Consider the following 461,373-nt stretch of genomic DNA (forward strand, 5'->3'; position numbering starts at 1 on the left):
GGGCATCGGCGGCATGGGCCTCGGTCCGCTCGCCATCTACCTCGCCCGCCTCGGCTACACCGTCACCGGCGAGGACGACGCCATGACCGCCCCCATGCGCGCCCAACTTGAGCGCGCCGGAGTCGGAGTGAATGCGGTTTCGAGCGAAGCGACAGGCCTGACATGCGGATTTCGGAATGCGGAATTTCAAACCACGCAAATTGACCAAGCTTCGCTTGCGTCCGACATTCCGCATTCCGAAATCCGCACTCCGCATTTCCCCGATCTTCTCGTCGTCTCCACCGCCATCTCGCCGGAGCATCCCGCCGCTGTTGCCGCAAAAACGCACAACATCCCCATCGTCCGCCGGGGCGAGCTTCTGGCCGAGGTTGTTCGCGGGAAAAAACTCGCCGCCATCTGCGGCTCGCACGGCAAAACGACAACGACCGCAATGCTCGTCACCGCCCTGCACCGCGCCGGATTTTCCGCCGGCTACATTCTTGGCGGGCTCTTCAACGACACCTCGCTCCCGCCCGCCGACACCGGCGACACCGGCTGGGTCGTTGCCGAAATCGACGAAAGCGACGGCACCATCGAAAACTTTTCCCCCGAAATCACCATCGTCACCAACCTCGACTGGGATCACCCCGACCACTACCGCACTCCCGCAGACATCGAGGCCGCCTTCCACGCCCTCTTTGCCCGCACCAAACGGGCGGTCATTGGCTCCATTCCGAATTCCGATCTCCGCACTTCGCATTTCCATCACACATTCGGCTCCGCGGCCGACGCGGGCTTCCGCTACCAAATCACACGCGCCGCCAACGACGGCCAGACGCTCGCGCTCGCGGGCAAGTTCCCCATCTCCAGCGCCACCGTGCGCGCGCTCGGCGATTTCAACGCCGCCAACGCCGCAGCAGCTCTCGCTGCCGCGCACCTCATGGGCGCGACACTCGCGCCCGATCTCCTCGCCGCCTACCCCGGCGTCCGCCGCCGCCAGTCAATTCTTCGCGCCACCGACAGCCTGACCGTCGTCGAGGACTACGCCCACCACCCCGCCGAAATCCGCGCCCTGCTCACCAGCCTCCGCTCGCGCATCCCCGACGTCGGACGCCTGCTCGTCGCATTTCAGCCGCACCGCTACTCCCGCACAGCGCAATTCAAGACCGACTTCGCCGCCGCGCTCGCCATCGCGGATCGTTCCTACCTGATTGATGTCTATCCCGCCGGCGAAGCCCCCGTCGCAGGCGGCTCCACCGCCGACCTCTACGCCGGGCTCCGTGCCACCGCGCCCGTGCAACCCGTCATTTATCGCAACGGAAAAACAGACGCCACACTTGCCACGCTCGCCCGCGACGTCCGCCCCGGCGACTGGGTCGTCTTTGTCGGCGCGGGCGACATCGACCACTCCGCCCGCGCCTGGCTCACGCTCGCCACCGAATACGAAAAAGCCGCCAACCACTGGGGCACGCTCGGCGTCGCCCTGCGCGGCACGCTCTCACCCGCGTCCAAAGTCCGCATTGAGGAACCGCTCGCGCAAAAAACCACCATGCGCGCAGGCGGCGCCGCCCGCCTCTACGCCGAGCCCGCCGACGAACGCGATCTCGCCCTCCTCATCGATTTTGCGCGCGCCCGCGCCATCCGCACGCTCATGCTTGGACGCGGCTCCAACCTCATCATCCCCGACGAAGGTGTTGACGCCCTCGTCATCTCACTCGCCGCCCCGCACTGGCAGCATTTTGAAATTTTGCCCGGCAACCTTGTCTCCTGCGGCGCAGGTCTCCGTCTCAAAAATCTCTGCGGCCTCGCCGCCGCCGCCGGCCTTTCCGGTTTTGAATTTCTCGAAGGCATCCCCGGCAACCTCGGCGGCGCGCTCCGCATGAACGCCGGCGCGATGGGAGGCGAAATTTTCAACCGTGTCGAAACCGTCCGCGTCATGACGCACACCGGCGAAATCAAAAGCCTTAGCCCCGCCGAGATGGAAGTCTCCTACCGCCGCTGCGGCGCGCTCGCCGAAAACAACCTCGTCGCCCTCTCCGCCACACTTCGTCCCGCCGGGGAAAAATCCCCCGCCGAAATCACAACCCTCATCGAAAACCATCGCGCCAAACGCCAGGCCGCGCAGCCCCGCGATCCCAGCTCCGGCTCCGTTTTTAAGAACCCGCCAAACGACTCCGCCGGGCGCCTCATCGACACCGCCGGCCTGAAAGGCGAGCGCATCGGCGGCGCGGAAGTTTCCCCGCAGCACGCCAATTTCATCATCAACCGCGACAACGCGACCGCGACCGACATCATCCAGCTCATACGCCGCATCCGATCCGCCGTCCTGAAAACCCACGGCATCACCCTCGACCCCGAAGTCCTGCTCTTCGGCGCAAACTGGGAGGACTACCTGTGAAAAATTTCAATTTTCAAAATCCAAATTCCAATAAAATTCCAAAATCCAAATTCCAAATTCCAGTGGGGATGCGAAAGGTCTGTTTGAAATTTGAAATTTCATTGGAATTTGATCACTGGAATTTGGAATTTCCCGCGAGGAGCACGCCATGAACACATCCGCCCTCCAACCCACTCCCCCCGCCTCCGCGCGCCCCCCCATCATCGCCATCCTCGCGGGCGGCACCTCCTCCGAGCGCGAAGTCTCCCTGAACTCCGGCGAAGCCTGCGCCGCCGCGCTCGCGAAACATTTTCCCGTCGAGCACATCATCATCGACCGCAACGCCCTTCCCGCCGCGATCTCCCCCGCGCGCCACGTTGTCTTTTCAACCCTCCACGGCACCTTCGGCGAGGACGGCGGCATGCAACGCCTCCTTGAGGAGGCCGGCATCCACTACGCCGGCTGCGACGCCGCGTCGAGCGCGTTCACGATGGACAAAACCCGCACCAAGCGCGCCGCCGCCGCGCGCGGCGTCCGCACCATCGCCGGACTCACCTTCAGCGCCCGCCATAACAAACCCAGCGCCACGCAAATCATCGCTCAACTCGGCCCCGACCTCGTCCTCAAGCCCAACGACGAGGGCAGCTCCGTCGGCCTCCACATCATCGAAAACCGCGCGCAACTCGACACCGCCCTCGACACCGCGCGCGACGGCGACTGGCTCGTCGAACGCCGCATCCACGGACGCGAACTCGCCGTCGGCGTCCTCAACGGACGCGCCATGGGCATTGTCGAAATCCGCCCCAAGTCCGGCATCTACGATTACGAAAGCAAATACACCGCCGGCAAAACCGACTACCTCGCGCCCGCGCCCTTCGACGACGCCACCGCCGCCGTCATCCGCCGCAACGCCGAGGTCGCCTTCGAGGCCTGCGGATGCCGCGACTTCGCCCGCATCGATTTTTTCTTCACACCTGAAAACGAAATCCTCCTCATCGAAATCAACACCCTCCCGGGCATGACCGCCACCAGCCTCCTGCCAAAAAGCGCCGCGTGCGCCGGACTCGATTTCGAAAACCTCCTCCGCGAAATGGTCGCGCCGGCCATCGCCCGCCACAACGCCGCCCCCTGAGATTTGAAACCCGTGAAGCACTCGCCCAACCCATCCTCACGCTCACCCAACAACTGGAGGAACCTCACCCGCCAGGTCACCCCCGGCGTCCACACACCCATCAGCCAGAAACGTCAGAAACGAGACATGATCAAGAAAATCGCCCTCTGCCTGCTGCTCTGCGTCATGGCAATCATCGCATTCGAAGTTTACACTGTCTGGAAAAACAACCCCTCCGACATCAAGGCGCCCGTCAAGGACACCCCGCTCAAAACCATCACCGTCCGCTCCAACGGCGTTCTCGATTACAACTGGACCGTCCGCACACTCGCGCTCCCCGAGGGCATCGACATAATGGAGCTCGACATCACCGCCCTGCGCAAACGCATCCTCGATCACGCCCAAGTCCACACCGCCGTTCTCACCCGCCAGTTTCCCGACACGCTCACCGTCACGCTCGAGGAACGCTCCCCCGTCGCCCGCATTCTCATCCAGCAGCCCGGCGGCGAGCGCGAGGAACTCCTCGTCGCCACCGACGGCATCGTGTATTCGGGCGCCAACTACGCGCCCGGCACCCTCGCCGCCCTCCCCTATCTCGCCGACGTCAACCTCCTGCGCACCGCGCCCGGCGCCCACCAATACCTGCCCCTCGCCGGCATCGACTTCGTCGCCAAACTTGTCGCCGAGGCCCAAATCAACATTCCCGATCACTACGCCACCTGGCGCTCCATCTCCATGAAACGCTACGACGAGGACCGCCTCCTCGTTGTCAACACCAGCAACGCCGCCCGCATCACCTTCGGCATCCGCGAGGAATTCATAAACCAAATTGCGCGCCTCGACTACATCCTCAACGATATCGCCCGCACCGCGAATCCCAACCGGGGTCCCGTTCACACCATCGACCTCTCCGTCGGCCAGACGGCCAGCGGCATCCAGGCTCCCGTCACCTTTCACCCGGTCGCCACCGCCAGCCACCGCCGGCGCTGACCCCTTTCACCCCTCACTGATTTATATCGACTGCAGCATCCTCGAATAATGGCCAAAAACTTCAAAATCATCGCCGGCGTCGAAATCGGCACCTCCAAGATCACCGTCCTCGTCGGCGAGCTCACCTCGCGCAATCTCACCATCATCGGCAAATCCGAATGCCAGTCCGCCGGCGTGATGAAAGGCGTGATCATCGACGCCAAGGCCGCCAGCAACGCCGTCCACACCGCTCTCGAGGGCGCGGAAAAAAGCGCCCACATTCCCATCGACGAAGTCATCCTCGCCCAAACCGGCATGCACCTCCAGGGCTTCAAAACCGACGCCATCGTCAACGTCTCCTCCGCCAGCAACACCGTCAGCTCCACCGACATTCAGACCGCCTGCCAGATCGCCCTTTCCAAACAACTCCCCGAAAACCGCACAATCGTTCACGAGATTCGCCGCCCCTTCCGCCTCGACGGCCAAATCATCGCCAACCCCCTCAACATCCGTGGCAACCGCCTCGAGGCCAACTACTGGATTGTCCACGGCGACACCAACACCGTCACCAACTCCATCTACATCATCCAGGGTTACAACCTGCCCATCCTCGACCTCGGCCTCGCCAGCCTCGCCTCCGGCAGCATGATCACCACCCCCGAGGATCGCCATCACGGCGTCCTTGCAATCGACATCGGCGCCGGCACCACCGACTACGTCCTCTATCGCAACGGCGCCCCGCACGTCACCGGCGTCGTCCCCGTCGGCGGCAACCACGTCACCAACGACCTCATGCTCGGCCTGCGCACCACTCCCGGTCAGGCCGAAACCATAAAAATCCGCCACGGTCGCGCCACCCTTCACTGTCGCGACAAAACAACCAAGGTCTGGCTCAACGGCGACCACGGCATCGGCGACCGCCCCATCCCCCTCCAAAGCATCGAGCAAATCATCGCCGCGCGCATCTCCGAAATATTCGAAATCGTCCGCAAGAAACTCGACATCGATTACACTCCCGAAAACACACCCGCCGGAATCGTCCTCACCGGCGGCACCTCCAAGCTCGAGGGCATCGTTGACGCCGCGTCGAAAGCCTTCGAATCCACCGCCCGCCTGGGTGAGTTTCCCCCGCACATCCTCGAGCAACTCCGCGCCCCCGGCTACGCCACCGCCCTCGGCCTCCTCTTCACCGGAGCCTCCGCCGCCCGCGGACAACTGCCGCCCAAAAAGGGAGGCATATGGGGGATCTTTAACCGTTGACCGGAAACCCAAGGGCCGGAGCGCCAGAATCCAGACAACTAAAACTGAACTCGCGCAGCCGGTGCCACCGCCAAACACCAAGCTCTAAACACTAAACTTTCAGCCTCCGTCGCATGGACCTTCACGAACTCCCCCTCACACCAACCGCCTCCCCCGACGCGCCGCCCGTCACCTTCAAACTCATCGGCATCGGCGGCGGCGGAGCCAACGCCCTCGCGCGCCTTCCCCTGCCCGCCCTCGACGGCCTCGCCACCGCCATCATCGACACTGATCGCAAGGCAATCGCCCAGCACACCTCGCCCGCGGAAAAACACCTCATCGCGCCCGACCTCCGCGGCGGCCTCAGCACCGGAGGCGATCCCGAGCTCGGCCGAGAAACCGCCGAGGCCTCCCGGGAGCAACTCGTCCCCCTCGCCACCGGCGCCGACATCATTTTTCTCTCCGTCGCCCTCGGCGGCGGCACCGGCGGGGGCGTCGCCCCCCTCGTTGCCGAGCTCGCCACGGAAAACAACGCCCTCGTCATCGCCTTCGCCACGCTCCCATTCAGTTTCGAGGGCTCGCGCCGCATGCGCCAGGCAGAGGAAAGCCTCGTCGAACTGCGCCGCGCCTGCGACGCCGTCATCACCCTCCCCAACGACCTGCTCCTGCAACAAACCACCGACACCGAATCCGTCACCGACGCACTTCGCCGCGCCGACGAGTGGATGCTCCGCGGCGTTCATTCCATTTACTCGATCCTCCGCCGCCCCAGCCTCATCAACCTCGACCTCGCCTCGCTCCGCCGCGCCTTTGTTTCCCGCGGGGGCAAAACCCTCTACGCACTCGGCCACGGCTCCGGCGAAAACATCATCACCCAGACCCTCGAAAGCCTCAAGATGTGCCCCCTCCTGCACATCGCCGAAACCGCGCGCAAGGTTGACCACCTCATCGTCAACATCATCGCCGGCTCCGCCATCACGCTCCCCCAAATCAACGACTTGATGAGCGTGATCAGCGCGCAATACGGCCGCGACGCCCACGTGCTCATGGGCACATCCATTTCCGACGACCAGCCGGACGCCATCCAAGTCTGCGTTATAGGCACCACCGATGTCGGCACCCGCAACCGCCCCGTGCGCGCGGCACCGCCCCCCGCCGACAACGCCAACGCCGAAACCAACATTCAACACCCCGCTCCCAAGGGGAAAAAACCTGTCGTCAAAACAAAAGGCGCCGCAAATCAAGACCAGGAAGAGTTCACCTTCGCCGGAGCCGATCAGCAACGCGGCACCTTCGAAAACTCCGACCTGAACCTCTTCGAGGACCAGGATCTCGATCGCCCCACCTACCTCCGCAAAGGTATCAAAATCCAGTTATAGTCGCAAAGCCCGGGATGGGGCATTTAACCCCATCCACAAAAGGACTCATGCTTCAGGCGTAACCAAACGCCATTGCTCGAAACGCCGAAACCGCCGCGTTTGATGTTCAACAAAACCCGGCGGGCACGCCCCGCCGAGCGGGGCATCGTGCATGAAACTTGTTTCGGGTTCCGCCTTAATTTTTCACAATCAGGGTGGATTTGAATTCGCGCACATCCTCGCTGCTCGGGGTTTGATACACGGACAGGCCGAATTCACCGATAATCGACAGCAGATGGTCAAAAATATCCGCTTGAATACCCTCGTATTGAACCCAGCGGACATCGCTTGTGAATGTATACAATTCCAGCGGTATGCCTTTCTCCGTCGGGTCAAGCTGTCGCACCATGAGCGTCATTTTCTTGTGGATGTTCGCGTGCGCGCGCAGGTAGGCCTCGCAGTAGGCGCGGAATGTGCCGAGGTTCGTCAGGCAGCGGCCGTTGCCGAGTATCGAGAGATCACATCCCTTCTTTTTATTGTCCTCGCTGATTTCCGCCAGCTTCGCGTCGAGGTAAGGTTTCAACAGGTCGATGCGGTGCCAGTGCTCCAGCATTTTCTCGTCGGCAAAACGGATTGTTTTCATGTCAACCTTGATCGAGCGCTTGATGCGGCGTCCGCCCGATTCCGACATGCCGCGCCAGTTCTTGAACGAACCCGACGCCAGCGAATAGGCGGGAATCGTGACGATCGTGTTGTCAAAATTGCGCACTTTCACGGTCGTGAGCGACACGTCGATCACATCGCCGTCCGCGCCCGCCGAGGGCATTTCGATCCAGTCGCCCACGCTGACCATTTTGTTTGCCGCAAGCATGATGCCGCCCGTGAAACCAAGGATCGCGTCCTTGAAAATCATCATCAGCACGGCGGCGAGGGCGCCGATTCCGGAGAGGAAATAGACGGGCGATTTGCCGAGCAAAATCGAGAGCACGAGAATCGCCGCAATGAGCGCGATGACAAGTTTTCCGGCCTGGATCACGCCCTTCAACGGCATCCCGCTGAGGAGGCTCGTGCGCTGTGAAATGAGATAGACCGTGTCGAACGCCGAAAAGATGACACCCACCGCGATCGCGATGATGTAGAGGTTCACAAAGCTGTCCGCAAACGCGGCGACCGCGGGCGCGTCGGCGAACACGCGGGCGTTAAACGTGCTAATGATGATCGCCGGCACGAGGTGCATGAAGCGCTGGATCAACTTTGATTCGATCAACGCGTCGTCCCACTTGGCCTCGGTCTTGGCGATGAGCCGGTGCACGGTTCGCACCACGATAAAATTGACCATCTTGTAGGCGAGAAACGCGACCAGCACCAGGCACACGCCGGCGATGATCGTGCCGGTGAGCACCGCGGTTTCTTGCGAGATGCCGTGATTGATCAGGGTTTCCTTGAACAAGGTGCTCAAGCCTTCGATACTGTCGGTGGAAGCAGTTGCGGGGACGGTGTTGGTATCAGCCATAGTGCGATCAACACTGGGGGGCCTCCGCGGCGTTGTCTATGCACGATTGAAAAAAATTCAGGGTGCACAATCCGCGAGTGCAACGGACGGGGCTGTCTCCATGCCGCACGTTGGCGCGCAAAAAAAAGCGAATCCAAATCGGATTCGCCTCTCGCTGAAATTAAGAATGTGTCGCTCAGGCTTTTTCGTAGCGCCTCACGCGAACGGCCATGGCGGCCTTGCCCTCGCGACCGCGCAAATAATAAAGGCGCGCGCGCATCGGCACGGAGTGCTTCTCAACCTCGATCTTCTCGATGTTGGGCGAGTTCACGGGGAACACACGCTCGACGCCCTCGCCGTAGCTGATGCGGCGGACGGCAAACGTCTCCTGGATGCCGCCACCCTTGCGGGCAATCACGACACCAGAGAAAATCTGGATGCGCTCTTTTTCGCCTTCGCGAACCTTGGTGTGCACGCGCACGCCATCGCCAACCCGGAATTGCGGGATGTTGGTCTTGAGCTGGTCTGCGGTGATTTCTTTGATGATCGGATTCATGTCTGGTGTTGTTTGAGTAAATCTGGTCTGACTTTGCGAGTTTTCTCAACACGTTGCGCGTGCCGCCAGTCTTCGATTTTGCGGTGGTCGCCCGAAAGGAGGACTTCCGGAACGGACATGCCGCGAAATTCGGCGGGACGCGTGTATTGAGGAAAGTCGAGCAACTTGCCTGTGAAGGATTCATGCGTCAATGACTTTTCTTCACCAAGCACGCCGGGGATAAAACGGCTCAGCGCGTCGATCACCACCGCCGCCGCCAGCGTGCCGTTGGTGAGCACGTAGTCGCCGATGCTGATTTCCCGGTCGATCACACAATCGCGAATGCGCTGGTCGATTCCCTCGTAGTGGCCGCTCAAAAAGATAACGTGCTCCTCGCGCGAAAGCTCCTCCGCGATTGCCGGCGAAAGCGGCTCGCCGTCCGGCGTCAGGTAAACGCGCCTGCACCCGGGTGTTTGCAACTGCTCCATCGCCGCGAAAACCGGCTCCGGCTTGAGCACCATGCCCGCGCCGCCGCCGAAGGGCCGGTCGTCCGCCGTGCGGTGCTTGTCGGTCGTCCATTCGCGCAGGTCATGCACCCGCACATCAAGCCGCTTCGCGCCGATGCCCCTGCCCAGGATGCTCTCGGCAAGAAACCCGTCGAGCATTCGGGGGAAAAGTGTGATGACGTCGATTGTGAGCGGCATGGATGAACGGCGCGGAATTCTCGAAACTCAAGCAACCGGCGGCGGTTGGTTGACGACGGGGGGCGCGGGCGGCCGGGAACGGGAAACGGGCTGCGCATTGTCGTTGCGACCGACAAACACCGCCGCAAACACCCCCGCAAACCCGATAACGTATCCCAGTGCCCTTACAATCCCAAGCCCATTGAAAATAAGATTCATCTTTTCAACGGGTATGCTTCCCCCGATTTGCATGTTGATGAAATACACTGTGATCAAAGTGCCAAAAAACGATACCACGAACAGGATGGCGGTTCCAATCAAGGCCAGGGTCGCCGCCTTCGGGGCGCGCGAGCGCAAGGCAAGGGAGCAAAAGAAGCAGACGGTATAAAGCAGCAAGTAAGGCGCCGCGGTGGTTAGTTGCGAAATAAGGATTTGGGGAAATGCGGAGTTCATGGGTTGATTTAGCTGAGGGTTGCGGAGGCCGGCGCGGCGGTTCGGGCTTGATTAACAAAACAAAAGCCCCGGCTTGTCAAAAGCCGAGGCATGGTGGAGAAAAATTGGCGATGTGAAGCGAAGTGCCGCGCGCTTATCAAGCGGCGGGCGCTTCCTCTACGGCCGGAGCTTCGATCGTGGCCGACTTGCGAACCTTCTTGATGAGGCCCTTGGCGGTGTCGGTCGGAAGCGCGCCCTTGGACAGCCAGTATTCGGCGCGGGCGAGATCGAGTGTGAGAGCGTCCTTCTTGGAACGGGGCGAGTAGGTGCCGAGGATTTCGACCGCGGCGCCATCGCGACGGGAACGGGCCTCTGCCACGACCACGTGGTAGATGGGTTGGTGCGTCGCACCTATGCGGGAAAGACGGATTTTAAGAGCCATGTTGATTGCTGATTTCTGAAAAGATTCTGATGAAAAGTCGGTAAATGCACCGTTCCGGCGGCAACTTGTCAAGCGCACTCTCCATTTCCCGCAAATAAGTGCGCATTTCTACGTTTCGCGCCTCCGCGTGTCCGGCAGAAGCACCGTCACCAGGCCGAGCAATGGCAAAAAGCTGCACAAGAAATAGACCTGTTCGATGCCAACCGAATCCGCCAGCCTGCCGAGCAGCGCGGAGCCGATCCCGCCAAGCCCGAAGGCAAACCCGAAAAACAAGCCCGCCACAAGCCCCACCTTGCCGGGAATCAATTCCTGCGCGTAAACCAGAATCGCCGAAAATGCCGACGCCAGCACAAGACCGATCACCACGGTCAGCGCAATCGTCGCGGCAAACCCGGCGTGCGGCAGCAACAGCGTGAACGGCGCCGCGCCGAGAATCGACACCCATATCACGATCTTGCGCCCCACACGATCCCCCACCGGCCCGCCGATAAACGTGCCCGCGGCCACCGACGCCAAAAACACAAACAACAGCATTTGCGCCATGCCCTCGCTCACGCCGAATTTCCGGATCATGTAAAATGTGTAGTAGCTCGTCATGCTCGCGAGGTAGATTTGTTTCGAGAAAATCAACACCACCAGCACGGTGATCGCCCGCACCACCCGGCGCATCGGCAGGCGAAACACCGGCGCCGCCGGTCCGGGCGCGGCAGGGGCGTCAACATTGCCGGATGCGGCGCTCTCGGCGCGCACCGCCGCAAGTTTTTGCTTATACCAAGCGCCCGCGCGCATCAGCACCACAAACCCGATCAGCGCCACAATCGTGAACCACAGGATATGTTTTTCACCGCGCGGCGTGATGATCGCGCGCGCCAGCACGGGACCGAGCGCCGTGCCAAAATTGCCGCCCACTTGGAACAGTGACTGCGCAAGCCCAAACTTCCCGCCCGACGCAAGACGCGCCAGCCGCGACGCCTCCGGGTGGAAAATCGCCGAGCCCGCGCCCGAAAGCGCCACACCGCACAAAATCATCGCATAGCTGTGCGCAAACCCGAGCGTCAATATGCCCGAAAGCGTGATGAGCATGCCGGCCGCAAGCGACCACGGCATCGGCCTGCGATCCGCGGCGAGCCCCACGATTGGCTGAAAAATCGAGCCGGCCAGTTGCGCAACCATGGTGATCACGCCGATTTCCCAATACGAAAGGTCGTAGGTTCGCTGGAGCAGCGGATAGATCGAGGGGATCAACGACTGGATGATGTCGTTGAGCATGTGCGAGCAGCTCATCGCAACAAGAACCGCCATCACCGTGCCCTCGGCTTGGTATGAACGCGCGAATGCGGGTTTGGCGGTGACGGTTTCTGCGGACTGCTTGCTCATGATGAAAAAGGCGCCCACCACACACCGGACAAACGGAAACATCAAGACGGATTGCGACTGGCGAAAAATTCCCGAGGGACACTTTTCTTTTTGAAAAAAGTTGAGGTGCGCGGCCCATCCATCACATAGGGGATGTGATGATAGATGTAACACCATGGATGAACGAGGCTGTTATCCGCCTCCAAAAACACTTCGGCCCGCGATTGCTCTTCGTCGGCCTTCAAGGCAGTCATCGCCGCGGGGAGGCGCGGGAGGATAGTGACATCGATATCCTGACGATTCTCGACACCCTGGACATGGAGGATCTCGCCGCCTACCGGCAAATATTGCGCGCGCTCCCGGAAGGGGAAAAAGCCTGCGGTTTCACCTGCGGGCGGGACGAACTGCTCGCATGGCCGCCAACTGAGCTTTTTCAATTCGCGCAAGACACGGACGCTTGGCATGGCGATCTCGCCTCGCTGCTGCCGCCCGTCACCCGGGAGGATACCATCATGGGAGCAAGGGCGGCAGTGTCCGGCCTGCATCATTATGCCGCCTACCTGTATGTTTCCGGCAATGAGGCAACCCGCGCGGACGACCTGAAGGGAGTATACAAGGGGTTCTTTTTCGCCATGCAGATTGTGCAATATCTGCGAAGCGGCACATACTCGAAAACAAAGAAGGATTTGCTCGCCCTGCTTTCCGGAGATGAAGCGGAGCTGCTGCGCTGCGGCATGGATCCGGTTTATTACGATGAACAAAAGGCCCTGAATCCCGATCTGCTCTTCCAGCGCATGCTCTCCTGGACAGGCGGCACCATGCGCGAACTTGCGCAAAAAATCGGAACGCGGGAAAAGTAACAGCCCGGTGCCGGCAATACCCGCGGGCAAATCCGCGCCCCGGCGCCAATAGCAAAAGAAATCACGGCACTTTTGTAATTCCCTCAAACTTGACCGACCAGGAACCGTCCTTCGGAAATCCGGGGGTGGTTCCATCGGAGCCGTCCCATCCGGCGCACATAAGCGCCACCGCCCAGAGCAGGCCTCCGTTGCCGGGAAGATACCATCCGGCGTTGTAGCCCGCGGGAGTGTAGGCGTTCAAGGGGGCGTCGAAGAGCAGCCAGTCCACCGCCTCCTTGTCGCGGCCCAGGCGCGCGGCGGTCATCGCAAGCATGGGGTAATCGCAGCCCCAAAGGTTGCCCTTCCAGTCGCCGCTTCGCAGGCCCCAAGAGATTTTGTCATAGGTGCGCTCCATGATTTTCGGGTCTATCAACGACCCTCTCACGCAACCGTAAACCTCCAGCCATGCGGGGCGCAAAAAGCGTCGGCCGTCCGGCATTCTGTCCCAAGTCTCCGGATGCGATTCCGCGTCGATATAAACGCCGTCAACGACGGGCGGCTTGGAAATGTGTTTCAAAACATGGGCGATTTTTTCGTCCCCGGGCATGCCCAGTCGCGCGCGCCATTTTTGAGCGATCTGCAGGGCGATCGCCCAGTAGTTCAACTCGCTCGTCGAGTTCCAACAATCAAAGCCGCGCGTGCCCTCCGCCCCGCTCATCAAGGGCGGCCCCAGCACGTATCTTTTTGATGCTTCGTCCCAATAAAGAAAATCGAGCATCATTTCCGTGGTTTCAAAAATGATGTCCTTCCACTCGCGCAACGTTTTCGCCGACGGATCGGCCTTGTAGGAAAGTTCCGCCAAGTAAAACGGATGCACGTTTTGGGTGATTCGGTTCGGCCCGTGATCCCAGCTTTCCCAACGCCCGAAAGGATCCGGCGTCTTCAACCACTTCGCGCCCTTGAGCCCCTCGGCCGCGGCCTCCGCCCGGGCGGATTTCAGGCCGATTTTGTTATACCATTCCACCCAGCCCTTCAAAAGCGCTCCCCTGCCCCAGAAGAAATACGGCGCGCCGTGCCAGGCGGTCATTTCAAGATGGAATTTGCCGCACCAGTGATCCGTCGCGAGCAAGCCCGCCTCGGAAGGCGGCATTGAGCCCGCCGAATTGGCCGCCATCAGGAATTGTGACAATACCACCCTGCGCTCAAGTTCCTTCCAACGCGGGTCGGCGCTTGCCGAAAAATCCGCGATCCCGCCGTTGTTCCAAAAGGCGTTCCAGTGTTTTTGGGCGGCGGCCTTCATCCTGCCAAACTCCGCCCCGGCCTTCGTCAGGCGAATTTTTTTCACCCTGTCCAAGCCGTAGTCCGAGGCGTTTTCGGTGTTTTGCAAATTTTCAAATATCGCGGTGAACTCCGCGGATTCCGAATTTCCGGAACGGAGAAACACCGTGTGCTCCCCCGTTATGTCCCCGAAACTTCCCCCGCCCTTGGAAACGGAAAAGCCCTTTGGCCCGCAAAGGCGAACCATGTATTTTCCGCCGTCGTCCATCTCCCTGATTACGCGGAACTCGCCCCGCCCATAATTTTCCAAAACCGTTTTGTGGCCCTCGACGCGGTCGAAGACGCTGGAGAAATTCGGATCGGGCTGTGTCTTGCGCCGCAGCGACAATTGCGTGCGCAGCGGGTAACCAAACGTCAAAACCATGCCGAGCCTGCCGTCCCTCAACAGCGCGGAATCGACACGCACGCCCACCGCATCGGCGTCCGGATGCACGGTGCTGACCACACTCACGCGCTCCCCGAGATATTCAAAGACACTCTCCACCCTCCCGTTCCAAAGATCGAGTCTCCGTGAGATTATTTTAACGTCCCCGGGCTTGATTTGCGCGCCGTCCATTCCCCTGAAGGCGATGCGGCAAAGGTTCATCATGTGCGGGTTGTCATAATACCACCTGATAGCCGCGGTCTCCTGTTTTGTGCGGGCAACCCTCGCGCCGGAACCCCGCGCAAGATAGTTAAACACGCGCCCGTGGGAATCCACAGGATACCGTGTTTGATTGCCCGCCTCAAAACCCTCGGGCTGCGGAAAACTGTGCCAGGCCCAGTGCGCCATCGTGTTTCCCGCGAAAGTCTGCAATCCCGTGGCGTCGCAGTTAAACGCAAACTCTCCGTTGCCGAGTGTCGTGACACCCAATAGCTCGTTCCAAACCGGCGAGTTCCTTTCGACAACCGCTTTCCTGTCTATCTTTCCACTCCCCGCCTCCAAATTTCCCAAAAAGAAAATCGGCGCGACCAGCAGCGCGCAAATAAAGTTTCTCATGACCGACTTTTTTAGTGAATGGGTGGGATGGAAAACGCGAGTGAGTCCAAGCCGTGCTTTGTCATTTTTAAGCAGTATATTTTTATCCGGATCGTTCATATTTTTCAATTTTGAATTCATAGTAGAGATTTTTATGAAATTATAATGATAAACTCAAACTGAGCCCTTTAGCTTCTCTATCGATTATTATGATTCTTCGATTGCACCTCAACTATCCCAGATTGAGATGTTTGTCGCACCCCATTTCCCGTCCTTGCAGATAAGAGTCACCACCCGCCCGTGTCCCCCAAGGAACTTCACCCTCCCAGGACCGGTCGTCACGACCTTCAGTGTGAAGCAATTCAATAAAGAAATTTCAACAATACGCTTATGCGATATGCCGGTCTTGTCGATTGCACTTTTCAAATCATTAATATACCAGTTAGCATTTTCAGAATTTTGAAGTGCAATATCGGATTTTTCATCTGAAACAATGTTGTCATATTGATTATTATTATAATTTCTCACGTCATTTATTGCCCATTCATTATTTTTATAGACAAGAGTAATGTTCTGACCCTCTGCCGTCCTAATGTCATATTTTTTAATATGTGATGTGCCAACCATAAGACCGCCATCATCCGAAAGGTATATCGCCAGGATATGCTTATCGGGAACTTGCGCAGACTTGTTGATAACATCCTGCAAGTCATTAATGCTCCAATTGACTTCAATTTGCTTCGGGGGAAACTCATCGTGTTCCCCATGAATGCTTTTATGCAAACGATTGTTGTCTATTGTGATATTCTTAAAGCTCAGAATATCGTGATAGTTATTTTCATCCGGCACGCTGCCGACACCTCGTGCTTCAGGCTCTTTTGACTTATCATGAACACAACCTATGGGCAGCATCAGCAAGAAACTGAAGCTAACTACTATCAAACATCGCCTCGACTTTATCTCAATGGTGGACGGTAAAGGGGGCATTTTGGGCATGTGTCATTGGGTCTGATTGGGGGTGGCGAATTAGTGGCGGTATTCTGTGAGTATTTTTCTTTTGCGCCCGCGGTCAAACACGCAATCCGGCTTTGAAATGCCCGTTAAGGTTGTCACCCGTCACTTTGCATTGGTTTTTCCCCGCATTTTCCGCATCATCAACACAGCACACCGTGCACGCATCGCCACTCACAGCCCTCAGCACGCGCATCCGCAAACACGCGCTCGGGCGCCTCAACTTCGCCGACTCCGGCGCCGACGTCCCCGCGCCGGAGGTCGCCCTCGTCGCGCTCGGCGGTTACGGCCGCGACCAGCAGCGCGCAAATCAAGTTTCTCATACGCAGTTTCTTTAATATTAATTGAAAATTATTATACATTATAAAACAGCGACATTCAGTCGGTTTTCAAAGTAATCACGTATTTCTTATCGGCTCCTTTTGTTATAACATACCACGGCGTATGTGAGATATATTCTGTTTTAGTTGCGTCTTCGGCGCCATCACCAATGCTGACATGCACACTAAAACGCACTCTTTCAATATCCTCCATTTTCCCAACCACAGTTCGAAGAAACCCTCCCATCGTATTAACATCACCGATAAACACAACGCTGGCTTGTGGCTGCAACGCCGAAAATCTATTGAACCTGTGTTTGTCATTAAAGATATCTGAATCCATTGTTGCATGCGATAAGATCGGACTTATTTCAGACGATTTTTTTAGTTTATATTGAACCTTAATGGCTCGTGATGAACCTAGTGACTTATCGCCAGCGCGAGGAGAGTGCCATATAAGGGTATCGGTGGAAATATTTCTCAATACACCTTTTATTTTTCCCTCATCAACACTCACAGAAAGCTCGGCATGAGCCCCGGCAGTGTCAGCCCTTATCGCCAGAGGCATAAAGGCAGCAATGGCGATGATCGTGGTTGTTATGTATTTGTTCATTTATTCCTCCAAAATTGGGCGTGCGCAGCATAAGGCATTTCGAAAACTCGGCGGCCATAAGAATGTGTCATTGGTCTGATTGGGGTTGGCGGATTAGTGGCGGTATTCTGTGAGTATTTTTCTTTTGCGCCCGCGGTCAAACACCCAATCCGGCTTTGAAATGCCCGTTAAGGCGGCCACCCGTCACTTTGCATTGGTTTTTCCCCGCATTTTCCGCAAGCTGCCCTCTCATCAACACAGCACACCGTGCACGCATCGCCACTCACAGCCCTCAGCACGCGCATCCGCAAACACGCGCTCGGACGCCTCAACTTCGCCGACTCCGGCGCCGACGTCCCCGCGGCGCAACGCCTCACCGCGTGCAAAACATTCCTGCGCCTCGAAAACGCCATGATGCGCATGCGCCACGAGGCCGGCGAATCCGGCGTCGCCGTCGCCCACGCGCGCGCCGCCACGATCGACGTCATGCTCGCGCACCTTTTTGATTACGCCATCGCGGCATGGAAACGCAGCCGCCCCGGCGTCCCCGCGCCGGAGGTCGCCCTCGTCGCGCTCGGCGGTTACGGCCGCGCCCAGCTCAGCCCGCTGAGCGACATCGACATCATGTTCCTTTACCCCTCGAACGTCCGCCTCGACGACCTCAAGGACTTCCAGCAGCACCTCGTCGATGAAATCCTCTACACCCTTTGGGATTGCGGCCTGAAAGTCGGCCACTCGTCGCGCACCACCGACGACGCCTTTGCCGAGGCCCGCGCAGACATCCAGACAAAAACCGCCCTGCTTGAGGCCCGCTTCATCGCCGGCTCCGACATTCTTTTCGAAAACTTCTTCACCGCCTACGAGAATTTCTACCGCAACGAGGGCACGCTCTCCTACATCGCTTCCCGTCTCAAAAATCAGACCATCCGGCGCGCCAAATACGGCGACACCGTTTTCCTTCAGGAACCCGACATCAAGAACGGCGTCGGCGGACTCCGCGACTACCACTCGGTTCTCTGGCTCGCCCACGTCAAACTCGGCCTGCGCAACGTCAACGACCTCGTCGAGGAAGGTTACCTGCAGCGCAACCAGCTCCGCGACTTCAAGCGCGCCTACGATTTTCTCATGCGCGTGCGCAACGAGCTCCACTTCAACTCCCGGCATCCCACCGACCTCCTCGACCTCGAACAACAACCCCGCATCGCCCTCGGCCTCGGTTACGCCAACCACGACGAGCTCGCCCGCGTCGAGCAGTTCATGCACGATTATTACCGCGCCGCGCAAACCATCTACCGCGTCGCCAAATACATTGAGCACCGCCTCTCGCTCACCGCCGACCCCATCAAAACCGGCGCGACCGCCGGCCCCTCCCCCGCCCTTTCGCTCCGCGATTCGCTCCGCCTCACCCGTCACCAAAAAACGCAGCATGTCGACGGCTTCATCCAGCGCGGCAACGAGCTCACCGCCGAGCACCCCGGCGTCTTTCGCGAGAGCCCCGAGCGCCTCATCCGCGTCTTTCGTTACGCCCAGCAACTCGGCATCCAACCCGACTTCACCCTCCAAACCCTCATTCGCGACAACCTGCCCCTGATCAACCGCCGCGTCATCAACTCGCCCGACTGCGCCGCCAGCTTCCGCGCCATCATGCACACCGTCGGCAACGTCCACCCCACCCTCTCCCTCATGCACGAGCTCGGAGTCCTCGGACGCTACCTCCCCGAATTCGACACCCTCACCTGCCTCGTCCAGCACGAATACTACCACCGCTACACCGCCGACATCCACACCCTCAACGCCATCCGCGAACTCGACCGCATTTTCCTGCGCGAGGAGGATTTCACCGGCAAATACCTCACCGCCCTCCACGAAACCCCCGCCCCCTCGCTCCTCTACCTCATCCTCCTGCTGCACGACATCGGCAAGGCCGACGGCGTCAAGGGCCACGCCGAAAACGGCGCGCTCATGGCCGGCCCCGTTCTCGAGCGATTGCAAGTGGACGCCTCGCTCCGCCCGACAATTATATTCATCATTAAAAACCACCTCGCCATGGCGCGCTTCTGGCAGAAACGCGATGTTGACGACCCGCAAACCGCAGCCGCCTTTGCCGGGGCCGTCCAGACTGCCGACAACCTCCGCTATCTCTACGTCCACACCTTCTGCGACTCGCGCAGCACCAGCGCCGAACTCTGGAACGGCTACAAGGACGCGCTCCACACCACGCTCTACCGGGCCACGAGCGAACGCCTGATGCACGACACCGCCGCCATCGCCGCCCGCAACTCGGAACGCAAGCAATTGAAGCTCAAGCAGCTCCTCTCCGAAAAAATCCCGGGCATCCCCGACGACGAAATCACCGCGCACTTCAACCGCCTCCCCGAGCGCTATTTCATCCAGGCCGACACCGCCGAAATCGCGCTCCACGTGCGCATGGTCAACCAGCTCCTCAAGTCGATCAGCGCCGCCGAATCCCTCGACACCCTCCGCCCCGTCATCGAATGGCGCAACGACCTCAACCGCGCCTTCACCATCGTCAACGTCGTCACATGGGATCGCGCCGGACTCTTCTACAAACTTGCCGGCGCCCTCAGCGTCGCCGGCGTCAACATCCTCGGCGCCAAGGTCATCTCCCGCACCGACCACATCGCCATCGACACCTTCTACATCACCGAGCCCGGCGGCGGAGTCGTGCAAAACCAGGCCGCGCAGGACACCTTTGCCAAAAACGTCGAGCAAACCCTCGTCGCCAACCGCGACCTCTACCCCGACATCCTCGCGCAAGCCAAGCGCATCGCCCCGCACGCCGCCCTCGTGGGCAGCCTCCAAAACACCTTCCCGCCTCTCATCGACGTTTACAATGAACGCTCGATGCAACGCACCATCGTGGAAATCCAAGCCCGCGACCAAATCGGCCTGCTCTACCGTCTCGCCAAGGCAATTTCCGATCACGGCTTCGGCATCACCTTCGCGCGCATCGGCACCGAGCGAGGCATCGCCATCGACACCTTCTACATTGAAAACACCAGTCGCGAAACCGCCATCGAAGCCCCCCGCCTCCGCGCCCTCCGCGACGAACTGGAAAAAGTGGTTATTCCACCGGAAACGCCGGCCCCCGGCCCGGCGTGACGGCGCATGGCGCAGCACACTTTTCTACTCGCCACTCGCTACTTTTTCCCACCGCCCCATCGCCACGTCCAAAAATGCCGCGAGCGCGGGATCGGGCGCGGGTGGTTGCTTCCAGCCGAGGACAAGCCGGCTCTCGGGCGCGTGGCCGATGAGCGCGTGAAACACCACGTCCTTCTGCAACGGCCCCGCCTCGGAGGGCGTGATGAAGGTCACGCCAATGCCGGCGCGCACCAGGCCGATTCCGTTGGCTCGGGGCCAGACTTCCTCGACGATTTTCGGCGTCACGCCAGCCTGAGAACACGCCGCGATGATGCGGTCGTAAAACCCGGGGTTGTTCGCCCTCGGAAACAACACAAACGGCACCGCCGCGAGATCGCGCAGCCGAAGCAGTTTCTTTTTTCCGAGCGCGTGCCCCGCGGGAAGCAGGATGCCGTTGCGCTCGCGCAAAAGCATGTGCGTGCGAATGCCCGGCGCGGGCGCACCCGCCCCGTTTGTGTTCGGATGAAAAAAGCCGCACCCCAGCTCTCCCACCTGCAACGCGGCAAGCTGGGCGCTCGTGGGCATTTCGTTCAGTTCAAGCCGGATGCCGGGATAACGCCGGTTGAACTCGCGCAAAATATCCGGCAGCACCGTCGCCATCGCCAGCCCCGTGAACGCCACGCGCACATGCCCAGTCTCGCCCGCCGCCAGCGAGCGCAGCTCCCGGCCCGCCGCGTTAAGCGAGCGCAGCACCGGCTCGATGCGCGCAGCAAAGGCGCGCCCCGCGGGTGTCAGCTCGACGCGACGGCGGGTGCGCGCGAAGAGTTTCGCGCCCAGCGCCTCCTCGAGGTGCGCGATCTGGCGGCTGAGCGCGGGCTGCGCGACATTAAGCGACTCGGCGGCCTTGCGGAAATGAAGATGGCGCGCGACTTCGAGGAAATAGACGAGGTGGCGCAGATCGTAGGGAAATTGATACTCGGCAGGCATCAATCACAACAAAATGAGTATTTTTTGATATTGCAAGAATCTGCTATCCTGCGTCCCGATTTATTCGCTTTATCCGCGTATTTTTAACACAAATCCGATCCTAAACATCATGCCAAAAACACTGTTCCAAAAAGTCTGGGAAGCGCACGCCGTGCGCAAACTCTCGAGCGGGCACACCCAGCTCCTCGTCGACACGCACCTGCTGCACGAAGTCACCAGCCCGCAGGCGTTCGGCATGCTGCGCGACCTCAACCTGAAGGTCGCCATGCCCCACCGCACTTTCGCGACGGTCGACCACATCATCCCGACCAACCCCGGCGCGTGCGAGCCTTTCGCCGACCCGCTCGCGCAGGCCATGATGGACGCCATCCGCAAAAACTGCCAGGATAACGGCATCGTGTTTTTTGACCGCGCCACGGGCAAGCAGGGCGTCATCCACATCATCGCGCCCGAGCAGGGAATCACGCAGCCCGGCATGACCATCGCCTGCGGCGACTCGCACACCTCCACGCACGGCGCGTTCGGCGCGATCTCGTTTGGCATCGGCACCACGCAAATCCGCGACATCCTCGCCACGCAAACCATGGCCATCTCGCCGCTCAAGGTGCGCCGTGTCGAGGTCAACGGAAAGCTCGGACGGGGCGTTTACGCGAAGGACGTGATCCTGCACATCATCCGCACGCTCGGCGTCAACGGCGGCACCGGTTACGCCTACGAATTCGCGGGCGAGGTGCTCGACAACATGTCGATGGAGGAGCGCATGACCGTGTGCAACATGTCCATCGAGGGCGGCGCGCGCGTCGGCTACGTCAATCCCGACGAAACCACGTTCGCCTATCTCAAGGACCGTCCCTACGCCCCCAAGGGCGCGGCGTGGGACGAGGCCGTCGCCCGTTGGAAAGCCTGCGCGTCCGATCCCGGTTGCGCCTACGACGATGTTGTCAAAATCGACGCCGCCGACATCGCGCCCACCGTCACCTGGGGCATCAATCCCGCCGAGGGCATCTCGATCAACGAAAACATTCCCGATCCCGCGACCGCGGCCACCGCCGAGGAAAAGGCGGAAATCGAGGAGGCGCTCGCCTACATGAAATTCACGCCCGGCGCGCCCATCAAGGGCACCAAGATCGACGTCGCGTTTCTCGGCTCCTGCACCAACGGACGCCTCACCGATTTCCAGGAAGTCGCCAAGCACATCAAAGGCAAAAAAGTCGCGCCCGGCATCCGTGCGCTCGCCGTCCCCGGCTCGCAAGGCGTCGCGGTGCTCTGCCGCGAGCTCGGCATCGACCAAGTCTTCAAGGACGCCGGCTTTGAATGGCGCGACGCCGGGTGCTCGATGTGCCTGGCGATGAATCCCGACAAGCTCGTCGGCGATCAAGTCAGCGCCAGCTCCTCGAACCGCAACTTCAAGGGTCGCCAGGGCAGCCCGACGGGACGCACCATCCTGATGAGCCCGTTGATGGTCGCCGCCGCCGCCATCGCCGGCCACGTCGCCGACGCGCGGGAAGTTTTCCCCGCCGCAAACAACTAAACGATTTGACGAACAACCAATCCACTTAACCACGGAAAACACGGAGACCAAACCGGGAACGCAGTTTCGACTGCGAAGCGACAGCCAGCCAAAACGATTCTTCACTCCGTGCCTCTCCGAGTCCTCCGTGGTTAAAAAATAAAAACTTTAAACTTAAATAAAATGAGCCTTGCAAAAATCACCCAAGTCACCGGCCGCGCCGTTTACGTGCCCGGCAATGACATCGACACCGACCGCATCATTCCCGCGCGTTTCATGAAATGCGTCAGCTTCGACGGCCTGGGCCAGTATCTGTTTTACGACGTGCGCCACACGCCCGACGACAAACCCACCGGCCACCCGATCGACAAGCCCGAGCACAAGGGCGCGACGGTCATGCTCTCCGGCGCCAATTTCGGCTGCGGCAGCTCGCGCGAGCACGCGCCGCAAGCCATCCACAAGGCCGGATTCCGGGCAATCATCGCGGAGAACTTCGCCGAGATCTTTTTTGGCAACAGCACCACGCTCGGCATTCCTTGTGTGAACGCAAAACATGAGGACATCGCCAAGGTCGCCGCCGCAATCGAGGCAAATCCCCAACTCGAGGTGACGGTTGATGTCGAGCATCTCGAAGTGCGTTTCGGCGATCAAAAAATCCCAATCACGATGCGCGAAAGCGCGCGCGAGGGCCTGGTCGCGGGACGCTGGGATGCGATCGGCGAACTCCTTGAAGCCAAGGACGCAACCGCCGCGCTGGCCGCGAAGTTTCCCTACATGACCGCTTCGTAAGCGCCGCTCCGGCTGCGCCGAGCCCCGGCACCGCGTGAAGGCACGCGGTGCCGCTCCATTTTTATCCGCACAGGGATGCCGAGTCAGGGTCCGAAACTCCCGCGCGCATTAAATTTCTGGAACACTACCCCGCTTTGGGAAGTCATCAACGCACTTCCGAAACACGCCCGCATGCACCGGCCTGCGCCAAAACCGCCGTGCGGACATGTTTTCGCCCGTCGCGCCCTGCGCCGCACGCCTCAAACAAAGAAATTACAACTCAATTAGAAAGTTTGCTCGCAACTTTTCAATAAGCCGACAGTTCTAGGCAATTCGTCTACATGAAATCGACTCTCCCGCGCACACTTGTTTTCGCTCTATTTGTTGGCACCGGACTCTTGGTGCACGCCCAGGACAAAACGCCTGTCACGCCCGTTGAATACCTGCGGCCGATGAAAAACAGCTTCTCCATCGGCGTGCGAATGATCGGCGGCGCCAAGGTCACCTTCGGCGGAAATCTCGGCGCAACCCCGTTCACCGTGTCCCGCGACAGAATCAACTCCGGCGGATACGACAACGGCACAATAACCGCCGACGACAAGGATTCCGCCTCCGGTGATCGTCCGGCCTATTCGGACAGCACATGCGTCACATGGAAAAGCATGCCTGGCGGCGTCGAGGGTCGTTATTACACCATTAAACTGGATAGCGACGGGAAGGCCATTCGCGACAAGGATGGCAATGTGGTCATCACAGGCAATTATGTGTATTACAACAAAGACGACTCCAATTGGAGGCACTACACAAGAAACTGGTCCTACTCGGGCGACAGCGGCCAGTTAAGGGACAACCCCGACAATTCGGACTACCAGCAAGTCGGCATGAGCGCCTTCTCATCGAGAGGCTCCACGGACACGGTCACTGCTGAGGACAGCAGAAACCCCGGCGTCGAACTCACGATGGGGCGCGTCATCCAGCGCTTCAAGTATTTCGAATGGGGCATCGGTGTCAGCTTCGGCGTCTCCGAGTTCAATGCCAAAACCCGCCAGTCTGTGAATGTAAAACTCGATTACATAACAGATTGGTATGATATTTACACCACCGGCGACAAATTCGGCGGCACGCCAACAAAAGGCAAACTCAAGACACATGGCGAAGCCTCCAGTTTCCCCAATATTTTTGTCCCCACGGAGAATGACGACGAATACCAAGACTTGAAATACACCTATGTGGACAGCAACGGAACTGAAGTTTCAGGTTACACCGCCCTGGAGACAACCAATCCCATCGGCAACACCAGTGCGGCCACCGAGGAATCCAATTTGAATGATCCCGACAGGGATAAATTGCTGGACGGCACCGCCGACGGCTACTGGCAGGTCAAGGGTGTCTATTACATGTTGCGCCTCGGCCCGATGGTGCGCATTCCGATCGGCAAACGCTTCTCGGCCTATCTCAGTGGCGGATACATGGCCGCCTACGTGGGCTCCAAATTCCGCTACGCGGAAAATGTGAACGTCCCCCATGGGACCAGCACCATAAGCACAGCCTACAAGGAAACTTACGCAAATGGATATTCGGTCACCACAGACACCAAGAACAACCAGAAATACATTGGGGGCTTTTATTTCGACGCGAATCTTGAATGGTGGACGAGCACACGCACCGGTTTTTATGCCGGTGTGGCATACGAGCGCCTGAATTCATACAAACAGGATCTGCACGGGCGCAACGCCAACATTAAAATGGACAACGGTCTCGGCATCCGCTTCGGCATCATCACGCGATTCTAATATTTGACTGGCATTTTTGGTAGGGCGAAGCCTCAGGCTGAGCCGAAGTTTTTCGTGCCCCGTGGCACTCCGAATTTCATGCCGTTTTTTTCGGCTCACCCGGACGGTTTGCCCTACCTGTAAATCAAAAACTTTTCGCGACGCTTCATAAACTCGTCCTGCTCGCTCTTCCAAAGCGCGTGGATTTCCGCGAGTGTTTTGCCCGACTTGATCGCCTCGAGCGTCGGTTTGTGAAGAAGCAGGCGGCTGACTTTATCGACGGGAAATTGGTCCGGATACATTTGATACAGCGTCCGCGCCAAGATGATTCCGATATCGACCGAATTGTAAGCCTGTAAATCGGTGAGCATGATGTAAACGCCGCCGCATTCCGCGCCCTTGTGGATGCTGGCGGTCGGCGTGAAACGGATGGGCGCGAAACGCACACCGGGCAATCCCTCGGCGTTGAGTTTTTCCGCGAACGCAAGCTCGTCGATGTAGGGCGCGCCGACTTGCTCGAAGGGCGTGTCGGTGCCGCGCCCCACGGACAGCGAAAATTCCACCAAGCCGACACCCGGGTAAAGCGCGGCTTGTTTCAGGTTGCGCATGTTGGGCGAGGGATTTGTCCAAGGCTGCCCCGTTTGGTCAAACCACAGGGCGCGCGTCCAATTTTCCACTTGGATGACGGTCAGTTTCGCGCCGAGTTTTTTTTCGGCGTTATACATTTTTGCCAGTTCGCCCACGGTCATTCCGTGCCGCAACGGCACGCGGAAGAAACCCACAAATGTCGGCGGCTCGGCCAGCACCGGACCTTCGACGGCGGCGGCGTTGATCGGGTTCAGTCGGTCGAGGATAAAAATTTCCTTTCCGTTTTCCGCCGCCGCCTCGATGGCCAGTCCCATCGTGGACGCGTAGGTGTAGAACCGGCAGCCGATGTCCTGAATGTCGAACACCAGCGCGTCGATGCCTTCGAGTTGTTTGGGCAGGGGCTTGCGCCGTTTGCCAAGGTAGAGGCTGTAAACGGGCAAGCCGGTTTTGGTGTCGCGACCGTCTTCTATTTTGCTCACATCGTGCTCGCCGCGAATTCCGTGCTCGGGACCAAAGAGCGCCACGAGGTTCACGCCGGGCGCATTCTTGAGAAGATCAATGGTCGGGTTGCGCTCGCGGTCGTGCCCTGTGTGATTGGTTATCAGGCCGAGGCGTTTACCCTTGATCGGCGCGAAGTTGTTTTTCACCAGCACGTCGATGCCGTTCAAAACCTTCGCGCGGGAAGCGGCGCGTTTGGTCGCGGGAATCGGGGATTCGATTCGCGCCGTCAAATCCTTGTCCGCGGGCACGCCCGGGACGCCGGCGAAATTAAAATCGCCCACGATTTCCGCCGTCAGCGTGCCGAGCTTGGAATAGAGCGGCACGATGCTCGACTCGCGGGTGGGATGGTTGCGATTGGAAAGGAATATATAAAATGTGCGCGAGTGGGGATCGATCCACAAAATCGTGCCCGTGAAACCGGTGTGCCCGTAGGAGCCGAATGGAAAAATCTTTCCGCGCGGGCGGCTGTAACCGCTGGCAATGTCCCAGCCCAGCGCGCGCGGCGGAAGGTCGCCTGACGTCTGCAAGCTGGTCATCAACCTGACCGTCTCGGGCTTGAAAATGCGCGCGCCGTCAAGCTCGCCCTCGTTGAGCAGCATCCGCGCGTAACGCGCCAAGTCCGCTGCTGTGGAGAACAGCCCCGCGTGCCCGGCGACGCCGCCCATCTTTCGCGCTGTCGGATCGTGAACGACGCCGCGCCACGGCTTTTTGTCTTGGACGACTTCCGTCGGCGCGATGCGCGGCAGTTTTTCCGGCGCGGGAAGGTAGCCGGTGTCGGCCATTTTTAGCGGTGCGAAAATTTCGCGCGCGGCAAACTCGGACAGCGGCACTCCGCTGACGCGGCGGACAATTTCGCCGAGCATAAAAAAGTTGATGTCGCTGTAACGAAACGCCGTGCCCGGCGGCGTGCGCGGAATTTCTGCGCAGGCCTTTTCGATCGCGGCCGCCGCGCCACTCCAACCCGATTTTGTTTCGATGCCGGGACGCAGGCCGGAGGTGTGCGTCATCAATTGCCGGACGGTTATCCGCTCCTTGCCGTCTCCCGCGAACTCGGGGATGTAGGTGCGCACCGGCTCGTCCAGTTTGATTTGTCCGCGCTCCACGAGCAGCATCACGGACGGCGTGCACGCCACGACTTTCGTGAGCGAGGCGAGGTCGAAAATCGTGTCCTCGGTCATCGTTTCCACCGCCGGAACGAGCGCGCGTTTTCCGAACGCCGAATGAAAACGCTCGCCGTTGTGCTCGACCCACAACACCGCGCCCGGACAATGCCCCTCCGCGATGGCGTCGTTGATGAAGGCCTGCATCTCGGCGAGTTTCTCCGGTCGCAACGCCGGTGTTCGAGCCGCTGCTTGCGACGATGCGCACAAGCAAAGGCAGAGGGAACAGAAGAATAAAACAAGGGTGCATTTGAGGTTCATGAGATTCATGGGTGCTTGTGTAGGGGCGCACCTTGCGTGCGCCCTGATGTGCGAAAAACTGTAGCGTTCGTATTCAAAAAGCGGGCGGGCGTTAGGGCGCACGCAAGGTGCGCCCCACGGGTTGTCATTGTGCGTTTTTCTCCCGAAGCCGTTTGACCGTGTGGGCCGAGGGGGAGACGGTTTTGCGGCGGGATTCGGGCCAGGCGCTCATTTCTTCGAGCGACTCGAACAGCGCGTGGCACGCGGTTTCGTAATCGACGCCGGCCAGTTCGCTGACCAGGCGGATGCTCCGGTCGATCAGCTTCTTGTTCGATGCGTCAACGTGCGCCATCCAATTTCCGCTGAGGCGTCCGAGTTTGCCCATCGTCGCCGTGGAGACGTTGTTCAACGCCAGCTTGACGGCGAGGTGCGCGAAAATTTCCAAGGGCGATTCGGGCATGTCCGCCTCGATGAAACAGATTTCGTCCAACGGATTCGAGGCGGGGCGGCGCGTGCCGATCAGGATGGCGGCGCGGCGTTCGAAACCGGCGGCGGCGCGCTCGAACGCCTGATACCACTCGTCGCGGTTTTCGAGATGCGCCATTTCCGCGCCCGCCAGAAATGCGATGGCGGCGTTCGGACGGACGGCGGTTCGCGATGTGTCCGGCTCGCAACCGATGCGGTAGGTTGCCAGGCGCGCGCGGTCGATTTTTGGCGGATTCTCGATGATGCGCTCGGCGGCGCCCATCGCGCGATAGTCGTCGGGCGTCCACGTGATGCAGTTTGGCTCGTGGCCGAGGAGCCGTCGCCATGCCGAGTCCGCATCGCGAAGCGGCTCTTTCACGTAGGCCCATGAAACGGGGTCGTCCGGCTCGAGCGTCGAGCGAAACGGCGGCACCTTAAATGTCGGCGAGCGCTCCGTCGTGTCGGTGAAAATGTCGAGCATGTATTCGTCGGGAAAATAAGTGATGAGTCCCGACTTGGCGTAAATATCCCGCTCGAAATCGACCCAGGCGGCCATGGCGCGAATGTTTTCCGGCGTGCGTATTTGCCGGAGAAGTTGACGGAAGCGCGCGGCTCCTTGCTCGGGCGCGGCACCCGACGGGAAAATCGCCTGCGTGACAGGCGCGGGCAATCGCCCGGGGAGAAAGTCGGCGAGCGCGGCCTCAAATGCCAGCCCGGCGATGAGCAGCTCGATGGTCGTCGCCTGCATTCGTGTCGAGCCGGCGACCGCCATCGGCCCTGTCGCCAAGTCGATGATGTTGACGCGCGCATCGGTGATCACGGCCCGCGAACGCTCGACTTTTCGGACGAGCAATTCGGCGGGATTGTTGAACATAAAATGCGCGCGCGATCCGGCGGCCAGCGCGCCGTGAATCGTGCCGATGACCGACGAGGTTTCGCCGCCTTCGCTGATGGCCACCAAGCAGTCGTTCGGCCCCATGCCGGCGTCTTGCGCCTGTCGTTGTCCGAAGGAAATGTAGTCCTCGAAGGATTCGACGGAGCGGATTAACGCGTAGTCGCCGCCGGTCATGATGGCCTGCGTTTGCTCGAGGAGAGTCGTGAAAAAATCGCACTGCTCCGGGAAACGGACCGCCGCGTTCGCGCAAAACTTTCGGTGCGCCGCGTCCAGCAGGATTGCGAGCCGGCCGGTGGCGCCGCAGCCGCTGAAAACAATCCGTCCGCCGAGTCGGAGTGTTTCGAGGATGTCGGCGCGCAACTTTCCGAATTCCTTCGAGGCGAGAACACGATCGACGACGGGCGGGATGTCGTCGTCAACGCGCAGCAGCATTTCGATTCCCTCCGCCGTGTTTTTTTCGAGCGTTTGAGAAAGTGTTCGCGTGACCGGATGCGATTGCTCCGTGAGCATTTCGCCGAGGTGAAACGCGGTTTCGTTTTTCAAGAAATGTTCCGCGGCGAGGCGGGTGGATTCGGTGGGCATGTTTTTTGGGAGTTGGTGGTTGTTGCTAATTCAAACTGGTTTGTTTTTTGACCACGGATTTCTCCGCGCGCTCCGTGGTTGGTTGCTTGTTTTTTCAGTCTTTCAGCCGGTCTTTTTTAAACGTGAACAACAGGGCGCAGAGCACGCAGATGCCGCCGATAATCCAGGCGACCGAGACGATCCGAAACGCCAGGGCGATGCCGTCGCCGGTTCCGTAAAGCCGCCCGAAATAGCCGAACAGCGTCGGCGCAAACGAGCCGATGCTCATCGCCGCCAGAAGCATCAACGCGACAACCATCGCGCGGAGTTTCGGCGGCACGACATCGAAAATCGCGGCGTGGGTGTTCGTTTCATAAAGGCCGCGGAAAAGGCCGAAGAGAAACAAAATCACCCAAAGCGTTTGCGGCGACCCGACGCTTCCGATGAGAAAAATCATCGGCACGCCGAGAAACATGACCGTGGTTTGCAGAACGAGGCGAAACGATTTCCAACGACGCACCAAGGTGTCGGTCAGGAAACCGCCGACGATCACGCCGATCCACGCCGCCGCGAAGTGCATGAACATGCCGTAGCCCCGCGCCTCCATTTCCGAAACGCCGAAGCGCTCCTCAATGAAAATCGGCGCGAACGCAAGATAGGCGTTGTTCACGAACACCACCGCGATGAACCCGGCCGTCAGCAGAAGCACCGTCGGGATGCGAACGATCTGCCGCACCGCGCTCCAAAACGGAATCTTTTCGGCAGTCGGCGAGTTGTCCGGGGCGTCCGATCGTGCGTCGGAGTCCGCGGGTTTGTCGCGCAAACGGAATATCAGAATCGCGCCCATGACGATGCCGAGCCCGCCAAAAATATAGAAGACCGAGCGCCAGCCAAAGGCGGCCGCGATGGCCGTGCCGAGAAACCCGCTGATCATCGGCGCGATGTAAACGGCGCTTTGGTGAATGGACAGCGCGCGCGCCCGCGTCTCCTTGTGAAAGCTCGCGATCATGGCGGTCGATGACGGCCCGTAAAACGCCTCGCCGCCCGCGGTGGCGATGCTTCGGAAAATGAGAATGCCCACGAGCCCGGTCACCGTTCCCGTGATCATCGTCGCCGCGCTCCAAAAAATCAGGCTTATGGTGATGATCCATTTTTTGCTGCACCGGTCGCCGACGTAACCCGCGACTGGAACCATCGCCGCCATCACAAAAAACAAAAGCTGGTGACTCAGCCCGATCTGGAGGTCGTCCAAGCCGAGGTCGATTTTTATATTTTTTGTAAGGACGCCAAAAATCGCCCTGTCAATCTGGTGGAGAAAATACGTGCAAAACAGCAGGAGCATCAACTCCCACCGGTAATTCTTGGAAAGCGGCCGCGACGCGCGGGGCGAAGGCGAAACAGAAGACGGGGCGGGGCTTGGTTGGTTGTGTTGCATGAAAAGTATTTTTTAGAAAACACGACGCGGGCGTTTCCGCCTGTGTCGATGTTCGAGGGCATTCATTCGTCCGGGAACTCCGAAAGGGTTTAGCATTAAAAAATATCGATTGCGGAATTGTGGAAGAACAAAAACGCAAAATGCGATTAAACCGAATTTTTGCCGGCGCATGCCGTGAAGCGTTGTTACGCGGCGCGTTTGTTTTTGCGAACGATGATAATCATCACGGAAAGGATTATGATCGCGGCGGCGGCCAAAGTGCGAAGCGTCACAGGCTCGTCAAGAATCAGCCATCCGAGAAACACAGCGACGATCGGATTCACATACGCGTAAGTGGACACGCGCGCGGGCGTGCTGTGCGTGATGAGCCACGTGTAGGTGGAAAACGCGACAAGCGAACCGATGACGATCAAATAAAAAAGCGCTATCCATGAGCGCGTGCTGAACGAGCCGATATCAATCGAGGCCGGCTCGCCGCGAACGAAAGCGGCGACCGCGAGCATGGCGCCGCCGCAGAGCATCTGCATGGCCGACGCGCTGAACGCCGGGGCGGGATTGCGGACATGCCGCGAAAGAATCGAGCCTGTTGCCCAGAAGACCGTCGAACCAATGATGGCGACGACGCCTTTCAACGGAAGCGCACCGTCATCGTTGAAGTGTTCCCATGGCGCGACCAGCACGATGATGCCGGCAAAGCCGATGACGAGCCCGGCAATCGTGTAAGGCCCCGGACGGCGTCCGCCGGGAAACGCCCATTCGATAAGCACCATGCACATGGGGGAAAAACCGATGAGAAGCGCGGTGATTCCCGAGGGGATGTATTGCTCGGCCCAGATGACAAGGCCGTTGCCGCCGAGCAGCAGGAACGCGGCGATAAGCGCGTTGTCACGCCATTGTCGCGCGGTGGCGCGGGGCGAGCCGCGCAGTTTCACAAACGCAAACATGATGACGCCCGCGACAAGAAAACGCACGGCGGCCATTGAAAGCGGCGGCATGGTTTCGACTCCGACACGCATGGCGAGATACGTGCTGCCCCAGACGATATAAATCGTCAGAAACGCGGCGACGAGCGCGACAGTGCTTGCGGATTTGGCGGATGATACGGACATGGATATGCTACAAATTAAAAAATACGGAATGCGCGCGGCGCAAACCGCCAAGTTTATCCCTGATGAGAGACAAACAGGTAAACTCGACAGCCGCACAGGACACTGATCAAGCCTCCTAAAGTCCACAAAACAAACGGAGAAAGACCGACCGGCAGACATGCGTGCCGCCGCACCTGAACGGGACGAAATCCTCATTGCCGCCCACGTTTGGCGAAGCGGGCAAACACGCGCGGGTGACGGTTACGGGATATCCGCGCGATGTCATTGTGGAGATTCAAGTGATTATTGAAGTCAAAGGTTGAAAAAACGGAAAAATGCCTTGCGCTTCGCCCGCGCTAAGTTTTCGTAGCGCAACACCATTCTAAAGGAGAGATGGCTGAGTGGTCGAAAGCGGCGCTTTGCTAAAGCGTTGAAGGTGTAACAGCCTTCCGGGGGTTCGAATCCCCCTCTCTCCGCCATTTAACACGCTTAATAAGAATGAGTTAAACTTTAACCCCACTAGATTTGCCAGTTGATGCGGCAAATCCTGTGTGAAACAAATAAAGTTCAATCTCAAAGAATTCAAAAAATCAAGCGGTGCCACATCCATTCAGTCCCATTGTGGAATTGTGGAAGGTTAGCATGATGTTTGCCGCAAGATTCCCGGAGAGGGTGCCCTGTCGAAATGTTTTTTCTGTGCGCTCATTTATGCCGAAAACGCGCATGTCGACTGGTTTCGGCGCATCAAACTTGATGCCTGACGCATACGGCACGAAAAAAAGCCGGACCTGAATCAGGTCCGGCTTTTCGCGGATGAGTGATTGAACAGCCAGTTTACTTTATTTCGCCGGCTGTTCCTATTGTTGTCGGTTCGCCTTACAGCGTGCCGGCGTAGATCGCCTTGGAACCGAGCTCCTGCTCAATGCGGAGGAGCTGGTTGTATTTGGCGATGCGGTCCGTGCGGCTCGCGCTGCCGGTCTTGATCTGGCCGGCGTTGGTCGCGACGGCGATGTCGGCGATTGTCGCGTCCTCGGTTTCGCCGGAGCGGTGCGAGATGACGGCGGTGTAGGCGGCCTTGTGCGCCATTTCAACGGCGTCGAAGGTTTCGGTGAGCGAACCGATTTGGTTGACCTTGACGAGGATCGAGTTGGCAACGCCCTGCTCGATGCCCTTGCGAAGGAAGTCCACGTTGGTGACGAAGAGGTCGTCGCCGACGAGCTGCACCTTGTCGCCGATGGCGTCGGTGAGTTTTTTCCAGGTCTTCCAGTCGTTCTCGGCGCAGCCGTCCTCGATGGAGTCGATCGGATACTTGGCGGTGAGCTCCTTGTAGTATTGCACGAACTCGTCGCCGGTGAACTGCTGGCCGGTGCTCTTCTTGAAGACGTATTTGCCGGTCTTCTTGTCGATGAACTCGGAGGAGGCGACGTCGAGCGCGAGCATGATGTCCTTGCCGAGCTTGTAGCCGGCGGCCTTGACGGCGGCGGCGATGGCGTCGAGCGCGTCGGTCGTGGAGGCGAGGTTCGGGGCGAAGCCGCCCTCGTCGCCGACGGCGGTGGAGAGGCCCTTGCTCTTGAGAACTTTCTTGAGCGCGTGGAAAATTTCGCAACCGGCGCGGAGCGCCTCGGAGAAGGTCGGGAAATTGACCGGGCGGATCATGAATTCCTGGAAGTCGATCGGGGCGTCGGAGTGCGCGCCGCCGTTCATGATGTTCATCATCGGAACGGGAAGAACTTTTGCGTTCACGCCGCCGAGGTAGCGGTAGAGGGGAAGGCCGACGGCGGCGGCGCCCGCGTGGGCGGCTGCCATCGAGACGCCGAGGATGGCGTTGGCGCCGAGCTTCGACTTGGTCTTGGTGCCGTCGAGCTTGAGCATGGCGCGGTCGAGGCCGACCTGGTCGGTCACGTCGTAGCCGACGAGCGCGGGGGCGATGATGCCCTTGACGTTGCCGACGGCGGCGAGCACGCCCTTGCCGCCGAAGCGGGTCTTGCCATTGACGCCCTTGGGGAGCGACTTGGCGGGCGCGGAAGCGTCGCGCAGTTCGAGCGCCTCGTGTTCGCCTGTGGAGGCGCCGGAGGGAACGGCGGCGCGTCCGACGATGCCGGAGGCGAGTTGGACATCGACTTCGACCGTGGGGTTGCCACGGGAGTCGATAATTTCACGAGCATTGATAGCGGTGATGGTTGTGTTCATATGGTGGAAAAAATTCGGAACGGACACTGTATGAGTGAAAAGTGCGCGAGGTAAAATGTTTTTCTTGCGGTCAATTTTCCAAGCCCCGGCGCGCTTTCGTTTATTTTGCGATCGCGCCCGCCCGCCCCGAGCCCGCTTGCAATTGCCGCACCAGCTCCGGCATGCTTGCCCCGATGGGTGAACCGGCGAGGAATTGCCCGGCCCGGGTTTTGTGCCCGCGCGCGAGCAGCATCGCGTAAACGTGCATTTCAAATTGCCCTCGAATCGTGTCGCTCTCGCTTGCGAAACCAAGCGCGTTGAGCAAGGCGATCAGCGCCTCGATGGTCGAAAAATGCCCCGCGCTGTGCTGCGCGCGCAGCCAGTAACGGCTTTCGCCGCGCAACGCCGACACCGGCAGGCGCACCTTCCGCCCCCATCCATCGACATGGCGGAGCATGTCGTTTGCCTGCGCCCATGTGCCGTCGATCAAAAGCACCCGCAGGTTTTCCAGCGCGCCCGCGCCGGGCGGCGGTTGTTCGCGTTGATCGCGCAACACATCCTCCAGCGCCTCGCCGCGCGGGTGCAAAATCCACAGCGCATCCGCCCCACCGTCCCGAACGACGTCCTCGCGGCGCGGCAGGCACTGGTTGTGCCAAACGATCCGACGCGACGCCGGCACGACGCGTCGAATGAGGTTTCCCGTGCTCGTCGGTTTCCACACCTCGCTGTTGTGCATCAGCACATCGAGCGCGAACGGCAGCGCGACCGCGCGCGACTCCGCGCAGACGCACCAACGCGGCGCAATCTGGCAATGCGGACAGCGGGGCACCCCGCGCAACACGACACTTCTAGCCATAAATTAAAAAGTTAAAAAAATCCAAATGACCCAATTTCAGGAAATATCCAAATCCCAATATTCGCCCGCATGTGAATCCTTGCCGCGCCGGGTGCATTTTGCAATTTTCACGCGCAATGAGCCGCCCGACCGACATACTCTGGATCGTAACCACGCAATGGCGCGCGCAGGCATTTGGTTTCGTGGGCGACCCGAATCTCCGCGCCCCCTCGCGCACGCCCCGCCTCGACGCCCTCGCGCGCGAACCGGGCACAATCAACTTCGCGCAAGCCGTGACGCCCCACCCTTTCGGCCCCTTCGCGCGCGCCGCGCTGCTCACCGGCGTTCCCTCGCCCGAAAACGGCGTTAACGATTATTACGATCCGCTGCCCGCAAGCAGCCGCACCATTGCGCACATGCTGCGCGAACACGGTTACTCCACGGCGTTTTTCGGAAAATGGCACTTGTCGAAACGCGACCCGCGCGCGCCGCTCGTCGGCGAAACACACGCGCGCGCCATCGTGCCGCCCGGGGCGCGCGGAGGCTTCGATTTTTGGGAGGGATTTGAAAGCGGTTTTTTGTTGAACGACCCGTGGCTGCACAGCACGCGCCTGCCGGAGCCGCGACAATTTCGCGGTTACCAAGGCGACGTGCTTTGCGAACGCGCGCTGGAATATTTTTGCGGGCAAGAACCCGCATGCGAAAACTCGGCGCGCGCGCCGCGGTTTTGCATCGTGAGCCTCGAGGCGCCCCACCCGCCTTACGACGCGCCGGCGGCAAACGCCGTTGCTCCGAATCCAGAACAACTCGTCCTGCCCGCAAACGTGCCGGCCGGGGGCGAAGTCGAATCAAAAGCGCGTCGCGAACTCGCCGGTTATTACGCGCACATCGGGGCAACCGACGCGGCGGTCGGACGCCTCATCGCCGGCGCGCGCGCGAAAAATCCCGACACCCTGGTCGTGTTCACCTCGGTGCATGGCGATATGCACGGCGCGCACGGCCTGTTCCGCAAAGGTTGGCCGCACGAGGAAAGCGTGCGCGTGCCGCTGCTGGTGAATCATCCGGCCCTCGCGCCGGAATCGATTTCGAGCAACGCCGCAGTCTCGCTCATCGACTTGCCGGCGATGACACTTTCCTTCGTGGCGCAGGCTGCCAGGTCTGATTCCGAAAAAAAACGTTCTGGCTGTCCGCGCATCGATTCCACGCACGCGCGCATCTCGATGCCAAGCGTGGTGCGCCTGCCGCATCAATGCGACCGCGCGTGGCGCGGCGTGCGCACGCCGGCGCGCAAACTCATTCTCAACGAGGACGGCTCGCCGTGGCTGTTTTTCGATTTGGAAGCCGATCCGCTCGAAGTGCGCAACCTCGTTGGCGAGCCGTCCCGCATCAATGAAATCGCCGCGCTCAAATCCCTGATATCAGGATAGCGCAATCACGCCGCGAAGTCACAGCACCGTGCGCGCCCTCATTGATGCTGCGTCCCCGCCGCTCCCTGCGCGGCGACGGCGGCCTGGGCGGCGGCGATTTCGGCGGGATCACCAAGGTAGCGATGTCCGAGCGGGTGCAGGTCCGCGTCCAGTTCATACACCAACGGCACTCCGGTGGGGATGTTCAACTCGACGATTTCTTTTTCACCCACCCGGTCCAAATATTTCACGAGCGCGCGCAGACTGTTTCCGTGGGCGGCGATGAGAAGCGTTTTCCCGGAGCGGATTTGCGGCGCGATTTCACCGTGCCACAACGGCATGAAACGCGCCACGGTGTCCCGCAGGCATTCGGCGCGGGGCAGTTGCGCGCGCGGCACGGATGCGTAAAGCGGATCATTGCCCGGGAAGCGCGGATCGCCCTCATCAAGCGCGGGCGGCGGAGTGTCGTAACTGCGGCGCCAGATTTTCACCTGTTCGTCGCCGAGTTTTTTCGCGGTCCCGGCCTTGTTGAGGCCCTGCAGCGCGCCGTAATGGCGCTCGTTGAGACGCCAGTCTTTTATGAACGGAATCGAGAGCTGGTTCATTTCGTCGAGCGCGAGCCACATCGTCCAAAGCGCGCGGCGAAGCACCGACACGTAGGCGGCGTCGAATTTCAAGGCGGCGTCCCGCATGAGCCGCCCGGCCTTGCGCGCCTCGTCGCGCCCCTTGTCGGTAAGATCGACATCGGTCCAGCCCGTGAACCGGTTTTCCTTATTCCAAGTGCTTTCGCCGTGCCGCAGCAAGACGAGCGTGTGGGTGCTTTTGATGCCGTCCATGATGCCAAAGGATACGCGTCTTGCCGGAAAAAGAAAATCATGCGCGCGTAAAACGATTACGAAATTGCGAAACACTTTTTTGCGAAACGCAAACGGACGCGAACCAATCCGGCCAGCGCCCGAAACTTGTTGCACAAAACAATCCGTTTCCCGCATTTTAAAAACCTTTCCCATGAAAAAGCACCCGTTTCCAATCCTGCTCCTTTTAATCGCACTCACGCCCTGGCTTTCGGGCCAGTCCGGCGAAACCGGCAAAAAGAATTATTACACCGGCACCGCCGAGGACCTGCTTTCCCTGGTTCCGCCGCCGCCCGCCGACGACTCGCCCGCGGGCATGGCCGACCTTGAAACAATCCTCCAATTGCAGCGCGACCGCACCCCCGAGCAAATCGCCCGAGCAAAACGCATCGACAGCCACTCCTCCACGCAAATGGGCGCGGTGGCCTTCGGCCCGAGCTTCACCAAGGAAAATTTCCCGCGCACCACGGCGCTCATGCAGGAACTGCGCGCCACCCGCAGCAAGATGATCGGCAACGGCAAGGAAATCTGGAAACGCCCGCGCCCCTACCAGCGCAGCAAGGAAGTTGTCATCTGTGTGAAAAAACCGAAAGACCTCTCCTATCCCAGCGGACACTCCGCGACCGGCGCGTTCAGGGGCGCGCTCTATTCCGCCGCATTTCCCGAATACAAACCGATTTTTGACGCCCAAGTCCGCGAAACCATGTGGTGCCGCGTGCTCGGCGGCGTGCATTATCCGACCGATGTCATGGCGGGCCGCGACCTCGGCATACGCACAGCCGAGGCCATGCTCAAGAACCCCGACACACAGGCGGCGATCAAGGAAATCCGCGACGAAATCACCGCCTACATGAAAAAGCACCCCGAGGTCGAGGCCCACGCCAAACAGCGCCTCGCCGAGGTCACGGCGAAGCCGGTTTCCCGCCGCGGCAAAACGTCGAAAGACCAGCTCAAGATCATTGCAACCCTCGTCGCCAAGGAATCGCACAAGAGCGCGGTCCGCAACGCCCTCACCGCCGTGGTTGACGGCACCCGAAAGGAGCCCGGCAACATCTCCTACGCCCTCCATCAGGACACCGTCAACCCGCTCAAATACACCATCATTGAAGTCTGGAAAAACCAGGAGGCCATCGATCTTCACAACAAATCCGCGCACTTCCTCGCCTTCGCCGAGACAATCAAGGACAAGGTCGACTCCCTCTCTATAGATATCATTCGCGAGATCTACTAGGAAACCGCCCGCTGGCGTTGCGCCACTTCCATAACGCCGTCACGATTTCTCCGAATCCGCCTCGTCATTCGACTCCAGCGAGGCGGTTCGTTTGCGCTTCCTCACGGCCTCGCGCAGCACGAACTCGATTTGTCCGTTGACGCTGCGCAACTCCTGCCCGGCCCACGCCTCCAGCTCGACCCAGAGTTTTGGGTCCACGCGCAGTAAAAAAGTTTTTCGTTCGGGAGCAGCCATCGCGCTAATTCTGTCGCCGCACACCCGTGCGTTTGCAAACCTCCTCTATAAAATAATCCGTGTCTCTTGGCGAAACGACCACGCAGCGCGTCCCCCAGCGCAGCACGACGGAGCGGTCCGTGTCCGTCACGTAGGCGCGAAACTTCCCCGCGCGCTTGCCGCGAAACCAACCGTGAAACGCGCCCCATCCGCCGTTGCCGAACGAGCGCATGACGCCCTTGAACACATCGGCGTCCGGTTCAATCGAGCGCAACCCCGCCAAGTCGTAACGCGCGCTCCAAAATGTCATCTTAATCGAAAGCTGTTGCCCGGAAATTTCCAGGCTGGTGATTCGCGAGCAAAACCACGCCACAATCATGATGCCGGCAACGGCCGCCAACATTGCCAATGCAAGCGCCCCCCCGCCGTCCGGCGTTTTCGGGACAAACAAAACGACATCCAAAATCGTCACGCACAGAATAATCGCCAGCACGACCCACGTTATCAGCATTATCCTGCCCGCGCGCGGCGCCGGCAAGAACTCCGCGTCCTCGTATTTTTCCGCCGCGCCCAATGCCGGGTCGTTCGCATTCATGGTGCCGTCCCTTGTATTCGATTTATGAATACAGTGTTCCCGTGTTCACCACCGGGTGCACCTCGCTCTCGCCGCAGAGCACGACGAGCAGGTTGCTCACCATGGCGGCCTTGCGCTCGTCGTCGAGCGCCACGACGTTTTTCTCAGACAAATCCTTGAGCGCCATCTCGACCATGCTCACCGCGCCATGCACGATCTTCTGCCGCGCCGCGATCACCGCCTCCGCCTGCTGGCGGCGCAGCATCGCCTGCGCGATCTCCGGCGCGTAAGCCAGGTGCGTGAGCCGCGCCTCCTCGACAACCACGCCCGCACGCGCAAGCCGCTCCTGCAATTCGCGCTGCAACTCCGCCGCGATCTCGTCCGCCGACGTGCGCAATGTCGGCTCGCCCTCGCCGCCGTCGTCATACGCATACGCGCTCGCCAGGTGCCGCACCGACGATTCGCTCTGCACCGTCACATAACGCGCAAAATTATCCACGTCGAACAACGCCTGCGCCGTGTCCTCCACGCGCCACACCACCACGGCCGCGATCTCGATGGGATTGCCGCGCTTGTCGTTCACCTTGAGCCGCTCGCCGTTGAGATTTCGCGCGCGCAACGACACGCGCAGCTTCTTCAGCAGCGGATTCGCCCAGTGAAAACCGCTCGTGCGCACCGTCCCTCGATACGAGCCGAACAGCACCAGCGCCGCGGCCTCGTTCGGCTGCAATGTGAAAAAACCCGAGCTCACAAACACCGCCAGAGCGATGCACACGACACCCGCCAGCAAAAACACCGGTGCACGGCCAAAACACAGCGCGACACCAAGCCCGAACATCACGATGGCCACCGCCACCATCAGCCAGCCCGATTGCGCTGAAACACGTTTTTCGCGATTAACAGAAACCACCTTTTCCAAGTTTTTAGATGTGCTCATGGGATACTTTTTTCGAAATCGAAGTGATATCATATAGATTTCAGAAAAACTTCAATCATATTTTCCCCAAAAACATCTGTTCGCACCCTCATTCTGCGCCAAATCGTCCCCGCCGCGCGCACTTCTGACGCACGGCGGCACACACCAAATCAACGCCCCCCTCGAAGCCCCGCCCATTTGCATTGGCACGCATTATGCGTTAACATCCGCATTATGGATTTTCAAAAACTCACCGCAATGTCGCGCCAGGCGGTCACTGACGCGCAAAACGAAGCCCGCAACCGCAGCCACAACGAAGTCGACGCGTGGCACCTCCTTTACGCCCTGCTCCGGCAGGAAAACGGCCTTGTGCCCGCCCTCGTCGAAAAACTCGGCCTCACCACCAGCGCCCTCACGCTCGCCGCCGAGCGCGAGCTCGACCGCCTCCCGCGCGTCACCGGCAACATCGACGTCTCCAAAATCTACATCACCCAGGCCGTCAACGAAGTCTTCATCGCCGCCGAAAAGGAGGCGAAAAAACTCAAGGACGAATACATCAGCGTCGAACACCTCTTCCTCGGCCTCATCGAAGTCGGCAAGCCGCCCGCGCTCGCGAAATATTTCAAGTCCTTCGGACTCGACCGCGACACCGTCCTGAAAACACTCCGCGACATTCGCGGCAACCAGCGCGTCACCACCGACAACCCCGAGTCCACCTACCAGGCGCTCGAAAAATACGGCGTCGACCTCGTCGCACAGGCCCGCAAGGGAAAAATGGATCCCGTCATCGGTCGCGACGACGAAATCCGCCGCACCATCCGCATCCTCTCGCGCAAAACCAAAAACAACCCCGTGCTTATCGGCGAACCCGGCGTCGGCAAAACCGCCATCGTCGAAGGCCTCGCGCAACGCATCGTGCGAGGCGACGTCCCCGAGGGACTCAAGGACAAAACTCTTTTCGCGCTCGACATGGGCGCGCTCATCGCCGGCGCGAAATACCGCGGCGAATTCGAGGAGCGCCTCAAAGCCGTCCTCAACGAAATCAAAAAGTCCGAGGGCCGCACGCTCCTCTTCATCGACGAACTCCACACCATCGTCGGCGCCGGAAAAACCGAGGGCGCCATGGACGCCGGCAACCTCCTCAAGCCCATGCTCGCGCGCGGCGAGTTGCACTGCATCGGCGCCACCACGCTCGACGAATACCGCAAGCACATCGAAAAAGACGCCGCCCTCGAGCGCCGCTTCCAGCCCGTGCTCGTCGAGCCGCCCTCCGTCGAGGACGCCATCTCCATTCTTCGCGGCCTCAAGGAACGCTTCGAACTCCACCACGGCGTCCGCATCCAGGACAACGCCCTCGTTTCCGCCGTCACTCTTTCCAACCGCTACATCTCCGACCGCTTCCTCCCCGACAAGGCAATCGACCTCATTGACGAGGCCTGCGCCATGATCCGCACCGAAATGGACAGCGCACCGCAGGAACTCGACGCCCTCCAGCGCCGCGTCCTCCAGCTCGAAATCGAGGAGGCCGCCCTCAAGCTCGAAAAAGACGAGGCCAGCAAACGCCGCCTCGAAACGTTGCGCAAGGAACTCGCCGACACGCGCACCGAAACCGCCGCGCTGAAAGCGAAATGGGACAAGGAAAAAGCCGCCGTCGCCCGCGTGAGCAAAGTCCGCGAGGAACTCGACGCCGCGCGCGTGGCCATGGAAAAAGCCGAGCGCACCTACGACCTCAACAAACTCGCCGAACTCCAGCACGGCAAAATTCCGCAACTCGAAAACGAACTCAAGAAACTCGAAAAAGCCGAGGCCAGGACCGAGCTCTTCAAGCAGGAAGTCTCCGCCGAGGAAGTCGCCGAAATCGTCGCCAAGTGGAGCGGCATCCCCGTAACGCGCCTCGTTGAAAGCGAGCGCGAAAAACTCCTCCGCCTCGCCGACACGCTCCACCAACGCGTCATCGGCCAGAACGAGGCCGTTGACCTTGTCAGCGACGCCATCCTCCGCGCCCGCGCCGGCATCAAGGACCCGCGCCGCCCCGTCGGCAGCTTCCTCTTCCTCGGCCCCACCGGCGTCGGCAAAACCGAACTCGCAAAAACACTCGCCGCCACCCTCTTCGACACCGAGGACGCCGTCATCCGCATCGACATGTCCGAATACATGGAGAAGCACAGCGTCTCGCGCCTCATCGGCGCGCCCCCGGGCTACGTCGGTTACGACGAAGGCGGCCAGCTCACCGAGGCCGTGCGCCGCAAGCCCTACGCCGTCGTGCTCTTTGACGAAATCGAAAAAGCGCACCCCGATGTCTTCAACGTCCTCCTGCAAGTCCTCGACGACGGCCGCGTGACCGACAGCCAGGGCCGCACCGTGGATTTCAAGAACACGATCATCATCATGACCTCGAACCTCGGCAGCCGCCACCTGCTCGAAGGCGTCACGGGCGACACCATCCCGGAATCAGTCCGCGAAAGCGTGATGGCCGAGCTGCGCAAAAGTTTCCGTCCCGAGTTCCTGAACCGCATCGACGAAACCATCCTCTTCAAGCCGCTCACGCTCGACGAAATCACGGCCATCGTTGACCTCCTCCTGGCCGACCTGAACAAGCGACTCACCGATCGTCGCGTCACCGTGACGATGGACAAGAAGACAAAAGAATGGATCGGCGAACGCGGTTACGACCCGGTCTTCGGCGCGCGCCCGCTCAAGCGTTATCTGCAACGCGAAATCGAAACCAAACTCGCGCGCGCCCTGGTCGCCGGCGAAATCACCGAAGGCGCCGAAGTGAAGTTCAGCGTGAAAGACGACAAGCTGGTGATGAAAACGTAACAGCGCGCGAGAGTGTTTTAGGTAGGGCGGTTTCGCCGAAACCGCCGTCTGCATCCAATGGCCGCCCAATAATCTTTGCAATCAGCCACAAGGCCACATGCTTTGGCGGCTGGCAAAGACCGGCGCATCATGCACACGCCAAACCCCACTCCTCCCGACGGCGCTTTCAGCACCCCGGCATCAAGCGACAATCCGTCAAGTGTCCCGCCAAATATTTCACTCCCAAAACGCAAAAAACTCCCGCACGACATCCCCTCATGGGTCAAGGACGGGGAAACTTATTTCATCACAATCAACTGCACCCCGCGCGGACTGAACCAGCTTGCCACCCCGGACATCGCGCAAACCGTGGAAGATAGTTTCATTCATCGCCAGCGCATCTGCCAATGGTGGATACAACTTCTCGTGCTCATGCCGGATCACTTGCACGGACTGGTTTCATTCAGCAGGACAGTCTCCATGCGTCGCACGGTTTTCGACTGGAAACGCTATCTTGCCCGGCACAAAAACATCCAGTGGCAGCGGGATTTTTTCGACCACCGCATACGCGATCATGCATCACTGGCTGAAAAATGGCACTACATCCAAAACAATCCCTTGCGCAAAAACCTCTGCGCGACACCCGGCGAGTGGCCGTATCAATGGCACAATGGACAGCCTCGCGCGGCGGTTTCGGAAGCGGCGGTTTCGGCGAAACCGCCCTACCCTCGTTAACCAACACGGCAGAAGCATGCCCGCGCGCCGGATGCCGGCTCAGTCTTGCGCGAAGCGCGGGGCGAGCGCGGCGTGAAGTTCGCGCACTAGCGACTCGGTCGTTTCCCAATCGATGCAACCGTCGGTGATCGAAACGCCGTATTTCAGCTTTTCACGCGGCTGGGGAAAGGGCTGGTTGCCGGCGAGCAAATTGCTTTCGAGCATCGCGCCAATGATCGAGGTGTTGCCTTCGTTGATCTGGCGCACCACCTCGCGCAACACCTCGGGCTGCCGCCCGGGTTGCTTGGCGGAGTTGTCGTGGCTGCAATCGATAAGGATGGAACGCGGGAGGTTTGCCTTCGCCAGCACGCGCTCGGCCTCGGCGATGTGCTCGGGCGAATAGTTCGGGCCGTGCGAACCGCCGCGCAGCACAATGTGGCACCACGGATTGCCGCGGGTGACAACCGCGGAAGCATGGCCGTCGAAATTGACGCCGAGGAAAGTCTGGGGCTGCGAACCGGCCTTGATCGCGTTGATGGCGGCGGAAAGCGAACCGTCGGTGCCGTTTTTGAACCCGAGCGGCATGGAAAGACCGGAGGCCATTTGGCGGTGCGTTTGCGATTCGGTCGTGCGCGCGCCGATGGCCGACCAGCAGATGAGGTCGGCGATGTATTGCGGCGTCACCGGGTCGAGCAACTCGGTGGCGGTGGGCAGGCCGAGGTCGAGTATTTCGCGCAGAAACGCGCGCGCCATGCGGAGTCCGGCGGCGATGTCGTGCGAGCCGTCGAGCCGCGGATCCATGATGAGGCCCTTCCAGCCAATCGTGGTGCGCGGCTTCTCGAAATAAACACGCATGACAATGAGCACGCGGCCGGAAACCTCGCGGGCGAGCGCGGCAAGCCGGCGGGCGTAATCGGCGCTGGCCGCGGTGTCATGAATCGAGCACGGGCCGACGACGAGGAGGAATCGTTTGTCGTCGGCGAAAATGATTTTCTGGATTTGCTCGCGGGCGCTGGCGATGAAGGCGGACTGCGTATCGGTGCGCGGCTCGGCCGCCATAAGCTGGGCGGGCGACGGAAGCGCTCTTATTTCGATGATATTGATGTCGGACGTTTTATGCATGGACAAGGTCGCAACCTGAAACGCCGGGCGTTTGCCAGCAAGTTAAACCTTTCAAATGCGGCGAACAGGCCCTCGGCATGGCAATGCGTGACACGCGGGCGAATGCCCGAAAATCCACTCCTCGCATTTTTTCCTTTGCTCCTTTTGCGCCTCTTTGCGGCTATAGCGTTTGTGCAGCCCGACGAACTCCAGATCACGCTCCAGACGACTTTCGGTTATCCTGATTTTCGTCCGCTCCAGCGCGAAATCATCGAGGCGTCGCTCGCGGGTCGCGACGTGTTTGCGCTGCTCCCCACCGGCGGCGGCAAATCCATGTGCTACCAGTTGCCCGCGCTGCACCGCACCGGCCTGACGGTCGTCGTTTCGCCGCTCATCGCGTTGATGAAGGACCAGGTTGACCAGCTCCAGTCGGCGGGCGTGGCGGCCACGTTCTTGAATTCCTCGCTCGGCGAACGCGAATCGCGCGCACGCCTCGCCGGCCTGCACCGCGGCGAATGGCGGCTGCTCTACGTCGCGCCCGAGCGCCTCATGCTCGACAGTTGGGCGGAAAACCTCCGTGCGTGGAACGTCGCCGCGCTCGCCATCGACGAGGCGCATTGCATCTCCGAATGGGGGCACGACTTCCGCCCCGAATACCGCCAGCTCGCGCAACTCCGCGAGCTGCTGCCCGACATCCCCGTGATGGCCCTCACCGCCACCGCCACCGAGCGCGTGCGCGCCGACATCGTCAAGCACCTCAAGCTCCGCGACCCGCAAATCCACGTCGCCAGTTTCAACCGCCCCAATCTCACCTACCGCGTCCTGCCCAAGGACGGCCCGCTCGCGCAAATCATCGCCTTCGTGAAAAAGCGCGAGGACGAAAGCGGCATCGTTTACTGCGCCACGCGCGCCACCGCCGAGCGCGTCGCCGAGTCGCTCTCCTCGCGCGGCTACTCCGCCCGTCCCTACCACGCCGGGCTCACCAACAAGGAGCGCGCCGAAAACCAGGAGCTTTTCCTCCGCGACGAAACCAAGATCATTTGCGCCACCATCGCCTTCGGCATGGGCATCAACAAACCCAACGTCCGCTGGGTCATCCACTACGACCTGCCGAAAAACATCGAGGGGTATTATCAGGAAACGGGCCGCGCCGGGCGCGACGGACTCCCCGGTGACTGCCTCCTGCTCTTCAGCGGGGGCGACGCCGCGAAGCAAACGCACTTCATCGACGAGATGACCGACGAGCACGAGCGCAACGTCGCGCGCACGCAACTGCGCCTCATGCTCCACTACGCGGAAAACGCCTCGTGCCGCCGCCGCGAACTCCTCGGCTATTTCGGCGAAACCTTCCCGATCGATAATTGCGGCGCGTGCGACAACTGCCTTGAGCCGCGCGAAACATTCGACGGCACCATCGCCGCGCAAAAATTCCTCTCCTGCGTCTATCGCGTGCGCCAGGCCAGCCGCTTCGGCGTCGGCCTCAACCACATCGTCGAGGTGCTCACCGGAGCCGACACCGACAAAATCCGCCGCTGGGGCCACGACAAGGTTAGCACCTACGGCATCGGCTCCGAAATGACGCGTCCGCAGTGGGCCGCCGTCGGACGCGAACTCATGCGCATGGGCTGCCTCGCGCAAGCCGAGGGCGAATTCCCCACGCTCGAACTCACCGCCGAGGGTGTTGACCTGCTCCGCTCGCGCCGCCCCGTGATGCTCACCAAGCCGATCGCGCTCCCGAAGGTGAAAAAAATCATCCCGCGCCAGGGCAGCATCGAGTGCGACGAAATCCTCTTCGCGCGCCTGCGCGATCTGCGCAAAAAACTCGCCGACGAACGCCGCGTGCCCGCCTACGTCATCTTCGGCGACGCCACGCTCCGCCAGCTCGCCCGCGAATATCCGACGCGCCCCGCCGACATGCACGACATCTTCGGCATGGGCGAAAAAAAGCGCGCCGAATTCGGCGAAACCTTCGCCGCCACCATCGCGGAATTTCTGGAAAACAACCCGCGAATGAGGTTCGATAATAACTCGTAGGGGCGCACCTTGCGTGCGCCCTCGTGCTCGAGGACTTTGTGGATGCGCTCGCAAACAGTTCTACGAACACCAGGGCGCACGCAAGGTGCGCCCCTACGAATCGCGGTCGGCGACCTTTTCCAAATCACCGAGCCACTCAACGGGCGGTGAACCGGACGGGCCGAGGTGCTCCACAAAATCGAAACACCTCGGCTCTGGCATCCATGTGCCATCCCATCCGCCATCGCCGCATTCAATCAAGCCCGCACGATATGGATTCATATAAATGTATCGGGCATAGTCCTCGTTCATCTCATCCGGGCGCAAACGATGTTCCCAAAAATCGCGCTGCCAGCCATCACCACGCGTCGCTTTGGCTCGCGACAGGTTTTTCCATCGCGCCACACAACGCCCGACATTCGCATACACGCCGACATCCACTCCAAGCTCGAACAGCACATGCACATGATCAGGCATGCAAGTGACCGCCAGCAGCATCCACCTGCGCGCATTATGTCCGCTTTTCAAAACCTCGATCATGTGTGCACGGCACAAAGCATCATTGAGCCATGGCCGGCGACCTTCGGTCGCAAATGTCACAAAATAGCGCGCGCCGGAAATTGATATTCGCCCGACATGCAGTTGCGAGGTTCGACGCGAGTAGAACGGCATGACGCCACATAATCACTGTCGAAGTTTGCAATCAAGCCCGTAGGGGCGCACCTCGCGTGCGCCCTAGTGCTCGAGGACTTTGTGGATACGCTCGCAAACAGTTCTACGAACACCAGGGCGCACGCAAGGTGCGCCCCTACACATCACAGGCCGCAAGCCTCGCGCGCTTTTTTCAAGATGGGTGCCGCGACCTCCCTCGCCCGCGCGGCGCCGTCGGCCAGAACCTTGTTCACGTAGTCCATGTTCGCTGCAAGCTCGGCGCGCTTGGCGCGGGCCTCAGCGAAATAGTTCCAGTAGTGCTCGAACAGGCTTTTTTTCAGGTCGCCGTAGCCGAGCCCGCCCACGCGCAGGCGCTCCTCGGTTTCCTTCGCGATATCGGCGGGCGCAACGAGTTTGAGTAGCTGAATTGCGAGGTTTTTGTCCGCGTCGGGTTTCGGCTCCGCGGGCGTGCGACTGTCCATCACGATACCCATGATTTTTTTGCGCACGGCCTTTTCATCGCCAAAAATGTCGATCGTGTTGTTGTAGCTCTTGCTCATTTTTTGGCCGTCGAGGCCGGGAACGGTGGCGACTTCCTCGCGGATTTCCGGCTCGGGAACCGTGAACACCTCGCCATAGGCCAGGTTGAATTTGATCGCGATGTCGCGGGTGATCTCCAGATGCTGCTTCTGGTCCTTGCCCACGGGCACGAGGTCGGAGTTGAACAGCAAAATATCCGCGGCCATGAGCACGGGATAGGAGAACAGTCCGAAGCTCGGCGAGAAGCCGTGCGCGAGCTTGTCCTTGTAGCTGTGCGCGCGCTCGATGAGCCCCATCGGGGCGACGGTGCCGAGAATCCACGTCAATTCGCACACCTCGGACACGTCGCTTTGCCTCCAGAAAACACTGCGCGATGGATCGAGTCCGCACGCGAGAAAATCGAGCGCCACATTGAGCACGTTTTTGCGCCGCTGCTCCGGGTCGGTGAGCGTGGTCATCGAGTGGTAGTCGGCGATGAAATAAAACGCGTCACCGCGCGCCTGCAATTCGACGGCGGGTTTGATGGCGCCAAAATAGTTGCCGATGTGGAGCGTGCCCGAGGGCTGGATGCCTGTGAGAATGCGCATGGGAAGAATAAAAAGGGAGCAGGATGAAAGGAGTCTGGAGTCAGGAGAAGAAGAAAAACGCGCCCCGCGCAACTCAATCGCAAAACATCCGCGTGCAGCCCGAGCTAATTTCTTGCTAGATGCCGCCCGCGTGGCGACAAATGCGGGCGTGTCGAGGAACCTCAAAAACATAGGCTTGGTGTCGGGCGCGACGATGGTGTCGCGCGTGCTGGGCCTTGTGCGCGACATGCAGACCGCGGCGGTCTTCGGTTTGAGCGGGATTTCGTCGGCTTTTTTCACCGCCTACCAGCTGCCCAATTTGTTCCGGCGACTGCTCGGCGAGGGTTCGCTCACGGCGGCGTTTGTGCCGACGCTCAACATCGAGCTCGAACAACGCCGGCGCGAGGGCGCGTTCGCGCTGGTCAACCAAGTCGCGAGCTGGCTCACGGTCGTGGCGGGCGTGGTCGTGGTGGCGGCGATGATTTTTTTCAGCCAGCCGCCGTGGATCGAGGCGGCCGCGCGCGTGTTCACCGGCGACAACGCCACCGTGCAACGCTGGCTGTTGAGCGGCAACATGACCGTGGTGCTGTTTCCCTACCTGCTCTTTGTCTGCCTGGCGTCCGTGTTCAGCTCGGCGCTGCAATCGCTCGGACGCTTTCTCGAGCCGGCCCTGTCGCCAATCTGGCTCAACCTCGCCATGATCGGAATGCTCTGGCTCGGCGTGCGGCTCTGGCCGGACGCAAAAATGACGCAGGTTTACATGCTGTGCGCCGGCGTGCTCGTCGGCGGACTCGGGCAAATGTGCGTGCCCGGATGGGCGTTGTTGCGCGAGGGCTGGCGTCCGCGCTTCACGCTTGAGCTCAGCGAGCGGGTGCGCGCGATCTTCCGGCTCATGGCGCCGACGGTGCTCGGCTCGGCGGTTTACCTGATCAACATGACCGTGTCGCGCTACATCGCCCTGTCGCTCAACGACGGCGCGGTCGCGCTTCTCAATTTTGCCCAGCGCCTGATGGAGCTGCCCATCGGCGTGTTCGCCGTGGCGGTCTCGACGGTGGTGTTTCCGCTCATCTCGCGCTTCGCCGCGCAAAACGACACCGCCGGCATGGCAAACGCCTACCGCAAGGGAATGCGCCTGATTCTGCTCATCAACATCCCCGCCGCCGCCGGGCTTGGCGTGCTCGCGCTGCCGCTAATCCGGCTGCTGTTCCAACGCGGCGAGTTTGTCGCAAGCGACACCTTCGCGATGGCCCCCGTGCTCGCGATCTACGCGGTCGGGCTTCCGTTTTTCTCGTTTGTAAACTTGGTGCTGCGCGCCTTCTACGCGCGCCGCGACACCAAGACTCCCGTGGTGGCCGCGCTGCTGAGTTTCGTGGTGAACATCGTCCTGAGTCTCGCGCTGATGGGGCCGCTCTCGACCGCGGGCCTCGCCATCGCGGGCAACGCAGCCATCATCGTGCAAGCGGTGTTTTTGCAGGTGATGCTCACGCGCAAAGCGCCCGAGATGGCGTTCATTCACATCGGCCGCGACCTCGGAAAAATAATCATCGCGAGCGCGTCGATGGGCACGGCGGTCTGGGGAGGCTGGCACGCGTGGACGCACCTCGCGACGGCGACGACATTCAACACCGCCTGCGGCCTCGCCATAATGATCGCCGCCGGGGTCGCGCTCTACGCGGCCCTCGCCTGGGTGCTGCGCATCGAGGGCCGCGACGAAGCGCGCGCCATGATATTGAAACGGATTCGCCCCCGATCAAGGTAACACGGACATTCCTGTCCGTGCCGTGAACCAATACCGCGGAACACAGACAGGAATGCCTGTGCCACCTTGCAAAAACCCACGCAACGAGCGGAAGGCCAAGCTGGCAGTCTGCGCGCCCCGCACCTACTCCACGTAGCGCTCCAGCACGGTCGTCAGCTCGCGGATGCGGCGCTTGGCGTCGTTGCCGTTCGTCGCGCCCTCGATGCAATCGCGTATGTGCGCGTGCAGGATTTTTTCCGAAAGCGACTTGATCGCCTTTCGTATGGAAAGCAGTTGCAGCAGGATTTCCGCGCAGTCGCGGTCGGCCAGCAGCATGCGCTCCACTCCGTTGATCTGCCCGGCGATCTTGCGAACGCGAACCTGCAACGCCTTTGTCTCGCCCTCGGGATGATGATGTATGTCGCTCATAAAAATGTCGGGGCCTTCCCCTTTTTTGAAAATTAGATCGTGTGTCTGGCACGGACATTTTCACGTTTCTTTCGTCTTGTCAATATGGGTATAGGGGGTATAGCCCTTACCCATGACGACATCCCGCGAACAGGATCACCACGATGAAAACCATCACCATGATGACGATGATCACGAACACGGCCACGACCATGGTCATGGCCACCAATCCGGCCACGGACATCACCACCACGGCGGCGAATGGAAGAATCTCGCCCTGCTCGCGGGGCTCTGCGGCGTCCTCGGCGTCGCGGGATTCGTGATTGAGCGCGCGGAAGTCGGGCCCGCGTGGCTGGCCGGTGCATTCTACATCGCCGCCCTGGTCGCCGGCGCGTGGGACGCGGCGAAGGACTCCTGGGAAAACATAAAGGCGCGCACGCTCGACATCCATTTTCTAATGCTTGCGGTCGCCGTCGGCGCGGCATGCATAGGCGCGTGGCACGAGGCGGTCGTGCTGTTGTTTCTTTTTTCGGGGGCGGAGGCGATGGAAGCCTATGCGATGGACCGCACACAGCGCGAAGTCAGCTCGCTGCTCAAGAGCGCGCCAAAAACCGCCACGCTGCTCGACGCAGCCGGCATGGAAACAACGGTTGAAGTCGCCGCGCTCGCCGTGGGCAACCACGTGCGCGTAAAGCCCGGCGAGGCGTTTCCAACCGACGGCACGGTGATCAAGGGCGAGAGCGCCTGCGACGAATCGACCATCACCGGCGAGGCGACCCCGGTCGAAAAGGAAGCCGGCGCCGCGGTTTACAGCGGCACGATCAACCTGTGGGGCGTGCTCGATTTCGAGGTCAACCGGCTGCCCTCCGAAAGCACGCTGCAAAAAATCATCCGCATGATTCAGACGGCGCAAAAACTCCGGGCCCCCAGCGAGCGATTCACGGATAAATTTGGCGGCCATTATACGCTCCTCGCGCTCGGCGCCTGCGCGGTCATGTTTTTTGTGTGGTGGCTCGGCTTCGGCGCGCCGCCGTTTATCAGCGGTGAAACGACATCGGCGTTTTATCGCGCCATGACGCTCCTCGTCGTCATGAGCCCCTGCGCGCTCGTGCTCTCGATTCCCTCTGCAATTCTCGCCGCCATCGCGTGGGGCGCAAGGCACGGCGTGCTGTTTCGCGGCGGGGCGGCCATCGAAAAACTCGCCGACGTGGATGTCATCGCGCTCGACAAGACCGGCACGCTCACGACGGGAAAACTAAGCGTCGCCACCGTGGAAAGTTTTCCGCCGGGCCGCGAATCCGACGTGCTGCGCCTGGCATGCGCGCTTGAAAACAATTCGCAGCATCCGCTCGCGCGCGCCATCGTCAAACACGCGCAAAACACGGGCGTGCAAACCGCCGCGGTGGAGGCGTTCGAGTCGCTCACCGGCATGGGGCTTCGCGGACGCGTGGACGGCGTGCCCGTGCTGCTTGGACGGCGCGAATTGATCATCGAAAACCACACCGGCCCGCTGGTCGAAACGATTAAAAGTTTTCCGCTCTCGTCGCCGGACCTGAGCGAAGTATGGGTAACCGGCGGGGATGTGACGGGACGCATTTTGCTACGCGACGAAATACGCACGACCTCCCGCGACACGCTCGCCAAGTTGCGCGCGAACGGAGTGCGCACGGTGATGCTCACGGGCGACCGGCGCCATGCCGCGGAAAACATCGCCCGCGAACTCGGCCTCGACGAAGTGCGCTCCGGCCTGAAGCCGGAGGACAAGGTTGAGGCGATCCAAAGTTTCCGCGAGCAAGGCAAGCGCATCGCGATGGTGGGCGACGGCGTGAACGACGCGCCGAGCCTCGCGGCGGCCGACGTGTCCATTGCGATGGGCGCGCGCGGCAGCGACGCGGCGCTGGAGCAAGCCGAGGTCATCCTGATGCACGACCGCATTGAAAACGTGCTCGCCGCGTTTCGCCTGAGCCGCCGCGCAAAAAGAATCATCAGGCAAAACCTCGCGGTGTCGCTCGGCGTGGTTGTTATCATGGCAACCGGTTCGATCATTGGACTCGTGCCGCTCTGGCTCGGCGTGATCGCGCACGAAGGCAGCTCAGTCGTCGTGTGCCTGAACGCGCTGCGATTGCTGCTGGGAAAAAACAAGTAGCGGCGCAAAAAATCGCCTTCCAAAAAATACGCGCGCAAAAACACAAACGTGTGCGCGCAACTTATGTCATGCGGTCGCGTCATGCCTGCCAGCATGAAAGCCCATTACTCAACTCGACATGCAATCCGGAGTGAGACAGTGGAAAGATTAGTGCCCCGGAGGACAAACACCAGGCGCCAGCATGCAACCCCGACCCGTGCCGGCATCCACCTGAGGAACACGTTTGGGATCGGCGCGAAAGCAATAATGGCGTTGTTGCCCGGCCTGTTGCTGCTCACGGGATCCCTCATCGCGGACCCGTATTTTTCCAGGCATCCGAACGACCAGACCATTCTCGCCGGCAAGGGCGCCACCTTTACCGTCGATCTCGGCGGCGTCGGTTATTGGGACACGGTATTCTATCAATGGGAATACTCCAACAACGGCGGTTATTCATGGGACGAGGTGCCCGAATACGGCTCTTACTACGTGAGCAGAAGCTCGACCACGGACACGCTCGAGACAACCTCAACACCACCCGGATTCGACGGCACACTTTACAGATGCCGCGTCAGCTATCCAATCGATAACATATACAGCGACACCGCCTTCATATTCAGCGACGAGGCGCTGCTCACGGTGAACGCCGAGCCTTACAACATTGGAAGGCTGCCCGCCTCGCAAACTGCCTTTGAAAAGGAACCCGTCACCCTTGTCGCCCGGGCCGGGGGCCAGCCCGCCCCCGTTTATCAATGGCAAGTCTCCGGCGACGGCGGCACCTCGTGGCACAATATCCAGGGCGCCACGAGACACTCACTCACATTCACGGCCGGCGCCGGATTTCATAACGGCGACATGATCCGGCGCATCGCCAGCAACGGCATCGGCTCGCCGGCTTACAGCAACACGTTCACGCTCAATGTAATCCCGGCATTCTTCCACACACCCGCCGCCCTCGCGCTCGATGATGACGGAAACCTCTACGTCGCCGATTCATTCAGGCACGTCATCTACAAAGTCGCGCCCGATCTCACCGCCACGCTCTTCGCGGGGGCCGTGCGGAAGGCGGCGCTGACCGACAGCTCCGGCACGGACGCGCGGTTCAACGCACCCGTCGCGCTCGCATTCGACACAACAGGCGACCTTCTGGTGGCCGACAGCGGCAACGGAGCCGTCCGCAAAATTACACCCGAAGGCGAGGTCAACACAGTCGCCACCGGACTCGCGTCACCGGGCGGCATCGCCACAACCGCCGGTGGAAATGTGCTCATCGCCGACACCGACGCCCATGTCATTTACGAAATCGATTCGCACGGCGAACTGAGCACCCACGCCGGACTCGCCGGGGCGCCGGGATTTGCGGACGCCACCGGAGACAGCGCGCGTTTTCGAAACCCAACCCAATTACATGTCGATGACAACGACGACATTTTTATCGCCGACACCGGCAATCACATCATCCGCACCGCCGCCGAGGATGGCTCCATTATCACGTGGGCGGGATATCCCGGCGCCTCCGGCACGGCCAACGGAAACCCGGCCACCAGCGCCCGTTTTGACCAGCCGCGCGGCATGGCATCCGACACCCTTGGCAGCCTTTATGTGGCTGATACCGGCAACTCCACCATACGAAGAATCACCGACCTCGGCTATGTCCTGACCATCGCGGGCAGAGCACGGAGCGCCGGTTTCGCCGATGGCACCGGAAACACAGCCCGGTTCAACCGCCCCTCCGACATCGTCTTTGACGGCAACAAAAGTCTTTATGTGGCCGACACGGGCAATTCCGTCATCCGCAAAGTCGATCTTCCAACCGGCAAAGTGGTAACCCTCGCAATCTTCAAGGCGGGCACAACGCCACCACCGCCAAACACCCATGTGCTGACGGTCATCAAGGGCAAAGGCTCCGGTAATTACGCGGAAGGTGAAAGAATCTCGCTCGTCGCAAACGACCCGCCCTCGGGCACCGTCTTCGACGGCTGGATGAGCATCAACGGAGGCAGTTTCTCCAATGCAAAAAACACCTCGACCACTTTCACCATGCCCGCAAACGCAACCAGCGTTTACGCGCTCTACGAACCCGTTAACTCCGGAAACTCGGGGGTCGTGACAAAAAAAGATGCTTATGGCGGCGGAGCCCCGTCGCTCTGGTTTTTCGCCGCGCTCACCGCGCTGATCGCGCTGCGCCGGCGCGAGTGATTATGAAATCCCCATGAAGGAAATCACTGGTGCCCCAAACGCACTGCGATGGTTGCCGGGGAAACAAATGTTGCTTACACGCCGCGCTCACTCGCCGGGTTTTGCCGGGACGGACATTTTCTTCGCGGATTTCTTTCGAACACGGCCTTCGCATTCATCGAGCATGGCGGACGCAAAGCGCGAGGCGCGCCTGTCGACACTGGGAGCGTCCTTGAAGCGGCGGAGAATCTCGGCGCATTGCTCCTTCTCGTCAAAACGCCAGCACATGGCGGCTAAGCCAATCCAACCGCGACCCAGCGGACGGCGCGCCTTGACGGCTTCGATTATCGACGGCCACTTGTCCTCGCGAAATTCCTCGCTGAAGGCCTCCACTAACGCGAGCGTGTTGTAAGCGTCGAGGTAATCAGGATCAAGGGCGATGGCATGGTCGAGCCACCCGCGGAGACGCTCGCTGACGTCGGGTTTGATAAACTTGCCAAGGTGAAAATCTATGCGATTGAACTCCTCGTCCGCGAGCACGGCATATACGGCGGCGTTATCGCTTTTGCACTCGACGGCGCGAAGAAGGCTTTGACGGGCCAGCTTGCGTTTCTCTTGCATCCGCCGCCTTTCATCAGGGGTGGGCCGCGCGGGTGCCTGGCCGTCGGCGGAGCGGCGGGGCATGCTGGAGGCCAGCAGCACTTCATAAAGAAAGGCGTGCGCCCGCGCATTGTCCGGCTGTGTCCGCAAGATTTCACGCAAGCGTTGTTCAGCCATGCCGTTGTCTCGATGCCTTCTGAATTTCAGGTAGAGCGTCGTGAGCTCGGCGTCAATTGGGTCGGCCGGCGTGATTTCGATTTTCTTCAAGATCGGGGCATAAGGGATTTTCGCCCGGCGCACGCTGTGCTTGCCCGCGCGGAGGTATTTTTTCAGGGCTCGCTCCATCGTTTTGTAATCCATGCCGAAGGATTCCTCGAACGCACGCGCCATGGGAATATCGGGGTCGAGCGAGGCGTTGATGAAGCGGCCGAGCGCGCCCTTGTCCGCGAATTCGCCGCAAATCAGGTAATGTGTGAACAGCCACGACTGCGCGTAGAAAACACTAATTTTGTCGCTCTCGTTGTAATGCGGGCTGCCGTGAGTGACCTTGAGAAATTCTTCCATCGGCAGCCATTTCGACTCACTGAGCGTCCTGAGGTGCCCCTTGTGGGCGCGACCGACCTCAACATCGTCGCCTTCGCTGGAAAATGTCTCGTAAAGCTCGGCAAGTCCCTCATTGAGCCATACGGGAATGCCGGGCGCATAAGCCCCGACGAGGGAGTGCAAGTATTCGTGGATGATGGTGCGAGCGGCATGTTCGTAGTGCTCATTGCTCATCGCCATGTGCGACCCGAATCTTCCCGGCATGAAAAAGCCGCCCACCGGTTTTACTTTGCCTTTGTAGAGCGGCATGTAGGGCTCAAACTGCGAACGCGTGTCGAACATGACAATCGTGCACGGCATCTCGCGGGCGCGTCGTTTTAAAAGGGCGTTGAGAAACATGGTTCGAAGCTGTTCGAGTCGCATGAGCAGTTCGCGCGAATCGGTTTTATTCGTCGCGCTGAGCATGGTGAAATGCTCGCTCCTCACAAACTGCCACTTCAATTCCTTTTCTGCACCGACAGCAACATTGGCCTGCAGAAGCAGCAGCACGACAAGAAACATGCGGCTGATGTGTGACGAGGGGGCGCTCATGATGGGTAATATGCGTGGTTGGTGGGTGGGTGTGATGGAAACCATGCATCATAAAAATATGTAATGTAAACCACGCAAAAAAACGAAACCCCGCATTCTAATTTTCAGGCAATCCGCTGTCTTGCGCTTGCCGGAAGATTTCGCATCTAATCGGCCGCGAATGATCGAGACTTTCCTCACAGACCGCGCCTGGCTCTGGCTGGCGGCCGCTCTTTACCTGGGCGGCTTTTTGTTCGGTGTGGTCCCGCTCGTCCGGCGCGGGCGTCATTCGAACCGCCTCGCGTTTTTTATCATGCTCGCGGGGTTCGTCGCGCAAACCCTCGGACTGTATCTGCGCGGAAAAGCAATCGGCGGCTGTCCCATCGGCAACACGTTTGAGATTTTGCAATTCACCACATGGTCGGCGGTCGCCCTGTATTTTATCGTCGGCGCGGTTTTCCGGTTGAGTCTGCTCGGGTTTTTCACGTCCGCGTTTGCCGCCGCGCTCAGCCTCGTTTCGCTCGCGGTTCCGGCGTGGGACGCGGTTTGCCGCGCGTCTGCGTCCGGCGGCAACGCGTGGATCGAGTTTCACGCCGCGCTCGCGCTTTTTAGCTACGGCGTTTTCGGGCTGCTCGCGCTCACATCCGGCATGTATCTGCTTCAGTGGTTCAGCATCAAGCGCCGGCGGATGGACGGCATTTTTTCGTTTCTGCCGTCGATGCGCGCGCTCGACCAGATCAACCTGCGCCTGCACGCGACCGGCGCGATCCTGCTCGGCGCGTCGCTCGCCGTCGCGCTCATCCACTGGCAGCGCGGCGCGGGGCACACCGTCGGGTTCGCCATGCTTTTTTTCGGCGCGATCTGGTTTCTCTACGCGGTGTTCCTCGCGCTCCGGCTCGCAAATATCGTGCCCGCCCGCCGTCTCGCGTGGGCGTGCATCGTGTTGTTTGTCGTGGCAATTTTCTCCATCGGCTTGGTCAACAATCACCGCGCTTCTCGCGCAACCGGCACGGACGCGCACCAGAAACCATGAGCCGCGATAACACAGCCGTCCCTGAAGCCGCCGCCAAATCCGCGCGCGCCCCGAACGCACCGTCGGGTTTCTTTTTTGTCGGGGCAAATCACCACGCCACGCCGATCGAACTCCGCGAAAAACTCGCGCTCACCGAAAACAAGCTGCCCGGCCTCCAATGCCGCCTCGCCGCAATCGACGGCTTGCGCGAGGTCGTCGTGCTGAACACCTGCAACCGCGTCGAAATCTACGGCATCGCCGAAACGCCCGCGGTGATTGCGCGCATTGAGGAAAATTTCTGCGCGCTGCAGGAATTCCCCGAGAAAACATTTCGCGAGATCCGCCAGCATGCGACGGGACGCGACGCCATCCAGCATCTCCTCGAAGTGGCGGCGGGGATCGACTCGCAGATGCTCGGCGAAACCGAAATTCTCGGCCAGGTGAAGGACGCCTACGCCGACGCGCTGACGCGCCGCGCGACCGGCCCCGCGCTCAACCGCATTTTCCAAAAAACATTCCAATACGCAAAACACGTCCGCACCAGCACCGCGATCACCGCCGGCCAGGTAAGCATCGCCAATGTCGCTGTCGATCTTGCGCAAAAGATTTTCGGAGAGCTTGGGCGCACGCGCATCCTCCTGCTCGGCGCGGGCGATATCAGCGAAAAAACCGCGCGCGCGTTTCAGAGTCGCGGCGCGAGCGCCCTCACCGTGGCCAGCCGGACGTTTGAGCGCACGATGGCGCTTGCAAGCGGTCTCGGCGCCACCGCCCTGCCCTTCGAGCACATCCCCGCGCACCTCGCCGATTATGACGTTGTCGTCTGCTCGACCGCCGCGCCTGAGGCCGTGATCCGCCGCGACGCCGCCGAGTCCGCCATGCGCCGTCGCCGCGCGCAGCCGCTTTTTTTCATCGACCTGGCCATGCCGCGCGATGTCGAGCCATCCGTCGCCGACATCGAAAATGTTTTTGTTTACAACCTCGACGACCTCGCGCGCATCGCCGAAAAAAACCGCGCCGCCCGTGAAAACGAGGTCGTTCGCGCGCGCGAGATTTTGCGCGAAAAATCCGCCATGCTTTGGAGTCAGATCGCCCCGGAAGCGCCAAGCCCCGGCCCGTCTCGTTCCGGCGACGCATCCTGAAGGATTGACAGCGCCCCGCCGCGGGCAAAACTCCGCCGCGTCTAGTGACACGGGGTGCTTCCGCCCGAGGGAAGCTGAGAACAAACCCGTCGAACCTGATCCGGTTAATACCGGCGAAGGGAATCGTCACAGCCGCGCCGGGCGCGCCAGCACCGGGACGGCGGGCCGGTTCAGTCGCCGCGAAAAAACCGCGTTGAACCAAATCTCGCAAACATGGCCCAAAACAAACCAGCAGTCATCGTCGACGACATCGTCCGCGTGCTCGAAACGCTCCGCGAGCGACGCCCGCTCGTGCATTGCATGACCAACGAGGTCGTCAAGGACATCACCGCAAACATACTCCTCGCCATCGGCGCGTCGCCCGCGATGGTCGAGCACGCGGAGGAGGCCGCCGAATTTGCCGCGATCGCCGACGCGCTTCTCATCAATGTCGGCACGCTCGACACCACGCAAATGGAGGCGATGCGCGCCGCGATCGCCTCTGCCACGCTTGCCGAAAAACCGTGGGTGCTCGACCCCGTCGCGATCGGCGCGATCAGCCTGCGCACGCGTTTCTCGCGCGAGATTCTTGCGCAACGCCCCGCGCTCATTCGCGGCAACGCCTCCGAAATCATCGCGCTCGCGGGCCGCGCCGGAAAAGGTCGCGGCGCGGACAGCGGCGACAGCGCCGAGCACGCGCTTGATGCCGCCGCGCAACTCGTCGCGCAGACTGGAAACGCCGTTCTTGTCACCGGTCCCGTTGATTACGCGCTTGATGCCGCGCGCACGCTCGCCTGCGCCAACGGCCATCCGCTTCTCACGCGCGTGACCGGCGTCGGGTGCGCGCAAGGCGCGCTTGCCGCGGCGTGCGTCGCCGTCGCGCCGGACAAGATTCATGGCGCCGCCGCCGCCGCCGTGTTCATGGCGATCGCGGGCGAACTCGCCGCCGCGCGCGCGCCGCGCCCCGGAAGTTTTCGCACCGCGCTCATCGACGAACTCGACCGGCTCGACGCCGACACCATTCGCAAATTCGCAAAACTTGAGACCGTAAAACAGAATGCCTGAACCCGGGCGACCCATCACACACATTCTCCCGACTCCGACATTCTGGCTCCTCTACTTTGACTCCCGACTCCTTTCCCATGAAACAACCCGATTACACACTCTACATGGTCACCGACATGCCGTCGGTTTATAAAAAGGGATTCCTCGAATCCATCGAAGCCGCCGTCGCGGGCGGCGTCTCCATCGTGCAATACCGCACCGATGGCGGCACGAAACGCGAGCTTTACGAAAACGGCATGGCCGTGCGCGACCTGCTCAAGCGCCTCGGCGTGCCGCTCATCATCAACGACCATGTCGATCTCGCGCTCGCGCTCGATGCCGACGGCGTGCACATCGGCCAGGGCGATTTGCCCGCGCCCGTTGTCCGCCGTCTCATCGGCAAAGACAAGCTGCTCGGCCTCTCCACATCCAATCGCGAGCAGGTCCTCGCGGTTGACAAGACCGTCGTCGACTACATCGGCATCGGCCCCGTTTTCCCGACGCAATCCAAGCGCAACGCCCCGCCCGCAATCGGTGCCGCCGACCTCGCCGCGCTCGTCGCGCTCGCCCCCGTGCCCAATGTCGCCATCGGCGGCATCACCGTGGAAACCGCGCCCGCCATTTATGCGACCGGCGTGACCGGCATCGCCATCGTCTCGGCGCTCTCCTACGCAAACGACATCCAGGCCGCCGCCAAGGCGCTCCGCGAAGGCGGGATCAAAAAATAAAAACTCCTCCCGGCACATCCCATGATTCCAAACGTTCTCACGATCGCAACCACCGACCCGTCGGGCGGCGCCGGCGTGCTCGCCGACCTAAAGGCATTTTCCGCAAACGGCGCCTACGGCATGGGCGTGCTCGCCGCGCTCACGGCGCAAAACACGCAAACCGTCACCGGCATTTATCCAATTCCCCTCGATTTTATCACGAGGCAAATCGACACGCTGTATGCCGACGTGCGCGTTGACTCGGTGAAAATCGGCATGCTCGGCACCGCCGAGATCACGCGTCGCGTCGCCGCCGACCTCCGCCGCCACAACGCGAAACGCATCGTCATCGATCCCGTCATGGTGTCCAAAAGCAAACACCAGCTGCTCGCCCATGACGCCATCGAATCGCTCCGCGGCGAACTCTTTCCCCTCGCCGAAATCATCACGCCCAACATCCCCGAAACCGAGGTGCTCCTCGGCTGCGCGCCGATAAAAAATCTCGACGACATGCGCAAAGCCGCGCGCGCCCTGCGCGAGCTCGGCCCGCGCATTGTCATGGTAAAAGGCGGCCATCTCGACGGCGCCGAAAGCATCGACATCGTTGATGACGGCGTCACGCAAACCGAGCTCCGCGCCCCGCGCATCGCCACAAAAAACACGCACGGCACCGGCTGCACGCTCTCCGCCGCGATCGCCGCCCAGCTCCCGCAGTGCGCCACGCCGCTCGACGCAATCCGCGCCGCCAAAGCCTACCTCACACGCGCCATCGAAGCCTCCGGCGCGCTCGACGTCGGCTCCGGCCACGGCCCGACGCACCATTTTTGGAATCTGTGGAAGTAGGGGCGCGGCATCTCTTGCGACGCCCGGCTTAATGCGCGCGATTTAACGCGGGGCGCTTATTGCGCCTTGCCCGCGCGCGGTCTTCGCATTTTCCTCGGATGCAAAGATGAAGCCGTCGAAAAAGAATCCCAAATCATCCAAAAAGAAAACGTGCATTGGAGTTCTCACCGCCGGGGGCGACAGTCCTGGCCTCAACGCGGCCATCCGCGCCATCGGCAAAACCGCCATCGGCAAAGGCTGGAACGTCATCGGGTTTCGCGACGGATTCCTCGGCATGCTTGAGGATCGCTGGGTCGAGTTGAAAAAGGAGGACCTTGCAAACATCCTCACAGTCGGCGGCACTGTGCTCGGCACGAGCCGGCTCAAGCCCCACCGCATGGAAACGCCGAAAGGCCCCGTCGATGTGCGCGACAAACTCGTGGCCACCTACAAGCGCCACAAGCTCACCGCGCTCGTTTGCATCGGCGGCGGAGGCACGCACAAAAACGCGCTCAAGCTCGCCGAAAAGGGCCTCAACATTGTCACGCTGCCAAAGACAATCGACAACGACGTCGCGCACACCGACTCCACCATCGGCTTCGCCACCGCGCTCGAAATCGCAACCGACGCCATCGACCGCCTGCACAGCACCGCGCACAGCCACCACCGCATCATCCTCGCCGAAATCATGGGGCACCGCGCCGGCTGGCTCGCCATGGGCGCCGGCCTCGCGGGCGGCGCGGACGTGATCCTCGTCCCTGAAATCCCCTACGATGTGAACAAAATCGCCGCGGCCATCAAACGCCGCGTCGCGCGGGGCACGAAGTTTAGCATCGTGGCCGTCGCCGAGGGCGCGCGCTCCATCGAGGACACGCGGGCCTACGAGGCCGCGCGCCAGGCCGGCAAAAGCGCGACCAACGCCGCGCAAAAACGCATCGCCAAAACCGTGATCGCCAAGCTCGACGCCGATCACGAGGACAACATCTTTCGCCTCGCCCGCCAGCTCAACACGCTCACCGGTCTCGACTCGCGTGTATCCATTCTTGGTTACATCCAGCGCGGGGGCACGCCCTCCCACCGCGACCGGCTCCTCGGCACCCGCCTCGGCGCGACCTGCGTGGAAATGATCGCCGACGGCAAGTTTGGCATCATGGTCGGGGTCGACGGCGACCGCATCACGACAACCCCGATTTCAAAAGTCGCCGGAAACCTGAAAACACTCCCGCCCGACCATCCCCTGATCCGCTCCGCGCGACACCTTGGGACAAACCTGGGCGATTGAGTTTTTGCCGCGCAATCATCCCCCAATCCACAACCTTGCGGAACGCCGTTCGATTAACCATGTCAGCAATGCGCATGAAAAACGCAGTTTCCGTTCTCACCATTCTCGTTGCCGCGCTCGTGATGGCGGGATGCAGCACCGTGGACAGCCGCATCAAGGAAAAGCAATCCGTCTTCGATTCGCTGACGCCAACCGAGCAGGCGAACGTCAGGCAGGGCATCATCGGGGTCGGCTACACGCCCGACATGGTTTACATGGCGATGGGCAAGGCCGACAAAGTAAAAAGCCGCGTCACGCCCAAAGGCACAGTGACCACCTGGATATACAACCAATATTACCAGGAATACATGGGGCGCCGTTTTGTCGGCTATCGCCGCGACATGTATTATGATTCGCGGGCAAAAGTCTGGCGCGTGTATTACACGCCGGTGTCCGAGGCGGTTTATCGCGACCGCGTGGAGGAAATCGGTCGCGTTGTCTTCCGCGACGACAAGGTCGAGTCAATCGAGCAAGTGCAATAAACGGGCGCAGCCCTGCGCCATGCCGCCGGACGAACACCAAGTCGGGCGCCTCAAATTCGTGATTGCCCTCCCCATCCGCCGCCCTTGAATGCGAGGCCGTTCCCCTTTGGTTTTCGCGGGCATAGTATATCGGCTATTATGCGTGCTTCCCAAGCATGAGAGGAGGGTTCGATTCCCTCTGCCCGCACCAATGGCCCTGATTGCCGGCCGGCTCCGGCGCGGCCCCTTGCAGTCTGAATCATGAAAAATATTTTTTGGCGCCTTTTCCTCATACAACAACTTTTTGCATGGTTCGGCGCCGTGCTGGCGCTTGGAGCCGCGCAGGAGCGGGACAAGAGGCCCAACATCTTTTTCTTTTTTGCCGACGACTGGGGACGCTACGCGGGCGTATACAAGGAAAACCCCGTCAACCAGCTCGTGAACACGCCCGCAATCGACCGGGTGGGACGCGAAGGCGTGAGATTCACCAACACGCATGTCAACGCGCCCAGTTGCACGCCGAGCCGCAGTGCGTTGTTCTCAGGGCAATACTTTTACCGCACCGGACGCGGCGCGATCCTGCGCCCCGCGATCTGGGATGAATCGATTCCGACCTTCCCGTTGCTGCTCGAAAAGTCCGGCTATTTTATCGGCCACACTTACAAGGCGTGGGGACCGGGAGTGCCGGCAAACGCTCCATTCGGCGCCAAGCGCACGCAATTCACCGGCGCGGGCAATCGCTTCAACAGATTTTCCCAGAACGTCACCAAGCTCGTAGCAAAAGGCGGGAACCTCGATGCCGCCAAGGAGCAGATTTACAAGGAGTGCATTGACAACTTCGAGGCGTTTCTCGCCAAGCGGCGCGCCACGCCGGAGGACGCGACAAAACCGTTTTGTTATTATTTCGGCCCCACAAACACGCACCGCGCATGGGAAAAAGGCTCGGGCAAGGCGCTCTGGAATCTCGACCCCGAAAAATTGAAGGGACGCATGCCCAAATTCCTGCCCGACGTGCCCGAGGTGAGGCAGGATTTTTGCGATTATCTCGGCGAAGTGCTCGCGCTCGATGCCGTGCTCGAACGGTTCATCGCCAAGCTCGAGGCCATGGGCGAGCTCGACAACACGGTCATCGTTCTGAGCGGCGATCATGGCATCCCCGGTTTTCCGCGGGCGAAGTGCAACCTCTACAACATCGGCACTGAAGTCGCGCTGCTCGTGCGCTGGGGAGACAAGGTCAAGGGCGGTCGCACGGTGGACGACTTCATCAACCTGATGGACCTCGCGCCCACGTTTCTGGAAATCGGCGGGGAAAAACCGCCCGCCTGCATGACGGGCCGCAGCATCCTGCCGCTGCTGCTCTCCGACAAAAACGGGCAGATTGATCCGGCACGCGATTACGTTGTCACCGGACGCGAAAGGCATGTCGAACGCGCGCGCGCCGACCTCACGCCGTATCCGCAACGCGCCATCCGCACGAAGGACTTTTTGTATATTCGCAACTTCAAGCCCGAACGCTGGCCCGTCGGCGATCCTTACGCTTGGAACGCCAAAAAACTGCCCGCGGATTTTGCCGAAAAAAGCAACTCCACGCATTTCGCGTTTGCGGACATGGACGCGAGCCCGACAAAAACCTGGCTCATGCTGCACGGCTCCAAACCGGAGTGGATTGTGCACTGGAAATACGCCTTTGGAAAACGTCCCGCGGAAGAGTTGTATGATTTGCGCACCGACCCCGACTGCCTCGTCAACGTCGCGACCGATGCGGATTACAACAAGCAGCGCCAAACGCTTGCCGCCCGCATGATGGAGGTGCTTGCGCAGACCAACGACCCGCGCGTGACAAACGGCGGAGACATGTTCGAAAACCCGCCCTTTGCCGGACCGGGAACGGAAGAAATCAGAAAGCCCCGGTGACAAAAATCGAAAAGGCCGGCGCGTAAAAAATGCGGCGTGCGGGACTCTCGCGGGACAAAACGCAGCGTGTGAATAACAATGGCTTTCCTCATGCCGCGACTTGCGCACGTTTGATGGCGCAATGACTTTCCTGTTCTGGCTCAAAAAAATCATCGGACTCTTTTTCATGCCGCTGCAGTTCGCGCTTATTATCGGCGTGATCGGCGTGGTGTTCATCTGGCTTCGCAAACGCGAGAAGCTCGCGCGCATCGGCCGCGTCATGATCACGCTCGCCGTGCTCGTGCTCCTGCTTGCTTCAAACCGCGGCGTTGCCATCCGGCTTGCGCGCCCGCTTGAGTCCGCCTACGCGCCGATACCGGAGTTAAAATCGGCGTTTGATCCGGCGAATCCCGCCGTGCCCGCCCAGCTCGCCGCGTGCAAATACGTGCTCGTGCTCGGCAGCGGCCATGCCGACGCCCCCGCGCGCTCCCGCATCAACCAGCTCAGCAATTCCGGGCGCGCGCGGCTTGCCGAGGCGTTGCGAATCCTCCGCGTGCTGCCACCCGACACGAAGTTGATCGTCTCCGGTTATCATCTGCGCGGCCCTTCGCACGCGCAAGTCAGCGCCGAGGCCGCCGAATCGCTCGGCATCGATCCCGGGCGCATCATTCGCATGGACGAAGCCCGCGACACCGATGATGAAATCCGCACAGCCGTTGAAATCGCAAACGGCGCGCCGGTCGCGCTGGTCACGTCCGCGTGGCACATGCCTCGCGCGATGCACATGTGCGGACATCACAAACTCGACGCCCTCGCCTGCCCCGCCGACTACCTGCTTCCCTCAAGCGACAACGAAGGCGCGCTGGCATGGTTTCGCTTTGAGCTCGGCGCGTTCGAATGCAGCAGCAAGGCGATCCGCGAACGCATCGGGCGTCTGTTTTTATTGAAAAACTCGATTCTCTAAAAAACGCGCCGCGCTACTTTTTCTTCCGTCCCGCGAAAAACGACAGGTAGATGCCGACCACGGCGATGAGGATCAGCCACCAGAAATAACGCAGCTCGCGCGCGGCCAGACTGGCGAAGGCGAGCACGCGCGGGAAAATGAGGCACAGGGCGATCGCAACGAGGATCGTAACTGCGATGAGAATTCTTTTGCGCGTTTCGGGTGTCATTGTCCGGCGGATGTGATGGAAACCAAACTTGTGCGTCAGTCGCGAGAAAGCTCCTCCGAGCGCGCGGTGGCGGCGAGGACCGTCTCCTTGATGATGCCGCGGAAATCGCGCGCTGCCATGCGCTGCAACCCGGCATAAGTAGTGCCGTTGGGCGAGGTGACTTGGTCACGCAGCGTCTCGGCTTCCTCGCTGCCCTGCGCGAGAAGTTTCGCGGAGCCGAGAAGCGTTTCGATGGCGAGCTGTTTGGCGGAGTCGCGGTCGAGTCCCGCGGCAACCCCCGCATCGCGAAGCGCGGCGGCAAATTCAAAGACATACGCCGGACCGCTTCCGCTCAGACCGGTGACCGCGTCGAGTTGCGTCTCCTCAACCGCGACGACGCGTCCAAGCGAGCCAAGCACCTGGTCGATGTTCGCGCGGTCGGTTTCGGCAAGCGACGAGAGCGACGCCCACGCGGTGACTCCGGCGCCGATTTGGCCGGGCGTGTTGGGCATGGCGCGGACAATGTTGCGCGCGTTGGGAAATGTTTGCGCGAGGCGCGCGAGACGCTTGCCCGCGAGGATCGAGATGATAAGCTTGCCGCGGGTGAGTTCGGCGAGGCTGGCGTCGAGCTGGGCGAGCTGCTGCGGTTTGCAGGCAAGAACAACAGTGCCGGCTCCGGCGAGCAGTGTTTCGAGATTGTTGGTCGCGGCGATTCCGGTGCGCGCGGCGAGATCGGCCGCGGTCGTGTCGGTCGCGCTGCCGAGGCACGCGATCTGCGCGGGAGTGCGCGCCCCTTTGTTGATGAGCCCGGTGACAATCGCCGAAGCCATGCGACCCGCGCCGAGAAATGAAATGTGGTTCATGAGCGTTGTGTTATTCTGGCAGCAGAAAGGCGGAGGCAATTTTTCGATTCTCGATTTTCGATTTTGAATTGGGAACTACCGCTCCATTTTTGCATTCGTTTTCGCGCGGCAACGCTCAATCCAAAATTTCATCATCGTCTCAGTTCCGCGCCCTGGAAGTGAACGTGTATGTGGTGCACTTTTTTCACGCGGTTTTTAATGATGCCGGTGGCAAGGTCCACGCTCTCGGGAACTTCGATGCGGCGAAGATCCACGACGGCGTGGTAGCCGCGTTCCGAAAAAGTGTCGATGAGCATCGCAAGGGCGAGGGGATCATCGAACAGCGGGTCTTCGCTGTTGATGTCGGCGCGCCCGGAAATGGCGTGGCGAATGACGATGGGCATCAGTTTCTTTTCGATAAAACTGACGACGCGCTCGAAAAGCCCGGCGTGCTCGGTTTCGTAGGAATCGAGGCGTTTGACGAGATCCTGGCGCGCGTGGACAATGATGTCGCTGGCGAGCGGCAGGGTGCGCACGCGGTCGTAGGTGCGCGGGTCGAGCTCGAGCGAGCTTTGGTAGCGGAGCTCGGCGAGGATTTTTTCATCAACCTCGGCAATGCTGCCCTCGGAGATAACGAAGTGGTAGTTGAAGTTTTCCTTGAGCGACTGGAGCGCCGCCCAGGTTTGCTCCTTGAACACACGGTAGCGATGTCGCGCGAGGGGCACGTCGAAATCGGTCGAGCGTTCCTCGAGCAACTCGCCGATACCTGTGCGGCGAACCTCCTCGTTGTGCTGGAGAATTTCGCGCCCGCGCTGAAGCTGGCGCTCGACGCTGGTTTTCTCGTCAACGAAAAGCACCATGATGTGGATGGTGGGCTTGCGAAAATGCGCATGGAGCGGGGTGTCGAAAAATTCCGCGCGGAGCTGGTCCATTTTGGCGACAAGCATTTTCATGCACTCGACCTGGACCTGCGTGCGCGGGAATCCGTCGAGGATGACGCCGTCGGCGTATTCGGGCTTGAGGAGTTCGCGCATGAGCAAGCCGACAACCTCGCGGTCGCCGACCATGTTGCCGGATTCCTTGATGCGCCTGGCCTCGGGAGAGGCGAGGAGCGAACTCATGACGATGGGCTCGCAGGTGAAGCCGCGTGTTTTTTGGATGAAGTTGGCGTGAGTGCCCTTGCCGGAGCCGGGCGCGCCGCCGAGCAGGAGCAGTTCCTTGGGGAATCGGAGATTTTCGCGCCCGCGCTCATGCTCGAGATCGTTCCACACGGCGTCGAAGATGATTTGAGCGTCCTTGATTTCGAGATCGTTTGTGGTGTTGGCGCGCGGAGCGGTCGCGGCGGCGTTTTTTTTGCCGCCGGCGTCCGTGTTATTTTGATCGGGAACGGGTTTCATGGGAAGAAAACGAGCGGGGTTGGATCAATACACCTTCTCTTCGAGAAGCGCGAAGAGCTCGGCCTCGGTGATACGGGTTTGCTGCATCGTGTCGCGGTCGCGGAGGGTGAAGGTGCCGTCCTTTTCAATTGTGTCGAAGTCGATCGTCACGCACCAGGGCGTGCCGATTTCGTCCTGGCGGCGGTAGCGGCGGCCGATGGCGCCGGACTCGTCGTAGAAGGCGGTGTATTTGCGTTTAATTTTTTTGTAGAGTTCCTGGGCGCGGCCGACGAGCGCCTCCTTGTTTTTGAGGAGCGGGAGCACCGCCACCTTCACCGGCGCGATGCGCGGCGAAAGGCGGAGCACGGTGCGAGTCTCGGTGTTACCCTTCTCATCGGTGACCTGCTCCTCGGCGTAGGCGGCGCAGAGCACGGCGAGGAAAATGCGGTCGGTGCCCACGGCGGGCTCGATCACATGCGGGACGAATTTCTTCTTCGTGGCCTCGTCGAAAATTTCCTGCGGCTTGCCGCTGGCCTCGGCGTGTTGCGTGAGGTCGTAGTTGCCGCGCGCGGCGATGCCCCAGAGTTCCTGCACGCCGAAGGGATACTTGAACATGATGTCCGTCGTGCCCTTCGAGTAAAACGAGAGCTTGGCCTTCGGGTGGTCGTAGAGCGAGAGGTGCGAATCGGGCAGGCCGATGGAAATGAGCCACTGGCGGCACCATTCGATCCAGTCCTTGTGGCACTGCGCCCAGTCGGCGTCCTCGTGGATGAAGTATTCCATTTCCATCTGCTCGAACTCGCGCGAGCGGAAGATGAAGTTGCGCGGCGTGATTTCGTTGCGGAACGACTTGCCGACTTGCGCGATGCCGAAGGGCAGTTTCACGCGGCCGGTGTCCACGACGTTCTTAAAATCGACGAACATGCCCTGCGCGGTTTCGGGGCGCAGGTAGGCGACGGCGGACGCGTCGCGGAGCGCGCCGACGTAGGTTTCGAACATCATGTTGAACGCGCGCGGCGGCGTGAGGCTGCCGGGCTCGCCGGTGGCGGGCGACGGGATGAGTGGAATCTCGTCGGGCTGCGCCTCGGTGAGGTCCTTGGGTTGCACGGACGCGAGCTCGCCCTGGATCGCCTTCTTGCGCTTGAGCGTTTCAGCGGCGGCCTGAAGCTCGGCGGCGGTGTTTTCGCTTTCGAGCGCGGAAACGTAGCCGACCGTTTTGCCATCGACGACGACGGGCGAGAAGAAGAGCTGGTCGGCGCGGTAGCGTTGTTTACTGACCTTGCAATCGACGAGCGGGTCGGTGAAGCCTGCGATATGGCCAGAGGCCGCCCAAACTTTCGGGTGCATGATGATCGACGACTCGATGCCGACGATGTCGTCGCGGCGGCGCACCATGTCGTTCCACCAGCAGTCGCGGATGTTTTTCTTCATCTCGGAGCCGAGCGGGCCGTAGTCAAAAAAGCCGTTGAGGCCGCCGTAGATTTCGGAGGATTGGAAAATGAAACCGCGGCGCTTGCAAAGCGCGACGATGGTTTCCATGGAGACTTCGGCGGGTGTGGACTGCGTTGACATAAGTGTGTTGTGAGTGGCGTTGGATGAAAAATAAAAACAAGAAACAAAACGCACGCGGGGCGCGCGGTCAATGACGGGTTGCCGCGATTGCGCCGGCATCGCATCCGCCATTTCGCGCGATTGGCCCCCTTGCGCGAGCGCCAACGCCTCTCATTTGCAATGCGAGATAAAGTTCTTGCTGCCGCGGCGGGGCGCACGTTGTCTTTCGTGACGCCCAAAAACAATGGCTTACTCAGATCCAGTCAAGGAGAGTGCACCGCTGCCCGCGTTTCTGCAAACGCTCAACCTGCGCAAGGCTCTCATACTCCTCATCCTCGCACTCGTCGTCATCACGACCATCGCGGTCACGGCATTCCTGCCCAAATGGTATCGCTCCAAGGCGTCCATTCGCGTGCTCAAGATCGGCACGACCAGCGCCGTATTCCAGGCGCAAAGCAACGACTACTACGATCCCTACTTCGTGCAGGACCAGCTGCGCACGATCAAGTCACCCAAAATCATCAACCCCGTCATCGAGCGCCTAAAGCTCAACGAAAAACTCGCCGCCGTGCTCGAAATCCCCGGGCCGCTCCCCGTTGATTTCACCTACGATTACCTCATCAAAAAACGCATCGTCTCCGTCGAGTCGCCAAAAACATCCTCCATTGTTGAAATCACAATCGACACCCGCGACCCGGCGCTCTCCGCCGCCATCGCCAATGAGATAGTCGGCGTTTATACCGAAGATCGGATCAACCTCGCCACCGCCGCGCAAAAAGCCGACCTCGCCGAACTCAACAACCAGCTCGCCGCGCAGGAAAAAATCGTCATCGCCCAGCGCGACACCGTCGAACGCCTCCGCGCGGAACTCAGCATCTCCGGCATCGACCTCACGAATCCGCGCAACAACAGCATGGAAATCGAACGCCTCCGCCAAATGCAAAGCACGCTCGTCGCGCTCACCGTGGACGCCAACAGTCTCAAAACCCGCTACGAAAGCTTCCGCGACATTCCGCCCGACAAACGCCTCTCGCTCGTCAACGCGCAACTCATCGAGGACCCCGGCACCCAGCGCCTCCAGCAAATCTACCTCGAGGCCGAGCAAAACGTCACCAAGCTTTCCGCCCGCCTCGGCGAGGCGCACCCCGAGATGATCGTCGCCCGCGAAAATCTTTCGAAAATCAAAACCCAGCTCGAGGCGCAACTCACCGGCTACGAGTTCACGCTCAAAAGCAAGGCCGAGGAAGCCGAGGCGCGCGTCACCGAGCTCAAGAAACAGCTCGAGGAAGCCAAGGCGTCCCAAATTGAAAACGCCTCCAAGCGCATGCGCCCGTTCGAGGAAGCCATGCAAAAACTCGACGAGGCCACGCGCCTCTACACCACCTTCAAGCTCACCCTGCGCCAGCGCGAAATCGACTACAACCAGCCCAAGCGCCCCGTCGAAATCCTCAGCAAGGCCGAACCCAAGCTCGAGCCTGAGCGCCCCAGCTGGCCGATCAACATCACCTTCGCGATCCTTTTCGGCGTCGTGCTCGGCATCGGCACCGCGCTGCTGATCGACATGTTCGACGCCAGCTTCCGCAGCGTGGCCGACGTGGAACGCCGCCTCCAGCGCCCCGTGCTCGGCGTCATTCCCTCGTCACTCACCGCGCGCAAGCCCGCCGAGGAGCCGCTCGACCCCGCGGAGGACGAACCCTTCCGCGTCCTGCAAACAAACATCACCCTCGCCCTGCGCAACAAACCCTCGCACGGCGCGCAAACGCTCGTGATGCTCTCCGCCGGCCCCGGCGAAGGCAAGTCGACCACGCTCCTCCGCCTCGCCCGCGCAATGGGCGCCGCCGGCGAGCGCGTTCTCCTCATCGACGCCGACCTGCGCCGTCCCACGCAGCACCGCCTTTTCAACGTCGCCAAGACCCCCGGCCTCGCCGACCTGCTGCAAAGCAAGGTCACGCTCGACCAATGCCGCAGCCGCAACATCGCGCCCGGACTCGACTTCATCCCCAGCGGCACGATCAGCGGTTTCACGCTCAGCCTTTTCTACGCCGACCGCCTCAAGGAAATCCTGGCCGACCTGCGCACGCAATACGACCGCATCGTGTTCGACGCGCCGCCCATAATCGGCGTGAGCGATTCCGCCGTGATCACGAGCCTGATCGACCACGTGCTCCTGCTCATCCAGTATCGCCGCAATCCGCTCAGCATGGTGCTCCGCGCGCAGCAAACCATCCTCGGACTCGACAAGGAAATCCTCGGCGTGGTGCTCAACCGCGTCCCGAAAAACGCCGGCGCGGACTATGCCTATTACAGCAAAAACTACGCGTATTACGGCTCAAAAAGCGCCCGCACCCGCGACAAGACAGCGGGCGATACAATCAATTTTTCGGAAAAGAAATAAACAGGAGTTTCTGCTGTGAGATATTGGCAGGGTGAGCCGTTCACTATCCCGGCTCACCGGGACGGTTCGCCCTACCTTCAAATAACACCGCGTTTTTATGACTGGGTGTTTTTTTCTTTTAACAACTCCCGACGCAGCCAGTCGAGCGCGGCGGTAAGGGCGCGCTGGCGGAGGGCGAGCGGCGGACCGGGATAGGTCACGGTTTTGGCCCATGCGCCATGCGGTGAATACATGCCGATGTGAACCGGGCCGCCGTGTTCGTTGCCGGCGCGCGAATTGTATTCAAATCCTGTTATCGCGAGCGCGTAGTCGGCGCCCATGCGCTCGGCGGCGCCGGTCGCCATCGCGATGGCCCCCTCGTCGCTCGCGCCGTCGTGCTGGAGCAGCACTTCCTCCGGCACGTCGATGAGCTGCATTTTCGATTCGTGCGTATGGCAGACGGCGGCGCCCGCAAAAAAATGATTCAACTCGGGAATGTCGTTGAAGCAGTTTGCGAGCATTCCGCCGGTGGCGTCCTCGGCGATGGCCAGCAGTCTCTTGTTGGCGACGAGCAGGCGCGCCACGACCCGGGGCAGTTCATCGTGGCCGACGCACAACAGATTCTCGCCGAGCTGCGCCGTGCATTCGCATGCGATGTTTTCAAGCTGCGTGCGCGAAAGCAAACCGCCGGGCGAGCTGATGCGGCAATCCACCGCGCCGGGATGCGCGCAATACGCCACGCTCAGCCTCGCGGGATCGGATGCGCCATGACTGTCAAAGACGGGCTGCAATTTTGTTTCGAGAAGCGATTCGCCGACGCCGATTGTGCGCATTTGCACATACGCCTCCTCGCCCGCGATGAAACCGAGGCGCGCGAGGCGCGGCATCACCTGCTCGGTGAACATGGGGCGCAGCTCGTTTGGAGGGCCGGGCAGCATGCAAAGCACCTTGCCATCCTGTTCGACCCAGAGGCCGGGCGCGGTGCCGTTCGGATTGTGCAAAATCTCGGCGCGCTCGGGACGCTGGGCCTGCTTGAGATTGTTCGCCGTCATGCACATCCCGAAACGTTCGAATCGCTCGCGAAGGGCGCGCTCCACATTTTCGTCGTGCACGAGTTTTTGGCCGAGTTCCCGCGCGACGGCCTCGCGCGTGCGGTCGTCGCAAGTGGGTCCGAGCCCGCCGGTCGTGATGACCACGTCGGCGGCGCGCCAGCTTTCGGCAAACTGCCGCGCGATCGCGCCGGCGTCGTCGCCCAAGGTGATGTTGCGTTGCAGCATCACACCGCGCCGGGCGAGTTGCGAACCGATGAATGTGACGTGGCTGTTGCCAACCAAGCCGAGCAGCAATTCGTCGCCAAGGGTAAGAAGTTCAAAATGTCGCATGGGAAAGACTCAAACGAACATGCTAATCGCAAACGTGGAAATCTCAAATTGCAAAAGACGATTTTGATTGGCCCCGCCAATCTCACAATTGGTCCCTGGCGAAAATACTAGCAACGCCCCATCCACGCCAACCTGCAGGCCGTCATTGCCTGATTCAACTGCGTTGCTCGGACGACAGTCATGATTAAACTAACAATCTTTCGATTGCTCCAGCTGGCTGCGCATTGCAAATAAGCGAAAAAGATTCCAGCCGGCGACAATGCACGGGCCGGAAAAAACAACAGTCGCGGCAAAACGAAAATTTTTGAGGTGCGGGCTATTAATGAGATAAAGAGGAATAATGCCAATGACCACGGCCACCATCCCAAAAAGCAAACCCGCAGCCACTATCCAAGTCAGCAAAAGCCTTCGGGCAATTCTCTGCGTAGAAACGTAAATACTGACGACGAGAGCCACAATACCATATACGGATAGAAGATAGGAAATATGCATCAACATATCAGCCTTTTGAAAAATACCCGCCCAGTAACCCGGGGAAGCATTAGCGGGACCCAAAGCGATAGCAGCAGGCACGTATAAAAACGCCCCCAAGCAGAGTATAGTCTGCAAAATAATGCGCGTTCTGCGGCACATGCATGGAGCCGGTGTAGTCATGTTTGTTTTTGGCAACCAGAATCAAAGATTACACATCCATATAAGGATGGTGAAACGGTTGGCTATCTTGATTTTTTCGGGCTTGTATTCGTTTGCGAGACATTATCTCCAATTACGAGCGCTTGGTTTGGGATTTGAATATTTGCCGGTTGAGATTTCTTTGGAATTTGGGATTTTGAGATTCGAAATTTCCCAAACAGATGCCATCAAACGCCACAGATAGCAACGAGCCCTTGGGCTTGAAGGGGAAGGTGCGCCGCCTTCCCAACAAGCCGGGCGTGTATCTGATGAAGGACCGGCTCGGGCGAATCCTTTACGTTGGCAAGGCAAAGAACCTGAAAAAGCGCGTCTCGTCGTATTTCACGCCCTCGCGCGCCGCGATGATCACACAGCCGAAAATCCGCGCGCTCATCGGCCTGATCGCCGACTTCGACACAATCGAGGTGAAATCCGAGCCCGAGGCGCTTCTGCTCGAGGGGCGCCTCATTAAACAGTGGAAGCCAAAATACAACACGGACTTCATTGACGACAAACGCTTCCTGCTCGTGCGCGTCGACCCTCGCGAGGAGCTGCCGCGCATCCGCCTCACGCGCATCCGCAAGGACTCCGTTTCGCGCTACTTCGGCCCGTTCGCGCACTCAGGCCCGCTGCGAAAAACACTCGCGCAAATGCGCCGCCAGTTCGGCGTGCTGCTCGCCGACTCGTCACCGCAAAAACTTCCCGACGGGCGCTGGCAGCTCTACGACGACATCCGCCAGGAAATCTACGGCGAGCACGCCAACATCGTCACCGCCGATGAATACCGCGCCCGTGTTGACGCCGCGTGCACGTTTCTCGAGGGCAAGTCGCGCGAATGGCTTGAAATCCTGCGCGGCGAAATGCTCGCCGCCGCCGGCAAACACAATTTCGAAAAGGCCGCCGAGTTGCGCGACATTGTTTTTGCGCTCGAAAAAACGCTCCAGCCCGCGCGCCGTTTCGAGCGCGAGCAAAGCGTGATCCACACCGACGCCGCCGCGCTCGCCTCGCTGCAAAGCGCGCTCGACCTGCCCGCGCCGCCCGCGCACATGGAGTGTTTCGACATCTCGCACATTTCGGGCACGTTTGTCGTCGCCTCGTGCGTGCACTTCACCGACGGACGGCCCGACAAAAACAACTACCGCCGTTTCCGCATAAAGAGTTTCATGGGCAACGACGACTTTCGCGCGATGGAGGAAGTCGTGGGGCGGCGTTACTCGCGCCTGCACGGCGAGGACAGGGCGTTCCCGAATCTCATCGTGATCGACGGCGGTCGCGGCCAGGTTGCCGCCGCGCTGAAGGCGTTTGTCGCGATCGACATTGAGCCGCCCGCAATCATCGGCCTCGCCAAAAAACACGAGACGATCATTTTCCCCGACACGCGGCCGCCGCTGAACCTGCCGCTCACGCACCCGGGGTTGCAGTTGCTGCAGCGCATGCGCGACGAGGCGCACCGCTTCGCCAACACCTACAACGCCGACCTGCGCTCAAAAAAAATCCGCGAAAGCGTGCTCGACGATTTTCCCGGCATGGGCGAGGTGCGCCGCGCCGCGCTCATGTCGCATTTCGGTGACATCGACAAACTGCGCGCCGCAAGCGTGGAGCGCATCACGGAGGTCGATGGATTCGGCGAAAAGATGGCGACGGATTTGTGGGCGTTTTTGCATCCGGAGGGATGACCGGAGCAGCGGGCAAAAAGCGCGACGCCTTATTTCCTGATCGCGGAACGGGGCGGAGTTTGCGCGCGGCGCGCGGCGCGCCAGCCTTCGCGGTGCTTGCGAATCCAGTCGAGCAATGCGCGCTCAAACCCAATGTCATAGCCGAGGCGCTCGGATTCGAGCCATTTGTGGCGCAGTATCTCCTCACGCTCCGCCAGAAATTCCTGATACAAAGAGGATCGCTTCACAAAATCTTGTGATCGCTCTGACCTGTTTGACTGGAGAGTTGTCATGACGAACCGGACTGAAAATTAAAAATTGGACGAACGTGCCGCCGGCATCCCCGATCGGTTTTGCCGAGCGTTTGGTTAATTTTTAATGAATAATGCGCCGGGTGATTCCACTTGCCAGAAAAATCGCGGCGCGCCGGCTTTTTTTACGCGACAGGCTCCGTGTGCGCTCGAATGTTTCCACCCGCTGTTTCGCGTCTCGCACGCCTCACAAATTGGACGGGGCCAAAAAGTATTTTGTCGGCAGTGGAGATGGCAGAAAGCATTTTCACAAATAGGATGCGCCCGAAGTCGGGCACTCCGAAAACTCGCGAAAAAAAACGCAGGGCGGCTTCGGTGAAACCGCCCTGCCCTATCAACTTCTTTTTGGAATTATTCCAGTCCGGTCACTTGCACATCGCTTGGATATTCGACGCTGAACTTGAGCGGAACCTCGCGTTTTTCGCCAGGCTGAAGGTCGAGGCGCCACACGAGTTTGCTGTCCTCCTCGCGCGTCACTTCCTTGCCGGGCTTTTCGAGCGTGCCCACGTCCTTCTCGGCGGGCGTGATGAGTTTCACGACGATCTTTTCGTTGCGCGAAAGCGGAAGCGCCTCCTTGAACACGACGCGCTCGGCGGTCTTTTTGTTGTTTGTGATCGTGACCATGAACTCGTAGGTCACGCGGCGGCCCTTGCCGGTCAGCCCGGTGTTTTCGGAAAAACGGTTCACAACGCGGCGCTTGATTGCCACGCCCTCGTCGGCGCCGAGCGAGACCTCGAACTTTTCAGTGGGCATCACCGACTTGAGCGACGAGGTGGAGACAAACGCGTTGTCGAGGAAGATATTCGTCGGCCCTGCGAGGAACGGATACTCGGTTGTGTTTGTGACGTAGGCGCTGAGGAACGCCGTCTCCTGCATCGCGGGTGTGGCCTGATACTGGAGTTTGGCGTCGAGTTTGTTGACCGTAATGCTGACTTTCTGCGGCGTGTTGTCGCTCGGGATGCTCGTGGCAGCGAGGATTTTGAATGTCGCGCTGGTGGTGGACGCGTCCACGCTCGCGGTGGCGATGGCGATGTCCTTGTCGGCCTTTTCCTCGACGACCATTTCATCGGCGACAACTGCATTAAAGACTTGGGACTCGGCCATTTTCCTTCTGCTCTTCTGCACTTCCATCATGTCGGCCCTCGCGCGCGGCAGGACAATAGGCTGCGGCACGAACACGTCGAGTATCCACGGGTTGAGGACGGGCGCGGCGCTGCCGAGCGAGGGGCGCGCGGTCGAAAGCGTGAGCGCGATGTCGTCCCAATCCTCGCCGGTCGCCTGGCGCACGATGCCGAAGTAAGTGAGTTCGACCGCGCGTTCGTCGGAGCGCATGCGCACATCGTAGGACGGTGACCAGCTGGCATTAGGCACGGTGTAGGCAACGCTGAGATCGAGCGAGCCGGCTTTCGCGGCGGCAACGCGCACCGTGACGGTCTTGTAGCTTTTATTGTCGGGGCGCGCGCCGCGCATGATCATGTTTAATTGCGAGCGGAGCGTGCCGAGCTTCTTGTTTGTCTCGGCGATTTCGAGGTCGAGCGCCTGCGTGTCGGCTGCGAGTTTTTCGCGTTTCTCGCCGGAAAACTCCATGAGCTTTTGCAGGTTTTCCAACGACGGAGGCGGCGCGTCGGAACCGCTCGGCGGCGAGGCGACGATCACGCCCTCAATGCGGTCGAGCAGCTTGGCCTGCTGCTTGAGGACGGCGCCGCGGTCGTTGAGCTTGCGCATGGCCTGCTCGATGCCGGCGATTTCCTCCTGAAGGGCGGTGACTCGCGGCAGGTCAACCTCGGCGGCGTTGCTCGTGTAGGTGACGCGCGAGGAAACGTCGAGGATGGTGGCGTCGGCCGTGCCGCGTCCGTTGACTTGCACGGAGGCGTCGACAAGCGACGCGGGCAGTTTTTCGAGGATGACGTGCGATTCGCCCGCCGGCAGCTCGATGCGCGCGGCGCGCGTGACGATGGCGCGGTCGGTGTAAACGGTGGCGGCGGTGATTTTTGATTGGGTGGGTGTTGGATTTGTCATGGGTTTTGAAAAGGCGCTTGTGACGGCGAGCGTCAGGCCGAGCGCGAGTGTGATTGCGCCGGCGGAAACACGATTGCGGGATGGTGGTGTGGTGCGGGTTGTTTTCATGTTGGTGATGTTGATAAGCGGTTCGGGTTTTGCCTAAAAGTGTGCGCGCAGAATATCGGAAACCGGCGGAGGGATTGTCAGCGGGGCGTCAGCCATTTGTAAGGAAAATGTCATGCGATTGGAAAAAATCCCCGCGGTTCCAAAATGTATTTATGAACACGGATGAGCCCTTGAGGTCTCACGCTGCAATCTTCACACTTATTGTTTTACATGAAAACCCGCCCACTCGCACCGCTTGCAGCGTTTCTTATCGCCGTGTTCGCGTCACTTCACGCGCACGCCCAAACCACCTCGGCCACATTTCATCCTTCACTGCTTGAAAGTCTTTCCGCGTCCTACTCGTATTCGGGGAAATCCGGCTACAAGCACAACGAGACTTCCGGCGAGACGTCGGTCAATAATTTCAGCCTGAGCGCGTCGGGACGCCTGGCGCTCGGCAAGGCGACATTCCTCGGGTTCGGCGCCGCGTTCTCGATAAACGAAATCGACTCCGACGACTCCGTGCCGACGCCGGAGCGCCTTGGCGAAATCACCGCGAACATCGGCATCACGCAGGTGTTTTCGGAGAAATGGCGCGGGGCAATTTTTGCGCGTCCCGGGTATTACGGCGATTTTGAGCACTACACATGGCGCACAATCAATGTGCCCGTGATGGCAATCGCCAACTACACACAGTCCAACGGCACAATGTGGGCTTTCGGCGTGAGCGTGAATCCGTTCGGCGAATATCCAGTGCTGCCGGTGGTGAGCATGCGGTGCGCGCTTGCAGAGAACTGGTCGCTCAATCTCGGATTTCCGCGCATCGGCGTGATGTGGCAGGCAACGAAGGCGCTCGAACTCGGTCTCGGCGCCACCGCGCAAGGCGGCGGTTATCGCACCACAAAAGCCCCGGGGAAAACCAACCGCGCCGACCTGGCCAACACTTACGTGAACTATCGCGAAATACGCGTCGGCATGAACGCCTCGTATAAAGTCGCCCGCCGAGTGAGCCTGTCACTCGAAGCCGGCTGGATGGTCGACCGGCGTTTTGATTATCACGACATTGATTACGAGCTAAAGGGAAAATCGTCCGCCTACATAACCGCCGGCGTGAATATAAGGATGTGATGGCCAGAGCGCATGCATGGACTTTTGTTCATCCAGCGCACACTTGGTTACCATGTGTAAAAATTGGTATTATTCATGGAGCTATAGAAGGCTGAAAGGCTTCAATTTTTGAAATATGTCAAAAATGTTATATATTAAATTTGACATTAGAGAGCCAGCAATCACAGTCTCTCAACCATGACATCGTCGCTTACTCCAATCACACCAAACCCAGGTGGACAACTCACGATTCAAGAAATTATTGGTAGAGATAAACTTATTGATGAAGTATGGGGCGTGTTGCGAGGCCAAAGTGTTTACATGAACGACCATCGCAGGATCGGGAAAACACAGATTATGGTCAAAATGCACGCTGAACCGCAGGCTGGTTGGCATACAATAAAGCGCGATCTGGAATCCTGTCACACAGCTGTTGATTTTGCAGCCTGCGTTTTTCAGGACGCCTCTCAGGTTCTAAGCCGTAAAAAACGAATGCTTCGTTCAACCAAAGCGCTTCTATCTCAGCTTGGAGGCACGGAAGTCGGCGGTATTTTGACTTTTCCATCAGGCACACCACTTCCGTGGAAAAACATGCTGGAGCAAACTTTCGCCGATATTGAGCAAGAGATGATTTCGCTGGAAGAAGAAGCTAAATTTCCCCAACGCATGGTATTTCTTTGGGATGAAATACCTTTTTTACTTGATAACATCTCTCGCCGTGAATCCCCGGACGTCGCAATGGAGGTTCTTGATGCACTTCGCGCCTTCAGTCAGGATCACGACCACATACGCTTGGTGCTGACTGGGTCCATTGGCATCCACCACGTTCTTTCTGCGTTACGAAAGAGTGGATATGGCAATGATCCCCTCAATCGCATGCATCACATCCAGCCAGGGCCGTTGGCCGCTGACGATGCGCGCATGTTGGCCTCACGGCTTCTTATCGGGGCGGGGTTTGACTCCGAAAAAATCAATATTATCGAATGCAGCACAGTCATCGCCGCGCTTGTTGGCAATGTCGCGTTTTATATTCACAAACTCATATCGCGACTTCCGAAAAAACAACCGCTTACCTCCGAAATCATCGAGCAGCAACTGAAAGCCGAGATTTCTTCACTTGAACGCAATGACTGGAACCTATCCCACTACGCTGATCGCCTCGTCAAATATTACGGTGACGATGTTTCTATCGTTCGTTTGATACTGGATCATGTCGCCATCAAAAACGCCGATGCCAACTTCGACTCCATGCGCCGTGCCGTCACGGGAAGCATGAATTTTCATGACGACGAAAAGCTGCGCTCACTGATCCGCCTGCTTTGTCAGGATTTTTACCTAAAGCGCGAACAAGATGGCTCCTATCGCTTCCACCTCGAACTTATCCGTCGCTGGTGGTGTGTCTATCGGGAACTTTCCAACTAATCTCCATCATGACAGAAATAATACACCATTTCTCACCTCAGCGCTCAAATCCCGAGATTCTGGAAAAAATCCTTGTCCAACGTCAAACCCTGCTGTCCGACAGCGTGGCCAAAGTGCGCGAAAGCGTGCTTACAACCAATAAACACCACTTGCTTTTTGTCGGCCCTCGCGGATCTGGCAAGACGACCATGATTGCCCTGATCCATCATCGCCTCAACACACAGATCGAACTTGCCGACCGCCTTCGATTTGCCTGGCTTAATGAGGACGAAACCAGTTCGAGCTTCCTGAAACTGCTCATTCGCATCTACCGGACTCTCTCCGCTCGTTATCCCGATGAATTCCCGTCCGCCATTCTTGATGAGATCAAAAAACACAAGCCGGATGATGCGCTGGCCATCCTGCAAAAAAAAATCACCAAATATTTAGGCGCGCACACTTGCGTGCTGCTCATTGAGAACCTCGGCGACTTGCTGAATGCCATGCCCGAGGCCGAACGCCGCAACTGGCGTGGATTTATGCAGAACAATCCGGCCATTGCCACCGTTGCCACATCCCAGCATCTGGTTGCCAGCCTGTCACAACACGATGAGGTTTTCTTTGGCTTTTTCGACACACACCACCTTTCCCCGCTCACGTCGGAAGACGCCCGCCAGCTTCTTAAAAATCTTGCCCTACATGGCTCGCCCTCCGCGATACGCAGCGATAAAGACGGAAAGCAACTGGCCGATTATCTCGACACGCCCCAAGGCGCGGCCCGCCTTCAAGCCATTCATCATCTCACCGGAGGCAGCCCGCGCCTTTACTTGATTCTCGCCGATTTTCTTACCCGCGAATCGCTCGACCAACTCGTGCCCGCGTTTGAAAAAATGGTGGATCAACAACTCACTCCATATTATCAGGAACGTCTTCGCTGGTTGTCTCCCCAGCAACGTGAAATTGTGGAATACCTCTGCCAGGAACAGCATGCCATTGTCCCGGTTAAAACCATTGCCGAGGCATTATTTGCCGAGCACGCGAGTATTTCCGGGCAACTCAAAAAACTTCTCGAGCTCGGCTACGTAAAAAGAACACCCGATGGCCGCGAATCTTACTACGAGCTTGCCGAGCCGCTCATGCGCCTTTCCTTCCAAGTCAAGGACGTGTCACATCACGATTCCAGCGGCATGAATCCACTGCGCCTTATTGTGGACATGCTTCGCCTCTGGTATGGGCAGCAGCAACTGGAGACGCGCCTGCAACAGGCGCCGATTGGCTCCGTCGAACGGGCATATCTAAATGCGGCTTTAAACACATGCCGCCACTCGCCGGAAGGAGCGATAGAAAACACAGCTCCGCGTGTTCTCCCATCAGAGCAAAAGCAACCGGAATCAAAAAATGAAAATGTTCCGCGTGAAGATACTTGGGTATATCGGGGAGATGCTCTCGATAAAGATGCAGAGATTGAGAAACTGACCAAAATCATCAGTTCGCCTGCCACATCACAAAAAAAATTAGTTGTGGCATTATCTAGACGAGGTGCGTGTTATTATTTCATTGGCGCTTATGCTAAAGCTCTCGCTGATTATGATCAGGTTATAGACTTGGATTCCTTGGCACAACCGCAAATACTGATGGATGTATTTTTCTATCGCAGCCTCATTTTATCGAATGCACCTGATAAACATCTTCAGGATTTTTATCGATTTATTGGATTAAAAAATGCCAATACCATCTTCATCTCAGATGAATCCACAGGGCTTTTATGGAGTAAAAGGCTACTGGATACACTACTTTCTTTCAAAAAACTACAGATTGGCGTGAGCAGATTGCTCGTTTTGTCACCTCATGGGGAAATTTGAATTTGTGTGCCCAGCTTGGAACAGCACTCGTAAATCATTTGGAAGATCTTCAACAGATCAGACATCAAGCTCTTGATGATTGGTTGGATGCGTTGGTAGCAGCTTCCAGAGATTACCCTATACTGAACACGCCACTTCACATTTTAAAGGTTGGTATCGATTACATCAAAACCAAAGACCAAGGAGTGTTACTTCAACTGCCACAAGAACAACGCAAGCTCATCCGGAACATATTGAAAATTCGAAACAAAGAGTAAGTTTTTTTTAATATACTCTTTTGCAGATTCATATTGCCTCAGGCATTCTTGAATTGCATTACTGTTTTGCGTGACGCACGTTTGTTTATATAATCATAACATCGCGTCCGGCGCGGCGTTTTTTTTCGCTCCTGGTCTTGAACACGCGCAGCAGGAAAAACAGGCTTGGGAATATAATGCAGCTGCCGACCAGCAGGGCGAGCATGAGCTGTAGCTGCGTGGCGCGCGGCGCGGCGACCTCGTAGAAACTCACCGGCCCCTCGGTCGTGATTATTGCGTTGGGCGCGTAGAGCAGCCACCAGCCAAGAAGGATCATTGTGACCTGCCCGGCGGCGACCACGCGGGCGAAAACAACATTGTGCAATTTTATAAATTTCCAAAGCGCCACGAACAAAAGCACGGCAATCACGATCGCCGCAATCGCGGCGGGGCGCTCAAGAAACAGGGCGAAGAGACTTTTTGCCTCCAGCAGCGACGCGAGAAACACCACGCCGCCGGCGATAAACACACACACATTGGAAATCGCCGCCCTCCGAATGAATAGCCTCTCGAGTTCGGGTTCATTGGTCTCGCCCACCATATACACACTCGCCAAAAACGCGAAGATGCACGTCACGAACAGCCCCACGCAAAACGGATACAAGTCGAGCCAAGGAAGAATGTAGGCGTCCACCGCGCCGACCTCGCCGGCCGCGCGCGCAAGGGGGATTGTGCCGCGGTTCAGCGTTCCCGCAATAATGCCGAGCCACATCGCGGTCCACAGGCTCGAGCCGCCAAAAAGTATCGTGTAAACGCGCTGCGTTTTTTCATCCTGCACGGGATCGTAATGGCGAAAACTGAATGTCGCCCCGCGCACGACAATGCCGACGAGCAACGCAAGCAACGGCACGTGCAGCGCGGTCATGAGCGTGGTGAACGCGAGGGGAAATCCCATGAACAAAATCACCACGATCAGGATGAGCCACACGTGGTTCGCCTCCCACACAGGCCCCATCGCATGATTGATTGCGCGCGTTTGCTCACGGCGCAGTTTTTTGGAGCGCATGGACAACAACTCAAGAATGCCCGCGCCATAATCCGAGCCGCCGAGCAGCACGTAAAGCAGGAGCGAAGCGCCGATGAAAAAGATAAGGATGTGTGTCATGGCTCAGGCTTTCGTTGAGGGTTCCGTGTCATCGAGCCGCTTGTGCATGCCGCGCACCTGCCGCTTGAAAAGCCAGACCACCGCGACGGTGATGATCGCGTAGAGCACAAACAACAAATACAAATGATACTGCATTCCGGGCACCGGCGTGACGGCGTCCTTGGTCCTCATGACGCCTTGAATAATCCAGGGCTGCCGTCCCACCTCGGTCACGACCCACCCGGCCTCGATGGCGATAAACCCGAGTGGCGCGCAAATGATGAGCGCCTTCATAAACCAGCCCGGCCATCGTTTCTTTTTCAGGAAAACGAAATAGAGCACGGCCATCAACGCGAGGATGCCGCCGATGCCAACCATCACCTGAAACGCGAAGTGCGTGACAACCACGGGCGGCCAGTCCTCGCGCGGAATTTGGTCGAGCCCGGTGACCGCGGTGTTGAAATCGTTGTGCGCAAGAAAACTCAACGCGCCGGGGATCTCGATGGCGTAGCGCACGGTTTGCGTTTCCACGTCAGGAATGCCGCCGATGATGAGCGGGGCGTTTGTCGTGGTGACAAACAGCCCTTCCGCCGCGGCGAGTTTGGCGGGCTGGTATTCCGCGACGCGCTGCCCGGCGAAGTGTCCCGAGAAAGGCATGAGCAACGACGCCACCGCGCCAAAGGTGAGCGCAATTTTGAGCGCGCCCAAATGCATCGGCCTCGCCTTGCCGCGCAAATAAAACGCGGCGTGAATGCCCGCCACCCCGAATCCCACGGCCTGAAGCGCGGCGAGCTGCATGTGAATTGTCTGGTGAAGCCACGCCTTGTTGAACATCGCGGCGACGGGGTCGATGTTGATTGCCGCGCCCTCCACCCAGTCAAATCCGGCGGGCGTGTTCATCCAGCCATTGGCCGCGACGACAAAAATCCCCGAGGTAAAACCAGCGATGCCGACGACGAGCCCCGTGGCCCAGTGCAGCCACGGCTTCATGCGCCCCCAGCCGTAAAGGAACAACCCGATGGCAACCGCCTCGACAAAAAACGCCGAGCCCTCCCACGAAAACGGCATGCCGAAAATCGGTCCCGCGTGTTTCATGAAGCCGGGCCAGAGCAGCCCGAGCTGAAACGCGACCACGGTGCCCGAAACCGCGCCCACGGCAAAAAGAATGGCGACACCGCGCATCCACATTTTCGTGAGCTCGAGATGTGCGGGGTCCTTGGTTTTGAGCCATCGCCAGTGGGCCGCCGACATGAAGAACGGCATGGTCATGCCAATCGACGCAAAAATGATGTGAAATCCCAGTGAGAAAGCAATCGTGGCGCGTGCAGCAAGTAGGTCGTCCATGATGCGCCGGATATTGCCGCCCAAACAGCCTCAGGTAAACCCCTTTTGCATGCACACGGCCGGTCAAAACGTTTTTTACAAAGGTTTTTTAAAAATTGGGATGGATAGCGGGTGAAAAAACACACAAAGCGATGCCTGCACCTTTGACCGCGACAACAAATTCCTAACAGGCATACACTAAAGGAACATTCGAAAAATCGCCCATATTGTAAGGAGAGTATCTTGCGCTCCACGAAAAAAGCAGAATGGTCCCGTTGTTTTTCAATTTTCAAGCTGCCCTAATCTTGGAGTATGAATGTAATAAAATGCCCAATTGGCATGAGGCAGCATATCAATAGAAAATATCCAAGCATCCGTATGCGTGAAAACAGCATTTTGTTTCCCAAAAACTTATCCTCATTAATTTGCCGGATCAAAAGCATAAAAGCGATAAGCCCGGGAATCGGGCTCGTTGCCATACTGACAACATAAAAGCTGATGATTATTGAGGTCAATGCGTGCCTATGCTCCAAAAAACCAATTGGCCCCAAAATCAACATGGGAATCCAGAATCCAAGTATTGGAATCGCAGCCGCAATCGAAAGCCTGGTGAGCCAACTGCCTTGTTTATTCTTAACGAGGACGATCTCTTGATCTTGGTTTGTTTGATATGGCGGCATTTTTTAACGTCTTTGGGCGCCTACCAGAAACGAACCATGCTTATTAGAATTCCTGCGCTGCACGTGAGAATTGGCGAAATTGAAATTATCAATAAACTAAATCCCAAAGCGCCAATACCGGAAAAACGAACACTCCCGTCTATTTTGAAACGCCGCCTCAACGCAAACCATGCCATGGGCGCAACGACTGCGGAAAAGATATACATTGGAAACGCAAAAAGGAATACAATGCCACCACGTCCGTCTTCTGGATCGTCATACAGTCTAAGAAAAACCAGAGGAGCCCAAAACCCGGCCAATGAAATAATCGATGCATATGCCAGCCTCATTACGCACGCGATCTGCTTGTTCTTTATAAGAAGCCACGGAAGCCGCCCTTCCCTTTCAGGGGCCATGTCCCGTTGGACGTATTTTGGTAAAGCAGGGGCGGCATCGTCAATACGTCTAGACTTTGACCGTATCATCCGGCCAGTCGATCAGCATGCCGGCGTCGCTGGTGGCGAGTTTGCAACCTTCCTGTTTCGCGATTTGCACCTGCCAAATATCCATAAAGGCATGTCGAACATCGTCCCGCAAAGTAGACGATCAGCCGAACAATTCGCTGTGGGTGTTGATGCGCGTGAAGACAATCGTGTCGCCTTCGATTTTGTAGACGAGCACCATGTCGCTGCGCAGGTGGCAATCCCGGTGGCCTTTCCAATTTCCAACAAGCGCGTGGTCGCGGTAAACGGGCGGCAACGGCTGCCCGGTCACAAGAAGGTCAAACAGTTTCTCGAAGTCGGATTCCAAGCGCGTGCCCTCGATGCGTCTGGCGTAATCCTTTCGGAACTGCTTGGTGAAATTGTAATTCATTTCGACTTAAGCGCGGCAAAAAAGTCTTTCTTGCTGGCGTAGGCGGGGCGTTTCGCAAGTTCATCCGCCTCGCGCATGGCGGCGCGGGTGGTGGCGTTGGGCATTTCGCGCGCGACAACATCAAAGGGCAGGCGGCCATTGCGCTCAACCTGCGCGAGAAACATGTTGATGGCTCCGGTGGCATCGGTGCCCATTTCATCGAACAGTTTTTGCACTTTTCTCATGCGCTTGGCGGGCACGCGAATGCGAATCTGGGTTGTCTGTGTTGCGGTTACCATGATGGCTCAAAATGTCTCAATTTGACTCAGTGTGTCAAGCTGAGGTATTGCGCTTGGAAACGCGTGCATTGCGTTGTGTTTTCTAAAAATCACACTCCCAGCATCAGCAGCGCGGGGTCTTCTATGGCTTGTTTTACTTTGACGAGGAAGGTGACGGCTTCCTTGCCGTCCACGAGGCGGTGGTCGTAGCTCAAGGCGAGATACATCATCGGGCGGATAACCACCTGGCCGTTCATGGCGACGGGGCGGTCGTTGATGGCGTGGAGGCCGAGGATGGCGCTTTGCGGGGTGTTGATGATCGGCGTCGAGAGCATCGATCCGAAGATGCCTCCGTTGGTAATCGTGAACACGCCGCCTTCGAGTTCGGGGAGCGTGATTTTGGCGTCGCGGGCTTTCCTGGCGAGCGCGGCGAGTTGTTTTTCGATATCGGCCAGGCCGGCTTTGTCGCAGTCGCGGAGGACGGGGACCATCAGGCCTTTTTCAGAGGATACGGCGACGCCGATGTCGTAGTAGTTGTTTTGGATAATCGTGTCGCCGTCGATCTGCGCGTTGATTGCCGGGACGGTTTGCAGGGCGTGGACAACCGCCTTTGTGAAAAATGACATGAAGCCGAGTTTGATGCCGTGGCGTTTCACAAAGTCGTCCTGATATTTGGAGCGCAGGGAGATGACGGCGGACATGTCGCATTCGTTGAATGTGGTGAGCATCGCGGCTTGGTGCTGCGCCTGCACGAGGCGTTCGGCGATGCGTTTGCGCAAGGGCGACATTTTCTTCCGAGTCTGCCGCTCGGAGGGAAGAACTGAAGAACTGAAGGTTGAAGGCTGAGGTGGCGCGGGCGGCGTCGATTGGGATTTCAGGCTTTCAGCCTTCAGCGCTTCAGCCTTTCCCAACATGTCGGCTTTTGTCACGCGGCCGTCCTTGCCGGTGCCTTGGATGGTTGCGGGGTCGATGCCGGTTTCGGCGGCAAGGCGCTGGACCGCGGGGGATGCGGGCGGGGTGCCCGTGTTACTCGACTTCACGGGCGAGTCGCCCGCGCCACTCGATCCGGGCGTCGATTGTGACGCTTCCACGGAGGTGTCGATTGTGGCGACAACCTGGCCGATTTTTACCTCGGCACCGTCGGCAACCTTGAGCGCGATTTTGCCGGCGGCTTCGGCGGTCGCCTCGCTTGTTATTTTGTCGGTTTCGAGTTCGAAGATCGGCTGGTCTTGTTTGACGATCTCGCCGTCGGCCACATGCCACTTGGCAAGGATGCCGCTGGTTATCGATTCGCCCACGGGCGGGATTTTGACTTCGATGAGACTCATAGGGTGATTGGGTGAAAATTGGTTAACCACGGAGGACACGGAGAGGCACGGAGGTGGAATTGGTTTTGGTTGGGCATTCTTTGCATTCGCTGTGTTTCCCCGTATTCTTCGTGGTTGATTAAGGTTTCTGTTTTATAAATTAAACGCGTCGCGCAGCAGCATGGTGAGTTCGCGTTTGTGCAGGGCGAGGGCTCCGACGGCGGGGCTGGCTCCGGGTTTGCGGCCGGCGTAGGTGGCTTTGCGTCCGAAGATTTCCTCGAGTTGCGGCGCGATCCATGTCCACGCGCCCATGTTTTGCGGTTCCTCCTGGCACCAGACGAGGTGGCCGCCGTGGCCGTAGGTGTCGGCGAGTTCGGCGATGCGGTTGCGGTGGAGCGGGTAGAGTTGCTCGATGCGCAGGATGACGGTGTCGGTGATTTTGTTGCGCGAGCGGTAGTCGCAAAGGTCGTAATAAACTTTGCCGGAGCAGAGGATGATGCGGCCCGGCGGGCGGTGCGACGTGGCTTCAATTTTTTCCCCGGGAGACGCGCCGGGGAGCGGGCAGGATTGCCAGTCGGCCCACGCGGGGTCGTCGAGGATTTCCTGAAAACCGCCTGTATTGAAATCTTGGATACGCGAGACGGCGGCGGGATGGCGCAGGAGGGATTTGGGCGACATCACGATGAGCGGTTTGCGAAAGTCGCGTTTCATCTGGCGGCGCAGGAGGTGGAAGATTTGCGCGGGCGTGGTGGGATTGGCGACTTGGATGTTGTTTTCGGCGCAGGCTTGGAGGAAGCGTTCGAGGCGGGCGCTGGAGTGCTCGGGGCCCTGGCCCTCGTAGCCGTGGGGGAGCAGGAGCACGAGGCCGGTGCTGCGCTGCCATTTTGACTCGGAGCTGACGATGAACTGGTCGATGGCGACTTGCGCGCCGTTGGCGAAGTCGCCGAATTGCGCCTCCCAGATGCAGAGCATTTGGGGGTAGTCCATCGAGTAGCCGTATTCGAACATGAGCACGGCGGCCTCGGAGAGGAGCGAGTTGTAAACGCAGAAGCGCTCCTGGTCGGGCGAGAGGTTTTGCAGCGGGATGTGGCGCGCGCGCGTTTCCTGGTCGTAGAGGACGGCGTGGCGGTGCGAAAATGTGCCGCGTTCGCAATCCTGTCCGCTCAGGCGCACGGGCGTGCCTTCCACGAGCAGCGTGCCGAGCGCGAGCGCCTCGCCGTAGCCCCAATCGACGGGGCCGTCGGCGGCGAGCGCTTTCGCGCGGTTGTCGAGCAGGCGCTTGATTTTTGAGTTGATGCTGAAACCGTCGGGAATGGTTGTGAGGGCGCGCGTGACTTTTTCGATGAGTTCGCGCGGGACGCCGGTGGCGACGGGCGTGTGTTTGTAGGGTGGCTGGAAAACGGCGTTGGAGCCGCGGAAGCGCCGGGTGGCCGGATCGTATTCCTCGGGCGGGCGCGCGGCGGCGGCGGCCTCGGCGGCTTTTGCTTTTGCGAAGGCGGCGTCCATCGCGGCGGTGTATTCGGCTTGGATGGCGGCGCTGTCGGCGGCGGTGAGCGTGCCCTCGGCTATGAGTTGTTTCGTGTAGATTTCGGAGACGTGCGGGTGCGAGGCGATGCGCCGGTAGAGCGTGGGTTGCGTGAACGCAGGCTCGTCGGACTCGTTGTGCCCGTGGCGGCGGTAGCAATACATGTCAACAAACACGTCGCGATGAAACGTCTGGCGGAATTCGAGCGCGAGGAGCGCGGCGAGGCAGACGGCCTCGGGGTCGTCGCCGTTGACGTGGAAGACCGGCGCGTCGACCATTTTTGCGAGGTCGGTGCAGTAGCGCGTGGAGCGCGCGTCGTCGGGCATCGTGGTGAAACCGATCTGGTTGTTGATCACGATGTGAACGGTGCCGCCCGTGCGGTAGCCGGGGAGTTGGGAGAACTGGAGCGTCTCGGCGCCGATGCCCTGGCCCGCGAGCGCGGCGTCGCCGTGGACGAGAAGCGGGATGACTTTGCCGCGCGCCTCGGTGTCGCCGCGGATGCGCTGGCGCGCGCGCGTCTTGCCCTCGACGCCGGGGTTCACGATTTCGAGGTGCGAGGGATTTGCCGCGAGGCGCACCTCGACTTGCGCGCCGGAGGATGTTTTTAAAATCGCCCCAAACCCGAGGTGGTATTTCACGTCGCCATCGCCCGCGACGGTGTTGGGCAGATAGTTTTCCGAGAACTGCTCGAACAAAACGTCGAAGGGTTTTCGCAGGATGTTCGCGAGCACGGAGAGGCGTCCGCGATGCGCCATGCCCATCACGATTTCCTCGACGCCGAGCGAGGGGCAGCGCTCTATTATCGCGTCGAGCGCGGCGATGAACGTCTCGCCTCCCTCGAGCGAGAAACGTTTTTGGCCGACGTATTTTGTGTGGAGGAATTTTTCGAAAAGCTCGGCCTTGTGGAGCCGCCGGAGAATGCGCGTTTTCTCGGCCTTGTTGAACGCGGGCTGGAAATGATTCGGCTCGATCGCCGACTGAATCCAGCGGCGCACCTCCGTGTCCTGAATGTGGATATACTCGACGCCGATCGTGCCGCAGTAGGTTTTTTGCAGCGCGGCGATCAGGTCGCGCAAACGCATCCGCCCGCCGTCGAGATAGTGGCCGACGTCAAACGACTCGTCGAGGTCCGCCCCGGCCAGCCCGAACTCGGCGGGCGAAAGGCGCGACGCCGGCCCGGGCGGCGGCGAGAGCGGGTCGAGATGCGCCTGCAAATGCCCGATGCTGCGGTAGTGGTAAATGAGCGAGTGGACTTGCGATTGCTTGAGCGAGTCGATGGCCGGCTCGCCCGCGAGCGCGGCGCCGATTGACGCGGGCGTGGCCGCCGCGCCGTTGCCGAGCATGAAGCCTTGGAAAAACGCGCGCCATGTGGGATCGACCGAATCGGGATCGTCGAGCCAGCCACGGTATGCGGCCTCGATCAAATCGGCATTCGCGCGCGTCGGAAATGAAAGCGGGTTCATTGCTGAATTGTTTTGAGCGAACGATACACGCGCGAGTTCCGCGGCTCAAGATGAAAGGGGCGCCGCAACATCGCCGCGCCCCGCACCGTGTTTGACCGTTAGTAATGGATTGCGCGCAGCTCCATTAAGCAGCGTAATCCAACGCAAAATATCGCCATCCGCTTCATACAAAACATACGAGACCACCGCATCATGAGCGCCGACAAACACACGCGAAAAATTCCGACCGACGGCGGACGGGACCTCACGCAAAACGTCTTCGCATCGCTTTCGGGTTTGGAAAATCTGAAACCCACCCCCGCATCCACGCCAGCGCCACAAGCATCTCCGTCCGCAACCCCGGCCAAGGCCACCGCGCCCGCAAAAAACCGCGGCCGCGTTGACGTGATTCGCGAAAAAGCCGGGCGCGGCGGCAAGACCGTCACGGTCGCGCGCGGCTTCACCGGCATCGGCCTCCCCGAAAAAGAGGCGCTCGCCAAAAAAATGCGCGCCGCCTGCGGCACCGGCGGCACGGTCAAGGACGGCTGCATCGAAATCCAGGGCGACAAGCGCGACGAAGTTGCGCGCATACTCGCCAAGGCCGGCTTCCGTCCGGTATTCGCCGGCGGCTGAAAATCGAAGGCCACATTTTCTTTCAACAACGGTCCTATCCATCCCGGCAGTCTTATCCGAAAAACATTTTCCCATGTCACAACGCCATCTCCCCGCGCTCGCGCTCTCTCTGCTGTTCGTCCTCTCAGCCCTTCAGCCTTTCAGCCCTTCAGCTTTTTCCTCACCCCTTCCCCCGCTCGACACCGTCACCACCGAACGCTACCCCGACGCCGATTCCGTTCTTGTGGACGAAATCATCCGCACCCGTTACGCCGCCGACGGCTCGGCTTTCACACGCGCCGAAACGTTCGTGAAAATCCTCACCGAAAAAGGCCTCCGCGAAAACCGCACCCACAGCATGGCCTATAATATTTTTTACGAAAACACCGTCGTCACACTCGCCCGCATCATTCACCCCGACGGCACGGCCACGCCCATCGACATCGCCGCCAACACAAAGGAAATGACCAACCGCCGGTCGATGGCCGCAAACATCTACGACCCGAACAACAAAATCCTCACCCTCGCCCTCCCCGGCCTCAAGGTCGGCGACACCCTGCACATCGTCAAGGAAACCACCACCAAGCGTCCGCGCATGAAAGACACCTTCTGCGACTGGCAATCCTTCGAGAGCACCAGCCCGATCATCCGCAGCACCTATGAAGTTCGCGGCCCAAAGGACAAACCCCTCGCAGCCACCGCCATCCTCGACAAAAACGACGACACGCTCACCGCCGCCACCCGCATCGAGGGAGATGAAATCATCCACACATGGACCGCTCGCAACGTCCCCCAGGCGTTTCCCGAACCCTCGATGCCCGCCTTCTACATTTGCACGCAACGCCTCCTCGTCAGCACCGTCGCCACTTGGGAGGAAGTTTCCAAATGGTATTCCTCCATCTGCGAACCTCACCTCGCCAGCACGCCCGAAATCGACGCCAAGGTCGCCGAGCTCATCGCGCCGCCCGCCGGCTCCACAGCGCCGCTCACCGACGACGAAAAAATCCGCCGCGTCTTCCGCTTCGTCTCGCAGGAAATCCGCTACATGGGCATCACCCTCGAAAAAGATTCGCCCGGCTTCGAGCCCCACGACGTCAGCCTCACATTCAACAACCGCTATGGCGTTTGCCGCGACAAGGCCGCGCTCCTCGTCACCATGCTCCGCGCCGCCGGCTTCGACGCCGCGCCCGTCCTCATCAACGCCGGCCCGCTCGTTGATCCCGAGGTCCCGAAAATTTATTTCAACCACGCCGTCACCGCCGTCCGCCTCGCCGACGGCACCGACATCCTCATGGATTCGACCGACGAAAACACCGCCGACCTCTTCCCCAGTTACCTCGCCAACAAAAGCTACCTCGTAGCCCGCGCCGAAGGCGACACACTCCGCGTCTCGCCCGTCGCCCCGGCAGAGGAAAACATGCTCCGCGCCGCCACGCGCATCACCATTGCCGACGACGGCTCGGCCACCGGCGACATCACGCTCGACTTCAGCGGCATCAACGACAACGCCTACCGCGGCTCATTCGCCCGCGCCAAGCCCGAGGACATCCGCCGCTGGCTCGAAACCCTCCTCAAAAATCAAATCCCCGGCGCCACCCTCACCGCGCACGAAATCACCCCGCGCAACGCGATGGACACCACCCGGCCCCTCCACGCCGCGATCTCCTTCTCGGCGCCCGACTACTTCACTGTTGCCCGGGAAAAAACCATTCTCAACACACCCTGGTTCGGCGCCGACTTCTCCATCGCCTCGCGCTTTCTCGGCAACGGCACCGCGCTCGCCAAACGCCGCTTCCCCCTCGAAATCCCCTACACCTGCGGCCTCGACGAAACGCTCACGCTCAACCTCCCGCCGCGCATCGGGGATACCCTCGCCCTTCCCGACGAAACCCGCGTCGAACTCCCCGCCGTCACCTACGAAAAAACTTTCACGCGAAACAAAAACGTCATCACCGGCAAACTCGCCATGCGCCTCCGCGCCCCCGCGTGGCCGCGGGCGAACCCTACGCGCAACTCAAGGACGCCCTCAAGGACATCGAGTATTCCGACCGCCAGTCCCCCGTGCTCGCCGCCAAATCCAAAACGCAACTCACCCCCGACATCCGCACCCTCAACAACGAACTCACCATCACGCTCGACGACGCGCACAACTGGACGCGCCGCCGCGCCGTCCGCAAGCAAGTGCTCACCTACGCGGGCAAAAAAAATCACTCCGAAATCAAGCTCAACTACAACCCCGTCTGGGAAACCGTCACGCTCGACCACGCCACCGTCACGCTCAAGGACGGCGGCACGCGCACCGTCTCCCCCGAGGAAATCAACATCATGGACGCCCCCTGGGTTGCCCGCGCCCCGCGCTACCCCGCCGCAAAAACCATGGTCATCTCGCTCCCCGGCGTCGAGGAAGGCGCGACAATCGACACCCAAATCACCACCACCCACAAAAACAAACCCTGGTTCGCCCTCTCGCAGTCCTATTTTGGTTTCGATCCCATCGACGCCTACACATTCACCCTCAACACCGCCGCCGGCGTAAACCTCTCCACCAACCCCGCGCTCGCCGCGCTCGCCGATTCCCCAGCCGAAAACCAAAATCCGAAAACAGGAACCCGCTTCCGCGTCAGCGGCTCCCGCACCGCCTCGCCCCGCGAGGGAGCGCTCCCGCCCCGCTCCTATCTCGGCCCCGTTTATCAAGCCACCACGCTTAACAACCCCGCCGATTATGCCCGCCTCATCAACGACGCCGTCGCGCCCCTCGCCGAACCCACCGGCGCCGTTCGAGCCAAGGCCGCCGAACTCACCGCCGCCGCCAAAACCGAAACCGACCGCGTCGTCGCCATCCGCGATTACATTGCCCGCCACGTCCGCAACGCCGGCCCCAATTTTACCGATCTGCCTCTCTCCTGCCTCACGCCCGCCGAAAAAACCCTGGCCGACGCCTACGGCAACACCGCCGACCGCGCCATCCTCCTCGCCGCGCTCCTACGCGCCGCCGGCCTCGAACCCGAATTCCTCCTCGCCGCCTCGCGTGTCACAAAATTCTATTGGCAGGAAGACGACCTCTTCCCCGCCGATTCCTTCAGCCACCTCGCAGTTCGCGTCCAGGCGGACGGCGAAACCTGCTACCTCGACCATCTCAGCCTTTACGCCGACCCGCACGCCACCTCGCTCGAGGATTGCATGGTCATTGCACTCGCCACCGGAAAAATCGAAACAATCACCCCCGCGCCCAAATACCAAACCACCAGCCGCACAGACTGGCAAATAATCCTCTCCCCCGAAGGCGACGCCGCGGTCACATTCACCGCGCCCCACTACGGCGCCAACCACGAAAGCCTCAAGCGCCGCTTCACCGAAATGACACCCGAGGACCGCGACCGTTATCACCAGTCGTGCATGACATGGATTTCGCAAGCCGCCCAACCACGCGGCGGCTTCGAGACCAACCTCGACTATCCCGCCACCTATTCGTTCTCCGCCGACGTCGCCCGCTACGCGGTCCGCAGCGGCGACTACCTCTACTTTCAACTCCCCGCCGCCTCAACCTCGCCCACGCCCGCCGGCCCCGACACTCGCATCCACCCCCTCTTCGCCACCGCGCACCGCGACTCCACAATCCAGTGGACAATCACGCTCCCCGAAGGTCTCGAAGTCGAAGCCGCCCCCGAAAACCTCTCATGGACCGGGCCCGGCGACTACGGCCATGTCGCAGTCACCACGGCAACCAAACCCGAAAACGCCCGCACCACACTCACGATCACGCAAACCATCAACCTAAACCCCGCAGTGATCCCCGCCGCAAGCTACTCAACCCTCCTCGAACTCAACCGCCGCCTCAGCCAACCCAGCCAATGGCGCGTGCTACTGAAGAAAATTAAGAAGTAAGGGTTAAGTTTCGAGCGGGAAGACATTCCGTCGTTAATAGGCAAGAACCAAGGCCTCAAAAAAGCCTCCCCTTCCCCGCATCACTGCGATAGCTTTTTCGCGCACCCACATAATCCACCCGCCACTCCCCCATTCACATCCGCTACTCACCACTCGCTGCACTTCCTCCCCGCCATGCACCTCCGCCGCCTCGCACTCGCACTCCTGTTTTCACTCTTCACCCTTCCCCCTTCACTCTTCGCGGCAAACCGCGCCGCGGACTGGCGCGCTGTCGCCGACGCACAAAAAGCAGGCCAGCCCAAAACCGCCTCCGCCGCGCTCGACAGTATTATCACCAGCGCAATCGGCGATAAGGCCTACCCAGAAGCCCTTCGCGCAATCCTCATCAAGGCACAAGCCGACGCATCCGTTGAAAACCGCCTTAACCAAGCCGCCGCCCAAATCCGCACTCTCACCACATGGCTGGCCGACGACCACGCACCCGCGCTCCCCGCGTCAATGCGTCCGCTTCTCGAAGCCGCGCTCGCGAAACAATGGTGGTCGTATTATCAGGCCAACCGTTGGCAGCTTCTTCAACGCACTCAAACCTCCGAGCAACCCTCCGACGATTTCCTCACATGGGACGCCCGCCGCGTTCTCGCCGAAACCGCATCACACTTCGAGGCCGCCCTCTCCGATCCTGTCACGCTCCAAAAGACACCCATTGCCAAACTCGAACCTCTCCTCGCCAAAGGCGAACTACCCGACACTTACCGCCCCACCCTCTACGATTTCCTCGTCCACGAAGCCATCGCCTTCTACAGCGCCGGCGAACAGGGCGTTTCCAAATCTGAGGATGCTTTCGAACCCGCTCCCGATTCGCCCATCCTCGGCACACTCGAAGAATTTCTGGCATGGAATCCCGGGAGCGCCGAGCCCAAGCCCGGCTCAATTGTAAGCCAAAATCAACAACCTGAAAATACCACGGACGTCTCACCCGTGCCACGCAATCCCACCATTCGCGCCATCCAGCTCTACCAGCAACTCCTCCGATTCCACCTCGACGACCCGCTCCCCCAACTCGCCCTCGCCGACGCCGAGCGGCACCGCATCACTTGGGCCATCAATCTGCTTGGCAACCAAGCGACCCCGTATGTGGAGTCAACGTTTCGGGCATTTATAAAACGCTGGGAAAAGAATCCCGTAGCTGTGGCCGCGTGTCTTGGCCTTGCTGGGCATTTTCAAGAAAAAGACAACCTCGTCGCGGCTCGAGCCGTTGCGCTCGAAGGCGTCAAACTTGATTCCAAAGCTCCAGCTGCAAACCATTGCCTGAATCTTGTTGCTGAAATCGAGTCACCTGAACTCGAACATATCGCAACTGAATACACATGGGCCGAGCCATGGCATGGCATCAGAGTTCGCTATCGCAACCAGGACAAAATCCATTTTCGGGCAATAGCATTGGATTGGAAAGACATGATCACAGGCAAAATTCCCGAACCTGACGAACCTGAGTTCAAGCTCAGCAGCCGCAAGCCGGCACTGGCATGGACTGCCTCGCTCCCCAAAACCACCGACTATCGTTTTCGCAATGAAAACATTCCAGCTCCTCGAAAATTGAAGCCCGGCCTTTATCTCATTGCTGCCAGCTTAAAAAAGAATTTCTCCGATAAGAATAACCGCATCGACGCCGCTGTTGTTTGGGTAAGTGATCTTGCCATCGTCATTAATTCATCGAACAACGGAGCCGTTTCAGGATTTGTTGTAAATGCGACATCAGGGGAGCCGGTTTCGAAAACAACGGTTTCCGTCTGGCGCGACGACGATACCACGCCGGTTTGTAGCACGACAACGTCGTCTGACGGCTCGTTCATATTTAACCCGCCATTGGCAACCCGTATTCATCTCGTGGCGCAGGCAAAAAACGGTCACGCCATTGCCACATTTCAAGATGGCATTTATGTTAGTCCCCCGGCTAATAATCCGCCCAAGGCATCATCCACGGATTACGTGTATTTTTTTACCGACCGCTCCATTTACCGTCCCGGCCAATCCATCCAGTTTAAGGTAATCGCCCTGCGTCTCACGAATGATGGTGAAACCAAAACCCTCCTGAAAAATCGCGAGTTATCAATCCTGCTGGTTGATCCAAACGGCAAGACCGCCGGTCATATGAAACCTCACACGAACGGTTTTGGCTCAGCCAATGGCAGCTTCACATTGCCTGCCGGACTCCTCCCCGGTGCATACACCATCAGGTCCATCGGCACGGAGATGGGAAACACTTCGATCAGCGTCGAGGAATATAAACGTCCAAAATTCGAGGCATCCATTGAGGCACCTGAAATCGCCGCCAAACTTGAAGACACCGTCACTCTTGCCGGTGCCGCCACATCCTACACGAGCGCCCCCATCGACGGTGCCAAAGTTTCCTGGCGAGTCCGGCGGATTGTGCGCTGGCCGCGCTGGTGCTGGTGGTTTGTTCCTCCCTCGACAAACAACCAGGAAATTGCCCACGGCGTCGCCACCACCGACCATTTCGGCAAGTTCACAATCCAATTCACCGCCCTCGCGGACAAATCCGTCGATCCCAAGAACGAACCTATTTTTGATTATGCTATCTCCGCGGAAATAACCGATGGCACTGGCGAAACGCGCGATGCCAGCCGCATCATCTCGGTAGGTTATACCGCGCTTGCAGCGGACATCACGACAGACACTTGGCTGACCACCGAAAAGGCCATTCCCTTCGCAATAAAAACAACTTCGCTTGATGGCATCGCACAATCTTCAAAAGGAAGAATATCAATTCATCCATTAGAACAGCCGGAAAATATCACTCAACCGGAAATCCCCGGCTACCATTATTCCTGGTTCGCTAGAATATCGACATCCATCGAAAAAACAGCCCTGCCCGCTTCCGACATCCGCGGCTGGCCCGAAAAACCGGCCATCGAAAAGAAGTCTTTTGTCACGGACGCCAAAACAGGATTGGCGGAAATAAAAGTCAACCTCCCTGCAGGCATCTATCGTGCGATTCTTACCACACACGACCGCTTTGGAAAAACAATCACCGCCCGCACTGAGTTCCGCGTCATCGACCCCGAGGCAACCCAACACAATATAAAGGAGGCGTTCTTTTTGGCCGCACCCAAATGGGAGGCCAATCTTGGCGATACCTTTACCGCATTGTGGGCATCCGGCTACGAAACTGCCCGAGCCTACATCAGCATCGAACAAAAAGACACCGTAATTAAGGCCTTCTGGACTGACGAGGGTGCGACCAGTCAAAAAATCACGCTCCCCATCACCAAAGCCATGCAAGGAGGTGCAACTCTTCGCATTTTTCAGTATCGTGACAATCGTCTCATCACGCGAAATCAAAACATAGCTGTTCCTCTTGACAGCACATCCCTGAAAATCTCATGGGAGCATTTTAACTCAAAACTCATTTCTGGCGGACGCGAAACATGGACTGCGAAAATCACAGCCCCCAATAACATGCAAACAGCCGCTGAAATGGCTGCGACACTCTATGACGTTTCCCTCGACCAATTTCGCCCGCACAACTGGCCTGAAACACTCACAGCCCAAGGATCATATAAATACACCCGCAATCGCTTCACCTCACGAACCAACACCATCGCAAATTTTGAAGAAATAGATGATACTCTTGATGGGCCTGAAACTCTGTCAGCCACACCGCTAACTTACTGGCGGTGGCGTCACGAAATGCGATTTCATAGTGACATTGTCGTGCTGGATAAATTTGCAGTGACGGAAGATCGCTCGGGAAGTGCAAGAGCGAATACCTTCATGCAGCAAAGTGCAGATGACGGTTTCGTAAGAGTCGGCGGACTGGATCCAAAGTATGCAGGCTTTAGCATGGACGGTTTTACTTTGGCCAGTGCAGGTAATTTTCAAAAGGCAGTCAGATCCACCGATCAATTCGGCAGCGCCACTGATGAACGCCAGTCCGTGCGGCCAACCCCCGATCAAACTGCATTGACTAAGGAATCCCAACCCGACCTGACCGCCGTGACCGCGCGCAAGAACCTTAACGAAACGGCTTTCTTCTTCCCGCAACTCCTCACCGATTCGGACGGCTCCGTGCGCATGGAGTTCACCGTGCCCGAGGCGCTCACGCGCTGGAAGTTCCTCGGCTTCGCGCACGACAAACAACTGCGCTCCGCAATCCTCACCGACACCGCCGTCACCGCGAAAGACCTCATGGTGCAACCCAACCCGCCGCGCTTCCTGCGCGAGGGCGACACCGTCGAGTTCACCGTCAAAATCACCAACATGACGGACAAGCCGCAAACCGGCTCCGCCCAACTCAGCTTCGCCGACGCCAGCTCTCTCGAAGCCGTAAATCTCTTCACCGGCTCAACTATAAACAGTGAACAGAAACCCGTAAACTTCAGTTTGGGCGCAAACAGCTCCCAAACGCTCTCCTGGCGCATCACCATTCCCGACGGCCAGGGTTTCCTCACCTACAAAGCCGTCGCCTCCACCGGCGCGGTCAGCGACGGCGAGGAGGGTTTCCTGCCCGTCCTCAGCCGCCGCCAGCTCGTCACCGAATCCATCACGCTGCCCGTCCGCGACAAAGGCACTTACACCTTCCGATTCCCCAAGCTGGCCGAGTCCGAAACTTCAGCCCTTCAGTCCTTCAGCCCTTCGCCACGAATCCCTAACCGTGCAAATGACCAGCAACCCCGCTTGGTATGCCGTGCTCGCGCTGCCCAACCTCATGGAATACCCGCACGAATGCACCGAGCAACTCTTCAACCGCTACTACGCCAACGCCCTCGCCGCGCACATTGCCAACTCCGACCCGAAAATCGCGCGCGTCTTCGAGCAATGGCGCAACACCCCCGCGCTCGAATCGCCCCTCCTCAAAAACGAGGACCTCAAATCCGTGCTCATCGAGGAAACCCCGTGGCTGCGCGACGCCACGCGCGAAAGTGAAAACCGCCGCGCCATCGGAAATCTCTTCGATGCAAACCGCACCGCCGCGCAAACCCAGGCCATCATCGCGCAACTCGCCGAGCGCCAGATGAACGACGGCCTCTGGGCATGGTTCCCCGGCGGACGCGGCAGCGACTACATCACCCGCTACCTCGTCGCCGGATTCGCGCGCCTGCGCCACTTCGGCATCCCGCTCGACAACCGCGCCGACACCATGCTCAAGCGCGCCGTCACCGCGCTCGACGCCGCCCTCGCCAAACACCACGCCGAGCTCATCGCCACGGAAAACTTCAACCCCGACGACAACCACATCCGCAGCGCCGACGCATTCCAACTCTACACACGCAGCTTCTACCTGAAGCAAATCCCCATCCCCGACACCGCCCGCGCCGCCTACGACTTCTACACCGCGCAAGCCCGCAAACACTGGCTCTCGCTTCCGCGCCAATCCCAAGGTCACGCCGCCCTCGCGCTCGCCCGCATGGGCGACACCGCCACACCCGCCGCCATCGTCACCTCGCTCAAACAACACGCCAAAAACCACGACGAACTCGGCATGTATTGGGCCGACACCAACCGCGGCTGGTTCTGGTGGCAGGCCCCAATCGAAACCCAGGCGCTCATGATCGAAGTCTTCGACGAAGTCGCGCGCGACACCCAAGCCGTCTCCGACCTCCAACTCTGGCTGCTCAAGCAAAAACAAACCCAAGCCTGGCCCAGCACCAAGGCGACCGCCGACGCCGTCTACGCGCTGCTCCTGCGCGGCGCCGACAAACTCGCCTCCGACGCCCTTGTCACCGTTTCACTTGGCGGCAAGAAAATCGCCCCTGCCCAATCCGAAGCCGGCACCGGCTATTATCGCGAACGCATCCCCGGCCCCTCGATCACACCGTCAATGGGAGAAAAAATCACCGTCACCAAAACCGACGCCGGCCCGGCGTGGGGCGGCGTCACCTGGCAGTATCTTCAAACCATCGACAAAATCACCCCGCACGAAGGCACGCCGCTCACGCTCAAGAAAACCCTCTGGAAACAAATCAACACATCGAGCGGCCCAACCCTCGTCGCGCTCGACAAAACCAAGCTCGAACCCGGCGACACCCTCATCGCGCGCATCGAACTGCGCACCGACCGCGACATGGAGTTCGTGCACTTGAAAGACCAGCGAGGCAGCGGCACCGAGCCGGTCAACGTCCTGAGCGGCTACCGCTGGAAAAACGGCCTCGGCTATTACGAGAGCACGCGCGACACCGCCACGCACTTCTTCATGGACTGGCTGCCCGCCGGCACGCACGTGTTCGAGTATCCGGTGCGCGTGCAACTGCGCGGCGTCTACGAAAGCGGCATCGCCGAAATCCAGTGCATGTATGCGCCCGAATACAACTCCCACTCCGCCAGCACCACCCTCGTCGTCGAATAGGAAAACTCCATCGCGGAAACGCGGAAGAGCGGAAGCACGGAATCAAACTCCCTTCTGATTTTCCGCGCTTTCGCCCTTCCGCGATTAAAACCGGTTTCAGCCGTGCCATTAAGAAGTGAAGGAGGTCAGGTTTTCTGACTTCTTAAATCTTAAATCTTAATTCTTAATTCCCACGTGCTAGCCCACCTCGCAATCCTCGCTCCCGGACTCCTCGGCGCATCAGTCGCCAAGGCCGCCCGCGCGCGCAACGCCGCGCGGAGCATCACCATCTGGGCGCGCCGCCCCGAAACGCGCGACGCGCTTCGCGCCCAACCCTTCGCCGACACCATCGCCGATACGCCCGCCGACGCCGTTCGCGACGCCGACCTCGTAGTGCTCGCCGCGCCCGTTGAAAAAATCATCGAACTCGCAGTGCAAATCGCCCCCGCGCTCAAACCCGGCGCCATCGTCACCGATGTTGGCAGCGTCAAGGCCCGCATCTGCCGCGAATGCGCCGCCGCCATGCCGCCGCACGCGCTCTTCATCGGCTCGCATCCCATGGCCGGCAGCGCAAAAAGCGGCTGGGAAAACGCAGATGCCAGCCTCTTCGAAAACTGCACCACCTTCGTCATGCAGCCCGAAAACGAGCTGCAAGTCAGCGCATTCGCCTTCGCACTCAAAGTCGCCTCAGTGTGCGATTTTTGGGACAGCCTCGGCGCCACCCCTGTCATCGTCACGCCCTCGCAGCACGACGAAATTGTCGCGCACATAAGTCACCTCCCGCAAGCGCTCGCCACCACGCTCGCCGCGCTCCTCGCGAAAAAAAATCCCGAGTGGCGCGACTACGCCGGCAACGGCCTGCGCGACACCACGCGCATCGCCGCGAGCGACGCCACCATGTGGGTTGATATCTTTCAACAAAACCGCGACGACATCCTCCGCGCCCTCGACGCCTGCCAGGCCGAGCTCGCAGCCTTCCGCGACGCCCTCGAAAAAAACGACTTGCCGCAACTCCGCGCTCGCCTCGAAACCGGCAAACAATTCCGCGACGCGTTATGAACCCGCTTCCCGCGCAACTTCCCGTCATTCCGATCACGCGCCCCGTCTCCGGCGAAATCACGCTGCCCGGCTCGAAAAGCATCACCAACCGTGCGCTCATCCTCTCCGCGCTTTGCGACGCCCCCGTCACGCTCACCGGCGCGCTTTTCAGCGAGGACACCGCGCTCATGATCGCCGCCCTGCGCCAGCTCGGCCTCGAAATTGAAACCGACGAACTCGCCCGCACAATTCGCGTCTCCGGCCAATCCGCGATTCGCAATCCGCAATCCACATCCATCGATATTCATGTTGGTCTCGCCGGCACCGCCGCCCGCTTTCTCACCGCGCTCTGCGCCGCCGCGCCGCGCGGCGTGTATCGCATCGACGGCGTTCCGCAAATGCGCAAGCGCCCCATGCGCGGCCTGCTCGACGCGCTCACCTCGCTCGGCGCCGACATCCGTTTCCTGGGCGAACCGCATCACTTTCCCGTTGAAATCCACGCGCGCGGCCTGCGCGGAGGCCCGGTCGAAATCGACGCCACGGAAAGCAGCCAGATGCTCTCCGCGCTCCTCATGATTTCGCCGCTCTGCGAAACCCCGCTCGACATCCGCCTCTCCGCCCCGTGCGCCAGCCCTTCGTTGAAATGACGAAAAAAATGATGGCGCAATTCGGGTTAAAAAACGCCGCGCAAACCCACGGGCTGGAAGCCCGTGCCACCGCCTACGCCATCGAGCCCGACGCCACCGCCGCCAGCTATTTTCTCACGCTTCCCCTCGTCACCGGCGGCGCGCTCGCGCTCAACGCCCTTCGCGGTCCCGGCTCCGACAGCCTGCAAGGCGACACCCGATTCGCCACCGTCCTCGCCGGCCTCGGCCTCGGTATCCAAGAAACGGATACATGCCTGATCGCCAGCGCCGCGCGGCTGTCCGCCATTCCGCATTCCGCAATGTCGTCCCGCCCGCCCGCTATGCGGGCACCCAGTCGGAACGAGCCTTCTGCTTCGCATCAGACCATCGCCTCTGGCGATGCCATCTCCGCGCTGTCACGCTCCGTCCGCACTCCACATTCTTACAATTTCAACGAATTCTCCGACACCTTCCTTACCCTCGCCGCCATCGCGCCGCTCCTTCCTCATCCCGTGCGCATCACCGGCATCGCGCACACGCGCAAACAGGAAACCGACCGCGTCGCCGGCATGGCGCGCGAACTCGCGCGCCTCGGCCAGCGCGTCATCGAAACCGAGGACTCGCTCGAAATCCACCCGCGCCCGCTCCTCGCCGGACAAACCATCGACACGTATCACGACCACCGCTTCGCCATGAGCTTCGGCATTCTCGGCTGCCACGACCTTCACGGCGACGGACGCCCCTGGCTCACCATCGACAACCCCGCTTGCTGCGCGAAAACCTTCCCTGATTTTTTCGAGCAACTCGAAAAAATCAGGGAAAAACTGAAAGGCTGAAAGACTGAAGGGCTGAAAGAAAAACAACGCATCAGCAAAAAATCTCAAATCGCGCACACATATCCACATTTTCACACTTCACCTTTCACGCACAAATCCTACAGCCTTGGCAGATTCTCACTTCGTTCGGAACAGCCCTTCAGTCTTTCAGCCTTTCAGTCCTTCACATGTCTCCTTTCATCATTGCCATCGATGGCGGCGCCGCCTCCGGCAAATCGTCCACCGCCCGCGCGCTCAGCGAGCGTTTCAACCTTCTGCATGTTGACACCGGCTCGTTCTACCGCGCCATCGCGGCCGAGCTCCTCCGCCGAAAACTCACCCCCGACGATCTTCCCGCCATCCGCGCCGCGCTTCCGGAAATCAGCCTCGGCACCCAGGTCAACGGACGCACCGCGCACATGAAAATCGGCGGGCGCCCCATCGACACCGCCGAAATCCGCACGCCCGAGGTCAACGCCACCGTCGCCCGGTTCGCCGCCATCCCCGAAGTCCGCGCCGCGCTTCTCACCTACCAGCGCGGGCAGGCCGATGTCGCCCGCGCGCACGACCTTCGCGGCCTCGTGATGGAAGGCCGCGACATCGGCTCGGTTATTTTCCCCGACGCGGACCTCCGCTTTTTCCTCGACGCCGACCCCGTCAAGCGCGCCGAGCGCCGCCGGAAGGAAGGCCTGATGGACAAAGTCGCCGAGCGCGATGTCCTGGACAACATTCGCCTCCGTGAAAGCGCCAAGGGCGCGATCATGATCGACAGCACAAACCTCGACCTGCCCCAAGTCGTCGAAAAAATCTCCGGCATCGTCGCTGAAAAACTCACATGAACCGCATCAGCCAGCAAGGTAGGGCGAAGCCTCCGGCTGAGCCGCAATCATCCGCAAATCCAAGTCGCTTACGGCTCAGCCGGAGGCTTCGCCCTACCCGCGCAAACGCACGCGCATGAGCTACGCATTTCACCAACTCGAAATGGATCGCTGGTATGGGTTTTTCCTCTACCTCGATGCCGTGCTGATGGACATCGCGTTTCGCGGCGATGTTTACGGCCAGGACAACCTGCCCAAGCGCGGGCCGTATATGATCGCGTGCAACCACGCCAGTTTTCTCGACCCGCCGATCGTCGGCGCGTTTCTGCCGCACCAAGTGCGCTTCTTCGCGCGCAAGACACTTTGGAAACCCGGTTTCGCGAGCTGGTGGCTCGACGCCGTCGGCACGATCCCCGTTGACCGCGACGGCGGCTCCGACGTGAAGGCGATCAAGGCCGTGCTGCAAACGATGAAGGACAAGAAGGTCGTGATCATGTTTCCCGAGGGCACTCGCTCGCCCGACGGCAGCCTGCAAACCGCCAAGCCCGGCGTCGGCATGTTTGCCTGCCGCACGGGTGTGCCGATCGTGCCCGCGCGCGTTTTCGACTCGAACAAGGCCTTCGGCACCGATGGGAAACTCCACCCCTGCACGCCAGTGCCGGTCGTCTATGGCAAACCGCTCGGCCCCACCGACTACGACGATCCCTCAAAAGGCAAGGAACGCTACCAGCACGCCAGCGACATCATCATGTCGCGCATCGCCGAGCTCCAGCGCCCCAACCCGCCGGTGATTTAATCCAGGCGAAGCCATCCGCTTGCCCAACGCAGCGGGTTGCGCCACAAAAACGGATGTCCCAACGCCCCTTCCCTGATTAAAAAAATCACCGAATATGAAAACCGTGAGACAGTTCATGATAATAATGCTGGCGACTGTGCTCTCGGTTGGCGCGCTCAACGCGCGGGACATTTCGGATTACATCAAGGAACTCGACGAGAGCCCGTATCCGGAAATGGATAAGGAATATTATTTGAGGCACTGCATTTGGTTTGAGCGGGGAAAGCACAAGACGACCAATTACGCGCGCGGTGAAATGCTGCCCGTGAACACGAAGGTGACGCTCCTCTATTTGTCCGGCAGCGACATGTCCATTCGGGTGAACGAAACGGGCAAGGTTGTGAAGATAAACAACGTGATCAATTTTTCGAGGAAACACATGTCGACGATTGCCCGTCTCATGCTGTCACCGAAAGAGGTTTCCGTCAGCGGGGAATTTGCGGAAAGCATCCGCAACGGCGAGCCGCGCCTTGGCATGTCAAAGGAGGAAGTCGTCATGACGCGCGGCTGGCCCCCGGCGCACAAGACCGATTCGCTCGTCCGGGACAAATGGATGTATTGGAGCAGCAAGCTCGTCGTGCACACACTGGAGTTTGAAGGCGACAAGCTCGTCAAGGGTCGAGGGATACACTGAACAGGAAAAAACAGCTTGCGGCTTGGCAGCGGGAACCGCGCATCGCGCGCAAACCGGTGCAACGCGGGCTTGATCGCGTTTCCGTTTTCACTTTTTCTGATTTTAGAACAAAAAACTTTTCCGTTCAAAAAACCTCAAAATCCAAAACACATGAAAACGTTAAAATGGTTCGCGACATTAATGATGGCGGCCGTGCTCTCGGCGGGCGCGCTCAATGCGAGGGATGTTTCCGATTACCTCAAGGAACTCGAAAAGGCCCCCGAGCCCGAGGCGGGCAAGGAGTATTACCTGCGCTATTGCATTTGGTATGAAAATGACGCGCACAACACCACCAATTACACGCGCGGCGACATGGCGCCAGCAAACACCAAGGTGACGCTTCTCGAATTGTCCGGCAAGAGAATGACCATTCGGATAAGCACGACCGGAGCCACCGTGAAAATCGACAACGCGGAAAAGTTCACCCGGAAAAACATGAAAATGATCGCCCGCAACATGCTCTCGCCGACCGAGGTTTCGATCGGCAAGAAATTCGCCGACAGCATTCGCAACGGGGAATTGCGCCTCGGCATGACCAAGGAGGAGGCGATCATGGCGCGCGGCTGGCCCCCGGCGCACAAAACCAGCTCGCTTACGCGCGACACATGGACCTATTGGAGCAGCCGGTTTGTCACGCAGGCGGTCGTGTTCAAGGACGGCAAACTGGACGCGGGACGCGGCATCAATTAACCAACGGGCTCGCGCCCAAACACCGGAATAAGGAGCCCCGCGACAAGCCGCGGGGTTCTTTGTTTTCACAAGAAAAAGCTCCCGCCCCTGAAACCAAAAGGCATTTTTCCCGCGCGTCTTTTTTGTAAAAAAACTGAAAATCCCAAAACTTTCGGACTGGAATGAAAACTTTTTAGGCAATTTGAGTCTAATACCTATGTATGAAAACTATAACCCGTTTTGCAGCCGCCGCCCCCTTTGCACTTTTGCTCGCGTTTTGCGGAACGCTTCGCGCCGGAGACATCGCCGATTACGTCAAGGAAATCGAGAAGGCGCCGATTCCCGAGGAGGGAAAGGAATACTATCTGCGCCACGGCATCTGGTGCGAAATGTGGAAATATGACGCGACGAATTATGCCCGTGGCACATTGCTGCCGATCAACACAAAGGTGCGCGTCGAAAAGATGCTCGGCGAAACAATGTCGATTCGCGTGATCTCAAGCTCGCAACTCGTCTGGATTCGCAACCGAACCAAATACACCGACAAGAGCATGTATGAGGTCGCGCGGCGGATGCTTTCGGAAAAAGAAATTTCACTGAAGGGCCACGAGAAGGAAACGGCGGCGGCCATACAAAGCGGGCGAATGATTTTGGGGATGACCAAGGAGGAAGTCATCATGGCCCGCGGCTGGCCGCCCGCGCATCGCACGCCATCGCTCGACCTGAACACATGGGTTTACTGGCCGAGCCGGTTTGTCACGCAGACAATCATCTTCAAGGACGGCAAACTCGCCGAAGGGCGGGATATCGGCAACTGACGCGCCGGGAGCGCAAAAAAAGCACAGACAGAAATGTCTGTGCTTTTTTTAACGCGTTTTTGCGACGATTCGAGTGCTCAGCACTTCGCCGGCTTGCCGGTTTTGGCGCTGGTGTAGAGGGCGTCGATGATGCGCATGAGCGTCACGGCCTCGGCGGCGGTGTTGAGCGGTTTTTCGCGGCCTTCAATCGCGGCGACAAAATTCGCGGCGGCGCTAACACGCCCCATCGTCTCATCGGGAGGAACGATAATGTCGCGGTTCACGGAATGGCCGTTTTCCTGCGAGTAGAGTTCGCAGGTGTCGGTCGCGGTGGAATCGATGCCATCCTGGCCGAAGAGACGGCGGACGAGGCCGCCGGCCTTGGTGCCCTGAAAGGCGACGGAAACCTCCTCGCGTTTGACGAGCTCGGCCCAGGATGACTGCATGGTGAGCACCTGGCCGGTCTTGAAACGGATGAAGCCATGGCAGGCGTTTTCAACGTCGGTGACGCCATTTTTCGCGTCGGGAATGCCCCACGGCCCCTTGAACTGTTTGTCGGTGATGAAGTCGGTGAAGGTTTGCCCGAGCGCCCATTCGGGTTCGGGGTAGCCCATGAAGTGGAGCGCGAGGTCGAGCATGTGGAGGAGGTCGATCACGGGCCCGCCGCCGGAGAGCGCCTTGCTGGTGAACCAGCCGCCGAAGCCGGGAATGCCGGTGCGGCGAATCCATTTGGCCTGCGCGGAGTTGATGCGCCCCGCCACGCCTTGGTCGATGTAGGCTTTCATGGCGCGCGATTCGGGACGGGCGCGGTTGTTAAAATCAAACATGAGCGTGCGCCTGGCCTTTGCGGCGGCGGCGGCCATGGCGCGGGCTTCGCGGGCGTTGAGCGCGGGCGGCTTTTCGCAGAAAACGTGCTTGCCGGCCTTGAGCGCCTGAAGCGCGAGCGGCGCGTGGAATTTGTTGGGAACGATGATTGAGACCGCGTTGATTTCGGGGCAGTCGCGGAGCATTTCCTCAACACTGCCGAAAGAACGGGCTACGTTCTCGCGCGCGGCGGTTTTTGCGGCGGCGGCGGGATTGGTGTCGGCGATGGCGGCGATTTCAGCGCCCGCGGAGCGGAAGCCTTCCGCGTGGTAGCGGGACATGCCGCCCGCGCCAATGATGCCGATGGTGGTTTTCTTCGAGGATTTTTTCATGGGTTCGGTAAAACGTGCGAAACAATGCGGAGGATGCAAGCCAACTCAATCCGGACGCTCAATGCCGTGATGCGTCGGGGCACTCCCATCCTCCAACGCGCGGGCAAAAACCGTTTTTGCGGTTGATTTGACGGGAGCAAAAACGGCATGGTGTTTTCCGGAAACCCGAAAACCCCGTGAGCTTCATAAAACCCAGAACGCCCCGCTTTTATTTCCGCGCATTGCTTCTGGCCGCTGCGTGTCTGTTCGGCGCGGCACGAGCGGACGCGGCGGAACAGTGGCTGCGGCTTTCAAGCAAGCATTTCGACATGCTCAGCTGCACTGGCGAGAGTGACTCGCGCCGCGTGCTCGCCGAAATGGAGCGGTTTCGCATGGCGTTTTTCACATGGTTCGACGAGCGCAAGATGTATTACCCGCGCCCGCTGATTTTTGTTTTCAACTCCGACGCGCAATTCAAGCCATACAACAAGATGGCCGACGGCACGACCGCGCACCGGGGCGGCGTTTTTATGAGGAGCCAGCTCGGGCCGCGCATCGCGCTGCCGCGAGGATCGTCGGGCCGGGGCATGGCGACGGTTTTCCACGAGTGCGCGCACTCGCTGGTCGCGGCCTCGGGGTTGCGGCTTCCGCTCTGGCTCAACGAGGGTGTCGCGGAGGTGTTCGAAACGTTCAGCACGCGCGGCGGCGAGCCGGTGCTCGGCATGCGCAGCAACAAGCACATGCGGCTGCTGCTCGGAAAAAAACTCATCCCGATGGACGAGTTTTTTAACGCCACCATGCAGTCGCCCTATTATACCGAACCCGAGCGGATGCGGCTGTTTTACGCGCAAGCGTGGCTGGTCACGCACTACATAATGCTCGGGCCGCGGGGCCGGTCGCAGCCGGCCGAAAACCTCCGGAAATACATTGAGCTGTATAAAAAGAAACGGAAACCGTCCGAGGCGGATTTTCGCGAGGCGTTCGGGCTCGGTTACGCGGAGCTGGAGCGCGTGCTGCGCGCTTATGTGATAAGCGATCACAACAGGCATTATTCGCTGAGGCTGCCCGCGGCGTCCACGCGCGACGGCGTCACCTGCCGCAAGGCGGAAATGCGCGAGGTCGAGTGCGAACTAGCCGCCTTGAAAATCCGGATGACTCACGACCACAGCGAGCGAACCATAAAACGTTTTGAGCGGCTGGTGAAAAAATACGAGGGCGACCCGCGCGTGTGGGAACTGTATGCGGGGATTGCACCGCGCGCCAAAAGAAACGGCCATGTCGAAAAAGCCGTGGATCTCGGCTCGCGCAATCCGCTGGCGCGCCTGTGGCTTTTGCGCGAGAGGGTAAACGGCATTCGCTGGTCGCTCGTCAACCGCCTGCCGGATGAGGATGCGGCAAAGCTGCGGCAGAACGCGGCGGCGGTGCTCGAGCTGGAGCCGGATTGCATGGAGGCGCACGCATTGCTCGCGACGGTCGAGTCGCAGTGCGAAACGATGAACGATTCCGCTCTGGAGCGCGCGAAAGCGGCGCTGGCCGACATGAACGAAGCCGAGTATCACCAAACACAGCTCGCGATCGCGGTGGCGTGCTGGCGGGGTGGCGACAACGAACAGGCGCGCGAGATCGCCGGGCAACTGCTCGAAGAACCCGGCTTAAGCGCGACAATAAAGCTCCGCGCGACGACGCTGCGCAATCGCATCGCGCGCTCTGCGCGGAAGAACTGAGCTAACGCGGTGCCGCCAATTCCGCGAGTTCGGAAGCTTGGTGTTGCCGAGGGCGGGGAGTTTGTGTTCCATTAACGCCATTTCCCAAATGGCACCCGTCAATCTTCCAGCTCAGGACACACCACAGGCAAGGCATCCATTGCTCACGAAATTGAGAAACGGTTTTGTCGCGGGATTGGTGCTGCTGGCGCCAATCGGAATCACGGCATTTGTGTTCTCGTGGGTTTTCAAAAAATCGGGCGGCATTTTGCGTCCGCTGTTCCAGGGATACCTGCCGGAATGGATCAAGCCGGACAGCATCATCTGGGATATTTTTTCCACGCTTGTGCTGATTGCGTTGATCACAGTGCTGGGGCTTGTGTCGCGGTATGTCATGAGCCGGTGGTTCTTGAAATTCGTTGACCGGCTGATCCGGAGCATTCCCGGAGTGAGCGCGGTCTATGGCGCGGTGAAGCAGATCATCGACACGTTCAGCACCAAAAACAAAAACGTGTTCAGCAAGGTGGTGCTGGTGCAGTTTCCGAGAAAGGGCATGTATTCGGTTGGTTTCCTCACAAACGAGATGGTCGGCGAGGTGCAGGAAAAAACGGCCGAGAAGGTCTCGGCGGTATTTGTGCCAACGACGCCAAATCCGACGACGGGCTTTCTAATCATGCTGCCGAAGGAGGACATCATCGAACTGGACATGACTGTGGGCGAGGGAATGAAGATGATCGTGTCGGTGGGCGCCGTTGCCCCGCCGTGGCCCCCGCCGCTCCGAAGCCGGAGGCTTCAGAACTAATGAAGAATGAATAATGTAGAATGGGCGGCATGTTACATCACCAATGGCACGCATGCGTAGGACGGGACCGCCGGGACCGCCGCGTTTATTTCTTGCCGCACACGGCGCGCGAGCCCGGCCCGGGCCGAAAATGAAGGGCGGTTCGCCATGGCGAGGCTTACTCTTTCGACTGATGCGTTCGTGCTGTTGAGGCGTCCCTCGACATCGGACGCGTTTCAGGTGCTCTCGGTGTTTTCCGAGACGCAGGGATTGCTGCTGGTGTTGCAGCGTGTTTCGAAAGCAAAGCGAAAGGGCGAGGTGGCGATGGCGCTGGATCTTTTCAACGAGGTGTCGCTGATGCTCGAAAGCTCGAACCAAGGGCAAACATGGTTTGTGCGCGAGGCCCGCGTGCTGCGAAGCGCGGAGGGGATCGGGCGCAATTACGAGGCGTTGCAGTGCGCGTCGGCGTTTGCGTGGCTCGTGGCGCAAAACACAATTCCCGAGGAAACACGGGCGCGGGTGTATGCACTATTGGGACAGGCGTTTGGCGCGTTCGCGGAATCGCCGCGTCCGGATGTGGCGTATGTGAAGGCGCTGTATTGCCTGGCGCGCGACGAGGGATATCCGGTGAAACAGGAGTGGGTGCGCTCGCTCGCGGCCGCGGATCGCGCACAGGTGGCGGAACTGCTCAACAAACCGCTCGCTGAGCAATCGGCAAACGCGGAAGCCGTGGCAAGATTGCGCGAACGCCTGGAGGCATGGGTGCGCACGCAGACGGACATTATTGTTGGCTAAACCACAAATCACGTCCCCTAAAAAAGCGTTTTTTCGGCGATCCGAATTCGTATCAAAAAAACGAATACAAATTATTTCATCCCGGCAACGGCCTTGCGCCGGCTGCGGACGGCCCCGGCGAGTTGCTCCAGGATCGGCTCGGTTTGCTCGAACGAAATGCAGGCGTCGGTGATGCTCACGCCGTATTTGTCCGGCTTGTCCTGCCTGCCTTCGCGCAGGTGGCTTTCGAGCATCACGCCGGCAATCGCCCGCGTGCCGGCGGCGACTTGCCGCGCCAAATCCGCGGCGACCGCAGGCTGCCGGCGATGGTCTTTCTCGCTGTTCCCATGCGAGCAATCCACGACAACAACGCCGGGGTGCCCCGCCTTCGCGAGCAGCGCGGTCGCGTCGGCGATGTGCCCGGCCTTGTAATTGGCACCAGTGCGCGCGCCGCCGCGCAGAATGAGGTGCGCGTCGGGGTTGCCGGTCGTGTTGAAAATCGCCGCCGCGCCGTCGTCCGCCACGGAGGGGAACCAGTGCGGCCGCTTGGCCGCGCCGAGCGCGTCGACGGCTATTTGCACGCTGCCGGTGGTGTCGTTTTTGAAGCCGACCGGCATCGGCAGGCCCGACGCCAGCTCGCGGTGAACCTGGCTTTGCGATGTGCGCGCGCCAATGGCGCCGTAGCAAACCATGTCCGCGATGTATTTCATGATGATTGTGTCGAGAAATTCGGTCGCCGCCGGCACGCCTGTTTTAATCATGTCGCGAAGCAGTTGCCGCGCGATGCGCAGGCCGTCGTTAATCCTGAAACTATTGTCGATATACGGGTCGTTGATCAGGCCCTTCCATCCGGCGACGGTGCGAGGCTTTTCGAAATAAGCGCGCATGACGACAAACAAATCCTTTTCGTGTTTTTTCCCGAGCGCCGCCAGCCGCCGGGCGTAGTCGAGCGCGGCCTCCGTGTCGTGAATCGAGCAGGGGCCGGCAATGACAATCAGGCGGTCGTCGCGCTGTTTCAAAATGTCGCCTATCTGCGCGCGCGCCCCGGCGACGAATTCGGCCTCCGCCGGCGACAGGGCCAATTCCTCGATTAAAACCGCGGGCGGGAGCAGCGCGCGTGAATACGATATGCACGGCGCGGGGACGCGTTTTTCGACATGTGTGACGCTTATCGCCGGGTCTGCGCCGGGCTGCGGGATGCATGTGAGTGATGAAATCATTTGTCCGAAATACGCGGTCTGTGTCGGGGGCTGTTACCGTGCATGAGACGCTTCCTGCGCGCAAAGGTAACACCGTCCCGAAATCACAGGGATTTCCCCAATATGCGCACCCCGGCGGACTGTCTTCCGGGGCGCGGCGGTTGCCGGGGTTAACGGACGGCCACAGTTACGTTGGGTTCATTTTTGAAAAGCAGCGGCGCAAAGTGGTAGAGGTCGTTCATCCAAACCCATGGCTCGTGCCCCCCGGCATTGATGTGGAAGACGTGGGGGATTTTCCTTTCCGTCAGAAACGAGTCCGCGGTCGCCATGCGGTCCGACATCAACTTGTCCTTGTTGCCAACCGAGAGCCACAGCAAGCGCGGCACGCGCTCCGGCGAGGTCACGTCGAGTTGCGGATTGTTCGCAAGCCGCCGTGTGCCTCCGCCGGAAAACGCGCCGATCCAGGCAAACTTGTCCGGGTTCGTCAGGCCGGTGTTGAACGCCAGCCCAGCGCCCATCGAGAGCCCCGCCAGTGCGCGATGCTCGCGGTCGGCGATCACGGGGGCCTCGATGAACGGTATCAGGTCGTTCAACAACACGCCGCCAAACGCCATGCCCGCCTTCTGTTTCGCGTCGCGGCTTTCGTCAGCCTGTTTGCGCGCCGACTTCGGGAGGCTCGACGGCATGACGGCAATCATCGGCTCGAGCTTCTTGTCGGCGAAAAGATTGTCGAGGATCGCGTAGGCCTGAATCTCGTGCGTCCAGGTGTTCTCGTCGCCGCTCGCCCCGTGAAGCAGGTAGAGCGCGGAGTATTTCTTCGCGGGGGAATAGCCCGGCGGCATGTAAACGGTCGCGCGGAATTTCTCCCCGGTGGATTTCGACTTGAACTCAACGGTCGCGATTTTTCCGCGCGCGACGCCGGCGCGGGGAGCGTTGAAGCCGGCGGGCGGCTCGGGCTGGCTTGGTGCGAGCGCAAAACCCGGGGTGATCGTTCCGCACATGGCGGCGAGAAAAATGGCGAGTGTCGCGCGGTGTGTTTTGTGGTGATGTTTCATGGCGTGTGATTGGATTTCGCCCGCATCCTACTCCCGCCAACCTTTTCGGAGGATGAGCGCGCGGGAGTTTTTTTCGGACGTTTTTCGGGAGGGTTAACGGCATGGCTATTTTTCGCGGAGGGTTTCGCACCGGCCGAATCTTCCGTGAGGAAAAACTCTTTCAGCGGGCGATAGCCGCGCGCCTCCATCAGCGCGTCCCAGTTGGACGGAAGCTCGATCAGGATCGTGGCGTATGCGCCGCCGGGCATGACTTGCACCTTGTTTCTGTCGCGGTCGCCCGTCACGAGAATCGGCGTCATTCCGGGCTCCATGGTGGCGACCGTGTGTATTTTTTTGCCGCCGGCGACCTGCGGCGGAAACCAGGGCGGCGGCTCCGTCAGCTCGGCGTTTTCACGCCGGATGATCCGTTGCTTGTATTGCTCAAAGGTGAACCGCTCGGATTGCTGGCTGCCGGGATTGGCCCAGTAGTTTGCGTAGGCCCGCATGTGCGCGGGGCGGCGGGCCGTCTTGACCAGGGCGGTTTCCAGCGAGGTTTTTGTTTCGTATTTTTTGGCGAGGTCGCGGGCCACAAACTCGGTCACAAAAATAGTCCGGTAAACGGTGGGATTCGTGGCGCCGAGGGCGTTTTGCGATTTTCCCTCCACGATGTCCCACGCGATGAGCTCCATGATTTTTTCGGCGTCGGGCGTCGCGGGTGTGAGGTTGTTGCCCCACATCAGCGCGGAGCCGGCGGTCAGCGCGTTCTGGTTGAGGTCGTAGCCCTTCTGCACATGGTAGGGCTCCCATCCGATCCGCAGGCAGGCCTCCTCGTCCTCGGTGAACGACCATGGGGTGAGGTAGCCGAAGGTGCCCATCCTGTTTTCTTTCACGTAATATCCACCGAGGTTCAGCATCGCCAGATTGATGAAGCGCCCAAGGAGCATGTTCCGCGGCTCGCTGATCATGCCCTGTCCGCAATCAATTCCCAGCTGCCGCGAAACCGGTCCGTTGATCCATCCATACGGAGTCCACGCGTGGGTGCTCGCCAGGGGCCGCCGAAAATTTCCGACACCAAGCGCCTTCGTGTAGGCGATGAGCAGGGGCATGTATTCCGGCGGACAGCCGGCCATCACACCGTTCACCGCGACGTGCCACACCAGAGCTTTTCGGTTCGCCGGCGGGATGGTGCCGATGACGCTGTCCCACGCATGGTCGGTGAATTTTAGAAACTCCTCAACGCGCTCGATGGTCGGCGGAATTATCGGCAGCCCGTCGCTCCAGCGATTGTCCGCGAAAAACGCGCTCACCTCGTCTTGCGTGCCCGTGAACACGATTTCCCTCGGCTCGCCCATCCTGGCGTGGGCGCGCTCCGCAATCTCCCCGTCGGAGATGGGCTCGGTCAAGGCGCTGACAATTTGCGGCCAGACAATCTCCCGCGTATTTTTCACAAGCTCCTCGTTGGTGTGGGCCGAAAACGCGCCGGGATAAGTCGCCGCGCGCGGGGCGGGCACGCCGCGGTTGATGCCCGTGGAATAAATCTGCCTGACAAAAGTCGGCGCGCCAACCGTCACGGCGGGAATGCCAATGTGCTCGGCGGCGATGCAGTTGCCGGTCTCCTTGAGGGTGCAAATCCCGCAGCCGGCGTTTCCGGATATGACGGCGTCCACATTCAATTCCTTGAGCCGGCTTTGAAACTCCTTCACCTGCCGGCTCCGCTCGTAATACTGCCCCGCCGCACCGACCTCCTGAAACATGAGCACCTTCGCCTTGGGATAATTTTTCAAAATCAACCGCTTGATTTCCTGGTGCGTCACGGAGGCGTTGAAGCTGCCGCCCACAAGGGCGATCGTCTTTCCGTCCAACGTGTCCAGGCGCGGCGCCTGCTGTATCATCTTCACGTCATGGTTTCCGATTGGCGCCACCACGCCATAGGCCTGCTCGCCGGTTATGCTGACCGGCGGCACCGCACAAGCGTCGTCAACGCATTCGGCGACGTTCGCCGGCTTCAGCCAGGAGCCGCCCGCCAAACCCGGCGTGGCGGGCGTCTGCGCGAAGGCAATCGCCGCCATTCCGAAAATGGCAGCGAGGAAAATAACGAATAACGGGCGGCGTGTTTTGTGATGGTGTTTCATGGCGTGCGTTGGATTTCGCCCGCATCCTACTCCCGCCAACCTTTGCGGAAGATGAGCGCTCGGAAAAATTGCCGTCGCTCCGATTTTCGGCGGCCTTTTCTTGATCGGATGCGAAAAATCAAGCAGCGTGCGTCTGCCCTTTAACCGTTTTCCGACATGCGACTCCTCATCATCGAAGACGAAGCCGACATGCTGCGCAGGCTCGCAAAAATCATGCGCGTCGAGGGCTACGCCGTGGACACGGCGGCGGACGGCCGGGAGGGATTATACAAGGCGCAAGAAAACGACTACGACCTGATCCTGCTCGACGCGATGCTGCCCGTGTTCGACGGATGGGAATTGCTGGCGCGATTGCGAAAAACAAAAAAGACACCCGTGCTCATGCTCACCGCGCGCGACGCCAGCGCGGACCGCGTGCGCGGCCTGGACAACGGCGCGGACGATTACGTGGCCAAACCCTTCGACCTGCCGGAACTGCTCGCGCGCGTGCGCGCGCTCATCCGCCGCGGAGCCGAGACCGCGAGCAGCCGGCTCGACTTTGGCGAAATCGTCATCGACACCGCGCAGCGCTGCGCGTGGCGGCGCGGCGAGGCCGTGACGCTGCAACCAAACGAATACGCGCTGCTGGAATACCTCGCGCTGCACCGCGGCAAACTCGTAACGCGCACCACGCTCTACGAGCACCTTTTCGACGAAAACGAGGAGACACTCTCCAACCTGCTCGACGTGCGTGTGTCCAACCTGCGCCGAAAACTCGGGCAGGATTTCATCGTCACAAAACGCGGGCACGGCTACGGCATCGGCATCGAACCATGAAACGCCGCCATTCCATCCGAGTGCGTTTGCTGGGCTACATCGGCCTGCTGCTCCTCCTCGTGCTCGCCGGCTTTGGCTACGTGGCATGGCAGCGCGACGGCGCGGCGCGAATCGCCGCCGTTGACCGCGAGCTTGAGCAAAGGCTGAACCTGCTGATCGTCGGCTACCGGCCCGACGCCGGACAACGCCCGCGCGAAACCAGCGAACCGCGCCTGTCGCCCCGCGCGCTCGAGCTCCTCGCCAACGAAGGCGGCGAGCCGTTCTACTATCGCGTGTGGCACGGCAATGGACGCATGCAAGGGCGTTCCGGCGACGCGCATGAAATATCGCGCCCCGCGCAAACGGCGCATGGAAAACTGCTGCGGATGAGGAGCGAGTTTAGGGAACTCGTTCACTTCACGCCCACGGGCCGCTGCTTTTTGGTCGGGCGCGGCACTCGGGACGAACGCGCCGCGATGCGCGCCGACGCCCTCTCGCTCGCCGCCATCGGCGCGGGTGTGCTGTTGCTCGGACTCGCGCTCGCCTGGTGGATTGCCTCGCGCGTGACGCGCCCGCTCGCGCAAGTCAGCCGCACCGCAAAACAAATCGCCACCGGCGACCTCTCGCGCCGCATCCCCGTCCCCAAACCCGAGGACGAACTCAGCGAAGTCGCCAGCGTGCTCAACGAAACCTTCGCCCGTCTTGAGGACGCGTTTGCGCGACAAAAGCAATTCACCGCCGACGCCTCGCACGAACTTCGCACGCCCGTCTCGCTCATCCTCACGCACGCGCAAGGCGCGCTCCTGCGCGAGCAAACCCCGGCCGAATATCGCGAGGCGCTCGCCGACTGCGTGAGCGCGGCGCGGCGGATGAAAACGCTCATCGACGCACTGCTCGACTTCACGCGCTTCGACGCCGGGGCTGAGACACTTGCGCGCGAACCTTGCGACCTCGCGGAGCTCGCCGGTGATTGCGCAAAACAACTCCGCCCGCTCGCCGATGCGAAAAACCAGCGCCTCGAAATGCAACTAGCGCCCGCGCCCTGCCTCGGCGATTCCACACGCCTCGCGCAAGTGATCACCAACCTGCTCACCAACGCCATCCAGCACACGCCCGCCGGCGGAATCATCACCCTGCGGACACATCGCGACGACAGCGCGCGCGTCTCCATTTCCGACACCGGCGAAGGAATCGCCTCCGAACAACTCCCCCGGCTCTTTGAACGCTTTCATCGCACCGACGCCTCGCGCGCCCGCGCCACCGGAGGCTTGGGCCTGGGCCTCGCCATCTGCAAAGCCATCATGAAAGCCCACGGCGGCGACATCACAGTCGAAAGCGAAATCGGAAAAGGAACAACATTCACGGCAACCCTCCCGGCAATTACGGTGACGAAGTGATGCTGAATATCTTCAGCCTATCTCAATCGTCGGGCAGCACGACTACGAGGTCGTCGGCGTGGAGACCGCACCAGACTCGGTCGCCTTGGTGGAAGGCTTCTTGGAGCGCGCTTTCGTTTGCCACAAGCGCGGTGAGTTGCGTGGTGCCGTTCACACACTGGATGCCGAGGCGGTCGATCGCGCCTTGGAACACCTCCTCGGTGATGTGCGCCTCGAAGACGTTTTCAGCGTCGATGGGGTGTTTCGAAATAAAGACTTTTTCGGGGCGCACGGTGACGATGGCGCACGTCATTTCGGCGGGCCATTGCGAGAGGCTGATGGTGAGCTCGAGACCGCCCTCGACGCGGACGCGTCCGTTGACGCCGTTGCGCGAGATCATCTCGGCCTCAAGGAGGTTGGCCTCGCCGATGAAGTCGGCGACAAAGGCGGTTTTCGGATGGTGATAGATTTCGTCGGCGGTGCCGAGTTGCTCGAGTTTGCCCTTGTTGAAGACCGCGATGCGGTCGCTCATCGTAAGCGCCTCCTCCTGGTCGTGCGTGACAAAAACGAAAGTGATGCCGAGGTGCTTTTGGAGGCGTTTGAGCTCGAACTGCATTTGCACGCGCAGCTTGGCGTCGAGCGCGGAGAGGGGTTCGTCGAGGAGAAGCACCGTCGGACGGGGAACGATGGCGCGGGCGAGCGCGACGCGCTGGCGCTGGCCGCCGGAGAGTTGGTGCGGGTAGCGGTCCTCGAAACCTTCGAGCGCGACGAGTTTGACAACGTCGGCGATGCGTTGGCGGGCCTCGGCCTCGGCGACTTTTTTCATGCGCAGCCCGAAGCCGATGTTGTCGCGCACGGTCATGTGCGGGAAGAGCGCGTAGGATTGGAAGACTTGGTTGACGTTGCGGCGGTAGGGCGCGAGGTCGGTGACGTCTTCGCCGTCGATAAAGATTGTGCCTTCAGTGGGGTGCTCAAAACCGGAGAGCATTCGGAGGAGTGTCGTTTTCCCGCAGCCGGAGGGTCCAAGGAGTGTGAGGAATTCTCCCGTCTGCACCTCAAGGGTCACGTCGTTGACCGCAGTGAAGTTTCCGAACCGTTTGGTGACTCCGTTTATCTGGATCATTATACGGCGCTGGATTCAGGCGCGCGCAGCGTTCCGGGGTCGTAGGGCGGCTGTGCGTGGTTTTCGTGCTGAGGATTTGCCTGCATTTCAATGCGTGGGTTGCGATAATGAAAATCTATGGAGGAACGAAAAAGGATATCGTGCGAAAAAATGCGATGAAAATTACGCGTGTTCGGAAAGTTTTTTGCCGTCGGCGCGCGCGCGCGAACAACCGGGCCGCTACTGGTGCTGGTTTCGTTTCGACGCGCGGTATTGAACAAAGGCGTAGGCGGCGACGAACAGGACGGTGAAGATCACGCCGAGCGCGGCGCCGAAGGGCCAGTTGCGCGCCTTGCCAAATTGATTTTGAATGACGTTGCCGATGAGCATGTCGCGCCCGCCGCCCATGAGGTCGGTGACTGCAAACATGCCGATGGCGGGCACGAACACGAGCAGGATGCCGGCGGAGATGCCGGGCCAGGTGAGCGGGATGATAACGTCGGAAAACGCGCGCATGGGGCCGGCGCCGAGGTCGTGCGCGGCGTCGACGAGCGATTCGTCCACTTTTTCCGCGCTGCCATAGATCGGCAAAATCATGAAGGGCAGGTAGGCGTAAACGAGGCCGAGAATGACGGCGGAGGGCGTGTAGAGGATTTCGAGGGGCTGCGGAATTATTCTGGCGGACTCGAGCAGTCCGTTCAGGAGACCGTTTTGGTTAAGGATGGTAATCCAGGCGTAGGTGCGGATGAGAAAGCTGGTCCAAAAGGGAATCATCACGAGCATGATGAGGCGGTTGCGGATCGTTTCGCTTTGCCGTGCGATGAACCACGCGACGGGATAACCGATGGCGATGCAGAGCACGGTGGTGATCGCCGCGTAGAGCACCGAGCGCCAGAGGATGCGCAGGTAGATGGGGTCGAACGCGCGCTGGTAATTGTCGAGCGTGAAAGTGTAAACGATGCGCCCCATGTCGTCGCGCTGGCAGAAGCTGTAAACGAGCAGGATGAGCAGGGGCGCGACGACAAAGAGAACAAGCCACAACACCATCGGCGTAATGAGCAGCCAGCCAAAGAGCCGGGGGCGCTTGGCGTGGCCGGCGTTGTTGTCGGGGAGTGTTACGGCTTGCATGGGTTGGTGGCGAATGGTGGGTGGCGGGCAGCGGGTTAATGGTGGAAGCGAGAGAGTTTTTCTACTCGCTGGCCACCGCCCGCCACTCGCCACTTTCAATTATCTTCCGGCGGAGTTTTTCAGATCGGTGTAGAGCTGGTCGGTGAGTTCACCGCTGCCGGGGATGTCGCGGAAGAGTTGGATGTTGGACAGGTTCGGATAGCTGGCGGCATTGTCGAGCTCCTCCTGCGTGAGGAGTTTGCGCGCGGCGCCGTTCGGATTGGTGTAGGGGAAGACCTTCGAGATTTCGCGGCTGACTTCGGGGCGCATGATGTAGTCGATGAATTTGTGCGCGGCCTCGGTGTTGCGCGAGTTGTGCGGGATGGCGAACACGTCCACGAAGAAATGCGCGCCCTCCGCGGGACGGACGTATTGGAATTTTTTGTTTTCAAACCAGAGGCGCGCGGCCTCGCCGTTCCAGACAACGCCGATGTCAACGTCGCCGTTGCTGAGGGAATTTTTCGGGCTGTCGGAGTCGTAGATTTTGATGTATTTCATCCACTCGGCGATCACGGGGCGGGCGCGCTCGAGGTTTTCCTTGGTGATGTTGTTGATGGGAATGCCGAGCGACTCGAAGGCGCAGGTGACCAGTTCGCGCCCGTCGTCAAGGACGACGATGCGGCCGGCGTATTTCGGCTGGAAGATGTCCTTGTAGCCGCGGATCGGCTCCTTGACCTTCTCGGTGTTCACGACGATGCCGACGCCGCCGACCATGAAGGGCACGGTGAATTTTTGCTCGGGATCATAGACGAGTTTTTTGAACTCGGGCATGATGTTTTCGAAATTGGGGAGCTTTGTGTAATCGAGCGGAAGGAGCAGGTTGTTTCTTATCATGCCCTCGGCGATGTAGTCGCAGGGCTGGATGATGTCGTATTTGGTGCCGCCGGCCAAAACCTTGTTGAGCATTTCCTCGCCGGTGGCGAAGGTCTCGTAATTGACCTTGATGCCGGTTTCCTTGGTGAAGTCGTCGATCACCGACTGGGGTATGTATTCGGACCAGGCAAACAGGTTGACCTGCTTGTTTGGCTCGACGGTGCGCGAACAGGACGCGAGCCCGGCGGCAAGGGCCACCAAGGCGGAGAGCATGGCGATGAGGATTGGTTTTTTCATGGTTTTGGTTGGATCAAGGAATGAACGATTTGCGGAACGGGTGTTGTTGCTGGCGAGGGGTTACTTGCGCGTGCTGATCTTGCGCAGGTATTCCGAGAAGAAAACGAAAACAACGGTCGTGATCACGAACACCGTGGAGAGGGCGTTGAGGGTGAGGTCCAGGCCGACGCGCGCCTTGCCGTAAACGACAATCGGCAGCGTTTGCGAACCGGGGCCGCGTGTGAAGAAGGTGACAATCAGCTCGTCGAGCGAAAGCGTGAACGCCATGAGCGCGCCGGAAAGAATCGCGGGCTTCAGACACGGCACGATGACGAGCCAGAACGCCTGGAGCGGTTTCGCGCCTAGATCGAGCGCGGCTTCCTCAAGCGCCGGGTCGAGCCCGTGAAGTCGCGCTTGCACGGCCACGAGCACAAAGGGAAAACAAAACGTGATGTGCGCGATGGTCACCGTCGCGAAACCAAGCTCCATGCGCACAACCGTGAAAAGGATGAGCAGGCTGATGCCCATGACGATCTCGGGCATGATCATCGGCACGCAGATCAGCGTCTGGAGGGTTTTGGAAAATTTATACTTGTAGCGATGCAGCAGCCACGCGCCGGTCGTCCCGACGATGACGGATGCGATGGTCGTGGCGAAGGCGATGATGAGGGAATTTTTCAACGACTCCATGATGGGCGTGTTGTTGAACAACTCGCCATACCACTTCAGCGAAAGCCCGTCCCACGCCTTGCTGTTTTTCCCTCCGTTGAACGAAAAGACGACAAGGATGAGAATCGGGAGGTAAAGAAAGATGAACACGATCACCGTCCATGCGGCGAGGCCTCGATTTAGAATCTTGAGGCCCGACGCCGGAAGCAGGCGCATCAGGAAGGACGGTTTGCTCATCGAACGGGAAACGGAAAAATCGGTGTGAAGAAACGTGAGAAAAGAAGCGCACGTTTCAAAGGCAATCGACCCGTAATGCAAGGCGGGTTTGCGATTTGGGGCAAAAAAGTTGCGGAGCGGTTTGCCGGGCCGGCGCGCGCATCCGCCCCGATTAATTGCCCGCGGCCCTGCGCTTTTCGCGTCCGGCGGCGGCCTTCAGGTCGGTGTAGAGTTTGTCAATGACTCCAACGCTGCCGGGCACGTCGCGAAACATCGTCATGCCGATCAGGTTGGGATAGCTGGCAGCGTTATCGAGTTGTTTTTGAGTGAGGAGCTTGCGCGCGGCGCCGTTCGGATTGGTGTAGGGATACGCCTTCGAAATATCGCGACTGACGTCGGGGCGCATCACGTAATCAATAAACATGTGGGCGGCCTCGATGTTGCGCGATTTGAGCGGAACCGCGAGCGTGTCCACAAACAGGTGCGCGCCTTCCGAGGGGCGGAAGTATTGGAATTTTTTATCCTGAAGCCATAGGAGCGCGGCTTCCCCGCTCCAGACGATTCCGATGTCGGCCTCGCCGTTCAGGAGCGCGTCCTTCGGGCTGTCGGAGTCGTAAACCTTGATGTATTTCATCCACTCGGCGATGACTGGCCGCGTCTTTTCGAGATTCGCCTCATTAATGTCGTTGATGGGAATCCTGAGTGACTCCATTGCCCATGAAACCATTTCGCGCGCGTCATCAACCACGACAATGCGGTCGCGGTATTTCGGCTGGAACACATTTCTATAACCCCGCGGGGGATGCTTGATTTTTTCCGTGTTCACCACGATGCCCACGCTGCCAATCATGAAGGGCACCGTGTATTTCTGGTCGGAGTCGAAAGGCAGGTGCTTAAAATCGGGCAGTATGAAGGTGAAGTTGGGCAGCTTCGTGTAATCGAGCGGAAAGAGCATGTTGTTCTTCACCATGATCTCGGCGATGTAGTCGGTGGGCTGGGCGATGTCGTATTTGGTGTCGTCGGCCCACATTTTGATGAGCATTTCCTCGCCGCTGGCACAGGTCTCGCAATTCACCCTGATGCCGGTTTCCTTGTAAAAATTATCGAGCACCTTTTGCGGGATATATTCCGACCAGACAATCAAGTTGAGTTGCGTGTCCGGCTCGGGGGAAGTGCGCGAGCAAGACGCAAGTCCGACGGCAATGGCTATCAGCGCGCCGAATATGGCTATGCAACTAATTCTTTTCATGATTTTGGCCGAGTGTGGTTATTGTGAGTGAAAATTATGGAAAATTTTCGGTGCTAAAAAAATATGGAACAAAAGGAAATTATTGATGCGTTGTTTCAAACGCAACTGCAAAAACTCCGTAACGCAAGCGGGTTTCGATGTTTATGGTAAAATAATTGCCAAATGAGGCGAAGGCCTCAACGCGCTTCGCCCGGCATGGCGGGCGGTTTTGCCCGCGCCAAATCCCGCTGGCGGTAGTGCACAATGTATTTTTCGTGAAAATAGTCCCCGGTGTCGGAAAGCGTCTCGGCGAGCGAAAGCACACGCGCCGGAGCGATTCCGAGCGCCGTCTCCTCGCTGGCAAGATCTCCGCCCTTCCAATAAATCACGCCGTTGCCGGGCGAACTCTTTTCACCGGGGCGCACATGCGCGCGAATGAGCTGGATGAACGCGGGCAGCGACGTGACCGCGCGTCCCGTGACAAAATCGTATTCGCGCCGGAGCGTTTCGACGCGGATGTTCTTCGCCTCGACGTTGCGCAGGTTGAGTCGCTGCGCGATGTCGGCGACGACGGTGATTTTTTTGCCGACCGAGTCGGCCAGAGTGAACCGCGCCTGCGGATAAAGCGCCGCGAGGATCAATCCGGGAAAGCCGCCGCCGGTGCCGACATCAAGCACGGTCGCGCCATTCATGAGCCGCAGAAATTTCACCGCGGCGACGCACGGCGCGTAATGGTGCCACTCGAGGTTGTCGATGTCCTTGCGCGAAACGAGATTGATCTTTGCGTTCCACTCGCGATGCAGGGCCGCCATGCGCTCAAGGAGCGTCCATTGCGCGGGGGTGATTTCGGGAAAAAGCGGCTTGAGTCGTTGCATGATTTTTTGTGACAGGGAACACACGGCCAGCGCGAAAAATGAGGCAAGTCCGGATTTTTTCGCCCCGAAATTTTCAACACCCCGCCAATGCGAAAAAATCGCCCCAAATAATGTCATCCATTGGATGACACTCCCCGAGAAAAGCAGCGCGTGTTTCAAGCGTTTTGGGGCGATTACTCGCCCAGCACGGTCAGCAAAATTTCACGCGTGTGAGGCGCGCGTCGATGCTCCCACAAATACACGCCCTGCCATGTGCCGAGCTGCAACCGGCCATTCTTGAGCGGCACGGTTTCGCTCGTGCGGGTGAGCGCCGTTTTTATGTGACTCGGCATGTCGTCGGGGCCCTCGAGCGTGTGCGTGAAATGCGGGTCGCGCTCCGGCACGAGGCGGTTCAACCACGCCTCCAAATCCGCGCGGGCCGACGGATCCGCGTTTTCCATGATCACCAAACTCGCGCTCGTGTGACGGCAAAACACCGTCGCGACGCCGCTCGTGACCCCCGAGCGCGCAACCTCGCGCTCAAGTTGGTCGGTGATTTCGTGAAGCCCCTGCGAGCGAGTGTGAATCGTAAACGTGGCGTGATGGACCGGCATAAAAATATTCGGCGAAACTATTCGCTTCCGGTGAAAGGGCGCAACCCAAAGCAATGCCGCAATCAAACATTGACCGCGCGCGCGCGCATCATCACCGTGTCCGGTTTCAAAATTTCAAACACTCCGGCAAACACGCTTCCAACACCTCCCATTTTCTCAACGTGAATATCGATATCAAAGACGTCTCCACCACACGCAAAAGCATGGCTGTTTCGCTCACAAAGGACGAAGTCGCCGCAGAGCACAAGGCCGTGCTTGCCGAATACATGAAGCACGCCCGCCTCCCCGGCTTCCGTCCCGGCAAGGCGCCCGCCGCCATGGTCCAGCGCCAGTTTGGCAAACAAATCGACGAGGAGTTCAAGAACCGCGTCGCCTCCAAGGCCTACCGCGACGGACTCAAGGAATCCAAGCTCGACGTCCTCACCATCACCGACATCCAGACCGGCGACATCAAGCCCGACGCCGACGCCACCATCACCGTCACCGTCGATGTGCGCCCCGAGTTCGAGCTGCCCGAATACAACGAGCTGCCCACCGCCATCGCCCCCACCGACCCAACCGACGAGGAGATTGACGCCGCCATCAACGCCCTTCGCTCCGAAAGCGCCAAGTTCGAGGTCAGCCAGGGTCCCGCCAAAAAAGGCGACTACATCAAGCTCTCCTACGAAGGCACGCTCGATGACAAACCGCTCACTGAAATTGTCGGCGACAAACAAATCTACGCCAAGGCGCCCACCACGTGGGAGGAAGTCGAAGGCGAGCACGAGGGAGTGATCCCCGGCCTCGGCAAACACCTCGCCGACGTGAAACCCGGCGACAAGAAAACCGTGTCAGCCACCTACCCGGAACAATTCGAAGGCGTCCCCGCCCTCGCCGGCAAGACCGTCAGCTACGCCATCGAAGTGCAGGAAATCCGCACCCGCGAGCTTCCCGCCCTCGACGAGGAGTTTTTCAAGGCCCAAAACGTCGAAAATCTCGACGCACTCAAAACCCGCGTCCGCGAAGGGCTCAAAAGCCGCAAGGAATACGAAAACCGCCAGTCCCAGCGCCGCCAGATCACCGACACGCTGATCGGCAAAACCGAGTTTGAAGTCCCCGCCTCGCTCCTTGAGGACGAAACGCAAGGCGTTCTCCGCAACATCGTCGAGGACAACATGCGCCGCGGCGTCCCCGAGGAGGAACTCGAGAAAAACAAAAAAGAGCTCTACGAAAGCGCCCAGAAATCCGCGCTCATCCGCGCCAAGACCCGCCTCATCCTCGCCAAGATCGCCGAGAAGGAGGACGTCAAGGTCGATGAAAAAGACATCGACGCCTTCATCTACCGCGAAGCCATGATGACCCGCCAGAGCCCTGACAAACTCGTCAAGGAACTCACCAAGGATCAGAGCCGCCTCCGCGCGGTCCAGCAGGCAATCATCATCGACAAGGCGCTTGATCTGGTCGTCTCCAAGGCCAAAATCTCCCTCGTCACGCCCAAGGCTTGACGCCTCTGGCACAATCTTAATCCAGAACAAAAACCGGCAGGGCGAAGCCTCCGGGTGAGCCGAAAAATCGAACGGCCCGCCCGGAGGCTTCGCCTTGCTCTCCAAACCTAAAAAATTTAATGAGCTACTATCTTCCCTACGTCGTTGAAAACACAGGCCGCGAAGTCCGCCAGTGGGATATTTACAGCCGCCTCCTCAAGGACCGCATCGTTTTTATCGGTTCGCCCATCGACGATGTCGTTTCAAACAACGTCATCGCCCAGCTGCTCTTCCTTCAAATGGAAGACCCCAAGAAAGACATCCACCTCTACATCAACTCCCCCGGCGGCGTTGTCACGGGCGGCATGGCAATCTACGACACGATCAACTTTCTCCAGTGCGACGTCGTCACCTACTGCATCGGCATGGCCGCGAGCATGGCCACCGTGCTGCTCGCCGCCGGCACCAAGGGCAAGCGATTCGCGCTCCCCAACAGCCGCGTCATGATTCACCAGCCCTCCGGAGGCGCGGGCGGCCAGGCGGCCGACATCGCCATCGCCGCGCGTGAAATCATCCGCTGGCGCGCCACACTCAACGAGGTCATCGCCCGCCACACGGGAAAAACCGCCGCCCAAGTCGAAAAAGACTCCGACCGCGATTATTACATGACCGCCCACGAGGCCAAGGCCTACGGCCTCGTCGACCAAGTCGTAGAATCCACCCGCCAGGTGCAAACCATCGCCACGGCTTAAACCGCCGCGTGGTTTCAAGGCGCGTGTGTTCAGGGTTCACGGTTTAGGCTGGCCTCACTGGTCAGGGATCAGTTTTCCATCCCGAAACTGACCTAAACATTTTCTTGCCACACGCACCGCGGCCCTATGTTTTTATCAGCTTTCCTCCGCACAACGCGGTTTGGAAAAACCAACAACACAACAATAACCAAAACATCCAAAACGATCGCAAGGCGGCCCGTCGGCCGGCCTGTGTAGTCGCCAAAGATACATAGATCACATGAACGTCACACCAAAAGACCTCCTCGATGCAGGCGTCCACTTCGGACACCAAACCAAGCGCTGGAACCCGCGCTCCAAGCCCTACGTCTACGACCACCGCCAGGGCATCACCATCATCGACCTCGGCAAAACGCACGAACTGCTTCAAAAAGCCTACACCACCGTCGAGGACACCATCGCCAACGGAGGCACCATCCTCTTCGTCGGCACCAAGCGCCAGGCGCAGGAAATTATCAAGGAAGCCGCGGCCTCCACCAACATGCCCTACTGCGTTGATCGCTGGCTCGGCGGCACCCTCACCAATTTCGCCACCGTCAAGAAATCCATCGCCAAATACAAAAAATTCCAGCAGATGGAAACCAGCGGCGAGCTCGCCAAGCTCGGCGGCAAGGAAAGCGCCTCCATCAAGCGCGAAATGGCGCGCATGCAGCGCAACTTCTCCGGCATCGTCGACATGCTCGACCTCCCCTCGATCATGTTCGTCGTCGACGGCAACCACGAGAAAATCGCCGTCGCCGAGGCCGCCCGCTGCAACATCCCCTGCGTCGGACTCGTTGACACCAACTCCGACCCCACCACCCTTCCCCTCCCCGTCCCGGGTAATGACGACGCGGTGAAATCCATCCGCATCATCGTCGACACCATCGTCGAGGCGGTCCAAAGCGGACTCGCCCAGCGCGAAAGCCGCCGCACCGCGCGCGGCCAGGCCGATCTCCGCGCCGCCACCGCGGCTGTTGCCGAGGCCTCCGGCGCCACCGCCGAGACCACCGAGGCCGAAGCCCCCGCTGCCGACGCCCCCGAAAGCACCGAAGCCGGGGAAACCGCAGAGGCGCCCGCCGCCAAAAAGAAACCCGCCGCCCGCAAGAAAATCGCCGCTCCCAAGACCGACGAATAATTCGCGCGCGCGCAACCAAACACAAAAACTCAAAATAAAAACTTACACATAAAAATGAGCACACCCGTTTCCGCACAAACCGTTAAGGAACTCCGCGAAAAGACCGGCGCCGGTCTCCTCGACTGCCAGAAAGCGCTCGCCGAAACCGGCGGCAACATTGAGGAAGCCATCACCCTCCTCCGTAAAAAGGGAGCCGCCACCGCCGACAAAAAAGCCGGCCGCGCCACCAAGGAAGGCCTCATCTGGAGCTACATTCACAGCAACAACAAAGTCGGCGTTCTCATCGAAGTGAACTGCGAGACCGATTTCGTTGCCCGCAACGAAGACTTCAAGGCCTTCTGCAACGACCTCTGCCTCCAAGTCGCCGCGTCCAGCCCGCTCTACGTCACCCGTGACGAAGTGCCCGAGGCCGCCATCGCCGCCGAGCGCGAAATCGCCGTCGCCCAAGTGCAAGGCAAGCCCCCCGCGGCAATCCAGAAGATCGTCGAGGGCAAGCTCGAGAAATACTACTCGACCATCTGCCTTCTCGACCAGCCCTTCGTGAAGAACCCGGACAAGACCATCAAGGAAATCCTCACCGAGAAAATCGCGACCATCGGCGAGAACATGAGCATCCGCCGCTTCACCCGCTACCAGCTCGGCGCCTAATCCGGCCAACGCGAAAAATCCTTCAAACACCACAAACGCTCCGCCCAAAACGCGGGGCGTTTTTTTAAGTCAAAACTGTTTCGCCACTGATGCGAAGCGGCGCGCGGCCTCCTCCAAATCCGCGAGGCCAAGCACGCCAAAGCTCAAGCGGATGAAATTCTTTTCCGGCGAATCACCGAAGCACAAATCACCCGGCACATAAAGCACGCCCGCCTCGATGCACGCGTGGCAAAACGCCGAGTCCATGCCCGTGTCGAGTCCGTGCGGCGCCTCCAGCCAGATGTATAGCCCGCCGGTCGGCTCGACCCATTTCCAGCCGCATTCGCGCAAACCGGCCGCGATAAGCGCGCCGTGCAACGCGAGCATTTTCGCCTGGTATGCCGGCCTCAGGCGCGCGAGCTGGCGTTCGTAATTCTTGCCCGCCAGGGCATGCTCCATGATCGCCTGTCCGAAATTCGCGGAGCCGAAATCGTGATGGCCTTTCACATGGAGCATCCTGCCGCGCCACGCCTCGTCGGTGCATGCGCCGTAACCGACCTTCAAACCCGTCGCGAAGGGTTTTGTGAGCGTGGCGGTGTAAAGTTTCGGGAACGGCTTCCAGGCCGGAAGGGCGAGCACGCTGCGCGCGCTGTATTCATTTTCAAAATACAATTCGCGATACGCGGCGTCCTCGATCACCGGGATGAACATGCCTCGCGCCGCGAGAGTTTCGGCGATGCCGTTCTTTTCCGCCTCGTCGAGACAGCGCGCCGACGGGTTGCAGAAATAACTCACAAAATAAACCGCGCGCACACGGCGCCCCTCCTCGCGCAAATCATCGAGCAGCTTGCCAAGCGCAACGGTGTCGATGCGGTTTCCCGCGTCGATGGGCAGCGAGCGAGCCTCAATGCCCAGGCCGCGCAGCATTTCCAAAAAAACAAAATAGCTCGGACGATCCACCAGCACGACATCGCCCGGATCACACAGCACCTGCATCGCCAGATACAACGCCTGCTGTGAGCCGTTTGTAATGAACACATCCCGCTCGGACAGGCTCCCGTCGCTCCCAAGACGGTCCGCGCGCGAAATCCGTTCCGCAATCAACCGGCGCAAGGTTACGCGCCCCTGGTTTGTGCCGTATTGGAGAAACTCATTGTTGCTCGCCACCGCGTCCGCGCACAACGCCCTCCATGCCTCGCCGACAAAATCCACCGGCAGCGTGGCATTGTCCGTGAACCCCGCCGCAAGCGACAACAGCCCCGGCGTTTCCAGCGCCATCGCCATGAGGCGGGCGATTGTCGGCGGAGCGGCGCGCTCGCCGAGCCGGGAAAACATAGTGGTGTGGTTGTGCGTGTTGTGTGATGCGGACATGAAAGAAAACGTCATCAAAGAAAAATACCCCGCGCCCGCTTTGGCGACGCTTGTTTTTTAAAACACGAGTGCCGTGCCAAGGTTTGTTTTTTTAACAGCCGGGGCGTGCTCGCCGGGCTCGACAAGAATTACGAGGAGGAAACGCGCCGGGTTCGACGTTTCAAGCGGTGGCAACAATCCACCAACCACCCCACCCCATTAACGCCGCGCCTGAAAAATGGTCTTATTCGGATAATGGTGTCACGGAATGGCGCAAACAGCGCTTGCAAGCCGCGCCGGACATTCGTCTTAATTTGCACTTCTTGCTGGCAGCAAACCGCTCATGCCCGGGTGGTGGAATGGCAGACACGAGGGTCTTAGAAGCCCTTGCCGAATGGCGTGCAGGTTCAAGTCCTGTCCCGGGCACCATTTTTCTCGCGCGTCGCAATGACCGGGAAAGCGATCAGGCGGTCGCATCACCGCCGTTTGATTTGAATTATTTCGCCAGCAATTTTTCGAGTTGCTGTTCGAGGTCGTTACCGCGCAGGTCGGTGGCGACGATCTTGCCCTCCGCGTCCAGCAGGTATGTGGTGGGAATCGTTTCGACCCCGTATTTTTCGGAAAGCGTGTTTTGAGGATTGTCGCCTTCAAAGTATTGCGGCCACGGCATTTTTTGCTGCTCAATGTATTTCAGGAGCGCGTCCTTGTCGCGGTCGAGGCTGATGCCAATTATCTCAAATCCCTTGTCGTGATATTTTTGATACGCGGCGAGGACGTTCGGAATTTCCGCGACACACGGCGGGCACCATGTCGCCCAAAAATCGATGAGCACCACCTTGCCCTTGAATTGCGAAACAGTGAGCGGTTTTCCAGCGATGTCGGTCACGGAAAAATCGGGAAACACCTTGCCGGGTTGCAGCGCGGCCCTTGTCGCCTGTATCTCGCGAAGCTGCTTGAGTTGCTTGAGCATGTCGTCGACATGCGCGGCGGCCTGAGAGGTTGGATAATCCGTCTTGATGCGTTTCACGAGCGCCTCGGCCTTGTCGAAATCGGTGAGCACCTCGGCGTAAAAACCGGACTTCATGACGAGCACTTCGGCGAGCTCATCCGCGGGCGCCTTCGGGTTGGCGGCGATGATTTTATCGAACTCGGCGAGTTCGCCCGCAAACGCGGCCTCCGTTGGCTGTCCGGAAAAGTTTTGCAGCTTTTGGCGAAGCGAGGTCACCACCTTGCCCACTGCCGTCCGCACGTCGCCCGTTCCAGTCTGGGCGTTAATGGCCGGCGCGCACACGCCCGCCGCAATTGTCGCTGCAATCAAAATCATCCAGTGCTTCGTTTTCATGAATTGTATAAGTTGTGTTAGAGTCATTGGCGGCGGGTTTGTTCAACCGGCCTTCCGTAAAACGCATGCGAAATTCCAGCGGCGCGCGCGTTGCGCATACCGGCGGGATCGCTCACTTGCTGAGCGCCTTGCGAACTTGTTTGTCGAGTTCGTCGCCGTGAAGATTTTTCGCGATGATGCGGCCTTCGCGATCAAGCAAAAATGTAGAGGGAATCGAAAGCACGCCGTATTTCTCGACCATCCCGCCGTCCCACGATTTCCCATCGCAGGCCTGCCTCCAGGGCATGTTGTTTTTCGCGATGAAGGCGCGCAATGTCGCGATGTCCTTGTCGAGACTGATGCCGATCACCTCGAAGCCGTCGGCGCGGTATTTTTGATGCGCGGCAATCACGCCGGGCATTTCTTCGCGGCACGGCGGGCACCATGTGGCCCAAAAGTCCACGAGCACGATCTTGCCGCGATACTGCTCCAGTGAAAGCGGTTTGCCGTCGATGTCCGTCAACGCAAACGCGGGGAACTGCACGCCGGGCTTGAGGGAGTCGCGGATCGCCATGCGCACTTTGCGCGCCTCGGCCTTGGCAATGTATTCCCCGACCCTGCCCGCCTGCGTGGTAGAGGGAAACTCGGTTTTTATCCGGCGGTAAATTTCAATCGCCTTGTCGGGATTGTCGAGGAAGCGCTGGTAAAGCGATCCTTTCGTGACAAGCACCCGCGCCACGTCGTCGCTCTGCTCGGCCTTGTGGGTGGCGACGATTTCGTCGAGCGCGGCGATCTCCTCCTTGAGCAATTTTTCCGTGGCCTCATCGACCGCGGCCAGTTTCGCGCTGATGCGTTTTTCAACCGCCTCCAATTTTGCCGCGACGCCGGTTTTCCCGGATGCGGTTTGCACGGCCGCGAGCCATGCCGCCTGATCCGCCGCGCAGCTGCCGCAGAGCTCGCGCCCGGCAAATATGACCGCAAGCGGCGCGATGATGGCGAAAAGGAGATATGCGTATGGCAGATTTTGTTTCATGGGTGATTTTGATGGTTGGTCTTCGCGAATTGTGTGGCAGAAATCAGCGCCCGTGTCAGCCACGCATGAGCGCCTCGATTTTGTTTTTCGAGTTAATCACGTTTTCCACGGACACGCGCGGGCTGAGCTCAAGCACCAGCATGTGATGCGGTTTCCAAAAACGGCTGACCATTTCAAAATCGATTTCCCCCGCGCCGATGGGCTGGTGATCGCGGCCGTCGGCGGTCGTGTCGTGCAAATGGAATCCGGCAAGCCGCCCGGCGTTTTTCTCCAAGTGCTCGCGGTGCGAAAGGATGCCCAGTTGCTCCTTCAGTCGCGCATGCCCCGTGTCGTGCCAGTAGGCGGCGGTATTGGGCCGCGCAAGGCCGTCGAGCAATTCCCCGAACTGATCGTCGAGCGGCAGCTCGTCGGGACGCTCGCGGTTTTCAAACCCAAGCGTCACGCCGCGCTCGACCGCGTATTCGCGGATTTCCCCGATGCTCGCGCGCACCTGATTCCAGTAGGGGGGCATGCGCTCGCGAACTTTTCGGAGAACTTTTTCGCACAACGCCGCAAAGTCCGCCTCGCCCGCAAAACGCGCCGGCGCGTCATTTGCGCTGTAATATTCATCGGCGCGGGCGAGCAGTTTTTTCACGGGATTCCTCCACCAAAAACGCACGCTGCCCAAATGTGTCACCAGCACCCGCGCGCCAACCTGCGCCGCGAAATCCAGCGAGCGCCGTGTCTGCCGCACCCATTGATCGTGATGCGTCGGATCGCCGACCGACGGCTCGTAGGCGTTAGGCGCGGGGCGGCTGAACCCCGTCGGAAGCGGACAAAAATTGTGCGTCGAGCCGACCTTGATCACGCCCTCCTCAAGCGCGCGCAAAATCCCCGGCACCAGCGTGACCTGAACCCCGTGGCTCAACTCCGCATGGGAAAACCCCATATCCGCAATCTCGCGCAACATCGCGTAACCATCCGTGTGCCGGTGCGAACACCAGCACGTGGAAAGCGCGAGCGTCGGAAAACTGGATTCGGCGGGGCTCATTTGAGGTCAATGTGACAGCGTCATTTGTTTGAAATTCTCAGGATAACGGTAGGGCGAAGCCTCCGGCTGAGCCGTTCATCTTTCAGGCGATTTGGCGCTTTCGGCTCAGCCGGAGGCTTTGCCCTACCCATGGAAATGCAAAAAAACACGGCCATGGGCATAACAAGCCTGCCCCTCCCCTTCCCCGCAAACACAAAAACCGCCTGCGACATCGAAGTCATCAGGCGGTTCGAAAGTGAAAACAGCGTGTCTACGCTCAGTCCGCGTAACGGCGGCGGAGCATGGCGGTGAAGGCCATGACCTTCTCCTTGCGGCGGCGCTTGTCACAAGGTTTTTCGTAGTAACGCTTTGCGCGAACACCACGGATGATGTTTTCGCGCTCGAGCTTCTTCTTCATGCGGCGGAGCGCACGATCAACGGGCTCGTTTTTGCGGATTTTGATTTCGATGGACATGTGTGTTTCTTAACGGATTGGTCGGAAAAAGATGTGAACTACGCAGGATATCCGCCCCCGCGTCAAACGAAATTTCCTAACATTCTCATCATCCCATAAGCGCCATGCGGTGGTGTTTGAAAATGCGAGCATGTGAGGAAAGGAACCCCTCGTCAAACGTGTCGTAATACACCGCAAAACATCTCGCCGGGAAACCACGGTCGGCATTACGGCCACCGCGCATCCCAAGGTGGGTCAATTCCTCGTGTCTGCTACCGGGTCAGTTCTCAGTGCCTGTTTGCAGAGCGTTTGCTCCACCGTGCTTAGCACCACCTTGTCCAGGTGGCCTTTGATCATGCTTTCGTCCACGCGGATCACTCCGCCAGACAGCGCTTTGCCGACGGCCTCGTTGCCGCCTTCATCTGGGTTTTCAGTTTTTTGGTTCATCGGGAGTAGTCCCCCGCTGCTATAGCTTTAAAAAATGTGCGCAAGTTTCCGGACGTTATCGAAAGGCCCCCTCGTCAAACGTGTCGTAACACACCGTAAAACATCTCGCTGGGAAACCACGGTCGGCCTTGCGGTCACCGCGCATCCCAAGGTGGGTCAATTCCTCGTGCCTGCTACCGGGTCAGTTCTCAGTGCCTGTTTGCAGCATAATAACGGCGCCCTGATTCCCAACTCGGCCGCAACCGTGGCCGCGCCGCGACCACTGCTTTTCCAATGCTCCAGCGCCTCCTGTTTGTATTCCTTGGTAAACTTGCGTTTTTCGCTCACGGGTTTGCTTGACTGCGTTTTCATCGGGCTCTTTGGCTTTTGGTCCCTTCACCCCTGTCCGTCAATTCGGGGCATCCGCAACCTGACCCTTTCAGTTGCTTCCGAAGCGATTAAATCCGTAACACTTAATCCTTATTTTTCGAAAAGGGATCAACAAAACTATCAACAATTTCAATAACACCTCCAAGTAAAAAGACAACAGCAACAAATTTTGAATATAAATTGTTAAAAAAATAAAAAATAGAACAAGATGCTAAAAGAGATAAAAAACCAAGAACTAAATGAATCATTCTAGCGGCACGACGGCGTTGTTGACGCCGCACCGCTTTAGCATCGGAGCACTTCTTCATTTTCATGGATACATGTTAAATGGGCCAGGCACGACTGAAATTATATCTCCTTCTTCCAGGCCTAAATACTTCAGTTCTTCGAAGCCCTGATCATTACTCCAATCTTCTGGTGTAAGGTCAATATCTTCGACTTCGATATAGTCATTGCCAATTTGATAACCTACATAGGCTCCTGTGCCCACAGCTGTTCCCATTGATAATGGCAATAATATTTTGATCCCAGTTTCAATAGTGTAGGCTACAACCATCCGATAGCCACCCCATTTAACCGCAAACCCCATCCATTGATTTAGTCCTAAAGATCCAGAGAGTAGTTTTGGCAGCTCAAGAAGATTAAATCCTGCATTCCTTAACCCTTGCGGGACGAAAGTCCACCGTTGGGGTATTAGCCAATGGTGTAAACTTTTCCCCATCGCTGGCCCATTTGTCTTCCAATAAGCTTTACTGATAGCTTGAAATGTTCGCGTGTCCCAGAAAAAGCGCTTCACTTGCGTAACAACACGTCCGACATTTATAGAATTTTGCGCATTATTTCTAAACCATTGTGTGATATTTCCTAAAACATCAAAAATGAAAAAATTACCACTTGGATCAATCCCGCTAGTTGGACATCCATGAGCATATAGATATTTGTGTAATGAGCGTGGCTCTGTGCAGGCTCCTTCAAAGTTGTCCTTCGTCCAGAAGCGGCCTGCGTCCGTATTTAGATACCGTGCACGATTATAGTATAACCCAAGATCAGAATCATACTGTTCGCCAGCGTAGAGGTAAACATTGTCTGCCGCTGTGCCGGAGCTCCATTTGTTAATCAGCGTGCCGTAACCGTCGTAGGTGTAGCGGTCGGTGATACTGCCCGCGTCGTCTGTCAGGTAACGGACGGAGCCGAGGCCGTCGTAGCCATAATAGCGAGTTTGGTAGGTGCCATCGCCTTGGCGGTGTTGCTGGCTGATGCGGTCGAGGCCGTAGGTGTAGCGTTTTTGGACAATGCCGCCCCGCACCTCTTCTATAACTTGGGCGTAGCCGGTGAGGCTTTGGGTGTCGACGAGGTAATAGGTGGTCGTGCCGTTGACCGTCTTGCCGACACGGTTGCCATCGGCGTCGTAGATGATCGTGATGGTGTTTCCGCCGCCAACTCGCTTGATGAGGCGGTTGTTGTGGTCGTAGATGTCGGTGACGGTTTGCGCCGCCAATGGCAGGCCCGTGAGGTGGTTGATGCCGGCGGTGTTGGCATGGCCGGTCAGGGTGTTGCCGTTGTTGTCGTAGGTGTAATTGTGGGCGTCAGCGCTGAGCAGGCGGTCGTTGAGATCGTATGAATAAAGCCCGACCGAGGGGAGGTTGGCGATGCCGCTGGTGGCGCGGTTTTGGCGGTTGCCGACTTTGTCGTAGGTGTAGTTGACCGTGTCGGTGCCGTTGACCGTTTCCGCAGTGAGGCGGTTGAGGTTGTCGTATGCCCAATCGGTGGTGCGGGTGACGCCGCCGATGGTTTCAATCAACTGGCTGCGGTGCCCGCTGGGGCGCAGGGTGTAGTCAAATGCCGCCACCGCGCCGCCGGAGCCGGTTGTTGTGATGTTGGCGAGGCGGTTGAGCGCATTGTAGGTATAGCTGGTGGTGACGCCATTGGGCAGCGTGACGGTGGCGAGGCTGCCGACGGCGTTGTAACCGTAGATTGTTGTGCTGCCGTCCTGATCATCGGCGGCGGCGAGGCGGTTGTCGGTGTCGTAATAATAATCCGTGCCGGTGCCGTGGTTCGTGGACACTCGCTCAATGTTGCCGCGAGAGTCGCGGGTATATTCGATGATGCCGGCGGTGGTTTCCTTTTTGCGGAGCCGGCCACGGTCGTCGTAGAGATGGTTTTCGGCCCAGACCACCGTGTCGGAGGCGTCGCGCTGCTCAACTCGGGTGAGGCGTCCGGCGGCGTCGTAGGTTTTGTGCGTGCTGAGCGCGCCGCGAGCGCGCGCGGCGGCGGAGGGCATGACGGTGATCGGATTTCCGTGGCCGTCGTAGGTGTGGGTGGTGGTTTCGCCGTTAAAATCGGTGCGGGAGGCAAGCGAGCCATCGGGATTGTAGGCGAGCGTTTCGGTTTGCCCGAGCGGGAGGCGGCGGGTTTCGCGCTGCCCGGCGGCGTTGTAGGTGTAGGTGGTGGTGCGGTTTTCGGCGTCGGTCTGGCCGGTTTGGCGGCCAAGGGCGTCGTAGGTGTAGGTGGTGATGTTGCCGTCGTGATCGGTGACGGTGGCAAGCTGGCCTCCGAGGGTGTAGGCATAGGATGTGGTCTTGCCCTCGGCGTCGGTCACTTTTTTGCGGCGGCCAAGCTCGTCGTATTCGGTTTCGGTGAACGTGCCGTCGTGATGGGTGGTGCGGGTGCGGCGGTTGTTTTTGTCGTAGGTGTGGGTCGTGGCGTGGCCGTTGGCGTCGGTGAAGACGAGGAGGTTGCCGTTGGCGTCGTAGGTGTTGGTGGAGACGCGGGCGGTGTCGAGCGCGCCGTCGGTGGTGATGTCGAGGGCATCGCCCTTGGCGTTGAGCGCGATGACCGCGGGCGTGAGGCCCGGAGGCGTGACGGTCTCGCGGCGTCCGGCGCCGTCGTAGGTGTAATGGGTGCGGTTGCCGAGCGCGTCGTAGGTGTCGGTGACCTGGCCCGCGGCGTCGTAGCGGGTGAAACTGACCGGTTCGCCGTGGCCGACGGCGGTGGCGGCGGCTTGGGCGCGTGTGAGGCCGGTGCCGAGGTGATAGGTGGCGATGGCGCGTCCCATCGGGTCGTAGTAGGTGCGCGTCCAGATGCCGGCGGCGTCTTTTTGGTGGGTGGCACGGCTTTCGGCGTCGTGGATGGTTTCGGTGACAACGGGTTGCTCGCCGTTGGCCGTGGTCGCGGGCGTGGTGGTGACTTTATGACATTTCCCGCGGCGTCGTATTCGGTGGCGGTGGCGCGACCGGCGGCGTCGGTGACGAGGACGGGCTTGCCGTTGGGATTGTATTGGGTGGTCGTGATCGTGCCGTCAGGATGCGTGGTTTGGAGGACGCGGCCCTCGGGGTCGTTGATATACCCGGTGATTTCGGTGAGGCCGTTTTTGACGCGGGTTTGCTTGGAAACGTGGCCGTGGGCGTCGTATTCAAAGGTGGTGAGGATGCCGTCGGGACTGGTTTGCGTGAGGATTTTGTCGGCGGCGGTGTAGGTAACCTGCGTGGCGCGTCCCGCGGCATCAGTGAACTGCGTGAGGTTGCCGCGCGCGTCGTAGCTGTTGAAGGTGGTGGCGTTGCCTTCGGCGTCGGTGAGCTTGGACGGGAGGCCGTTGCCAAGGTAATCGGTTTTGGTGATGTTGCCGCGGGCGTCTTTTGACTGCGTGGGATTGCCCTGGGCGTTGTAAACGGTCTCGGTGAATTCGCCGAGGTCGTTGATTTCCTTTTTCACGCGTCCAGCGGAGTCATATTCGTAGGTGGTGACGCGGCCGAGCGCGTCGGTTTTTTGGGTGACGGCGTTCGGGTTGAAGGGGTCGCCAAAGGCGTAATTGATTTCAGAGCCGTCGGCCTGCACGGTTCGGGTGATGTTGCCCTCGTCGTCGTAGGCGTGGGCGGTGGTGTAGCCGAGGCGGTCGGTGACGATTTCGGTGGCGGCCTCGGTGTTGTGGGTGTATTCGACGGGATTGCCTAGGGCGTCGGTCTGCCTGATGAGGCGGCCTTGCTCGTCGTATTCGTTGCGGATGGCGGGGGTGTTGTTGGGGTCGATGATTTCCTTGAGGAAGTGGGCGAGGTGCGCGTCGCGGGGGTCGGGCGAATCGGTGTAGTAGGTGAAGCTCGTTGTGGCCCCGGCGCGGTCGGTATGGCCGGCGAGGTCGCCGTTCGCATCGCAGGTGTAGGCGATGGTGTCGCCCTCGGGCGTGGTGATGCCGGTGATGCGGTGAGTGACCGGGTCGCGGTGGATGGTCAGCGAAGTGCCGTTGCTGTGCGTGTAGCCGGTGACGCGGCCCTGCGCATCGCGATTGAATGTGATTTTCTGGCCTTGCGGCGTGGTCTGGTCGATGAGGCCGAGCTTTTCGTCGATGGTGTATTTGTTTCCGGCGACATCGGTGTAGGTGAAGCGGGTCGGGTTGAACTGATAGGCGTTGTAATACGCGTAGCTCTGCGTGGAAAGGGTGACGGGGCCGTTGTCCTCCTGGTCGGGGGTTGCCGAGACGTAAAAGCTCGTCGGGGCCGCGGCAATGGCGAGTGTGCCCTTGGAGCGGTTTCCGGCGGGCTGAAACACCGGCGTCGTCCTCGAGGGGTTGTTGTAGAGCGGGTAGTTGTAGCTGCACGCGGCGTTCACCTCAAAGGTCGAGGTGCTTCCGTCGGGGAACTGGAGCGCGATGAGGTGGCGCGCGCCGGGTTGTTTTTGCAGCGAGTAGGTCGGGACATAAAGCCCGGCCCTGACCTGCTCCCAGCCCGTGGCGATGCTCCGGTTTTTGCGAAGCGTGATGGTATTGACCGCGAGATTCCAGCCGTGGCCGAAATCGCCGTCGATGTCGCGATCGCGACTGTCGTAGGTGCGGACGACCTCGATCGGCACGCCGGACGCGCTGCCGCTGTAATCCTTGAAGCTGATTGTGAAGGGGCCGATTTTGCGCTGGCCCTCAATGACGATTTTCACACTGGCGCTTTCGCGAGTGGCCGGCGAACCGCTGGCGGTGTGCAGGAGGATGCGCAATTCATAGACGCCGTTGCGCATCATGCCGGGTTCAAGGTGGCCGAGCGTGCCGGGAGTGCCGCCGACACCGACACGACGAATATCCCTGGCAAAGGTTGTCCACGACGCGGGGGCGGAGCCCGCGGCGGCCACGGGACGGTATTGCAGTTCGTAGCGGTCGAAATCGGGATCGAGCGCGCTGCCCTTGATTTCGGTGCGTGTGAGCAAGGTGGCGTTGTCCGCCGGCGACGTGATGACGAGGCGGCGGGTGGTGCTGTCGGCATCGGGCGGATAGATGTCGAGGCTCACGGTGGCGGGCGCGCTGTCCATGCCGCCGTCGTTGATCTTGAAGGTGAAGCTGTCCCCGCCCGTGTAGTTTGCGTCCGGCGTGTAGGTGAGCGAGGGAGGCGTGCCCGAGAGCGTGCCGTTGGCGGGATTTGCGACAATGGCATAGGTCAGCAAATTGCCTTCGGGGGAATACCCTTGGAGCGTAATTGTCTGCGGAGTGTCTTGGAAGAGCGCAATGGTTTGGGAAATTGCAACGGGCGGCTCGCCGTCGTCCGGCGGTTCGCCGGTGGTGGTGTGGGTGTAGTGGGAGTAATCAGAGCTTCCGCCGCTGTTGTGGGTTCGCAGGCGGTAGTTGTAGGCGGTGCCGGGGAGAAGCCCGGTGTCGGTGTGGTAGATCACGCCGTTGCCGTTGATGTCGGCGGGATCGACCACTGTGTAAATGGTTTCCCATGCGCCGTCCCCGGCGCTGGCGGGCTTGCGTTGCAGCTCGAAGGTGTTGCCGGCCCAGCCGGTGTCGAACCACATGAGGCGGATGGAAGTGTCGCTGAGATTGTTTGCAACGGGGCCGGATGGTTTTTGCGGCTTGATGACAATCATGGCCTGATCGCTGAACTCGCTCTCCAGCGGGTGCCTGAGCGATGTCAGCTTGTAGTAGTTGGGCGCGCCCCAAAACGCGCGGGTGGTGACATGGAATGTGTCTCTCCCTGAAATATACTGCGCCCCAAAGAACTGGTTGTTGTCGCCGTTCTTCACGTAAAGGAGATAGTTGTCCGGCGTTGGATTCGGGGGCGTCCACTCCAAGCGAACGAGCGGGCTGCCGGTTTCCGGATCGGCGCCGACATAAGTGACCGTGAGGTTTGCCGGCGGAGCCGGTGGCGTGCCCGCGGGCGTCGTAACGGTGAGCGTGCTGCCGTAATCCGAGCGAATGCCGTTTTTGACGGCACGAATGCGATACTGGTAGGTGGTGCTCGGGCTGAGGTTGTAGTTGGTGTGAGAGGTCTGCCCAGTGGAGGTTGAACAGATGAGCGTCCACGCCCCCGATGTTCCCGTGCGACGCTCAATTTCATACCACACGCCGGGCGTTGCTGACGCGGACCATTGCAGGGTCGCGTAATTATAATCAATGGCCGAGGTCGAAAGGGACGACGGGGGCGTAACCGCCCCGATCGAGCCACCCCGACGTGCGCGCAAATAATCAGTGGTTTGCTGACGCTCGCCTTCCGTGAGTGTGCGACTGTAAACGATAATCTCGGCAATTTCACCGGACCATCCGTGATAAATGCCTATGCCGCCATTCCATGGATACACTTGAAATGGCATCGCCGGGGTTTGGACGAGCGTATTGCCATCAAGGCGGGCAAACCACTCGCTTGCAGTCGCCGCCGCGTGATAGATTCGCCAGTCATCGAGCGGAAGCCCGATGGACATGCTGTCCATATCCACCGAATCGTAGCCGCGGCCAAAGGAATCACGGATGAAACTTTGCCCGCTGTATTCCAGCCCCCATGAATGGCCAAGGCTTAGAGGAACGCCGAATGCCCAGGGGTCGGATTTTAGGAGGACAAAATACTCGGCTGAAGATGCTCCCGAATCGATGCAATTGGAAAAGATTTTCAGCCCCGGGTCGTTGCTCCACATCGGCTCATAACGCAGGGACGGACTGCCGTTCAGCCCGTTGTGAATCACTGTGAACCCGCTGTCCTCGCCCATTTTCCAATAACCGGTGGCCTCGGCTCCGCGCCAAGGGGAGAGGTAGTCGTTCCAGAAAACGACCGTGTCCATGCCGGTCTGCATGGAAGGCATGATTTGCACACCCTCGTCAGAGCGCAGCCACAGGGTGGGATTCGACGCGGGGGTTGACGCGTGAGTTGACAGGATACCTGCAAACACAAAAAAGATGCAGGTCAATATGGCGGGGACGTTATGCTTGGGCTTCATATTAAATATGTAAAGATTTGACTATTAACTGATTATCATTATAAATCAGCCTCGGGGCTATTATTGCAAATGATTATAAGCACGACGCATACCCAACTGGTCAACCAAAATTTTTGTTATGAAAATAAAATAGCAGTAAAAACACACATGAACTTTTGACAAGGCCGGCGTGAATCTTCGCAGCTCGCCACGCATATTGGATATCTCACTTTCCGCGATATCACAGCGGCATCTCGCAAGGCCGGATAACGATTGCCGCAGTCCGTCCATCTTTGTTCATTTTGCCCGTTGATAATTCCCGCCGCAGGCGTTGCCATTTGTTTTTTCCATCTTCGATTTCAACTCTCGGTTTTTCCATTTTTCCCGTGTCCGCTCCCATCGTCACCAACGTCACGCCCTCCGCGCCCGCGAAGGATTTTATCCACCTCCACGTCCACTCCGACCGCTCGCTGCTCGACGGGTGCTGCCAGGTTGACAAACTTTGCAAACACGCCGCGTCGCTCGGCATGACCGCGCTCGCCCTCACCGACCACGGAAATCTCTTCGGCGCGATCGACTTTTACAACGCCGCAAAAAAGGAAAACCTCAAGCCCATCATCGGTTGCGAAATCTACCTCGTCGAGGGCTCGCGACTCGAAAAACAGGGCCGGGCCGAGGACGGCAAATCCTACTACCACCTCGGGCTTCTCGCCAAAAATCTCACCGGCTACCAAAACCTCCTCAAGCTCGTCTCCGATGCGCACCTGCACGGCTTTTATTACAAACCGCGCGCCGACTGGGAAACGCTCGCGAAATATTCAGAGGGCCTCATCGCGTTCTCCGGCTGCCTCGCCGCGATCATCCCGCAACACCTCATGCACGATCGCGAGCAGGAGGCCCGCGCCGCATGCGCCCGTTTTGTCGATATTTTTGGCAAGGAAAACTTCGTCATCGAAATCCAGGACCACGGCATCCCCGAGCAAATCAAAATTATCCCCGGACTGCTCAAGCTCGGCGAGGAATTCGGCCTGCGCGTCATCGCCTCCAACGACGTCCACTACATCCGCGACACCGACGCCGACCCGCACGACGCCATGCTCTGCATCCAGACCGGCGCCAAGCTCGAGGACCGCGACCGCATGCGTTTCGACACGAAGGAGTTTTACCTCAAATCGCACGACGAAATGGCGCGCCTCTTCGCCGAGGTCCCCGAGTCGATCACCAACACCCGCGCCATCGCCGAGATGTGCGACCTCAAGATCCCGTTTCCGAAAGGCTCCGAGCGTTACCCGAAATATCCCCTGCCCGTCGAAATCAAAAGCGTGTATTCACCTTCTGAATACCTCCACAAACTCTGCGTCGACGGCCTCAAGCAACGCTACGGCATCGACCACGACGAGGTCGCCGCGCGCCCCGCCGTCGCCGAACGGCTCGAAAAACTCGCCACCGCCCTCGTCGCCGGGCAAAAGGCAGTCGAGGAGCGCGGAATCACAATCGACAAACTCGCCCCCGGGGAAAAACCCCAGCCGCCCGACAACAACGGCCTCGCGCCCGAGGAGATCCTCGTCGTGCGCACCGCCTACGAACTCGCCATCATCAACCTCACCACCTACGTCGATTATTTTCTCGTCGTCTGGGACTTCATCCGCTGGGCCAAGGAGCACGACATCCCCGTCGGCCCGGGGCGCGGCTCCGGCGCGGGCAGCCTCGTCGCCTACCTGCTCGCAATCACCAACATCGACCCCATCCGCTTCGGCCTCCTCTTCGAGCGCTTCCTCAATCCCGAGCGCGTTTCCGCGCCCGACTTCGACATCGATTTTTGCATGCGCCGCCGCGGCGAAGTCATCGACTACGTCCGCGAAAAATACGGCCGCGATTGCGTCGCCAACATCATCACCTACGGCACCATGGGCGCGAAAATGGCCATCCGCGACATCGCCCGCGTCAACAGCCTCTCCTTCGCCGACTCCGATCGCATCGCGAAGATGATCCCCGACGAGCTCAACATCTCGCTCACGGACTCGATCAAAAAATCCGCCGAGCTCCGCCTCGAAATCGACCGCAACCCCGGCACCAAGCGCATCATCGACACCGCCCTCGTCGTCGAGGGCATGGTGCGCAACACCGGCAAGCACGCCGCCGGCATCATCATCACCGACAAGCCGCTCGACGAATTCGTGCCGCTCACGCTCCAGGAAGGCGACGTCACCGTGCAATACGACATGAGCGCCGTGGGCAAACTCGGCCTCCTGAAAATGGATTTTCTCGGCCTCAAAACGCTCACCATTATTTCCGACGCCGTTGAAAACATCCGCCGCACCGCCGATCCCGATTTCGACATCGAAAAAATCCCGCTCGACGATCCCGTCACCTACAAACTCCTCAACGCGGGCAAAACCGTCGGCGTCTTCCAGCTCGAATCCGAGGGCATGCAAAACGCCGCGCGCCAGGTCGGCATCTCGTCGATCGACGACATCAACGCCATCTCCGCGCTCTACCGCCCCGGCCCGATGCAGTTCATCCCCAACTACGCCGCCGGCAAAAAAGACCCCGCCTCAATCACCTACCCCCACAAACTCCTCGAACCCGTCCTCAAGGAAACCTTCGGCGTCATCGTCTACCAGGAACAAGTCATGGAGTGCGCCCGCGTCATCGCAGGCTACACCCTCGGCGGCGCCGACATGCTCCGCCGCGCCATGGGCAAAAAAGACCAGGCCGAGATGGACCGCCAGCGCGGCATCTTCGTCGAGGGGGCGAAAAAGACGAACAACATCGACTCCAAAAAAGCCAACGAGATCTTCGATTTGCTGAACAAGTTCGCGCAATACGGCTTCAACAAATCGCACTCCGCCGCCTACGCCATGATCGCGTATCAAACCGCGTATATGAAGGCCAACTACCCCGTGCAATTCATGGCCGCCGTGCTCACCGCCGAACTCGGCAACGCCGAAAAAGTCTCGCACTTCATCGCCGAGGCCGAGGCGATGGGCATCACCGTCCTCGGTCCCGACATCAACGAATCCGGCCCCAACTTCACACCCGTTGTCGCGCGCGCCGCCGAATCAGGCGGCACCACGGGCGACTCGCCCGCGCCATCCGGCAAAATCCGTTTCGGCCTCGCCGGCATCAAGGGCGTCGGCGAGCAGGCCGCCGTCAAATCGCGCGACGAACGCGATGCCAACGGCCCCTACACCGGATTCGAAAACTACATCCTCCGATCCGACCCGCGCGCCATCAACAAACGCGTGCTCGAAAACCTCGTCGCCACCGGCGCGTTCGATTTCAGCGGCGAGGAACGCGAAACCCTCTTCCCCCGCATCGACCTCGCCCTCGGCGCGCTCAGCGAGCTGCAACGCAAATACCCCGCGCTCAAAAAGGACGCCGGCAAACCCAAGGAGGAAGCCCCCGCCGGCACGATGCTCTTCGACCTCGGCACGCTCGACAGCGCCCCCCCCATCCCGCCCATGGGCGAACTCGAAAAAGAATTCGCCCAAATCCTGAAACACTCGCGCAAAGTCACCCCCGCCGCATCCACCGTGTCAATCGATGACGACCACGACACGCTCGCCCTCGGCGCGGTCGCCAAAGGCAAAAAGAAAACCGCGTCCACCGGCGCCGCCGAACGCATCCTCACCAAGGAAAACCGCCTCCAGTTTGAAAAGGAACTGCTCGGCTTCTACGTCAGCGGACACCCGCTCAACGAATTCACCGGCCTTGTCGAGGCGCTCGACACCCACGCCATCGGCAACCTCATCATGCTGCCCGACCGCACCGAGTTTCGCCTCTGTGGCATTTGCAGCAACATCGCCAAGCGCCTCTCGAAAAAAGACAACCGCCCCTGGGCCTCATTTGTCCTCTCCAACAAAAACGGCGCCATCACGCTCAACATGTTTGCGAGCACCTACGAGGAATACGGCGCGGTGCTCGCGGAAAACGCCCTCGTCGCCGTGCAAGGCATGGTGCAGGTAAACAAGGAAGGAGAAAAGCGCATCCAGCTCAACGAGTGTTATTCGCTGGCGCCGTTCATCGCGCAAAATATCCGCCGCATCACCTGGCTGCTAAAACCGGATCATCCCGAATTGCCCGAATTCCTAAAAGCGTTGCGCAAAACCCTCGACCAAACCCCCGGAAAAACCGAAACCTCCTTCGCGTTTCTTTTCGAGGACCGCGTCGCGCCCATCGCCGAGGCCGTCGATTCACTGGCATGGACTTTCACGACCGAGTGCTTCAACCAAATCCGCAACCACCCCGCAGTCCTTGGCGCGCAAATCCACGTCAGGCCGCTCATCCTCAAGCGCCAGGAACGCCGATGGGCGCCGAAACGGGATTAGGAATTTTTTGGTTCATCCTGTCGCATTTGAGGCAGGGCGAACCGTCCCGGTGAGCAGTAACATTCCAAGCGCACCGGGACGGTTCACCCTGCCAAAAGACATTTCCTCACGACAGTTTAAGCCGAAACAGCTCCAGATCAAACGACGCCCTTGCGGCGAGTCGCATGGTTCGTTCCTCAAGCACACCTGCTATTTTTTCAATTTTCCCCAAGCTCTTTTCAGAAATCCTCACTTGAGCACGAACGTCAATGAGGACAGCCTACCAGTGCTGCGAAACAGGCGCGAATGGTTCGCGCGCGTTTCTTCTTTCCCATCATGAAACCCAAAACACTTCTGCTCGCCACCCTCCTTTTCGCCATTTTTGCGGGCGCGGCAAACGCCGGCACCATCACCATCAAGTCGCTGCTCGATGAAATGACCGACCGCGACGAACGCGCGCGCTTCCCCGATCCCGCCTTCACCTGCGCGCAATTCAGCAGCTACGATCGCGCCTCAGTCGCGCCGGACAAACCCGGCTGGTTCGCCAACTCCGACCGTTCCATGTTTCTCCGCGTCGAGCGCAACAACGGCCGGCGCGAGTTCGTCATGCTCGACGCCAAGGGGCCCGGCGCCATCGTCCGTTTTTGGATGACGTTTGCGGGCAAGGATTGCGGACGCGGCACCATGCGCATCTATATCGACGGCGCCGGCACGCCCGCCGTCGAGGGCACGGCGTTCGACATCCTCAGCGGCAGCATCATCGCCGGCCCGCCGCTCGCCGCGTCCGTCTCCGAGGAGACGCCCTACGAGCGGCGCGGGCACAATCTCTACTTCCCCATTCCCTACGCGAAGCATTGCAAAATCACCTACGAAAGCGGGAACCTGCGCGAGGACGACCCCGGCGCGAAAAAAGGCGACACCGAGCGCGTTTATTACAACATAAACTATCGCTCGTATCCCGCCGGCACGCCCGTCGAATCCTTCTCAAAATCCGTCGCGCAACGCCACGCCGCCGCCATCTCCAGCGCGCAGGAGAAACTCGCCTCCGGAGCCGCCGGGCTCGCCCCCGCCGGCAATTTCACCGGCCTCGTCGCCGATCTCGCGCCCGGCGCGAGCCACGCCGTCACCCTGCGCGGCCCCGCCGCCGTCGCCAGCATCGCGTTGCGGCTGCGCGCGCAAAACCAGGAGCAGGCGCTCCGCTCCACCATGCTCGAAATCACGTTCGACGGCGAACAAACCGTCCGCGTGCCCGTCGGCGACTTCTTCGGCATCGGTTACAAGCAGCTTCGAACAAACACGTATAACACCACGACTGACGAATCCGGCCTCATGCGCGCCGCGTGGGTCATGCCGTTTGAGAAAAACTGCGTCGTCACGCTGCGCAATCTCGGCGCGCAGACCGTCCGTGTAACCGACGCCGCCGTCGCCACCAAGCCGTGGAAATGGGATGCGCGCTCCATGCACTTCGGCGCGGGCTGGCGCCAATACACCAAGGTCCTCGCCGGCCCCCATGACAAAGCCGTCGACCTCAACTACGCCGAACTTCGCGGCAAGGGCGTTTATGTCGGCGACAATCTCGCCATCTTCAACACCACCTACCGTTGGTGGGGCGAGGGCGACGAAAAGGTCTATGTTGACGGCGAAAAGTTCCCCTCGCACATCGGCACCGGCACCGAGGATTATTACGGCTACGCATGGTGCCGCCCCGAGGTTTTCACCGGGCATCCGTTCATCGCGCAGCCCTTGGGCGAAGGCAGTTTCGCCCCAAAACTTTCCGTCAACACCCGGTATCGCGGCCTAGACGCCATCCCCTTCGGCAAATCGCTCCGCTTCGACATGGAACTGTGGCACTGGTCGCCCACGCGGGTGAACTACGCGCCCGCCGCCTTCTGGTATATGCTCCCCGGCGGACGCAGCCTCGCGCCCGACAACACCGCCGACGCCCGCGAACCCGTCGCGCTCGACCGCGGCGATATCATTCCAACCGATCTCCGGCAGGACAAGGACGGCGCGCTCTTCATCGAGGGCGAGGATTTGCTCGTTGAAAAAACCACCTCCGGAAAAGCCGCCGCGCAATCAATCAAGCGCCCCATGCCGTGGAGCGGCGGCGCGCAACTCTGGTGGCGTGACCTCAAGCCCGAAGCCCGCGCCACCTTTGCCTTTTATTCCGACGTCTCCGGCCGCTTCGACATGACCGCATTCCTGACCACCGCGAACGACTACGGCACATTTGTTGTCCGGTTGAACGGAAAAATCGTTTTCAAAAATCTCAACCTCAACACGCCCGAGCTCTACACCACCACCGCGCAAGCCGGCGTCGAACTCGTCAAGGGCAAGAACACCCTCGACGTCGAACTCGTCGCGCCGTCCAAGCATCCCGGCGGCAAAACTCACTTCGGCCTCGACAGGCTGCGGTTCAAGTGAACGGGGCTGCGGTTTCGGCGGTTCGCGCGATCGAAACAATCCGACAACCGCCCCGCCCAAAACGATCCTGCGATTTCCAAAACCGCACCCGGCCCGGTCAATCAAGCCGGCCTATCGCATCGGCCCTAGCATCCAGAGTTGATACTGGATTTTTTCTATTTCGTCGAAGAGGCCGAGTTCGGCGGCGGCGCGCATGCGCAGGCGCAGCACGAGTTCCGACTCGGCCCAGTCGGCCGGCAGGCGCGATAACGCGAGCCAGCCGTCGCCCATGCGCGCCGGTTTGCTCCAAAGCGCGTCAATCGCCTCCATGACAAGATCGGCGGGCGCGAGCGGAAGCGAGGCGTCGGTCGCACCGGGCGAGACGAGGAAACGCATCGCGCCGACCTGTGTCTCGCTGCCGGCTTCCCTGACGATGACGTTGTAGATGCGATCCGCGCGCAGCACGCGATCCTGCGTGGTTTCGAGCTGGTCGATGCGCAAGGGCGGGAGCACATTGATCGCGACACGGGGTGGAGCGACGGGATCGGCGGGATCAACAACCGCCACGTCATAACGCACGCCGGGGCGCGGCTCCCACGTGATGGTCGGGTTGGTAAAACGCGTCACACCGAAAGGCGAGGTCACCAGCACGCGCCCCGTGCTTTCGCGCGGACCGCCGTAACGCGCCGTGATGAGGATTTCCTTTGGCGAAACCAGAAAATCGACCGCGTCCTTCTTGGGCTCCCGCGCGGGTTCGGGGCGGAGGGTTTCGGGACCCTTGATTTTTTTTGAGGAGGCGTCCTCGGGGTGCACGACGATGATGTTTGCACGCGCGGGCACATCGATGGCCGAGCCGGAGGGAACGGCGAGGGTGGTTTCAAACGGAATATTTTTTCCATCAACGCGAACCGTGGTCGCGCCGCCGGTGGAAACGAGATAGGCGGCGGGCATCACGAGCTCGGGCTCCTTGTTCCATGCGCGCATGAAAAACGAAACCGCCACGCCGGCAAAAACGACGGCGACCACAAAACCCGCCGCCGCAAGCCGTATGATCCGTCGCCTGCGCCGTTCCTCGGGGGTAAGTCGGAAAAGTTCGTCCATGATGCGCGCAACATGAAGGGGAAATAAGGCGGAAAGGGAAAGCAAAACACGCCTCGCTTTTTTCCGAACGTTTTTCAATCCTTCGCGGATATTATGAGCACGGAACAAACCGAATCACTTGTGGACATCGTGGCCAATGCCGCCGCGACGGCGGCGGAACGCCCCTCGTGGGACGAATATTTCATGGCAACGGCGTTGTTGATCTCGACGCGCTCGCCGTGCGAGCGCCTGCATGTCGGCTGCGTGATCGTGAGTGGCGGCGCGCGCAAAAATCGCATCGTGGCAGCCGGCTACAACGGCTACCTGCCCGGCGTGCCGCACATCTCCCGGGTGCGCGACGGGCACGAGCAGTCAACCGTGCACGCAGAGCAAAACGCGGTGGCCGACGCCGCGCGCCGCGGCAGCTCGGTGGAAGGCTGCATCGCCTACGTCACACATTATCCGTGCATCAACTGCGCAAAAATCCTGTCCGCCGCCGGCATCGCCGAAGTGCGCTACCGCGACGATTACAACAACGACCCGATTGTCGCCCCCATGCTCGGCGACGCCGGCGTGCGCATCGTAAAGTTGGGTTAAGCCCTGGCGGACAATGCCAACTCCATCGCAAAATAGCGCGCCAGTCGGGCAAATGACAGCCGGCAGCGCGGCGCGCAAAGGGCAAATACGACGGGTTTCGCAGCCGTCGCGCCCGTCGAAAATTTCGCGATTTGAATTTTTCCCAACTTCCGTGGTTGACAGTCACCCGCCGTGCGCTACCAATCAACCCCTTTTCCTTTCATGAAAACGTTCCTCGCCAAGAAAGAGACAGTGCAGCCCAAGTGGTATCTCATCGATGCCGACGGGCTCGTGCTCGGCCGTCTCGCAGTTAAAGTCGCCAATATTATTCGCGGCCGTCACAAGGCCACCTACACTCCGCATGTTGATACCGGCGATTACGTTGTGGTTATCAATGCCGAGAAAGTTGCGCTCACCGGCAAAAAGGACGAGCAAAACGAATACATGTTCTTCTCCGGCTACGTCGGCGGCGAAAGCTACCGCTCCCTCGCCCAGATGCGCGAGCAGAAGCCCGAGTTCATCATCACACACGCCGTCAAGGGCATGCTCCCGAAAAACCGCCTCGCGGCCCAGATGCTCAAGAAACTGCGCGTCTTCAAAGGTCCGAAGCACACGCACGAGGCGCAAAACCCCGTCACGATCACTCTCAAATAATTAGCCCATGAGCGAAAAAGTCATTCACCTCGGCACTGGCCGTCGCAAAACCTCGGTCGCCCGCGTCCGCCTCTCCGAAGGCACGGGCAAGTTCGTCGTCAACGAACTCGAATACGACAAGTATTTCCCGCACGAAACCTTCTCCAAGGCCGCCTGCGCCCCCTTGCTCGTCGCCGAGATGCGCGACAAGGTTGACGTGACCGTCCTCGTTGACGGCGGCGGTGTTTCCGGCCAGGCCGGAGCCGTTGCGCACGGCATCGCCCGCGCCCTCCAGAAGCTCAATCCCGAGCTTCGTCCCGCGCTCAAGAAGGCCGGCCACATCCGCCGCGACCCGCGCGAGAAAGAGCGTAAGAAAGCCGGCCAGCCCGGCGCCCGCAAGCGCTACCAGTTCTCGAAGCGCTAAAGACCGCGCCAGTTTCTCTTCCAATTTGGAAACCGAAACGCCCTCGAAGCCGAGGGCGTTTTTTTGTGCATTTAAATGTCACTCATGTCGCAAAGCAAAAATCTGTTAATCAAGTTTAAATCCGTTAATTTCTGCCGCCAAAATAATTAATGCTATGGCAAGCGGAAACGGCGTGGCCGTGCATATAAGTGCAAAGCTACAAAGAGCACGAGGACGTTCTGCAGTAATTGCATATAAACCGGACATCCCACCAATCAAAAAGGCTGATAGCGACCAGATTAAAACAAAAGCAAACCATCCCATCGGGCGGATTACCGCACCTGTCGCTATGGAAAAAAATGGGAATGCTGTCACTAGAACCACTGCGTTCGCCAAAAGCCCAACAGCCATCGTGGAAGCCATGAACGGTCGTGTTGAAATCACAGGAAACCGGACCGAACTTCGTGCGTATATAACCACCAATCTGGCAATTCCCATAAATAACAAGAATGGGCCGACAAGCCATCCCATCATCATTAAATTCTCTATTTGGCGTAACATAGGTGTAACCACGGCAAAAATCCCGTCAGTTCTATATTCACCCTGCGAGTCATAGAGCCAAACATCCAGCATTGTCGGCCAAATCATATGAGTCAGCCATAAGCACCCGATAAATGCTACGCTCCACGCGAATACTTTGCCGGCAAGTAGTTTGCTCATATTGCCCCAAACCGTTGATTGGATTTCACATTTATAAAAGAAGTTTTTCACAAGATACGATTTTGCAACCTCGCATCATCTGGAGTATTACTTCGAATGACACGATTCACCTGCCCGTGAGACGAGGCAACGCCTCGCCATTTGGGATTTCGGGATTTTGTCGGTTGGTTTTTTTGAAATTGTCAGGCTTCTCGCTTCGCGCGGAAGGGATTTTGAGATTTGAAATTTAACCACGCCGCCGCCCTCAAAATCACGCCGCGTTCCGTCACGAAAAATAATCCCATTTTCCCCTAAAAACCCATTGCGTCCGACCCTGAATTTCGATGCAATTTCCCTTTTATTTTTAACGCAATTACGCACCCGATTTTCCACGCAAATATGTCCGACCAAAACGACCCGCAAAACGCCGACCAGAACCCCGCCGCAGGCGCCGACGCATCCGGCTACAACGCCTCCCAAATCGAAAAACTCGAGGGCCTCGAGGGCGTCCGCAAACGCCCCGACATGTATATCGGCGACACCAACGAGCGCGGCCTCCACCACTGCGTCTTCGAGGTCGTTGACAACTCCATCGACGAGTGCCTCGCCGGCTTCGCCACCTCCGTCAAGGTCACCATCCACCTCGACGGCTCCTGCTCAGTCGAGGACGACGGCCGCGGCATCCCCGTGGACCTCCATCCCAAATACGGCATCCCCGCCCTCGAGCTCGTGCTCACCAACCTCCACGCCGGCGGCAAGTTCGGCAAGGGCGCCTACCAGGTCTCCGGCGGCCTCCACGGCGTCGGCGCCAAGTGCGTCAACGCCGTCTCCGAATGGTTCGAGGCCGAGGTGCGCCGCAACGGCAAGGTTTACCAAATGCGTTTCGCCCAGGGCCTCACCACGCAAAAGATGACCGTCGTCGGCGACACCAAGAAAACCGGCACAAAAATCACCTTCAAGCCCGACGCGGAAATCTTCCTCACCACGCGCGAATTCCAATACGAAATCCTCGCGCGCCGCCTCCGCGAACTCGCATTCCTCAACCCCGGCGTCCGCATCGAGCTCACCGACGAGCGCTCGCAAAAATCCGACGTCTTCTACTTCAAGGACGGCATCGTCGAATTCGTCCAGTATCTCAACACCAACAAAAACCTCGTCCACCCGAACCCCGTCTCGTTCTCCGACTCCGTCGCCGACGAAAACGACCCGAGCCGGCCGCCCATCGCCGTCGACGTCGCGATGCAATACAACGACTCCTACAACGAGCAAATCTTCGCCTACGCCAACTCCATCCACAACATCGAGGGCGGCACGCACCTCTCCGGCTTCCGCTCCGCGCTCACCCGCGTCCTCAACAATTTCGCCAAGGCCAACAACCTCCTTAAGGAAAAGGACCCCCGATCAACGGCGACGACTGCCGCGAAGGCCTCACCGCCGTCATCTCGGTGAAAGTCCCCGAACCCCGCTTCGAAGGCCAGACCAAGACCAAGCTCTCCAACGGCGAGGTCGACGGCATCGTGCAAAAAATCGTCGGCGAAAAACTCAAGTTTTTCCTCGAGGCCAACATCCCCACAGCCAAGCGCATCATCGACAAAATCGTCAACGCCGCACGCGCACGCGAGGCCGCACGCAAGGCCCGCGAAACAGTCCGCAAAGGCGCCCTCTCCGGCGGCGGCCTCCCCGGCAAACTCGCCGACTGCTCCTCGCGCGACCCCGCCGAATGCGAAATCTACATCGTCGAGGGTAACTCCGCCGGCGGCTCCGCCAAGCAGGGCCGCGACCGCCGCTACCAAGCCATCCTCCCCCTCCGCGGCAAAGTCCTCAACGTCGAAAAAGCCCGCCTCGACAAGGTGCTCTCCAACGCCGAAATCCGCACCATGATCACCGCCTTCGGCACCGGTATCGGACAAAACTTCGACGTTGACGGCACGCCCACCGAAGGCGGCTTCAACGGCGACAAGGCCCGCTACCACAAAATCATCATCATGACCGACGCGGACGTCGACGGCGCGCACATCCGCACCCTCCTCCTCACCTTCTTCTACCGCCAAATGCGCGGCCTCTTTGACAAAGGCTACATCTACATCGCCCAGCCGCCGCTCTACAAAATCAAACGCAAAAAACGCGAGCAATACATCGAGAACGACGAGCAGATGAACCGCATCCTCCTCGAACTCGGCTCCGAGGACGTCACCCTCACCCGCCTCCGCGACAACAAAGTCCTCGCCCCCGCCGAAATCGACAAACTCGTCGAGCACTTCTCGGCGCTCGAAAAACTCGGCGGCGGCGTCACCCGATACGGCGCCTCGCTCGCCGAATACCTCGACTGCCACGACAAGGAAACGCACGCCCTCCCCCGCTACATCGCGCGCATCCGCGAAGGCAACAAGGAAAGCCACCAGTTCCTCATGGACGAGCACGCACGCGCCAAATTCGTGCAGGATCACGGCCTCGACGCCGACCTCTTCGAGCAACCCGCCGGCACCGTGGGCGCGCCCCTCGCGACACCCGCCACCACCACCGACGACAACGCCGCCCCCGCCGCCAAAAAAGCAGCCCCCACAGGCCCGCTCAAACGCATCACCGTCCACGAAATCTTCGAGTCGACGGAAATGTCGAAAATCCTCCGCGCCATCACCGCCTCCTCCGGACTCGACATCAACCGCTATGGCCCCACCGAGGAACCGCGCTACATCATCACCGAAAACGCCGGCCAGAAATCGGAAAACAAAATCGAAATCCACAGCCCGCTCGAAATCGTTTCGCACATCCGCGCCCTCGGCCGCAAAGGCCTCACCATCCAGCGCTACAAAGGCCTCGGCGAAATGAACCCCGAGCAACTCTACGAGACAACGATGGACCCGGAACGCCGCCGACTCCTCCGCGTGAGCGTGGCCGACGCCGCCAAGGCCGACGCCCTCTTCACGCTCCTCATGGGCGACGAAGTCCCGCCCCGCCGCCAATTCATCGAAGACAACGCCCTCAACGTCCAATACCTCGACGTGTAATAAAAAAAAGGAGTCAGAATACGGAAGTCAGGAGACAGGAGAAAACCTCCGGCAACCCTCAAGCCTTCCGTATTCCGACTCCTGACTCCCGTATTCCGACTCCCGACTCCTTTTCATAAATGCAAACACCGCCCGACAAACTCTCCACGGCCAACATCACCGACATCATGCAGACGGCATACATCGATTATTCGATGTCGGTCATCATCTCCCGCGCGCTGCCCGACGCCCGCGACGGCCTCAAACCCGTGCAACGCCGCATCCTCTACGCGATGTATCGCCTCGGCCTCCTGCGCAACCGCCCCTTCACCAAATGCGCCAAAGTCGTCGGCGAAGTCCTCGGCAACTACCACCCCCACGGCGACTCCTCCGTCTACGACGCCCTCGTGCGCCTCGCCCAAACCTGGGTCATGCGCTACCCGCTCATCAACCCGCAAGGCAACTTCGGCTCGGTCGATGGCGACGAAGCCGCCGCCTACCGCTACACCGAGTCCCGCCTCGAGCACACCGCCGAAACCCTCCTCGCCGACCTCGACGAGGACACCGTCGACTTCAACCCCAACTTCGACGAAAAAACCACCGAGCCCTCCGTCCTCCCCGCCGGCCTCCCCACCCTCCTCCTGAACGGCTCCACCGGCATCGCCGTGGGCATGACCACCAACATCCCCCGCACAACCTCCACGAAGTCGCCGCCGCCGCCGCGCTCCTCCTCGACAACCCCTCCACCACCGTTGACGAACTCTGCGACATCATCCAAGGCCCCGACTTCCCCACCGGCGGCGTCATCGCCGGCCGCGAAGGCATCCTCTCCTACCTCAAAACCGGCCGCGGCATCATCCGCGTCCGCGGCAAGGCCCACACCGAGGACAACAAAACCGGCGAGCAAATCGTCATCACCGAAATCCCCTACAACGTAAACCGCGCCAGCCTCGTCACCCGCATCGCCGAACTCGTCACCGAAAAGGAAATCGAAGGCATCCGCGACGTTCGCGACGAATCCGACGCCAACACCCGCATCGTCATCGAACTCAAGCGCGGCGAACAAGCCTCGCCCATCATCAACCAACTCTTCAAGAAAACCGCCCTCGAGTCCTCCTTCGGCGCCATCCTCCTCGCCCTCGACAAAAAGCGCCCCAAGCAAATGAACATCAAGGAACTCCTTGAATGCTTCATCGACCACCGCCGCGAAGTCGTCACCCGCCGCACCCAGTTCCGCCTCAACCAAGCCGAGGCCCGCGCCCACATCCTCGAAGGCTACAAAATCGCCCTCGACAACCTCGACGACTTTGTCCGCATCATCCGCGCCTCCGCCTCGCGCGCCGAGGCCAAGGAAAAACTGATGGCCAAATACCCGCTCACCGAGCGCCAGACCGACGCCATCCTCGAACTGCGCCTCTACCAGCTCACCGGCCTCGAACGCGACAAAATCGAAGCCGAATACCTCGAACTCCTCAAACTCATCGAGGAACTCCGCTCCATCCTCGAAAACGACTACAAGCTCCGCGAAGTCATCAAAACCGAGCTCCTCGCCCTCAAGGAAAAGTTTGGCGACGAACGCAAAACCGAAATCACCGGCGCGCTCGGCGAGTTCCGCATGGAGGACGTCATCCCCAACGAAGGCTGCGTCATCACCGTCTCGCACCTCGGCTTCATCAAGCGCACCCCCGTCGTCGAATACCGCTCGCAAAAACGCGGCGGCAAAGGCGTCATCGGCACCGAGACCTACGCGGACGACTTTGTCGAACGCCTCTTCACCGCCGAGACGCACGACTACATCCTCTTCATCACGACCACCGGCCAGTGCTACGCGAAGAAAGTTTACGAAATCCCCGAGGCCGCCCGCGCCGCGAAAGGCAAGTCCGTGCACTCGTTCCTCATGCTCAAGGAAGGCGAGAAAATCGCCGCCATGCTCTGCACGCCCGACTTCGCCAACGAAAACGCCGCCAGCCGCTACCTCGTCATGGCGACCAAGCGCGGCACCATCAAGAAAACGACCCTCAGCGACTACGCCAACGCCACCCGTGAAAACGGCCTCATCGGCATCAACCTCGCCGAAGGCGACACCGTGATCGGCTGCGTGCTCACGACCGGCAAGGACGAGCTCATCCTCGTCTCGCACCAAGGCCTCGCCGTGCGCTTCCGCGAAAGCGACGCCGAGACCGGCGAAGTCCTCTTCCGCGCCACCGGCCGCGCCACCGCGGGCGTCACCGGCATGCGCTTCAAGCTCAAGAGCGACTACCTCGAAGTCATCGAAGTGGTTGACCACACCGCGAAGTTCCTTGTCGCGAGCGAAGCCGGCCTCGGCGTGCGCACCCGCTTTGAGGACTACCGCCTCATCAACCGCGGCGGCACGGGCGTGTGGGCGATCGACCTCCCTGAAAAGGTCAACCTCGCCGGCGCGTTAAGCGTCCACGACACCGACGAAGTCATGCTCCTGACGGCGAAAGGCCAAAGCATCCGCTGCCCGGTGGACACGATCCGCGAAACCAATCGCGGAGCGAAAGGAGTGAAACTCCTCACCCTCGCCGAAGGCGACACCCTCCTAAGCATCGCCAAGGTCGTCGAGTCCGAGGAAGAGCAGGAAGCCGCCAACGCGGGCGAAGCCGCCGAATAAAAGGCGAGGCGATTTCGCCGTTCCAAGCGTCAGCGACATTCCGCCAACAGCCGCATCAACCATTCGCAGTTCATCATGACGCGCTCGTCGAGCACGTCATGGATGAATCAAGCGCCGTTGGCGGGGCGAACCATCTACCACTATGGTGTGTTCGCGCCATCATTGTTCAATGCGCTTGCGTTCCCTTCGACGGGCGCAAATATGCGTGCATGCGCCACCCCATAAAAATCGGTTTAGAATTAACCATTTTTTCGCTCGCGCTCTTTGTATCTGGATGCGCATCAACGGCCATTAAACGCATATCTGCCGATCAATTTGTCCATGCGTATAAATCGATAGACTCCCCAGCTTCAATGTTCAGCTATGCATACATAGGACAAAGCAACACCAATGCATACATAGAGTATTCGCGCGTAGCATTATTTAGCAACAAATGGAAAGTTCAAATCCTCTGCACTCCTGTTTCAGAACTCCCCCAAGATTTTCTACGTCAACTTGCAAATCACAAATCTCGGGCAGTAACGACTCTGACACGTCCTCAAATGATTACTGCCAGCGATCGAAATGGACATCCTTCCGAAATGAAAATCCCCGGGGTCTTCAATCCTCAAAACACAACTTCGGATCAACCGTTGTCCGACTCCCAGTTGAAATAGATATAAAACACACTTTCATTTTATTGCTCGATTCTTGGATTTATTGCTCTTGCAAACCCTACAACTTCCCCAGCGCCAGTAGCGCGCGATGCGTTTGCACAGCGGCCTGCAGCAATGAATCCGTTGGAGGTGGTTGTGATTCTGGCGACGACGATTCGCCTTCGGTTTCTTTTTCACCCGGCTTCGCCTGCGAATCAGAGTCCGCCGCATCCGGGGCTTTTTTATCCGCGACCGTTTTTGCCTCCACCTCCGGCTCCGGCAATCCCTGATAGTCGCGCATGAGCGCCGCCTCGTCATAGCGCTTCTTGTCCGGCTGGTGATTGATCAGAGTCGAAACCGCCGCGCCTTTCGAGATCGCCTCGCATGCGCGGCGGTCGTCCTCAACGGAACCCCGCACCTTCACGTCGGCGGGCACGTTGTCGACGGCCAATGCCATGACCAGCACGCCCTGCGTGTTGTCCGGCAATCCGGCGTTGAGCGTGAACGGAACCGCTGACGACGTGTCGCGATTGATCAACACAAAACGCGCGGCCCGAGTCTCCGGGGACACCGGCGGAACAAGCGCGATTCGCAGCGCGCGCACATCGGCCACGCGCGCATCCACTCCGCGCAAATCGACAACCGCCGCCTTGTTTTCCGCGAGCACGGATTTCAGCGCGGGCAAGTCGGCGGCAGGGTTTGTCATGCGAAAATACACAAGCCCCTCGCCAAGATCCTGCGCGCCCGCCTTGTCAGCCGCACCCGACGCCGCGCAAAATCCGGCCAGCAACAGTGACAGCGCGCCGAGAAAACATTTGCACAAACGATAAAAACTCATGCGGCACAGTGTTTGCGGTTCCTTGAAATTATTCAAGGAACCAGCGTGTGGAGCGAGTAGTTCGCGCGCGATTACGCCTGGCGCATCGCGCGCTCGATTTCAGCCATTCTTTCAACCTTGGGCAGCGAGCGGGCGCCCTCGAATTCGGATTCCAGAAAAGCGCGCACAATCATCTTGGCCAGCTCGGGGCCTATCACGCGCGCGCCGAGAGTGACGATTTGCGCGTTGTTGCTCTTGCGCGCGCGCTCCGCGGAAAATGTGTCGTGCGCCTGCGCGGCGCGGATGCCCGGAACCTTGTTCGCTGTCATGGCCATGCCGATGCCCGTGCCGCACAGCAGCACGCCGCGCTCATGGCGCCCGCTTCGAATCGCCTCGGCCACGGCCAGCGCGATGTCGGGATAAAGCACGGACACGCCCTCCTCGGAGCCGACGTCCTCGACCTCGTAGCCCAGGCTTTTGATGTAGGCCTTGAGCGTGTTTTTGAGTTCCCAGGCCGCTTCGTCACAGCCGATTACCACGGATTTTTTTTCAGTCATTGTTGTTTGTTTTGGGTTTAAGGAAGTCGTTTCGTCGGTTTCGCGCTTGGGCAAGCCGTCTTTCGCCCAAGCGGGGCGCACGCGAGGCGCGCCCTACTTCATGATCATTTCCTTCACCGATTTTCCGGCGGGAATCATGGGCAGAACGTGCTCGCTGTGCGGCACGACCACGTCGAGCAAATACGGACCGTCGTGGTCGAGCATTTCCCGGATCGCATCACGCAGCTCGCTTTTCTTGATCACGCGTCGCGCCTTCACGCCGAAACCTTCCGCGATCTGCTTGAAGTTCGGATACAGGCCGCCGGTGTTTGTCGGGCTGCCGATATTGTTCACGTCGCCGAGAATCGTCTGCCCGCGGACGCTTTGATAGAAGCGGTCCTCCCACTGCGTCACCATGCCAAGGTGCTGGTTGTTCAGAATCATCACCTTGATGTTGATTTTTTCGATGGTCGCGGTGGCGAGTTCCTGAATGTTCATCGTGGTCGAGCCGTCGCCGTCGATGTCGATGACCTGCTTGTCTGGACACGCAACTTTTGCGCCGATCGCCGCGGGCAGGCCGTAACCCATCGCGCCGAGGCCGAGCGAGCTGATGTAGCGGCGCGGTTTTTCGAACGAGTAAAATTGCGCGGCCCACATCTGGTGCTGTCCGACGCCGGTCGCGATGATCGCGTCGCCCTTGCTCAGTTCGTAGAGCGCGGCCACCGCCTCCTGCGGCAAAATGTGCGGGCTGTCCGGATAACTGAACGGATGCTCCTTGCGCCATTCGCGGATTTGCGCAATCCACGCCGCCGTGTCGGGCGCGGCAAACGAGCGCGCGGACATAAGCTTGTTCAGGCGCGTGAGCGCATCCTTGACGTCGGCGCAAACCGGGTAGTCAACGCGCTTGTTTTTATTGTGCTCGGAGGCGTCGATGTCGATGTGGATGATCTTGGCGCGCGGAGCAAATCTGTCCGTGTCGCCCGTGATGCGGTCGTCGAAACGCGCGCCGAGGCTGATGAGCAGGTCGCACTGGTCGACGGCCCAGTTGCCATACGCCGAGCCGTGCATGCCGAACCAGCGCGCCGAGAGCGGATGCGTCTCGGGAAACGCGCCGAGGCCCATGAGCGTGGTCGCGACCGGGATTTGCGCGCGCTCGGCAAACGCGAGCAGCTCCTTGTGCGCGCCGGACGAGATGACGCCGCCGCCGACATAGAGCACCGGTTTTTTCGAGGCCGAAACGAGTCCGGCGATTTGTTTCAACTGCGCGTCGCTCGCGGTGTGCTTCAACCCGACAAACGGATTGCGGAACGAAACTGTTTCCGGGAAACGCGGCACGAAGCGCGCCTGTTGCACGTCCTTCGGAATGTCGATGACCACGGGGCCGGGCCGGCCGCTGCGCGCGAGCTCGAACGCCTCCTTGAAGATGCGCGGCAGGTCGGCGACATCGAGCACGAGGTAGGAGTGTTTCACGATCGGCAGTGTCATGCCGAAAAAGTCGGTTTCCTGAAACGCGCTCTTGCCGATGTATTTTGAAAAAACCTGACCGGTGATGGCGACGAGCGGGATCGAGTCCATGAACGCGTCGGCGATGCCGGAGACGAGGTTGGTGGCGCCGGGGCCGCTGGTGGCCATGCACACGCCGACCTTGCCGGACGCGCGCGCGTAGCCGCCCGCCGCAAACGCGCCGCCCTGCTCGTGGCGGGGCAGGATGACACGCAGCTTTTTGTTGCGCGCGAACGCCTGGTGCAACTCGAGCGCCGCGCCGCCGGGATACGCGAAGACGACACCGACCTTTTCGCGCAGAAGGCATTCGACGACGCAATCGGCGCCGTTCATTTCACGCGGGGCGGTTTTTGTCGCGGTGGCGGATGAGCGTTTGGCTGTCTTTTTCATAAATAAAAGTGGTCCGGAAAAACGTAAAATAAAGTCCGTCGTCCGCGGAGGATGCAAGAATGGAAAGCGACCGGGGAGTTGCGCGTGCCGCGGTGCGGCGGCACGTCCGCGTCAATGGAGATTCACGCGCGACGCTTTTCCCTCGCGCCCGGCGCGCATCATTTCGTCGTAAATCCAGCGGTAAGTTTGTTCCATGCCGTCGCGCAGGCGCGTCGACGGCTCCCAGCCGAACAGCGACTTGATGCGCGTGTTGTCGCTGTTGCGCCCGTTCACGCCCTTGGGCGCGTCGGGGTTGTATTTTCGCGCGAGCTTCACGCCCGCGATTTCCTCAACGATGCCGACAAGGCCGTTTATCGACACGAGTTCCGAGCTTCCGATGTTGAGCGGCTCGGCGCAGTCGCCACCCATGAGCAACAGCGTGCCTTTTATGCAATCGTCGATGTATGTGAAACTGCGCGTCTGGCTGCCGTCGCCCCAGATTTCGATTTCATGCCTGCCGGTGCGCACCGCCTCGATCACCTTGCGGCAAATCGCGGCGGGAGCCTTCTCGCGGCCGCCGTCATAGGTGCCGTGCGGCCCGTAAACATTGTGATAACGCGCCACGCGGGCGACCACGCCGAAATCCTCGTCGAAGTGGCGGCACATGCGCTCGCTGAAAAGTTTTTCCCATCCATAGCCATCCTCCGGCATCGCCGGATATGCGTCGGCCTCCGTCAGCGGCGTCACGTCCGCGCTCTTTTGTTTGTCGGCATTGTAAACACAGGCTGACGACGAGAAGAAAAAACGTCCCGCGCCGCAATCGCGCGCGGCCACGAGCAGGTGTGTGTTGATCAAGACGCTCAACATGCACAGCGCCTTGTTGTTTTCGATGAACCCCATGCCGCCCATGTCCGCGGCCAGATTATACACCTCGTCGTATCCGCGCACCGCCTCGGCGCAGGCGTCACGCAACTGCAAGTCCAGGGTCCGCGACTCCGCGGCGTCATGAATCTGGCACCACGCCTCGACGGGCTTTTTATCCACGGCCCCAACCTTGTGCCCCAAGTCGAGCAAGGCCTTTACCAAATGCCCGCCGATGAATCCCCCGGCGCCGCAGACCAGTATCTTTTTCATATGCGAAATTGCTTACCCTTTGCGCGGCGTTTCCTCAAGCGGATATCTTTTCAGCCCGAGCAACTGGAGCGTCACCCTGAGCACGAACAGCGGATTATTTATCAAGTAGCGACGCCAAAGCCGGCGCGGCTCCATGCACAGCCGGAAAAACCATTCCAGCCCGCAACGCCGCATCCAGCGCGGAGCCTGCCGCGCGCGGCCCGACAAAAAGTCAAACGCCGCGCCCACGCCAAGCAACACCGTGCCCGACCCGGCGATGCGCGGGGCGAATTGCGCCATGAATTTTTCCTGCTTCGGCGCGCCCAGCCCGACCCAAAAAAAGCGCGGTTTGAGCATGTTCACGCGCGCGGCCAGCACGGCGAGTTCCGCCGGGTCGAGCTCGCGAAACGGCGGCGTCTTGACGCCCGCGACTTTCAATCCCGGAAAACGCGCGCCAAGTTTTTCCGCCAGCAACCCGGCCGTGCCCTCGCCGCCTCCGTAGAAAAAATGCGTGAGCCCCTCCTCCACGCCCGCCTCGCAGAGCGCAAGCATCAGGTCGGGCCCGTAGACGCGACCGATATCCCCGCCCGCGCGCCATTTTGCCAGCCAGACCAGCGGCATGCCGTCGGTCGTGTTCAAGAATGCGTCGTTGAGGATGCGTTTAAATCCGGCGTCCCGTTGCGCCTCCGAAACCCCATGCACTCCCGTCACACACACATACCCGCCCCTCCCCGCGCGCGCGGCATCAAGCAGCAGCGTGGTGGCGACGCGCAGGTTCATGGCGCTGACGCCCACGCCGAGCACATTGACTTTTGGAGGCATTTCCACGGCCAATTGAAAAAACGCAAACAACAGCGCCGTGCAATTGGATTTCACCCCGTGCGCATGCGCGGATTTTCCGCCCTATGCAAGTAAGCGGTCGCGCGCTTACTCCTCGTTCGAAAACACACTCTGCACGTCGTCGATTTCGTCGAGGGCGTCGTGGAGCTTTTGGAGCGACTCGGCGACCCCCGCGTCGATCGCCACCGTGTTGTTCGGTATGTAGGCGATTTCGGCGGAGTCGGGCTTGATTCCCGCCTGCTCCAGCGCTTGCGAAACTTTGTCGAACGCGGGGATCGGACAGCGCACTTCGTGGCCTTCCTCGGTCGTGATGATGTCGTCCGCGCCGGCGTCAAGCGCCACTTCCATGAGCTGGTCCTCGGTTGTCTTGTCCTTCGCGATCAGGAACTGGCCGGCGTGGGTGAAATTGAACGCCACCGCGCCCGCCCCGGCGAGGTTGCCGCCGTATCGGGAAAACACGCTGCGCACATCGGCCGCGGCGCGGTTCTTGTTGTCCGTGGTGACCTTGACGATCATCGCCACGCCGCCGGGGCCGTAGCCTTCGTAGGTGGCGTCCTCGTAGGAAACGCCGGGAAGCTCGCCCGTGCCTTTCTTGATGGCGCGGTCGATGTTGTCATTGGGCATGTTGGCGTCGCGCGCCTTCAGGAGGATGGTGCGCAGGCGGGGGTTTGCGTCGGGGTCGCCGCCGCCGGCTTTGGCGGCAAGCGTCAAATCGCGCGAGATGCGGGAAAAGATTTTGCCTCGTTTGGCGTCAATCGCGCCCTTGAAGTGCTTGAGTTTGGCCCATTTACTGTGTCCTGCCATGGCGGGGGAATATTGGATTAGGGTGAGTGGTGATTCTCGAATGATGAAATGTTATCGGGTGAATGTGAAGCCCGTGTTTATTTTTTCTTCGGGGGCGTCACGTTTTTCATCGGGCGCTTGCCCTTCGCCGCGGGCGCGGGGGCGGGGGCGGGTTCCTTGTCCTTCATGCGGTTGACGATGAGTTGCTGGCAGATTGTGAACAGGCCGTTGACCGTCGAGTAGAGCGCGAGCGCGCAGGAGAAGTTGTAGAAGAAGACAATGAACATGAGCGGCATGAACTTCATTATCTTTACCTGCATGTTGTCCACGCTGGGCGACGGCGTGAGGCGCATCTGGATCATCATCGTGGCACCCATGAGAATCGGCATGATGTTGATCGGAAAATTAAGCCAGGGAAGGCGCGCGATGGTGTCGGGCGCGGAAAGATCACTCGCCCACAGGAAGCTCTGAAAACGGAGCTCGGCGGTGCTTTGAAGCATGAAGAAGAACGCGACAAAGAGCGGCATCGTGATGAAGATCGGCAGGCAGCCGCCGAGTGGATTCACCCGGTGCTTCTTGAAGAGCTCCATCGTGGCCTGGTTGAGCTTTTGCGGGTTGTCCTTGAATTTCTCGCGGATGGCCTGCATCTCGGGCTGCACTTTTTGCATGCGCTTGGCGGAGCGCGACGCGGAGAGCGTGAAGGGCAGCGTCACGAACTTGAGCATCAGCGTCATCATGATGATGGCGATGCCCCACTGGCCGACAAAGCTGTGCATGAAAACCATGAGCCGGTTCATGATCGGCGAGAAAAACCCGCTGAGCATGATCGTCCGGTAAAAGCCGCTGCTGAATTGCAGCACCTCGTCCTCGTTTTTCTTGGAGACTTTGGAGAACGAGCGGATGCGGGTGTATTCCTTCGGGCCGCCGTAATAGTTGAAGCCGAGCGTGGTCTCGGCGTTGGGCGCGAGCGCGGGCACGTCGAACGCCGCGCTCACGGTGAGGCCGACGGCGGGCGTGGTCATGCCGCGGAGCGGCGGCAGCTCAATGCGGCGCGTGATCATGCCGCGTCCGGGCTGGTCGGGCGTGAGCAGGCCGGTGAAGAACTGGTTGCTCACGGAGGCCCATACGATCTGCTCCGGCGAGCTGACGTAGGGGACGGGGGCGCTGGCCCCGAAGCCGAGGAAGCCGCTGCCGCCGGCGAGCTTGGAGCGCTCGATGAACTTCGATTTCTCGCCGTTGTTGTATCCACTGGTCAAATACATGCCGTTGTCGCGCTCGTTGACGGGCGACGCCGTGCCGATGTTGAAGGAAAACGCCGGCATGGGCACGGCCTCCCCGGTGAGATTGCGGAGCGTGAGCTCGTGGCGGATGATGTAGGGATCGCCCGCGGCCTCGGGCGCGCCGGAGGGCACGATTGTGTAGCGGCGCAGCACCTCGATGCGGTTTTCAAAAACCGTGCGGTAAACAACCTCGGTGGCCGATTGCGAAACGAGTTCGTAGGACACATGACGGTCGAGTTTTTTCGACGTGAACGCGTCGGTCGTGAACGCGAAGATCGGGTCGGCGTGGCTGCCGTTGAAAACGAAGGGTTCGTCGCTGCTTTTTTCGGCGGCGTATTTTTTGAAGGCAATGTCCTCAAGCGCGCCGCCGAAATTGGTGAAGCGCGCCTGGATGTAGTCGTTCGAAAGCGTCACGTAGCGCGCGTCTTCGTAGGCGGAGGCAACCGGGGCGAAGGTCGCGTTGCTCTGCATGCCGGGCGCGGGGGCGGCACGGCGGAACCGGGCGCGCCGGTGGTCGCGGGTTGCTGCGCGGGCGGCGGCGGTTGCTGGCTCGGCGTGTTGCGCGAGCCCGTGTATTGCATGAGCCCGAATGCGGCGACCAGCAGCACTATGCCGATGAAGAGGTTTTTTTTATCCATTATACGAACGTTTTTTGGGAGAGAGTGTTTGGTTTTGTGAGAAAGATTCAGGCGACGCGCTCGCAGCGGGGCCGGCGGCGCGGCGCGGGTGGAGGCACCGGGTCAAGACCGCCCGCGCTCAACGGCGAGCAACGCAACAGACGCCACGCCGCCAGCGCGAGTCCGCGCAACAAACCGTGCGCGCGGAGCGCCTCGGCGGCATAACACGAGCAAGTGGGATGAAACCGGCACCCAAACGCGGGACCCGCGACCACGTGCAGCGCGGGCGAAATGACGCGCTGGTAAACGGCGATCAAAAACAGGAAGGGCGCGGTGAGCGCCTTGCGCAGCCTGGTTGGTTTCACGGTTTGGTTTCGGTTGGTTGTTTCTGAAAAGCCCTGCGGCAGGCGTCGGCAAATTTTTGCCCGATCACGGGAAAATCCGTTTTGTTGATCGAGCGGCGGGCGACGAGCAGGATGTCGTGGCCGGGCGGAACGAGTTGCTGGTGTTGGCGAAAAATTTCGCGCAGCCGGCGCTTGGCGCGCGCGCGGGCAACGGCGTTTCCGACCGCCGCGTAAGAGGCGACCACTCCGACGCGAACGACGGGCGCCGGGATTTCGGAGGAGTCGTCGTCCGGGCGTTTGTAATACCAAAACGCAAAGCCGCCGCATTCGAAGCGGCGGCCCTTTTCCCGCAGGTTGCGGAAGTCGCGTTGCCGCCGCACATGTTGTTCGGGGCGGAAACGCATGATGCCGGCAAGTTAAGTCGCGTTGGATATCGAGATGCGGAACGCGACGGAATCAAACCACGGTCAGGCGTTTGCGGCCGACGCGACGGCGGTTTGCGAGGACTTTGCGGCCACCCTTGGTGGACTTGCGCGCGCGGAAACCGATCTGGCGGGCGCGCTTCTTGCGATGTGGACGGAATGTAGGTTGCATGATTAGTCGAAAAGGGAGAAATGTGACCGGACAATGTGACGGGTGTAAAGCGGAAATATGTTTTTTTGTTGCGTGCCCCCCAACGCGTCCCGTGCATTACCCCTCCACGCAAAATGAGCAACCAGTCCATCGCCGTCGTGGGCGGAGGCATCACGGGACTCGCCGCCGCCTACCATCTCGCCAGTGAAACCCGCCGCGTCCGCCTTTTCGAGGCGTCGGGCCAGCTCGGCGGCTCCATCCGCAGCGAACGCACGCCGGAGGGCTGGCTCATCGAAACCGGCCCCAACACCGTGCTGGACAAGACAAACGAATTCAAGCGCTACCTCGACCTCCCCGGGCTCGCCCAAAGCCGCCTGCGCCCCGACCCGCTCTCCAAAAAACGATTCATCGTGCGCAACGGAAAACTCATGGCGCTGCCCACATCGGCGTTCGGCGCGGCCACCACGAGTATTGTTTCGTTCAACTTAAAATGGCGCATCGCGCGCGACTTTTTCTTTTCGCGCCCGCGCAACCGAACGGAGGATCTCCCGCTCGCCGAACTCGCGCGCGCGCACTACGGAAACGAATTTATCGATTACGCGCTCAACCCCATGGTCGCGGGCATCTACGCGGGCGATCCGGAAAAACTCTCCGCGCGCCACGCCATGCCCTTCATTTGGGAAGCGGAGCGCTCGCATGGCTCGATCGTCCGCGGACAAATCGCCCAGATGCGCGCCCGCCGCAAGGCCGGCATTCCGAAGGCCGAAATGCTTTCGTTCCAAAACGGCCTGCAGGAATTGCCCGACGCGCTCGCCGCGCAACTGCCAAACTCGGCCCTCGAAACCGGCGCGCGCATCAAATCAATCTCGCGCTGTGAAAGCAGTGGCGCGTCCGAACCGCGCTGGCTCGTCCGCTGGATGCGCGACGGCGCCGCGCAAACGGAAACATTCACCAAGGTGCTGCTCGCCATCCCGCCCCACGCGCTCGCCGCGCTGCAAATCGCGCCCGATGCCGCGCGTCCCGACGAATTTTTCGCACCGCTCTCCGAGCTCGGCGAAATCGCCTCGCCGCCGCTCGCCTCGCTTTTCCTTGGCTACAAGCGCGAGCAAATCGCGCATCCGCTCGACGGGTTCGGCGCGCTCGTGCCGGAAGTCGAGAAGCTGCCGTTCCTCGGCGTGCTGTTCAGCAGCAGCCTCTTCGCCGGACGCACCCCGCCGGGTCACGCGGCGCTCACCGTGATGATCGGCGGCACGCGCCAGCCGGGACTCGCAAGCCTGGGCGAGCAACAGCTTGTTGATCTTGTGAGTCCGCCTCTTGGAAAACTGCTCGGCATTCAGGGCGCACCCGTCTTCCAGAAACTCACCACGCACCAGCGCGCGATTCCGCAATACAACGTCGGTCACGAAAAATACCTGTCGTTGATCGACGAATTTGAGCAAGCGCACCCCGGCCTGGTCATCGCTGGCAATGTTCGCGACGGCATCGCCGTCCCCGCATGCGTCGCCTCCGGCGTAAAACGCGCCGAATCGACCATGTGACACAGACCGCCTAGCCGCGCCGCGCTACGGTTTTAGTCCGTATTCGTCGAGCCGTTTGCGCAAGGTGGCGCGCGTGATGCCAAGTTTTTCGGACGTGCGCACAGTGTTTCCGTTTTCGGCCTTGAGCACGCGAATGATCATTTCGCGTTCCAACCGTGCGAGAATGGGTTCGTCGGATTCGGAAAGGGTTTCGCACAGGAAATCCAGCGCGCGTTCGGTTGTGAACGACGGTCCGGATTTGTTTGCCGCGGACGCCGCCGGCATCACGGATTCGGACGCCGGAGCGCCGGAGTGTGTTTCATTCCGCGCTTCGAGATCCGCGTTTCGCATTTTTTCCACGGCGTCTCGCACTTCCTGCGGCAGGTCTTTCAGGAGGATTGTGTCGCCCTGGGCGATGACGGCGCTGCGATAGATTGTGTTTTCGAGTTCGCGCACGTTGCCCGGCCAGCGATGGCGGGTGAGCACGGACATCGCCTCGGGGGAAACCTTGCGCGCGCGGGTCTTTTTTTGGCGGGCGAGGTTTTGCACGCAAAAATCGACGAGTTGCGGAATGTCGTCCGGCCGGTCGCGAAGCGCGGGAATGCGAATGCGCACGACGTTGAGGCGGTAGTAGAGATCCTCGCGAAATGTTTTTTCGCGAATCATGGCCTCGAGGTCCTTGTTCGTGGCGGCGAGGATGCGAACGTCGACCTTGATGGTTTCGCCGCCGCCGACGCGCTGGATTTCACCCTGCTGGAGCACGCGCAGGATCTTTGTCTGCGTGGCCGGGGCCATGTCGCCGATTTCATCGAGAAAGATCGTGCCGCCGTCGCAAAGTTCAAACTTGCCGATGCGCTGGTTGGTCGCGCCGGTGAAGGAGCCTTTTTCATGGCCGAAGAGTTCGCTCTCAATGAGGTTGTCAGGAATAGCGGCGCAGTTGACGGCGATGAAAGGCTTTTTGGCGCGGTGACTGTGCTTCCAAATGGAGCGCGCGACGAGCTCCTTGCCGGTGCCGCTTTCGCCAGTGATCATCACGGTGACATCGCTGGCGGTGACTTGCCCGATGATCTTGAACACGTCCTGCATGGGTTGCGAACTGCCGACAATGCCCTCCTTAAAATCGTCGCTGGTGATAGTGGGTTTGTAATCGCTCGCAGCGCGGATGTCGGCGCGAGCCTTGAGCGCGTTTTCGGCAAGCGTGATCACCTTCTGCGGATCGAAGGGTTTCATGATGTAATCAAACGCGCCGTATTTCATGGCCTCGATGGCGGTTTGCGCGGTGCCGAAGGCGGTCATGAGAATGACCATTTGCTGCGGGTTTACGGAGCGGATGTGCTGGAGCGCCTCGATGCCGCTCATGCCACCCATGCGCACATCAAGAAAGACAAGGGCGGGCGGAGATTTTTTGACAATGTCGATGCCCTGCTCGCCGCTGGCGGCCTCGACGATGTTGTAGTTGCGCGAGGAAAGCACGCGGGAGAGGGAATAGCGCACCTCGGCATCATCGTCGATGAGAAGGATGACGGGGGGCGCGGATGGGCTGGCGGCGGTGGCGGAGTTTTCAGGCATGACGGTTTCGGACGCTTGCAAATGACACCGGCCCGCGCGGTTAGTCAAATTATCGAACGCCGTTTGGCGTAATAATAAGCGCAATTGCTGCAAGTTCAGATCAGTTTTACGATTTTTTGGGAGTGGAAAATGCCGCGTATTTTTCATCCGCGCATTTTTTTCTTTCTCGGCAAAGCTGAAGCGGGCAAAGAACACGCCATGAAAAAACCATTGCTCAATAAGTGTTTTGCAGCCCTGACCGCGGGATTTGCGATACTGGCGCTGACCGGTTGTCCGAGCGGGAACACGACCAAGAAGGCCGTCGGCTCGGTGACAAAAAAAACTGTCGAAACAGCCAAGGGTGTTTTCTCCGGCATCTCCGAGGGCATTGACGAGGGACGCAAACAAACCACGGGCGTGGACGGTGCGAGCGTGGCAACGACTTTTGCCGAAATGCAAGGCAAGGTGAGTTTTGAAATTCTGGGAGTGGAGGACGACGAGGCGCAGGGCACGGTGATCGTAACACTCGGCCTGGCAAACGAAACGGACGCGCCAATCCGTGTGAGCGGACTCGCGGCATCCGACCAAGTCATGCTTCTCGACAAGTCCGGTTATGTCGCCCGTGTGCAACGCGCGCCGATGAACGTCACGGTTCCCGCGATGGCGAAGGAAAAGGCCCGGCTTGAGTTCAACGGCAAGGCGGCGGATTTTGTGACCCTGCGCCTGCTCGGCGGTGAAGTGCCGCTAAACGCGCGGGAATAAGCGGAGCGCAATCCAGCCGCAGCCGGAACACAATCGCGCGCCGTTTTTCATCGTCACGCGGGCTTGCAGCCGTCGGGACAATACGCTCTCAATCTCCGCAACAACCCACATGAACACGTTCCCTTCCTTGGTTCGGCAGCGTTGCGGAGTTTTCCCAAAAATCGCAATCGGGCTGGCGGCAATTGCGACCCTGCTTTTGCCGGAGGGAACATTGCGCGCGGCAAAAGGCGACATCGATGTGCTCGTGGCGCCGGACCGCACCGCCGAGGGGAAAAACTTTGTGCCGCCGACCGCGGAGAAACCTTACTATTGCATAATATACACGGCGGGGCCGATGGAACTGGGCGCGGTTTACGCGGGCGAAACAATTCCGAAGAAGGAGGAGGTCGCGCCGCACGTGAAGAAGGCGCTCGCATCGCAGCACTACCTCGAAATCGACAAGGACCATCCGGAGCCGTCGCTGCTCATTGTTTACAGCTGGGGCAGCATCAACGCCGACGAAATGGAAATGGAGTTGGGCGAAGAGGGGGGAACCGCCACGACGCAACGCAACACGGCGGAAATGCTGGGCATCGTCAGCACGAACAAAATGGACCTGAGCCCGCACAGCTTTGACCGCAAATACAACCTGCCGGATTTGAGCGACGGACGTTACTTTATTCTTTTCGGCGCATACGACTATGCGGCGCTGAAAGCAGGCAAACCCCGCCGTCAGACAATGCTGTGGCGCACGCGCCTGAGCATTTACAACACGGGCCGCGGCTCGGCGCCGCTCACCGAGGCGATACCGCGAATGCTGGAAGTCGGCGCAAGCTCGTTTGGCGCGGACGGCTATCCGGTCGAGCTGCGCAACAAGCTCAAGAAGGGCAAGGTCACGCTTGGCGAGGCCGAGGTCGTGGAATACGTCATCTCCGGCACCGACGTGAAACCCGCGCCAAGGAAAAAACCGAATCCAAAGACCCCGAAGAAATCGAAAAACGCCAAGTAGGGAAAATCCCGGCGGGTTGGGTTTGGGGATTTTATTACCATGGGGATTTCCGCGAATTTTTCTAGTTGCCGCCCCGCCCTTCCTGCCCGTCTTTTAAACGGATGCACGTTTCGTTCAATATTGCGGCGGATATCGACGCCGCCATGAAAACCGCCGTCGCCGCCGCAGGCATCGACGCGGCAAGTTTCGCGCCCGAAGTGCGCACCGCCGATCCGCGCAACGGAGACTTTCAGGCCAACGGCGTCCTCGCCTTCGCAAAACGCAACAAACAAAACCCGCGCGCGCTCGCCGAACAAATCATCGCCGCGCTCCCCGACGAAATCAAAGCCCGCTTCGACACCGCCATTGCCGGCCCCGGGTTCATCAACTTCACGCTCAAGCCCGCAGCGCTTTTCGACTGGCTCAACACTTACGACTCCATCGAAAAACTTTCGTCCGGCGCCTCGTCCGCCTACGCGGGGCAGACATGGGTCGTCGATTATTCCTCGCCCAACACCGCCAAGCAAATGCACGTCGGCCATCTGCGCTCGGCCGTGATCGGCGAGGCGATTTGCCGGCTGCTTGAGTTCAGCGGCGCAAAAGTAATCCGCGACAACCACCTCGGCGACTGGGGCACGCAGTTCGGAAAACTCATCTACGGTTACAAGCGCTGGCTCGACAAGGACGCCCTCGCGCGCGATCCGATCTCCGAGCTCGAGCGCCTCTACAAACTCGGCAACGAAGCCACGCCCGACGGCTCGCCCGAACTCGAGGAGGCGCGCCAGGAACTCGTGAAACTCCAGCGCGGCGACTACGACAGCCTCGAACTCTGGAAACTGTTTTCCGAGGTCAGCAAAAAAGCCTTCGACGAAATCTACAAGCAGCTCGCCATCAAGTTCGACCACTACCTCGGCGAAAGTTTCTACAACGACAAACTCCAACCCGTGCTCGACGAGCTCCAAAAACTCGGACTCGCCGAGGAGAGCCAGGGTGCGCTCGTCGTTTTCCATCCCGAGCATCCGCGCTTCGCGAAACAACCCTTCATCGTGCGCAAGAGCGACGGCGCGTCGAACTACGCCACCACCGACCTCGCCACCATGCTCTACCGCGTCGAGCATTTCCACGCCGACGGCATCGTGATCCTCACCGACTTCCGCCAGTCCGACCACTTCGAGCAACTCGCGCTCACCGCTGAAAAATGGTTCGCCAAAACCGGACGCCGCATGCCCCGGTTCGCCCACGTCACTTTCGGCGCCGTGCTCGGCGAAAACAACAAGCCGCTCAAAACCCGCGACGGCGACACGATCAAGTTGAAGGAACTCCTTGGCGAGGCCGAGGAACGCGCCTATACTATCGTGAGCGAAAAAAACGCGGGCCGCCCCAAGGCCGAGCAATTCACCGACGAGGAATGCCGCGCCATTGCGCACTACGTCGGCATCGGCGCCGTGCAATACGCCGACCTCTCGCAAAACCGCTCCAGCGACTACCTCTTTTCGTGGGACAAAATGCTCTCCCTCGACGGCAACACCGCGCCGTATCTTCTCTACGCGATCGCGCGCATCCACAGCATTTTCCGCAAGGCCGGCATCGAGCCGGAAGCCCTGGCCGCAATCGAAAAGGAGGCCTCGCCGCTTGAGACCCCCACCGAGCTCGCCCTTGCGCGCAAACTCGTGAAGTTTCCCGACGCGCTTCGCCTCGCCACCGACACACTCCGCCCGCATTTCCTCGCGCTCTATCTCTACGAGCTCGCGGGCGATTACAGCGCGTTCAACAACGCGGACAAAGTGCTCGTTGACGACACGCCGGTTCGCGCCCGCCGCCTGCTTCTTTGCGCGCGCACCCAGCTCACGCTCAACACCGGCCTGAACCTCCTCGGCGTGCGCACGCTCAAGCGCATGTAGCACAAACTGCCAAGCCTGCATTTTTGCCGATTTCCCTTCCTTTCCGAACCACGAGCAGACTTGGCGGTCTGCGCCACAAAGAATGCCTCCTTCCCAGCACGAGTATTACATCCGCCAGCCATCCGACACCGACGCGCGCGGACCGTTCACGATTGAACAACTTTCCCGGCTCGCCGAATCGGGCGGGCTTAATTCGAGCACGCTCCACTTCGACGCCAACACCGATCAGTGGATATCGCTGTTCGAGGTGCCCGAACTGGCCGCGTTGCTGCCCAAAAACACCGCGAAAAATTCGGCACTTCCCGCGGCTTCGTCTCCGCTCGCGGCGAAACTCACTGTCGTTCTCCTCGCGGGCAGCGCGCTCGCGCTGTTGCTCCCCATGTTCAAAAGTGTGGACGCGCTCAATGCGAACGCCCTCCTGCAATACCCATGCTTCTGGCTCGGCGCGCTCGACCTTTTGATGGCGTTGTGCTGCGGCGTGTTTGGCGCGCGATTCTTCCGTTTCGTCCGCGTTCGCACGGGACTCGGGCTCGGTTTTCTGGGCGCGCTTTTTTGGCTGCAAGCGAACACCGGCGCGCTTGTTGCCGCGTTGATCGCGTCGGTCTGTCTCTGGCTGGCAACAACATGCGCCGCTCCGCGCGCGCTCATCGCAAACACAATCGCAGGCTTGGCAGCGCTCGCAGCGCTCGCATATTGTCTGCTCACGTAAATGCGGCCCCGGGCCGCGCCCACCAATATGATGCGCTCACTCATACTCCTCAAAAACCGCGCCGTCTCCCTCTACACAAAGGAAATCTGGCAGTCCACGCACATGGGGGAAAAATCCCTGCGCGGCTGGGCTTACGCGCTCCTGCGCGTCATCTCGATCACGATCACCGGCACGCTGGCCACGCGCTCGTTTGCGCGCGCCGCCGCCCTGAGCTTCACCACGCTGCTCAGCCTCGGGCCGCTCATCGCGCTTGCGGTAATGGTCGCCGGCTTTGTGCTCAAGGACCAGGATCCCGACATGATCGCGAACAAACTCAACGACGCGATCAAGTTCGTCGCGCCGCAGGTCGATCACTACGAGGAAATCCGCCAGCAAAACCGCCGCAATGGGCGCACCAGAAACTCCGCCGAGCGCCCCGGCACCCAAACACAATCCACCGCCGCATCACCCGCCCCGGCGCCTTCGGAGCCCGCTCCATCCTCCGCCGTCACAGTTGCTGAAAAAACATCCACAGCACCATCCACCCCCGCGCAACCCGACACGGCGCAGCGCAAGGTTCGCCCCGAAATCGTCCGCCTCATCAACAACTTTATCACCAACGCCCGCTCCGGCACCATCGGCGGCATCAGCGCGATCACTCTGATCACGATTGTGATTTTTCTCTTCGGCGCGATCGAGGATGTGTTCAACGACATTTGGGGCGTGCGACGAACGCGCTCGTGGCTCACGCGCGTCGTGTTCTATTGGACGATTCTCACGCTTGGCACGATCATCTTTTCGGTCGCCATCACCACGCTCTCGGCGGCGACTTTCGAGAACTTCTTCCGCGAAAAAATCCCCTTTGGTGCGCAGATGATCGCCGCCGCAAATTTTGTCATGCCCGCGGTCATCGCCGTGCTCGCGCTTGGGGCGCTCACTCTTTTTTACCGCTTCATTCCCAACACGCGCGTGTATTGGCGCGCGGCGCTCGCCGGCTCCATCACCATGTCGGTGCTGCTCGTCGGCAACAACCTGATCGCATTCGCGTATTTTCGCCGCATCGAAATCACGCAAAGCCTCTACGGCTCGCTCGGCGTGCTGCCCGTGCTCATGCTCGGCCTGTATGTGTTTTGGATGATCGTGCTCATCGGCGGGCAGGTGAGCTATGCCGTGCAAAACGTGCATTTCCGCAACAGCCAGATCGCCTGGGGCACGCTGTCGTTCACCCGGCGCGAACGCCTCACGCTCATCGTGCTGCTCACCATCGCGCGGCGTTTCCAGGCGTGCATGCCACCGTGCACCGTTTCGCAACTCGGCGACACGATCAAGGCGCCCGCGCAAATCCTGAACGAATGCCTCAACCGCTTGAAGGATCTCGGGCTGATCTCGGCCGTGCCGCCGCCGGCCAAACGCGAGGCGGCGTCGGATTACCTGTATCAACCGGCGCGGCCGCTCAACCGCATCACGCTCGGCGAGTTCAAGGAGCTCTTTGAGAACATCGGCGAGGATCCCTCGGGCATGCTGCTCGACAGCATTGATCCCGTGAGCGCGCAGTATCACGCCGCGATCAAGGCGATAAATCGCGAACCGGTTTTCACCAAAACGCTCGAACAGCTCTTCGCCGATAATCCGATCGACGGCACGCACCCGCCCTTTGCACTCGGAGAAAAACTCAAGCCGGCCCAAGGCTGAGCAACTTGAGCCGGAATAAATCGACTTGAGTCGATTCAAGTCGATTTACGCAGAAACGGGACGCGCCGGGACAATCCACCCGCAAAAAAAGCGCCGCGTTTAGCGGCGCTTTGAGAGAGGATTAAGCATGCGTAGTGTTTACCGCCGACTCAGATTTCGTATGCGGGAAGCGCTTTGTCCACGCGCACTTTTTCGAGTTTCACGAAGGCGGGCAGGCCGTTTTCGTAGGGAACGACGGTTTCGCCCTGAATGAGCGGTTGCGCGTAGCGGATGAACTGGTTGCTCATGCTCACGCCGTCCTCGTTGATCCACTCGCGGGGGAGTTTCTTCACGCCGTTGGCAATGTCGCTGAGCGGGGCGAGTCCGGTTTCGCAGCTGTAGTGGTCGGTGTCGCCGCGCAGGAGCGTGACCATTTTGTCGGTCTCGCCTTCGACGACGGCGGCCTTGACCGCGGCTTGTCCCGCGAGATAGGCCTCGTCGGCATCGGCTTTCGAACCGCCAATGACCGCGGCGCGCTGCGCCATGCCGAGCTTGACGGTGCGGCATTTCACGGTCGGGAAGTTTTGTTCGACAAGACCCTTCAGGTAGTCGGCCGCGCCACCGAGCTGGGCATGGCCGAAGGCGTCGGTTTTGTCATCGGCGGAAACATAGTTGCCGTCCGCGTCGATGAGGCCCTCGCCGACGACGATCATGCAGTATTTTTCACGCTGGAGAACGCGTTGCACATCGCCGACGAACTTCTCGGTCGAGAAGGCGACCTCGGGCAAATAGATGAGGTGAGGGGGATCGTTGGGCTGGTCGCGGCGCTTGGCGAGCGCGGCACCGGCGGCAATCCAGCCCGCGTTGCGGCCCATGACTTCGATGATTTGCACGAGGTCGTGCTGGCCCATGGCCTCGTTGTCGCACGCGACTTGGCGAACGGTGGAGCAGATGTGCTTGATGACGGAACCGTAGCCGGGGCAGTGGTCGGTGACGGGCAGGTCATTGTCGATGGTCTTGGGAATACCGATCACGCGCAGGTCGTAGTTTTGCTCCTGGGCGAGTTTGGAGATCTTGTCGGCGGTGTCCTGCGAGTCGTTGCCGCCCGCGTAGAAGAAGTAGCGGATGTTGTGCGCCTTGAACACTTCGAGCACGCGCTCGAAGTCCTGTTGTTTCTTGAGCTTGTAACGGCAGGTGCCGAGCGCGGCGCCGGGCGTGTAACGGAGGCCGCGGATGGCCTGCTGCGATTCAGAGGCGAGATCGATGAAATCCTCATTAAGGATGCCGAGCACGCCGTTGAGCGTGCCATAGATTTCCTCGACGCACTCATGATTGAGCGCTTCGGAGACGACTCCGGCTACGCTGGCGTTGATAACGGCGGTGGGGCCTCCTGACTGGCCCACCAAGACATTTCCTACGAGTTCGGCCATGGTATTATGCGATGTGATTTGATTGTTTTGAGTTCTGGTAAAATTGTGTGAGGGATAAAAGAAGCGACTGCGGTCACTGGCTGGCAAATCAATTCTATGGGGCTCGCAAAAGAACCTGCCGTTTCGGGATGGGCGGGTATGCCGGCTGAGTGGAAACAAAAAAAGAACGGTTGCGGCGAAACTGCCCCGCTAAAAATTTGAAACACGGTCATCAATGATGCGAATGGCGCACGCTCAAAAGCCAGACATCCGCCGAATTGAAAGATGCATTCGCCTTCCACGAGGCGTTCATGCAATCAGACGACATGCGCGGCACGGCATGGCGAGACACGTAGCCTTTGCGCCGACTGGTGTAAACGGGTCCCCCTGTTTTCCGCTCACTTGTCCACATTGATCACGCGATCGGGCGTGATGCGTGTGGAGCCGACGCCAAGTGTTTCGGCGAAACCTAGCGTGTGGATGTCCTCGGATATCGCGCGGAAGCCGTTGCGTTCGCGCCAGCGGTTGATGCGCTCCAAAACCATCGAGTCGAGCGCCACCGGGTCGCTGCTCAACCAAAGCACCGGCTCCGACACCGTGTAGAGCGAGTTGAAATACGGCCCGCCAATGTATTGGTAGTGCTCCAGGCTCGCAATCGTGAGCGCCCACGTCTGGCGGAGCTCGGGGATCGCGCTCATCTCAGCAACCGCAGCGGGCGCGTTGGCCGGACTGCGGAAAAAGCGCGCCGTGTTGCTCGCGTTCCAAAGCGTCGCGTTTACCAGCGAGCCGTTGATGCCGAGAATCTGATGGTCGGTGAACACCGGCAGGTTTATCCAAAAATCCGCGTCGAGAAACAGCGGCGTGGCAAGGAAGCTCTTGCGGTCCTGCTCCCTGGTCGTGTTCGGATTTTGGTCCTCCACGCTTTTCTCCGCAAAAATCGAATCGAAACGCGATGGCAGCGGGCTGTCGTAAAACCAAACCGGATCGTAATACCGGCCGGACTCCAGCACGTAAACCGGGTGCCCCTTGAACGGATAATCACCCTGCGCGTATGCCGGCAGGTATCCGGTCATGCGCAGGCGCAACTGGTTCAACCCGACGATGAAAATATTTTCCGTTTCAAATCCGCGCCTTTCCATTGCGGCAATAACCGCCTTCACCAGCGCGATGGGCGTCGCCATGCCCGGGCCCGAATCCGTGTAAATTTTGAGGCCCACTTTTTTCTTCGGCCCCGGCGCGAGTTTGCGTCCGGTGCTTTCCTCATACTTCGAGAGCATGAGCTCGACCTTGGCGTCGTAGGCGCCCGCGTCGAACTTGGGCAGCGTCGCCTCCCACACGGGAGTCAACCCGGACGGCGCCGGCGCGTCAGCCGCGCGCGCAAACGCCGCCGCGGCCAGTGTCATTGTGGAAAACAGGATCGCTCTTAAAAATCGCATGAGAAAAGATAAGTCGCCTACCGGGAGGAAAAGTTTCGTGAATCAATGCTTAATGCCAGAATGCATTTTGGGTTAAAAGGGAAATCGTATGCGCCGGCGCGCACGGTTTTGCGGAGGCGCGCGGACGCAGTTTTTCGCATGCGTGGGCGCGCGCTGGACGCCCCCCCTACCCTACTTCACGGCATCCGCAAGCTGCCTCAAAAGCGCGCTCGCATCGATGTCGGCGCCGCTGTCGTTGGTGATGCCGAAGAGGTATTGACCGCGCCAGAGCATCGGGATGTCGCCGTTGAAACGGTCTGGCGTCACAAACGCGCCTTCTTGGGGCGTGGATTTTTGCCTGTTAAATTTTGCGTAGTCGCCGAGCAGTTTTTCAATCCCCGCCTTCGTTTTTCCGTCGATGACAAACATGTTATATTCTTTTCCGCCCTTGTCATAGGTGGCGCGCCATGCGGGAAGCATGAATTTGTGGCCGAGAAAACTGTCAACGATGTAGGTCTCGGAAAGCGCCCGTTTGTTCTCCCGCGGAAACGCCTTCAATATTGCGGGAAGCGCGGCGGCGGGGTCGATTTTTGGGGCAAGCGTGCGCGCGATTTTTTCCATCATGGCCGCGGTCTCCGGGTTGTCGTCGGAGGTCGTCACTTTCACATACATGCTGCCGGATAAAAAATAGACCAGGCCGGCGGCACGATATCCCTCGGCGCCGATTTGGAGAAATGTTGGCCCCGGCGAGCGCTCGGCGGAATAAATGGCAAAGGCGTCGAACGGCGTGGCGTGGCGATACATTTGCAGCGTCACGTATTTTTCAGTGCCGTTTTTTGTGTAATCGACGGAGGTCATCTCGGCAAAATTGCACTTTAGATATCCCTCGGCCGCGCCGTTGATGCGGTCGAAAAGATTGTCGCCGGTGAAAACCTCAACTTCCTGGGAAAGCGTCCAGCCGTCGATTTTCGGCAGCATGGCGACGAGCTCTTTCGGGGTTTGGGCGAATGCGAGCGTTGCGAAAACGACAGGGAAAACAAATGATGCGAGGATGTTTTTTTTCATGGCGTGAGGATGTCCCATGCGACCGATGAACCCGATGGGACTGGCAGGACGGGTGGACTCAGTGTTCTCCGCGATTTGATTATACCAAAAACTCGTCGGGCACGTTGCGAATGCGGGAGATGTCGCGGATTTTGTCGGCAACGAGGAACCCGGAGCGGCAGTTCACGGTGCAGGTTTCACAATCGCCGCAGGGATTGTCGGGCAGGCTGAGCTCGGTGATGGTTTCCTTGGCGAGGCCGGGCTGGCGATAACCGTGCGCATACATGTAGGCGCGCATGAGGTCGGGGATCGGCAGATTTTGAGGGCACTGGCCGTCGCATCCGTGGCATTGCGTGCAGTAGAGCGAGGCGACTTTTTTGCCGCCGTCGATGAACGCTTTTTCCTCGGGCGTGTAGGCGAGGCTGGCGGCGGACTCGAGGCACACGTCGAGCTCGTCGAAGTTTGTGTAGCCGGGAATCGCCGTGGTCACGTTTTTGTCCTGCAACGCCCACTTGAGCGCGGCGGACACGTTTATGTCTTTTGCGCCGGCCATTGTTTTCATCGCGACGACGCCGATGCCGGCGGCGGCGGCGCGGGCGATGGCGGATTTTATATCGAGGCTTTGCTGTTTCTTAAAATTATACGCCGTGAGCACGACCTCGTAAAATTTGCTTTTGATAACGGCGTCGATGACCTCGGGCTCCTTGTCGTGCGTGGAGACGCCGCAGTGCTTGATGCGCCCCTGTTTTTTCAGGGCTTGCATGACTTTGTGGATCGGTTCGTGAAGCACGGCCTTCTCGGAGTTGACACCGTGGAGATACAGGATGTCCACGTATTCAAGCCCGAGGCGCTCCATGCTCGTGTTGAACTTTTCCATGAAAATCTCCGGGGCGTTGTCGTTGAAGATTTCCCGGCGGACATTGATTTTCGTGGCAACGACAAACCGGTCGCGCGGCACGTCCTTGAGCACCTTGCCAAGCATGGTTTCGTTGTTGCCCCGCTGGTAACCGTGCGCCGTGTCGAAATGCACAACACCGTTGCGCAGGGCCGCCCTGACGAGGTTGGGATTGTCGGCTCTCATCACGCCCATGCTGAGGATGGGGAGCTTGATGCCGGTTTTGCCGAGGGGGCGAACCTCGAATTTCGGCGACTGCGGCGCGGCGGGTTTTTCACCGGTGGAAGATTGCGCGCGCAGTGCGGATGACAGAATCAGGCCCGCGCCTCCGGTTGCGGCATGACTGAGAAAACGACGGCGGTTTATGTTTTTTTTCATAATACTTATGAACGAGGGGGATTTTGTTGGAGTTGTTTTTTACCCGGCGACGGATTTGGGCCCGTGCCCGCGGAACCGCTGGTCAAATTTTCGCCTATGGTGAAAAGAATATTTGCACAAAAAACGCAACTTTTCTTTGCATGCCGCGCAATCCAGCCTGCATTATCCAACACCATGTCCTCCGACGCCCTCCTCAAATTCAATAACAAGGAACTCACACTGCCGGTCATCACGGGAACCGAAGGCGAAATCGCCATCGATATGAGCCGCTTGCGAGCGGACACCGGCGCGATCACTTTCGACGAAGGCTACGCCAACACCGGCTCGTGCAAAAGCGAGGTCACTTTTATCGACGGCGAAAAGGGCATCCTGCGCTACCGCGGCTACCCGATCGAGCAGCTCGCCGAAAAATCCAACTTCGTGGAAACCGCCTATCTCATAATGAACGGCGAGCTGCCCAAGCCCCACCAGCGCGCCAGGTTCGGGCGACTCCTCTCGGACAACGCCGCGCTGCGCGAGGGCATGGTGCGCTTCATCCAGAATTTCCCGCGCGACGCGCATCCGATGGCCGTGCTCTCCGCAAGCCTCAACGCCCTCGGCGCCTACTACCCGCACCTCGCCAGCAACAACCACCAGCAGGACCTCGAGCACTTCGACGAGGCCGCCGCCGTCGCCATCTCCAAGGTGCGCACCATCGCCGCGCACACCTACCGTGTGAACATGGGCAAGCCCTTCAATTATCCGCGCCCGAACTTCGGCTACTGCGAAAACTTCCTCCACATGTTGTTCACCGACCCCTACAACGAATACATCGCGAAGGAGGAAGTCGCGCGCGCCCTCAACCTCTTCCTGCTCCTGCACGCTGACCACGAGCAAAACTGCTCCACCTCGACCGTGAAGATGGTCGCCTCCGCCGGCGCGAACCTCTTCGCCTCCATCGCCTCCGGCGTGTGCGCCCTCTGGGGTCCGCTCCACGGCGGCGCCAACGCGGCCGTGATCGAAATGCTCCAGCACATCCACGACGCCGGCGACGACGGCACAAAATTCATCGCCGCGGCAAAGGCGGGCAAGGGACAGCGGCTGATGGGCTTCGGCCACCGCGTGTATCGCAACTACGACCCGCGCGCAAAAATCATCAAGCAGAGCTTCCACGACGCGCTCGCGAGTCTCGGCATCAAGAACGACCCGCTGCTCAACATCGCCATGAAGCTCGAGGAGGCCGCGCTCAACGACGAGTATTTCATATCGCGCAAGCTCTACCCGAACGTCGATTTTTACTCGGGCCTGATCATGCGCGCCATCGGCCTCCCGACCGACATGTTCACCGTGATGTTCGCCATCGGGCGCATGCCGGGCTGGATCGCGCAATGGCGCGAAATCGCGGCGAATCCGAAAGGCAGAATCTACCGCCCGCGTCAAATCTACACCGGCCACACGCTCCGCAACTACGTGCCCATGCGCGAACGCATCGAAGCCGCGAAGCGCGCGTAACGCGGACGCGGCCGGTTCGTTTTCGGCTACTTCACCAGCTTCACCTTCGCCTGGGTTTTCACCCGCTCAAACTCCAGAAAGAAGCTGCCCAGCACGCCCGGCTTCACGCGCACCTTTTTCACGCGCGGATCGGGGCCGCACGAATACGAGCCGGAAACCACCTTCCAGCGCTGTCCGTTTGAAAGCGTGAAAACCGTGCCCTTCTCGAACCCCGCAAACGTGCCCGCCAGCTCAAGCTCCATCGTGTTGTATTCGATCTCGGTGCCGGGATCGACCTTCACCTTTTGTCGGTTCGGTTTGGGCGGGGATTTTGGTTTTGCAGTTGCCGCGTCCGTCGCGGCCACCGCCACTGGTTCATCCCCGATGGGTTTGGCCGCCGCTTGCGTTTCAGCGTTCGCAACACACGCCCCCGCGGCATGCGCCTTCACAAGCGCGTCGAGATGCGCCCGCTCGGCGGCGGACAATTTCGCCAAACCCGCCGCGTCGTAGTCGGCCTTTTTGAGCCCGTCCGAGAATCCCGCGCCCGCGCAAACTACAGGGGCGAAAAAGAACCCCGACGCGCAAGCGGCCAGCGCCACCGTCAACCGAAAAGACCAAATGGAAGTCATGCCCCGAGTCATGCGCGGCCTTTGCGCCGGCTGCAATTTTATTTGCTTCCTCAAAAAATCGTTTTGCGGCGATTCCTCCCTTGCAAACTCGCGCGCGCGGGCTCTCTCTGTTTCTTTGCTTAACCATCAACCGACATCAGCAATGATTGGCCGTCTATCACAACTCCTGGACCCTTCCCGCATCACGCTCTCCATCAAGAGCGCGCGGAGAACCGCCGCGATCAACGAAGTTGCGCGGCTCCTCGACGGCCACCCAAATGTCACTAATTTTCAAGGTTTCTACAACGAACTGCTCGCGCGCGAACGCCTCGACACCACCTGCCTCGGCAACGAAATCGCGATCCCGCACGCCCGCACCGAGCATGTGCAAAAAATCGTGCTCGCCGTCGGCCGCAGCGACAAGGGTGTCGTGTTCGAAAACTGCAACCAGATCGTGAAACTCATGTTCGTGCTCGGCACCCCGAAGACAAACCCCGGCACCTATCTCGCCATCGTCAGCGCGCTCTGCCGCTTGCTCAAGGAACCCGAAAACCGCGAGGTCTTCATGAGCGCGTCAACCCCCCAGGAGTTCATTCAGGCCGTTGTCGCCGCAGAGGAAAAACTCTTCGGCGTTGATGCCAAATAACCGTTTTCCCTTCGCGCCGTGTCAGAAAAGCCCGAAACAAATCCGCACGATTCCACGCACAAGCAACCCGCGACGGGCGGGCGCCCCGACTGGGTTCCGGAAAACGCCGGCGCCGCCTTCGCCACCTGGGTGATCGAGGGCGTGAAACAAACCGGCGATTTCGCGCCGCCCTCCACCACCCCGCCGCGCCGCCGCAAGCTCTCGATCGACGACTACGTCGAGGGTATCCAAAAACAGGATACAACCATCCTCGCGCGCGCGATCACGCTCGTCGAAAGCAGCGCCGCCGCGCACCAGGAGCAGGCGCAGCAGCTTCTCGCGCGCATTTTGCCCGACACCGGCAAGTCCATGCGCGTCGGCATCACCGGAATCCCCGGCGCGGGCAAGAGCACCACAATCGAAAGCCTCGGCACGCATCTTTGCGAAAAAGGCCACCGCGTCGCCGTCCTCGCCGTCGACCCGTCGAGCAGCGTTCACGGCGGCAGCATCCTCGGCGACAAGGTGCGCATGGAAAAACTCGGCCGCCAGCCCGGCGCGTTCATCCGTCCCTCGCCCTCGGGAGGTTCGCTCGGCGGCGTCGCGCGCAAAAGCCGCGAGACCATTCTCCTGTGCGAGGCCGCCGGCTACGATGTGATCATTGTCGAAACCGTCGGCGTCGGCCAAAGCGAGGTCACCGTGCGCTCCATGGTCGACTGTTTCCTGCTCCTCTCCATCGCCGGCGCGGGCGACGAAGTGCAGGGCATCAAAAAAGGCATCATGGAACTTGCCGACATCATGGTCGTGAACAAGGCCGACGGTGATAACAAAATCCGCGCCATGGCCGCGCGCGCCGAGCTCGAACGCGTGCTCCACTACCTGCGCCCCGCCACCGAAGGCTGGACCACGCCCGCGCTCACCGCGTCCGCAATCACCGGCGAGGGCATCGACAGGGTTTGGGAAACCGTGCTCGATTTCTTCAAGGCCTGCCGCGAAAGCGGAATCCTCGATGAACGCCGTCGCGACCAGTCCATCGCATGGATGCACTCGCTCATCCGCGAATCCCTTCTCAACGATTTTTACCAGGCCCCCACCGTGCAGGCGTTGCTGCCGCAAATCGAGCACGCCGTCGCCAACGGCCAAAAACCCTCCCTCGCCGCCGCCAAGGAACTGCTCGCGCTCTGGAAACGGTGACGCTCACCCAAGCCGCCGCTTCCAATAATCCGGCTCGCGATGCAGGTGCATGATCGCGACCACCCACACGCAGTCCGGCTCGTCGAGATAAACAACGGCAAATGGAAATGAACGCCCCAAGTTTCTCCTTGCGGGCGGCTCGTATTGTCGGAACTGCGCCGGGGATTTTCTGATTTCCAAAATCAACCTTTCGATCTCGTCATAAAAACGCCCGCCCAATTGCCGGCTTATGTTCGCGTAATGTTTGGCTGCAACGGCATATTCCTCATCGGCCTCGGGGTGAAGAACGACGGGCTTCATCGGGCATCACCTTCCGACGATTTGCCTGATTTTTTTCGATGACTGCTCCGCCGGAATGCCCTTGATTTTTCCGCTCCGAATATCGCCGATGCGCGAATGAACGACCGCCGACCACGCGGCGGAATGTTCCGCATTCTGGCCGCCGTGAGACTCCATCAAAATACGATCGACCAGTTCCGCCACCACATCACGCGGCAGCGAACGTGTTTCATTCACGATCTGGTCAATGGTCATCGGCATCTTGCTAGAATGGGACAACATCCGGTGTTTGCAACCCCGCAAACGCCTCGGCGTCAAAACGCCGCGCCATTTTTCCCTTTTCACGCATCTCCCTTGTCTCTTCACTTTAAACCTTTGTCTTTTTCACCAAACGCATAACGCGCCTTTTTACAGCACCAAAAAACAACCATCATGGCACTCGAAACAAACCTCCTTGCAAAAGCAGCCAACCAAGCCCGCGGCCTCGCCATCGACGCCGTCCATAAATGCAGCTCCGGCCACCTCGGCCTCCCGCTCGGCTGCGCCGAAATCGGCGCCGTCCTCTACGGCAGCGCCCTCCAGCACAATCCCGCCGATCCCAAATGGCTCAACCGCGACCGCTTCGTGCTCTCCGGCGGCCACGGCTCCATGTTCCTCTACGCATGGCTCCACATGAGCGGCTACGACCTCCCGCTCGACGAGGTCAAAAACTTCCGCCAGCTCCACAGCAAGACCCCCGGCCATCCCGAGTTCGACGAAACCCCGGGCGTCGAGGCCACCACCGGCCCGCTCGGCCAGGGCATCGCCAACGCCGTCGGTTACGCCGTCTCCGGCAAAATGGCCGAGGCGCGCTTCAACACCCCCGAGCACACCATCTTCGACAACCACATCATCACGCTCGCCGGCGACGGCTGCATGCAGGAAGGCGTCGCCATGGAAGCCGCCGCCTTCGCCGGATTCCAAGGCCTCGACAACCTCATCCTCATCTACGACTCAAACGACGTCACCCTCGACGCCATGGCCGACAAGTCGCAAAACGAAAACACCGCCGCCCGCTTCAAGGCCATCGGCTGGGACGTGATCACGCTCGCCGAGGGCCACGACATCGCCGCCATCAACAAGGCCGTCAACAAGGCCAAGAAAGCCAAGACCGGCAAACCGCAGCTCATCATTGCAAAAACAATCATCGGCAAGGGCATCCCCGAAGTTGAGGGCACCTCGAAAGGCCACGGCGAGGGCGGCGCGAAATTCGCCGACGCCGCGCGCGCCGGACTCGGCCTCCCCGCCGACCAGCTCTTCCACGTGAGCGACGATGTCAAAGCCTACTTCGCCAACCACAAAAAGCGCCTCGTCCGCGCCTACAACAAATGGGGCAAAACCTACAAGGCCTGGCGCGAGGCCAACCCCGACAAGGCCGCGATCCTCGACTCGCGCAACACGCCAGTCAGCGCCGCGCATCTCGCCGAGAATGTGATCCCGATGTTCGCCGCCGACGCCAAGCTCGCCACGCGCGCCGCGGGCAAGGAGATACTCCAGCCCCTCGCCGCCGAGCTCCCGCTCCTCGTCTCCGGCAGCGCCGACCTCTACGGCTCCACGCTCAACTACATCGCCGCCTCGACCGACTTCGACAAAACCAACCGCGCCGGGCGCAACATCCGCTACGGCATCCGCGAGCACGCCATGGCCGCCATCAACAACGGCATCGCCTACGACGGCATCTTCCGCACCTCGTGCGCCACGTTCCTCGTGTTCGCCGACTACTCGCGCCCCTCGATGCGCATCGCCGCGCTCGCCAAGCTCCCCGTCACCTACATCTACACGCACGACTCGGTCGGCGTCGGCGAGGACGGCCCCACGCACCAACCCGTTGAAACCGTCAGCGGCCTCCGCGTCATTCCGAACATGGACGTCATCCGCCCCGCCGATCCCGAGGAAACCGCGGGCGCCTTTGCCGCCGCGCTCGAGCGCACCGACGGCCCCACGCTCCTCGCGCTCACGCGCCAGGCGCTGCCGATGCTCAACGACATCCCGCCGCACATCCGCCGCGCCGGCGTGTTGAAAGGCGGCTACGTCGCCATCCAGGAAACCGCTCCGCTCACGCACATCCTGCTCGCCGCCGGCAGCGAAGTGCAGCACGCCGTCGCTGCCGCGAAAATCCTCGGCCCCGGGGCGCGCGTCGTTTCGATGCCCAGCTTCAAGCGCTTCAACGAGCAACCGAAGGAATACCGCGACTCGATCCTCCCGCCCGACTGCCGCAAGCGCGTCTCGATTGAGGCGGGCGTGACGGCGCTCTGGCGCGAATACGTCGGGCTCGACGGCATCTGCATCGGCATCGACCGCTTCGGCATCAGCGCCCCCGGCGGCACCGTGATGAAGGAGCTCGGAATCACCCCCGAAGCCGTCGTCACCGCCGCACAATCGCTGTAAGAAAAAACGAAACAACCTTCTGCAAAAGCGGCGGACTTAAAAAAGTTCGCCGCTTTTTTGTGGCAGCACGGGCGTCTAGCTCATGCGACCGAGTTTTTCGAAATTTCATCCACTGTTACCAAGATTAATTCATTGAGCGGACCGGCAAACACATACAAAGGATACCGACGCAGCAAGCGAGAGCCCATCCTCCGTCGGCCCTGTGCATGCCATCCCAAATGAAACTATATATTCTCCAATTCATCCCGCTCGGGCAATGGGGGGAACTTTTTATGCGGCTCGGTTTGATACCAGAAGGCTACGGAGGCGATGTCCGAGTGCTGGGCCAGATAGCGGCCCTCGCTGCGCCATCCCAAATCCTGTATTGTGACGCGAAGCTTTTTTGTGAAACGAATCGGGTCAACAATATGCCAGCGATAGAGGCCGAAGCGCTGTTGCGTCTTATATAAACCATCCGGTTTCACCACCTGCACCAGACCGGCATAAGGCGTCGTGAAGGGTTGATAGCGTTTCTCCTCCTTATTTTCGAAATTATATGAACCGCAAAAGTAATCCTCAACACCCGTGCCGCATATCGTCGGGTAATCAGTGTCGTCATCAATGAAGAACTTGATTTCGCCCTCGCCCCACCAACCGTTGTTGCGCACTCCCCAAACCATGCAAACGCCGACATAGTGACCGCGGCCCTCCACGCCGTCGATTATTGTATAATCAGATGTCGGATTGCAAGGGGTGCGGCGGAATTGCGCGTGAAAGTATGCGACGTCATCCGGCACTCGAGTGAGCGTGTAATCAATTTGATAATACAATCGCATCGGTTCCGCATTGAGACTTTGCATCGTGACACGGCAGCGTTTGCGAAACGGCATTGTCCAATAACAATTAAAAGCGCTGCCGGGATTCACGCATACGGCCAGCGATGACAGCGGGGCAAACTCACCGCAGCCCATGCCAAAAAAGTCCCCGACGGGACATTCGACGGAGGGTTCGGTTTCGTCGTCCCAATAAATGCGCAAAATTGTATAACGCCAGTTGCCGGTAGGCGTCATCCAGATGTGCTGGATTGCCCCGGGGCCGGCAATGTCCGCGAGCGTGAACGTCTCCCCGGGATTGATAAGCACAAAGGGATTTACCTTCCACCCCTTGCCAAGTTCGCGCGCGGAACCCGCCGCATTGGCGGCATTGGGAGTATCCTTGTCCTTCGGGTCCGCGCGTCCGCCTCCGCCGGGTTCACCGGTGAAATTCTCAGGACTAATGGAACGCGTCCGCGCGTCAGAGAGACGGCAAAGATTGCCGAGGTTGAGATCGAGACCGTTGAATGGCGTAGTGCTCATGATTTATCCTGAACGGGTGAAGCAGTGTTTTTGTGGAAGGTGAAGCTGCGCTCCCATTCGGCGGTTTCGCCGGGCGCGAGCCTGATGAGAACAAATTGCTCGGGGCAAAGGTATCGGCTGGCGGCGTGCACGGCGATGCGCGAAACTGGAAACGTATTCGAAACATGAATACTTTGTTTCGTGACAGTGCAAACAACCGTGAGCGAACGCCAGGCATCCCCCTGCCCTTCCCGGAAAACCGGCACGACAAGGTTGACGGCTTTCGGAAGCACTTGATCAAAATGAAGCGTCTTCCCCTCGCGCCGTGCGCCGTCATAAACACCATCGTCGGGCAGCGGTGTTTCGAAATGCAGCGCATAACCCGGCCCCACGGGCTGCCCGGCGAACAAGAAATAGTTGTGCGTATAGTGCTCTGTCGAGAAAGCGCGTCTGCCGGTGTTTTTTAACGTATAACGAATGCGAAGCGTGTTCCCTGAGAGCGTGATCTTTGCGCCCAAATCATACGCGAAGTCATTGGCACCGGGACAGGTCTGCGCGAAGATGGCGCCCGTGGATGTCCATTCGGCATGTGTCACCGCGCGCTCCACAATAGGGTATTGTGTATAAAACTCATATTTGGCTGTCGTTTTTTTGAGCACACCAACACCGATTTTGACAAAAGACTCCCCCACGTCGGCAGCGACAAAGCTGACCGGCTGAGGCCCGTCCTTTCCACCGAGATCAAACTCCATTGCGAGACCGCCGTTTTCTGTAACAGGGTCGTGCGCCTCGGGTGAAAACAAATAATCGCGTCCATCGACGGCTACTTGAAGCACGTTGGCGACCGGCGAAAAACGAACGCCGGTATTGTAACGATCGGGAGCATTCGGATCCATCACCTTGACCGTGAGGCATCCGTTTGTGAGAGTGTGCATGGCGGGTTGGGATTGGAGTGTCAAAGCGAACAGACACGCGCACGCCATCATGGACAAAGTGAAATATATGCGGAGCGTTGCTTTCATTTAGACCAAGGAGTTTTTACTGTTTTATAATTTCAAGTCCGTCCGATTGATTTATATAAAAAGTGAACCAGTTTCCCGCGCGCCCCTGGTGGCATTTGACGAGCAGTTCATTATTGTCGGCTCGAAGAGTCGCGCGCGCGCACAAAGGTTTCCATCCGCTGAACCACGAGCCATCGCGATCATGCGATGAGTGCGCGCGTTCGCTGGTGACAGGCGTTCCGTTGACGTAGAGGTTGGCCCACCAGTCGCAGCCGAGCAAAAACTCGCACGCGCGCGCATCCGGCGAACGAACCACCGCGCGCGCAAAATAAACGCCGTTGGCGTCGGCGGAACCGTATTTGGTGAAATCAATCGTGTTTCCGTCGGGCGGCAGCGGCTTCCACGCGACACTTTCCGGATCCGTTTCCGGTGCGTAAACCGTCCCCATGGCCTCGCGCACCTCGGATTCTTTTCCGGGAATGCGATAGGGCGAGGGAAAGGGCCCGCAAATGCTCCAGCAGGCGGCGTCCATGTTTTTCCACAATGGTTGCAAACGCCACGAGAGCAGCTCAAACAGCGCGCCATCAGTGGCTGTGATCGTGCACGTGGTTGTCGAGGATGTGAGCGCGAGATTTTTTGCAGTCAGCGTGTGCGGATAGTTTCCGCATGTGGTTTGAAGCGTCCGCACGCCAGGCACGCCATCAATGCGCAGCGTGAACTGCCCGGGATTTTTGCCGACAACACAAACATCGAGATCGTGGCAGCCCGGCACCGTGATCGGCAATTGCCACGAATGGACGGCGGCGCGCCCGGACGGCCCCTCGCAAACATGAGCCTCGGCGGGCGCGTAGAGGCCGGTGTCTTTCTCGACAAGTTTTTGAGGGGGCGGCGCAGCAGGCGCGATCCGCTCAAACTCGAGCGCAATGACTGTCGCCAGCGGACTTTTTTGTGGCGCGAGATCAAGCGTGACGAGCCCGCCGTCCTGCGCGAAGTTCACCGTTTCTCCCGTGGCCAACACGACGGCCGCGCGCATCTTTTCCGAAACGCCCGCGATGGTTATTTTACGAATTTCAGAGTTTTTGGAAAAAATCTCGTTGTGAAAATAGAGGCATTTTTCCGTTGCTGTGCAAAGACCCGCCTCATGTTCCGCCTCGGTGAATGACGTGCGTTGCGTGCCGCGGACCGCGCGCCCGTTCAGCGCCATCCAGCGACCGACATCGGCAAGCACGGCAGCCTGCGCGTCCGGGATTTTCCCCGAGGGTTCGGGGCTGATGTTGACGAGCAGATTGCCATCATAACGCGCGCAGAAAACGAGTTGGTCTATGAGCGATTGCGGCGATTTCAGTTTGTTGTCGCCGGGGCGCCACGACCAGCTTTCACCGAGCGTCATGCACATTTCCCAACGGCGACCGGCGGGCGGAATCGTGAGATGCTGCTCGGGAGTCGAGTAATCCTCGGGCAAGCACGAGCGATCGTTTATGATGATGCCGGGCTGCAATTCGCGCGCCATTGCGTTGAGTTCGGTGGCGCGCCAGTGACGCGCCACCGTCGCCGGATATGAGATGCCCGGAACCGTGCACCCGTCATACCAGAGCAAATCGATTTGCCCGTAATGCGTGAGAAGCTCGCGAAGCTGCGCGTGCGTTTCATCCACCATGCCGCGCCAGCCTTCGGGATCGCGCGCGGGACCGTTGATGATCGCGGGCCATTGCCAGCTCATGATCGAGAGATACAATCCCACGCGCAGACCGGCGCGACGGCAGGCATCGGTGTATTCGCGCACAAGATCGCGACGAGCCGCGGAGCGCGTGCTGTTGAATTGCGTGCATTGCGAATCCCAAAGGCAAAACCCGTCGTGATGCTTTGCAACAAACACGACATATCCCGCGCCAGCCTGTTTCGCGGTCCGCACAAGCGCGTCGGCGTCGAAATCCACGGCCGTGAAACGCTGCGCAAGCGGATTGTAGTCCCCGGCGGAAATGCCCTCGTTGAACATGACCCATTCGCCGCGGCCAAGCAGCGAATAGAGCCCGTAGTGCGCAAACATGCCCAGTCGCGCCTCGGAAAACCAGGCATGCGCGGGATTGTCCGCGCGCGAGACTGGCGGGAGATTGTCGCCGCGTTGAGTGAGATTTGGTGTGGCCGCTTCCATGGTCTAATTGTATATGTGCGCTCGATAATATTATATTATCCCGCAATCCAAAACGAGGTTTGCGGACTCAGTGTTTCGGGAACGCCCTCGACATCAATGACAATGATGAACGGCATCGCGCCCGCGCCCGTGACAGGCGGAATCCCTTTTAGAAACAAACGATTGCCTTGCTGCACGAATGACAGGGAACGACCGTCCGCAAGAAGCCGCGCGGCAAGCACGCGATTCTTGATGTCGGCAAAGCACAGCTCCCCGCCGGTTGATTTGAACACATGCAAATAAATGCGGTTCTCCTTCACCGTCGTCACGCCCCAATTATTCCAAGTGTAGGGACTGCGCCCCGAGTGCGGCAGAAACTCGCCGTTCACACGAAGCCACGCGCCGACATCCTTGAGGATGCGCACGGACTCGGCGGGAATCGTGCCATCCGCCATCGGTCCGACATTGAGAAGCAGGTTGCCGGATTGCGCGGCGGTTTCCGTCAGCAAGCGAATAACGTGCCACGCGGACTTCCAATTGTCGTCGCCCGCGTGGTAGCCCCAATTGTCGTTGAGCGTCATGCACGCCTCCCACAAGACGCCGGGCTCGGCGGCCTTGATTGCCTGCTCGCAACACTGCACATCCCACGGGCGGCCGTTGCGATTTGCAATGAGGATTTCGGGCTGGAGTTGCTTGATGCGCGTGTTGATCGCCTCGCCCCCGGTCGGCGACGGAATGCATCCGTCATACCAAAGCAGGTCGATGGCACCGTAGCGCGTCATCAACTCCTCAAGCTGACGGTAATAATAATCGACAAAACGCAGACGCGCCGCCTCGTCGGGCCACGCCTGCGGCCAGTCGCGGCAAAACGCGCCCGGATAATCCGGATGATACCAGTCCGCCATCGAAAAATAAAATCCCACGCGCAAGCCGGCCTCGCGCATCGCCCTTGCATAATCGGCGACAAGATCGCGGCGCGCGCCGAGTTTCACCGAGTTGAAATCCGTCGTCCTCGTATCCCAAAGGCAAAACCCGTCGTGATGCCTCACAGTCAGCACGGCGTATTTCATACCGGCATCGCGGGCGAGGCGCGCCCACCCGGCGGGATCGTAGTTTTCCGCGCGAAAATTGGCCGCGTATTTTTCCGCATACTCCGCCTTCGGAATACACTCGCGATTTGCCACCCACTCGCCTCGCCCGGCGACCGAATACGGCCCCCAATGAATGAACATTCCGAAGCGCGCCTCGTTGAACCAAGAGTTTTGATTGTTTGTCATTTGTTATGCGGGGTTTCGGGATTTGATATTTTCAAAACGCGGTCCAGCCAGCGCCATGCACGCCGGTCAAACTCAGCCGACCAGTCGTGCGCGATCCCGGGCAGCGCCACAATCCGCTTCTCGCTCGCAGCAAGCCGCGCATAAATAGCGTAAACACCCGTCGCCGGCGAAACAGCGTCGATAAGCCCGGCGTTCATCATGACCGGACAACGCACATCGGGCGCGAAGTTCATCGTGTCATAATACGCGAGGCAGCGCGCGGCGGGTGTGCCCGCCAGCGGTGGGTTGATCATGCCCGACATGCCATCCAGCCGCGGCGCGGCTGCGTTGCAGTCGCGCGCCCAATCGAGATAAGGCAGGTTGGCGAAATGCGCGATGGCAGGCACGGCCGCCGCGACTTCGCCATCCAGCGCCGCCGCGACAATCGAAAGCCGCCCGCCCTGACTGCCGCCGACAACAACAATGCGCGATTTGTCCACATCGGACCGCGAACGCAGATAGCGCAGCGCCTGCACCACGTTCAGATAAATATTGCGGTAATAAAACGCTTCGGCGGGCTCGTATTTTTTATCGCGACTGTAACCGGGGAGCTCGGAATATTTTTCAGCATCCACAGGCTGGCCGTGCACTTGAATATCGAGCGCGAGAAATCCGTGGCGAGCGTGCTCGAGCGGCATCGGACGCGCGGCAAATCCCGCGCCCGGCAAGACAAGCATCGCGGGAAACGGCCCCGCCCCACCCTTCGGCTTGGCAAGCCAGCCGTGAATGCGCACGCCATCGACACTCGCAAAACTCACCTTCCCCGCCTCAACCGCCTCGAAACGATGCCCCTCGGGATCGTAATCCGGCGGAAGCGATGCGTGCGCCGCATTGTATGCGTTTATCTCAGCGGATGAAAATGTCCTCACCGATTCCGCCTTTGCGTCCAGTGACACATTATCGAGCGCACGGATTTGTCTTTTCCAAAATTCAGAAAAATCAGCCGGACGAGAATCGGTGATGTGCATTTTGTCCACATCGAAACCAAATGTGCAAATCCCCACAACCGGCTTCTCCGCCCCGCAATCGACCGCGACTCGCAAGTCATAAAGACCGGGCATCAACCGTGCCGTGGGAATCGTGATGACAAAACCATTCTCAGGCCGCGCAACGCCCGGGCCACTGGAAAAAGGCTGCTCAAACAGATTGCGCGCCAGCGTCCATTTCAACGAAACCGCGCGCACGCCCGCGCGGCAACGCAGCGTTATGGCATCGCCGCTTTTGGCCTTGGTGAAAATGAGGTCGTCATTTCCCTCCGACCAAAATTGCAGCAGCGCCTCATGAGGCGGCGACGGCTTGGGATCAAATTTCCCGGCAAGATTCATCTCCATGGCATTGAGAACAGTGGTTATAAAACACAGGCAGCAGAACAGGGTGATTGTGGAACGGAGTTTCATTACAAGGTTACATTCTAATTTTTGTCAGAGCATAAAATGACATACTATATATAATTTACATTGAATAATTACTCAAACCCATGCAGTCGCATTTATCAGCTCATCAATATATTCACGATAACAATCATAAGATATGTCCGCAGGGATGGAGTGATCTATGCCGGGGATATAGCCGCCCTCCTCGATCACGGGGCGCAGGCGCGCAAACTCCGCCGCCATCGCGCGCCGCCCTTGCGGGATGATGCGCTTGTCGAAACCGCCACCGATGCGCAAATCGCGCCCGAATTGCCGGCGCAGATCGACAGGATCCATGCCCGAGGCAACCTCGCAGGGGCATGTGCTGTTCACCCCAACGGAAAGCATGTCGGGAAGGAGGAGCCGGCAATCACCGTCACTGTCATGCCACGTCAGATGAATATTATGGGAATGCGCAAAATCCATCGCCTTCTTATAGTGCGGCAATATCATTTGGCGAAACATGGCGGGGGAAATCAGCGGGCCGTTTTTAAATGCGAAATCCTCGCCGAAACCGATTATATCAATTTGAGTCACTTGCACCGCGCGGCGCAATCCCTCCATGACCACGGTATTGTAACGCTCGAACAGCTCGCCCACCAACTCCGGCTCGTCGTAAAGCAAATAGGCGGCCCCGTCTATTCCGGCGATTGAGCGCAGTGTCCAATAATAACAACCGCCGTCGATCATGATGATGTCACCCCGCTCCCCGGCGGCGCGGATTTGTCCGAGCCAGTCGGAGGGAAAACGCGCGTCCAGATTTTCCACGTCGAAATGCTCGTCCATCAGGCGGCGCAAGTCCGCGCCTGTTTTCACGGGAAACTCCAGCCATTCCGGAAATGAAGAGTGATCCTTGAATTCCTTCACGGTGCGCCCGTAGCGGTCGGTGCGATAGACAAACTGCTCGTCCTCGCGCAGGGTTTGCACCGGATAATCGGGAAAAACGCCCGCCGCCGGTGTGATGTTGCACATCTTGTAGCCATATTCGCTGACGCCGAGATGTTCGTGAACATCCGTCACGTCCGCGGGCAATCCCTCGCGCCGCCAGCGGGCGAGTGTGTCAAACCACGCCCATGCAAGATAGCAGGGCCGCCGGTCAACGCATTGATAGTTGAGCGTATTAAGAAATCGTTCCCTGGCATTCATACCCATGAATTTGCCGGCTTAATTTACTGCTGAAACACCACCATTTGATGACACTCCAACCGGGGGACGGTCACCCGAATCCGTTCCCCGTCCTCAGTATCGAACGGCAATGCTTCGCCCTGGGGCTCAAGCGTCACCTTGGCGGGCTTTTCTTTCATACGGAGCGAGAGCTCCACATTATACAACGGAACGATATCCTCAATTATTTCTATGTTTCCGCCCGCTATGTTGGCATTGCCGCCGTCCAGCTTGAGCGCACCGCCACGACCGACAGTGTTCGCATACAGAAGATGAACAACATTTCTGTTTTGCGCCTCTTGACGCGTAACGGTCACCCGTCCGGTTGAGGGCAGGTTTGTTTTGACCAAGTCCGCCCCATTCAAAAGCAAGCGCAAACAAGCGCCAATAAACTGTCTGTATACAACCTGCCCGTGGGCGCGATAGCCGGTGAAGGCCGCGTGCGCAAGATAGAGGATGTTTCCCTTGTGCGAGCCGGCCGCGAAACCCGACGGTTCGCGACGCCCGGGCGCGTGCTGGTGACTGCAAAAATGCTCAAAAGTGCGGTTGAAATAAGGTTCGTATATATCACCGAGACCGCTCCCCGAAGCCGGTTTGATTCGCTGTGAGCGGGCATATACAACAAAAGGTGTTTTGACATAATCGGGCCTCAAATCCGAACGCGGCAAAATATACTCCGGACTATATTCACTTGCGCCCATCCACTCCGCGCCGATGTCGAGGGCAAACCCGCCGCCATCCGCGCGCAAACCGCTCTCGCCCGTGAGGAAAAGTTTTCCACCCGCCCCAAGATACGCCCGCGTCTTTTTCTCCAGCTGCTCATCGAGCCGAATATCATCGGGGAAAATCACAATATCATAGGACGACCAGTCGCTTTCGCGGTCAACCATGACAAACGCATGATGCTCCTCCAGCAATACGCGCGTCGCTCCCGTATCGGGCGCGTTGTGCCGCGTGGTGCCGGGATGCTCGGATTCACTTGATAAAATCGCGATTTGCGCAACGGGCGCCGCATCCGCGCACCAAGCCTCCTTGGCACGCACATCGCGGTAGGCGTTGCCAATGATCTCATAGGTGCTGGCATCGAGATCGCCATCCGGATGAAGCTGATCGCCGACACTGCACCGCGCGCCAAAAGCCAGCATCGCGGCGCATTCGTATTTGAGCGCGTTGGGATGCTTGAGCCCGCCGAACTCACCCCATGTCGTGTGAAACTTTCCCGTCATTCCGAGATACGGCAGGCCGAGCTGCGCCACGTAGGAGGCGCTTTCGGGAAAGTGATCATATCCCCAGCCCCCGGTTGGCAGGGACTCAAGCTCCAGATGACTCTGATAACGTATCACATCGCGACGCCCGCGGGGAATGTGTCCGGAATTATGAAACACCGGCATGCCCGCCCGAAGAATGCGTGCGGCGGCATTGGTCTTCTCACAATAAATGCGCCCCGCCGCCTCCGCGCACAGTTTGCGATCCTCCTCATTGCGTGGATCAAGGCCGGCCGCCTTCATATAATCAAGCGCCCAGCGCGAACATCCCGGAAACGGGGAAACGATATCGAGAAATATTCCGTCGCAATCAGGAAACAACCGCACGGCCTCCTCAATTTGCGCGCACAGGTAGTCGAGGTATGGAGAAAGAAAATCCATCTTATGGAATCCGGCCTTCAGCGGCGGCGCGCCAATCACGCGCCCGTCGGCGTCCAGCTCCCTCCACTCGGGATGCTCGTGCGACATTACATTGTCCAGGCCCGCGGACAGATAGACGGGGACGTTGATGCCGATTTCCTTGCACGCGTCGTATTGGGCGCGAAGCAGATCGAACGACAGGCCGGGATGCATGCGCCCCACTTTTGTCGGATGATAACTCCAGCCATGATGGCATTTTGAAAACAGCGTGATCGAGTCCACCGCGGCCTCCCGCAGGCAATCCTGCCAGCGCTTCTTGTCGAAACGCGAGCCTATGCCCGGAATCGCCGGGGATGTGTGGAAATCCAAATGCACTTGTCTGAAACGCAATGAGTGTGGCTTCATATTAAAAATTCTCCCCCGCCGCGGCGGTCTCGGCGGCGACTATGTTTCTTATATATTTTACCTCCCGTTTAAGAACCCGCGCCTGCAACACAATATCATGCTCATGATAAAACGGCATGAATACAAACGTCCCCGACCAGCGGCGGCGCGCCAGCGGCCTTGTCACCTCGTGCCAGTTCACGACCCCCTCCTCGGCAGAGCACCAATCGCGCGCCCAGCCCTTGTCCGGCTCGTTGAAACGCGAGGCGTCTCGCGCGAGCTTCGTGTCCTTTATGCCATACGCCTTTAGGTAATCGCCGAGCAGTGACACGGATTTTTGCCACTCCTCAAATCCCTCGAACGACTGATTGCCCGGATCAAGCTCCACGCCGACCGCCGACGGGGGCAAACCCCGCACAAGATCCCACGCCGCCGATGCCGTGGATATCAACTTGGTGTGATGAACCTGATAGATGACGCGAATATTGTTTTTTATACAAAGCTCCGTCATTCGCTCCATCACGCGGCGCGCCTCATCAAGGGCGGGAAGCGTCTCGCCCGGCGCCGGCTCAAAGTAGGCCATCCGAAACTCAGCGATCCCGTTTTCACTCAGAATGCGCAACCAGTCCGGATTTTTTTCGACCTCCTCCAATGTCCAGCCAACGGTTGCGAATCGCACGTCGATCCCCTCACCGCGCATGAAGCGGGTGAAGGCGCGCACATCGCGCTCCATTGTCGCGGGCTCGCACCAATAGCCTTCGCGTATGACGAGGTTCACCGCGTCCAGTCCGCAATCGTGTATGAGCCCGGCAAGCTCCATCCTGTCGAGCGGGCGAAAAAATTTCGGATAAATCGAGAATGTGATTTTCATGCAATGCGCTCCAGCATGTCCCGGGTCACCACGCACTGTGGCGGTTTTCCGGAAAGAAAAGCCTCTATGTCCGCCACCGCCCGCCTTCCCATATTATACGTGGCGGGGCCGGCCAGGTGCGAAGTATAATATACATTTGGCAAGGCGCGCAACGGGCTGTCCGCCGCCGCGGGCTCCGGATTGGAAACATCCAGGAACGCCCAAAGGCGCTCTTTTTCAAGCTCCCGTATAAGCGCATTTTCATCGATGCACTCCCCGCGCGACGTGTTGATAAAAACAGTGTCATCGCGCATGGCCTTGAAATGCTTTTCGCCAAGCAATCCGTGCGTCGAGGGAAGCACCGGAGTGTGCAGCGTCACGGCATCGGCGTTTTGGCAAAGCTCCATGAGATCACGAACAAGCCGCGCGCCGCGTTCCTCGGCCTCGTCCGGCTTTATATACGGATCATACAAATCAATCGCGCAGCCAAACGGGCGCAAGTATTCCATGACCAGTTTGCCGACTTCCGAAGCCCCGATTACGCCGACCCGGCAGGCTGACAAAACCTTCATGCCCGCCGGTCTTTCCGCGGGCCCCCGCCGGTTCGCCCGGGCATTGGGAATGATGCGGCGCAGGCCGACAATCAACTCGCCCACGACCATCTCCGCCACGCATTCGGCGATCGCGCCCTTGCATGACGCGACTGTCAATTCATGCCCGCCCCAGTCCTCGGCGAAAAAGTGTTTCACGCTGCCGCCGACATGCTCCCAAAACCGGAGATTGGGCGCGGCCGAAAATAACGCGGCAGAAGGCGCGGGGGCCCACCACGAGCCAACTGCGATATCACAGCCGCGCAACACATCCGCCGCCTCGGCCACGGATACTGGCTCCATCGCCCCGGTGGCCGTGACATCGCCAATCTCATGCAGACGCCGCCACGAGGCTTCATCAAATAAGTCCTCGCGCAAGGGCTTGTGAATTATCACTCCGATTTTTGGTTTCATTTGGCAGAAAAAATTGCGTCTTATTTGTCAGCATCATCCTTCATCACGGTGCCGTCGTCGGTATCCACGCGCTTCGCCAGCTTCAACTGGCGGAAGAGACTCCGCAGGTCCTTCCACACGCCGACGGTAAACCACAGTGTCGTGAATATCGCCAAAACAAAACTGATCCACACGGACGTGATCATGGCGTAGTTGAACCACCAGTCCTCGGACAGGCGCCCGACGAACAATGTCCACAGCAAAATGCCCACGGCGAGCAGGTTCAGGCCGAGCGTCCAGCCCACCACGCCGATCGTGATCGCCTTGTCGCCGCGCGTGAAGTTCTCATCTATATTAAGAAGTTTGGTAAGCCAGTTTTTGCGCACCGGTTTCTCGACCACATTGGGTTCCTCCAGCTTGTATTTTCCGCGGTGCAGCATCTTTTCCAGATTAAAAGGATGCCGGCAGGTGATGAGTGACACGATTATATAACTCGAGCCCGCGACAGCCGCCGTGATTGCCGAGAGGTGGATTCCATTCAACGGACAGTGCTCCGGATTTGCCGCGAAAAACTCCGCGATGGTTCCTCCCGGCTGGGCCATGCCCGCCGCCCACTTGGCCAGCGGTTTCCAGAACTGCTGCATGATATTGAAGAATACACCGAGGCCCGCGCCGATGCTCATCGCCGTCCACGCGCCCGCATTGGTGCCGCGTTTCCAATACAAGCCTCCCCACACCACAAATCCGATGCCGCCCAGGTAGATCGCCCCGATCAGGGCGACAATCATGACAAGATAATCAACCGGCTTGAACAAAATGCTGAACGTGCACGCAAACGCGGCCACGCAAAACACGGTTATCCTGAGCCAGCGCACATGCTCCTTCGGCGCAAACGGTTTTTTGCGCATGGGCATGATGACATCCTGGAGAATGGTCGAGCCGTGCCCGTGCAATTGCACGCCCTGCGCGGCCAGCAAACCAAACAGCAAGATCGCCAAAAGGCAGCCCTTCACGCCCGGTGCGAGAAACGCTCCCAGCGCCATCGGCATGCTCATCTGCGTGCGCAATTGCGGATAGTCGATTGTATCAAGCCCCGCCTGCACCATTGCCTGCTCTTTCGAAAAGTCCGCATGATGCAGCACCGTGAACGCCGCTATGGAAATGAGCACGCTCATGGCGATGTAACAATAACCGCGCCAGTTTCCGAGTATCTGGGCCATGCGCCCCTCGTGCGCGGTTTTCGCCGCCGCGGCAAAACCCTGCTGCCACGCCGTGCCACGGTAATAGTATAAACTCATGCCAATGCTAAGCAGAATATAAATACCGTTAAAATCCGACCGCCCGCTAATCTCGAACGGATCGACAAACGACGCTCCCGGCGCGCCCGATGTAAGCGCTTCGCGCATCTGCGTGACCGAAATGGTGCCTATAATAAAAATGGCCACCACGATATAAAAGAATCCCGATATCACGCCCTCGATACAATCCGTGATCATCACGCTGATCTGTCCCCCGCTGAGCGCGAAATAGAGCGATATCGCCATCAGAACCAACATGATGATGACGAATGTCGGCATGCTAAACGAGCCTATCGTCACAGTGTTTGGCAAATTGCAAAAATAGACAAAAAAGCGAGCCCCAACGGCGGGCTGCACGCCGAAGTTTAATATTCCGGAAAATACGGCGAGAAAGCTGGCAAAGACCCGGAGCCCCCTGCTGTAGCGCATCTCGAAGAATTGATGAAAGGTAAGCGCGCGCGTTTCGCGAAACCGGTAAACCACCAGCCCGAATATCGCGATAAAGAAGAATATGATGTCGCGCGACGTGTTCCAGAAATTCAGGGAGAACCCCGTTCTGGAAAAGACTTCCAGCGCCGTGATCAGCAACATCACGCTGGAGCCCGTCTCGGCAAGCGCGGTGCAAATCAAATAACGCCCGGCGCAACGATTGGCGGCAAGAAAATCCGCCACGCTGTGCATGTATCGTTTAAGATAAACGGAAATGCCCAGGACAAACGCCAGCGGCACAAAAATGATCAGTATGTCGTATATGCTTAGATTCATGAAAATATTCCCCTGTATGTTTATTAATCAAATTTGAAACCGTCACAGCCGGCGCCCGCCAGATTGACGCGATGCCCCGAGCGATAGCTTTCCCGAATCGCGCATGTGTAATCGTAGGCGCGAATGCCATCCTCGATGCCGACCGGCATCGGCCCGCCCGCGAGCCATGCGTCAATGAAATCCTTCATTTGCGCGGAATTGCGATCAATCTCGCCGCCGTCGCCCAATTCAGGGCCGAGCGACCACTCATAGGTTTCCTCGGCGGCGCGCGCGCGATCCTTATACACACGCACAAAGGTGTCCTTGCCCCATTGATACTGGATGCCAAGCCCCTCGGCATGCACGGTTCCGCGCTGCACGTATTGATGACTGTTTTGCGACAATGCGAAAACAGCCATGCCGCCTTTTTTATACAAAAAGGCGGCGTTCAGCTCGCGCTCCTCGTGAGGCAGCGGCACGCCGGGCGGCGTGTAAGCCGTGGCGGTCACCGAATCCATCGCGCCGCCCAGCCACCAGAGCCAGTCAAACACATGGCAGCAATGTTGCAAAAGTTCGCCGCCGGATTGTTCGAGTCGCTGGCGCCAGCCGTATTGCGAGGGATCAATCGGCGTCTTGCGCTCGGGCGTGAGCCAGTGGTGATGCACGCCAAGAATGCGCCCCGCCTCGGGGCGGCGGAGGATTTCCGCCACCTTGCGATAGGGCGTGACATAGCGATACGAAAGCCCGACGTAACAACGCACGGGGTGCTTTTTATGGGCAGCGAGTATTTTCGCCCTGCCCTCCTGGCTCACGCAGACCGGCTTTTCCAAATACACATCCTTCCCGGCCTGCGCGGCCTTTGCAAAGGCATCGGCATGCAAAAACGGGGGCAGACTTATCAAGACGACATCCACATCGGGGCATGCCAGAAACTCGGCCTCGGACTCAAATGCGCGGCCGCCATATTTTTCAGCGGCAAAACGCGCCTTGGACTGGTCGATGTCATAACACGCGGCAATCCGCACGACATCACCCGCCGCCACGGCGGCGGCCTCCATGAGATCGCGCGTGCGATACATGTTGCAGCCGTAAAGTCCGAATCGGATTTTGTTTTTCATAAATATTAAAGTGTCAACGGGCCAAGGGCGAAATATTCAATTCGCCCGCGTCGGTAATATAACAAGTGAACCAGCTATACATGGAGCCGCCCTGGTTTTTCACCACCAGACGGTTCACGCCCTTCCTCAGTTTTACGGAAACCGGACACGGTTTCCATGCGTTGAAATACGCGCCGGTGTTTTGCTGTGTTTTTAAGTTTCCAGCAGGCTTCAACAGCTCGCCGTTCAGCCAGGCGTTGGCCCACCAGTCGGAGCCTATGTAGATCAACACATCCCGATCGCCGGGGCTTTCGATAAATGTCTGCGCATAACCGATGCCAAATCCCGTCAGGCCCGCGCGCGTGGCAAAGTTCACCCCGGCATCCTCGTGCGTGCCCACAATTTCGGTTGTGCGCCTCCAGCGGATTTCCTGATTTTTCTCATTCCGAAACACCATGCGCTCCCCTCCCGCATTTTCAGCCTCGGGACCATAAGCGGTTTCCATGCCTCGTTTCACGTTGGCATCGGTCATGGCATTATTTTTCCAAAATCCGTCAAAAGGCGCGGCGACGGCCCAGCTTGCGGTATTGAGCGGGCGCAAACGCGGAACGAGCTTCGCGGCATAAATGCCAAAGGCACCGCTCATTTCCCCGTTAGTGGAAGCGCGCTCGATCCGCAGGCGCGTTTTGCCCGACGGGAGAAGCACAGCGGGGAAAATGGTTTTCTCCGGGCTGCCGGCGACGTTTGTCCTCGCGCAAACGGAAAGACGCGTCCCCCCAAGCGAGACAATGAGTTCGCCGGGAACCATGGACACATGCCCCAGCGACAACTGGTAATAACTCGCGGCGGGTGCCTCCAAATCGAACTCGATCACGCCCGCATCACCGGCGCGCACGACTTTTCCGAAACGCCACTCCGGATTGAATGTCTCGGTGTCGGCAAATTGCGCGTCAATGCCCGCCGAAACCACACGCAAATTAAATAGTGCCTCCGCGTCCAAAAATGGATCGTCGGGATCGAAACGTTCCGCGCGTAAATTCTCCAACAAGTCCGGAAAACGCGTCTCGACCTGGCGCTCCGGATAGCGTCCCGTCTTTTCATAAACGGACATCATGCGCGCGGACGAAAGCAGCGTGCGCGCGCGCCAATAGGATTTCGATCCCAGCGCCGCGGCGGCGGCATCCACGCCGAGTCGGAACTGCGCTTTTTCATCACCGGAAAACGAGGTCGCGAACACGCCCGACTCGATTTCCGCGAGCAGTTTTTTCGCAAACGTCAAACGCCGTTTGACAAAGTCGATTTCACCGTCCGGCACGCTGGTGGTCGCGCCTGTGATTGAAGCCCCCGCCGGCGCCTCAAAGGCGCGCAGCTCAAACGGAGCCAGCGCGAGCGGGAGCCGCCCGTTTTCGATTGTTATTTTTTCATCGCGCCCCAAGCCGCAGACCTCCCGCGCGCCGCTTATATCAAGAGCCATTTCCACCGCGTAACGCTCGCGGTTGACGACGTAGAACAGCGTCTTGTCCGGCTCCACGCGCTGCCACGCGGCGGCGGGATCGCGCGCGAAGGGCAGCGGCTCAAAGGGCTTGCGCGGCAGGCTGGCAAACGCGCGCATCCAGTTTATATAAAAATCGCGCTGGCCGAAAAGCAGCGGATAACCGCCGTCGCGCATCATCATCGTGTCCTGCCCGGCAAGTATGACCGCAAGCGGCTCGAGCGCGTTGATTCCCGCCGGGGCAGACGACGAGCAATAATGCCAGCGCGGCAGCGGCGCACCCAATTTGGCGAGGGGAAATTGCGGCCCCCATTCCTGATACGCGCCGCCCATGGCCGCGGCCCGCGTCATGTTGTATCCGATTTTTAGATTCTCCGGAGTTTGAAAACGATCATACGCTTTTTGATCGGCAAGATATGTGAATGTTTTTCCGCGCCCGTATGATGTAGCCGGAACAATCGCGATGCCCGGCATGCGCGCGAGCATTTCGAGATCGAAACCCATTTCGGAAAAACGCTCGCGCACATCCGCTGGAATGCTGGGCGCGTGGTTTTCGTCCTGCCGGCCGTCACCGCAAAGAAAAAGTGTGAGGTCGGGACTTCTGGCGCGAATGCGGGCGACGAGACGTTGCAAATAATCGGTCAGGCGCGCCGAGCGCCACGCGATCCACCCCGCCTTGTTTTCCGGATTCGTGAGAAAACGATATCGAGCCTCAAAACGTTTTTCGGGATCATCGCCCGCGGGAACCTTGATGCCGGTGTCCTTCTCAAACTCGCGCACGGTCCAATCCTCGTATCCCCAGTTCAGGCTGGAAATGGCGTAGAGTCCGTCCCACTGCCACGGATCGAGACGCCCCGACATGCCCGCAAACGAGCGCGTGTCGGCAAGCGCATCGGCCAGCTCGCCGTAGATGGAAATCATCATGTTTTGCACATGCGGATGCAGGATGTTCCAGTTCGGCCAGGTGCCCTCGGACGCGCCGCCGGATGTCGCGGCGGTGCTCGTGCTGAATCCCCACCAAGTGCGCGTGTAGAGATCATCGGGATTTTCCACGCCGGCGCGCATCACCGTTTCGTTGAAGTAGCGCAGGCGCGCCAGAAATATTTCCGCCACATAACTGAGTCCGTATTTTTCGCAAAGCAGCGCGCTAATGCGCGGGAGGTTGTAGTGCTTGAGCAAATATCCGTCGAGAACCGGTGAGTCGTAGGTGGCTTGCTGGTAGGCGACGACGGTGGGCCAGAAGGCGTTCGTGCCCGTGTGCGCGAGCCACTGCATGGTGCGCTTGAGTCCGATAAAATCGCGCGCATGCGCGGGCAGATTCGGGGGCGTGTTGAAGTGTGTGTGCCAGCGCTCGTGCTCCTCCATCCACATGCCGACGAATCGTCCCCGGCCGTTGATTCCGAGCGCGGGCAAGTCGCCATCGACACGATACACGCGGATTCGCGCGGCGGCGGCCCGCTTGCCGATGCGACTGCTCACAATCCCGAGGTTCACATCGCCGCCGTTCGGCCAGAACATGACTTTCTCTGTGAGCATTTTGTTTGAAAGCGGCAGATAACCGCCGGTCTCGTAACCAAAAGTCGGCGGCAGGTAGCCGCGCATTTTTTTCCCCGCCCCGCCCTTTTCATAAATATCAACAATCGACACGCACACGGAGCGCCAGTCGTCGTCGGGATGCTCGATCTCGATCACGAAGGGCTTTCCCGGCTCGATGTTTTCGAGCAAATACGAAAACCCGGAAAAGTTTTCAGCAAGCGCAGCGGGGTGCGCCGCCACCGCGGGACCAAGGCCGTTGTTGCTTTCGCGATAACGCCCCGCGGGAATCGTTACCACGCGCGTCTCGCCGTTGGCCTCCCAATAATTTTCACCGGGCCGGACAGGCGCTCCGTTGACGGTGTTTGCCACGCAGTCGATATCATAAACAAGCGTGCGCGCCGTCTCCGAAACAACAGCGGACGCGGGCTGCGCGACAGGCTCCGTATCAATGACAAAATACGCACTCTCGACAAATTCCTGCTGCGAGAGCACGCGCCCGCCGGTTTTTGCCACAAGGCAAAACACACCCTCCTTGTCGCACGGAATCTCAATATCCCTGACCGAATAATCCTCCGCGGCGGGAAACTCGAGCGTGGCGATCTTTGTTTCCGCGCGCGTAAGCTCGTTGACACGATGGATGTCGTAGCTGGCGGCGACATTGTCACCGCCGCCGGTGACGCGCAGCCAAAGCGACTCGCCCTTTCGCAGTTCGCGCCTGCTCATGATCCGCGCCTCAACGCGATCCTGCGCGGCGGTCCCCGCCTCCTCGACACGCCACGAGCGCGCAAACCCCGCCGGAAACGCCATGCGCCCGACGCGCTTGAAACTTACCGTGTGCCTGCCCGCGCCGAGTCGGAGATTCGCGACCTTTGTCCATTCCGGGTCGGGCTCCCCGCGCTGTTTCGACGCATCGGCCCATTCGGCAACCGACTTGATGCTGCCGCCGAAAAAAAGCGAAACCCGCCGCCCGTCGACAAACACCTCGCGCGCGAGCGACGGCAAATGCTGAAGTGAAAGCACATACCAGCCATCACGCGGCACGGTAAAATCGTAACTCGCCTCGACGCGATTCGCCTGTGTCGGCCCGGCGCCGGGATCGCTCCAATTCGTGGGAAACGACACCCTGCCATGATCGGGATCACTCACGCTGCGCTCGATGCGGAACGACGCTTCCCCAGTTTGCGCGATGGCGCACACGCCAAAAAAGGCAAGAGGCACCATCCACAAAAGCAGATAACGAACGGGGCGAAAGGGATTCATCGTTGAAACAAATGCAATAGGCCGGGAAATCACCCGCAAGGGGGGCTTCGGTTTATCGTTAAGTCCGCAGGGTCATTCAACAGCATATTCGCCACTTTCGCCCGCCATCGCCCCGTAACGCAAATCGCCAGGATTGTTCACGGAAAACCAGAATCCGTTTCCCATAGAACCGGCGGCGACCTTGAGCATGATTTCGTTCGCGCCCGGACGCAACCGGACGATGCGGGTCTTCTGACGCTTCAGCGGCAATCCCGCCGGATGATAATAATCCTCCACGATTTCGCCGTTGATCCAAAGTCGCGCGAAATAATCCACCGAGTAGGCAATCCGCACCTCGCACGCCGCGGGCGCAATAACATGGGTGACCGCGTAACTGATGCTGCTCGCGGGCTCGCCGCCCAGCACCTGCAAATCGACAAAATCGCGCGCACCTTGGCCCCGGCGCCATTTGAGCTGCGCGCCCGCGCCGTCATCAAGCACCGCGCTAAAATCACGCTCGACCTCAGGTGCGAAAGCGCGACTCCTCATCGCCCGCGCCATCGCGGCGGACGCTTCGGCGCCCGTCACATTTTTTTGCACCGCGGGAAAAGGCCCGGCAAGCATCCACTGATTCGCGACGATGTCTTCATAAACGGGCGTTGCCTGGAGAAAAAGCACGCCTTGTTTTTCCCCGTCATCAGGCGCCAGCGAAACACGATGCGCACCCTTTGACAATCGAACCGGGTGCTCCGTCACTGCCAGCCGCCCTCGTGGCGCCCCGCTCTCCGTTTCCAAAAAACCACACGGCGCGCCATCCACCAACAGCCGGGAACTTGAAAACCCGCCACCGGCAACATAACCCATTTGCAAACGATAGCGCCCGTCGGCGGGCACGGTTAGTTCAAATTCCGCAACACCGCTCCGTGAAACAACAACCCGCTGCCCCGCCCAATCCGGCTCCAGTGATTCGGATTCGACCAGCGAAATCACAGACCCGCTCGCGCGCTCAAGCAACGCCGGGCCGGACACCGCATCATGCGGAATGCTCAAAACACCATTGTCATCGAGCAGCGGCGGAACGTGCCCGCACTCCGCGTAAATCTCCCGCAACTCCTGGGCTTCCTGCAAAGTTCGCGCGCGCCACAGTCGCCCCTGTTCGAGCGCCACCCGGGCTTCTTCATCGGCCTCGCGCAAGCGTGCCCTTTGGGCGTCGGTCAATCCATTCCCCGCCCGGCCTTGCCCGACATCCCGCGCCAGTCGCGAAAGCCACGCCGTCATCTCGCGCGCATGCGCAAGCGCGGTCTCCGGAACAGTTGTGATTATTTTCTGAATGCACGCGGTGCCCTCCGCCGCGAAAGTGCGCAGCTCATATGGAGCGAGTTGCACGGTAAACTCGTCCGCATTTCGAAATACGGGTTCACCCGTTGCAAGGCGTGTGAGTGTCACCGGCGCGGCAAAACGAACAGTGATTGCGACCGGAAAACGCTCGCGGTTGACGGCATAAAAGAGAAAGCGCCCGCCATCGCGACGCTCCCAAACCGCAACCGGATCGCACGCATCCGGGCGAGGCGTGAAGGGCATCGCCGGAAGCGAGCGGTATTCCCGAAGAAACGTCCTCAACGCAGGCTGTCCGAGCGAGTAACCGTTGCCGCCATCGCCGAGCGCAAGCGCGTCGCATTCGGCAACCCGAAGCGCAAAACGCTCCAGATAATGCGCCCCCGCCGGATTCACCGCGCCCGAAATCCACCCGTGCCGTGTGTTCGCGGGATAGCCCAAATCCGCGGGCGGCGCGACCTTGTTGCTGGCCTCGAAATAGGACATCGTCGTCAGCATCCGCGCCGGTGCGCCCGCCGGCGCCACCATGCGCAGCGAAGCCGGACTCAGCGAGGCGTCCCGGGCCCGCTGGTCAACCGCCTCGGTCTTGCGACGCCCGTAGCCCGCCAGATGGACAAAATCGACGCCGTCGAGCCGCGCGATTTCGCCCGGGTCGATGCCGTGCTCCGCCATTTCATGAATCGGCAGGGAGCATGCGAGCATGAGCCTGGCGCCCGGCGCGTGATGACGAAGCGCATCGCGCACCTTTGCAAAAAAATCCGACGCCTTCCGGCAGCGCCACGCCATCCACGCGTCCCTGTGCCCGCCCGTGAGCCAGGCAAAACGCCGCTCATGGCGGTCGGGATCGTCGTTGTTTACGGGCACCTTGATTCCAGTCTCCCGCTCGAAACAGGCAATCGTGTCGTCGCCATACCCCCAGTCGATATTGCCAAAATTTCCGAAGCCCGTATTTTGCCACGACATGACGCGAAGCGACGCGCCCGCAAAGGCGAGGGAATCCGAGTAGCGCTCCGCATACTCGCCGAGCATGCCGAGCACAAAACGCTCGACCTCCGGATTCAGAAAATCGAAAAGCGGATCGCTCCGCCCCTGCCTGGTTTTGCCGTGGCGGTTGATCTGATAAATCGTCCGCGAGTCCCCCGCCGCGCCGAAGCCCACCTGAGCTGTCGCGCATCGGGATGAAATTCGCCGGCGAATTTGAGTCCGTATTTTTCGCACATCAGTTCCAGAACGCGCACGGCGTCGTCCGTGCCGGAATCCGCGTAAGTCAGGTTGTAACGGCCCGGATACATCGTCATCTGGTAGATGGCGATCGTGGGCAAAAGCATGCTCGCACCCATGTGAGACATCGTGCGCGCCCAGTTTTCCGACGACACATACGTCGCCGACGCCTTTGCGCTGTCGCCGCCAAAAAATCCCGCGTAACTCAATCCCTCCTCATACCAATGGATAAAATCGCGCCCGTGTTTTTCCGCAACGGGGAGGGGCGCGGGATTTTCGTCGAGCTTGTATATCCGAATTTTGGATACGGCGGCGCGCATTCCGTCCTGCGGTTGCATGACCATCGCCCGCAGATCCGTGTGCAGCGGCCAGAAATACAGCCCCATTGTCCGCATGCGATTGCCCAGTGAAAACTCCCTTCCGCAATCCGGCCCCGTCGCCGGTCCCGCGTAGCGTTGCGGATTGCCGCTGCGGGGCACCACGACAAACGTCCGCCTGGCATCGTCCGGATAATCAAACTCCATCCAGTAGGTCGCGTCCGGATCGTCCACGCGAAATGCGTAGGCAAACCAGCTCGGCTCCGTCGCGTTCATGTGTTGCAGGTAACCGACATCGCCCGACTCGCGATAGGCGCCCCAGCTTTTTTGCACCACGCGCGTGTCGCCTCCGCGAAAAAAATCCGGCTCGCGCGTCACGCAATCAATCTCGGCAACCAGTGTTTTGGCCGGCTCACGCGCGGTCTTGTCCGCCTCCACTCGCGTCGTGTTCACCACGATAAAACTTGAGGGAATAACGCCGCGAAGGGGAATCTCACCGCCGGCCATCAAGCACACCAGCCGGAAAACGCCCTCGCGTTCGCACCGCACTTCGACACGCGCCGGCCCCTTCGAAGAAAGCGCCAGCCTTGCCGAGCCGCCCTCAATTCCCGTGTCAATTTCGACAAGCCTGAATTCCAACTCCTCCGCATTCCAAAAAGGCGCGTGCGCCACATCAAGCAGCACCGCCTCGCCCAAACGAAGCGCGTTGTGCCGATTGGCAACACTGACCTGAAAACGCTCCCGCGCCGGAGCTTCGTCGGGAGTGCGCGTCATTGTCCATTCCGTGATTGGCGCGAACCCTTTCCAATGAAACCGCTCCAAGCGCAACGTGTGCGTCCCGGCATCAAGCCACAAGCCGCCGATTGCCGGGCCGCGCCCGTAAAAACGTGTTTTTCCGTCCACAAGAAACTCGTGACCGGTCCCGTCGTGAGACACTTTCAGGCAATGCCAGCCGGAGCGCGCGATCTCGAAATCGTATTCGACCCAACCGGACACATTGCGTCCTTGATTTTCGCCCGTGCGACCCGACAGATTTCCCGCCTCGCGAATCCATTCGCGCTTGTTGTCATCATCCAGTTGGCAACGGTCAAACGACACCGCGGCCCTCCGGATGCCGTCCGCCGCCTGCGCCGCGGGTTGTAAATCACGGCCCCATTTCGGCATCGCCGGGAGCTCAACCGTGTCGCTGCTTTCACGCACCCCATCCGCCGTCTCAAACATGCAATACGCGAGCACCTGCTCGTCCGGCGCAGGAGGCGCGATTGTGGCCGTCCACGCGCCGTCGCGTTCCCGCCGCGCGGCGATCTCACTCCACGGCACGGTTTCATCGGGCTTTCGCGCACGTCCGTATTTGAACGCAGCCCGCGGCATGCGTTTGCACCAAAAAACCGCCCGCTCAATTTCACCATCACAACGGGCCGACAACACAAGCGCCCCGTCCCTGTTTTCCGCGGACATTTTTTGCGCGCGCGGCCATGCAGGCTTGCCGCGCATCACGGATTCAAACCACTGCCGGGGAATTGTCTCGTTGCTCACTTTCGAGTGATTGTCGTTTGGCAGCATCAACAGCGCCTTGGGCGCGGTCATCGCGCGCCAAGTGGCGAGCACCGCGGGCATGAAGAAAAAAATATCATCCGTGCCCGACAGCAACAGAGTCGGCGTCTTGATGTCCGCGAGTCCGTGCTTCGGATCCAGCACCGAAAGCCATCGCGCCGCCGCGTCGCGCTCGCCGAGTCCGAGCCGGCCAAAATAACCGCCCCAGTTCAATTCGCGCACAAATCCGCTGCCGTATTTGAGCGCGGCCGCTTTCACGTCGGGCTCCACCGCCAGTGTGAGCAGCGAAAGGTGCGCCCCCGCCGACATCGCCGAGAGGCATAACTTCGTCGAATCAACGTCCGGCCGCGCGCGCAAAAACTGCAATGACCTCCGGACAAAACGCACGCCGTTGGTAATTGTGTCAGCCGCCGGGTCAGCCAGATTGAAACGGCCCGCAACCGGCTTGCCGTCCTTGCCGAGCGTCGGCTGCGCGATGCGGCCAAACGCATTAAAATCGGAGCGCGGGTCGGGCCGCTTCACCCCACCCTCCTCCCGTCCGGCCCAGTCGATGCAAAGGCAAACATAACCCGCCTGCGCATACTCCACCGCCGCCTCGGAGGTAAGCGCCTGCTTGAGCCCCGCGCCGTGCAAACGCACGACGCCCGGATATTTTCCCTCGCGCTTTGGATAGGCAAGCCACGCGTAAATGCGCGTGGGCGCGCCATTGAAAGGGGGCCCGTTGAACATGATTTCCTCCAGGATGGCATCGCCTTTGTCCGCGCGGGATAGAACCGTAATTTCAAACGGATTGTCCTTCGCGTCGGGAATCGAAAACAACTCCGTGCGGGAAAACGCGGACGGCGCGAAGGCGAGCGCCAGCATTATGATGAACGGGGAAAGGAAGCGTGTGTGTTTCATAAAAATGATATCCGTGGGAGCGCGCGCCAAAGGAGGGGCGCGCCGTCCCGCCGCCCTTTTGGTGTGTTATAATTCAGGTGCGAGGCCTGTCGGCCTCGATCGGCGACAGGAATGCCGCCGCTCCATTTTATCGCGCCGCGCCGCCTGCCTCATTCCACAGGGTGGCGAGATACTCCCGCGGGTGATCTTTTTCTTTCCGGGCGAGGACGCTTTTAAGCCGAGTGTTTTGCGCCACGACGCGGCCGTTTTTGCGTCGATCAACTCGCCGGGATTCACATTCCACCCGGAGATCGCACCGCGAAGGCCGAGAAGCTGCGCCGCCTCGTAGCCGGCATTTCCGGGCGCGAAGTCGCGGTAGTAAATCAAAACGACACCGCGCCGCAAAAGCTCGTGCTGCAATTTTAGCGTGTCGATCTTTCGCAGCGGTTTGCCACCGGCGATGGATTGCGCCGCCGCCGCGCCCGCCGCCTCGCCGAGCGCCATCCAGCAGGGCTCCATGCGAAGCGTGCTCAGGCCGATGTGCGTCGCGGACGCGGCCACGGGCACGAGCAAACCGTCCACGTTTTTCGGAACGATGATGCGATAGGGAACGGTGTAGGGCGCGGATTCCTCGGAGAAAAATCCGTCGAGATGCGGACGGCCCGGCTCGCGCTTGCGCACGGCGTGCGAGTCGAGCCAGTAGTGGCTGGCCGTGACGCTGTCGAGGTGCAGAGGCGGACGCGCGCCGGGAGCAACGGGCGTGGCGTCATGCGATGTGAAGAGATACTCGCCCATGACGCGACGGCCCTCGCGCACATAAACCTGACGGGGAAAATTGCCGTTGTCCGTAAACTCGTCGCGAGCGAGGCCCCAGGCGGAACACTCGGCGCGAAAATCGGCGGGCAGCTCGGCGTCGTTTTGGCAGAACCAAAGGAAGCCGAGCGTGTAGTCGCGCAAACGCTTCGCGAACGTGTCGCGCCACGCCCAGTCGGATGTCGGCCACGGCCAGTTTTCCTCGGGCAGGTCGGTGGAAATAAATGAGCAATGGTGATTGTTGCCGTCGATTTTGCCGTTGGGCATCATGGTGACATTAACGACACGCACGAGCGTGCGCGCGCGGTCGGGATGCGGCGGCGTGACAGCCGCCTCGCGGTTGAGACGGAAATCCTCGATCAGGGAAACGTATTCGTCGCGATTGTAATTTGAAGGTTTCTCGATGGGCACGCGATTTTCGGCAACACGCGTGAGCGGCAGGCGGTAGTTGTAGGCTTGCACGGCATTGTCGCCGAGTCCGCTCGATCCGGGCGCGAGTTTCTCCGCGCGCCATGCGCGATAAATGCGCCCGGCCATGGGCTCGTTGTATTCGGAGCGGCCTTCGCGCCCGACACGATAGGGCGCGCCCGCGGCGGCGGCGAGATCGCCCTCGTAAGTCGCGTCAATGAAGACCTTGCCGCGTATTTGCTCGGTCGCGCCTGTCTCGCGGTTGAGAATGCGAATGGCGGTGACCCGTCCGTTTTCCAGCGTTACATTTTCGGGGAGCGCGTCGAACTGCCGCATCACGCGCACTGTGATCGTGGGATGCTCGGCAAGCATTTCCGCCAGTATCTTGGCGGCGATGGACGGCTCAAAATGATAACCGTCGCTGCAATCCTCCACCTGCGGCGCCCCGGGGCCGTAGGTTGTTTTATAATATTCGCGAACCCGTTTTATATAATCGCCGAAAATGCCGAGCGTGGCGCCGCGCGTGCCGATATCCGTGGCGCCCAAACCGTTCGCCATGAGTCCGCCGATGTGCGTGGTGCGCTCAAGAAGAATCGCGCTGTGCCCGTTGCGGGCGGCGGCGATGGACGCGGCGATGCCGCTGGGAGTTCCACCAACGATGACAACATCGTAGTCATCAACCGCCGCGAAACATCCCAGTGGCGCGATCATGAGCGCGAAAAACAGTGTTATATATAATTTTATGCCGGAAGGCCGTGCGTCATTCTGTGATTTCATATTTATATAAATATTATTTATAGCTGTCCACCAGGGAGTAAAAACCAAGGGCCTTTGTGATTTCCGCCACCGTCGCCTGCGCGGGTTTGTTGAGCGTGATCTCGACCGTCCTGGATTGTTTTGCGTATAAATCGAAACAGTTGTCCGACGCGGAATAATCCATCCCCGCGAGGTCAAACTGGAAGCAATGCTGAAACACATCCGAGGCAAAGGTGAGGGCGAACCGGTTGTCCGCGCCGCCGCGCTTGACCTGCACGCGAGTGTTTGCCTTTTGGAGCGGAATGAAACGCGGCGGGGCCAGGAACACCGTGTTTTCGCTCACACTCACACCATCGATAACCAGTGAGAGCCGGATGAGGAGGTTGTCGCGTCCGTAAGTTTGCATGGGCTTGCGCATGTCCAGCGTGTGCTGACGTTTTGATTCGCCGTAACGAAGCACCGCGTTTTTGTGTCCGCTGTCGAGCACGCGCCCGTCGATGTGATGCAACTCCCAGACGATGGTTGCGCCTTGTTTTTCGACGGCATCGCAAACCGTGTGGATATGCACCTTGTCAACCGTGGTGCGGCGGTAGTTCCCGTTGACCGTGTATTCATCGCCGGGCACATGCGCGGTCACGAGCGCGGGCGCGAAAAAGCGGCGGGCGTAATAGTGCAGCGTTTTCCAGTTTCCGGTGTATTCGATGGAACTCCACGACGCGACAGGCCAGCAGTCGTTGAGCTGCCAGTAAATCGTGCCCATGCAACGCGGTGTCAGCCGGCGATGATGCTCGACGGCGACCTGCATGCTGTATGCCTGGTTCAACTGCGAGAGATAGATGAGCGCATCCTGGTTTTTTGGGAAACGGTAGCGGCGCGAAACATAGTCGAGAATGATCTGGTTTCCCGCGCGGTTCTTCTGGTGGTTTTCGACGACGGGCCCGAAAACATTATTGTCGTCGGGCGTGCAATACGTCGCCTGCACTTTTGGCGAGCTGAAGCTTTGCATCCCGTATTCGGCCACAAAGCGGAATTTCCATTTCTCGTAATCCTTGACCGGATTGCGGCCGTGCCACACCGCCCAGTAGTGCGTGTCGCCGCGCTGCTCGCCGGCCTCGTCGCTGTTTCCATATTTCCAATCGCCGCGCCACTGCGAGGTCGGCCAGTAGTCGAACCCGCTTTCCTCGCGCACGACTTTCGGCAGCAGCTTGTGGAAAAGTTTTTCATACGGACGGCGGTATTTTGGCTTTTGAAGCGCGCCGTTAATTTGCGCCATTTCATTGTTGCCGCAAAAAAGCGCCACGCACGCGCGATGGTGCAGGCGGCGCACTTGATGGCGGGCCTCGGCCTCGACGTTTTTGAGAAACGGCGCGTCGCCGGGCGGCAGTGTGCAGGCGAACATAAAATCCTGCCAGACCATCAGGCCGAGCTCATCGCAAAGATCATAAAAATCCTCGCTCTCATAAATGCCGCCACCCCAGACACGAAGACAGTTGAAGTTTGCCGCAGCGGCCGCGCGCACATCACGCGCATAACGCTCGCGGTCAAGGCCGCCCACAAAACTGTCCGCCGGAATCCAGTTTGCGCCCTTCATGAAAACCGGCCTGCCATTGACGACAAAGCGGAACGACTCGCCCCACTGGTCGGGCTTGCGCTCAAGCGCGAGCGTGCGCAGCCCGATGCGCCGTTTCCATTCGCCGCGCGGCTCGCCGGTCGAGGAATGCGCGGTCACCGTCACATCGTATAGCGGCTGCGCGCCGAGGCCGGCGGGCCACCAAAGTTGCGGATCGGAAATGGGAACCTCGAAAGTGCCGCTCCCGGACATGGTTTCAGCCATCGTGATTTCGCGCCCATCAAGGCCGACCGACACCTTAAAGACGAGCCCTCGCTCGGCGCGCCGCATTTGCGGTTTAAAAACGAGCGAAACATCGCGCTTGGAATAGTGGGTTTGCGAAACACGCACATGCTCGATGCGGTTGCCCGACCACGCCTCGATGTAAATCGGCAGCCACACCCCGCACGTGACAAGGCGCGGACCCCAATCCCAGCCAAACTGGCACGGCTGCTTGCGCAGCAATGTGTGGCCGCCCACCGGATCGCTGAATTCCACCGGCGCCTTGAACCGCGACTGGTTTGCGCGAATGTATTTTAATGCGCTCGTGAAAACGACGCGCAGCTCATTGCGTCCCTTGCGCAAGAGCGGGGTGATGTCCCAGCGATAGCCGGTGAACATGTTGTCCGTGCGCCCCACCTCGCATCCGTTCAAAAACACGCGCGCCACGGTGTCCACGCCTTCCGCAACCAGCTCCCGCACCTCCTCGCGCAGGAGCGCATCGGTGGCGGTGAATTGCAGGCGATACTCCCAATCGCGCTCCTCGATCCACTGCAACTGCAATTCGTTCGTCCCCCAAAACGGGTCGGGAATGCGCTTTTGATTGAGCAAATCCTTGTGAACGCAACCCGGCACTGTTGCGGGAAGCCATTTCGGGGACTGACCGCATTCGCGGAACTGCCAAGAGGAACCGGTGAGTGATTGTTTTATCATAAGAAAGAAAAAGTTTTGCCAAGGGATCGCGAAAAACAGGGGGCTGCCTTCAGAAACATGAGGGCTTGGAGTGCAAGGGCAAGGCGAAGGGGATTGAGGTAGCCATGGGCACAAAAAATCCGCATGCAAGTCGCCCCGGCAACATGCCAGTGACTTGATCGTTAACCAAATCCCGCCCGATGCCGCCCGATGAAAGCCCGGGCTTTCAGGGCATGCGCGGGGAGGGAGCGCGCCGAAAAAACATTTAACGATCAAGTGAGCCTCCTGTTGCGGAAAGGCGGTTGCCGGGGAAACTTTCCCGCCGTAACTTTACCCGCTTGCACCCGAAACCCTGAAAATCACATCTGATCATGTCATTTGTCCATTCGCTCCGCTCCTGCCTGCCCGCTGTCGCACTCGCGCTAATCTGTTCCACGGCGCACGCGTTCACATTCGACTCGGAAAATGTTTTCTCCGCCAACTTCCGCGAAATGAAAAAAAGCGGAAACACCGCTTGGAAATGGGATTCATCCTCCAAGAGCATGAGGATATCGCCGGTTGCCTCCGGCGCGTATGCGCACGCCAAGTCCGCGGCGGATGCGTCGAAACCCGCCCAAACAACCTTCACTGTGTCGGAAGGCGAAACGCTGAGCGTGGAAATTGGCTTCTCGGCGGGCACGCCCCGCTCGTCACTTGGCATATATATAATCGATCCGAAAAATGAAAACAAAGGTTACCTCGCTCTCTATAATATAGACAACACCGGGAATGACGACCTGCTCCGTTTCGTAACAAACGCCGCGCCACTGACCAGCGGCGCGGGCGGCATTTCAAAGGCGAAAGGCTTCTCCGCCCCCGGCCTTGAGCTTGGGGAAAAAGCGACGCTTCGCTTCACTTACGGAATCAAGGACAAAAAAGGCGTCATGACGCTGGCCGTTTCAAACGGCGCCGGCGTGCAGGTGCATTCGGCGAGTTACAGAATGACCGAGGTCGGAAAACCGCTGACCACATTTGAAATCGGATTCCGATACGCGGCCCAAAACGGAAAAGGCGATTTTGTTATAAACAATTTCGACGCCTCCGTCGCCCGCTCCAAATAATATCATGACAACGCGTTTCAATTATATGAGAGCACATTCGGAAAATGCCGGCTTTGTTTTTGCGTTGATTGTCATCATTGCCGCCTTCATGTCACCCGTCCACGCGCGCGCGTCCAAGCTGGTGGACAATCTCAAGGCGGGAAAAGACCAAACCGTCGTTTGTTTCGGGACGAGCCTCACGGCCACGGGCCAGTGGGTTGCCGACTTGGGAAAATGGCTGAACACGCTCGATCCCGCGGGCAAGGCGCGCGCCACCGTCCACAAAAGCGGCCTTTCCGGGCAGGCCTCCCAGACGGGGCTCAACAACCTTCAAAGCAAGGTCATCAAATTCAATCCGAACACCGTCATCATAGAATTTGCGATAAACGACGCCTACGAAGGCCCGAACTATTCCCCCAAGCATCCCGACTACGGAATCACTGTGGAGAAGAGCAAGGCAAACCTCGCCGCCATGATTGAGCGGATTCAAAATGCCCTGCCCGGCGCTGAAATTATCATTCAAACCATGAACCCGGTTTGGAATTCGCCAAACGGCAGCGGCGTCTCGGCCACCTCGCGCCCCGGGCTCGCCGCCTATTACGAGGGATATGTGCAAGTGGCGAAAAAATATAATCTGCTCCTGGTCGATCATTATAAAAATTGGATAAAACTGCGCGAGGCCGATCCGGAATTATATAAAAAATATCTGCGCGACGGCACGCATCCCACACCCGAAGGCTCGTCGGCAATCACATTTCCGGAAATTAAAAAAGCGCTGACTGGATGCGCTTCTTTTGGTTGCCCGAACGATGAACCCTAAACACGAATCCATGAAGCTCCCCCTAAAAAAACCCGCCCTGCCCCGCGCCATCCTCGCGGCCCTTGCCGCATTCACGACAGCATCACTGCTTCACGCCGCCGGGCCGGCGAACCTTCTGCGCCCCGGCGATCATGTCGCCGTATGCGGTGATTCCATAACGGAGCAGAAACGTTATAGCATATACATGGAATTGTATTTGATGGCGTGCCAGCCAGCCGCGAACCTGGAGATGGTGCAGTTTGGCTGGAATGGCGACACCACGTGGGGATTCCTGGAGCGCATTCCGCAAAATGTCGGCCCGTTCGCCCCGCAGGTGGCGACCACGCTCTACGGCATGAACGACGGCGGGTATCTCGCGGCGGACAAGGCCGCGGACCGAATCCAGCGTTTTCGCACATCGCTCGAGGACATGGTCAAAAGTTTCAGGGAAATCGGCGTGCGCGAAATCATCATAGCCTCGCCGCCACCGGTCGATCCGGTCACCTTCAAGCGCAACACCCCCGAGGCTTACAACCCGACGCTTTCCATGCTTGGCGACATTGCCCGGGACGTCGCGGAGAAAAACAAAGTCCGGTTCGCCGACGTGAACGGCATCATGACCGACGCCATGAAACGAGCCAAGGCGGCAAAGGGATGGGATTATCAAGTCGCGGGAGACGACGGCGTGCACCCGGGATCGAACGGCCATCTCATCATCGCCTACACGCTGCTCAAGGCGCTCGGTTGCGATGGCACCATCGGCACGCTCACATGGGATTGCGCCACCGGGCGCGCGCAGACGACGGACGGCCATCGCATCCTTTCGAACACCCGCGCGGCTATCGAAATCGAATCGACGCGTTATCCGTATTGTTTCCCCGAGGATCCGCAAGAGCGCGCCCCGACCGCCCGCTCGATTCTCGACATCATCCCCTTCAACGAAGAACTCAACCGCCTCATGCTTGTCGTGAAAAACGCCCCCGCGCAAAAAATGCGCGTCACGTGGGGCGGGCATTCGCGCGTCTATTCCGCCGCGGAGTTGGAAAAGGGCATCAATCTCGCCGCTGATTTTTTGGACAATCCTTTTTGCGAAAACTTCGCCCGGGTAATCGCCGCCGCGCGCATTCAGCAAGATTACGAAACCGACGGCGTGCGCATCCTGCTCCATTCGCTCAACGCCTGGGCCAAACATTTCCCCGAAGAGGCAAGGCTGGACGCCCCCCGCCGCCGGATGGTTGTGCAAAAAGCCGCGGACTATTATGCCGCGACCAAATCGCTGCTCGCGCCGGTTAAACACACGTTGCGGATCTCACCCGTAAAATGATCACCGTATATTAATATGCCCGGAACTCTGCGTAACCACAATCGCGCGAGCCTGCTTGCGACTTTTTTCGCCTTGCTCGTTTGCATCGCCGGCATTGCGCGCGCGGAGATTGCGCTCGCGCCACTTTTTGCCGATCACGCCGTGCTCCAGCGCGACAAACCCGTGCCGGTATGGGGACGCGCGGATCCGGACGCGCAAGTCACCGTTTCGTTTCAAAAACAAACAGCCACCGCAATCGCGGAAGCCGACGGACGCTGGACCGCGTGGCTCAAACCGCTTTCCGCGTCAAGCGAACCGGAAGATATGATTGTCTCCGTATCGGACGGCGGCGGACGGCAAACCATCCGCGTGCGCGACATTCTCGTCGGCGAAGTCTGGCTCTGTTCGGGACAATCCAACATGGAATGGCCGGTAAAGCAGGCGCAAAACGCCGAGCGGGAAATCGCTTCCGCCAACAACCCGCTCATCCGCCACATCTCCATCAAACAGCGCGTCGCCAAAACGCCGATGGACACCGTCCCGACCGGCGGATGGAAATCCGCCTCGCCGGAAACCGCGGGCGATTTCACTGCCGCGGGTTATTTTTTTGCCCGCGAAATGCAACCGCGCCTCGGCGTGCCCGTCGGCCTCGTCAACAGCTCAATGGGCGGCGGCATCATCGAGGGCTGGATGCCCGACAAAACGCTTACGGACAATCCCGCCTTCGCCGTCATCACGCAACGCTGGCAACAAATACTCGACGAATATCCCGCAAAAAAAGCCGAATACGACGCGGAAATGCAACGACGCGCCAAGGCTGGGGCGCAACAAGAAGACAAATCCAAGCCCGTGTTCCCGCGCATCAATCCACCCATTGGACCCGGCCACAAATACACGCCGTCAGGACTTCACAACGGCTCCATCCATCCGCTCATCCCCTATGCCCTGCGCGGCGTGCTGTGGTATCAGGGCGAAATGAACGCCGGCCGGCCGGAGGAATATAATCCTTTGTTTTCGGCAATGATAAAACAATGGCGCGAGGATTTCGGACAGGGAAACATCCCGTTCCTATGGGTGCAGCTTCCCAATTTTAAATCCGGTGATCCGGCGGAAACCGACTGGGCGCGACTGCGCGAAGCGCAAACACAAACGCTTTCACTGCCGGCGACGGGACAGGCCGTGACAATCGACATCGGCGACGTCGAGGACATCCATCCCAAGAATAAACAGGACGTCGGACTCCGGCTCGCACTGCTCGCGCGCGCCCTGGTTTACGGCGAACCAGTCGAATGCACGGGACCGGTTTTCGATCGCGCGTCCCGCGAGGGCGCGGCAATGCGCGTGCATTTTTCCACGGGCGCGAAGGGACTTGTTTTGCGCAAACACTCCGCGACGGCCTTTCAACTCGCCGGGGCGGACAAGGAATTTCACCCCGCCGAGGCCCGCGTGGAAAACGATACCGTGATCGTGACATCAACCAAGGTCCCCGCGCCCGTCGCCGTGCGCTACGCCTGGTTCAACGCGCCGGAAGCCAGTCTCTACAACGCGGCCGCGCTTCCCGCCGGCCCATTCCGGAGCGACAACTGGTAGGCATCGCACAATATAACCGCATCCCGGATCTTGCGATTACAAGGCGTTCGGCAAAACAATCCCGCTGCTTTTTATGACACATCAAAAATCCGACGGCATGAATTACGCCCCGCAAGGCAAACCCGCGCCCGTGGTCAAGCCCGGCGAGTTCGCCTTCGCCGCCGCGCACCTCGACCACGGACACATTTACGGCCAGTGCAACGGTCTCATCGAGGCCGGCGCGGAACTGAAATGGGTTTACGATCCCGATCCGAAAAAAGTTGAGGCGTTTCAGCAAAAATACCCCGGCACGCACGTCGCCCGCTCGATCGACGAGATTCTGGATCAACCCGACATCAAGCTCGTCGCCGCCGCAGCGATCCCCAATCAACGCGGCCCCATCGGCATACGTGTCATGGACGCCGGCAAGGATTACTTCACGGACAAAACGCCCTTCACCACCCTGCCCCAACTCGACGACGCCAAGGTCGCCGTCGCGCGCACCGCCCGCAAATACATGGTGTATTTTAGCGAACGCCTGCATGTCGAATCCGCCACCTACGCAAGCGACCTCGTCCAATCAGGCGCCATTGGCCGCGTCATCCAAGTCATCGGGCTCGGGCCGCACCGCCTTAACAAACCGACGCGCCCCGCGTGGTTTTTCAAAAAAGAGCAATACGGCGGAATCCTTTGCGACATCGGCAGCCATCAATACGAGCAATTTCTCCATTACACCGGGGCGACCGATGCCAGCGTTGTCCAAGCCAGCGTCGCCAACTATAACAATCCAGACACTCCCGAGCTTGAGGACTTCGGCCAGTCAACACTCATCGGAAACAACGGCGCGACAAACTACATTCGCGTCGACTGGTTCACCCCCGACGGCCTCGGCACCTGGGGCGACGGGCGCACGATCATCCTCGGCACAAAAGGTTACATTGAATTGCGCAAATACATAGACGTCGCCCGCGACAAGACCGGCGACCATGTATATTTGGTGGACGACAAGGGAGAGCACCACATCAACGTCGCCGGCAAGGCAGGCTATCGTTTCTTCGGCCAGCTCATACTCGACTGCCTAAACCGCACCGAAAACGCTATGACCCAAGCCCACGCATTCAAGGCCGCCGAGCTTTGCCTGAAGGCGCAGGCGGTCGCCGAAAAAATCGAGTGATTATTTATAATCTGCAATTTGATGTATATTATAAAAATAATATTATATCCAAGCTGTTCAAGGTAGGGCGAACCCTCCGGGTGAGCCGAGTCCATGAACGGCTCACCCGGAGGGTTCGCCCTACCAAAATCCAAATGCCGAAGGGCATGGGATGCTATTTTTTATTCACTGGAAACCGCAGCAGCCGGCGCGTTCCGATGTCGGCGATGTAGAGCCATTCGATGCCGCCGGCATCCTTGAATGTGGCAACGCCAGCGGGTTGGTTGAGGGCAAAATGAGTGTCCGTCCCCGTGAATGGACGGTCGGCAAAACTGCCGTATGCCTGTTTCAGCTTTCCTGTCGCGGCATCGAAGCGCAGCAACTGGTGGCGGGTGGGATCACTCACCCAAAGGTTGCCGGAACCGTCGGCAGTGACACCAAGCGGGCAGCGCAAGTCGGTGTAGCCGGGAGGCGCGGCGCGCTGGCGGCGCGTTTCCCACAGGATTTCGCCCGCGGGTGAAATTCGCCAAAGCGCGCGCGCATGGCCGCCGGCAACGATAATATCGCCGTTCGCCAGCACATGCAGGCCAAGCTCGCCGGAGCCGGTGTCGAGTTTGCCGAAATCGACGAGCACTTGCGGTGCGGCGTCCGATGCGGGATTCCAACGGCAAAGGGCGTGCGTATCCGGCTTCTTGGGATCGCCGCTTGGATTGGCGCCGAGAACGAGAATGTTGCCGGCGTCATCAAATGCGAGATCGGCGGCAACATAGCCCGCGCCGGCGGCGAGCGGCTTGCCGTTGTTCAGGTATTCCGGCGAAGCCCATCCGGCGCCACCGGGGTTTTTAGCGCAGCGATACACATTCACACCGCACGCCGAGCCGTTCCAATGCGAGGCGAGGTAGAGGTCGCCGTTTTTGGCAAATGCGAACGCCTCGAATGCCTGCCGAGATTTTTTGAAGGATGCCGGCGGATCAAAAACAACCTCGGGCACCCCACCGGGCGGCGTCATGCGCATGAGTTTGTTGTGCGCGATGTAATAAAGCGCGCCATCGCGGGACTTGAGCTGCGTGAATCCTCCAAGGCTGCGGCCCCCGTCGGTCGCGGTGATTTTTTTCGCAAGCTCTGCGACATTTTTCGGCAGCGGTTTGGCGGCGGGCATGGTGAGCGGCTCGCCATAGGCGGTCTTTCTTGCGCGCCCGCTCACGGGATCGAGAAGCGAGATCTGCGCCCCTTGTTTTATGAGAAGAAGCGGGGCCGCATTTGTATCCGTTGTATAAATACGGACCGCCTCGACGGGATCGGCATTCGGTCGCGGAAGCGCGGGATGCTGCACGAGGCCGGCCTCGAAAGCATGGGGGGCGAACACCGTCAGGTCGCGTTTCCATTTGCCTGTCGATCCGTCATAAGCGGAAAGCCCTTCGGGCACGGCCACCCAGAGCGTGCCGGTTGCCTCGTCAAACGCCATGTCGCGCGCATCGCGAACCGCGCCCGGATGACCGTCGAGCACGGTTTGCAATGAACGCGGCGGAGCATCGGTAAAGTTTGGAACACCCGGCTGTTCGCTGCGATTGAGAACACCGGGAATGTAACGCCCGCTGGTGTATTCGAATCGAGTGGCGGCGAGGCGGGTAAGCTGGCCTCGCGCGGTCCAATAACGTCCTTCCTCGAATGCGGCGACCGCGGTGTCGAGTTGTGCGATTGCCTCCCGCGCATCAACGGACGACGCTTCGGGGACGATGCGCCTCGCGGCGATATCCTCGCGCATGCGACGCGCGCCCTCAATTTGCGGACGCAGTTTTTCAACGTAGTCCGCCGGTGTCTCGAAGCGGCAACCCACAAGCGCCGCGCCAGTCATGCGATAGGCGCGCAACATAAACGGCTCAAGCACGACCCGGAGCGCGGAGTTTGCTGTTTGCAGTTTGTGATCATCGGCGGCCGTGCGAACATCGGGGGCCTTGCCATCAAGCGCGAAGGTCGCGGTCACGGGAACCGGGAGGCGGTTGACCGCGTAGAACCAAACGGTGCCGTCGTTCGCGCGATGGTGCCACACGGCCACGGGATCGACCGCGCCGGGAAGTCGCTCGAAGCGCGCATTGGGAATCGCGCGATACTCGCGAAGGAAGGGCCGCACAATTTCAGGCGTGCCGAACATGCAGCCGTTGCCCCCGGTCATGATCAGCGACGGATCCTGATCGGCGAGCATCAGTGAATACAGTTCAAGTTCGTTGGCCGTGGTCGGAAGGCAGGCGTCGAAAGCGGCGACTCCCTTGCGCGCGCCGAACGGCTCCCATCCGAAGTGTCTGTTCACCTCGAAATAGCGCCCGGTGAACGCGGCGGTGCGCGAGTCTAAATTGATTTTTTTGATGTCCGCCGCCCAAAGCGGATCGGAAGCGTCGGCATCGGCAAGGGGCGTGGAATAACGGCGCCCGTAAGGAATGCTCGCGATGAAGCGGATGCCGGGTTCGTCCGAGTAGCGCGGTTCGTCGATTCCCTGCTCGCGCATCTGGCCTATGAGATCGCGCGAATAAACCGCGCCGGGATCCTGACGGTAATACGTGATGACGAGATCGGCGTCGGCGCGAGCCTGGCGTATGCGGTCGCGAAGTTTTTGGTGAAATGCAAACAGGCGGTCGCAGCGCCACGAGAGCCAGCGCTCGCGAGCCTCCGCGTCCCCGCGCACGAGAAACGTGTAACGCTTCCGAAAACGATCCGGCGATTGCGTGTCGGCGGCGGTCGGAACGGCAACGCCAGTTTCCCTCGCAAACTCGCCGATGGTCCAGTCGTCGTAACCCCAGTCGAGCCCGGGCAGCGCACCCCAGGCTTGAAACTGCCATGTGAACATGAGGCGGGTTGCTATGCCGGCAAAGGCGGGGCTGTCGCCAAGCATGTCGGCAACTTCACCGACTATGTCGGCATACATTTGCTGCACGCGGGGATGAAGCGGGTTGTAAACAAAATCCTCCCACGCGCACTTGAGCTGACCGTCGCGATTGCGAAGCACGATGTCGCGCGCCTCTGGTGTCATGAACTCGACGCCGCCGGGCGCGGTTTTGTCGAGCTTCAAGCCCATGACGCGACGGTCGAACCAAGTCTGCCCGGTCGGGAAAAGCTCGGGAATGATGCGGCAGCCATGCCGCTCGGCCACGAGGGCCGCGAGCCGGGTTTCATTGAGCTGCACGGACGCATATCCGTCCATGATGCGCGTCGGATAATGGATGCCCTGATAAATGTTGACGGTCGGAAACATGAGGTTCGCGCCAAGGTGATTGAGCGTCTGCGCGTAGCGCTCGAGCGTCTTGAGATGCTCGGAAGGGCTCTGCTTTTCACCGCCGAAGAAACGAAGCCAGCGGCCGTTTTCCTCGAACCAGTATCCGAATTCCCGTCCGCGATTCGACCCGGGGGGCGCGGGAGGAAGCGGTGTATCCACAATGTCAATACGTATGCGGGATGCGGCGGCCTTGAGCCCGGGCACAAGGTTGACGACGGCGATGACGAGATCCTTTGTCCGGAGCGGATAGAAGAACGCCTCGTGCGTAAGCATGCGCCCGGTGACCGGATAACGGTCCCCCGTTTCTATGCCGCCCGTGTTGATGACACCGGTGGCGTTGGCGGCGGACATGGTGTTGTCGGTGACCCAAAAGCCCATGGTGCGGCGGTCATTGTCGGGATAATCGACGCGGAGCCGGTAGAGGCGCCCCGCCTCGGGAATATCGAACTTGTAGGAAAAGCCGTCGGTGCCCCACGCAGGCACGGCGCCGTGTCCGGTGCTTTCGCGATAACGCCCGGCCGGCGAATCAACCAAGATCGCCGGGCCCGCCTTTTCAAAATACTGACCGGGCTCGGGCGCGCTCGCGCAGTCGATGTCGATGATCGTGCGATAGGACGTGTCACCCGAAGCCCCCGTGGCATACGCGGGGCGGTTCGCCGTGTCGATTGCGATGAAAAGCCCCGCCTTCAGATCGGCGGGCCGCAGGAGTTTTTTTGTCTTGGGATCGCGGGCAACGACACGAAAGACACCTTGGCGGGGAAACGAAATGGCGACGGTTTTGACAACCGGTTCATCCGTGGCTGGAAATTGGATGCGTCCGAGAAAAACGGGCTTCGCCTTGGCCGCGGGCGCGGGAACACCCGATGCATCGGCCGCGGCGTCGCTGGTTTCATCAATGGCGACGATCTCGTATGCGAGCGGAACCAAGGGCGCCCCGCCCTCGATCCTCAACGTGACAGGCTCATTGGCACGAACGACGTTTTGCTCCGACGGACGCGAGGCCTCGGCAACAGTCACGGGAATGACAACACGCGCATTGCCCGCGAGCGAGCGAGGATCGGACGGGCGCAATTCCCAGGAGTCCGGAAGCTCGTGATACCAGATGGTGCGCCGAAGACGGAGCGTGTGTTTGCCCGGCGCAAGATGGAGATTCTTTTCCTTAAACCACGACGTGCGACGATCGTATTTTTTTCCGGCCTCGACATCGGCTGCGACAGACGAGGAAAGCCAGCTCACGGGCCGGCCGTCGAGCCAGACTTCGCGGGTCCATTCGAGCGGCATTCCCCGCAACCAGAGCTCGTGCCACCCGCCCGGCGCGGCCACTTCGAAATCGTATTCAAGCCAGCCGGCGATGCCCGTCATAGTGCCCGCGGCGCGCTGCGCGTCGGCATCCACACCGGTGGCCCATCCGAGGTCGGAGCGGTCCGCGCTCCAACCCGCGCGACGGATAACATCGCCGCCAAACGCGGCGGACGACGCCGAAACACAGAGGAGAAACAGGGGAAGTGCAAGGTGCGTGAGTCTTGTCATTGGTTAAAAATAAATGAGGAGGTTTTAGCGAAGTTCGAAACCGAATTTTCCCGCGGTGAGCATGGGCCAGTCGTCGGTGCGAAAAGTCGGCAAGGGAAGGTCGTCACCGTTGATGACATTGGTGCCGCAAGGATACGCGGACCAGCCATGACGAACGGCAACAGGCTTTGAAATTTTCTGACTACTTACGACAATGCAGTCGCCCTCAATGCGCGCGTCGGCCCACGCCCATTTTTTATCCGCACCCGCAATCGCAAAGCCGCCGGGCGCGCCGCCGTTGTTCGTTTTCAAACCGGCGGCATGGTCAAACAACAAGCGGATCGCGCCGTTTTCGACGGTCATGCTTTTGTAGCACGGACCGCTCGCCGCGATGTTTTTGAAACCGTAAACGCTGGACAGCGCGGCGCGCGCAAAACGATGCCCGACCGGCAGTTTGTTTTTATAATGCACATCATCGGACGGAGTCATCAGGTCGATCGTCGCGATCATCGCCGTGCGCGGCACGGAAAGCGCGAGTGTTTGCGCCTCGCGGACTTCGCCCTGGCCAGTGTCGCCGGGAGCGATGTTCGCGGGTTTGCCCCCGCTGTATGAAATCTGCGCAAAGATAAAAGGAAGCGCCGCATCCGACCAGAGCGCGCGCCAGTCGCGAATCATCGCGGGAAAGCGCGAGCGATACGCGGCGGCCGCGTTGCCGTCAGCCTCGCCCTGATACCAAAGCACACCGCGAATCGCGAAGGGCGCGAGCGGCTCTATGAGCTCGCGATAACAAAATGCCGGGGCGTTGTTGTTAAAACGCGGCGCGGCAAGTTTGGGACCCGGATCGGGGCGTCCTTTCTTTTTCCAGGCATTGAGGTAACTAGCGATATTTTCGAGATGAAGAATCTCGGGAAGATTTTCCGCAATGCCCTCCTCATAATTTGCAAGCAAGGGGGCAAAGGCGGGCTCCGCGCGGTGCGTGTCGAGTCCCGTCCATGTGGAAATGCACGTGCCGCCGCGATTGGCGGAAACGAGGCCGATGGGAACGCCCAGTTTCTCGCGCAAGTCAGCGCCAAACGCATAGTGAATGGCCACCCACCGCTCCATGTTTTTGGGGTCGCCGTGAGAGACGGCGGATATCCACGAGGCTCCGGCAAGCTGGCGCTCCGTTTTGGATCCGTGAATCATTGCCATGCGGACATCGGGGTAATCGGCCGCGCGCGCGCGTTCGAGCCCGCCCGTGCTGGTGTTGAGCGAGCCCCCCATGTTCGACTGGCCGGAAAGCAGCCACACCTCGCCAATCAACACATCGGTGATTTTTTGCCTTTGGGTTTCCGCCCCCGTTTTCGATGAAACCGCGATCACCTCCAATTCCCCCGGCGCGGAACTGGCCTCCATCGGCGCAAGAGTGGCGCGCCACAATCCGTCGGCGCCGGCAATCGCGGCGGCAGTTTGGCCGGCAAAAGTCACGGTGATTTTGTCACCGGGCGCGGCCCATCCCCAAACAGGGAGAGGCTTGTCGCGCTGAAGCACGGCGCCGTTGCAAAAAGGCGCGGCGAGCAGCGGGGATTTCCCGGAAACCGGGGGAGCAAAATTTATCGGACGCGCGCTGCCGGCGCCCTTGGTGGCAAGCAGGCGACCGACTTTGAATTCCGACGGACGCAACTCGTGATCGCCGCTGCGGGCGATGATTGTATAGAGTCCGTGTCCGGCAAGCGTGACCGGGACGTCGCGTGTTTCTGGTTTCACAGACGCGGAAAACGCAACCGTGGCGCAAGGCGTGGCGGAAACAACATCGGCAACCTCATCGCGCAAAAACAGCGTGTAGGTGGAAGCGCGCCCCGTGCCGCCACCGGTGACACGAAGCATGACCGGCTCGCCCGGATCAACAATGCGGGGCCCCGCGACCTCAACACGAATCGCCGCGGCGTCATCGCCGGATGCCGACGGACGGAGTTCCCAAACACCGGGCTGCGCGCCCGGCTCTCGCTGGCGGCGAAAACGCAATGTGTGACTTCCGGCGGACAAATACAGGTCAGTGTCCTTGAACTGAACACCATGCGCCGCGGCGTTTGGAAGCGCATCGGCGGCTGTCGCCCGTCCAAGCCGATAGATGAGCGCGCCATCGACATAAAGATCGCGCGGCCACTCGGGCGTGATCCCGCCAATGAGAAGCTCATACCAGCCGGATTTCGCAACATTGACATCAAACTCAACCCAGCCGGCAAGGCGGACGCCACCGCGCGCTGATTTCGCCGCTGCAATTTTTTCCGCCGACGCGAGAAAATCCGCGCGATCATAAGACCAGCCGTCACGACGAATCACATCGGGCGCGGCTAGAAGAACCGCGCGCGCGGCAAGAATCAAAGCGAACGTGACAACAAGACGGGGGCGAAAAATCCGGTGCATCATGCGGCGAATAGTTTAATTGATATAAGGACAACAAAGCGCGCCCGCTGCAAACGAGCACGCCTTGATTACAATTTTTCATATTTGCGAGACGGTATCCAAACCGCCCCGCCCAAACAATCGAACGCTTACCAAAGCGTGCGCCAGCCGAGGTTGACGCTCCAGGGCCGCTCGTATGCGCTGGCGGTTGCGTATTCATAATCCAAATACACAGAGGCCTTTTCGGTAAGTCTCACGCTCATGCCAAAGCCGCACTCGAATCGCCATTCATTAAGTGACGCATTAAAATCGCGTGTGTATGCATGGACTGTGCCGCCACCGGTGTCGCTCTTCGCCCAAAAGATTTTGGCGTAGGGATTCCACCGTCCGAATGAGCGCCCCACCCGCAAACCGCCGCGGTATTGGGTTGAACGGGAGCCGTCCACTTTCACGGGAAGGGAGGACTCAAATGTTTTCGCGTCATAGTTCGCCCCGTTGAGCCAAACCATGGCCATTTGAATCGAGGGTTCAAACCACCATTCGCTTATCAAGTGGCTGCGCCGCCCGAACTCGATGGAAAACCCTTCCGCGTTGCTGTTGTAGCTGGCATGGGTCATCCTGTTATCAACCGTGCGCGTATCGAAACTGTTCTTCGTGCGATCGGCCTTCAGCGCAAGGTCGCCATACCAACCGCTTTTGTGAAGCATTGTGGCATAAAGGCCGATGCCATACGAGTTGCTGTCGCCCGAACCAAAATTATAGAAATCGCGGTCAACCCAGCCGAAATCGACAAACGCACCCGCAAACAAAACCATGCTGTCCTTGATGGCAAAGGCGCGGTCCGCGCCCGCGGTTATGCCGTCGTTGGTCTGCTCAAAGGACCTGCCCAGCAATTTGTGATTCACCTTGAGCAGGGAGCTGCGCCCGCGCGCCCAAATCGTGCCCTTGGATTCACCCGGCTTAAACTCATCCAAATCGGCGCGAATCTCGCCCATGCGCAAATACAGTGCATCGAGCGAATAATGCCAGTCTTTGCCGGCCATTGCCGCCGAACCAATAACCGCATCCGCGGTGGCGCCCAAGCCGCTGTCTGCAAGATACCACCGGTTAAAATTATCCGTGTAGGTGGACTCATCCTCGCCGCCCTTGACCAACTGCAACGCGACAAGACCAGATTCATAGTGGGAAATCGGTGATCCATTGACATCGACCAAGTGGTAACGCGTCGCGTCCCCCTCGGCGGTGTCGATCAATGGCGTGTATGAACCGTCCATCGGCGCGAAATACTCGGGATTGGCGCTATTGATATACACACCGTGCGTGCCGCTTCCGGCGGTCAATACCGTGACGTGATTGGCGGCGCGGCCAACGGGCATCACGGGCGAAAGCGATGCGATGGCGTGATCGCGCACGGCCTTGAAGTCGACATTGAACTCAAGGATACCATCGGAGCCCAAAAGTTTTTCAATGGTCGCCCTGCGGAAAGTAGTGCCGGCAGAAGTGAAGCGGAGGCGTCCACGATCAGTAAGGGTGATTTCACCAAGCGCGAAAGTGCGCGTGGCATTGTCATACGTATTGATAATGAGCGCGCCATTGCTGGTGACGTGAATCTTGCTGTTGGTGCCGCCCAAGGCGGAAGTGTGGCTGGCAATCAGCTTGGCTCCGCTGCTGATTTCAATTTGCGGCAGATTATATGCGCGGTTGATCGTCACCTCAGCATTGTTGGAAAACGCGAGCATGCCATCGCCGGTAATTTCATTGGAAAGCGTGCCCGTGCCGCTGAATTCGATGATGCCGCCAGCCTCTGCCTTGATCTTGCTGGAACCGAGTGCATCGAGTTCGTCCGCAATGAGGCGCCCTTCGGCAATGTTCACCTGAACGTTCAGCCCCGGGTTGGATTGGGCGACCGTCATCGCCCCCGTGCCGGTTTTCATTATCGTTCCGCTGCCCGCGAGCCGGTTGTTGAAATAGGTATTCGCACCGTCGGCGGCGAGTTCGAGCGTGCCGCCAAACGCGATGGTTCCTGTGCCAAGCGCGCCGCCATCGGTGAGGCGAAGCGTGGCGTCCGCGGCAACGGTCGTGTTTATGTTCAAGTCCGTGTTTGCAGAACTGATGGTGAGCGTGTTGCTGCGCAGGGTGAGTTGACTGGTATTGTCAGCCGAGGCGGTCAGCGCGCCCGAAATCGTGCCACCGTCAAGGACAAGCGACGAGGCGGAGCCAAAATCGGTCGTCGCGCCGTTATCAACAAACAACCCCGTGCCCTTGGCATCGGTCACGGTGAGCGTGCCGCTGCCGAGGCTGAGCTTTGCGCCGGCCGCGCCGGTGTAGGCGCCAATGGTCTGGGCGTTGCCAAACAGTGAATCGCCCGCAAGTTCGGCAACGGTGTTTTGCGAAAGGATGAGATCGGATGTGTCACCAAGGGCATCGGCGGCGGCAAGCCGCAAGGTTCCATTGACGACGCGCGTGACGCCGGAGTGCGTGTTGACCCCGCCCAAGGTAACGGCGCCGACCGAGGCATCGATGGCGAGTTCGCCATCCCCGGAAATGATGGCGTTGAGCGTATTGTCCGACGTGCTGTCGGCGGTGAGCGTCAATGTGCGCCCGCTCTGAATGTCCACTTTCGTCAGCACTGAATCCATATAAAGCCCCGCGCCCGCGCTGCCTGTGTGGGCAAGGGCCATATTTTCAAAAGTGGCGATCGCATAATCGCCCCAAGTCTGTTGAAACGCGGTATCGATCCGGGTAACGCCATTGCTAGCATATAAACCGATCGCCTTGTCGGTGTGCCCCGCAATCGAGTCGGCGGCCATGAGTAATATTGCATCGGAACCGGCATCATCCATTGAAAACACGCTGCCGGAGCGCGCGCCTAAACTGGCCAGGGAGCCTCCCGGTGCGATGTTGTCCACAATGATCTTGCTGGCCTGCGGATCGGTGAAACCAAGCACGCCGTTGATTTTTAATGTGCCCGTAAAAGCAAGTCCGCTCATCTCCGTGCGCAAGGCGCCACCGGCAAAATCGAGACCGCCTATTCCATAGGAGCCGCTGCCAATCGACAAGGTGCCGTTGGTGCCCAATTGAAGATGTGAATTTGCCAGAATCGAGCGTGTGGAGGCGGCAACCGTATCCATATCGTAGCTGGCACCGGCGCCATCGCCTTGCAGGCGCAAGGTTCCGTGGAAATCGCCCGAGGAAAAATCCAAGTTATGGCCGGTGTTGTTGAATACCAGCGTGCCGCTGCCATTGACCGCGCCGCCGAAAAGAGCGCTCGCATTATTGAACTGCACCACGCCGGCATTGTGGTTGAACGTGCCCGTGTAATGCGTGTTGTCAGCATTGAGGACAATCGTGCCCTCGCCGGTTTTTGTGATCACAGAATTGGCATCGCTGCTGGCAATGGAATCGGCGCCGGTAACAGCGGCATCGTCCCCACCGATTGTTACATGTCCGGCGACATCGAGAGTCGTGATTCCGCCACTTGCCTTCACATATAGGAAACCGCCCGCGGCGGCGTCAGCAACCGCGCCGCCGTTCATGGCTTCATTGCCAGCGTAGGTGACTGTGGATGTCGCGGCGACGCCGACGGTCAGATTGCCGCCGCCAATATTAATAATAGCACCACCAAAAGAACCCGAAGTATTTGCGGTGAAAACCGCGTCATCGATTGTGAGCACGCCTGCAATCCCATTATTTATAGCCCCTCCTTGCTCGTCGGCATGGTTGTTAGCAAAAACAACCTGTCCACCTGCAATGGAAAACTGGCCATAATTTGCGATGCCCGCGCCTGTTCCACCACTGCCGGAAGTGATGACGACAGTTTTCCCGGGTGCGATCTGGATTTCACCTGTGCTGTCAGGTGCGATCCTGAGATGGGAAACCATATTTGCCGCGTTGAATGTCATATCCTCGGTGAGGAGAAGGGTCGGCGTATTTGCGCCTGAGCCCATAAATGAAACTCCATTTAAACTAGGAGCGCGCAAGAGGCTCTCGACTCTGGCAATACTGAGCGTGCCCGAGTGAAGCTCTGTGCCCCTGGCAAAACTATTGTTGCCTGTGAGCGTAAGCGTGCCGTTAAACGCGGTGCCGCTTGCGCCGAGCAGCAACTTGCCGGAGGTGCCTGTTGTCAGGCCGATCGCCGACGCGCCATTGATGGTATAATTGCCCTCGAGCGTATAGCTGGTGTTGCCAATGAATGCGAGTTGCGAAACAGTCTGCCCGACATCCTGCCCAATCGTCACATTGTCAATACCGTCGAGCGTGCCAAATGTGACAGAGTCGCCAATAAGGAACGCCATCTCCGCGCCTCCCGCTTCACGCCAATTGGTCTCGCTGAGATTCCAAGTGTTGTTCGTCGCGCCTGTCCAGACGAGGTGTTTGTTGGTTGCCGTGGAATTCACTGACATGAGAATTTCCGAACCGGTAACGGTCAGCGAGGTCACAGGGAGATTGTCTGCCAAGCGGGCATATTCGGAGAAATCCAAGCCATTCATGGTGAATTTTGTAGATGACCCCGGTGCGGATATGATCGTGCCGTCACTGCCCGTGAAGAGAATGGCCTTATTGGTGATGTTGGCCAGGGAGCTGAGGTCGATGTTCAAACTCTCGCCAATAAATACCGTATTGGACACATAAATTGAATCCGCCGTGGTGCTATTATGATCAACGCGAATAGTTGCGGCACCCGCCACTGATTGGCCCCAGCCAGAGTCATCATTATAAGCAAGATTGAGATTGCCTTGAATATTTAGCTGACCGATCGCGCCCGCACCGTCACCGGCGGAAATCGTGCCGTTATGCGATACTTTCACACTGCCACCCTCACCGGCAACCATCACTCCGCTACCCGCCAGCAAGGCGGAGCGCGACTTCACAAGTCCCATGCCGGCGGCATTTCCGCCCACATATAAGACCTTGTTGGTGCCGCTAATTGTAAACATGGAACCTTGGCCGATGTGAAGCTCACCCCGGCCCGAGGCACCGTTTCCAATGTAAACATTCGAGCTGAACCGGGCGCGCCCGCCATCCTCAAGCGTCATAATACCCACGCCCCTGAATCCGATGTGCCCCTCGTTGTTACCTTCCAACAATGAATTCGAACCGTTGATCGTGACATAACCGGCGGGATTCGCACCAGACGGGATATTGTTTCCTCCACTCGGGTCATAGCCCATGGAAAAGTTGCCAACCGTGGTGACGTGCCCGCCATCAAGGATGTTCAAGACACCGGTGCCAATGCGGCCAACATACATGAGGTTGCCGCCAGCCAGCGTTGAGCCGGCTCCCTTGACGGTAACGATTCCAAGACTGTTGGCCGCCGCGCCAGACATTACGTGTCCGCTTACGTTCAATGTGCCGCCATTGAGTATCTCAAGCCCGCCTTTGCGCCCGGCCGTGGGGCCACCGACTTCTATGCGTCCGATGGTTGCCGCCGTCACTCCATCTATGACAGCGGTTCCGGTGTTCTGAATATAGGCATTATCCGATGCGCCGGGCATGGCGGCCCCGGCCCAATTGCCCATATCCGTCCAGTCGCCGGTCCCCGTGCCGGCCCAATCACGATTTGCTCCATTGAGGAGCGGGGATAGGCAAAGCACGAGTGCGCCAAAGTGGAAAACAGAAAGCCTCGGACAAGCGCGGAACATGGTGAGGGACTTGAATTTCATAGTAGGTGAGTGTTGCGAGTTAAACGTGAGGTAAGAAGGCAATATAATTTATACTATTTAATGAAATATAGGGGCCTTGATATTAATATAAGCAAGGGCACCCTATCATATTGTGTTTATTTCATATAGATTCATAAGGGCTCCTAGAATGTTGCCCTGATAGTGAAAGTAACTTTGCGAGGTGTGGTATAGCGGAAGCCTTGGGGTACTTGCTTGCCTCCCTCCATCTGGGGGCTGCCATTCTCGGCGAAGACGGGATTGCCGTTTTCGTCGCGTTTTTGCCAAGTGTAATTATTGCTAGCCGTGCTGTTGCCGATTCCACTGGAATATATATATTTGTCGGAATTGAAGAGATTGCTGACGTTCACTTGGAACAGGAAGTTGCGCCGCCACAGCTTGAAGTTATAGGAAAGCATGGCGGAAGAAATCATGGAACGGTCAGATTTGTATCCCCATCCGGGAGTTTCTTTCCAATCGCCTGTGGGCTTTTTCTTACCGGAAGTATCCACGCCATTATCCACGGATGCATCCCAATACTTATGAATACCAAGAATGCGAGGTCCGACAAATTGAGCGCCACCGCCAATTTTTAGACCTTTTAATGGACCGCGGAGAAATGTGTATGAAGTGAAGACATTGGCCGTGTAATCAGGCGTGCCGACCAACGGACGCCCGTCCACGCGATTGCGCATAACCATGTCGACATAAGCCAAATCGTTTTTCATATCCTGTCTCTGCTGATCGCTTGCATATTCAAATTCGGTGAGAGCATACCACTCGGGAGAATGCTCGGCAATATAGGCCTTGGTTGCCGGAGAAGAATTGTTCTGCGCATTATCAGTTATAGCACCATTAATAACAATGGACCACGCTCTGGTGGGGTTTATCATGATGTCCATCTCCCAACCATCGACATCCAGATCAACGGTGTCTCCATAGGTTTGCATGGCTTTATCATAGTCGTCAGCACGCTTGGCTTTTTGATCCCACTGCGGGTCAGACGTGGTTCTGTAAGCCTCTTCATACATAGTTCTGGCCATATCCCACAGGCCTCCTCTCGCGCCGGTGCTGGTTGCAAAATTAAAGGCAAGTCCGCTTGCCATGTCACTAGGGCCGCTGGATTGGGATTTATAGTAACCGATACGACCGGAAAAAACAATCCGATCATTTGACTTGAACTCCAACTTCAACCCCAGATCAATGCCCTTGTTGTCAGGTTGTTTGTGTGGATTATTATAGATATCCAACGATCGATTAACCGTGGTGAAACCCTCGGAGTAATTGCCAAAAACACCGAGCCATTTAATCGGCCAAACAACCACACCCGCCATTTTGGAGGTTATGCCAAATTTGTTGGGGAAACGAGCGGTGGGATCACTGGAATTGATACGGACAGGATCCTTCGAGCGCCAAATGATGCGAAGCTCGGGATCATTCGTATCATCATCGGGGAGATTCGGATTGATGCTAATATTCGAACCTCCCCGGATGCCTGTGCGTCCATTGAGGTGATCGGTCATGTCCTCCTTATATTCATCATGACGTATTCCGATGGTAGTGTTAAGAATGCCATCCCAATAACGGCCGGCAAGGGCCGCCTGATAATAGTTCATGCGGCTCTTTCGTAACTGGCGCTCATAAGTGAGGTAATCGATTTCATACGAGCCAAAACTTTGGGGTTCATCGTAAATGGGCGCATCGCCATCATCAAGATAACGACGGAGCCAGACTCGGTTTTCATTTTTATCAATGCTTCCGTTGTTGGTGCGCACGTAGCCCTTCACGGTGCGATCCGTGTAATCCTCGCGGCGCCCCACGATGCCGACAAGGCGCTGATCCATAATCCCCCATTGAAATAGATAGGCAGCCATGAATCTGTAATCACGAGCCCATTTGCGATTATACTCGCGGGCGTATTGAGTGTCGGTAAACGCGCGCCCGGCATTGGGATTGATATTATCATCAACATCCACACCCTCTCCCGGCATGGCGTCCCTGCGCTCCGGCAGATATTTCTGCAGATCATAATAAACGAGTTCGTTGACGCCCCGGACAAAATTTTTGGATCCACGATACTGAAGGTTCATGGCGGCTTCAAGCGCGAGATTGCCAATCGCGTAGTTGGCATGCCCCCCCACAGATACCAATCCGCCTCTCCCCACGGGGTCTTTTTCGGAATATGGCTGTATTCTTTGCTCGGAAGCGACATGGGGTAATCCTCCCGGTTTGTATAGACACTCATGTTTTCGGCAACCGTCGGATAGATTGGATAGTTCTGTCCAAGGCCGAGGGAACGAACGGCTGGCTGCCAATCCATGAGGGGGATATAATTGGAGGGATCATAAGAAGAGTTATTGCTCATGAACACGAGGTGACTGGAGTCGGTGCCAACACCCCGTCCCAACCCGAGCTCAGCCGGGGTGACAAACCCCGCATTGTTTCCACCTGTTGTATCAAGATATCTGTAATCTGAAGCCCATTTTATGGTCCCACTGGCAATGGCATCATAGTCAGCTTTGGTGTAGTATGGGCCGTTTTTAACGATACCAGTGTAATCTTTATCAAGTTTCGATGTATCACTCCAGTCCCAGTTCCTATGGGCATACCATGTCGAATACCCGTCGTGATAATTCTCGCGCGGGGCGCCGCTTTCCCCGTGTCCGCCGGAATACTCGACGGAAATCATGGTGTTTTTGAACGGTTGGATCGTAAGGGAAATCTGTGTGGCCCGACGTTCGGAAAACTGGGCGTCGCGCCATCCCTTCGAGTCATCGTAGAGAAAATTAGTGCGAATGGCCGCATAACGGCCGATGGAGGCGTTGGCGTCCATGCTTGTGCGCATTCCTCCCCAGGTGTCGGGGCGCACCTCGACCTCGGCGCTATTGCGATCCAGGCGCGCGCGCTTGCTGCCCACACTCACCAAGCCGCCAAGCGAACCCTCGCCAAAAAGCGCGGCATTGGGTCCGTATGCAAGGTCGATAGAGGACGTCTCAAACGAGTCACTGGGAACGATGCTAATAAAATAATTGCGCGCCATGCTTTGTTTGCCAACAAAACCGCGCGTGACGACCGGCCTTGAAAAACTCACAAGACTTTCCGTAAAATTGGATTCCGTATGGCTTTCGTCCACATAGGTGTTGGGGCCCCATGAGGCGAGCTCGGCAATGTCCGTGATGCCGACATCATTCATGAAATCCTTCGTGATCACACTGATGGCGGCTGATGTCTCCTTCAGCAATGTCGCCATGCGCGTGCCGGCGAGCGTGCTTGTCGCCTGATAACCATGCTCCCTTTCCCGATCCACGATGAAGGTTTCCATGACGACAATATCGTCATTCTTGCCTTCGGCGGCGGCGCTTGTTCCTTCCGTTTCATTGCTCTGCTCGGGCTTTACCTGCTGGGCAAAACCAAGCGGATAAGCGATGACAGCGACTAGCAGGCCTACGGCCAGTTTTGCGGCTATTGGTGATTTCACGTTCATTTTACGGGGATTTATAGGTTGATGGGTCGTCAGAAATAGGGTGCTGGCAGGGGGCGAGGTAATCTTTAGGTATGCATCATTTAGATGAAGAAAGATCACATCGTCGCAACGCCTCATCCTCTTGATCGTTAAGTGGGATCAAAGAAAGATGATCTTCTTTCAAATATATAATTATTTTTAATGAAATCCGGTGCTATATAAAAACTCTTTTGCGCGGCGCCGGCACGCCCGCGAACATCACATTTTGAAAGCGGACATTTATATACCCCCAAAAAACAAGGCTTGATAAAACGGGGTGCCTCCACACGTTGCCCCCCATTGTGAGCAACACGCCCCGTCCTCCCACTCTCAAGCAAATCGGCCAGAAGGTCGGACTCACCTCGGCGGCGGTTTCGCTCGCCATGCGCGGCGACCCGAGCATTCCCGCCGACACGCGTGAACGCGTGTTGAAAGCGGCGACGGATCTCGGCTACACGCCCGACCCCGAACTGGGGCGGCTCATGTCATACCTGCGCAAGCACCGCGAGGCGCGCGTCTCAACCGGGCTCGGGTTGATCAGCCTGTATAAGGAACCGTCCAAATGGACGGAAAACAGTTTTCTTCGCCGCCTCCACGAAAGCCTGACCAATCGCGCCCGCGAGCTTGGTTTCCAAACGGAGGATTTTTTCTTTCGCGACAACCGGATCACACCGGGGCGCATGCGCGACATTCTCGTCGCACGCGGCATCAAGGGCATCGTCGTCGTGGACGGTCCCACGCGTGTCGATTCGATCGAACTGGATCTCGCGCCCTTCGCCACGGTGACCATTGGCTATGGCATCGGTCTTCCGTTGCATCGAGTCTGCCAGCATCAATATCAGGAGATTTTCCGGTTGCTGCGCCGCTTGCGCGAGCTCGGCTACAAACGCCCCGGTCTTGTGATGGATGCGGAAACCGACCGTCGCACACAATACCACTACTCGGCGGCATTCGAAGTGGCCCGGGGCAAGGAGCACAATTCAAACATCCCCCAGTTGCTGGATGAGGAAATCACGCGACAGGCTTTCCAGCGATGGGTGAAAAAATACAAACCCGACATCGTGATCATCCAGGGCAGCCCGTCGGCCCCGGACTACATGGCATGGCTTGCGCAACTCGGCTTGAATGTGCCCGAGGACATGGGCATCGCCGCGCTCGACATCGACACGTATGCCGCGACGGGGTGCTCGGGAATCGTCCAGGATTACGAGCACGTGGCGTCCGCGGCGGTGGAATTGGTGGCGTCCGAAATTCGCATCGGCGAGAAAGGCGTCCCTAAAATCCCCAAGGTGCTCCTTATCGAAGGGCAATGGCGCGATGGCGGGACCACGCGCATGCAGGCGCAACCCGCCACAGTCAAGGGTTCGCGGAAGCAATCCTGACATTTGCCATCCACGCATCGGCGATTAGCGCATGCCCCGCCGCGCTCGGATGCACGCCATCCGGCAGCCAATATGCAGCCGGAGCGCGTGTTGCGGCCGCGGCAAACAATCCGTCCAGAGGAATCAAATCCGCCCCAAATTCAACCGCCAGTTCGCGCACGGCATGAATGCGCGGGTCCAGGTCGGCGCGCCATTGGCGGCGATCCTCGGGCACGGGCAGGACAAAAGGCTCCATCAGCACAATGCGCGGCGCGGGCATTGTGCGACCGTTGGTGATTGCCCGCAGAATGCGTTTGTATGCCGCCTGGAAATCCCCGGCTGGCGAAACGATATTGCTGTCAAACCGCCGCCACGTGTCGTTGATGCCGATAAGAAAAGTGACGATGCTCGGCGCGTGGGCGACCAAGTCCGCCTCCATGCGCTTTTCCAAATCATAAATGCGATCACCCGAAACGCCCGTGTTTATAAAGCGCAGTCCTTGCGACGGCATCTTGCAGGCAAGCGCGACCCCGATGAGGCCCGGATAACCGGAGCCGAGCGACTCGACATTGCCGCGATCCCGGCCGCAGTCGGTGATGCTGTCGCCGTAAAACAAAATCGTTTCCTTGGGGCCGATGGTTGTCATGCGGGCGAAATGCTGATGCGCAAAGCGGCAATAAGTCAAAAGCTCCCGCGCGCATAAAAAGCTTAACGGTTAAGCCTTCCGCCCGTTGCCAGCATTATCCGAGTTGGGAGCGTCAACCGCATGTCCATCCCCGCCGGCTCAACACATCTTCCCCGCATCCTCGACATGGTGCATCACAATCCGGGCGAACCGTTATACCGGACGAAATATGAATCGCCGGATGTGCTTCGCGGCATGGGCATCGAGGGAAAAGTGTATCATCTTTTCGACTCGCCCACGCTTGCCGTGGATTGGGAATCAGTGGACGCCGATATTTTTCCGCGGGGCTCAGCGGCCCGCGCATGGGTCGACGCCAAGGCCGCGCGAATCGACGCGCAGCACGCCGCATGCGCCGCCGACGGCATTAAAATCTATGCGATGGGCGACCTCATGTTGCTGCCCAAAAAACTGGTCGAGAAACATCAACTCGAAACGTGCATGGGAAATCCGACTGATCCGCGCACCGGGAGATTCCTGCGGCTTCTGATGGCGCAAGTGTTTGAGCGCTTCCCCCGGCTGGATGGATTGGTGGTGCGCATTGGCGAAACCTATCTGCACGACGCGCCCTGGCACGTGGGACGAATCGAAGGAAAAAGCGACGCGCGCGCAACCATCATTCCGCTCATGCGCATATTGCGCGACGAACTGTGCGTGAAGCGCGGCAGGCATTTGATTTTTCGCACATGGCTGAGTTTCGACATTGATTTGGAAACGTATCTCTCGGTCAGCGACGCCGTCGAACCGCATCCGCTCCTCACGATTGCGGTGAAGCATTGCGAGGGCGATTTTCATCGGGGCAACCCCTTCAGCAAGGTGCTCGGCGCGGGGCGGCATCCGCAACTCGTCGAGGTGCAATGCGCCCGTGAATACGAGGGCAAGGGCGCGTTCCCCAACTACATCGCGCGCGGAGTCATCGAAGGTTTTGAGGAACACCTGTCGGCTCAACCGGAACGCGCATTGCGGAGCATAGGCGAACTGGCCCGGGCGCGCCCGGATTTGTTTGCCGGAATCTGGACGTGGTCGCGCGGAGGCGGCTGGAACGGACCTTACATCAAAAACGAATTCTGGTGTGATCTTAACGTCGCCATAATGACGCAATGGGCAAGGGACCCACGGCAATACGAAGAGTCAATTTTCGCACGTCACGCAACCGAAACGCTCGGACTGGACGCTGACGACGCCGCGCGTTTTCGCCGTCTGTGCCTGCTCTCCGCCGACGCGGTTGTGCGCGGGCGCATTTCTCCGCGCGGCGACGTGGACCCGTGGTGGAGCCGCGACGAGTATTTCGGCAAGCCCGGCCTTGGCACGTTCGACGAGGCGGCTGTCGCGCGCACCCTCGCGGAAAAAGATGAGTCCGTCGCGATGTGGCAGGAGATCGCCGCGCTTGCCCGCCAAATCAAACTGCCGGGCGAGGATGACCGGCGGCATCTCGTGGCATCGTCCGAATACGGACTGCGCCTTCACCGGATTATTCGCGCGCTGTTTCAACTCTCCGCCGCGGACACGCGCAATGCGCCCCCGGGCGAACTCCGGCGGTTTTTATCCGATTACGACCGCGCTTGGGATTCTTACAAAGCGCTCCCGCGCGAGCACCCGTCCTGCGCCACGTTGTATCAGAAGCGCGGATCGCCTTGGGGACCGCCGCCCGGCATCGAAACATGGATTCCGGAACTGCGTTGCAAAGCCTCGTAGCCCAAACGCATCCAAACTTGCCTTGCGCCCATGCGCGGGCACCCTTGTTCGCACATTGTGAGCAACACCGCCAAACATCCGCCCACGCTAAAACAGATCGCCGAAAAAGTCGGCCTCACGGCGGCGGCGGTGTCGCTGGCATTGAGGGGCGACCCGAGCATTCCGCGCGCGACATGCGCGCGCGTCACCAAGGCGGCCAAGGAACTCGGCTACACGCCCGACCCCGAGCTGGGCCGGTTGATGTCCTATCTGCGCAAACACCGCGAAGTGCGCACCGTGTCGGCGCTGGGTTTGTTGAGCCTGCACAAGGAGCCCTCAAAATGGCATGAGAACAATTTCCTTCGCCGCTTGCATGAAAGCATGGTCGCGCGCGCCGGCGAACTCGGCTTCATGACCGAGGATTTCTTTTTCAACGACCCGCGAATCACCGCCGCGCGCATGCGCGACATCCTGCTGGCGCGGGGCATCAAGGGGCTTGTCATTGTTTGCGGACCGTCGCCGGTCGATTCCGTCAATGTCGATCTTTCGCCGTTCGCATCGGTCACGATCGGCTACGGCGTGGGCCTGCCGCTGCATCGCGTCTGCCAGCATCAATACGAGGAAATGTTTCTGCTGCTGGAGCACCTGCGCGCGCTCGGCTACAAACGCCCGGGGCTTGTCCTGGAAACGGAAATCGACCGCCGCACACGCCATCATTATTCGTCCGCGTTCACGATCTCGGCCGGCGGCGGACGCCGCAAAGCAGTCCCGGGTTTGCTCAGGCCCGCCATCGGCAAAACCGATTTCAAAAAATGGGCGCGCGCCCACTCGCCGGATGTGGTGATAGCCCAGGGCAGCCTCGCCGCGCTGGGTTATGCGGACTGGCTCGCCGAGCTCGGCAAAAACACTCCGCGCGACATCGGGGTCGCCGCGCTCGATGTGGACACATTTTCCAGGCACGATTGCTCGGGCATTGTGCAGGATTACGAAGCCGTGGCCGCGGCGGCGATCGAACTCGCGGCCTCGCAAGTGCGCTGCGGCGAAAAAGGCATTCCGGAAACGCCCAAGGTTCTCATGATAAAAGGCCGCTGGCGCGACGGAGGCACGACACGCGCGCAAAAAACAAACGCCTGATTGACGGGCGTCCGGTGCTTAACGGCAAAGTATATCGCGGATTGCGGGGTGCGCGCGCGACGCGTTTCCATTCGGAGAACCCCGTGGGATTCCATTATTCCAACCGGACAGCATTTCAAAAACTCCCTGCAATCAATTTATACAATAACCATGAAATCCAATATTCGGATGGGCTTGTTTGGGTGCAATATGTATCGCACCCGCGATCTGCTTGAGGCAGCCAAGGCCGCCGCGCCGGGTGTTGTTGAAGTGACGGCCTGCTTTGATATCGATCCCGCGCGCGCAGAGCACGCCGCCAAAACCTACGGCGGCCGGGTTTTTAAGGATGAGGAAAGTTTTCTCGCGTGCGCCGATGTCGATGTCGTCCTCATCAGCCTGCCCGCGTATCTGCACGCCGGGGCCTTTGCCCGCACAGCGCGGGCCGGAAAGGATATTTATCTCGAAAAACCGCTTTGCGTAAACGCCGACGGACGCTCGGTGATTTTCGATGCGATGAAGAACTACACCGGGCGCTGTTATGTCGGCCTCTCATACCGTCATGTCGCGCCGTTTAAAAAAGTCGCGGAAATCCTGCGCCGCCCCGAGGCGGGCCGCATTATCGGGGCGCATCACCACTGGCTCGCGCCCGCAAGCAAGACTCCCGTCAAGCCCGAGCATATCGGATGGCGGCAGCGTTTCGACCAATCCGGCGGGCAGCTTATCCACCACTGCTGCCACTTGCTCGATTGGTTCTGGTGGATCGGCGGCCCGATGTCATCGGTGACCGCCGCGTCATACACGCCCCCCAACGTCCAGTTCCCGCACGAGGAGCGCGAGCTGACGGCGTCGTTTTTATATAAAAACGGAGGCATGGCCGTCTTTAATCTCTCGCAGGACAGCCACCAATACGTCCAATACGGCACCGTGCACGCCGAGAATCTCGGCATCCAGTATCAATGGGGAAAAGACACCTTTGTGCGTGTGTATAAAACCCGCGCGCGCGCCGCCGACGAGACGTATGAATGGTCGCTCAGCAACGAACCCGGCGACGGTGGCGAGCTGGATCGCAACAGCTCGCAAATGAAGGATTTTATCGACGCCTATCTCGCCGGAAAACCCATGCCCATCAACATCGAGGACGGCATCCGTGTCTATGATTACGGCTGCGCCGCGCGGGAAAGCCACGAATCCGGATGCCGCATGAACATCGAGGCCGCGGGCTCGAAAGATTACACCCCAAAACGTTCCATCCAACCATGAGCAAGCGCACCATGCGCATCATCGGCGCATCCTTATATTTTATCCCGGTCAAGACACGCGTGCCGTTCCAGTTCGGTGTTGAAACGCTCACCGAAGTGATTTGCGCCCGCGCAATGCTGCGCGTTCGCGCCGACGACGGACGTGAAATCTGCGGATGGGGCGAAACACCGCTCAATGTGCAATGGGTCTGGCCGGGCAAAATCTCCTACCAGGAACGCTGCGATGCGCTGCAGGCGTTCTGCATGCAACTCGCAAGGCGTTATGCCATTTTCGAGCACGCCGGCCACCCGCTCGAAATCGGCCATGCGTTCACGGAAAACGTGCTGCCTGAAATGCTGCGCGCGTTCAACGCCCCGAGAAAAACCGAGCTGCACATGCCCTGGCTCGCCGCGCTCGTTTGCAGTTCGCCCTTCGACATCGCGCTCTACGACGCGTATGGGAAACTCGTGGACCGGCCCGTGTTTGAAACATTGGGCGCGGAATTCCTGGGCGCCGATTTGTCGGCATTCCTTGAACCGGCGGACGATTGCAAAAACACCATTTCCTTCACCGGCAAATTCCCGTCCGACTACCTCGCCCCGTTGCCGCGTCCCGACAAGCTCCCCGTCTGGCATGTGCTCGGCGAGAGCGACGCAATTGACGATTCCGAACTCACGGGACGCGAACCGAAGGACGAGTATCCGGTAACCCTGCGCGACTGGATTGTGCGCGACGGCCTGCGCTGCGTAAAAATCAAACTTCGCGGCAACAACGCAGCGTGGGATTATCAACGCCTTGTCAGCGTCGGGAGCCTCTGCCGCTCGCTCGGCGTGCGGTGGCTTTGCTTTGACTTCAACTGCACCGCGGAATCCGTCGCCTACGTCACCGGCATGCTCGACCGCCTCCTGCGCGACGAGCCGGAAATCTACGGGATGTTGCTCTATGTCGAGCAACCCTTCCCCTACGAACTCGAGCAACACCCGCTGGACGTCCATGCCGTTTCCGCGCGCAAACCGCTTTTCATGGATGAAAGCGCGCACGACTGGCACGTCATCCGCCGCGGCCGCGAGCTCGGCTGGAGCTGCGTCGCGCTCAAGACCTGCAAGACGCTCACCGGCGCGCTGCTCTCGCTCTGCTGGGCCAGGGCGCACGGCATGATGCTGATGGTGCAGGATCTCACCAATCCCATGCTCGCCATCATCCCGCATGTCGCGCTCGCCGCTCACGCCGGCACGCTCATGGGCGTCGAATGCAACTCCATGCAATTTTATCCGGACGCCTCGCGCCCCGAGGCCGCGGTGCATCCGGGGCTCCACCGCCGCCGCGACGGCTGCGTCGATCTCTCGTCACTCACCGAGGCGGGCTTTTCCTATAAACTTGAAAAAATCGCGCGCCAGCTTCCCGCGCCCGCCGTCGAGGCGCCTTGATCTATTTATTATATAATTTCACATGCAAACCCACACACACCCGCAGCCATCTTGGCTAAAGGATGCCGTCTTTTACCAAATATTCCCCCGAGCTTCAACGATTCCAACGGCGACGGAATCGGGGACATTCCCGGAATCACGCAAAAACTTGATTATATAAAAAGCATCGGATGCAACGCCATCTGGCTCAGTCCGGTTTTTGACTCCCCGTTCAACGACGGCGGCTACGACGTGGCGGATTATAAAAAAGTGGCCCCGCGCTACGGCACAAACGAGGACCTCGTAAACCTTTTCGCCGAGGCTCACAAACGGGGCATGCGGGTCATCCTCGATTTGGTCGCGGGGCACACATCGGTCGAGCACGCATGGTTCAAGGATTCATCCAAACCCAGCCCCAACGGTTATGCCGACCGCTATATCTGGCTGGAACCGATCTGGCGCGAACGCCCCGCCGAGCTCACCACCGTGACCGGCTACGCCGAGCGCAACGGCGCCTATGTGGCCAACTTCTTCTGGTGCCAGCCCGCGCTCAATTACGGCTATGCCGATCCCGATCCTAAAAACCCTTGGGAAAAACCGCTGGATCATCCGGAGTGTGTCGCCACGCGCGAGGCGCTTCGCGACACCATGCGCTTCTGGCTGGACAAGGGCGCCGACGGATTTCGCGTGGACATGGCCCAGTCGCTCATCCGCGGCCACGACGAGAAAAAACGCATCGCCGCGCTGCAAACGTTTTGGCAGGGCATAAGGCAATGGATCGACCTTGAATACCCCGAGGCCATCCTCGTGTCGGAATGGTCGTTTCCAACCTACGCCATCGACGCGGGATTCCATGTCGATTTCATGCTCCATTTCGAAACGATCGCGTATAACTCGCTTTTTCGAAACCACCGCAAGGAACTGATTTCAAGCCTGCCCCGCGGAAACACTTATTTCGAGCGAAGCGCCAGCGGCGACATCCGCCAGTTTGCCGACATATACATAGAGCACTACAAGGCGACCCGCAACCGCGGCTATATAAGCGTCCCGACTGGCAATCACGATTCGCCGCCCCGCCTAGGGGAGGACCGCACTCCGGAGGAACTAAAATGCGCGCTGCTCTTCCTGATGATGCTGCCCGGCATTCCGTTTATATACTACGGAGACGAAATAGGCATGCGTTACATGGCCGGCCTGCCCTCGAAGGAAGGCGGCTACGAGCGCACGGGGGCGCGCACGCCCATGCAATGGGATGACAAACAAAACGCCGGTTTCTCCACCGCGCCCGAAACCGCGCTATATCTTCCGGTCGAGGCGAGCCCCGGTAAGCGCACCGTGACGGCGGCGGAAAACGATCCCGGTTCCATCCTCAATTTTGTGCGCGCGCTTCTCAAATTGAGAAAGGACAACCCCGCGCTCGGTTCGAAAGGCGACATCGATTTTATATATACAAAAACCGCCGGCTACCCGCTTGTGTTTGAACGCAAACTTGGCGACCAGCGCTTCTGGGTGGCGGTCAATCCATCCGCCACGGAACGCAAGGCGGACTGGACTTGCGATATCTCGACACCGACGCCGCTTGTCCCAACGCAAGGCGCGCTGGATGTCCAAAACGGCCGCGCCCAAATCACGCTCCCCGCCGGAGGTTATGGTTTGTGGCGCGTAAGGTAGGGCGAAGCCTCCGGCTGAGCCGCGAACAGCGCACGATATTCACACGGTTTCGGCTAACCCGGAGGGTTCGCCCTCCCCTGTGGTCACCGGGCGTTCATCTGCGCATACAAGCCGTCCGCATCCAGCAATTCGGAATGCGTGCCGATCTCCGCGATGCGGCCTCCGCGCATCACCACGATCTTGTCGGCGTTGCGAATAGTCGACAACCGGTGCGCGACCACAAACGTCGTTCGCCCCGCCATCAGGCGCTGGAGCGCCTCCTGCACGAGCGCCTCGGATTCGGTGTCGAGCGCCGATGTCGCCTCGTCGAGAATCAGCACGCGGGGATTGCGAATCAACGCGCGCGCGATTGCGAGGCGTTGCTTTTGGCCGCCCGAGAGACGCGCGCCGCGTTCACCGCAACGCGTTTCGATGCCATCGGGCAAGCGGGAGACAAACTCCCAGGCGTTGGCGTCGCGCAACGCCTTTTCCACAATGTCGTCGGTTGCCGAGACAAGCCCGTAGGTAATGTTTTCGCGAATCGTGCCCTCGAACAAAATCGACTCCTGTGGCACGACCGAGAGGAAGTGGCGGTAGACGCGTAGGTCGAGCCCAACCATGTCCGCGCCGTCCAGTAAAATGCGCCCCTCGGTCGGTCGTATAAAACCGATCACCAAATTGAGCAGTGTCGATTTTCCGGAACCGGACGCGCCGACAAGCGCAATGGTCTGGCCGGGTTGCACATCGAGCGTGAAATCATGCACGGCGGGCGCCCCGGCGCCCTCGTAAGTGTAACCGGTTTTCTCAAAACGAAACGCGCCATCCACATTGGTGACAACCGCCTTGTTTTCGTTGTGCTCAAGGTCGGGCGATTGCAAAACCTCGCCGATGGAGTGCACGGCCTCGAAGGCTTGCAGCACCTGCGGCATGAACGCCGTGAGTCCAAGCACGGAGTTGGTGATGAGGGTGAAATAACCGGTGAGCATGACCACATCGCCCGCCGTGATGGGCAGGAATCCCGTGTAGCACGCCCACGCGGCAAAAATGAGGCAGCCCATGTTGAGGCAGTTGAAAATCACCCACGAGCTCGCGCCAAAAACAGAGGTCAGCTGGTCAACGCGAAGCCCGGCCGCGCGCACGCGCTCAAGCGCGCTTTCGACGCGCTCGATCGCGTTCCCCTCGAGCCCGTGGGCGCGCGTGATCGAGATGAGGCTCGCCATTTCATTCACACGACTCGACATCAGCTCCACCTCCATGCGCAGCGCGCGATTACGCTCCGCGGTGCGCTTGCGAAGCAGGCGGATGAGCAAAATGGCAACGGGCACGGCAATCACAAACACGAGCAAAAACGAAGGCGCGCGCAACGCGGTCACGCCAAACGCAAATATGATGTTAATCACCGTCGCGATCCCCGTGTCGTATAAATTGCGGGTGAACTGCTCGATGCCGTCGACATCGCGCAACACCTTGCTCTGAAAAACCCCCGTGCTGTGTTTCGAAAAATAACCGATGGAAAGCTGTTGCAGGCGGCGGCAAATCGACGAGCGCAACCGCACCGCGATCGAGCGCACGGCGCGGCTCACCACCTGGACGTAAAGGTAGTGAAAGGGGATGTTTTGCAACAGCACGACGAGCAGGATCGCCGAGTTCACCCAGAGCTCGTTGAGCGGATGCAGTTCCCGGTTGGTGACGACATCGATGATGCGCGCCGTCATGAGCGGCATGATCCAAATGGGGCTGTGCTTGATGAGCATGAACAGCAGCCCGAGGAGCAGGCGGAAACGCTCGTTGCGATAAAGATAGAGGAGCGTGCGCACGGGATGCTCGCCCTCAAAACGGTGTTCCAGCGGATTGTTGTTCGGATCGCTCATGCGGAAATAACCGGCATCCAATATGCGTCGCCCAAAAGAATACAATACCGCGAATTAATCAGGCGGGCTGTTGAACGTGCCGGGCGCGCCACGCTTTCATTACTTTGTCGAAAACGACTTCGACATGTCGACGCCGGCATCGCGGATGACACGGGCTCGCGGCACACTCGCGGCAATCGCCTGGTCGAGCGCGGCCTGATATTTCGCCGAATCGAGCGGCAGCGCCACCGCTTCGTTTTTCCAGCCCGAATACACCATCGCGTTTGCCAGCTCGACCGACTTGATGCCCTCGCCCGCGTCGGCGAGCAACGGCGCGCCGTCAAGGATGGCATCGACAAAATTGGCCAGCACTCCCGCGTGGGCGGTGTAAACGCCGGGGCACGGCACCTCCGTTGTTTTCGATTCCGGCGCGCCAAAGGCATTGTCCGTGTTTGCGGAAAACTCGTCCGCGTCGCGCGCATTTTCCGTGAAAAGCAGCTTGTCATTTTCCAGCACAACAAGGCCGCGCGTGCCGGCGATTTCCAGCCGGTTGACGCCCGGCGCCTCGCCGGTGCTCGTCGCGAAAACACCGGTCGCCCCGTCGGCAAACTCCATATACGCGGTCACCACATCCTCCACCTCGATATTGTGGTCGCGCCCGAATTTGCAGAATGCCCGCAGCGACACCGGCATGCCGCAAAGCCATTGGAGCATGTCGAGATTGTGCAGCGCCTGGTTGATAAGCACGCCTCCGCCCTCCCCTTTCCACGTGGCGCGCCAGTCGGACAAACCGTAATACGCCTCGGGCCGAAACCAGTTCGTAATCGTCCACTGCGCGCGCTGAAGCTTCCCCACGCGACCATCCGCGAGCAGCCTGCGAATGGCGTTGTAGTGCGGATGCGTGCGCAGGTTCATCATGAGCCCGAATACCTGCCCCGGTTTTCGCGGATGCGAGAGGAGTTTTTCGGCGTCGAGTTTTGTCGCGGTGAGCGGCTTCTCCATCATCAGGTGCAATCCCGCACCGAGAACTTTTTCGCCCAGCGCGCGGTGCCGCGGATGCGGCGTGGACACAATGACCGCGTCAACCAAACCCGACGCCAGCATCGCGTCCGCGTCCGGAAAATACGCCACGCCCGCGGGCAGCTCAAATTTTGGCGGCGCGATGTCACTGACCGCCGAGAGCACGCCGCGCGCAACCTTGCCCGACGTAATATTGTCGCCATGGATTTTTCCAATATTGCCAAGGCCGATAATGCCGAAACGAACTGTTTTATTCATAATATTATCAAAGTTTGATGCCGCAAATTATTCAACCGCCTCCGCAACCCACAACGCATGGAGCGCGGCGACAAAGCCCTTTTCCCTCCACCAATATAGAATCTGTTTTTGATCCGTCTGCAGCTTGATCGTGAGCCGGCCTCTCGCGTCCAGATCCGCCGGAGTCGTCTGGATCGCAAAAAACGCCCCGCCCGCGTCGTAAGACGGCACAATCCACTGTCCGCACGAGCGACGTTCCGTTTCGATTGAAACTTGATAGCGCATTTCATCCCCGAGCGGCGAAAATGAATGAAGCAAGATTGTCCATTTGCGGGATGGATTCGCCTTCGCGAGTGCATCCAAACCGTAAATACGAAAAGTCAGCCCGCGCGGGTGATACCACACCGCGCGACCGGGCGCGAAAGCCATGACGCCATCCGCAAATTCTTTCGCGGAGACGCCGTCGCCGCCGGGATGAATCACGGGCATGTCGTGCGCCTCGGCGCGGCTGCGCGTGCCATGCGGAAGCGCGGCCCCGCAATACATTTCGTAAAGCAGCTTGCGGCCCGCAAGCGCCGGATGCGCGCGCGCCCGCCCGCCAAGCGCGGCATTGGCGGCGGCGATTTGTTTTTCGCACTCGCCCTGCGGTGGCAGAACGGCGGGGGCGATCATCCGCGCTGTTTCCTCGTCCGCTGGCGGAATAATATCCGCCGGCTCGCAATCCATGAAACGATACCACGGTTTGAGCGGACCGAAATCGAGAGTGACGGGACCGGCGGGCACATCCCTTGGAAACGAATCGGAGGCCGCGCCCGCGCCTTCGACACGGGCGTTTTTTTTCAGCGTCACTGTCACCGGCGTGTCGCTCATAAGCGCGGCGTCAAGATGCAAGTAAACATGGCGAGGGAAGCCATTGCCCCCTTGCGAACCAAACGCCTGCAAGTGCCAGCGGCCCTCGTCACGTCGCGCGGAGCGTGCAGCCTGCGGACGCAACGCAATCGACGCCCTGCCCTGCCAGCCGGCGGGAATCTCGATCACGGCGACTTCGCGGCCATCGTCGAGCGGAGCGAGTGAAAGTTTCGCGAAAAGATTTTCGTTGTCCGCGAGTTTGGCATCCCAAAACGCCACGGGAATCGCGCGCGTCAAAGGCCGTGCCGCGGAAATCTCAACCGCATCGCCCGAGGGCGAAAACCGCGCGTCCAACTCCGCGGCGCAATCAACTGCGCGGTCATTGGGCGCATGAATGTCGTTTGTCGCAAAACGCCACGTCTCGCGATAATCGTAATACATCCACGGCAGCGCGGCGTTTTCGCGCATGGCTGCCTTGTAACCGGCGCGCTCGATGATGACGGCATCACCGCACTGGCCGGGCTTGCCGTTCACGGTGACGCCCATCCACGAATCGCGCTGGCGAAACACGCGCTCGGCCAAGGCGGGCACATGCCGCCGGTGGTAGGCGTAAACATCGCGGCTGGTCGCGAAGACGAGTTTTTCCGTGCGCGCCAGCTCAAAGAGCCGCCGCAAACCGGCGCGATTCCATCCGGTCATGTCGGCGGTGCCGAAGGTCCGGCCAAACTCGAATCCCGCGACAAAGAAAAACGGCGCGTCGCCAAGCGCGGTTCCACCGCGCACTGTGTCCGTGAGAAATTGCCTGAAGCGAAGCGATTCATCGCCCGCGTCCGCCGCGCGAATCCATCGGGTGAAATGCGACGGTGACAAAACAAAATCCCCCCAATGCGTGAGGTGCGGCGAGAGCACGTGATAATGGTTCATCGTGAAGCCGAGCACGGGCGCGCCTCCCGTCGCGGCGCGATCATCGCGCGCGCCGCATTTGCGATAATCGTCGGTCGCAATCCAGAACGGCGCGGTCGGCATGCCCCAGTGGTTGATCGACCAGTCGCCGTCCGACCAGTTTTGCTCCGGCACAAGAGAATGGAGCACGCCGATTCCCATGCGGCCGCACGCCTCGACAAACGGATTGGACGGCGTGTAGCTGGCGATGCGGTCCAGCGGCGCAAACCCGGCACGGAGCCACCACGACTGAAGCCCGCGCAAACGCGCGTCGATTTCCCCGGGCGAAAGCGAATCCCAGTTGGGATCATCGCAATCAAGCGCGGCGTCGATATCGCCAAAGGCATCAGCCATCACGTGCGGGTGAATCGCGTCGCCGTGCAGCCGCTCATAAGCGGGCCAGCGCGGATCGGAACAACTGAAATCAGCGGCGCGCCGGGCGGGAAATCCCGTTATATAATAATCAGCCGCGACTCCGGCGCCGTGTATTGTGTCCGCAAAATCCTCGCTCGTGAAACTGCCCACGGTAATCTGGCAGACGGCCCACTCGCGCGTGACCACGGCGAGCGGACGGCGCAGTGTTTCGCCCGCGCCATCGGGGGCAAACTCAACAAGAAACATGCCGCAGTCCGGCGGCGTCCAGCGCCAGTCACCGGCGGCGGCGAGTCTTGTTCGGACGACCTCGGCAAACGCGCCCGCCTCGCCGCGCCGAACCACAAGTTCGCCCCCGGTGCCGGCGGAGATATGAACGGATTCCCCAAGATTAATCAGCCCGCCCGGAGTCAGTTCAACGCGGGCGGGGTTGGATGAGTGTGTTGTCATGATATCAGCAAATTGCCTGTTCGGTTTCGGCATCGAAAAAGTGCGCCGCGCCCATGTCGAAATGTAGCGCGCATGTCTCGTTTGCGGCGTATTTCACCGTCGGCGGCATGCGCGCGATGATGGGCGTGTCGCCATTGTGAAGATACACATACGTCTCCGAGCCCATCGGCTCGCAAATATCGACATTGGCGCGCGCATGCGCGGGCAAACCATCCGTGGCGATGCTTATGTTTTCAGGCCGCACGCCGAAGATAACCTCCCCGCCCTGCCGCGCGCTCATCGTGTTTTTTTGCGAGTCGGTCAGCTCGAAAGAAACCGAGGCGGGCGCGCCGCCGTTTTCAACAAAGCGCAGCCCGCTGTTTTGAGGAACGATTTTTCCCCGGAAAAAATTCATCTGCGGCGAACCGATAAAGCCGGCGACAAAAACATTCGCGGGGCGGTTGTAGAGTTCGAGCGGTTCGGCGACCTGCATGATATGACCGTCCTTCATCACGCAAATGCGGTCGCCCATCGTCATGGCCTCGACTTGGTCATGCGTCACGTAGATCATCGTCGCGCCGAGGCGCTCGTGAAGGCGCGAGATTTCCGTGCGGGTGGAAACGCGCATCTTCGCATCGAGGTTGGAGAGCGGTTCGTCGAAAAGAAAAACCTTGGGCCTGCGCACGATCGCACGGCCGACGGCGACGCGCTGGCGCTGCCCGCCCGAAAGCGCCTTGGGCAGGCGCTCCAGATACGGATCAAGGCCGAGCATGGCTGAGGCTTCGCGCACGCGAGCGTCGATCTCGGCGCGGGAGAATTTGCGCAGCTTCAGGCCGAACGCCATGTTGTCATACACGGTCATGTGCGGATAGAGCGCGTAGTTTTGAAAAACCATCGCGATGTCGCGATCCTTCGGCAGCACGTCGTTGATGACCCGCCCGTCGATGCTGATCTCGCCCCCGGAAATATCCTCGAGCCCCGCGATCATGCGCAGCGTGGTAGACTTGCCGCAACCCGACGGGCCGACAAGGACCATGAATTCGCGGTCGCGGATTTCGAGATCGATGCCGTGCACAACCTTGTTCCCCCTGCCGCCTTTTTCGGGGTAGATTTTCACGAGTTTCTTGATGCTTACTTGGGCCATGTTTTGGAGAGTTTTGTGTGTATTGAGATATTGGATACGGGCTCAGCCCTTCACGGCGCCGGCGGTGAGGCCGCGGACGAAGAGCCTCATGGTGAAAAGAAAAAGCACGATCAACGGCAGGCTCGCGATGGCGTAGGCCGCCATGAGCTGGCCGTATTCCTTCACGTAGAGGCTTTCGAGCTGCATGAGACCGACGCTGAGCATTTGTTTCCACGGATCGGTGATGATGATGAGCGGCAGCATGAATTCATTCCACGCGCCGATGAACCCCGTCACCGCAAGCGTGCCGAGAATGGGCCGGCACAGGGGAAGCACGATGCGCGTCATCTGGTAAAAATGCGACGCGCCGTCCATCTCCGCCGCCTCAAACAGATCCTTCGGGATATCCTCCACAAATCCCCGCAACCAGAAAACAACGCCGACCTGCGCCCCGGCCGTGATGACGACCGACACCGTCCAGATGGAGTTCAGCATGTGCAGATCGCGCAGCAGCATGTAGAGCGGCAGCAGGTTTGCCACGGTCGGCATCATCATCAGCGCCATGAACACGAACCACAGCAGATCCCTGCCGGGCAGCTTTGTCTTGGCGAAAAAATACGAGGCGGGCACCGCGAACGCGAGACGCAGCAACACGGAAAATGTCGCCACGACGAGCGTGGTCGCGAGCAAGTCCTTCACGGTCGCCCAGCCGACGCTCCAGTTGTGCATCACCAGCTCGTGGGGCAGTCCGAAGGGATTCTGGAAAAACTCGCGGTTGCTCTTGAACGCAGTGGAGAACATCACGTAGAGCGGCAGCAGCGCCGACGCCAGCACGAGGAGAATCAGCGCGTGTTTTATGTATTCGGAAAGGCGCGATGTTTTCATGGTGTCATGGATTAGTGGCGCGCCTTGAGCATGCGGTTGTTGGCGAGCGTGAGCAGGTAAATAATCATGAACAGCACCACGCCGGCGGCGCACGCGAGCCCCGCCTTTTGCTCGGCAAACGCCACGCGATACATGTAGAGGCCGGGCACGCTCACCACGCCGCCGGGCCCGCCATTTTCCCCGAAAAGAATCAGGATCGTGCTGAAATCCTGAAGCGTGCCGATGCACACGACGATAAGGTTCATGCGCACTTGCGTAAGAATCAGCGGAAGCTCGATCGACCAGAATTTTCTGAACCAGCCCGCGCCATCGAGATCCGCCGCCTCGTAAACCTCGGTTCCGATGTTTTGAAGTCCGGCAAGATAGACGAGCACGCCAAACGCGCCCACCCACGGAAAACCCCAAAACAAAAGCGCGGGAATCGCGAGATGCGGGTCGCCGAGCCACGCGGGATTCCCCCCTCGGTGAAGCTGTTCCAGTGAAGCATGTTCGTATCCAGCCACACGAGCGCGCTCATCAGCCCGGTCTTGTTCAGCAGGATGTTAAGGGGGCCGATGGTGGGATCATAAAACAGTTTCCAGATGAGAATAAACACCATGCTCGGCACGATCATCGGGATGACGAAGGCCACGCGATACCAGTATTGCGCGCGCTCGCTCTTGACGCGATGAATGCACACCGCCGTGAAAATGCTCGGAAACATTTTTAATATATTCGCCACGACCAGAATCGCCACGAGCTTGAAGCCCTGCCGGAACGCCGGGTCGATCCAGAGCGTCTTGTAGTTTTCGAGCCCCGTAAAATAGCTAATGTCCTGCCCGTTCCAAAAAAAGAAACTGTGAAACACGCCGCTCGCCGCCGGATAATATGCGAACACCAAAATGAGCAGCAGCGCGGGCAGCACGGCGAAGTAAAGTTTCCAGTGATTGCGGAGGTGCTTTTTCATTTCGTCTTTTTGGCGAGCGGCGAGCGGGCGCGCGCCTCCTCGTAGCGTTTGGTGAACTCGGTCGTCTCAAAATCACGGGACAGGATGCCTTGCAACATGACGCTCGTGCGATCCGCCCCCGGCATCGGCACAAAACGCTCGGCGGTGAGGGCAAACTCATCCTGCTGCGCGGCGAGTTGCGCGGTGCGCGTGCGATCAAGGAGCATCCACTCGTCGGCGTTCAGCAAAAATGTCGGCGTGTATTGATCGACAAATCCGTCGAAATCCAGCCGCCCGGCGGCAACCAAATTAATGAGCTCCTCGTAGCGCTGAAGATTCCGCCCGCCCACCTCGATGCGAAGCCCCTCCTTCACCCCTCGGGATGCGGCAGGAACGACGCGATGAATTCCCCGGGATAATTGCCCCGCACCATGGGAATCCAGTTCGCGCGCTTGTTAAGCGCGGCGTTCATTTTCTGGCTCGATAGAAAGCGCAAAAAATCCAATGCCTCGGCGCGATGGGGCGTGGTCGCGTTGACGCTGAAGGAAAACTCCCCCTGCAATTCCTCCGCCGCCGGGCCCTCCACAAATTCGCCAAACTCCGGGTCGTCGGCCGACGGCAGCGGAAAGTCGCACACGCCGATTTCAAAATCAGCCTGCTGCACATAGCTGCCCGCATCCCACGAGCCGCTGGCGATCATGAGCGCTTTTTGCTGCAAAAACAAAAACGCGGCGTCCATCCGGTCGGCGGCAAAAAACGCCGGCTGAAACTGCGCCCTGTAGTATTCGCGCCCGCGCATCATCGCGCGAATGCGCGGATCGCGAAAATCAACGGCGCCGCCGGCCAGCGCGATCACGGACTCCTCGGGCGAAAGGTCGCTGTCGCGGTTCACATCGGTCACGTTTATGAGCGTGCTGCCAACCGCCTGGTCAAAGCGCCCCCATAAAATCTTCGTGTTGTATTTGCTCGCCGTGCCCGCGATTGGATAAAGCCAGACGCCCTTCGACTTGCCGTATTCCTTTATTTTTTCGCACGCGGCGAGGAACCCGCGAAAATCGGACGGCGGCGCATCGAGCCCCGTGGCCTCGCGCAGCAGGTTTTTATTATAAAACAAACGGAGCGTGAATGCCGACGAGGGTATGCGGTAATAATCCATCAACTCGGGAATGTAACAGCCGCCGGAGCTCGCGCCGCTCGCGGCGCCGCCCTCCATGTTGTCATAAAAAGTCAGCTTCCACGGCACTCCCTCCAGCGGCGTGCCACGATTGTAAGGATTCGGCTTCGTTATCTCCTCGGAAAGCGGAATGAAGTAACGCTGCAACAACGGAATCATCATGCGCCGGTCCATCGATCCCATCGCGACCAAGTCCGGAGCCGTGCCGCCAATCAGCCGCGTGGTAATCCACGAACCGTAACCACGCTCGCCAATGACGATTTGCTGAATCCGCACATCGGGATGGATTTTTTCATATTCCCGCGCGACAAGATCGAGCGCGTCGCGCACACCCGCCTCCATCTGCCAGTGCGCGATGCGAATGGTTTTCACGCCGCTGATTTCGCTGACCCGCGACTGCAACACCAGCACGCGCGCCAACGCGAGCGCGCACACAATAACCAGCACCACGAGCCCCGTCTTGCCCTTGAGTTTGCCCAATATTTTCACGGCGTTGAGTTTTCCGGCACTCCCCCTGCCGTTAGCCCCGAAGCAGGCGGCTGCGCATCGATGGTTCTGTTGAGCAGCCCGCCATCATTTGTCTCCGGCACCGGCGCGCCCAGCCTGGCCAGCCCTTGCTTGACCATGAACGTGGTGCGGTGATTCGGAAACTCGCGGATGAACCGCGTGTAGTATTCAATCGCGATTTCGCGGTCCTTGAGATCGTGCTCGGCAAGCGACGCAATCGTCCAGCACGTTTGCGCGCGCTGCGCAAACGAGGAACCCTTTTGTGTGTCGAGCGCCGCGCGCAAATGCGTCACGGCACGGCCGCATTCCCCGAGCGGATAACGATAAAGTTTTCCCAGCACCAACGCCGCGTGAAGCGCATAATCCGGATTCGGATGCGCCGCGCGCCAGCGTTCCAATTCGGCGACACCCTCGCGCGCGCCGTCAACACCGCCGGCTTTCCAAAGCGCCAGCGTCAAATGCAACATCGCCTCCTGGGCGGCGTCGGAATCGGGGTATTCGGCGGCCACGCGCCGGTATAGGGGAATCGATTCGTCCGGCTTGGGTGAGAGCACATCGAGACCGGGCAGGCGCGCAAGCGCCAGCAACGCCCACGGCGCGTGCTTGTTGTCCGGGTGATTTTTCAAAACCCACTCGTAACTGGCAGCCGCCCTGGCCATGTCCGCGCTCGGCCGCCGAAACTGCCACAAGTTCCCCTCGGCCAAATGCGCCTGGCTCAGCAAATCGGCATCACCGGTTGCCAGCTTGATCGCGGCGAGCATTTCCCCGGCATCAACCCAGCGCCCCATTTGCATGCTCCGCCACGCCGCGTCCACCTCCGCCTGCAAATTTTCACCGCGCGCAACCGCGTCCTGCCCCTGCGCAAAACCAAGCCCCGTCGCAAACATCAAAAACGCGACAAACCGCCCGGTCAGCGTGCCTGCGAGGGATGTGTGGGAAAAGCGCATGTTTTGAGGGAGGGGAAAAGGGAAACCACACTCGGATTCGACCGGGGGAGTTTACAGCAAAAAAATCGCCCCGAGGCCGCGCCCACGGCAAACGCCCCACTTCTTGATCGTTAAGTGTCGTTAAGTGAAATGCGCGCATGGCAAAGCGCCGTTTGCGCGCGCCGCAAACAAACGCGCCGCTGCGCGTCAAATATTCGCGCCATTGGAGCGAATCGCATCGCGATACCAGGCGAAGGAATCCTTCGGCGTGCGCCGTTGCGTGTTATAGTCAACATGCACGAGGCCGAATCGCTCGCGATAACCCGCGGCCCATTCAAAATTGTCCAAAAGCGACCAATAGAAGTATCCATTAACCGGATACCCCTCCTCGCACGCGCGGCGAATCTCGCGGAGATAACGCGTCATGAAATCAATGCGCTGCGGATCGCGCACGCCGCCGTCGAGGTGCACGAAGTCGGTGTTGCAGTAGCCGTTTTCCGTGAAGGCAATCGGCAGCTTGTAGCGCCCGGTCTGAAACCTCGCCGCCCAATACGGAGCCTGCGGCACAACACTGAGCCACGAGATTGTTCCCCGCGGATTGCCCGCGCCCCATTCGCCGGGGATTTTTTCAGCCTTGCCGTTCGCACCGGCGCGAACCGGCCAGCCGGAATAACAATTATAGGCAAGAAAATCGATTTTTTGCGAAATGAGCTTCATGTCGCCCGTCTTGATCCGGGGAAGCGCATCGGCAAACGTCGCCAGCCCGTCCTCGGGATATTTTCCAAGCACAACCGGATCGGCCCACCACCCCAAATTCCAAAGCGCGCGCTCGTTGCACGCAAAATAATCGGCGCGCGCCGCCTCGATATCCCGCGCCCCCTCGGTGACGGGAATGCGCTCGCGTCCCGTTTGCGCGATGGAGACCTTGATCTTCCCCTGACAGCCGGCGCGCAAAGCCTGCACGCCGCGCCCGTGTGCGAGAAGCAGATTGTGCGCGGCATGAAGACATTCAGCAAACGGCAGCTTCAACCCAGGCGCAAAAGTGCCGTCCTTGTAACCGGTGTTGATGATGCACGGAGGCTCGTTTATGGTCATCCAGTGCTTGACGCGATCGCCGTAACGCGAAGCCGCAAGCGCCGCGTATTCGCCAAACCACTCCACGATATCGCGGTTAAGCCAACCGCCCCGGCGCTGGAGCGCGCTGGGCAAATCCCAATGATAGAGCGTCACCCACGGTGTGATGCCGGCGGCAAGCAGCGCATTGATGAGCCGGTCATAAAACGCGAGCCCCTTCGGGTTCGGCTTGCCCGTGCCCTCGGGAATGAGACGCGACCATGAAAGCGAAAAGCGATAACCATTGACGCCGAGCTTCCGCATGAGCGCCACATCCTCGCGATATCGATGATAATGGTCGCACGCCACATCGCCGGTGTGCCCCTCGAACGTTTTCTTGGGCTGGTGGGAAAAGTCATCCCATATTGACGCCCCGCGCCCGTCGACGGACGCAGCGCCTTCGATCTGATAAGCGGCGGTGGCAACACCCCATGTGAAATTCTTAGGGAAAAGCATGGATGATGAACATTGGCCAAACCCACCACACTTTCAAAACCTTAGTTACTCTGCCGTTGAGTAGAGTGAAACAATCATGCCTGAGGCAAATATTGGAAAAATCGCTCCTCAACGGCAAACCCACCTTTTTACCGGAACCATCTGTAGATAAGAGGAGTGCCTGATTTCATCCTAACTACCATACATAATGCCATCGTGAGTTTGTCTGCAACTGCTCAGGCAACCGCGCCTCTTCCTTGCTTATATCCCTCATCCTATGGCTAATGAGTCGTCGGCCCGCAAAGTCATCATGGATGCGGCCACGCTTTGGAAGAATGGAACGGACGGGAAGGCGGCAAAGCCGCCTTTGCGTTTATCGGCGCATTACCACGTGACACCAAGGAGCGCGCCGAAGAAATTACCGGTGCGAGAGGAGCCGGTTTGGTGCTCGTAATCGAATGCGGCGTGAATGTTGCGGGGGAAGGAAACACGGAAGTTCACACCGATGACGGCGGCGTCGCGATAGTAATCGCCCCGTTCGAGTTGCGCGGGAAGCTCGGGCGCGCTGGCGTAGGCGGCCATGATGGTTTCGCGGGGTTCGCGCATGGCGTGCTTCCATGCAAGGTTGAGCCCGAGGGAAGCGGGGAGCTTCACAAGCGGGATCGTGAATCGCTGGGCGGCTTGCAGTCCAATGTCGGCCCGGGTGAGCGAGTCGGTGAAATCGTCAACCCGCATCGGGCTGACGCCGTTTTCCTTGAAGTCGGAAACTTTGATGTCCGTGTAGTGAAGACCGATGCGAGGCTTGAGAAGACCGTTTTTCCATGGGGTGAAAATGGCGCCGACTTCAAGGCCCGCGGTGACGAAGTCGTTCGTCCACTCGCCGCGGGTTTGTCCGGCGGGTTCACGGCGCCAGGAATCGGCGTCGGTGTCGCCAACCGCGAGGTGAACGGAGGCGTAGGCGTATTTGAAGCGGACCGCGGTGTAGAGGCCGAAGGTGTGCTGTTTGGAGCGGAGGGTGGTGTCGTTGGTGGTGTCGAGGTTGTTCTCGCCGAGGGCGGCGTAGAGTCCGATGAGGAAGCGCTGGCGGAACGCGGCGTCGATGCCGGCGAGCATGCCGTTGACGTCCGCCGTGTGACCGGGGAACTCGGGGGAGACTGTGTCGTAGTCGATCTGGCTGGTGTAATAACGCGCCCATAGGGAATTGGTCCACTGGCGTCCGCGCCCGGGTTCGGGAGCAGCGGCGGGCATGAGGAAATAGTTGTCGAGACGGGAGGAGATGGAACTGATGCCGGCGTCAATCGCGTCGATCATCATGGCGATGTCCTTGAGCGGATTGGCGCCTTGGTTGACGACGAGGTAATCGAATTGCCTTCCGGTGGCCCCGACGGGCGTGGCGTTGCTGGTGAGGCTCATTCCGGCGGGAACATACACGTCGGGGTCGGCGGGGCCGGCGGCGTATTCGAGGCGGGCGACGCCGCCGCCGGTGAGGGCGATTTGCGAGCCGGCGTCGATGTTGAGCGTGCCGGAGAGCTTGAGGTTGGTGTTGGGCAGGAGGACGAGCGTGCTGTTGCCGGAGAGGTCGAGATTGCCCGCGACAGTGGCGATGTTGACAGGATGCGGCGTGCCGACGGGGCTGTTCACGGCAATGCCTTCGCGCCCGAGGATGAGCGTGGAGTTGTCGCTGACAAAAACGCTTGTCGCATCGGTGCCGAGCGCGCCGCGATTGGTGCCGGTGGCGTAGGCCGTGAGGCGCGAGGTGGCGGTGACGACAAGCGTGCCGATTGTGTTGCCGCCGGAGTCGCCGACAAGGGTGCCGGCGCGCCAGCTAAAGGCGACGTTGCTATCGACGACTTCCAAGCGTCCGTCGGGACCGAGAAAGCGCATGGGAAAAGAGGATCCGTCGCGGATGCCCTGGATGGTGAGCGTGCCGGAAGCGCCGATGGTGATGTCGCCCGAGCCGATGGCGCCGACGTTGGTGATGATGAGGCGGCCCTCGGAAACGGTGTTGGGGCCGCGAAGCCAGTTGAGGCTGCCGGTGAGGGTGAGCGTGCCGGCGCCGGTTTTATTGAAGGAGCCGGCGGTGGAATTCCATAGGTTGGTGCCGGCATAAAAGCGTCCGGAGATCGTGGTGTCGCCTTCGATGTCGAGGGTGATGAGGGCGTTGGTGGCCGCGAGCGAGCCGGTGTTGAAAAAGATGTCCCCGGTGATTTCGAGACCGGCGGCGGCTGCCGCAACGGCGAGGCGCAAGTCGGGGGCAAACACGAGCGTGCCGCTGGTGAGACGGGGCGTGTCGAACAAGGAGCCCGCGGCATCGGTGACGATGGCGGGCGTCAAATGGGAGCCGCCGCCAGTGGCGGTGATGACAATGCTGTTGTTGCCGAAGGCCCGGGCGTCGGCGATGGCGATACAACCGCCCGCGAGAATGACGCCGCCCTCGAACGTGTTGGCGGCGGTGTTTGAAAAGGTGAGCGTGCCCGCGCCGACCTTGAGGAGTCGCCCGCCGGGGACGACGCCGGTCTGGGTGAGTTGGTAGGTGTTTGGCGTGAGGGAGGAACTGCTGGCGGTGATTGCGCCGCCGGAGAACGTGTAGTCGCCCGCGCCGGACACAACCATGTCGGAAACAACCACGCCCTCGTCGGCGATGGTGATGTCGCGGGTCGAGGAATCGCCGGTGTCGTCAAAAATAACAGAGTCGCCCCCGAGGAATGGCATCGAGGAAACCGCCAGGTCGGGGACGGGCGACCAGGTGGCGGTGGCGGAGTTCGCGTAACTGAGGAACGAGCCGGTCGTTTTCCAAGAGGAGCCGCTCCACTCGGCGCCGGCGGAGCCCGTCCAGATGAGGCGGCGGTTGTCGTCGCGCGTTTGCGCCGCGCAGAGCGCGGCTAATGCAAAATGAAGAATGAAGAATGTATAATGCCGGAAGCGGCGGGAGGTGGAATCGGCAACGGGATGGGTGTTCATGATAAAAAAGAATCGGCGAGAGGTGTGAACCGGGAGTGTGACGGATTAATTATCTGGCCGGCGGCGCGAGGGGAATTATTCCGGCGAGGTCGCCTTCGTGAGTGGAGAGCATGTGGAAAAGGGCGTGCTTTGGGAGCGCGCTTTCGCGGATCAGGCCGCGGTTGGAAATCTGGCGCATTTCCCATTCGACGCGGTCGGCATAGACGCGGAAAACACGGTAGGCGTTGGGCCACTCGACAAAGGCGGGGGTTTGGATGCAGACAATGCCGTTGCGCACGGCGACCTCGTTGTTGTGAAAATGCCCGTTGAAGGTGGCGATGACGTTGGGCGTCGCCTCGAGGATATCCATCACGTCCTTGTTCAGCAGCGGGTCACCGAGGTCGCAGCCGCTCGACGAGACGCCCCGCGCGAGATAAAATTCATAATGAGAAACGACGATGGTGGGTGTCTTGGTGTCGGCGGCGAGCGTGGCGCGGAGCCAGTCGAGCGCGCCGTCGCGGAGGGATGTGCCGCGCCCGCCCGTCCGGTGGTCCGTGACCGAGCCGTCCTTGCCGCGCCACCACGAGCCGTCGAGAACGATGAAGCGCAGGGGCGCGCGCGTGAAGGCGTAGTCGGTTTTTTCGGGACCGTCGGGAAAGAGTTTTGGAATGAAGTCGGCGATGTGCTCGCGGGACTTTTGGGAAAAGGTGTCGTGGTTGCCGACACAGGCGTATACGGGCAGGCCGCCGCGTTTGACAGCGCGGGCGAAGTCCTTGTATTGGCGGGAGTGGCCGTAGTCGGTCATGTCGCCGGCAACGATGGCGTATTCGACGCCCTGGCGCTTGAGCTGCCGGAAAGTGGTTTCGAGTTCGCCGGCGCTGGCGCCCATGATTTTGGTGTTGGCCCATTCGAAGCGACCGGTGCCGAGATGCGGGTCGGTGAGGAGGGCGAAAGTGTGCAACGGTTTTTGGGCGGGAGCAGCGTCGGCGCGCAGTTCGAGTTTCTTGAAAAGACCGGCGGGGCGGAAATGCGGACCGGCAACGGCGATGTAGTGGCGCCCCTTGGAGAGGCGAAACTTGTTGAGCTGGATTTCGGCGGGCGGACGTTCGCCGCGCACTTCGGGCGCCGCCGCGGGGCGTCCGTGAGTGTAGGTCGCGCGCCACGGAGTGGCGGTGGCGATGTTGGGGGCGGCGACGATGGTGTCGTCCGCGAGCACATAGGCGCGGAGTCCGGGGCGCAGATCGGCGTCGGGCTCAAGTTGGACGGAACCGGTGACGTTGATATCCTCCCTGGCGTCGACCGCAAAAACCAGCATGCCCTCGGCGGGGATGATCGTTCCGGGCGAGGAGGGCGCGGCGATGTCCGTGGAGACGGTGTCGGAAAGGAAAGCGGCGTTGCGGGCGTCGAGCGTGACGGCGGCGCCGGGTGCGAGCGCGGTGACGCGGCGCGCGGCGGCTTTGTTGACGGCGGTTTCGACCTTGGGCCAAACATCGCCGGGGAGTCCCGACAAATCGCCGATATTGACCGAGAGGTCGTCGAACCACGCGACGCCCTTGACCTTGAAGTTGAGGGAGACATCCCTGTCCGCCGGATGCCAGTCGGAGGCGCGCAGGACGCCGCGCACGAGATTCCACTCGCCCGGCTTGATGTGGCTGCCGACGTTGAGAATGCTTTGGCGCCCCACACCCTCGCCGACATCGGCCGAGACATAGATGTCAACCATCGCGTCTTTTTCCACGAAGACCCACACGGAAAACTCCAGGTCTGTGGTGAAGTCCATCATGTTGCTGAGGGAGAAAAAGGCGCTGCCGCCCCAGTCCGCGGTGGACTCGATGCGCAGGGAGGATTTGCCGGTGTGCGCGCGGGTGGTGTCGATCGAGTGCTTGGGATTGAAGGCGAAGGCGATTCTGGGCGGCAGGCGACCTTCGAAGTTGGCGTCAACCAGCGGTGTCGCCAGCGCGGGCGCGGCGGTTGCGAGCGCGAGGATGAGCGGGAGGATAATTGATGGTTTGGTTTTCATGCTTTTATTTTTCAAGCAGGGCGTCGATGACGGCGCGGTTGGCTGCGCGGACAGCGGCGGCGTCCATTTTCAGGATTTTGCGGTCGTAGGTGTAGAATCCGTTGGCCTCGATTTCGACGTCGGTCGTCTGTGTGTAAACGGCGGCGGAATAACCTTCGGCAACCATGGCCTTCAGCATTTTTGTGTATTCAACATACTTCGCCGTGAGGTCGTCCTTGCCGGCGAACTTAACCTTTCCGTAGCCCCAGTTCTTGTCGTCCTGCTGCCAGAGGTGGCCGGGCAGCGGAAGGGCGAGGCCGCCGTATTCGCCGAGCACGAGCGCGAGGTTTGTGTAGCCGGGAAACATCCGCGGCTCCGGGTAATGGTGGAAGTCAACAATGTCGCCGCACGCGCGCATGTTGCCGCCGCTGGCCGCGTTGACGAGGCGCGAGGGATCGCGCTCTTTCGTCCACTTGGCGATTCTTTCCGTGTCGAACTGGCCCCACGCCTCGTTGAACGGCACCCATACGACGACCGAGGGATGGCCCTTGCAGAAGTCCATGATTTCGCCCCATTCCTTTTGGAAATTATCCTTCGAGAGCGGCGTGCGCAGCGTGTCGATTCCGCCGCCGAGCGTGTTGCGGCCCCACTTCGCGCCGAGGCCGTAGCTGTGCGTGCTGGGCATGTCCTGCCACACGAGAATGCCTTCGCGGTCACAGTGGTAATACCAGCGCTGCGGCTCCACTTTCACGTGCTTGCGAATCATGTTAAAGCCGAGCTCCTTGGTCTTGATAATGTCAAACAACAGCGCCTCGTCGGTCGGCGCGGTGTAGAGGCCGTCGGGCCACCAGCCTTGGTCGAGCGGGCCGAAGTGAAAATAGTTTTTCCCGTTCAATTGCATGCGCACCATGCCGGAGGCGTCGCGCTTCATGGAGATTTTGCGGAAGGCGGCGTAGGAGCGTATTTCGTCGGCGGTTTTGCCGCCGGAGAGAAGGCGCGCGCGCAGGTCGTAGAGTTTCGGGTTTTCCGGCGACCAGAGCGTCGGGTTTTTCAACGTGAGCGTCAGGGCTTCGCCGGCGTTGCCGCGCGCGGTGGCGACGATCTTGTTGTTGTCAACCAGCTCCACTTCGACGGTGGCGGACGCGGCGGTGTCGACGGTCACGGCGAGTGTGCCGGCGTCGATGTCGGAGACGGCTTGAATGTCCTTGATATGATTGGGTGCGACGGGTTCGAGCCAGACGGTTTGCCAGATGCCGGTGACGGCGGTATACCAAATTTTGTAAGGGTTGCGCGATTGCTTGCCGACGGGATTGTCGGAGGCGTCGGTCGGGTCCCAAACGCGGACGACGAGTGTGTTCGGACCGGAGGCATTGAGGCTGCGGGTGATGTCGAAGGTGAACGGCGCAAAGCCGCCGGTGTGCGAGCCGACGGGGTCGCCGTTGACATACACATCGGCGCGCCAGTCAACCGCGCCAAAATGCAGGAGCACGTTTTTCCCTTTCCACGCGGCGGCGGAGGGAACGGTGAACTCCAGCTTATACCAAAGCTCGTTGTCCGGGCCGACCTCGCGCTGGACGCCGGAGAGCGAGGATTCGACGGGAAATGGAACGAGTATCCTGCCGTCGAAAGTCGCGGGACGGGCGGCTCCCTTCGGCTTGATGGCATAATCCCACAAGCCGTTAAGGTTCTGCCAGTCCGTGCGAACCATGCGGGGTCGCGGATACTCGGGAAGTGGATTCGCGGACGAGACTTGTCCGGCCCAGGGCGTCTTGATGCGGTTTCCGGCGGGCGCCCACGGGTCGGGCGCGGCGGCGGAAACGGCGCATGAAAGCGCGAGCGAGATGACGAAAATCGGGAAGGCGGTGTGTTTCATTGCAATGGTGTGAAGCGGTTGGGAAGCGACTGGGCGGCGCGGCTCATCTGACCACGGGGAATTGCGAAATTCTAAGCGTGGTGCAGCCGTAGGGAATCAACGTGACCTCCCCGCCCTCCGGGCCGCGCGCGGGACGCGGGTTGCGGTGCGAGTGCGGGATCGGGCCGGCGCTTTCGTTATACAAGCCCCATTGGGGAATCTCGCGCACGCGCGCCTTGATTTGGACGGGGGCGTTTTCGGGATTCCAAAAATAATCCGCCTTTTGTTTCTCAGGGTCGATCTCGACCTTGAAGGCCGTCGCCGGTTTTTTCCGGTCAAAGCTGACGAGCGCGTAGTTCCATTTGTCGGGTGTGGTGACTTCGTAATATTCCTCGCCGAACTCGGCCGTGTCGCGCTCGGGGAAACTCTTGCGCGTCCATTGCTCGGTCAACCGCAGCGCATATACGAGCGGGCCGCGCTCGACCGCGACGGAGTTTTCATACCAGGCGGAGACGCGCACCTCCATGGGCAGGCGCAGTTCCACGCAATCGCCGTCCGACCATGCGCGCGAAACCACGGCGATGCCGCCGGCGGGCGCGGCAAACACGGGCGCGCCGTTAACCGTGATGGACGCGTTTTCACACCAGCCGGGAATGCGCAGGTGCAGGGGAAACGCGACGGCGCCGGTCGCGTCGTCGGCGAAGCGCACGGTGAAGCGAATCGTGTCGTCCATGGGATAACGGGTGTCCTCGGTTATTTTCACGCGGCGTCCGTCGGCAACGGCGGCGGTGATTTCGGAGGGCGCGTAAACGAGCGCGGCCAAGCCGCGGTCGGGCGTGGCGTGCCAGAGGTGCTGGGTGAACTTGGGCCAGCCTTGGTGCATGTTCGAGGCGCAGCAGGGATAGCCGGTGATCAGGCCGAAGACGAGGTTGGTGCCGCCGTTCTCGACGTTGAAGTTTCGCGCATGGCGCGTGCACATGACCTGGTTGGCCTGCTGGAAATACTGTTTGGTCATGAAGTCGTCGGCGATTTGCGCGGGCAGCGCGTTGAAGGCGACGCGTTCCAGGCGATCGGCGAATTCCGTGTCGCCGGTTATGCCGAGCATGACTTCGAGCGAATACATGAACTCGACCGCCGAGCAGAGCTCCGAGCCGTGCGTGGGATCGCCGCCGCGAAGCGCCTCGTCGCCGCCATACATGCCCTGCGCCTGCCCGCTGAAACGGCGAATGTCGGCGAGGGCTTTTTTCACCGCGTCGAGGTGCTTTTTTTCGGGCTGCTGCTGGTAATACACAATCGGCGTCTTGATACCCTGGGCGAGGTTGACGCAGTGGATGGTGTCCACCTGCGAGAGCATGTCGCCCTTGAGAAACGCGCTTGTGTAATCAACGCCCTGCCGGTGCAGGAGCCTGGCGAGGTCGAGGAGGAACGCGTCGCCGGTGATGTTATACAGCCAATACACGGCCTGGAGATTGTCGCACACGCGGTATTCGGCCCAGAAAGTCCAGCGGCCAAGCGGGTAATTGGGCAGGGTTTTCAGTTGATACTGGAAATACTTTGTCATGAACGGGGGCACCCGCTCGTCGCCCGTGGCGGAGTAATGCTGTTGCAGGATTTTGAGGACGACCATGCGCGGCCACCAGTCGGCGGAGTTGTTGCGCTGCAAACCGAACTCCGCGGCGTAGTCCGTGGCCGGGCCGAAATAGCCGTCCTCGCGCTGGCTGGCGAGCGCCCACTCGATCCACGGGCGAACCTTGTCCTTCAGCGCCTGGTCGTCCAGCAGGTAAGCGAGCGGCAGGAGGCCGTCGATCCAGTAGGGACCGCGCTCCCACTGGTCGCCGTCGCCGCCGAGCCAGCCGTTGCGCGGGCCCATGACTTGCGGGTAAAGCGTGTCCATTTGCCCCGTGGCGCCGGACTTCTGGCGGAGCAGCATTTCCTGCAACCAGCCTTTCGCCTTGATGCTGCCCAGCGGCATTTCAACGTAGGGTTTTTGCACCAACGGCGCGCGGTTGTTGAGCGGCGCGGGCGAGGCGGCCAGCGCGGACGAAAAAAGGCACGCGGCCAGAATAGAAGACACAAGCGGGCGAGGCATGTTTGCGCGAAAGAGAGTTAGGAAGCGGTGCATGATTAGAATTGATGCGAGTAGCCGAGGCTGAAGGCCCAGGGCTGTTTGTAGTCGGAACCATAGGCGGCGTCGTAATCGAGATAGAGGCGGTTGCCGGGAGCGGGCTCCCAGATGACACCGACTCCGGCCTCGGCACGAACACCGTCGAGATTGGGACGGCGGCTGAAGCGGTAGCCGAAATTATCAACAACAGAGACCTTCCCGCCGCTGCTGCTTTCGTTGACGGCGCCGAGGCGGCCGTGAACTTGGAGGCGCGAGCCGCCGGCGAGATCGAACGCGCGTCCGGTGAGAACGCGGGCGCGGGCGATGACGATATCGGTGGCGTCGGGGTCGATGTTGATCGAGGTGCCGGCGGCGGCATTGGAGGCGGTGTCGCCGGAGGGATTGATGCGCGAGATGCCCGCGTGGACGGAGGGCTCGACGAACCAGCCTTTGTCGAGTTGGAAGCGGCGGCCCGCCTCGAGCGCGAATCCAAACGCGCTGGAGGAGCGCTCCGCCGTGGTGACGCGGTCGCTTTGGTCGGCGGAATCGAGGTCGGTTTTCAGGCTCGCCCCGGTCAGGCTGGCGCTGACAAACCAGCCTTCGGAATGCTGCCAGAGGGCGTAAAACCCGCCGCCGAGAAAATCGCTGTCGCTGTCGGCCGACCCGGCAAAGGGCATGGCGCGGAAGTCCTGCGAGGCATGGGCGTAGGCGAGATAGGCGCCGGTGTGAAGGACCGAGTTGTCGAGCCGCCATGCGTAATCGCCGCCGATGGCGACGCCCAGGTTGTCGAGGGTGAAGTTGCGCTCGGCATCAATGGAAACATGGCCGGCGTGCGCGCGAGTCCAGAGCGAGACACCCATGTCATCGGAAACGGGTTGGGAACGGAGGTCGTCAAGGCGGCGGGCGGCATTGTCGCGCGCGGCGTGCCAGAGGATGTTTTGCGCGGCGGGAACACCGAAGACCGTCTCAGCGGCCGCGCTCGGATCGGGCGCGTCAAAGCCGACCGAGCCGTCAGGGCGCGTCTGGACGGGGAAGAACGCCGCGCCCCGGTCATAACCGCCGACAAAGGTGGCGTCGTTCAGGCCGGCGTTGGCGAAATCGACGAGCGTGAGGTAATCGAGTTCTTTTTCGAGAAATCCGCCGGCATCGGCGCGGAGGTCGGTGATGATGAGGCGGTGCGTGCCGGTTGCGTCGCCGGAGACGAGCAGGAGACTGCTGGTGTGGTCGTCCGAGTTGATTGTCATCAGGAACGTGCCGGAGCCCGCGAGGGACGGGACGTTGAGCGTGCGTTGCGATCCGTCGGCTAGCGGAACGGAAAGGTCGACAATGCTGTTGTTGATGAGTTGTCCGTTCAGGCTGGCGAGGGCGTTTTCACCGATGTAGCGGAGCACGCCGCCGTTGACGAGGGTGAAGCCCGTGTAGCTGTTGCTGGAGCTGATGAGGAGTGTGCCGTCGCCGGTCTTGACGAGCGAGGAACCGTCCCAGTTGCCCGCGGCAAGTTTGTCGACGAGGGGAATGTCCACCTCGAAAGTCTCACCGCCTGCGAGGTCAAAGACACCGGAGAGCGCGTAGCCGACGCGGTAATCGGTGCCGTCGATGACCTGGCGCTCGACGGTGATGTAGCTGGGCAGACCGCTGACGCCGGTGATGGCGGCGTCGGCAAACTCGCCCGTGATGCCGCCCGTGGCGCGGAGGAGGAGATAGGTGTCGGTGGGTATTTCGCTGGCCTTCGTGATGCCGGTGACGGCGCCCGAGAGGCCCGAGACATTGAGCTGGCCGTTGAGCGAGGCGGTGCTGGCGATCACGAACGGAGTCTCCGCGTCATGTCCGGAAAAATCGACGGCCAAGGTCGATGCCGCGTTTTGCGAATACGCGCCGGCCGACGAGACGAGGCCCTGGCCGGTGATGACGAGCGTGCCGACGCCGTTGTTGCCGACGGTCAGGTTGCCCGTGTTTTGCCAGAGACCGGCGACGGTGGCGGTGCCGCTGCCCGTGGCGTTTTTTCCGATGAAGCTGTTGTTGCCGGAGAGCGTGCCGCCGGTCTTGATTTCGAGCACGCCGACGCCGTTGTTGCCGACATTGAGATCACCGGTGTTTCGCCAGAGGCCGCCATCGTTGATGATGACCGTGCCGCTCGCATTGGCGGCGTTGGCGATCCATGTGCCGATACTTTCAACGACGCCACCGTCATTGATGGTGAGCAGCGCGTTGGCGCCGGCTCCGCCCGCGACCACAAAATCGCCCGTGCTCCGCCAAAGGCCATCGACGGAAACGGTGCCGCGGGAGTCGGCGTAGAGACCGATGTAGGCGTAATTATTTGTGACGGTGCCGCCGGCGAGGATGTTGAGCGCGCCCGTGCCATAGCTGCCGATGTTGAGGTTGGCGCTGTTTTGCCAGAGGCCGTCAACCGTGACCGAGCCATTCGCGGCCGCGGCGTAACCGATGTGGGCGGTGCCGTTGGTGACGGTGCCGCTGCCGAGGATGCTCATGACGCCTGTGCCGGATTGCGCGACGGTGAGACCGCCGCTGTTTGTCCAGAGGCCGCCGACCGTGGCCGTGCCGCTGCCGGTGGCGTTGTTGCCGATGCCGCCGAAGACGCCGGCGAGCGTGCCGCCCGTTTTGATTTCGAGCACGCCGACGCCGTTGTTGCCGACAAAAATATTGCCGGTGCTTTGCCAGAGGCCGCCGGTGTTGACGACGACCGTGCCGCTCGCGGTGGCGTGGTTGGCGATCCATGTGCCGACGCTTTCAACCGCACCACCATTGTTAATGGTGAGCAGCGCGCCGGCGTTGGTTCCGCCTGCGACCACAAAATTGCCGCCAATCCGCAACGCGCCGCCGACCGTGGCCGTGCCGGTGGAATTGGTGTTGTTGCCCATGGTGAGGTCGCCGGTGTTTTGCCAAAGACCGCCGGCATTGATGGTGGCGGCGCCGGTGGAATTGGCGTCGAAGCCGATGTAGCCCGCGCCGTCGTTGGTAACGGTGCCGCCGCCGAGAATGTCGAGCACACCCGCGCCCGCACTGCCGACATGAAGGGCGGAGGCGTTCCGCCAGAGACCGGCGACCGTGGCGGTGCCGCTGCCGGCGCCAAAGAGTCCGATATAGCCGGCATTGCTGGTGACCGTGCCGCCGACACGAATGTCGAGCGCGCCCGTGCCGTGGCTGCCGATGTTGAGGTTGGCGCCGTTTTGCCAGAGGCCGTCAACCGTGACCGAGCCATTCGCGGCCGCGGCGTAACCGATGTGAGCGGTGCCGTTGGTGACGGTGCCGCTGCCGAGGATGCTCATGACGCCTGTGCCGGATTGGGCGACGGTGAGGCCACCGCTGTTTGTCCAGAGTCCGCCAACCGTGGCCGTGCCGCTGCCGGTGGCGTTGTTGCCGATGCCGCCGAAGACTCCGGCGAGCGTGCCGCCCGTCTTGATTTCGAGCACGCCGACGCCGTTGTTGCCGACAAAAATATTACCGGTGCTCCGCCAGAGGCCGCCGTTGTTGACGACGACCGTGCCGCTTGCCGTGGCGTGGTTGGCGATCCATGTGCCGGCACTCTCGACGACACCACCGGAGTTGATGGTGAGCAGCGCGGCGGAATTGGCTCCGGCGCCGACCACAAAATTGCCGCCGATCCACCAGTCTCCGCCGACAGTGGCCGCGCCCTTGGAATTGGCATTGTTGGCAATGGTGACGGCGTCCGTGTTTCGCCAGAGTCCGGCGATGTTGACGGTGCCGCTGGCATTTGCGCCGGAGCCGATGTGGCTTGCGCCGGTGTTGAGGACACTGCCGCTGGCAAGGATGTCGAGGAACCCCGTGCCGTTGCTGCCAACGTGGAGGAGCCCGCTGTTCGTCCAAAGACCGCCGACCGTGGCGGTGCCGCTGCCGCCGGCGTTTTTGCCAATGTAGCTGTTGTTTCCCGAAAGCGTGCCGCCGACATTGAGTTTGAGAACGCCGGCGCCGTTGTTGCCGATGTTAAGGTCGCCGGTGTTGCGCCAGAGACCGCCGCTGTTGATGACAACCGTGCCGCTCGCGGTGGCGTGGTTGGAAATCCATGTGCCGACACTCTCGACCGTGCCGCCGTTGTTGATGGTGAGCAGCGCGGAGGAATTGGCCCCGGCGCCGACCTCAAAATTACCGGTGCTCTGCCAAAAGCCGGCAACCGTGACCGTGCCACTGGAGTTCGCGCCGGAGCCGATAATGCTCGCGGCATTGGTGACGGTGCCGCCGGAAAGAATGTCGAGCACGCCCGCGCCTCCGCTGCCAACGTGGAGGTTGCCGGCGTTTTTCCAAACCCCGCCGACGGTGGCTGCGCCCCGGGCTCCGGCGTTGAGGCCGAGGTATCCGTAATTATTGGTGACGGTGCCACCCGCGATGACCGTGAGCACTCCGGTGCCGCTGGTGCCGATGTTGAGATTCATGTTGTTTTGCCAGAGGCCGGCGACGGTGGCGGTGCCGCTCGCGGCCCCACCCCAGCCGATGTGAATATTGCCATTGGTTGTGACGGTGCCGGTGTCGAGGATGTTGAGAAATCCCCTGCCGTTTTGCGCAACAGTCAGACCGCCGCTGTTTGAAATGAGCCCGCCGACAATGGCGGCGCCGTTGCCGGAGGCGTTGTTGCCGACGGTAAGGGATACACCGGAGAGCGTGCCGCCCGCCTTGATTTCGAGCGTGCCCGCGCCGTTGTTGCCGGCATTGATGTGGCCGGTGCTCCGCCAAAGGCCGCCGTTGTTGATGACAACCGTGCCGCTCGCCGTGGTGGAGTTTGCGATCCATGTGCCGACAGTGGAAAGCGTGCCGCCGTTGTTTATCGTGAGCAGCGCGGAAGAATTGGCTCCGGCGGCGACCTCAAAATTACCGGTGTTCCGCCAAAGTCCATCCACCGTGGCCGTGCCGCTGGAGTTCGCGCCGGCGCCAAGAATTCCCGCGCCGTTGACGACCGTGCCCGTGCCGAGAATGTTAAGCACGCCCGAGCCTCCGCCGGAGCCGACGTGGAGGTGTCCGGTGCTTTGCCAATAGCCGGAGACATTGGCCGTGCCGCTCGCGCCGGCGGCTCCTCCGACGATGCCGGCGGCGTTGCTGCCAGTCCACCCGGTGATGGAGAGTTGCCCCGCGTTAACCAGCGTGGTGCCGGTGTGATAATTAGTGGCCGAAAGTATGAGCGTGCCGTCGCCGAGCTTCACGAGCGACTTGCCGTCCCAGTTGACGGAGCCGGGGCCGCCGTTTGCCGTCGTGCGATCAACAAGCCCCACTCCTTCGGCGCCGCTGAGGGAGGGAAGCGCATCGATGACAAATGTATCGCCGGCGCCAATGGTCATGGTGCCGCTGTTGTTGGCGGCGTCGGCATACCAGCGCAGGCCGTAGCCGGCGGACAAAATTTTACCGCCGTTGGAAACAAACGCGCCGCCATAAACATAATCGACGCCCGCGGGGACGGCGGCTAGGCCGGTGACTTGTGAAAACGAGCCGCTGATTGCGCCGGTCGCGGCGATTATCTGATAAAACGCCAGTCCGCTGGCGCTGCCGCCGTTGGCAAAGGCGGGGGCGTTTTTCAAGACGAGCGTGCCGGAGAGGCTGGCGCTGCCCGCGCGCACAAAGGGCGCGCTGGCGGCGCGGCCGGAGACGTCAACGGACAGCGTCGAGACGGCGTTTTGCGAATACGCGCCGCCAACGGTGACAAGTCCGTCGCCGAGGAGGTTGAGCGTGGCCGTGCCGCTGTTGCCGACAGTGAGGTTGCCGCTGTTTGCCCAGAGACCGGCGACGGTGGCGGTGCCGCGCCCCGTGGCGTTTTTGCCGATGAAGCTGTTGTTGCCGGAGAGTGTGCCACCGGCCTTGAGCTCAAGCACGCCGACACCGTTGTTGCCGATGTTGAGATCGCCCGTGTTGCGCCAGAGGCCGCCGCTGTTGATGACAACCGTGCCGCTCGCCGTGGTGGCGTTTGCGATCCATGTGCCGACGCTTTCAACCGTGCCGCCGTTGTTGATGGTGAGCAACGCGGAGGAATTGACCCCGGCGGCAACCACAAAATCGCCCGTGTTCCGCCAGACGCCAGCAACCGTAACCGTGCCCTTGGAGTTTGCGCCGGAGCCGATGTGGCTCGCGGCATTGGTGACGGTGCCGCCCGAGAGAATGTCAAGCACGCCCGCGCCTCCGTTTCCAACGTAGAGGTTGCCGGCGTTTTTCCAAACCCCGCCGACGGTGGCCGCGCCCCGGGCTCCGGCGTTGAGGCCGAGGTATCCGTAATTGTTGGTGACGGTGCCGCCCGCGATGACAGTGAGCACCCCGGTGCCGCTGGTGCCGATGTTGAGATTCATGTTGTTTTGCCAGAGGCCGGCGACGGTGGCGGTGCCGCTGGCGGCTCCACCCCAGCCGATGTGAATATTGCCATTGGTTGTGACGGTGCCGGTGTCGAGGATGTTGAGAAATCCCCTGCCGTTTTGCGCAACAGTCAGACCGCCGCTGTTTGAAATGAGCCCGCCGACAATGGCGGTGCCGTTGCCGGAGGCGTTGTTGCCGACGGTAAGGGATAAACCGGAGAGCGTGCCGCCCGCCTTGATTTCGAGCGTGCCCGCGCCGTTGTTGCCGGCATTGATGTGGCCGGTGCTCCGCCAAAGGCCGCCGTTGTTGATGACAACCGTGCCGCTCGCCGTGGTGGAGTTTGCCATCCATGTGCCGACAGTGGAAAGTGTGCCGCCATTGTTTATCGTGAGCAGCGCGGAGGAATTGGCCCCGGCGCCGACAACAAAATCGCCGGTGTTCTGCCAGACGCCGCCAACCGTGACCGTGCCGCTGGAGTTTGCGCCGGAGGCAATGTGCCCCAGGGCGTTGATGACGGTGCCCGTGCCGAGGATGTTGAGCTCACCCGTGCCGTTGGAGCCGACGTGGAGGAGCCCCGTGCTTCGCAAGAGTCCGCCAACGGTGACGGATCCGTCATTGCCGGCGGCATCGCCGATGCGGACGGTGGCGACAGTGGAGGAAACGCCGGGGTCGACGGCAACCGTGCCGCTGGTGACGCGGGCGTTGTCGGCGACGCCGGGGGCGTTGCGCGGCGTGCCGGCGGCGGTGGTTTCATTCCAGCCGCCGGGCGTGAACCAGGTGCCGGAGACGCCGGCGCCGGGATTCCAAAACACGTCGGCGGACCACGCCGCATTCGCCGCGCAAAATGCCAGCGCCAGCGCGGCGGCGAGCTTGAGTTTCACGGCTGGATGGAGGGGAGTGTTCATAGTCGTTTGTTTTAATATAAAATTAATTTGGGCGCGGACGTCCGCCGTTTACCATGCGTAGCTGTAGCCGATGGACAGGGTCCAGGGGCGGTCGTAATCATCCGCGAGGGTGTGCCCGCATTCGGCGGAAACACGCCCGAACGCGCCGAGGTTGCAGGCGGCGCCGATTGACGCCTCGCCCGACCAGCCTTCGAGCTGGCGCGTGAAGGAGGAGAATCCGGCCGCCCGGACGGAGCCGCCGCTGGCGTCCGTGTGGACGGCGGCGAGGCGGGCGTGCAGGGAAAATGGCCCTTCGCCAAAGGTGCGGCTGGCGCGGAGCGCGGCGAGCGCGCGGACGGCGCGGGTCGAGCCGATATTGACGCCGGCGCGGTTTTCGGCCGCGGCGGATTGCGTGGTGAACTTGGCGGAGTCGATGTAAACAAAGGCGGCTTGCAACGCGGGCTCGAACCACCAGGCGCGCCATGCGATGCCGCGACCGAATTCGACCGCGCCGCCGACGGCGTGGTTGTTGTAGCGAGCGCGGAGATCGGCGGCGGGCGTGTCGAGTTTGTGCTTGAGGGAATCGAGGCGGGCGGTGGCGGTGGCGAACCAGCCCGAGTGGTGAAACCATGACGCGTAGAGGCCGCCGGCGACGGAGCGGGTGCGTCCGTCGGCGGAACCGGGAAAATCGAACTCGGCGTTGGAAAGGTCGGCAAAGGCGCCGGCGGTGATGGAGTCTCCCGAGGCGGTGTCCCAGTTGATGTCGCCGCCGACAACGAGCGCGGTGGTGGTTTGGTCGAACGAGGTGAAAAGGTTGTCGGAATCGGCGGAGAGGCTGCCCGCGCGAAAACGCATCCAGAGGGAGCCGGAGTCACCCTTGGCGATGGGCTTGCGAACAGGGCTGAGCGGGCCGCCGATGGCTTCCCTGCGCGAGGCGAGGTGCGAGTGGACGGGGTCGAGCGAGCCGAGGAAGGCGGCTGGCGCGGCGGCGGTGATGTTGAGCAGGGAGCCGATGTAGCCGCCCGAGGCCGGCGAGCCGATGACAAGATACGCGCCGCTACCGCTGTTTTCGAGCGTGTAGGTGGCGAGGCCGAGATCGATCGTGCCGCTTCCGGCAAGTGTGAAGGTGTTCGCGGAGAGGGAACCGGTTTCGTCAACGACCAGACGGATTTGGGACTGGCCGAGGGCGCCCGGCGCGAGGCTTTCCACAACAAGGCTGGCGGTGCCGGTGGCGCCGGCGGCGAGCGTGAGATCGTCGCCTGCGGCGTTGGCAAAAATGATGGTGGCATCGGAGCCGTTGAGGGCGAGGGGCTCGTCGAGGATGGCGGGACCGGAGATGCGCAGGCGTCCGGAAAGGTTGACTGTGCCGGCGCGGAATGCTCCGGCCCCGGCGAGATTGAAGCGAAGGGTGGCGCCGGGATCGACCGTGATTGGGGCTGCCACGCGGCTGTCGGCGCCGGCGTTGATGCTGGCCCCGGCGGTGTCGCCCAGGTGGATCGGGGCGGCGAGGGTGTGGTTGTCGAGGTTGATTTCGAGGGTGGCGGCGCCGGTGGCGGCGAGGGTGCCCGTGATGGTGGTGGCGCCGGAGAGGTTGAGGATGCCGGCGGTGTTGTCGAAGGCGCGGAGCGAACCGTCGAGGCGGCTGTCGGCGAGCGTGAGCTCGAGGCGGGCCGCGGAGCGAACGCTCACATCGCCGGCCAGGGTGGAACTCTGGAGAGTGATGATGGCGCGGGTGGGGATTTCGGCGGAGGCGGTGGCGGCGCCGTTGGTTGCGCTAGAGGTGATGCGGATGGAGCCGAGCGCGCCGGAGAGGGTGGAGTTTTCCAGCGCAACCTCATAGAGCCCGGTGGAGCCGACGCTTCCGTTTTCGGGAATAGTCGGGCCTTCGAGCAAGTCGGGGATGTGCGTGTTGATGTCGAGGGCCGCGCCTTGGTCGGCGCGCACGTCCACATTTTTCAACACGGCCTTCACGTGCGTGGCGACGTTGCCGGCGCCGAGCCAGAGGCCGGAAGAATTTTCGCCGGTGGTGCGGATTGTGCCGCCGTCGTAGTCGAGGAGGGCGATGCTCCGGGCAAACTGGACGCCCGGCGCGGAGTTGCCGGTGGTGGCGATGGCGACATTGTCGAGATACGCGCGGCCCGCGCCGGCGAAGTTGAGCGCGGCGGCGCTACCGGTCGTGGTGAGCGTGGAGCTGACAAGGGTGACTTTGTTGACGGAGTCGCTGGCGATGTTGAGGGCGCGGACGCGGGGAGCGATGGCCTGGATGAGGATGTCCTCGCCGTGGAAGGTGGAGCGGCCGGTAACGTTCACGGCCTCGCTGCTGTCGATGACGGTGTCGGCGTGCTCCTTGGTCAGGGTGCCGCTGAAAATATTAATCGTGGCCCCGTTGCGAACGCTGACGGCCTGGCGGCGGAGGGCGGAGGTGGCGCCGCCGGCATGGGCGGTGACATTGCGAAAGGTGACCGTGGTGGAGTAGGTGGCGTTTGCGTTGGCGTCGATGGCGGAGGTGTCGATGTAAGCGCCGGCCTGGTTGGTGTTGGTGAAATCGATGCCGGTGAGCGTCCACGAGCCGGGGGACATGTAGTAGGTGCCGGTCTGGATGACCCACATCGTGTCGGAGGTGACGAGGCTGTTCTGAAAAGAGTGCCGGTATTGTTCGGCGGCGCGGGCGACGGCGGCGCCTGCCGCGCATAGCGCGACGAGCGCGGCGGCCAGTTTCAGCGTTGGGTTCAAGCGGCGGACGGGTGTGTTCATGGGCAAATGGGTTGGCTTCTACTTGTGGCGGTTGACTTGCGCGGGCACGCGGGATCAGAAAGAGCCCTTGATGCTGAAGGAGCAGATGGCGCCGGTGCGGTAATACTCGTGCATGCGGCCGCGGACGTTGGAGTAGTAGATGAGCGGGGCGTCGAGGACGTTGCGGACGCTGAAAACGAATTCGAGGTTGTTGCCGAGGTTGATGCCGCCGGAGAGATCGTGGACGATGCGCGACTGGAGATAAATGCGGTCGTTGGACACCCAGTTGCGGCCGGCGACGGGAATGGTGACGCGCTTGAGCGAATCGTCCTGCCAGGAGGCGCGGAGCTGGATGTTGAAGCGTTTGTAGCGGTAGCGGATTCCGCCGTTGGCGGAGCGGTCGATGAGGCCGATGCGCTCGGAGGTTTCCCTGTCGTTTTGCATGTCCGACCAGGAGTAGGAGCCGAAGACGCTCAGGCCCTTGAGCAGGCCGGGAAGGAAGGTGAGCTGCTGATTGTATTCGAGGGTGACGCCGTAAACCGTGCGCCTGCCGGGGACGTTTATGGTGGAGCGATAGGTGATGTCGTTTTGCACAACGTCACCGGTGGTTTCGTCAACAATCACCTCGCCGAGCGGATAACCGACCTGGCTCTCGGCTTGCTCGGTGGAAATGTTGATGCCGCTGATCTGCTTGTCGGCGATGTCGAGGCGGAACACGGAGAGGGCGACGATGCCGGCGGGGTTGAGGTAATAATGGAGTCCGGCGTAATACTTGGTGGTGCGCTCGGGCTTGAGGTTGGGATTGGGCACCCAGATGTCGGTGCTGTAGTTTTCGTCGTAGTAGCGGATCGTGCCGGCGACATCGGCAAAGCTGGGACGGAGGATGGACTGGGAGGCGGAAAGCTGGAAGCGGAGCGAGGGGGTTATTTCATACTTGAGGCCGCCGGAGAGGAAGACGTTGTCGTAGTTGGTTTTTCGGGTGAAGCGCTGACCGTCGTAATACCGGTAGTTGATGCCCGCGATGCTGGCGTTGCCGTCAAACATGCCGGAGTCGATTTCCTCCTGCGTGGCGATGGCCTTGGCCGCCGCGATTTCGGCGTCGGTGCGCCGCTTGGTGATCTTCGCCTCGGTGGTGGTGTTTTCAAAGCGCACGCCGGCGTTGAGCTGCACCTTGCGGAAAACGCGGGTGGTGGCCTCGAAATAGCCGGCGTCCACGCGCTCGAAGGCGGAGCGCCCGAGGAGGATGTTGCGGGCGTAATTGCGAATGGTGTCGGGTATGAAATACCCGGGAAAATCGTGGAAAAGCGAGCCCATCGCATAGTCGTTGTCGGCGCGCCAGTTTTGGTCGGAGATGTTTCCGAAATCCATTTTGTAAACGTAGTTTTGCGTCCACGGCACATAGGTCTGCGCAAGGTCGCCGGTGGGGCCGGCGTAATTGTAGCGGTTGTCCTCGGCGTCGAAGGTGTAGTCGTTGCGGCGCACGCCGCCGCCGGCCTTGAAGGTGACGGGGTGCCCGAAGAGCCGGTGCGCGTAGGTGATGTCGAGATAGCCGGAGCGCTGGGTGTTTTTTGTGTCCTCGGGTGTGCTCCAGAGGGCGGAATCGTAGGTGGTGCGGCCCCAGTTTTCGGGGACGGACCAGTCCATGCCGCGAGTCTGAACCAGCGTCCAGGACGGGGAGTTGGCGTCGGGACGCGAGGCGGTGAAACCAATGCCGGAGATGCGCGAGTTGGCGGAGCGAAAGAAGCCCTTGTCAATGTCGTCCGTGTTTGTGACCGCCTTGGTGTAGGTGCCGCGCAGCTCGACGTTGAGGGAGCCTTTTTTGTAGATTAGGCGCGGCGAAATCATCCGGCTGTTGAAGGTGTTCCAGCGATGGGATGAGTTGGTGTAGATGCGGGTGTCGTTGCTTGTGGCGGAGGTGGGCTCCACGGCCCAGTAGATGAGCGAGGACTCGGGCTGGTAGCCGGCGGGCGGGGCGAGGCTGTCCGGGGAGACCGTGCCGTAATCCTTCTCGGCGCGAATGGCGATGTATTGATTGATGAACTGGCCGTCGTTTTTGTGCATGTTGCCGCGCACGGAGAGGATGAGGTTCTTGGAGAATTTATAATCGACGCTGAGGTTGCCGGACGTGCGCGTGAAAAACTGCGGACCGGGTCTCCATGAGATTTCGCTGACAATCGGGCTGTCGGAAAATTCCGGCTCCCCCTTGCCGATGTGGTAGGCGTAGTTCACGCGGACCATTTGCTGGTTGTTGAACGTGGCGTAGCGCGAAAAACTGGCTTCGATGCCGAGGCGCCGGTTGAAAAACGTGCCGCCATAATTCATCAGCACGCCGGGCTGGATGCGGTTGTGCAGACGGTCGTCGGGCATGTAGTCGCGGCCAAAGTCGAGGCGGGACATGGTGCCGTCGAGGCTGACCTGCCAGCGAAAGGTGTTCTTTCTGATGTTGAACGCATACCTGCTTTTCAAGTTGATGTTGCCGGCCGCGGCCCCGGCGTCCATCGAGGCGGTGAGGGTCTGGTTGAACTCAATGGACTCGATGCCGGTGATGCTGAGGGTGGTGAGGGGCGTGTAGCGGTTGGCGGCCGGAGTGGCCATGACGACGCCGTCAGTGGTGAACGCGGTGTATTTGGAGTCGAGCCCGCCGATGCGGACGCCGGCGGCCTCGGACTCGCCAAAGTCGAGCGTGATGCCGGGCATGTATTTGAGAAACTCGCCGATGTTACCCTGCGTAAGCTCGCCGAAATTGTCCGTGGCGATGACCGACTTGGCGTTGATCGCGGCGCGCTGCTCCATGATGGCCTTGCCCTGCCCGACACGATCCTCGGAGACGACGAAGCGATCCATCTGCACGATTTCCTCGCCGTCCTTGGCGCCGGCGGCGGAGTCGCCGGCAAGAACGCGCAACTCGAAATCAACAGTGTTGGCGGCGCCGGGGCTGGCCTCGTGGATGCGTATGTCGGACTGCACGCCGGCGTAGCTGGCGACGAGCGTGACGGGGCCGGAGGGGACGCTGATGCTGTAGGTGCCGCCGTCCTCGGTGTAGACATGGTTGTCGGTGCCCTCGACGCGAACCTCGGCGCTTTTCACATAGTAGCCGATGGCGTTGTTGAAGACGCGGCCGGTGACGATGACGGTTTGCGCCTTGGCGGAGGCGCGCTCCCCGCCAGCCTCATTTTCCCCGTCCGTGCTTGCGCGGAGTCTGTTTTTTTTTGCGCCCCGCGCGGCGTTCGCCTTGTGCACGGTAAGACCGCCGGCTCTGGCATCCTGCGTCACGACGAGGCCCGTGTCCGCGACCATGATTTCCAGCGCCTCGCGCGCGGTGTATTCGCCATTGACGGGATTGGAACGGAGGCCGCGCACGGCCTTTGTCGGCACGATGATGTCCACGCCGGTTTGCAGGGAAAGTTTTTTGATGGCGTTCTCGACGGTGTCCGCGGGCACGTCGATGGCATGTTTTTTCGCCACGCCATCAATCGCGCCATCGTTGGCGGAGAGGCACGCGGAAAAGCCGCAGCTCAACAACAAGATCGCAAGCAGCCTGGTGCAAACAAGGGTCGAAAGTCGGGAGGTCATACATGGATAAGGACACCCCGGCGGCAAAAATTTAGTATGGGAAAATGCGAAAAAATTCCCTCAGGGATTATTTTTCCCTTTTACGCAGGATGATTTCGTCCCCGCGACGCTCAATTTCAATCCCCATGCTCGCGCCGAGCAGGCGCACGAATGTCTCGATATCATTGGCATGGGAATAACCGCTCACCGGCTCCGTCATCAGGCCGGACATGGACTCGTCCAGCACAAGGCGCGCGTTTTTACTGCCATCGGGCAGCTGCGAGTGACGGTTGATCAACTCCACGGCCTCGGCCAGCGGCGTCGCGGAAAACTCCAGTCTCGAAATACGCCAGGCCATGCGCTTGTTGATTTCGTCGGACGTGACAGTCGTCACGACAGGCGGCGGAGCCCAAGGCGCGGTCTCCAGCACGGCGCGCTCGCAAACACCAAGAATTGCCATGAGCACAGGCTTGGCGGCAACCGGCGCGGGCGCCGTCGGCTCATCCCAGTCCGGATCTCTTTCCGCCTCGAAAGCCTGCCCGCCCTCCCCGTCCGGAAGGGTCGCCGGTTTCTCCACCGCAACGCGCCCCTCAGTGACCCAAACCTCCACGCGCGCCGTGCCGCGTTCCACGGCAAACGCCGTGCCGACCGCGCGCACCTCCATGCCGTCAACCTCAACCACAAACGGGCGCGGCAGGCCTTTCGCAACTTGGAAATGCGCCTCGCCGCGCACCAAAACGACACGGCGGACCTCATCGTCGTAGCGCACGTCGATGACGGCGCCGGGACGCAACTCCACAGTCGAGCCGTCCTCAAGCGCGCGCCGCTCGGGGCTTGTCACTGTCACGACACCTTTTTCGCGTTGCTGCGTTTGCGGCGCGTCCGCCAGCACCGGCGCCACGTCGGCGGAAGGTCGCTGCCACAGGACCGCGAAGGCGATGACCACGGCGACGCTTGCGGCCGTGATCGCAACCCGCGCCCGGCGCCCGCGCCTGCGGCGGCCCGCCTGGGCTTGGAGTTCATGCGCGAGCGCGCCCTGCTCGCCTGTGCGCACCGGGCGCGTAAGCGCCGCCCACGCGCGAGTGTAGCGATCAAACGCGGCCCCGTGCCGCGTGTCCGCGGCGAGCCATTGCTCAAACTCCGCCGTCTCCGCCTTAGACAAACCGGCGTCACGCCGGGCGAACCAGCGCGCGGCGGCCTCGGAAATGTTTTTTTTGTCGGAGTCGTTATCCATTGCCTTGCTTTGTTTACGACTCGATCAAGCCGCGCTTGGTGAAAAATGCCTCCAGCCGGAGCATGCCCTGATAGACCTGCGTCCCGACGGTGGTCTCGCTGATGGAAAGAAGCGTGGCGACCTCGCGTTGCGAAAGGCCCTGATACGCCCGGAGAATGATGATTTCGCGGCAACGCGGCGGAAGCGAGTTGAGGGCCTCGGCAAGCAGCGCGATTTCCTCGCTGACGGCGACGGCCTCGACGGTGTCCTTGCTTTCATCCACGACATCCAGCGCGGCCAAATCCGGCACGGCAACCATGGGGGATTTTTTCCTGTGCCGGAGCGAATTGAGGGCGAGGCGCTTGGCCACGGTGAACAAAAACGCCTTGGCCGACCTGACGGGCTTGGTCGCGCTTGCGATCCAAGTGCGCAAGTAGGATTCCTGCACGACATCCTCGACATCGACCGAAGGAAACGAACCGCGCAAATAGGATTTGAGCCTCGCGTCATGAACATGCACCTCGTCCTCGAACCAGCGCGCCTTTTTTAGCGGGATGGTCGCGCATGGCGGCGCGTCAAGAGCTTGGTCATGGGAAACGTTGTTCACGGGGTGTGCGGGATGAGGCGGGTAAGTTCGTGGATTTTTGACTGAGTGCTGTGTGATGGACGTGTTTTTCCATGTGTCAAGTTTGCAACAGACACTTTCCGCGCGTCCCGGCATCGTTCAGCGACTGTCCCACGCGCGCTCTTTTCGGGATAAATTGATGATCGTGCGAATGCCACATCTACACCACGGTTATCGACTGCGGGAGTTCACCAGCAAAGCGGACGGTTTTGATTGCCTCACGCCCCACCCTGCGACCACGCCACCCTGCCTTTGTGAGTGCGACGCTGTTGCACTGGCTGAGAAATCGAAGCATCGTGTCAGTTGAAATTCCCGGTCCCTCCGCACGAATTTCAAGCTGCTTTTGTGGCGGATCTCGAGGGGAGGCGGGACACCGGAATTGGCACCGAGTGGTGCGCGTGTTTTTCAGGTCAAAAAATTTTGCCGCCTGCTTTCGCAGTGGAAAAACCTTATCCGCGTTACCTCGTTTCGACTGGATCGATCTGCTTCAAAGATGGTCTTTGAGGCTTCCGAAAAGGAACAAGAAACCGCGTAAAACCGACGGAAAACAGCCAAAATTACATTTCCACTGATTTTGCTGTGATCGCGCAAAAAACCATACAAGTCCTTTGCTCTCAATTGCTTTATATGGTGGACGCTACTGGACTCGAACCAGTGACCCCGTGCGTGTGAAGCACGTGCTCTAACCAACTGAGCTAAGCGTCCGACGGTTTTTTGCCCGCAAAAATAAGCGGGAACACAAAACCGTGCCCGCCTGCGCGCGGAAATCAACACTGATTTTTCCGTAATTTCGCCGCTTGCTCCCGCGCGCTTCCGCCTGCAACTTGATGGGTTTCAAATCACACGCCAATCAACACGAATCGCGACGCCCTTACCGCACCAGACTTTTTACGCACCAGAATGGACGAAATCCTGACACGCAATTTCTGCATCATTGCCCACGTCGACCACGGCAAGACGACGCTTTCCGACCGCCTGCTCGAACACACCAACACCGTCGAACAACGAGTCCTCACCGACCAGCACCTCGACGCCATGGACCTTGAAAAAGAGCGGGGCATCACCATCAAGAGCCACCCCGTCACCATGCACTACCGCGCCAAGGACGGGCGCACCTACAAGCTCAACCTCATGGACACGCCGGGGCACGTCGACTTTTCCTACGAGGTCTCGCGCTCGCTCGCCGCTTGCGAGGGCGCGGTGCTCCTCATCGACGCGGCGCAGGGCGTCGAGGCGCAGACCGTCGCCAACGCGCATCTCGCCACCGGACAAAATCTCAAGGTCATCCCCGTCATCAACAAGATCGACCTTCCCAGCGCAAACCTCGACCTCTGCCTCCAGCAGCTTGAGGACATTCTTTTTATTCCGCACGACGAGGCCATTCTCGCCTCGGGCAAATCCGGCATCGGCATCCAGGATATTCTGGAGGCCGTCGTCACGCGCATTCCGCCCCCGCGCTGGCGCGACCACAAGGGCACGCGCGCGCTTGTCTTTGATTCGCTTTACGATTCCTACCGCGGCGTCATCACTTACGCGCGCGTCTTTTCCGGGGCGCTGCGCGCCGGCGACGGCATGACGCTGATGAGCACCGGCCAAAAGGCCGAGATCAAGGAGGTCGGCATTTTCACCCCGAAGATGGTGAAGATCGACATGCTCGGCGAGGGTGATGTCGGTTATGTCGTCTCCAACATCAAGGACACTTCGGACATCAAGATCGGCGACACCATCACACTCACGCGCCAGCCCGCCACCGAGATGCTTCCCGGCTACAAGGAGGTGCGCCCGATGGTTTTTTGCGGACTGTATCCGCTCGAGTCCAACGACTACGAAAAACTCAAGGCCGCGCTCGGACGCCTCCGCCTCAACGACGCCGCGTTTCAATACCAGTCGGAGAGCTCCATCGCGCTCGGTTTCGGTTTTCGCTGCGGGTTTCTCGGACTGCTGCACATGGAAATCATCCAGGAGCGCATCCGTCGCGAGCACGACGTGGAAATCATCTCCACCTACCCGAGCGTCGTTTACCATGTGAAGGCGCACGGCCTGCCCGAGATCGACGTGGATAATCCCGTGCTCCTGCCCGATCCCGGCACCATCGAATACATCGCCGAGCCCACCATCCGCGCGTCGATCCTCATTCCCAACACCAGCATGGGCGACATCCTCTCGCTCATCATGGAAAAACGCGGCGTCATTGACCACACCGACACGCTCGACGCCAACCGTGTCATGCTCACCGCCATCCTTCCTCTCAACGAAATCCTCGTCGATTTCAACGACCGGCTGAAGAGCGTCACGCACGGCTACGGCTCGATGGATTACGAGCTCGGCGAATACAAGGCCGACGACCTCGTCAAGATGGACATTCTCATCAACGGCGAGCCGGTCGACGCATTCTCAAGCATCGTGCACCGAAGCAAGGCCGAGGGAAAGGGCCGCGAGCTTTGCGAAAAACTCGCCGAGATCATCCCGCCGCAAATGTTCCGCGTGGCAATCCAGGCCGCAATCGGCGGCAAGATCATCGCGCGCGAAAACGTCCGCGAAATGCGCAAGGACGTGACCGCAAAATGCTACGGCGGCGACATCACCCGCAAGCGCAAGCTCCTCGAAAAGCAGAAGGAGGGCAAAAAGAAGATGAAACAAATCGGCAAGGTTTCGATCCCCCCGGATGCGTTCATTCAAGTGCTCAAAAATTAGAAAACAGTAGCGAGTAGCGAGTGACAAGACATCAAGAAAAAACTCGCGCCTCAACCGTCGCAGCCATTCTACTCGCTACTCACTACTCACTACTCGCTACTTTTCATTTCTCCGCCATGTTCGGCCTCTTCACCTCGCCCGATAAACAAATGCGCACCAATGCGCGCAACTGGCTCGATGTCGCGGATCGCGTTTTCAACTACCGGCGCGACGAACTGGGCGAGGCCGAGCTCGCCGACTTGCAGAAAAAGACGGAGACCCTGCGCACGCAGGTTCGCGAAAAAGCCGGGGCCGAAAAACTCAAGCTGTCCATCGAGGAGCTGGAGCCGGTGCTGCGAAAAACAGGCGGGCGCATTTACCCGCACAGCGGATTGCGCGAGTGGGTGGAGTTCTTTGTGGTCGCGGCGATTCTGCTGATCGGAATGAGGCAGTTTTTTGTGCAGCCGTTCAAGATTCCGACCAACTCGATGTGGCCCACCTATAACGGCATGGTGCCCGAGGTGCACGCGAAGATTGAGGACGAGCCGGGCGCGGCCGCGAACCTGTTTCGCAAAATAACGCTGGGGGCGAGCGCCCACCGGGTTGACGCGCAGGCCGGCGGAGAATTGCTCATACCGATGGCCAATGGCCGGCTCCTCCGCTCGCCGTCAAAAGGCCGCCAGTGGCTTGTTTTCCCCCAGGCCCAATATCAATACGAGTTTTACGTCGGCAATGAAAAGAGGACGCCCAACGGCGCGACGGGGGTCGAGGTAAGGCCAATGGCGAGCGTTTCAGTGCCCCAGGATTTCGACATGCGCATGCTCCTCCGGGACGCGCTTGCCCCGGACGCGCCCGACTTCGAGACGGCGCTCGCCAAAATGGATTACGTGGAACGCACGGGCTCTGATTCGAACGGAAACCCGGTGCGCATTCAGTTTTTCCGGACGGGCAAATACGTGAAGGAAGGCGAACGAGCGCTCTCATTCGACATCATAACCGGCGATCAACTTTTCGTGGACCGCATGAGCTATCATTTCGTGCGCCCGAGGGTCGGCTCCGGTTTTGTGTTCCGCACGACAAACATCCCCGGCACCATCGACGAAAATCGCAACCATATCGACAGCTATTACATCAAGCGCCTCGGCGGCCAGCCGGGTGACAAACTTCAGGTGCGCAACGGCGTGCTCTACCGAAACGGCGCGCCGATCACCGGCGCAAAAGCGTTTGATGACAATGCCACCCGGTCCGGAAAATATCGCGGCTATCAAGACATCGGACTTCTTGCGGAGGGGAAAACCTACACCGTATCCGAGGATGGATACATCGCCCTGGGCGACAACTCCTACAACAGCTCGGACAGCCGCTACTGGGGCGAGGTGCCGAAGAAGGACGCGGTGGGGCGCCCGCTGTGGGTGTTTTATCCGTTCACCAGTCACTGGGGACCGGCGAAGTAAGACATGGCAAGGGGCAAATCCCGCAAAAAAACGCGCAATCGCAGGCGCATGAATTTGCGCCGCCTGCTTGTTTGCGGGCTGATCGTCTTTGGATTGCTGGGCGGGGTTGCGATCTGGCACCGCCTCGCCCCGCCCGCCACGCGGGAACGCATCGAATCCGTGACGCTCAACGTGATCGACCTTGCGCGTGAAAACAGGTCGATGCCCCGCGAGCTGGTTTTCTGGCTCGATTTGCTTTCGGACAAAATCCCGCTCGCCCGCGGAAAAACCGTCGCCCCCGGCGTGACAATCGAAAGCGACTTGATGGTATTGGGCGGCACGCCCGCGTCGCCCGAACCCCTGGATTTTTTGCAAAACAAAGGCTACCTCGCGGGCTACGACAACAATCACCGAAACCCCGCATGGGTGGCCTACCGCGTGTTTCCGCCGAAATACAAATCGGGCAAGCGCCCCGACAAGTTCGCGCCCGATCCGCGCACGCGCGCCAAGGTGCGCTCCTCCGCGTATTCAAACTCCGGATACGACCGCGGCCACATGGCGCCGAACCGCGCGATTGCGGTGTGCCACGGCGGGGAGGCGCAGGTGGAGACGTTTCTCATGTCGAATGTCGTGCCGCAGTTGCACGGCCTGAACGCGGCCTTTTGGGAGGCGATGGAATCGCGCGTGATCGAGCGCTACACGCGCCGATTCGGCCAGGTCTGGGTAATGTGCGGCCCGGTTTACGAGGCGGGCAAAACGCCCGTCAAAATCGGCTCGGACGTAAGCGTGCCGGACGCGTTTTTCCTGATAATCTCAACGCACGAAAAAGACGCGTCCACCAAAGACATCACCGACACCGGGCTCATGCGCACGGAGGCGTTTTTGGTGCCGCATCGCGCAATCGCGGCAAAGGAGGATCCGTCAAAATATTTGGCAAGCGTGCGCGAGATAGAACAGCGCACGGGCCTGGATTTCTTTCCACTGCTTTCGAGCGAAGTGCAGGACGCGCTGGAGAGCGAACCCGCCAAGCGCGCGTGGTAGGAGACAATTTACCCGGAGTCTCGCAAGCTCGACTCTGGGCTGACGAATCGCACGCCCTTGGCGTGCGAAGCATGACAAACAAGTTAGCGCCTATGGGGGATTCGCAGCGCGCTTACTTTCCGTATCCGTTCGGATGCTTCGAGTGCCAGTTCCAGGCGCTGGCGACGAGGGATTCGATGTCGTGGTATTTGATCTTCCAGCCGAGCTCCCGCTGCGCCTTGGTGGAGTCGGCGTAGAGCGCGGGAGGATCGCCCTCGCGGCGCGGGGCGATGGTGTAGGGCACTTTTTTGCCGGTCACTTTTTCAACGGCGCGGATGATTTCCAAAACTGACACGGGCGTGCCCGTGCCGAGATTCCAGGTGAACACCTTGCCCGGCTCGGCGAGCTTGTCGAAGGCGGCGATGTGGGCGCGGCTCAGGTCGTCGACGTGTATGTAGTCGCGCAGGCATGTGCCGTCGGGCGTCGGGTAGTCGCCGCCGAAGAGCTTGAGCGGCGGGCGCTGCCCGGTGGCCGCGCCGATGGCGAGCGGGATGAGGTGCGTCTCGGGCGAGTGATCCTCGCCGATGGCGCCGTCCTCGGACGCGCCGGAGGCGTTGAAATAGCGGAACACCGCCGCGCTGAGCCCGTAGGCGCGCGCGAAGGCGTGCAGGGCGTGCTCGACGTCGAGCTTGGTTCGGCCGTAGGGGTTGATCGGATTCGTGGGGGAATCCTCCGTGATGGGCATTTTTTCAGGGATGCCGTAGGTCGCCGCGGTCGAGGAGAAGACGAATTTTTTGACGCCCTTCGAGTGCATCGTCCTCAGGAGCTGGAGCGTGGAGACGACGTTGTTGAAGTAATACTTCATCGGCTCCTGGACGGATTCGCCGACAAAGATGTAGGCCGCGAAGTGCATCACGATGTCGATTTTTTCATCGACGAGGATTTTGCCCACGGCGGCCTCGTCGCCGAGATTCGCCTCGTAGAAGGGCACGTCGGGCGCGACGGCCTCGCGATGGCCGAACACAAGATTATCAATCACCACGGGACGATGACCCGCGGCGGCCACTTGGCGCACGCAATGGCTGCCAATGTAACCAGCTCCACCTGCAATTAAAACATTCATGCGAAGTGAATGTTGTATTGATTGTGCGCGGGGGTTGGCTAGCTATTTTCGTTTCATTTTTCGTATTAACCCGCACATTGTCCGCATATAAGTCCGCATGAATCTTCCTCGCATCGTTATCACAGGCGTCGGCCTCACCGCTCCAAACGGCAATTCGCTTGCCGAGTTTCGCGCAAACCTCCTCGCCGGGGTTGGCGGCATTGAACCGCTCGAAGTGCGCTACATGGGACCGCTGATCGCGGGCGTCTGCCATTACGATCCGCTCAAATACCAGAAGAAAAAAGAGGTGCGCGTGGGCACCCGCGCCGGGTCGATCTCGATCTACTGCGCGCACGAGGCACTGGCCGACGCCGGGATTCCCGTCGAGTCCGTCGCGAAGGACCGCACGGGCATTTACATCGGCATCACCGAGCACGGCAACGTGGAGACTGAAAACGAAATCTACAGCCTCTCGAAATACAACTACGACACGAAGTTCTGGTCGCATTACCACAACCCTCGCACCGTCGCCAATAACCCCGCCGGCGAAACCTCGCTCAACCTCGGCGTCACCGGCCCCGCCTACACGATCGGCGCGGCGTGCGCCGCCGGCAACATGGGCCTCATTCACGCAGCGCAAATGCTCCGCCTCGGCGAAGTCGACCTCGCGATTTGCGGCGGCGTGAGCGAAAGCATCCACACATTCGGCATCTTCGCCGCGTTCAAAAGCCAGAACGCGCTCGCATCCCATTCCGACCCGAAAAAGGCCTCGCGCCCCTTCGACCTCGCGCGCAACGGCATCGTCATCTCCGAGGGCGGCGCGCTTTACACGCTCGAACGCCTCGACGACGCGCTCAAGCGCGGCGCCAAAATCTACGGCGAGATCTCCGGCTACCACGTGAACTCCGACGCCTCCGACTACGTGCTCCCGAACCCCGAGCGCCAGGCGGAATGCGTGGCCGCCTCGATCCGGCGCGCCGGTTTGCGGCCGTCGGACATCCACATCGTCAACACGCACGCCACCGCCACACCGCTCGGCGACGTCCAGGAGGCCGACGGCCTGCGCACCGTTTTTCAGGATTGCCCCGACACATACATCAACAACACCAAAAGCTTCATCGGGCACGCCATGGGCGCGGCGGGCGCGCTCGAACTCGCGGGCAACCTGCCCAGTTTCGACGACCTCGTCGTGCACCCCACGATCAACGTGGACAATCTCGACCCGAAATGCGCGCTCCCCGGCCTCGTGATAAATGCGCCCGTGAAGGCAAAACGGGTTGACGCTATCCTCAACAACTCGTTCGGTATGTTGGGCATCAACTCCACGCTCATCATAAAACGATACGTGGCCTGAGGCCCTGACAACACGCCAACCGACATTTTTCCAAACACAACACAACGCCACACAGCATGACTAAAGACGAATGCAAAAAGCTCGTGATCGAAATCATCGCCGACATCGCGCCTGATGAAGATCTCACCAACCTCAAGCCCGACGTGCGCCTGCGCGACCAGCTCCAACTCGACTCGATGGACTTTCTGGACATCGTGATGGAACTGCGCAAACGCCACGGCATCGAGGTTCCCGAGGCAGACTACATGCAGCTTGCCTCGCTCGACAGTTGCGCGGAATACCTCACGCCCAAATTCCAGGCGATGGGCAAATAAGCCGCCGCGATTTTTCAAAAAATCCAGAACCGCAAACCGCAAGGGATGCGACAAAAAACCGGAGCGCGCCCGCTCCGGTTTTTTTGTCGAAAGGTAGGGCGGTCTCGCCGAGGCCGCCGCATTTGTCTCCCGTCAGTCTCGGCGCGCTCGGCGAGCACGCCCTACCGAAATTCAAAAGCCAGCGGGCGCCGACTCGTGTTTCACTTGCGCCGCAGGCGTGCCGCCGCAAGCGCGCCGAGCACGAGCAGATACCACGCCGAAGGCGCGCCGCCACCACCGCCGCCGGAGGAAGACTCGCCGACCGTGACATTTTCGCCACCTGTTGATCCGGTTGAAATCGGCGCGGCGGTGAGCACGAGAGTGTTCACAGTGACCGTCGTGCCGCTTTGCGTGATTTTACGAATCGCCGCGTTTTCGGAATCGGCCACATAGATGCTTCCATTGCCACCGACGGCGACATCGGAAGGAATGTTAAAGAGCGCCTCGGTATTGGCTCCGTCTTGAAAACTGTTTAAGTAAAGCGTCTGCAAAGCCGAACCGCTTATCCACAGCCAGTTGGAAAGTCCGGCGATGGCCTGCGCGGAACCGGAGGATGCCACCTTCACAATACGCGAGCTGTAGGCGTCGGCGAAGTAGAGGTTGCCGGCACGGTCGAAACGCAGTCCGGCGGGGCTGGTAGGCTTGGTGTAGTCGTTGGCAAGAAAGTCACCAGGAACACCATTCAGATTGAGATCCAGCGTGGCGACATTGCCGTCTGCAAGCCTCACGGAAGTGATGACGTTGTTGCCGGAATCAGCGACATAGAGCGAACGGCCATCGGGAGAAAGCGTGATCCCCATCGCGCCGCTGAAGCGATAGAGTGACTCGGCGTATTCGGTTTCAGGTTCAGGCGAGGATATGGCGTGAGAGCCGTTCCATATCGAGCTTCCGCTGATGACACATCCGCCCAAGCTGCCTATGCTTGTGATCACCGTCCCCGAGCCGATGATTCCGATGTGCAAGCCCCCGTTAAGGCTTCCGTTGACGATCAGCGTTCCAGTTGAGCCGAGAGACGGCCAAGTCCCGTTAATTAATGAGTCCGTCCCCGTGGCTATGTTTAGAACACCACTCGACCCCCAACTCGTGGTTCCCGTCACGCCTCCACCGGTGTATTTATAATACTCCCCCGCAACGTGTGAAGTGACGCCCGCCGGTGTTATTTTGCGAATCACATTGTTGCCCGAATCGACCACGTAGACATTGCCGGACGCATCAACCGTGAGCGCGGTCGGGTAATCAAACTGGGCGCCGGTGCCCGTGCCCTCCAGATAATCGACGGCGAGACCGGGCGAACCGGCGAGCGTCGAGACCTTGCCGTCAGCCGCGATCACGCGGATGGCGTTGTTGCCGGCGTCGGCAACGTAGACCGTGCCGCTGTGATAGGCGATGCCCCGCGGATACTCGAAACGCGCGAATGTGCCCGTGGCGTTTGTCATTCCCGCGTCGCCTTCCGTGCTTCCGGCGAAAACGGTAACCTTGCTGTCGTCCGTGATTTTCAGGATGGCGTGCGCGAGCATGTCGGCGACGTAGAGATTGCCGGACGCGTCAAAGGTGAGCGACGCCGGACAAACGAGGATGGATTTCCTGACGTTGAGTTTTTCCGAAACGGCGGTGCGCGTGGCGCTGGAGCTGCCGTTATCGTGGGAAATGGTGACGGTGGCGCGATATTGCCAGCCGGTCATGCCCGCATGGAGCGAAAGGAGAGTGAGCGGGTTGGCGGAACCACTCGAATGCAAATTGGAGTCACCCGGCACGCTGCCGACCCTGTGCCAGCTCGCGCCATTGTCTTCCGAGCGTTCCCAATAAACGTCCGTGAGTGTGGCGTAATCGGGATTCGGCGCGCCCGATTCGGTTGTCGCATAACGGTTCCCGGCGGGAAGCACCACGGCCAGGTTAAGGCTCTGGTTTTCGAGCTGGTAACCCATGCGCGAACCCTCGATGTAAGGCTCGGGCGCGGCGGCTCGAAGCGGTGTGTGGAGCTGCGCAAAAGCAAGCGCGCTGACAAAAAGGCACGAGGCAAAGTGAAGGGTTTTTGTTTTCATAAGTTTGGACAACAGATGCGCGGGGTTACGAAGAATGCACAAAACAATGCCACGGCCCAAATGCCGGTCAATTGCCAATGGTGTAAAAATTGATGCAAAAAAGCCCCGCAATCACTTCAACGCTTCATCGAAAAACCGCACCAGTTCGTCACGGTAAACATTGCCTTGCGCCTCGGTCATGGCGTCGATGTGGCTGCCGCCGTTGATCGTGATCAGCTTTTTCGGCTCCCTCGCCGCCGCGAACAGGCGCGTGGCGTTTTCATACGGCACGACATTGTCGGCCGTGCCGTGGATCATGAGCAGCGGGATCGGCGGAAGCGCGGCCACGTATTTGCCCGCCGAATACTTGTTGCCGATGAGCAAGCCGCCTCCCGGCACCTTCTGGTTTGCGATGTGCGCATACGAGTAGAACGTCGCCTCCTGCGCGACCGCGCGCACTCCCTCGCGGTTGCCCGCGCCCACGGCGGCGATGGCGTGGGTGCCGCCGAGGCTTTGCCCGAACACGAGGAGCCTGGTCGCGTCCACGTCGGGGCGCGAACGCGCGTAGTCGAGCGCGGCCTGCGAGTCCTCAAACAAGCCGCGTTGTGTCGCGCGCCCCTCCGACGCGCCGTAACCGCGGTAGTCAAAAACAAGCACGTTAAAACCGCGCGCGGGCAGCCAGCCCACGAATTCCCAATGCGAGGTCATATTTTGCGAGTTGCCATGGTAATGGATGACCGTGCCCTTCGCCTTTCGCGCATCGGCGGCGCCGTCCACGACGGCGGGCATGAACCAGCCGGAGAGCTTGGTGCCGTCGCGGCTCTTGAAGGTGACGGCCTCATAAGCGACGCCTTTCTTGCCGGGCGTGCCGTAAACATCGCGGGTTGGATAATAGAATACGCTGTTGGCGCAGCCGCTGAAGCCGACAATCACGCCGGCCAAAATGACCGCGCCGATGACAATGCCTATGATGCGGAGTGTTTCCATGCTGTGGAAATCTTGCGCGAAACCAATGCGCTTTGCGAGCCTTCGCGTTGTGTGTTGAGAATGCGCGCAGGTGCGCCCCGCGGGTGAAACGCGGTCACAGCGCCGCCTTCATGCGTCGCAGGGCCTCGTCGAGCGTGGCGCGCGGACAGCCGAAATTGAGGCGGACATGAGCGCCCCGCGGCGAGCCGAAATCCACGCCGTCGCTCAAGCCGACGCCGTGCTTCTCAAAATGCGCGACGGGGGTTTCGAGCTTGAGCGCGCTGACGTTGAGCCATGCGAGATAGGTCGCCTCGTGCGGTGCCTCGATGGTGACGCCGGGAAGCTCGCCGGCGACAAATTCGCGAACGCGATCGCGGTTGCCGCGCAGGTAGGCGAGAAGCTCCTGCCGCCAAGGTTCGCTGTCGCGATAGGCCGCGGCGCACGCGGCATAACCGAGCGTGTTGACCTCGGCGACAATGCCCGCGGCGGCGCGCTGAAACGTGGCGCGAAGCGTTGGGTTGCTGATGATGGCAAACGAGGTGCAGAGGCCGGGAATGTTGTAGGTTTTGCTCGGCGCCATGAGTGTGATGGCGCAGGCGGCAATCTCGGGCGCGAGCGTGGCGGCGGGGATGTGCGGGAGCGCCGGGTCGAGAACGAGATCGCAGTGGATCTCGTCGGAACAGAGAACGATTTTGTGGCGCAGGCAAAACTCGGCGAGACGCAGAAGCTCCTCGCGGCGAAAAACGCGCGCGACGGGATTGTGGGGATTGCAGAGGAGGAAAATCTTCACGCTGCCATTGCCCGCAACGACGGCGCGCTCCATGGCGTCGAAGTCGATTTCCCAGCGGCGCGCGGCGCTGTTGAGCGCGAGGGGAACGGCGAGCGAGCGGCGTCCGGAATTGGTCGCGGCAGTCATGAAGGGCGGGTAGATTGGCGTGTTGCAGAGGATTTGGTCGCCGGGGCCGGCGAAGGCCTGCGCAGCCACATTGAGGCCGCAGACGAGGCCGGGCAGCCAGACAATCCATTCCGGAAAAATCGCCCAGCCGTAGCGCGCTTGCATGGCCTCGACAACGGCGGCGGTTTCATCGGCCGTGGCGTGGGCGTAGCCGAAGATGCCGTGCGCGACACGCCGCCGCAGCGCCTCGACAATCGCGGGCGAAGTTTGAAAATCCATGTCGGCGACCCACATGGGGAGGATGTCGGAGCCGGCGTATTTCTGCCATTTCAGCGAGTCGGTGCCGCGGCGTTCGTGTGTTGTTTCAAAGTCGTGGGACATGGTATGCGGGCTTGCGTTTTTTAGTTTTGGAAAAACGTTCGTATGACATGAGCACGCAACATCTCAAGTGGGGACTTTTGGCGACGGGGCGGATTGCGGAAAAATTTGCAAACGGCCTGGCCGCGTCAAAGTTGGGGCGCGCGGTGGCGGTCGGAAGCCGGAGCGGGGCGACGGCGCGGGCGTTTGCGGAGAAATTTGGCATCGCCCGCGCGCACGACAGCTATGAGACGCTGCTGGCGGACGCAAAGGTGGACGCGGTTTATATCGCGACCCCGCATCCGATGCACCTTGAGTGGGCGCTCAAGGCGGCGCGGGCGGGAAAACATATCCTGTGCGAGAAGCCGATGGGAATGAACCGCGCGCAGACGGAGCAAATGATCGCGGCGGCGCGCGAGCACGGGGTGTTTTTGATGGAGGCGTTCATGTATCGATGCCATCCGCAGACGGCGAGGATCGCGGAGTTGATTCGCGATGGCTCGCTGGGCGAGGTCCGCATGGTGCAGGCGGCCTTTGGCTACAATCGCCCCTTTGATCCGCAATCCCGCGTTTGGAGTAACGGGCTGGGCGGCGGCGGGATTCTGGACGTGGGATGCTATCCGGTTTCGCTCTCGCGTTTTGTCGCGGGCGCGGCGGAGGGAAAAGGGAGCGTGTTCCTCGATCCGGTGGAAATCAACGGGACGGGCGTCACGCATCCGCAGACGGGCGTCGATGAGTGGGCGGCGGCGACCTTGAAATTTTCAACAGGCATGGTGGCGCAGGTGTCGTGCTCCACGAGCGTGCAACAGCAAAACACGGCGCGCATTTACGGCACGAAGGGCTGGCTGCATGTCGTGGAGCCGTGGACCCCGTCGCGCAACGAGGGCGGCCGGGCCCGCATGTGGCTGCACCGTCCGGACGCGGCGGCGGAGGAGATCGCGCTGCCGTATCAAGAAAGTGAATACATGCTTGAGGCCGATGTCGTGGCGGAGTGCGTGGCCGCGGGAAGGCGCGAGGCGGGCCAGATGAGCTGGGCCGACTCGCTCGGCAACGCGGCGGCGCTGGACAAATGGCTGGAGCTCGCGGGCGTGAAATACGGCGTCGCGTGAGCGCGCCGCGTTACCAGGCGCGGCGGTAGCCGAGGTTTATGCTCCAGGGGCGCTCGTAGTGCGGGGCCTTGTTGTATTCGTAATCCAAATACAACTGGCTTTGCTCGTTGATCAGGTAGCCCGCGCCCGCGCCGGTTTCCAATCGCCAGCCTTCAAAACCGGGGCTCTGGGTGCGGCCTTCAACATGGACCTTGCCGCCGCTGATGTCGCTTTTGACGACGCCGAATTTTATGTAGGGATTCCACCGGGCGAAGGTGGCGCCGGTGCGGACTCGCGCGGTGTATTGCCACGAGTCGGCATCGCCGATGCGCACGTGGATGTCGCGGTGGTGGTCGTTCCTCATGGTGTAGTCGGTTCCGTTGATCCAGGCGACGGCGGCTTGCACCGAGGGCTCCACCCAGTAGCGGCCGTTTATAAAGCGGCGCCCGGCTTCAACCGAGATGCCCTGGATGTTGTTTTTGTATTTGCCGTGCGAGAGGTAGCCGTCAACGCCGCGCGCGTTGAGTTCGCTTTCAGAGCGGTCAAGGCGAAGCACGGAATCGATGAACCAGCCGGCGTCGTGAATCCAGAGCGCGTAGAGGCCGCCGCCGAGGATCGTGCTGTTGCCGTCGCCGTATTTGTGACCGAGGTCCTCGAAGGAGCGGTCGCTGTAGTTCATGCCGGCGTGAACGCCGGCCATGAGGATCGCGTTTTTAATGGTGAAGATTTTGTCCGCGCCAACGGTGAGGCCGTAGGTGTCCTGCTTGACGCGGCTGTTTCCAAATTGGGAATCGGTGTTGAGGCGGTATGTGTTGGCGCGGGCCCAGATGCTGCCGCGGTCGCGCGACGGGGTGCCCCGATCATGCGGTATGCTTGCGCGGTCGCCCAGCGTGTTGAGGTAGTCACCCGGCATGGGGGCGCGAATGCCGCCCGGCATGTTGACGCGGATGTCGCCCATGCGCTTGTGGACGTTGTCGAGGCCGTAGTGCAGGTCGGCGGTCATCACGCCGGCGGTGCTCAGGATCGCGTCGCCGCCGCGGCTGATGGAGTTGCCGGCGGTCAGGTAATAGGCCGAGGTGTCGGGCATGACCGCGCCGCCGTCGCCTTTGTGGAGCTCGTAGGTGGTCATGCCGAACTCGATTCCGTCGGAGGTGAACACGGGCGCGCCGTGCTCGTAATCGACAACGAGCAGCGCGTATCTGAAGCCCGGGTCGTAGGGGCGGCTGTCGTTCAGGCTGTTGAACACAATGTGGTGCGCGCCGTCCGCGCTGCCGCTGATGATGAGGCGGTCGGTTTGTTTGTTGGCGAGGTCGACGTTCATGTGGCTCGTCGTTTCGCCGGTGTAGTTGCCGGTTATCGTGAGCGTGGTGTAGGTGGCGTCGTTCGAGCCGGGTGTGTGGTAGTGGATCGCGCCCCCGACGGCATGGAGGTTTTGGAGGGTTTGCAATTTGTTGCCGAGGTCGAGCGCGGCGTTTTCGAGCGTGATGCCGCGGCTCGTCTGGATGGCGTTTTCGGCGGCGAGGCGCAGCGTGCCGTTTTTAACGGTGGTCGCGCCGGTGTGGCGTTGCGCCTTCTCAAGCACAACGACGCCGTTGCCGATGGCGGCGATGTCGCCCGCGCCGTCGATCACGCCGGCGTAGGTGACGAGGTCGGAGCGGTTGAAGATGAGCGAGGCGGCGTCCGCGACGGTGGCGTCGGCGGCGATGGCGGTGTCCGGAGCCCAGCCGTTTGCCGCGCCGTCGCCGATTTGGAGCGCGCCGTTTTCGACGACGAGTTTGCCGGTGAGGGCGTTCGCGCCGGTGAGCGTGGTGGTGCCGCTGCCGCGCTGGACGAGGTCGCCCGAGCCGATGATCGCGCCGGCGTGGGTGATGTTGCCGGAGCGGTTGATTGTGAGCGTGCCGGAGTTGGCGACCGTGGCGGAGGCGATCATGCCGGAAGCGCCGCCGCCCTCCCCCGCCCCGAGCCGGAGGTGCGCGCCGGTTTCGATTGTCGTGACGCCGGTGTGGGTGTTGTCGCCCGTGAGCGTGAGGACGCTGTCGGCGGTGAGTGTGAGCGCGCCGGCGCCGTCGATCGTGCCGGAAAAGACGAGGCCGTCGGTGTTGTTGATGATGTTGATCGCGCCGGCGCCGATGTGGATGGCGCCCGCGCCGGAGAGGTTGCGCAGGGTCTGGCTTGTGCCGGCGGTATCGAAGGCGGCATCGGCGGTGATGGTCACTTTCGTGCTGCTGGCGATGATGTTGGATGCGCCGGCGGTGGTGAGCGTGGCGGAGCCGGTGATGAGCGTCTCGCCGGTGTAGTCGTTGCCGTCGTGGCCGAGGACGATGGTGCGGCTGCCGGTGAAGGTGAAGCCCGCCGAACCGGTGCCGGTGAGCTGCGCGCTGAGTGTGTTGTCGAGCGCGTCGCCCGGATTGATGACGAGGCTTTCGGCGTCGCTGAGCGCCTCGATTGAGATGAGGCCGTAGTTGATCAGGATGTCGCCGCCCTGGGTGATGGCGTTGTAGCCGTAGGTGTTTTTTCCAACGGGCGTGGCACTGTTTTGGCCATAGGTGAGCGTGGAGGTGCCGGAGGGAAGCGGGGCGCCGTTGCTGTCGATAAGCTCAAAGGCGATGCCGTCGGCCGGGCCGCTTTCGGTGGAGTGGACGATGGTGCGCTCGTGCAGGAGGTAATCGGGCGCGGCGACGTCGATGTCGAATATGTTGCCGTTGAGACCGTGACCCGGAGGCGCGGGCGGGTTGATGCCGGAGAGGACATCGGTGTCGACGCCGATCTTGGTCGCGGCGGCGAGGCCGGTTTCGCTGACGGAGAGCGTTTTTACCGTGAGCGTGTGGGGCTCGATGCCGGAGGTCGTGTTGGTTTTCACGATGAAGGTGCCGCCGGCGAGGTCGAGGCCGCCGATGGTGCGATCGGCGTCGAGTGTGGTTTCGGAATTTCCGGCAAGCTGGAGGGTCGCGTTGGCAAGGGCGGTTTCCGCGGTGTCGTTGAAATTGAACTTGGAAGTCCGCGCGCCTCCGCCGACGCCGATTGTGCCGGTGAAGGAAAGGGCTGAAGGACTGGAGGGTTGAAGGCTGAAGGTGACTGATTGCGCGTCGCCGGTGTTGCGCAGGTTTATGAAGCCGTCGCCGGTGAGCGTGTTGGCGACGGTGGCGTCGGTGGTGGCGTGCACGCCGAGGGTCGCGCCGGACTCGATGTTCACGGTGGCGTCCTTGAGTTGGGTGACATCCCACGCGACGGCCAGGCTGCCTTCGCGCACATCGACGGAGAGCATGTCGAGGTCGTCCGTGTCCATTATCCACGAGCCCGCGCCCTGCTTGACCAGTGTGCCGGTGAAAGTCGTGGGACCGATGACCGCCGAGGTGTAGGCGGTTTCGCTGCCGGACGCGCCGTTGAGCACCAGTTGCGAGTCGTCACCGGCGATGAAGAGCTGCCCGACCAGCGTGCTGCTATTCCAGAGATTCACCTTGTGCACCGCGTCCCCGTCATCGCCCTCGTCCAGATAGATGGCGTAGTCGCCGCCGCGGATCACGCCGCCGGTCGTGTTCGTGACGGTCGTGTCGAACAGGGCGGCGAGGCCGGTGTCCGTCACGCCGCTGATGGTGCCGCTGTTTGTGAACGTGCCGCCGCCCACCATGATGATGCCGGCATCGGCGCCCTCAATCAAACCGCCGATGTTTGAGACGGTCGCCTCGTCCGCGATGTCAACGGCAAAGGCGTATGCCCCGTCGGGGCGGCCCGTGGCGATGATGGTGCCGGTGTTCGTCAGCTCGCCCCTGGCATACAGGGAGACGCCGGCTATGCCGCCCCGGATCAGGCCCGCGTCGTTCGTGATTATGGCGTCAGACCAACTGGTGATGCCGCTCACCGTATCGCCGATGATCGTGCCGCTGTTCGCGAACGTGCCGCCGCCCAGCGCGTGGACGCCAATTTCGGCGCCGTGGATGAGGGCGCCGGCGTTGTTAGAAATCGCCACCGCGACACCGTGCGCATAAACGCCGTTGTAACGCTCGCCGATGATCGTGCCGCTGTTGGACAGCGTGCCGCCGTATTGGAACCAGACGCCGCTGTCGCCGCCCGAGAGGAGGCCGCCGGCGGTGTTGGTCACCAATATGGGCGCGCTCAAATTGGTGATCGCGTTTTCGCCGCCCTTGATGACGCCGCCGTTGACGATTTCACCGCCGCCCGTCATTTGAACGCCGGCGCGGATGCTCGAAATCACGCCGGTGGCGTTGTTGATGACCAGAGCGGGCGAAACGCCGGTGGAAACTCCGTTGGCCGACTGGCCGTAGTAGGCGGGGTTGATGATCGAACCGGAGTTGATCACGGTGCCCCCGGCTCTCAACGTCACGCCGGCGGAGGTGCCTCGCAGCAAACCGGTGGAGCCGTTGATGACGAGCACGCTGGCGCTGTCGGCATAGATGCCATGGCTGCTGGAACTGTAATTACTGCTTGTGCTGAGGATCGCCCCGGTGTTTGTCACCGTGCCCCCGCTGGTGAGCTTGATGCCGCCCTGCCCCCCTTGGATGGTGCCGCCATTGTTCGTAATCGTCACCGCGCCCCGCTGGGAGTTGATGCCATATTCACCGGAGTTTGTGTTTTTGATGAGACCGGCGTTTGTGATCGTGCCCCCGCCGTGCAAGAACACGCCGTTGGTGATTCCCTCGATCACCCCTGTGGCAGTGTTGTTGATGAACGAGGAATTGCCACGGGAATAAACACCAAAAGCCGACCAAATCGCCGTGGACTTGATCGTGCCGGCGTTGTTGATGACGGCGCCGCCATCTTCAAAAATCACGGCGTGGGAAAAGGTGGAGGACACCAGCGAGCCCGCGGAAATGTCAAGCGTCACACCGGTCATCGACCCACTTATGCCCCCGCCTATGATCACGCCGGAAAGGACGTATTCCCCTGCCGCGGGAATATCGTATTTGGTCCCGGACTGAATGCTCGTCGGCTGCGCGGACAGATGCCCGGCAAAGATAGCAGACAGCAGAACGGCGAAAATGCCGGCGACCTGAAACGACTCGCGAACCAACCAACGTGTCTTAATAGATATTTTACTTTTCATGCAGTTTTCGATGTCTAGTGATCCGTTTGCGGAAGACCGAAATGGAACGCTATATAATGCAACAGGGATTCATTTACGTCGGGAATTCAACGAAATTCGCATACTTTTTACTTTAATAATTTGTGTGTATTTATGTTTTTATAAACACACAATTTCATGACCGGTGCGCGGGTTTATTCACGGGACTTATATATAAAAACAGTGTCATGTATTTATATTATATCCACAAACCAAACCCAGCGGGTCAAAATGGCTCAAGTTACACAGGCTACAAGAGGGGTCTTCACACGGGAACGGGCGCGGATAAACAAAGACCCGAAAACAAGATACAATGGGTTAAACGGGGTGTGTTTTAACACATCGCGCATGTGCGCGCCAATTTCAGTCGCGCTTATATTCACGCACACCAGCGATTAAAGTTTCTTTCAGCCGGAGCTTTTGAAACACCATCATCGAATGGCCGAAATCACTGCGGTTTTCGTTTTTATTTTCTGCGTTTTATACAAAAAGTATTTATATTTTGACGAAAACAAATGTGCTTTTTAAATTTTGGCTTCTTCGCTTCATTGAGAAGAAGGAACACAGAGGGCATGGAGTTCCTTTCCGTATCTACAAGCAATCCCGAAAAGTTCACCTCTGAAGCGTATGATGCTCCCATGCGCAAAAACACTCAAACAACCAATCCATTTAGCCACAAAAAGGCGCAAAAATTCCGTCCGGCTATTCAACGCTTCGAGGCGCCTATAGGCGCGCGTAAAATTTCAGCCGAGGTGGAGATTATTTTTGTGCCTTTTTGTGGCTAAAAAAATTTCATTCTCTTTGCTGCCATTCTTTACTTTTTCCGGGACGGGTTAATTACCAGAGGCGGCGGTAGCCGAGGTTGATCGACCAGGGACGCTCGTAGGCGCCGGCCTTGTTGTATTCATAATCCAAATACACCTGGCTGCGCGGATCGATCAGGTAGCTCGCGCCGAAACCGGCCTCGAATCGCCAGCCGTCGTAGTCAGGGAGGAAGGTCTTGTCGTTCGCATGGATTTCGCCGCCGTCGGTGAGGGTTTTCACCACGCCGATTTTGCCGTAGGGCGACCATCTCGAATTTGTGATCTGCCGGCCAAAGCGCACCTGGCCGCGATACTGGGCGGCGCGGGAGCCGTCCACTTTCACATCAATCGCGACGTCATCCGGCGTGGTGCGATAGCTTGCGCTGTTCAGCCAGGCAAAGGCGGCTTGCACGCCCGGCTCGACCCACCAGCCGTCGCCGCGCCCAAACCGGCGGCCCAATTCCAGCGACACGCCTTGCGCGTTGCTGTTGTAATCACCGCGAACCAACCGGTTCCCGGCCGTGCGCGTCTCAAAGCTGTTTTTGTAGCGGTCCACCTTGAGCACGAGGTCGGCATACCAGCCGTTGTCGTGCAGCCACGCGGCGTAGAGGCCGACCGAGAGATTGCGGGTCTTGCCCTCGCTGCCGGCGGCGTCGAAGTCGCGGTCAATGTTGCCCATGTCAACAAATCCGCCGATGAGGTTCACGCTGCTCCGCGCACGGAAGGCTTTGTCACCGCCGGCGGTCAGGCCGTAGGCATATTGGTCAAAGCCGCGACCGGAGATCGTGTTGTTCGCGTTCAAATGGTAGCCGCGACCGCGCAGCCACAGGTTGCCGGTCGGTTTTTCGACACCGGTCAACTCGGCGCGGACATGACCCATGCGCAGGTAAAGCGCGTCGAGGGAATAGTGCCAGTCCTTGGCGAGCATGGCGGCGGTGTTGATGATCGAGTCCGCCACGTCCGAAAGACCGGCGTTGAGCAAATACCATTTGTCGGGATCAAGGTTCAATCCGCTGAGGACCGCGGAACCCTTGTTGAGCTCGAACGAAACCAGGCCAAAGTCGACCTTCTCACCGTCGAGCAGATAGGTCGCGACTCCGGCGTCGGTGATGAGCGGGATTGCCGTCTCGCCGTCGGACGGCACGCCGGCGGCGGACACGGAGTTGACCAAAACGGTGTGTGTGCCGTCGGAGCTGCCGTTGGTGATTGCGAGGTGATCGGCCACCTCGCCATCGGCCTTGAGCCCGGGGGCGTTGGTGAAGTCGACGTTGAACACCAGCGAGCCATTGTCGCCGGAGAGACTGGCAAGCGTGGCGCGCCTGAAGGTTGAGCCGGAATGGACAAAACCCAGCGTGGAATTGTTGAGCGCCGTGGCGCCCAGTTGCGCCTGGTCGATGTCGATCCAGATGGCGGAGTCGTCGCGGACGTCCACGCGGGCGGCGGTTCCGCCGAGGGCGTTGGTGGCGCTCAGGTAAACGATGGCGCTGGAAAGCTCGACGTTGTCGATCGCATTGTCGTGCCCGATGCCAAACGAGCCGCTGGTGGTGATCGCGAGCGTGCCCGGGCCGGAGACATTGTTGCCCATCACGCCGTTGACATTGCGATACTCGAGGGTGCCTTCGGCGGCGACGGAGACATCGGCGGTGTTGAGCGCGGCGAGGTCCTCGAACACGAGCCGGCCAAACTCGACGCTCGCACGGCCGAGGAATCCGGCGTTGGCCGTCGCGATGACGGCGGTGCCGCTGTTGGCCTTGATGATTTCGCCCGCGCCGCCGAGCGCGTTGACGATGGTGCCGCTCGCGGCGACATCAAACCGGAGCGTGCCGCCCACCGCGATGTCGCCCGTGCCGAGCGCGGCGAGATCCCTCAGGTCCACCATGGCGGGCTCGGCGATCTCGATGCTGGCGGCGAAACCGGTGTTGGCGGAGGTGACGGTGAACGTGCCGCCTCGCAATTCGAGCAAGCCGCCGCCGGTGAGCGTGCCGTCCGCGACGCCGCCGTTCACGATGGTGAGCGCGCCATTGGGGCCGAGGGCGATGGTGGAGCTGGCGGCGGTGTTGAGCGCGCCGATAATTTGCGCGGTATTGCCGATCAGGGTCGTGGTGTTGTTTTCCAAGCGCAGGAGCGAGGTGTGGCTGTCGTTGCCGCCAAGGACATTGTTTTTGCCGGTCACCAGCATGCCGCCCGCGGTGACAACGGTTTCGCCGGAATAATCGTTGCCGCTGTTGTTGAGCGTGATGCTGCCGCCGGTGGCGTTGATATGCAGACTGCCCTCGCCGGTGACCCTTGCGTCGAGCACGCTGTCCGTCGCGTCGATGGTGTCGAGCGCGAGTGTCTTGTCGCGCTGGATGTCGAGCTCCGTGAGCAGATAATCGTAATAGAGACCCGAGCCCCGCCCGTCCGTGGTGTTCGTCGCGGAGGCAAAGGCCGCGTATTCGTAATTGGCGATCACGACGTCGTCGTAATTTATTTTCTGGCCGTCTCCGATGGCGCGGCCGTCCACGCGCATGATTTCCATCTGGCCTTCCTGCGTGACGATATCCGCGTCCAAGAGCTTGACGGCGTTCGCACCGGGGCCGTCCTGGTCGAGGAAGTTGGTCGAGGGCGGCAGCGTGCCGGCAGGCGTCAAGGTTTCGGAGAGGCCTTCGAGGACGACTTTGCTGGAGGAGTCCGCCACCGCGAGCGTGCCGGTCTTGAAAACGTGCGCGGGGCTGAGCGCATCCATGGCGATGCCGAGCGTGCCGCCGTCCATCGTCAGGCCGCCGATTGCGCCGCCGCGCGCGACGCGCACATTCGAGGCGGAACCGGCGCGCACGGTCGCGCGCGCGAGCGCCTGCTCGTTGAGCAAGCCGGCGGCATCGTTGGAGAAGTCGAGCTTGGTCGAGACGAGACTGAGCGTGCCGTTGAAATTCGTGCCGGCGGAGGCGGCGAAGCTGAATGTGCCGCCGGCGAGATCGACGGCCACCACTCCGGCGCCAGTGAGCGCATTTCCGTAAGTCCAGGCAGGGACTGTGTCGCTTTCGATTCGGAGCGTGCCGCTGACATTGGTCGCGGCGGCGCCGAGATTGTTTTGCCCGCTCACAAGCATGTCGCCGATGATGTCCCACTCGCCGTCGAAGCCGGTGTTGTCGCCGCCGACCGTGACGGACGCGTCGGACGCGATGCGGTTGGTGCCGCTGCCGCTGATATTCGCCGCCAGGTCAACGCCCGTGACGCGCACATCCAGCAAACCCGCATTGGCCGTGGTGTTCGCGTATGCGCCGGCGGCGGTGAGCGCGAGCGTGGCGTTGTTGGTCACGTTGCCATCGCCGAGACCGCCAAGATGCGCCAGCGTGAGCGTGCCGCCCGTGATCGTGGTCACGCCGGTGCGGACGTTTGCCTGGCTGATGACGAGGTTGCCGGTGTTTTGCTTGATGAGTTCGCCTGCGCCGGAGAGGGCGTTGGCGAAGTCCCACGTCGCGGCATTGTCGGCGACAAATACACCGCTGTTGGCAATCGCGGCCGCGCCGGTGTTCTCGGCCCGGCTCGCGATGAGACGCGAATCCGCGTCGATGATGAAACTGCCGGATGCGGTGATGGCGTTTGCTCCGGTGAGCGTGATCGTCGAGCTGCTTGAAAGTTGCACGTTGCCGTCGCCGTTGACGGATTTCGCGAAGTCTCCGCGCGCCGCGTCGAACAACACCAGGTTGCTGTTTTCGATCTCACCGGTCACGCCGACGCCGTCAGCCTCGCGCAATTTGAGCGTGCCGCTGTTTTCAATCGCGGCGGTGAATCCGCTGTTCGAGTTGGTCACATCAAGCATGCCGCCGATGAGCGCGAGCGTGCCGCCGCCGGTGAGCGCGCCGGAGCTTGTGCCGCCGGACAGAATCGTGAGCGCGCCGGAGTTCAAGTTCAGCGTTGAGGTTGCGGCGCCGTTGAACGCGCCCACGGTTTGCGCCTTGCCGTCGAGGTCCGCGCCGGTGTTGGCGGCGAGATCAAGCAGGCGCGTCTGGCCGAGCGCGCCGTCAACGCCGAGCTTCAAGGTGCCGCCGGTGACAAGCGTCGCGCCGGTGTATGTGTTGCCGGTGTTGACCAGGGTGATGATGCCGGTTTCGCCGTCGGCGTTGATTTGCAGGTTGCCGTCGCCGCTAACCAGGGCGCGCAGTTCGGCGCCGCCGAGGAAGGCGGTGTCCTTGTCCAGCAGCGTCGTCTGGCTGGTGAGCAGGTGCAGGTGTGTGAGCGTGTAGGCGAGGAAAATGCCGTCGTCGCCGGCCGTCGCCATGAAGTCGTAGGTGCCGCTGGCGGTCACCGTGCCGGCGCGCGTGATGTCGCGCTGCGTGGCGTCGCCGAGTTCGTTGCCGGCCTGGTCGACAAGCTGCGCGCCGGTGAGCGCGGTCTTGCCGCTGTGCGCGGAGCTCTTGACGAGCTGGACACTCATCTCCTCATCCTGCCGCAGGAGCGAGAGCACGGAATTGAAACCGCCCGTGTCAACCACCAGCACGGTGTCGCCGACGTGCAGCGCGTTTGTTTCAACGAAGGAGGCGGCGGCGGTGCCGCTGTTATCCAGCGCGAAACGGATCGTGCCGCTTTCCAGCAGCAGGTTTCCGATTCGCTGCGAGCCGGTGGCGACTGTCGTGAAATTGCCGTCATCAATAACCAGGCTCGCGTTCGTGAGCGCGGAGGCATTGTCCGCGCCGAGGGCGAATGTGTTGTTTTGCAAACGCACCGTGCCGCTGTAATTCGCGCCGACAACAGTGGTCGCGCCGAAATTGAAGCTGCCGGCATTGCGCACCAGCAACTCGCCCGACGCGCCGGCCAAACGGTGGTTGAAAACGTAGTCGCCGCCCATGCCGTCCAACACGAGGCGGCCGCCGTCGATTTCCACGGCCGCGCCGGACGCGCCGGCGACGCCGAGATTGTCTTGCGAAGTCATGGTGCCGCCGCCGCGCACGAGCCACGTGCCCGTGAAGCCGGTGTTGTCGCCGGCGATGGAGATATCCGCACCGGAGCCGACAATGGCGGAGCCGACGCCGCTGATGTCGTTGGAAACGGCGCCGTCGAAATTGTCGAAAACAAGAACGCCCGCGGATTGCACCTCGACTTCCGACGAGCCAAGCGCGCCGGCAATCGCGGCGGTGAGCGTGCCGGTCGCGATGAGCGTGTCGCCGGTGAAGTTTTCGTTGGCGCGGGCGATGGAGAGGTTGCCGGTGTTTTGCTTGAGGAGCGTGCCGGTGCCGGCGAGGACGTTGGTGAAGTCCCATGTCGCGGCATTGTCGGCGACAAACACGCCGGTGTTGGCAATCACGGCCGCGCCGGTGTTGGCGGCCTGGCTCGCGATGAGGCGCGAATCCGCGTCGATGATGAAACTGCCGGAGTCGGTGATGGCGTTGGCTCCGGTGAGCGTGATCGTCGAGCTGTTTGAAAGTTGCACGTTGCCGTCGCCGCTCACGGATTTCGCGAAGTCGCCGCGCGCCGCGTCGAACAACACCAGGTTGCTGTTTTCGATCTCGCCGGACACACCGACCGCGCCGGCCTCGCGCAATTTGAGCGTGCCGCTGTTTTCAATCGTTGCGGTGAATCCGTTGTTGGAGTTGACCACGTCGAGCACGCCGTCGATGAGCGCGAGCGTGCCGCCGCCGGTGAGCGCGCCGGAGCTTGTGCCTCCGGACAGGATCGTGAGCGCGCCGGAGTTCAAGTTCAGCGTTGAGGTTGCGGCGCCGTTGAACGCGCCCACGGTCTGGGTCTTGTCGTCGAGGTCAACGCCGGTGTTGGCGGCGAGATCGAGCAGGCTCGTGCGGCCAAAGGCGTTATCCGTGTTGGCGATCACGGTGCCGCTGGTGATCGTGGTCGTGCCGGTGTAGCTGCTCATCGCGTTGCCGATGAACACCTCGCCGGTGGCGCGCATTTCGAAATTGCCGGTGCCGGTGAGTTGCACGCCAAGAGTATCGTCGGTGGCGCCCTCGTTGGCGAGCACGATGGTCTTGCCGTCGTCGGCGTCGAGCCGCTTGAGGCCGTAGGTGAGATACACGCCGCGGCTTCCGTCCTCGTCGCTGACCACGGCGAAGTAATCGTAATACGCGGTGCCGAGCGTGCCGCTCGCGTCGGTGACTGGCTTGCTAATCGCGGCTGTGCCGCCACTGAGCGCGCTGCCGCTGATCGTGGTGATGGAAAGCTGCGCGCCCGCGCCGCTTTCAACAACGCCGGCGGCGATAACTTGCTGGAGATTTTCGCCGTCGTCCTGGTCGAAGAACGAGGTCGCGGTGGGCGCGTCGGCTTCGAGATCGATCGGGCCGCTGCCGCTGATGACGATGGTGCCCGTGCCGGACGCGCCGAGGCGGTCGACCGTGAGCGTGCCGGTGATGACGTTGTTGACCATCCTCGTGACAAAGGAGCCGCCGTCGAAGTCGAGGCCGGCGATTTTGCGATTGGATGCGATGGACGCGCTGCCGCTCGCGCCGAGGTGAAGCATTGCCTTTTGCAAGGCGGTTTCCGAGGTGTCGTCGTCGAGCAGGAATGATCCGTTTTTGACGAGCACCGCGCCGGTGAAATGGCTTCCGGTGGAGGCGGCGTTCGCGGCGGCGAAGCGGAACGTGCCGGAGCCGCCGAGATCGGCCGCGAGCACGCCGGCGCCACTGAGGGCGTTGTAGTAGGTCCAGTCGGAGCCGTTGCCGACGGTGAGCACGCCGTCAACGCGCGTGGCGGCGTCGCCGAGATTGTCCTGCATGGCGACGGTCGCGGAGCCGTCGGCGGCGATGTGCCACAGGCCGTCGAAGCCGGTGTTGTCGCCGGTGATGTTTGTATCCAGATTTTCAATACGGTTGGTGCCGCTGCCGGTGATGTCCGACGCAAGCGTGACACCGCTGCCGGTGACAAGGAGCACACCGGCGTTGGCCGTGTTGTTGGCGAAGGCGGCGTTTTCCAGCGCGAGGGTGAGCGTGCCGGTTTGCGCGATGCGCGCGACGCCGGTCGCGCCGATGGCGCCGGACGCGCCGAGCTCGAGCTCGCCGTTGTTAATGAAGGTGTCGCCCTCGTAGGTGTTGTCGGACGTGAGCGCGAGGGTGGAGTCGCCCTCCTTCACCAGCGCGCCATCGCCGGCGATGAGGCCGGAGAAGGTGGAGCTTCGCGCGGTGCTCACCGTGAGCGTGCCGGTGCCGAGGGTGATGTCGCCGTCGCCGGAGAGGTTGTTCACGCGCTGGTTAAAATTGTTCAGGTCGAACACCCCGTCCACGATGACGGCGTCGCTGGCGGCGATGGCGTTGGCCGTGCCTGCGCGCAGCACACCCTCGCTGACGAGCGTCGTGCCGGTGTAAGTGTTTTCCGCGCTCAGGATGAGTGTGCCCTCGCCGAGCTTGGTGAGCGATTTGCCGTCCCAGCCGGCGTGCGCGGTGGTGTTGCCCAAAACGACATCAACGTCGAACGTGTTGCCCGCGCCGAGCGTGAAGTCGCCGTGGCTGTATGCAGCGTTGCCGCCGAACCATGAGAGATCAATGCCGGCGAGGTATTGTTTCGCATCGGCGGATTTGTAGATGCCGCCGTAGAGATAGTCGGGAAGGCTCGCGGCGTCGAAACCGGCGAGTGTGGCGCTGGCGAAGGTGCCGGAGATCGTGCCGGTGGTTGTTTTGAGGAGCACTTGCGTGCCGTTCGCAAGAACCGCGCTGGCGGTGGAAAGATTGGAGTCGATGGTAAATCCGGTCACGCTGAGCGTGCCGTCAACTGTCGCCGTCGATGCGATGACGAAGGCGTCGTCAAGGCCGCGCGAGGAGGCGTCGAGCGCGAGCGTGGACATGGCATTTTGATAATACCTGCCGCCGACGTTGACGAGACCGCTGCCGGAAACGCCGAGGTAACCGACGCCGGAATATCCGACGCGGAGGTTGTTCATGTTGTTAAAATAACCGGTGCCGCTCACCGTCACGCGGCCGTCGCTGCCGGCGTAGCGCCCGATGTATCCGTGGGTGGTTTGCACACTGCCGCTCCCGGCAATCGTCAGGGTGCCCGTGCCGGTGCGGCCGACATAGAGACCGACCATGCTCGTATTATTCCAGTATCCAAAATCATCCACGGTCACGCTGCCGTTGCTGTTGGCGGCGTAGCCGATGTTGCCGCTGTCGCTTTGCACGCGGCCGCTGCCTGAAATCGCCAGGCTGCCGGTGCCGCTGTTGCCGACGCGCAAGTCGCCCGTGTTATTAAAGTAACCGGAGCCGCTCACGGTCACACTGCCTTTACCGCTGGCGTTGTTGCCGACGTAACCGTTGGTGGTTTGCACGCTGCCGCTCCCGGCAATCATCAGGATGCCCGTGCCAGACCGTCCGACGTGGAGATCGCCCGTGTTATTCCAGTATCCGGAACCGTCCACGGTCACGCTGCCGGTGCTGTTGACGCTGTTGTTGCCAATGTAACCGGTGGTGTTTTGCACGCTGCCGCTTTCGGTGATCCTCAGGCTGCCGGTTCCGTTATTGCCGATGGCGAGTGTGAGCGTGTTATTCCAGAAACCGGAACCGCCCACCGTAACGGCGCCGACGCCGGTGGCGTAGCCGCCGATCTCGCCGCTGTCGCTTTGCACGCTGCCGCTTCCGGCAATTGTCAGGGTGCCGGTGCCGTTAGCGCCGACATAGAAGCCGCGTGTGTTATTCCAGAAACCGGAACCGCCCACTGTCACGTTTCCGACGCCGCCGTCGTAGGCGCCAATGTAACCGAACGCGCTTTTCACGCTGCCGCTTTCGACAATCGCCATGTCGCCCGCGCCGGTGTCGCCGACATAAAGGTAGCCGTTGCTGGAAACGCCAGCCTCGACGCCGAGATAACCGCTCACGGTGACCGTGCCGCTGTCGGCGGCGGTTTCGCCAATGATGACGCGCGTGTTGCCACCCGTCCAGTCGGTGATGTTAAGCGCGCCGCCGTTGACGAAGGTCGTGCCGGTGTAGGTATTGCTCGCGCTGAGAACGAGCGTGCCCTCGCCGAGTTTGGTGAGCGATTTGCCGTCCCAACCGGCGTGCGCGGTGGTGTTGCTTAGCGCCACGTCAACGTCGAACGTGTCGCCCGCGCCGATGGTGAACGTGCCGTGGCTTCGCGGCGCGTCGCCGAACCAGGAGAGGTTGACCCCGGCGAAGTATTGTTTCGCGTCGGCGGATTTTTGAATGCCGCCGTAGATATAATCTGGCAGGTCGGCGGCGTCGAAACCGTCGAGCGTGGCGCTGGCAAACGCGCCGGCGATCGTGCCCGTGGTTGTTTCGAGGAGCACTTGCTTGTCGTTGGCGAGAACCGCGCTGGCGGTCGAGAAATCCTCGCCGATGCTGAACCCGGTCACACTGAGCGTGCCGCCGACTGTCGCCGATGACGCGATGACGAAGGCGTCGTCGCTGCCGCGCGAGGAGGCGTCGAGCGCGAGCGTGGACATGGCGTTTTGGCGATAGGCGCCGCCGACGGTGACGAGGCCGCTGCCGGATATGGCGAGGCGGCCCGTGCCGCTGTTGCCGACGATGAGGTTGCCCGTGTTGTTCCAGAGGCCGGAATCGGAAACGGTCACAACACCATTGCCGCTGGCGAAACGACCGATGTAAGCGGTGTCGCTTTGCACGCTGCCACTCCCCACAATCGCTAGGGAGCCATCGCCGTAACGTCCGACGGAGAGGTTGCCCGTGTTGAGCCAGTGGCCCGAACCGCCCACGGTCACGGCGCCAACGCCGCCGGCGCTGTTGCCGATGGCGCCGATGTTGTTTTGCACGACGCCGCTTCCGGAAATAGTCATGCCGCCGGCGCCTTTATCGGCGACGTAAAGATCGCCCGCGGTGCCAAGGTAACCGCTCACGTTGACCGTGCCGCTGTCGGTCGCGGTCGCGCCAATGATGACGCGCGCGGTGCTGCCCGTCCAGCCGGTGATGTCGAGCGCGCCGCCGTTGACGAGGGTCGTGCCGGTGTAGGTGTTGCTCGCGCTGAGGATGAGCGCGCCCTCGCCGAGCTTGGTGAGCGATTTGCCGTCCCAACCCGCGTGCGCGGTGGTGTTGCCGAGCGCCAGGTCAACGTCGAATGTATCGCCCGCGTCGATGGTGAAAGTGCCGTGGCTGTATGACGTGTCGCCGAACCAGGAGAGGCTCAGGCCGGCAAGGTATTGTTTCGCGTCGGCGGATTTGTAGATGCCGCCGTGCAGATAATCGGGAAGCCCTGAGCCGTCGAAGCCGTCGAGCGTGGCGCTGGCAAACGCGCCGGAAATCGTGCCCGTGGTTGTTTCGAGGAGCACTTGCCGGGCGTTGGCAAGAACCGCGCTGGCGGTCGAATCATCCGAGCTCGCGGCGAATCCGGTCACGCTGATCGTGCCGCCAACTGTCGCCGATGTTGCGACGATGAAGGCGTCGTCAAGGTCGCGCCCGGAGGCGTCGAGCGCGAGCGTGGACCTGGCGTTTTGGGAATACGCGCCGCCGACGTTGACGAGGCCATCGCCGGAAATGCCGAGGTAGCCGGCGCCAAGATCGCCGAGAGTGAGATTGCCCGTGTTATTCCAAAGGCCGGAATCGGACACCGTCGCGCGGCCGGTTGCGGCGGCGGCGGAGCCAATGGTGACACCGACTGTTTGCGCGGAGCCGCTGCCGGCGATCACAATTTCGCCGCCGCCATCGCCGCCGACGTGGAGTTCGCCGGTGCTGCGGAGATAACCGGCCACATCGACCGTGCCTGTGTAGGTGACGAGGTCGGAGCGGTTGAAGATGAGCGCGGCGCCGGCGGCGACTTGCGCGTTGGCGGCGACCGCGCCGCCCGCCCAGCCGTCGGTTGCGCCGGAGCCGATTTGGAGCGCGCCGGTTTCGACGACGAGGTTGCCGGTGATGGCGTTCGCGCCGGTGAGTGTGGTGGTGCCGGCGCCGAGCTGGACGAGGTCGCCCGCGCCGGTGATCGCGCCGCCGTGGGTGATGTTGTCGGAGCGGTTGATTGTGAGCGTGCCGGAGTTGGCAACCGCGGCGCTGGCGATCATGCCGGACGCGCCGCCGCCCTCCCCTTCGCCGAGCTGGAGGTGCGCGCCGGTTTCGATTGTCGTGACTCCGGTGTGGGTGTTGTTGCCGACGAGGATGAGCGCGCCGCCGGCGGCGAGTGTGAGCGCGCCCGCGCCGTCGATCGTGCCGGAGAAGACGAGGCCGGCGGTGTTGTTGATGATGTCGAGCGAGCCGTCACCGATGTGGATGGCGCCCGCGCCGGAGAGGTTGCGCAGGGCTTGGTCCGTGTTGTCGGTGTCGAAGGCGGCGCCGGCGGTGATGGTCACCTTCGTGCTGCTGGCGATGATGTTGTCGATGCCGGCGGTGGTGAGCGTGGCGGAGCCGGTGATGAGTGTCTCGCCGGTGTAGTCGTTGTCGGTGTGGCCGAGGATGATGGTGCGACTGCCGGTGAATGCGAAGCCCGCCGCGCCCGTGCCGGTGAGTTGCGCGCTAAGTGTGTCGTCGATGGCGTCGCCCGGATCGATGACGATGTTTTCGATGTCGCTGAGCGACTCGATTGAGATGAGGCCGTGGTTGAGCAGGATGTCGCCGTCCTGGGTGATGGCGTTGTAGCCGTAGGTATTTTTGCCGACGGGCCTGCCGCCTGTATCCGTGCCGTAGGTGATGGAGGAGGTGCCGGAAAGGATCGGGTCGCCGTTGCTGTCAACAAGGTCAAAGCCGATGCCGTCCTCGGGGCCGTTTTCGGTGGAGTGAACGATGGTGCGCTCGCGCAGGAAGGAGCCGGACGCGATGACGTCAATGTCAAAGATATTTCCCTCAAGGCCAATTCGCGGGTCCGGTGCCTGGGGGACGCCGGAGAGGAGTTCGGTGTCGACGCCGATCGTCGTCGAGGCGGTGAGGTTGTCCTCGTTGACGAGGAGCGTTTTCACGGTGAGCAGATGTGGCTCCACGCCGGAGGTCGAGTCCGTGTTGGTTTTCACGATGAAGGTGCCGCCGTCGAGGTTGAGGCCGCCGATAGAGCGGTCGGCATCGAGGATGGTCTCGGAGTTTTCGGTGAGCCAGAGGGTCGCGTCAGCGAGAACGGTTTCGGCGTCGTCGTTGAAATTGAAATGGGTCATTTGCGCGCCTCCGCCGACGCCGACTGTGCCGGTGAAGTAAACGTCTGAGGGATTGAGAGGCTGAAGGCTGAAGGTGACGGCGTCGGTCGGTGAGGTATTGAGGAGGCGCACGAAGCCGCCGCCGGTGAGCGTGTTGGCGACGGTGGCGTCAGCGGTGGCGCGCACGCCGAGAGTCGCGCCGGCGGCGATGTTCACGGCGGCGGCGTTGAGTTGGGTGATCCCCCAGTCCACGGTCAGGAGGCCTTCGCGCACATCGACGGCGTGCATGTCGAGGCCGTCGGTGTCCATGATCCATTCGCCCCCGCCTTGCTTGGCCAGCGTGCCGGTGAAAGTCGTGGGGCCGGTGACCGCCGAAGTGTAGGCGTATTCGCTGCCGGCCGCGCCGTTGAGCACCAGTTGCGAGGCGGTGCCGGCGATGGCGAGCCGCCCGACCAGCGTGCTGCTGTTCCAGAGATGCACCTCGTGCGCCTCGTCGTCGCCGAGCAAGTCAATGGCGTAGTCGCCGCCGAGAATGACTCCCCCGGCCAGGTTTGTGACAACGGTCCGGCCCTCCTCGTTGGAAACGCCCACGTCGGCCAAGCCGATGATCGTGCCGCTGTTTGCCAGCGTGCCGCCGTATGCCAGCATGACGCCGGCATCGGCGCCCTGGATCAAGCCGCCGGCGTTGTTGGTAATCGTGGCCTCCTCCTCGGATTCGATACCACTTGCGTAAGACTGGCCGGGGATGCCCTCGGCGAGGATGGTGCCGCTGTTCGCAATGGTGCCTCCGGCTCCCAGGAAAATGCCGAACCTGCCGCCTTGGATGAGGCCGGTGGCATTGTTGGTGATCCTGGCCGCGTCGCGACTGCTGATGCCGGTAATGGCCCCGCCGATGATCGTGCCGCTGTTGGTGACCTCGCCCCCGGTTTGCATGCGGATGCCAAGCGTGCCTCCGCGGATGAGACCTCCGGCGGCGTTTGTGATTGTCGCCCCGGTGTTGATGGCGTGGATACCCGTCACGCCCTCAATCGTGCCGCTGTTGAGAACGGTGCCCCCGGCTTGCAACAGGACGCCGCCCCTGAAGCCCCTGATGAGGCCGCCGTCGGTGTTGCTCACCAGCATGGGCACGTTAACGTTGGTGACCGCGTATTCGTCGCCTTTGATGACGCCACGGTTGGTGATTTCGCCGCCGGCATCCAATTGCACGCCGTTGCGACTGCTCGAAATCAAACCGGTGGCGTTGTTGGTGAGCAGCACGGGCGCGCCGCCGCCGCGGACTCCGGCGGCGTCCGCGTTGAATATGCCACTGCTGATGATCGAGCCGGAATTAATGACGACGCCCCCGGCTGTCAGCGCCAGACCGGCGGACTCGCCATACATCAAGCCGGTGACGCCGTTGGTGATGTGCGCGGCGGCATTTTCGGAAAGCACGCCGTGGCCCCCGCTAATGAAAGAACTGCGCGTGCCGCGGATTTCCCCGGTGTTTTCCACCGTGCCCCCGGCCTGCATGTGAACGCCGGCCAGGACACCCTGGACCAGGCCGCCGGTGGTGTTTGTGATTGTGACGGTATCGCCGGCGCGGATGCCGTAACTGGCGGCGTTTGTGCCAATGATCCGGCCGCTGTTTGTGATCGTGCCATTGCCCGCCAGCGAAATGCCCGCGGTGCCGCCTTGGATCAGGCCGATGACGGCGTTGGTGATTATTATATTATCGCCGCCCTCAATGCCGTGAGCCTCGGTGCCGATGATCGTGCCGCTGTTCGTCACCGTGCCGCCAACGGCGAGATGCACGCCGGCGATGCTGCCTCGGACAAGGCTTTCGTTGGCAAAATCCGCCGCGCCCTCCAAGATAACCGCCGTGCCGGTGACGTCGATGGTGCCGGTGTTGGCGAGCGTGGAACTGGCCCCGATGACGGCGCCGCGTTCGCCGCGCATGAGGCCCCGGTTGTCAACCTTGGTGGTGCCTCCCGCGTAGATGCCGCCCTCGATAACGCCGGTGTTGGTGATTTCCGCCCTGCCGTCGTTAACGAGCACAGCGTAGTCGTTGCCGCCGATGATCGTGCCGCTGTTCGCGACCGTGCCGCCGGCGCTGAGAAACACGCCGATGAGCCCGCCGCGGACAAGGCTTCCGTTGGCAAAATCCGCCGCGCCCTCGAAGATGACCGCCGTGCCGGTGACGTCGATGGTGCCGGTATTGGCGAGCGTGGAACTGGCCCCGATGACGGCGCCGCGTTCGCCACGCATGAGGCCTTGGTTGTCAACCCGGGTGGTGCCGCCCGCGTAGATGCCGCCCTCGATGACACCGCCGGCGGCGTTGGTGATGTCCGCCACGCCGTTGTTAACGAGCACAGCGTAGTTGCTGCCGCCGATGATCGTGCCGCTGTTCGCGACCGTGCCGCCGACGCGGAGATGCACGCCGGCGAGACTGCCGCGGGCAAGGCCTTGGTTGTTGAAATCCGCCACGCCCTCGAAGATGACCGCCGTGTTGGTGACGTCGATGGTGCCCGTGTTGGCAAGCGTGGAACTGGCTCCGATGACGGCGCCACGGACGCCGCGCATGAGGCCCCGGTTGTCAACCCGGGTGGTGCCGCCCGCGTAGATGCCGCCTTCGATGACGCCGTCGGCGGTGTTGGTGATGTCCGCCACGCTTCTGTTTGCGTTCACCGCGTATTCTTTGACGCCAATAATCGTGCCGCTGTTTGTCACGGTGCCGCCACTGAAGAGATTCACGCCCTGAACCCTGCCATGAATCAGGCCGCCGACCGCGTTATCCACGGATCCGATGCCGATGTGGGAAAAGACGCCGTAACCGTCGGATCCGACGCCGGAAATCGTGCCGGCATTGACCAGCGTGCCGCCGCCGCCGAGATACACTCCGTGGCGGGAGCCTTGAATCAGGCCGCCCGTCGTGTTGCTTACGAGCGTGGCGGTGGAGGCGGAATAGATGCCGCTACCTCCGGCTCCGGTGCCGGATATCGTGCCGGCATTGAGCACCGTGCCACCCGCCCTGAGATACACGCCGCGACTGAGGCCCCAAACCAGGCCGCCGGTCGTGTTGCTCACGAGTGTGGCGTTGTTGGAAGACTGGACGCCGAAACCACTGGCGCCGGTGGCGGAAATGACGCCGCTGTTGACCACGATGCCGCCGCCCTCAAAGTTCACACCGCGATCGAGGCCCTGAATCAAGCCGCTGGCAGTGTTGTCCACGAGCGTGACGGCAGAGGAGGAATAGGCGCCGCCAACGCCGGCTCCGGCGCCGATGATCGTGCCGCTATTTGTAACCGTGCCGCCGGCGACGAGTTGAACGCCGGTGATGCCGCCTCGGATGAGGCCCCCGTTGGCGAAATCCGCCACGCCTTCAAAGATGACCGCCGTGCCGGTGACGTCGATGGTGCCGGTGTTGGCAAGCGTGGAGTCAACCCCGATGACGGCGCCGCGGTCGCCGCGCATGAGACCCCGGTTCTCAACCTGGGTGGTGCCTCCCGCGTAGATGCCGCCTTCGATAACGCCGACGACGGCGTTAGTGATTTCCGCCATGCCGTCGTTAACGAGCACAGCGTAGTCGTTGCTGCCGATGATCGTGCCGCTGTTCGTCACCGTGCCGCCATTGAAGAGATACACACCCACGGTGCCGCCCTGAATCAGGCCGCCGGTCGCGTTATCCACGGATCCGATGCCGAGGTGGGAATAGACGCCGTGACCGCCGACTCCGGTGCCGGAGATCGTGCCGGAATTGAGAACCGTGCCTCCCTCCCTGAGATACACGCCGCGAAGGCCGCCCTGAATCAGGCCGCCGGCCCTGTTGCTCACGAGCGTGGCGTTGTTGGCGGAATGGACGCCAAAACCACTGGCACCGGTGGCGTCAATGATGCCTCTGTTGTCCACGATGCCTCCGCCGACGAAATACACACCACGGGCGACGCCCTGAATCAGGCCACCGGTCACGTTATCCACGGATGCGATGCCGGCATGGGAATAGACGCCGTAACCGCCGGAGCCGTTGCCGGAAATCGTGCCAGAATTGAGCACCGTGCCGCCTACCCAAAGATACACGCCATGATTGACGCCCCGGATCAGGCCGCCGTCCGTGTTGCTCACGAGCGTGGCGTTGGAGCTGGAATAGACGCCCGCGCTGTAAGCTCCGGTGCCGGAAATGGTGCCGGCGTTGAACACCGTGCCGCCTCCCGCGAGATACACGCTGTTGTAATCGCCCTGAATCAGGGCTCCGGTCGTGTTGCTCACAAGCGTGGCGTTTGCCTTGGAATAGACTCCTGCGTCCAAGGATCCGGTGACGCCGGTGCCGGAGATCGTGCCTGCATTGAGCACGATGCCTCCGCCGCCGAGAGACACTCCCTGATAATTGCCACGGATCAGGCCGCCGGTGCTGTTGCTCACGAGTGTGGCGGCGGCACTGGAAGATACACCGACGCCGGCGGTGGCTCCTGTGCCTGAGATGACGCCGGCATTGAACACCGTGCCGCCTGCGACGAATTTCACGCCGTGAATGCCCTCGATCAGGCCGCCGGTGGTGTTTGTGATTATTGTATTATTGTTCGCGAGGACGCCGGTGTCCGTCCCTCCGATGATCGTGCCGCTATTTGTGATCGTGTTGCCGCCGCCCTGCAGGAAAACGCCCATGTTTGTGCCTTGGATCAACCCGGCGCTGTTTGTGATTGTTATATCACTGCTGCCGGTAATGCCATAATACTTCGTGCCGATTATCCTGCCGGCATTTGTCACCGTGCCCCCACCCCGCATGTTAATACCGGCACCGCCGCCTTGAATCAGACCCGTGGCATAGTTTGTGACGGACGAGGGATTGGTGGCCGAAAAAACGCCGAAGTCCGACGAACTGATGACCGTGCCGGAGTTGTGAATGACAGCGCCGCCCTTAATAAAATTCAAGGCATAGCCACTTGAGTTCACGCGTCCGAGGGAATCGATGAGTAGTGTCACGCCTGGCATTGATCCTGTTACGGTTCCGTTGTCGCGCGTGCCGCGAATCGCATAAGTTCCAGAGGACGGGATATTAAAATTGCCGGGCGTGAGGGGGATGATCGTCACATCTTGCGAGGGCAGCTGAACGGCGAAGGCCGCAAACAGGAGAAACACTGGGACGGCGCGCAAACCGCAGGGAGCCATCCGATATGTCGCGGGAGGGTTTGTAGTTTTCATGGCATTACTGTGTTTGCAGTCCGGCTGCGGAAACACGCGCCGGGCGGCGCATTGCATGGATTAATTAACGGGAAAAATCATGGTATTTTTGAATTCACATTCATTGCTATAGCGCGTCTCAAAACCGTCGTTTAATTAAATTCTAAAAATGTAAAATACCCCGCGGCCAAACCGCCCGATAAAAAAACAGATCGATTATATAGTAAATTATTAAATCGGTTCGTTCGGTCAAAATGGAGTAAAATGAAACGAAATTTTGCATATACATAATCATGCTTTCCGGCGCGGGTGCCACAACTCGCGACGGAAGTTGATCGCGCGTCGACCGCGGCATTAACAACAACCCGGCGCCACCCATAAATTTAACAAATCGAAATCCAGCGGGCCAGTCATCAAAAGGAAAAACTCGATTGCTAGTATAATTAAACAAACAACAACAATCGGATTCGTTTTATTATAATTTCATAATTTTATCACATATTGCACACAACGCGAGCGCCGCCACAATTTCTGCGTATGCAATTAATATAAAACAAAAATGTCATTCATGCCCCCGCTGGCCATCAATACGGGGACGGCTTCGCCAAACCCGCCGTGTTTGTCGCCCGCAATTCCCGCCACATTCGGCGCGCAAAGGTATTATTGCCCGAAAATCAGCCCCAACACCGTTCGCAGGTCGCGCCCCGGCACGGGCGCGCCGCGCTGGTTGAGCACGAGCGATTTGCAGCGCCACGCCTTGAGAATTGCGTCGTCCTTCCAGACTATCCTCGCCTCGCCCGCGATGCCCACAATCTCCGTCGCGCCAAGCGGTGTCCACGCGAAGGGAATCCCCGTCTCGTTGAACTGAATCTCCCAGCCGCCCACGCCGCCGGGTGGCACCGGCTTGGTCAGCAACGCCGGATAACGCCGCGTAAAATCAGGCACCGTGCGCGTGACATAACGCACGCGCACCGCCGGTTTCATCCGCGCAAAATACGCGCGAAAATCAGGAGCCGCCCCCGTTCGCCACTTGCTGAAAAAATCCAGCGGATCAAACCCCATCAGGTTCATTCCATTCCAGACGCCGTGTTTGTTTTTGCCGCTGAAATTTTGCGCGTCATACCACGGCTGAAAATTGTCAGTCAGCCGCACGCCGAGTTCGAAGTGCAGATGCGCGCGGCTTTTCGGAATTGCGATCACATCCGAGCTGCGCCCCATCGTCGCGATGCGCTGCCCGCGCGCGACCGTGTCGCCGGCGCGCAACCCCGGCTGCGCCGCGCTCAAATGCGCATACAACGAATACACCGCAGGCGACACGCCAGGATGCTCGATCACAATGTAGCGCCCGTAGTTGCTATTTCCGGGGACGAGGTTGATGTGGCGCACCACGCCCGGCAGCACCGCGAAGATCGCGTCGAGCGGCTCGTCCCGCGTATCGCGCAACGTCGGCATCAAGTCGATCCCCTCGTGAAAACGCCGGCCGCCGTTGCGCGTGCCGCCATACAATCCCGACGTGGTCACGCCCGACGCAGTCGGCTGGATATACGCCTCGATTCCCCTGCCCTGCATGAAAGCCGTGTTCGGCGTGGGCCACGCCATGTCGAGCTTTGCCGGTTGCGCCCGCGCCGCGCCCGCGAACAACAGCGCCAACGCCACGGCGACGGCTAATCTATAATGAATAATGTATAATTTATAATAAAAGGCCATGATGATAAATATCCCGGGTGTGGTTACTCGCCATCCGCTACTCACCGCCCGTCCCTTCCGTCAGCGCGCCCAGCATTTCGGAGGCAATCGCATCGGCCACGAGCCTGCCCTTCAAAGTAAGGCGCAACCTGCCGCCATCGCCCGTGGCAAGCGCGCCGTTTGTCAGCCGGTTCACAAGCGCGCCGACCGCCGCCCAGTTCAAGGCATCGGCGCCCGCCTTCTTGCGCAGCGCATCCATGTCCACGCCCTCGTTCATGCGCAGCCCAAAAATCAACGCGTCCTCGGCCAGCAACGCCGGCGACATCCTCACACGGTCCTCCGTGGCGCGCGCGCCGGTTTTCATGCCCTCCAGCCATTTCTCCAAATCGCGCGCATTTGCGCCGCGCCAGCCCGCGTGCTGCGACGCCGCGCTCGGGCCAAGGCCGATCCACTCCGCCATGCGCCATGTGTTCAAATTGTGGACGCATTCGAAACCGCGCCTCGAAAAGTTGGAAATCTCATACTGGGGAAATCCCGCGGCGTCCAGCTCCGCCCAAGTGCGCTCGTAGAGACGCGCCTCGCGCTCCGCGTCCAGCTTCACCTTGCCCTGCGAAAGTTTCACCCACAACGCCGTGTCCTCCTCAAAAGTCAGGCAATACGTCGAGAGATGATCCGGGCCGAGCGCGATTGCCTCGCGCACATCGGCAAGCCACGCCGCCTCCTCCTGCCCAGGCAGCGCGAACATCATGTCCAAGTTCACATTCTTGAAACCCGCCGCGCGAATCCGTTCGTAAGCGCGATAAATCTGCGACGGCGAGTGACGCCGCCCCAGCGCCTCCAGCAAATCCGCGCGGAAACTTTGCACGCCAAGCGAAATGCGCGTCACGCCAATCTCGCGCAACGCCTCCAGCCGCGCCTCCGACACCGAGCCCGGCGCCAGCTCAACCGACCACTCCCCTGGCGCGCCCTTCCCTTCCCAAAGCTCGCGCACAATTCCGCCCAGCCGCAGGATGTCCTTCGCGGCGAGCACCCCCGGCGTTCCCCCTCCCCAAAAAACCGTGTCCACCGTCCGCGCCTTTTCACCGTCGCCGATTTCCCGCCCGCCATTTTCCGTCAGGACTTCCATCTCGCGCGCAACCCCGTCCAGATACCGGCGCACCTTTTCCGCCGTCGGAGCCTCCTCGTAAAACGCGCAAAAATCGCATCGCGTCGCGCAAAACGGCACGTGCACATACAGTCCGAGCGCGCGATTTTCAGGGCGCGCGGGCTCGTCCGTATTCTTGAGGGAGTCAATTTCGCTCATTGCCAAGCGGGAATGTTTGTGTTGCGTTTGCGTCGTTTTTAACCGGAAAACACTCATGCAAAACAACCGCACCTTTCACGCGAGATCATTCTTTGTCATCATCAGCGCCCTTGCCGTCCTCGTGCTGGCCGGGTGCGGCACGCCGTCCATCACCAACCTGACGGCACCGTCGCTTCCGCCCAACCCGTCGCAGATCTACACGATCACCGCGCGCATCAAGCCGCAGGCCTCCAACGTCGTCGAGGGCAGCACCGTCGCCAAGCTCATCATCGACGGCAACGCCCACAAGATGACCATGATTCCCGACACCCCCGGCATCTACGAATACGAATTCCAGGCGCCCCCCGGCGTGACCGAACTTCGCTACTACTTCCTCATCGAGTATCAAGTTTCCAATATCGGCATCCTCCGCTCGCGCACCGATTACAGCCCGTTGCAAGTCGCCACGATTGTGGGGCGCGACGCCGTCGGACTCAGCTCCAACCGCGGCCCCGCCGGCTCGCGAATCGCCATCACCGGACGCGGCTTCACCAGCCACGACAACGTCTATTTCAACGACAGCCTCGCGCGCTCCATCTACGACTCCGCAAACTCAATCAGCTTCTACGTGCCCGATCTTCCCGCCGAGCAAAACTACACCATCTCGATCGGCGACGTCCCCGGCAAACTCGTGATCGGCACATTCCGAATCGACCCCGGCGCGGACTCCGGCTCCGCCGCAACCGTGATTCACAACAATCCGCAACCAGCCGCCGACACGACAATGGCCACCGTGCAAACCACGCAACAAGGCGGCACGCTCACGGTCAGCCCCTCGGAAATCAAAATTCGCAAGAGCCAGACGCTCGTGCTCAAGTTCATCACGCCGCAAGTCGTGCAAGGCGCGCCCATGCTCATCGACGTGACGACCGACATCCCCGAAAGCGTGATCATGCCCGAAGTTTACGTGCAGCCCGGCAGCAACGTCGGCAGCGTCACCATCGAAGGCGGACGCCCCGGCACCGGCCATCTCTACGCGCAAATGCCCGGCGCCGACAAACCGCTCGTGATCCCCGTCACCATCCAGCCGCTCAACTGACGCGCGCAAAAGAAAACAATTCCATTTCTCACAAACGCCCCGGATTTTCCCGGGGCGTTTTTCATGAAAGGCCGCCCCTACTTCAACATCCGCACGCGGCGGTCTTTTCTTGGGAATTGCAGGGTCACCACGGTTCCCGCGCCCTCGCGGCTTTCGATGCCGATCTGGCCGCCGTGCTCGCGCATGATGCGTTGCACGATCATCAGCCCGAGACCGTGACCGCCCTGCTTGGTCGTGTGATACGGCTGAAACAGCTTCGCGAGATCGGCCTGCTTGATGCCCGCGCCGGTGTCTCCAAAAAGCAAATACACATTGTCGTCGTCCGCGCGCGCCTTGACGCGCAACACGCCGCCGGGCTGCATCGCCTCCATCGCGTTTTTGTTGATGTTAAAAAACACCTGCTTGAGCTGGTTGCGATCCGCCATCACTAGGGGCAGGTCTCCCGGCGCCTCGACCTCGACCGTAATGCCGCGATCCTCCAGTTCGCGCCGCTGAAAATGCAGCACGTCGGCGAGCACTTCGCTGACCTGCGTCTCGCACAAATCGGGCGGACGCGGATGCACCGCCTCCAGAAAATTCGTGATGATTCCATCGAGGCGCTTCACCTCCTCCTGGCAAACGCCAATCGACTCGGACAGCGCGTCGGCGTCCTTTTTTGCGGAGCCCTTGAGTTTTTTCAAACGACGTTCGATGAGCTGCAGATGAATTGTGAGGGAGTTGAGCGGATTGCCGAGCTCGTGCGCCACGCCGGCAGCGAGCAGTCGGATCGACGACGTGCGCTCGTCCGCGATGCGTTGCTCCGTCTTTTCGCGCTCGTTGGTAATGTCGCCCAGAATCACGGCGTATTGCTGCCGCCCGCCGTTTTCGTCCGAGAAAAACGGCACCATGTAGAGCCGCAACACGCGCGACTCGGGATAGGTCAGCTCGATCTCTCGCGTCATCGCATGGGCCGCCTGCACGGCGTCGTCGCGCGCGTCCTCGCTCACATCGATGATCGGCGGACGCAGCCCCGGCACAAAACGCCAGAGCACCACATCGCCGAGCTGGTCGTCGCGCAGGCCGAGCATTTTGCCGGCGGTCTGGTTCGCATACTCGACGTGCCCGTCGGCATCGACCAGAATCACGCCGTCCTTGAGCACGTTGAAAATGTTTTCGAGCAGGCGGCGTTCCCGCGCGAGACGCTGCACGAGGCTGGCACGGCTGGCGGGATCGAGGCTGTCGAACCTGCCCAGGACATGATCAAGCGATTTATATGTTTTGGCCGCCATTTTCGAAAAACGATAATTGCCCCGGATCCTCGCGATGGTCGAGCAGCTTGCGCAAGAATTTCGCGCGATGCTGCGGGCAGCTTCCCTTTTCCAGCACCGCCTCGCGATGCCTTTCGGTGCCGTAACCCTTGTGCTGGTCGAAGCCGTAGCCCGGATGCTCGCCGTCGAGCTCCGTCATCAGGCGGTCGCGCGTCACCTTCGCGATGATCGACGCCATCGCGATGCAAAGCGAGCGCGCGTCGCCGCCGACAACCCCGGTGTGCGGATACGGAAAACTTTTCAGCGGCAATCCGTCGACCAGGATGCGGCACGACAATTTTTGCCCAAAAAACGGACTGCGCGTTTCCATGTCCGCAAATAATTCCGGCTCGCCGGGCTTGCTGCGGCGAAAGGCCGCCGGCGGATAAATGCCCTCGAGCGCGCGCCGCATGGCGAGCTTTGTGGCGCCGAGGATGTCGAGGTGCTCGATCTCGTCCACCGACGCGACACCGTGATGCGCGTGGATGAGCCCGCCGCGGGCAAGCTTGTCGAGGTCGTTCCACGCCTCCTCGCGTCCGGCGGCGGTGAGCTGCTTCGAATCGTTGATGCGCCCCGCGTTTCGCATGGCCCAGTTGCTCGTCAGAAACTCGCACGTCACGAGCACGGCGGCGGCCACAACCGGCCCGGCGAGAGCGCCCCGGCCGGCCTCGTCGACACCGATGAGGGTTTCGTAACCGTTGATCTGTTTTAAGTCGTAGCCGCGCAGCTGGCGGCGTTTCATGCGTTCCGGTTGTAAGACTCGCCGCCCGTGGTGCAAGCACGCTGATTCGGTCGTTGCCACGTGAAAAATCGCGCCAAGTCCGCCATGTTTCACGCGCGCATCGATGTTTTACTTCAAACGGCGATGCATTTTTTCCAAAATTTCCCTTGCCAGACCCGCGCGGGCACCTTTGCCTCGCCGACTCTAATCTAATCGAAACATGGCAAGAATTTGTGCAATAACAGGCAAACGCCCAACCAAGGGCAGCCGCATTAACCGCAAGGGTCAGTCCAAAAAGAGCGGAGGCATCGGCACGCACGTGACGAGCATCACTCCCCGCAAATTCCGCCCGAACCTTCAGCGAATTCGAATTAAGACCGCAAACGGCGGCACCAAGCGCGTTCTCGTCTCCGTGAAGGCGATTAAGGCAGGTCTCGTCGAAAAAGTTTAATCCGCGAGCCCTCGTATCACGCACCCATTTCCAAAAGCCCGCGGATCAAGCCGCGGGCTTTTTGTTTTTTCTCACTCCCTCTCCAGCATCACACTACAAACTCCACACTTCGCATTCCCATGAGCACACCCACCCAGGTCAAAATATACGACACCACCCTCCGCGACGGCACGCAGGGCGAGGGCATCAACTTCTCAGTCACCGACAAACTCCTCATCGCGCAAAAACTCGACCAGTTCGGCGTGGACTACATCGAGGGCGGCTTTCCCGGCTCCAACCCGCGCGACATCACGTTTTTCCAGGAGGCGCAAAAACTCAAACTCAAGCACGCACGCCTCGCCGCCTTCGGCTCCACCCGCCGCGCCAACACCAAGGCCGACGCGGACCCGCAGCTCCGCATGCTTCTCGACAGCGGCATGCCCGTCATGACCATCGTCGGCAAGACGTGGACGCTCCATGTCACAGAAATTCTCAACACCACCCTCGAGGAAAACCTCGCCATGATCGGCGATTCCGTCGCCTACCTCACCGCGCAGGGACGCGAGGTGATCTACGACGCCGAGCACTTTTTCGACGGCTACAAAGTCAACCCCGACTACGCGCTCAGCACGCTCGCCACCGCGCTCAAAAACGGCGCCTCCAACATCACTCTTTGCGACACCAACGGCGGCACGCTCGCGCACGACTTTGAAAAAATCGTCGCGCGTGTAGTCGGCGAATTCGGCCCCGACAAGGTCGGCATCCACACGCATAACGACTCAGGCCTCGCCGTCGCGCTCTCGCTCGCCGGTGTCTCCGCCGGGGCGCGCCTCGTGCAAGGCACCGTCAACGGCTACGGCGAACGCACCGGCAACGCCAACCTCGTAACCATCCTCCCCAGCCTCTTCCTCAAAATGGGCTGCACCGCGCATTGCGCGCCCAGGCTCGAGGAGCTGCGCGAGCTCTCGCTCTACTTCGACGAACTCGCCAACCTCCCCCCCGACACCAAGACGCCCTATGTCGGCGCCTCGGCCTTCGCGCACAAAGGCGGCCTCCACGCCAACGCCGCGCAAAAGGTCAAATCCAGTTACGAGCACATCGACCCGTCGCTCGTTGGCAACCGCACCCGCATCCTCGTGTCCGACATGGCCGGTCGCACCAGCATCGCCACCAAGGCGCGCGAGCTCGGCTACGAATTCGACGAAAAATCCCCCACCATCGCCGACCTCATCAAGCAACTCAAGACGCGCGAGTTCGAAGGCTACGAATACGAGGCCGCCGACGCCTCGCTCAAGCTCCTCATCGCGAAAAACCTCGGCCACTACAAACCCGCCTTCGAGCTTGAGGCCTACCGCGTCATCATCGAGCGCCGCCACGACGAACTCGTCTCCGAGGCCACCGTCAAAATCAAGGTCAACGGACAAACCTACCTCACCGTCTCCGAGGCCAACGGCCCGGTGGCCGCGCTCGACCGCGCCCTGCGCGACGCGCTCGAACCCGTCTATCCGCAAATCAAAACCGTCACCCTTGCCGACTACAAAGTGCGCATCCTGGACAGCCAGCAGCACGCCGCCGCGCGCACCCGGGTTCTCATCGAAACAAACGACGACCATGGAAACATCTGGGGCACCGTCGGCGTGAGCGACAATATCATCGATGCCAGCTGGGAGGCGCTCCGCGACTCGGTCGAATACAAACTGCTGCAAGGATAACCCCGGCAACGCAACCCGGCCCAAACTAAAATAAACCGGCCGGTTTTCATGGGGAGTGCAACCTATGGGTTGCGCTGTTTATGATCTGATTTTGGTCTTCAACGGGTGGGACGCGCTCGCCGAGCGCGCCGAGAATCGCGAAGAATAAAACATCAAACGCGCCTAAACCGCGTTTGCCGTGATGAACGCCTTGATCGCGGCGGGATCGGCATTGATCTTGTGCTTCACCAGCGGGCGCGCTTTCAAAATTTCGAGCGCGGGATCGGTCGGCTCCATGCCGATGGCCTCGCGAATCGTGTCGGGGAATTTCGCCGGGCTCGCCGTCGCGAGCACCACGCTAGCGCGGTCGCGCGAGAGATCCTTGAAAGCGCATGCCGTGTGCGGGTCGACGATGTATCCGAAATCCTGATACACACGCTTGATGATGCCGGGGATTTCCGCGTCGTCGCAGCGCGAAGCGCTGAATGTGTCGCGGTCGAAATTTTCGAACACGTAGCGACCGGTCGTCTTGAACGTGCTCATGACCTCGCGCACCCTGGCCGTGTCGCGTCCGAGGCTGTAATAAAGGAAGCGCTCGAAGTTCGACGACACTTGGATGTCCATCGACGGCGCGAGGCTCGGGCGGACATCCGCCACGCTGTATTCGCCGGTCGTGAAGAGGCGGTGGAGAATGTCGTTCTGGTTTGTGGCAACCTTGAAGCCGCGAATCGGCACGCCCATTTTTTGGAGCATCCAGCCGGCGAGCACATTTCCAAAATTGCCGGTCGGCACGACAAACTCCGCCGAGGCGCGCGCGCCCTCCGGCAGGCGCAGCCATGCGGACAAATAATAAACGCATTGCGCGAGCACGCGGGCGAGGTTGATCGAGTTGACCGCCGACAGATGGTAGCGCGTGCGGAATTCCTGGTCGCCAAAGACGTCCTTCAACGCGGATTGCGCGTCGTCGAAAGTGCCGTCGATTGCGAGCGCGAAGACGTTTTTCGCGCCGGTGCAGGCCATCTGGCGCTCCTGCAGCGGCGAGGTGCGCCCGTCGGGATAAAGGATGAAGATGGCGGTGCCAGGTTTGCCAAGAAGCCCGTGAATCGCGGCCGAACCGGTGTCGCCGGATGTCGCCCCGAGGACGTTGATCGACTCGCCGCGCACACGGCATTGGTGCTCGTAGAGATTGCCGAGCACTTGCAGGGCGAAGTCCTTGAACGCGAGCGTGGGGCCGTGGAAAAGTTCGAGCACAAACAAATCCGGCGAGAGCTGCTTGAGCGGCGCGATTTCGGGAACGGAAAACGTGGTGTAGGATTTCGCGATGATCGCGCGCAGTGTCTCCTCCGGAATATCGGTCGCGAAGTGGCGCAGAAACTCGAAGCACAATCCCGCGTAGTCGTTTTTCAACGCGTCGAAGCGCGCGAGCTGCGCGGCATCGAACGCGGGCAACGTCTCAGGCAGAAACAAGCCGCCGTCCGGCGCGAGCCCGGTGGCGACGGCGTCGGAGAAAGAGAGTGCCGGAGTTTGTCCGCGTGTGGATGTATAGCGCATGAGAAGAAGAGGCCAGAAAACCAGAGGCCAGAGTGCCAGAGGTCGGAAGACGAAGTATTGAAATTAGAAAATTATGTTATGACTGTTTGTCATCGTCGCTCAATAGGAATGGTTCGGGATTGCGAATCATGCTTCCCAGCATTCGGCCCACTTCCCGGGCCAGTTCCACGTGTTCATCGAATTCAGGTTGATTGATATATCCGTGACTGCGCGCGAAGCGGAGCCAGTTTTCGGATTCCAGCAATTCGCCGTCGGCATCGGTAAGCTTGCTGATGAAATGAGCCCTGTAGCGTCGCTTGGCCCATGATTCGCAGATGTTGCCACTCACCGAGCGCGCAGACCGGCGAACCTGATCGGTCAGGGCGTAACGTTCTTCGCGCGGCCAGTTTCTGGACAACTCAAATATGCGACACCCGAAATCGAACGCCTTTTGCCACACAATCAAATCGGTGTAATGGCGAATCAATCCCATGGGTTGTCAATGTTTGGGCATTCTGGCCTCTGGCTATCTGGTCTTCTGGCTTTCCGGCCTCTTGCCTTCCCTTTTCACGCGTCGAGTCCGAAGACCTTGTGCGCGATGCGGGCGGCTTCGTCGACGCGCTCGCTGGAGATGACGACGGAAATTTTGATCTCGGAGGTTGTGATCATGTCGATGTTCACATTGGCGTCGGCAAGCGTCTGGAAAAGCGTCGCGGCCACGCCGCTGTGCGTTTTCATGCCAACTCCGACCACGGAAAGCTTAGCGATATCCTCCTGGATCGTCACGTTGCCGCCGCCGATTTCCACGAGCACGGGGGCGAGCGTTTGCTGCGCCTTCTTGGAGTCAACCTGCGGAACGGTGAAGGAGAGGTTGGCGACGCCGTTGCGGCCCACGTTCTGGACAATCATGTCGACGATGACATTCGCGTCGGCCAGGGCGCGGAACACCTTGGCGGCGGAGCCGGGCTTGTCGGCGATGTTGCTGACGGTGACCTTGGCCTGGTCCTTGTCGACGGCGACTCCGCGCACGACGACTTTTTCCATATACGAGACTTCTTCTTTCACGATTGTTCCTGGGTTGTGGTTAAAGGATGAGCGGACTTCAAAAACGACGCCGTATTTCTTGGCGAACTCGACCGAGCGGCTTTGCATGACTTTCGAACCCGACGAGGCGAGCTCGAGCATTTCGTCGTAGGAAATCTCGTCGATTTTCTGCGCGGTTTTCACAATGCGCGGGTCGGCCGTGTAGACGCCGTCAACGTCGGTGTAGATTTCGCATTTGTCGGCCTTGAGCGGCGCGGCGAGCGCGATGGCGGTGAGGTCGGAGCCGCCGCGGCCAAGCGTCGTTAACTGTCCCGCGGCGTTGATGCCTTGAAAGCCGGCGACGATCACGACCTTGTCCTGCTTGAGCGCCTCCTCGATTTGTTTGGGCGTGATGGTTTGGATCTTGGCGCGTGTGTGCGCGTCGTTGGTGAGGATGCCCGCCTGCGCGCCGGTGAAACTGACCGCGGGCACGCCAAGCGCGTGCAATGCCATCGCGGTCAGCGCGATGGTTTCCTGTTCGCCGACGGCGAGGAGCATGTCCATTTCGCGCTCGCTGGGCGCGTCGCTGATGGCCTTGGCGCGCGCGATGAGCTCGTTCGTCACGCCCGAACGGGCAGAAACGACAACGACTACTTCGTTGCCATCGTCGCGGGTGAGTTTGACGCGTTCCGCGACTTTTTTGATGCGTTCGACGTCACCGACTGAGGTGCCGCCATATTTTTGGACGATGCGTGCCATGTAGGAATAGAGACGAAAGTTGAGACTAAAAAACAAGTTTTGCCCTCCCGGCGAGAGGAAAAACGAACTGTGCGGGCCTGAAGCCCCAAGGCCGGGGCAATGCATCAGCAGCGAGGGAAGCCCCGGCACCGCTCCATTGAGCATGCACAACCCATTCATCCCGCGCTCGCAAGCTCCGCCCGCGGACGCGGCACCTCATGAAAACAGTAACTTGCGGCTCGCAAAAACCGTCACAGTTCTTGTGAATGCTGTTTCGATCAACTTATGCCTGCCGACCCTGACGCGCCTTTTGACATCGCCCGCTGCCTGGAGCGGGTGCGCGCGCGTGATCAGGAGGCCGCGCGCGAGCTGGTCGAGCACCTTTACCCGTTGGTCATCCGCATTGTCCGCTCGCATCTTCCCCGCCGCGTGCCGGAGGAGGATCTCGCACAGGAGGTGTTTATGAAAATGTTCACGCGCCTCGGCCAATACCAGGGAGCCATGCCGCTCTCGCACTGGGTTTCGCGCATCGCGGTGACAACATGCATCGACCATCTGCGCGCCCAAAAACGCCGCCCCGAGTTTCGCTGGGCCGATCTTTCCGAGACAGAAGCCGAGGTTCTGGACAGCGTCATCACCAACGAAAACGATGTGGCCGCGGGCGACGCCTTCGCCGCGCGCGAACTCGTCCACCGGCTTCTCGACCAGCTCAAGCCCGAGGATCGCATGGTCATCCAACTGCTCGACCTCGAGCAAAAAACACTCGCCGAAATCAGCGCGCTCACCGGCTGGAACACCACGCTCATCAAGGTCCGCGCCTTTCGCGCGCGGCGCAAGTTGCGTAAATTTTTTCAAGAACTAAAAAAGGAGGAACGCTCATGAATCCCGCCACACCGAGAACAACCGCATGGAAACGACTGTCGGAGGCCGCCCGGCGCTCGCAATTTGAAAACGTAAGCGAAATCCCCGCGCCCTATGGGTTCGCCACGCGCGTCGCCGCCCGCGCGCTCAGCATGCCGCCAACCTCCGCCGGGCCGTTTTTCGTGGCCAAGCTCACACTCCGCGGGCTCTGCATCGCCGGCCTGCTTGCCATTGTCAGCGTGACCATCAACCTCGGCCCGATCCTGCGCAACATCGACAAGGCGGCCGGTGACCTCGGCGGCACGTCCATCGAGGCCGTTGAAGTTGAGAACAACACCGAAGCCCCCGCCCAGCCCTGAGCCTCCCGCACATTTCGAAATGAACAAAACCATCATCACCGTATTTGCCCTGATCGGCATTTTTTTCTGCGGCGCCATCGCGGGCGGTGTCTTCGCCGTGCGTTATGTGAATGTGACCGTGCAAAGAAAAGCCGCCGCCCAGCAACTCAGCAACCAGCAATGGGTGCGCATCACCAACCGCCTCGACCCCACGCCGGAACAGCGCGAGCAGATCAAGGCCATCGTCACCGTTTACATGGAGAAACAACAGGCCTCGCGCCAAATCGAACGCGACGCCTCGGCCAAGCTGCACAACGACATTCGCGCCGTCCTCACGCCCGGGCAAGTGGAGGAATACGACAAAATCCGCGCCCGCCATCGTGAAAACGAAAGACTCTGGCAGCGCTGGTATAAGGAACAGCGGGCCAGGCACGGCGAATCCCCGCTTGTGAACCCGAAGCGCGTCGACTTGAAAAACAAGAAGGACAAGAACCGGGAAAAGCCTCCCGCCCCCGCCGCGCCGGAAAAATAACCGGGCGCGGAGATCGCCGAATTGCCGCCCCTCCCGAATCCGATCAGATCACCAGAAAATCCTTTTTCGAGGAACCCTTGACCTTGTAAATTACGATGTTGTTGCCGTCGGGATCGTTCACCGTGGCCTGATAAGTGCCCGAAATTTCGGCGGGCATCGTCACGAAGGTCGTGTCGCGCGAGCGCAACGAGGCGATGACGTCGTTGAAATTGTCCACCTCGAACGCCACGGTGACTCGCGGCATGTTTGCCACGGGCAGCTGCCCCTCGCACTTGATCGTGATGCGCCCCGAGTCCAAGTCGTAGTCAATCGAACCGCGCCCGTCCTTTTCAAAAATTCGGGCGGGCAGCAAATGAAGCGCATCCTCGTAGAATTTTCTCGCACGGGCGATGTCGGACACGGGCAAAACAACGAATGCGATTTTGGTGATTTTCATGATATCGTGAGTAGTTAGACAGAGTTTCCGCGCAAATCAATCCGCCTCCAGCCAAACCGTCTTGTAGGGATGGTGGTCGAGCAGGGTCGGATGCCAGTTCCTGACCGAAGGCCGGATCAAAAAAACGTGCGAATAATGATAGAGCGGAATCATCGGCGACTGCCTCAGCAAAATCGCCTCCGCCTTTTGCAGCAACGCCGCGCGCGCCTGTTTGTCCGTGGTGCGCGCCGCCTGGTAAAGCAGCTGGTCGAAAGCCGCGTCGCTCCAGCCCGTGTGATTGTTTCCGCTCGACGATTCCCATACCTCGAGAAACGAAAGCGCGTCGGCGTAATCGGCCATCCACGCCGAGCGCAGCACCTGATAATCGCGCGTCCTGCGCGCGCCGAGCACAGTTTTGTTCTCCTGATTGACGAGCGTCACGGTCAGCCCCAGCTCACGCCGCCACATTTCCTGCACCGCCTCGGCCACGGCGCGATGGCTCTCCGATGTGTTGAAAAGGAGCTCGACCGGCGGAGCGCCCTTCCCCTCCGGATAACCCGCCTCGGCGAGCAGGGCGCGCGCCGCGTTTGCGTCGTGCCTCAACGCGCCGGGAACCGGCTTGCCGTCCGCGCGCGCATGGGCATCCGGCGGCACAAATTCGTATGCGGGCGACTGCACGCCGCGGAGGATTTGCGTCGCGATGAGCTTGCGGTCAACCGCCATCGAAAGCGCGCGCCGCACTCGCACATCGTTCAAGAACGGACGCTCCGTGTTGACGCGGTAAAACTCGGTTCCCAAATACGGATCGACACGCAACAGCCCCGGCGAATTGCGACGATACGCGTCGATCTTCGAGGGGGAAAGCGCCTCGGTCAGGTGAAGCTGCCCCGCGCGAAACGCGCGCTCCTCGGCATCGCGACTCTCGAACGAATAAAACACGACCCCGTTCAGCCGCACATTTTCGGCATCCCAATAGGTCGGCGATTTTTCGACCGATATCCGCTGGCCGTGCCGCCATTCCTTGAGGGCGAACGCGCCGTTCCCGACAAAGCGCCCCGGTCTCGCCCAGTCGGTTTTGCGATCCGCAAGCGCGCCGTGCGTCTCGATCGAACGCGCGTGCACTGGGAAAAATGCCGTGTGATTGAGCATCGACAAAAAATTCGCGCACGGATGCTCCAGCGTGATCTTCAGCGTGCGCTCATTAACCGCCACCGCGCCCACTTGCGCAAAATCCTCCAAGTGCCCCTTGTGATACGCCTCCGCGTTTTGGATGATGTATAAAAAGTGCGCGTAATCCGCGGCGAGCGACGGCGAAAGCATGCGCTTGAACGACGCCACAAAATCACCCGCCGTCACCGGGTCGCCGTTGCTCCAGCGTGCGTTGTCGCGCAGCAGAAACGTGTAGGCCAACCCGTCCCGCGAAACATTCCAGCTCTCCGCGACGCCCGGCTCCGGTGACAGGTCAACCGGATTCTCCGTCACAAGCCCCTCGAGCAGCGCCGACAAAATATTATACTCCGAAGTCCCCGTCGCCAGGTGCGGATCGAGCGTCGCGATCTCCGGCCCCGCGCCTCGATGCAAAACCTGCTCGCGATTTCCACTGTCGATGGCGCGCTCGCGCTGAAAACAGGAGCCCAGCGCAAAAACGCCGAGGGCCGCCGCCGCGCAAAAGATTCGTTGAAAGATACGATGAGCCATGGAAACAGTTTGTCGCGCACCCAATACCATCAGCCGCGCCGTCGCAAGCGCGGAGCTCGCGGTGAATGTGTTTCTCTTGGCTTGCGAACAATTTTCGCCGCCCGCACCCTTGCCGCCAAGATGCCTCCCCGCCGCCATCCCCTTCCCCGGGTTTTCACGCTGCTCGCCGCATTGATCGCGATCGCGCTGCCCGCCCATTTGGCAAAAGCCGCGCCCTGGGCCAATCTCGAGACCGACTTGCCCCAGGATCCCGCGCTCGTCCTCGGCGAACTGCCCAACGGTTTTCGCTACGCGCTTCTGCCAAACGCCGAGCCCGCGAACCGCGTCTCGCTCCGGCTGCTTGTATCCGTTGGATCGATACACGAAAACGACAACGAGCGCGGCATCGCCCACTTCATCGAGCACATGGCGTTTCGCGGCACGCGCAACAAGCCCGGAGGCGGGCTCATTGCCAAGCTGGAACGCATGGGCGTCAGCTTCGGCCCCGACCACACAGCATTCACCTCATTCAACAACACCATCTACCACCTCGAGCTGCCCGACGTTTCCGAGTCCACCCTGCGCGAGGGCTTGCGAGTCTTCCGCGAATACGCATCCGGCATCGAATTCGCGTCCGGCGACATAGAGCTCGAACGCGGCGTGATTCTCAGCGAAATGGCCACGCGCGACACCGGCATGGCGCGCGCTGCCCAGCGCTACAGCGCGTTCATCTGGCCCTCCGCGCGCGAAAACAGCCGCTCTCCCATCGGTGTCGAAAAACAAATCCGCCGCTTCACCCAAAAACAATTCCGCGCATTTTATGACGCGTGGTATCGCCCCGAGCGCATGGCGCTCATCGCCGTGGGGCAGATCGACCCCGATGCCCTGCGCGCGATGATCGCGGATGAGTTTTCCCCGCTTGCCGCGCGCGCCCCCGCGCGCCCGGAACCGCCGCCGCCATCCCCGCGCCCTGCCTCCAGGAAACTGCCGGCTGTCGGCGTCTTCACCCACAACGAACTCACCGGCATGGGTGTTATGCAAACCTGCGCGTGGGCCGAGCCGCCCGCGCCCTTCACGCGCGAGAAACTCGCCGAGCACACGCGCCGCAACCTCGCCCTGTCCATGTTCACCCGCCGCCTGACGCTCCGCGCCCGCCAACCCGGCGCGCCGTTCGGCGCTCCAAATGTCGAATACACGCAACTTTTCCCCGGCCTGCGCATGGTCCAGTTTGCCGTTCCCGGCGACCTCAACAAAACTGACATCGTCATCGCCGCCGCCGAGCAATCCCTCCGCGCCGCGATCGAGCACGGTTTCACCCAAGGCGAGCTCGACGAGGCAAAGGCCGACCTCGTCAACCGCTACCGCCAGGGTGCCCTTTACGCCCCTTCCCGAAAATCGGCGATGCTCGCCTCGCAACTCGCCTACTTTTTGCTCCATGGCGAGGGATTCTCCACGCCCGAAACAACCTGGCGCGAAGTCGAAAAACCAATCGCCGACGCCACACTCGACGAATGCAACGCCGCCTTTGCCAAGCTCTGGAGCCGCGCCCCCGTGCGCACATTTATCAACGGCAACATCCGCCTCCTGCCCTCCAAGCCCGCCGCCTTTGAGAAAAAAATCGCGGCCAGCCGCGCAATCCCCGTCAAGCCGCCCGCCGGAATCAAGGCGCTCGATTTTGCCTACACCGATTTCGGCAAGCCCGGACTCATTGCGGAAACCAAAACGCTCCCCGAAATCGACGCGCACCTTGTCCGCTTCGAGAACAATATTCTTCTCAACTTCAAGCACACCGAATACGAAAAAGACTACGTTCTCATAAACCTCCGCATCGGGCACGGAAAACGCGAGGAACCCAAAAACGTTCCCGGCATCGGACTCCTCGCATCAAAAGCCTTTCTTTTCGGCGGACTGGGCCGTCACACCGCAGCCGAAATCACCCAGCTCAACGCGCGGCATCTGCTCGACATTGATTTTATAGTCGCCGACGACGCCGCGCACTTTTACGCCCAATGCCCGGTGCGGTCGCTCCCCTACGCGCTTCAAATGATGACCGCCTTCATCACCGACGCCGCCTATCGGCCCGAGTCGTTCGTTCTCGCCCGGCCCGATCTCACAACACTGTTCCAGCACACCCTTTCGTCGCCCTCCGCAAACCTGAACGCGATTTGCGAACGCGCGCTCACGCGCGACACGCGCTTCGGCTGGCCCAATTACGACGAGCCCGCCTCCCGCACCGTCAACGAGCTTCGCGAATGGCTCGTCCCCCTTTTCACCTACGACGACATTGAGCTGAGCATCGTCGGCGATGTCGATTTGCAAGCCGCCCTCGATGCCGCCGCCGGGACGTTGGGCGCCCTTCCCGTTCGCGCCAAGCGCCTCCCGCCAAAACCCAACACCGGCATCGCCTTCGCCCCCGCGCCCTCCGCGCCCATTGTCATCAATGTGAACCCCGCGCTCAAACAAGGCGCGTTCCTCCTCGTCTGGCCCGTGCCCGACGCCGGCGACACGCACCAAGACCGAGCCCGTGTGCTTCTTGCCGACGCGCTCGACAATGCCGTCCGCCTTTGCATCCGCGAACAACTCGGCGCCGCCTACGTCTCATCCGCCGCCTATGCCACGCACGACGGTTTCGACAATTTCAACTACCTCTTCGTCGGCGCCGAGGTTGACCGCGGCTCGCTCGACAAAGCCATCAACGCCGTGCGCAAAACAATCGCCCGAATCGCCGCCAATGGTTTCAGTGACGACGAATTCCTGCGCGCCAAAAGGCCCTTCGTCGAACACTACGACCAGCAATCCCGCACCAATGCCTACTGGGGCTACACCGTCCTGCGCGACATTCAAAACCGCCCCGAACGCCTCACCCAGGCGCTGACACGCCTTGCCGACGTCTCCTCCATAACACGCGACGAAATCAACGCCATCGCCGCCCGCCACCTCCGCGACGAAACCCTTTTCCTTTTCAAAACAGCCCCCGCGAAAAAATAGGGCTGTTTAATTGAACTGTATCCGCGCCGTTAAAGGCCAACCCCGGCCATCGCAAATGGCATAAAACCTAATCGCGTCCGTCGGTCATTATGATCGGGAGGATCAGGCCTTTCTTGTCGTAACGCACGCGCTCAATCGCAATTTGCCGGCGCGTGTTATACGGGCCATCCCCGGTCTGGCCGTCATAGCGGTGGTAAACAATAAGGTCGGAACCGTCGGCGGGATTTTTGAAAAAGGAATGGTGCCCGGGTCCCTTGTGCGATGCGTCGCTTTTCAAAATCGCGCCGCGATATTTCCACGGGCCAACGGGGGATTTTGACGTCGCGTAGTGCACAGAATAGGAAGCCCTCTTGTAGCTTCCGTGGCTGTAGGACAAATAATACACGCCGTCGCGAAAATGCATGAACGCGCCTTCCGTAAAATGCGGAGGCGTCTTCACGGGGATTTCGGCGGCGAAGCTGACCATGTCTTTGTTCAGCTCAAACACGCGCAATTTCGAGCCGGCGCTTCCGCCGGCGTAGAAATAATATTTTCCCGACTTCGGGTCGGCGAAAACCATCGGGTCAATTGCCTCGAAGCCTCTCTTGCCCTCGTCGTCGAGGAGCGGGCGCCCGCTGTCAACAAACGGCCCGGCGGGACTCGCCGCGGTGGCGACACCGATGCGCGAGCGTTTCGGGCCGACGGAATAATAAAAATACCAAGTGCCGTCGCGCTCAATGATGCCGGGTGCCCATGCGCCGTGATGCGCGCGTCCGTCCACCCCCACCCACGGCACGTCCTTGAAATCCAGCACGGGACCGTGGCGCTTCCACGTTTTTAAATCGTCCGATGAAAACGCGTAAAAGCGATCTCTCGATATGGTGGGATATAGCCAGACGGTTTTGCCGGCGACCACCGCGTGGGGATCGGCGCCGTGCATCAGCGGATTGGCGAACTCGCCCGCACGGGCGTGATCCGCGGCGACGACGAACCCCGCAATGCAAACGAGCAGGATTGCGTGGCGGAAAACGGTTTTCATGATTGGCAAAAAAGTCGGAGCGTTAATGCGCGCAAGACTGCCGCCGCAAACGAACGAGACAACAAAAACCGCCAATATCCGCGATGACGCGGATTAGTTTGCGGACGGTTTTTTCCCGACAGTTTCCCACCAGTGCGTGAAGGTTTGGGCGTCGTCGCGAAGGTCAACGATTTCGCCGATGACCGGTGTGAGCAGGCGAAGGTTTGGGGCGCGCTCGCCCTGTGTGACTCGCCGGTGGGGATCGTCCCAGTCGTGATTTGAAATGCTGAACTTCGAGTTGTGCACGGGCAGCAGCCGCCTGGTTTTTAAATCGGCCGCGGCTTGCAGTGTTTCCTCCGGCATCATGTGGATGCTGGCCCAGTTTGGGTCGTATTGTCCGTTTTCGAGAATCGCGAGATCCATGGGACCGAAACGTTTGCCCGCCTCGGCGTAATGCGCGCCGTAGCCGCTGTCGCCCCCGATGTAGAAACGCAGCGCGGGCGTCTCCACAAAAAACGCGGCCCACATCGAGCGCTCATGCGAAAGGCCGCGCCCGGAAAAATGATGGGTGGTCAGGCAGTGCACTTTCACGCCCGCCTCCGGCGAGGTTTCGTCGCCCCAGTGCATTTCAATGATCTGCTCCGGCTTGAACCCCCAGTATTCGAGATGCTCGCCGACGCCGAGCGCGCAAACAACTTTCCCGACCTTGGGCCTCAGTTTCAAAACAGTCTCGTAGTCGAGGTGGTCCCAGTGATCGTGCGTGATGAAAAGATAATCGATGACGGGCAGGTCGCCGATCTCATACGCATCGGAGCCATTGAATGCCTTTGTGGTAAAGGAAACCGGCGAGGCCGCGCCGCTGAACACCGGATCAACCAGGATGCGTTTTCCGCCCGCCTGTATAAAATACGAGGAATGCCCGAACCAGACGAGAACATCGCGGCCGGCGTCGAGATTATGCAAGTCGCGCTTCACGGACGGAACAGGGGCGGACGGAGTGCGCTTGCTTTTGTCGCCAAAGAGAAATTTGCCGAACACCTCGAGCGTGCTCACGTTTTCCGGAGTTCGGGGCTTGGGCTCCACATTGCGAAATTTGCCGTTCTTGAAGTGCGGCGACTTTTGAATTCGTTCAAGGCGCGCGCCACTGGGAAGGCGTCCGAATTTCGGATGCTGCATGTATGCAAACACAAACAGCGCCATCGCGCCGACCAGGCTGAGTCCGATGATCAACATGCGCTTAATCCACTTTCTTGTTTTGGTTGTTTTTTTGGCGGACGCCATGCGGTGTAAAGTTTGACGAGTGGAACGGGCGCGCCGGGGATTTCCGAATTACAAACACGGCGGTGGGCGGAATGTCGCTGGCGCGTGGAACGACGAAACCGCCCCGCCCTGCGGTTACGCGCCGTTGGATTTTTGCTGTGTGCCGCGGACGGCCTCGGCGATGGTGTCGTCGCTGCCTCGCTGGACTTCGGCGTCGCCGAGTTCCTTGTTGAAGCGCATCGAGACGGTCTTCGAGACGCCGCGCTCCTCCATCGTCACGCCGTAGATCGCGTCGGCGGCGGCCACCGTGCGCTTGTTGTGCGTGATGATGATGAACTGGCTTTCGTTCGTGAAGTGCGAGAGCAGGTCCGTGAAACGGCCGATGTTGGACTCGTCGAGCGGCGCGTCGAGTTCGTCCAGCAAACAGAAGGGCGAGGGTTTCACCATGTAGAGCGCGAAGAGAAGCGCGACAGCGGTGAGCGTTTTTTGTCCGCCGGAGAGGAGCGAGATGCCCTTGAGTTTTGTGCCGGGGGGCTGCGCGGTGATTTCGATGCCGCTTTCGAGCGGGTCGTCGGCTTGCACGAGGTCGAGCGCGGCTTTGCCGCCGCCGAAGAGTTTTGTGAAGGTGTAGTCGAAGTTCTTTTTGATTTGCTCGAAGGTGATCTGGAACTGCTGCATCGAGGTGTTGTTGATTTCGTCGATGGTTTTCAGGAGTTCGGTTTTCGCGTTCACGAGGTCGTCGTTTTGCGTCTTGAGGAAGTCGTAGCGTTGCTTGAGCGAGCGGTATTCCTCGATGGCGACGAGGTTCACGTCGCCCATGCTGTTGATGCGCTGGCGCAGGCTGGCGACGTCGGAGCGGACTTGGTCCCAGTTGGTGTTGTCGAGCGCGGCAAGATCTGCCTCGGTGGGGTCGCCTTTTTGCTTTTGCTTGCGGCGGCGGGAGCGTTTGACGGGCTCGGCGGGAGCAGCGGCGGCGGCTTCGGCAGGTGCCGCTTGCGGCGCTTCTGCAGCGGATTCGGCGGATTCGGAAACGGACGGATCGGATTGATCGGACGGCGTGGACTGATCGGGCGCAGCGGCTTGATCGGAAGCAGGCTGCTGATCCTCCGGTTTCTGGTCTTCCGGCTTCTGGCTCTCTGGCTTCTGGCCTTCCTCTTCCTCGTCGTCGAGGTCGAGATTTTCGATGCCCTCGGGTTCGTCGTCGGCGTGCCAGAGGAGGTTTTTCCAGTCGAGCGTTGTGATGTCGGTTTGAAATTCGCGCTCGACTTCCTCCTTGAGAAAATCGGCCCGGGCGCGGCTTTCGGCGAGTTTCACCTCGCACTTGCTGAATTCGTCGTGCGCTTTTTCCGCCTCGACGCGGAGGCCGTCCTGCGTGCCTTCGACGCCGGTGATTTGTTGCTCAACCTCGACGAGTTGCACGCGGATTTGCTCCACTTGCTGCTGCGCGACGGTGATGGTTTCGTCGAGTGTTTCGGCGCGGGCGCGCTTGGCGGCCGTCTCGCCTTCGAGGTCCTGGATTTGCTGCGTCCAGAGTTCGATTTCCTGCTGGCGCTGGATGAGGAGGGTGCCGAGCTCGGCGCGACGGCGTTCCATGTCGGCGATGCCGCGGTCGAGGTAATCGACTTTGCTGCGTTGCTCGGAGGCGGCGAGGCGGGCGGAATTGAGGCTTTCGCGCTTGGTGTCGCGCTCGACACGGAGTTCGGCGAGGCGCGTCTCCATTTGCGCGATGCGCTCCTTGCCTTGCGTGTGAAGGGTTTCGGCCTCGGTGAGCTGGGTTTGCGCTTTTTCCCAGCGGGCGTGGGCTTCGTTGCGCGCGGCTTCGACCGAAGCGGTCTCGGCTTCCATGCGGCGAAGTTTGTTGGAAATGTCCTCGAGGGCTTTTTGCGCGTTGCGTTGCTCGGCCTGGATGGCGGCAACTTGTTGCGAGATGGCGAGTTCCTCCTCGCGTTTTTCGGCGAGGGCGGTTTCAGCCTCGGCGATGCGGGCGTTGATGGCGTCGCAGATGGTCTTTTGTTCGTCGTGCGCCTTTTGGTCGTCGGCCAGGGCGTTGGCGGTTTCGCGCATTTCGTTTTCGCGCTGGACGATGCTGCGGGGATTTTTCTTCGAGGAGCCGCCGGAGACGAGGCCGCGGCGGTCAACGTATTCGCCCTTGCGCGTGGCGACGGCGAGGAAGGAGAAGGCGGGGTTTTGTTTCCAGTAATCGAGGAAGGCGGTGAGGTCGTCGGCGATGTAGCAGGCGGAGAGGAGACCGGCGGCGGGGTGTTGCTCGGCGGCGGTGTTGAGGATTTTTGAAACGGGGGTGAGGCCGGGCACGGACGCGGCGCTTGTGTCGCCCGAGCTCACGGGATGGGAGCCCGCGCCACTGAGTTCGCCAACGCGGAGGCAGATGGAGCCGGTTTGGGAGGTCTCGAGGTGGGTGAGGATTTTTTGCGCGGTGGCGAGGTCGGCGACGGTCACGGCCTCGGCGGCGGTGCCGAGGAGGACTTCGATGGCCCTGGTGTATTCGGGGGCGAAACTGAGGCCGTCCATGATCGCGACGGGGCGGGGCGCGCCGTCGAGGATGTTGTCGAGCTGGCCTTGGAGAACGGCCTTCGCGCCTTCGCCGAAACCCTCGAAGGATTCGTGGAGGCGCTGGAGGACTTGGAGGCGTCCGGAGCGGGTGGTAAGCTGGCGATCGATTTCGGTGAGGCGGCGCTGGGCGTCGCGAAATTCGCGGGTGCGGTCGGCGATGGCTTGCTGCGCGTCGCGGGCGTCCTGCTGGGCGCGGGCCTTGGCAACGTGGGCTTCCTCGACGCGCTGCTCGAACTCGGTGGCGATTTGCGCGGCGGCGCTTTGCTGCTGGCGGACGCCTTCGATTTCGGCGAGGAGGGCTTCGTGGCGGTGGACGGAGGTTTTTTGGTCAACCTCGTAGCTGGAGCAATCGGTGCGAAGGCGCGCGAGGGTGCTTTCGACTTGGAGGATTTGAAACTTGGATTGCGTGAGTTCCTGCTCGGTGTTGGCGAGGGAGGCGTCGGCGACGGTGACTTGCTGGATGATTTCCTGGAGCTGCGCCTCGGAGGTGCCGAGGAGGGAAAGCTGGAGTTGTTTGTCCTGCGCGCCTGTGTCGACCTGGGTGGCGATGTCGCGGAGCTGCATTTCGAGTTCGCCGAGGGTGGCGCGGGTGGCGTCGAGGCGCTCGATGAGGCCGGTGCGCTTGATTTGCGCGAGGTTGGCGGCGTTGAGGATTTGTTCGCGCTCGGTGCGCAGGTCGAAAACGGCTTGCTGGGCTTCCTGCACGCGCTGGTTGAGGCGCGAGCGGTGGGCTTTTTTCTCCTCGAGGTCCTGCTGTTGTTGCGAGTAGTGGACGCGGCGGGTTTCAGAGGCGGCGCGGAGCTTGATGACTTGCTCGTCGAGATCGGCGAGCGTGGCGGTGATTTTGCCGTGCTGGTGGCCGCTGTGCGCGAGCGCGAGGTGGCGGAGGCGGTGCGAGACGCGCTTGTAGCGAAGGGCCTTCGAGGCCTGACGGCGCAGGGAGCCGATCTGGCGGCCGACCTCGGCGATGACGTCGGAGACGCGGGCGAGGTTGGTGTCGGTGAGGGCGAGTTTTTGGAGGGCTTCGCGGCGCTGGCTTTTGTATTTGGTGATGCCGGCGGCCTCCTCAAACACGGCGCGGCGCTCCTCGGGTTTTGAGGAGAGGATCTGGTCGATCTGGCCCTGCGCCATGATCGAGTAGGACGTGCGGCCAATGCCGGTGTCCATGAAAAGCTTGTGGATGTCCTTGAGCCGGCAGGGGGTGTTGTTGAAGAAGTATTCGCTGCCGCCGTCGCGATGGACGCGGCGCATGATTTCGATTTCGTGAAACTGGCTGCCGAGTTGTTTTTCGCAGTCGGTGAGAAGCAGCGAGACTTCGCACATTTGCGAAGGTTTGCGGGTGTCGGCTCCCTCGAAAATGACGTCCTGCATTTTGCCGCCGCGGAGAGCCTTTGCGCTTTGCTCGCCGAGAACCCAGCGGATGGCGTCGGCGATGTTGGACTTGCCACAACCGTTGGGACCGACGACGGCGGTCACGCCGCGTTCGAAGTCGAGTGTGGATGGATCAGCAAAAGATTTAAAGCCGTGCAGTTTGAGTGCCTTGAGATACATGAAAATGAAGCCCGCTAATGGAGCGGACGCTTTCTTGCTCGGCAAACGGAAAATTCACACACACGCGGGAAATTGTTCACATTGCCCGTGGCGGACGGTGAACAACTAGCGTCGGGCAAAAGCGCGCCGCATGGTTGACGCCCGCCGGATATCGCCCGCGCACCCGTCGCGTTGCGCATCAATTCCGCCGGGCGGAGACGAGCCAGAGAAGGTTTATCAGCGAGCTGAGGAAGGCCGCGACGTAGGTGAGCGCGGCGGCGTTGAGGGTTTCGCTCACGCCTTTTCTCTCCTCGGGCGCGATGATGCCGAGCCCCGCGAGCTCGGCCTTGGCGCGGCGACTGGCGTCGAATTCAACGGGAAGCGTGACGAGGTGGAAAAGCGTCAGCACGGCGTAGCAGACAATGCCAACGTCCAGCATGATGCCGCCGAAACCGCGAAAGAAAAACGCGCCAACAATCACAAAGGGCAAAATGCGCGAAGTGATTTGCGTGATGGGCACGAGCGCCATGCGAGTCTGGAGCATCGAATAACCGACCTTGTGCTGAATGGCGTGCCCCGCCTCGTGCGCCGCGACTCCGAGCGCGGCGAGGCTGGTGCCCTGATAGTTTTCTGTCGAGAGCACGAGGCGTTTGTGCGTCGGGTCGTAATGATCGGTGAGGTGTCCGGGCGTCTGAACGATTTCGACATCGCGGATGCCGGCGCGCGCCATCACCGCCTCGGCCGCCTCGCGCCCCGTGATGCGCCCGCGCGAGGGAATGCGGACGTTTTTGCCATAGGCGCTCGACACACGATACTGCGCATAACCCGCAAAAATAATCGAGAAGAGCAACAGCCCCAGGACAATCGGCGGCGAAAGAAATGCGAAGGCAAAAAGTTGTATGGTCATTACGCTGAAAGAGATTCTGTTTTTGGGTTTTTGTTTCCAATAATTTCGTCGATCTCGAGATTAACACAAGAGGCAAGCGCACAAAGATGTGGCGCACTCGCAAGTCCAAGCCCGCCGCTCGGCCTTGAGCAACCGGAAACACCGCAAAGATTATTAGAATTGGTTAAGCTGGTCATTTTTATTTTTCGCACGCCGTTTTTGACTTAACAGTATTCAAAGAGAATAAATGAACGCATTTGATTATCGTAATTTATTTTCAAACATCAGCTTAAATGCCATCCATTGATTTTTATTTGAAGAAAGATTCTTTTCATCAACGAACCATCTTCATTAGCTGTGTTTATTCTTGGGCATTTCATCAATTTCCGATTTGTGCAGCGGGGCATGGCGATTCAAGGTCTGCTCCGCGCCCAAGGCGCTGACTCTCTCCGTATCACACATTTCCAGCCATGCCATACGTCCAAAAAACCATCGAGGCCCTTAAATTCAGCAGCCCGGCGCAAGCCGAGTTCTACCAAGCCGCCGAGGAAGTTTTGCACTCCCTGCGCCCGCTTTTTGAGCGCGAGAAAAAATACCTGAAACACAATATCATCGAGCGCATCGTCGAGCCGGAGCGCCAGATTTTCTTCCGCGTGTGCTGGGTTGACGACAAGGGCGAGGTGCAGGTCAACAAGGGCTATCGCATCCAGTTCAACTCCGCCGTCGGCCCCTACAAGGGCGGCTGCCGCTTCCATCCGAGCGTGCGCGCGGGCATCATCAAGTTTCTCGGCTTCGAGCAGATTTTCAAAAACTCGCTCACCGGCCTCGCCATCGGCGGCGCGAAGGGCGGCTCCAACTTCGACCCGAAGGGCAAGTCCGACAACGAGGTCATGCGCTTCTGCCAGTCGTTCATGAACGAGCTCTACCGCCACATCGGCGCGACAATCGACGTGCCCGCCGGCGACATCGGCGTGGGCGGACGCGAAATCGGCTACCTTTACGGCCAGTATAAAAAACTCACCGGCCACTACGAGGGCGTGCTCACCGGCAAGCGCCTCAACTGGGGCGGCTCGCTCGTGCGCACCGAGGCCACCGGCTACGGTTCCGTTTATTTCGCCGAGCACATGATGAAGGCCGCCCACAACGGACTCGAAGGCAAGGTCTGCACCGTCTCCGGCTCCGGCAACGTCGCCATCTACACTATCGAAAAACTCCAGCAACTCGGTGCCAAGCCCGTGACCTGCTCCGACTCGAAGGGCATGATCTACGACAAGGAAGGCATCGACCTCGAGCTCCTCAAAAACGTGAAGGAAGTGCGCCGCGAACGCCTCACCGAATATGCCAAGGAGCGCAAAAGCGCCGTTTACACACCCGTCGAAAAATATCCCGAGGGCCACAACGGCGTGTGGACCGTTCCCTGCGATTGCGCATTCCCGAGCGCCACGCAAAACGAGCTCAACGGCAAGGATGCCGACGCGCTCCTCAAGAACGGCTGCGTCTGTGTCTCCGAGGGCGCGAACATGCCCTCGACCCCCGATGCGGTCGAAAAATTCCTCGCCGCGAAAATCGGCTACGGCCCCGGCAAGGCGGCCAACGCCGGCGGCGTGTCCACGAGCCAGCTCGAAATGGCGCAAAACGCCTCGATGCAGCAATGGCGCTTCGAGGAAGTCGATCTCAAGCTCCAGGGCATCATGCGCGGCATCTACAAAACCGCCGCGGAAACCGCCAAGGAATTCGGCGAACCGCACAACCTCGTGCTCGGCGCAAACATCGCCGGCTTCCGCAAGGTCGCCGACTCGATGATCGAGCAGGGCGTGGTCTGATTACGCATCAAAAACATTTTTAGCCATAACCATGAGGCCCCGGTGTTAATAACGCCGGGGCTTTTTGGTCGGACAAACCCTCTTGGCGCGCCGAAACGGTGAACTGCGAGCATGGAGAATTCGCCCCGCCAAATTGATTCGCATCCGCCTCGAAAAACAGCCATTCTTACGCTCCCTGCAAGATTTTCGGACACGCGTGCGATTTTTGATTGGACACACCTCGACCGCCTGTTTCCTAATAGGCAAACTATTTCCTCAAACCTCTAAAAAACAAAATATCATGAGCCTCAAAATCAAATCAGCCAAGGAATGCGCCTTTGACCAAATCTCGCTCGGCGAGATCATGCTCCGCCTCGATCCGGGCGAGGGCCGCATCCGCACCACGCGTTCGTTCAAAGTCTGGGAGGGCGGCGGCGAATACAACACCTCGCGCGGCCTTCGCAAATGCTTCGGCCTGCGCACCGCGGTCGCCACCGCTTTTGTCGACAACGAGGTCGGTCACCTGCTCGAGGACTTCGTCATGCAGGGCGGCGTTTGCACCGACTTCATCAAGTGGAGCGAGGACGACGGCATCGGCCGCACCGTTCGCAACGGTCTCAATTTCACCGAGCGCGGCTTCGGCATTCGCGGCGCCGTCGGCGTTCCCGACCGCGGCAACACCGCCGCCTCCAAGCTCAAGCCGGGCGACTTCGACTGGGACCACATTTTCGGCAAGCTCGGCGTGCGCTGGTTCCACACCGGCGGCATCTTCGCCGCGCTCTCCGAATCCACCGCCGCGCTCACGATCGAAGCCGTGAAGGCCGCCGCCAAATACGGCACCATCGTTTCCTACGACCTCAACTACCGTCCCTCGCTCTGGAAGACCATCGGCGGACTCAAGAAGGCGCAGGAGGTCAACCGCGAGATCGCCAAATACATCGACGTGATGATCGGCAACGAGGAGGATTTCACTGCCTCGCTCGGCTTCGAGGTCAAGGGTGTTGACCACAACATCAGCAAGATCGAAGTCGACGCGTTCAAGGCGATGATCGAAACCGCCGTGAAGGAATTCCCGAATTTCAAGGCCGCCGGCACCACGCTTCGCGTCGTGAAGACCGCCACCGTCAACGACTGGAGCGCGATCTGCTGGCACGACGGCAAGTTCTACGAAAGCCGCAAATACAACGACCTCGAAATCCTCGATCGCGTCGGCGGCGGCGACGGCTTCGCGAGCGGCCTCTCGTTCGGTTTCCTCGAGCACAACGACCCGCAAAAGGCGGTCGAATACGGCGCGGCCCACGGCGCGCTCGCCTCGACCACGCCCGGCGACACCTCGATGGCCACGCGCAAGGAAGTCGAAAAACAAATCGCCGGCGGCGGCGCCCGCGTCGTCCGCTGAGAACCGGCAAGGACAAACATTTGATTAACGAAGCCCGGATTCACTCCGGGCTTTTTTGGATTTGCGATTTATTCCGTCCGGACGAGGCGTCGCTATTCCAGAATCACGCTTGCGCCTTTTGCGCCTGTTTGCGGCAATCCAAGTGAATATCATGCGTTTTCTTCCGCTCATCGTTTTGTCGTGCTGCCTTTCGTCGATTGGCCTCGCCGCGCCCGAAAAGTTTGTCCCGACGAAACACGATCCCTTTGTTGGTGACTGGCTGCCGAAGAATCCGGGGGATCATGTCGCGCAAGTCTTCGCAACGGGCGACAACGCATATCAGGCAAACATCCTTCTCGCGTTCGACGACGAAAGCAGCGCGGAACCGGTCGCTGTTTTGCGCGGCACGCGCCCCGACGAAAAGTCGCCGGTTTCCCTAAATGGTGGCGATTGGACGAGCGCGCTTCGTCCCGACTGCTGCGGCAGTCCGCAAATGGAAATCGTCAATTCCAAGACGGGGGAAAAAATACGTCTCGCCCAATACATGCGCCCGAATCCGCGGTTGCAAGTAAAGCCGCCGAAAGGCGCAAACACGCGCATGGTGTTCACCAATCGCATGCGCGACGGCGTAAGGACACTTGATTCCGCAATCCTCGTAAGCGAAACAATCGCCGGAAAAAACGTCCGCGCGCACATTGAGTTCCGTCTGCTCAGCGACCAAAGCGCGGCCGCCGTCACGCTTTGGAAGGACAAGTGGATTGCTCTCCCGGCCAGCTACGGGCGCGCTGGCGCGGCGCCGGCATGCGGAGCGCTCGGCGACACGCCGCCAACGATACGCGCCGAGCGCGCCATCCTCGAATGGCAGGCGCTCGACATTGAAACGCGCGACGACCGCGCGACCATTTTTTTAAACGGCGTGAGAATCCACGACAGCGTAAAGATCGCAGAGTCCACAACGCCCGCGCCGCTAAAAATCGAAACCCGCGGCGCGCCAATCGAACTGCGCAATGCCTGGATTTCAACCGAGTGAAGCTTTTCCGGGGCAAGCTTCGGAACACTTTGCTTTTCTAAAACCCATTGCGCGATTTAAACCAATCATGAGTTTTAACGGGTCGGGCGTGCCCGCCGAGCGCACGGCGAGAATCACGTAAATCAAACACGGCGATTGGCAGTCAGCCAACCGCCCTACCCCAAAGGTCGCGCCCTTTCTGACGCCGCCCGAGCATCAAATAACGCGAGCAAGACCAAGAAACCAGACCGGTTAAAATTTCACCCTTACTCCGGTTTGAATGCGCCAGCGGCTGTTGCTACTTTGGAGAGGTTGCGAGCGGGGCTGGACCAAAGTGCCGGATGAATCCGTCATGGAATAACGATACACTTCCGCTTCGGGATCGTAGTAACCATAGGCGATGCCGAGATTGTAGGGGAATTGTATTGGTAAACGCGGCCCCATTTTTCGTTCAACAGATTTGCAAGGTTGGTGATGGTGCAATACACTTCCGCGCGCAAAGTGCGCCAAAAGGGGATTTGTTGCGTAACACTCAGGTTGAGGCGGTGCTGGAATTTACTGCGCTCGCTGTTGCGGGAAGCGATTCTTCCGGCGTAACGGCGGAGGGCGTCATTGGTGGCGAGGTAGGCGAAAAATGCGTCCTCGTCGGTTTTGCTCGCCCAGTAGAGTTTTGGATCATTGCGCCCGGCGGGAACGTAGAAAAGATCGTTGCCGGACTGTCCGTCGCCGTTGGCGTCGTTGCGAAAGGTGAAGCTGTAGGGGCGGCCGCTGTGGCCGTCGTAGGTGAGCGTCATAATAGTGTTGAAGCCGCGGATGAGGGCAAACCTGGTCGTCACGCTTGCGATGACGCGGTCGCGTATTTCCGTGGCCGACGCGCCCGTTTCATCACTGTTGGGGTTGATGCCGATGCGGCGGGTAAAGTTGGCCGAGGCACTGCTGTTTGTGAAGGGACTGACCTCGGTTGCGTGCCCGCGAGTGTAGGCGAGCCTCGCGCTCCAATGGTTGCGCATCGGACGACTGAGACTGAATGTGAGATGCGAGCTGCGGGAGGAATCCTTGTCTTTGTCGGCATTGGTGAGCCAATACACATCATCAAACGCCCCGTGGTTGAGTTGGCTGTCGGTGATGTGCGGAATGCCGGTGACGTTTCCATACTTGTCGGTTTTGATTTCCCATTGGCCGTAGAGCGGGCGCCCGTCGGGGCCGGCAACGGGCTCCTTCAAATTGAGATTGCGATAGACGAGGCTTTTTTCCGCGCGCGAAAAGAGCCATTCAATCGAGGCGCTCATGCGCTGCCAGGGCAGTTGGAAATCCACGGCGATGTTTCCGCGCAGCAGGCTGGGCATTCGCAGATCCTTGTCCATCATGTCCACGCGCATGCGTTTCGAGCTGGGCTCGCCTTCGGGCTGGGCATCGGCATCCACGATCACACTGCCGGGTTTTTGCGTGGTGCGAAACGCCGTCATGCCGTCGTTGATGTAGGAGTTGCCCATCCAGACGCCGGGAATCTGCCCCTGAAAAATGCCGACGCCGCCGCGCACTTGCACCTTGCGCAGATTGCGCGGCATCCAGGTGAAACTGACTCGCGGGCTGAACGTGTAAACTCCGTCAATCGTCGAGTCGTTTCGCACGCCAAAGGTCTGCTCGACCTGTTTGTTTTCACGCGGGGCTTCGTTCATCGCGGGGTAATCGAAACGCAGGCCGGTGGTGATGGTGAGCGAACGGAAAAAGCGCCAGTTGGCCTGCAAAAACGCGGTGTTGATCGCGTAGCCCCAGGCAAAACCCGGCGCGCCGCCATCGGCTGTGTATTGGTAAATGTAGGAGCTGATCTTTCCGCTTTCAAAATCGTCGATGGACGCAAAGGCGTAGTGCCCCCAGGCGTAATCGAGGTATTTGTTGTCGAAATCATTGCGGACGCGCTCGGCGCCAAACTGAATCGTGTGCCTGCCAAGCAGCCATGTGGCCGAGATTTTGGCCTGCTGCTTTTTTGTCGTCAAAAAGTTCAAATGGCTCGTGCTGCATGCGCCCAGCCACAGCGTCTCGGCGCCGCTGCCGTCGGCGGCGTCAACACCGTTCACCCTGATTTGCGGCAGACGAGAATTTGGCTGGCGATCGGAGGAATATCGCTGGTTCGCAAAACTGATCTCGGTCTGAAAATTCGGATGCCATTGCGAGGTCATTTGCGCGCTCCATGCTTTCAAGTCGCGCGAGTTGACATACCAATGGCTGCTCAGGGACGTGGACGTCGTGCTGGCATAATTTTGATAAACAGGATTGTCGCCATACGACGATGAGTAACGCGCGGACAAGCGATGCCTCGCATTGATGCGCCAGTCGAGTTTGGCCATGTAGGAATCGCTTTTCTGGCTTCGCTCGCCCGGGTCAAAAAACACGCCCGGCTCGATGCCGTATTTCTCCCTCGCGATGTTGACAATTCTGTCAAGCGCCCTGGAAGCGGGAATGAAGCTGGCCTCGCGCGACGGATCAGTGCGCTCCTTGCGCTCCCAGTTCACGAAAAAAAACAGCCGGTTTCTTATGATCTGACCGGCAAGCGTGAAACCATACGTCTCGTCCGTAAAACGCGTGCGCTGGCCGGTGGAGGGATCCTTTGCGCGAAATTTTTCGTTGGCGTATTTGTAGTAAGCGGAACCGGAAAAGGCGTTCTCACCGCTCCTCGTCACGGCGTTTATCGACGCGCCGGTAAACCCGCTGCGCCGCACGTCATACGGCGCAAGATCAACCGAAACGGCTTGAATGGTTTCCATCGAAAATGGATTCCCGAGCGAAGGCAGGCCGTTGGCGCTCAGGCCAAAACCGTCGTCCAGCCGGATGCCGTCGATCTGAAGCGAGTTGAACAAATGATGCTGCCCCGCCGCCGCGATGACGCTGTTCTCCTCGTCAAGCATCGTGACACGCGGATCAGCGGTCGCATAATCGTTGATCGTCTGGTCGATCGACGGACGCTCCTCGATTTCGCGTTGCGTGAGCGCGGTCGAGGAGCCGGGTTGCGGGTGCTCGCGGCGCGCGGCCACCACGAAAGTTTCGAGATGCACAATTTCATCCGCTGAATCGGAAAGCGCCACGTCAAGCCGGCGATCCTCCCCAAGCGAAAGCACGATTTCGGGGATATCAGCGGCTTCATATCCAGGCGCGCTCACCCTTATCGAGAGGCTTTCGCCCGGACGCAATCCGGTGAACAAATACTGGCCGGCGTGATTGGCGCGCGTCTCAAAAACATCCCCCGTCGCCGCATGACGCAACATCACGCGCGCACCGCCAATCGGAGTTTTCATACCGCCGCCCAAAACCGTGCCGCCAAGCGCCGCCGTCGTTTCCATTTGCGCATGAAGCTCGTCCTGCTGGCACCACGCGATAACGCAGGCACACACAATTTGTCTTAACTTTCGTGCGGAGCCGGGTGAACGCAGACACATGGGGATATGGGGTTGGGGTGGGCGTGGAGTTCCACTCCATTCAAACCGCGCCCCATGAGTTTACAACCCCAAACATCACACGGCCACCGGTCTGGCGATGACTCCGTGTTCCGGGAAATCCCGCCTACGCCTTCTTCACAAAACACGCTTTCAGCGCCATCGCCACTCCGTCGATACGGCAATCGATCTCGTGATCGCCATCGACCAGCCGGATGCCTTTCGCCTTCGCGCCCTGTTTCAAAACTCCCGACGAGCCGCGCAATTTCAGATCCTTGATGAGCACAACCGTGTCGCCGTCCGCGAGCACATTGCCGTTGGCATCCTTCACGACGCGCGCACCACTCTCCTCGGCGGCGGCCTCCTTGGGCCATTCGTGTCCGCAGGTGGAGCATTCCCAGTGGGAGGGATGCTCGAGAATATCTTCAAGTGTGCAGGCGGGACAGGCGTCGGGTTTGGTCATGATTAAAAAAGTGTGCGCGGACGAGATGCCTCACAGCTCCGTGATTGTCCAATCGAAACAATATCCGCTGATGGAAAACGCATCATTTCACGCGCATTTGGTTTCCCCGCCGCGCCACAAAAAAACGTCCGTCCGTCATGGCAGCACGATCACCTCGGTGTCGATTTCGACGAGTTCAACGAGCGCAAGCGCGTCCCAGTTTGCGAGACGGAAACAACCGTGCGATTCAGTGCGGCCCACTTTTTCCGGTTCCGGCGTGCCGTGTATGCCGTAGCCGGATTTGTCGAGGCCGATCCAGACGAGGCCGACTGGATTGTTCGGGCCGGGAGGGATGATGAGTTTTCGCCCGAGCTCGCGGGCCTCCTCGGATTCGGTGAAAATCTCGGGATCGAATGTGTAGTTGGGGTTGGGCGCGATGGTTTTGACACGCAGTGTGCCGACGGGGCGCTTTTCGATTTTGCGCGCGATGCTCACGGGAAAATGCGCAAGGAGGCGGCCGTCGTCAGCGCGTGCCTGAAGTGTGTGCTCGGCAAGGCTGATAATGATGCGCGCTGCTTTTTCACCGGCGTGAATCGTGGCGGCGCGCGTCGCGGGGCTCGCATCGGGGATGACGATGATCGTGCCGGGCTCGATTTTTTCCCAAACCATGTTGGGATTGAGCTGGCGGAGAAGCGCGGGATGCGCACGGGCCTGCTCGGCCGCCATTTCGAGCGCGGTGGCGTAGTCGAGCGAGGGCTGTTGCGATTTGCCGAGCCAGGTCGGCGGAACGGGACGGAGCGAGGCGATATCCCCGGCAGTGACAATGCGCGTGGTGAGCGAAGGCGCGGCAAGCGCGAGCGCTGCGCGTGTTTCCTCGTTGAGCCTGCCAGTGGCGTCGAGTGACTGCTCCTCCTGAAACGCGATCAACGCGGCGCGAGTTTGCGCGCCAAACTTGCCGTCAATCGGCCCGCTGGAAATATTGCGGCGCGCAAGCGCGATCTGGACTTCGAGAACATCCTCCGGCGGACGGGGAAACTCGCCGTCATCGGCGGCGCCGCAGATTCCAAAGCCCAAAAACCAAATGCCAAAAAGACGGCACATGGCACCGCGCATTCCGATTTTTTGGGATTTTCTCATTTGGAATTTCTTTTGAATTTCAGAACTTGGAATTCAGCGCACCGTTTCAAAACGCACTCACGGACGGAAGGATTTTGACCAGTCGGTTGTTACGGGAACACTCTTTTGCACCTTCTCAATTCTGGAGGTGGCGATTTGCTGCTTGAGAAGTTGTTCATAGCGCCGGGCGTCCATCGGAAATGGAATGCTCTCGCCGGTCCACGCGGACATGAGCATGGCGTTGGCGAGTTCGACGGAATACATCCCCTCGGCGGCGGGCGCGACGAGGGACTCGCCTCGCAGAATCGCGTCGGTGAAGTTTTGCATGATGCCGACGTGCTGCGGACCGTGATCGGGAAAGGTGAAAACGGACTCGGTCGTCGCCGGCAGCGCAAAGCCCTCGGTGGCGGTGCGGCTGAAACGCGTCATGCCGGTTTCATTCCGGCGGAAAACAATTTTTTCGTCCTCGTAAACAATACGCCCGCGCTCGCCGACTATCTCGAGCCGGTGCGTGCCCGGCGCCTCGCCGGTGGACGCGATGAAGACGCCCGTGGCGCCGTTCGTGAACTCGATGTAAGCGGTGACATCATCCTCAACCTCGATCTGGTGGTAGCGGCCGAACCCGGCGTGGGCGGTCACGCGCACCGGCAAGCCGAACAACCATTGGAGCAAATCGAGATTGTGCGGACACTGGTTGAGCAAAACACCACCGCCCTCGCCCGCCCACGTGGCGCGCCACGCGCTCGACGCATAGTAGGCCTCGGTGCGAAACCAGTGAGTCACAATCCAGTTCACACGGCGGATTTCGCCGAGGTCGCCGCCGCGGATGAGTTCGCGGATTTTGAGGTAATACGGATCGGTGCGCTGATTGAAAACAGCCGCGAAAACAAGATTGCCGTCGGTGTGCGCGGCGACGAGGCGCGCGGCATCGGCCTTGTGGACGGCGACGGGTTTTTCAACCAGCACATGCAGTCCCGCCTTGAGCGCGGCGATTCCGACGGGAACGTGAAAATAGTGCGGCGTCGCGATGAGGATGGCGTCGATGAGGCCGGAGGCGATCATCTCGTCGGCCGTGGCAAAACCGCGCACGCCGGGAAATCGCGCGAGCTTGCCCGGATCGGTATCCGCGATGGCGGCGAGTTCGAGATCGCGCACCTTGCCGTCGATGATGTTTTGGGCGTGAACCCCGCCCATGCCCAATCCGACAACGCCTATTCTTACTTTTTTCATCCGCGCATAAAAATGCACGCGACTTGCGCCTTCGCGAATAAAAAAACGGAATGCGCCGAAAATGCGAATGCGCGGCGTGATTTTTGTGATTTGTTGACGTTATTTTTTAAAAAACTCGTGGACTCGCGCGCCAAATCCCGCAACCTGACAGGTTCCAATTATGAAAACACCCATTCGTGTCGCTGTTACCGGCGCTGCCGGACAAATCGGTTATTCGCTCCTCTTCCGCATCGCCTCTGGCGCGATGTTCGGCCCGGAGCAACCCGTCATCCTCCATCTCATTGAGATCGAGCCCGCGCTTCCCGCGCTCAACGGCGTGGTGATGGAACTGCAAGACTGCGCGTTCCCGCTCCTCAAGGGCATCGTCGCAACCGCCGACCTCAACGCCGGCTTCAAGGACGTCAACTGGGCGCTGCTCGTCGGCTCCGTTCCCCGCAAGCAAGGCATGGAGCGCAAGGACCTGCTCAGCATCAACGGCAAGATCTTCACCGGCCAGGGCAAGGCGATCGCCGCCAACGCCGCCAAGGACGTGCGCATCTTCGTCGTCGGCAACCCCTGCAACACAAACTGCCTCATCGCCATGAACAACGCGAAGTCGATCCCCTCCGACCGCTGGTTCGCGATGACCATGCTCGACCAAAACCGCGCCGTCACGCAGCTCGCGATGAAGGCCGGCGTCGACACGACCGAGGTCAAGAACCTCGCCATTTGGGGCAACCACAGCTCGACGATGTATCCCGACTACTTCAACGCCAAGATCGGCGGCAAACCCGCCACCGAGGTCATCAAGCACGAGATTTGGTTCAAGGACACCTTCATCCCGACCGTGCAGCAACGCGGCGCCGCCATCATCAAGGCCCGCGGCCTCAGCTCCGCCGCCTCGGCCGCCAACGCGGTCGTCGACACCGTGCGCAACCTCGTCAACCCGACGCCCGCCGGCACCTGCTTCAGCGTGGGCGTCTGCTCCGACGGCAGCTACGGCATCGAGAAGGGCCTCATCTACTCGTTCCCGATCGTCAGCGACGGCAAGAACTGGAAGATCGTGCAAGGCGTGGAAATCAACGAATTCTCGCGCGAGAAAATGACCGCCACCGAGAACGAGCTCAAGGAAGAGAAGGCGATGGTCGCCGAGTTGCTCTAAGAGGGGCAACCGCGCAACAAGCAAAATTCTTCCGCACTTTCAACGGCGTCCGCAAAAACGGACGCCGTTTTTTTGCGCATGGTGGTTTTCAAGCGCAAAAACCGGCTCACTTAAATTGGAACCAATAGAGCGTTTTTATAAATAGTTGTGGTCGTTTTTGACAGGGCGGTCGGCAGACTGTCGCTAGCGTTCGAAACTCCAAACCCGCCGCGTTTGGCGCGCAAACTCAACCGCCTTTGTTATCGTTGCCTGTTTTTAGCGGATGCTTTTTTGCCGGCTTCCTTTTCGATGAGACGCTGCAATTCGCTCGCGCGGCGCTTCATCGCGTCGGACGATTTCGGATCATTCTTCAATTCGTTTATCACCGCTTGCGCTTCCTCGTGGCGTTTCAGGCGCCAGTAAACTGTCGCCAGCGCGTAGTGGGTTTTGTCGCGTTCGCGCATGTGCGGAAGCGCCTCAAGCACGGCGTTCATTTTTTCGACGCGTATATTTGGATTCTGCGACTCTATGATCGCGAGCATTTCATACGCCTCCATGTAATCGGGCGCGAGTTCGATGGCGCGGTCAGCAAGCGCCGCATATTTGGCGGCGGCCCTGGCGGACATAAGGCGACCCGGTTTGTCGGGTTTGATGTCGTCGTATTTTAGAAGCTCGACATAGACTTTCGGATTGGCCGCGTTTTTTTTGATCGCCTTGGCCTTGTAATGTGCGGCGGTTTTGGCGTCGTTCATGCGCATTTGCGCCTCGGCAAGAATTTCATAAACGCGCGGATTTTCCGGGTATTTCTTTTCCAACTTGAACATGACGTCGAGGGCCTCGAGAGACACGGTGGTGGGAGTCATGCCGGCGCGCCAGGCCAGGCCGGCGAGCTCAATTTCGATTTCCTCATCGTCCGCCAGCCGGGTTGTGATTTTGTTTCTGATGGGATCGGCGGGAATTGTGGTGGTGGTGGCCACATATTCCCCGGCGCGCATATAGGAATTGAGCGCTTGTTCCAGTCCCTTGTAATCGGAACCAAAAACCTTTTCAAAAGCCTTGGCGGTGTCGCCTCGCGGGGGCGATGTTTCGGCAGCGAAACGCATCAGGTTTGGCACGGTGTAGGGTTCGTTGTTTTTGCCGAGCATCGCATAATGCAGGAGGAGCCACGAGAGCGCGTAAAATTTGGCCGTCTCGGGACCTCCTCCCTGATAATAGGGGCTGCGGTAGCCGACGTTGAACAGGGTGCCCAACGGCAACGGTGGAGTGCGGGTTATTGTCTTGAGACGCATTTCCTCCACACGGCCAAAAGTCACGGTGTCTCCACGGATGGAGGCCGTTTCATAAACTCCGGCCATGCCCTCGCTAAACCACAGGGGAACCCTCGGTCCCATCCGGGTGGAAATCAGGGAGTGGATGTATTCGTGGATGATCAGTCGCTGGCCGAACCGGCCCGCGTGTCTCATCATGATGCGCGATTGCAGGTGTCCTCCAAAATACTTGCCGGGAGGTGTGTGCGCCTTTCTGTCGGGACCGTCGGGCCGATAGCGTTCGTAGTGTTCATTGTCATCAAATATGAATATCAGCGGCTTGGGATCATAGATGCGGCCCTGCGGAATCGTGCGAAAAAAGAATTCGCGGAATTGTTCGAGTTGGATGAGCAATTGAAGGGACGCATATTCGTGGGCGGAAGTGAATATGTCGAAATGCTCGCTGGAGAGTTTCAGCCATCTCTCCTTGGTGCCAGGTTCCATGGGCGCGGGCTTCGGAGGCGCTTGTTTGGATTTCGGAAGCGGGGCCGGGGCGGGCGCACCGGTTTCCTTTGCGATGCGCCGCTGCAACTCGTGCGCGAGGCGCTTCATGTCATCGGACGATTTTGTATCACCCATCGTTTCATTTAACATCGCTTGCGCTTCGTCATGGCGTTTCAGGCGCCAGTAAATCGTCGCCAGCGCAACGCGTGTTTTGCCGCGCTCGCGCATGCGCGGAAGCGCCTCCATGATGGGTCTCGTTTTTTCCACGCGCATAACCGGGCTTTGCGACTCGATGATCGCCAGCATTTCATACGCCTCCATGCAATCGGGCGCGAGTTCAATGGCGCGGTCAACAAGCGCTTTGCATTCGGCGGCCGTCTTTTCCGGCACCAGGCGCCCGGGTTTTCCCTGGTCGATTAGAGTCCCGATGAGCTCGATATATGTCATCGGATTAGCGGTGTTTTTCTCAACCGCCTTGGCCAGGTAATTTGCGGCGGCTTGGTTGTCGCGCTTGCCCGTTTGCATTTCCGCCAGGAGTTCGTAAACACGCGGGTTTTCCGGATGCTCTTTCTCCAACTCGCGCAGGGCGGCCATGGCATCGGGGGCCTTGTTGACGCGCCAGGATAAACCGGCACGCTCGAGCTCGAACTCCTCGTCCGTGACGGCTAGGGAGGTGATTTTATTCCGAATGGGGCTTGTGGGGATTCTGGCCGTTGACTTCTCGTATGCCCCGGCGCGCAAGTAAGAATCGAGAGCGTCTTCCAACGTTTTATAATCGAAGCCGAAAACTTTTTCAAAAACTTCGGAAGTGATCGCACCTGGACGCGATGACTCGTCGGCAAAGCGCAGCAAGTTTTCCAGTGTGCAGGATTCGCTGTTTTCGCCGAGCATCGCGTAATGCAAAAGAAGCCACGCCTGTGAGCGGAACTTGCCCGTCCTGTCGTTTTCCTTGTAGTGTGGGCTGTTGCGATTGGCGGTAAACAGGGTGTCGAGCGGTATCAGGGGCGGGCGGCTTATTGTCTGGAGTCGTATCGCGTTCGTTCTGCCAAAAGTAACGGTGTCGCCATTGGCGCTGAGCGTTTCGAAAACTCCGGCCAGCCCCTCTTCCAGCCAGAGGGGAACATCCGGTCCGAGTCGCGCGTTGATCAACGAGCAGGCATATCCGTGATAACTAATGTGGACGGGCAGCCGCCCGCGATTGACTGTTATCATGATGCGCGGCCGTAATCGTCCTTCCAAATAAGGGGTCGCGGCCTGGCGCGCTCCTGCATCTGGATTCTTGAATAAGAGGCGGGAGCGTTGTTGATGGGAGTTAAATATAAATATTAGCGGCTTGGGTTCGCAGGCGGAGTCCCGCATGTGCGGAATCGTGCGCAGGACAAATTCGCGAAATTGCTCAAGCTGGACGAGCGCGTGCATGGATCCGCGCTCGCTTGCCGAACTGAGCATCTCGAAGTGCTCGCTGGTGAACTTCAGCCAGTTCTCGTCGTCGGAGGGCTCGGGCTGCGCCACGGTGACAATGGCGCATAACAAGAAAAACAAGGTCAGTATGAGGGCACGCATAGGGGGCGAGGGTTTCATGTGCGTGCTCTGAGACTGGACACAAACACGGCGCGCGCAAGCAAATCACCATGCGACGCCTCGGCGCGAAATCACGCGTGCGACACGGAGCGGCTGCGTCTCGCTGCCGGACGCGAGCAAAGCGAGCGCCCGCGCGTGTTTGTTTTTCGAATTCAAAACGGCTTCTCTACGGCGCTTTCGCATTCGCACGCGCACAGCCGAATGGCGAGGCCGATGGCCTCGTCCGGCGGCGGGACGCGCGCCGCTCCTCGCACACGCGCCCATTCATACATCTCAAAATTCTGACAATCGATAAACACCCCGGACCTTTCTTTGCGACCTCAACCATTACGGGTGTTTCACAGCGTGTTTGCCTGCATTACATTCACCGGCCAATCTACTTAATACACGCATTTTCCATTTCGATGTTTCGAGCGATAGCGACAGGCTGCCAACCACCCTACCCTTGGCGCGCACCAAAAGAATAAATCGCGTTCGCAAATGGGGGCACTCCCCGGATATCGAATCCCCGACTGCTCACACGAGTTTTCCGCCGCAGATGACTTGGGCGACGGGATTGCCGCCCAGTTCGTAGGCGAGCAGGCGTTCGTCCTTGTGGTGCAGCAAAACCAAATCCGCGCGCTTGCCCGGCTCGATTGTGCCGCGATCCGTAAGGCCGAGCACAAGCGCCGGATTCACCGTCGCGGCCACAATCGCCTCCTCGATGTCGAGCCCGCAAAAACGCACCGCCGTCGCGATGGCAAGCGGCATCGAGCACGAGGGCGACGTGCCGGGATTGCAATTCGTGGCGATGGCAACCGCGCCCCCGTTTTCCGCCAGAAATCCGCCGCGCGCGAAACGCTGGTTGAGATGCAATCCGGTCAGCGGAGTGAGCACGGCGACAACGGGCGACTCGGCAAGTTCGCGAAGCTGCTCCTTCGGCGTTCCCTCGAGATGCGCCACGCAGCCCGCATGCAACCGCACCGCCTCCGGCACCATGCCGGTCGGCGTGAACTGGTCGGCGCTCGCGCGAATCGGCAAGTGCTTGCGCGCCTTTTCGAGCAGGCGCACGCACGTCTCAACCGTCCACGCGCCCTGGTCGCAAAACGCCTCGATCGCGATCCCCGGAAACTCGCGCAACACCTCCGGCAAAATATCGCGCACGACCATTTTCGCATAGTCGTCGAGACTGCTGCCCTCGCAACCGTGCCCGAGCAACGCCGTCGGCACGACCGTGCCCGGCCAGTCACCCGCCGCGCGCTGGATCGCGCGAAGCATTTTTAGCTCGGCCTCGAGCGTGAGGCCGTAGCCGCTTTTGATCTCGAGCGTCGTCGTGCCGTTGCGCAAAAATTCGTCGAGCCGCCCGCGCAGGTTTGCGGCCAGCTGGTTGCGCGTGGTCTCGCGCACGGCGCGCACCGTGGCAAGCATCCCGCCGCCCTTCTTGAGCAGATCGGAATACGTTTCGCCGTTGAGCAGCGCCCGCCACTCATCGAGCCGCGAGCCCGCCCAGCACGCATGCGTGTGGCAGTCGACAAAACCCGGCATGAGCACGCGCCCCGCCGCGTCGATCACCTGCGCGTCAGCGGGCGCCGTGTCGATTTTTTCGGCGACCGCGGCGATTTTCCCATCGTCGCCGACCAGCACCTCGCCCAGCGGAATCACTCCCAGCGCGCGCAACTCCGCGCCGCGGCGGGCGACGGGTGATCCGGACAGGGTGAGAATGCGGGCATTGCGAATAATGAGGGCTGGCATGGTGCCCCTAGTAGAGATGCATCTCCGGATCGCTTCAAGAATTGTGTGACGGGCGGGGCGGCGTCCGGAATAAATTATGCAAAGCCTCAATTGACCCCGGCGCAAAACTTGCCCATGCGTGATGGTTTTCCTCGCAAAATCCACACTCATGAAAACACCCGCATTGTCCCTCCCTGCCAAACTCACCGCGCTGGTTTCGGCGCTTGTCCTCGCTCTCGGCCTCGCCGGTTGCGGTGGCGGCGGCGACTCCCAAAACACTTTCCGCATCGGCCTCGAGGCCAGCTATCCTCCGATGGAATTCAAGGACGCCAGCGGCAAAACGGTCGGCTTCGACATCGACATGGCGCGCGAGGTCGCGAAACGCCTCGGCAAGGATCTCAAGATTGTCGAGATCGAGTTCGACGGCATCTGGGAGGGGCTCAACACCGAGCGTTACGACGCAGCCATCTCGGCGTGCTCCATCACGCAGGCGCGCCTGAAAAACTACCTCTTCACCAAACCCTACATCGCCAACAAGCAGGTGATCGTCGCGAAGAAGGCCATCGCCGACAAAATCACGAGCCTCGACGCCCTCGCCGGCATGAAGGTCGGCGTGCAAAAAGGCACCACGGCCGATTCCGCCTGCCGAAAGTTTCTCGACGAAAACAAAAGCAAGCAATTCACGCTCGAATCGTATCCCGGCGCCACGCAGGCGCTCGACAATCTTGAGCTCGACCGCCTGCAGGTCGTCGTCGTCGATCTCGTCGTGGGCAGCTACTATGTGAACGACGCCAAGCGCGGCTTCGCCTACGCGCCCGCCTCGTTTGCCTACGAGCCCATCGGCGCGGCCTTCAAGAAAACCAACACCGAGCTGCACGCCAAGGTGGACAAGATCCTCGCCGACATGCGCGCCGACGGCACGCTCCAGGCCATTTCCAAAAAATGGTTCAACGAGGACATCGTCTCCAACGTGAAGCAGGAATACCCAGAGTGAGTTGATTTTCGATTTTCGATTCTCGATTTTCGATTGCGCGCTTCCGCGCGTGCCCGAAATCGAAAACGGAGCGGTAGCTCCCAATCGAAAATCGAGAATCGAAAATCGAAAATTTCAACATGACTGATATTTTTAACGAAATCTGGCCGATGATGCCGCAGCTGGCACGCGGCGCCGTTTACACCTTGCTCATTGCCTTTGTGGGGTTGATCGGCGGGCTCGTGCTGGGCTTTTTCATCGCCCTCGGCAAAATCAGCAAGAACCCGATTCTGCGCGCCGTGTGCGGTTTCTACACATGGTTCATCCGCGGCACGCCGTTGCTCATGCAACTGTGCTTTATTTATTTCGTGCTGCCGAAGCTGATTTTTCACCTGCGTTATCTCGACGCGTTGCAGGCGGCGCTGATCGCGTTCAGCCTCAACTCCGCCGCGTATCTCGCCGAGATGTATCGCTCGGCGATCCAGTCGATCGACAAGGGCCAGTATGAGGCCGCGCACGCGCTCGGGCTCACTTACTGGCAGACGATGGGGCGCATCATCATCCCGCAATCCATCCGCCGACTCGTGCCGCAGGTGGGCAACGAAATCATCATGTTGCTCAAGGACACCTCCGTCGTGGCGTTCATCGGCCTGACCGACCTCATGAAAATCACCTCGCAGATCCAAAGCTCCGGCGGCAAAAGCCTCGTGTATCTGCCCTCGGCGCTCATCTACCTGATAATGACGACGCTCTTCACCTACATCTTTTCCAAGATCGAGGAGCGCCACGCGAAATACGAATGAGCCGCTTTTTTCGCCGCTTTTCTGAACCACGGATTTCACGGATTAACACGAATAAATGCAAAGGCGCCGGAATCCGCGTCCCTGCAAATCCGTGAAATCCGTGGTTAATAAAAACTCCCAAAAATTTCTTTCACCGCCGTGTCCGAAAAAATAATTGAAATCAAAAACGTCCGCAAAAACTTCGGGAAACTCGAAGTGCTCAAGGGCATCAACCTGCACGTCGACAAGGACGAGGTCGTGTGCATCATCGGGCCGAGCGGCTCCGGCAAAAGCACGCTCCTGCGCTGCCTGAATTATCTCGAGCGTATCACCTCCGGAGAGATCACCATCCACGGCGAGCTTTTCGACAAGCGCGAGAACGACCGTGACGTTCACAAGCTCACCGCGTCCGAGGTGTCCGCGCACTGCGCCTCGCTCGGTATGGTTTTTCAGCGCTTCAACCTCTTCCCGCACATGACCGTGCTCGGAAACCTGATCGAGGCGCCCATGCGCGTGAAACACATGGACCGGGCCGCCGCGATCGCCCTCGCCGAAAACCTGCTCGTCAAGGTCGGCCTCGCCGACAAGCGCGACGAGTATCCCTCGCGCCTTTCCGGCGGCCAGCAGCAGCGCGTCGCCATCGCGCGCGCGCTCGCCATGCAGCCGCAAATCATGCTTTTCGACGAGCCCACATCGGCACTCGATCCCGAGCTCGTCGGCGAGGTGCTCAACGTGATGAAGGACCTCGCCACCGAGGGCATGACGATGGTCGTGGTGACGCACGAGATGAGTTTCGCACGCGACGTGGCGACGAGGGTTGTCTTCATGGACAAGGGCGAGGTCGTGGAGCAAGGCCCGCCGCAGGAAATTTTCACCGCACCGAAAAACGAGCGCACGCGCATGTTCTTGAAAAAAGTGCTGGCCTCGTAGGGGCGCACCTTGCGTGCGCCCTCATGTGCGAACGACTGTTTGCGCGGGCAGCCAAAAAGCGGGATGACGCGAGGGCGCGCGCAAGGCGCGCCCCCACAAAAAAACGGACGCCTTTTCGGGCGTCCGTTTTTTTGTGATTCAACGTTTTCGCAATTCTTAGAACAGCGAATAGCTGAAGGTCATCTGCACGCGGACGTTTTCGCCCGAGGAGCCGCTCTTCACCTTGTTCTTGCCGTAGAGGGCCTCGATGCCGACGTCGAAGCGGGGCATCACCGTCCACACGAAATTCACCGAGGCGTATTGCACGCGGTGGTAGGCGTCTTCGGCCTGGGTGGAGATGTTCTTGATGCTGGACACGCTGTAGGAAGCCGTGGAGCGATACTTCGGCGACCAGCGGTGCGTGTAGCCGGCAACAAAACCCCAATAGGTGAGCGCCTTGAGTTCGCCCTTGCTGTTGAACGCCATGTCACCGTCGCGGAAAAAGTCATTGATGTGGCTGAAGATGCCTTCGCCGTAGGTGCCTTCGAGCTGGATGCTGTCGTTTTCGCCAAACTTGGGGCAGAGGCTCAGGCTCAAACCCCAGCCGAGAACGTCGTCGTCAACAGGACCGTCAACGGCGAGTTTGCGCACGATGCCGCCGAGTTGGGCGCTGCCGCATTTTTCGCTTTCCCAGCGAATGTTGGCCGAGACGTCGGGAAGGCGATCCCTAACGCTGCCGTCGTTGCCCGTGGCGCTGTAGAGCGAGGCGTCCGGGTTGGAGATCGCGAAGGCGGTGCTGAAGCCGCGGCCAAAGGTCGGCGTGTCGTAGCGCAGCATGGAAGGGCGCGAGAAGACCTTGGCGCTGGCGCCGCTGTAGTCGAGCGTCGCGGGCCATGAGTCAACGTTCTCAAAGGGCGAGACCGTCTTGCCGAGCGTGAACTTGCCGAAGCGGGTCTTCATGCGGGCATAGAGGTGATTGATGCGGTAGCCCAAGTCGCGGCCATTGCTGGTGTCGTAAAAGTCGTTGTTGTAGAAAACGGTGATCTCGTTGTCACCTGCCACGGTGATGGCGTCGAAGGTGATGTTCGAGCCGCGTCCGGTGACGTAGGTGTGGTTCGAGCTGTCATAACCGCCGACTTCGGAGCCAGGGACATTATTGTTTTTGACAGGCACGAGCGCGACGGCAAAGCGGCTGTTGAGGCCGGGGTTGCGGCTGTCGGCGATGACGTCGAGACGCGGGCTGAGGTTGAGGCGGACCTTGGTGTTGGTGCCGGGCACGAAGATGTAACCGTCGCCGATGTCGTGAAGGCCGATGGCCACAGGCTCGGCTGGCGCGACGGCAACCGGGGCCGGGCGCGTGTTGCCGCCCTGCTGCTGCTCGAGACGCGAGATTTGCGCGTTCTGTTTGATAACCATTTCCTGCAGGCCCTTGACGGAGGCGCGCAATTGCTCGACCTCGGATGACGAGGTTTGGGCTGTCGAGGGAAGAGCAGCGGTTAATAAGAGCGCAAGACTTGCGCTGATGTTACGTAGCGAGGTTTTGTTCATGGTGTTTTCGATGGACAGAAATTTCGATGCTCTGCGATTTCATCGGCCGTGGTCGATATTATTTTCCAAACCAACGATATTGTTTCTTGCCTCCCCCTTGCCCCGCCCCTCATTTCTAGACGCTTCTTTCCCAGCAACTACCGCCCACTAATCTCTTATGGACCAAAGCGTCACGCCCGATACCCAGCCGCCGCAAACAGGTTTGCTCAAGCGCGGACTGAAAAACCGTCACATCCAACTTATCGCCCTCGGCGGCTGCATCGGCACGGGGCTGTTTCTCGGCTCGGCGGGCGTCATCCAGCTCGCGGGCCCCGCCATGATTCTCGGCTACCTGATCGGCGGAATCATCGAGTTTTTTATCATGCGCCAGCTCGGCGAGATGGTCGTCGAGGAACCGGTGGCGGGATCGTTCGCGCACTTCGCGTATAAATACTGGAGCAAGTTCGCCGGCTTTATGTCGGGCTGGAACTACTGGGTGCTCTACGTGCTCGTGGGCATGGCCGAGCTCACGGCAGTGGCGAAATACATACACTGGTGGATGCCCGACATGCCCCAGTGGATTCCGGTGCTGGTGTTCTTCATACTCATCAACGCAATCAATCTCGCCAACGTGAAGATATTCGGCGAGGCAGAGTTCTGGTTCGCGATCATCAAGGTGCTCGCGGTGGTCGGCCTGATCGTGTTCGGCGCGTATCTGCTGATCGGCGGCGGCGCGGGTCCGGAGGCAGGCGTGGCAAATCTTTGGAAGCACGGCGGATTTTTCGCGCCCGCCGAAAGCGGTTTCGCGATGTTCCAGAACTTCTCAATAGCGCTCGTGCTGATCATGTTCTCCTTCGGCGGACTTGAGCTTGTGGGCGTGAGCGCGGCCGAGACGGCCAATCCGAAAAAAACCATCCCGAAGGCGGTCAACCAAGTGTTTTTCCGCATCCTCATTTTCTACGTGGGCGCGCTCACCGTCATGATCATGCTCCAGCCCTGGCCGGAAATGGTGAAGGCGATCAACGCGGTCAGCAACTCCGACCTCGGCGACAGATACGGCGCGAGCCCGTTCGTGCTCATCCTGAAACAAATGCACGTGCCGAGCGCGGCGGGCATTCTCAACTTCATCATCCTCACCGCAGCGCTCTCGGTTTATAACAGCGGCGTGTATTGCAACAGCCGCATGCTTTACAGCATGGCGGACAAGGGTAACGCGCCGGCGCTCTTCAAGAAAACCGACCGCCGCGGCGTGCCCGTCAACGCGCTCATCGCCTCGGCGTGCGGCACCGGCATCGGCGTGCTCATCAACTACACGATGCCCGGCAAGGCGCTCGGCCTGCTCTTCGCACTCGTGGTCGCGGCGCTTGTGCTGAACTGGGCGCTGATCAGCTTCACGCACCTGATGTTCCGCCGCGCCAAGAATCGCGAAGGCTACACGACGAGTTTCAAATCGTGGGGTTTCCCGGTCACAAACTGGATTTGCATCGGTTTCGTGGCGTTCATCCTGTTTGTCATGGCCGCGTGGGCGGGCATGGAAACCTCCGTCATCATCATGCCGATATGGATCGGTGTCCTGGGATTGCTCTACTGGATACTGCATCGCAAGCCCAAGCAGGGCGCGCAGTAACCGGAAAACGGGCGAGTTCTTCGCCTCGACGGGCGGCCGAAAAAGCCGCCCTTTTCTTTCGCAAACGCGCTTTTACTGCTGCGGCTGTTGCTGCTGTTGCGGCGGCGGTTGTTGTTGTTGCTGCGGCGGTGTGCCGACCTTGGTCCGTTTGACTTCGTAAGAGCTCGGCTGGGACACTTGCTGCGCTTCATCATCCGGGTTCGCGGACGAATCCTGCGCGGCATCCGCGGGGGCGGCGGTGTCGGCAGTTGCAATTTCAGTTCGTTGAAACGCTCGCGCTCCGCGTCGTCCTTCGATGTTTTTAGAGCAAATTCGACCAGAGCTCGCGCAGCCGTGTTGTTTTTCATGCGCAGCAGGATTCGGGCTGACTGATAAAGCAGCGCCCGGTCATTCCTGAACAACACCAAACCTTCCGACAGGACGACAAAATTTTCATTGGACGGCGTCGCCGAGCTCGCGATCCATGCGTCGGCAATCGTCCGGTAGGTTTGCGGCAGGGCCGGCCTCAACTTGCGCGCGGCAAAAAGCACTTCGAGAATCGGCGTGAGTTGCGTGGGCGTTATGTGCACGCCGTCGGAGGCCTCCGGGTGCGCCTTGGCGTCGTCCAGCAAAATGCGCGCGTATGCGGGATAGGCGGCGGCGCGTTTCGCCTTTCCCGCGACGGCTTTCGAGAGCATGCGGCGGGCGAGCTCGGTCTGGCCCGCCGCATGGGCGGCGAGGCCGTAGGAGGCGAGAAATTCCGGATCGCGCGCCCCGCGCCCGTAAGCGCCGCGCAGCGTGGGAATCGAGGGGGAGGCATTGTTGGCGAGCACGAGCGCGTCGGCCTTCATGCGCGCGCTGTCCCCTTCCGGCGCGAGCGTGAATTCGCGCGCCGGCGCGTCGATGCGCTCGCCCTTCCCCTTGACGACGAAATCCGTGTATTGGTAGGCCGTGAGGCCAATGTAGCCGCGCAGTTCGACGAGGAATCTTTTGTAGGTCACGCCAAAGCACTCCTTGAACAGTTCCTCGGTCATGGGCTCCTTCGCCGAGCGCGCCACAAGGGTTTCGAGCGCGGTCTTGTAGTTTTTGTTGGGAATCCCGTAAAGGCACCTGTGCACGAAGGCGTAGCATTGCTTGGCCCAGACGTTGTTGCCGATCGGATTGCGCGCGAGCGGCGAATCGCGCGTGACGCCAAAGAAATCCTTGAACCCGAGAAGCGCGCGGCGATCCAGTGCGACGTTAAAATCCTCGTCCGGTATGGTCTCCATGCCGGGAATGCCGACATCCTCCTCGTCGCTGACTTCCATATCCTCGCCGTCGCCGGCAACGGGGGCGACAACCGCCATGTTGTTCTTGCCCTGGCTGCGGCGCACGGACCTGAGCTCCCCGATTCGGATGTATTTTGGATACACTTCCATCTTTTGGATAATTTGCAGGACGCCCTCCTCATACCACGCGGGCGGCGGCGTCTCCGTCTGGCTGAGCAAATAATGCACATACTCGCGATAAAGGAGGCTGTAATAATCGACATCGAATGTCGCGCCCAGGGACGAGGCGTCGATATCGTAAGTGGTGTCGTTAAGCGTCACGCTCGAGGTGCTCATATCGATCACAATAAAAGCCTGCTCGGGCCCAATAAGCGTGGTGCTCGCGCGCGCACTGGCCTTCGAATAATCGGCCTGGTCCGACCGTGGAATGAAATCGTCGAACCCCGAGCGCCCGCACAAAACCAGCGTGGTGGGTTTGCGAACGGTGACATTGATCGGCCACGCGGCGTCGAGCGCGACGCGAAACATCTCGAAATCCTGGATCAGTTTCCGCGAGGCGCGCTCGCTGGCGCTGGAGTAAATCTCAAAGCCCGGGATGCTGGTGGTCAGCCAGTTTTCCGGACGCGGCAGCTCGGTTGCGGCCGTGACCACAAGCGTGTCGAGCTGCACGACGGGTTCCTGATCTCGCGCGGCAGTGCCCGAAGCGGCGACGGTGCCGGAAACGGCCTGCGCAAAACTCAAGGTTGCGAAAATAGGAGTCAACGAAAGGACACGGACGGCAAGAAAACGACGAGTCACGGATTGCATAAAAAATGAGTGGTAATCAGATAAGACGAGACTTGTGGACATGAGTTTCGCAACAGTCACGCCGTAAAAAGATCCCCCCGAAAAAACACCGGCTCAGTGGAGGGACCGGCCCTGTCCGGTCCGCAAAATCAAAAAACGAAAATCAAATAAACGACCGGCCATCCCGTTTGCCCCATAAAAAATTAAACCGGGGTGGCACGAACGCCACCCCGGATTAACAGGATGCGGAATGCGCCGGCAACAAGGCCGCGGCCTTATGCGACGATTGCCGATTCCTGCGCCAGGAACGCTTCTTCTTGTTTCGTGAGGAAGTCCAGGACCGCCTCAATCAAAAGACTTTCGCGAATCACCTCGATCTGCCCGTTTTTGTTATAGGCGGCGCGAAGCTTGGCGGGACTCATGCCAACCGTGTCCGCCACATTCCGGAGGTGCTCCTCCAAACGCTCCTCGCTGACCGTGATGCCGTGGCGGTCGGCCACCTCGTGCGCGATGATGTGCAGGAGCGCGTTGTGCTCGGCCTCGTCCCACAACTTTGACCCCGGCTGCACAATGTCCCGGTGCGTCGAATTGAGCGCCTTGCGAATGATCGGCTCCGGCACAGTGCATTCCGTGTTTGCAACCAGCCATTCCCTGGCCTCCGTGCGCCGCGTGTGTTTGCAGTCCGCGACGGGCTCGAAATTCTCGCAATCAGGCAGCGCCACCTCCGGGCGCAAAAGTAGTTCGATCGTGCAAACAAATTTCTCCCCGGGCTCAAGCGAGGCCTGAAGAATCAAAAGCGGACCAACCGTGCGGATTCCCTTTTCAACAAGAACCGAGCGGATCAGCCGCGACGCGCATCGCCGGATGGTCTCCGCCCGTATCTCGCGGCTAAAACAGTTGGCCGTGATGATTGCGGGCACCTCGCCCGGCGAGAAACCGGGAACCGGAATGTCGCGATAAAGCGCGCAGGCTTCCGCGTAGTCTGAGGCTGCCGTGCTCCATGCCGCTTCAAGCGTAATGCGAATACAGCCCGGGGTTACTTGCATGAATGATGTATACATTTTGGGAGTTTCCTATGGGTTAATACACTGCGAGGGCGGGTCGACTAAGCTGACTGTCCATATCACTGAAAACATGTGAACTGTAATATATTTTTTTCGGATGTGGCGTCAAAAAGTGTATAATAAGTATGAAAAACATCCCGCATCCGAAGCACTCGCGCTCCCACGAGCATTTCGGGACAAGGCGCCAAAAATTGGCACATATATTCCGCTTTCCATCATAAAGTTATAAAAACTTCAAACGCGGACGATCTATTTTCGCAACACCGCGCAATCACAATCCCGGAACAATATTTATTAAGATTATATAATCAAATAAACCGAGTTGTTAATATATAGTGAAACGCATGCCGTCCATAATTCTGACACGCGCTGAACCCCCGGCCATGCGCGCAGCTTCGCCTACAATGTCCCCCGTTTGCCCGCAGCCGGGATGGACGTGACTCGTCGAAATCAAACGACGGCTCGTCAGAAGGAGAAAAATTGGGAAGCGAAACATCCGCCCGCGAAGTCCAGTCAAGTCCCCTGTCCCACCTCTTAAAGTTCCGGCAGTGGAGCAAGCCTGGCGCTCAAAGGAAACATCGACCGCCTTTCGTCAATCGCGGACAATCAATTTGAAACATGCCTTCATAACTTGTTTACGTTGAAAAATGAACTTTAAGCTTGTTTGTTGACTAATAAGTCAACAAATTATGTCACATGGGACGCACAAGTAATGCCGATCAACGCCTGATGGATGCCGCACTCTCTCTCATTTGGGAGCGGAGCTACGGTGCCATCACGATTGATGACATCTGTCGGAAAGCGGAAGTAAAGAAGGGGAGTTTTTATTATTTCTTCGATTCCAAGGCGGATCTGGCCGTCGCGGCACTGGATCGATATTGGAGTGAACGGAAACCCTTGTGGGACAGCCAGTTTTCATCAACACTCGCACCAATGCAACGCATCCGCGCACACTGCGATGAGGTTTACCGGCAACAGTCCGCGACCAAGGAGCGCACGGGGCGCGTGCTGGGGTGCCCGTTTTGCACGCTGGGTTCCGAAATTTGCAAGCAGGACGAGACGATCCGCGGCAAAATTTGTGAAATCCTAGATAACAAATCAAAGTATTGGGAATCAGCAATAAGCGATGCCCAACGGGAGGGGCTTGTCGGTCCGGGAAATATCGCCGAAAAGGTTCAAAACGCCGAGGCATATTTCGAAGGACTGCTCGCCCAGGCGCGCTTGCACAATGATGCCGAAATGCTTGCCTCGCTTGGGGACAAGGTGTGCGAGCACATACTGGCGCGTGACGACAGTTCCGCAGGCGAGGCTCGCCCGCCGAGCGTGCCGAGAGATGTGGAACCGGAAGAATTTGATTCAACCAAGTATTAATAGACAACCAGTCAACTATTAAGAATTATGAGCATACTTCACACACCGTTTTCGTTAAAATCCGTCACAATTCGCAACCGCGTAGGCGTATCGCCGATGTGCATGTTCAATGCGCAAGACGGGCTCGCGTCGGACTGGCATTTGGCGCATTATGGCGCGCGGGCCATCGGCGGCGCGGGGCTGATCATTGTGGAGGCGACAGCGGTCGAGGCGCGCGGCCGCATCACGGCGAATGATCTTGGAATATGGAGCGACGCCCATGTCGAGCCGCTGGCGCGCATCAACCGCTTCATCAAGGCGCAGGGCACGGTGCCGGGCATGCAAATCGCGCACGCGGGACGCAAGGGATCAATCTCGACCGCCCAAAATGGAGGGCAACTCGCCGCAAATGAACCCGGCGGATGGGAGATCATCGGGCCGAGCGCCGTGGCGTTTGGCGGCGCACTTGGCCAGGTGCCGCGCGAGATGACAATTGAGGATATCCGCGCGGTTCAGGACGCGTTTTTCGCGGCCGCGAAGCGCGCGCTGGCGGCGGGCGTCGAGTGGCTGGAAATCCACGCGGCGCACGGCTACCTGGCGCACAGTTTTTACTCGCCACTGGGCAACAGGCGCGCGGACAACTACGGCGGCGTATTCGAAAACCGGATACGCTTCCTCATGGAAACGGTCGCGGGCGTCCGCGCGGTGTGGCCGGAAACGCTGCCGCTCACGGTGCGCATTTCGGCGACGGACTGGGCGGATGAGCGGGGCGGCTGGACGCTTGAGGATTCGGTGGCGCTCGCGAAACGCCTGAAGGCGGCGGGGATCGACCTGGTTGACACGAGCACCGGCGGCGGCGCTCCCGACGCAAAGATTCCCGTGGCCCCGGGTTATCAGGTGCCGTTTGCGGAGCGCATCCGGCGCGAGGCGGGCATCGCCACGGCGGCCGTGGGGTTGATAACGGACGCGGCGCAGGCCGAGGAAATTTTGCGCGAGGGACGCGCGGACATCGTTCTCATCGGTCGCGAGTCGCTGCGCGATCCGAACTGGCCGCAACGCGCGGCGCGCGAGCTCGGCGCCGATGTGAAGGCGTTTGCGCCGGGGCAATACGCGCGCGCGTGGTGAGGGGCTCAGTCATATTCACATCTTCTTTTTTCGTTATGGATACATCAGCAAACACAATCACAACCGCCCAGCTCCTGGGCGCGCTCAACTGGAGATATGCGACGAAGAAATTCGACGCATCCAAAAAGATTCCGGCCGAAACGTGGGCCGCCCTTGAGAAGGCGCTCGTGCTTTCGCCATCGGCGTTCGGCCTGCAGCCATGGAAGTTTTTCGTGGTAAACGACCCGGCGGTGCGCGCGCGCCTGGCAGAGGCGTCCTACGGACAATCGCAGCCCGTGGATGCGTCGCACTACGTCGTGTTCGTTTCGCGCAAAAACATCGGCGGCGAATTTTTGACCAAATATCTTGAGCGCACGGCACAGGTTCGCGGCGTGCCGGCGGAAACGCTCAAGCCGTTTTACCAGATGATAAGCGGCAACATCGAGCAACAGGCGAAAGCCGGCGTCCTGGACATCTCGCAAGCGCAACAAGCATTCATCGCGCTCGGCCAGTTCATGACATCGGCGGCGCTGCTCGGCGTCGACACATGCGCGCTCGGGGGCATCGACCGCGAAAAATACGCGGAGATTCTGGGGATCGACCGCGAAAGCTACATGTCGCTTGTCGCGTGCGCCGCCGGTTATCGCGCCGCCGATGACAAATACTCGTCAATTCCAAAAGTGCGTTTTGAGGATAGCGAAGTAATCACACATGTGTAAAGTGACTGGAATGCGGCTCTCCGGAGCCGCATGAAACTCACCGCACACACCATTGATTACCGCCATGCCAACGCTTCAGGAACTCGCCAACCCGTCCGTCCTCACGCAGCCCGTTTACGAACCGGGCAAGCCCATCGAAGACGTTGCCCGCGAACTCGGCCTCGATCCCGATGGGATCATCAAAATCGCGTCGAACGAAAATCCCGCGGGGCCGTCGCCGCTCGGCATCGAGGCGGCGCGGCGCGCGCTTGCGCAGGCGCAGCTTTATCCCGACGGCGGATGCGTCGCGCTGCGCGCCAAGCTCGCCGAAAAATGGCGGCTTTCGCCGGAGCAGTTTGTGGTCGGCAACGGCTCCAACGAATTGCTCGAACTCGTGGGGCGCGTGTTCCTGCGCCCCGGCGACGAGGTGGTGATGGGCGCGCCCGCGTTTGCCGTGTATAAACTGGTCGCGCTGCTCTTCGGCGCGAAGCCGGTCGAGGTGCCGCTCGTCAATCACACGCACGACCTCGCAGCGATGCTGCGCGCGGTCACGCCGCGGACGCGCATCGTTTATTACGCCAGCCCGAACAACCCGACCGGCACGATCAACAACGCGGGGGAAATCCTCGATTTCGCGCGCGCGCTGCCGCCGCATGTCGTGCTTGTGTTCGACGAGGCCTACACGGAATTTGTCGAGGCCGACGGCGACGCGCCGGACATTCGCCCGCTGATCGCCGAGGGCCGCCACGTGATCGGCCTGCGCACATTTTCCAAGCTCTACGGACTCGCCGCGCTGCGCATCGGCTACGGATACGCGAGCGAGGAGTTTGCCGCGCTGCTCAACCGCGTGCGCCAGCCGTTCAACGTGAACGCCATCGCGCAGGCCGCCGCCATCGCCGCGCTCGACGACCACGACTTCACGGCGCGCTGCGTCAGGGAAAACAAAAGCGGCCTGGCGCAAATCGAGGAGGGCTGCCGCGAGCTCGGATTGGAGTGCGTGCCGAGCCGCGCAAACTTCATGCTCGTCAAGGTCGGCGACGGCGCGCGTGTGTTTGACGCATTGCAACGCCGCGGCGTGATCGTGCGCCCGCTGCGCGGCTATGCGATGCCGGAGTGGATTCGCGTTACGATCGGCACCGCTCCGCAAAACGAAAAGTTTCTGAAAGAGCTGAAGCAAGTCTGCGCATGATTCGCGGCGGAAAACGAAGAGAGTCAAACCGCCCCGCCAAAAGCTTTTCCTTTGCGACAGTCCATGCCGGCGAAACACCAGGGGGCGATCTGACGGTCGCCGGCTTCCCTCCCCTACTCCGGTAGCCACACCTCAAAGATTGCACCGTGTTCGGGCGGGACGGCATTGCGCACCGAGACCACGCCGCCGTGCGCCTCGATAATCGCGCGCACCAAACTCAATCCCAAGCCGAGGCCGGTTTGCGAGCGGCTTTGGTCGCTGCGATAAAGCCGTTCCCAGATTCGCCCCTGCTCGGCCTCGGGCACGCCGGGACCATTGTCACTGACCGTGAGCAGCGCGCCGTTTTGGGCTCCGCGAGTTTCTGCGCGCGCGCCCAAAACCACGCGTCCGCCATCGGGTGTGTATTTGAGCGCGTTGTCCACCAAGTTCACGATGACCTGCCGCAGGCGTATCGGATCGGCGGATACAAACAGGGAGGCGGCGAACGGCGCGACCTCCAGCGTCTGCGCGCGCGCGTCGGCAACGTCGGCATACAGGTCGCACGCGGCGCGCAGGATCGTCTCCACGTTGCATTGTTCGCGCTTCAGTTTGAGCATGCCGGAGTCGGCCTCGGAAATTTCCATGAGCGCGCGCAATAGGCGCAGCACCTCGTCGGAGCGCTCGATGTTGTCGGCGAGCGCGTCGCGCATGGCCGGCTCGCCGCCGTTGGCGAGCGCGAGCTCGGCGGTGCCGCGCATGCTTGTGAGCGGCGTGCGCAAGTCGTGCGCGACGTTGTCGAGCGCCTCGCGCATGGAGCGGAGCAGCGCGGCGTTTTTGTCGAGCACGGTGTTGAACAGGCGCACGAGCTCGGCGATGTCGTTGTCGCGCCTGGGCTCGGCCACGCGCGCGTCGAGCGCACCGGTGCTGATAATCTGTTGCGCCGTGTCGATGACGCCCTGGAGCGGCTTGACGGCGCGGCGCGCGGCGAACCAGCCGACGGCAAAACCCACCAGCACGACCGCCCCGGCCACAAACGTGAACGTGCGCTGAAGCGGCTTGAGCAGGGTGGCGCGATTGTTCGTGCTGACGCCCACTTGCAGCAGGAAGCCGCCGCGCAGCATTTTTGAAAACACAATCAGGTCCTCCTGCTGGTCCTGCGGCACGCGCCACGAGTAAACTTGCTGCTCCGTCCAGAAACCCCAGCTGTCGGGCACCCGCACGCGCTTTGCCTCCTTGTCGATCCAGTCGTTCGGGACGATCAAAATGGGCGTGGCGCCGTTTGGCATGATCATGCGAACGAACAGCGGACGGTCGAGCAGTGTGTTTGAGCCGCGATACAGCGCGAGTTGCAGGCCGGGCTCGCCCTGCGTGTTGTAAATGTGGGCGTATTCCTCGATGCGGTTTCTGACCGCGTCCTCGTCGCGCTGCGCGAGTTGTTTTCCGAGCAGCCAATAGAGCAGGACGAACAGCGCCGTGAAGCCGACGGTGAACAGCAGCGCGAACGTCACGCTCAGGCGGATCGCCACCGAGCGGCGTATTCGTTTAATGACTCCCTTTGAAAACATAACCGACGCCCCTCACCGTTTCGATGCGTGTTTTGTCGGGATCAACTTTCATGCGCAACCGGTGCATGAGCACATCGACGACGTTGGTTTGCGGATCGAAGCTGTAATCCCACACATGTTCGAGAATCATTGTTTTTGTGAGCGGCCTGCCCGGGTTGCGCATCAGGTATTCGAGCAGCGAAAACTCGCGCGGCTGCAGCTCCACTTTTTGCCCGGAGACTGTCACTTCGCGCGTCACCAGGTCCATGACGACGTCGTTCACCGAAAGCCGCATCGCCTCGGGGGCGCGCGTGGCGCGGCGTATCAACGCCTGCAGGCGCGCCGAGAGTTCCGCAAACGCAAAGGGTTTTGTCAGGTAATCGTCGCCGCCGGCCTGAAGCCCCTTGATGCGATCCTCCACGGTGGCGCGCGCGCTCAGGAATAGCACCGGCAAATCAGCGCGGTGGTTGCGCAGGCGCTTGACAAGCGAGAGGCCGTCGAGCCGCGGCAGCATCACATCGACGATGGCGGCGTCGTAAGGCGTGTTCATTGCGAGCGCGAGTCCCGTGTCCCCGTCGGGCGCGTGATCCGCGGCGTAGCCCTCCTGCTTGAGTCCCTTGACCACAAACTGGGCGATTTTTGCATCATCTTCGACAACGAGAATCCTCACGTCACGCATGAGAGCATACTTGGGGGCGTTGCGGAAGAAATATGTGCGGCAAGGCGCATGGGCGCGGAGGTGTCGCCGCTATTCCGCGCCGGGACGCGGCGTCGCCGGGAGATTCCGCGCGATGTCGTCGGCAAGGGCGGAGGCGGCTTGGCCGAGGAGTGCGGCGAGGGAGGAAGAATCCTTGCCGTCCCAATCGGCGGCGGGAGCCGTGAATTTGCGGATGCCCGTGACCGTGTTTCCACCCGGCGCCGTGATTTCATACTCGGCGGTGAAGCGCGCGACGGGTGATGCTCCGGCAGCCGAAACCGCGCCTTCGCATTCGATGATGCGGATGCTCACGTCGTAATCGCGTTTCACTCGGCCGGGGCGAAGTTCCACACCGGACACGGAATTGGTGGCGATGAGGCGCTCGCTCACGATGCGCGTGATTCCGGCATCAAGCGTCTCGGCCCAGCGGGAGAATTCGTGATAAACAATTTCACTGGTTCCGTGGCGGACGGCGATGTTTCGGCGCGCGCGCAGGTAGGCGGGAACCTCAACGGAGCGAAGGGCGAGGAAGGGTTTGCCCTTGTTTATCTCGCCGGCACCGGCTTGCGACGCATTGGACGGCATCGTGAGCACGTAGTATCGCGTTGGGTCGGCCTTGGGCTCGGGCACGATGGAGCAGCCTGAGGCTAGGAAGACAGAGGCCAGAGTGCCTGAGACCAGAAGGACGGAGGCCAGAGAACGGAAGGATCGGATGATGGTCATGGAAGAGGGGGAGGAGTTATACAGTTTACGGTTTACAGTTTACAGTATCGAGCCACTTGCGAACTCGTAGAGGCGCTTTCGCGCCGATGAGAAATTGAAGATGGAAGTTTAAGATTCTGACCTCTGGCTTTCTGGATTCTGGCACTCTGGTCTTCTGGCTTCTGTTCACGGTTGTTTTTTGCCGGAGATAATCGCGCTGGGATTTCGTTCGAGATAGTCGAGAAGCTGCTGGAGGGTTTCTGCTGTTTCACTGAACTGGCGAAGGGCGCGCGTGGCGTCCTCGCCGAGTCCGCCCTGCGCCTCGACCAAATGTTTGGCAGCGTCCGCCGCCTCGCCGACTTTGTTGATGGCGGATTGCGCGTCAACGAGCACGGTGTCGAGGCGCTCGCCGGCCGGCCCGACAACACGATCGAACCTTGAAAGGGTGCGGCGAAACTCGGAAATGGCGGAGCTCATGTCGGTGAACATCCTTCGAACCTCGGCCGACTCGGCGAGCGAGGCGACGGATTTGCCGGCTCGGGTGAGCTCGGTGTTGAGGGCGCCAAGATCGAGCGAGTTGACCTGGCCGCGCAGATCCTTGATGAGGCCGCGGAGCTCATGCGTGAACTCGGGAAGGTTCATGCGTTTCACATCGGCGAGCAGGTCGGTGATGTTGGCCTGGAGCGCGGCTATGGCGGAAGTCGTGGCGGGGATGACGACATAGCCTTTATCGTCCAGCATCGTCACGGCGGGCGGGGGCTGGTTTGCGAACTCCAAGGGATTTCGGAAGTCGAGCTCGACGAAGAGCAGCCCGGTGGCGAGGCCCTGGATGCCGAGCTCGGCGCGGAGTCCGTGCTTGATCATATGTTGCAGGCTCTTGCGGTCGTTGACGTCGATGAGGGTGCCCTTGTTGTCGACTATGATGTTGCGGCTGAACTCGCAAACGACCGCGACGACGGACGCGTTGGTGGCCTCGTTGTAAACGACGTTCATGTCGACCACGCGCCCGACGCGCACGCCGCGGAGTTTCACGGGCGAGCCGAGGTCGAGCCCGTGCGTCGATTCGTCGAAATACACGATGAAACGTTTCGGGCTGGAGAAAAAATTGATGCCGCCAAAGGACACGATGCCAACGATGGCGATCAGTATGGCGCCTAGGACAAATAAGCCGACCAAGGTCGGGCTGACTCTGGTTCTCATGGGAAAAGTTTAAGTTTGAAGTTCGGGTTCATTGAGAGGGACGGGAGTTAGTTTTCGTTTTTCACCCTAAACTCGTCGCGCTGCGGACGGGCGAGCGCGCCGCGCTGCAGGAAATCGCGCACGCGGGTGTCGGTGCTTGAGACGGCGAGTTGAGCGGGCGGCCCCTCGGCGATGGCGCCCCGCGCCTCGCGATCAAGCATCAGGATGCGGTCGGCGATGCCGTAGATGCTGGCGAGTTCGTGCGAGACGATGATGAGCGTGGTGCCGAGGCTGTCGCGGATGGAGAGCAGGAGATTGTCGAGGTTGCGCGAGGTGACGGGATCAAGTCCGGCGGAGGGCTCGTCGAAGAAAACGATCTTGGGGTCGAGCGCGAGGGCGCGCGCGAGGCCCGCGCGTTTTTTCATGCCGCCGCTGATTTCCGAGGGATAATAATCCTCGAAGCCGCTGAGGTCGACTTGGGCGAGCTTGTGGGCGACGACAATGTCGCGCTCCTGTTTTGTAAGCGTGGTGTATTCCTCGAGGGGAAGCGCGACATTTTCGCGAAGCGTGAGCGAGCTCCAGAGCGCGGCGCTTTGGTAGAGGACGCCGAAAGTTTTGAGGTGTTCGCGACGGCGCGCGAGACTGGCGTTGGTGAAGTCCTCGCCGAAATAAACCACGCGGCCCGCCGTCGGCTGGTGAAGGCCGATCATGTGCTTGAGGAGCGTGCTTTTGCCGCAACCGCTGCCACCGACGATAAAAAAGATTTCCCCGCGCCCGACCGTGAAGTTGATGTTCTCGATCACAGTGCGCCCGTCGTAACCGCAGCGCAGGTTTTCAACGTTGATGGCAGTTTGCGCGACGGGGGCGGACGCGGCAGGGTTGTGCGGTGACGGGACGTTGGAAGCGGATGTGTTCATTCTACATTATACATTTTTCATTATTCATCAGCGCACGCGTCACCATCCGAGAATGTTGAAGAGCACCGCGTAGATGGCGCAGGCGACGATTATGTAGAGCATGGCGGTGACGACCGCGGAGGTGGCGGCGTTGCCGACGCCGGCGGAGTCGCGCCGGGCCTGAAGTCCGCGCAGGCAGCCGGCAACCCCGATGATAATGCCGTAGGTGACGGCCTTGATGAGGCCGGTGGTGATGTCGGACATATCGAGCGCGGACTGCATCTGAATCCAGTAGGCGGAGGGCGAGATTTTGAGAAGCAGGGCGGCAACGGTCATGCCGCCGAGATTGCCGAGCGCGTTGGAATAGAGGGAAAGCAGCGGCATCATAATCGCGAGCGCGACGATGCGCGGAATGACAAGAAAATCGATGGGACGAATGCCAAACGTGACAAGCGCGTCGATTTCCTCGCCGGTCTTCATGTTGGCGATCTGCGCGGCAAACGCGCCGCCGGTGCGACCGGACAAAACAATGCCGGTCATCATCGCGCCCATCTCGCGAACCATGGCGAGCGCGACCAGGGTGGCGATGAAGATATCGCCGCCGTATTGGCGGAGCACAACCGCCCCGATGTAGGCGAGGATGACGCCGACTAGAAAACTGATGAGCCCGACGATGGGCAGCGCCATCGCGCCGCAGCGTTGCATTTCCTGAAGGCAGTCGCGCCAGCGAAATTTTTTCGGATGACGCGCGAGGTGGAACGCGCTGATCACACATTCGCCGACAAACTGCGTGAGCTGCTTGGCCTGCTTGTAAGCGGAGACGGAGGCGAGGCCGGCCGTGGCGAGAATGTTGGGGCGGCGCTGCCTGTCGATCGGACGCACGCGGGCTTCGCGCATGGCTTTGAGCGGCCGCCGGATGTTTGAGGGAAGCGCGCTTTCATCGAAATCCACCTGGTTGCCCTCGCACCAGTCGCCCGCCTCGCGCAGGAAGAGGACGAGCGAAGTGTCCCATTCCGTCACCTGCGAAGTATCGGGGCGAAGCCTGCCGGCCTTTAATGTGAGCGCGGCGAGACTGGCGGTGTCGAACGAGGCCCATTCGGGCGTGTTGCCGGTGATTTGCCACGAGCCGCCAAGCTCAAGTCGAACGCCGTCCTGGTCCGGGACGGCGCGCGCCTGCGCTGCGGTGGATGTTGTCGTGGCGGAAATGCTCATTCGCACAAGATATCTAGTTCGTTATTGGGAAAACCTAAACGCAAAAGTGTGCCATGTTTTGCAGGGTGCATCACAAGATTTTGCAATGTTTCGTAAAATATACGGTTAAATCCCCGCATAAGCGCGCGCGAAGGAAGTCTGGGCGGCGACGATGCGGCGGAACATCAAAAGTGGGGCGCGCCCGCCCAAGCCGCAGAAACCCCGTCGCGCCGATACGAAGTTTTAAACTGAACGATGAAACCTAAGAGCGGCCGACTGTCGCTTGGCTCGAAACCGATCTCTGGTATTTTGCTTTTCCACTTTCAGCCCTTCAGTCTTTCAGTCCTTCAGCCCTTGCCCTGGCCTCCGGATGTTTTTCAAGGAACTCGAGCAATTCCGCCCGCATCTCTTTCACGGCGTTTTGAGTGGACTGGTTCTTCAACATTTCCTCCACGATAATTTGCCCGAGAAGCCGGCCCGCCTGGGTGTCGCTCGGATAATGCGCGCCCGCAAGGACGCGGCTCCACATGATTTCCCGCGCTGCATCGTCGAAGAGCGTTTTATACTCGGGCAACGCCTCGCCCAAAAACATCGCCCAAAGCACGCCGCAGGAGGAATGACCGCTTGGATAGGAGGCGCTGCGCGGCACGTCCACGCAAGGCTCGACTCCGAGGCCGCGCTTGTGGGGACGAACGCGATTCCATTGGTTTTTGGACGCAATCATGACCACGCGGCGCTCCGCCGTTGCCTGCCGCAAAATCGCGGCCGTGCGGGGCAGATTTTCCTCGGTGAACGCGGAGCCGAAAACAACCTGCCCCATGCAACCTTCCTCAATGGACAGGAATGCGTGCGCGTTGATGCGCACGGCGCGCGCGACTTGCTCCGGCGTGCGATCTTTTTGGACTTGGAGCAGTGTTTCCACGTCGGCCATTCCGGCAGGCGAGTCGTTCGCGGGCGGTGGAGGAATCTTCGCAAGGATGACCTCGTGGTTCGTTGTCAGAAAGCGCGGCGTTGTGAGTTTTGCGAGGATGTCCTCATGCTCCGTGGTCAGGTGGTGAATCGGCGGAGCCCCGAAGGCAACGGCAAGGCCGGATATCAAAAACAACGTTATAGTGAGCAGCTTTTTCATGGGTATTATCTGGCTTGGCGTTTCGGCGGGGAGTGCGGTTGCCCGGTGTTTGATTGCGAAAGGCGGAGGCTTTCCTAAAAACAAAGCTGAGACACGCGCGATTGATCAAATCAAAAGACGGGCTTTTCGAGGACCGGCGCATTCAAAAATTATGTGACGTTTGGCAAAACGCGCGGGCAGACGAGTGTCGCGGCGAAGTTTTCTTTAATATCCGAGACATCCTTTCGGAAGCAAAAGCGAGTCGTTTAATACGTGGCCGCCAGCGCCACGAACGCCTCCTCGCGAATCGTCTTGTGTTGGATGGAGAGATCGAGGAGCGGAACTTTCATGCAGGAAATAAATGCCTGGAGAAACCCTCCATTCCCCCATGCGGCGGCAAGACTCAACATTGCATTGAAACTTGTTGAAACTCGCGCGGCGTTGTAAATTCACGCTTCCGAATTTCATGCTACTCGCGATCAACAAACCCTACGGCGTGCTTTCGCAATTCACGCCCGAGCCCGGCTCGCGCTGGCGCACGCTCGCGGACATCTCCGCGCCCGCGCCGTTGCCGTCGCGCGTGTATCCCGTCGGCCGTCTCGACGCCGACAGCGAGGGCTTGCTGCTGCTCGCCGACGAGCGCGCGCTTGTCGATCGCCTGCTCAATCCCGCCCGCGCCCATGCGCGCGAGTATTTCGCGCAGGTTGAAAACATCCCCGCGTCCGGCGCGCTCGCGCGGCTCGCGCGCGGCGGCATCGTCATCGGCGGACACCGCGCGCTGCCGTGTCGCGCTGCGTTGCTCGATCCCGCCTCGCCGGAAATCGCCTTGATTCCGCCGCGCGATCCGCCGATTCGAGTCCGCAAAAACATCCCTGACGCGTGGCTCTCGCTCGAACTCATCGAGGGCAAAAATCGCCAGGTGCGGCGCATGACCGCCGCCGTTGGGCATCCAACGCTGAGACTCGTGCGCGTGCGCATTGGCGCTCTCCGCCTCGCCGCGCTCGGGCTTGCGCCCGGCGAGTGGCGCGAGCTTACGACCGCCGAGCGCGAAGCGTGTTTGTCGTAGCGGCAGGTTGCCAAACCTGCCGCATCGCACGTTGGAGGATTCCCAACCTTCCGGCAAAAATACCAAGTTCATGGCCACGTGCCTTTGCGACGCAATTATCCACCACGGCACGCGGCACGGCGATGGTCGAGCTCAAGCTCGACCACCTCCTCGAGCCGAAGCCCGACATGATTGTGTCGATTGACCAAAGCTGCCTGATGAGTCTGGGCGGTCTCGCCGCGAAAGGCGGGAGCCCCGTGAAGACAATGCACATCGAGCAAATCTTGCGCGACTCGCTGCGCAACACCAGCATGGTGATCGCCTAAACGCGGGGCGCACCTGGCGTGCGGCCAATGTCTTAAAACTTTTCGATCATTGATTGTTCGCAATGCGAGTGGGCACGCGCCATGTAATTTCCGTGGATGCCGTCGCATCCGAAAATCGGGAGTAAGCCGAACTCTGGCGCGTCACGACAAATGCCTGAAACGCTCCGCGAGGTTGAAGCCTGATTTTTTCTCCGCTAATCGGATGACTGATTTGTGAAGCTTTGCGCCAAGGCGCCTTAATGCCACCAGATTTATTTTCCGGATGAGCATCCCAAAATAAGCCAAGGGCGATCCGTCGCAGGCGCGTTGAGGCAATGCAGTCCGCAAGCGTTTTTATCACACCATCGTTGATTTGAAATGGCGCATCCTGCCATGATTGTTCCGTGTTTTCGTTTGCCCGCACATCGGGCGCGGGTTGCGGCCAGCGGCCTTTGCGGATGTCATCAAGCGATGCTTGCAGTGCCGCCGTCTGGTTCAGCGCATTTGCCTCAATGCGCCGGCCCGCGGTCGATATTTTGCTGATCAGAAGAACTGCACGCTGAAGCGCTGAGGAAAATGTCATTTTCCCGGAATCGAGTGGGGCATTGCCGAATTCGCGATACATGCGGCGCATCTGGTATTGTTGCGCCAAAATCGCCTCGGTCGCATAATCCAGCAGCAATTGTTCGTCGGCGCATGACGCGAGTTCCTGTAGCTGGGCGGGTGATGCGTCGACGCCCTGCACGAGGGTTTCCTCAATAATCGCCCACAGTAAATCGTTCGTGGCGAGGTAGGCCGGCCATTGCCAGCAACCGGGCGCGGTTTGCAAGTGCCGGAGCATGCGCAAACCGTCGCATGCAAGTGAAAATGCTTGGGCTGGCTGGCCGTAGTGCAGCATTCGGCGGGCTTGCCGTGCGGCTATCATGAGAGGCATGGCGTTGAGGGAGTCCGAAGCACCGTCACGTGAACAGTATTTTTCCGGCAGCGCGAATGCGGGCTTGCGAGCGGCTTCACGCAACTCATCAAGCACGGCGGCTTCCTCAGGAGAAGCGGTCGTGTCGTTTGGCGAAGTCTGCCGCATATCGGAAGTTGTCCGTTGTTCCCAAAGGCGGCTGCTTACCTCGCAGGCGCGCAGATAAGGCAGGGCTGCGTTGTCCTCATCGGCCACTGGCGCGAAGACCAGGGGCGGAAGCGTGTCCGCGACTCCGGCGGCGGCTGCCCGGTTTTTGACATTGCCCGCCATCGTCGCAGTGCGCGCGTGGCTGACCGCCATCGTGGCGGACAGGCCAAGCCAGAGCGGGCTGGTGTAACAGAGCGCGGCAAAGGCGACGGTTCCAATGCCCGGGCTCGGACGGCGTATCTGTTCCTGCGTCATGCGGGCCAGGCTTGCGCGCTGCGGAAGCGCAAAGTGCTTCCATTGCGGTGCCCTAAATTCGGCGAGTATGCGGCATGTGACGGTTTTTTCATCGGAACCAGGCGGCATTTCCTTGCGCAAGCGCGTGACGAGGCCCGCGAGATTCCAATCGTTCACCACACGCAACAGCATAAAGGCGCCCAGCGCCGCGATCAGATAAGCGCCGCCGCCCCGAGTCCCAACGCAATCAGAGCGAGCGCGCTCACGGCAGTGAACACGGCGCGCAGCCGCGGGGCGCGGGAAACGAGGGCGACATCGGCGATCTGTCCTCCGTCGAGCGGAAGGATGGGAAGCAGGTTGAAGGCGTTAAACACAATAAACATGATCCCGGCTTGGGACAGCCACGGCATTGAGGCAGGGTCGTCGGGCGCAAAAAGCAGCATGGCAATGCCCGCAAAAATGCCGGGCAACGGGCCGAGAAAAAGGATCACAAGGTGTTTCCAAGGCGCGAGCACAAGCGGGTCGCGCGCGACCGCCGCGCCGCCGAAGAACGGGAGAAAGAGAAGCTGGGTGTCCTTGTAACCGAACAGTTTCATTCCGAGCAGGTGGCCGCATTCGTGAATTGTGAGCGCAATCGCAATCACAACTACCGTTTCCCACGACATGATCCAGCGCAGTGCAATAATGAACAGCGCAAGCGAACCGAGCATGATGAGCAATTTTGGGAGCCATGCGGATGACTGGCCGCGCCTTTGAGATTCCATCATGGCGTGATGTTGAAACCAATCCATTTCAGCTTGATTTTCAACGCTCATGAGCGGCGGCGGTGATTGCAGCGTGCGCATGCGCGCGGCTTCGCGCTTGTCGATTGCGAGCGATTCGCGAATGAGGCGTCGGGCGATTTTCAGGCGTGCGAAAAACCGCAGTTGCAGCGTGCCGTCGGGTCGTGTGAATGCGACGGGTGACGCGCGCAACATGGCTTCGTGCTCGCCGGTGAGATCATTGAGCAGTTGCGCGAAGTCGCCAGCGGCGGCCAGCTCGACGGTGAGGACGCCCTGTTTTGCCGCGTCCTCAACGCGCGCGAGATGCCGCGCAATGAGATCTTTTAAGTCGGCGTCGGGCAGGGCCACGTCTTGGAGGCGTGCTGGCGGCGGGATTATCTCATGTTGCTCGATTGAGCGCGTGACCAGCACCTGTCCGTTGGAAAGTTTACTAACGAGAGTGACATGGCATTCCCCGGGGCGGACCGTGGGTTCGTTGGGACGCAACAGCGCGCTGACACCTTGCCCGGGCAAAATATATTCGATGCAGGGAATGGGAATGTCCGCATGGATTGCCAGCTGGATTGTGTGTTCGTGACGCCGGACAAAACCCTCGCCCAAAAGAACGGATTCCTGCGTGATGGCGAGTTCACGGAGCCACACAGGCGTGTCATTTTCGGCGACGGGCGTGATGCGGTTTCCAGTGAATTTGGTTTTGCCGAGAAAACGCACGACGGAGAGAAGGCGCACGATTTGAAAACCTAACCAAAGGCCGATGATGGCAACAATGAGCCATGTGATGGTTTGCATAGTGTCATGCAAATTGCCCATTGGATTTGTGCCAGTGCAAAATGGGACATGACTTTGGGATGCAAAAAAAGCGGCACGGAGGATGTCCGTGCCGCTTTGATTTTTTTGGCAAGCGGTGCCGAGGGCGCACGCGAGGTGCGCCCTTACGATGATTACTTGATGTTCGCGTGGTATTCCTGGAGCGAGTAGATCGGGCGCGTTGGGTTTTTGATTTTCACGGCTATGCCTTTCGCCGCGGCGTGGGCGGCGGCGAGGGTCGTCATGTAGGGGACGCGGTGCTTGATCGCGGCTTTGCGGATATACGAGTCGTCCTTCTTGCTCGCGCGTTTGCTGATCGGCGAGTTGACGATGAACTGCACGAGGCCGTTCTTGATGTCGTCGGGAATGTCCGGGCGGCCTTCGCCGATTTTGATGGCGAGGTCGGCGGCGATGTCGTGCTCGGCGAGGAAGGCGCGCGTGCCCACGGTGGCGCGGAGCTTGAAGCCGCTCGCGATGAGCGTGCGCGCGATGTCGATGACTTGCGGCGTGCGTTCCCACACGCTCATGAGCACGGTGCCGGCCGAGGGGAGCGGATTTTGCGCCGCCTCCTGCGCCTTGCAGAAGGCGAGTCCAAAGTCGGCGGAGAGGCCGAGCACTTCGCCGGTCGAGCGCATTTCGGGCCCGAGGATCGGATCGACTTCGGGGAACTTGTCGAAGGGGAGCACGGACTCCTTCACGCCGTAGTGCGGGATGGTTTTGTGCGCGAGGTTCATCGACGGGATCGTGGCGCCGAGCATGAGTTGCGTGGCGATGCGGGCCATTTGCACGTTGCACACTTTCGAGACGAGCGGGACGGTGCGGCTGGCGCGCGGGTTGGCCTCGAGCACGTAAACTTTGTCGTTCTCGATGGCGTATTGCATGTTCATCAGGCCGACGACTTTCAACTCCTGCGCGATTTTGCGCGTGTAGGTGTTGATGGTTTCGAGGTGCTTGGGGTCGATCGAAACGGGCGGGATCACGCAGGCGCTGTCGCCGGAGTGCACGCCGGCGAGTTCGATGTGCTGCATGACGGCGGGGATGAACACGTCCTTGCCGTCGGCGAGCGCGTCGGCCTCGCATTCAAGCGCCGACTGGAGGAAGCGGTCGAGGAGGAGGGGGCGTTCGGGCGAGACGTCGATTGCCTTGGCAACGTATTCGCGGAGCATGTCCTCGTCGTAGATGACTTCCATGCCGCGTCCGCCGAGGATGAACGAGGGGCGGATCATGATCGGGTAACCGATCTTGTCGGCGATGGCTTTCGCCTCGTCGAAGGTGGAGGCCATGCCGGACTCGGGCATGGGGATTTCGAGGCGCTCCATTTTGTGGCGGAAGAGGTCGCGGTCCTCGGCGTCGTCGATGGAGTCGATGCTGGTGCCGAGGATGTTGACGCCGTTGGCGGCGAGTTCGCGGGCGATGTTGAGCGGGGTTTGCCCGCCGAACTGCACGACGACGCCGAAGGGTTTTTCCTTATTGTAGATTTGGAGGACGTCCTCGACGGTGAGCGGCTCGAAGTAGAGTTTGTCGGAGGTGTCGTAGTCGGTCGAAACGGTCTCGGGGTTGCAGTTGACCATGATGGTTTCGTAGCCGGCGTCGCGCAGGGCGAAGGCGGCGTGGACGCAGCAGTAGTCGAACTCGATGCCCTGGCCGATGCGATTGGGGCCGCCGCCGAGGATCATGACTTTTTTCGGGTTGGCGGTCGAGACGCAGGGGCGCGCGGCGTCGGGCGCGCCGTAGGTGGAGAAATAGTAGGCGGCGTTTTCCACGCCGGAGACGGGGACGGCCTCCCAGCTTTCGACGAGGCCGAGCGCGACGCGGCGTTCGCGTATTTGTTTTTCGGATACACCGAGGAGTTTCGCGAGGTATTTGTCGGCGAAGCCGTCGAGCTTGGCCTGCTTGAGGAGGGCGCCGGGGAGTTCGGCGGCCTTGTCCTTGTAGGCGAGGATTTTTTCCTCGAGTTGCACGAGCTCGAGCATCTGCTCGATGAACCATGCCTTCACATGCGTGATGGCGTTGACTTCATCGACGGTGGCGCCCTTGCGGAGCGCCTCATACATGACGTAGTGGCGTTCGCTGGTCGGGGTGCGCAGATTCGCGAGGAGTTCGTCCTTGGAGAGGTCGTTGAAGTTTTTCGCAAAGCCGAGGCCGGAGCGTCCGTTTTCGAGCGAGCGGATGGCTTTCTGGAAGGCCTCCTTGTAGGTTTTGCCGATGCTCATGACTTCGCCGACGGCCTTCATTTGCGTGCCGAGCTTGTCCTGCACGCCCTTGAATTTTTCGAAGGCCCAGCGGGCGAACTTCACGACGACGTAGTCGCCGGAGGGCGTGTATTGGTCGAGCGTGCCGTCGCGCCAGTAGGGCAGGTCGGCGAGGTTGAGCCCGGCGGCGAGTTGCGCGGAGACGAGCGCGATGGGGAAGCCGGTCGCCTTCGAGGCGAGCGCGGAGGAGCGCGATGTGCGGGGATTGATTTCGATGATGACGATGCGGCCGGTTTTCGGGTCGCGGGCGAGCTGGACGTTGGTGCCGCCGATGACGCCGATGGACTCGACGACCTTGAACGCGATGCGCTGGCACTCCTGCTGCACCTCGACGGGGATGGTGAGCATGGGCGCGGTGCAGAACGAGTCGCCGGTGTGCACGCCGACGGCGTCCACGTTTTCGATGAAGCAGACGGTGACCATTTTGCCCGTGGCGTCGCGGACGACTTCGACTTCGAGCTCCTCCCAGCCGAGGATGGATTGCTCGATGAGGCACTGGCGCGTGAGCGAGAGATCGAGGCCGCGCGTGACGATGGCGCGGAGTTCGTCGATGTTGTAAACGAGGCCGCCGCCCGCGCCGCCCATGGTGTATGCGGGGCGCACGACGACGGGGTAGTTGAGCTCGGAGGCGGCTTGCTCGGCTTGCTCGACGGTGTGGATGATGCGGCTGTCGGGCAGGCCGATGCCGAGCGAGCGCATGGTTTCCTTGAACACTTCGCGGTCCTCGCCGCGCTCGATGGCATCGAGGTTCACGCCGATGACGCGGACGTTGTATTTGGCGAGGATGCCTGCCTTGGAGAGGGCGATGGAGAGGTTGAGGCCGGTCTGGCCGCCGAGGTTGGGAAGGAGGGCGTCGGGTTTTTCCTTGGCGATGATTTGCTCGAGGCGCTCGACGTTGAGCGGTTCGATGTAGGTCGCGTCGGCCATGACGGGGTCGGTCATGATCGTGGCCGGGTTTGAGTTGACGAGGACGATCTTGTAACCGCAGGCGCGAAGCGCCTTGCAAGCCTGGGTGCCCGAGTAGTCAAACTCGCAGGCCTGCCCGATTACGATCGGCCCGGAGCCAATGATGAGGACTTTGTGGATGTCGTCGCGTTTCGCCATGTGTGTGGAAGGATTTGTGTAGGTTCGGGGCGCGAGTGATAAATATTTCGTTACGCGTAGTCGATGGAAATTTTTGTAATAAAATTTGGAGGCGAAAAGTCCCCCGTTCGTCAGGTAATCCGAGCCTCCGCGACAAACGCATCACGCCCGAGGGCGGCGCGCGCGCATTCCATCATTTCGCGCACAGCGTCCCCTGTCGCGTCATCGCGCAGCAACGCAAAACACGCGCTTCCGCTTCCGCTCATTCCCGCCGCCACGCCGAAGCGCCCGCGCAATCGAGCCAGCAGCACCGGTAGTGCCACGAATTTTTCAAACGCCACCGGCTCCATGTTGTTGAACAATAAATCCTCCGCGCCCGCCGCCGCGTTTTCGAGCCACGCCGCAAGCCGGGATTCCGCCTTTTCCCCCGCCAAGTAGCTCTCCGGCGCGCGCGCGGCCATCCGGCGATAAGACCATGCGGTGTTGATGCTCACGTCCGGCTTGAAAATCAGAATCCGGCGCCCGGCCAGCCTTCGCGCCGCGACCTCGGGGAGCGGCTCCGCGCGTTCGCCGCGTCCGCGCATCACGACCGGGCCGCCATGCAAAAACAGCGCGCAATCCGACCCGAGCCCGCCCGCAAGCTCCACCAGTTGCGCGCGCCCCAGCGGCCGCCCTGCCGCATCGTTCAACGCGCGCAAAACCATCGCCGCGTTGCTGCTTCCGCCGCCAAGCCCCGCGCCCGTAGGAATCCGCTTGTGCAGAAAAAAACGCGCGCCCCCCCCCACCCGCTTGCGTTGCGAAACGCCTCCGCCGCCCGCAAAACCAAGTTCGTCGCATCCACCGGCACCGTGGCGTCCGTGCATATCAGTTCAAACGGCACGCCCTCGGCCAGAAACTCGATCCGTATCTCGTCGCCAAACGACACAGGCGCCACGACCGAAAGCAAATCGTGAAACCCGTCAGCCCTCCGCCCCGTGATGGCGAGGAACAGGTTGATTTTTGCCGGGGAAAAAATGGACACCGTGTGCACGTCGCGCCCATTCAAACACAAAACTCCCGGCACGTTGCAACACTGCTGACCTCCGCGCATATTTATTTTCGTAAAAACAGGCAATCATCCGCTGGACACACGTCCGCATTTTGCACATCCTCGTTGTTTTAGTTTTTCGCCCTTCCCGCCCAAGTCCTCATCAAAACAACACCATGCGCACATCACGTCTCGTTGTATCCGCCGGCCTCGCCGCGGCTCTCATTCTGGGTGCCATCGGCTGCTCGAAAAAAACGCCCGCAAGCATCCATCTCTTCAATGGCAAGGACCTCGCCGGATGGACGGCCTACGCAAAGGGAGACAATCCCGACGCCGCCAAGACTTGGGGCGTCGCCAACGGCGTGATCACCGACACCGGCAAACCCGCCGGATATCTTCGCACCGCGCAACGCTACTCCAACTACCGCCTCACCGTCGAATGGCGCTGGCTCGAGGCGCCCGTCGATGCCAAGGGCAAAATCAAAAGGCGCAACAGCGGCGTGCTCCTCCACATGCAAGACGAGGACGCCGTCTGGCCAAAATCCATCGAGGCGCAGCTCATGGAGGGAAACGCGGGCGACTTCTGGATCATCGGCGGCGTTGACACCAATGAACACAAAGCCGCGCGCGAAACCGCGGTCGCCGCCGCAGGAGACGATGAAAAGGCAAAACAAAAGGCCCTGAAAAATCGCCGCCTCGCAAAAAAATCCCCGTCCTCCGAAAAACCCGCCGGCGAATGGAACACCTACGAAATCGTCTGCGCCGGCGACACCGTCACGATCACCGTCAACGGCGTTGAGCAAAACCGCGTCACCGGCGTCACCGTGAGCGAAGGCCACATCTGCCTCCAGTCCGAGGGCGCGCCGATGGAATTTCGCAACGTCATACTCACTCCCCTCAAATAATCCTCCCTTTTCACCAGACTCTTTTTGGCGCGCCAGCGCTCCAACTCTAAACCCTAAGCCATAAACTCAACCAAACTAAAACTCATGACACAACTAACACGTCGTAAATTCCTCGGAACCGCAGCCGCGATCTCCGCCGTGCCGCTCCTCACGAAACTCCCCGCAGCCGCGTTTGCAGCCGGCTCGGACCGCATCAAGGTCGGTGTCATCGGCACCGGCGGTCGCGGCGTCGGCGCCATGCGCAACTGCCTCGCCGCCGATCCCTCCGTGGTCGTCTGGGCGCTCGGTGATGTTTTCAAGGACCGCGTTGATGAAGCCCGCGAAAAACTGATCAAGGGCAGCCCGAAAAGCCGCAAGCCCTCCGCCCCGGTTCCGTCCGACCGTTTTTTTGCCACACCCGAACGCTGCTTCTCCGGCTTCGACGCCTACAAACAAGTCATCGCCTCGGGTGTTGACCTCGTCATCCTCGCCGCGCCCCCGGGCTTCCGCCCGCTGCACCTCGAGGCCGCCGTCAACGCCGGCAAGCACGTCTTCGCCGAAAAACCCGTCGCGGTCGATCCCGCCGGCGTGCGCAAAGTCATCTCCGTCGGCGAGCTCGCCAAGCAAAAGAGACTCGCCATCGTCGCGGGCACGCAACGCCGCCACGCCGCCAACTACCTCGAAACCATGCGCCGCATCCACGACGGTGCCATCGGCGAACTCGTCGGCGGCCAGTGCTACTGGCTCCAGGAGGGCCTCTGGCACCGCGGGCGCAACCCCGAGTGGACCGAGATGGAATACCAGCTGCGCAACTGGCTCTATTTCACCTGGCTCAGCGGCGACCACATCGTCGAGCAACACGTCCACAACATCGACGTCATGAACTGGGCCTTCGGCGGCCCTCCCGTGAAAGCCCTCGGCATGGGCGGACGCCAGGCGCGCACCGACCCGAAATACGGCGACGCCTACGATCACTTCTCCGTCGAATTTGAATACGCCAATGGCGTGCGCGTGCAAAGCCTCTGCCGCCAGACCCCCAACGCCCAGCGCCGCGTCAACGAGCGCGTCGTCGGCACCAAGGGCTACGCCATGGCCGACGGCAAAATCTTCGGCGCAAACAAATGGAAATACGACGGCGACACACCCGACGCCTTCAAGGACGAGCACGTTGACCTCATCAGGAGCATCCGCGACGGCAACCCGCTCAACGAAGCCAAACGCATTGCCGAGAGCACGCTCACCGCGATCCTCGGGCGCACCTCCGCCTACACGGGCAAGGAAATCAATTACAACTGGATACTCAACGCCTCGAAACAAGACCTCACGCCGTCGCGTTACGAACTCGGCGCCGCGCCCGAAGTCGTGATTCCCATCCCCGGCGTGACGCCGCTCGTGTGATTTGGACTTCGCCAATCGCAACAAGGGGCGGCGCTTAGCCGCCCCTTTGTTTTGCGCAAACCGCCCCGCCCCAACCAGCCCTCTTGACAGCGCGCGCGCTCCGCCTTAATTCACGTTTCCCGTATGGAGGCTGTCCTCGAACAACCAGTGCTGGTCTTAAATCGCCTTTGGCAGGCGATTAATGTGATCGGCGCCAAACGCGCCTTTGCGTTGCTTGCGCGGGGACACGCCCAAGTCGTCCATCATCACGAAGAGGACTTCCATACCTTCTCGATGATGGACTGGATCGACTTCTCGCACCACAACCCGCCCCTGACCGACAACGAAATCGTCCACACACCCACCCGCCGCATCCGCCTGCCCCGCGTCATCCTGCTCACCTTTTTCGACAAGCTCCCCTGCAAGGAACTCAAGCTCACCCGCAACAACGTCTTCGAGCGCGACAAAAACCAGTGCCAGTATTGCGCAAAGATTTTCCCGAGGGAGGAACTCAACCTCGACCACGTGATTCCGCGCCACTACAACGGACGCACCACATGGGAAAACATCGTCTGCTCCTGCATCCGCTGCAACACGAGAAAAGCCAACCGCCTCCCCCATGAGGCTGGAATGCGCCTCATCCGCAAACCGCAAAAACCCAAATGGCGCCCCGTGATCAGCCTCATGCTGAGCCGCCACGACCGCGAAATGTGGAAGGACTACCTCGACCTCGCATACTGGAACGTGGAATTGGAGGAGTGAGCCGGCGCGTTGCCGTTTTTCACAGGGGCGTTGCTTGCGACTCCCAATTCGGCATCACGCAGACCGAAAATTCCTAAAAAATTCCCGCTTGCCCTGCCCCAATCTTTCCCCATCTTTTTGACCTCTTGCGGCACTCACTCATGTCAAGCCGGCGCGCCGCATCGCTTCCGCCGGCCTCAGTAACCGTTAACCTTCAACCAAACGGCTTCACACGAAGCCTCCCGCGAAGGGCCGGCGTCCCGAAGCGAGGCGAAGGTTCCGCGCGACGCGTCCCACGGACGCACTGAAAGACACACATGAGTCAAATAATGAAAGATCTGCTCGCCGAATCCAGCTTCGACAAGCTCAAGGAAGGCCAGATCGTCCCCGGCACCATCACCGAAATTCGCCAAAACGAAGTTGTCGTCGATATCGGCGGCAAATCCGAAGGCCTCATTCCCGCCAGCGAATTCATCGACATCGGCGAACTCCAGATCGGCTCCCAGATCGACGTTTACGTTGAGAAACTGGAAGACAAAAACGGAATGCCCACGCTCTCCTACGACAAGGCCGAGCAAAAGAAAAACTGGGACAACATCCTCACACGCTTCCCCGAGGGCTCCATCGCCTCCGGCCGCGTCCGCGCCAAGGTCAAGGGCGGCCTCATCGTCTCCATCGGCGTTGACTCCTTCCTGCCCGCCTCGCACATCGACGTGCAGCCCCCCAAGAACCTCGACCAATACGTCGGCCAGACCTATGATTTCAAGGTTCTCAAAATCAACCTCGACCGCAAAAACATCGTTCTCTCCCGCCGCGAGCTCATCGAGGAACAGCGCACCAGCAAACGCCGCGCCCTCCTCGAATCCATCGAGCCCGGCCAGGTCCGCAAGGGTGTCGTCAAGAACATCACCGACTTCGGCGCGTTCATCGACCTCGACGGCATGGACGGCCTCCTCCACATCACCGACATGAGCTGGGGCCGCATCACGCACCCCTCCGAAATGCTCAAGCAGGGCGAGGAAATCCAGGTCATGATCATCGAAGTGAACCGCGACAAAGAGCGCGTTTCCCTCGGCCTCAAGCAGACCACCAAGAATCCTTGGGATGACATCGAGCAGAAGTTCCCCGTCGGCGCGAAGGTGCACGGCAAGGTTGTCAACCTCGTCCCCTACGGCGCGTTCATCGAAATCGAACCCGGCGTCGAAGGCCTCGTGCACATCACCGAAATGTCCTGGACCAAGCGCATCACGAAACCCTCCGAACTGCTCAAAGTCGGACAGGAACTCGACGCGGTTGTCCTCGGCATCCAGAAGGACGAGCAAAAGATCTCGCTCGGCCTCCGCCAGCTCGAAGCAAACCCGTGGGAAATGGTTCGCCACAACTACCCGATCGGCGCCCGCGTCCATGGCAAGGTTCGCAACATGACCACCTACGGCGCGTTCATCGAGCTCGAGGAAGGCATCGACGGCATGGTTCACGTCTCCGACATGAGCTGGACCCGCAAGGTCAACCACCCGTCCGAAATGCTCAAGAAGGGCGACGAAGTGGACGCCATCGTCCTCGACGTCGATCCCTCGCAGCAGCGCATCAGCCTCGGCATGAAGCAACTCACCACCGATCCCTGGGCCGACATCGACGCCCACTTCAAGATCGGCGACGTTGTCACCGGCGTTGTCACGAAGATCACCAGCTTCGGCGCCTTCGTGGAGCTCAAGGACGGCATCGACGGCCTCGTGCACATCTCGCAAATCAGCGAGGACCGCATCGAGAAGGTCAAGGACGTGCTCAAGCCCGGCCAGGAAGTCACCGCCCGCGTCATCAAGATTGACACCGCCGAGCGCCGTCTCGGTCTCTCGATCAAGGCCGCCAACTACTCCGCGGAGCAGCTCGCGTCCGAAACCGCGACGCTCGAGGCGCTCACCCGCGACAGCAGCGGCGACATGATGAACCTCGGCGACATCCTCGACGCCGCCTCCGGCGACAAGGAAAAATCCGCCGAATAAGCGGACGCTTCATTCATCAGCAAAAAACACTCAACAACACCAAGCGCCCGGCCCAAACCGCCGGGCGCTTTTTTGCGCACAAGCACCAGCTTGCAATACCACTTGCGAGTGAGATTTAGACCTGAGGGGGAGGGTGCGTGCTTGCCGGACGCGCCGAAAATCACGAGAGGAAAACAACACGGCGGTTGGCAGAATGTCGCCAACGCCCGGAACGGCGAAACCGCCCAAGCGTTGACGACACCAAAGAATAAATCCCATCCGCAAATGGCAACGGCACCGCGGCAGGGCAAAGCATCAGGCTGAGCCGAAATCATGGTGCGCGCGGCTCAGCCGGGAGGCTTCGCCCTGCCGAATCGTGTTTCTCACAGCCCTGTTCGGCGCCGGATCGTTGGGCCTTACCAGATCGTCACGATGTCGCTGCCGCCGCGCCGCATTTTGTCGCCTTCCTTCACGTCGAAAGCCTTCCAAAATTCCTCAAGGTTTGAGAGCGGTCCGCGCACGCGCCACTCGGCGGGTGAATGCGGGTCGATGACGATGAGGTTGCGGCGATACTCGGGGCGGCGCACTTCGCGCCAAATGCTCGCGTAGCTGAGGAAGAATCGCTGCTCGGGCGTGTAGCCGCCGATTTTTGCGCGAGATTGCCCGGCAAGCGCGCGTTGGAGCGCGGCGTAGGCAATTTTCACGCCGCCGAGGTCGGCGATGTTTTCGCCCTGCGTGAGCGTGCCGTTCACATGGAGCGCGCCGTCGAGCACGGTGTAGTTGTTGAACTGGTCAATTATGACCGCGGCGCGCTTGTTGAAAGCCTCGGTGCTTTGGGGCGTCCACCAATCCTTCAGGTTGCCCCGGGCGTCGTATTGGCGGCCCTGGTCGTCGAAACCGTGCGTCATTTCGTGCCCGATCACGGAACCGATGCCGCCGTAGTTGACGGCGTCGTCGGCGTTGGCGTCGAAAAATGGCGGCTGCAAAATGCCGGCGGGGAAAACAATGCAGTTTTCAACCGGATTGTAGTAGGCGTTGATCGTGGACGCGGTCATGAACCACTCCGTGCGATCGACGGGCTGGCCGATCTTCGCGAGGTTGCGGCGCATTTCGTAGGCGTTGGCCGCAAAAACATTTTCCACATACGATGCGTCGCGGCTGATCGTGAGCGTGGAATAATCGCGCCACTTGTCGGGATAACCCATTTTCACGCTAAAGGAGTTGAGCTTTTCGAGTGCGCGCGCGCGGGTTGGCGCGTCCATCCACTCAAGCGTTTCGATGCGCGCGCGAAACGCGGAGCGAAGGTCCTCGACGAGCTTGAGCACGCGGGCCTTTGACGCGGGCGGGAAATATTTCGCCACATAAAGCTGCCCGAGCGCGTCGCCAATGCCGTCGTCGACGCTTTCCGTGACACGCTTCCAGCGCACCTTGATTTCCTTTTGTCCATTGAGCGCCCGGCCGTAAAAGGCGAAGTTTTCATTGACGAAATCGTCGCCCAGGCAGGGCGCCGCGCCGCGGACAAGATTCCAGCGCAGGTAGGCGCGCCAGTCGGCGAGCGGGGTTTCGTTGAGCTGCGCGGCAAACGCCCGCATGAAGTCGGGCTGGCCGACGTTGACACTGCGAACATTGCGCGCGCCAATCGCCTTGAAAAACGCGGCCCAGTCGAAATCGCCGGTGATTTTGGCGAGGTCGGCGACGGCGGTTTTGTTGTAATTGGCCTCGGGATCGCGAAGCTGCACGCGCGTGCGCGAGGCGGCGGCGAGCTTGGTTTCGAGATTCATCACGGCCTGCGCCGCCACGCGCGCGGTCTCGGGCGAGTCTCCCGCGAACACAAGCATCTTTGCGATATGCTCGACGTATTCGGCGCGCAGTTTTTTCATCTTCTCGCTGTCGGTAAAATAATAATCGCGGTCGGGCAGGCCGAGCCCGCCCTGCGTGACTTGCGCGAGGTAGGACTCGCTGTCCTTCTCGTCGGCGTCGACGTAGAAACCGAAACTGTTGCGCACGCCGATCTGCTTGAGCGCGGCGATGACCTTGATCACATCGGCGCGTGATTTGATGCCCGCGATCAAGTCGAGTTGCGGCTGGATGGGTTTGACGCCCGCGGCATTAATCGCGCCTTCATTCATGCCGCTCGCATAAAAATCCCCGACCATGCGCGCGGGCGAGCCGGCCTTCGCGGAAGCGGCTGCGGCATTCTCACAAATCTCGTGCAGGTTTTTCTGCGTGCGGTCGATGAGCTCGTAGAAGCTTCCCCAGCCAAGCTGGTCGCCGGGAATCTCGACCGTTTTCAGCCAGGAACCATTGGCGTATTCAAAAAAATCGTCCTGCGGGCGAACCGAGGAATCGATGGCGTTGAGGTCGAGCTCGGCGCGCAGGGCGAGAGTGAAAATGAACGATGCGGCCAGAAGAGGTAATGCGCGAATGATGTGGTTTCTCATAGGGATGCGATTTTTCGTTGATGCCGGATGGATACGCCCGGCGCGCGGATTGCGCAAGCATTCTGGAATTGCACACGCGTGACATAGTCCAGACACTGCCGGGCTCCCAATTCTTTTATGAAGCACCCCAAATTATTCTCCCTCAAATCACCGCGCCTTCGCATTGCCATGATTTTGACCGTCGCAATGATGGGCGCGGTTTTTTTCGCACCCGCCGTTTTCGCCAAGGATCGCCGTCCGGAAGTGATCAAACAAACGCAACCGAGTTATCCGTCGAGCATGAAAGAAAGCGGCATGACGGGCGAAGTGACCATTCGGTTTTTTGTGGATGAATCCGGCGATGTCGTTGATCCAGTAATCATACGCTCAAACCACTCCGGCTTTGAGCAGGCGGCAATCGACGCCGTTTTGAAATGGAAGTTCAAACCAGGGATAAAAGACGGCAAGGCGGTCAAGACGCGCATGCAAATACCACTGGTTTTCCATTTGGATGGCGAAGAAGGAAGGAACGCCTACTCCTACACCACACCCGGCCCCTCCAAAAAAGACATCTCCAAAATGCCGGAAGGCTACCGCTACGATGTCGCGCCGAAGCCGCGCAGCGTAATCTATCCGGTTTATCCCTACGAGCAGTTGAAAAACAACACCAAGGGCAAGGCCAGCGTTGCGGTGTTGGTCGACGCGCGCGGGAAAGTCAGGAAAATGGAGATCTCCAAGCAAAGCGCGCCGGAGTTCGGCCTCGCGGCGCTTGCGGCGTGCGAGTATTTCGAGTTCGAGCCCGCCACCCTGCAAGGCCAGCCGACCCATGCGATCATAACCGTGTCGCTTGAATTTAACAAAGGCTCCAAGTTCATAACCGGCGAAGACCGCGACATGCTTCGCATTGAGAAAAAATCGCCCGAAAAAATCATCCCCGCCGGCAAACTCGACGCCATGCCCAAGATGATTGCCTCGCGGCAGGCACCGTTTCCACTGGCGGCGTTGCGTGAGAACCTGACCTCGGGCGAGGCCGTGGTGGAGTTTTACATCGACAGCAAGGGCATGGTTCGCCTCCCGCGCATCGTCTCCAACACGCATCCATCATTTGGATACATCGCCGTGCAAACCATCGCAAACTGGCGTTTTGAGCCGCCCGTCCAGGGAGGGAAACCCGTCATTACGCGCGCCCGCATACCGATCGGTTTTACCTCCAAGGTCAAAAAAACGCGCGCCAAATAAGCCCGGGGCGGCAAACGTAAACCGAAACGCCCGCGTCTTCTCCGCTCGACGCGGCGCGCAAGGTTGAGTTTTCTCGCTATCATCATGAAAATCAAATCCGCCGAATTCCTCACCAGCGCGACGACGCTTCGCAACTGCCCGCGCGCCGACTGGCCCGAGTTCGCCATGATCGGGCGCTCCAACGTCGGCAAGTCCTCGCTCATCAACATGCTCACCGAGCGGCGCAACCTTGCCAAGGTTTCCGCCACGCCCGGCAAGACGCGCCTCCTGAATTTCTTCACCATCAACAACCGATGGCTGCTCGTTGATCTGCCCGGTTACGGCTACGCCAAGGTCGCGCAGGAAAAACGCGCCGATTTCAACGAGGCCGTCGCCGGCTATATCGAGGGACGCGAAACACTGCTCTGTGTGTTTGTGCTCATCGACTCGCGCATCGAGCCCCAGCGCATCGACATCGACTTCCTGCAATGGCTCGGCGAGCGCGACATGCCCCACGCGCTCATTTTCACCAAGACCGACAAACAATCGCCCGCCGCCACCCGCGCCAACATCGACCGTTTCAAGCAAGCGCTCTCCGCATGGCGCGCCGAATTGCCGCCGACATTTCTCAGTTCGTCCCAAACCAAGGCCGGACGCGGCGAAATCCTGCGTTTTATTGAGCAAACGATGGCCGCATGAGACATATTGGCCGGTTTGTGAAAAAAAACCTTGAACTTCGTCCCGTGACAGAAGATTTTCCGCCTCCCTGTTTCTGGTAGGATACTCAAGTGGCCAACGAGGGCAGACTGTAAATCTGCTGGCTTACGCCTTCCCTGGTTCGAATCCAGGTCCTACCACCACTTTCCGCCTCCGAGCAATCGGAGGCTTTTTTGTTCGCCCAGTTGCCACGAACCATCCCCTGAAAAGGGATGCATCTTGGTTCATTTTTAAGATTTTTTCTCCCGGGGCACGCTTTTATCCAAGTCCTTCTCAAAGGATTTCTGGGCTTTCTTTTTTTCATTGGGATATCCGGACATTCCAGCCCCGCCAGACGAGCTGTATGCGCAACCGCCAAATGGAATCACAATCAATGCAATCAATACTAACAGACTTTTTTTCATGATGGGATAACTCTAAGATTAATGACATTTCGAAAAAGGAATGTTCCTTTAATTTGCCTGCCTGAACCAAACCTTTGTTATTGCGCGCCGCAGTCGCGCATCCACTCCGCTACATTCCGAAAATTTTCTGCAACCGCCGCCAGACTCCGGCGACGAATTGACGCAACCGGCCCTTGTCATAACGCCCCTGCCCCATCGCGGTTTTTTGCACAAGAAACATTCCCTCGCCGACAAACAAGTCGTCGTAAAGCGGGCTCAGTCCGCGGCAGTAGCGCCAAAGCGATTTCACCCGCGTGGGACGGTAACGCACCGCCGCCGAAAACCCCATCGTCGCCCACGCCTCGGCGCGCTGCACGGGACGTCGCCCGTCCTCGCGCGGTTCGGGAAACTCCGCCTGCACGCCGCGCTGCCCCGCCACAATCAAGCGGCACGGCCCCGCAAATTCAAAAAATCGAAACTGCCCCGTCACCCACGCGTGCACACTGAAAAAACGCCAGTGGCTGCGAATCACCAGCGGCGCATCCGCCGCGCGCACGACACCCGCAAGATAACGCGGACGCAGCACCAGCGAGCCGCCCTTCGGCACCCGCACGACGGCCAGCTCGGCGCGCCGTCCGCGCAAATCCGCGCCCTCGCCCTTCCACTTGCCCGCGCCACGCAAAGTCACGCGCCGTGTATTGTCCGCGGCTTCGTTGCGCAACTCCGCCAGACGCGTCAGGCGACACGCAATGTTCATGAGGGGGAATCGCGCTTTCAGCCAAAAACGATTGCGCCGCGCCAGTTCCTCATCGGCCGACTCCACCAGCCCGGGTCGCACGCACAACAACTCGCCCGGCATTAACTCGACCGTCACCGCCCTGCCCTCCTCGTCAACCGCCAGCGTCACATCCGTGCGTTTCGACAGGCGCAGCGGTTTCCGGCGAATCACAAACGGCGGGGCAAGATAATACAGCGCAAACCTGCCGGCAAACGGCCACGCCATCCAAACACCGAAAAACCAAAACGCGAACCGGCGCCCGTGCTTTCCCTCCCAAACCAAGAGCGCGTAAAATTTGAGTTCAGAGGTTTCCGCCTCCGTTGCCGTGATGAGCCGCCCGACACGCGCCAGCGCAATCTCGGCGCGCTGCTGCGCCTGCGCCGCGTCCACCAGCTCCTGCCGCAATGCGACGATGCGCTCGGACGCCCCGGTTTTGATTTTTTCCTGCTCAACCCGCTTGCGATCGTTCAGCTCCTGCTCCTCGCGGGAGCCCGTCCAGCGCTTCCATTCGCTCTCGAGTGATTTGTGCAACTCGATCGCGCGCTCGGCCTCGACGACCTTTTGCTGCTGCGCGTCCAGCTCGGCGCGCAACGCCTCGATGCGCGCGTCGGTTTCCTCGCACAATGTCGCGATTCTTGCGCGCTCCGCGGAAAACAAAGCCAGCTCGCGGGCGCGGCGTTGCGAAAAATCGCCGTCGTCGTGCGCATACAACCACCACGCCCACCCCGCCAGCCCGAGCGCCGCAATCACACAGGCCGTGATCGCGCGCTTTAACAGCCAAAGAAAAAACTGTGACAGATGCGAGGTCACGCCGGCCACGTTTCCATTTTCCAAGCGCCGTCCCAGAACATCCATTCGAGCCGCGTGCCGGTCACAAAATGCCGCGCCACGCCGGCGCGCTGCTCGTCCGTGAGGCGCTCGCCCACGCGGTTGACCACATCGAGCACCTGGCGAACCGTCGCGCCGAATTCATCGCCGCCATACGTGTCGATCCATTTTTGATAAAGCGCGTTGGGCGAACCCGCGGCTGTGAGCGCCTTGCCCACTTCCCAGTAAACCCAGTAGCACGGCAGAAACGCCCCGAGCGCCTCGTGATACGGACGCTCCTGCGCCACACGCAAAAGATACGATGTGTAGTGATGGCACGCGGGCGCGACGGGCGCGGCGGCAACCGCCTCGCGATCAAGTTTCCACGCCGAAAAAAAGCCCTCGTGCAACGCGCGCTCCACGACGATGGCGTTGGTGCCATGTTGCGCGAACATCATGAACTCGTCGTCGCTGGCAGCCCTTGCGCCGATGAGCGCGAGGCCGCGCCCGTAATCGCGCAGATAGTGCGCGTCCTGAAGCACGTAATGCCTGAACGCCTCCGCCGGCAATGTGCCGTCGGTTAGTCCGCGCAAAAATGGATGCGCCAGAATTTTCTCATAAACCGGCAAAGCCGCCTGCCAGAGGGAATCAGTGAATGTGGACATCGTTGCAAAAATAGATGCGCCCCTCACGCCGCCGCTCCGTGCCGGGCAACCCACGCAGCCAGCGCGGGGGGAAGCGCGACGCGCGCGCGATCATCCGAGCGGATGCAAACATGCTCCGTCCTCACAATCGCCGCGCGCTTGGCGGGCGCGCCCTCGACGGCGAGCCGGGTGATTTCATAGTCGATGCGATAGGAGTCGTCCGAAAGCGCCGCCGGTTTGACCGCGATCGAAATTTTATCCCCGCAAGCAAGCGGACGCAAATAGTCGGCGCTGCTTTTTGAGATGGGAATGACGATGCCGTTGTCGGAAAAAAACGAGCGCAACTCGATGCCCGCCGCCGCAAGCGACTCCTCGTAGGCCTCGTGGCAAAACGAGAGATAGTTTGCGAAATACACCACGCCCGCGGCATCGGTGTCCGCAAAATGGATCGTGCGCTGATGGACGAACGGCATTACTTTACGATGAAGTCCTTGAGCCGGGCGTCGTTTTTGAACAGATCCACCGCCTTGACCTGGTCGAGTGTTTTGAGGTGCGTGTTTTGAGGATAATTTTTGACAGCCTTGGCGAGAACCTTGCGCGCATCGTCATCGCGGCCGAGCATCACAAGCGCGCGCAGTTTGCGTTCGATGAAAACGGGATTCTCCGCGACTTCCTTCAACTGCGCGTCGCACGCGGCGAGCGCGCCCTTGTAGGCCTTGATCGCGCCGGATTTGTCGCCGAGGCGGACGCGCACCTTGCCGAGCTCTATCCAGTAGTCATCGATCGTGGGATTGAGCGTGGTCGCCTGCGTGAGCGATTTTTCCGCGGCCGTGTAGTTGCGCAGAAAGTTTTCCATGTTGGCATCGCTGGCGTGCTTTGCCGCCTGGTCCTGGTGAAGTTTGGAAACTTCCTTTTTGCCGCCGCCGCAACCGGCGATCAGAACAAGAACGAGCAACGCGGTGAGGGTGCTTGTGATTTTTTGCATAAACTGGGGGTAACGTGAAACGAAGAGCGGCGCGGCTGGCAAATGATTCTTCAAAAAAACTCGCGCCCGCGATGGCTCCGCTTGCGCATGATTACGCGGCGACCGCGCTCCAAAAGCGGCATTCGTCGGAGAACTCGCGCACGGCGCGCGACTCGGCGCTCACTTTGCTGCGCAGCGCGTCGAACGTGTGCCGCCAGCCCGTCACCGCGAGGTCGGCGAGAATCTCGGCGCGCGTGGGCAGGTGCATGAAGGTGCGCCCCGTTTCGTCCTCAAAATAACGGTCGCCAAACTCGACAAGGCACAGGTCCTGCCGCCCCTCGGCCCAGCGATCCGCCTCCATGCGCCAGAGGATGTGCTCGCCCGCGCCGCCGCACTCGCGATCGTGCGTGGTGAAGAGCAACGGCGCGCCGGATTTGCAAACGGCTCGCAGCTCAAGGAGCGCGGCGATGCGGTTTTTACGGCCGGGGATTTGCATCAGGCCGTTGAACATAAAAAGCGCGCCCTCGAACCGCGGCGCGCCGTCAAAGCCGCCGGCTTTACGCAATCGCGTGGCGTCGGCGAGATACACGCGGATGTTCGCGCCGGGCGCGCGCTCATCGACAAGGCTGCGCGCCTGGTCGACAAGTTCCTCCGCAAAATCGAACGCGGTGATGTTGCGGTATCCGAGATCGTGCAGCCCCATCGTCACGCGGCCCGCGCCGCAACCCGCCTCGATGAGCGGCGCGTCGGGATTGGTGAAAAAACGCTGGATGAGAATGCTCTCGGATTTCCAAAGCCCGAGAAAATGCGCCGCGCGCGCATAGTGGATGACGGTGTTAGGATCGTTGAAATCGTCCCGAACCGTGGCGGAGGTGATTTTTTTCGCGGAAGACATTTCTACTTGGGAAGCGCCGCCATCTCCTCATGAGCGCCCAAGTCGCTCGTGCTCCGTATCGCGCGCAGCACCCGGTCGCGCATCGCATCCGGCGAGAGGCCGTGCGCGGCGCGCAGCGTGGCGGCATCGGTGCCGTGCCCGACAAACGCATCCGGCCAGCCAATGCACTCGACGGGCGTCGTGACGCCGGCATGTTGCAGCGTCTCAAGCACCGCGCTGCCGAATCCGCCGGTGAGCACATGGTCCTCCATCGTCACGAGCAGCGGCGCTTTCGCGGCGTGCGCGAGCAGGAGTTCGCTGTCGAGAGGCTTGGCGAAGCGGGCGTTGACCACGCCGACGCTGAGATTGTTTTCAAGCGCGAGGCGGTCGGAAAGCGCGAGCGCGTCGCGCACCATCGTGCCAAGCGCCCAGATCATCGCGTGCGCGCCTTCGCGCAACACCTCGGCTTTTCCGACGGGAAGCGCGGAGGGCTCCGCCTTGACCGGAACACCTTGCGCCGCGCCGCGCGGGTAGCGAATGAACATGGGGGCGTTTGCCGTGAGCGCCGTGTGCATCATGTCAACCAACTCGTCCTCGTCCTTCGGTTGCATGATGACGGCGTTTGGCACGAGGCGCAGATATGCGATGTCGAAGAGTCCGTGGTGCGTGGCCCCGTCGTTCGGCGAAAGCCCGGCGCGGTCCATGCAGAAAGTGACGGGCAGGTTTTGCAGGCAAACGTCGTGCAAAATCGGGTCGAGGCTGCGCTGGAGAAACGTCGAGTAAATCGCGACAACGGGGCGGATGTTTTTCGTGGCAAGCCCCGCCGCAAAAACAACTGCGTGCTCCTCGGCGATGCCGACATCAAAAAACTGGCGGGGCAGCTCGGCCGCGAGGTGGTTGAGCCCGGTGCCGGAAGGCATCGCCGCCGTGATGCCGACAATGCGCGGATCGGCCTTGGCAAACTTTGTGAGCGTGCGTCCAAACACCTCCTGCCACGCGGGCGGCGCGTCCGTCTTTACCGTCTCGCCGGTCGCCGGATCGTAGGGGCTCGCGCCGTGGAATTTTTCGGGCGAATTGATCGCGGCGGGCAGGCCGAGCCCTTTTTTTGTGAGGACGTGGACGAGGATTGGCGAGTCGGACTGCTTCGCGAACTCGAGCCGGGCGGCAAGCTCGTCAATGTCGTGGCCGTTGACGGGGCCGATGTAGCGGAGGCCGTATTTTTCGAAAAGGGATGACTCGACAAAAAATCCTTCGTTTCGCGCTTCCACTTCATCCAGGTGCGGTGCATTTCCTGCCCGCGCGGCAGCGAGGTGAAGAATTTTTCGAGGTCGTTGTGGATTTTGTTGTAAGTGGGGCTGGTGCTCAGGCGCGTGAGGTAGCGCGAGATGGCGCCGACGTTGCGCGCGATCGACCACTCGTTGTCGTTGAGGATGACGATGAGGCGCTTCGTGGATGTAATGATGTTGTTGAGCGCCTCCATGGTTACGCCGCAGGTGAACGCCCCGTCGCCGCAAACCGCGACGATGTGCTCGTCGGTGCCGTTAAGGTCGCGCGCGGCGGCCATGCCAAGCGCGGCGCTGAGCGCGGTGCCGGCGTGGCCCGCGCCGAAGCTGTCGTGCGGAGACTCGGCGCGATTGCAGAAGCCCGACACTCCGCCGGTATGCCGGAGTTTTTTGAAAAACTCGCCGCGCCGCCCCGTGAGCAGCTTGTGCACGTAGGCCTGGTGCGAGACGTCGAAAACAATTTGGTCCTTTGGCGTGTCGAAAACGCGATGCAGCGCGATGGTGAGCTCGACAACACCGAGGTTCGGCCCCACGTGCCCGCCGTTGCGCGAGGTGACGGCGATAATCTCATCGCGGATTTCCTGCGCCAGGCGCGGCAGCTCATCCGGCGGCAGTTTCTTGAGGTCCGCGGGCGAGTTGATCGCGTCGAGCACGCGCGCATCGCCGTCGGCCACGGGACGGTCCGGCTGGGAAAATGCGGAAGGGTTGGTGGGCGGACTCATCCGTTATTCGCGGTCGGCAACGGGAAAATCGGCGAGTTCCGCATCGCCGTTTTTCTGTTTCTTGAGCAGCTCGATTTTCATCTCTGCGTCCTTGAGGCGCGCCTCGCAGATTTTGAGCAATTTGCCGCCTTCCTCAAATTTAACGAGCAACTCGGCCAGCGGGGTGTCCCCGGATTCCATCGACTCAATGATTGACTCGAGTTGTTCGAGCGCCTGCTCGAAGGAAAGCGGGGTTTGCCGCGCCCTGGCTGATGTCTGTTTTTTTGCGTCCACGTTGAAAGGACGCAATTAATGAAGTGTGGCGCGCCCGTTTTCAAGGGAGTAAAATGAGCGTGCAGTTCAAAAAAAACGAGCAAGCGCCCGCAACCATGACGGCATGGCGAAGCCCCCGCCATTTGAGTCAAAAGTTTTTCCGGCGATTGCCGGAGACCGTCCCGCCGCCGGCTTATTCGCCAAGCTGCACGTTGTAACGGTTCAGCGATGTGGTTTCGAGACGGGCGAGCTCCGCGAGCGCAAGCCGGAGGTTCACGCGGGCGTCAATCTCGGCGAGCCGGGCGGTGTCGTAATCCTCCTTGGCTTCCTGCACGCGGCGGAAAGTGCTCAAGCCCTGGTCGTAACGGGCCTTTTCAAGTTCGTATTGCTGTTCGCTGAGCTTTGTGGCGAGCGTGGTGATTCGCACGCCTTCGTCGCTTGTTTGCACGCTGCGGACCGCGGTGCGCACTTGCACGAGGACGTTTTGGTCGAGCTGCTCGTAGCCAACTTGCAGGGAATCGAGAGAGGCCTTGGCGTTGGCGAGGTTGGCGCGCTCGCGACGGCGGCCCCACGGATAAGTGAGCGTGGCACCGACGCTCCAATCGTGGTCGTCCTGGCTGAGCGTTTGGTTGAAGGCGCGTCCGAAGGTGCCGCGCGTGGCGTCGTAGCCGGCCGCGCCCACGAGATCGAGTTGGGGGAGACGGTTCCTTTTGGCGACGGCGAGGTCGATTTCGGATTGCTTGATCGCAAGGCGGGTCGACGCGAGCGAAGGCGAGTTGTCGCGGGCGAGCTTGTAGGAGCGGGCGAAGGAAACCGAAACGTCGTCGATTTTGCTCACGGCAAGCGGGCCGATGGCGGCCTCGAATTGGAAGGGGTTGATGAGCGAGAGGAGCGCGTCCTCGGCGTCATTGACTGCTTTTTGCGCAACAATGATATCGCGTTGCGCGGTGGCCACGCCGACCTCGGCCTGAAGCACGTCGAGGTTGGTGGCGGTGCCGACCTGACGGCGCATTTTGTTTTCCTCAAGGAGCTTTTGCGCAACCTCGAGCGAGAACTTGCGGACTTCAAGGCGCGCGCGGACGAAGTCGAGATTGTAGTAGGCGTCCTCGACGGAGCGGATGGTGGAAAGGACGGTGCTTTTGAGGTCGTAGTTGGAGCGGTCGATGCTGAGCCGCGCGCGTTCGATGGTGGCCTTGTTGACGGTGGAACCGAAGTTCTTGAGAAGGGGTTGCGTGACCCTGAGCGTGAGGCCGCTGCCCCAGGCGGGATCAAAAACAGGAGTGGAGGATGAGGGGCCGGAATAGTCCCTGCGGCTGGCGGCGTAACCAAGCTGGAGCGTGGCACCGGTGATTATTTTTTGCGAGACGGAGACGCTGGCGTCGGTTTCATGCGTGCCGGATGCGTTTCCCGCGCCGTAAAGATCGGAGCGGCTGTAGGAGCGGTTGGCGTTTGCGGAAAAGCTGGGATCGTATTCGGCCCTGGCGATTTCGAGGGTGTTCACCGCCGATTCCGTGTCGATGCGCTGGATGCGAAGGTCGAAATTCTTGTCGAGCGCCATGGCGACGCATTGCTCAATGGTGAGCCGTGGCGGAGTGCTCTCACCGGGCTGGGATTCGGACGCCGGTTGTGTTGCCTGGGCGTTGGCGAGCGTGGAGAGAAGGAGGGCGGCGACGGGCGCGAGGGCAAATCGTTTGAGCATGGATGTTTCTGTTTTGAAAACCGGGGATGCGTGGTGTGTGCGTTTTATGAACACGTGCGTTGGTCAAAAAGTTACAGGTTAATGGGAGGCTTGAGCGTGGCGTCGAAAATTTTCCTGATGTTTTCGGACGACTCGCGCCTGACGCATGTCGCGGGCGGTGGTTGCGTTTTTTTTGGGATATGCGATGTGTTTTTTTGCACAAAAGCAGAAAAGCTGCGGGCTTTTCTGCTTTTGGTTTATCGAAACATGCCCCGCTTGTTAACGGTTCGTTGTCGGGTCGGTTTTCGCGCGCTCGGCATTGGCGAGATTGCGACGATACTGGCCGGCGTATTCCATCGCCTTGCGATTCGCGATCTGGCTGGCGAAGAGCGCGTAGTTGGGATTGCCCTCCGTGAGATCGGGGAGCTCGCAGCTTTGCGCATAAACGAAGCGGCCGTCCCTGGAAACGATGGACATGTCGGAAACCTCGCCCTGCTTGAGGTGCTCGAGCGCGGCGACAATGTTGCCGTCAATGGTCTCGTAGGTCGCGGTGCGGAGCGTGAAGGCGGGAATGGACTTGGCGCTCACGGTCACGCCCTCGGCGGTCGCGGCCTTCGTGGCGGCGGCCTCGAAGGAGGAACCCGCGGCGATCGCGTCCTGAATCCGGGTCTTGAGTTTCTGGCCAAGGGCAACGAACTGTCTTTGGTTTTCCTGCGCGATGTAATCCTCGGAAACCTTGACGCTCACTTCCTCGAACCCGGGCTCGCGCGAGGGAATCGTGGTCTGCCAGAAAAGGATCACCGCACCGTTGTTGGTGTTGATGGCGTGGGAGACGCGGTTTTCGGCGCTCAGGCTGAACGCCTCGCGCGCGATGGCGTAGCGGCTGTTGCCAAACCGGGCGGGAGGTTCGTCCTCGGAGAAATCGGGCACGCTGTTGATCGTGGCGTTGTTCTGAATGAGGATGCGGGCGAAGTCGGGCGAGTCGGGGGTGATCTTGTCGGCGTAAAGTTTGTCCGCGAGGTTGCTGGCGGCCTTGTAGGCGGCGTCAATTGCGAGTTGCTGGCGGAGCGAAAGCTCTACCTGCGGTTTCACCTGCGCGTAGTCGTTGTCGGGCGTCGACTCGGCGGGAAGCGCCATGCTCTCCGGGGCGGCCGCGGGCTTGGGGAAGCGGGCGGGATTCGCATCATAATGGGCGCGGATCTCGGCCTCGGTAGGCGAGATTCCGGCCATGAAATGCGTTGCGGCGATTTCCGCGTAGCTAACACGAACGCGCGGGGAAATGGTGTAGCGGGCGCGGTTGGCCTCGAAGTAAGTGGTAAGCTCGAGATCGGAGGGCGTGATGGTTGTCTTGAAACTGTCACGCGCAATGGTCGCGGTCTGGAGTGTCCAAGTGCTGTCGAACTGCTTGAGCACCTGCTGCACCTCGGAGGGGAGAACGTAGCCCGGGCCGGCGATGAGCCTGGAGGTTGCGGCGATGCGGGCATCCTCGGCGAGGACGCGCGCGAAGTCGGCGGGCGTGGCGCTCACGCCAAGGTGCCGGGGATCCTTGCGGATAATGTTGTAGGTGTCGGCGTCGAACCGGGGGGCGTCGCCCTCGCTTCGCTGCGCCATGAAGATGGGAATGCTTTGAATGTAGGCCTTGAGCTCGGCGTCCGTCGCCTGGGGCACATTGAGCTGGTTGGCGGTGTGAAGCATGGCGTAACGCTCATATGAGTATTGAGTGACGTCGATGCCGCGCCTAGCGTAGAGAAGCGTGGCGCTCAGCGAGCCGTCGCGCATGATGCGCGAGTAGTCCTGCTCGTTGCTCAGATCGAGGTCAAAAAACGGGCGCTTGGGAGCCTTGTATTCGCTGCGGCCAAAACCGCCGGCCGTGTTCGTGATAAAAACAAAGGAGATTATGACACCCGCCAGCAGCACGAAGAAGATGATGCGGAAGTGTTGTTGGAAGGTTTTCTGAATCCAAGTAATCATGGGATGTAGGTAGAAAAAGGGAAAACGCTAGACCGGGAGGCGGGTGTGTCAACGTGGGAGATTTGGAAAAAGAAAAAACCGTCGCGGAGAATTAAAACGCTTTACAGTGGCTGGAAAGCCATGCACGTTTCGCCCTTTTCCAACTTTTACACCACATAAAACACCATGGGCAATCTGAAGAAGAAACGTCGTCTGAAAATGTCGAAGCACAAACGCCGCAAGCGTTTGAAATCAAATCGTCACAAAAAGCGCACGTGGTAAGGGCGAGCGGTTGCGAGCGATTCGCAACGCGCCCTTTGCCGCCGTCGTTGCACGCAAAAACGACATCACGCCCGCAAAACCATTTCACCCGCTCTCTCAAGGAGCGGGTTTTTTAGTGCAAAAACACGACGGACGGATGGCGCGCCGCCCCGGGCGCACGCGTTACCGCGCACGTAATAAAATTACGGCATCCGCCCGGCGAATGCGTTTTTCAGAACTAGAGATTGACAGCTTTGCGAGAGGTCGTGAGATTCGCCGCCCTTTTCTTACGGCGATCATAGCTCAGTTGGTTAGAGCACAAGATTGTGAATCTTGGGGTCGCGGGTTCGAGTCCCGTTGGTCGCCCCATTTTGCGAGTGTCGCAAGATGTTTTACCCAAGCGCATAAAAGCGCTCCTTGCGCGCCTCCGTGACGCTTGAGGCTCACAAAACCACCATCTCGTCGCGATGCATGACCTCGAGATGTTTGCGCGCCGGATACAACGCGCGCATTTCATCGCCGTGCTTGCCGGCGATTTTTGCGATGTCCTCGCTGCCATACGAAATTTTTCCCCGCGCGATCACGACACCCCCGGACGTGGTGACATTCACGATCTCACCCGCCGCAAAAACACCCGTCGCCCCCGTCACGCCCACGGCGAGCAAACTCCGCCCGCGCTCCCGCAGCGCCGGCACCGCGTCGTCCTTCACGCTAATCGCGCACACGGGGCGCTGAAAATACGCGAGCCAGCGTTTTTTCGATTCCATGGGAATTCCGCTCGGCACAAAAAACGTGCCCGGCCCTTGCCCGCAAGCAACCGGTGCATGATTTCAGGCTCCGCTCCGCTGGCGATAAACACACCGCAGCCGGATTTCATGGCGAGCTTCGCGGCGGCGATTTTGCTGATCATGCCGCCGGTCGCCGTGATGCTTGTCGTGCCGCCCGCCATCGCCTCGATCTCGGGCGTGATCTTGTTCACCACGGGCACGATTTTTCCCGTGCCCTTCATGTCGATCAATCCCGGCGCGGTTGAAATGATGAACAAATATTGCGCGCCGACCAGGCTCGCGACCATCGCCGAAAGCATGTCGTTGTCGCCAAACTTGAACTCGGCCGCGCTCACCGCGTCGTTCTCGTTGATCACGGGAATCGTTTCGTAGTCGATCAGCGTCTCCAGGCATTTTTTCACACCGAGATAACGCTCGCGCCCGCGCAGGTCCTCGTGCGTAAGCAACACCTGCGCGGCGGTCAGCCCGTGCGGATCGAAGCCGTCCTGCCAGTATTGCATGAGCAGCGACTGACCGATGGCGGCGCACGCCTGTTTCTTGGAAATATCCCTCGGTTTTTTTCCCAGGCCGAGCCGGCCCATGCCCAAGCCGCACGCCGCGGACGACACGACAATCACCTCGACGCCCCTCGCGCGAAACTCGGCGATCTCCGAGCAAAGCGCGGCAATGCGCGCGGCATCCAATTTCCCGATGCCGGTCGTGAGCACGCCGGTGCCGAGTTTGATGACAATGCGTTTTGGCTGTGCAATGGGTTTCATGCGGAATGGAAACTGCGAATGATTGAGTCACGACCTTACGCGATTATTTCGCCGCCCCGCCAGTCCCAAGTGAACACCATCGCCGCAAAAATACGGCTCGGCCCGGCGATTTTGTTCGTCAGGCCGCTTGACGACTTTGTTAATGTGCCAGTTTCACCGCGCTCGCACATGCACTCAACCGTCCTCACAACCATTGCCGCCACGGGTTTTACCGTCGCCTTTTTTCACGCGGCAATCCCCACGCACTGGCTGCCGTTCGTGCTTGTGTCGCGCGTGCGCGGCTGGTCGCGGGGCAAAACACTCCTCGTCGCGCTCTTCGCCGGGCTGGGGCACGTGCTGGTGACAAGCCTGCTCGGGCTCGCGATCGCGTGGCTCGGCTTCGAACTGGACGAACATCTAGGCCACTCCTTTTCGTGGATCATCGGCGGCGCGTTGATGCTTGTGGGATGCTTTTATCTCTGGCGGCAATTTCGCGGCAAGGGAGTCTGCCACCACCATGTGCCCGAAACCACCCACAAGCCCAGCGAACATTGCGGCCACGAGGGCGAGCACGACCCGAGCCACTGGGAGGAGGAGCTGACGCAAAGCGCGCTCGCCACCAAGCGCAAGAGTGACTGGACCGTGATATCGGGCCTGTTCGTGATGCTCACGCTATCGCCCTGCGAGGCGTTTCTGCCCGTGTATCTTTCCGGGGTGCAGTTCGGCTGGCGCGGGTTCCTCATCCTGAGCGCGATTCTCGCCGCGGGCGCGCTGGCCGGCATGCTCCTGTTCACATTTCTCACGCTGGTGGGCCTGGAGCGAGTCAACTTGAAGCGTGTCGAACGCTGGGAGGCGGGCCTGCTCGGCATCCTGTTTTGCACACTCGGCGCGCTGTTCATCGTCATCGAAAGCGGCCATGCGCACGCGCATTAAAACGTGAACGCGGCCCTCGACAAAAAAACATTCCGGAGCGATCTGCTCGCGTGGTATCGCGCCAGCGCGCGCGCGCTTCCCTGGCGCGCGAAACCGTCGCTCTACAAAACCGTTGTCTCCGAGTTCATGCTCCAGCAAACGCAGGTGAAAACCGCCCTGCCCTATTTCGAACGCTGGATTCGCGAGCTACCCGGGTTCGACGCGCTCGCCACCGCGCCCGAAGCGCGCGTGCTCAAGCTCTGGGAAGGCCTCGGTTATTACTCGCGCGCCCGCAACCTCCACAAACTCGCGCTCGCCATCACCGCCAGGCCCGAACCGCCGCGCGCGCCCGCCGCGTGGCTCGAATTGCCCGGCGTCGGCCCCTACACGGCCGCGGCGATCACAAGCATCTCGTTCGGCGAGCCGGTCGCGTGCGTGGACGGAAACGTCGTGCGCATCCTCGCGCGGCTGACGGCGGACGGCACCGTGTTTCGCGATTCCTCCAGCGCCGCAAAATATTTCACGCCGATCGCCAACGCGCTTGTAAACAAAGCCGCCCCCGGCGACCACAACCAGGCCATGATGGAGCTCGGCGCGACCATTTGCACGAGACAAAATCCATCGTGCGCAATCTGCCCCGTCCGCTCCAGTTGCGCCGGCGCGCGCACACTTTCACCCGAGCAATTCCCAAGGCTCGCCGCAAAAAAAACGGAGGAGCAAAGCGTCTGCCGCATTTGGTTTTTGAGCACAAAACGCGACGCCGTGCTGCTTCACCGCGCCTCGCCTTCCGCGCGCAGGCTGGCCGGAATATTCGAGCTGCCCTCGCCGGCTGACATCGAATTGGACGAAAAAGACCTGACCACGAAAAACGCAAAACTGGTTGCCGAGCAAAAACGCAGCATCACGCGCTATCGCATCACGGAAAAGTTTCTCGCGCTGACACCCGGCGCGCCATTGCGCCGCCGCATCGACGCGCGCATTAAAACCTCCGCCGGCATGCTCCAATGGATCGCCCTGAGCGATCTCGACAAGATAACCCTTTCCGGCCCCCACCGGCGAATCGTGCAAAAACATTTTGCCTGACTCCGCGCAAGGCGCGCCCACGCACACGCGGTGTCACGCGCCGTCCGTTTCGACATTGAAGGATTCCAACGCCTCAAGCGCGGCGCCTTCCTCGGCGGCTTTTTTCGATGTGCCGCGTCCATGCCCCATCGGCTTGTCGTTGATGAAAACAACCGCCTCGTATTCCTTGGCGTGGTCGCTGCCCGCGGCGTGCTCGACAACGTAGCGCACCGCATTGTTGCCGTGCTTGGGTTGCACGAGTTCCTGCAGGCGGCCTTTCGGATTTTCGGCGGGTTTCATCGATGCAAGGCGCTCCGGCAGCGATCCCAGCAATCCGAGCACAACACGTCGCGTGACAGCCAGATCGCTGTCGATGTAGATCGCGCCGACGAGCGCCTCGAACGCGTCCTCCAGCGCCGAGTCGCGGTTGCGTCCGCCGGCAGCCTCTTCGCTCGCGCTCACGAGCATGGCTTCGGACAGGCCGATCTCGCGCGCGAGGTCGCTGAGAAATTTTCCCTTGGAAAGCATTGAGCGATATTTGCTCAGCGAGCCCTCGCGGTCGCCGGGAAACATGTCGAAGAGCACCTCGGTCAGCGCGAGTTGAAGGACGGCGTCGCCGAGAAATTCGAGCCGCTGGTTGCTCTCCGCGACATCGGCGTGGTCGTGCAGATACGACGGATGCGTCAGCGCGCGCTCAAGCAGCGCCGGTTCGCGAAATGTGTAGGCGATACGTTGCTGGAGTTGTGCGATGGCGGCGGTGTTTTCGTCCTGTTTCATTCTACATTATTCATTCTGCATTAGAGGGCGTCAGCCCTCGCTACGAGCTCGCGCTCGCGTAGCGGCGCAGGCCGCGGTTGAAGACAAACACGGCCATAGAAAACCACACCGCCGCCGCGCCGGCGAGCCAAAGAACATGCGCCGGCGATATTCCGCGCAGCAGGGTGTTCGCGGGGATGTTCGACACCACCACGACGGGAATCACATACACAAAGGCCACGTTGATGATGACGCTTTTCACGGCCTCGCGCGGGATGCGCGAAAATTCCGTCAGCGAAAAATAACTGCCTTCGATGCCCTCGGTCTTGATGATCCAGAACGTGAGCGACACCGCGAGCAGGATGAAACTGTAACTGATCGCGAGGCTGCACACAATCAGCAGCACATAAGTGGCAACCTGCCAGGCGCTCGGCGCGACGCCGAGTTGCCAGAGCGAATAGACCACGAGCGCGATGGCGGCGAACACGTTCATGAGACTGTCGAGATCGAGCTTTCGCGTGGAGACCATGAAGAGCACGTTGCCCGGCTGCGCGAGGAAGAAGTCGAAGTTGCCGTTGCGCACATTGCGCCCGAGCTCGAAGACGTTGCTCCAGAAAAATCCCATCATGAGCCGCTGGATAATCATCGCGGTGCCGATGAGGAGCATCATCTGGTATTTGTTCCAGCCGGCGATAGAGTCGGTGTGCTCGTAGATCACGGCGATGAGCGCGACGTTCACGCCCATCCAAAGCAGCTCGACAATCGACCACATGATGAAGTCGAACCGAAACATCATCGCGCGCACGACGGAGTAGCGCACGCACGCGAGCCAGATGCGGCCATATCGCGGCCCCGCCGCGACACGGCCTAATGTGGAATGTAAAATGGAGAATGAAGAATGGGACGAACCGTCGGCGGGACAGGGCGTCCGGCCTTCGGGTGTCTGTGTGTTGTCTGGGTCATTCTTCATTATACATTTTTCATTCTGCATTAGCCACGCGACGGCGTCAGCGTGGATTTAGTCGCGTTCGTGAAATGTCATGCAAAAACGTCATGTTGATGGCAAGTTTGAGTGCCTCCTCATACCAATATTCTCATAGTTTCAGACTATTCAAAGTAGGAGGAATCCTCCGGGTGAGCCGGGATGGTGAATGGCTCACCCGGAGGGTTCGCCCTACCACACAAGCAGATTGAGTTGGAAACAGAGCTGGAAGCGAAAGTTTCCAGTTTTGAAAACGAGGCATTGTCGTGTTTTTCAAAAAATCACACGCAGTCGCTGGCGGGCCAGAGCACGAATGGAGCAACCAACTAAATTCGCCCCGGCATTTCCGGCGCGCCCGCACAACCGGTCGGCGGACTATTCTTTGATCGGCGTCTCAGCCGCCGACGACGGTGTGCCGGCGCAGGCCTCGCGGATTTCGCGCATCCATTCGGATGTAGTCTTGGGCTGTTTCCCTTTTCGCAGTTTGCGCGCGTAACCGAGCATGGCTAACGGGCCGAAATTTGACCGCTTGCTTTTCCGGGGTTTGGATATCCCTGAAATATGCCCACGTTCTGCCTGGGTTGATTTAGTCATGTGCATGCGACGTCATGCGAAAACATCGTGCCGGTGATAAGTTCAGCGGCCATTTTTCTTTGGCCCCAGCCGCATGTGACGGACGCGCCACAGGAAGATCGCGAGAAAGACGACGAGAGCGGGCAGCGAATGCGCTCCGCCACCGCCGCCGCCACTGCTGTTGCTCGGACTGCCATTATTGTTGCCGTTTCCTCCTGTATTACCGCCTGTTCCAGAAGTTGCGGTTTGCTCAAGCGTCACAGTTACAGGGTTCCCCTGACCGTTGATCTGGCTGACACGAATGCGCGCTGTTCGTGTCTTGCCTGCTTCGGGACGACCGTGGAAGCTCAGGCCTAAAGAGCCACTGCCAAATTTCATATCATTGTGGCTAAAATAGACCCAGTCCGCGCCAGATTCTATTGTCGCCCTCCATGCCATCGGGAAGGACACATCGAAGCTCGCCCTAACCGCTTGAGAGCCGACAGTAAGCTTGGCTGGCGTAACAGACAAAGGAGGAACCTCCGTTGTGGGAGAGATGGTGAAAACAGTGCCGCTGGAAGTTAAAACGCGAAGGGCGTTGTTGCCGTGGTCAGCAATGTATAGGGCATTGTGACTATCCTTAGTCAGCCCGCTTGGCATGTTGAAGCGGGCGGAGAGCGCGGGACCGTCAAGAAAACCGGATCCACCCTCCGCACCTGCGACTCGCTCAAAAACACGAGGATTGGCGAGGGGCGCACGGAAGATGGCGTGAGCCCCGGCGTCAGCAACATAAAGGTAATAAGACCCATCCACATAAAGGCCGCTCGGAACGACAAAGGGCGCCCCTCCGGGGGTGTCGAGACCGAGTGTGCTCACGGTGTAGGTGGCGGTGGTGCCGGAGCCCACGGGAGTGATTTTGCGAACGGCGCTGTTTGCACTATCCGCGACGTAAATATTACCGTTGCGATCCATGGTGATGGCCAGCGGAGTGTCAAAACGGGCATTTGCCCCAGTGCCGTCGGCGAAGCCGCTTTGCCCGGGCAAACCCGCCACTGTGGTAACGATGGGAGTGCGACTGGTGATGTGGAGGTAGATTTGCCGGACAGCGTGGTTTTCCGTGTCTGCCACATAGAAATAATTGTCGGCCCAAGTGGCCTTGACAACACCCGCGGGAGCGTTGAAGCGAGCCTCTGTGTCGGTGCCGTCGGCAAAACCTGGAGAACCGGCAAGACCGCCGATGGTGGTGATCTTGCCGGAAGAGACTTTCATAAGGCGGATAACGTGATTCTCCGTATCGGCGATCGTGCAATTCCAGTTACGGACATCAGCGCCCAGCGGGGCGTTGAAACGGGCGTTGGTGCCGGTGCCGTCGGCAAATCCCGCCTGCCCGGACGCGCCAGCCTTGAGGTCGATCAACCCGAGGGTGTTTGTGGCAAAAACTTTCATTGACTGGACGGTGTGCGCCTCCGCGCTAACAATATAAAGCGTGCTGTCGGAAACAGAATAAATGGTGGCGGTCGAGGAGATGGTTGTATTCATCGCGCCGAGCCCGCTGGGCGAGGGAATAAAATCAGGGATAACGCGCAATGTGACAGGAGGAGTGTTGTCATTACCGACAACGATCCGGTAACTCTCTCCATTTTGCGCAAGGCTGACGTTTTCGAGCAGCAGGCTTGCACCGGTGGAATCGTTGCCCGTGACCGAGTGCCAAGCGGTTGCACCGGGCGCGCGCCGCTGCCAAACGAGCGGCGTTTGCGGATCGGCGCTGCCGCTGCTGTCATGCGCTTTCAATGTGATCTCGCCACCTTCAACGATCATGGGAGTAGCGGGTTCAATGGTGATGACAGTGTTGTTAATAGTGGTGTTAACGATGTTGGAGATAGTGTGACCGCCGATGTTGCTGACGCGAACGGTGTAATTAACGAGGGCATCGGCATCGGTTAAATCAGCAACGATGAGAGTATCGGTGGTGACTCCGGAGTAGCGTCCGGTATTGGTGAGCGGGACCCCATCCTTGAACCATTGGTAAGAAACCGGTGCATGGGACGCAACAATGACCAAAAAGGCAGCAGACCGCGCACCAGAAGTGGTGGTAACTCGGCAGAAAGGTTGCGCGGTAATGACGGGGGCATCGGGTTTAGTGAGGGCGACTGTGGCGGAACTGACAACGGAGAGACCGTTGGCATCGGTGACAATGACACTGTAGCTGCCCGCATCAGAGGGCATGGGGTTGGTGATGACAAGCGTGCCGGTGTTGACACCGGCGAGCACGGTGCCATCGGCGCGAGTAGTATTGGAGAGAAACCGACTGTCCTTGCTCCAAAGATAAGAAAGCGGCGCAGCGCCGGTGGCGGTAACAGTGAGAGAAAGAGGGTCGGGGGAGAGAACTCCGGAGGCATATTCGAGAGTCGTGCCCGAGGGGCGCATGGTAACGACAGGTGCGCCAGGCTGGATGTTATCGACGGCGCCCCAAAACGTATAATGACCAATGCTGCCATAAGCGGAGAACCCATCGGTGGCGGGATTCTTATAGCCACAACCGGAGATTTTGACAAAATAAGTGCCACTGGTCATGGGCAGCCGAAGCAACTCGGCGGCAAGCGTGTGATCGGTGAAGGAATCTGTTGCGATGCCGGTGCCACTGGTCGCAAGAATAGAGCCGTTGTGATCCAGGAGGTCGAGGCGGATGTTGAGGTTGGCCTCCCCGGTGATTGCGTTATTGTTGGCGCGAAGCGACACTGAGCGCGTGCCGGTAAGCACGAAGCGATGGTAATTGGCGTCGGTTTCGGAGATAATCACGCCGGTCTGGCGCGGATCGCTGGTATCCCTGGACAATATCAGCGGCACGGCGTTGGCCGGAGTATTGCCAATGTTGTCATCCACGAAGCCGGGAGCGATGTGTGTGTAAGGAGCGCGGGGAAGTCTGTAATTGGCGATCAGATCAATGTCATCCTGCGGGGGAGACAGGAAGGTATTGCCGGTGCCGCTCCGGTTTACAGCGTCAGCATATTCACATTTGCTCCATTGGATAACGTGCCTGCGACCGGAACTACCCATAATGGGACCCCAACTCATGGGAGAGGCGCCATGACCATAATAGTATTCGCCGCCTTCGCTGGAATTGGCAGTTTTCTGTTTCTGTCCGTCGTGCAACAGCCCGAATGTGTGTCCGATTTCGTGCGATGCAGATTCAGCCGCGAAACTCTGGCTGGAGGTAAACACCCAGCATGGATACATGTCGCCATCGCGCCCGAGAACAGAGAGGATGGCAACTCCGCCGACTTGCCCGGACGGGTCATACCACTGGCTGTCGGACGTGAAAATGCAACGGACACGATGATCGGACGCGGCGCGCGCATAGACGGCAGGATCGGTGGTCACATTGATGTTAAACGGCGCATAATCTTCGCTGACCTTCCGCCAAATTTCAACGATGTCGGAATTAGAATAATCACTAGGCGCAACCACGATGGGCTCACCGTCAGTGCAAACAACATTCCATTGCGTGCCCTCGATGAGGGCTCCCTCAAAACAAAGAAAAACAACAACCTCCGCACCAGGACGACTCTCGTAGGCAGGCACCGGTGTTTTCCGCAAAGCCAAGCCGGCAACCTCGGAGTCGGGCGACGATTGAAGCGTGGCGTGGATAGCGGGCAGGAAAGGGTGACAAATGACTTCGTCGAGCCGCTTCTCCCGCCAAACAGCGCCGGCTGAGTCATTGATGGAAGCGTCGAGGACAAAGGCGCGCTGCTCGTCTTCGATAATTACATCACCAGAGATAATACGGTCCGTTAGGGAAAAGAAAACCGACGCACGCTGCCAGCCGTCGAGTTTGCCGCCGACATAACGGGTGCCATCAGGTCGAAGCGTGACGACATTTACCGTTCCACTCGCATGAATGCCATCAGGCAACACAAGCGTGAAAGAGTCGCCCTTGTGCATGCGTGCGAGAGAATCAGAAAGGGCTGTGATATCAGCAACCAATTCAGTGGCTCCCAAACTGGCAAACCCCGAGGCGCTTTGCGCTTCGGGCGGCATGGCGGAAGGGATGGCGGAAGATTTGACGCGTGCAAGAGGAGGCGCATCGCGGTGGGTAATAAACCAGAACGCCGTCGCCACAATGAGGGTGGCGATTGACAGGGCAGACAGTATTGAGGATTTTTTCATGATAACAGGAGCGCTATCCGAGGGTATTGGCCTTGTTTATAATAAGAAACTGACTCGATTCGTAATGCGCAAACCTAATTCGAATTCATGTCAGCCGCCGACTGCCGTGTGGCGTCTGAGGCCTCGCGTCCAGAGGAGACGGGCGATGGTTAGCAGGACAATCATCCAGGCGAATTGCAGCATCAGGCCTTGCGCGGCACCGGCGGGGTCGTTCAGGCGGCCCGTGAGGATCGCCACGGGGAAATACATTTGGTAATAATAGGGCAGGTATTGCGAGATGATGAAAAGCGGGCGCGGAAGCAGGTCGAGCGGGAAGATTTGTCCGGCGAGGAGCGACTCGATCGCATACGAGAGGACAACGAACGACTGGATTTCGAGAAACCAGAATGTCAGCATCCCAAAGCAAAACGCGATTGTGAACTGGATCACCGCGGACATGGCCAGCGCGGGCAGGCCGAAGTATAAGCGCCACGCCTCGCCTTCGCCGAAGGGCAGCTCCACGTAGTCGCGCACGAAGGGCAGCGCGACGAGCAGCGGCACGATCGCCAGCAGCCCCGACACAAATCGCGCCGCGCCAAATATGCTCAGGCGGTAGATGAAGTAGTCGATCGGTTTCAGCAGAAACTGGTTGATGAGGCCGTTGCGGATTTCCTCGGAGATTTGATAGTCCTCGTTGAACGCGCTGATGAAAAAACGGATCACCATGAGCGCGATGAAGTAGGTCATGGTTTGCGCGACGTTGAAGCCGCCGATCTCGGTTTTGCCCTCGTAGGCCGCGCTCCAGAGCATGAAGACGACGACGAGGTGAAACGCCGAAAAGCTCGCGCGAATGAGAAAATTCCACCGGTAGATCAGGTTGCTTTGCAGCCCGACGAGAAAGACGTGGCGATATTTGTTGAGGGAGCGGATCATCGCGGTAGCGCAGACTGCCAAGTCTGCTTTTTCAGAAATCTCAATCAGGCAGACTTGGCAGTCTGCGCTACGATGTGGGCGTTTCCTTCGGCTCGATCAGCTCGAAGCGCGTGATCAGTTCCTTCGCGAGATTTTTGTAGGCCGAGGCTCCGGGGGAGAGCGGGTCGTAGTCGAAAATTGTTTTGCCGAAGCTCGGCGCCTCACTGAGGCGCACGGTGCGAGGGATCACGGTGTCGAACACTTTTTCGGGAAGATGCTTGCGCACTTCATCGACGACCTGGCGGGAGAGGTTTGTGCGCACGTCATACATGGTCATCACGATGCCGCCGAGGTCGAGTGCGTCGTTGATGCCGGCTTCCTTGATGCGGTTGACGTTGCGCAGGATTTGGCCGAGGCCTTCGAGCGCCATGTATTCGCATTGGAGCGCGATGAGGAGGTGGTCGGCGGCGCCGAGGCCGTTCATCGAGAGCATGCCGAGCGCGGGCGGGCAGTCGAGGATGATGACGCGGAAGCGGCCGGTGTCCTTGATCGACTGGAGCACGCCGCGCAGGCGCGCGAGGTAGTTTTCGGTTTGCGCGAGTTCGATTTCGGCGGCGGCCATGTCCTCCTCGCTCGGGATGAGCCAGAGGTTTTTCACCGGCGTTTCCACGATCATGTCGGTGGCGGAGCCTTCGCCGAGGAGCGGATCGTAGAGGCTTTTGCCCTGCTGTTTCTCGACGCCGATGGCGCTGGTGGCGTTGGCCTGCGGGTCGAGATCGACGAGGAGCGTCGGGATTTTTCTCGCGGCAAGCGCGGCGGCGAGGTTGACGGCCGTCGTGGTTTTGCCGACGCCGCCTTTTTGGTTCGCGATGGTGAAAACGGTGGTGCGCATGTGGTGTGGTTGTGTTGGGGAAGTTCGACTTAAAGCGACTTGAGTCGATTTAAGTCGATTTTTTTATTGGTTCAGCGCCATGAGGAATTCGGCGTTGGTCTTGGTTTTCTTGAGGCGCTGGAGGAACATCTCCATGGCGTCGATGGGCGGGATGCCCTGCATGGCGCGGCGCAGGCCGTAGATGCGCAGCATTTCGTCGGGATGGTAGATGAGCTCCTCCTTGCGCGTGCCGGAGCGGTCCATGTTGATCGCGGGGAAGATGCGCTTGTCAACGAGGCCGCGGTCGAGGTGGAGCTCCATGTTGCCGGTGCCCTTGAACTCCTCGAAGATGACTTCGTCCATGCGGCTGCCAGTGTCGACGAGCGCGGTGCCCATGATGGTGAGCGAGCCGCCGCCCTCGATGTTGCGCGCGGCGCCGAAGAAGCGTTTCGGTTTTTGGAGCGCGGTCGCCTCCATGCCGCCGGACATGATCTTGCCGGAATTGGACGCGAGGGCGTTGTAGGCGCGGGCGAGGCGCGTGATCGAGTCGAGGAGGATCACGACGTGCTGGCCTTGCTCGACCATGCGGCGCGCTTTTTCGCCGACCATCTCGGCGGCGTGCACATGGCTTTCGGGCGCCTCGTCAAAGGTGGACGCGACGACTTCGCCTTTTGTGTGGCGCTTGAAATCGGTGACTTCCTCGGGGCGTTCGTCGACGAGCAGGAGGATCAACTTCACCTCGGGGAAGTTTTCCGAGATGGAGTTGGCCATGTTTTGCAGGAGGATCGTCTTGCCGGTGCGCGGCGGGGCGACGATGAGGCCGCGCTGGCCGAAGCCGATTGGCGTGAGGATATCGACGGCGCGCATGGAGACGTCCTTGTGCACGCCGGGCGCCTCGAGGAGGATGCGCTTGAGCGGATAGTAGGGGATGAGCTCCTCGAAGGGCACGGTTTTCGAGATTTCCTCGGGCGGCATGTCCATGACGCTGTTGACCTTGACGACGGACGGGCAGCGTTCGCCCTCGCGTGGAACTTGCACGAGCACTTGCACGCGGTGGCCGCGCTTGAGGCCGTAGCGTTTGACGAGGCTTTCGGGCAGGTAGGCGTTTTCCGGATACAGGCGGTAGTTCACCGATTCGTGCACGATGAATCCGTAGCCGCGGTCGGTGAGGTCGATGTAGCCGTTGTCGAGGAGGGGGATTTTTTGCTCCTCGGCGACCTTGAAGATGGCGGCGATGAGTTGCTTGCGGTTGGGCGCGCCCTCGAAGGCGGCGTTGCGGTTGCGCGCCTCGGCGGTGAGTTCGGCGAGCGTGAGCGCGTAGAGTTTTTCGAGATAAATCGGTTCGTGCCCGGCGGTGCCGTCCGCGATTTCGGCGGCGAGCGTGTCGAGCGCGGCAACGTCGGCGAAGCGGTCGGGCGCGGGCAGGTCGCCGAAGACGGGGTTGAGGCTCGGCGGGGGCGGTTGCTGAGGATGCTTGCTGACGTGCTGCCCGTGCTTGGATTGCTGCTCGGCCCACTTGCGCGCCTTCTTTTCCTTTTTCTCGCGCTTGATGCGCTTCCAGTAGGATTCGTAAGGCTGCTGCTGGCCGCCGCCGTTGTCGCCGCCTTGCTGCTGGTTTTGCTGGGCCGCCTGGCCGCCCTCGGCGGGAGCGGCGGCATCGGAGGCTTGTTGCGAATCAGCAGGCGCGACGCTTGTGTCGCCGGCTGACGCGTCGGAAACGGAGTCGGTGCGCGAAACGGATTCGTCGGCGTCGTGCGCGACCGCGCGGTTTGCATCGGATGCGTCGGATGTGTCAGCGTCGGTCATGGACGCCGATTCGGTCTTCGCGGCGGGCTTGAAGGTTTCGCGCTCCTGTTTTTCCGGCGCGGAAGCGGCATCGTTCCCGGATTCGTTTTCGGTCTGGCCGAGGGGAAGCTCGTCTACGTTTTCAGCGGCGGCGGCCTTTTTCGTGCGCTTGCGGGGGGCGCGCGTCTTTTTTGGCGCGGGTTCGGTTTCGGGCGCGGGCGCGGCTTCGGTTTCAACGATTGTGGTTTCGGCGGCGGCGGGTTCGGCGGCTTTTTTTGCGCGGGGCGGACGGCCCGGCTTGCGTTTCGGGGCGGGCGCCTCGCCGTCGGTGACTTTTTTGGATCTTGCCATGATGGAAATAGGTTAAGGTTAAAGTTTGAGTTTAAGGTTGTGGATTAAGGTGAAAATCGGGGAACGGAATACGGGCGCGGAAAGCGGGCGCGCCTCCGTTTGCAGTTCAAACAAGGCGGGCGGCCAAGTGTTTGATCTGGTCTCGGAGAAAATCCGTGCTGCCATCGTTGGACAACACGAAGTCGGCTTTTTCAATTTTTTGGGCCAAGGGCAATTGCTTGGAAATTCGTTGCGCGGCGAGCGTGTGGGAAACACCGCGCTCTGCCAACCGCGCAAACTGAGTTGCGCTAGATGAGGCCACGCAAACGACGAAATCAAACCAATTTTCCAAACCTTTTTCATAAAGGAGCGGCGCCTCCACCACCCAATTGGCCGCCCGGTCGCCCTCAAGTTGTTCCCGCCACAACACATACAACCGCGGCAAAACGAAATCCTCCCACGCGCGCAGCTTCGCCTCGTCCGCAAAAAGCACCCGCGCCAGCGCCGGGCGGTCGATTTGCCCGCAGTCCGCCGCATCGGTGACGATCACCTCCGCGCCAAAACGCCGTTTGGCCTCCGCCACACATTCGGGCGAGGTGAGAATCCGGTCGCGCACGAGCGCATCCGAGTCGATGCGCCGGAAGCCCATCTCCTCAAAAATGCGTGTTGCAGTCGATTTGCCGCAACCCATGCCGCCTGTGATTCCTAAAATCATCGGTATTAACAATACGTTATCTGCACAAAAAAATCAGCTAAATGGATACAACTGCAATTACTTAATTGCATTCATGATTAAAATTAATAACACCCGTATTGCAAACATTGTTAAAAAAACATGAACAACGGCTCGCATCTCATAACCGTTGACCAACTGGAGGCCATTCTGACCACCAGCTTCCTGCGGATGTTTCCGGACACAACGATCCACCTTGTGCCCGAAATTTTCGACCATGTGCAGGCAATGTTTGAAGGCCGGCATCCCGATTACCAAGCCAGCGACACCCCCTACCACAATTTGCAACACACCATGCAAGTCCTTCTATGCTACAACGGCATCATGGAGGGCTGGCACATGTCCGGCACCGAACCGCGCCTCACTCCGCGCCAATATGAACTCGGCGCTTGCGCCGTGCTCTTTCACGACACCGGCTACCTGAAACTGCGCGCCGACACGCAGGGCACGGGCGCCAAATACACATTCACGCATGTCCTTCGCAGTTGCTCGTTTGCGTCGTCATACCTCCCGCGGCACGGCATCACGCTCACCGAGCTCGACAGCATCCTCGCGATGATCCGCTGCACGGCGTTCACGCAAGGCTCCCACCATTTTCGTTTTCAGGAACCCATCGACGGCATCGTGGGGTGCGCGGTCGCCACCGCCGATTACCTCGGGCAAATAGCCGCGCCCGATTACCCCGAATCGCTCCCCCTGCTCTTTGCCGAGCTCAAGGAGTCCGACGACTACGCCAACATCCCCGCCGCCCAGCGTCGCTTCAAAACACTGGAGGAGCTTGTAACCGACACCCCCGTTTTCTGGCGCAAATATGTCCAGCCGCGCCTCGAAAAAGAACTTCTAGGCGTTTATCGCTTCCTCGCCCACCCCTACCCCGACGGCCCCAACCCCTACGTCGACGCCGTCAACGCCAATATCGGGCGGATCGAGAAAAACCTGAAAGCCTGAAGACCTGAAGGCTGAAATCGAAAAGGCGGGAAACCGGAGAGGCTGAAACAACCTTGCGTCACCGGCGCGTTCAGTCATTCAGTTTTCAGCCTTCAGGCTTTCAGGTTTTTAGGCTTTTAGAACTTCCTCCCCCATGCTCGCTACCCTCAACTCCGCCACCCTCCAGGGCATCGACGCCGAGCTCGTCCACGTTGAGGTCAACACCGGCGAGGCCGGCGAACTCAAACTCATCGTCGTCGGCCTGCCCGACACCGCCGTGAAGGAATCCACCGACCGCGTCTTCTCCGCGCTCGGCAACAGCGGTTTCAAAAAACCCTTCTCGCGCACGACGATCAACCTCGCCCCCGGCGATCTCCGCAAGGAAGGCCCTCTCTACGACCTGCCCATCGCCCTCGGCGTCCTCGCCGCAACGCGCGCCGACGGCAGCGCCAAAACCCTCCGGCCCGACGCGCCTCTCGACGATTACCTCATCGCGGGCGAACTCTCGCTCTCCGGCGCCACGCGCCCCATCCGAGGCGCGCTCGCCATCGCCCGCCTCGCCAAGCGCCTCGGCAAACGCGGAGTTCTGCTCCCTCTCCAAAACGCCCCCGAGGCCGCGCTTGTTGAAGGCATCAACGTCCACGCCGTCGATTCGCTCGACCGCGCATTCCGCTTCCTCAACGGCGAGATTTCCCTGCCGCCGACACCCCCGCCCGACAGAAGCCCGCAACACGACGACGCCATCGGCGACTTCTCCGAGATCAAGGGCCAGCACGCCCTGCGCCGCGCCGTCGAGGTAGCCATCGCCGGCGGCCACAATCTCTTGATGATCGGCCCTCCCGGCTCCGGCAAATCCATGATCGCAAAACGAATCCCCACGATCATGCCCGCGCCCACGCTCGATGAATCGCTCGAAATCCTCGGCATCCACTCCGCCGCCGGGCAAACGATCTCTGGCCCCGTGCAACTCGGGCGCCGCCCCGTGCGCTCCCCGCATCACACCATCTCCGACGTCGGCCTGCTCGGCGGCGGCGCAATTCCCGGCCCCGGCGAAATCTCGCTCGCTCACCACGGCATCCTCTTCCTCGACGAACTGCCCGAGTTCAAGCGCTCCGCGCTCGAAGTCATGCGCCAGCCGCTTGAGGACGGCTCGGTCACCATCTCGCGCAGCGCCGGCAAAGTCACGCTCCCGTGCGCCTTTGTTCTCGTCGCCGCAATGAACCCCTGCCCCTGCGGCTACCTCGGCGATCCGAAGCACGAATGCCGTTGCGCGCCCGCGCAAATCCAGCGCTACCGCTCGCGCATCAGCGGCCCGCTCCTCGACCGCATCGACATCCACATCGAGGCTCCCGCGCTCTCCATTTCAGAGCTTCGCAACGAAGCTCCCGGCGAACCCTCCTCCGCCATCCGCGACCGCGTGCAAACCGCGCGCGACCTCCAGCTCGCCCGATTCCAAGGCACCGCCGCCACCGCGAACGCGCGCATGACTCACGCGCAAATCCGCAAGCACTGCGCCATCGACAGCACGCTCGGCGACCTCCTCCAGCACGCCATGGAGCAACTCTCCCTCTCCGCGCGCGCCTACGACCGCATCTCAAAAGTCTCGCGCACCATCGCCGACCTCGCAGGCTCCGAAAAAATCGAGTCGCCACACCTGCTCGAAGCCATCCAATACCGCAGCCTCGACCGGAATGTGTTTTATTGAAACAACCTCCAAATCATGACCGAACCCGCCAACACCACCTATCACGAAACCGTTTATTTTGCCGGCCACGTGCAAGGCGTGGGTTTTCGCTACACCACGATGCAAGTCGCCCGCGAATATGAAGTCGCCGGTTACGTGACCAACATTCTCGACGGACGAGTGCATATCGAGGCCGAGGGCCGCGAGTCCGAAGTCAAGGGCTTCATCACCGCGCTCGAGGATCGCATGCACGGTTACATCCGCAAAACCGAGCGCATCCCGTCCCGGCGCCCGCCGGAGTTCAGCGGATTCGCAATTCGCTGACTATCACAGGACGCGACAACATCGCGCCCAGCTGAAACAATCCCGGTGCGGCTCCAGAAATAACCGCTTTGGGCAGGGCGGTTTCGCCGTTCCAAGCACCAGCGACATTCCGCCAACCGCCCCGCTTGGCTATTTCTTAGTTTTTCCGGGTTTCCCCTTGGCGGATTTGTTTGCGCCCTTCTGTTGTTTGTTTCCCGGGCCGGATTTTTTCGGGGCGGGGACGGGTTTGCTTGAAATTTTTCCGGTGGCGTTGGAGGTCAGGACATTGCCCCTGGAAAGGCTTTCCAGCCAGGTCATGTTTTTGTCGAGATAGGCGTTGCCGATTTCATCGCCGAGGTTGTTGCGCACGTCGGCGCGCATCTGGCTGGCCAGGGTTCTGAGCGCCTGTTGTTTTTCCCTCTGCGAAAGCGATTTGTCGGCGGCGATTTGTTGCGAGAGGGAAACAGCCTGGTCGCGCAGGCCGTAAACCTTGTCAACGGTGGCCGCGGGGAGGTCGAAGCGGGCGGCGGCGCCTTGGAGCGCGGCGTAGTCGCTGTCGTTGGCGCGAAGGAATTCAGTGTAGCGCTCCGGGCCGAACAGATCGCGAAGCTGCTGCGCGGCGAGTTTTTGGGCGGCGGGGTCGTTCTTGGATTCGTTGAGGCTTTGCGTAATGGCGTAGGCGGTTTTATATTCGGCCTCGGTGGAATCGGGAAGCGCGGCGAAACGTTTGCGCAATTCGGCGGCGGCGGGCGAATGGCGCAAGTCGTATTCGGCGAGCTCGGCGGGGGAGAGGATCGCCTCGAGGTCGCGGCGCTGCTCCTCGCGAAGGAGTTTACGGCTGGCGTTGTCGGAAGGGATGCGAAAGAGCGAGGTTTCCTCGGTGACGCCGTCGCTCATGTTGGCGTAATCGCGCTGGAGTTGGTAAATCGCGGCGGCCTTGTCGGCGGGCAGAAAACCGTAACGCGTCGTGGCGCGGCTGTTGTATTCGCCCGGGAAAAGGCTGGCCGCGCGGGCTTCGATTTGCTCGGAAATCGCGCGGAGCTCGGCGCGCTCCGAGGCGGTGAGCTGTTGCTTGCCGGCGCGCGTTTGCTGCCAGTAGGGCTTGCCCGCGTTTTTGGCCTCTATCATGGCGCGCTGGCGGTCTTGCAAGGGTTTCCAGAGCAAGGCCCGCGTGACATCGCGCGCGACTTCGGGAGGAATGCCGGAAGCGACGAGCTTGTCGTGGAGCGTGGCGAGTTCCGCATCCTCGGGCAGGGCAACCGACGCGGCGGCGTCCGCGGCACGGGCATTGTGCCCGGTCTTTTTGGCGGGAGTGATGCGAATGGAGGAGGCTTGGGCGGACGCGCCGCGGAAGTGCGTGATGACGAGGGCGGCGTTGGCAACAAGCGAAAGCGCAAGCAGGAGGGGAAGGAGTTTTTTCATTTTTGCGAAATTGGATTGGCGCAAGCCTTTCGAGACGGCGGCGCGCAAAGCGCGGTTACGCAAACACACAATCCTTGCATCGCGACGCGCGGCCCGCATCGTGTCGCGCTCGTGGAAAATCCCGTTCGCACCGCCAACTTTCTCGCCGAACGCGACGCGCGCATCGCCGCGCTTCGCGAAACGCTCGGCGCGCTTTTGCGCGAGCGGTCGCGCATCACGCTGGAAATCGGTTGCGGGCACGGGCATTTTCTCACGGCCTACGCGGAGGCGCATCCGCAAGCGCCGTTTTGCGCGGGGCTCGACCTGATCGGCGACCGTGTCCGCCGCGCGAATCGCAAATGCGAGCGCGCCGCGCTTGGCGACAGGCTTGCGTTTGTCCAGGCGGAGGCGGTGGAATTTTTGTCCGTGCTTCCGGAGCATGTCGCGCTGGCTGATGTTTTCATCCTGTTTCCCGATCCGTGGCCAAAGCGCCGGCATCACAAGCACCGGATCATGCGCGCCGAAATCCTCGACCGGCTCGCGGAACGCGCGGAGCCGGGCGCGCGGCTTTGTTTCCGCACGGACGACCGCGATTATTTCACCGCGGCGCGCGAAGTCGTCGGTGAACACCCGCGCTGGCGGCTGGCGGACAAGGGCGATCCCGCCGCGTCGTGGCCGTTCGAATACGCAACTGTGTTTCAACAGAAAGCCGCGGCGCACCAGTCACTTGTGGCGGTGCGCGCCTAGCGTCGCACCACGGCAACGCCGCCATGAAATGGCACCCAGTGCATGAGGCGGAGACGCATCCACTTGCCGCCGAATGTCGCCCGTTCGTATGTCAATATTGACCGCTTGAATCTTTTTCTTAGCGCATCGCAACCGGCGCCGACATCTTCCGAATAAAACATTTTCCGCCGTTGACGCGACCTGATTGCTTCGATTATCCAACGTCACTTAACGTTCAAATAACCTTAGCCCTCACCCGCCCTTCGGTATTCCAAAACAATCATGTCTCGTGGCAAAATACTAACCTTGGCCCTTTCAGTTTTCGCATTTGCGACGGCGGCTTTTGCATCAGGAGCAGAAGGGCATTCCGCGGTCGCCACCGCCGCCGGCGAACTTTTCAAGATCGGCCCGATTTCAATCACAAACAGCATGGTGACGAGCTGGCTTGTCGCGCTGGCGTTGATCGTGGCGGTGAGGCTTGCGATCGGAAAACGCCCGAAGCTTGTGCCGACGCGCGCACAGGCGATGGTCGAAAGTCTGGTGGAGGGGCTCCTGAACATGATTACGCCGATCGTGGGAAAACGCGTGGCCAAGCCGGCGTTTCCGCTGCTGGTGGGTTTGTTTATTTTTATCCTGATTCAGAATTGGAGCGGCCTGTTTCCCGGAGTCGGGACGCTGCGCGTGTGGGACGAAGGCGCGGGCTGGAAGGAGATCATCCGCCCCGGCAACGCCGACATGAACATGACCATCGCGCTGGCATTGATCGCGACCGCGGCTTGGGCGTATTTCATTTTGCGCTACGCCGGCTTGAAGGCCGTGCTCGCGGACTGGTTTGGCAACAAGGCGGACCGGCGCGAGGTGCCGCTGCCCATCTACCTGTTCCTGTATCTCGTGTTTTTCCTGGTGGGCATCATTGAGATCATCTCGATTGTATTCCGGCCCGTTTCGCTCTCCTTCCGTTTGTTCGGAAATGTCTTCGGCGGCGAAAACCTACTCCACAGCATGCAGGCGCTCTTCAAATGGGGGCTGCCGATACCGTTTTATTTTCTCGAAGTGCTAATCGGCTTGGTGCAGGCGCTCGTGTTCACGCTGCTCGTGAGCGTTTACATCGGGCTCATCTGCAACCACGAGGACGGACACGAGGAGGCGCATGACGACGCAGCCGGGACAAAGGCAAAAGAAGACTCCCGCGCCGCCATCGAGGCGCCCGCTCCGGGAACCGTCGCAACAACAACGCCAACCGTCGCAACCGCCGCGCCGAACTGACCATTTTCCACTTTCCCGCCGGGAGCGTGCCATGAGCGCGCACGGCGGAACAACAACCAACAACAAAACATCACACACAACATGATTCCCATCATCGCAGAAATCACAGGCAGCATCCAAGGCGCGCTCGGCTGTTTCGCCGCCGCCATCGGCGTGGGTCTCGTCGGCATGAAAGCCGTCGAAGCCGTCGGCCGCAATCCCGGCGCCTCGGGCAAGATCCTCGTCCAATCCATTCTCGGCATGGCGCTCGCCGAGGCCGTGGCGTTCTACTCGCTCTTCCTCTGAGCCGGACTTTTTCGCCGCAAAAAAACTTCCACCGCGCCGGCCCGGAACCAAACCGTTCCGGCGCAGTTTCAACTCCCTTATTAAACTCAATCACAACGCGCGCCAGCCGGCATAAACCATCATGCTCTCACCGCTGCTCATTCTAGCCGAGGCAACAGTCCCCCACCCGGAATCCGCCGGGGCATCACGCAAATCATCCATAAATTCGGCATCGACTGGCCGAACCTCACCGCGCAGATCGTCAGCTTCAGCGTGGTGGCGTATATTCTCTGGAGGTTCGCCTTCAAGCCGATCCTCGCGACCCTCGACACGCGCCAGAAAAAAATCGACGAGGGCATTAAATATGCCGAGCAAATGAAGGCCGAGCTCGCCGCCTCGCAGCAAAAGCAGGAGGCGATCCTTCGCGAGGCGCAAACCAAGGCGCAGCAAATCATCGCCGACACGCAAAAAACCGCCAAGGAATACGCCGACAAACAACAGCAGGAAGCCGTCGTGCGCGCCGCCGACATCGTCGCCAAGGCGCAGCAGGCCGTCGAGCTCGAGCACAAGAAAATGCTCGCCGACGCCCGCGGCGAAATCGCCCGCCTCGTCGTCGCCACCACCGAGCGCGTGCTCGCCAAGCGGCTCTCCGACGAGGACCGCGCCGCATATAACGCGACAGCCTCGGAGAGCCTAATTAATAATGAAAAATGAATAATGTATAATGAACAAACCAGCCTGCCTGTCATTATAATGCCTCATTTTCCATTACACATTATTCATTATCTATTTTTCATTAGCATCGCGCCATGAAGCCCGGCAAAAAAACAACCCAGTTCGCCCGCCAGCTTGTGAAGCTGAGTCTCGGCGCCGACGGACGCCCCTCGTCCGAACGCGTCGCCGCCGTGCTCGTTTGCGTTGAAAAGATGAAATCCGCCGGTGCGATCGCGCTCCTCAAGGCCTACCGCCATTTTCTCGCAATCGAAGTCGCGCGCACGCAGGCGCTCATCGAGCACGCAGGCCCGGTCAGCGACGCGATCATCGCGCAAATCGCCGCCGCCATGACAAAACACTACGCGCGCCCCGTCGCACCCGTGCCCAAGTCCACGCCCGAACTCCTCGCCGGCCTCCGCGTCCGCGTCGGCGATGACGTGTATGACGCTTCAGTTGCCGGTTCGCTCCGCATGCTTGCGGACGCCACCGGCGGCAACTGAAGCTAATGTATAATGGAAAATGTATAATGAATAAAAACGACAAAGACCTTCCTGAGCGCACATACCAATATGGACGCCGGATAATCGCCCTCTTTGAGGCGTTGCCCGAAGGTAAAGTCGCCCAAGTCCTCGGCATGCAAGTGCTGCGTTCGGGGACGTCGGTCGGCGCGAATTACAGCGAGGCGGATTTTGGCCGCACCAAGCCCGAGTTTATAGCAAAAATGGGCGACTGCCTCAGGGAGCTGGCCGAGTCTAACTTTTGGTTGCGAAACATACAGGATTCCAAACTGGTAAAGTCCGCCCGCATACAACCGCTTCGCGACGAGACCGAGGAGCTTATACGAATCTTCATAACAATTATCAAAAAAACCAAAAACGACAAAAACAACGGAGACGAAACCGAATAACGTCCCCGCTCGCCCTTTTCATTATACATTATTCATTATCAATTATTCATTAGAATCGTCCCATCATGACCGTCCTAGAACAAGTCGAAGCTCAAATAGCACAACTCACCACTCGAACCACCAAACGCAATACGGGGACGATTCGCGCCCTCGCCGACGGCGTCGCGCAAATCGACGGACTCTCCGATGCCATGTATAACGAAATGGTGCAGTTCCCCGGAAACGCCATCGGCATCGCGCTCAACCTCGGGCAGGACGAAGTCGGCTGCATCATCCTCGGCGACATCGCCGCCCTCAAGGAAGGCGACGAAGTGCGGACCACCGGCAAACTCCTCTCCGTGCCCGTCGGCAAGGCTCTGCTCGGCCGCGTCGTTGACGCGCTCGGAAATCCCGTGGACGGCAAGGGCCCCATCGACGCCAAGGAAACCTATCCCGTCGAGCGCATCGCGCCCGGCATCATCTCCCGCAAATCCGTTTCGCAACCCGTCTTCACCGGCATCACCGCCATCGACTCGATGATTCCCATCGGCCGCGGCCAGCGCGAACTCATTATCGGCGACCGCGGCACCGGCAAGACCACCATCGCCATCGACACCGTTCTCAACCAGGCCAAGATCAACAAAATCGGCCTCGCCTCGGGCGACCCGAACTTCCGCCCCATCTACTCGATCTACGTCGCCGTGGGACAGAAGAATTCCAACATCGTCCGCACCATCGCGACACTCGAAGCCGCCGGCGCGCTCGAATACACCGTCGTCGTCGCCGCGCCCGCCGCCGACAACGTCGCCAACCAATACATCGCGCCCTTCGCCGGGGCCGCAATGGGCGAATGGTTCATGGAAAACAACATGGACGCGCTCATCATCTACGACGACCTTTCCAAGCACGCCGTCGCCTACCGCCAGATCTCGCTCATCCTCAAGCGCCCCTCCGGCCGCGAAGCGTATCCCGGCGACGTATTCTATCTCCACTCGCGCCTCCTCGAACGCGCCGCTCGCCTCGACGGCAAGGGCTCGCTCACCGCGCTTCCCATCGTCGAAACACTCGCGGGCGACATCTCCGCATACATTCCGACAAACATCATCTCCATCACCGACGGCCAAATCTTCCTCGAAACCGACCTCTTCAACCAAGGCACGCGACCGGCGGTTTCCGTGGGTCTCTCGGTTTCCCGCGTCGGCTCCTCGGCACAAATCAAGGCGACGAAACAAGTCGGCGGAAAACTCAAGGGCGAGCTCGCCCAGTTCCGCGAACTCGCCGCCTTCGCGCAATTCGGCTCCGACCTCGACGAACGCACCAAGAAGCAGCTCGACCGCGGCAGCCGCATCGTCGAACTCTTCAAGCAACCCGCCGGCGCGCCCATTCCGATCGAGCAGCAAGTCGTGACCCTCTGGGCCATGCAAAACGGCTATTACGACGCGCTCGAAATCAAGGACATCATCGCCACCGCCAAATCGCTCCGCGAATTCTTCGCCACGCGCAAGGAGGATATCCTCACCGAGATCCGCACCAAGGCCGCGCTCGACAAGGACCTCGAAGCCAAGATCAAGGCGGCGACCGACGAGTGGCAGCTTACGCAAAAAGCCTGACGGCTTTTTGCTAATGAAGAATGTAAAATGTATAATGAAACCAAAGGCCCACACGACCACGCCCGCGCGCGAAAACATGCCTGTGCAAGGAGCGGCGGCGTCCCGCCGCCGGACGCGACGCAGTCGCGCCCCATTATCCATTCCACATTATCCATTATTCATTAGGATTTAATCCGCCGACACCAACCCGATGCCATCAACCAGAGACATACGCAGGCGGATTAAATCCGTCAAAAACACCCGCCAGATCACGCGGGCGATGGAGCTTGTCGCCTCCTCGAAAATGAAGAAGGCGCAGCAAGCCGCGATCTCGGGCCGGCCCTACGCCAGCCTCCTCGTGTCGATGATCGCCAACATCGCCCCGCATTTCGAAGAGGGCGAGAGTCTCCACCCATTCATCGACAAGCGCGAAATCAAGACGCGCGGCATCCTTCTCATTACGACCGACAAGGGCCTCTGCGGCCCCTCAACACCAACCTCTTCAAGCTCATCTCCGACAACATTCCGCGCACCACATCCGCGAAGTTTGTCTCCGTCGGACGCAAGGGCACGCAATACCTCGCCCGGATGAAACGCGACATGATCGCCGACTTCCCCGTCAGCGACCACGTGACATTCTCGGAAACCCGCAACGTCGTTCAGTTCATGGTGAAAAAATATCTCGAAGGCGAGATCGACACCATCGAAGTCCTCTACGCCACCTTCAAAAACACGCTCGTGCAAGTGCCCCAGCTCCGCCCCGTGCTCCCGCTGGCTAACCTCGCCCAAGCGGTTGAGGACCTTCGCAAGCAAAGCGGTGCCGAGCACAAATGCGACACGCGCGAGTTCATTTACGAACCCGGCCCGAAAGCCGTGCTCGACGCGCTGCTCCCATTCTATGTGAACCGCGTCATCCACCAGTATTTCCTCGGTGCGAAAGCCTCCGAGCACAGCGCCCGCATGGTCGCCATGAAGACCGCGAAGGACAACGCCTCCAAGCTCCTCGACAACCTCACGCTCAAATTCAACAAAGCCCGCCAGACCGCGATCACCAACGAAATCATCGAAATCGCCGCGGCCAGCTTTGCGCAACAAAGCTGAAAAACCTGAAAACAAACCATCCGCAATCCAATCACTCACCAATTACCACCGCCCTTCAGCCTTCAGGTCTTCAGAACTTTAATTTTTCGCCTCTAATTATCCAACACACACGCATCCTCCATACGCCTCTCGGCATTCGAATTTTTATATGACAACAGGAAAAATTACTCAAGTCCTCGGCGCCGTCGTTGACGTGCAGTTCGCCGAAAACGAAATCCCGCCCATCAACCAGGCGCTCACTGTCGAGTTCACCGCCGCGGGCAAGGCCGAGAAACTCACGCTCGAAGTCCAGCAGCACCTCGGCGACGGCGTTGCGCGCACCATCGCCATGTCCTCCTCCGAGGGACTCGTGCGCGGCATGGATGTCATCGACACCGGCGCCCCGATCACCGTGCCCGTCGGCGAAGGCGTGCTCGGACGCATCTTCAACGTCACCGGCGACACCGTTGACGACCGCGGCCCCGTCACCGCCGAAAAACGTTATCCCATCCACCGCGATCCGCCCGCCCTCGTCGAGCAGGACACCAAGGCCGAAATCCTCGAGACCGGCATCAAGGTCTTCGACCTCATTTGCCCGTTCCTCAAAGGCGGCAAGGCGGGCATCTTCGGCGGCGCGGGCGTCGGCAAAACCGTCGTCATTCTCGAGCTCATCAACAACATCGCCAAGGCGCACGGCGGCTACTCGGTCTTCGCGGGCGTCGGCGAGCGCTCCCGCGAGGGCAACGACCTCTATCACGAAATGTCCGAGGCCGGGGTCATCAACCAGGACGACCTCTCCAAGTCAAAAGTCGCGCTCGTTTACGGCCAGATGAACGAACCGCCCGGCGCCCGCATGCGCGTCGCCCTCTCCGCCCTCTCGATGACCGAGTATTTCCGCGACGAAAAGCACCAGGACGTGCTGCTCTTCATCGACAACATCTTCCGCTTTTCGCAAGCCGGCTCCGAGGTCTCCGCGCTGCTCGGCCGCTCGCCCTCCGCCGTCGGTTACCAGCCCACGCTCGCCAATGAAATGGGCATCCTGCAAGAGCGCATCACCTCGACCAAAAACGGTTCCATCACCTCGGTGCAGGCCGTTTACGTGCCCGCCGACGATCTCACCGACCCGGCGCCCGCGAACACCTTTGCCCACCTCGACTCCACCATCGTTTTGGAGCGCTCCGTCGCCGAGCTCGGCATCTATCCCGCCGTCGATCCCCTCGCCTCCACATCCAAGGCGCTCGATCCCGCGATCGTCGGCGAGGAACACTACAACACCGCCCGCGAAGTCCAGCGAGTGCTCCAGCGCTACAAGGACCTTCAGGACATCATCGCCATCCTCGGCATGGACGAACTCTCCGACGAGGACAAGGTGACCGTGTATCGCGCGCGCAAACTGCAACGCTTCCTCTCGCAACCCTTCTCGGTGGCCGAGGTCTTCAACGGCTTCCCCGGCAAATACGTGCCCGTCGCCGAGACAATCCGCGGCTTCAAGATGATCCTCAACGGCGAACTCGACGAGGCCGCCGAGGCCGACTTCTTCATGAAGGGCAGCATCGACGAGATTTTGGCACTCGCCAAAAAATAAAAGCCTGAAGGCTGAAAAAATACATTCACTCACTCAAATTTCACACCACAGAATCTCCGACATTCAGCCTTCAAGCATTCAGGTCTTCAGAACTTTCCTCCCATGTTAACACTCGAAATCGTCACACCAGCAGCCTGCGTTTATTCCGAAACGATAGACACGGTTGTCGTTCCCACGACGTCCGGTGAGATTGGAATTCTGCCCGGCCACCTGCCGCTGCTTACGCAAGTGCGCGCCGGCGAGTTGCGCGTGACGAAGGACGGCGTGGAGGATTACATCATCATTGGCGACGGCTTTGCGGAGATCGAGTGCGACCGTGTTTCCATCCTCGCTGAAAACGCAATCAACGACGAGGAGATCGACACCAACGCCGCCGAGGCCGCGGTCAAGCGGGCCGAGGCCGCGCTGAAAAACCGCGACAGCATGACTCCCGAGGAGCTCGACCGTGTCGAAGCCGCCATGCGCTTCTCGATGGCGCAACTCGCGCACAAGCTCATGAAGAAGTAGCTTGGGGCTTCGTTTCCCGTAACGGCCCGATGTCCCCGCCAGTCGAAATCACCGAGGTCTCGCACAAGGAAATCCCGATTGATCTGCTTTTGCAGGCGGACCCATCCGAGGAAAAACTCAAGGGCTACCTGCCCCGGTCAACATGCTTTGCCGCGTGGCTCGATGGCTTGCCGGTTGGCGCATGCGCGGTCATTCCCACCGCCGAAAAAGTTTACGAACTGATGTGCATTTCCGTTGCGCCGGCTCACCAGCAAAAAGGCATCGGCGCGCGGTTGCTCCGGCATGTCATCGCAGAAATCGGAAAGCTGGGCGCGAAACAACTGACAGTCGGCACCGGCAGCTTTGGTTACCAACTGAGTTTTTATCAACGACAGGGTTTTCGTGTTTCATCCATCGACCGGGATTTTTTCATCAAAAACTACCAAGTCCCGATTTTCGAAAATGGAATACAACTCAGGGACATGCTTCGCCTGACTTTCGATTATGGTAAATCAACGTAACGCGCGGGAACCCATCCAGGGATAAACGCGGCGGCGGTCGGAATACCGCGGACGCCCGGAACGGCGAAACCGCCCTACCCCGACGCCGTTGCGAAGCGGTCACTTCACGACGGGGAATTGCGAGATTCGCAGCGTGGTGCAGCCGTAGGGGATCAGGGTGATTTCCTCCTCGGGCTGCCCGTAATCGTCGCCCGGCTTGAGCCGCGTGAAGGGAATCGGGCCGGTCATCTCATTGTATAATTTCCAATGGGGAATCCGCTTTGCCTTCACCTTTATTTGCACGGGCGCGTTTTTCAAATTCCAAAAATACTTCGCCTTCTGCCTGGATGGATCGACCGTGACCTTGAAGTGCTCCGCTGTCTTCTTCCTGTTGAAATTGACTATGCCGTAGTTCCAGTTGTCGGGCGAGGTGACTTCGTAATAATGCTCGCCGTAGCGCGTCACGTCCTCGTCGGGGAACTTCTTTTTCGTCCATTGTTCCTCCATCCGCAGCGCATACACCAGCGGGCCGCGTTCCACCGCGATTGAGTTTTCATACCATGTGCTCGTGCTCACCTGCATCGGCAGGCTCAGTTCGAGAACGTCCCCGCTTTTCCACGCGCGACGGATCACGGCGATTTCGCCGGCGGCGGCACTGCGCTCCGGTTTTCCGTTCACGCTGATCTCCGCTTTTTTGCACCAACCGGGAATGCGCAGGTGCAGCGGAAAGTTGATTTCGGAAACACCCTTGTCCTCGATTTGCACGGTGAAGCGGATGCGATCGTCCATCGGATAATACGTGTCCTCGGTGATTTTCACGCGACGTCCGTCGGCCACTTTGGCGGTGACTTCCGACGGCGAATAAACCAGCGCGGCGAGCCCGTTGTCGGGCGTCGCATGCCAGAGGTTTTGTGTGAACTTGGGCCAGCCTTGGTGCATGTTCGAGGCGCAGCAGGGATAACCCGAGAGCAGTCCGTAAACGAGATTGGTGCCGTGCTGGAGAACATCGAAGTTACGGATGTGGCGCGTCACCATCACTTGGTTCGCCTGCTGGAAATATTGCTTATACATGAAGTCGTCCGTGATCTGCGTGGGCAGCGCGTTGAACGCCACCCGCTCCAAATGGTCGGCGAAGGCCGTGTCGCCGGTGATGCCGAGTATTGTCTCGAGCGAATACATCAACTCCACCGCCGAGCACAGCTCGGAGCCTTGCGTGGGATTGCTGCCGTGCAGCGCCTCGTCGCCGCCATACATGCCCTGCGCGTGCCCGTTGAACTTGCGCAGGTCGGCGAATCCCTTGCGCACGGCGTCGAGGTATTTTTTCTCGGGATGCTGCTGATAATACACCGCGGGCTCCTTGATGCCTTGCGCGAGGTTGACGCAGTGAATGCTCGCGAAGCGCGCAAGGTCCTCGCCCTTGAGAAACATCCCCGTGAAGTCATGCCCCTGCTTGTGGAGCAGGTCGGCAAGCTCCAGCAAAAATCCGTCGCCCGTTATATTATACAACCAATACACAACTTGAATATTGTCGCACACGCGGAACCGCGCCCAAAAAGTCCAATTGCCCAACGGTTTCTCGGGAAGCGTTTTTAGTTGGTATTGAAAATACCGCGTCATAAAACCGATCACGCGCTCGTCGCCCGTCGCCGAATGGTGCTGTTGCAGGATTTTCAGGACCACCATGCGCGGCCACCAATCCTCGGCATTCGTGCGCTGCAACCCCGGCTCGCGTCCGTAGTTTTTGGCGGGGCCGAAAAAACCGTCCTCGCGCTGGCTCGCAAGCGCCCACTCAACCCAGGGGCGCGCCTTTTCCTTCAGCGCCTCGTCATCCAAAATGTGCGCAAGAGGAAGCAGTCCGTCGATCCAGTAGGGGCCGCGCTCCCATTGGTCGCCGTCGCCGCCGAGCCAGCCGTTGCGCGGGCCCATCACCTGCGGATACAGCGTGTCCATTTGTCCCGTCGCGCCGGTTTTCTGGCGTTTCAGCATCTCGTGCAACCAGCCCTTCGCCTTGATGCTCCCGAGCGGAAGCTCGACGTAGGGTTTCCGCGCCAGCGGAAAACGATTGTTCGGATAATTGTATTCCGCCGACGCGCGCGCGCCGCCCAGGCACAGGGCGAGCGCGAGCACCAGCAACAACGGGGCTTGGGCTGTTTTCATGGGGATGATTTGTGAATTGTTGGGATTCTGAAAAAATATTCCTCGCCCCTCAGGCATCAGCCGGGAGCGGCGGGCAGCTGCAAACGAGATTTCGATCGCCGTAAACATTGTCCACGCGGCCAACAGACGGCCAGAACTTGTGCTCGCGCACCCACGCGGTCGGGAACGCCGCCTGCTCGCGCGAATAGGGCCGGTCCCATGTGTCCGCGCAGACGACCTTCGCCGTGTGCGGCGCGTTTTTCAGGACGTTGTTCGTCTTGTCCGCGCGGCCCTCGACGACGTCCGCGATTTCCTTCGCGATCGCGATGAGCGCGTCGCAGAAACGGTCCAGCTCGACGAGCGATTCGCTTTCCGTCGGCTCGATCATGAGCGTGCCGGGCACGGGGAAACTCATCGTCGGCGCATGGTAGTTGTAATCCTGCAGGCGCTTCGCGATGTCGTCCACCTCGATGCCGTGCTTCTTGAACTGGCGGCAGTCGATAATGCACTCGTGCGCGACATGGCCCGTCGCGCCCTTGTAGAGAATCGGGTAGTGCGCGTCGAGCCGGCGCGCGATGTAGTTGGCGTTGAGGATCGCGAGCTTCGTCGCCATGGTGAGCCCCGCCGCGCCCATCATGCGAATATACATCCACGTGATCGGCTGCACGCTCGCGCTGCCGTGCGGCGCCGCGCTGACCGCGCCGGGCGTGTTGTATTGCGAGTGTCCGGGCAGGAACGGCGCGAGGTGTTTTGCCACGCCGATCGGGCCGACGCCCGGGCCGCCGCCGCCGTGCGGGATCGCGAAGGTTTTGTGCAGGTTGAGGTGGCAGACGTCCGCGCCGATGTGACCCGGCGAGGTGAGGCCGACTTGCGCGTTCATGTTCGCGCCGTCCATGTAAACCTGCCCGCCGTGCGAGTGCACGATGTCGCAAATCTCGCGAATCGGCGCCTCGAACACGCCGTGTGTCGAGGGATAGGTTACCATGATCGCCGCGAGGTTGTCCGCGTGCTCGGCGGCCTTGGCGCGAAGGTCGGCGACGTCGATGTTGCCCGCCGCGTCGCACGCCACGACGACCACTTTCATGCCCGCCATCACCGCCGTCGCGGGATTCGTGCCGTGCGCGCTGACCGGAATGAGGCAGATGTTGCGGCGCCCCTGCCCTTGCGCGATGAGGTAGCGGCGGATCGTGATGATGCCCGCATATTCGCCGTTCGCGCCGGAGTTCGGCTGGAGCGAAACCGCGGCGAAGCCGGTGATTTCCGCGAGCCAGGTTTCGAGGTCGGAAAACAACTTCTCGTAACCGCGCGCCTGCTCCGCCGGCGCAAACGGATGCAACGCCGCAAACTCCGGCCAGGTGATCGGGAGCATTTCGCTGGCGGCGTTGAGCTTCATCGTGCACGAGCCGAGCGAGATCATCGAATGGCAGAGCGACAGGTCGCGCGCCTCGAGCCGCTTGATGTAGCGCAGCATCTCGTGCTCGGTGTGGTAACTGTTGAAAACCGGATGCGTGAGAAACGCGCTGGTGCGGAAATGCGGATTGCGGATTGCGGATTGCGGAATGGGGGAGACGGATTTTCCGGCGATGATTTGGATGAGGTCCTCGACATCGGCGTCGGTTGTCGTCTCGTCGAGCGACACGCCGACGGTGCTCGCGTCGATTGCGCGGAGGTTGACTTGCTTCGCGGAGGCGCGGGCGTGAATGACGGACGCATCCACATTTTGGATACAAAGCGTGTCGAAAACCGGAGCGTCGTTCGTGGCGATGCCGGCGGCCTGAAGCGCGGACTGGAGGCGCAGTGTGTGCGCGTGCGCGCGGCGGGCGATTTTGCGCAATCCCTCCGGCCCGTGATACACGGCATACATCGACGCCATCACGGCGAGGAGCACTTGCGCGGTGCAAATGTTCGACGTGGCCTTGTCGCGGCGGATGTGCTGCTCGCGCGTGCCGAGCGCGAGGCGGAGCGCGGGGGCGCCCTGCGCGTCCTTCGACACGCCGACGAGTCGTCCGGGCATCTGGCGCTTGCAGGCGTCCTTGGTCGCCATGTAGCCGGCGTGCGGCCCGCCAAAACCCATCGGCACGCCGAGGCGCTGCGTGCTGCCCACGGCGACATCGGCGCCGAACTCGCCCGGCGCGCGCAACAGCGTGAGCGCGAGCAGGTCCGCCGCCACCACGCAGAGCGCGCCCGCCTCGTGCGCGCGGGCGAAGAACCCGGCGTAGTCGCAAATGTTTCCGCGCGTGTCGGGATACTGCACGATCGCGCCGCACCAGGTGGCGTCGGGCGCGGCTTTCGCGTGATCGCCCGTGACGACGTTGATGCCGAGCGGCTCGGCGCGTGTGCGGATGAGGTCGATGGTTTGCGGATGGCACGCGTCGGAAACGAAGAACGTGTTTCGCGCGGCGTTGTTCGCCATGCGATGGCAAAGCGTCATGGCCTCCGCCGCGGCGGTGGCCTCGTCGAGCAGCGAGGCGTTGGCGATGTCGAGCGCGGTGAGGTCGGTGACGAGCGTCTGGAAGTTGAGAAGTGCCTCGAGGCGGCCCTGCGAAATCTCCGCCTGGTAGGGCGTGTAGGCCGTATACCAGCCGGGGTTTTCGAGAATGGCGCGGCGAATGACCGACGGCGTGCGCGTGCCGTAATAACCGCGGCCGATGAACGAGCGGCGCATTTCGTTTTGGCGCGCGACCGCCAGCAATTCCGCCAGCGCGTCGCTCTCGCCCGCGGCCGCGGGAAGTTTCATCTCGCGCCCGAGCCGGATGCCCGCGGGCACGGTGGCGTCGATGAGCGCGTCGAGCGACGGCTGCCCGAGTGTTTCGAGCATCTTCGCAACATCGGCCTCGGTCGGCGAATTATGGCGTGGGGCAAAAACATCGGAGACGGTCTCCGCGGGCGTGGGATTTGTCATGCCGCAACGCTAGGAATCGCGCCGCGCAGCTGGCAACAGATTTAACCCCAAAAAGCGCATTTGGATTGCCCGCGCCGCAAAACAAGCTCGCCCGCCCGCCGTCCGCTTCGACATGCTTCGCGCATCAATCAAAAAGGTGAAAGGCACGCTCCAGAGAATCTTCAAGCTTGAGGAAAATCGCACCACGATTTCGCGCGAAATCCTGGCCGGGCTGACGACGTTTGCCGCGATGGCCTACGTGCTCACCGTCAATCCCGGCATCCTGGCCGACGCGGGCATGGACAAGGCCGCGCTCGTCACCATCACCGCGCTCAGCGGCGCTGTCGCCACCATCCTCATGGCGCTGCTCGCAAACTACCCGCTCGCGATGGCGCCGAGCATGGGCATCAACGCCATTTTCACCTACACAATCTGCCGCGACTTGGGCACGGGCTGGTCCGACGCGCTCGGCATGGTTTTCATCAACGGCATCCTGTTTTTCATCCTGTCCGTGACCAAGGTGCGCGCGCGCATCGTCGATTCGCTGCCCTACTCGCTCAAGATCGCCATCACTTGCGGCATCGGGCTTTTCATCGCGTTTCTCGGGTTGCAAAAGGGCGGCATCGTCGTCGCCGACCGCGACACGCTTCTCGCGGCGAGCAACTTCGCCACCCCCGAGGTCGCGCTCTGCCTCGGCGGAATCATATTCACGATGATTCTGGTCACGCGCCGCGTGCCCGGCGCGATCATCATCGGCATCATCGCAACGACAGTCGCCGGCGCGTTCATCACCGGCGCAAACGGCCGCGCGATCACGCACCTCGACCTCGCCACCGCGCGCTGGCTGCCCGCCTCGCCAGAGCCGCATTTTTTCAAGCTCACCTTCGGTTTTCTCTCCAGTTGGGACGCGTTTATCAAGGCGGTCCCCGTCATCCTCGTGCTGTTGCTGATCTCTATGTTCGACAGCATCGGCACGCTCATCGGCGTCGCCAAGCGCGCCGGGCTGCTGCGCGACGACGGCTCGCTGCCGCGCATCGGGCGCGTCTTCGTAGCCGACTCGCTCGCCGCCACATGCAGCGCGCTTTTCGGCACATCGACCGTCGTCAGCTACGCCGAGTCCGCGTCGGGCGTCGAGGCGGGCGGGCGCACCGGATTGACCGGCGTCACCGTCGCGGTGCTCATGCTGCTCGCGCTGTTTTTGACACCCGTCATCCTGTGCATCCCCAACGCCGCCATCGCGCCCGCGCTCATCATCGTCGGCGTTTTTATGATGCAGTCCGTCGTTGAGATCAAAATGGACGACTTCACCACCGCCGCGCCCGCCGTGCTCACGATCATGGCGATCCCGCTCACCTTTAGCATCGCAAACGGCATCGGCATCGGGATTCTCGCGTCGGTGCTGCTTGCGCTCTTTACCGGCAGGGCGCGATCCATCACAGTCATCGGTTACATAATCGCCGTCATCTTTTTCCTGAAATTTTTCCAACTCTTCCCGTTCAACCACGCGGGCTAAACACACCGCCGCCTTGACCACGCTTAAAAACACTCCCGACTTCGAAGCGCTCATCCGCCAGTTTCACCACGCCGAGGGAAGCGCCCTCGCGCCACTCTCGCCCGAGGACCGCCCGCTGCACGGCCAGACGCTCTACCTCGCCAGTTGCGAACTCGAAATGCGCTTTGGCAGTTTCCGCGCGCATATTTTTCAGGACATCATCGACAAGCACTACCTCATCGCGCTCGCGCACGGCGACATCACCAGCGCCGAACCTCTCCACATCCGCATGCACTCCTCGTGCGTGACAAGTGAAACCCTGCGCGGCTGCGATTGCGATTGCGTCGAACAACTCGAAAGCGCGCTCGTGCTCATCGCCAAAAAACGCCGCGGCATCCTCTTCTATCTCATGCAGGAGGGCCGCGGAGTCGGCTACGCCGCCAAGGCGCGCGACCGCATGATCGTGCAAGCCTCCGGCGACCGCCTCACCACCTTCGACGCCTACGCCTCGATGGGGCTCAAAAAAGACCACCGCCACTACGACAACATCTCGCAAATCTGCCACCTCCTCGGCATCCGCGCGCCTTTCAACGTCCTCACGAACAACCCCGACAAAGTCGCCGCCCTCCGCGCGCAAGGCATCCCCATCGCCGCCACCGAGCCGCTCGAAGTCGAGCCCTCCCCCTTCAACCTCGCCTACCTCACATCGAAAGCCACCTGCGGCGGCCACAACCTCAAGCGCCCCACCGTCAGCAAGGTCCGCCGCGCCGCGCCGCCCGAGCCCGTCGCCGCCTTCCGCCCGCACGCCCTCGCCAACGCACGCCGCTTCATCTACGCCGCCAGCTATTTTCTCCCCATAAAACAAGTCGACGACTGCGCGCTGCTAACCGGCGAACAATACCAAAAAATAACCGACGCCCACCGCGCGCTCATCCTCGAGCACACGCCGCTTCGCGACAACCGCCACCTCGTAAAAATCTCCCCCGCCGCCCTCGCCGCGCACCGCAAGGCCAACCCCGGCGACACCGTCACCGACCTTCTCGCCGCGCCCTACTGGTTCCGCACGCACGTTTATTACGACATCGTCACCTGTCAGGAACACGTCGTCCTCACGCACGGCCAGCCGCGCGCCGGCGACATCCCCGTGGTGCGCCTCCACAGCGAGGCGCTCTTCAACCGCTTCCCGCTCCGCACCGCCGCCAACCGCGACAAAATGAAGCAGTCCGTGAAGCACATCATAACCTACGGCTGCGGCGCGCTCCTGCTCATCTACAACGACGGACGAGGCGCCGGCTTCGGGGCCTACGCCACCGACCTCATGATGACGCAAACCGGCCAGGCCCGCACCACCGACGAGTCCTACCGCAAGCTCGGCATCAGTTACGACAGCCGCGACTACGACGCCGCGATGCTCCTTTTGAGGCAGCACATCCCAAATGAAAAAATCCAGATGGTGATGAACAACCCCGACAGCCTCGTGAAGAAAAACGAATACATCGCCGCATTAAAAGCGCACGCCATCGACGTGGACCGCTGGATATTCCTGGACGAACACCCGGTGTATGAGTGAGCGGCTTTGACGCATGCGCGCCTTGTTATGCCGCGTTTTTAGGCAGGGCGGTTTCGATGTTCCGAGCGGCAGCGACAGTATGACAACCGTCGCGTTTGCCGCTCGTAATTCTCGGCGAGCGCGCCCCACCCGTTAAGGTCTAAAACGCGCTCGCAACCGGAATCACTCCACTTTTTCGATGAATGTCGCCAGCACGGTTTCGCCGCCAAGAAGATCGAGCTTTCCGTTCACGATCCGCCAGCCCGTCACCGAGGGGAAGATTTTGTTGTATTTGTTCTCAAGCTCCATGTCGGGCTGCGGCCCCGCCATGCGGGTCGAAACCATCATGCCAAACGAAAGATTCGTGCCATCCAGTTTATACAGGCCGCTGTAATTGTTGACCGGCGACTTGCCTGCCGCGCGGGTGTTCGTCGCGTCGAACTGCAAGGTGGGCAGCCCCCTGTAGTCGGACGCATTCAGCACAACCCCGCCAAGGCTTTCCAGCCTCCAGGATTTCGACACCAGCACCGCCGGGTCGGTTTGCGTGATAGTGGCCGCGGCGGCCACCGCCGGCTTCGCCGATTTGTCCGCGCACGCCGATACGAAAAGCGACAGCGCCGCAATAAAAGTGAGAGAAACGATTGTCCGTGTATGTTTAGTCATGATGTTGAATTGAACAGTTCGCCCATAAATGGTTCCGAAAACAGCAAAAATGCAACCCCGTCAGGTTTTTTCAAAATAAACTTACACTTGGATCGCGGAAGCGCGGAAGGGCGGAAAAACGGAGAGACGAAATCATGGAGAAATTGACGCAGCATTTCCGCATCTTCGCCCTTTCGCATTTTCGTGATTAAACAAAATGGAATAGCCGCCAAAAAGCGCAAGAGGCGCAAAACGATTTGATCGCGGAAGCGCGGAAAGTCGGAGCCCTGCAGAAGCTCCACCGCAACCGAATGGCTGTCGTGGCGCGGACTGTCATGCCGGTTTGGAACCATGGAAAATTTGACCCAGCACTTCCGCATTTCCGCCCTTTCGCGCTTCCGCGATTTTGATGATTTCCACAAAAGCATATAAGCGTTCATCCACGCGGTGAGTTGTAACCCCTGAATGCCCATCTTTCGTATTCTTACGAAAAATCAAAGTCTTACTGTAATTTTCGGGCAAGCTGGCGCGCGTAATCAGCCCCGCGCAGTCTGCGGCTAAAGCTTAATCCTTGGATCCCCTCACCCCGCAAAAAAAACGATGACCCACACACTGTCATTTTTTCGCTTTGCTCCCCGTGCGAGACCCAAGGCCCCCGCACAAAGAACCCAGAAACTGAAGAACCCATGAACACCAATAAACAGATATCACGTTTGCGTTTTGCGTCCATGGCCGTCGGCGGACTTGTTTTGTCCGGCACGCTGGCGATGGCGCAGGCAGTCAGGCCCGAAACCACCCCGACATCCGACACCGCGCCGATCCCCGTCACAACACGGGCCGCCACCCCGGCTCCGATTGATGACGACGTCGTCATGATGTCCCCCTTCCAAGTGGATGCGACAAAGGACAAAGGTTATTATGCCGAAAACACCCTCGCCGGCAGCCGCATGCGAACAAATATCTCCGACTTGGGCGCGGCGATCTCGGTGATCACAAAACAGCAGATGGAAGACACCGCCTCGCTGGATATCAACGACGTGTTCAGGTATGAAATCAACGCGGAGGGTTCATCAACCTATACGCCAATCAGCGCCCCCGGACGCGCCGCGACGGGGTATGCGGACAACATCAGCGGCAACAGCACGGGCGGCGGTGAAATCAGAACCAACTCGGGCGCCAACCGGCTGCGCGGCATGGGCGCGCCCAGCATGGCGTTGAATTACTATTCGGCGCTCTCCCAGATTCCGTTCGATTCCTACAACGCCGCCTCCGTCGAAATCAACCGCGGCCCGAACTCGCTGCTCTTCGGCATGGGCAATCCCGCCGGCATCGTCAACATGAGCATGGCGCAAGCGTTGATAAACAAAAACACGGCGCAAGTGATGGTGCGCATCGATGACCGCGGCTCAAACCGCGCCTCGTTCAATTTCAACAAGACGCTCATCAAGGACAAACTGGCCGTCTATGGCGCGCTTTTGTATAATGACGAGCAATTCGAGCGGAAGCCCTCCTACGACATCACTCGCAGGCAGTATGCCACCGTCACCTACCAGCCGTTCAAGAGAACCAAGATCACCGCCAGCATCGAAGGCTACAAAAACGACGGCCGCCGCCCCAACTTTATGACGCCAAAGGATTATGTGACCAGCTGGGTCAATGCGGGGAAACCCGGTTATGATCCGCGAAACGGCGCGTTTGTCCTCGCGGATGGCTCCGTGGTGCCCTATGTCACAAACGCGAACTCCCCGCTTGCGGAAAACATGGTGAACTACCTCAAGGGACTGCCCAACTTCGACACCGCAAAATATACCGAAAAAAGAACCGACGGACGGCTCACGGGCGCCACCTACGACGGCGTGAATGTTTTCACGGCGGACATCATCACCAACATAAAATCCCCCATGCGCATTCCCGGCATTGGAATCCATGCGTCGAGACCTTTCCAGATGCTCGACGGCGGGAACAGCGTCGGGTTTTATGAGACCGCCGCCGACCGGGTGCTCCCATCCTGGGGGACCAAAACAGTCACGCCAGCCGAGGCGGACATCTGGGCAAACCCCGTCTGGTATAACGCCTATAACGCATCCTACACGCGCTCCCAAGGAAACGCCGCGGAATACGCCGCAACCATGCCCAGCTACAAGGACCCGGGAGTTTCCAACTCGGCGATTTATGATTGGACCGACATCAACACCAACCAGATGAACTTCGCCGAGGCCCGGAACACCAACTACAATGTTGAGTTCGAGCAGGAAATACTCCCCGGCTTGCTGCACTTCAGCGCCGGCTGGTTCAGGCAGGACTACAGGGCGGTGCAAAACTACACCGTCGCCCAGCTCGACGCGGCAACCCTGTATGTGGACACCAACCTGTATCTCCCGGACGGGACGGAAAACAAATACTTCGGGCAAGTCTATCTGGAGGACACGGACGCGGACACATGGGAAACCAGCATCAACTCCGACCAATACCGAGCCATGCTGGCCTTTACCCCGGACTTCACCAAAAACAAGGGTTGGACCCGCTGGTTGGGACGCCACAACATTCTCGGGCTCGTCTCCCATCAGGAAACCGAGACCAAGACCTATCGGAAGCGCCTCATGTTCGTGGGCGCGGGCAATCAGGCGAGCGCCTTGCGATACCTGCCCGATCCGACGCTGGGCAGCACCTGGTCCTACACTGACGGCCACGGCTCCCGGATTGGTCGCAGCGAGGATGGACGGGCCGCCTATCGCATGTATTATCTTTCCTCCCCCGGTGATCCCAGCGGCGTGGTCACGCACTCCTCCGGCGCGTGGTCCGGCGCGACCTCCTACACGGGCGATATTCTGGGATACAATTACAACACCAACCAATGGGAACCCTACAACATGACCATGGGGCTCTCCACCCACAGCGCCGGCACCGACAGGCAGGAACGCAGACTCCTCTCCTACAGCACGGCAATCACCAGCTACCTGTGGAAAGACAGGCTCATCACAACATTCGGCATCCGCCGCGATGAAAACAAAACCCGCACAACCGACAAAGGCGCCACAACCAAAGAGCAAAAGTTTGTGGACGGGTATTACCAGGATGAATTCGTGAATTCATTCAGGACAAATTGGAACGAACTCAAAGGCACCACAAAGACGGTTGGCTTCGTCCTGAAACCCTTCCTTAACTGGGATGCCATTGAGAAACGGGCCGCTGACGGCAATCTGTTTTGGGAGTTCGTGCGCGACTTTGGCATCAGCTACAACAAATCCGACAATTTCGACGCGCCTCCCGCATCCTACATAGATTACTTCGGCAGCACCCTGCCCCAACCTGTCGGCGACGGCAAGGACTACGGCGTGCAATTCTCGCTGTTCCAAAACAAACTCTTCACGCGCATTTCCTGGTTCAAGGCAACCAGCGAGAACAACTATATCAACCCCAGCTCGGCCGGCTCGCGCCTGGTCACTCTCATTGACACCAACTCATTTCGCGGCTGGGCGGAACGAATCGCCCTGCTCAACCTCACCAATATGAACGTCGTGGGAGCTCCCACCGACACCGCCGACTGGGTAAACCTCGCACGGGCTTCGATCAACGAGGACACGCTCAAGACGGAAATATCAAGGATATGGGGACAGGATTATGATTACTACACGAACCTGCCCGGAATACCTTACGGCTCCCAATCGCTGGAGGCCAAGGGTGTCGAAGTCATGATGAACTACAATCCCACTCCCAACTGGACCATGCGGCTCACCGCGGGAAAACAAAGATCTGTTTATAACAACGTTCTGAAGGAATTCGACGCGTGGTATAATCACCGAAACCAATTCATGGAGAATGCGCGCGCCGCCGACTTCCTCAACGCGGACAAGCAGCAATACGCCACCTACACACCGTTCAATTCGACGACACCGGTCATTTTGGATGAGTTCTGGAAGAGTTCGGGTTATATAGCCGAATACGGTCCCAACAATACGTATGGATACAGAAACGCCCGCGACTATTACGAAGGCGTGGTGACACCGGAGGAGCAATTGGCCAAGATTCTGCAAGGACAAGTTGCGCCGGGACAACGGAAGTATCGCGCCTCCTTTGTTACCAACTATGTCTTCACCCATGGTCCCCTGAAAGGTTTCTCCGTTGGCGGCGCCCAGCGCTGGGAGGACAAGGCCATTATTGGCTATTATGGCAAAGCCAGCAACCCTGCCACGCCCAACAAGATCGACATGGCGGACACCTCGCGCCCGATGTATGACAGCGCCAATTGGTATACCGACCTCTGGGTCGCCTACACATGCAAGGTCTTCAACAACAAAGCGCGCATGAAAATCCAACTCAATGTGACCGATGTCTTCCAAGACGGAGAGTTGCAAGTGGTCGCGAGAAACTACGACGGCTCCCCCGTCTCGTATCGCATCATGGACCCGCGCAAGTTCATCCTGACGGCCACCTTCGATTTCTAAGCCGGTTCATGGGTTTTGACCGACTGGTCCGAGCAAAGGCATCCCCAAAAAGGGGATGCCTTTTTTATCGAAGCACTTTAGAAAATAGAAAGACACAAAAAGAATTGATCGCGAAAGCGCGGAAGGACGGAAAATCGGAACCATTTAAGAAGCTCCGCCACAATCGAATAGCCTTCGTAGCGCGGACTGCCAAGGCTGCCGGTTTGGAATCATGGAAATTTGACTCAGTTTTTCCGCACCTCCGCTCTTCCGCGTTTCCGCGATTAACCGAATGGATAGCCACAAAAAGGCACAAGAGGCGCAAAAGAATTGATCGCGGAAACGCGGAAGGACGGAAAGCCGGAATCATTTAAGAAACTTCGCCACAACCGAATAGCCTTGGTAGCGCGGACTGCCAAGGCTGCCGGTTTGGAATCATGGAAATTTGACTCAGCTTTTCTGCACTTCCGCCCTTCCGCGTTTTCGCGATTAGCCAAATGGAATAGCCACAAAAAGGCACAAGAGACGCAAAAAAGAATTGATCGCGGAAGCGCGGAAGAACGGAAGTGCGGAATCATTTAAGAAGCTCTGTCTCAATCGAATAGCCTTCGTAACGCGGACTGCCAAGTCTGCCGGTTTGTAATCCTGGAAATTTGACTCAGCTTTCCGAACTTCCGCACTTCCGCTCTTCCGCGTTTCCGCGATTATGTATTTTCGGTGAAGCAAAATTCTTGTGTTCAAAACAAGGAGGTGCATTGTGTTGGGCTATCCCAAGAACAGTAAGCCTGACAAGATGTTACCATGTCCCCTCCCGACCTCATTCCCGTGGAGCATGTCCAATCGCGAATCCTCGTGCTGCGCGGTCAACGGGTCATAATCGACAGGGATTTGGCCCGGCTTTACGGCGTGACCACCAAGCGGCTGAATGAACAGGTGAAACGCAATCAACGGCGGTTTCCCGAGGATTTTGTTTTTCAACTCACCAAGGCGGAAAAGACAGAGGTGGTCGCAAAATGCGACCACCTTGGCAACTTGCGATTTAGCAATACATTGCCTTATGCCTTCACCGAGCATGGGGCGATTCAGGCGGCCAATGTGATAAACTCTGCCACCGCCGAGAAAATGGGCGTGATGGTTGTCCGAACGTTCATTCAACTCCGGCAAATGATGGGGAGTCACAAGACTCTCACGGCAAAGCTGACTGAATGGATGCGCGCTTGGGCGAACATGACGAGCAAATCGCCCTGCTGGTTGAAGCCATTCGCAATCTCACTATACTTGGAAGCCCGATTCATAAGCGGAAAATCGGTTTTGTTTGCACTGATGCCTGAGCGTCCTTTGTCATTAACATCAAATAAATCACGCACATAAAACGCCATGGGATTCTTAAACGATTGGTTGATAAGAAAGATGCAAGATAAGCGAATTGCAGCGCATATTGTTAAAACACACGAAGTGGTGTGTAAAATAGATAATATGGATCGTGCACATGCGCTCCTCTGGGTTGGGTTTCTTATCACTGAATCCAGAAAAGACACCATAAACATTTATCCGACATTTCACAATCCAACACGATTTTCAAGAAATGAACTATTCAATATATATAGTCTACTGGATGACATTCGACTTAATCTAGCTCAAAAAGTGAATCAGACGCTAAATGCTTCTTACGCATCTATTCTTTTAAACGCTGAGAAAAAAAGCCATATAATAGCTACGTTGAATGGTTGGCATATTGTATTAGCAACGCTGGCTTTTGGATTGGTTCCTGACCCTAAAGATCAAGTTCGCAGTATGTGGACCATACTAAAATCTTCGCATGATTGTTTATCATCAGCGATGCAGAAATTCAGAAGGTGCACACAAGAGATGGACAATGAAGAATTTCCATATACAGATGAAGAATATATCAATATGGGCAAAATACTTCCTGAATATTTTTTCCCAAATACAGCGCTAAATTCAGACATTACAATTAGCAACAAATCACAATGTTTGCAATCTACCTGTATAGAAGAGATAGCAACACCTCAAGGGATAATGGAAAAAATCGCCATAAGCACACTATTGAATCAGCCCGAGCACGCGTTTATACCTGCATTAGAAAAACATTTTGAAACTCAAGATTATAGACGAGAGATTGCAATCGCCGTTGCATACAAACAATTCAAGATTCTTGTGGAAGCATCCGAAGCGCAATACATTGAATGTGTTCAGAAAGGGAAACAATGGCCAGGAGGGCCAAAATCGCTTGACGAGATGATTAGGTTTACCGATCCAGACACAAACAAGCCTAAAGATAAGATAGCTTATTGGAGACGATTTTGGTTTGTGAGGGCAGGCCTGTTGCTTCGCGCGGAGAGGATGGCATCTCATCGCGAGGACGCACGAGATTTTTGTATCAGAATATGGATTGGAATTATCCGTGCATCAAAAAACACAGACGTTTTTTTTGAGCAAAGCAAACTATGGGAAAACAATGAAAAAGAATTGTTTACGCTTTATAAAACATATACGCCACAGGAAATGATCGTTACAACCTACAATATTCATGCACCAGAATTTACAAAAGAAGATGAAAGAATGCGTCAACTTCACCGCGATATAATTTGCCAAAACTTATAAATTAACAAAACCTCCACTTCCTATCCGTTCGTCAAAACCCAAACTTTTATGCCAACCATTACTATATCCAGTTATCGTATACGTTTCCAAGATACTGCGAAAAAAATTTATCTTAAAATTAATGATCCCATGTTAGATGGAGTTCATGCTTTCTTTGAAAATTATTTCGGAAAACTTCAAACAAAGAAGATTAACGACCCGAGTAGTAAAAAAGTCCTAAGTGCAAAACAGGTAACCTCCAAATCCCCCAACTTTGAAGGTTTAGTGATAACTGGAGAATATGGATACGAAACAGAATTATTAGATGTTAAAGGAAAAAAGAAACCTTATCAACGCTCAACAACTGAAGCTGAATTGCTCCCGTTCTATTTTAGATATTATATTCCTAAAACCGGGGATTCATCGGTTCTACTTTTACAAAGATTCGGAACATCGGGTGTGAGAAAGACATTGGGTAATAATCTTTTACCTGAATTTGAAAAACAATTTTCTGGCGTTAAATTATTCATCACACCTTTAATTCCCGATGGCCTTTTGGATAAACTCATGAATGGTGGGTTACATGCCATAACATTAAGAAAGAATACATTACCGAGCGATGTATGTGATCAATTAAATGAACGAAGCATAGAAGCGGGACGCATGGACGTAGTAATAACAGCAAAGCATGGGCATGTTTTTAGTGCCATACTCAATAAAATAAAAAATATTTTGATCGGTAATGACTATGCTCCAATATATGACGTTATACGAATCAAGGGTTTCGCACACGATAAAACATTAGTTGATATAGAATTAGGAGGAAAAAAAAGACGTATAGATCTTAGCAACCTCACAAAACTACGAGCTATAATAGACATAACTGATGACATTAAGGTGGCGCCAAATGGACACCCAGAGTTCGAATCTATATCAAGCGAGACCAAAAAAATAATGAATGACATTATAAACACACTGCGAATATGAGCTCAAAAATAAATATATTAAATATTTTTTTGGATCATTTTAAAACAATGCGCGATGATGGACGCGATAAGATATCCAAACGAGACATATTTTTATTTTATGCCCTACCGATTATTATTTCTATTGGAGTTGTTTTTTTACTAAATAAAAACATAAGTAGTGATACAATAAATCTATTGATCACAATTTTTTCCATTTTTGTAGGGCTACTCCTAAATCTATTAGTGTTAATTGTGGGATTCCGCAACACCATCATGCAAAATGCAATTAAACACAAGGTGTTGGACGAGACATTCTACAATATATCTTATGCAATTTTAATATCAGTAATATTAATTGTGTTGTTATTTACGGCTATAGTGTCATCTGGCATTCCTATGCAGATAATTTCCACTACTTCATTTTTTATTATAGGTAATTTTATACTTACACTCCTTATGATTCTTAAACGCGTCCACATGCTATTAACAAAACAAGATAAAAAGCCTCAGTGTTCCGACTCTAATGCAAAGTATATTGAGCAATCAGCTATTAGCAAAAATAAGTAAAGTGACAGTTATTATAGTATTTTCGAATAATCCCAAGAAGGGGCTTCGCATCGCGAAGCCCCTTCTTGGGAAACAGACTGGCAGCCTGCGCTACATCAGATAAAGCGGCTGTAATTCGTTTCTACTTTTACAGACGTTCTAAGAGCAATTCCAGTATCTTTTTAGTGCTCTTGGGGATGACGGTGCCGGGGCCGAAGATGGCGCTGGCGCCGTTTTTCAGGAGGAAGTCGTAGTCTTGCGCCGGTATAACGCCGCCGCAGATGACCAGAATGTCTTCACGGCCGCGTTTTTTGAGCTCGGCTACGAGTTGCGGGAGGAGGGTTTTGTGGCCTGCGGCGAGGCTGCTCATCGCTACGACGTGGACGTCGTTTTCGACGGCTTGCTGGGCGGTTTCCGCCGGGGTTTGGAAGAGCGCGCCGATATCCACGTCGAAGCCGAGGTCGGCCATTGCGGTGGCGACAACCTTGGCACCGCGGTCGTGGCCGTCCTGGCCGAGTTTGGCGACGAGGATGCGGGGGCGGCGGCCTTCCTTTTCTTCGAATTTTTTGACGAGTGTGCGGACTTCGTTGATGATGGGTTCGTCTCCGTAGGCCATGCGATAAACTCCTGATATGCTGCGGATTGTGGCTTGGTAGCGTCCGAATTTCGATTCGAGCGCGGAACTGATTTCTCCAAGTGTGGCGCGGGCTTTGGCGGCCTCGACCGCGAGTTCGAGGAGATTGCCTTTGCCAGTGGCGGCGCACTCGGTGAGGGCGTCGAGGGTGGCTTGGGTCTTGGCGTTGTCGCGGGCGGCCTTGAGTTCGTTGAGGCGCTTGATTTGCGACTCGCGGACGGCGGTGTTGTCAACTTCGAGGATTTCGAGGGCGTCCTCTTTTTCCATGCGGTATTTGTTGAGGCCGACGATGGTTTCCTTGCCGGAGTCGATCTTGGCCTGGCGGCGGGCGGCGGCTTCCTCAATGCGGAGCTTG

General features: G+C 60.0%; 329 protein-coding genes, 6 tRNA genes, 6 pseudogenes and 1 riboswitch (2 of these 342 running past the window's edge). Of the genes and pseudogenes, 149 read left to right on the top strand and 192 right to left on the bottom strand.

What is annotated here, in order from left to right:
* The 5 genes from murB to CKA38_RS00765 form a co-directional block, all read left to right on the top strand.
* A protein-coding gene (gene murB, locus CKA38_RS00745) for a UDP-N-acetylmuramate dehydrogenase (protein WP_108823790.1) crosses the window boundary here: on the top strand, positions 1 to 2,377 show its 3' portion. 65 nt of this gene lie to the left of the window's left edge; the window shows 2,377 of its 2,442 coding nt (coding positions 66–2,442); its start codon lies beyond the left edge, outside the window; it ends in the stop codon at positions 2,375 to 2,377.
* 148 nt (positions 2,378 to 2,525) lie between these two features.
* On the top strand, positions 2,526 to 3,488 hold the full coding sequence (locus tag CKA38_RS00750) for a D-alanine--D-alanine ligase family protein (protein WP_108823791.1): 963 nt from the start codon (positions 2,526 to 2,528) through the stop codon (positions 3,486 to 3,488).
* Positions 3,489 to 3,500: 12 nt separating this feature from the next.
* Positions 3,501 to 4,457 carry a cell division protein FtsQ/DivIB gene (locus CKA38_RS00755; protein ID WP_108823792.1) on the top strand — a complete coding sequence of 319 codons (957 nt, stop codon included), beginning with the start codon at positions 3,501 to 3,503 and terminating at the stop codon, positions 4,455 to 4,457.
* Positions 4,458 to 4,505: 48 nt separating this feature from the next.
* On the top strand, positions 4,506 to 5,696 hold the full coding sequence (ftsA, locus tag CKA38_RS00760) for a cell division protein FtsA (RefSeq protein WP_108823793.1): 1,191 nt from the start codon (positions 4,506 to 4,508) through the stop codon (positions 5,694 to 5,696).
* Positions 5,697 to 5,809: 113 nt separating this feature from the next.
* Entirely contained in the window at positions 5,810 to 7,054 is a 1,245-nt protein-coding gene (locus CKA38_RS00765) for a cell division protein FtsZ (RefSeq protein WP_108823794.1), read from the top strand.
* Positions 7,055 to 7,229: 175 nt separating this feature from the next.
* On the opposite strand, the gene CKA38_RS00770 is transcribed toward CKA38_RS00765, so the two are convergent.
* The 6 genes from CKA38_RS00770 to CKA38_RS00795 form a co-directional block, all read right to left on the bottom strand.
* A complete protein-coding gene (locus tag CKA38_RS00770) occupies positions 7,230 to 8,546 on the bottom strand; it encodes a mechanosensitive ion channel family protein (RefSeq protein ID WP_108823795.1) in 1,317 nt (438 codons plus the stop codon).
* Positions 8,547 to 8,721: 175 nt separating this feature from the next.
* On the bottom strand, positions 8,722 to 9,081 hold the full coding sequence (rplS, locus tag CKA38_RS00775) for a 50S ribosomal protein L19 (protein ID WP_108823796.1): 360 nt from the start codon (positions 9,079 to 9,081) through the stop codon (positions 8,722 to 8,724).
* The gene (trmD, locus tag CKA38_RS00780; RefSeq protein WP_108823797.1) at positions 9,078 to 9,764 is read right to left on the bottom strand and encodes a tRNA (guanosine(37)-N1)-methyltransferase TrmD; all 687 of its coding nucleotides are present in this window, start codon (positions 9,762 to 9,764) and stop codon (positions 9,078 to 9,080) included. The genes rplS and trmD overlap by 4 nt, the downstream gene beginning before the upstream one ends.
* A 27-nt stretch (positions 9,765 to 9,791) precedes the next feature.
* Positions 9,792 to 10,196: a hypothetical protein gene (locus CKA38_RS00785; protein ID WP_108823798.1), complete on the bottom strand. Its 405-nt coding sequence runs from the start codon at positions 10,194 to 10,196 to the stop codon at positions 9,792 to 9,794.
* Positions 10,197 to 10,332: 136 nt separating this feature from the next.
* Positions 10,333 to 10,617, bottom strand: a complete 285-nt coding sequence (gene rpsP / locus CKA38_RS00790) for a 30S ribosomal protein S16 (protein ID WP_108823799.1) — start codon at positions 10,615 to 10,617, stop codon at positions 10,333 to 10,335.
* A 108-nt stretch (positions 10,618 to 10,725) separates the two neighbouring features.
* Positions 10,726 to 11,994, bottom strand: coding sequence for an MFS transporter (locus CKA38_RS00795; RefSeq protein ID WP_236919080.1), 1,269 nt, complete (start codon positions 11,992 to 11,994; stop codon positions 10,726 to 10,728).
* Positions 11,995 to 12,152: 158 nt separating this feature from the next.
* Between CKA38_RS00795 and CKA38_RS00800 the strand changes: the two genes are divergently transcribed.
* The gene (locus CKA38_RS00800; protein WP_161554644.1) at positions 12,153 to 12,833 is read left to right on the top strand and encodes a nucleotidyltransferase domain-containing protein; all 681 of its coding nucleotides are present in this window, start codon (positions 12,153 to 12,155) and stop codon (positions 12,831 to 12,833) included.
* A gap of 61 nt (positions 12,834 to 12,894) precedes the next feature.
* Here CKA38_RS00800 and CKA38_RS00805 read toward each other — a convergent pair whose 3' ends face one another.
* Together CKA38_RS00805 and CKA38_RS00810 are read right to left on the bottom strand one after the other, a co-directional pair.
* Entirely contained in the window at positions 12,895 to 15,129 is a 2,235-nt protein-coding gene (locus CKA38_RS00805) for a hypothetical protein (protein ID WP_152032590.1), read from the bottom strand.
* 207 nt (positions 15,130 to 15,336) lie between these two features.
* Entirely contained in the window at positions 15,337 to 16,020 is a 684-nt protein-coding gene (locus tag CKA38_RS00810; RefSeq protein ID WP_152032591.1) for a hypothetical protein, read from the bottom strand.
* Positions 16,021 to 16,277: 257 nt separating this feature from the next.
* Between CKA38_RS00810 and CKA38_RS00815 the strand changes: the two genes are divergently transcribed.
* A complete protein-coding gene (locus CKA38_RS00815) occupies positions 16,278 to 16,457 on the top strand; it encodes a hypothetical protein (protein WP_152032592.1) in 180 nt (59 codons plus the stop codon).
* 40 nt (positions 16,458 to 16,497) lie between these two features.
* Here the strand turns inward: CKA38_RS00815 and CKA38_RS00820 are convergent, their stop codons facing one another.
* The gene (locus CKA38_RS00820) at positions 16,498 to 17,052 is read right to left on the bottom strand and encodes a hypothetical protein (RefSeq protein ID WP_108823804.1); all 555 of its coding nucleotides are present in this window, start codon (positions 17,050 to 17,052) and stop codon (positions 16,498 to 16,500) included.
* 246 nt (positions 17,053 to 17,298) lie between these two features.
* Here CKA38_RS00820 and glnD point away from each other — a divergent pair, with 246 nt between their 5' ends.
* Positions 17,299 to 20,154, top strand: coding sequence for a [protein-PII] uridylyltransferase (gene glnD, locus CKA38_RS00825; RefSeq protein ID WP_108823805.1), 2,856 nt, complete (start codon positions 17,299 to 17,301; stop codon positions 20,152 to 20,154).
* A gap of 24 nt (positions 20,155 to 20,178) precedes the next feature.
* Here the strand turns inward: glnD and CKA38_RS00830 are convergent, their stop codons facing one another.
* Positions 20,179 to 21,120, bottom strand: a complete 942-nt coding sequence (locus CKA38_RS00830; protein WP_108823806.1) for a LysR family transcriptional regulator — start codon at positions 21,118 to 21,120, stop codon at positions 20,179 to 20,181.
* A gap of 109 nt (positions 21,121 to 21,229) precedes the next feature.
* Here CKA38_RS00830 and leuC point away from each other — a divergent pair, with 109 nt between their 5' ends.
* From leuC to CKA38_RS00845, 3 genes are all read left to right on the top strand, one after another.
* Positions 21,230 to 22,651, top strand: coding sequence for a 3-isopropylmalate dehydratase large subunit (leuC, locus tag CKA38_RS00835; RefSeq protein ID WP_108823807.1), 1,422 nt, complete (start codon positions 21,230 to 21,232; stop codon positions 22,649 to 22,651).
* Positions 22,652 to 22,813: 162 nt separating this feature from the next.
* The gene (gene leuD / locus CKA38_RS00840; protein WP_108823808.1) at positions 22,814 to 23,419 is read left to right on the top strand and encodes a 3-isopropylmalate dehydratase small subunit; all 606 of its coding nucleotides are present in this window, start codon (positions 22,814 to 22,816) and stop codon (positions 23,417 to 23,419) included.
* Between the two features lie 320 nt (positions 23,420 to 23,739).
* The gene (locus CKA38_RS00845) at positions 23,740 to 25,191 is read left to right on the top strand and encodes a hypothetical protein (protein ID WP_108823809.1); all 1,452 of its coding nucleotides are present in this window, start codon (positions 23,740 to 23,742) and stop codon (positions 25,189 to 25,191) included.
* A 113-nt stretch (positions 25,192 to 25,304) separates the two neighbouring features.
* On the opposite strand, the gene CKA38_RS00850 is transcribed toward CKA38_RS00845, so the two are convergent.
* The 4 genes from CKA38_RS00850 to CKA38_RS00865 form a co-directional block, all read right to left on the bottom strand.
* Positions 25,305 to 27,566 (bottom strand): exo-beta-N-acetylmuramidase NamZ domain-containing protein, encoded by a 2,262-nt coding sequence (locus tag CKA38_RS00850; protein ID WP_202863937.1) that lies wholly within the window; start codon positions 27,564 to 27,566, stop codon positions 25,305 to 25,307.
* A 238-nt stretch (positions 27,567 to 27,804) separates the two neighbouring features.
* Positions 27,805 to 29,601 (bottom strand): N-acetylmuramic acid 6-phosphate etherase family protein, encoded by a 1,797-nt coding sequence (locus CKA38_RS00855; protein ID WP_108823811.1) that lies wholly within the window; start codon positions 29,599 to 29,601, stop codon positions 27,805 to 27,807.
* Between the two features lie 94 nt (positions 29,602 to 29,695).
* Positions 29,696 to 31,015 carry an MFS transporter gene (locus CKA38_RS00860; protein WP_108823812.1) on the bottom strand — a complete coding sequence of 440 codons (1,320 nt, stop codon included), beginning with the start codon at positions 31,013 to 31,015 and terminating at the stop codon, positions 29,696 to 29,698.
* Positions 31,016 to 31,200: 185 nt separating this feature from the next.
* Entirely contained in the window at positions 31,201 to 32,124 is a 924-nt protein-coding gene (locus tag CKA38_RS00865; RefSeq protein ID WP_161554645.1) for an EamA family transporter, read from the bottom strand.
* Between the two features lie 366 nt (positions 32,125 to 32,490).
* On the opposite strand from CKA38_RS00865, the gene CKA38_RS00870 reads away from it, so the two are divergent.
* A tRNA-Ser gene (locus tag CKA38_RS00870) sits at positions 32,491 to 32,582 on the top strand.
* Positions 32,583 to 32,979: 397 nt separating this feature from the next.
* On the opposite strand, the gene eno is transcribed toward CKA38_RS00870, so the two are convergent.
* Both eno and CKA38_RS00885 read right to left on the bottom strand, forming a co-directional pair.
* Positions 32,980 to 34,293, bottom strand: coding sequence for a phosphopyruvate hydratase (gene eno, locus CKA38_RS00880; RefSeq protein WP_108823815.1), 1,314 nt, complete (start codon positions 34,291 to 34,293; stop codon positions 32,980 to 32,982).
* A gap of 100 nt (positions 34,294 to 34,393) precedes the next feature.
* The gene (locus CKA38_RS00885) at positions 34,394 to 35,128 is read right to left on the bottom strand and encodes a tRNA-uridine aminocarboxypropyltransferase (protein ID WP_108823816.1); all 735 of its coding nucleotides are present in this window, start codon (positions 35,126 to 35,128) and stop codon (positions 34,394 to 34,396) included.
* Positions 35,129 to 35,244: 116 nt separating this feature from the next.
* Between CKA38_RS00885 and CKA38_RS00890 the strand changes: the two genes are divergently transcribed.
* Positions 35,245 to 36,534: a sulfatase-like hydrolase/transferase gene (locus tag CKA38_RS00890; RefSeq protein ID WP_108823817.1), complete on the top strand. Its 1,290-nt coding sequence runs from the start codon at positions 35,245 to 35,247 to the stop codon at positions 36,532 to 36,534.
* A gap of 38 nt (positions 36,535 to 36,572) precedes the next feature.
* Here the strand turns inward: CKA38_RS00890 and gpmA are convergent, their stop codons facing one another.
* Positions 36,573 to 37,349 (bottom strand): 2,3-diphosphoglycerate-dependent phosphoglycerate mutase, encoded by a 777-nt coding sequence (gene gpmA, locus CKA38_RS00895; protein WP_108823818.1) that lies wholly within the window; start codon positions 37,347 to 37,349, stop codon positions 36,573 to 36,575.
* A gap of 172 nt (positions 37,350 to 37,521) precedes the next feature.
* On the opposite strand from gpmA, the gene CKA38_RS00900 reads away from it, so the two are divergent.
* Positions 37,522 to 38,598 (top strand): antibiotic biosynthesis monooxygenase, encoded by a 1,077-nt coding sequence (locus CKA38_RS00900; RefSeq protein WP_161554646.1) that lies wholly within the window; start codon positions 37,522 to 37,524, stop codon positions 38,596 to 38,598.
* Positions 38,599 to 38,637: 39 nt separating this feature from the next.
* Here CKA38_RS00900 and CKA38_RS00905 read toward each other — a convergent pair whose 3' ends face one another.
* Genes CKA38_RS00905 through CKA38_RS00915 form a run of 3 tightly spaced genes read right to left on the bottom strand, consistent with a single transcriptional unit; the run spans position 38,638 to position 40,322 of the window.
* On the bottom strand, positions 38,638 to 38,796 hold the full coding sequence (locus CKA38_RS00905) for a type II toxin-antitoxin system antitoxin (RefSeq protein WP_236919081.1): 159 nt from the start codon (positions 38,794 to 38,796) through the stop codon (positions 38,638 to 38,640).
* Positions 38,797 to 38,836: 40 nt separating this feature from the next.
* The gene (locus CKA38_RS00910; protein WP_108823821.1) at positions 38,837 to 39,406 is read right to left on the bottom strand and encodes a PH domain-containing protein; all 570 of its coding nucleotides are present in this window, start codon (positions 39,404 to 39,406) and stop codon (positions 38,837 to 38,839) included.
* Positions 39,407 to 39,428: 22 nt separating this feature from the next.
* Complete coding sequence (locus CKA38_RS00915; RefSeq protein ID WP_202863938.1) at positions 39,429 to 40,322, bottom strand: SPFH domain-containing protein; 894 nt, start codon at positions 40,320 to 40,322, stop codon at positions 39,429 to 39,431.
* Between the two features lie 213 nt (positions 40,323 to 40,535).
* Here CKA38_RS00915 and clpB point away from each other — a divergent pair, with 213 nt between their 5' ends.
* Both clpB and CKA38_RS00925 read left to right on the top strand, forming a co-directional pair.
* Positions 40,536 to 43,121 (top strand): ATP-dependent chaperone ClpB, encoded by a 2,586-nt coding sequence (gene clpB / locus CKA38_RS00920; protein WP_108823822.1) that lies wholly within the window; start codon positions 40,536 to 40,538, stop codon positions 43,119 to 43,121.
* Positions 43,122 to 43,250: 129 nt separating this feature from the next.
* Entirely contained in the window at positions 43,251 to 43,835 is a 585-nt protein-coding gene (locus CKA38_RS00925) for a transposase (protein ID WP_108823823.1), read from the top strand.
* Between the two features lie 39 nt (positions 43,836 to 43,874).
* Here the strand turns inward: CKA38_RS00925 and CKA38_RS00930 are convergent, their stop codons facing one another.
* Positions 43,875 to 44,936, bottom strand: a complete 1,062-nt coding sequence (locus CKA38_RS00930; RefSeq protein ID WP_108823824.1) for a 3-deoxy-7-phosphoheptulonate synthase — start codon at positions 44,934 to 44,936, stop codon at positions 43,875 to 43,877.
* Positions 44,937 to 45,107: 171 nt separating this feature from the next.
* On the opposite strand from CKA38_RS00930, the gene recQ reads away from it, so the two are divergent.
* Positions 45,108 to 46,949: a DNA helicase RecQ gene (gene recQ / locus CKA38_RS00935; RefSeq protein WP_236919082.1), complete on the top strand. Its 1,842-nt coding sequence runs from the start codon at positions 45,108 to 45,110 to the stop codon at positions 46,947 to 46,949.
* 93 nt (positions 46,950 to 47,042) lie between these two features.
* On the opposite strand, the gene CKA38_RS00940 is transcribed toward recQ, so the two are convergent.
* Together CKA38_RS00940 and trpS are read right to left on the bottom strand one after the other, a co-directional pair.
* Positions 47,043 to 47,600, bottom strand: a complete 558-nt coding sequence (locus CKA38_RS00940; protein WP_108823826.1) for an REP-associated tyrosine transposase — start codon at positions 47,598 to 47,600, stop codon at positions 47,043 to 47,045.
* Between the two features lie 143 nt (positions 47,601 to 47,743).
* The gene (gene trpS, locus CKA38_RS00945) at positions 47,744 to 48,706 is read right to left on the bottom strand and encodes a tryptophan--tRNA ligase (protein ID WP_108823827.1); all 963 of its coding nucleotides are present in this window, start codon (positions 48,704 to 48,706) and stop codon (positions 47,744 to 47,746) included.
* A 112-nt stretch (positions 48,707 to 48,818) separates the two neighbouring features.
* Between trpS and murJ the strand changes: the two genes are divergently transcribed.
* Complete coding sequence (gene murJ, locus CKA38_RS00950) at positions 48,819 to 50,444, top strand: murein biosynthesis integral membrane protein MurJ (protein WP_236919083.1); 1,626 nt, start codon at positions 48,819 to 48,821, stop codon at positions 50,442 to 50,444.
* 123 nt (positions 50,445 to 50,567) lie between these two features.
* Here the strand turns inward: murJ and CKA38_RS00955 are convergent, their stop codons facing one another.
* Complete coding sequence (locus CKA38_RS00955; protein ID WP_108823829.1) at positions 50,568 to 50,852, bottom strand: metal-sensitive transcriptional regulator; 285 nt, start codon at positions 50,850 to 50,852, stop codon at positions 50,568 to 50,570.
* A 112-nt stretch (positions 50,853 to 50,964) separates the two neighbouring features.
* Here CKA38_RS00955 and CKA38_RS00960 point away from each other — a divergent pair, with 112 nt between their 5' ends.
* The gene (locus CKA38_RS00960; RefSeq protein WP_108823830.1) at positions 50,965 to 52,977 is read left to right on the top strand and encodes a heavy metal translocating P-type ATPase; all 2,013 of its coding nucleotides are present in this window, start codon (positions 50,965 to 50,967) and stop codon (positions 52,975 to 52,977) included.
* Between the two features lie 246 nt (positions 52,978 to 53,223).
* Positions 53,224 to 55,155 carry an InlB B-repeat-containing protein gene (locus CKA38_RS00965; RefSeq protein WP_161554647.1) on the top strand — a complete coding sequence of 644 codons (1,932 nt, stop codon included), beginning with the start codon at positions 53,224 to 53,226 and terminating at the stop codon, positions 55,153 to 55,155.
* Between the two features lie 87 nt (positions 55,156 to 55,242).
* On the opposite strand, the gene CKA38_RS00970 is transcribed toward CKA38_RS00965, so the two are convergent.
* The gene (locus CKA38_RS00970) at positions 55,243 to 56,868 is read right to left on the bottom strand and encodes a hypothetical protein (protein ID WP_152032594.1); all 1,626 of its coding nucleotides are present in this window, start codon (positions 56,866 to 56,868) and stop codon (positions 55,243 to 55,245) included.
* Positions 56,869 to 57,028: 160 nt separating this feature from the next.
* Between CKA38_RS00970 and CKA38_RS00975 the strand changes: the two genes are divergently transcribed.
* The 10 genes from CKA38_RS00975 to CKA38_RS01020 all read left to right on the top strand — a co-directional run bounded on the left by CKA38_RS00975 (position 57,029) and on the right by CKA38_RS01020 (position 66,189).
* Positions 57,029 to 57,880, top strand: a complete 852-nt coding sequence (locus CKA38_RS00975; RefSeq protein WP_108823833.1) for a cytochrome C assembly family protein — start codon at positions 57,029 to 57,031, stop codon at positions 57,878 to 57,880.
* On the top strand, positions 57,877 to 58,998 hold the full coding sequence (gene hemA, locus CKA38_RS00980; protein ID WP_108823834.1) for a glutamyl-tRNA reductase: 1,122 nt from the start codon (positions 57,877 to 57,879) through the stop codon (positions 58,996 to 58,998). The genes CKA38_RS00975 and hemA overlap by 4 nt, the downstream gene beginning before the upstream one ends.
* A gap of 40 nt (positions 58,999 to 59,038) precedes the next feature.
* Positions 59,039 to 59,138: riboswitch (TPP riboswitch) on the top strand.
* Positions 59,139 to 59,211: 73 nt separating this feature from the next.
* Positions 59,212 to 60,042: a hydroxyethylthiazole kinase gene (thiM, locus tag CKA38_RS00985; RefSeq protein WP_108823835.1), complete on the top strand. Its 831-nt coding sequence runs from the start codon at positions 59,212 to 59,214 to the stop codon at positions 60,040 to 60,042.
* Positions 60,043 to 60,119: 77 nt separating this feature from the next.
* Complete coding sequence (thiE, locus tag CKA38_RS00990; protein WP_108823836.1) at positions 60,120 to 60,749, top strand: thiamine phosphate synthase; 630 nt, start codon at positions 60,120 to 60,122, stop codon at positions 60,747 to 60,749.
* Between the two features lie 21 nt (positions 60,750 to 60,770).
* Positions 60,771 to 61,571, top strand: a complete 801-nt coding sequence (thiD, locus tag CKA38_RS00995) for a bifunctional hydroxymethylpyrimidine kinase/phosphomethylpyrimidine kinase (RefSeq protein WP_108823837.1) — start codon at positions 60,771 to 60,773, stop codon at positions 61,569 to 61,571.
* A 106-nt stretch (positions 61,572 to 61,677) separates the two neighbouring features.
* Positions 61,678 to 62,832 (top strand): 6-phosphofructokinase, encoded by a 1,155-nt coding sequence (locus tag CKA38_RS01000; protein WP_108823838.1) that lies wholly within the window; start codon positions 61,678 to 61,680, stop codon positions 62,830 to 62,832.
* A 74-nt stretch (positions 62,833 to 62,906) separates the two neighbouring features.
* Complete coding sequence (locus CKA38_RS01005) at positions 62,907 to 63,353, top strand: hypothetical protein (RefSeq protein ID WP_152032595.1); 447 nt, start codon at positions 62,907 to 62,909, stop codon at positions 63,351 to 63,353.
* A gap of 115 nt (positions 63,354 to 63,468) precedes the next feature.
* Positions 63,469 to 63,543: transfer RNA gene (locus CKA38_RS01010), tRNA-Gly, on the top strand.
* A gap of 50 nt (positions 63,544 to 63,593) precedes the next feature.
* Positions 63,594 to 65,246: a sulfatase family protein gene (locus CKA38_RS01015; protein WP_108823840.1), complete on the top strand. Its 1,653-nt coding sequence runs from the start codon at positions 63,594 to 63,596 to the stop codon at positions 65,244 to 65,246.
* A 121-nt stretch (positions 65,247 to 65,367) separates the two neighbouring features.
* Positions 65,368 to 66,189 (top strand): ElyC/SanA/YdcF family protein, encoded by an 822-nt coding sequence (locus CKA38_RS01020; RefSeq protein ID WP_108823841.1) that lies wholly within the window; start codon positions 65,368 to 65,370, stop codon positions 66,187 to 66,189.
* A gap of 13 nt (positions 66,190 to 66,202) precedes the next feature.
* Here the strand turns inward: CKA38_RS01020 and CKA38_RS01025 are convergent, their stop codons facing one another.
* The 4 genes from CKA38_RS01025 to CKA38_RS01040 all read right to left on the bottom strand — a co-directional run bounded on the left by CKA38_RS01025 (position 66,203) and on the right by CKA38_RS01040 (position 70,166).
* Positions 66,203 to 66,397 carry a hypothetical protein gene (locus tag CKA38_RS01025; RefSeq protein WP_108823842.1) on the bottom strand — a complete coding sequence of 65 codons (195 nt, stop codon included), beginning with the start codon at positions 66,395 to 66,397 and terminating at the stop codon, positions 66,203 to 66,205.
* Positions 66,398 to 66,432: 35 nt separating this feature from the next.
* Complete coding sequence (proC, locus tag CKA38_RS01030) at positions 66,433 to 67,239, bottom strand: pyrroline-5-carboxylate reductase (RefSeq protein ID WP_108823843.1); 807 nt, start codon at positions 67,237 to 67,239, stop codon at positions 66,433 to 66,435.
* A 131-nt stretch (positions 67,240 to 67,370) separates the two neighbouring features.
* Positions 67,371 to 68,615: a nucleoside monophosphate kinase gene (locus tag CKA38_RS01035; protein WP_108823844.1), complete on the bottom strand. Its 1,245-nt coding sequence runs from the start codon at positions 68,613 to 68,615 to the stop codon at positions 67,371 to 67,373.
* A 24-nt stretch (positions 68,616 to 68,639) separates the two neighbouring features.
* On the bottom strand, positions 68,640 to 70,166 hold the full coding sequence (locus tag CKA38_RS01040) for a glycine--tRNA ligase (RefSeq protein ID WP_108826334.1): 1,527 nt from the start codon (positions 70,164 to 70,166) through the stop codon (positions 68,640 to 68,642).
* A gap of 223 nt (positions 70,167 to 70,389) precedes the next feature.
* Here CKA38_RS01040 and CKA38_RS01045 point away from each other — a divergent pair, with 223 nt between their 5' ends.
* Positions 70,390 to 72,540, top strand: a complete 2,151-nt coding sequence (locus tag CKA38_RS01045; protein WP_108823845.1) for a GumC family protein — start codon at positions 70,390 to 70,392, stop codon at positions 72,538 to 72,540.
* A 95-nt stretch (positions 72,541 to 72,635) separates the two neighbouring features.
* On the opposite strand, the gene CKA38_RS01050 is transcribed toward CKA38_RS01045, so the two are convergent.
* On the bottom strand, positions 72,636 to 73,901 hold the full coding sequence (locus CKA38_RS01050; protein ID WP_108823846.1) for a CinA family nicotinamide mononucleotide deamidase-related protein: 1,266 nt from the start codon (positions 73,899 to 73,901) through the stop codon (positions 72,636 to 72,638).
* A gap of 189 nt (positions 73,902 to 74,090) precedes the next feature.
* Positions 74,091 to 74,474 carry a hypothetical protein gene (locus CKA38_RS15170; protein WP_152032596.1) on the bottom strand — a complete coding sequence of 128 codons (384 nt, stop codon included), beginning with the start codon at positions 74,472 to 74,474 and terminating at the stop codon, positions 74,091 to 74,093.
* 281 nt (positions 74,475 to 74,755) lie between these two features.
* Between CKA38_RS15170 and CKA38_RS01055 the strand changes: the two genes are divergently transcribed.
* Positions 74,756 to 76,249: an excinuclease ABC subunit UvrC gene (locus tag CKA38_RS01055; RefSeq protein WP_108823847.1), complete on the top strand. Its 1,494-nt coding sequence runs from the start codon at positions 74,756 to 74,758 to the stop codon at positions 76,247 to 76,249.
* 29 nt (positions 76,250 to 76,278) lie between these two features.
* On the opposite strand, the gene CKA38_RS01060 is transcribed toward CKA38_RS01055, so the two are convergent.
* Positions 76,279 to 76,521: a hypothetical protein gene (locus CKA38_RS01060; RefSeq protein WP_108823848.1), complete on the bottom strand. Its 243-nt coding sequence runs from the start codon at positions 76,519 to 76,521 to the stop codon at positions 76,279 to 76,281.
* Between the two features lie 369 nt (positions 76,522 to 76,890).
* Positions 76,891 to 78,666 (bottom strand): mucoidy inhibitor MuiA family protein, encoded by a 1,776-nt coding sequence (locus CKA38_RS01070; RefSeq protein ID WP_108823850.1) that lies wholly within the window; start codon positions 78,664 to 78,666, stop codon positions 76,891 to 76,893.
* A gap of 210 nt (positions 78,667 to 78,876) precedes the next feature.
* On the opposite strand from CKA38_RS01070, the gene CKA38_RS01075 reads away from it, so the two are divergent.
* From CKA38_RS01075 to CKA38_RS01090, 3 genes are all read left to right on the top strand, one after another.
* Entirely contained in the window at positions 78,877 to 79,773 is an 897-nt protein-coding gene (locus tag CKA38_RS01075; protein ID WP_152032597.1) for a DUF6268 family outer membrane beta-barrel protein, read from the top strand.
* 177 nt (positions 79,774 to 79,950) lie between these two features.
* Positions 79,951 to 81,174 carry a hypothetical protein gene (locus CKA38_RS15175; RefSeq protein ID WP_152032598.1) on the top strand — a complete coding sequence of 408 codons (1,224 nt, stop codon included), beginning with the start codon at positions 79,951 to 79,953 and terminating at the stop codon, positions 81,172 to 81,174.
* Between the two features lie 8 nt (positions 81,175 to 81,182).
* Positions 81,183 to 83,015 (top strand): hypothetical protein, encoded by a 1,833-nt coding sequence (locus tag CKA38_RS01090; protein ID WP_152032599.1) that lies wholly within the window; start codon positions 81,183 to 81,185, stop codon positions 83,013 to 83,015.
* Between the two features lie 342 nt (positions 83,016 to 83,357).
* Here CKA38_RS01090 and CKA38_RS01100 read toward each other — a convergent pair whose 3' ends face one another.
* The 7 genes from CKA38_RS01100 to CKA38_RS01135 form a co-directional block, all read right to left on the bottom strand.
* Positions 83,358 to 84,416: a cytochrome d ubiquinol oxidase subunit II gene (locus tag CKA38_RS01100; RefSeq protein ID WP_108823856.1), complete on the bottom strand. Its 1,059-nt coding sequence runs from the start codon at positions 84,414 to 84,416 to the stop codon at positions 83,358 to 83,360.
* 3 nt (positions 84,417 to 84,419) lie between these two features.
* Positions 84,420 to 85,739: a cytochrome ubiquinol oxidase subunit I gene (locus tag CKA38_RS01105; protein ID WP_108826335.1), complete on the bottom strand. Its 1,320-nt coding sequence runs from the start codon at positions 85,737 to 85,739 to the stop codon at positions 84,420 to 84,422.
* A 278-nt stretch (positions 85,740 to 86,017) separates the two neighbouring features.
* A complete protein-coding gene (locus CKA38_RS16110; RefSeq protein ID WP_108823857.1) occupies positions 86,018 to 86,398 on the bottom strand; it encodes a hypothetical protein in 381 nt (126 codons plus the stop codon).
* A 585-nt stretch (positions 86,399 to 86,983) separates the two neighbouring features.
* Entirely contained in the window at positions 86,984 to 87,250 is a 267-nt protein-coding gene (locus CKA38_RS01120; RefSeq protein WP_108823858.1) for a type II toxin-antitoxin system YafQ family toxin, read from the bottom strand.
* Positions 87,247 to 87,528, bottom strand: a complete 282-nt coding sequence (locus CKA38_RS01125) for a type II toxin-antitoxin system RelB/DinJ family antitoxin (protein WP_108823859.1) — start codon at positions 87,526 to 87,528, stop codon at positions 87,247 to 87,249. The genes CKA38_RS01120 and CKA38_RS01125 overlap by 4 nt, the downstream gene beginning before the upstream one ends.
* A gap of 89 nt (positions 87,529 to 87,617) precedes the next feature.
* On the bottom strand, positions 87,618 to 88,835 hold the full coding sequence (odhB, locus tag CKA38_RS01130) for a 2-oxoglutarate dehydrogenase complex dihydrolipoyllysine-residue succinyltransferase (protein WP_108823860.1): 1,218 nt from the start codon (positions 88,833 to 88,835) through the stop codon (positions 87,618 to 87,620).
* A gap of 132 nt (positions 88,836 to 88,967) precedes the next feature.
* On the bottom strand, positions 88,968 to 91,802 hold the full coding sequence (locus CKA38_RS01135; protein WP_108823861.1) for a 2-oxoglutarate dehydrogenase E1 component: 2,835 nt from the start codon (positions 91,800 to 91,802) through the stop codon (positions 88,968 to 88,970).
* A gap of 192 nt (positions 91,803 to 91,994) precedes the next feature.
* On the opposite strand from CKA38_RS01135, the gene CKA38_RS01140 reads away from it, so the two are divergent.
* The 13 genes and pseudogenes from CKA38_RS01140 to CKA38_RS01195 all read left to right on the top strand — a co-directional run bounded on the left by CKA38_RS01140 (position 91,995) and on the right by CKA38_RS01195 (position 108,916).
* Positions 91,995 to 92,414 carry a translation initiation factor gene (locus CKA38_RS01140; protein ID WP_108823862.1) on the top strand — a complete coding sequence of 140 codons (420 nt, stop codon included), beginning with the start codon at positions 91,995 to 91,997 and terminating at the stop codon, positions 92,412 to 92,414.
* Between the two features lie 73 nt (positions 92,415 to 92,487).
* Positions 92,488 to 93,582 (top strand): annotated as a pseudogene (locus CKA38_RS15845) (DUF3857 domain-containing transglutaminase family protein); the annotation flags it as partial.
* A 992-nt stretch (positions 93,583 to 94,574) separates the two neighbouring features.
* Positions 94,575 to 96,278: a DUF3857 domain-containing protein gene (locus tag CKA38_RS01150; RefSeq protein ID WP_161554649.1), complete on the top strand. Its 1,704-nt coding sequence runs from the start codon at positions 94,575 to 94,577 to the stop codon at positions 96,276 to 96,278.
* 174 nt (positions 96,279 to 96,452) lie between these two features.
* Positions 96,453 to 101,225, top strand: coding sequence for an alpha-2-macroglobulin family protein (locus CKA38_RS15915; RefSeq protein ID WP_202863939.1), 4,773 nt, complete (start codon positions 96,453 to 96,455; stop codon positions 101,223 to 101,225).
* 895 nt (positions 101,226 to 102,120) lie between these two features.
* On the top strand, positions 102,121 to 102,645 hold the full coding sequence (locus tag CKA38_RS16115) for an alpha-2-macroglobulin family protein (protein ID WP_236919237.1): 525 nt from the start codon (positions 102,121 to 102,123) through the stop codon (positions 102,643 to 102,645).
* 174 nt (positions 102,646 to 102,819) lie between these two features.
* The gene (locus tag CKA38_RS01160; protein WP_236919085.1) at positions 102,820 to 103,683 is read left to right on the top strand and encodes a prephenate dehydrogenase; all 864 of its coding nucleotides are present in this window, start codon (positions 102,820 to 102,822) and stop codon (positions 103,681 to 103,683) included.
* Positions 103,680 to 104,309 carry a 3-phosphoshikimate 1-carboxyvinyltransferase gene (locus tag CKA38_RS16635; protein ID WP_108823866.1) on the top strand — a complete coding sequence of 210 codons (630 nt, stop codon included), beginning with the start codon at positions 103,680 to 103,682 and terminating at the stop codon, positions 104,307 to 104,309. The genes CKA38_RS01160 and CKA38_RS16635 overlap by 4 nt, the downstream gene beginning before the upstream one ends.
* Entirely contained in the window at positions 104,285 to 105,124 is an 840-nt protein-coding gene (locus CKA38_RS16640; protein WP_152032601.1) for a 3-phosphoshikimate 1-carboxyvinyltransferase, read from the top strand. Before CKA38_RS16635 ends, CKA38_RS16640 begins: the two co-directional genes overlap by 25 nt.
* 167 nt (positions 105,125 to 105,291) lie before the next feature.
* Positions 105,292 to 105,942: a (d)CMP kinase gene (locus CKA38_RS01175; RefSeq protein ID WP_108823868.1), complete on the top strand. Its 651-nt coding sequence runs from the start codon at positions 105,292 to 105,294 to the stop codon at positions 105,940 to 105,942.
* 115 nt (positions 105,943 to 106,057) lie between these two features.
* On the top strand, positions 106,058 to 106,717 hold the full coding sequence (locus CKA38_RS01180) for a lysophospholipid acyltransferase family protein (RefSeq protein WP_236919086.1): 660 nt from the start codon (positions 106,058 to 106,060) through the stop codon (positions 106,715 to 106,717).
* A 94-nt stretch (positions 106,718 to 106,811) separates the two neighbouring features.
* Positions 106,812 to 107,390 carry a hypothetical protein gene (locus CKA38_RS01185; protein ID WP_108823870.1) on the top strand — a complete coding sequence of 193 codons (579 nt, stop codon included), beginning with the start codon at positions 106,812 to 106,814 and terminating at the stop codon, positions 107,388 to 107,390.
* 150 nt (positions 107,391 to 107,540) lie between these two features.
* Positions 107,541 to 108,119: a hypothetical protein gene (locus CKA38_RS01190; protein WP_152032602.1), complete on the top strand. Its 579-nt coding sequence runs from the start codon at positions 107,541 to 107,543 to the stop codon at positions 108,117 to 108,119.
* Between the two features lie 200 nt (positions 108,120 to 108,319).
* The gene (locus CKA38_RS01195; RefSeq protein ID WP_108823872.1) at positions 108,320 to 108,916 is read left to right on the top strand and encodes a hypothetical protein; all 597 of its coding nucleotides are present in this window, start codon (positions 108,320 to 108,322) and stop codon (positions 108,914 to 108,916) included.
* Positions 108,917 to 108,993: 77 nt separating this feature from the next.
* Here CKA38_RS01195 and CKA38_RS01200 read toward each other — a convergent pair whose 3' ends face one another.
* Positions 108,994 to 110,091 (bottom strand): Gfo/Idh/MocA family protein, encoded by a 1,098-nt coding sequence (locus CKA38_RS01200; RefSeq protein WP_108823873.1) that lies wholly within the window; start codon positions 110,089 to 110,091, stop codon positions 108,994 to 108,996.
* A 308-nt stretch (positions 110,092 to 110,399) separates the two neighbouring features.
* On the opposite strand from CKA38_RS01200, the gene CKA38_RS01205 reads away from it, so the two are divergent.
* From CKA38_RS01205 to CKA38_RS01215, 3 genes are all read left to right on the top strand, one after another.
* Positions 110,400 to 111,794, top strand: coding sequence for a DUF1570 domain-containing protein (locus tag CKA38_RS01205; RefSeq protein ID WP_108823874.1), 1,395 nt, complete (start codon positions 110,400 to 110,402; stop codon positions 111,792 to 111,794).
* An 88-nt stretch (positions 111,795 to 111,882) separates the two neighbouring features.
* Positions 111,883 to 112,575, top strand: a complete 693-nt coding sequence (locus CKA38_RS01210) for a DUF502 domain-containing protein (protein WP_108823875.1) — start codon at positions 111,883 to 111,885, stop codon at positions 112,573 to 112,575.
* Between the two features lie 147 nt (positions 112,576 to 112,722).
* Positions 112,723 to 113,349 carry a hypothetical protein gene (locus CKA38_RS01215; RefSeq protein WP_152032603.1) on the top strand — a complete coding sequence of 209 codons (627 nt, stop codon included), beginning with the start codon at positions 112,723 to 112,725 and terminating at the stop codon, positions 113,347 to 113,349.
* A 71-nt stretch (positions 113,350 to 113,420) separates the two neighbouring features.
* On the opposite strand, the gene CKA38_RS01220 is transcribed toward CKA38_RS01215, so the two are convergent.
* The 3 genes from CKA38_RS01220 to CKA38_RS01230 form a co-directional block, all read right to left on the bottom strand.
* A complete protein-coding gene (locus tag CKA38_RS01220; protein ID WP_108823877.1) occupies positions 113,421 to 114,548 on the bottom strand; it encodes a 3-deoxy-7-phosphoheptulonate synthase in 1,128 nt (375 codons plus the stop codon).
* 149 nt (positions 114,549 to 114,697) lie between these two features.
* Entirely contained in the window at positions 114,698 to 115,582 is an 885-nt protein-coding gene (locus CKA38_RS01225; RefSeq protein WP_108823878.1) for an alpha/beta hydrolase, read from the bottom strand.
* Positions 115,579 to 117,693 carry a UGSC family (seleno)protein gene (locus CKA38_RS01230; RefSeq protein ID WP_108823879.1) on the bottom strand — a complete coding sequence of 705 codons (2,115 nt, stop codon included), beginning with the start codon at positions 117,691 to 117,693 and terminating at the stop codon, positions 115,579 to 115,581. The genes CKA38_RS01225 and CKA38_RS01230 overlap by 4 nt, the downstream gene beginning before the upstream one ends.
* 156 nt (positions 117,694 to 117,849) lie before the next feature.
* Between CKA38_RS01230 and CKA38_RS01235 the strand changes: the two genes are divergently transcribed.
* A complete protein-coding gene (locus tag CKA38_RS01235) occupies positions 117,850 to 118,509 on the top strand; it encodes a response regulator transcription factor (RefSeq protein WP_108823880.1) in 660 nt (219 codons plus the stop codon).
* Entirely contained in the window at positions 118,506 to 119,885 is a 1,380-nt protein-coding gene (locus CKA38_RS01240; RefSeq protein WP_108823881.1) for a sensor histidine kinase, read from the top strand. Before CKA38_RS01235 ends, CKA38_RS01240 begins: the two co-directional genes overlap by 4 nt.
* Before the next feature lie 22 nt (positions 119,886 to 119,907).
* On the opposite strand, the gene CKA38_RS01245 is transcribed toward CKA38_RS01240, so the two are convergent.
* The 7 genes from CKA38_RS01245 to CKA38_RS01280 all read right to left on the bottom strand — a co-directional run bounded on the left by CKA38_RS01245 (position 119,908) and on the right by CKA38_RS01280 (position 126,803).
* Positions 119,908 to 120,987 carry an ABC transporter ATP-binding protein gene (locus tag CKA38_RS01245; RefSeq protein ID WP_108823882.1) on the bottom strand — a complete coding sequence of 360 codons (1,080 nt, stop codon included), beginning with the start codon at positions 120,985 to 120,987 and terminating at the stop codon, positions 119,908 to 119,910.
* A 219-nt stretch (positions 120,988 to 121,206) separates the two neighbouring features.
* On the bottom strand, positions 121,207 to 122,094 hold the full coding sequence (locus tag CKA38_RS01255; RefSeq protein WP_108823884.1) for an ABC transporter permease: 888 nt from the start codon (positions 122,092 to 122,094) through the stop codon (positions 121,207 to 121,209).
* 99 nt (positions 122,095 to 122,193) lie between these two features.
* Positions 122,194 to 123,243, bottom strand: a complete 1,050-nt coding sequence (locus CKA38_RS01260) for an ABC transporter substrate-binding protein (RefSeq protein WP_108823885.1) — start codon at positions 123,241 to 123,243, stop codon at positions 122,194 to 122,196.
* A gap of 60 nt (positions 123,244 to 123,303) precedes the next feature.
* The gene (locus CKA38_RS01265; RefSeq protein WP_202863940.1) at positions 123,304 to 124,128 is read right to left on the bottom strand and encodes an ABC transporter permease; all 825 of its coding nucleotides are present in this window, start codon (positions 124,126 to 124,128) and stop codon (positions 123,304 to 123,306) included.
* A 151-nt stretch (positions 124,129 to 124,279) separates the two neighbouring features.
* Positions 124,280 to 125,356 (bottom strand): ABC transporter substrate-binding protein, encoded by a 1,077-nt coding sequence (locus CKA38_RS01270; protein WP_108823886.1) that lies wholly within the window; start codon positions 125,354 to 125,356, stop codon positions 124,280 to 124,282.
* A 176-nt stretch (positions 125,357 to 125,532) separates the two neighbouring features.
* A complete protein-coding gene (locus CKA38_RS01275; RefSeq protein ID WP_108826337.1) occupies positions 125,533 to 126,210 on the bottom strand; it encodes a 16S rRNA (guanine(527)-N(7))-methyltransferase RsmG in 678 nt (225 codons plus the stop codon).
* A gap of 173 nt (positions 126,211 to 126,383) precedes the next feature.
* Complete coding sequence (locus CKA38_RS01280; protein WP_108823887.1) at positions 126,384 to 126,803, bottom strand: secondary thiamine-phosphate synthase enzyme YjbQ; 420 nt, start codon at positions 126,801 to 126,803, stop codon at positions 126,384 to 126,386.
* 161 nt (positions 126,804 to 126,964) lie between these two features.
* On the opposite strand from CKA38_RS01280, the gene tig reads away from it, so the two are divergent.
* The 4 genes from tig to tsf all read left to right on the top strand — a co-directional run bounded on the left by tig (position 126,965) and on the right by tsf (position 130,822).
* Positions 126,965 to 128,287 (top strand): trigger factor, encoded by a 1,323-nt coding sequence (tig, locus tag CKA38_RS01285; RefSeq protein ID WP_108826338.1) that lies wholly within the window; start codon positions 126,965 to 126,967, stop codon positions 128,285 to 128,287.
* A gap of 119 nt (positions 128,288 to 128,406) precedes the next feature.
* Positions 128,407 to 129,018 (top strand): ATP-dependent Clp protease proteolytic subunit, encoded by a 612-nt coding sequence (locus CKA38_RS01290; protein ID WP_108823888.1) that lies wholly within the window; start codon positions 128,407 to 128,409, stop codon positions 129,016 to 129,018.
* Positions 129,019 to 129,277: 259 nt separating this feature from the next.
* On the top strand, positions 129,278 to 130,174 hold the full coding sequence (gene rpsB / locus CKA38_RS01295; protein ID WP_108823889.1) for a 30S ribosomal protein S2: 897 nt from the start codon (positions 129,278 to 129,280) through the stop codon (positions 130,172 to 130,174).
* A gap of 54 nt (positions 130,175 to 130,228) precedes the next feature.
* Entirely contained in the window at positions 130,229 to 130,822 is a 594-nt protein-coding gene (gene tsf, locus CKA38_RS01300) for a translation elongation factor Ts (RefSeq protein WP_108823890.1), read from the top strand.
* Positions 130,823 to 130,891: 69 nt separating this feature from the next.
* Here the strand turns inward: tsf and CKA38_RS01305 are convergent, their stop codons facing one another.
* Positions 130,892 to 132,172 (bottom strand): aminotransferase-like domain-containing protein, encoded by a 1,281-nt coding sequence (locus tag CKA38_RS01305; protein ID WP_161554651.1) that lies wholly within the window; start codon positions 132,170 to 132,172, stop codon positions 130,892 to 130,894.
* Positions 132,173 to 132,496: 324 nt separating this feature from the next.
* Here CKA38_RS01305 and CKA38_RS01310 point away from each other — a divergent pair.
* Positions 132,497 to 132,580: transfer RNA gene (locus CKA38_RS01310), tRNA-Leu, on the top strand.
* Positions 132,581 to 132,647: 67 nt separating this feature from the next.
* Here the strand turns inward: CKA38_RS01310 and CKA38_RS01315 are convergent.
* From CKA38_RS01315 to CKA38_RS17035, 9 genes and pseudogenes are all read right to left on the bottom strand, one after another.
* Positions 132,648 to 133,493 (bottom strand): TlpA family protein disulfide reductase, encoded by an 846-nt coding sequence (locus CKA38_RS01315; protein WP_161554652.1) that lies wholly within the window; start codon positions 133,491 to 133,493, stop codon positions 132,648 to 132,650.
* 112 nt (positions 133,494 to 133,605) lie between these two features.
* A complete protein-coding gene (locus CKA38_RS01320) occupies positions 133,606 to 134,505 on the bottom strand; it encodes a TlpA disulfide reductase family protein (RefSeq protein WP_108823893.1) in 900 nt (299 codons plus the stop codon).
* 55 nt (positions 134,506 to 134,560) lie between these two features.
* The gene (locus CKA38_RS01325; RefSeq protein WP_236919087.1) at positions 134,561 to 135,535 is read right to left on the bottom strand and encodes a sugar phosphate isomerase/epimerase family protein; all 975 of its coding nucleotides are present in this window, start codon (positions 135,533 to 135,535) and stop codon (positions 134,561 to 134,563) included.
* Positions 135,536 to 135,791: 256 nt separating this feature from the next.
* Entirely contained in the window at positions 135,792 to 135,989 is a 198-nt protein-coding gene (gene rpsU, locus CKA38_RS01330; protein WP_108823894.1) for a 30S ribosomal protein S21, read from the bottom strand.
* A 282-nt stretch (positions 135,990 to 136,271) separates the two neighbouring features.
* Positions 136,272 to 136,415 (bottom strand): annotated as a pseudogene (locus CKA38_RS01335) (IS256 family transposase); the annotation flags it as partial.
* 156 nt (positions 136,416 to 136,571) lie between these two features.
* Complete coding sequence (locus CKA38_RS16125) at positions 136,572 to 136,742, bottom strand: hypothetical protein (RefSeq protein ID WP_236919089.1); 171 nt, start codon at positions 136,740 to 136,742, stop codon at positions 136,572 to 136,574.
* A 125-nt stretch (positions 136,743 to 136,867) separates the two neighbouring features.
* The gene (locus CKA38_RS15180) at positions 136,868 to 137,098 is read right to left on the bottom strand and encodes a hypothetical protein (RefSeq protein WP_152032604.1); all 231 of its coding nucleotides are present in this window, start codon (positions 137,096 to 137,098) and stop codon (positions 136,868 to 136,870) included.
* Entirely contained in the window at positions 137,095 to 139,839 is a 2,745-nt protein-coding gene (locus tag CKA38_RS01340) for an RHS repeat domain-containing protein (RefSeq protein WP_108823895.1), read from the bottom strand. Before CKA38_RS01340 ends, CKA38_RS15180 begins: the two co-directional genes overlap by 4 nt.
* Before the next feature lie 2,258 nt (positions 139,840 to 142,097).
* Positions 142,098 to 143,969: pseudogene (locus CKA38_RS17035) on the bottom strand (fibronectin type III domain-containing protein); the annotation flags it as partial.
* Positions 143,970 to 144,334: 365 nt separating this feature from the next.
* On the opposite strand from CKA38_RS17035, the gene dnaE reads away from it, so the two are divergent.
* Together dnaE and CKA38_RS16775 are read left to right on the top strand one after the other, a co-directional pair.
* Positions 144,335 to 148,279, top strand: a complete 3,945-nt coding sequence (gene dnaE, locus CKA38_RS01350) for a DNA polymerase III subunit alpha (RefSeq protein WP_236919090.1) — start codon at positions 144,335 to 144,337, stop codon at positions 148,277 to 148,279.
* 315 nt (positions 148,280 to 148,594) lie between these two features.
* Complete coding sequence (locus CKA38_RS16775) at positions 148,595 to 150,682, top strand: glycoside hydrolase family 172 protein (protein ID WP_152032605.1); 2,088 nt, start codon at positions 148,595 to 148,597, stop codon at positions 150,680 to 150,682.
* A gap of 111 nt (positions 150,683 to 150,793) precedes the next feature.
* Here CKA38_RS16775 and CKA38_RS01360 read toward each other — a convergent pair whose 3' ends face one another.
* A complete protein-coding gene (locus CKA38_RS01360) occupies positions 150,794 to 151,762 on the bottom strand; it encodes a hypothetical protein (RefSeq protein WP_152032606.1) in 969 nt (322 codons plus the stop codon).
* Between the two features lie 93 nt (positions 151,763 to 151,855).
* Between CKA38_RS01360 and CKA38_RS01365 the strand changes: the two genes are divergently transcribed.
* The 3 genes from CKA38_RS01365 to rpsI all read left to right on the top strand — a co-directional run bounded on the left by CKA38_RS01365 (position 151,856) and on the right by rpsI (position 153,374).
* Positions 151,856 to 152,338, top strand: coding sequence for a deoxycytidylate deaminase (locus CKA38_RS01365; RefSeq protein WP_108823899.1), 483 nt, complete (start codon positions 151,856 to 151,858; stop codon positions 152,336 to 152,338).
* Between the two features lie 201 nt (positions 152,339 to 152,539).
* The gene (gene rplM / locus CKA38_RS01370; protein ID WP_108823900.1) at positions 152,540 to 152,971 is read left to right on the top strand and encodes a 50S ribosomal protein L13; all 432 of its coding nucleotides are present in this window, start codon (positions 152,540 to 152,542) and stop codon (positions 152,969 to 152,971) included.
* Between the two features lie 7 nt (positions 152,972 to 152,978).
* On the top strand, positions 152,979 to 153,374 hold the full coding sequence (rpsI, locus tag CKA38_RS01375) for a 30S ribosomal protein S9 (protein WP_108823901.1): 396 nt from the start codon (positions 152,979 to 152,981) through the stop codon (positions 153,372 to 153,374).
* 105 nt (positions 153,375 to 153,479) lie between these two features.
* Here the strand turns inward: rpsI and CKA38_RS01380 are convergent, their stop codons facing one another.
* Positions 153,480 to 154,124, bottom strand: coding sequence for a hypothetical protein (locus CKA38_RS01380; RefSeq protein WP_152032607.1), 645 nt, complete (start codon positions 154,122 to 154,124; stop codon positions 153,480 to 153,482).
* 327 nt (positions 154,125 to 154,451) lie between these two features.
* Between CKA38_RS01380 and gyrB the strand changes: the two are divergent.
* The 3 genes and pseudogenes from gyrB to CKA38_RS15185 all read left to right on the top strand — a co-directional run bounded on the left by gyrB (position 154,452) and on the right by CKA38_RS15185 (position 160,330).
* Positions 154,452 to 157,060 (top strand): annotated as a pseudogene (gyrB, locus tag CKA38_RS16850) (DNA topoisomerase (ATP-hydrolyzing) subunit B).
* Between the two features lie 119 nt (positions 157,061 to 157,179).
* Positions 157,180 to 159,674, top strand: a pseudogene (gene gyrA / locus CKA38_RS16925) (DNA gyrase subunit A).
* A 98-nt stretch (positions 159,675 to 159,772) separates the two neighbouring features.
* Positions 159,773 to 160,330: a hypothetical protein gene (locus tag CKA38_RS15185; protein ID WP_152032608.1), complete on the top strand. Its 558-nt coding sequence runs from the start codon at positions 159,773 to 159,775 to the stop codon at positions 160,328 to 160,330.
* A 58-nt stretch (positions 160,331 to 160,388) separates the two neighbouring features.
* On the opposite strand, the gene CKA38_RS01395 is transcribed toward CKA38_RS15185, so the two are convergent.
* The 11 genes from CKA38_RS01395 to rpmH form a co-directional block, all read right to left on the bottom strand.
* Positions 160,389 to 161,147 carry a hypothetical protein gene (locus CKA38_RS01395; RefSeq protein ID WP_108823903.1) on the bottom strand — a complete coding sequence of 253 codons (759 nt, stop codon included), beginning with the start codon at positions 161,145 to 161,147 and terminating at the stop codon, positions 160,389 to 160,391.
* A gap of 71 nt (positions 161,148 to 161,218) precedes the next feature.
* A complete protein-coding gene (rpiB, locus tag CKA38_RS01400) occupies positions 161,219 to 161,683 on the bottom strand; it encodes a ribose 5-phosphate isomerase B (RefSeq protein WP_108826341.1) in 465 nt (154 codons plus the stop codon).
* Between the two features lie 93 nt (positions 161,684 to 161,776).
* Entirely contained in the window at positions 161,777 to 163,555 is a 1,779-nt protein-coding gene (gene ilvB / locus CKA38_RS01405) for a biosynthetic-type acetolactate synthase large subunit (protein ID WP_202863941.1), read from the bottom strand.
* A gap of 111 nt (positions 163,556 to 163,666) precedes the next feature.
* A complete protein-coding gene (locus CKA38_RS01410) occupies positions 163,667 to 164,668 on the bottom strand; it encodes an NAD-dependent epimerase/dehydratase family protein (RefSeq protein WP_108823904.1) in 1,002 nt (333 codons plus the stop codon).
* A gap of 12 nt (positions 164,669 to 164,680) precedes the next feature.
* Positions 164,681 to 165,469, bottom strand: coding sequence for a WecB/TagA/CpsF family glycosyltransferase (locus CKA38_RS01415; protein WP_108826343.1), 789 nt, complete (start codon positions 165,467 to 165,469; stop codon positions 164,681 to 164,683).
* Positions 165,470 to 165,574: 105 nt separating this feature from the next.
* A complete protein-coding gene (locus CKA38_RS01420; RefSeq protein ID WP_108823905.1) occupies positions 165,575 to 166,291 on the bottom strand; it encodes a YebC/PmpR family DNA-binding transcriptional regulator in 717 nt (238 codons plus the stop codon).
* 77 nt (positions 166,292 to 166,368) lie between these two features.
* Positions 166,369 to 168,021 carry a YidC/Oxa1 family insertase periplasmic-domain containing protein gene (locus CKA38_RS01425; RefSeq protein ID WP_108823906.1) on the bottom strand — a complete coding sequence of 551 codons (1,653 nt, stop codon included), beginning with the start codon at positions 168,019 to 168,021 and terminating at the stop codon, positions 166,369 to 166,371.
* Positions 167,961 to 168,188 carry a hypothetical protein gene (locus CKA38_RS15190; protein ID WP_152032609.1) on the bottom strand — a complete coding sequence of 76 codons (228 nt, stop codon included), beginning with the start codon at positions 168,186 to 168,188 and terminating at the stop codon, positions 167,961 to 167,963. Before CKA38_RS15190 ends, CKA38_RS01425 begins: the two co-directional genes overlap by 61 nt.
* A 47-nt stretch (positions 168,189 to 168,235) precedes the next feature.
* Positions 168,236 to 168,532, bottom strand: coding sequence for a membrane protein insertion efficiency factor YidD (gene yidD / locus CKA38_RS01430; protein ID WP_236919091.1), 297 nt, complete (start codon positions 168,530 to 168,532; stop codon positions 168,236 to 168,238).
* On the bottom strand, positions 168,529 to 168,915 hold the full coding sequence (gene rnpA, locus CKA38_RS01435; protein WP_108823907.1) for a ribonuclease P protein component: 387 nt from the start codon (positions 168,913 to 168,915) through the stop codon (positions 168,529 to 168,531). The genes yidD and rnpA overlap by 4 nt, the downstream gene beginning before the upstream one ends.
* Positions 168,916 to 168,967: 52 nt before the next feature.
* Positions 168,968 to 169,105 carry a 50S ribosomal protein L34 gene (gene rpmH, locus CKA38_RS01440; protein ID WP_108823908.1) on the bottom strand — a complete coding sequence of 46 codons (138 nt, stop codon included), beginning with the start codon at positions 169,103 to 169,105 and terminating at the stop codon, positions 168,968 to 168,970.
* Positions 169,106 to 169,218: 113 nt separating this feature from the next.
* Here rpmH and hemG point away from each other — a divergent pair, with 113 nt between their 5' ends.
* Positions 169,219 to 170,622, top strand: coding sequence for a protoporphyrinogen oxidase (gene hemG / locus CKA38_RS01445; protein WP_108823909.1), 1,404 nt, complete (start codon positions 169,219 to 169,221; stop codon positions 170,620 to 170,622).
* A 24-nt stretch (positions 170,623 to 170,646) separates the two neighbouring features.
* On the opposite strand, the gene CKA38_RS01450 is transcribed toward hemG, so the two are convergent.
* The gene (locus tag CKA38_RS01450; protein ID WP_108826345.1) at positions 170,647 to 172,170 is read right to left on the bottom strand and encodes a sigma-54-dependent transcriptional regulator; all 1,524 of its coding nucleotides are present in this window, start codon (positions 172,168 to 172,170) and stop codon (positions 170,647 to 170,649) included.
* A gap of 198 nt (positions 172,171 to 172,368) precedes the next feature.
* Here CKA38_RS01450 and CKA38_RS01455 point away from each other — a divergent pair, with 198 nt between their 5' ends.
* The 5 genes from CKA38_RS01455 (at position 172,369) to CKA38_RS01475 (ending at position 178,159) form a co-directional block, all read left to right on the top strand.
* Positions 172,369 to 172,911 (top strand): hypothetical protein, encoded by a 543-nt coding sequence (locus CKA38_RS01455; protein ID WP_152032610.1) that lies wholly within the window; start codon positions 172,369 to 172,371, stop codon positions 172,909 to 172,911.
* 109 nt (positions 172,912 to 173,020) lie between these two features.
* Positions 173,021 to 173,899 carry a hypothetical protein gene (locus CKA38_RS01460; RefSeq protein ID WP_108823911.1) on the top strand — a complete coding sequence of 293 codons (879 nt, stop codon included), beginning with the start codon at positions 173,021 to 173,023 and terminating at the stop codon, positions 173,897 to 173,899.
* 101 nt (positions 173,900 to 174,000) lie between these two features.
* Complete coding sequence (argS, locus tag CKA38_RS01465; protein WP_108823912.1) at positions 174,001 to 175,779, top strand: arginine--tRNA ligase; 1,779 nt, start codon at positions 174,001 to 174,003, stop codon at positions 175,777 to 175,779.
* Between the two features lie 82 nt (positions 175,780 to 175,861).
* Entirely contained in the window at positions 175,862 to 176,488 is a 627-nt protein-coding gene (locus CKA38_RS01470; RefSeq protein ID WP_108823913.1) for a DUF4339 domain-containing protein, read from the top strand.
* Positions 176,489 to 176,515: 27 nt separating this feature from the next.
* The gene (locus CKA38_RS01475) at positions 176,516 to 178,159 is read left to right on the top strand and encodes a YhjD/YihY/BrkB family envelope integrity protein (RefSeq protein WP_236919092.1); all 1,644 of its coding nucleotides are present in this window, start codon (positions 176,516 to 176,518) and stop codon (positions 178,157 to 178,159) included.
* Positions 178,160 to 178,308: 149 nt separating this feature from the next.
* Here the strand turns inward: CKA38_RS01475 and CKA38_RS01480 are convergent, their stop codons facing one another.
* The 4 genes from CKA38_RS01480 to CKA38_RS01495 all read right to left on the bottom strand — a co-directional run bounded on the left by CKA38_RS01480 (position 178,309) and on the right by CKA38_RS01495 (position 183,279).
* Entirely contained in the window at positions 178,309 to 179,568 is a 1,260-nt protein-coding gene (locus tag CKA38_RS01480) for a 6-phosphofructokinase (protein WP_108823914.1), read from the bottom strand.
* A gap of 377 nt (positions 179,569 to 179,945) precedes the next feature.
* The gene (locus CKA38_RS01485) at positions 179,946 to 180,950 is read right to left on the bottom strand and encodes a DUF362 domain-containing protein (RefSeq protein ID WP_236919093.1); all 1,005 of its coding nucleotides are present in this window, start codon (positions 180,948 to 180,950) and stop codon (positions 179,946 to 179,948) included.
* 204 nt (positions 180,951 to 181,154) lie between these two features.
* A complete protein-coding gene (locus CKA38_RS01490) occupies positions 181,155 to 182,027 on the bottom strand; it encodes a DUF6599 family protein (RefSeq protein ID WP_108823916.1) in 873 nt (290 codons plus the stop codon).
* 79 nt (positions 182,028 to 182,106) lie between these two features.
* Complete coding sequence (locus CKA38_RS01495) at positions 182,107 to 183,279, bottom strand: aldo/keto reductase (RefSeq protein ID WP_108823917.1); 1,173 nt, start codon at positions 183,277 to 183,279, stop codon at positions 182,107 to 182,109.
* A gap of 174 nt (positions 183,280 to 183,453) precedes the next feature.
* On the opposite strand from CKA38_RS01495, the gene CKA38_RS01500 reads away from it, so the two are divergent.
* Positions 183,454 to 184,770: a citrate synthase gene (locus CKA38_RS01500; protein ID WP_108826347.1), complete on the top strand. Its 1,317-nt coding sequence runs from the start codon at positions 183,454 to 183,456 to the stop codon at positions 184,768 to 184,770.
* A gap of 26 nt (positions 184,771 to 184,796) precedes the next feature.
* Here the strand turns inward: CKA38_RS01500 and CKA38_RS01505 are convergent, their stop codons facing one another.
* On the bottom strand, positions 184,797 to 185,378 hold the full coding sequence (locus CKA38_RS01505) for a hypothetical protein (protein WP_152032611.1): 582 nt from the start codon (positions 185,376 to 185,378) through the stop codon (positions 184,797 to 184,799).
* A gap of 142 nt (positions 185,379 to 185,520) precedes the next feature.
* Here CKA38_RS01505 and CKA38_RS01510 point away from each other — a divergent pair, with 142 nt between their 5' ends.
* Entirely contained in the window at positions 185,521 to 186,003 is a 483-nt protein-coding gene (locus CKA38_RS01510) for a PTS sugar transporter subunit IIA (RefSeq protein ID WP_108826348.1), read from the top strand.
* 18 nt (positions 186,004 to 186,021) lie between these two features.
* Positions 186,022 to 187,173, top strand: a complete 1,152-nt coding sequence (gene meaB / locus CKA38_RS01515) for a methylmalonyl Co-A mutase-associated GTPase MeaB (RefSeq protein WP_108823919.1) — start codon at positions 186,022 to 186,024, stop codon at positions 187,171 to 187,173.
* Positions 187,174 to 187,176: 3 nt separating this feature from the next.
* Here meaB and CKA38_RS01520 read toward each other — a convergent pair whose 3' ends face one another.
* The gene (locus CKA38_RS01520; protein WP_108823920.1) at positions 187,177 to 187,473 is read right to left on the bottom strand and encodes a type II toxin-antitoxin system RelE/ParE family toxin; all 297 of its coding nucleotides are present in this window, start codon (positions 187,471 to 187,473) and stop codon (positions 187,177 to 187,179) included.
* Positions 187,474 to 187,479: 6 nt separating this feature from the next.
* Positions 187,480 to 187,713 carry an addiction module protein gene (locus CKA38_RS01525; protein ID WP_236919094.1) on the bottom strand — a complete coding sequence of 78 codons (234 nt, stop codon included), beginning with the start codon at positions 187,711 to 187,713 and terminating at the stop codon, positions 187,480 to 187,482.
* A 171-nt stretch (positions 187,714 to 187,884) separates the two neighbouring features.
* Here CKA38_RS01525 and tkt point away from each other — a divergent pair, with 171 nt between their 5' ends.
* Positions 187,885 to 189,879: a transketolase gene (gene tkt / locus CKA38_RS01530; protein ID WP_108823921.1), complete on the top strand. Its 1,995-nt coding sequence runs from the start codon at positions 187,885 to 187,887 to the stop codon at positions 189,877 to 189,879.
* Between the two features lie 224 nt (positions 189,880 to 190,103).
* Here tkt and CKA38_RS01535 read toward each other — a convergent pair whose 3' ends face one another.
* The 16 genes from CKA38_RS01535 to CKA38_RS01610 form a co-directional block, all read right to left on the bottom strand.
* Complete coding sequence (locus CKA38_RS01535) at positions 190,104 to 191,213, bottom strand: glycoside hydrolase family 172 protein (protein ID WP_108823922.1); 1,110 nt, start codon at positions 191,211 to 191,213, stop codon at positions 190,104 to 190,106.
* Entirely contained in the window at positions 191,210 to 191,944 is a 735-nt protein-coding gene (locus tag CKA38_RS01540; protein ID WP_152032612.1) for a hypothetical protein, read from the bottom strand. The genes CKA38_RS01535 and CKA38_RS01540 overlap by 4 nt, the downstream gene beginning before the upstream one ends.
* Positions 191,945 to 192,230: 286 nt before the next feature.
* On the bottom strand, positions 192,231 to 194,345 hold the full coding sequence (locus CKA38_RS01545; RefSeq protein ID WP_108823924.1) for an alpha-L-fucosidase: 2,115 nt from the start codon (positions 194,343 to 194,345) through the stop codon (positions 192,231 to 192,233).
* Positions 194,346 to 194,380: 35 nt separating this feature from the next.
* A complete protein-coding gene (locus tag CKA38_RS01550) occupies positions 194,381 to 195,601 on the bottom strand; it encodes an alpha-L-fucosidase (protein WP_108823925.1) in 1,221 nt (406 codons plus the stop codon).
* Positions 195,598 to 197,037 (bottom strand): acetylxylan esterase, encoded by a 1,440-nt coding sequence (locus CKA38_RS01555; protein WP_108823926.1) that lies wholly within the window; start codon positions 197,035 to 197,037, stop codon positions 195,598 to 195,600. Before CKA38_RS01555 ends, CKA38_RS01550 begins: the two co-directional genes overlap by 4 nt.
* Positions 197,038 to 197,109: 72 nt before the next feature.
* Positions 197,110 to 198,204 (bottom strand): uroporphyrinogen decarboxylase family protein, encoded by a 1,095-nt coding sequence (locus CKA38_RS01560; RefSeq protein WP_108823927.1) that lies wholly within the window; start codon positions 198,202 to 198,204, stop codon positions 197,110 to 197,112.
* Positions 198,205 to 198,221: 17 nt separating this feature from the next.
* Positions 198,222 to 200,246 (bottom strand): alpha-amylase family protein, encoded by a 2,025-nt coding sequence (locus tag CKA38_RS01565; protein WP_108823928.1) that lies wholly within the window; start codon positions 200,244 to 200,246, stop codon positions 198,222 to 198,224.
* A 1-nt stretch (position 200,247) separates the two neighbouring features.
* A complete protein-coding gene (locus CKA38_RS01570) occupies positions 200,248 to 201,096 on the bottom strand; it encodes a sugar phosphate isomerase/epimerase family protein (RefSeq protein WP_108823929.1) in 849 nt (282 codons plus the stop codon).
* Positions 201,093 to 202,079: a hydroxyacid dehydrogenase gene (locus CKA38_RS01575; protein ID WP_108823930.1), complete on the bottom strand. Its 987-nt coding sequence runs from the start codon at positions 202,077 to 202,079 to the stop codon at positions 201,093 to 201,095. Before CKA38_RS01575 ends, CKA38_RS01570 begins: the two co-directional genes overlap by 4 nt.
* 20 nt (positions 202,080 to 202,099) lie before the next feature.
* Positions 202,100 to 204,121, bottom strand: a complete 2,022-nt coding sequence (locus tag CKA38_RS01580) for a sodium:solute symporter family protein (RefSeq protein WP_108823931.1) — start codon at positions 204,119 to 204,121, stop codon at positions 202,100 to 202,102.
* 23 nt (positions 204,122 to 204,144) lie between these two features.
* Positions 204,145 to 205,218: a Gfo/Idh/MocA family protein gene (locus tag CKA38_RS01585; protein WP_108823932.1), complete on the bottom strand. Its 1,074-nt coding sequence runs from the start codon at positions 205,216 to 205,218 to the stop codon at positions 204,145 to 204,147.
* 13 nt (positions 205,219 to 205,231) lie between these two features.
* The gene (locus CKA38_RS16160) at positions 205,232 to 209,485 is read right to left on the bottom strand and encodes a hypothetical protein (protein ID WP_236919095.1); all 4,254 of its coding nucleotides are present in this window, start codon (positions 209,483 to 209,485) and stop codon (positions 205,232 to 205,234) included.
* A 72-nt stretch (positions 209,486 to 209,557) separates the two neighbouring features.
* Positions 209,558 to 211,957, bottom strand: a complete 2,400-nt coding sequence (locus CKA38_RS01595; protein ID WP_108823933.1) for a hypothetical protein — start codon at positions 211,955 to 211,957, stop codon at positions 209,558 to 209,560.
* Positions 211,858 to 214,791: an alpha/beta hydrolase family protein gene (locus CKA38_RS01600; protein WP_108823934.1), complete on the bottom strand. Its 2,934-nt coding sequence runs from the start codon at positions 214,789 to 214,791 to the stop codon at positions 211,858 to 211,860. The genes CKA38_RS01595 and CKA38_RS01600 overlap by 100 nt, the downstream gene beginning before the upstream one ends.
* Before the next feature lie 66 nt (positions 214,792 to 214,857).
* Positions 214,858 to 216,702, bottom strand: a complete 1,845-nt coding sequence (locus tag CKA38_RS01605; protein WP_236919096.1) for an FAD-dependent oxidoreductase — start codon at positions 216,700 to 216,702, stop codon at positions 214,858 to 214,860.
* Between the two features lie 79 nt (positions 216,703 to 216,781).
* Positions 216,782 to 219,289, bottom strand: coding sequence for a beta-mannosidase (locus tag CKA38_RS01610; RefSeq protein ID WP_108823936.1), 2,508 nt, complete (start codon positions 219,287 to 219,289; stop codon positions 216,782 to 216,784).
* 350 nt (positions 219,290 to 219,639) lie between these two features.
* Between CKA38_RS01610 and CKA38_RS01615 the strand changes: the two genes are divergently transcribed.
* The 5 genes from CKA38_RS01615 (at position 219,640) to CKA38_RS01635 (ending at position 225,192) form a co-directional block, all read left to right on the top strand.
* Positions 219,640 to 220,368, top strand: a complete 729-nt coding sequence (locus CKA38_RS01615) for a hypothetical protein (protein ID WP_108823937.1) — start codon at positions 219,640 to 219,642, stop codon at positions 220,366 to 220,368.
* A gap of 25 nt (positions 220,369 to 220,393) precedes the next feature.
* Positions 220,394 to 221,167, top strand: a complete 774-nt coding sequence (locus CKA38_RS01620) for an SGNH/GDSL hydrolase family protein (RefSeq protein ID WP_161554656.1) — start codon at positions 220,394 to 220,396, stop codon at positions 221,165 to 221,167.
* Positions 221,168 to 221,177: 10 nt separating this feature from the next.
* Entirely contained in the window at positions 221,178 to 222,470 is a 1,293-nt protein-coding gene (locus CKA38_RS01625; protein WP_161554657.1) for an SGNH/GDSL hydrolase family protein, read from the top strand.
* A gap of 72 nt (positions 222,471 to 222,542) precedes the next feature.
* Positions 222,543 to 224,039 carry a sialate O-acetylesterase gene (locus CKA38_RS01630; RefSeq protein WP_236919097.1) on the top strand — a complete coding sequence of 499 codons (1,497 nt, stop codon included), beginning with the start codon at positions 222,543 to 222,545 and terminating at the stop codon, positions 224,037 to 224,039.
* 73 nt (positions 224,040 to 224,112) lie between these two features.
* Entirely contained in the window at positions 224,113 to 225,192 is a 1,080-nt protein-coding gene (locus CKA38_RS01635) for a Gfo/Idh/MocA family protein (protein ID WP_108823941.1), read from the top strand.
* A 154-nt stretch (positions 225,193 to 225,346) separates the two neighbouring features.
* On the opposite strand, the gene CKA38_RS01640 is transcribed toward CKA38_RS01635, so the two are convergent.
* The 5 genes from CKA38_RS01640 to CKA38_RS01660 all read right to left on the bottom strand — a co-directional run bounded on the left by CKA38_RS01640 (position 225,347) and on the right by CKA38_RS01660 (position 241,477).
* Positions 225,347 to 229,969 (bottom strand): NHL repeat-containing protein, encoded by a 4,623-nt coding sequence (locus tag CKA38_RS01640; protein WP_108823942.1) that lies wholly within the window; start codon positions 229,967 to 229,969, stop codon positions 225,347 to 225,349.
* Between the two features lie 24 nt (positions 229,970 to 229,993).
* Positions 229,994 to 232,357, bottom strand: a complete 2,364-nt coding sequence (locus tag CKA38_RS01645; RefSeq protein ID WP_108823943.1) for a sialate O-acetylesterase — start codon at positions 232,355 to 232,357, stop codon at positions 229,994 to 229,996.
* Positions 232,358 to 232,482: 125 nt separating this feature from the next.
* Positions 232,483 to 237,927: an autotransporter outer membrane beta-barrel domain-containing protein gene (locus tag CKA38_RS01650; RefSeq protein WP_161554658.1), complete on the bottom strand. Its 5,445-nt coding sequence runs from the start codon at positions 237,925 to 237,927 to the stop codon at positions 232,483 to 232,485.
* 212 nt (positions 237,928 to 238,139) lie between these two features.
* On the bottom strand, positions 238,140 to 240,083 hold the full coding sequence (locus CKA38_RS01655; protein ID WP_108823945.1) for a porin family protein: 1,944 nt from the start codon (positions 240,081 to 240,083) through the stop codon (positions 238,140 to 238,142).
* Positions 240,080 to 241,477, bottom strand: a complete 1,398-nt coding sequence (locus tag CKA38_RS01660) for a TonB-dependent receptor (protein WP_108823946.1) — start codon at positions 241,475 to 241,477, stop codon at positions 240,080 to 240,082. Before CKA38_RS01660 ends, CKA38_RS01655 begins: the two co-directional genes overlap by 4 nt.
* 320 nt (positions 241,478 to 241,797) lie before the next feature.
* On the opposite strand from CKA38_RS01660, the gene CKA38_RS01665 reads away from it, so the two are divergent.
* Positions 241,798 to 242,877: a substrate-binding domain-containing protein gene (locus CKA38_RS01665; RefSeq protein ID WP_152032613.1), complete on the top strand. Its 1,080-nt coding sequence runs from the start codon at positions 241,798 to 241,800 to the stop codon at positions 242,875 to 242,877.
* Here CKA38_RS01665 and CKA38_RS01670 read toward each other — a convergent pair.
* On the bottom strand, positions 242,852 to 243,502 hold the full coding sequence (locus tag CKA38_RS01670) for an SGNH/GDSL hydrolase family protein (protein ID WP_108823948.1): 651 nt from the start codon (positions 243,500 to 243,502) through the stop codon (positions 242,852 to 242,854). The genes CKA38_RS01665 and CKA38_RS01670 overlap by 26 nt on opposite strands.
* Positions 243,503 to 243,622: 120 nt before the next feature.
* Between CKA38_RS01670 and CKA38_RS01675 the strand changes: the two genes are divergently transcribed.
* From CKA38_RS01675 to CKA38_RS01695, 5 genes are all read left to right on the top strand, one after another.
* Positions 243,623 to 245,233 (top strand): hypothetical protein, encoded by a 1,611-nt coding sequence (locus CKA38_RS01675; RefSeq protein WP_108823949.1) that lies wholly within the window; start codon positions 243,623 to 243,625, stop codon positions 245,231 to 245,233.
* Between the two features lie 57 nt (positions 245,234 to 245,290).
* Complete coding sequence (locus tag CKA38_RS01680; protein WP_161554659.1) at positions 245,291 to 246,346, top strand: substrate-binding domain-containing protein; 1,056 nt, start codon at positions 245,291 to 245,293, stop codon at positions 246,344 to 246,346.
* A gap of 150 nt (positions 246,347 to 246,496) precedes the next feature.
* Positions 246,497 to 247,585, top strand: a complete 1,089-nt coding sequence (locus CKA38_RS01685) for a Gfo/Idh/MocA family protein (protein ID WP_108823951.1) — start codon at positions 246,497 to 246,499, stop codon at positions 247,583 to 247,585.
* Positions 247,582 to 248,991 carry an enolase C-terminal domain-like protein gene (locus CKA38_RS01690; RefSeq protein ID WP_108823952.1) on the top strand — a complete coding sequence of 470 codons (1,410 nt, stop codon included), beginning with the start codon at positions 247,582 to 247,584 and terminating at the stop codon, positions 248,989 to 248,991. The genes CKA38_RS01685 and CKA38_RS01690 overlap by 4 nt, the downstream gene beginning before the upstream one ends.
* Before the next feature lie 51 nt (positions 248,992 to 249,042).
* Entirely contained in the window at positions 249,043 to 250,641 is a 1,599-nt protein-coding gene (locus tag CKA38_RS01695) for an alpha-amylase family glycosyl hydrolase (RefSeq protein WP_161554660.1), read from the top strand.
* 83 nt (positions 250,642 to 250,724) lie between these two features.
* On the opposite strand, the gene CKA38_RS01700 is transcribed toward CKA38_RS01695, so the two are convergent.
* The 20 genes from CKA38_RS01700 to CKA38_RS01795 form a co-directional block, all read right to left on the bottom strand.
* Positions 250,725 to 252,491: an ABC transporter ATP-binding protein gene (locus CKA38_RS01700; RefSeq protein WP_108826351.1), complete on the bottom strand. Its 1,767-nt coding sequence runs from the start codon at positions 252,489 to 252,491 to the stop codon at positions 250,725 to 250,727.
* 99 nt (positions 252,492 to 252,590) lie between these two features.
* Positions 252,591 to 253,748, bottom strand: coding sequence for a Gfo/Idh/MocA family protein (locus CKA38_RS01705; protein WP_108823954.1), 1,158 nt, complete (start codon positions 253,746 to 253,748; stop codon positions 252,591 to 252,593).
* A 27-nt stretch (positions 253,749 to 253,775) separates the two neighbouring features.
* Positions 253,776 to 256,340 carry a hypothetical protein gene (locus CKA38_RS01710; RefSeq protein WP_152032614.1) on the bottom strand — a complete coding sequence of 855 codons (2,565 nt, stop codon included), beginning with the start codon at positions 256,338 to 256,340 and terminating at the stop codon, positions 253,776 to 253,778.
* Between the two features lie 4 nt (positions 256,341 to 256,344).
* Complete coding sequence (locus CKA38_RS01715) at positions 256,345 to 257,463, bottom strand: ABC transporter ATP-binding protein (RefSeq protein ID WP_108823956.1); 1,119 nt, start codon at positions 257,461 to 257,463, stop codon at positions 256,345 to 256,347.
* Between the two features lie 42 nt (positions 257,464 to 257,505).
* Positions 257,506 to 258,327, bottom strand: coding sequence for a carbohydrate ABC transporter permease (locus tag CKA38_RS01720; RefSeq protein WP_108823957.1), 822 nt, complete (start codon positions 258,325 to 258,327; stop codon positions 257,506 to 257,508).
* A gap of 11 nt (positions 258,328 to 258,338) precedes the next feature.
* A complete protein-coding gene (locus CKA38_RS16165; protein ID WP_236919098.1) occupies positions 258,339 to 258,716 on the bottom strand; it encodes a carbohydrate ABC transporter permease in 378 nt (125 codons plus the stop codon).
* A 553-nt stretch (positions 258,717 to 259,269) separates the two neighbouring features.
* The gene (locus CKA38_RS01730) at positions 259,270 to 259,626 is read right to left on the bottom strand and encodes a hypothetical protein (protein ID WP_108823958.1); all 357 of its coding nucleotides are present in this window, start codon (positions 259,624 to 259,626) and stop codon (positions 259,270 to 259,272) included.
* Positions 259,623 to 260,915, bottom strand: coding sequence for an ABC transporter substrate-binding protein (locus CKA38_RS01735; RefSeq protein WP_108823959.1), 1,293 nt, complete (start codon positions 260,913 to 260,915; stop codon positions 259,623 to 259,625). The genes CKA38_RS01730 and CKA38_RS01735 overlap by 4 nt, the downstream gene beginning before the upstream one ends.
* Positions 260,912 to 261,880, bottom strand: coding sequence for a tetratricopeptide repeat protein (locus CKA38_RS01740; RefSeq protein WP_108823960.1), 969 nt, complete (start codon positions 261,878 to 261,880; stop codon positions 260,912 to 260,914). Before CKA38_RS01740 ends, CKA38_RS01735 begins: the two co-directional genes overlap by 4 nt.
* A gap of 186 nt (positions 261,881 to 262,066) precedes the next feature.
* The gene (locus CKA38_RS01745; protein ID WP_108823961.1) at positions 262,067 to 263,428 is read right to left on the bottom strand and encodes a GH1 family beta-glucosidase; all 1,362 of its coding nucleotides are present in this window, start codon (positions 263,426 to 263,428) and stop codon (positions 262,067 to 262,069) included.
* Positions 263,429 to 263,791: 363 nt separating this feature from the next.
* Complete coding sequence (locus CKA38_RS01750) at positions 263,792 to 266,368, bottom strand: autotransporter outer membrane beta-barrel domain-containing protein (protein ID WP_108823962.1); 2,577 nt, start codon at positions 266,366 to 266,368, stop codon at positions 263,792 to 263,794.
* Between the two features lie 49 nt (positions 266,369 to 266,417).
* Positions 266,418 to 268,367 carry a metallophosphoesterase family protein gene (locus CKA38_RS01755; protein ID WP_108823963.1) on the bottom strand — a complete coding sequence of 650 codons (1,950 nt, stop codon included), beginning with the start codon at positions 268,365 to 268,367 and terminating at the stop codon, positions 266,418 to 266,420.
* Positions 268,368 to 268,371: 4 nt separating this feature from the next.
* Positions 268,372 to 270,219: a glycoside hydrolase family 2 protein gene (locus tag CKA38_RS01760; protein WP_108823964.1), complete on the bottom strand. Its 1,848-nt coding sequence runs from the start codon at positions 270,217 to 270,219 to the stop codon at positions 268,372 to 268,374.
* A 43-nt stretch (positions 270,220 to 270,262) separates the two neighbouring features.
* Positions 270,263 to 272,287, bottom strand: a complete 2,025-nt coding sequence (locus tag CKA38_RS01765; protein ID WP_108826352.1) for a beta-L-arabinofuranosidase domain-containing protein — start codon at positions 272,285 to 272,287, stop codon at positions 270,263 to 270,265.
* Between the two features lie 35 nt (positions 272,288 to 272,322).
* Positions 272,323 to 279,513, bottom strand: a complete 7,191-nt coding sequence (locus CKA38_RS01770; RefSeq protein ID WP_108823965.1) for an autotransporter-associated beta strand repeat-containing protein — start codon at positions 279,511 to 279,513, stop codon at positions 272,323 to 272,325.
* Positions 279,514 to 279,561: 48 nt separating this feature from the next.
* Positions 279,562 to 282,246: an autotransporter outer membrane beta-barrel domain-containing protein gene (locus CKA38_RS01775; protein ID WP_108823966.1), complete on the bottom strand. Its 2,685-nt coding sequence runs from the start codon at positions 282,244 to 282,246 to the stop codon at positions 279,562 to 279,564.
* Positions 282,247 to 282,300: 54 nt separating this feature from the next.
* Positions 282,301 to 285,798, bottom strand: a complete 3,498-nt coding sequence (locus CKA38_RS01780) for a TonB-dependent receptor domain-containing protein (RefSeq protein ID WP_108823967.1) — start codon at positions 285,796 to 285,798, stop codon at positions 282,301 to 282,303.
* Positions 285,799 to 285,865: 67 nt separating this feature from the next.
* Positions 285,866 to 287,011, bottom strand: coding sequence for a FecR family protein (locus CKA38_RS01785; RefSeq protein WP_108823968.1), 1,146 nt, complete (start codon positions 287,009 to 287,011; stop codon positions 285,866 to 285,868).
* A 13-nt stretch (positions 287,012 to 287,024) separates the two neighbouring features.
* Positions 287,025 to 287,597, bottom strand: coding sequence for an RNA polymerase sigma factor (locus tag CKA38_RS01790; protein ID WP_161554661.1), 573 nt, complete (start codon positions 287,595 to 287,597; stop codon positions 287,025 to 287,027).
* A 646-nt stretch (positions 287,598 to 288,243) separates the two neighbouring features.
* A tRNA-Val gene (locus CKA38_RS01795) sits at positions 288,244 to 288,320 on the bottom strand.
* Between the two features lie 195 nt (positions 288,321 to 288,515).
* Here CKA38_RS01795 and lepA point away from each other — a divergent pair.
* From lepA to CKA38_RS01810, 3 genes are all read left to right on the top strand, one after another.
* Positions 288,516 to 290,309, top strand: coding sequence for a translation elongation factor 4 (lepA, locus tag CKA38_RS01800; protein WP_108823970.1), 1,794 nt, complete (start codon positions 288,516 to 288,518; stop codon positions 290,307 to 290,309).
* A 116-nt stretch (positions 290,310 to 290,425) separates the two neighbouring features.
* Positions 290,426 to 291,742, top strand: a complete 1,317-nt coding sequence (gene lepB, locus CKA38_RS01805) for a signal peptidase I (protein WP_108823971.1) — start codon at positions 290,426 to 290,428, stop codon at positions 291,740 to 291,742.
* Positions 291,743 to 291,790: 48 nt separating this feature from the next.
* Entirely contained in the window at positions 291,791 to 292,762 is a 972-nt protein-coding gene (locus CKA38_RS01810) for a DNA/RNA non-specific endonuclease (RefSeq protein ID WP_161554662.1), read from the top strand.
* Between the two features lie 112 nt (positions 292,763 to 292,874).
* Here CKA38_RS01810 and galE read toward each other — a convergent pair whose 3' ends face one another.
* Positions 292,875 to 293,864 (bottom strand): UDP-glucose 4-epimerase GalE, encoded by a 990-nt coding sequence (gene galE, locus CKA38_RS01815; protein ID WP_108823973.1) that lies wholly within the window; start codon positions 293,862 to 293,864, stop codon positions 292,875 to 292,877.
* Between the two features lie 97 nt (positions 293,865 to 293,961).
* Between galE and CKA38_RS01820 the strand changes: the two genes are divergently transcribed.
* Together CKA38_RS01820 and CKA38_RS01825 are read left to right on the top strand one after the other, a co-directional pair.
* On the top strand, positions 293,962 to 295,197 hold the full coding sequence (locus tag CKA38_RS01820; protein ID WP_108823974.1) for a beta-ketoacyl-[acyl-carrier-protein] synthase family protein: 1,236 nt from the start codon (positions 293,962 to 293,964) through the stop codon (positions 295,195 to 295,197).
* 56 nt (positions 295,198 to 295,253) lie between these two features.
* Positions 295,254 to 295,511, top strand: coding sequence for an acyl carrier protein (locus CKA38_RS01825; RefSeq protein WP_108823975.1), 258 nt, complete (start codon positions 295,254 to 295,256; stop codon positions 295,509 to 295,511).
* A 200-nt stretch (positions 295,512 to 295,711) separates the two neighbouring features.
* Here the strand turns inward: CKA38_RS01825 and CKA38_RS01830 are convergent, their stop codons facing one another.
* The 3 genes from CKA38_RS01830 to CKA38_RS01840 all read right to left on the bottom strand — a co-directional run bounded on the left by CKA38_RS01830 (position 295,712) and on the right by CKA38_RS01840 (position 299,813).
* Positions 295,712 to 297,592 (bottom strand): NHL domain-containing protein, encoded by a 1,881-nt coding sequence (locus CKA38_RS01830; RefSeq protein WP_108823976.1) that lies wholly within the window; start codon positions 297,590 to 297,592, stop codon positions 295,712 to 295,714.
* 111 nt (positions 297,593 to 297,703) lie between these two features.
* Complete coding sequence (locus tag CKA38_RS01835) at positions 297,704 to 298,558, bottom strand: alpha/beta hydrolase (protein WP_108823977.1); 855 nt, start codon at positions 298,556 to 298,558, stop codon at positions 297,704 to 297,706.
* A gap of 94 nt (positions 298,559 to 298,652) precedes the next feature.
* Positions 298,653 to 299,813 carry a MalY/PatB family protein gene (locus CKA38_RS01840; protein WP_108823978.1) on the bottom strand — a complete coding sequence of 387 codons (1,161 nt, stop codon included), beginning with the start codon at positions 299,811 to 299,813 and terminating at the stop codon, positions 298,653 to 298,655.
* A 47-nt stretch (positions 299,814 to 299,860) separates the two neighbouring features.
* Between CKA38_RS01840 and CKA38_RS01845 the strand changes: the two genes are divergently transcribed.
* The gene (locus CKA38_RS01845) at positions 299,861 to 300,898 is read left to right on the top strand and encodes a Gfo/Idh/MocA family protein (protein ID WP_108826353.1); all 1,038 of its coding nucleotides are present in this window, start codon (positions 299,861 to 299,863) and stop codon (positions 300,896 to 300,898) included.
* Positions 300,899 to 300,908: 10 nt separating this feature from the next.
* On the opposite strand, the gene CKA38_RS01850 is transcribed toward CKA38_RS01845, so the two are convergent.
* Positions 300,909 to 305,939, bottom strand: coding sequence for an autotransporter outer membrane beta-barrel domain-containing protein (locus CKA38_RS01850; RefSeq protein WP_108823979.1), 5,031 nt, complete (start codon positions 305,937 to 305,939; stop codon positions 300,909 to 300,911).
* Positions 305,940 to 306,529: 590 nt separating this feature from the next.
* On the opposite strand from CKA38_RS01850, the gene CKA38_RS15195 reads away from it, so the two are divergent.
* Positions 306,530 to 306,742, top strand: a complete 213-nt coding sequence (locus CKA38_RS15195; RefSeq protein WP_152032615.1) for a hypothetical protein — start codon at positions 306,530 to 306,532, stop codon at positions 306,740 to 306,742.
* A 52-nt stretch (positions 306,743 to 306,794) separates the two neighbouring features.
* On the opposite strand, the gene CKA38_RS01855 is transcribed toward CKA38_RS15195, so the two are convergent.
* From CKA38_RS01855 to hemW, 3 genes are all read right to left on the bottom strand, one after another.
* The gene (locus CKA38_RS01855; RefSeq protein ID WP_152032616.1) at positions 306,795 to 323,933 is read right to left on the bottom strand and encodes an autotransporter-associated beta strand repeat-containing protein; all 17,139 of its coding nucleotides are present in this window, start codon (positions 323,931 to 323,933) and stop codon (positions 306,795 to 306,797) included.
* Between the two features lie 639 nt (positions 323,934 to 324,572).
* Positions 324,573 to 325,619 carry a M23 family metallopeptidase gene (locus tag CKA38_RS01865; RefSeq protein ID WP_108823982.1) on the bottom strand — a complete coding sequence of 349 codons (1,047 nt, stop codon included), beginning with the start codon at positions 325,617 to 325,619 and terminating at the stop codon, positions 324,573 to 324,575.
* 37 nt (positions 325,620 to 325,656) lie between these two features.
* The gene (hemW, locus tag CKA38_RS01870; RefSeq protein ID WP_108823983.1) at positions 325,657 to 326,901 is read right to left on the bottom strand and encodes a radical SAM family heme chaperone HemW; all 1,245 of its coding nucleotides are present in this window, start codon (positions 326,899 to 326,901) and stop codon (positions 325,657 to 325,659) included.
* Between the two features lie 55 nt (positions 326,902 to 326,956).
* On the opposite strand from hemW, the gene CKA38_RS01875 reads away from it, so the two are divergent.
* Positions 326,957 to 327,979 carry an IPT/TIG domain-containing protein gene (locus CKA38_RS01875; RefSeq protein ID WP_108823984.1) on the top strand — a complete coding sequence of 341 codons (1,023 nt, stop codon included), beginning with the start codon at positions 326,957 to 326,959 and terminating at the stop codon, positions 327,977 to 327,979.
* A gap of 77 nt (positions 327,980 to 328,056) precedes the next feature.
* On the opposite strand, the gene CKA38_RS01880 is transcribed toward CKA38_RS01875, so the two are convergent.
* Both CKA38_RS01880 and CKA38_RS01885 read right to left on the bottom strand, forming a co-directional pair.
* On the bottom strand, positions 328,057 to 329,247 hold the full coding sequence (locus CKA38_RS01880) for a sensor histidine kinase (protein WP_108823985.1): 1,191 nt from the start codon (positions 329,245 to 329,247) through the stop codon (positions 328,057 to 328,059).
* Positions 329,228 to 330,007, bottom strand: a complete 780-nt coding sequence (locus CKA38_RS01885; protein WP_108823986.1) for a ribonuclease HII — start codon at positions 330,005 to 330,007, stop codon at positions 329,228 to 329,230. The genes CKA38_RS01880 and CKA38_RS01885 overlap by 20 nt, the downstream gene beginning before the upstream one ends.
* 199 nt (positions 330,008 to 330,206) lie before the next feature.
* Between CKA38_RS01885 and rpmB the strand changes: the two genes are divergently transcribed.
* Complete coding sequence (gene rpmB / locus CKA38_RS01890) at positions 330,207 to 330,437, top strand: 50S ribosomal protein L28 (protein ID WP_108823987.1); 231 nt, start codon at positions 330,207 to 330,209, stop codon at positions 330,435 to 330,437.
* A 119-nt stretch (positions 330,438 to 330,556) separates the two neighbouring features.
* Positions 330,557 to 332,128, top strand: coding sequence for a citramalate synthase (cimA, locus tag CKA38_RS01895; RefSeq protein WP_108823988.1), 1,572 nt, complete (start codon positions 330,557 to 330,559; stop codon positions 332,126 to 332,128).
* Positions 332,129 to 332,290: 162 nt separating this feature from the next.
* Here the strand turns inward: cimA and thrC are convergent, their stop codons facing one another.
* The 3 genes from thrC to CKA38_RS01910 form a co-directional block, all read right to left on the bottom strand.
* Complete coding sequence (thrC, locus tag CKA38_RS01900; RefSeq protein WP_108823989.1) at positions 332,291 to 333,658, bottom strand: threonine synthase; 1,368 nt, start codon at positions 333,656 to 333,658, stop codon at positions 332,291 to 332,293.
* Between the two features lie 76 nt (positions 333,659 to 333,734).
* Positions 333,735 to 334,130, bottom strand: coding sequence for a four helix bundle protein (locus CKA38_RS01905; RefSeq protein ID WP_108823990.1), 396 nt, complete (start codon positions 334,128 to 334,130; stop codon positions 333,735 to 333,737).
* A gap of 74 nt (positions 334,131 to 334,204) precedes the next feature.
* Positions 334,205 to 335,419, bottom strand: coding sequence for an aspartate kinase (locus CKA38_RS01910; protein WP_108823991.1), 1,215 nt, complete (start codon positions 335,417 to 335,419; stop codon positions 334,205 to 334,207).
* A gap of 264 nt (positions 335,420 to 335,683) precedes the next feature.
* Here CKA38_RS01910 and CKA38_RS01915 point away from each other — a divergent pair, with 264 nt between their 5' ends.
* The 3 genes from CKA38_RS01915 to CKA38_RS01925 are packed head-to-tail and all read left to right on the top strand — an operon-like array spanning position 335,684 to position 337,129.
* Positions 335,684 to 336,280 carry an RNA polymerase sigma factor gene (locus tag CKA38_RS01915; RefSeq protein ID WP_108823992.1) on the top strand — a complete coding sequence of 199 codons (597 nt, stop codon included), beginning with the start codon at positions 335,684 to 335,686 and terminating at the stop codon, positions 336,278 to 336,280.
* Positions 336,277 to 336,618: a hypothetical protein gene (locus tag CKA38_RS01920; RefSeq protein ID WP_108823993.1), complete on the top strand. Its 342-nt coding sequence runs from the start codon at positions 336,277 to 336,279 to the stop codon at positions 336,616 to 336,618. Before CKA38_RS01915 ends, CKA38_RS01920 begins: the two co-directional genes overlap by 4 nt.
* A gap of 19 nt (positions 336,619 to 336,637) precedes the next feature.
* On the top strand, positions 336,638 to 337,129 hold the full coding sequence (locus CKA38_RS01925; RefSeq protein ID WP_108823994.1) for a hypothetical protein: 492 nt from the start codon (positions 336,638 to 336,640) through the stop codon (positions 337,127 to 337,129).
* Between the two features lie 43 nt (positions 337,130 to 337,172).
* On the opposite strand, the gene CKA38_RS01930 is transcribed toward CKA38_RS01925, so the two are convergent.
* Both CKA38_RS01930 and CKA38_RS01935 read right to left on the bottom strand, forming a co-directional pair.
* Positions 337,173 to 337,565 (bottom strand): VOC family protein, encoded by a 393-nt coding sequence (locus CKA38_RS01930; protein ID WP_108823995.1) that lies wholly within the window; start codon positions 337,563 to 337,565, stop codon positions 337,173 to 337,175.
* Between the two features lie 36 nt (positions 337,566 to 337,601).
* Complete coding sequence (locus CKA38_RS01935; protein ID WP_236919099.1) at positions 337,602 to 339,242, bottom strand: peptide ABC transporter substrate-binding protein; 1,641 nt, start codon at positions 339,240 to 339,242, stop codon at positions 337,602 to 337,604.
* Positions 339,243 to 339,362: 120 nt separating this feature from the next.
* Here CKA38_RS01935 and CKA38_RS01940 point away from each other — a divergent pair, with 120 nt between their 5' ends.
* Entirely contained in the window at positions 339,363 to 342,209 is a 2,847-nt protein-coding gene (locus CKA38_RS01940) for a M16 family metallopeptidase (RefSeq protein ID WP_161554663.1), read from the top strand.
* A 67-nt stretch (positions 342,210 to 342,276) separates the two neighbouring features.
* On the opposite strand, the gene CKA38_RS01945 is transcribed toward CKA38_RS01940, so the two are convergent.
* The 4 genes from CKA38_RS01945 to CKA38_RS01960 form a co-directional block, all read right to left on the bottom strand.
* Positions 342,277 to 343,227 carry a family 43 glycosylhydrolase gene (locus CKA38_RS01945; RefSeq protein WP_108823997.1) on the bottom strand — a complete coding sequence of 317 codons (951 nt, stop codon included), beginning with the start codon at positions 343,225 to 343,227 and terminating at the stop codon, positions 342,277 to 342,279.
* Positions 343,228 to 343,320: 93 nt separating this feature from the next.
* Entirely contained in the window at positions 343,321 to 344,487 is a 1,167-nt protein-coding gene (locus CKA38_RS01950; RefSeq protein WP_202863942.1) for an MBL fold metallo-hydrolase, read from the bottom strand.
* 114 nt (positions 344,488 to 344,601) lie between these two features.
* Positions 344,602 to 348,588: a chromosome segregation protein SMC gene (gene smc / locus CKA38_RS01955; protein WP_108823998.1), complete on the bottom strand. Its 3,987-nt coding sequence runs from the start codon at positions 348,586 to 348,588 to the stop codon at positions 344,602 to 344,604.
* 178 nt (positions 348,589 to 348,766) lie between these two features.
* Positions 348,767 to 349,474 carry a zinc metallopeptidase gene (locus CKA38_RS01960; RefSeq protein WP_108823999.1) on the bottom strand — a complete coding sequence of 236 codons (708 nt, stop codon included), beginning with the start codon at positions 349,472 to 349,474 and terminating at the stop codon, positions 348,767 to 348,769.
* A 449-nt stretch (positions 349,475 to 349,923) separates the two neighbouring features.
* On the opposite strand from CKA38_RS01960, the gene gdhA reads away from it, so the two are divergent.
* The 3 genes from gdhA to CKA38_RS01975 all read left to right on the top strand — a co-directional run bounded on the left by gdhA (position 349,924) and on the right by CKA38_RS01975 (position 353,663).
* Positions 349,924 to 351,276, top strand: coding sequence for an NADP-specific glutamate dehydrogenase (gene gdhA, locus CKA38_RS01965; RefSeq protein ID WP_108824000.1), 1,353 nt, complete (start codon positions 349,924 to 349,926; stop codon positions 351,274 to 351,276).
* Positions 351,277 to 351,556: 280 nt separating this feature from the next.
* The gene (locus CKA38_RS01970; protein ID WP_108824001.1) at positions 351,557 to 352,654 is read left to right on the top strand and encodes a sugar kinase; all 1,098 of its coding nucleotides are present in this window, start codon (positions 351,557 to 351,559) and stop codon (positions 352,652 to 352,654) included.
* Positions 352,655 to 352,805: 151 nt separating this feature from the next.
* Complete coding sequence (locus tag CKA38_RS01975; RefSeq protein ID WP_152032618.1) at positions 352,806 to 353,663, top strand: 3-keto-alpha-glucoside-1,2-lyase-like domain-containing protein; 858 nt, start codon at positions 352,806 to 352,808, stop codon at positions 353,661 to 353,663.
* Positions 353,664 to 353,992: 329 nt separating this feature from the next.
* Here the strand turns inward: CKA38_RS01975 and CKA38_RS01980 are convergent, their stop codons facing one another.
* The 4 genes from CKA38_RS01980 to CKA38_RS01995 all read right to left on the bottom strand — a co-directional run bounded on the left by CKA38_RS01980 (position 353,993) and on the right by CKA38_RS01995 (position 359,861).
* Entirely contained in the window at positions 353,993 to 357,031 is a 3,039-nt protein-coding gene (locus CKA38_RS01980; protein ID WP_161554664.1) for a TonB-dependent receptor, read from the bottom strand.
* A gap of 169 nt (positions 357,032 to 357,200) precedes the next feature.
* A complete protein-coding gene (locus CKA38_RS01985) occupies positions 357,201 to 357,536 on the bottom strand; it encodes a zinc ribbon domain-containing protein YjdM (protein ID WP_108824004.1) in 336 nt (111 codons plus the stop codon).
* A gap of 135 nt (positions 357,537 to 357,671) precedes the next feature.
* Positions 357,672 to 358,652 carry a L,D-transpeptidase family protein gene (locus CKA38_RS01990; protein ID WP_108824005.1) on the bottom strand — a complete coding sequence of 327 codons (981 nt, stop codon included), beginning with the start codon at positions 358,650 to 358,652 and terminating at the stop codon, positions 357,672 to 357,674.
* A 57-nt stretch (positions 358,653 to 358,709) separates the two neighbouring features.
* Positions 358,710 to 359,861, bottom strand: coding sequence for a Gfo/Idh/MocA family protein (locus tag CKA38_RS01995; RefSeq protein ID WP_108824006.1), 1,152 nt, complete (start codon positions 359,859 to 359,861; stop codon positions 358,710 to 358,712).
* A gap of 160 nt (positions 359,862 to 360,021) precedes the next feature.
* Between CKA38_RS01995 and CKA38_RS02000 the strand changes: the two genes are divergently transcribed.
* On the top strand, positions 360,022 to 361,002 hold the full coding sequence (locus tag CKA38_RS02000; protein WP_108824007.1) for a malate dehydrogenase: 981 nt from the start codon (positions 360,022 to 360,024) through the stop codon (positions 361,000 to 361,002).
* Between the two features lie 239 nt (positions 361,003 to 361,241).
* On the opposite strand, the gene CKA38_RS02005 is transcribed toward CKA38_RS02000, so the two are convergent.
* The gene (locus tag CKA38_RS02005) at positions 361,242 to 364,295 is read right to left on the bottom strand and encodes a tetratricopeptide repeat protein (RefSeq protein ID WP_236919100.1); all 3,054 of its coding nucleotides are present in this window, start codon (positions 364,293 to 364,295) and stop codon (positions 361,242 to 361,244) included.
* Between the two features lie 534 nt (positions 364,296 to 364,829).
* A complete protein-coding gene (hutI, locus tag CKA38_RS02015) occupies positions 364,830 to 366,044 on the bottom strand; it encodes an imidazolonepropionase (RefSeq protein WP_161554666.1) in 1,215 nt (404 codons plus the stop codon).
* A 148-nt stretch (positions 366,045 to 366,192) separates the two neighbouring features.
* Between hutI and CKA38_RS02020 the strand changes: the two genes are divergently transcribed.
* The 3 genes from CKA38_RS02020 (at position 366,193) to CKA38_RS02030 (ending at position 368,708) form a co-directional block, all read left to right on the top strand.
* Positions 366,193 to 367,017, top strand: a complete 825-nt coding sequence (locus CKA38_RS02020) for a substrate-binding periplasmic protein (RefSeq protein ID WP_161554667.1) — start codon at positions 366,193 to 366,195, stop codon at positions 367,015 to 367,017.
* A gap of 119 nt (positions 367,018 to 367,136) precedes the next feature.
* Entirely contained in the window at positions 367,137 to 367,799 is a 663-nt protein-coding gene (locus tag CKA38_RS02025; protein WP_108824011.1) for an amino acid ABC transporter permease, read from the top strand.
* 138 nt (positions 367,800 to 367,937) lie between these two features.
* Positions 367,938 to 368,708 carry an amino acid ABC transporter ATP-binding protein gene (locus tag CKA38_RS02030; RefSeq protein WP_269467221.1) on the top strand — a complete coding sequence of 257 codons (771 nt, stop codon included), beginning with the start codon at positions 367,938 to 367,940 and terminating at the stop codon, positions 368,706 to 368,708.
* A gap of 156 nt (positions 368,709 to 368,864) precedes the next feature.
* On the opposite strand, the gene CKA38_RS02035 is transcribed toward CKA38_RS02030, so the two are convergent.
* The gene (locus CKA38_RS02035; protein WP_108824013.1) at positions 368,865 to 370,235 is read right to left on the bottom strand and encodes a DcaP family trimeric outer membrane transporter; all 1,371 of its coding nucleotides are present in this window, start codon (positions 370,233 to 370,235) and stop codon (positions 368,865 to 368,867) included.
* Positions 370,236 to 370,392: 157 nt separating this feature from the next.
* Here CKA38_RS02035 and CKA38_RS02040 point away from each other — a divergent pair, with 157 nt between their 5' ends.
* Positions 370,393 to 371,841, top strand: coding sequence for an amino acid permease (locus CKA38_RS02040; RefSeq protein WP_108824014.1), 1,449 nt, complete (start codon positions 370,393 to 370,395; stop codon positions 371,839 to 371,841).
* On the opposite strand, the gene CKA38_RS02045 is transcribed toward CKA38_RS02040, so the two are convergent.
* Both CKA38_RS02045 and CKA38_RS02050 read right to left on the bottom strand, forming a co-directional pair.
* Complete coding sequence (locus CKA38_RS02045) at positions 371,799 to 373,895, bottom strand: hypothetical protein (protein ID WP_108824015.1); 2,097 nt, start codon at positions 373,893 to 373,895, stop codon at positions 371,799 to 371,801. The two genes, CKA38_RS02040 and CKA38_RS02045, sit on opposite strands and share 43 nt — an antisense overlap.
* Before the next feature lie 254 nt (positions 373,896 to 374,149).
* Entirely contained in the window at positions 374,150 to 374,920 is a 771-nt protein-coding gene (locus tag CKA38_RS02050) for a trigger factor (RefSeq protein ID WP_161554668.1), read from the bottom strand.
* Between the two features lie 714 nt (positions 374,921 to 375,634).
* Between CKA38_RS02050 and CKA38_RS02055 the strand changes: the two genes are divergently transcribed.
* The 4 genes from CKA38_RS02055 to hisC all read left to right on the top strand — a co-directional run bounded on the left by CKA38_RS02055 (position 375,635) and on the right by hisC (position 379,279).
* The gene (locus tag CKA38_RS02055) at positions 375,635 to 376,309 is read left to right on the top strand and encodes a TetR/AcrR family transcriptional regulator (protein ID WP_108824017.1); all 675 of its coding nucleotides are present in this window, start codon (positions 375,635 to 375,637) and stop codon (positions 376,307 to 376,309) included.
* Positions 376,310 to 376,336: 27 nt separating this feature from the next.
* Entirely contained in the window at positions 376,337 to 377,413 is a 1,077-nt protein-coding gene (locus tag CKA38_RS02060; RefSeq protein ID WP_108824018.1) for an NADH:flavin oxidoreductase/NADH oxidase, read from the top strand.
* 35 nt (positions 377,414 to 377,448) lie between these two features.
* A complete protein-coding gene (locus CKA38_RS02065; RefSeq protein WP_108824019.1) occupies positions 377,449 to 378,111 on the top strand; it encodes an NAD(P)H-dependent oxidoreductase in 663 nt (220 codons plus the stop codon).
* A gap of 64 nt (positions 378,112 to 378,175) precedes the next feature.
* Positions 378,176 to 379,279, top strand: a complete 1,104-nt coding sequence (hisC, locus tag CKA38_RS02070; protein WP_108824020.1) for a histidinol-phosphate transaminase — start codon at positions 378,176 to 378,178, stop codon at positions 379,277 to 379,279.
* Positions 379,280 to 379,392: 113 nt separating this feature from the next.
* Here the strand turns inward: hisC and CKA38_RS02075 are convergent, their stop codons facing one another.
* From CKA38_RS02075 to CKA38_RS15610, 8 genes are all read right to left on the bottom strand, one after another.
* Positions 379,393 to 380,784 carry a sensor histidine kinase gene (locus CKA38_RS02075; protein WP_236919101.1) on the bottom strand — a complete coding sequence of 464 codons (1,392 nt, stop codon included), beginning with the start codon at positions 380,782 to 380,784 and terminating at the stop codon, positions 379,393 to 379,395.
* Positions 380,785 to 380,800: 16 nt separating this feature from the next.
* Complete coding sequence (locus CKA38_RS02080; RefSeq protein ID WP_108826357.1) at positions 380,801 to 381,472, bottom strand: response regulator transcription factor; 672 nt, start codon at positions 381,470 to 381,472, stop codon at positions 380,801 to 380,803.
* Between the two features lie 78 nt (positions 381,473 to 381,550).
* Complete coding sequence (locus tag CKA38_RS02085; RefSeq protein ID WP_108824022.1) at positions 381,551 to 382,222, bottom strand: PqiC family protein; 672 nt, start codon at positions 382,220 to 382,222, stop codon at positions 381,551 to 381,553.
* 165 nt (positions 382,223 to 382,387) lie between these two features.
* Positions 382,388 to 383,401 (bottom strand): MlaD family protein, encoded by a 1,014-nt coding sequence (locus CKA38_RS02090; protein WP_108824023.1) that lies wholly within the window; start codon positions 383,399 to 383,401, stop codon positions 382,388 to 382,390.
* A gap of 47 nt (positions 383,402 to 383,448) precedes the next feature.
* Positions 383,449 to 384,297 (bottom strand): ABC transporter ATP-binding protein, encoded by an 849-nt coding sequence (locus tag CKA38_RS02095; RefSeq protein ID WP_108824024.1) that lies wholly within the window; start codon positions 384,295 to 384,297, stop codon positions 383,449 to 383,451.
* A 39-nt stretch (positions 384,298 to 384,336) separates the two neighbouring features.
* Complete coding sequence (locus CKA38_RS02100) at positions 384,337 to 385,488, bottom strand: MlaE family ABC transporter permease (RefSeq protein WP_108824025.1); 1,152 nt, start codon at positions 385,486 to 385,488, stop codon at positions 384,337 to 384,339.
* A gap of 310 nt (positions 385,489 to 385,798) precedes the next feature.
* Complete coding sequence (locus CKA38_RS02105; RefSeq protein ID WP_108824026.1) at positions 385,799 to 386,596, bottom strand: phosphatase PAP2 family protein; 798 nt, start codon at positions 386,594 to 386,596, stop codon at positions 385,799 to 385,801.
* A 245-nt stretch (positions 386,597 to 386,841) separates the two neighbouring features.
* Positions 386,842 to 386,985 carry a hypothetical protein gene (locus CKA38_RS15610; protein WP_161554669.1) on the bottom strand — a complete coding sequence of 48 codons (144 nt, stop codon included), beginning with the start codon at positions 386,983 to 386,985 and terminating at the stop codon, positions 386,842 to 386,844.
* A gap of 56 nt (positions 386,986 to 387,041) precedes the next feature.
* On the opposite strand from CKA38_RS15610, the gene CKA38_RS02110 reads away from it, so the two are divergent.
* Together CKA38_RS02110 and CKA38_RS02115 are read left to right on the top strand one after the other, a co-directional pair.
* Positions 387,042 to 387,641, top strand: coding sequence for a pseudouridine synthase (locus CKA38_RS02110; protein ID WP_108826358.1), 600 nt, complete (start codon positions 387,042 to 387,044; stop codon positions 387,639 to 387,641).
* Positions 387,642 to 387,763: 122 nt separating this feature from the next.
* On the top strand, positions 387,764 to 387,946 hold the full coding sequence (locus CKA38_RS02115) for a hypothetical protein (protein WP_236919103.1): 183 nt from the start codon (positions 387,764 to 387,766) through the stop codon (positions 387,944 to 387,946).
* A 46-nt stretch (positions 387,947 to 387,992) separates the two neighbouring features.
* On the opposite strand, the gene CKA38_RS02120 is transcribed toward CKA38_RS02115, so the two are convergent.
* The 4 genes from CKA38_RS02120 to CKA38_RS02135 form a co-directional block, all read right to left on the bottom strand.
* Complete coding sequence (locus CKA38_RS02120; RefSeq protein WP_152032619.1) at positions 387,993 to 389,420, bottom strand: hypothetical protein; 1,428 nt, start codon at positions 389,418 to 389,420, stop codon at positions 387,993 to 387,995.
* A 71-nt stretch (positions 389,421 to 389,491) separates the two neighbouring features.
* Positions 389,492 to 390,850, bottom strand: coding sequence for a site-2 protease family protein (locus CKA38_RS02125; RefSeq protein ID WP_152032620.1), 1,359 nt, complete (start codon positions 390,848 to 390,850; stop codon positions 389,492 to 389,494).
* Positions 390,851 to 391,002: 152 nt separating this feature from the next.
* Positions 391,003 to 394,224 carry a carbamoyl-phosphate synthase large subunit gene (gene carB, locus CKA38_RS02130; protein WP_108824029.1) on the bottom strand — a complete coding sequence of 1,074 codons (3,222 nt, stop codon included), beginning with the start codon at positions 394,222 to 394,224 and terminating at the stop codon, positions 391,003 to 391,005.
* 110 nt (positions 394,225 to 394,334) lie between these two features.
* A complete protein-coding gene (locus CKA38_RS02135) occupies positions 394,335 to 394,988 on the bottom strand; it encodes a 4-(cytidine 5'-diphospho)-2-C-methyl-D-erythritol kinase (protein ID WP_236919104.1) in 654 nt (217 codons plus the stop codon).
* Here CKA38_RS02135 and CKA38_RS16170 point away from each other — a divergent pair.
* The 5 genes from CKA38_RS16170 to rpsA all read left to right on the top strand — a co-directional run bounded on the left by CKA38_RS16170 (position 394,959) and on the right by rpsA (position 400,235).
* Positions 394,959 to 395,156, top strand: a complete 198-nt coding sequence (locus CKA38_RS16170) for a hypothetical protein (protein ID WP_236919311.1) — start codon at positions 394,959 to 394,961, stop codon at positions 395,154 to 395,156. The two genes, CKA38_RS02135 and CKA38_RS16170, sit on opposite strands and share 30 nt — an antisense overlap.
* 250 nt (positions 395,157 to 395,406) lie before the next feature.
* Positions 395,407 to 396,135, top strand: coding sequence for a 3-keto-disaccharide hydrolase (locus CKA38_RS02140; protein WP_108824030.1), 729 nt, complete (start codon positions 395,407 to 395,409; stop codon positions 396,133 to 396,135).
* A gap of 84 nt (positions 396,136 to 396,219) precedes the next feature.
* Positions 396,220 to 397,512 carry a Gfo/Idh/MocA family protein gene (locus CKA38_RS02145; RefSeq protein ID WP_108824031.1) on the top strand — a complete coding sequence of 431 codons (1,293 nt, stop codon included), beginning with the start codon at positions 396,220 to 396,222 and terminating at the stop codon, positions 397,510 to 397,512.
* 123 nt (positions 397,513 to 397,635) lie between these two features.
* Positions 397,636 to 398,253 carry an HNH endonuclease gene (locus CKA38_RS02150; protein ID WP_108824032.1) on the top strand — a complete coding sequence of 206 codons (618 nt, stop codon included), beginning with the start codon at positions 397,636 to 397,638 and terminating at the stop codon, positions 398,251 to 398,253.
* A 308-nt stretch (positions 398,254 to 398,561) separates the two neighbouring features.
* Positions 398,562 to 400,235 (top strand): 30S ribosomal protein S1, encoded by a 1,674-nt coding sequence (gene rpsA / locus CKA38_RS02155; RefSeq protein WP_108824033.1) that lies wholly within the window; start codon positions 398,562 to 398,564, stop codon positions 400,233 to 400,235.
* A gap of 395 nt (positions 400,236 to 400,630) precedes the next feature.
* On the opposite strand, the gene CKA38_RS02160 is transcribed toward rpsA, so the two are convergent.
* Positions 400,631 to 402,655 (bottom strand): M13 family metallopeptidase, encoded by a 2,025-nt coding sequence (locus CKA38_RS02160; RefSeq protein WP_108824034.1) that lies wholly within the window; start codon positions 402,653 to 402,655, stop codon positions 400,631 to 400,633.
* Positions 402,656 to 402,823: 168 nt separating this feature from the next.
* On the opposite strand from CKA38_RS02160, the gene CKA38_RS02165 reads away from it, so the two are divergent.
* The 3 genes from CKA38_RS02165 (at position 402,824) to CKA38_RS02175 (ending at position 404,712) form a co-directional block, all read left to right on the top strand.
* Positions 402,824 to 403,873, top strand: a complete 1,050-nt coding sequence (locus tag CKA38_RS02165; RefSeq protein WP_161554670.1) for a TonB family protein — start codon at positions 402,824 to 402,826, stop codon at positions 403,871 to 403,873.
* An 84-nt stretch (positions 403,874 to 403,957) separates the two neighbouring features.
* Positions 403,958 to 404,551 carry a ribosome biogenesis GTP-binding protein YihA/YsxC gene (yihA, locus tag CKA38_RS02170; RefSeq protein ID WP_108824036.1) on the top strand — a complete coding sequence of 198 codons (594 nt, stop codon included), beginning with the start codon at positions 403,958 to 403,960 and terminating at the stop codon, positions 404,549 to 404,551.
* A gap of 75 nt (positions 404,552 to 404,626) precedes the next feature.
* A tRNA-Tyr gene (locus CKA38_RS02175) sits at positions 404,627 to 404,712 on the top strand.
* An 87-nt stretch (positions 404,713 to 404,799) separates the two neighbouring features.
* On the opposite strand, the gene CKA38_RS15615 is transcribed toward CKA38_RS02175, so the two are convergent.
* The 11 genes and pseudogenes from CKA38_RS15615 to CKA38_RS02220 form a co-directional block, all read right to left on the bottom strand.
* Positions 404,800 to 404,973: a hypothetical protein gene (locus CKA38_RS15615; RefSeq protein WP_161554671.1), complete on the bottom strand. Its 174-nt coding sequence runs from the start codon at positions 404,971 to 404,973 to the stop codon at positions 404,800 to 404,802.
* Positions 404,974 to 405,082: 109 nt separating this feature from the next.
* Entirely contained in the window at positions 405,083 to 406,540 is a 1,458-nt protein-coding gene (locus CKA38_RS02180) for a hypothetical protein (protein WP_152032621.1), read from the bottom strand.
* Entirely contained in the window at positions 406,537 to 407,202 is a 666-nt protein-coding gene (gene tenA / locus CKA38_RS02185) for a thiaminase II (protein WP_108824038.1), read from the bottom strand. The genes CKA38_RS02180 and tenA overlap by 4 nt, the downstream gene beginning before the upstream one ends.
* Positions 407,203 to 407,225: 23 nt before the next feature.
* Entirely contained in the window at positions 407,226 to 407,654 is a 429-nt protein-coding gene (locus CKA38_RS02190; RefSeq protein ID WP_108824039.1) for an acyl-CoA thioesterase, read from the bottom strand.
* Positions 407,654 to 408,166: a tetratricopeptide repeat protein gene (locus CKA38_RS02195; RefSeq protein WP_108824040.1), complete on the bottom strand. Its 513-nt coding sequence runs from the start codon at positions 408,164 to 408,166 to the stop codon at positions 407,654 to 407,656. Before CKA38_RS02195 ends, CKA38_RS02190 begins: the two co-directional genes overlap by 1 nt.
* Positions 408,167 to 408,257: 91 nt before the next feature.
* Complete coding sequence (locus tag CKA38_RS02200) at positions 408,258 to 409,040, bottom strand: class I SAM-dependent methyltransferase (protein ID WP_108824041.1); 783 nt, start codon at positions 409,038 to 409,040, stop codon at positions 408,258 to 408,260.
* 2 nt (positions 409,041 to 409,042) lie between these two features.
* The gene (locus CKA38_RS16930; protein ID WP_425482492.1) at positions 409,043 to 409,597 is read right to left on the bottom strand and encodes a transketolase C-terminal domain-containing protein; all 555 of its coding nucleotides are present in this window, start codon (positions 409,595 to 409,597) and stop codon (positions 409,043 to 409,045) included.
* Positions 409,598 to 411,024 (bottom strand): annotated as a pseudogene (dxs, locus tag CKA38_RS16935) (1-deoxy-D-xylulose-5-phosphate synthase); the annotation flags it as partial.
* A gap of 3 nt (positions 411,025 to 411,027) precedes the next feature.
* Complete coding sequence (gene xseB, locus CKA38_RS02210; RefSeq protein ID WP_236919106.1) at positions 411,028 to 411,297, bottom strand: exodeoxyribonuclease VII small subunit; 270 nt, start codon at positions 411,295 to 411,297, stop codon at positions 411,028 to 411,030.
* A gap of 172 nt (positions 411,298 to 411,469) precedes the next feature.
* Positions 411,470 to 412,975, bottom strand: coding sequence for a TolC family protein (locus CKA38_RS02215; protein WP_152032622.1), 1,506 nt, complete (start codon positions 412,973 to 412,975; stop codon positions 411,470 to 411,472).
* A gap of 258 nt (positions 412,976 to 413,233) precedes the next feature.
* Positions 413,234 to 414,925 (bottom strand): peptidylprolyl isomerase, encoded by a 1,692-nt coding sequence (locus CKA38_RS02220; protein ID WP_108824043.1) that lies wholly within the window; start codon positions 414,923 to 414,925, stop codon positions 413,234 to 413,236.
* 165 nt (positions 414,926 to 415,090) lie between these two features.
* On the opposite strand from CKA38_RS02220, the gene CKA38_RS02225 reads away from it, so the two are divergent.
* Both CKA38_RS02225 and CKA38_RS02230 read left to right on the top strand, forming a co-directional pair.
* On the top strand, positions 415,091 to 415,186 hold the full coding sequence (locus CKA38_RS02225) for an AURKAIP1/COX24 domain-containing protein (protein WP_013044013.1): 96 nt from the start codon (positions 415,091 to 415,093) through the stop codon (positions 415,184 to 415,186).
* A gap of 271 nt (positions 415,187 to 415,457) precedes the next feature.
* Positions 415,458 to 415,534, top strand: a tRNA-His gene (locus CKA38_RS02230).
* Between the two features lie 74 nt (positions 415,535 to 415,608).
* Here CKA38_RS02230 and CKA38_RS16185 read toward each other — a convergent pair.
* Positions 415,609 to 415,932, bottom strand: a complete 324-nt coding sequence (locus CKA38_RS16185) for a PUA domain-containing protein (protein WP_236919107.1) — start codon at positions 415,930 to 415,932, stop codon at positions 415,609 to 415,611.
* A complete protein-coding gene (gene proB / locus CKA38_RS02235) occupies positions 415,872 to 416,711 on the bottom strand; it encodes a glutamate 5-kinase (RefSeq protein WP_236919108.1) in 840 nt (279 codons plus the stop codon). Before proB ends, CKA38_RS16185 begins: the two co-directional genes overlap by 61 nt.
* A gap of 168 nt (positions 416,712 to 416,879) precedes the next feature.
* On the opposite strand from proB, the gene CKA38_RS02240 reads away from it, so the two are divergent.
* Together CKA38_RS02240 and CKA38_RS02245 are read left to right on the top strand one after the other, a co-directional pair.
* Positions 416,880 to 417,623, top strand: a complete 744-nt coding sequence (locus CKA38_RS02240; RefSeq protein ID WP_108826360.1) for a hypothetical protein — start codon at positions 416,880 to 416,882, stop codon at positions 417,621 to 417,623.
* 3 nt (positions 417,624 to 417,626) lie between these two features.
* On the top strand, positions 417,627 to 418,685 hold the full coding sequence (locus CKA38_RS02245; protein WP_108824044.1) for an A/G-specific adenine glycosylase: 1,059 nt from the start codon (positions 417,627 to 417,629) through the stop codon (positions 418,683 to 418,685).
* 33 nt (positions 418,686 to 418,718) lie between these two features.
* Here CKA38_RS02245 and rnc read toward each other — a convergent pair whose 3' ends face one another.
* The 8 genes from rnc to coaE all read right to left on the bottom strand — a co-directional run bounded on the left by rnc (position 418,719) and on the right by coaE (position 429,713).
* The gene (rnc, locus tag CKA38_RS02250; RefSeq protein WP_108824045.1) at positions 418,719 to 419,441 is read right to left on the bottom strand and encodes a ribonuclease III; all 723 of its coding nucleotides are present in this window, start codon (positions 419,439 to 419,441) and stop codon (positions 418,719 to 418,721) included.
* A gap of 40 nt (positions 419,442 to 419,481) precedes the next feature.
* On the bottom strand, positions 419,482 to 420,390 hold the full coding sequence (locus CKA38_RS02255) for an ABC-2 family transporter protein (RefSeq protein WP_108824046.1): 909 nt from the start codon (positions 420,388 to 420,390) through the stop codon (positions 419,482 to 419,484).
* A 387-nt stretch (positions 420,391 to 420,777) separates the two neighbouring features.
* Complete coding sequence (locus tag CKA38_RS16190) at positions 420,778 to 421,002, bottom strand: hypothetical protein (RefSeq protein ID WP_236919109.1); 225 nt, start codon at positions 421,000 to 421,002, stop codon at positions 420,778 to 420,780.
* Positions 421,003 to 421,038: 36 nt separating this feature from the next.
* Positions 421,039 to 425,121 (bottom strand): hypothetical protein, encoded by a 4,083-nt coding sequence (locus CKA38_RS02260; RefSeq protein WP_152032623.1) that lies wholly within the window; start codon positions 425,119 to 425,121, stop codon positions 421,039 to 421,041.
* 90 nt (positions 425,122 to 425,211) lie between these two features.
* A complete protein-coding gene (locus tag CKA38_RS02265; protein ID WP_108824048.1) occupies positions 425,212 to 426,033 on the bottom strand; it encodes an ABC transporter permease in 822 nt (273 codons plus the stop codon).
* A 67-nt stretch (positions 426,034 to 426,100) separates the two neighbouring features.
* A complete protein-coding gene (locus tag CKA38_RS02270) occupies positions 426,101 to 426,904 on the bottom strand; it encodes a ParA family protein (protein ID WP_108824049.1) in 804 nt (267 codons plus the stop codon).
* A 63-nt stretch (positions 426,905 to 426,967) separates the two neighbouring features.
* On the bottom strand, positions 426,968 to 429,019 hold the full coding sequence (gene rho, locus CKA38_RS02275; protein WP_108824050.1) for a transcription termination factor Rho: 2,052 nt from the start codon (positions 429,017 to 429,019) through the stop codon (positions 426,968 to 426,970).
* A 106-nt stretch (positions 429,020 to 429,125) separates the two neighbouring features.
* The gene (gene coaE, locus CKA38_RS02280) at positions 429,126 to 429,713 is read right to left on the bottom strand and encodes a dephospho-CoA kinase (protein WP_108824051.1); all 588 of its coding nucleotides are present in this window, start codon (positions 429,711 to 429,713) and stop codon (positions 429,126 to 429,128) included.
* 120 nt (positions 429,714 to 429,833) lie between these two features.
* Here coaE and CKA38_RS02285 point away from each other — a divergent pair, with 120 nt between their 5' ends.
* The 3 genes from CKA38_RS02285 (at position 429,834) to CKA38_RS02295 (ending at position 432,666) form a co-directional block, all read left to right on the top strand.
* Positions 429,834 to 430,679, top strand: coding sequence for a hypothetical protein (locus CKA38_RS02285; RefSeq protein WP_108824052.1), 846 nt, complete (start codon positions 429,834 to 429,836; stop codon positions 430,677 to 430,679).
* A gap of 133 nt (positions 430,680 to 430,812) precedes the next feature.
* On the top strand, positions 430,813 to 432,363 hold the full coding sequence (locus CKA38_RS02290) for a YifB family Mg chelatase-like AAA ATPase (RefSeq protein ID WP_108824053.1): 1,551 nt from the start codon (positions 430,813 to 430,815) through the stop codon (positions 432,361 to 432,363).
* Positions 432,364 to 432,378: 15 nt separating this feature from the next.
* Complete coding sequence (locus CKA38_RS02295) at positions 432,379 to 432,666, top strand: acylphosphatase (RefSeq protein ID WP_108824054.1); 288 nt, start codon at positions 432,379 to 432,381, stop codon at positions 432,664 to 432,666.
* Between the two features lie 129 nt (positions 432,667 to 432,795).
* Here CKA38_RS02295 and CKA38_RS16195 read toward each other — a convergent pair whose 3' ends face one another.
* Positions 432,796 to 434,067, bottom strand: coding sequence for a hypothetical protein (locus CKA38_RS16195; RefSeq protein ID WP_236919110.1), 1,272 nt, complete (start codon positions 434,065 to 434,067; stop codon positions 432,796 to 432,798).
* Between the two features lie 111 nt (positions 434,068 to 434,178).
* Between CKA38_RS16195 and trmB the strand changes: the two genes are divergently transcribed.
* From trmB to CKA38_RS02355, 12 genes are all read left to right on the top strand, one after another.
* The gene (gene trmB, locus CKA38_RS16200; RefSeq protein ID WP_236919111.1) at positions 434,179 to 434,793 is read left to right on the top strand and encodes a tRNA (guanine(46)-N(7))-methyltransferase TrmB; all 615 of its coding nucleotides are present in this window, start codon (positions 434,179 to 434,181) and stop codon (positions 434,791 to 434,793) included.
* A gap of 285 nt (positions 434,794 to 435,078) precedes the next feature.
* Positions 435,079 to 436,038, top strand: coding sequence for a F0F1 ATP synthase subunit A (gene atpB, locus CKA38_RS02310; protein WP_236919112.1), 960 nt, complete (start codon positions 435,079 to 435,081; stop codon positions 436,036 to 436,038).
* An 81-nt stretch (positions 436,039 to 436,119) separates the two neighbouring features.
* Positions 436,120 to 436,323, top strand: a complete 204-nt coding sequence (locus CKA38_RS02315; protein WP_108824058.1) for an ATP synthase F0 subunit C — start codon at positions 436,120 to 436,122, stop codon at positions 436,321 to 436,323.
* A 237-nt stretch (positions 436,324 to 436,560) separates the two neighbouring features.
* On the top strand, positions 436,561 to 437,016 hold the full coding sequence (gene atpF, locus CKA38_RS02320) for a F0F1 ATP synthase subunit B (protein ID WP_257791574.1): 456 nt from the start codon (positions 436,561 to 436,563) through the stop codon (positions 437,014 to 437,016).
* A 95-nt stretch (positions 437,017 to 437,111) separates the two neighbouring features.
* Positions 437,112 to 437,516, top strand: a complete 405-nt coding sequence (locus CKA38_RS02325; protein ID WP_108824060.1) for a F0F1 ATP synthase subunit delta — start codon at positions 437,112 to 437,114, stop codon at positions 437,514 to 437,516.
* A 26-nt stretch (positions 437,517 to 437,542) separates the two neighbouring features.
* Positions 437,543 to 437,923 carry a four helix bundle protein gene (locus CKA38_RS02330; protein ID WP_161554673.1) on the top strand — a complete coding sequence of 127 codons (381 nt, stop codon included), beginning with the start codon at positions 437,543 to 437,545 and terminating at the stop codon, positions 437,921 to 437,923.
* A gap of 65 nt (positions 437,924 to 437,988) precedes the next feature.
* Entirely contained in the window at positions 437,989 to 439,512 is a 1,524-nt protein-coding gene (atpA, locus tag CKA38_RS02335) for a F0F1 ATP synthase subunit alpha (protein ID WP_108824062.1), read from the top strand.
* A 190-nt stretch (positions 439,513 to 439,702) separates the two neighbouring features.
* Positions 439,703 to 440,083, top strand: a complete 381-nt coding sequence (locus tag CKA38_RS16645; protein ID WP_250645169.1) for a F0F1 ATP synthase subunit gamma — start codon at positions 439,703 to 439,705, stop codon at positions 440,081 to 440,083.
* Positions 440,014 to 440,592, top strand: coding sequence for a F0F1 ATP synthase subunit gamma (locus CKA38_RS02340; protein WP_250645171.1), 579 nt, complete (start codon positions 440,014 to 440,016; stop codon positions 440,590 to 440,592). Before CKA38_RS16645 ends, CKA38_RS02340 begins: the two co-directional genes overlap by 70 nt.
* A gap of 148 nt (positions 440,593 to 440,740) precedes the next feature.
* Complete coding sequence (atpD, locus tag CKA38_RS02345; protein ID WP_108824063.1) at positions 440,741 to 442,156, top strand: F0F1 ATP synthase subunit beta; 1,416 nt, start codon at positions 440,741 to 440,743, stop codon at positions 442,154 to 442,156.
* Between the two features lie 102 nt (positions 442,157 to 442,258).
* Positions 442,259 to 442,663 (top strand): ATP synthase F1 subunit epsilon, encoded by a 405-nt coding sequence (gene atpC, locus CKA38_RS02350; protein ID WP_108824064.1) that lies wholly within the window; start codon positions 442,259 to 442,261, stop codon positions 442,661 to 442,663.
* 29 nt (positions 442,664 to 442,692) lie between these two features.
* Complete coding sequence (locus tag CKA38_RS02355) at positions 442,693 to 443,163, top strand: GNAT family N-acetyltransferase (RefSeq protein WP_192881146.1); 471 nt, start codon at positions 442,693 to 442,695, stop codon at positions 443,161 to 443,163.
* 99 nt (positions 443,164 to 443,262) lie between these two features.
* Here the strand turns inward: CKA38_RS02355 and CKA38_RS02360 are convergent, their stop codons facing one another.
* Both CKA38_RS02360 and gcvP read right to left on the bottom strand, forming a co-directional pair.
* Positions 443,263 to 445,299, bottom strand: coding sequence for a beta-L-arabinofuranosidase domain-containing protein (locus tag CKA38_RS02360; protein ID WP_108824065.1), 2,037 nt, complete (start codon positions 445,297 to 445,299; stop codon positions 443,263 to 443,265).
* 49 nt (positions 445,300 to 445,348) lie between these two features.
* A complete protein-coding gene (gene gcvP / locus CKA38_RS02365) occupies positions 445,349 to 448,180 on the bottom strand; it encodes an aminomethyl-transferring glycine dehydrogenase (RefSeq protein WP_108824066.1) in 2,832 nt (943 codons plus the stop codon).
* Positions 448,181 to 448,292: 112 nt separating this feature from the next.
* Between gcvP and CKA38_RS02370 the strand changes: the two genes are divergently transcribed.
* Positions 448,293 to 449,672, top strand: a complete 1,380-nt coding sequence (locus CKA38_RS02370; RefSeq protein ID WP_108824067.1) for an NCS2 family permease — start codon at positions 448,293 to 448,295, stop codon at positions 449,670 to 449,672.
* 13 nt (positions 449,673 to 449,685) lie between these two features.
* A complete protein-coding gene (locus CKA38_RS02375) occupies positions 449,686 to 451,221 on the top strand; it encodes a GTP cyclohydrolase II (protein WP_108824068.1) in 1,536 nt (511 codons plus the stop codon).
* Positions 451,222 to 451,383: 162 nt separating this feature from the next.
* Here the strand turns inward: CKA38_RS02375 and CKA38_RS02380 are convergent, their stop codons facing one another.
* Both CKA38_RS02380 and CKA38_RS02385 read right to left on the bottom strand, forming a co-directional pair.
* Positions 451,384 to 451,863, bottom strand: coding sequence for an META domain-containing protein (locus tag CKA38_RS02380; protein ID WP_108824069.1), 480 nt, complete (start codon positions 451,861 to 451,863; stop codon positions 451,384 to 451,386).
* Positions 451,860 to 452,315, bottom strand: a complete 456-nt coding sequence (locus CKA38_RS02385) for a hypothetical protein (protein ID WP_108824070.1) — start codon at positions 452,313 to 452,315, stop codon at positions 451,860 to 451,862. Before CKA38_RS02385 ends, CKA38_RS02380 begins: the two co-directional genes overlap by 4 nt.
* 213 nt (positions 452,316 to 452,528) lie before the next feature.
* Here CKA38_RS02385 and CKA38_RS02390 point away from each other — a divergent pair, with 213 nt between their 5' ends.
* The 5 genes from CKA38_RS02390 (at position 452,529) to CKA38_RS16205 (ending at position 460,405) form a co-directional block, all read left to right on the top strand.
* On the top strand, positions 452,529 to 456,287 hold the full coding sequence (locus CKA38_RS02390; RefSeq protein ID WP_108824071.1) for a TonB-dependent receptor: 3,759 nt from the start codon (positions 452,529 to 452,531) through the stop codon (positions 456,285 to 456,287).
* Positions 456,288 to 457,067: 780 nt separating this feature from the next.
* Positions 457,068 to 457,637, top strand: a complete 570-nt coding sequence (locus CKA38_RS02395; RefSeq protein WP_236919113.1) for an ORF6N domain-containing protein — start codon at positions 457,068 to 457,070, stop codon at positions 457,635 to 457,637.
* Positions 457,638 to 457,643: 6 nt separating this feature from the next.
* The gene (locus CKA38_RS15200) at positions 457,644 to 458,891 is read left to right on the top strand and encodes a hypothetical protein (protein WP_152032625.1); all 1,248 of its coding nucleotides are present in this window, start codon (positions 457,644 to 457,646) and stop codon (positions 458,889 to 458,891) included.
* Between the two features lie 48 nt (positions 458,892 to 458,939).
* Entirely contained in the window at positions 458,940 to 459,857 is a 918-nt protein-coding gene (locus tag CKA38_RS15205) for a hypothetical protein (protein ID WP_152032626.1), read from the top strand.
* Positions 459,854 to 460,405 (top strand): hypothetical protein, encoded by a 552-nt coding sequence (locus CKA38_RS16205; protein ID WP_152032627.1) that lies wholly within the window; start codon positions 459,854 to 459,856, stop codon positions 460,403 to 460,405. Before CKA38_RS15205 ends, CKA38_RS16205 begins: the two co-directional genes overlap by 4 nt.
* Positions 460,406 to 460,532: 127 nt before the next feature.
* On the opposite strand, the gene scpA is transcribed toward CKA38_RS16205, so the two are convergent.
* Positions 460,533 to 461,373 carry the 3' end of a methylmalonyl-CoA mutase gene (gene scpA / locus CKA38_RS02410; protein WP_108824074.1) on the bottom strand. 1,307 nt of this gene lie beyond the right edge of the window, so only the last 841 of its 2,148 coding nucleotides appear in the window; its start codon lies beyond the right edge, outside the window — the gene reads right to left on this strand; the stop codon is at positions 460,533 to 460,535.

Source organism: Ereboglobus luteus (assembly GCF_003096195.1).
GTDB lineage: Bacteria > Verrucomicrobiota > Verrucomicrobiia > Opitutales > Opitutaceae > Ereboglobus > Ereboglobus luteus.

Coding starts and splice junctions, on each gene's coding strand:
- CKA38_RS00910 (WP_108823821.1), bottom strand. CDS start 39,406: ATGAATGCGAACGACCCGGCATTGGGCGCGGCGGAAAAATACGAGGAC.
- rnpA (WP_108823907.1), bottom strand. CDS start 168,915: ATGCGTTTCCGCCCCGAACAACATGTGCGGCGGCAACGCGACTTCCGC.
- CKA38_RS01690 (WP_108823952.1), top strand. CDS start 247,582: ATGAGCAAGCGCACCATGCGCATCATCGGCGCATCCTTATATTTTATC.
- atpA (WP_108824062.1), top strand. CDS start 437,989: ATGACCGTCCTAGAACAAGTCGAAGCTCAAATAGCACAACTCACCACT.
- CKA38_RS16115 (WP_236919237.1), top strand. CDS start 102,121: ATGGGAGAAAAAATCACCGTCACCAAAACCGACGCCGGCCCGGCGTGG.
- hisC (WP_108824020.1), top strand. CDS start 378,176: ATGCCAACGCTTCAGGAACTCGCCAACCCGTCCGTCCTCACGCAGCCC.
- CKA38_RS01485 (WP_236919093.1), bottom strand. CDS start 180,950: ATGACACTGGCCGCGGCGGCGTTTGCGCGCGCGGCTGACGCGCCGGCG.
- CKA38_RS01450 (WP_108826345.1), bottom strand. CDS start 172,170: ATGCCTGAAAACTCCGCCACCGCCGCCAGCCCATCCGCGCCCCCCGTC.
- CKA38_RS00805 (WP_152032590.1), bottom strand. CDS start 15,129: ATGAGAAACTTTATTTGCGCGCTGCTGGTCGCGCCGATTTTCTTTTTG.
- CKA38_RS01520 (WP_108823920.1), bottom strand. CDS start 187,473: ATGAAGCCCGTCGTTCTTCACCCCGAGGCCGATGAGGAATATGCCGTT.
- CKA38_RS01715 (WP_108823956.1), bottom strand. CDS start 257,463: ATGGCCCAAGTAAGCATCAAGAAACTCGTGAAAATCTACCCCGAAAAA.
- CKA38_RS02115 (WP_236919103.1), top strand. CDS start 387,764: ATGGTCGAGCTCAAGCTCGACCACCTCCTCGAGCCGAAGCCCGACATG.
- CKA38_RS01905 (WP_108823990.1), bottom strand. CDS start 334,130: ATGGGATTGATTCGCCATTACACCGATTTGATTGTGTGGCAAAAGGCG.
- CKA38_RS01705 (WP_108823954.1), bottom strand. CDS start 253,748: ATGAATAAAACAGTTCGTTTCGGCATTATCGGCCTTGGCAATATTGGA.
- CKA38_RS01775 (WP_108823966.1), bottom strand. CDS start 282,246: ATGAACACACCCGTCCGCCGCTTGAACCCAACGCTGAAACTGGCCGCC.
- CKA38_RS01425 (WP_108823906.1), bottom strand. CDS start 168,021: ATGCAGAGCAACGCGACCTTCGCCCCGGTTGCCTCCGCCTACGAAGAC.
- CKA38_RS02090 (WP_108824023.1), bottom strand. CDS start 383,401: ATGAGAACCAGAGTCAGCCCGACCTTGGTCGGCTTATTTGTCCTAGGC.
- CKA38_RS01710 (WP_152032614.1), bottom strand. CDS start 256,340: ATGACAACACACTCATCCAACCCCGCCCGCGTTGAACTGACTCCGGGC.
- CKA38_RS02050 (WP_161554668.1), bottom strand. CDS start 374,920: ATGCAAGTAACCCCGGGCTGTATTCGCATTACGCTTGAAGCGGCATGG.
- CKA38_RS01785 (WP_108823968.1), bottom strand. CDS start 287,011: ATGGATAACGACTCCGACAAAAAAAACATTTCCGAGGCCGCCGCGCGC.
- CKA38_RS01275 (WP_108826337.1), bottom strand. CDS start 126,210: ATGCAACGACTCAAGCCGCTTTTTCCCGAAATCACCCCCGCGCAATGG.
- gcvP (WP_108824066.1), bottom strand. CDS start 448,180: ATGACAAATCCCACGCCCGCGGAGACCGTCTCCGATGTTTTTGCCCCA.
- CKA38_RS02255 (WP_108824046.1), bottom strand. CDS start 420,390: ATGAAGAATGACCCAGACAACACACAGACACCCGAAGGCCGGACGCCC.
- CKA38_RS00940 (WP_108823826.1), bottom strand. CDS start 47,600: ATGCCGTTCTACTCGCGTCGAACCTCGCAACTGCATGTCGGGCGAATA.
- CKA38_RS02065 (WP_108824019.1), top strand. CDS start 377,449: ATGGATACATCAGCAAACACAATCACAACCGCCCAGCTCCTGGGCGCG.
- CKA38_RS01840 (WP_108823978.1), bottom strand. CDS start 299,813: ATGTCCCACGACTTTGAAACAACACACGAACGCCGCGGCACCGACTCG.
- tkt (WP_108823921.1), top strand. CDS start 187,885: ATGGCACTCGAAACAAACCTCCTTGCAAAAGCAGCCAACCAAGCCCGC.
- rho (WP_108824050.1), bottom strand. CDS start 429,019: ATGGCAAGATCCAAAAAAGTCACCGACGGCGAGGCGCCCGCCCCGAAA.
- CKA38_RS01260 (WP_108823885.1), bottom strand. CDS start 123,243: ATGAAAAAACCAATCCTCATCGCCATGCTCTCCGCCTTGGTGGCCCTT.
- CKA38_RS01280 (WP_108823887.1), bottom strand. CDS start 126,803: ATGCCGGTCCATCACGCCACGTTTACGATTCACACTCGCTCGCAGGGG.
- CKA38_RS02380 (WP_108824069.1), bottom strand. CDS start 451,863: ATGACTAAACATACACGGACAATCGTTTCTCTCACTTTTATTGCGGCG.
- smc (WP_108823998.1), bottom strand. CDS start 348,588: ATGTATCTCAAGGCACTCAAACTGCACGGCTTTAAATCTTTTGCTGAT.
- gpmA (WP_108823818.1), bottom strand. CDS start 37,349: ATGGACGGCATCAAAAGCACCCACACGCTCGTCTTGCTGCGGCACGGC.
- CKA38_RS02385 (WP_108824070.1), bottom strand. CDS start 452,315: ATGGGCATTCAGGGGTTACAACTCACCGCGTGGATGAACGCTTATATG.
- CKA38_RS02150 (WP_108824032.1), top strand. CDS start 397,636: ATGGAGGCTGTCCTCGAACAACCAGTGCTGGTCTTAAATCGCCTTTGG.
- CKA38_RS01825 (WP_108823975.1), top strand. CDS start 295,254: ATGACTAAAGACGAATGCAAAAAGCTCGTGATCGAAATCATCGCCGAC.
- CKA38_RS02395 (WP_236919113.1), top strand. CDS start 457,068: ATGTCCCCTCCCGACCTCATTCCCGTGGAGCATGTCCAATCGCGAATC.
- CKA38_RS02145 (WP_108824031.1), top strand. CDS start 396,220: ATGACACAACTAACACGTCGTAAATTCCTCGGAACCGCAGCCGCGATC.
- CKA38_RS01035 (WP_108823844.1), bottom strand. CDS start 68,615: ATGAAACCCGTTCCCGATCAAAATAACACGGACGCCGGCGGCAAAAAA.
- CKA38_RS01495 (WP_108823917.1), bottom strand. CDS start 183,279: ATGAAAAAAAACATAAACCGCCGTCGTTTTCTCAGTCATGCCGCAACC.
- CKA38_RS02105 (WP_108824026.1), bottom strand. CDS start 386,596: ATGAAAAAGCTGCTCACTATAACGTTGTTTTTGATATCCGGCCTTGCC.
- CKA38_RS16110 (WP_108823857.1), bottom strand. CDS start 86,398: ATGCCGCCATATCAAACAAACCAAGATCAAGAGATCGTCCTCGTTAAG.
- CKA38_RS01325 (WP_236919087.1), bottom strand. CDS start 135,535: ATGAGCCCCGCCGAATCCAGTTTTCCGACGCTCGCGCTTTCCACGTGC.
- CKA38_RS01235 (WP_108823880.1), top strand. CDS start 117,850: ATGCGACTCCTCATCATCGAAGACGAAGCCGACATGCTGCGCAGGCTC.
- CKA38_RS01225 (WP_108823878.1), bottom strand. CDS start 115,582: ATGAAACATCACCACAAAACACACCGCGCGACACTCGCCATTTTTCTC.
- CKA38_RS01875 (WP_108823984.1), top strand. CDS start 326,957: ATGCAAAACAACCGCACCTTTCACGCGAGATCATTCTTTGTCATCATC.
- CKA38_RS01075 (WP_152032597.1), top strand. CDS start 78,877: ATGAAAACCCGCCCACTCGCACCGCTTGCAGCGTTTCTTATCGCCGTG.
- CKA38_RS01455 (WP_152032610.1), top strand. CDS start 172,369: ATGAAAAAACCATTGCTCAATAAGTGTTTTGCAGCCCTGACCGCGGGA.
- CKA38_RS02195 (WP_108824040.1), bottom strand. CDS start 408,166: ATGCAAAAAATCACAAGCACCCTCACCGCGTTGCTCGTTCTTGTTCTG.
- CKA38_RS02370 (WP_108824067.1), top strand. CDS start 448,293: ATGCTTCGCGCATCAATCAAAAAGGTGAAAGGCACGCTCCAGAGAATC.
- CKA38_RS00800 (WP_161554644.1), top strand. CDS start 12,153: ATGAACGAGGCTGTTATCCGCCTCCAAAAACACTTCGGCCCGCGATTG.
- rpsP (WP_108823799.1), bottom strand. CDS start 10,617: ATGGCTCTTAAAATCCGTCTTTCCCGCATAGGTGCGACGCACCAACCC.
- clpB (WP_108823822.1), top strand. CDS start 40,536: ATGGATTTTCAAAAACTCACCGCAATGTCGCGCCAGGCGGTCACTGAC.
- CKA38_RS00785 (WP_108823798.1), bottom strand. CDS start 10,196: ATGAACTCCGCATTTCCCCAAATCCTTATTTCGCAACTAACCACCGCG.
- CKA38_RS01500 (WP_108826347.1), top strand. CDS start 183,454: ATGTCCTCCGACGCCCTCCTCAAATTCAATAACAAGGAACTCACACTG.
- CKA38_RS01190 (WP_152032602.1), top strand. CDS start 107,541: ATGAAAACGTTAAAATGGTTCGCGACATTAATGATGGCGGCCGTGCTC.
- CKA38_RS01640 (WP_108823942.1), bottom strand. CDS start 229,969: ATGACAAGACTCACGCACCTTGCACTTCCCCTGTTTCTCCTCTGTGTT.
- CKA38_RS01025 (WP_108823842.1), bottom strand. CDS start 66,397: ATGACACCCGAAACGCGCAAAAGAATTCTCATCGCAGTTACGATCCTC.
- CKA38_RS01975 (WP_152032618.1), top strand. CDS start 352,806: ATGCGTTTTCTTCCGCTCATCGTTTTGTCGTGCTGCCTTTCGTCGATT.
- CKA38_RS00850 (WP_202863937.1), bottom strand. CDS start 27,566: ATGCAGGCCTTCATCAACGACGCCATCGCGGAGGGGCATTGTCCGGGC.
- CKA38_RS00795 (WP_236919080.1), bottom strand. CDS start 11,994: ATGAGCAAGCAGTCCGCAGAAACCGTCACCGCCAAACCCGCATTCGCG.
- CKA38_RS01565 (WP_108823928.1), bottom strand. CDS start 200,246: ATGAAGCCACACTCATTGCGTTTCAGACAAGTGCATTTGGATTTCCAC.
- CKA38_RS01205 (WP_108823874.1), top strand. CDS start 110,400: ATGCTCAGCTGCACTGGCGAGAGTGACTCGCGCCGCGTGCTCGCCGAA.
- gdhA (WP_108824000.1), top strand. CDS start 349,924: ATGCCATACGTCCAAAAAACCATCGAGGCCCTTAAATTCAGCAGCCCG.
- CKA38_RS01045 (WP_108823845.1), top strand. CDS start 70,390: ATGGCTTACTCAGATCCAGTCAAGGAGAGTGCACCGCTGCCCGCGTTT.
- CKA38_RS01610 (WP_108823936.1), bottom strand. CDS start 219,289: ATGATAAAACAATCACTCACCGGTTCCTCTTGGCAGTTCCGCGAATGC.
- CKA38_RS01675 (WP_108823949.1), top strand. CDS start 243,623: ATGTCCATCCCCGCCGGCTCAACACATCTTCCCCGCATCCTCGACATG.
- CKA38_RS01020 (WP_108823841.1), top strand. CDS start 65,368: ATGACTTTCCTGTTCTGGCTCAAAAAAATCATCGGACTCTTTTTCATG.
- CKA38_RS00765 (WP_108823794.1), top strand. CDS start 5,810: ATGGACCTTCACGAACTCCCCCTCACACCAACCGCCTCCCCCGACGCG.
- CKA38_RS01635 (WP_108823941.1), top strand. CDS start 224,113: ATGACACATCAAAAATCCGACGGCATGAATTACGCCCCGCAAGGCAAA.
- CKA38_RS00845 (WP_108823809.1), top strand. CDS start 23,740: ATGAAATCGACTCTCCCGCGCACACTTGTTTTCGCTCTATTTGTTGGC.
- CKA38_RS01265 (WP_202863940.1), bottom strand. CDS start 124,128: ATGAGCAAACCGTCCTTCCTGATGCGCCTGCTTCCGGCGTCGGGCCTC.
- CKA38_RS01545 (WP_108823924.1), bottom strand. CDS start 194,345: ATGGAAGCGGCCACACCAAATCTCACTCAACGCGGCGACAATCTCCCG.
- CKA38_RS01810 (WP_161554662.1), top strand. CDS start 291,791: ATGAATTTGCGCCGCCTGCTTGTTTGCGGGCTGATCGTCTTTGGATTG.
- CKA38_RS01290 (WP_108823888.1), top strand. CDS start 128,407: ATGAGCTACTATCTTCCCTACGTCGTTGAAAACACAGGCCGCGAAGTC.
- trmD (WP_108823797.1), bottom strand. CDS start 9,764: ATGCCGCTCACAATCGACGTCATCACACTTTTCCCCCGAATGCTCGAC.
- CKA38_RS00770 (WP_108823795.1), bottom strand. CDS start 8,546: ATGGCTGATACCAACACCGTCCCCGCAACTGCTTCCACCGACAGTATC.
- CKA38_RS01320 (WP_108823893.1), bottom strand. CDS start 134,505: ATGAAACAAAATCTGCCATACGCATATCTCCTTTTCGCCATCATCGCG.
- CKA38_RS01070 (WP_108823850.1), bottom strand. CDS start 78,666: ATGAAAACAACCCGCACCACACCACCATCCCGCAATCGTGTTTCCGCC.
- CKA38_RS01415 (WP_108826343.1), bottom strand. CDS start 165,469: ATGCCTCCAAAAGTCAATGTGCTCGGCGTGGGCGTCAGCGCCATGAAC.
- CKA38_RS01620 (WP_161554656.1), top strand. CDS start 220,394: ATGAGAGCACATTCGGAAAATGCCGGCTTTGTTTTTGCGTTGATTGTC.
- CKA38_RS01865 (WP_108823982.1), bottom strand. CDS start 325,619: ATGGCCTTTTATTATAAATTATACATTATTCATTATAGATTAGCCGTC.
- CKA38_RS00830 (WP_108823806.1), bottom strand. CDS start 21,120: ATGCCTGCCGAGTATCAATTTCCCTACGATCTGCGCCACCTCGTCTAT.
- CKA38_RS15180 (WP_152032604.1), bottom strand. CDS start 137,098: ATGAAAATGAAGAAGTGCTCCGATGCTAAAGCGGTGCGGCGTCAACAA.
- CKA38_RS01750 (WP_108823962.1), bottom strand. CDS start 266,368: ATGAACACCCATCCCGTTGCCGATTCCACCTCCCGCCGCTTCCGGCAT.
- hemG (WP_108823909.1), top strand. CDS start 169,219: ATGAGCAACCAGTCCATCGCCGTCGTGGGCGGAGGCATCACGGGACTC.
- proC (WP_108823843.1), bottom strand. CDS start 67,239: ATGAACCACATTTCATTTCTCGGCGCGGGTCGCATGGCTTCGGCGATT.
- CKA38_RS16160 (WP_236919095.1), bottom strand. CDS start 209,485: ATGAATCCCTTTCGCCCCGTTCGTTATCTGCTTTTGTGGATGGTGCCT.
- CKA38_RS01535 (WP_108823922.1), bottom strand. CDS start 191,213: ATGAGCACTACGCCATTCAACGGTCTCGATCTCAACCTCGGCAATCTT.
- CKA38_RS01960 (WP_108823999.1), bottom strand. CDS start 349,474: ATGACCATACAACTTTTTGCCTTCGCATTTCTTTCGCCGCCGATTGTC.
- CKA38_RS02110 (WP_108826358.1), top strand. CDS start 387,042: ATGCTACTCGCGATCAACAAACCCTACGGCGTGCTTTCGCAATTCACG.
- CKA38_RS15915 (WP_202863939.1), top strand. CDS start 96,453: ATGCACCTCCGCCGCCTCGCACTCGCACTCCTGTTTTCACTCTTCACC.
- CKA38_RS01570 (WP_108823929.1), bottom strand. CDS start 201,096: ATGAAAATCACATTCTCGATTTATCCGAAATTTTTTCGCCCGCTCGAC.
- CKA38_RS01780 (WP_108823967.1), bottom strand. CDS start 285,798: ATGACCTCCCGACTTTCGACCCTTGTTTGCACCAGGCTGCTTGCGATC.
- CKA38_RS16930 (WP_425482492.1), bottom strand. CDS start 409,597: ATGATGCACACGGCGCTCACGGCAAACGCCCCCATGTTCATTCGCTAC.
- thiD (WP_108823837.1), top strand. CDS start 60,771: ATGATTCCAAACGTTCTCACGATCGCAACCACCGACCCGTCGGGCGGC.
- rpsB (WP_108823889.1), top strand. CDS start 129,278: ATGAACGTCACACCAAAAGACCTCCTCGATGCAGGCGTCCACTTCGGA.
- ilvB (WP_202863941.1), bottom strand. CDS start 163,555: ATGAAAAAGACAGCCAAACGCTCATCCGCCACCGCGACAAAAACCGCC.
- CKA38_RS02005 (WP_236919100.1), bottom strand. CDS start 364,295: ATGCGTGCCCTCATACTGACCTTGTTTTTCTTGTTATGCGCCATTGTC.
- CKA38_RS15175 (WP_152032598.1), top strand. CDS start 79,951: ATGACATCGTCGCTTACTCCAATCACACCAAACCCAGGTGGACAACTC.
- leuC (WP_108823807.1), top strand. CDS start 21,230: ATGCCAAAAACACTGTTCCAAAAAGTCTGGGAAGCGCACGCCGTGCGC.
- CKA38_RS02225 (WP_013044013.1), top strand. CDS start 415,091: ATGGGCAATCTGAAGAAGAAACGTCGTCTGAAAATGTCGAAGCACAAA.
- CKA38_RS01060 (WP_108823848.1), bottom strand. CDS start 76,521: ATGACAACTCTCCAGTCAAACAGGTCAGAGCGATCACAAGATTTTGTG.
- thrC (WP_108823989.1), bottom strand. CDS start 333,658: ATGCGCTATACATCCACACGCGGACAAACTCCGGCACTCTCTTTCTCC.
- CKA38_RS01200 (WP_108823873.1), bottom strand. CDS start 110,091: ATGAAAAAATCCTCGAAGAAAACCACCATCGGCATCATTGGCGCGGGC.
- CKA38_RS01510 (WP_108826348.1), top strand. CDS start 185,521: ATGATTGGCCGTCTATCACAACTCCTGGACCCTTCCCGCATCACGCTC.
- CKA38_RS00955 (WP_108823829.1), bottom strand. CDS start 50,852: ATGAGCGACATACATCATCATCCCGAGGGCGAGACAAAGGCGTTGCAG.
- CKA38_RS01845 (WP_108826353.1), top strand. CDS start 299,861: ATGAGCACGCAACATCTCAAGTGGGGACTTTTGGCGACGGGGCGGATT.
- CKA38_RS00975 (WP_108823833.1), top strand. CDS start 57,029: ATGATCGAGACTTTCCTCACAGACCGCGCCTGGCTCTGGCTGGCGGCC.
- CKA38_RS01580 (WP_108823931.1), bottom strand. CDS start 204,121: ATGAATCTAAGCATATACGACATACTGATCATTTTTGTGCCGCTGGCG.
- CKA38_RS15195 (WP_152032615.1), top strand. CDS start 306,530: ATGGAGTTCCTTTCCGTATCTACAAGCAATCCCGAAAAGTTCACCTCT.
- CKA38_RS16195 (WP_236919110.1), bottom strand. CDS start 434,067: ATGAAAAAACTCCTTCCCCTCCTGCTTGCGCTTTCGCTTGTTGCCAAC.
- CKA38_RS01930 (WP_108823995.1), bottom strand. CDS start 337,565: ATGAAAATCACCAAAATCGCATTCGTTGTTTTGCCCGTGTCCGACATC.
- CKA38_RS01470 (WP_108823913.1), top strand. CDS start 175,862: ATGCCTCCTTCCCAGCACGAGTATTACATCCGCCAGCCATCCGACACC.
- CKA38_RS00820 (WP_108823804.1), bottom strand. CDS start 17,052: ATGAACAAATACATAACAACCACGATCATCGCCATTGCTGCCTTTATG.
- lepB (WP_108823971.1), top strand. CDS start 290,426: ATGTTCGGCCTCTTCACCTCGCCCGATAAACAAATGCGCACCAATGCG.
- CKA38_RS02265 (WP_108824048.1), bottom strand. CDS start 426,033: ATGATCCGCTCCCTCAACAAATATCGCCACGTCTTTCTCGTCGGGCTG.
- CKA38_RS01340 (WP_108823895.1), bottom strand. CDS start 139,839: ATGGGACGCGCCATCGCCACCTATCACCTCGGCACCGGCCTCACACGC.
- CKA38_RS00915 (WP_202863938.1), bottom strand. CDS start 40,322: ATGAGCACATCTAAAAACTTGGAAAAGGTGGTTTCTGTTAATCGCGAA.
- CKA38_RS01120 (WP_108823858.1), bottom strand. CDS start 87,250: ATGAATTACAATTTCACCAAGCAGTTCCGAAAGGATTACGCCAGACGC.
- CKA38_RS02330 (WP_161554673.1), top strand. CDS start 437,543: ATGAATAAAAACGACAAAGACCTTCCTGAGCGCACATACCAATATGGA.
- CKA38_RS02220 (WP_108824043.1), bottom strand. CDS start 414,925: ATGATTACTTGGATTCAGAAAACCTTCCAACAACACTTCCGCATCATC.
- CKA38_RS00890 (WP_108823817.1), top strand. CDS start 35,245: ATGAGCCGCCCGACCGACATACTCTGGATCGTAACCACGCAATGGCGC.
- CKA38_RS00865 (WP_161554645.1), bottom strand. CDS start 32,124: ATGTCCGTATCATCCGCCAAATCCGCAAGCACTGTCGCGCTCGTCGCC.
- rnc (WP_108824045.1), bottom strand. CDS start 419,441: ATGAAACAGGACGAAAACACCGCCGCCATCGCACAACTCCAGCAACGT.
- CKA38_RS01575 (WP_108823930.1), bottom strand. CDS start 202,079: ATGAAACCAAAAATCGGAGTGATAATTCACAAGCCCTTGCGCGAGGAC.
- CKA38_RS01420 (WP_108823905.1), bottom strand. CDS start 166,291: ATGGCAGGACACAGTAAATGGGCCAAACTCAAGCACTTCAAGGGCGCG.
- CKA38_RS01700 (WP_108826351.1), bottom strand. CDS start 252,491: ATGAGCGATCCGAACAACAATCCGCTGGAACACCGTTTTGAGGGCGAG.
- CKA38_RS02095 (WP_108824024.1), bottom strand. CDS start 384,297: ATGAACACATCCGCTTCCAACGTCCCGTCACCGCACAACCCTGCCGCG.
- CKA38_RS01615 (WP_108823937.1), top strand. CDS start 219,640: ATGTCATTTGTCCATTCGCTCCGCTCCTGCCTGCCCGCTGTCGCACTC.
- CKA38_RS02165 (WP_161554670.1), top strand. CDS start 402,824: ATGATTTTGACCGTCGCAATGATGGGCGCGGTTTTTTTCGCACCCGCC.
- CKA38_RS15200 (WP_152032625.1), top strand. CDS start 457,644: ATGGGATTCTTAAACGATTGGTTGATAAGAAAGATGCAAGATAAGCGA.
- CKA38_RS01540 (WP_152032612.1), bottom strand. CDS start 191,944: ATGGAGTTTGATCTCGGTGGAAAGGACGGGCCTCAGCCGGTCAGCTTT.
- atpC (WP_108824064.1), top strand. CDS start 442,259: ATGTTAACACTCGAAATCGTCACACCAGCAGCCTGCGTTTATTCCGAA.
- CKA38_RS01985 (WP_108824004.1), bottom strand. CDS start 357,536: ATGACCAAACCCGACGCCTGTCCCGCCTGCACACTTGAAGATATTCTC.
- carB (WP_108824029.1), bottom strand. CDS start 394,224: ATGGCGAAACGCGACGACATCCACAAAGTCCTCATCATTGGCTCCGGG.
- CKA38_RS02055 (WP_108824017.1), top strand. CDS start 375,635: ATGGGACGCACAAGTAATGCCGATCAACGCCTGATGGATGCCGCACTC.
- atpD (WP_108824063.1), top strand. CDS start 440,741: ATGACAACAGGAAAAATTACTCAAGTCCTCGGCGCCGTCGTTGACGTG.
- CKA38_RS01215 (WP_152032603.1), top strand. CDS start 112,723: ATGGCGAGGCTTACTCTTTCGACTGATGCGTTCGTGCTGTTGAGGCGT.
- hutI (WP_161554666.1), bottom strand. CDS start 366,044: ATGCCAGCCCTCATTATTCGCAATGCCCGCATTCTCACCCTGTCCGGA.
- CKA38_RS02215 (WP_152032622.1), bottom strand. CDS start 412,975: ATGCTCAAACGATTTGCCCTCGCGCCCGTCGCCGCCCTCCTTCTCTCC.
- CKA38_RS00900 (WP_161554646.1), top strand. CDS start 37,522: ATGAAAAAGCACCCGTTTCCAATCCTGCTCCTTTTAATCGCACTCACG.
- CKA38_RS01995 (WP_108824006.1), bottom strand. CDS start 359,861: ATGAAAAAAGTAAGAATAGGCGTTGTCGGATTGGGCATGGGCGGGGTT.
- CKA38_RS01410 (WP_108823904.1), bottom strand. CDS start 164,668: ATGAAAAAGATACTGGTCTGCGGCGCCGGGGGATTCATCGGCGGGCAT.
- leuD (WP_108823808.1), top strand. CDS start 22,814: ATGAGCCTTGCAAAAATCACCCAAGTCACCGGCCGCGCCGTTTACGTG.
- rpsU (WP_108823894.1), bottom strand. CDS start 135,989: ATGTCCATCGAAATCAAAATCCGCAAAAACGAGCCCGTTGATCGTGCG.
- CKA38_RS01745 (WP_108823961.1), bottom strand. CDS start 263,428: ATGCTTTTCCCTAAGAATTTCACATGGGGTGTTGCCACCGCCGCTTAT.
- rpmB (WP_108823987.1), top strand. CDS start 330,207: ATGGCAAGAATTTGTGCAATAACAGGCAAACGCCCAACCAAGGGCAGC.
- CKA38_RS01395 (WP_108823903.1), bottom strand. CDS start 161,147: ATGAGTTTTTATCGTTTGTGCAAATGTTTTCTCGGCGCGCTGTCACTG.
- CKA38_RS01770 (WP_108823965.1), bottom strand. CDS start 279,513: ATGAACACTCCCCTCCATCCAGCCGTGAAACTCAAGCTCGCCGCCGCG.
- CKA38_RS01175 (WP_108823868.1), top strand. CDS start 105,292: ATGTCTCCTTTCATCATTGCCATCGATGGCGGCGCCGCCTCCGGCAAA.
- CKA38_RS01670 (WP_108823948.1), bottom strand. CDS start 243,502: ATGACAACCATCGGCCCCAAGGAAACGATTTTGTTTTACGGCGACAGC.
- CKA38_RS02270 (WP_108824049.1), bottom strand. CDS start 426,904: ATGCGCACCACCGTTTTCACCATCGCGAACCAAAAAGGCGGCGTCGGC.
- CKA38_RS01765 (WP_108826352.1), bottom strand. CDS start 272,287: ATGCCTCGCCCGCTTGTGTCTTCTATTCTGGCCGCGTGCCTTTTTTCG.
- rplM (WP_108823900.1), top strand. CDS start 152,540: ATGAAAACGTTCCTCGCCAAGAAAGAGACAGTGCAGCCCAAGTGGTAT.
- CKA38_RS02290 (WP_108824053.1), top strand. CDS start 430,813: ATGCTCGCTACCCTCAACTCCGCCACCCTCCAGGGCATCGACGCCGAG.
- CKA38_RS01940 (WP_161554663.1), top strand. CDS start 339,363: ATGCCTCCCCGCCGCCATCCCCTTCCCCGGGTTTTCACGCTGCTCGCC.
- CKA38_RS01055 (WP_108823847.1), top strand. CDS start 74,756: ATGCCATCAAACGCCACAGATAGCAACGAGCCCTTGGGCTTGAAGGGG.
- CKA38_RS01230 (WP_108823879.1), bottom strand. CDS start 117,693: ATGAAACACCATCACAAAACACGCCGCCCGTTATTCGTTATTTTCCTC.
- CKA38_RS02020 (WP_161554667.1), top strand. CDS start 366,193: ATGAAAACACCCGCATTGTCCCTCCCTGCCAAACTCACCGCGCTGGTT.
- hemW (WP_108823983.1), bottom strand. CDS start 326,901: ATGAGCGAAATTGACTCCCTCAAGAATACGGACGAGCCCGCGCGCCCT.
- CKA38_RS02060 (WP_108824018.1), top strand. CDS start 376,337: ATGAGCATACTTCACACACCGTTTTCGTTAAAATCCGTCACAATTCGC.
- CKA38_RS01315 (WP_161554652.1), bottom strand. CDS start 133,493: ATGAAAACGAAGCACTGGATGATTTTGATTGCAGCGACAATTGCGGCG.
- CKA38_RS01220 (WP_108823877.1), bottom strand. CDS start 114,548: ATGATTTCATCACTCACATGCATCCCGCAGCCCGGCGCAGACCCGGCG.
- CKA38_RS01605 (WP_236919096.1), bottom strand. CDS start 216,702: ATGATCGCGCCACTGGGATGTTTCGCGGCGGTTGATGACTACGATGTT.
- CKA38_RS01090 (WP_152032599.1), top strand. CDS start 81,183: ATGACAGAAATAATACACCATTTCTCACCTCAGCGCTCAAATCCCGAG.
- CKA38_RS00970 (WP_152032594.1), bottom strand. CDS start 56,868: ATGAGCGCCCCCTCGTCACACATCAGCCGCATGTTTCTTGTCGTGCTG.
- CKA38_RS02360 (WP_108824065.1), bottom strand. CDS start 445,299: ATGAAAACAGCCCAAGCCCCGTTGTTGCTGGTGCTCGCGCTCGCCCTG.
- CKA38_RS02025 (WP_108824011.1), top strand. CDS start 367,137: ATGACTGATATTTTTAACGAAATCTGGCCGATGATGCCGCAGCTGGCA.
- CKA38_RS00930 (WP_108823824.1), bottom strand. CDS start 44,936: ATGCATAAAACGTCCGACATCAATATCATCGAAATAAGAGCGCTTCCG.
- CKA38_RS02260 (WP_152032623.1), bottom strand. CDS start 425,121: ATGAAAAAATCCTCAATACTGTCTGCCCTGTCAATCGCCACCCTCATT.
- galE (WP_108823973.1), bottom strand. CDS start 293,864: ATGAATGTTTTAATTGCAGGTGGAGCTGGTTACATTGGCAGCCATTGC.
- CKA38_RS01555 (WP_108823926.1), bottom strand. CDS start 197,037: ATGAAACTCCGTTCCACAATCACCCTGTTCTGCTGCCTGTGTTTTATA.
- CKA38_RS01240 (WP_108823881.1), top strand. CDS start 118,506: ATGAAACGCCGCCATTCCATCCGAGTGCGTTTGCTGGGCTACATCGGC.
- CKA38_RS01270 (WP_108823886.1), bottom strand. CDS start 125,356: ATGAAAAGAATTAGTTGCATAGCCATATTCGGCGCGCTGATAGCCATT.
- CKA38_RS01950 (WP_202863942.1), bottom strand. CDS start 344,487: ATGGCGTCCGCCAAAAAAACAACCAAAACAAGAAAGTGGATTAAGCGC.
- CKA38_RS01990 (WP_108824005.1), bottom strand. CDS start 358,652: ATGAGAAAATCCCAAAAAATCGGAATGCGCGGTGCCATGTGCCGTCTT.
- CKA38_RS01645 (WP_108823943.1), bottom strand. CDS start 232,357: ATGATGCACCGGATTTTTCGCCCCCGTCTTGTTGTCACGTTCGCTTTG.
- CKA38_RS15205 (WP_152032626.1), top strand. CDS start 458,940: ATGCCAACCATTACTATATCCAGTTATCGTATACGTTTCCAAGATACT.
- tsf (WP_108823890.1), top strand. CDS start 130,229: ATGAGCACACCCGTTTCCGCACAAACCGTTAAGGAACTCCGCGAAAAG.
- CKA38_RS02100 (WP_108824025.1), bottom strand. CDS start 385,488: ATGAGCATTTCCGCCACGACAACATCCACCGCAGCGCAGGCGCGCGCC.
- CKA38_RS02355 (WP_192881146.1), top strand. CDS start 442,693: ATGTCCCCGCCAGTCGAAATCACCGAGGTCTCGCACAAGGAAATCCCG.
- eno (WP_108823815.1), bottom strand. CDS start 34,293: ATGAACACAACCATCACCGCTATCAATGCTCGTGAAATTATCGACTCC.
- CKA38_RS00960 (WP_108823830.1), top strand. CDS start 50,965: ATGACGACATCCCGCGAACAGGATCACCACGATGAAAACCATCACCAT.
- CKA38_RS00810 (WP_152032591.1), bottom strand. CDS start 16,020: ATGCTGCCCATAGGTTGTGTTCATGATAAGTCAAAAGAGCCTGAAGCA.
- ftsA (WP_108823793.1), top strand. CDS start 4,506: ATGGCCAAAAACTTCAAAATCATCGCCGGCGTCGAAATCGGCACCTCC.
- CKA38_RS01600 (WP_108823934.1), bottom strand. CDS start 214,791: ATGAAACACACACGCTTCCTTTCCCCGTTCATCATAATGCTGGCGCTC.
- CKA38_RS01970 (WP_108824001.1), top strand. CDS start 351,557: ATGAGCCTCAAAATCAAATCAGCCAAGGAATGCGCCTTTGACCAAATC.
- CKA38_RS01830 (WP_108823976.1), bottom strand. CDS start 297,592: ATGAAAACAAAAACCCTTCACTTTGCCTCGTGCCTTTTTGTCAGCGCG.
- thiE (WP_108823836.1), top strand. CDS start 60,120: ATGAAACAACCCGATTACACACTCTACATGGTCACCGACATGCCGTCG.
- CKA38_RS01660 (WP_108823946.1), bottom strand. CDS start 241,477: ATGAACGTGAAATCACCAATAGCCGCAAAACTGGCCGTAGGCCTGCTA.
- CKA38_RS01760 (WP_108823964.1), bottom strand. CDS start 270,219: ATGAAACACACCGCCTTCCCGATTTTCGTCATCTCGCTCGCGCTTTCA.
- CKA38_RS02390 (WP_108824071.1), top strand. CDS start 452,529: ATGAACACCAATAAACAGATATCACGTTTGCGTTTTGCGTCCATGGCC.
- CKA38_RS01685 (WP_108823951.1), top strand. CDS start 246,497: ATGAAATCCAATATTCGGATGGGCTTGTTTGGGTGCAATATGTATCGC.
- CKA38_RS02035 (WP_108824013.1), bottom strand. CDS start 370,235: ATGAACAAAACCTCGCTACGTAACATCAGCGCAAGTCTTGCGCTCTTA.
- CKA38_RS02285 (WP_108824052.1), top strand. CDS start 429,834: ATGAACAACGGCTCGCATCTCATAACCGTTGACCAACTGGAGGCCATT.
- tenA (WP_108824038.1), bottom strand. CDS start 407,202: ATGTCCACATTCACTGATTCCCTCTGGCAGGCGGCTTTGCCGGTTTAT.
- CKA38_RS01480 (WP_108823914.1), bottom strand. CDS start 179,568: ATGGCCGAACTCGTAGGAAATGTCTTGGTGGGCCAGTCAGGAGGCCCC.
- CKA38_RS01135 (WP_108823861.1), bottom strand. CDS start 91,802: ATGAACCCGCTTTCATTTCCGACGCGCGCGAATGCCGATTTGATCGAG.
- rpsA (WP_108824033.1), top strand. CDS start 398,562: ATGAAAGATCTGCTCGCCGAATCCAGCTTCGACAAGCTCAAGGAAGGC.
- CKA38_RS02040 (WP_108824014.1), top strand. CDS start 370,393: ATGGACCAAAGCGTCACGCCCGATACCCAGCCGCCGCAAACAGGTTTG.
- CKA38_RS01210 (WP_108823875.1), top strand. CDS start 111,883: ATGGCACCCGTCAATCTTCCAGCTCAGGACACACCACAGGCAAGGCAT.
- CKA38_RS01255 (WP_108823884.1), bottom strand. CDS start 122,094: ATGCAAGCCGTAACACTCCCCGACAACAACGCCGGCCACGCCAAGCGC.
- rpsI (WP_108823901.1), top strand. CDS start 152,979: ATGAGCGAAAAAGTCATTCACCTCGGCACTGGCCGTCGCAAAACCTCG.
- CKA38_RS01125 (WP_108823859.1), bottom strand. CDS start 87,528: ATGGTAACCGCAACACAGACAACCCAGATTCGCATTCGCGTGCCCGCC.
- CKA38_RS01820 (WP_108823974.1), top strand. CDS start 293,962: ATGAATCTTCCTCGCATCGTTATCACAGGCGTCGGCCTCACCGCTCCA.
- CKA38_RS00885 (WP_108823816.1), bottom strand. CDS start 35,128: ATGGCTAGAAGTGTCGTGTTGCGCGGGGTGCCCCGCTGTCCGCATTGC.
- CKA38_RS01475 (WP_236919092.1), top strand. CDS start 176,516: ATGATGCGCTCACTCATACTCCTCAAAAACCGCGCCGTCTCCCTCTAC.
- CKA38_RS01915 (WP_108823992.1), top strand. CDS start 335,684: ATGCCTGCCGACCCTGACGCGCCTTTTGACATCGCCCGCTGCCTGGAG.
- rpmH (WP_108823908.1), bottom strand. CDS start 169,105: ATGCAACCTACATTCCGTCCACATCGCAAGAAGCGCGCCCGCCAGATC.
- CKA38_RS01945 (WP_108823997.1), bottom strand. CDS start 343,227: ATGAAAACCGTTTTCCGCCACGCAATCCTGCTCGTTTGCATTGCGGGG.
- CKA38_RS01625 (WP_161554657.1), top strand. CDS start 221,178: ATGAAGCTCCCCCTAAAAAAACCCGCCCTGCCCCGCGCCATCCTCGCG.
- CKA38_RS01550 (WP_108823925.1), bottom strand. CDS start 195,601: ATGACAAACAATCAAAACTCTTGGTTCAACGAGGCGCGCTTCGGAATG.
- CKA38_RS02200 (WP_108824041.1), bottom strand. CDS start 409,040: ATGTCTTCCGCGAAAAAAATCACCTCCGCCACGGTTCGGGACGATTTC.
- CKA38_RS02315 (WP_108824058.1), top strand. CDS start 436,120: ATGATTCCCATCATCGCAGAAATCACAGGCAGCATCCAAGGCGCGCTC.
- CKA38_RS01305 (WP_161554651.1), bottom strand. CDS start 132,172: ATGTCCGCATCACACAACACGCACAACCACACCACTATGTTTTCCCGG.
- CKA38_RS16190 (WP_236919109.1), bottom strand. CDS start 421,002: ATGCACATGACTAAATCAACCCAGGCAGAACGTGGGCATATTTCAGGG.
- CKA38_RS01360 (WP_152032606.1), bottom strand. CDS start 151,762: ATGGACGAACTTTTCCGACTTACCCCCGAGGAACGGCGCAGGCGACGG.
- CKA38_RS15185 (WP_152032608.1), top strand. CDS start 159,773: ATGGATGAATCAAGCGCCGTTGGCGGGGCGAACCATCTACCACTATGG.
- CKA38_RS00925 (WP_108823823.1), top strand. CDS start 43,251: ATGCACACGCCAAACCCCACTCCTCCCGACGGCGCTTTCAGCACCCCG.
- CKA38_RS01855 (WP_152032616.1), bottom strand. CDS start 323,933: ATGAAAACTACAAACCCTCCCGCGACATATCGGATGGCTCCCTGCGGT.
- CKA38_RS02085 (WP_108824022.1), bottom strand. CDS start 382,222: ATGACCATCATCCGATCCTTCCGTTCTCTGGCCTCCGTCCTTCTGGTC.
- CKA38_RS02240 (WP_108826360.1), top strand. CDS start 416,880: ATGCACTCAACCGTCCTCACAACCATTGCCGCCACGGGTTTTACCGTC.
- CKA38_RS01505 (WP_152032611.1), bottom strand. CDS start 185,378: ATGACTTCCATTTGGTCTTTTCGGTTGACGGTGGCGCTGGCCGCTTGC.
- CKA38_RS01755 (WP_108823963.1), bottom strand. CDS start 268,367: ATGAAAACCAAACCATCAATTATCCTCCCGCTCATCCTCGCGCTCGCA.
- CKA38_RS01910 (WP_108823991.1), bottom strand. CDS start 335,419: ATGGCACGCATCGTCCAAAAATATGGCGGCACCTCAGTCGGTGACGTC.
- CKA38_RS02325 (WP_108824060.1), top strand. CDS start 437,112: ATGAAGCCCGGCAAAAAAACAACCCAGTTCGCCCGCCAGCTTGTGAAG.
- CKA38_RS01880 (WP_108823985.1), bottom strand. CDS start 329,247: ATGGCGGCCAAAACATATAAATCGCTTGATCATGTCCTGGGCAGGTTC.
- CKA38_RS01195 (WP_108823872.1), top strand. CDS start 108,320: ATGAAAACTATAACCCGTTTTGCAGCCGCCGCCCCCTTTGCACTTTTG.
- proB (WP_236919108.1), bottom strand. CDS start 416,711: ATGAAACCCATTGCACAGCCAAAACGCATTGTCATCAAACTCGGCACC.
- CKA38_RS01245 (WP_108823882.1), bottom strand. CDS start 120,987: ATGATCCAGATAAACGGAGTCACCAAACGGTTCGGAAACTTCACTGCG.
- CKA38_RS01655 (WP_108823945.1), bottom strand. CDS start 240,083: ATGAACCTTCAGTATCGTGGATCCAAAAATTTTGTCCGGGGCGTCAAC.
- CKA38_RS00750 (WP_108823791.1), top strand. CDS start 2,526: ATGAACACATCCGCCCTCCAACCCACTCCCCCCGCCTCCGCGCGCCCC.
- CKA38_RS01740 (WP_108823960.1), bottom strand. CDS start 261,880: ATGCGCTTTTCCCACACATCCCTCGCAGGCACGCTGACCGGGCGGTTT.
- CKA38_RS02295 (WP_108824054.1), top strand. CDS start 432,379: ATGACCGAACCCGCCAACACCACCTATCACGAAACCGTTTATTTTGCC.
- CKA38_RS01885 (WP_108823986.1), bottom strand. CDS start 330,007: ATGAAACGCCGCCAGCTGCGCGGCTACGACTTAAAACAGATCAACGGT.
- CKA38_RS01585 (WP_108823932.1), bottom strand. CDS start 205,218: ATGAAAAACAAAATCCGATTCGGACTTTACGGCTGCAACATGTATCGC.
- CKA38_RS01720 (WP_108823957.1), bottom strand. CDS start 258,327: ATGAAAACATCGCGCCTTTCCGAATACATAAAACACGCGCTGATTCTC.
- CKA38_RS00965 (WP_161554647.1), top strand. CDS start 53,224: ATGGCGTTGTTGCCCGGCCTGTTGCTGCTCACGGGATCCCTCATCGCG.
- CKA38_RS01000 (WP_108823838.1), top strand. CDS start 61,678: ATGAAGCCGTCGAAAAAGAATCCCAAATCATCCAAAAAGAAAACGTGC.
- CKA38_RS01105 (WP_108826335.1), bottom strand. CDS start 85,739: ATGGACGACCTACTTGCTGCACGCGCCACGATTGCTTTCTCACTGGGA.
- CKA38_RS16645 (WP_250645169.1), top strand. CDS start 439,703: ATGCCATCAACCAGAGACATACGCAGGCGGATTAAATCCGTCAAAAAC.
- odhB (WP_108823860.1), bottom strand. CDS start 88,835: ATGAGTCTCATCGAAGTCAAAATCCCGCCCGTGGGCGAATCGATAACC.
- thiM (WP_108823835.1), top strand. CDS start 59,212: ATGGCCCAAAACAAACCAGCAGTCATCGTCGACGACATCGTCCGCGTG.
- rpiB (WP_108826341.1), bottom strand. CDS start 161,683: ATGACTGAAAAAAAATCCGTGGTAATCGGCTGTGACGAAGCGGCCTGG.
- CKA38_RS01365 (WP_108823899.1), top strand. CDS start 151,856: ATGAGCACGGAACAAACCGAATCACTTGTGGACATCGTGGCCAATGCC.
- CKA38_RS01835 (WP_108823977.1), bottom strand. CDS start 298,558: ATGGAAACACTCCGCATCATAGGCATTGTCATCGGCGCGGTCATTTTG.
- CKA38_RS00855 (WP_108823811.1), bottom strand. CDS start 29,601: ATGCCCACCGAATCCACCCGCCTCGCCGCGGAACATTTCTTGAAAAAC.
- CKA38_RS01935 (WP_236919099.1), bottom strand. CDS start 339,242: ATGGCTCATCGTATCTTTCAACGAATCTTTTGCGCGGCGGCGGCCCTC.
- CKA38_RS16185 (WP_236919107.1), bottom strand. CDS start 415,932: ATGGAATCGAAAAAACGCTGGCTCGCGTATTTTCAGCGCCCCGTGTGC.
- CKA38_RS01925 (WP_108823994.1), top strand. CDS start 336,638: ATGAACAAAACCATCATCACCGTATTTGCCCTGATCGGCATTTTTTTC.
- CKA38_RS01040 (WP_108826334.1), bottom strand. CDS start 70,166: ATGTCAACGCAGTCCACACCCGCCGAAGTCTCCATGGAAACCATCGTC.
- CKA38_RS01560 (WP_108823927.1), bottom strand. CDS start 198,204: ATGGGTATGAATGCCAGGGAACGATTTCTTAATACGCTCAACTATCAA.
- CKA38_RS01180 (WP_236919086.1), top strand. CDS start 106,058: ATGAGCTACGCATTTCACCAACTCGAAATGGATCGCTGGTATGGGTTT.
- yihA (WP_108824036.1), top strand. CDS start 403,958: ATGAAAATCAAATCCGCCGAATTCCTCACCAGCGCGACGACGCTTCGC.
- hemA (WP_108823834.1), top strand. CDS start 57,877: ATGAGCCGCGATAACACAGCCGTCCCTGAAGCCGCCGCCAAATCCGCG.
- CKA38_RS02125 (WP_152032620.1), bottom strand. CDS start 390,850: ATGCAAACCATCACATGGCTCATTGTTGCCATCATCGGCCTTTGGTTA.
- CKA38_RS02000 (WP_108824007.1), top strand. CDS start 360,022: ATGAAAACACCCATTCGTGTCGCTGTTACCGGCGCTGCCGGACAAATC.
- CKA38_RS16205 (WP_152032627.1), top strand. CDS start 459,854: ATGAGCTCAAAAATAAATATATTAAATATTTTTTTGGATCATTTTAAA.
- CKA38_RS16775 (WP_152032605.1), top strand. CDS start 148,595: ATGAAACCCAAAACACTTCTGCTCGCCACCCTCCTTTTCGCCATTTTT.
- CKA38_RS01850 (WP_108823979.1), bottom strand. CDS start 305,939: ATGAAAAGTAAAATATCTATTAAGACACGTTGGTTGGTTCGCGAGTCG.
- CKA38_RS01185 (WP_108823870.1), top strand. CDS start 106,812: ATGAAAACCGTGAGACAGTTCATGATAATAATGCTGGCGACTGTGCTC.
- CKA38_RS01525 (WP_236919094.1), bottom strand. CDS start 187,713: ATGCCGATGACCATTGACCAGATCGTGAATGAAACACGTTCGCTGCCG.
- CKA38_RS02190 (WP_108824039.1), bottom strand. CDS start 407,654: ATGCCGTTCGTCCATCAGCGCACGATCCATTTTGCGGACACCGATGCC.
- CKA38_RS01460 (WP_108823911.1), top strand. CDS start 173,021: ATGAACACGTTCCCTTCCTTGGTTCGGCAGCGTTGCGGAGTTTTCCCA.
- CKA38_RS15615 (WP_161554671.1), bottom strand. CDS start 404,973: ATGAAAAAAAGTCTGTTAGTATTGATTGCATTGATTGTGATTCCATTT.
- CKA38_RS01140 (WP_108823862.1), top strand. CDS start 91,995: ATGAGCGCCGACAAACACACGCGAAAAATTCCGACCGACGGCGGACGG.
- argS (WP_108823912.1), top strand. CDS start 174,001: ATGCACGTTTCGTTCAATATTGCGGCGGATATCGACGCCGCCATGAAA.
- CKA38_RS02140 (WP_108824030.1), top strand. CDS start 395,407: ATGCGCACATCACGTCTCGTTGTATCCGCCGGCCTCGCCGCGGCTCTC.
- CKA38_RS01050 (WP_108823846.1), bottom strand. CDS start 73,901: ATGCGACATTTTGAACTTCTTACCCTTGGCGACGAATTGCTGCTCGGC.
- CKA38_RS00860 (WP_108823812.1), bottom strand. CDS start 31,015: ATGCAACACAACCAACCAAGCCCCGCCCCGTCTTCTGTTTCGCCTTCG.
- trpS (WP_108823827.1), bottom strand. CDS start 48,706: ATGCGCATTCTCACAGGCATCCAGCCCTCGGGCACGCTCCACATCGGC.
- CKA38_RS01920 (WP_108823993.1), top strand. CDS start 336,277: ATGAATCCCGCCACACCGAGAACAACCGCATGGAAACGACTGTCGGAG.
- coaE (WP_108824051.1), bottom strand. CDS start 429,713: ATGATTTTAGGAATCACAGGCGGCATGGGTTGCGGCAAATCGACTGCA.
- CKA38_RS16635 (WP_108823866.1), top strand. CDS start 103,680: ATGAACCCGCTTCCCGCGCAACTTCCCGTCATTCCGATCACGCGCCCC.
- CKA38_RS02045 (WP_108824015.1), bottom strand. CDS start 373,895: ATGCAATCCGTGACTCGTCGTTTTCTTGCCGTCCGTGTCCTTTCGTTG.
- CKA38_RS01015 (WP_108823840.1), top strand. CDS start 63,594: ATGAAAAATATTTTTTGGCGCCTTTTCCTCATACAACAACTTTTTGCA.
- CKA38_RS01005 (WP_152032595.1), top strand. CDS start 62,907: ATGAAAAACGCAGTTTCCGTTCTCACCATTCTCGTTGCCGCGCTCGTG.
- CKA38_RS15190 (WP_152032609.1), bottom strand. CDS start 168,188: ATGGATAAAAAAAACCTCTTCATCGGCATAGTGCTGCTGGTCGCCGCA.
- CKA38_RS01490 (WP_108823916.1), bottom strand. CDS start 182,027: ATGAAAAAAAACATCCTCGCATCATTTGTTTTCCCTGTCGTTTTCGCA.
- lepA (WP_108823970.1), top strand. CDS start 288,516: ATGGACGAAATCCTGACACGCAATTTCTGCATCATTGCCCACGTCGAC.
- CKA38_RS02160 (WP_108824034.1), bottom strand. CDS start 402,655: ATGAGAAACCACATCATTCGCGCATTACCTCTTCTGGCCGCATCGTTC.
- CKA38_RS15610 (WP_161554669.1), bottom strand. CDS start 386,985: ATGTTGAGTCTTGCCGCCGCATGGGGGAATGGAGGGTTTCTCCAGGCA.
- CKA38_RS01100 (WP_108823856.1), bottom strand. CDS start 84,416: ATGACACACATCCTTATCTTTTTCATCGGCGCTTCGCTCCTGCTTTAC.
- cimA (WP_108823988.1), top strand. CDS start 330,557: ATGAGCACACCCACCCAGGTCAAAATATACGACACCACCCTCCGCGAC.
- rplS (WP_108823796.1), bottom strand. CDS start 9,081: ATGAATCCGATCATCAAAGAAATCACCGCAGACCAGCTCAAGACCAAC.